The sequence below is a fragment of the Myxococcus sp. SDU36 genome, from assembly GCF_030168875.1.
In the GTDB taxonomy this organism is placed as follows: domain Bacteria; phylum Myxococcota; class Myxococcia; order Myxococcales; family Myxococcaceae; genus Myxococcus; species Myxococcus vastator.
This window is the reverse complement of the sequence record NZ_CP077414.1, coordinates 2,864,653-3,326,025: the sequence shown is the minus strand read 5'-3', so window position 1 is coordinate 3,326,025 and position 461,373 is coordinate 2,864,653. Positions and strand designations below refer to the sequence as shown.

Sequence of the window (461,373 nt, the reverse complement as noted above, 5' to 3'; positions counted from 1 at the left end):
CGCCCGCGAAGGCGAAGACGAAGGTTCCCGCCAAGGGAAAGCCCGCGCTCAACCTCAAGACGCTGCCGAAGCCGGTGCTGTTCGCTGCCGCGGCGGCCATCGTGCTGTTGCTCGTCGTCGGCGTGGTGGTGGCCACCAGGCCCTCCACGGGCGAGGTCACCTTCATGGTGTCCCCGTCCAACCCCTCCGCCCGCATCCAGCTGAATGGCCAGGAGGTCCAGCTCAACACCCTGCTGGCACTCCCGGCGGGGCAGTACCGGGTCACCGCGAGTGCTCCCGGTCAGCAGAACTCGGCCAAGACGGTGGATGTCGTCGCCGGAAGCAGAATCGTCGTTTCGCTTCCGCTGGAGGCTGACCCGCAGGCGGCTCCGCCGCCCGAGAACCAGCCACCAGAGACGCCGCCGACGAACACGGGCGTCGTCATTGCCGCGGGCACGACCGAACCCGCCGCTCCCTCCGAGGAGCCGGTCGGCGAAGAGGTGCCGGAGAACGCGCCTGGCCAAAATGGGCAGACGCCGCCTCCCGCGCCCGTTCAGGTCGCCGCTGTCTTCCAGGGTGACGACGGCGCTGAGATCGCCGTGAATGGCGAGCGCCTGGGCCAGATTCCAGACGCGCGCATGGCGAATCTGGAGGTGGGAAAGACCTACGCGTTCACCGCGAAGCTCGCGGGCTACAAGCCGTACTCCGGTGAGTTCAAGGCCGACGGCAGCAGCCAGGAGGTCACGGTCGCATTCGAGATGACGAAGGAGCCGGAGCCCGTGGCCAACGTGCGGCCGCCGCCCAAGGCGCCTCCCAGGGCCCCGCCTGCCCCCAGGGCGCCGAGGGCCCCCAAGGTGATGGGCAAGTTCGCCTGCAGCACAAAGCCGGCCGGCGCGGACATCTACGTCGATGGGAAGAAGACGAATCGCCAGACGCCGGTGACACTGGGCAGTCCGTTGATGCTACCGGTGGGCAAGCGGAAGATTTCGTTCAAGCTCAACGGTAAGACGACCAATCCCGTGGTGGTCGACATCACGGAAGGCAGTGTAGCCAAGCTGGTCAACGTTCCCATCGAGTGAGAAGGCGGGCATCCGATGCCCCCTTCGATTGTTGACCGAAGTGGGGCATGGGCGCGCTATGACGCCTCGCCCGCGAGCAATTTTGAGGTGATGCGCCATGCAAACGACGCCCATCCGGGGCAAGCCTGAGGCTGGCCCCGCTGAACAGCCTTTTACGTATCCTCACCGCCGGGAGTTCATCGAGCCCGATTGGCGACGGATTCCTGGCTTCAAGGACGTGTCCGCCGCCGACTGGGAGAACTCCGTCTGGCAGCGCAAGCACACCGTCAAGAACCTCAAGGAACTCAAGGCGACGCTGGGAGCACTGCTCCCGGATGACCTGGCTGAGAGCATGGAGCGCGACCAGCGCGAGCGGGCGACCATGTCGCTGCTCGTGCCCCCGCAGATGCTCAACACCATGAACCTCGATGACCTGTGGCGTGACCCGGTGCGTCGCTACATGCTGCCGGCCTACGCGGACCGCCTCACCGAGTGGACCAATCATCCCAAGGCCAGCCGTGACAGTCTTCACGAGCAGGACATGTGGGTGGTGGAAGGCCTGACGCACCGGTACCCCACCAAGGTGCTGGCGGAGATGCTGCCGACCTGCCCGCAGTACTGTGGTCACTGCACGCGCATGGACCTGGTGGGCAATGACGTGCCGCAGGTCAGCAAACACAAGTTTGGCATCGGGCCCAAGGACCGCTACGCGCAGATGCTCGACTACCTGCGTCGCACGCCGACGGTGCGCGACGTGGTGGTGTCGGGTGGCGACATCGCGAACCTGCCCATCCAGCAGCTCGAGCCGTTCGTCAGCTCGCTGATGGACATCCCGAACATCCGGGACATCCGTCTGGCCAGCAAAGGGCTGATGGCCATCCCGCAGCACTTCCTCCAGGACTCCGTCCTCCAGGGGCTGGACCGGCTGGCGAAGAAGGCCGTCGAGCGCGGCGTGGACCTGGCGCTGCACACGCACGTCAATCACGCGCAGCAGCTCACCCCGCTGGTGGGCAAGGCCGTGCGCAAGCTGTTGGACATGGGCTTCCGTGACGTGCGCAACCAGGGCGTGCTGCTGCGCGGTGTGAATGACAGCCCGCAGGCGCTGCTGGACCTGTGCTTCACGCTGCTCGACCACGCGAAGATCCTGCCGTACTACTTCTACATGTGCGACATGATCCCCAACAGCGAGCATTGGCGGCTGTCGGTGGCGCAGGCGCAGCGGCTGCAGCACGACATCATGGGCTACATGCCGGGCTTCGCCACGCCGCGCATCGTCTGTGACGTGCCCTTCGTCGGGAAGCGCTGGGTGCACCAGGTGGCGGAGTATGACCGCGAGCGCGGCATCTCGTACTGGACCAAGAACTACCGGACCGGCATCGAAATGAACGATGCGGAGGCGCTCAGCCGGAAGTACGAATACTTCGACCCCATTGACCAGCTGTCCGAGGCAGGTCAGGCCTGGTGGCGGGAGCAGCAGAAGGCGGCGTAATGGATACCTCAGTGCTTCCGGCGGGTCTCCCGCCGGAGCCGGCGACCGCTCGCGCGTCGCTCAGCGCCGAAGGGCGCAGACGGCTGTTCCCCGACGCCACGGACGCGGAGTGGGCGGACTGGCGTTGGCAGCAGCGGCATGCGGTGCGAGGCCTGGAGCAGCTGGAGCGGTACGTGCCGCTGACCTCCAATGAGCGCGCGGGCGTGCAGGAGACGTCCGCGCTGTTCCGCATCGGCATCAGTCCGTACTACCTGTCCCTCATCGACCCGGAGCATCCGTTCTGCCCGGTGCGCATGCAGTCCATCCCGGTGCGTGCCGAGGCGCGCATCCGTCCGGGCGAGCTCGCGGACCCGCTGGGTGAGGACAAGACGCGCCCGGAGGAGTGCATCGTCCACAAATATCCGGACCGGGTGCTCTTCCTCGCGCTGGATACGTGCTCCGTCTATTGCCGTCACTGCACGCGGCGGCGCATCACGCAGGGCGGGGTGGCGGAGCTCTCCAAGGAACAGCTCCGCCGCGGCGTGGACTATGTCCGGCGCCATCCCGAGGTCCGCGACGTCCTCATCTCGGGTGGGGACCCGTTCATGCTCAGCGACTCGCGGCTGGAGGAGTTGCTCGCGCCGCTCAGTGAGATTCCCCACGTCGAGATGATTCGCATCGGCACGCGCGTCCCCGTGTGTCTGCCCATGCGCGTCACCGACTCCCTGGCGCGGACGCTCCGGCGCTACGCGCCCGTCTTCGTCGTCACTCACTTCAATCATCCGAAGGAAGTGACGCCCGAGGCGCGCGAGGCCTGCGAGCGGCTGGTGGACCACGGCGTTCCGGTGGAGAACCAGGCCGTGCTGATGCGGCAGCTCAACTCCGACGCGCGCATCATCAAGGAGCTGTCGCACCTGCTGCTGCGCAGCCGCGTGCGGCCCTACTACCTGCACCAGATGGACGTGGCCGAGGGCTGCGAGCACCTGCGCACGCCCATCGCGAAGGGGCTGGAAATCATCCAGCAGCTCCGGGGCTACACCACCGGCCTCGCCGTGCCGCACCTCGCGGTGGACCTGCCGGGGGGCGGTGGGAAGGTGACGCTTCAGCCCGACTACGCGGTCGAATACGGCGCGCAGGAGACGGTGTTCCGCAACTACAAGGGCGAGCGCTTCACGTACCCGGAGCCCGAGGAGACGGACTGCACCTGCCCGTATGATGACGTGTGGCGGGAGCGGGCCCCGCGGTACGGCTACCGCAAGGGCTGAGCAGCGTGCGCGGCGGGGGCTCCCCCGCGCTTCCTCCGTTCAGGAGAGGCCTGCTACCGCCCTTCGGCGCCCTGGGGCACGTCCACGTCGATGGACGGCTCCGCGCCCTCCGTGGCCTCCATCTCCACCGGGTCCTCGTTGCTGAAGCCCTGCTGGATGTGGACCTCTTCCGGGGCCGCCGCGGGGGCGGGCTGCTTCGCGGCCTTGGCGGCCTCCGCCAGCCGCTGCTCCTCCGCCTTCGCGCGCGCGTTGTCCGCCGGCGACATGCGCGCCTCGAAGCGGGCGAAGTCCTTGGCCGACACGCCGTGCTTCTCCAGCACCGACGCGGAGGCGGCCTGCTGCTTGTCGATGGCCTCCCGGCGCTCCGCGGTGCTCATCTCCGACGACTTGCGGTTGCCGTACTCCGCGTCGACCTGGGACAGGGCCTGGGCCTCGTCGCGGCGAATCTCCGCCACCTTCTCCGGAGTCAGCTCCGCGCTGTCGGCGGCAAGGGCCTGTCCAGGAATGACGAGCCACGAAGCGACCAGAAGCAGGGCAGAGCGGGGGGACATGGCGGGAGGACCTCGTTCAGGACAGCGGGAACCGTCGCAGTCTAAACACGGAGACTGCTTCTGTGCACCCGTGCCTCTCAGGGACCGCACCGCGCGCAGCGATTCCGGGCCATGGCGCACTGCTCCTGGCCCTGGGCACAGCGGGGCGGCAGGTCGTACCGCTCGGGATGGCGCTCCACGAGCGCGCACAACGACTCCGCCAGCTCGCAACTCTGCGTTCCGACCGCGCAGCGGTCCGCGCACGTCGCGTCGTCCAGGTCGTCGCGCGTCCGAAGCTCCTCGAGCCGCAGGGACAGCGAGTCGATGGCCGCGTCGTCGGTGCCTGCGACGCGCGAGTCCACCTGCTTCGCACAGGCCGTGAGCAGCACGCAGGCCAGCAGCATCCGTGGAAGGGCGCGCATGGCCGCTCCCCTTATGTGGCCGCGGCCCCTGGCGTCCAGCGGCGTGGGCCCGCGGTGTCGTTCCCTCAGCGACGGACTGGCGCGGTGTGCGCCGGTGGACGTTGGCGAGGCTCCGAAGGGCCTTCGGGCTTCGACAGGTACAGCCAGGCCGTCATCGCCAGCAGCAACGCCACCGCGAGCCGCCGCAGCCACTCCTCGCGGCGCCGCTGGGGCGACGCGCGGGCCTCCCGCTCCGCGGCCTCCAGGCCCGTGGCGACCTGGGACGCCAGCGTCTGGAGCGCTCGGCACGTCTCCACCACCGGAACCAGCGCGGCGGGAAACCTCGCGTCCTCGCGCTCCAGCGCGTCCGAGAGCATCCGTGCCCAGGCGGCTTCCTCGTCCTCACTGGCGGGCTCGCGGACGGGAGCACCCTGGTGCAGGGCCAGCGCGATGGCGGCCCTCAGCAGCAGCACGGAGAAGGCCTGGGCGGGGATGCCGTAGTGCGTCGCGCAGGCTTCCCGAGAGCGACCCTCCACCAACCGGTGGATGAGCATCGCGGCGGGGCGGGGCTCCAACTCGCGCAGGGCGGTGATGAAGGTCGAGGGGAGGGCGGGGCGCGAAGGTGACGTCACGGGTGAGCCATCCTCTCCCATCCACCGGACGTTTTCTTGAGGCGTGCACCCACGCCTCTACACTCCGGGGCCATGTTGCGACCTGTTGCACTCGTCCTGCTCCTGCTGGTTCCGTCGGGCGCGCTCGCCGTGGAGACCCTGCGCATCGCCATCGAGGACGCGGGCAGCGAGGTGCGCGTCAGCGGCCGGGGGCTGGCCTCCGGTCCCGACAGCGAGGACGCCTCCTTCGCCCCCATCACCTCGGGACAGGCGAACATCCGCCGCAAGGGTGGCCGCATCGAGGTCAATGGCACACCCGTGGAGGGGGACTCCGTCCGCTTCCGCGCTGGCATGTCGGAGGCCTCGGCCGCCCCTGGCACCGAGCCCCTCAAGGCCGGCGCGGCGCAGGTCCGCGGGGATGTGGTGGTGCGCCTGCACCGCGGTGGGCTGCAGCTCATCAACGTCATTCCCCTGGAGGACTACCTTGCCGCCGTGCTGGGCAGTGAGATGCCCGTGTCGTTTCCCCCGGAGGCCCTCAAGGCCCAGGCGGTGGCCGCCCGAACCTATGCGCTCCAGAAGAAGCTGGGCGCCTACAGCAATCCGTTCCACCTGGGCAGCAGTGTACTCCATCAAGTCTACGGCGGCGTCAACCGAGAGGACCCTCGCACCCGGGCCGCCGTCGAGGCCACGCGGGGGCAGGTGCTCACGTACGAGTTGGAACCCATCGAGGCGTACTTCCACGCTTCATGTGGCGGCCGGACGGAGTCAGGGCTTGATGCCTTGCAGCGCAACCTGCCGTACCTCCAGCCTGTCGACTGTCCCTGTGGAAAGCTGCCCGCCAGCCGCTGGACGGCGTCGCTCTCCGACGCGGACATCAAGGCGTCGCTCCACCACCCGGCCCAGGGGCTCAAAATCGTGGCCCGCACGCGGACGCGCCGGGTGATGCGCGTCACTCTGGCGGACGGTGCCTCCATGGACGGTGTGGCGCTGCGCCGCAAGCTTGGCTACACGCGGCTCAAGAGCCTGGACTTCGACGTGGAACGCGCCGAGCGCGGCTACGTGTTCACCGGTCGCGGCTACGGCCACGGGGCGGGCCTGTGTCAGTGGGGCGCCAAGGCGCTCGCCGACAAGGGCCGGGAGTACCGGGAGATCCTCTCCCACTACTACCCCGGGACCGAGCTGCAGCACCTCTACTGACGCCGCCCACGTCCGGCGCGCTTTCCGCGACGGCGTGGGGGCTGCTACAAGCGCCACCCCCGTGTCGTCCCGCCTCTCTGACTACGACTTCGCGCTGCCCGAGTCCCAGATCGCCCAGGCCCCCCTGGCCGAGCGGGACGCGTCGCGCTTGATGACCATCAGCCGCTCCAGCGGTACCTGGTCGCACCGTCGGTTCGCCGACCTCCAGGACCTGCTGCGCCCAGGGGATTTGCTCGTCCTCAACGACGCCCGCGTCATCCCCGCGCGCCTGCTGGGCCAGAAGGCCGGCACCGGTGGCCGCGTGGAGCTGCTCGTCGTGCGCCCGGCCGCCCAGGCCACGCTGACCTCGGCGGCGCTCGGGCAGGCCCCCGAGTCGCTCGACTGGGTCTGCCTGGGGCAGGCCTCCAAGGGGCTCAAGCCCGGGCAACGCGTGACGTTCGCCAGCGGCCTGGAGGCGGAAATCCAGGAGGCGCTGGGAGGAGGGGAGTACCGCGTGCGGTTCCACGCGCCCCCGGGCGCCTCGCTGGCCGCGCTGCTGGACGCGGCGGGCCGCCTGCCGCTGCCGCCCTACATCACCCGCGAGCCGGACGCCGCGGACGCGGAGCGCTACCAGACTGTGTACGCGCGCGCCTCTGGGGCCGTGGCCGCGCCCACCGCGGGCCTGCACTTCACCCAGGAGACCCTGGCCGCCCTGGACGCGCGCGGCGTGCACCGGGCGCTGGTGACGCTGGACGTGGGGCCCGGCACCTTCCTGCCGGTGCGTGAGGACGACCTGGACAAGCACCACATGCACCCGGAGCGCTACACCGTTCCGGAGGCCACCGCGAAGGCCATCAACGCGGCGCGCGCGGAAGGCCGGCGCGTGGTGGCGGTGGGCACCACCGTGGTGCGCACCCTGGAGTCCGCCACCGACCCGGAGACGGGGCGGCTGCGCGCGGGCCCCGGCGAGACGACCCTCTTCATCCGTCCCGGCTTCGCCTTCCGCCAGGTGGACCTGCTGCTCACCAACTTCCACCTGCCGCGTTCGACGCTGGTGGTGCTGGTGAGCGCGCTGCTCGGGCGGGAGCGCACGCTGGAGGCCTACGCGGAGGCGGTCCGCGCGGGCTACCGGTTCTTCAGTTACGGCGACGCCATGCTGGTGTCGGAGTGAACGCCATGGGCGAGCAGCAGGAAGCGAAGCAGTCAGGTGGCAAGGGCGACACCCGCGTGGAGCCGGGCATGGTCCGCTTCGAGCTCCTTCACGAGGACGCGTCGGGGACGAAGGCCCGCCGGGGGCGGCTGCACACGCCGCACGGCCCCGTGGAGACGCCCATCTTCATGCCCGTGGGGACGGTGGGCAGCGTCAAGGGCGTGGGGCCGGACGACCTGCTCACGCTGGATGCGCAGATCATCCTCGGCAACACCTACCACCTGATGCTGCGCCCCGGCGAGGCGCTGGTGGGGGAACTGGGCGGCCTGCACCGCTTCGTGTCGTGGAACCGGCCCATGCTCACCGACAGCGGTGGGTTCCAGGTGTTCAGCCTGTCCGGGAAGCGCAAAATCACCGAGGAGGGCGCCGCCTTCCAGTCGCACCTGGACGGCGCTCGGCACTTCCTCACGCCCGAGCGCTCCATCGACATCCAGGAGACGCTGGGCGCCGACGTCATCATGGCCTTCGACGAGTGCCCGCCCTCCACCGAGGACCGGGCCTACCTGGAGGCCTCGCTGGCCCGCACCACCCGCTGGCTGCACCGGTGCGTGAAGGCGTGGAGCCGCGAGCGCTCGTCGCTCTTCGGCATCGTCCAGGGCGGCCTGCACGAGGACCTGCGCAAGCGCCACGCCGAGGAGGTGTGCGCGGTGGACCTGCCCGGCTACGCCCTGGGTGGCTACTCCGTGGGCGAGGCCCCGGAGGCCATGCATGACGGCGTGGCCTACTCCGCGCCCCTGCTGCCCCGCGACAAGCCGCGCTACCTGATGGGCGTGGGCACGCCCGTCGACCTGGTCACCTGCGTGGAGCACGGGGTGGACATGTTCGACTGCGTCCTGCCCACCCGGTGCGCGCGCAACGGCCTGCTCTTCACCTCGGAGGGCAAGGTCGTCATCCGGAACGCCGTCTACGCCAGGGATTCCCGGCCGGTGGACCCTGCGTGTACCTGCTACACCTGCCGCAATTTCAGCAGGGCCTACCTCCGGCACCTCTTCGCCGCCCAGGAGCTGTTGGCCATGCGGCTCAACACGATTCACAACCTCCACTACTTCCTGGGACTGATGGCAGAAGTCCGGCGCGCGGTGGCAGAGGACCGGTTCGCCACGTTTGCCCGGGAGTTTCGTGCCCGTGCCAAGGCGCAGGAGGCCGAACGGACCCGCGGTCGCTGACCGGGCAGATGGATTGCCCGGCTTCCCGCGTTCACTTGCTCACATGGGCCCCCCTTGCTAAGAGGGCCCCCTTTCGGATGGGTTCCTCGGACAAAATGGGGGGCCTCCCATCCCAAGCTTTCCTCAACCGACGAGGCAGTGTGTGGCTGAGAGCTTTCTGATTCTGGCGCAGGCCGGCGGTGGCAATCCGCTAGGCACCCTGGGCTTCCTGGTCATCCTGGTGGGCATCATGTACTTCGTGATGATCCGCCCGCAGCAGAAGCAGCTGAAGGAGCACCGTGCGCTCCTCTCCGCGCTGAAGAAGGGTGATGAGGTCGTCACTTCCGGGGGCATCCTCGGGAAGATCCATCTCGTGGAGGAGCGCACCGTGATGCTGGAGGTCTCCAGCGGCGTGCGCCTCCGCGTGCTCAAGACGGCCATCAGCGCCAGGGGCGGGTTGGCGGAAGGCCCGCCCGCGGCCACCGCGACGGCGGCCGGCGAGAAGAAGGAGGAGAAGTAATGGACCGCGGCTGGTGGTGGAAGTTCGGACTCATTGTCGCGGTGACGCTGGGCTCCATCTGGTTCCTCATCCCGACGTACTACGCGCTCGTCGTGCTCGACCGGGACCAGCGCAACAACCTGGCCGTGCTTGAGGAGCGGATGCCGAGCTGGGCGCCCCCCGCGAAGTACCGCCTGAACCTGGGGCTGGACCTCCAGGGTGGCATCCACATGGTGATGCGGGTGGACACCAAGACGGCGCTCCAGAAGCGGACCGAGCGCCGGGCGCAGCAGATTGTCAATTACGTCAATGACAAGAAGCTGGGCGAGGTGACGGCGGACACGGACCCGGAGCAGCTCGAGGTCACGTTGACGGCCAAGGACCCGGCGACGATGGACGCCATCCAGAAGGAGGTCCTGGCCACCTTCACGGACTTCACGGAAGTCAGCCGCAGCGGCGGCACGCTGGTGCTGGTCCAGGACGAGACCCAGGCCAACTTCTTCCGCGAGGAGGCGGTGGACCAGGCGATGCTCGTCATCCGGCGCCGCATCGACAAGTGGGGCGTGGCGGAAGTGGACGTGCGCAAGCTGGGCTCCGACTCCATCCAGATTTCGCTGCCGGGCCGCAGCAACGCGGAGCAGGCGAAGGAGCTGGTGGGCACCACCGCGCAGCTCGAGTTCCGGATGGTGGATGACACCAACCCGCAGTTCTTCGCGCAGCTCCTGCAGGCGACGCCGCCGCCCGAGGGCAGCAACATCACGCTGACGACGGAGGGCGGCTTCCCGCAGCTCCAGGCCCCCACGCGCGAGGCCATCACCCAGTACACGAAGGACAAGGTGCCGGAGAACCGGGTGGTGCTCACCGAGTGCATCGCCAACCCGGTGAAGAAGGACGAGTGCACCTCGTACCGCTCCTACCTGCTGGACAAGAGCGTGCCGCTGACCGGCGAGAGCCTGGCGGGCGCGGACGCCAGCATCAGCCAGCTCAACGAGCCGGAGGTGAACATCTCCTTCGACCCCGCGGGCGCGCGCGAGTTCGAGCGGCTCACGGAGGCGGGTGTCGGCCGCCGCATGGCCATCGTCCTGGACGACAACGTGCAGACGGCGCCGAACATCAACGAGAAGATCAGCGGCGGCTCGGCCCGCATCACCATGGGCCGCATGGGCGGCCGCACCTTCGAGGAGTGGCTGGGCGAGGCCCAGACGCTGGCGCTGGTGCTGAAGGCGGGCGCGCTGCCGGCCCCGGTGACGGTGGGGGAGATTCGTCAGGTGGGCGCCAGCCTGGGTGACGAGCTCATCCGGAAGGGTGGCCTGGCGGCGGTGCTGGGCCTGGGCCTGGTCGTCCTGTTCATGGCCCTCTACTACAAGGGCTCTGGCCTCATCGCGGACGTGGCGCTGCTGCTCAATGGCCTGCTCATCCTGGCCGGGCTGGCCTTCTTCAATGCCACGCTGACGCTGCCGGGCATCGCGGGCTTCGTGCTGACGCTGGGGGTGGCGGTGGACGCCAACGTGCTCATCAACGAGCGCATCCGCGAGGAGCTGGGCCACGGCAAGTCGACCCGGGCGGCGGTGGACCAGGGCTACGACCGGGCCTTCTGGACCATCTTCGACTCGCACGTGACGGCGCTCATCTCCGCCTTCGTCCTGTTCTTCACGGGAACGGGGCCGGTGCGGGGCTTCGCCACCACGCTCATCATCGGCCTCTTGGCGTCGCTGTTCACCTCCATCACGGTGACGCGAGTCATCATGACCTACTTCGTCCACGGCCGTAACGCGAAGGTCGTCTCCGTCTGACCGGCCGGAGTCCGGGAACCGTCATGCAGATTCTCAAGAACAAGACGAACATCGACTTCATCAGCAAGCGCAAGCCCGCGCTGTTCCTCTCCACGGTGCTGAACCTGGCGATCATCGTCGGCATCGCCGCCTTCGGCTTCAACTTCGGCGTGGACTTCGCGGGTGGCACGGTGGTGGAGGTGAAGTTCGACCACCCCATCACCGCCCAGGAGGTCCGTGAGCGCGCGGACAAGGGCGGCCTGCCGGACGTCAGCGTGCAGAACATCGGCTCGGCGGACGAGAACTCCTTCCTGCTCCGCATGGGCGGCGTCACGCAGCTCAACGAGGAGAGCGGCGCCAGGGGTCAGGCGGCCCTGGAGGCGCTGGGGGGCGTGCGCAACGTCTACTCGGACCTGGCCAACGGCATCATCCGCTTCCGCGCGGCGCAGCCCATGGACTCCGACGCCGTCAAGAAGGCGGTGGAGTCGGCGGGCATCGGCGTGCAGGAAGTGCGTGACCTGGGCGAGGCCCAGGGCGGCGCGGGCTACGACTACCAGGTGGTGGCCAGCGGCATGGCGGACCGCGTGTTCGCCGCGCTCAACGCCGGGCTGGAGAAGCCGGACTTCGAGCAGCGCCGCGTGGACTACGTCGGTCCGCAGGTGGGCAAGCAGCTGCGCAACCGCGGCATCATGGCGCTGCTGTACTCGATGATCGCCATCCTCATCTACGTGGCGTTCCGGTTCGACTTCAAGTTCGGTCCGGGCGCGCTCGTGGCCATGGTCCACGACGTCATCATGGTGTCGGGCTACTACCTGGTGAGCCGGCGCGAGTTCAACCTGACGGCCATCGCGGCGCTGCTGACGGTGGTGGGCTACTCCGTCAACGACACCATCGTCATCTACGACCGCATCCGCGAGGACATGGCCAAGTTCCAGGGCAAGCCCTTCATCGAGGTCATCAACATCGCCATCAACGACACGCTGGGCCGCACCATCCTCACCTCCGGCACCACGGCGCTGTCGCTCATCGGTCTGCTCATCTTCGGCGTGGGCGAAATCTTCGACTTCGCCATGGCGATGCTGGTGGGCATCGTGGTCGGCGTGTACTCGACCATCTACATCGCCAGCCCGCTGACCATCTGGCTGGACGAGCGCGCCGCGGCGAAGGAAGCCCGTCAGCGCGCCAGCGGCGACGTGGACCACCAGCAGCCGAACGCCGCGTGAGCCTCCCACACCCGAGGCATTCCTTCCGTTGAGGGAGGCCTCGCACGCTGGACACGACCAGGGCCCTCTTCCTTCATGGGAAGCAGGGCCCTGGGTGTTTTCTGGTCACCTGTCAGAAGCGCGCGCTCAGCGTGGCGGCCCGGAGGCCTCTTGGATGCATGCTCGACCTCACTGTTTTCGGGTGTGCGTTTGAACCTGCTCACCGGCGACCGACCGTGCGTGAAGCAGCGAGCCACCATGCGTGCGCTTGGCTGAACGCATGTGCAGGAGGGGAAGTGTCGGGCTCAAGGTTGGACTGTCCTGGTCAGACGTCTGAGGTACTGTCGCCTTCGTAGCCAATTCATCGAGGAGGGGTGTCGAGCGTGCGGTGGTTGCTTCCAGATGTAGTCGAGCAGGAAGTGGCGGCCCTCGTGGGGGAGCTGTCGCTGCACCCGCTCGCGGCGAAGGTGCTCCTGCACCGTGGCTACCGCACCCCTGAGTCCGCGTCGGCGTTCCTGTCGGACCGGTTGGCGGACCTGCCGGACCCGTTCCGCATGAAGGGGATGCCGGGGGCGGTGGACCGCATCATCCGGGCGATTCGCTCGCGGGAGAAGGTGACGCTCTACGGTGATTACGACGTGGACGGCGTCTGCTCCACGTCGTTGCTGTACCTCTTCATGAAGGAGCTGGGCGTACCGCCCGCGACGTACATCCCCCACCGGCTGGACGAAGGCTATGGCCTCAACGTCGGCGCGGTGGAGCGCATCGCCGCGGAGGGCACGCGGGTGCTGGTGACGCTGGACTGCGGCATCACCTCGGTGGCGGAAATCACCCGCGCCAAGGAGCTGGGCCTGGACGTGCTGGTGGTGGACCACCACACCGTGCCGCCCACGCTGCCGCCCGCGGTGGCGGTGCTCAACCCGCACCAGCCTGGCTGCGAATACCCGACGAAGGCGCTGTGCGCCGCGGGCGTTGCCTTCAACTTCTGCATGGGCATCCGCAAGCGCCTGCGCGACGAGGGCTTCTTCGCCACCCGGAAGGAGCCCAACCTCCGCGCCATGATGGACCTGGTGGCGCTGGCCACGGTGGCGGACGTGGTGCCCCTCACCGGCGCCAACCGCATCCTCGTGACGCACGGCCTCCAGGAGCTGAGCGCGGGCCGCCGGCCGGGCGTGCGGGCCTTGAAGGAGGTGGCGGGCATGGACCCGGACGCCTCCGTCACCGCGGGCCAGGTGGGCTTCCGCCTGGGGCCTCGCATCAACGCGGCGGGCCGGCTGCACGACGCCTCGCTGGGCCTTCAGCTGCTGTGCTCGGAGTCGCCGGAGACGGCGCGCTCGCTGGCCGCGGTGTTGGACCGCGCCAACGCGGAGCGCCAGGGCATCGAGAGCAGCATCCTCACGCAGGCGCTGGCCCAGGCGGAGTCGCTGAAGGACGCGCGCGGCCTGGTGCTGTTCGACGAAGGCTGGCACCCGGGCGTCATCGGCATCGTCGCCTCGCGCGTGGTGGAGCGCTTCTACCGGCCCACTGTCATGGTGGGGGTGAAGGACGGCGTGGGGAAGGGCTCGGCGCGCAGCATCGAGGCCTTCCACCTCCACGACGCGCTCAGTGGCTGCGCGGAGCTGCTGACGCGCTTCGGCGGCCACAAGCACGCCGCGGGGCTCACCATCGACGCGGAGCGGCTGCCCGCCTTCCGGGAGGCCTTCGAGAAGATTGCCTACCAGCGCCTGTCACCGGAGGACCTCATCCCCCGGTGCCGCGTGGACGCGGTGGTGAATCCCAACGAACTGGACGCCCACGCCGTGGAGTCGCTCCAGCGGCTGGGGCCCTTCGGGCAGGGCAACCCGGAGCCCGTGTTGGTGCTGCGCCGGCAGATGGCTCGCCCACGCGTGCTGCAGCCCAAGTCCGGCACGGGCCATGGCCACCTCAAGCTGGCCCTGGCGGACGCGCCGGAGCTGGACGCCATCGGCTTCAACATGGCGGACCGGGCCACGCTGGTGGATGGCCCGGTGGACCTGGCCTTCCAGGCCGGCTTCGACACGTTCCGAGGCCAGCGCAAGCTGTCGCTGCGGCTCAAGGATTTGCGCGTGGCCGCCTAGCGGCCCTGTCGCTCAGGCGATGCCCCAACGGACGCGGCCCGGCGTCATCAGCGCGCCGACGCGGGCCAGCTCGTTGAAGCGGAAGCGCTCCGCCTGTAGTTCGAAGGCGTGGCGGCACCGCTCCGAGCAGAAGAAGTAACGGCGCTTCTTGTACTCAGTGGTGGGACGGCCCTCGGGTGTGTCCAAGGTCTTCCCACAGATGGGGTCCAAGTGCTGTCCCTGTTCCTGCGCGTTCTTCATCGCTCGCCTCCCAGCCCCCAGGGGAACCCAGGTTCCCGTCCCGGTGAAAACCAGGAGCACACGGCGTGCCAGCCCCAACTCCTTGAAGTCGCAAGGAGGGGACACGGGCGAAGCGGGGAGTCGGTGGAAAAATCTTCATGGCCGCCCGCCGGAGGAGGCGCGGCGAGCGGCCGGTGAAGGCGACGTCAGAAGGCGGTGCCGAGGCTGCCGCCCAGGAAGAAGTCGTTGTGGTAGCCCCGGCGGTAGCCCATGGCCTCCAGCCGGAAGGCGAGGCGGAAGTTACCGGAGGAGGTCAGCCGGGGCCTCCCGCGGAAGCCCACGCCATACTGGAGCAGCGGCTTGAGGCCGCTCACCTTCGTCTCCGCCGTGTCAATGGTGAGGGTCGACGCGATGTACGCGACGCCGCCACCCGCCTGGGCGAAGAAGCCGAAGTCGGACTTGCCGAGCTTCAGCTCGTAGGCCGGGGCAATGGTGAAGTAGTGGAGGTGCGTCTTGCCCTGGATGAAGTCGGTGCCGTCGCTGGTGCCGCCGAACGTCCAGCGCACGTCGGCCCAGAGGGCCTCGCGCAGCGATTCGTTGTCGAGGATGCGGCCGTACTCCCAGGTGGCGCGCACGCCCAGGCCCAGGCGCGTCTCCGTGGCCCGGCCGCGTGGGCTGTCCAGGAAGAGGGCGCCGGTGATGAACTCCATGGCCACGCCCAGGTTCGGGTCGTCGAGCCCGGAGAGGGCCTTGAAGTCGTCCTCCCCGTCGTCGTGCTCCTGCTCGGAGACGCGGCGGAAGTCATCCGTCTCGTCCACCTTGGGGCGCACCTCGTCATAGGCGCCGGCGGCGTCGTAGGCGGGCTCGTCGTCCGGGTAGGCGTAGGGGTCGTCCTCGTCCTGGGCCAGGGCGGGGGCGGACAGGGCGAGGCTGCCCAGGGCGCAACGCAAGAGCCACATCTTCACGGAAGCAGTCCTCATGCTCACAAGTCCAAGCGGGGGCAGGTCGTGCCACCCGCGGCGCTGGGCGGGCACATGTTGGGGTCGGTGCCGACGAGCTGCTCACGCGGAATCTGGAGGTGGTCCATCAGCTCGTTGCAGACGGCCTCCTTCAGGCGCAGGTCGGTGACGTGGGTGATGATGGCGCTGGCCGCCACGGCGAGGGTGAAGCGGGACTGGTCCGCCAGCGTGGCGCGCGTCAGTTGGTAGAGGCCGGGCGTCGTCGTGCTCTCGTCGTTGTACGAGGCAACGATGGCGCGCAGCAGCACGTCGCGCTGACCGGTGGCCTCGCCGGCCTGGTAGAGCGCGCTGGCGAGCAGCGTGCCCACCCGGTACTCGTTGCCGCTGAACGCGCTCAGGTTCTGGTTGTAGAGCTGGTTCAGCAAGGACGCGTCCATGCAGCGGTCCACGCGGGCCAGGTCCCGGTCGTCGGTGATGGGGCCGTAGACGTTGCCGTGAAAGGACGTGGAGAAGAAGCGCGTGTCACAGCCCTTGCCGCCCTGGGTCGTCTGACAGGTGGAGCCATACGCGTGGTAGTCCGCGAGCCCCTCGTCGAAGGACTTGAGGATGTTGGCGCCCGGGCTGGCGCCGGATTGCTGCCACAGCGTGAGCGCCTCCGGGAACTGCTGGCCGTTGTAGGCCTTCAGGTTGAAGACGCGGTGCGAGTATTCGTGGGCGATGACGCCGGCGTTGATGGCCAGCGGGGCGCGCTGGAGCTGGTCGAAGGGCAGCACCAGGAACGACTCCAGCACGGAGAAGTACATGGCGTTGTCGCTCAGCGGATCCTTGTCCACGTCCGCGAGCACGAACTCCGGGAAGTAGTATGTGGTGACGGGGTCCTTGAAGTCCGCCGCGGGGAGGTTGCCCACGACGCGGAAGTAATCGTAGGCGCGCTCCATGCTGTAGTACGCCGTCACCATGTTCCAGGTGTGGAAGTCCGCCGGCCACAGGACGCCGTCCTGGGAGATGTAGTTGGCGCTGACGTCACGGCCGGCGTTCTTGAGCAGCGCGTTGGCGTAGCCCTCCGGCGTGGTGGCGTTGTTCAGGTCCGGGTCCTGGGAGTCGATGACGATGCGCGCGCCTCCCTGGAGGTCGGCCACCGTGCCCTTGAGTCCGACGATGTCGGAGATGGTCTTCAGCTCCACCTCCTGGGGGACGTACTGGCCATTGCTGGAGAGCACCAGGGCGCTGACCATGACGGGCGCGGCTGAATCGGGCGCACAGCCGGCGGCCAGTCCGAGCGCGGCGGTCGAGGCGATGACTGTTCGGAGCATGCCGCCGTTCTACTCCGGACCGCCCGGAACGTGTATTCCCCCCCGTCCGTCACCTTCGCGAGCACGGCGGGCGGGCAGCCGCTGCGCCCTGGCCTCACGGGCGGCGCTGGAACCCGGAATCCGCCCTGAATCCGACGGTTTGAGACGGGGCCGGGGCGCTCGGACTCCTTGACGCGTTGTTTCCACGATCCGTATGGTGCCCCGCCTTCTTCCCCCTTCGAATCCAGCAGGCGGTGCCATGGCAGTCCCGTTCATCTCCGAGGTCAAGCGTACCCACACTTGCGGTCAGCTCACCGCGACCAACGTCGGCGAGGAAGTCGTCCTCTTCGGCTGGGTGCACAACCGCCGGGACCACGGCGGCGCGGTGTTCATCGACCTGCGGGACAGGGATGGCCTCACGCAGGTGGTGTTCGAGCCGGACCACGCGGAGGCGCACGCGCTCGCCGGGAGCCTCCGGCTGGAGTACTGCGTGGGCGTGCGCGGCAAGGTCGTCTCGCGCGGGAAGAACGTGAACCCGAAGATGAAGACGGGTGAAATCGAAATCCAGGCCAGCGACCTCACCATCTTCAACCGCTCCGAGCCGACGCCGTTCCCCGTCGAGGACAGCATCGACACGTCGGAGGAGAAGCGCCTGGCCCACCGCTTCCTGGACCTGCGCCGCGCGCCGCTCCAGCACTCGCTGATGACGCGCTCGAAGATGAACGCGCTGACGCGCTCGTACATGGTGGACAACGGGTTCCTGGAGCTGGAGACGCCCTTCATGGGCAAGTACACGCCGGGCGGCGCGCGCAACTTCCTGGTCCCCAGCCGCCTCAACCCGGGCAAGTTCTACGCGCTGGCGGAGAGCCCGCAGCTCTACAAGCAGCTCTTCATGGTGGCGGGCTTCGACCGGTACTTCCAGATCGTGAAGTGCTTCCGCGACGAGGACCTGCGCGTGGACCGGCAGCCGGAGTTCACGCAAATCGACGTGGAGATGAGCTTCGTCAACCAGGACGACATCTTCACCATGATTGAGGGCCTGCTGAAGAAGCTGTGGGGCGAGGTGCTGGGCATCGACATCCCCACGCCCTTCATGCGGATGGACTTCTACGAGTCCATGGCGAAGTACGGCAACGACAAGCCGGACCTGCGCTTCGGCCTGGAGCACGTGGTGCTCACCGACCTCATCCGCGAGCACGGCGAGGGCGGCGGCGTCCCGATGATTTGGGAGGCGGTGCAGAACAAGGGCATTGTCAAGGCCATGGTCATCCCCGCGGAGAAGGCGATGAGCCGCGCGGAGAGCGACAAGCTGGAGGAGTTCGCCAAGCAGGCCGGCGCCAAGGGACTGGCCCGCGCGAAGGTGGCCGACGGGGGCGAGTGGACGCAGTCTCCGCTGTCCAAGACAATCAGCCCCGCGCTGCGCCAGGCCATCAACCAGGCCGTGGGCGCGAAGACGGGCGACCTGCTCCTGTTCCAGTTCGGCAAGGAGTCGCTGGTCCACACGGTGATGGCCAACCTGCGCGTGCACGTGGCCAAGAAGCTGGGCCTGATTCCGGAGTACGGCAGCGGCGGCCAGTGGAAGTTCCTCTGGGTCGTGAACCCGCCGCTGTTCGAGTACGACGACGAGACGAACACCTGGGCGGCGGCGCACCACGCCTTCACGCGTCCGCACGACGAGGACGTGGACTTCCTGCTCACGGACCCGGGCCGGGTGAAGTGCCACCGCTACGACGTGGTGCTCAACGGCTTCGAGATTGGCGGCGGCTCCATCCGGCTGCATGACCCGAAGGTGCAGGCGGAGGTGTTCAAGGCGCTGGGCATCAGCGACGAGGACGCGCGCGCCAAGTTCGGCTTCCTGCTGGACGCGCTGAAGTTCGGCGCGCCGCCGCACGGTGGCATCGCGCTGGGCATGGACCGGCTGGCCATGCTGCTCACGGGCGCCGAGTCCCTGCGCGACGTGATTCCGTTCCCGAAGTCGAAGACGGGCACGGACCTGATGACGGGCGCCCCCGGCGACGTGGATGACCGGCAGCTGAAAGAGGTCCACGTGCGGCCGGTGCCCGTGGCGCCGAAGGCCTGAGTCCGTCAGTCGCGAGCCCTCTCCCGCCACCCCCTTTGACGCGGGGTGGCGGCGGACCCGCCGTGCCATGAACATGGCCACGGAGTGGAGTGCCGGTGCGCAACCGCGTAAACAGGGAGGGCCAAGGGAGGGGTAGGGCCAGATGAAGACGTTCCTCGTGGTCAATCCGCGCAGCGCCAACGGCCAGACAGGAAAGCGCTGGGCTGAGCTTTCCGCGCAGGTCAACAGGGCGCTGGGCGACTTCGGCCATGGCTTCACCCAGGGCGGCATGGACGCGGCGCGCATCACCCGCCAGGCCCTGCTGGACGGGTACGAGTGCATCGTCGCGGTGGGTGGCGACGGCACGCTCAACGAAGTCACCAACGGCTTCTTCGAGGACGGCAAGGCGCTGAATCCGAACGCGGCGCTGGGGCTGATTCCTCGGGGCACGGGGGGGGACTTCCGGCGCACCTTCGGGTGGGACTTGGAGCTGGCCTCGTCGCTGGAGCGGCTGCGCTCCGGCACGACGGAGCCCTTCGACGTGGGCCGGCTGGAGTTCACCGACAACGCGGGCCAGCCCGCCACGCGCTACTTCGCCAACATCGCCTCGTTCGGTGTGAGCGCGGTGGTGGCCCAGGAGGTCAACCAGAGCAGCAAGGCCCTGGGCGGCCACCTGAGCTTCATGTGGGGCACGCTGAAGGGCCTGGTGAAGTACTCGGAGCGGCAGGTGCGCCTGTCGGTGGACGGGGGCCCGGAAGAGGTGGTGAGCGTCACCGCGGTGGCCGTGGCCAACGGCCGCTACTTCGGCAGCGGCATGTTCGTCGCGCCGGACGCCGTCACCCACGACGGCCTCTTCGACGTCACCATCTGGTCCCACTACGGCCTGAGTGACTTCGTCCTCAAGTCGAAGGGCGTCTACAACGGCGCGCACGTCAACTGGAAGGGCACGCGCCGCCTGCGCTGCCGCACCCTGCGCGCCGAGCCCGTGGAGGGCGGCGACGTGTTCCTGGACGTGGACGGCGAGACGCCGGGCCGCCTCCCGTGCACCATGACGCTGCTGCCCGGGGCCATCCGCCTCAAGGTGTTGTAGCGCTCGCGCGTCCCGAAACGTCGCCCGGTCGCCTGGCGAGCGACATGGCACTTGGGACGTGGGGCTGGACTGAGGCAACCTCCTGCATCCGGTGGCGTCCGGCGTTAGGTGCGATGGACGCACGGCACCGTGCCCGCTGGATGGGCCCAGGAGACGCGCCATGCCTCAAGAGCGAGGACCCGCACAGCTCGACCTCTTCACCGGCGCCGCCGTGGAGCCGCCCGCCAGGGGCCGCAAGGGCGCGCAGCCCGTGGCGCCGGCGGCGGTGCCGGAGTCGCTGGCCACGCTGGGGCGGGAGCTGCCCCGGGGGGTGTTCCTGGGGACGTCGTCGTGGACGTTCCCGGGCTGGTCCGGCATCGTCTATGACCATGAGGCCCCCGCCTCGCAGCTCGCGCGGGAGGGCCTGGCCGCCTACGCGCACCACCCGGTGCTGCGCACGGTGGGCATCGACCGGACCTTCTACGGCCCCATCGACTCCAGCGCCTTCGCCGAGTACGCCGCCCAGGTGCCGGACACCTTCCGCTTCCTGGTGAAGGCCCACGAGGTGTGCACCCTGGCGCGCTTCCCGCTGCACGAGCGCTACGGCACGCAGCGGGGACAAGCCAATGAGCGCTTCCTCCACGCCGCCTACGCCACGGAGGCCGTCGTCGGGCCCTTCGTGGAGGGGCTGGGGGAGAAGGCGGGGCCGCTCGTCTTCCAATTCCCTCCGCAGGACCCGCAGGCGCTCGGCGGGCCCGCGCGCTTCGTGGAGCGGCTGCACGCCTTCTTCTCCGCGCTGCCGAAGGGGCCGCTGTACGCGGTGGAGCTGCGCAACGAAACGCTGCTCACGGAGGGGCTGGCACAGGCGCTGGCGGACGTGGGCGTCAGCCCGGTGCTGGCGGTGTGGGCGCACATGCCGCCCGTGGGAAGGCAGGCGAAGCTCACCCGCGCCTTTGAATCCCGCGCGCTGGTGGTGCGGTGGATGCTCCCGCCGGACCTCGGCTACGAGGAGGCTCGCGCGCGCTACGCGCCGTTCAATCAACTGGTGGACGAGGACGTCCCCACGCGCGACGTCCTGGCCCGGGTGTGTCTGGCGGCGCTGCGCCGGGACAAGCCCACCTTCATCACCATCAACAACAAGGCCGAGGGCAGCGCGCCACTGTCCGCTATCAAACTGGCCGAGCGTGTCGTCCTGGGCAGGCGGGAAGAGGCCGCGCTTCAGGCCGCCGCCACCTGACTGCCACTTGCCACTGAGCACGCGTCTTGCTTACCTGTGGGTCCATGACAGTCATGACGGTTGCAGCGTTGATGGTCCAGCTGATGGCCGCAGGGGGCGCTGGCGCCCAGGGCGGGCAGGCAGCCGGCCGCCAGCAAGGCGACCCGGGCAGCGTCTCCACCAACCTCTCCGCGCTGAAGGGCGAGGTCTCCTCGTTGTCCGCGCGCTTCAAGGCCGCACGCGAGCGGCGCCGCCTGCAGGCGGAGAAGGAGAAGCAGGAGTGGGAGCGTGAGCCGAAGACGTCCGCCAGTCCTGGGCGCGAATGAGCCGCCGCTCCCGCCCGAAGGGCCAGAGCCGCCGCCTTCCGAGGACGAGGCTGTAGAAATTCCCATTGATGGGAACCTGGACCTGCACCTCTTCCACCCGCGCGACGTGAAGGACCTGGTGGTGGAGTACCTCTGGGCGTGCCGACAGAAGGGCGTCCTGGACGTGCGCATCATCCACGGCAAGGGCACCGGCGCGCTGAGGCGCACCGTGCAGTCGCTGCTTCCGAAGCTGCCGGAGGTGGAGTCGTTCCGTTCCGCGGGCGAAGGGGACGGAGGTTGGGGCGCGACGTGGGTGCGTCTGCGCCCGGCGGACTACGACAGCCAGAAGTAGGCGGAGGCGATGAGGGAGCGCTTCTCCGTCACCTTCCCCTTGTTGGCCAGCTCCGCCAACTGCCGGTCCTTGGAGGCGTAGCGCTTCTCCTCCTCGTTGCGGAGCGAGGACAGCTTGCGGCGGTACTCGCGCTCCATCCTGTCTGAGTGGGCGCGGGCCTTGGCCTTGTCGGCGATGTCCTCGGCCAGCCCCACCTGCTTGCGCGCCTCAATCCACGTCTGCCGCGCGGCCTCCACGGCCTCGCGCGACTCCATGAGGCAGTCCTCGACGTAGCGGTCCGCGCGCTCCTTGGCCTTGTCCAGCTCCAGGGCGTTGCGCCGCTCCGCGGCCCGGACGATTTCGTCCTTCGCCGCCACCAGCGCCTGCTCCTGCATCAGCTGCACGGACACCGGCGCGGGCTGACGCCGGCGCTCCGGCTTCGCCGCCAGCTTCACGAAGTGCGCGCCGTCTGCCATGGGCAGGGCGCGGAAGCCGTCCCTGTCGCGCACGAGCACCAGGTGGGCCAGCTTCTCCTCGGGCTTGAGGCCGGTCGTCTCGAACTTGTACGCGAACCACCAGCCCTCGCTGCCCGCGAGCCGGGCCAGCCGGGACGGCAGTCCCGCCGCGTCCAGTTGCAGGTAGCTCACCGCGTCCTGGGTGCGCTCCTTGACGGCGTAGGCGGCCTTGGCCACCTCCAGCCGTCCCGAGTTGCGGCTGCCCAGCACGGAGGCGGTGAGGGCGCGGGCCTCCTGCTGGCGCTTGGCCAGGGCCTCCTTCGTCTGCTCGTTCTGTCCGCGCAGCCGGCGCCGCACGTCGCCGTCGAAGCGCTCCAGCACCACCGAGCGCATCTCCGTCATGCGCTGGCTGATGCGGCCTTCCAGCTCCCCGCGGAGCTTGTCGAAGGCGATGTTGATGTCCTCGGGCTTCCGGCAGGACTGGTAGATGTCCAGGATGCGCCGCTCGAAGTCGACGCCGCTCTCCAGCGCGCCCAGGATTTCGTCGGACGCGCCGAACACGCCGTCGAAGAGGTTCAGCTTCTTCTCCAGCAGCTCGAAGAGGCGGGCGTCCGCCGCGTTCATCCGGTTGAGGAAGTTGATGACCAGCACGTCCCGCTGCTGGCCGTACCGGTGGCAGCGGCCGATGCGCTGCTCCACGCGCTGCGGGTTCCAGGGTAAATCGTAGTTCACCACCAGGTTGCAGAACTGGAGGTTGAGGCCCTCGGCGCCCGCCTCGGTGCAGATGAGGATCTGCGTGCGGTTGCGGAACTCCTCCACCAGCGCGCGCCGGTCCTCGGGCGTGCCCGCGTCCCCCGACAGCAGGGAAATCTTCCCCTGGTAGCCGCTCTCCGACAGGAGGTTGAAGAGGTACTGCTGCGTGCGCTTGGACTCGGTGAAGATGAGCGCCTTCTCCGGCCAGCCGTGCGACTTCATCACGGCGAAGGTCCGGTCCAGGCCGCGCTTGAGCGCCTCGCCCTTGGCGTTGACCTTGATGGAGTCCGCCAGGTCCGCGTACTGGCGCAGCTCCCAGACCTCCTGCTCCAGCGCGCGGACGTTGGGGGCCTTGGCCGGGTCGTCCGACCACTCCTCGCCCTCCTCGACGAACTGCTTGGCCTCCTCGGGCTCGAACATCGCCAGGGCCTGCTGGCCCAGCTTCGCCGCCTGCAGTCGCTTCTCCAGGTTGTCCGACAGGCGGCGCAGGGTGGGGGCGATGGCGTAGGTGGAGGACGCCAGCAGCTTGCGGTAGCAGAGCGTCAGCAGCGTCTTCTTGCCGGGCTCAATCGCCGCGGCCTCGGAGCGCTGGAGGTATTCGCTGACCTTCTCGTAGAGGTCGTGCTCCTCGGGGGAGGGGGTGAAGTCCTCCACGATGGAGCGGCGGTTGGTGTAGCGGACGTATTCGCGCACCTGCCGGCGCAGGGTGCGCTGCACCACGGGGGCCAGCCGCTCCTTCAGCTCGATGGCGGCGGCTTCGGGCATGCCGCCGGCCTCGTCCGTCCGGTAGCGGCTGCGGAAGGCGTGCTCGGGCCCCAGAATCTGCTCGTCCAGCAGGGACATCAGCCCGAACAGCTCCATCAGGTCATTCTGGAGCGGGGTGGCGGTGAGCAGCAGCTTGGGCTTGCCGGCCAGGGACGCCCGCAGGGCCTGCCCCATCTTGTTGTTGGGCCGGTGCGCGTTGCGCAGGCGGTGGGCCTCGTCGATGACGACCAGGTCCCAGGGAATCTCCGACGTCAAGTGCGCCTTGTTCGCCGCGAAGGGGTGCGAGCAGATGACGGGGAAGGGCTGGTCGAAGCAGTTCCCGGTGGCGCGCACGGTGCGGCCATCCACCAGGACGCTGTCCAGGTCGAACTTCTCCCGCAGCTCGCTGTTCCACTGCGCGCGCAGCGTGGCGGGCGCCATGATGAGGATGCGCGACTTCCCCTCGGCCATCAGTTGGGCGATGACGAGCCCCGCTTCAATCGTCTTCCCCAGGCCGACCTCGTCACCCAGCATGCAGCCGCCGCGCGACAGCGAGTCGAGCGCGAACATGGCGCCTTCGACCTGGTGCGGGTTGAGGTCCACCTTCGCTTCCGACAGCGCTCCCGCCAGCCGTTGCTGCGTGTCACCGCTGCGCGCCAGCAGCTCCTCTGCCAGCAGCCGCTCATGGAAGGGCGTCAACGCCGTGGGGGCCGCCGCCGACCCGGACTCCATCCGTGCCGCCACCGCCGCCGCCGCTGCGTTCGCCTCTACCTCCACCCTGAATCCCCTCGCGACCTCCGCCAAGACCGTCTCCATCCGTGGTGTTTTCGAGGTCGCCCGCCGTCACGGCGAGCGCGGACCGGCCATTTTGTTGACGCGCGCCTATCTGTAAAGGGGGTCGTGTCCGAGGCCGAAAATTCGGCCTCCGCGCGATTGGCATGCTTCTTCGCGAGCGGCGTCGATACACGTTGACTGCACGCCGCGTACAAAACTTTCGCTGGACTTGACGCAGAGGCCTAGAGCAGTCCGCGCGCCTTCACGTCCAGATAGGCGTTGAGCGTGGCCGCGCCGAAGCCGCGCGCGGGGGCTCGGAGCACCAGCGCGCCCGCGTCCCGCAGGGTGGTGGCCGTCCGCCGGTACTCCGTCTCCAGGCGCGCCGCGGCCTGGCGCGCGTAGGCGTCCTGCGTCCGCGCGGGCACGCCGTGGGCCGCCGCCTGGAGGTCCTCGTCCAGCAGCGAGGCGACGACGGGCAGGTGCCGGGGGCGCAGCGCCAGCGTGCGCGTGAGGAGGCTGGCGGAGGCGTCCGGGTCCACCAGGTCCGTGAACAGCACCACCAGGGCGCGCCGCGTCTGGCGTGCGAAGGCGAAATCGAAGGCGCGGCCGTAGTCGCTCTCCTCGAGCGCGGCCTCGGTGCGGTAGAGCGACTCGGTGATGAGCCGCAGGTGCTCGCGGCCCTTGCGCGGCGGCAGGTAGGCCCGCACGCCGCTGGCGAACGCCAGCACGCCGACCACGTCACCGGCTTCCAGGCCGACACGCGCCAGCCGCAGCGCCGCGTCCACCGCATGGTCCAGCTTGCGCCGCTCCTGGATGCGGCCCGCCATGTGCCGGCCGCAGTCCAGCAGCAGGAGCACCGGTTGGTGCTGCTCCGGCTGCCATGTCCGGACCAGGGTGTGGGCGTGGCGCGCGGACGCCTTCCAGTCGATGTGGCGGTAGTCGTCGCCAGGGCGGTACTCGCGCAGCGACTCGAACTCCCGCCCCTCCGAGGTGCGTCGCCGCTGCGTGCGCGCGGAGGGGGCGTCCGAGGCGTGGGCCAGCGCCAGCGCTTCACGGGTGAGCGCGGTGAGGTCCGGGTACACCTTGACGTCCATCGCCGCGGGGACGCGGACCTGGCGCGCGCACAGGCCCAGGGGGCCGCGCAGCCGCAGGTGCACGTCTCCGAAGCGGGCGTCGCCCCGTGAAGGCGGCGTGATGAAGTAGGTGAGCTCCTGGGGCCTGGCCTGGGCCGCGGGCAGGGTGAGGCGCTGCCGGTGCCCGCTGCTGGCCATGTCCTCGGGGGGCTCGTCGCGGACCTCCACGTGCAGCGGCGCGGTGCCGGTGTCCTGTCGCTCCAGCACCACGTGCACGGCGTTGCGCGTGCCGGAGGAGAGGACGGGCTCCACGCGCCGCCAGACGCGGACGTCCTGGGCGCGCGGGGCCCGGAGGAAGTCCACGACGCAGAGGGCCAGCACGGCCACGTCCGTCGCCAGCGCGAGCCAGCCGAACGCGGGGCTGGCCACCGCGAGCGCCGCCGGGAGGAGTCCCGCCGCCAGCAGGGCCACGGCGAGGCCGGTGGGGACGGGGCGCCCGGCGCTCACCGGGGCACTCGGACCCGCTCGAGCGTCTGCTTCAGCACGTCGTCCGCGGTGATTCCTTCCACCTCGGCCTCGGCCTTGAGGAGCAGGCGGTGGTTGAGGACGCTGAAGGTGACGGCTTTGACGTCGTCGGGGGTGACGAAGTCCGTGCCCATCAGCGCGGCGCGGGCCTTGGATGCCGCGAGCAGCGCCTGGGCCGACCGGGGGCTGGCCCCCAGGCGCACGCGCGGGTTGGTGCGCGTCTCCCGGACGAGGGCCACCACGTACTGGAGGATGGAGTCGTCACACGACACGCGGGCGGCGCGCGACTGCAGCTCCAGCAGCGTGGGCGCGTCCAGCACCTGGCCGGTGGTGGCCGGCTTGCCTTCGCGCTGGTGGAAGGCGCGCAGCATGGTCGTCTCCGCCGAGGCCTCCGGGTAGCCCACGCGCACGCGCATGAGGAAGCGGTCCAGCTGGGCCTCCGGCAGCGGGTAGGTGCCCTCCAGCTCCAGGGGGTTCTGCGTGGCCACCACGAAGAAGTGGGGCGGCAGCGCGTGGGACACGCCGTCGATGGTGACCTGCCGCTCCTCCATGGCCTCCAGGAGCGCGGCCTGGGTCTTGGGCGGGGTGCGGTTGATTTCGTCCGCCACCACCACCTCCGTGAAGATGGGGCCCTTCACGAGGCGGAAGGCGTGGTCCTGGGGCTGGAAGACGTTGGTGCCCAGGATGTCCGCCGGCATCAGGTCCGGGGTGAACTGGATGCGCGTGAAGAGCAGCCCCAGCGCGCCGGCCATGCTGCGCGCGGTGAGCGTCTTGGCCACGCCGGGCACGCCCTCCAGCAGCACGTGGCCGCGCGCGAGGAAGGCCGTCACCAGGTCCTCCACCACGCGCTGCTGTCCGAAGACGGCCGCGTCGAGCGCGGCGGTGAGACGGGAGAGGGGAGAGGCGTCGGACATGGTGGCCGGTGACGCTAGCCCGCTGCCGCGGAGGGCGGCAGCGCTTTTTCATTCGAGATGCGCGGAGGCTCAGCGCGAGGCCTGGCCCTTGAGCCCCAGCAGCGTGCCGCCCAGCGTGGCGACCGCGCCCAGGATGGCCACGTAGACGCCGAAGCTGGGCGACGAGTTCATCATCTCCGAGTTGCCGATGGGCGTGGGCACCATCGTCGTGTCGGACGACATCTTGATGAACACGATGCACCAGATGAGGCACATGATGCTGACGACGAGCTGACCCATCCACGGCACCACCGGGTTCACGTTCGGGAGCGAGCCCTTGACGCGCACCGTGACGGCCGTCAGCAGGAGGATGGCCATGATGAAGGCGCCGCAGCCCAGGCTCATCAGGCCGAGCACGTCTCCATCCACCGCCGTCTCCTTCCACGGAAGGAAGCACGACATCAGCACCACCGCCGCGCCCCAGAAAGCGACCTTGTCGCCACCCTGGAGCTGGGCGAACAGCTCCTTCGCGTCGCGGATGAGCTCATCCGGGTCGGTGACGGCGCCGCCACGCACGTCCAGGTCCGCGCGGTCCCATGGGTCCACCGAGGCAGCGGGCTCGGGGGCCTTGCGAGGCGCGGGCCGAGGCGCCGCTGCACGCGCCGCGCGCTGCTGCGGCGCACTGCGAGCGACGTCCTCCACGCTCCGGATGTTGGTGGAGTCCGAACCGGGCTGCGGCGCGGCGGGCCGGCTTCCGGACTTGCCAGCGGCCGGACGTGGGCGGCGTGGGGGAGGCGGCCTGGCGGCTCGGCGTGGGTCCTCCGCCGCGTCGGTGGACTCCTCCGGCGCTTCGGCCGGCGGCTCCCCCGAGAGGAACGAGCCATCGATGATGTAGTCGCAGACGGAACAGATGGACGTGTTGGCGGCTACCTGCGAGCCGCAGCCAGGGCAGTTCAGGACCAACGCTCCCGCTGAGAGAATCCGCTCTCCATCTTCGGAGCGCCTGCCGTGCGTGTCAAACCCCTCGCGGTCTAACCCCTGGATTTTCGCGGGGAATTGACCTAGGCCCGCGCCATGCGCCGCTCGCACTCCGTCCGTGCCCTGCCGACCTGTGTCGTCGCTCTCTCGCTGCTGTCCGGATGCGTCCGCTCCGTGCCGCCGGTGATGCCGCCTCCCGTGGACACGCGGACGCTCGAGCGCATTCAGGACTGGGAAGACGCGCGCTCGCTGGGAAACGGGGCCCTGACTTCGCTCGCCGCCAGTTCACCGGACGCCCGGGTGCGTGCCCGGGCCCTGAGGGCGCTGGCGCGAATCCAGGACGCGGCCACCCTGGAGACCGTCGTCGCGGGGCTGAAGGACGCGGACGCGGCGGTGCGCGGCGAGGCAGCCTTCGCCTCCGGCGTGCTCGCCCTGTCCTGGGAGCCCCTGGTGGACGCCGAGCTCGCGGCCCTGGAGAAGGCGCTGCTGGAGGCCGGGCGGACGGAGCGTGACGCGGACGCGCGGCGGGCGGTGGTGGAGGCCGTGGGCCGGCTGGGGACGCCCGGCGCCGTGACGTGGCTGTCCGAACGGATGCGGGAGGCGGATGGCGCGGAGGCGGCCCAGGCCACGCAGGCGCTGGGCGTCATCGCGCGCACTCGTGGCGCGGCGGTGGTTGCCCAGGTGCCCCTGGCGCCAGCGGAGGCGCTGCTCGCGGCCGAGCGGCCGGTGGAGGCGCGGCGGGCGGGGGCCTATTTCCTGGCCACCGTGAAGCGGCCCGAGGCCTTGCCCGCGCTGCGCCGCGGCCTGGGTGACGCGGACGCGGACGTGCGGGCGCTGTGCGCGAAGGGCTTCGGTGACGTGGGCGGTCCCGAGGATGCCGTGGTCCTCGGGCAACTCTTGGGGGACACGGTTCCGCGTGTGGCCGCGGAGGCGGCGCGCTCGCTGGCCAGGCTGGCGGCGGCTTGTCGTGGACCGTGCACCGCGGTGGACGTGCTGGAGGCCCTGTCGGCGCGAGCCAGGCGCGTGGCCCGGGGCATGGCGCCTCCGGCGGCGGCGGGGGCATCAGCGCCGGAGGGCGCGAAGGCGACGGTGGAGACGCTGGCGCGGTCGTCGGAAGGCCATGCGCTGCTGGCGCTGGCGCAGCAGGGGCTGCCCGCCTTGGGCCGTCCCATCCTGGAGTCGCTGCGGCTCGCGCTGGCGGACGCGGAGCGTGGCGCGGCCTCGGACCTGGCACGCGCGGACCTGGCCTGGCTGGATTGCCGGCTGGCCGCGGCGATGGACCGGCAGGAGGGAGCGCTGAAGGAAGTCCTGGGGTGCGGGTACGGGCGCGTGCCCGAGGCCCGCCGGTTGGCGTTGGGGCTGCGCGAGGTGGCCCAGTCAAAGGGGCAGGGCGGGGCGGGCTTCGCGGTGAAGTACCTGCGCCACCCGGAGGCGAGCGTGCGGCTGACGGCGCTGGAGGCCGTGTCCGCGCGGCCCGTGCCCGAGGCGGCGGCGCCGGTGCGCGAGCTCATCGAAGGCGAGGACGAAGTGGTGGCGGGCGCTGCGGCGGCCACCGCGGGCGTGCTCGAGGACGAGGCCGCGTTGCCTGCCGTGGAGGCGCTGGCGGCACGGGTGCCCCAGACGCCGGGCGACCTGGCCGAGCCGGTGGCGGGCGCGCTGGTGGCGCTGCGGGGCCCGGCCGCCGAGCCCCGGCTGCGTGAATGGCTGATGCACCCGCACGCCAACGTGCGGCGCGTGGCGGCGCAGGCGCTCACGCGGCTGACGGGGCAGCGGGTGCGCTCGGCGCGTGTGGCGCTGCCCGCGAACACCTTCCGGCCCGTGGCCGCCCCGGCGCGCGCGGGGCTGGTGCTGCGCACCGACAAGGGGGACATCACCGTGCGGCTGGACGTGGACGAGGCGCCCCTCACGTCGGGCAACCTCCACGCGCTGGCGCGCAAGGGCTATTTCAACGGCGTCACCTTCCACCGCGTGGTGCCGGACTTCGTCGCGCAGGGCGGAGACCCGCGTGGGGACGGGGAGGGCGGGCCGGGCTACTCCATCCGCTGCGAGCTGACGCGCCGGCCCTACGGCCGGGGCACCCTGGGCATGGCGCTGGCCGGGAAGGACACCGGCGGCAGCCAGTTCTTCTTCACCCACGCCCCGCAGCCGCACCTGGATGGCCGCTACACGGCCTTCGGCGAGGTGGTGTCCGGCATGGACGTGGTGGACGCCCTCCTGGAAGGGGACGTCATCCGCGAGGCGCGCGCGGTGGAGCTGGCGCCCTGAGGCGTTGACTCACGCGCCGCTGGCACGGGCCAGGGGCGCGGGAGGACCGAGCGGGTCGCTGTTCCAGCGCGCGTGCTCCGCCGCTTCCAGGGCCTCGACTTCCTGGCGGATGCGCTGCCACTCCGTCTCCGGAATGTGGAGGAAGGCCTCCGCCAGCGCCGGGTCGAACTGGGTGCCCGCGCAGCGGCGGATTTCATCCCGCGCGACGCTCATGGGCCGGCCCTTGCGATAGGGGCGGTCGGACGTAATGGCGTCCACCGTGTCCGCGAGGCAGAAGATGCGCGCGCCCAGGACGATGTCCTCGCCCGCCAGGTTCTGCGGGTAGCCCTTGCCGTCCCACCGCTCCTGGTGCTGGAGCACGATGAGCGCCGCTTCGTGCAGGTAGGGCATCTTCGCCAGCATCCGGTAGCCGAACTCCGGGTGCTTGCGCATCTCCACCCATTCATCCGGCGTGAGCGGACCGGGCTTGAGCAGGATGGAGTCGCGCACGCCAATCTTCCCGATGTCGTGCAGCAGCGCGCCTTGCTCCACCACGTCCAGTGCTCCGCCCGTCATCCCCACCTCCTGGGCCAGCCGCCGCGAGTAGAGCGACACGCGGCGCGAGTGCCACTGCGTCTCCGTGTCACGGTAGTCCAGGGCGCTGATGAGCCCGTCGAGCAGCCCCGCGGTGCGCTCCACCACCCGCCGCTCCAGGTCCCGGTTGATGGCCACCAGCTCCGCGTTTTTCTCCGCGACCTCGCGCGACAGCCGCTCGTTGGCGTCCACCAGCCGGTAGTGGTCGAAGGCCTGCCGGACGCTGCTCGTCAAGTCACTGAGCGACCAGGGCTTGCCCAGCAGCCGGAAGACCTCGCCGCGGTTGACCGCCTCGGACGCGGTGCGGAAGTCCGCCGCCGCCGTCAGCATCAGCCGCACCGCCTTGGGGTTCTTCTCCCGCAGAGCGCCGAGCAATTCGATGCCGTTGAGGTACGGCATCATGAAGTCCGTCAGGACGACCTGGAAGCCGACCTCCCGGGCGGCCACGGCCGGGTCGCTGTGCGTGACGACGTCGTACCCCTCTGTCTGGAGGATGCGTGACAGGGCGGCCAGGATGAGGACGTCGTCGTCCACGACGAGGATGCGATCCATGCCCGAGGTGCCTCCAGGACAGCGTGCTTGTACAGCTTTATACACGGCGCTACGGGCCCTCAAAAGGCCCCCCAGGCGGGTGATGCGCTCCTAAGTCATGGAAATCCTTGGAGGTTCTTCCATCCAGGAAGAGAGGTGGAACCACGTCACGCTTGCCTGCCCGCCAAGGTGTGATTTATGGTGCGCTGCGACGCTGGACGGTGTCGCTAACCCCTTGGAATCGTGGAGCAATCTCCGATGGCAAAAGCCCCGGAAGGGCCCGTGCCGGTGGTGGTGATGGGGCTGGGGTTCATCGGTCAGGAAGTTGCCCGGGCCGCGATGTCTTCACCTGAGGTGGAGCTCATCGGAGCCGTGGACGTGCAATCCGGCCTGGTGGGTCGCCCCTTGGGTGATGTCCTGGGAGGTCCCGCCCCTCGTGTGAAGGTCTCCGAATCGCTGGCGCAGGCGGTGGGCAAGCGCAAGGGCGTGGTGGTGCTGCATGCCACCGGTTCGCGGCTGCCCAAGGTGTTCGACCAGGTGATGGAGGCGGTGAAGCTGGGGCTGCCGGTGGCCAGCACCTGTGAGGAGCTGGCCTTCCCGCATCTGAAGTACCCGGAGCTGGCGGACGAGCTGGACCAGGCGGCGCAGGAGGCGGGCGTCGCGGTGGTGGGCACCGGCGTCAATCCGGGCTTCGTGCTGGATCGTCTGGTGGCGGTCGCTGGACAGGTCTGCGGTCCGGTGCGTCGTGCCACCGTCACTCGCGTGGTGGATGCGCGGACCCGGCGCGAGGCCTTGCAGCGGAAGGTGGGCGCGGGGCTGACGGAGGAAGAGTTCTTCGAGTTGGTGGACAGTGAACAACTGGGCCATGTCGGCCTTGTTGAGTCCGCGGCGCTCGCGGCCCTCGGCCTGGGGCTGGATTGCGACGACTTCGAAGAAGAAGTAGCCCCCGTGTTCGCCGAGGAGGACATCTCCGGCGGCGCGTTTCCCGTCAGGAAGGGAAGAGTGGCTGGCATGTTCCAGTCCGTGGTCGGGTTGGAGGACGGACAGGAACGGGTGCGGCTGGAGCTGACCATCGCGGTGGGGGCGGATGACCCCAAGGACCGTATCGAAATCGACGCTGACCCGAAGCTGGTGTTGGAAATCCCGGGGGGAGTGGCGGGCGACCGGGCCACCGCGAATGCGCTGGTGAATGCCGCGCCACGCTTGACGGCCGCTGAAGCAGGGCTCCTCACGGTGCTCGAGCTTCCGGCCGGACGCTAGAGTCAGGAGAGGAAATGCTGGACAAGAACGCGATCGGCCGCACCTCGCCGCCGACGCTGAACGAGGTCGAAAAGGGCGCCATCCGTCGTTTCGCGGAGGCCATCGGGGACTACAACCCCATCTACTATGATGAGGAGTACGCCCGGGCATCGGGGTACCCCACCATCATCGCGCCCCCCACGTTCCCCGCGTCCTTCCACTCGGCGGCGGACCTGCGGGAGCTGTTGGGCGTGGGCATCAAGAGCCTGCTCCACGCGGAGCAGGGCTTCGACTACGAGCGGCCCATCTTCGCGGGGGACCGCATCTACGTCTCCACGCGCGTCTCCGACGTCTTCGAGCGTCCAGGCATGTCCGGGAAGATGGACATCGCGGTCATCGAGGACGAAGGCCGTGACGAGGAAGGCAACCTCGTGTTCCGCGCCCGCCGGACGCTGGTGGTCCGCGCCGCCAAGGAGACCCCGTGATGCCCGCGCGCAAGTTGTACTTTGAAGCCATCCGCGTCGGGGACGAGCTGCCCGCGCTGGCCAAGGCGCCCGTCGACCGCGTCCAACTGTCGCGCTACGCCGGTGCGTCCGGGGACTACAACCCGGTCCACGTGGACGAGCTCTACGCCAAGAGCGTGGGCATGCCGAGCGTCTACGCGCCCGGAATGCTCGTCATGGGCATGCTCGGCCAGCTCATCAGCGACTGGGCCCGGGGCGGGCAGATGCGGCGCTACAACGTGCGCTTCATCAAGATGGTGTGGCCAGGTGACACCGTCGTGTGCAAGGGCCGCGTGAGCGACCGGCACGGCTCCGGTGGCCGCTACTTCGTCGAAATCGACCTCTGGGCGGAGAACCAGAAGGGCGAGCTGGTGATGAAGGGCTCCTCGCAGATCCAGCTCTTCTTCTCACTGGAGGACGAGAACCGGCAGCGCTCCGGCCAGTCCCCCATCATGGTGGAGGTGCCTCGGGAGAGCCTGAGCAACGCCAGCGCCGCCGCGCCCGCGTCCGCCACCAGCGCCGCCGTTCCCAGCGAGGAGGGCGACGAGGCGAACGAGCGCCGTGAGGGCGTCACGTCCAAGAAGACGGTTCCTCGGGAAAAGCCGGCGGCCAAGACAGCCACGCTTCCCTCGGCCAAGAAGGCGAAGAAGTAGGCGGACGCACCGCGTCTCGAGGGGCGGTTGTGCCCGCCCCTCAACGCGAGGTGTCATTCGGGGTTGACTCAAAAATCAGTCGCCGCCACACTTCCTGCGTCTCCACGCGCCGCTGACCTCATCCTTTTTCACCGAGGGCGGGCAGCGAGCCGTCACGCAGGAGTGGCCATGTCCGCCGGGATCAACACCTACAAGACCGACCTTCGAGAGATCTTCTTCACGCTGTTCGAGCAGTTCGGCTTCGGCCAGGTGGCCGGCCAGGCACCGTTCGATGCCTGGGGTCCGGACGAAGCGAAGGCGGTGCTGACGGAGACGTACCGCTTCGCGCGCGAGGTGCTCGGGCCTCTCAACTCGGTGGGCGACCGGGAGGGTTGCCGGGTGGAGAACGGCGCCGTCTTCACGCCGACGGGCTTCAAGGACGCGTGGAAGAAGCTCTACGAGCAGGGCTTCAAGACGGTGGGCGTGAGCCCGGAGCACGGCGGCCAGGGCTCGCCGATGATGCTCCAGGTGACGGTGGAGGAGCTGCTGTCGGGCGCCAACTCGGCGTTCAACATGTACCCGGGCCTGGCCTTCGGCGCGGCGGAAGTGGTCGCGGAGTGTGGCACGCCCGCGCAGCAGAAGCAGTTCGTGGAGCGCATGCTCAACGGCACGTGGGGCGGCACCATGTGCCTCACCGAGCCGCACGCCGGCTCCGACGTGGGCGCGGCCAAGTCGACGGCCCGCCGCAACGGCGACGGCACCTACAACATCCGCGGGACGAAGATCTTCATCTCCGGCGGCGACCACGACATGGCGGAGAACATCATCCACCTCGTGCTCGCGCGCATTGACGGCGCGTCGCCGGGCACCAAGGGCCTGTCGCTGTTCATCGTCCCCAAGCTGCGCATCAACGCGGACGGCAGCTCGGGCCAGCCCAACGACGTGGGCGTGGGCTCCATCGAGCACAAGATGGGCATCAACGGCTCGGCCACCTGTGTCATCAACTTCGGTGAGAACGACAACTGTGTCGGCGAGCTCGTGGGCACCGTCGAGCATGTCGGCATGAGCCAGATGTTCAAGATGATGAACGGCGCGCGCATCGCCGTGGGCATCCAGGGCATCGGCCTGGCGTCCGCCGCGTACTACAACGCGCTGGACTACGCGAAGGACCGCAAGCAGGGCTCCCACTTCACCAAGTGGAAGGACCCCACCGCGCCCCGCGCCGCCATCATCGAGCACCCGGACGTCCGCCGCATGCTGCTGGACATCAAGGCGCACGTGGAGGGCATCCGCTCGCTCATCATCAAGCTGGCCATGCACCTGGACAAGGCGCGCCAGCTGGCCGGCAAGGACGACGACGCGGCCACCTATCACAAGGGCCAGGTGGAGCTACTCACCCCGCTGGTGAAGGCCTACAGCTCCGAGCAGGCGTTCCGCCTGTGCGCGCAGGCCATCCAGATCTACGGCGGCGCCGGCTACATCCAGGACTACCCGGTGGAGCAGTACACCCGCGACTCGAAGATCTTCTCCATCTACGAGGGCACCACCCACATCCAGGCCATGGACCTGGTGGGCCGGAAGATGGGCCAGGCGGGTGGCATGCACTTCCAGCAGTTCATGGGCGACGTGGGCTCCTTCATCGAGGCCCACCGCGAGCACGCCGTCTACGGCGAGGCCGTGAAGTCCCTGGCCGCGGCGCAGGAGGCCCTGATGGCCAGCGCCATGGTGGTGTTCGGCTGGTCGCAGGACGGGAGCAAGTTCCCGCTGATTCCGCTGTCCGCCAACCGCTTCCTCGACATGATGTCCGAGGTCGCCGTGGGCTGGCTGCTGCTGGACGCGGCCCTCATCGCGGAGAAGGCGAAGGCCTCCGTCTCCGCCGACCACCCGGACCACGCCTTCTACGAGGGCAAGAAGTACAGCGCCCTCTGGTACGCGCGGAACGTGCTGCCCAACGTGGAGCAGGCGGCGAAGATGCTCACCACCGAGGACACCTCGCCCATGGACATCTCGGACGCCGCCTTCGCGTCCGTGTGAGTCGCGCGCCTCGCTGAAAAGGCGGGGCGCCTGAAGCACCACGGCCACCCGGGCTCGCTGCCCTGGGGGGCCTTGGTGTTTCCAGCCAGGGGCGTTGCCTATTCGCCTTCGCGCACGCCGATGGCGAGCTGCGCGAGCCCGGCCTTCTTGGCCAGCTCCATCACCAGCACCACGGTGCCGTGGGGCACGCCCTCGTCGGCCTGGACGATGACCACCGTCTCCTCGTCCTTCTGCCTGGCGTCGTCGAAGGCCTGCCGCAGCTCGTCCTGGGAGACGACGTTGCCGGCCAGCATGAAGCGCCCGTCCGCGAGCACCGCCACCGACAGGTCCGTCGTTCTCGCGGTGACGTCCGCGGCGCCGCCCTTGGGCAGGTTCACCTTGAGGCCCGCCTTGGCGCCGCCACCCGGCCCCTGCTGCACGATGACGGAGCTGGTCACCATGAAGATGATGAGCAGCACCAGGAAGATGTCGGTGAGCGGGGTGATGTTGATTTCCGCGAAGACGCCGTCCTCGGAGCCGTCGTCGCTGCCCGGAGTCTTTCCCATGGCCATGGTGTGTTCTCCTCCGGCCTAGGCGGGCTGCGCGTCCGTGCGCGTGGCGGGGGCGGCCTGCGGTTCGGGGGTCATGGGCTCGGACGGCGGCAGGCCGGCGGCCCGCTCCTTGAGCAGCTCGACGAACTCGTCGCCAATCAGGCGCAGCTCCACCAGCACGCGGGACAGGCGGGCCTGGAAGTAGTTGTAGAAGACCATCGCCTGCACGGCGACCAGGATGCCCACCGCGGTGGCGACCAGGGCCTCGGAGATGCCCGTCATCACCGCCGCGCTGCCGCCGGTGCCGCCGGCCTCCACGTCCAGGCCCAGGTCCTTGAAGGAGCGCATGATGCCGGCCACGGTGCCGAAGAGGCCCACGAAGGGCGTAATCGAGCCGATGGTGGCCAGGATCCACAGGTAGCGGCGCAGCTTGAGGGCCACCTGGGCGCGCTCGCGCTCCACCGCGGCCTCGATTCCGGCGCCCCCGGCGGTGCGGCTGCGCTCCATCCGGTCGAACCCGGCCAGGAAGATGTCGGCGGCCACCGCGTCGGAGCGCTCGGCGGCGGTGCGGGCTGCGAGGACGTCCCCGCGCAGCAGGTGTTTGTTCACTGTCTCACCCAAGGCGCGTGAACGTTCGCCCACGCCCCAGAGCGCGATGATGCGCTCGACGGCGACAATCAGCGCCGCGACCGAGGCGAAGATGAGCAGGGCGAGGGTGACGCCACCCAGGCGGAGGTAATGGAGGATGTCGTTCAGGCTCATTGGTGGGTGACCGGGCAGGGCGGCATGGCCCAGACTAGGACATATGAACCGCGCAGCCGCCGCAATCTTCCTGGTAGTGCTCTGTTCTGGCTGTCCCAAGCGAATCGAGTTCGGCCCCGAGGGAGAGCTCACGGATGCGGACGCCGTCTATCAGCGCGTCGTGAAGAACCAGGAGAACGTCGTCACGCTGGAGGGCGACGCGAAGCTGCGCGCCGAGCTGCCAGAGCAGAGCGGCACGCTGAGCATGTTCGTCGCCGTCACCCGGCCGGCCATGCTGCACCTGGAGACGTTCGACTTCTTCAACCGGCCGCTCGCCTCCCTGGTGTCCGACGGACAGCGCTTCGGGCTGTATCAGGCGGATACCAATACCTGGTACCAGGGCCCCGCCAGCCCCGCCAACGTGTCCCGCTTCCTGCCCGTGATGCTGCCGGGCGAGGAGCTGGTGCCCATCATGCTCGGGCAGGTGCCGCTCATCCCTCCGGAGCGGATGACGCTGGCGCTGGACCGCGAGAAGGGCGTCTACGTGCTGACGCTCCACCAGGGCCAGGCGACGCAGGTCCTCGATGTTCACACCAGGCACCTGCGCATCATGAAGAGCCAGGTGCGAGGCATCCCGGGGTATGACCTGGGCTTCGACGACTTCCTGGAGCAGGGCGGGCTCCTCTTCCCGGGCCGCGTGTCGCTGGAGGCGAAGCAGGCGAAGACGAAGCTCCAGGTCCGCTACCAGCAGATCAAACTCAACGCGCGGCCGGACCTCACACTCTACGAGTTGGTTCCCCCCGAGGGGGCCCGGGTGGTGGAGGTGGATGCCGCCGGCCGGGAGCTGCCCGCCGGGGCGCCCGCCTCCGGGTCGTCCGCGCCCCTGGCACCAGGTTCCTGACCGGGCAGGCGCGGAAGAAGGGGCGCACGCTGCCGAGACAGTCTAGAGTGCGTGCCACGACATGGCACAGATCAAGCTTGGTGAATTGCTGATCAAGGCGAACGTGCTTCAGGAGAGCCAGCTGAAGTCCGCGCTCGCCGAGCAGGCGAAGTGGGGCGGCAAGCTGGGCGAGATCCTGGTCAGGATGAGCCTCGTCTCCGAGGACATCCTGGTGCGCGCCCTGTCCAAGCAACTGGGAATGCCGGCGGTGAACCTGGATGCGGTGCAGATGGTGCAGGCGCACGTGAAGGCGAAGATTCCCGCGCAGACGGCGCGGGACTTCTCCGTGCTGCCGCTGCAGTTGCGGGATGACGGCAAGTCGCTGGTGGTGGCGATGGCCGATCCGCTCAACATGCGCATGCTGGACGAGCTTCGCGCCGTCACCAAGTGCCGCATCATCCCCAACGTGGCGGGCCGGACCTCCATTGCCCGGGCCTTCGCGCGCATCTACGAACAGAACCACGAGCTGGAGGACGCGGACACCAACTTCAAGGTGGTGGACGCCCAGGGCCGCACGGTGGTCAAGAACCTCAAGGACCTGGAAGCCGCGGCCGTGGCGCCCGCGCCGCGCGCCGCGCCAGCTCCGGCCCGTCCCCCCCCTCCGCCCGAGGCTCCCTCCGCCCGTCCCGCGACCTCCGGCAGCCCCGCGGAGCTGCTTCGCAACGTGGAAGAAGTGCAGCGCAAGGAAGTCGCCGCCCTCAAGGCGATGGTCGAGCTGCTCATCGAGAAGGGTGTGTTCAGCCGCGAGGAGTACCTCGCGAAGGTCAAGCGGTAGTCCCCCATGCGCAAGAAGATTGGTGAGCTGCTCGTCGAGGCCGGCGTCGTGACGGAGGAGCAGGTCCGCGTGGCATTGGGACGTCGGGGTGCATTCGGCGGCCAGCGCCTGGGTGAGGTGCTGGTGGCGCAAGGGCTTTGCACGCCCACGCACATCGCGCAGGCCCTGTCCGCCCAGCACGCGCTGCCCTTCGTGGCGTTGCCGGAGGAGATTCCGGCGAACGTCGTGAGTCTGGTGTCCGTGGACTTCCAGTCCGAGCACCGCATCGTGCCGTTCCGGATGGAAGTGGAAGGCCGCAGCGAGCGCATCCTCGTCGCGGTGGATGACCCGGCGGACGTGACGCTCGTGGACGAGCTGCGCTTCCAGCTCCGCAAGCAGATGCGCGTCTTCGTGGCGGCTTCGGACGACCTGGACGCCGCGCTGGCGCGGGCCCGGGGCGAGCCGCTGGACATCGTGGAAGCCGTGGCCCTGGAGGACGAGGACGGTGCGCCGCCTCCGCCCGTGGCCGCTGGCGCGCCGCTCGAATGGGATTTCCCGGAGGCTCCGAAGCCCGTGTCCAAACCCGTACCGCCTTCTCCGCCGCCCGCTGCCCGTCCCCCCTCGCACCGAGGCTCGGCCTCGCCCCCGCCGCCGCCGCCAGAAGCCACCGACAGCGAGGCCAGCGTGGACGCGCTGGATGACCTGCTGGGCCGGAAGTCCTCGGCCCCGGCGCGGCCGCCGCCGCCGCCGCCTCCCGACGCGGAGGCGGACGGAGCGGGGGGCCGGCCGCGCGTGCCGGTGGTGGTGTTCGGCGGTGCGGCGCAGGGCTCGCGTCCCTCGGTGCCGCTCACGCCCACGCCTCAGTTCTCCGACGAGGACCTGTCCATCCTGGACGACATCGAGCGCATCTCCCGCGGAGAGGACGCCTCGCTGGACACGGAGAAGGTGAAGCCGGCGCGCATGGTGGCCAGCCTCATCCGCCTGCTCATCCGCAAGGGCGTCATCCAGGAAGGGGAGTTCCTGGAGGAGCTGGCCCAGAAGTGACGGCCGCCACGCCCGCGGGGCAGGCGCTGTTGCTCGACGTCCGCGGGCTGACCACGGAGCTGGCGCTGGAAGCGGGGCCGGTGCGCGCGGTGGACGACGTGTCCTTCGCGCTGCCTCCGGGTGGAACGCTGGGGGTGGTGGGGGAGAGCGGGTGTGGCAAGAGCCTCACGGCGCTGTCCCTGCTGCGGCTGGCGCCCGAGCCGCCGGTGCGCGTGGTGGGCGGGGAGGTGCGCTTCCAGGGCCGGGACTTGCTGACGCTGCCGGAGGCCGAGCTGCGCCGGGTGCGCGGCCGGCACGCGGCGATGATCTTCCAGGAGCCGATGACGTCGCTCAACCCGGTGTTCACCGTGGGCGAGCAGGTTGCGGAGGGCGTCCGGCTGCACCTGGGCGCCTCGCGCGCGCAAGCCCGGGACAAGGCCGTGGAGATGCTGCGGCAGGTGGGCATCCCCGCGCCGGCCGAGCGCGTGGACGCGTATCCCCACCAGCTCTCCGGAGGCATGCGGCAGCGGGTGATGATGGCGATGGCGCTCGCGTGTGACCCGGCCTTGCTCATCGCGGACGAGCCCACCACCGCGCTGGACGTCACCATCCAGGCGCAGATTCTGGACCTGCTCGCGCGGCTCCAGGCGGAGCGGGGCATGGCGGTGCTGCTGATTACGCACGACCTGGGTGTGGTGGCGGAGAGCTGCGACGCGGTGGTGGTGATGTACGCGGGCCGGGTGGTGGAGCGCGCCCCGGTGAGCGCGCTGTTCGCCTGGCCCGCGCACCCGTACACCGCGGGGCTGCTGCGCTCGATGCCATCCCGGCGCGACGTGGGCGGCGCTCCAGCTTCCCGGGCGCGGCTGCGGGCCATCCCCGGCAGGGTGCCGCCGCTGCGGCAGCTGCCCGCCGGCTGTGCGTTCCGGGAGCGCTGTGAACGCGCGTTGGACGTCTGCGCGCACGTGAAGCCCTCGCTGACGTCGCCCAGGGAAGGGCAGTGGACGGCCTGTCACAACCCGGTACCCGCGCCATGAGCTCCACGCCGCTGCTCCAGGTCCGCGACCTCCAGGTGCACTTCCCGGTGCGCGCCGGCGTGCTCGGCCGGGTGCGCGGCGCGGTGAAGGCCGTGGACGGCGTGGACTTCGACGTCATGCGCGGTGAGACGCTGGGGCTGGTGGGGGAGAGTGGCTGCGGGAAGAGCTCCCTGGGGCGCGCGGTGCTGCGGCTGGTGGAGCCCACGGCGGGCTCCGTCCGCTTCGACGGGCTGGAGCTCACCGGGCTGTCCCAGCGTCGGCTGCGCCCGCTGCGCCAGCGGATGCAGTTCGTCTTCCAGGACCCGTATGCCTCGCTCAATCCCCGGATGACGGTCCGGGAGATTCTGGAGGAGCCCTTCGCCATCCACGGGCTGGCCCGAGGGCCGGGGGAGCGGGAGCGCGAGGTGGCGCAGTTGGTGGACGCCATGGGGCTGCCGCGCGAGGCCCTGGCGCGCTACCCCCATGAGTTCTCCGGCGGGCAGCGGCAGCGCATTGGCATCGCGCGAGCGTTGGCGCTGCGGCCCGACCTGGTGGTGGCCGACGAGCCCATCAGCGCGCTGGACGTTTCCGTGCAGGCGCAAATCGTCAACCTGCTGGTGGAGCTCCAGCAGGCGCGGGGCCTCACCTACGTCTTCATCGCCCACGACCTGAACATCGTCGAATACGTGTCCACCCGGGTGGCCGTCATGTACCTGGGCCGCATCGTGGAGCTGGCCCCAGCCGCGTCGCTCTACCGGCAGCCGCGCCACCCGTACACCCAGGCGCTGCTGTCCGCGGTGCCCGTCCCGGACCCGGGCCACGCCCGGACGCGCCTGCTGGTGCCGGGCGAGCCGCCATCGCCCCTGGCGCCGCCCCCCGGTTGCACCTTCCATCCGCGCTGTCCGCATGCCATGGAGCGGTGCCGGCGCGAGTCGCCCCCGTCCTACGCGCTGGGCGGTGGTCACTTCGCCGCGTGTTTCCTGGCGGAGGCCGGCGCGCGTGAGGCCCCGGCCGCAGCCCCTTCTGGAGGAAGTCCCGGTGTTCTGGCTCAGCCATCATCATCCGGATGAGTACAACCGCACCTACCTGTTCGGCGGCGTGCGCGTGTGCGCGCGCTGCCTGGGGACCTATCCGGTGCTGCTGGCGGTGCTGGTGTCCCTGTTCGCCGTGCGCGCCCCGCTGCGCTGGGCGCTGGACGTGCCCGTCGTCCTGGGGCTCACCGTTCCCGCGCTGGCGGACTGGGCGGTGGGCCGCTTCCGGCCGGCGTCCGGAAGCAACGCGGTCCGCACGCTGACGGGCGTGTTGCTGGGGGCGGCGCTCGGCTGCTCCCTGTACGTCCACCTGCAGCAGCCCTTGCCGGCGGTGCTCCTGGCGCAGGGCGCGCTCGTGACAGCGGTGGCCGTCCCTGTCATTCTCGCCACTTACCAGAGACCGCGCCCGGGATAGACCCTGGGGGCCCGTCGCCCGTTAAGTATGCACGGGTGGTGGAGTGGGCCGGGTGAGGATGGCTCCAAGGAGCGTTGGGGGAGTGTTGGGACCGGAAACCTCAGACGAGCGGCTGATGCTCGCCTTCCAGGCGGGGGACGCGCGCGCGTTCGAGGCGCTGGTGCGCAAGCACCGGACGCCGGTGTTCAACTTCATCTTCCGCTTCACGGGGCACCGGGCACGGGCGGAGGACGTGCTGCAGGATACGTGGCTGAAGGTGGTTCGGAGCGCCGGCGACTACACGCCCAAGGCGAAGTTCACGACCTGGCTCTACACGATTGCGAGGAACCTCTGCGTGGACAGCGCGCGCAAAGAGAGCTACCGCCAGGCGTCTTCCCTGGAGGCACCCGCCCCGGGAGCGGAGCGGGACGAGTCGCGTCCCCTGGGGGAGGGCCTGCCGGACGCGGGGGCCAGCCCGGAGCGCGGCGCCTACAACGCCCGGCTGCGTCCCATGTTGGAGCGAGCTTTGGCCACGCTCCCGGACGAGCAACGTGAGGTCTTCACCCTGCGCGAGTACAGCGGCATCCCCTTCAAGGACATCGCGGAGGTGACGGGAGTGTCCGAGAACACGGTGAAGAGCCGCATGCGCTACGCGCTCGACGGGCTTCGCCGCCGGCTGGCGGAGATGGGCGTCGACGGCGACCTCGCCGAGGACGGAAGGACGGTGGTGGGATGAAGCCACAGCATCCGCATGCGCAGGAGGACCGGCTGCTCGACTTCGCCTATGGCGAACTGCCGGTGTCCGAGGCCCGCCTCGTTGAAGCCCACTTGGAGGGCTGTTCCCGCTGCACCCAGGCCCTGGACGACATTCGCGGGGTGCGCGCCACCATGTCCCAGCTGTCGGGGGAGCTCGCTCCGGACGCGGGGCTGGAGTCGCTGATGGCCTATGCCCAGCAGGCCGCGCGCCGCGCCGCCGCGGGCCCCGAGCCGAAGCCGTCCCGCTGGCGCCGGTGGTTCTTGCCCGTGGTGGGCCTGGCCTCCGTGAGCACCTTTGGCATCCTGACGCACCAGGCCCGGTCGCCCGAGCTCACGCGGCCTGACTTGAGCGTGGCGAAGGTCGCGGTCGCGAAGGAAGAGCGGGTGGCCCCGCCGTCCGCTGATGGTTTCGCGCCGGTCGCGGCGGCTCCGGCGCCCGCGGCGGCGCCGATGGTGCCCGCCGCGCCGGAAGCGACGGGGTACGCCGCCCGGGAAGTGGCCGCGCCAGAGAATTCGAAGGTGGCCGAGCAGTCGCGGGAGCAGCGGCGGCTCGCGGAGGACTGGGCCAACGCGGGCAGTGGCGGCGGGCTCGACATGCGGAGCCGGCGTGAGAGCGCGAGCAAGGCGAAGCGCGGGCCGCCCGCCGCTGCTCGCGCACCCAAGGCCGACACGCAGGCCGCGCTGGAGCCCGCGCCCATGGCGCTGGAAGGGGCGCCGTCGTCGCTGGACGAGGAGTCCGAAGTCGCGAGCGAATCCAAGGACCTGCAGACACCACCGGCGGACCGGGACGAGGCCTTCGGTCAGCAGGAGCGGCGCGTCGCGGACTCGCAGGCACCCTGGTCCGTCCCCCCGCGCGACTCACTGCGCCTGGGGTCCACGTCGCCAGCGGCACGGGGCGCCGCCTACGATGACGAACTGGACGTGTCGGAGTCCAAGGGCGCCCCGGGAGAGGCCGCCCCGGGCAACGCCGAGCCTCAGCGCCCGGCGCCGGCACCGGCCGCCAAGAAAGCCGCGCCCACCGCCGCGGCGCCTCCACCGCCCCCCATGGCGCGCGCCACCGTCGCGGAGTTGTCGCGCCAGGCGCGGGCGGCGTTCGACGCGGGGGAGGGGGCCCGGGCGGCCGGGCTGATCCGCGCGGCGCTGGCCTCGGGGGCCACTGGAAAGGAGCGCTGGACGCTTCTGAACCAGCTGTGTGAGTTCGAGTTCGCCCTGGGGAGGCGGGCCGAAGGACTCGAGGCTTGCAAGCGCGTGATACAAGAAGCGCCCGCCTCGGATGCCGCCAGATCGGCGCGCCGGCGGGTGGATCGCGAGTCATCGGTCAATGATCTGCCCGCTAAACCCGCGAAATAGCGGGGAGTATTTTCTCATCCACTGGGAGGGAAACGTAGGCACAGGTCTGTCCATTTGACCGATGCGCTTCTGCGACCTGTCCCTGGATAATGGTTTCATGGGACAGGAAGCACAGGAACCGCGGGCGCGGGGGGCGTCTCGCCGGCAGTCGGGTCAGGCCGCGGTGGAAGCGGCGATGATCATGCCGCTCACCGTCTTCATGACGCTGGGGATCATCCAGCTCACGATGATGCAGCACGCGAAGCTGATGACGGAGTACGCCGCCTATCAGGCCGCGCGTGCCGGCATCGTATGGAACGGCAACAACGAGCGCATGCATGACGCGGCCATCGTGGCGCTGCTTCCCACCATGGGGCGTACCGACGACATCGTCGAGTTGGGGAAGACGTTCGTCCTCCACCAGCTCTACGACTCTGGCATGCGCATGCTGAACTTCGGCGGCGGCCGCGTGCCCCGGACGGTCAACGGGTCCAACCTGTTCGGCGTCATCCGGGTGGACACCATCAGCCCCGCGTACTTCACGCCCATTGATTCGATGTGGAAGCTGCGCAGCGGCTACAACTGGGAGGAGCTGGACTTCGACGGTGCGGACTCCTTCCCGGAGGTCCCGTCGTTGGAGAACCACATCCGCAAGTTCTTCAACCTGCCGGAGCCCGACGACGCGGAGCTGGTGTTCCGCAAGTCCACGCGGCTGACCATCCGCCTGCGCTACTGGTACCAGCTGCGCGTCCCGTTCGCGAACTCCATCATCTTCTACTCCTGGTTCGCCTCGAACGCGGGCATGGCGCTGCGAGGCGCCATTGACCGCGGCACGGTGGATCCGCGCGCGAACATGATGAACCAGCGTGGCAACCTCAACCCGTTGCTCGCTGGCGCCCGCGGCATCGAGCACGAGATGGGGTATGACTCCGTCTATCCGCTTGAAATGACCGTGCTCTGGATGCTGGCCAACGGCAGCATCCCGCTCGTTTCCGACCTGGCTGGCAAGCGGTACTTCATGCCGCTAACGGCCACGTACAGCATGCGCATGCAGTCCAACTTCCACCGCAAGTGGATCATGCACCTGAACCCCGACTGGGGTTTGTAAGAGGAAGAGGACTCCCGACCCATGTTCACCCGGACCCTCCGACAGAGTTTCCGCCGCCAGGAAGGCCAGGCCTTGGTACTGGCCGCCTTGATGGTGTTGATCATGTCCATCGCCGTGTTGACCACGGTCAACATCGGTCACACGGTGCATGAGCGCATCCGCCTGCAGAACACGGCGGACTCCGCGTCATACTCCATGGCCGCCATGGAGGCGCGCGCGTTCAACTTCTACGCGTACGCCAACCGAACGCAGGTGTCGCACTACGTGTCGGCGATGATGTGGCAGTCGCTGCTGTCACTCATCTACTCCGCCGAGGCGTTCCTCACGGACATCTACGGCTTCATGCGCACGTTGAATCCCTGCGCGGGCAAGACGAACAACGTCTTCTGGAAGATCGCCTGTCCCATTCTGGAAAACGTCATTCCGTACGTGAGCGCGGTCATCAAGGCCATTGGCCGGATCATGACCGCGTACCGGAACTACTTCCTCAGACCCATCCAGCAGGTCATCACCAGGCTGAATCCGGACCGGATCATCGGTGAGTGGATCATCCCCGCGCACCGGGTGATGAACGGGGTGATGTACTTCGCGTCGCAGGCGGTGATGATGTCCGCGTCCACGCACGTGACGCAGACCACGCAGACGGTCATCGACGACAACGACAGCAACATCTCCTCGCTGGCCAGCCAGCTGGCGACGGGCCTCTACAGCCAGTGCCTCTTCAGCCAGGCGCACAGCCCGCACGCGGGTGGCAAGCCGCTGGCGCCGAACACGTGGAAGAACCCGTTCGGCGCGCTGGACGTGACGAAGAAGGCCGCCAACGACCCCATCGCCCGCGCCAAGCGCTCCATGGGTGGCATCACGAACGCCACGCGCTACGGATGTGACGCTACGAGCGGCGTGTGCCCCGAGGAGTTCATCACCAGCCGCCGCATGGGTGACCTGCTGCCGCTGCCGGACATGCTCGGCTTCATGGCGGACTTCTTCAACGGCGGCGTCGACATCCCAGGCATCTTCGAGTTCGGCAAGATTGGCCAGACGCGCATGCTCTCCACGGGCTTCCCCAACGCCAACGCGGTCCGCGCCGGCCGCGGTCCCGGACAGGAAGGCCGCAACTACATCCGTGACTGGAACGACAACCTGAACCCCTGGGGCATGACGGCTCAGGGCGACAACATCGGTTCAGATGACCCGTACTGGCTCAAGTTCGGCCCGCCGGAGATCGACGTGGGCGTGGGCAAGGCGGACAACCCGGTGTCGTGCACCAAGAACGACGACTACTGGAAGTGCTTCGGCGACAACCGCAAGGGCAAGGGGGACAACAGCAGGTCCAAGCTGCCGTACAAGCACATGACGAAGACGAGCATCTGGGCGCTCAACGACACCGACAGCGGTCGTCACCGGGGCGGCATGCACTGGCGCGTCAACTACCCGAGCAACCCGGAGCACTGGTCTGGCCACATGCGGCCGGGTGGCCCCGAGCGTGACGTGGGGCTGCACCGCTCGCGCATCTGCGTGCTGGAGCTCGCGTTCGTGTGCTGGGCCCGGACGGACGTCTTCGCGGCCAACGTGCGGCCGGTTCAGGACGGCCACCACCGCTGGGGCGGCCTGACGCCGTTCATGCACTTCGAGCCCGGCCAGCTCGGCTCGGTGTGCAACCCCACCGCCAACGCGTCCATGAGCGAGAACGCCAGGCGCCAGGCGGACTTCAACCAGCCCACCGCCTGGGTGGCGCTGAACAAGGACCCGGAGCAGGTCGTGAACCGGGAGAACAAGGACGGCACCGGCACCAACGCGCCCGCGCTGCTCAACGATGAAGGCAAGGTGAAGTTCGCCTTCACCCCGGACACGGACGGCCTGGAGATGCTGAACAACCGGAAGAAGTTCCTGGGTCTGGTCGAAGGCCTCAACGTCATCTCCCGCGGCCAGTCCTACTACCACCGCCCCGGCAACTGGGCGGAGCAGCCCAACTTCTTCAACCCCTACTGGCGCCCGCGTCTGGCGTCCGTGTTCCAGGGCCGGAACTCTCTGCCGAAGATTGGTGAGATGATGGATGCGCTGCCTGGACCGCTTCAGGGCATTGCCCCGAAGATCATTACGCACTGAGGACTGCCATGCGTGCCCGACTCCAAATGCGCTCGCGCTCAAGAGGTGCCGCCACGGTCGAGTTCGCGCTCTCCGTGCCGCTCCTCGTGATGATTCTGATGTTCAGCATGTACCTCACGGAGTTGGTGAGGGCGAAGCTCAAGCTCCAGGAGGCGGCGCGCTACGCCGTCTGGGAGATGACGAGCTACGCGCTCTCCGACTTCGCGAACGGGCGGCACGACGATGCCTTCGAGGACGCCCGCCAGGAGGCCCACGAGGAGTTCGTCGAGCGCTTCAGGGACATGGACTCGGTGGAGCCCAACGGCACCGGCGGCAACTTCATTGCCCGCTACACGGACGTGACGGCGACCATCACCAACAAGGAGATCACCTTCCTGGAGAGCGGGATGCTCGGCAGCCCGAGCACCAGCGAAGGAGGCGGCCTGGCGGGCGCCATCCTCAGCCCCTTGAACAACGGCATGGGATGGGTTTTGAACCAGTGGGGCTTCAACAACCGCGGCTGGGTCGAATCCGAAGTCGAGATGAACTACGAGAACACCATCCTGCCGACGCGGTACCTCGACAAGAGCGGTGGCAACGGCGGCTTCTTCCAAGAGAACATGATGGGCGGGCGCGACCTGGGCAGCCTGCGGCTCAAGTCGAAGTACTCCATGTACGCCAACGGCTGGCACATGCCGGACGGTGGTGACGCCATCATCCGTGGCCGCCGCGCCGGTCAGCACACCGGTGGTTCCCTCGACCAGCCACACGGGCTCTACCGCCAGGTGGACCGGATGGTGTTCCTGGGCTTCGCCTCCACGTTGGACAGCCTGGGCATCGGCGCCATCCTGGACGTGGTCGCCTCGGTGCTCCCCAACTTCCTGGGGACCTTCGTGGTGTCCCGGAACTACGGCGTGGGCAACTCCCAGAAGGGCGACTGCACCGGCCTTGCCCAGTATGATGCGAAGGCCAGCAGCGGCCTCCACGTCATGCACAAGCGCGGCAACGAGCTGACCGACCACGAACGGCCCAACTGCTTCGACACCGCGCCGTTCCGCGACGAGATGACGTACGCGAACAGCAACTACATCAAGGTCTTCAATGCGCGCGGCGAGTTCTACATGGGGTGCAAGCGGGCCATGGCGGATGACCCGACCGACCCGGATGCCCGCCCGGAGTCCACGCGGAATGACGAGCAAGACCTCAAGATTCCCTGCGAGTAGGGTGGGGTCCGTCCGGACAGCGCTCCTGTGCGTGCTGCTGGCCTCCGTGCCAGCCGCCGCGGAGCAGGAGCTGCCCATCTATCCGGGCACCATCCACACGCGCATCGGCAACGACCTGGTCATTGGCGGGGAGTACTACCGCCTCGCGTACTTCACGACGCCGGACTCCATGGAGAAGGTGGCGGCCTACTTCGCCCGGAAGTGGCAGGAGGAGGGCTACCCCACCGTGGTGGAAGGGGACATGCAGGACGAGGGCGTCGTGTCGGCGCTCTATACCCGCGAGGGACTCCAGCGCGGCGTCGTGCTGCGCAAGCACCTGGGCAAGACGGTGGGCTTCACGGCGCTGCGGGACTTGTGGGTGCGTCCGCCCAAGAAGCCGGCGCCCGGCCTGGTGACGCTGGAAGGCGCGCTCTACAGCCAGGACCTGGCCACGCGGGATGACCCGGGTGGCTCGCAGAGCCGCACCACGCTGGTGACGGGAGAGCTGACCAAGGTGCAACAGCAGGTGAACGCGGAGCTGGAGCGCCGCGGCTACGCGCCCGTGCGGCAGTCCGCGCTCAAGATGGGCGGCGGCACGCAGCTGACCATGGAGCACGCCCGCAAGGGTGAGCAGGTGGTGACGACGATGTCGCCCGCGGAGGAGGGCATCACCGCGGTGGTCCAGATGTGGATTGGCTCGGACCGCCCGGACGCAGTGCCCAACGACGACGCCGTGCGCCAGAGCCGCGAGGCCTACGAGAAGGACCAGGCCCAGAAGAAGGAGGGCGCGAAGTGAGAACCCTGCTCGTGGTGGCGGCATTGGTGCTGGCGTTGCCGGTCCGCGTGGAGGCGAATCCCGCGCGGGAGCTGGTGCAGCACATGTCCCGCGGCGCCCGTCCGGCCCGGCTGGGCGACTGGGTGACGTACCGCTTCAACGGTGGCGGCCTGCGCGTCTACTACTGGCGCCTGGCGGTGGTGGGAGAGGAGAAGGACAAGGAGGGCCGGGACGCGGTGTGGGTGGAGATGGAGGCCGGAACCCATCCGGCCATGAAGTCGCCGCTCGCGCAGATGCGCATGCTGGTGGCCCGGGAGGGCGACGAGATTCGCTATGACGCCATCTCCCGCCTCTACATCGGCACGGGCTTCGGCAAGCCCCAGGAGTACTCGGACGAGGCGCTCCAGCACGTGCTCAAGCAGCAGGAGGCGGACGCGAAGAAGGCCGAGGCCGCGCCGCCAGAGAAGCAAGCGCCGCTGCCCAAGGGCGTGAAGCCAACGACGCGCTCGGGCAAGGAGTCCCGGTTGATGACGCTGGCAGGCACCGTGGCGGCCGTCCCCGTCGAGGTCGTCATGAAGAGCACCGTCATCAAGCGGATGTGGCTCAGCCGTGAGATTCCGCTGCTGAACCTGGCCAAGATTGAGATTCCCGGCATCGGTCACGCCATGGAAGTGGCGGAGTACGGAATCGACGCCAAACCCCGCATGCGCATCCCCGCTCCAGACGCACCGAAAATCAAGCTGGAGTACGCGGATGCTATACTCGATGACCTGCCCGGCGCCGCGGACGACGGGCACGGACACGACACCTCTGAGGACACGCCGTGAACCATCCGAAGACGCTGCGTTCCCGCGCCCGTAACCGTCGCGGCCAGGCCATGCTGGAGTACTCGCTCCTGAACTGGATTCTCGTCGTCGCGCTCATCATCGGCGCGTCGGTGAAGGTCCGCTGGACGGAGGACCGGCAGTCCAATGTCATCGACCTGTTCATGGAGGCGTACCAGATTTATTACGACTCCTTCTACTTCGTGCTGAACCTGCCGTTCCCGTGACGGTCGGCAGTGAGGTGGGGCAGCCGTCCCCGCTGGGGCTGCGGCTGGTGCACGCCGTCCTGTTCATCGCCTTGGCCGTGGGCGTGGCCGTGGCGTCCGTGCCCGAGTGGACGCACCTGACGCGGGCCTTGAGTCAGCCCTTCCACGCGGGCTCGGCACCGCGCTGGCTGGTGCTGGCCGGCTCCCTTCTGGCGGTGGTGGGCACGGCGCGCCTGGGCTGGGCGCTGGGGCGGGGCCGGTCCGCGCCGCTCTGGGCCTCCGGTGTCATCCTCCTGGGCGTCATGTCCACGCTGGCTGGCGGTCGTCCGCAAGGGCTGGAGCAGTCCCGCTCCGACGTGGCGGCCAACCTGGAGCTGCTCCGCGTGGCCCGGCGCGTCCACCTGCTGATGGTGCACGAGCTCCAGTCACATGGAGAGGCGCCTCGGTCGCAGGACGCGTGGCGCACCGCGCTCCAGCAATCCGGCGCCAGCGAGGTCCGGGTGTACACGCGCGCCTTCCTCCCCATCTACCCACAGATCGCCTGGCTGCCCTCCGAGAGCGCGGTGCCGGAGCCGCTCGTCCCGGGGCAGCTCGCGGTGCACGTGACGCCGGATGGCGTGGGCTTCTCGGTGCGGCTCGTGGGGCTCCACCAGGGCCAGCCGGCGCTCCTCAAGGACGACCAGGGGGCGACGCTGGTGCTTCGAGGTCTGTACAACCCGGACCTTCCGCCGCCCGCGCAGCCCGCGTTTCCGCCCACTCCCTGACACCTCATGCGCTCAGCAAGGTTGCGGGTGCAGTGAGACTCAGCCAGTCTCGCCAGACCTCATGATGCGGCGGTCCCGGCCGGTGGGACGTCCTGGAGTGAGGGAAGGAGCGCGCAATGGCGCAGGCGGCATGGAAGTGGATGGTTGTCGCGGCGGCGGTCGGGGCAGGGGTACTGGCATGCGACGGCGATGACGACGGTGGAGGCGGCGACAATCCGCCACCGCCGCCCACCGGGTTCGACGCGGGCGTGGATGTCTTCCGCCCGGGCCTGGGCGAGGACGAAGGCGCGCCGCAGGGCACGCCGTTCTCCCTCCCCGAGGGTGTCAGCTTCGCCGGCACCCTTCGCGGCGCCGACGAGGTCTCCGGCGAATGCGAAAACGCCAGCGTGGAGGCGCAGGGCTCGGGCGCCACGGTCCGCGTCTGCGTGCCCCTTCGCAACGACACGGGAGCGCCCGTGGAGGTGGTGTTCCCTCCAGGGCTCGTCGTCGTGTCCACCTCCGAGGGCCGCGGCCAGAACGGGCTGCTCATCGAGCGCACCGTCCTCACCGTGCCGCCCACCCCTCCGGGGCCGGGGGGGCGGGACGATGCCGGTACCTCGGACGGCGGGGTGGAGGAGAACGCCTATATCGTTCCCCTCTACATGTACTGCCTGAACGAGGAGCGGGACCCCTCCAACCCCTTCATCACCTACGCGGTCGGCCCCGTCACGTCGGATGACGCGCTGCAGGAACTGCTGCGGCTCCTCCAGGGGAAGCGCATTGACAGCGCCGACGACGTGGGCGTGGTGCAGTACGCCATCTACAGCATCACCGAGGGCCGCGGCCTGACGACACCGGACCGCGACGCCATCGACGACCTCTGACGCGGTACGACGTCAGGCCCCGGATTGCGCGCGATACGGAGCTGTCGCGAGAGGTGGTTTTGACACCCGGTGTATCGCACGGCTAACATCGCGCGCCATCCGCTGATTGCACTGCACTGTATTCCAACACCCGCTCTGGACTCCACTTCGGACTCCACCGTCGCCGCCGAACGGCTCCCCCCCGTTCTGGAGGTTTTTGAACCATGCTGAAGGGCAAGACTCCGCTCGTCGTCGCGCTTGTGCTGGGCCTGCTGGCCGGCGTCATCGCGTATTCCGCCATCAAGAAGAAGGAGGCGGATGTCCGCCGCGGATGGAACCTGGTCCCCGTCGTCGTGGCGGCCCAGGACGTCCCTGAAGGTACGGTCATCACCTTCGAGATGATCTCCCAGCGCTCGGTTCCCGAGCAGTTCGTGACGTCGTCCGTGGTGCGCCCGGACTCCGCTTCCTACATCGTGAACCAGAAGGTGCTGGTGGCGCTGCAGGCGGGTGATCCGCTGCTGTGGAGCCAGTTCGAGACGACCAAGGCCGCCGAGCGGCTGTCGTCGAAGGTGCAGAAGAAGGCGCGCGCCCTCACCATCGAGGCGAAGCACACCACGTCGGTGGGCGGCTGGATTCGCCCCAATGACCACGTGGACGTGATTGGCACCTTCCGTGATCCGCAGACGGACGAAAACGTCGCCGTGACGCTGCTGCAGAACGTCATCGTGGTGGCCACGGGCAAGATCACCGGTACGACGAACGTGAACCTCATCCCGGAGAACCAGCGCGAGTACAACAACATCTCGCTGATGGTGCTGCCGGAAGAGGCGGAAATCATGGTGCTCGCGGTGGAGCTCGGCCAGCTGACGCTCAGCCTCCGCAACGAGGACGACGTGGACCTCATCGAGGAGCGTGGCCGCGCCACCATCAGCACGCTGCTGTCGGGTGAGCGCACCCGCGTGCTGGAGCAGAAGCGCCGCGAAATCATCCAGATCATCAAGGGCGGTGCCGAGCGGGCCGCGGGCGCTGGCGCGCCGTGATGGCGTGCGTCGTCCACCCTCGCTCTTAGGGAAGCGCGCACATGCTTGCTGGAATCGTCCTCCTCCTCGTCACCGGCTCGGTCTTCTTCTTCAGCCTGGTGATCTTCAGCGTCCTGTCGAAGGCGTATGAGCAGTACCAGGAACGCTACGTCGCCAAGTCGATGAACGACTTGAGCGACATGTTCCTCTTCATCGATCCACGCCAGATGTTGATCCTCAACATCGCGTGCATGTGCTTGTTGGGGATCCTGACGTACATCATCTTCAACCCCATCATGGCGGTGGTGGCCACGGTGTTCGGCTTCTTCCTGCCGATGCTGATGGTCAAGCACTACCGGAAGCGGCGCATCAAGAAGTTCAACGTGCAGCTGGTGGACGCGCTGCAGGCCATGGCCAACGCCTTCAAGGCCGGTCTCACGTTCCCCCAGGCCATTGAGCACGTGGCGCGCGAGGCGATGCCGCCGCTGTCGCAGGAGTTCGGCCTCTTCGTGAAGGAAGTGAAGCTGGGTGTTCCGCTGGAGGAAGCGCTCATCAACATGGGCCGCCGCGTGGGCAGTGACGACCTGGAGCTGGTCGTCGTGTCCACGAACATCGCCCGTCAGCTCGGCGGCAACATGGCCGAGATGTTCGAGACGATCTCCACGGTCATCCGCGAGCGCTTCCGTCTGGAAGGCAAGATCGACGCGCTCACCTCGCAGGGCAAGCTGCAGGGGTGGATCGTCGCGGCGATGCCCGGTGTGCTCGGCATGGTGCTCAACTACATGCGGCCCGACCTGATGGAGCCGATGATGGACCACATCTTCGGTTGGATCCTCGTGATCATCATCGCCATCATGGAAGTGATGGGCATCCTCATCATCCGGCGCATCGTCAACATCGATATTTGAGAGGTGCACCGTGGACGATGTCCTGACGCCAATGTTGATCGGCAGCTCGGCGCTCCTCTTCGCGGGCGCCGTGGGCTTCCTGGGCCTGGGGCTGTACCAGACGCTGCTGGAGCGCTTCCTGTCGGAGGTCCGTGACGAGTCCACGGGCGGCATGAAGGGCTTCGGCTCGGTGGCCATCCGCCGCCTGGGCGCGATGAACCGCCGCTTCATGTGGCCCGGCTACGAGGCCAAGGCGCGCCGCAACCTCATCAAGGCGGGCGAGCCGCAGGCGTACAAGCCCGAGGACATCATGGCGCTGCAGGAAGTCAGCGCGGTGGTGGGCCTCATCATGGGCCTCATCCTGCTCAACGGCTTCGGCGTGAGCATGGTGTGGGCGCCGCTGTTCCTGCTCTTCGGCATGTACTACCCGCTGATGTGGCTGAACGACCAGGTGAAGAAGCGCCACCTGCTCATCAGCCGCGCGCTGCCCTACAGCCTGGACCTGCTGACGCTGTCGGTGGAAGCCGGCCTGGACTTCACCGCGGCACTGGCCAAGGTGGTGGAGAAGGGCAAGCCGGGGCCGCTGCGCGAGGAGCTGCAGCTGGTGCTCAAGCAGCTGAAGATGGGCAAGACGCGTGAAGAGGGCCTCAAGAGCATGATTCTTCGCGTGGACCTGCCGCCGCTGACCACCTTCGTCACCGCGCTCATCCAGGCGGACAAGATGGGGACCAGCTTGGGCAAGGTGCTGCGCATCCAGTCCACGCAGATGCGCATCGACCGCACCCAGCGCGCGGAGAAGCTGGCCGGCGAGGCGCCGGTGAAGATGCTCTTCCCGCTCATCGCGTGCATCTTCCCCACGGTGTTCATGGTGCTGTTCGGGCCCATCGTGTTCCAGTTCATGTTCGGAAACGTCGCGGGGTAGCGCCCCGTGCCCATCCTCCTGACCATCACCCAGGGGCTCCAGCAGGGACGGGAGCTCACCTTCGAGGCGGCCGAGGTCAACATCGGCCGCACCTCGGAGAACGACCTGGTGCTGCACGACCACGGCGTGTCGCGCAGACACGCGCGCATCGTGCTCCGCGGCGACAAGTACTTCGTCGCGGACATGGGCAGCTCGAATGGCACCGTGCTCAACGGGGGGCTGCTGTCGGGTGAGCAGCAGTTGCGGGATGGGGACAAGATTGGCGTGGGCCCCGTCGAGTTCACCTTCGTCTGGGTGCCGCCGGAAGGGGACGAGGACGCCACGCGGCCCATCCGCCGGGGCGACCCGCTCCCCGTGGTCGACCCGGACGCCACCCGTCCCATCCGCCTCAACGACCCGATTCCCGCCCAGAGCGGCATCGTGCTGCCGGAGGGCTATCCCACCGCGCAGCAGCCCGCGGTGGTGCCGGTGCGTCCGGGCACCGCCGCCGTGGCGAAGGCCGAGTCCGGCGCGGAGCAGACGGCGGCGGAGCGCGCGCGCCGCCGCCGGGAGCTCGAGGGGACTGCGGCGGGCAGGCTGCTCCTGTGGTGGGGGCAGCTGTCGATGCCGGCGCGGCTGGGCGTGGGCGCGGCCGGAGGCGGCCTGGTGCTGGCGCTGGTGGGCGTGCTGGCCGTCTTCTTCATGCCCAGGAGCGAAGGCCGGGTGTCCGGCGTGGAGCCGGAGGACCTGGGCTTCGAGGTGATTTCAGACTCGTTCGGGGTGGGCGAGGGCGTGACGTGGGAGAACCCGGACCACAAGTCGTTCGCCTTCCAGTTCGTCACCCCGACGCGGGCGGTGGCGGTGGTCCACTACATGGCCAGTGGCATCTCCAAGGAGGAGGTGTCGCTGGTCGTCAACGGCGTGGACGTGGGCTGGGTGCCGCCGGACGTGAATGCGGTGACGGAGCGCGGGCTGGAGCAGATTCTCCCGCCTACGGCGCTGAAGCGGGGCGAGCTCAACTCCGTCGTCTTCGACAACGTCCGCAACCCGCCGGGGCGGGACACCTGGCGCGTGTGGAACCTGCGCCTGGAAATCATCCCGGTGCCGGAGCTGCCGCAAGAGGAGCTGCTGGCCAAGGCGCGTCAGTACGTCGCCGCGGGCGCCCGCTTCTATGCATCGCGCGACGTCGGCGCGGAGAACCTCTTCAAGGCGTGGCAGCAGTACCGCTTCGCCTGGGTGACGCTGGAGGCGCTGGACACCAAGCCGGACATCTACCAGGACGTCCGCTTCCAGCTCGGCCAGGTAGCAACCGAGCTGGACCACAAGTGCAGCCAGCTGATGCTCGATTTTCAACGCAGCGTACAATACCGGAATGCGCGGACAGCCCGGGCCGCGTTGCAGGAAATGGGTCGACGCTTCCCTACGGCCGACCATCGCTGCCACAATCTAGGTTTACAGTTGGCCTACGAGCACGAGCTGTAGGCGCGTGCTCACTTCGACAGGAAGTCGGTGATTCGCATGTCCAACGGTTCCCCTCCGGCACGTCGCCGGCCCCCTTCTGGGGCGCCCTCGGGTGGGACCGGGTCCCGTCCCGCCGTGCGCAGGACGTCCGCCCGGCCCGCGCCCGCCCCCGTCTCCGCCGCGGCCCGGCTCATTTGCATCGCTGGCCCCAAGGATGGTGAGGAGTTTGCCCTGTCCGAGGAGGAGTACGTCATCGGTCGAGCGACCGATAACGCCATCTGCATCCCGGACACCTCCGTGTCCCGCAAGCACGTCATGGTGCGGAAGTCGGGAGCGGGTTGGGCGGTCAGCGACCTGGGCTCCGGGAACGGGACGCTCGTCAACGGCGACGTCGTCAGCGACGAGACGCCGCTGGCCAACGGTGACGTCATCACGTTGGGCGACACGGAGCTGCGCTTCGAGGACGTGGCCAACTCCACGATGATGGTCGGCGCGCCGGCCCCCGGTCCGCGGCCCCGTCCGGCGGCCTCTGGCAGCCGCGGCGCGGTGCCGCCCCGTCCGGGGCCTCGCGTCGAAGGTGGCCGCGTGCGCAGCTCGCGCGCGGCGGCGGCCTCGGCGCCCACCCCCGAGGAGCTGAAGAAGAAGAAGCTCATCAAGCTGGGCGCCGTGGGCGCGGTGCTGGTGCTGTTCGCGGGCCTGGGCGTGGTGCGGATGAACGTCCAGAAGCAGCAGGCGGTCGCCGCGGAAGAGGCCCGTCAAGGCAAGAACCACCGGGATCGGCTGGGCAGCCTGTTCCAGGACGCCAAGAACCTCGTGCGCGAGGGCAAGTGGGTCGAGGCGAAGGCGAAGCTGGAGGAGCTCCAGACCGAGGCCCCGGAATACCCGGGCGTGGCGGACTACCTCGGGCACGCCGCGCGCGAGATTCCCGTCCAGGAGAAGCTGACGGCGGCCAAGGAGGCTCTGTCGAAGAAGGAGCTGGGCAAGGCTGGCACGCTGCTGGCCGGCGCCGGAGAGAGCCAGTTCCTCTACGAGCAGGTGAACGAGACGAAGCGCGCGCTGTCGGAGTCCGCGGACACGCGCACGCGCGAGGCGCGCAAGCTGCTGGATGAGAGTCAGCTCGACATGGCCAAGGCCATCACCGACGACATCCTGGTGGCCTTCCCGGAGCACCGCGACGCCAAGCTCATCAACGAGCAGGCGGCGCAGGCCATCCTCGTCCGAGACACGCCCAAGCCCGTCATCCAGGGGCCGGCCCCCAAGCCGTGGGAGCCCGCCGTCGACCGCTTCCGTGACGGCGACATGTCCGGCGCGGTGGCCATCCTCAACGCGTGCATGGCGCGCAACGCGCAGTGCAAGAAGCTGCTCGGGCAGATGACGGAGTTCGGCAACCTCTACAAGCGGTTGGAGGACCTGGACGCCCGCGGCCTGTCGAAGCTGATGTCGCTGGACAAGGGCATCACCGGCGGCCGTCCCAGCAAGATGGCGCGCAACGCGGGCACGCGGGCGGCCACCATCTTCTACAAGGGCGCCACCGCGGCGAAGGCGGCGGGGCAGTGGAGCCGCGCCATGGACTACTCGCGCAAGGCGCTGCAGGCGGACCCCGGACACGCGGGCGCCACCAACATCATCAGTGAGCTGAAGGCGAAGGCGAAGGACGTCTACCTCCATGCCTACTCCCTGAAGGACGGGAGCCCCGATGAGGCCCTGCCCAAGTTCAAGGACGTGGTGGCGATGACGCCGCCCGACGACGAGTACCACGAGAAGGCGAAGACCTGGGTCGAGAAGCTGTCCCGATGACCCGGCGCAAGGTGGGAGGCGGCACGCCGCCGCCAGGGGGCCAGCAGGGTGACCTGTTCGGCAGTGGCGCCTCCACCCCTCGTGCGGCGCGGAAGGCCGCGGCGCCGCCGACGCCACCACCGCCTCCGGTGGACGCGGACGGCACCTCGCTGCTGGGGCCCATGGACGGCGCGCCGCCTCCGCCGCCCAAGCCCGAGCGCGTGGTGCTGTCGGTGGGCGAGCTGACCCGCCAGCTCAAGCAGACGCTGGAGTCGCGCTTCGCCCGCGTCATCGTGCGCGGCGAGGTGACGGGCTTCCGTGGGCCCAACGCGCGGGGGCACTGGTACTTCTCGCTGAAGGACGCGGGCGCGGCCATCGACGCGAAGGTGTGGGCCTCCATGGCGGCCCGCCTGCGCTTCGCGCTGCGCGACGGCATGGAGGTGATTGCCGAAGGCAGCGTGGACCTGTACGAGCCGCAGGGCCGCTACAGCCTCATCGTCCAGCGGCTGGAGCCGGTGGGCGAGGGCGCGCTGGCGCTGGCCTTCGAGCAGCTCAAGGAGCGGCTGGCCCAGGAGGGGCTCATCGGTCCCGGGCGCGTGCGGCCCCCCAGGCCGTTGCCCTCCCTGCCTCGGCGGATTGGCGTGGTGACGAGCCGCACCGGCGCGGCGCTGCAGGACTTCCTGCGCGTGCTGCATTCGCGCAACCCCAGGCAGAGCGTCCTGGTGGCGGACGCGCGTGTGCAGGGCGAAGGCTCCGCCGTGGAGGTGGCTCGCGCCATCGAGCGGCTGGGGCGCACGGACGTGGACGTCATCGTGGTGACGCGCGGTGGTGGTTCGGTGGAGGACCTCTGGACCTTCAACGAGGAGCGGGTGGCCCGCGCCATCTTCGCCTCGCCTGTGCCGGTGGTGTCCGCCATTGGTCACGAAATCGACTTCACCATCTCCGACTTCGTGGCGGACCTGCGCGCGCCCACGCCCAGCGCCGCGGCGGAGCGCCTGGCGCCAGTGCTGGCCGACCTGGAGCTGACGCTGGCCACGCAGGCGGGCCGTCTGCGGCGTGCCATGGAGCGCCGGGTGCTGGAGTTGCGCGAGGAGCAGGGCCAGCTCGCGTCGCGGTTGGAGGACCCCCGGCGGGCCATCAACCACCAGCGGCTGCACCTGTCCGAGCAGGTGGAGTCGATGATGCGGGTGCTGCGGCCGGCCGTGCGCGGGCACCGTGAGGCGCTGCGGTCGCTGACCGAAAGGCTGCAGCGGGCGCGCCCCCAGGCGCGCCTGGGCGAGCAGCGGGCGCACCTCCTGAAGCTCGCCATGCGGCTGTCGGAGGCGGTGCGGGCAGGTGTGGCGACGCGGCACGGCGCGCTGGCGACGGCACGGCTCGGGCTCGAGCGGGCGTCACCCGTGGCCCAGGTGTCCCGCGAGCGTGCCCGGCTGGCCGCACACCGGGCTCGGCTGCTGGCGCTCCAGCAGGCGACGCTGGCGGATGCCCAGAAGCGTTTCCAGCGTCTGGAGGGACGTCTGGACGCCATGAGTCCGTTGAAGGTGATGTCGCGCGGCTATTCGGTGGTGTTCCGGCAGCGCGATGGCGCGGTGGTCCGCGCGGGCGCGGATGTCCAGGTGGGAGAGCGCCTGGGGCTGAAGCTCGCGTCGAACGGGGCGAAGTCGCTCGGGGGATGTGAAGAAATCGAAGCCACCGTCACGGCGGTGAAAGGGCCGGTGGACTGCTGACGGGCCACCCTCTAGAGTCCCGCGCCCCACACGGGGAGGTGGATGGAAGTGGCGAAGTCGGACAAGGCGCCCAAGGCGGACAAGGTGGCGGAGGCCGAGGTCCCCGAGCAGTACGGGGATGTGGTCTCCCGGCTCGAGGAGACGGTGGGCCGACTGGAGAGCGGCAATCTCTCCCTGGAGGACTCGCTCAAGGCCTTCGAGGAAGGCATCCGGCTGGTGCGCCGGGGTGAGAAGCTGCTCACCGAGGCGGAGCAGCGCATCGAACAGCTCCTGCTGGATGAGGACGGAAACGACGTGGTGGCGCCCCTGTCGGTCGCCGCGCGTCCGGCGGCACCCGCGCCCGCGGCCCCTCGGGCCCCCGCTCCTCGTCCGCCCCCGGAGGATGACGTCCCGTTCTAGGTGCTCGGGCCCGTCCACTCCGGCATGTCGAAGCCGAAAATCACCATTGTCGATGACGACCGCGACACGCGGGAGTTGCTGGCGGCGGCCCTGGAGGACGAGGGCTTTGCCGTCACCATGGCGGCCAACGGCCTGCGGCTCATCGCGTCGTTCCAGCTGCACCGGCCGCACGCCATCCTCCTGGACGTGAACATGTCCTGGATTGACGGCTTCGAGCTGTGCCGGGCGGTGAAGAAGAACGAGCAGTTCCGGGACATCCCCGTCATCTTCATCAGTGGCCGTGGGGAGCCCGAGGACAAGCGGCACGGCATGGAAGTGGGCGCCGCGGACTACTTCGTCAAGCCGCTGGACCTGGACAAGCTCGTCAGCCGCATCCGCGAGCTCGTGCCCGCGCAGATTCCATAAACCGAGGAGCACGGACGCTCGTGGCAACGTTTCAACTGAATTCCTTCCTGGCCACCCAGCAGGCGCGCGTCGAGGCCCTGCTGCGCGAGCGCTTGGAGCGGCTGGGTCCCGCCGGGACGCCGCCGAAGCTCGTGGAGGCCATGCGCTACTCCCTGCTGGCCGGCGGCAAGCGCCTGCGCCCGGTGCTCTGCCTGTCCTTCGCGGACCTCGTGGCGCGCGAAAGCACCGTGTCGGCGGTGGCGGGCGACGCGGCGTGCGCGCTGGAGTACGTGCACACGTATTCGCTGGTGCATGACGACCTGCCGGCGATGGACAACGACGACTACCGCCGGGGCCGGCTCACCAACCACAAGGTGTACGGCGAGTCCCTGGCCATCCTGTCAGGGGACGCGCTGCTGACGGAGGCCTTCACCCTGGTGGCCGGTGGACCCGAGCCCATGCGCGCCGCGCTGTGCCGGGAGCTGGCGGTGGCCTCGGGCGCGGCGGGCATGGTGGGCGGGCAGGTGCTGGACACCGCCGAGGACCGGCCGTCCGCGCTGGACTACCTCATCCGGCTGCACCGCATGAAGACGGGCGCCCTCATCCGGGCCGCGTGCCGCATGGGCGTGCTGGCCAGCGGTGGTGACGCGGACGCGCTGGCGCGCGCGGACACCTACGGCGACGCGGTGGGGCTGGCCTTCCAGATTGCCGATGACGTGCTGGACGTGACGGCCACGGCGGCGGAGCTGGGCAAGCCCGCGGGCGCGGACGCCGCGGCCGGGCGCTTCACCTTCCCGGCGGTGGTGGGGCTGGAGGCGTCGCGAAAGCTGGCGGACCAGAAGGTGGCCGAGGCCATCGCGGCCGTGCGCCCCCTGGAGGGCGAGGATGGGCCGCTGGCGGCGCTGGCGCGCTACACGGTGGAGCGGAAGTCCTGATGTCGGAGGGGCTGTCACGCATCGGCTCGCCCTCGGACGTCCGCGCACTTCCCGAGGAGGCGCTGCCGCGCCTGTGCCACGCGCTGCGCGAGGACATCATCTCCATCTGCGGCCGTGTGGGGGGCCACCTGGGGGCCTCCCTGGGCGCGGTGGAGCTCATCGTCGCGTTGCACCGCGTGTTCCATTCGCCCCAGGACGCGCTGCTGTTCGACGTGGGGCACCAGGCCTACGCGCACAAGCTCCTCACGGGGCGGCGTGAGCGCATGCACACGCTGCGGCACGCGGACGGCATCGCGCCGTTCCTGGACCCGCGAGAGAGTCCTCACGACGCGCTGCTGGCGGGGCACTCGTGCACGGCGGTGTCCGCGGCGCTGGGCGTGTTGGAGGGCCGGCGGCAGCAGGGGCACCGGGGCCACGTGGTGGCGGTGCTGGGCGACGGGGGCCTCACGGGGGGCCTCACGTTCGAGGGGCTCAACAACGCGGGAGGCAGCCACCTGCCGTTGGTCGTCGTGCTCAACGACAACCAGATGTCCATCAGCGCCAACGTGGGGGCCATCCCCGCGCTGCTGCGCACCCGCGAGGCGCGCAACTTCTTTGAAGGCCTGGGCTTCACCTACCTGGGCCCGGTGGATGGGCATGACCTGCCCTCGCTGATTCGCGCGCTGCGCGAGGCCCGTGCCTCGTCGCGGCCCGTGGTGGTGCATGCGCTGACGCTGAAGGGGAAGGGCTTCCCGCCGGCGGAGGCCGACATGCAGACGCGCGGGCATGCCATGGGCCCGTATGAGTGGCGCGACGGCAAGCTGGTGCGCTCGCGCGGCGGCCAGCGGACCTTCAGCGAGGCCTTCGCGGCGGTGCTGGAGGACGCCATGGCCCGGGACGCCCGCGTGGTGGCGGTGACGCCCGCGATGCTGGAGGGCTCGGCGCTCAACGCGCTCAAGGCGCGCTTCCCGGACCGCGTGCACGACGTGGGCATCGCGGAGCAGCACGCCGTCACCTTCAGCGCGGGGTTGGCCGCGGCCGGCGCGCGTCCGGTGTGCTGCATCTATTCGACGTTCCTCCAGCGCGCGTACGACCAGGTCATCCACGACGTGTGCCTGCCGGGCCTGCCCGTCGTCTTCGCCGTGGACCGCGCGGGGCTGGTGGGCGCGGACGGGGCGACGCACCAGGGCACCTACGACGTGGCGTCCCTGCGTCCGCTGCCGGACCTGCACCTGTGGTCGCCCATGGTGGGGGAGGACCTGGCGCCGATGCTGGACACCGCCCTGGCGGCGCCGCGCGCCTCCGTCATCCGCTTCCCACGTGGCACGCTGCCGCCCCTGCCGGAAGGATTGGGCGCGGAGGCGGTGCCGCTGCGGGGGGCGCGCTGGCTGCTTCGCGCGGAGCAGCCCCGGCTGACGCTGGTGACGTTGGGCCCCCTGGGCATCGCCGCGTTGGAGGCCGCGCGGGGCGAGCCCGGCTGGAGCGTGCTGGATGCGCGGTGCGCTTCACCTCTGGATGAAGCCGCCTTGCTGGAGGCCGGCCGGTGCGGTCATGTCGTGGTGGCCGAGGAGGGCACCACGCGCGGGGGGCTGGGCAGCGCGGTGCTGGAGCTCTTCGCGGCGCACGGGCTGATGGCCCGCGTCCGGTTGCTGGGCATGCCCGATGCGTTCGTTCCCCATGGGGACGCGCGGGTTCAGCGCGCGACGCTGGGGTTGGACGCGGCGGGCCTGCGGAGCGCGGGCCGGGCGCTGCTGGAGGGGGGCGGACGGTGAAGCCTCGCAAGGAGCGGGTGGACGTGCTGGTGGTGGAGCGCGGGCTGGCCGAGTCGCGCACCAAGGCCCAGGCGCTCATCCTGGCCGGGCAGGTCGTGGTGGATGACCAGCGCGTGGACAAGCCTGGGACGCTGATTCCGCAGGAGGCGGAGCTGCGCCTCAAGGGCGAGGTGATGCCCTACGTGTCGCGCGGCGGCTTGAAGCTGAAGGGCGCCATTGACCGCTTCGGGCTGGACGTCCGGGGCAAGGTGGCCGCGGACATCGGTGCCAGCACCGGCGGCTTCACGGACTGCCTGCTCCAGCACGGGGCCCCGCGCGTCCATGCGATTGACGTGGGCTACGGACAGCTCCACGAGAAGCTGCGCACGGACCCACGGGTGCGCTCGCGCGAGCGCGTCAACGCGCGCTACCTCACGGAGGAGGACCTGCCGGAGAAGGTCGGCGTGGTCGTCATCGACGTGAGCTTCATCTCCCTGACGCAGGTGCTGCCGTCGGTGCTGACGTACCTGGAGCCGGGCGGCCTGTTGGTGGCGCTGGTGAAGCCCCAGTTCGAGGTGGGGCCGGACCGGGTGGGGAAGGGCGGCGTGGTGCGGGATGTCGCCGCCCGGCAGGGCGCCATCGACACCGTGACGGCGTTCGTCCGCGAGCAGGGCCTGGAGGTGCTCGGGTTGATGGACTCCACGGTGCCCGGGCCCGCTGGCAACGTGGAGGCGCTCCTCGTCGCCAGCAGGCCCTGAGTCCGCGCGCTACGGCCGGTAGCGGCGGTAGTCGGACAGGGGCAGCGTCTGCACCACGTCGAAGCCGGTGCGGATCCACAGCCGGCCTTCCGGGTCGATTGCGCCGCCCAGGCTGCCGACCACCTGGTGACGGAACAGCTCACGGGCCTCGCCGCCGGACGTCTGGTCCACGGCGACGATTTCGTTGGGCAGCGTCGGCGCGCCATCCAGTCCGCGGGCCGGCGCGTTGAGCAGGAAGAGCTCCGGCGAGTTCGGTCGGCGCAGCACCTGGAGCACGTTCAGCGCGCCATTCGCGTCGATGGAGCGGTTGTCCCGGTTGCGAATCTGCCCCGACGCGTCGAGGAACCACACGCGCTGCTGGCCCACCGCGACGAGGCGCGAGGCGCCCGGGTGGTAGAGGATGTGCGCCAGCGGCACCGGGAGCGCGGGGCTGGTCCACTGGAGCCGAGCGCCCTCGCACTCGTCCTGGTTCGCGGCGCACGCGATGACCTGCGACTGCTCCGAGCCGAGCTGGAGGCCCAGGAAGAGCGTGTTGCCGGTGTCATTGAAGGCGCCCAGGGGGAGGCGCTCGTTGCGCGCGAAGGTCCGCAGCTTGTACGCGACCCGGGCCGTGCCACCCGCGCCCTGCTCTCCCGTCTCGCCCGCGTACAGCTCGGTGACGGTGACGTCCGTGCGCGAAGCATCCGGGCCCGTGCCCAGGGACGCGATGAGAATCATCCCGTCCGCGCGAACCAGGGGCGGGGCGATGACGCTCTCCAGCGTCGTGGGCGCGTAGAGCCACTTGACCTCGGCCACGCTCTCCGACGTGCCGTTGGGGTTGTGGGACAGGCGGCGCACCTCGTCGATGCGGTTGACGATGATGGCGTCACCGCCCGGCAGCACGGTGAGCTGCGTGGGGCCGATGTCCGTCGTCGTGCGCGCGGTGATGCGCAGGTCGGCGTCCACGGCGAAGGCGCCCACGTTCGGGGTCCACACCCAGCGCTTGCCGCTGATGGGGTTGCGCTCCGTGATGACCGTCTCGGGGGTGCAGGCGATGGGCATCCCGACGGTGCCCGTCACGTTGCCGCTGAGGTCCACGCGGTACAGCGTGGAAATCTCCGTCGGAGGGACGCCGCAGCCCACGAACGTGGGGTTCGCGCTGGTGCCGTCGATGACGAAGTGGTCGGTGACGACCTGGCCGGCGTTCTGCGGCTCCACGATGCGCCGCTGCACCGGGAAGTAGGAGACAGGCGCGGGCTGCGAGCGATTCGTGCGCCCGTCGGAGCACGTGGCCACCGCGTTCAACGACAGGTTCGCGGCCAGGCCCACCGTGGCGTAGGGGATGTCGTTGCGCTCCAGCGTCAGCGTCATCGTACCGCCGCTGTGCGGGAAGGTCCGGAGCAGGGTCTCCCGGTCATTGACGTTGAGCGTCGAGCCGCCTTCGCAGCCAGACACCGTGACGATGACCTGGAGCTTGTCGTCGGAGATGATGCCCGCGGGCACCGTCAGGGCGACCTGGGGGGGATCCGGCGTGGGAGGGGGCGGTTCACTGCCGCCACAGGCGGCGGCCAGGCTGCCGGCGACGATGAGGGCGGAGCGCCGCGCGCGCCGCGTCAGGGAGGGGTGGGCCATGGCGGCGGACTCTAGCCGGTACGCGGCATCCCAGGCATCTAGGCCCTCCCGTCAGGCGGGCCCGAACCGACCCCATCCCACCTGGGTACGGAACGTCCCCCAAGGGCCGCTGGCTGTGGTAGTTCCGCCCGCGCCGTTGGGACCCCACTCGGTGGGCGGCGTCACAGCGCCAGGGTGTTGCATCTATAGCCCTGCTAGCGCCTGATGGGTGGTAGGCAGGGCGGTCGGCCGTGCGCGGTCCGCGGGCGGTAGGGAAGTGGCTTCCATCGTGTACGCTCGGCCTCCGGAGGACTTGGGGGCGGCGGGGACCGACGCGGCCACATCCTCCCACCCATGCCCGCCGTTCTGGCCCCAGGGCGTGTTCAGCGGCATGATCGGGATCCGAACCATGAACTCTTTCGCACGCAGCGCGTTTTCGCAGCCTCTCTACCCGGCGCCATGCCGCCGGGGCTGGGGTTCACCGTGAGAGTCGAGATGCAGGCTGATCAGCGGGGACGCGTGCTGGTGGTGGCCGCCAAGGAGGCGGGCGACGCGCTCATGGAGCGGCTCACCTCGAGCGGCTACCAGTGTGCGTCGGCGGAGAAGGAGAGCGGCCTGGCCCAGGTCGCGGACACGTTGCAGCCAGAGGTCGTCCTGCTGTCGGTGACGGCGAAGCGGGCCGCGGAGATGCTGGAGTCGCTGCGCAAGGTGGACCGGCTCCAGCGCCTGCCGGTGCTGGTGGACCTGGGCCGCGCGCGCTCGGCGGAGGCCTTCAAGCGGCTGGCCGTGGACGATTGGATCCGCGGCGCCGACGAGGTGGTGCCCCGTCTGGAGGCCGCGCTGCGCGCGGGCCGGCTGCGCGACCGGGAAGAGCGGATCCGTCTGCGGATGGGGATGCTCCTGGAAATCACCCAGGCGGCCACCAGCTCTCTGGAGCTGGAGGAGATTCTCCGCATCGCCGTGGACAAGGTCGGCCGCGTCACAGGGACGGACCGCTGCTCGGTGGTGCTGGTGGAGGGCAGCCATGCCCGCACCGCGAAGGTGGTGGCCACGCAGGAGGACCCGAGCCTCGTCCAACTGGACATCGAGGTGATGCGCTACCCGGAGCTGCGCCGCGCGCTGGAGACGCGGGAGGCGGTGGTCATCGAGGAGGCGCAGCGCGACCCGCTGATGGCGGAGGTGCGCACCAACATCCTGCCGCTGGGCGTGAAGTCCATCCTGGTCCAGCCCCTCATCTGTCAGGGCGACCTGCTGGGAGCGCTGTTCCTACGCGTATCGCGCGCGGACGCGTCGTTCGGCCGGGACGAGCAGGAGTTCGCCCAGGCGGTGGCCGGCGTGCTGGCCAACTCCATCCGCAACGCGCGCCTTCACACGGCGGTGAAGAAGAAGCGCGAGGACCTGGAGGAAGCCTACGTCCAGCGCTACCAGGAGCTGAGCGAGGCCAACCGCCGGCTCAAGGAGCTCAACCGGCTCAAGGACGAAATCATCGCGGTGTGCAGCCACGACCTGCGCGCGCCGCTCCAGGTGCTCCTGGGGCACGGCCGGCTGTTGCAGGAAGGGCCGCTGGAGCCGCAGCAGCGCCAGTCCTCCGAGGCGATGATCCGCCAGGGCAAGAAGATCCTCGGCCTGGTGGAGTCCCTGCTGGAGAAGGGCAAGGGCGAGGCGGCGCGGCTGTCCATCGAGCCCCGAGTCCTGGACGTGGCGCAGCTGTGCCGCGACGCCGTCAACGAGCTGGAGATTCTCGCCGCGGAGCGGGGCGTGTCACTGCGCGCCGACTGTCCGGACAGCCTGATGCTCATCGGCGACGAGGTGAAGCTGCACGAGGTGCTGCAGAACCTCATCACCAACGCCATCCACCACGCGCGCCAGGACGGCGAGGTGGTGGTGAGCACCCAGCGGCTGGGGCGTCCGGACGGAGACGCCGCCAAGGTGTGCGTGCAGGACGATGGCGTGGGCATTCCGCCGGACGAGCTGCACCTCGTCTTCGACCGTTACCGCCACGGCGGCAAGGGCACCGGGCTGGGGCTGGCCATCTGCAAGGAGTTCGTGGAGCTGCACGGCGGTGAAATCTGGGCGGAGAGCCCGCCGGACACCGGCTGCATCTTCGTCTTCACGCTGCCGCTGGCGCAGGAAGCGCCGCGCAACCCGCGTCCGCCGCCCGCCGCCGCGCCCTCGCCGCAGGAGCAGCCGCGCGTGCTGGTGGTGGAGGACGAGCCGGAGATCGCCGCGGTGCTGTCGGAGGTGCTGCGCTCCAAGTACCGCGTGGAGGTGGCGCGCGACGGCGCGGAGGGACTGGCCCGGGCGAAGGCCCAGCGGCCGGACCTGGTGGTCATGGACGTGTTCCTGCCCAAGCTGGACGGCCTGGACGCGGCCATGGCGCTCAAGTCCTCGACGGACACCGCGCGCATCCCCGTCATCCTGCTGTCCGCCCACCAGGGCGTGGCGGAGAAGGTCCGCTCGCTGAACCTGGGCGCGGTGGACTACATGAGCAAGCCGTTCAACGCGGTGGAGCTCCTCAACCGCACCGAGCGCGCCCTCAAGCTGCGCCAGGGCGAGCGCGAGCAGCAGGAGAAGGAGAAGACCAGCGCCCTGCAGCGGCGCACCGGCAGCGACCCCGTAACGGGCCTGCACGACCGGCGCGGGCTGCTGTTGCGGCTGGAGCAGGAAGTGGCGCGCAGCCGACGCTACCACCGCGCGCTCAGCCTCGCGGTGCTCCGGCCCGACCGGCCGGTGGAGCCCGTGCCGTCCACCATCGCGGACGTGATGCGCAAGCGGGTGCGCCACCCGGATGCCATCTCCCACCTGGGCGGAGGCGTGTTCGCCGTCGTCCTGCCGGAGTGCCAGGCGGAGGCGGCGCGCGCCGTCATCAGCCGCATGTTGCCGGATGTGGAGAAGGCGACGGACACGGAGTACCGGTCGGCGGTGGCGGATGTGAGCCAGGACAGCGACTCGGTGGAGAAGCTGCTGGAGAAACTGGGCGCGCCGGCCCCGGAAGAGACCTGAGGCGACTGCACGCGGGACGGGCTCACGCTAGACTCAGGCTCGCGTGCGCCCCTCTCGCCTCCTCGTGTCCGCCCTGCTGGCCGTCCTCGTGGCGCCGGGTGTGTCCGCGGCCGCTCCGTCACGGCGGCCGCGCGTGGACCCGGAGGCCATGCGGGAGGCCATCGACGCGGGCGCCGCGGACGAAGGCCGCTACGCCTCCTCCGCCAGTTATACGAACTACCTCCAGTCCCGGCTGAAGCACCATGCCGGGGACCACCGGGGCGCGGTGGACGCGCTGCGGCTGGCCCTGGCCACGGATGACGGCAACCCGCTGCTGCTCACCCGGCTGGGCGAGGCGTATGCCCGCCTGGGCGATTTGACGCGCGCGGAGCGTGAGCTGCGCCGGGCCGTGCTGCGTGCTCCCGCCTACTACCCCGCGCATGTGCTCCTGGGCCGCGTCCTCACGGAGTCGAAGCGGTTCGCCCGGGCCCGCCTGCACCTGCGGCGCGCGGTGTCCCTCAAGCCGCGCGAGCCGGAGGCCTACCTCGTCCTGGCCCAGCTCCACCTGGAGACAGGGGCCACGGACGCGGCGGTGAAGGTGGTGGACGCGCTGGCGCTGGCGCTGCCGGGGGAGGCCTCTGGGTACCAGCGCCTGGGACTGGCCCTGGCGGAGCGGGGCGACACGGCGCGTGCCGAACGGCTGCTGGTGGAGGCCGCCACCCGGGCCCCAGGCGACGTGGAGGTGCTGACGGCGCTGGCTCAGCTGTACGAGGACACGGGCCGGCCCGTGCAGGCGGAGGCGTCCCTGGCTCGGGCGCTGGAGCGGGAGCCGGACAGCCGCGAGGTGCTGCTGGGCGCCGGACGCGCGGCGCTGAAGGCGGGCTCCACCGTCCGGGCGCGGGCGTACTTCGACCGGCTGTTGTCGCTCTCCTCCGAGCCGGAGATGCCGGTGCGGGTGGCCTTCAGCTACCTGGCCGCGCGCGAGCCCGGGGCGGCCGCGGAGGTGCTGGAGGCGGCGCGCCGGGGGGCCCATGCGGACCCTCGGCTGGCCTACTACGCGGGGCTCGTCCATGAGCGGATGCGCCGCTTCGCCGACGCGGCGGAGGCCTTCGCCGGTGTTCCCGCGGAGTCGGATGTCCATGCCGACGCGCGCCTGCGCCGGGCCCGCAGCCTGTCGCTCCTGGGCGAGCACTCCCGGGCGCTCACGCTCTACCGGGCCGCCATGCAGGCGTCGCCGGAGGACGTGGAGGTCCGGATGCAGTTCGCCCGGGCCCTGGAGCGCGGCGGCACACCGGACCGCGCGGAGCTGCTCCTGCGCGAGGGCCTGGCCACCCATCCCTCCGCGGCGCTGCATGACGCCCTGGCCGCCACGCTCCACCGGCAGGGCCGAGGCGACGAAGCGTTGACGCTGCTGCGCGAGGCGGTGGCGCGCGCTCCCCGGGACGCGGACCTGCTGTACGCGCTGGGCGCGGCCCACGAGCGGCAGGGCGACGTGACGGGCGCGCTGGCCCGCATGCGGGCGGCGCTGGCCGTGTCTCCGGACCACACCGCCGCGCTGAACTTCCTGGGCTACCTGCTGGCGCAGGCGGGGCAGAACCTGGACGAGGCCGAGCGGCGCGTGCGGCGCGCCCTGGAGCTGCGGCCGGACACCGGGGCCTACCTGGATTCACTGGGCTGGGTGTACTTCCGGCGAGGCGACTACGCCCGGGCCGTGGACGCGCTGGAGCGGGCCTCCACGCTGGCTCCGGACGAGCCCGTCATCCTCGAACACCTGGGAGACGCCTACCAGCGGGTGGCGAGGACGGACGATGCCGCGGCGGCCTGGCGGCGCGCCCTGGAAGTGCTGACGCTGGACCCCGAGTCCGCCGAGCCCCCCGGTCAGCGCGCCGCGTTGGAGCGCAAGCTCAAGGCGCTACCCACGCGTGCGCCAGACCGCTAAGTTGGTGCGCCTATGGCGCGTAGCGACGAGGGCTTCTTCCCCGGCAGGGACGGCACACGGCTGTACTGGAAGTCCATCCTTCCTGATGCCGAGCCCCGCGCGCATGTCGCGGTGGTGCATGGGTATGGCGACCACTTTGGCCGCTATGGCTTCGTGACGGACGCGCTGCTGGCGGACGGCTTCGCGGTGCACGGCTTCGACTACCGGGGCCATGGCAAGGCCGACGGGCGCCGGGCCTACTGCGAGAAGTGGCCGGACTACCTGGAGGACCTGGAGGTCTTCTGGGCGCGGGTGCGCGCGGTGTCAGAGGGCAAGAAGGCCTTCGTGCTGGCGCACAGCCACGGCGGCCTGATGTCGGCGACGTGGGCCTCCAACCGGCAGGTGGAGGGTTTGACGGGGCTGGTGCTGTCGGCGCCGTACCTCAAGCTGGCCATCACCCCTCCGGCCTCGAAGCTGATGGCCGCGCGCGCGGTGGGCAAGCTGGTGCCGTGGCTGAGCATCTCCTCCGGGCTCAAGGTGGAGGACCTCACCCATGATACCGACGTGCAGCGGGCCACCCGGGAGGACCCGCTCCACCAAACCATCGCCACGCCGCGGTGGTTCGTCGAATCCACCCGGGCGCAGGGCGAGGCCGTGCTGCTGGCGCCGAAGATTCAAGTGCCGCTGTTCGTCCTGTGTGGCGCGGAGGATGGGGTGGCCGCTCCGGCGGCGGCGCGGGAGTACTTCGAGCGGGCGGGGTCGCCCGACAAGAAGTTCAAGGAGTACCCCGGAATGCGGCATGAGCCGCTCAACGAGGTGGGCCGTGCGGAGGTGTTCCGGGATATCTCCGGCTGGATCTCCGCGCATCTCTGACATAATCAGGTCGCCCGGCTCCTAGGGAGGAGCTGGCGCTGGGTGAGGTCACCGCATGGCAACGGGTGAAACGGGCATCATCGGCAAGGGCATCGTCATCAAGGGCAACCTCACGGGAGGTGGGGACCTGGTGATCGAGGGACGCGTGGAGGGGCAGATTGCCCTGAAGAACCACCTCACCATCGAGAGCACCGGCAAGGTGCAGGCGGACATCCGCGCCGAGGAGTTGACCATCAACGGCGAGGCCAGCGGCAACATCGACGCCTCGTCGCGCGTGGCCATCAACGCCTCGGCCAAGGTGGCCGGCGACATCAAGGCGCCTCGCGTCGTCATCGAGGACGGGGCCGTGTTCAACGGCTCCATCGAGATGGACGTTCGGCTTCCTGACGACATTTGAGCTTCACGCCGCGCGCGCCGCGGCACACACCTTTCGAGAGGCGGACAACACTCATGGCGAATACGGTCATTGGCTCGAGCATCGTCATCGACGGGGAAATCTCCGGCGACGAGGACCTGGTCATCCAGGGCACCGTGAAGGGGAAGATTTCCCTCAAGGAAAGCCTCTACGTGGAGGGCAGCGGCGTCGTCGAGGCGGACATCGAGACGCAGAACGTGGAGATCGCCGGCCGCGTCACGGGCAACATCGTCGCCAGCGACAAGGTGGAGCTGAAGACGGACTGCCGCGTGGTGGGCGACATCAAGGCGCCCCGAATCCTCATCGCCGACGGTGCCTCCTTCAAGGGCAACGTCGACATGGACATGAAGGAGCGCTGATTCGTGGCCACCGCGAAGGAGCTCTCAGCGAGCAACAACGTCGACAACACCGTGGTGGGGCCTTCCATCCTCATCAGCGGCCGGTTGACGGGCGACGAGGACCTCACGGTCCGAGGGCGCGTCGAGGGTGAGCTGACGCTCAGCCGCACCCTCATCGTGGAGCCCTCGGGCGTGGTGAAGGCCAACGTGGCGGTGAGGAACGCCATCGTCAGCGGCGTGGTGGTGGGCAACATCAACGCCACCGAGAGCGTGGAGCTCACCCGCGAAGGCCGCATGGTGGGCGACATCCGCGCCCCGCGCGTCATCATCGTGGACGGGGCCAGCTTCCGCGGCCGCGTGGACATGGGTGATGTGGAGCCGGGACGTCTGCCGGCCGAGCGCCCCGCGGTGGTCCGCCCCACGGCGGTGAGCCGTCCCTCGGTGACGCCCGCGCGTCCGACGATTCCCGCCTCACGGCCCACGCCTCCTCCGCCGCCGTCGCGGCCCACGCCTCCTCCTCCGCCCGCGCGCCCCTCGGCGCCTCCCGCGGTGACGCGCCCCTCGGCGCCCATCACCCGTCCGGGGTTGGGTGGCCTGGGAAGCAAGCCGCTGCCGCCGCCTCCGCCGACTCGCGTGGAGCGGGCGGAGTCGCAGGCTGAGCAGGCGGGCGCTGCCGAGCCGCCGACGCCAGTCCTGGTGGGTGCTGGCGCGAAGAAGAAGGTCGTGGTGAAGAAGAAGACCCGCTAGCGCGCACCGCCCGCGCCGTCAGTCGTTGGCGGTGCGGGCGCGTGAGCTTATCAGGGGTGCCACCATGGACGCCGAGCACAGGGTTGATGGACAGGATGGGACGGCGGGTGCTGGGCCCGAAGGTGGCTCACAGGCGCCGTCTGGGCAGGACGGCGGCCAGGGTGGTGCCGTGAGCACCGAGCCGCACGATTCGGGAGCCTCCTCGGAGCAGGGCGAACACCCGCGCGAGGGCGCGTCACCGGAGTCCGGTGGTGAGCACCGCGCCGAGGGCGCGCCGCCCGCCGAAGGTTCGGAGCAGCGCGCCGAGGGCACGCCTCCCGCCGAGGGCACGCCTCCCGCCGAAGGTTCGGAGCAGCGCGTCGAGGGCACGCCTTCCGAACAGGGCGAGCCCCAGAACGCCGGCTCCGCGCAGGAGCAGGGGGGTGCGCCTCCCGTTGACGGAACGCCTTCGTCGCACGAGGCGTCCCCGGCCACTGGCGACACGCAGGGCGAAGGCGCGCGGCCGCACGATGCGAGCAGCGAAGCGCCGGGCTCCGCGGACGCCTCGGGGAGCGAAGCTTCAAAGGACCCGACAGGTTCGCGGGAAGGTGGACTTCAGGCCGAGGGCACCACGTCCCACGGTCCGGGGGAGCCACATGCCAAGGATGCGTCTCATGCGCAGGGCGAGCACCAGGCCGTGAGTGAGTCCCAGGGGCAGGACGGAAGTGAATCAGGAGGCCGGTCCGACGCCAACGCGGAGGCGCGCGCCGAGCAGGCCCCCTCCGACGGCGAGTCCCGTGCCACGCCCGGACTGGACGAGCGCCCCCAAGGCGCGTTCTGGACGGGGGATGCCGACGGTGACAAAGCCAGCGACTCCGGCGAGGAGTCGCAGGAGGACGTCCTCCCCGAGCCCGAGCAGCGGCTCTCAGGCCGGGTGACGACGGTGCTCCTGCCGCTGGAGAAGCTGCAGGACGAAAGCGCGTTCAAGCTCCGCCCGGAAGGAGACGTGTCGGGGCTGGCCACGGACATTGCGCGGCTGGGGCAGCTGTTCCCGGTGGACGTCCGCCCGGCGGGGGAAGACCGCTACCAGCTCGTCTGCGGCTTCCGGCGCGTCGCCGCGCTGCGCTTCCTCAAACGGGACGCGGTGCAGGCGCGGATCCACCTGCGGCTCTCGGACGAGGACGCGCTGGTGATGTCGCTGGCGGAGGCGATTCACGCCACGCCGGTGGGCCCCGAGGTCCTGGAGGCGAAGCGCGACGAGCTCGAGGCGCAGGGGCGCTTGAGCGCGGCCGTCCGCGACATGCTGGAGAAGGCGCTCGCCACCGAGGACACGCTGGCGCCGGAGGGCGTTGAGGAGGAGATTGACGCCGACGAGCTGGCGCAGGAAGTGGCGCAGCGGCTGGGGGCCATCAACCAGGACCTCTCGCTGCTGGCTGACGTGTTCGCCGCGCTGGATGAGTCGCGCAAGGCGGAGCTCCTGATGCAGCTCCGCTACTCGTCCGAGCTCGTTACCTACCTGGAGGGGTTGTAGGCCATGGCGGAACCACTCGTGCGCGACCGTGCCCGGCTGTTGGAGCTGCTCACCGAGCGCTCCTTCGAGCAGCGCCGCGTGGTGCTCTCGTCCGGCAAGGAGTCGGACTTCTACATCGACTGCAAGCGCACGGCGCTGCTGGCCGAGGGCCACTTCCTCATTGGCCGGCTGTTTCTGGAGGCCATCCGGCGCGAGGCCCCCGAGGCCGTCGGCGTGGGCGGGCTGACGCTGGGCGCCGATCCGCTGGCGTCCGCGGTGAGCCTCACGGGCTACCTGTCCGGCACGCCGCTGGCGGCCTTCATCGTGCGCAAGGAGCCCAAGGGGCACGGCACGGGCCAGTGGATTGAGGGTTTGAGCGGGCTGGGGCAGGGCGCGGCGGTGGCCATCGTAGAGGACGTCGTCACGACGGGCGCCTCCACGCTCAAGGCCATCGAGCGGGCCCAACTGGAAGGCCTGAAGGTGCTGGGGGCCTTCGCGCTGGTGGACCGGTTGGAGGGTGGACGTGAAGCCGTGGAGGCCTCAGGCCACCGGCTCCACACGCTCTTCACCCGCAAGGACTTCATTCCGTGAGACGTCCGTTCCTCGCCGCGGCGCTGCTGGGGCTGCTCGCGGGCTGTGTCACCACGCCGCCCACCGCCATCAGCGATCCGCCGCCGTCGCTGCCGGACGAGCACGCGGAGCACTCCTACCGGAAGATTCTGGCGCGCTACACGGGGCAGCAGGAAATCTACGACGGCTTCGACACGCGCGTGTTCGCGGGCGTGACGCTGCAGACGCAGTCCTTCCGCGAGGCGCGCGTGCATCGTCAGGCCGCCTTCCAGCAACTGCCCACGGTGAAGGTGGAGCAGATGCTCGCCGAGGAGCGGGCGAAGGCCGCGCAGGTCCATGAGTTCTTCCTGGGCGTGCACTTCAACGACTTCGTCTACGCCGACTTCGACTACAAGCACTCCATCTGGCGCCTGGCGCTGGTGACGCCCGCTGGCGAGGTGACGCCTTCGCGCATCCGCCGGCTGGGCCGGGTGAACATGCAGACGCGGGCGTACTACCCGTACACGTCGATTTTCTGGGTGGGGTGGGAGATTCAGTTCCCCACGCAGATGTCCGACGGGAGCCCCGTCATTCCGCCCGGCACGGAGACGGTGACGTTCCGCATGGCCTCGTCGTTGGGCAAGGCGGACATGCAGGTGAGCGCGCGGTAGCGCGGCTCACGTCTGGCTGGGGCGCCTCAGCCACTTCTCCGCGGGCGGCATCGTCGGGCCCGCCAGCAGCCGGTCCATCAGGGCGGTGGGCGAAGCGCTCACGGCGAAGGGCACGGCCTGCTCCACGGGGACGAAGCCTTCCTCCGCGTGGTGCCGCGCCATGGCCAGCAGGGGCTGGAAGTAGCCGCGCGTGTCCAGCAGGCCCATGGGCTTGCGGTGCAGGCCGAGCTGGGCCCAGGTCACGATTTCGAAGAGCTCGTCGAGCGTTCCAAAGCCCCCGGGCAGGGCGATGAAGGCGTCCGAGCGCTCCGCCATCAGCGCCTTGCGCTCATGCATGGAGCCGACGGAGTGCAGCTCCGTGAGGCCCCGGTGCGCCAGCTCCTTGGCGCCGAGGAAGCCGGGCAGCACGCCCACCGCCTTGCCTCCGGCGGCCAGCACGCCGTCCGCCACCGCGCCCATGAGCCCCACGCTGGCGCCGCCGTAGACGAGCGTCAGGCCTCGCCGCGCCAGCTCGGCGCCCATGCGTGAGGCCGCGTCCAGGTACTCCGGACGCGCGCCGGGCCGGGAGCCGCAGAACACACAGACACTTCGCACTTCCATGTCAGAAGCCTCCACGCCGCTCGGGGTGGGCCGCGTAGAGCGCCACCACCACCGAGAGAAAAAGAAGGATGGGCAGGGCGCGTGCGTAGACTTGCCGCCCCATGCGCAGGGCCAGTCCGCAGGGCAGGCCGAAGAGGAAGCCGCCCAGGTGCCCCGCCCAGCTCACGTCGGGTAGCATGCTGAGGACAGCCACCTGCGCCAGCCAGATGAACAAGTCCCGGCGGCCCTCGCGCGTGGCGACGGGCAGCATGGCCCCCGCCCAGCCGAGAATCATGCCGGACGCGCCCACCGTGGGCACGTCGAAGTCGAAGATGAGCGAGAAGGTGGACGCCCCGAGCGCCGTCACGAGCGACAGGCCGATGAAGCGCAGGCTGCCGATGCCCCGCTCCAGCGCGAAGCCGAGCGTCACCACCACCGACATGTTGAAGACGAGGTGGAGGAGACTGCCGTGCTCCAGCACCACGCCCAGCAGCCGCCAGTACTGGCCCGCCTGCACGAAGGGGCCGTACAGGCCCAGGGGCGGAATCTGCATCCGCCCGAGCTCGCTCCGGACCACCTGGGAGATGGGCAGGACCTGCTCCGCCACGAAGAGCGACACCGCGCAGGCGATGAGGGCGTAGCACACCCAGGGCCGCGGCTGCGGTAGGCCAGGGGGCTGCGCGCCGGGGCCTTCACCGCCCGAGGCGGAGGAGGGTGCGTCGAGAATGCGTCGTGGACGGGAGGACATGCGGGCTCACGGCTCCCTGGACACGACGGTGTCTCGCAGCCAGCGGTGGTCGTCCGGATGCGGGTAGTCCAGCGTGTAGTGGAGGCCGCGGCTCTCCTTGCGGCGGCTGGCGCAGTCGACGATGAGGTAGGCGACGTCGGCGATGTTCCGCAGCTCGATGACGTCGCGAGTCACCTTGAAGCGCCAGTAGTAGTCGCGAATCTCCTCGCGCAGCAGCTCCAGCCGGCGCCGCGCGCGCATCAGCCGCTTGTCCGTGCGGACGATGCCGACGTAGTTCCACATCAGCCGGCGAATCTCGTCCCAGTTGTGGGTGACGACGACGCTCTCATCCGACTCCACCGCGCTGCCCGAATCCCAGGGCGGCGGGTCCTCGGTGGGCGCGGTCTGGGCGCGCACTTCGTCCGCGGCCACCTGCACGGCGCGCTGGCCGAAGACGAGCCCCTCCAGCAGCGAGTTGGACGCGAGCCGGTTGGCGCCGTGCAGGCCCGTGCAGGTGACTTCACCGATGGCGTACAGGCCGGGCACGTTGGTGCGTCCCTCCAAATCCGTCACCACGCCGCCGCACATGTAGTGGGCCGCCGGGACGACGGGGATGGGCTGCACCGCCATGTCGATGTTGAAGGCCTTGCAGGTGGCGTAGATGTTGGGGAAGCGCTCGGCGAGGAAGGCGCGCCCCAGGTGCGTCATGTCCAGGTACACGCAGTCGTCGCCCGTGCGCTTCATCTCCGCGTCGATGGCGCGCGCCACCACGTCACGCGGCGCGAGCGCGCCCATGGGGTGGTAGCGCTCCATGAAGGACGCGCCGCTCTTGAGCTTCAGCTTGCCGCCCTCGCCGCGCAGCGCCTCGCTGATGAGGAAGCTCTTGGCCTCCGGGTGGTACAGGCAGGTGGGGTGGAACTGGTAGAACTCCATGTTCGCCACCTTCACGCCCGCCCGGTACGCCATGGCCACGCCGTCACCGGTGGCCACGTCCGGGTTGGACGTGTACAGGTACACCTTCCCCGCGCCGCCGGTGGCCAGCACCGTCACCTTGGCCAGGAAGCGCTCGATGACGCCGTCCTCCAGCAGGGCGTAGACGCCCAGACACCGGCTGACCCCGGGGGAGGGGACGCGCCGCTCCTGGATGAAGTCGATGGCGGCCGTCTGCGGGAAGAAGGTGATGTTGGGGACTTCATCACACGCGGCGAGCAGCGCGCGCTGCACCTCACGGCCGGTGATGTCGCCCGAATGGATGATGCGGCGCGCGGAGTGGCCGCCCTCTCGGGTGAGGTCGAACTCGCCGGTGATGCGGCGGTTGAACTCCGCGCCCAGGTCCGCCAGCTCCCGCACCCGGCTGGGGCCTTCCTTCACCGTGACTTCCACCGCGTCGTGGTGGCACAGCCCCGCGCCCGCCACCAGCGTGTCCTCGATGTGGGCCTCGAAGGTGTCGGACGGCGCGAGCACGCTGGCGATGCCGCCCTGGGCATAGGCGGTGTTGCTTTCGGAACGCTCACGCTTGGTGAGGACGGCCACCGTGCCATGGCGGGCCGCCTGGAGGGCGAACGACAGGCCCGCCACGCCGCCTCCCAGGACGAGGAAATCGAACCGATGGGGCATGGTGAGCAGCCTTAACGAGTGTAAGTGCTGGAAACAAGGCGTTTTCTTGAGGACTTTCCCGCGGGTGTCTAAGGTTCGTGGGCCGATATGCGTGCCTATTCCGCGTTCCTCGCCGTCGCCGTGCTGGCCCTGCCCTTGTCGGCGGGGGCGGATGCCATCTACCGGTACGTCGAGAAGGACGGCACCATTATCTATACGAACGTGCAGCCCACGGGCAGCAAGCGGGCCAAGACGCTGAAGGGCACGTTCACCAAGGCCCCTGAGAAGAACACGCCGGTGGTGGGCCGCAAGCGGACCCCGCCGGAGTTGGATCCGCACATCACCGCCGCGGCGCTGCGCTACCGCATCCCGCCGGCGCTCGTGCGCGCCATCATGCACACCGAGAGCAACTTCAACCCCAACGCGCTCAGCCACAAGGGCGCCAGCGGGCTGATGCAGCTCATGCCGGCCACGGCGACGGACATGTACGTGAAGGACATCTTCAACGAGCGCGACAACATCGAGGGCGGCGTGCGCTACCTGCGCGTGCTCGCCAACATGTTCGACGGCGACATGGTGAAGATGGTTGCGGCGTACAACGCCGGCCCCGAGGCGGTGAAACGCTACGGTGGCAAGGTGCCCCCCTATCAGGAAACGCAGGGGTACGTGCGCAAGGTGCTCAAGCTCTACTACCACTACAAGGAGCGCGAGGCGGCCGTCTCGAGCGGTCCCCGCGAGCCCACATCCCAGAATGACGACGCGCGCGAAGGGGCGGGGGGAGACGAGCCCCGCTGATGATGAGTTCCTCCAGCAGCTCTCCCGCGGTGGCGAGCTGTTGGCCGCAGGCCGGGTCCACGAGGCTCAGCCGTTCCTGGAGCGTGCCCACGAGCTCCAGCCCCGCATGGAGAAGGCGCAGAACCTGCTGGGCCTCTGCTACTTCAAGCTCGGCCTGTACGACAGGGCGGCCGAGCTGTACGAGATGCTGGTGCGCGACAACCCGGTGGACCCGACACTGCGGGTCAACCTGGGCCTCGTGTACCTGAAGACGTCCGCGCTCCAGCGCGCGGCGCGCGAGTTCGAGACGGCCACCGACCTGGCCCCCGAGCACCAGAAGGCCCAGAACTACCTGGGCCTCACGCTGGCGCAGATGGGCGAATACGGCCGCGCACGGGAGCACTTCCTGCTCGCCGGCAGTGACGTCATGGCGGAGAAGATGTCGCGCGCCATCGCGGGGGAGCGCTACGCGAAGCCGGCCGCCGCCCCGCCGCCGCCCCGGAGCACACCGGTGGAGCCCCTCGCCGCCGAGCCGGCGCCGCCCGCGCCTTCATCGCCGCCGGCCGTCGCCGAGCCGGAGGAAGAGGAGATTCGCTTCGCCGAGGACGAGGGCCCCAGCGCGCTCTCCGACACAGCGGCGTCCGAGGCGCCGGAGGCAGCGCCTGACAGTGGCGTGGCGCGGGAGCCGCCTCCCGAGTCGGCCTTCGATGAGACCTCCGAGGCGGTGGCCTCGAGCGTGCCGCTGACGCCGGTGCCTCTGACGCGGCTGCAGTTGCGCAAGGTGCCCGCGACGTCGCTGGCGCCCGCGTCCCCGTCGCCGGAGTCCTCCCCCGCTCGGGATGGCGTGCGGTCGTCGCTGGCCGAGCTCGCCGGCTCGGTCGTCCTTCCTGGCGCGGAGGCGTCGCGACCCTTCTGCGCGGGGCCGGGCTGCTACACCGTGGCGGTGGAGGGAGAGCTCCTGACGCGCCTGGAGGGCCTGGTGGCGCTGGCGGGCCAGCTCTCCTTCCAGCCGGAGATGAAGCGCTTCCGGGGCCGGGCCACGGACAAGGCGTTCGGGGAAGGGGCGGCGCGGATGGTGCGTGCCCGGGGCCAGGGCGTGCTCTACCTGGAGCCGGCCGCGCCCCGTACTTTCCTGGCGGTGGACCTGGGCGAGGACTCCGCGTACTTCCGCGACGAGTGCGTGTTCGCGTTCGAGGAGCCGGTCATGTTCGAGAACGGACGGGTTCCGTCGGACATCGCGCCGGACCTGGACCTGGTGCACCTGCGAGGGCAGGGCCAGGTGCTCTTGAGTCTCCCGGGGCCGCTGCGTGCGGTGGCGGTGTGTCAGGAGCAGCCGGTGACGGTGCCGCTGACGCACCTGGTGGGCTGGCAGGGGAACCTCACGCCGCGCATGGTGCCCGTGCTCAAGTCCCCCTCCGGAGAGCCGCTTCGGGCGGCGGTGGAGCTGGGCGGTGAAGGTTTTGCCCTCATCGCCCTCGGTGTCCGCTAGAAGGGCCCCTGCCATGGCCACGGACCGAGCGGCGCGGAAACAGCGGAAGCGAGAGGAGCGCGCCCGGAAGCGCGCGGCGCGCAAGCCCAGCGTGCTGGTGCAGGAGTTCTGGAACCTGCCCAACATGCTCACGTTGGGGCGCATCCTCATCATTCCGCTCTTCGTGTGGCTGACCTACGACGCGGACCCCCTCAACTCGCTGCTTGCGGGGCTCCTCTTCGCGGTGGCCGCCATCACCGACGTGGTGGACGGCTACCTCGCGCGGAAGTGGAACCTCATCACCGTGGTCGGCAAGTTCATGGACCCGCTGGCCGACAAGCTCATCGCCATGGCGGCCCTGGTGATGATGGTGCGGCTGGGGCGCATCGCCGCGTGGGTCGTCATCGTCCTGCTGGCGCGGGAGCTCATCGTCAGCGGACTGCGCACCATCGCCGCCAGCGAGGGCATGGTCATCGCCGCGGGCCAGGAGGGGAAGTGGAAGACGTCCCTCCAACTGGTGGGCATCATCTCGCTCTGCGTCCACTACGTGCATCCCCTGGAGTTCGGCAGCTTCTCCGTGCCGGTGGACTACAACCTGGTGGGCCAGGTGCTCGTCTACCTGTCGGGGGCCTTCTCGGTGTGGAGCGCGGTGGTCTATTTCCGGGCATTCCTGGCCATGCTGGCGAAGCGTGGGGGGGAGCCTGACGCCGCGAAAAGTGTTTGACGGGTCCGGAAGGGCTCTGTATACCCCACCTCACTTTCGGCCCGGCGGTCACACGGCGGTGACGAAGGGGCGGCACCTGATGCGGGAATAGCTCAGCGGTAGAGCATCGCCTTGCCAAGGCGAGGGTCGAGGGTTCAAATCCCTTTTCCCGCTCCAAAATCGGGCCCTCTGGGAAGCCAGAGGGCCTTTTCGTTTGCAGGGTCTGACGCGGGAATAGCTCAGCGGTAGAGCATCGCCTTGCCAAGGCGAGGGTCGAGGGTTCAAATCCCTTTTCCCGCTCCAAATAGAGGCCCTCTGGGAAACCAGGGGGCCTTTTGTTTTTCTGGCGCCTGGGTGGCGCTGGAGCCAGGGCCGGACATTCGCTCGGTGGTTGGCTTGCTCTTCAGGTGAGCGGCTGTCCCAGGGCGCCAGCGGGGTAGGGCCGGGGGGCGCCGGGCGGCCTCGCAACGGCAAGTGTCCCTGCTATAGAAGGCCCTCTCATGATTCGGCTCGTCCGTGAATTGTATCAGTACCGGGGCTTGCTCATCAGCCTCGTCCAGCGGGAACTGAAGGCGCGCTATCGCGGCTCGTTCCTCGGCTTCCTGTGGACGTTCCTGAATCCGACGCTCCACATGCTGGTGTACGTGCTGCTGTTCACCGTGGTGATGCGGCAGAACATCCCTAATTACCCGTTCTTCATGTTCGTGGGGTTGCTGCCGTGGATCTGGTTCTCCACGTCGGTCGGCGGCGGCGCCAGCGCGATCAGCGACCGGCGGGACTTGCTGACCAAGGTCCGCTTTCCGGCCCAGGTGCTGCCCACCGCGGTGGTGGTGACGAACCTCTGCAACTTCGTCTTGTCGCTTCCGCTGATGCTGGGGCTGGGCATGGCCTACGGACAGTGGCCGACATGGCACGTCGTCGTGTTCCCGGTGGTGGTGCTCATCCAGCTTATCTTCACGCTGGCGCTGACCTTCATCCTGGCCGCCATCAACGTGACGTTCCGGGACCTGCAGCACATCGTCAGCAACCTGCTGACGCTGTGGTTCTTCGCCACGCCCGTGCTGTATCCGCTCTCCAACATCAAGGATGAGGGGGTCCGCACGATGATGATGGCGCTCAACCCCATGGTCAGTCTGATGACGTCGTACCAGGCTATCTTCTACGAGCACCGGCTTCCGGAAGCCGTGCCGCTGATGGCCCTGGCGGCCGTTTCGGTGGTGCTGCTGTGGGGCGCCTCGTCCATCTTCGAATCCCGCCGCGAAGAGTTCGCGGAGTCCATCTGAGCGTCGGCATGCCTGAATCCATGGACGCCATCATCATGAAGGACGTCGTGAAGAGCTTCCGGAAGCGGACCATCCGGGGCGAATACACGACCTTCAAGTCCGAACTGCTGCGCTGGCTCCGAGGTCAGCGTCAGGGCCGCGACGCGAAGCTCATCACGGCGCTGCGAGGCATCAATCTCACCATCCCCAAGGGCAAGACGGTGGGCATCATCGGGCGAAATGGCTCGGGGAAGAGCACGCTGCTCAAGCTCATCACCGGCATCTACACGCCTACCTCCGGCGACCTTCAAATCAACGGTCGCATCTCCGCCTTGCTGGACCTGGGCGCTGGTTTCCATCCGGACTTCTCTGGCCGGGAGAACATCCTCATCAACGGCATCATCCTGGGCATGACTCGCGCCGAGGTCCGGGCCCGGATGGATGAAATCATCGCCTTCAGCGAGCTGGGCGAGTTCATCGACGAGCCGGTGCGGACCTACTCCAGCGGCATGTACATGCGCCTGGCGTTCGCGGTGGCCACGCACGTGGACCCGGACATCCTCATCATCGACGAAATCCTCGCCGTCGGGGACGAGCACTTCAGCAAGAAGAGCCTGGCGAAGATGACGGAGTTCAAGCGCCAGGGGAAGACCATCGTCCTGGTAACCCACGACTTGAGCACCGTGGAGCGCTGGTGCGATGTGGCTGCCTGGATTGACGGTGGCTACGTGCGCCGCGTGGGGGCTCCCGCGGAGGTCACCGCCGAATACCGGGAGGCCATCATCCTGGCCGAGGCCCAGTCCGCCGCCTTCACGCCGCCCGCGCTCACCGATGGCGGAGGGGCCTTGCCCGAAGTCCACGCCGTGGTTCCCGAAATCCAGACCGCGCCGCCGGTGCGTCTGACGGGGCTTCACCTGTCGACGTCCGAAGATGGCGGGGCGGAGCGTGAGCTGTCGCCCGAGGATCGCGTGGAGGCCCGCGTGGACTTCACTTCCGAGGGCCCCTGTGACGACGTGGAGTTCGCCGTGGCGCTCAATGGCGCGGACGGGCAGTTGCTCTACGCGACGAGCCTGCGCGTGGAGGAGTCGCGGCAGTTGCCGTCCAGCGGACGGGTGTGCCTGGTCCTGGAGCGGCTGTCGCTGCTCGCGGGGGTCTACACGCTTCAAGTGACGGCGCGCGCCGCTGGAGGCAACTCGACGGAGAGCCGTAAGTTCCAGGTGGGGCCCACCGAGCCGGAGCAGGGCGTGTTCCGCCCCGCGCACCGCTGGGTGGTGGAGTCGTTGAGTCCTTCCGTTGCGTCCTCGCCGTCGACGGATGTCTTGCCGCGTCTGGCCGGGGGCGGGCATCGCTGAGTCACAAGCAGGCGCGTGTGCGCGGGGTGCCGACGCTGGCCTGTGCGTGAACGAGAGAGGCGGTAGTGCGGTGAAGACAGTGCTGCAAAAGCTTTCTGGGGAGGGGGATCGCCCGGATGTCGTGCCAGACGCGGGCGCCCTGGCCCGTATGGTGGCCGTGGTGCGGGCGTTGCTCGAAGACCGGCGCCCGTGTCCACCCTCCCGGTGCGAGGAAGTGTCAGCCCTGGAGGACACGCTCCGCCTGTTGACCACGCACCTCCACCGCACCCGGCCCGATGGTGCTCACGCGCTGAGCCCGCTGCAGGAGGCCTCTCGTCTGGCGGTGGCCCACGAGTTCGACACTCCCGTGTCTCACCGTGGGGCCCGATTGGGCAAGATGGTGACGGCGACAAAGCGGGCCTTTATTGAAGGACTGCAGCCGTTCCATGTGGAATCGCTCCGCCCCCAGTCCGATTTCAACAAGGCGGTGGTGCGGGTGATCGAGTACCTGTCGGTCCACCGCGCGTTGGGCCTGCGCGAGGACGTCGCCCCATGGGTCCGAGCCCAGCTTGAATCCAAGGCCGACCCGACGCGGTGGAAGGCGGTCCGTTCGCACCGCAAGGGCGCGGTGGGGGCGGTGGTGGATGCCGCCAAACGTTCGTACCTGAGCGCGGCGGGGCCCGTGTTGGAGCGCCTGCTGCGGGGCCAGGCGGCATGGAACACGGCGATGACTCAGGCGCTGGTCTCGGCCGCCGCCTCGCGGCCGCCCAGCGAGGCGGAGGCCGCGGGGCTCGTCGCGGCGTTGTGTGAACGCAACGACCCGCTCCGGTCGGAGTCGCTCCCGTCGTCCCTGCGGGCGGGTGCTCCGCTGTGGACGGAGTTGTTTCGCCGGCAGACGCGGTTCAACGAGCAGGCGGTGCTGGCGCTCGCGGGCGTGTTGGGGACGCGGACCCCCGCGCCCCGTCCACCGGACCTGGGCGACTTCACGGCCTGGTGCGCGCGGCGGGAGGCGGCTGACATCGCCGCCGCCCGGGAGGCGGTGGCGAAGCTCGCATCGCCTCCGCTCGTTTCGCTGGTGACGCCCGTCTACGACACGCCAGAGCCCTTCCTGCGCGAATGCATCGCCTCCGTGGAGGCGCAGGTGTATCCGGAGTGGGAGTGGGTGCTGGTGGACGACGCCAGCACCGCGCCTCACGTGGCGGCCTTGTTGCGGGACGCGGCCGCGCGCAACCCTCGCATCCGCGTGGTGACGCAGGCGCGAAACGGGGGCATCGCGAAGGCGACGCACGCGGGCCTGGCCGAGGCGCGAGGCGCCTGGGTGGGGTTTCTCGACCACGACGACACCCTCGCGCCGCATGCCTTGGCGGAGATGGTGTTGGCGCTCAAGGCGAACCCGGAACTGGAGGTCTTGTATAGCGACGAGGACCGGCTGGACGGAGAAGGGCGGCGGGCCGCGCCGTTCTTCAAGCCTGACTGGTCCCCGGACCTGCTGCGCTCGGTGAACTACGTCTGCCACTTCCTGTTCGTGAAGCAGCGGTTGCTGGAGCGCGTCGGCGGGTTGCGGGACGGCTTCGACGGTTCGCAGGACTACGACCTCATGCTGCGGTTGAGCGAGGCCACGCGCGGCATCGGTCACGTGCCGAAGCTGCTGTACCACTGGCGCTCGAACCCGGCCTCCTTCTCCAACCAGAAGGCGGGGCTGGCGAAGGCCACGGACGCGGGGCTCCGCGCGCTCCGCGAGCACCTGTCCCGGCTCGGTGAGTCCGCGGAGGTGACGAGCCCGGCCCCGACGCAGTATCGCGTCCAATATCCGATCCAGGGCACGCCGAAGGTGTCCATCATCGTCCCGTTCAAGGACCGGCCGGATTTGTTGCGGACGCTGTTGCCCAGCTTGCTGGAGCGCACCACCTATCCGCACTTCGAGGTGTTGCTCGTCTCGAACAACAGCACGCAGCCCGAGACGTTCGCGCTCCTCGACGCGTTGGTGGACCCGCGGCTGGTGAAGCTGACGTGGGACTTCCCCTTCAACTACCCGGCCATCAACAACTGGGCGGCGAAGCAGGCCTCCGGCAAGCTGCTGCTGTTCCTCAACAACGACATGGAAGTGGTGGACCCCGGCTGGTTGGGAGAGCTGGTGTCCCAGGCGCAGCGCCCCGAGGTCGGGGCCGTGGGTTGCAAGCTCCTCTTCCCAGAAGGGACCGTCCAGCACGCGGGCGTGGTGGTGGGCGTCACGGGCTTCGCGGCGCATCCATTCTGGCGCCTGCCGGAGGGGCCCATCTCCACGCCCTTTGGTCACTCGGAGTGGACGCGCAACTACCTGTCCGTCACCAGTGCCTGCGTCATCCTCCGCCGCGAGGTCTTCGACGCAGTGGGTGGTTTCGATGAGCGCTTCCAGGTCTGTGGGAGCGACGTCGACCTGGGCTTGAAGGTGAACCAGCGCGGCCTCCGAGTGGTGTACACGCCCCACGCGCGTGTCATCCACCACGAGTCGGCCAGCCGCCGCGCGGATGCCATCCCGGAGTCCGACTACTGGTGGTCCTACGTCGCCTATCGTCCGTGGCTGGGTGCGAAGGGAGACCCCTTCTACAACCCGAACCTCACCTTGCTGGGGACCGACTGCTCCCTGCGCCAGCATGCGGAGGATGGCGAGACGTTGGCCGTCCGGACGCTGTCCCGGGACGTGCCCAGCGCGCAGGACCTCGCGCTGGAGTCACGGGCTCAAGCGCAGCGCCACATGATGGAGCACCTTGCTCAGCTCGACTTCACCCCCGAGGAGGTCCATGCGTCGCGCGTGTCGGCGCCAGCGGCGTTGGCGGCGCTGCGCTCCCGTGGGCGGGTGGAGACGGCTACATGGTTCATCCCCGCCTTCGGTCATGTGTACGCGGGCATCCACACGCTGTTCCGCTTCGCGGACCTGATGCAGCGCCGCCACGGCGTGCGCAGTGACTTCGTCATCTACGACAAGCCCGGTGCCAGCCCCAGCGACTTCGAGGCCCGCGTCGCGGCGGTTTTCCCTTCCTCGCTGGGCGCGTTCCACGTGCTGTCGGGGCCGGAAGGCCTGGCGGCGTTACCTCTATGTGACCTGGCGATCGCAACCTACTGGACGTCCGCGTACCAGGTGCTGCGTCATCCGCGCGCGGGGGTCCGGGGCTACTTCATCCAGGACTACGAGCCCATGTTCTTCGCCGCTGGCACGCAATGGGCCCTGGCGGAGCAGACGTACGGCCTGGGGTTCCAGGGCATCTTCAACACGCCGGGCCTGCGCGACTATGTGAAGGCGCAACACGGCATGGGGGGCTTCGCGTTCGAGCCCGCAGTGGACCCGGCGCACTTCCATGCGCGCCGGCCAGCGCGCAAAGGGCCCGTGCGCGTCTTCTTCTACGGGCGGCCAGGAAACGAGCGGAACGGCTTCGAGCTGGGGCTGGCCGCGCTCGCGCGCCTGAAGCGGGAACTCGGGGCCTCGGTGGACATCGTCACCGCGGGGGCCGAGTGGCATCCAGAGTCTTATGGCGTCCGAGGGTTGGTGACGAACCTGGGGGTTCTCCCAGCGGAGCGGACCGCCGCGCTGTACCGTGAATGCGACATCGGGCTGTGTTTCATGTTCACAAAACACCCTTCCTACCTGCCGTTGGAGATGATGGCATGTGGTGTCACGGTGGTGACCAACGACAACCCCGCGAACCACTGGCTGCTCCGGGACGGGGAGAACTGCCTGCTCGCCGCGCCGACCACCAGCGCCGTGCTGGCGCAGCTCCGCCGCGCCGTGGAGGATGCGCCGCTCCGGCGGCGGTTGGGCGCCAGCGCGGCGGAGCGCGTGCAGCGCACGACCTGGGAGCAGCAGGTCGACGCGATGATGAACCACTTGCTGGCGCGTGATTCAGGTGCAGCCGGACGGGGGGCCGCGTGAAGCGTTTTGTAGTGTGCGTCTGTCCGTAGGGGCAGCAGCCAGGCCTCCTTTTGTAAGTAGGCTGGAAGTATCGGCCCGGGGAACGTCCTCGTGGCTGTACACCGCTCACGGAGCGTGTACATCACTTGCCTGATCGGCTGCAGCCATGGGAAGGGGCGACACTGCGGAGCCAGCCACGCAAGCGCCACGTCATCTCCGCATATACAAGGACATCAAGGCCGGGGGTCTAAAGGGGGATTGGCCCAGATGACCGAAAGCCTCCACCCCTGGAAGACGACAAGCGGCCACTCGTGTCGGGAGTTGAGCCGCAGCCTACATCGCCAGCATTCCGCATGATCGCTACCACGGATGCGACATCTCCGAGCCGATGACGGGTGCTGGCGCCGGACGCGCCGCTTCCCCCGCCCGCGCCGTCCGGGGGGAATCCCGGCGTGATGTTCGATGTGCCCCAGGACACGCGCTGGGCCAACGGCGGGCCGCGCTTTGGCCGGCCCCTGCACGTCTTCCATTACGCGTTCGAGATGGACTGTTTCTCCTACTTCGTCGAGCTGCACCGCAAGGGCGACATCGATGGTTTGGCGACCGTCAAGCTGGGGATGCTCCCGCTGTCGGAGGACATCTTCCCGAAAACGTTGCTCAACCTCCCTCCTCAAATGTCGAAGGATGAGCGGGCGAAGGTGGCGAAGATCCCTCGGACCGCGCTCATCCCCACGCCCAATGACTGGCGGAAGAACTTCTTCATCAACCTCTTCGCCTGCCAGGTGTCGTCGCGACTCGACGACGTCTATGTCACGGCGAACTTCAAGCTGCCCGCCCGTCCTCAAGAGCACCAAGCCCATCCGCCACGTCCTGCGTCCCAGCCGGACCGAGCTGTTCGACCTGGTTCGAGACCGCGACGTGGTGCTCAACGCCCCGCTGTCGGAACGCCAGCCGGTGACGGGGCTGGAGGCCCTGTCCCTGGGGGTTCCTTGTATCTCCGGTCCGCTCAAGCCTGGGTGAGTTGGATGCGCACCCATATCAGCGCCTGGCCCAGGTCCAGGGCGTGGACTCCGTGAGCGCGGTCCAGGAGGCCCTCGAGCGCATGGTTGTACCGCGAGGGTAGTCTCCCGGTGAAATCGAGCGGATGATGGACGACTACGTACAGGCGCTCAAATCAACTGCTGTCCAGGTACTCGAGGAGCTCATCCCGTCATGATTCCGCGCAAGGTCTGTCTCGTCACGGACGAACTCCATCCCTTCACGAATGGGGGCATCGGCCGCATCATCCACAACCTCATCGTGGACTCGCTGCGCCGTGAGGCCGCGGTGGAGTTGCACGTGTTGCTCCCCGCGTTCACGCAAATGAAGGCGGAAGAGGTGGAGGCCCACTTCGGGGGGCGGGTGACGGCGCACGTCGCGGAGGCGCGTCCCCTGTGGGAGCAGGGCTTCGACGAAGGCGACGTCTACCCGCCGCCGGGCGCCTTCACGGACGCCCTCTCCCATGCGCACTCCATGGAGCTGATGCTCCATCTGCGGCGGCTCGCCGCGAAGGGGACGCATTTCGACGTCATCGAGTTTCCGGACTATCGGGGCTGGTCCTTCTGCACCAGCCAGGAGAAGTTCCTCGGAGGTGGTTTCCAGGACACGGAGATCACCGTCCGCCTACACTCCACTGCGGGAATCCTGGCGCCCTACGAGCGCACGCCGCCGTCGCGCGACCAGCTTGAGCAGTTCGAAGTGGAGCGCAAGGCGCTCTACGACGCGGACCGCGTCATTGCGCACATCCCGGGCATCGCGGCGCTCAACCAGACGTTCTACGGTTTTCCGGAGACTTGGTTGGAGAAGGTGATTCAGGAGTTTCCGCCCGTGGCCGAACGCGCCGGGCGAGCGCCCGCTGGCGGCTCGAGCGCACCCGACATCCTGTTCGTCACCAAGGTTCAGTCGCTGAAGCGCCCGGATCTCTTCGTCCGGGGCGTGAGCACTTTCATGCGCCGCTTCCCGCAGTTCAGCGGGCGCGCGGTGTTCGCGTGTCACGCGCCGAACGAGTCCTACCTGTCGGCGATAAAGGCTTTGGTCCCCAGCGACCTTCGTGAGCGCTTCGTCTTCGCGGGCGCGGTGCAAGAGCGTGCGGACCTGATGTCTCGCGGCATCGTCGTCATCCCCTCGGACTTCGAGTCGCTCAACCTCACGGCCTACGAGACGGCCGCCGTGGGGGCTCGGTTGGTCCTCAATGGACGTTGCCCGGCCTTCGTGCCCGGGACGCCCTTCGCGGACGGCGTGAACTGCCACACGTTCGATGGCTCGGTGGATGGGCTCGCCGACGCGCTTGAGAAGGCCTGGTGTACGCCCACGACGGGCACCGTGGCGTGGACGGCGGTGGCTCCGTACTGGGAGTCGCCTTCGCCGCGAACGGCCGCCCTGGTGTCCACGCCTCGGGGCAGTCCACCCCGGGTGACCGTCCTCATCACCAGCTACAACCTGGGACGCTTCCTCCCGGAGACGTTGGCGAGCATCGGCGCCACGGATTACCCCGAGCTCGAGGTGGTGCTCGTGGACGATGCGTCAACCGAGGCGTTGGACCACGAGGTGTTGCGGCGCATCGAGTGTTCCCCCACCGCGGGGGGCGCGCCGGTCCGGCTGGTGCGGAACTCCGTCAACCGGGGACTGCCCGCATCGCGGAACATCGGCCTGCGCGTCGCCACTGGGGATTACATCCTCCCGTTGGATGCGGATGATGGCATCAACCCGCGTTTCATCCGCATGGCGGTGGATGCCCTGGAGCGCCACCCTCAGTTCGATGTCGTGGTGCCTTCCTCGGGTTGTTTCGACTCGGACGAGGCGCTGGAGCAGCGCCGCTTCTGTGACTTCGCGCTGTTCATTGGGGACTGCCCATCGTTGGGCATGGTCGCCAACCGGCTGTCCTCGGCGACGTCCCTGATGCGGCGCTCGCTCTTCGACCGGTTCCGGTACAACGAGCAGTTGACCAGCTATGAGGATTGGGACCTCTACCTGCGCCTGGCGCACGGGGGGCACCGGTTCCTTGTCACCAACGCCATCCACTTCCATCACCGGAAGCGCCCGGGGTCGATGATTCCGGGGGGCAATCCGCGCCGGCACCTCGAACTGCTGTTCCAACTCCACCAGGGGTTGCCGCGGCCGCTGGGCAGGGGCATCCAGCTTGCCCCCTTCCTGCTGCTGGCGGCCCAGGCCCCCACGGCGGTGGCAACCGCCACGGAGGAGGCGGTCGTCGAAAACGTTCCGCTCCGCTAGGGGTTGGTGGAGGCGCTGAATGGAACCCTCAAACGAGCTCCCTTCATGCATCAACTGCTCAAGCAGGCCGCTGGGGGCCTGACGCCGGAGGGAGGCGAGGGTTTGCCTCCGCGCTGCGCGCTGGCCGACATGTTCAGCAAGGCCCTCGAGCCCATGCCGAACATTCATTCCACGGTGAAGGTCGTCGTGAACGCGACCCTCACCTGAGGCGGTGCCCGGCGTTGACGGGTGCGCGGCGTCCCCGCTTCATTCGCGGAGGCGCTTGATGCGCCGGACCTGGTCCATCAACTGGTAGCGCAGGGGCCGTGAGTCGTCGGGCGGCGAGGCCAGGAGCCATTTCGCGGTCAGTCGCAAGGCCGGGTGAACGGGTTCCAGCCGCTGCTTGAGCGCCTCATTCAACTGGTCCGCGAGTCGGTACAGCAATGGCACGGCCGGGGCCGCCACGATGCCCGCCTGGTGCTGCTTGTGGGCCTCGCCCTGGAGGATGCGCAAGGCGCGGTCCGGGTGCAGGGCCAGTTGGGGGTGCTTCTGGTACAGGTACGCCATCACCGCGTAGCGGTCGTTGACCACCGTGGTGCGGGTCATCGAGTCGGGGCGCAGGCGATAGTGGAAGAGCGGCTCCGGGATGACCGTCCCGGTGAGGCCGCGTTCGGCGAGCGAACAAAAGACATCCCAGTCTTCATAGGCCGTGAGCCACTCGTCATAGCCACCGACTTCCTCCAGGTGCCGGCGCTCCATCAGCGCGGTGCAAGTGGAGGCCACATTGAACACCCAGAGGACATCGCGTTCGACGCCCCAGGGAGCCCAGCCGCCGACGCTCCGGGCTGGGTCGTCGACGAAGTAGGATACCAGCGACGTCACGAACGCGAGCTCGCGTGAGCCCTCCATGACGGCGAGCGCCTTCTCCAGGAAGGAGGGGTGGATGAGGTCGTCCGGATCCAGGGGAAGGACGTAGTGGCCCCGGGCTTCCCGCAGGCCCGCATTGCGTGCCGAACTGAGCCCGCCGTTCTGCTTGGAGATGATGCGCAAATTGGGGGCCTTCAAAATCTCCAGCAGGGCGCGGCTGTGCGGGTCGGTGGAGCCATCATCCACCAGGATGATTTCGTAATCCGCGAAGGTCTGTTCACGGATGGCGCGCAGCGTCTCCGGCAGGTAGCGCCCCATGTTGTAGTAGGGCACCAGGATGGAGACCCGTGGCGTGGCGGCGCGTGCGATGGGGACCGGGCCGAGGGCGGGGCGGATGGGGGGATGCGCCGCGATGGCGGCTTCGACCTGCCGCACGATGCTGGCGGGCTGGCAGTAGGCGGCGATGCGCGCGGGAGCCGCCTCGCGTACGGCGTGTTGCAACGATGGCGTCGTCAGGGCCTTCTCCAGCACTTCCGCGAGGTGGGCCGAGTCTCCTGTACGGAACAGCAGGCCACTGCGGCCATCCTCGATGACTTCCGCCATGCCGCCTGCATCACTGCCCACCACCAGGCTTCCGGTGCTCATGGCTTCCAGGCAGACGTTGGGGAAGTTCTCCCAGCGCGATGGAAAGCAGCACACCGTGGCCTCCGCGATGGCAGCGGCGAGCTCGGCTCGGGGGCGCGGGGACTCGAAGTGGAAGCGGTGCTTCCAGTTGGGGGTGATGCGGCGCTCGAGCCACTCGCGCATGGAGCGGCCAAAAGGACCGGTTTGCGTGTCTCCCCCGATGAGTCGCACTTCCGCGTGCAGTCCGCGTTCGAACAGCGACTGCATGGCTTCGATGAGGTGGTGCACGCCCTTCCGGTACTCGAACCGCCCGAAGTACAGCACTTGCGGCAGTCCGGGCCGTGGGCGCGGCGTGGCCGTGGCGAAGGTCCGCGTGTCGAAGGGGTGGGGCACCACCACACCTCGGTCTCCAAGGCCCAACCGGGTTCTCACGAGTTCAAGGAGGGAGTGTGTTGGGGACAGCACAAGGTCCGCGTCCCGGATGGACGTGTCCTCAATGAACTCCTTCTGGGCGACTCCCATGTCCAGCGTAGTGACGCGGTTGAATCGCTGGGCTTCATGGGTGGGCGTGTGAAGGCGGACGGCGAGCACCGCGTTGGCGAACTGGCCCAGCGTCTTGCGGGCTCGCAAGGCGAAGTACCCCTCGCCCCCGTACTCGGGGAACTCGATGAAGTCGAAGGGATGCTTCGCGTGCAGGGCCAGCAGCGTGGTGTAGGCGGCCATGGCGTGCCGCAGCGGGTGGAAGGAGAATGCGCTCTCGAAGCCGGGCTCCAGCTCCGTGACGGCATGCACATGCACGCCTGGAAGCGCCTCAGGCGCTCGTTCCAGTCCTTGGTGGGCAGCCGTGACGACGTGGACCTCGTGGCCCGCGTTCGCGAACGACTGACTCATGAGGGTGACGTAGGTACCGATGCCGCCACCGAAAAATGGCGAGAGCTCTTGGGATACGAGGCAGATGCGCAAGGCGTGAACCTGAAGTGAAGAGTCGAGAATGGTGAGGGATTATGCCTGAATGCCCCCGCGGCACCACCGGTTCGCTGGAAGCGCTTGTTCTGGGTGATTGCCGGCTTGGTTCCGGTGGCCCTGGTGGTGTTGGCCTTCGTGCACCCGTTGAGGCGGGTCCGGCACGCGCAGTGTCGTGGCCTGGACGGCGCGCTGGCACGCGCGGGAAAGCGTCTTCCGTGGGCACATTGGCCGGGAGCTTGTGTCGGAGTGGTAGGCGAAGTTGGTCTGCATGGAAGCTGTCGGCTGGCAGGGCTCCTTCAACAACACACGCGTGTTTGCCGAGGTCGGGCTCGTGGATCGCGAGACGCCGACCCTCACGAAGAAGTTCAAGTGCCGCTACTTCATCTCGGTACTGCTCAAGCTGAAGTCTCATTTTGTCATTAAGCGGCGGTTCGAGGGCGGGCGCATTCGCTTGATGATTGCTACCAGAGATTGCCCGGAAGCTTCACTGTTCGAGGGGGGGGAGTCACCGCGCAGTGGTGGCCATCTACCGGCCCCGCCTGGCCGAGCGCCGCCGGCTCGCAGGTGGGGCGCCCGAGGCTTCGAGCTGGGCCATCCGACGTTCCTGCTCGTTCCTCCACGCGGCCTGGGCCCGGCTCTGCTCGCGCTGGACGTCATGGAGTGTTGCCAGCGCGTCGAGGATGGACTCGTTGAACTCCACCTGTTTGCGCAGGAGCTCGTTGATGAACGGCTGGAAGGTGAACCTGAAGGCGCGCTTGGCTAGCACCAGCGCCATACCGGTGAGACCGCCCCGGTGGGACGTCGCCGGCTCCGCGGAGCGGCTGTCCATCTTCCCGCGCGCTTCCAAGAGCAGCGTGGGCCAGGGCGTGGGCGTGGAGGGCCGGGTCGCGGCCTCCAGTATCCGCCGGAGCGACTCCTCCGCTTCGGGCGATGGCGCGGGGAGCCGCGCGGTTTCACGGGCCACCACATCGGCCGTGGGTGCATGTGTGATGATGTCGTCAGGACGCATGTGTGAGGACTCCCTTGGACGCCAAGGCCGCACGTAGCTCCTCGCGTGTGGGCTCGGACCCCGCGGCTTCCACGATGATGACCCTGTCTTCCAAGTGCTCGCGGACCAGCGCGAGCAATTCGGAGGGTATGCCGGGCGTTGCAATGGCCCAGGCACGCTTCGCGACGCGAGGCAGCAGCGTTCGTGCGGAGGCTGTCTCCAAGCCCACCAACAGCACTCGCGCACCTGAAGCGCGCACGGCCGTCTCCAGCGATGACGAGCCCGGGAGGGGGGCCTCCGGATTCCGGCTTACCGGTTGGTCCGGCGTGAAGCACGTCGCGGCATGCCTGACGTGTCCTCGCGAACCGGCCGCGCCCAAGGGTCTCAAGGCGAGAAGCCGGGCGCCGGGCAACAGCTCCACGATGAGGCCGGCGAGCCGCGACGCTGGGGCATCGGGGCGCACCGCGAAGGCGGGGCAGACGACGTCCATGGCACCGTGAATGACCTGGGTGGCGGAGCGATGACGGGCGAGAACCTCCTGGAGGGCCTTATGCACCTGCTCTGCGGTGGCGTCTTGCGACAGCGAGGCAATCCGCTCTTGCTGCGCCGCGAGCACCTGCCCTCGCAGGTCCGCGTTTCGCTCCAATGTAGCGAGCAGCTCCGCGACCTCTCGCGGTTCGTCCGACAGCGTGGCGAGCCCCGCGCCGCCCATCGTCTCCGGCACGGCGGCGGCGCCATACGCCACCACGGGGACGCCCCGGTACATGGCCTCCAGCAGCGGCACGCCGAAGCCCTCGTGGCGGCTCATGGAGAGGTATGCGGATGCCGTGGCGAAGCATGCGGAGAGCTGCGCGGCGCTGACGCGGCCCAGGAACAGGACGCGCTCCGCGCCCAGCACGTCCTTCAGTCCGTGCAGATAGGCCCCGTAGGGGCCGTCACGGTGCAATTGCCCCGCGATGACCAGCCGGCTGCGAGGCTGGTAGAGCCGCTGGTACGCCGTGAAGACGCGCAGCACGTCATCCACTTTCTTGCTGGGCACCGCGCGCCCCACGAAGAGGATGTTGGACATGCCGTCGTCCAGCTCGGCTTGCAGCGCCGCGTCCGGCGCCGTGTCGAACGCGGCCCAGTCGATGGCGAAGGGCAGCACCGCCACGTTCGGGTACCCCGCGGCCACCAGCTCCTCGGCGCTGAAGCGCGAGTAGGCGAAGGCCGCCTCGACATGAGGCCTCAGGGCCAGCAGCTCGTCGCGGGCGGCGTCGCACGCGGCGGCCACCTTCCGCTCGAAGCCCTCGAACAGCCGGGCGGGCGTCACGTTGTGATAGACGAGCACCTTGCGCCCCGGGCTCCGCGCGATGCGCGGCACCAGCCGGGACTCGAAGCTGTGATGCACGAGCAGGAGGGAGTCCTGGCCCGCGTCTCTCGCGTACTCCTTCACCGGGCGGACCTGGTCCTTGCAGGCGTCGTCCCAGGCGTCAGCGTAGATGTCGGAGGCATGCCCCCAGCGGCGCAGCAGGCCCTGGAGGTACCGCACCTGGTTGCCCACGGCGTCGCCCCAGGCCAGCCGGGGGAGCACCTGGTGGATGGCGGGGAGCCGGGGAGGGGGTCGCGAAGCGCTCACGACCGGCTCCCTTACCGCCGTGCAGGGCCGCCCACAAGCCTTGCCTCCCTCTCGCCTTGACGGTCGTGGACCCCTTCGATACGCAGGCGCTCGCTCCGAGCGCACGAGGTCCACGGGACAATGAACGTACTGGTGACAGGCGGCTGTGGCTTCATCGGGTCCAACCTCGTGAAGTACCTGCGCCGCGAGCGGCCCGCCTGGACGGTGGTCAACCTGGACAAGCTCACGTACGCCGGCAACCTCGAGAACCTGTCCGAGCTGGAGGGCGACCCCCAGCACGTCTTCATCCGGGGCGACATCGGCAACCGCGAGCTGGTGGAGCACCTGCTGTCCGTGCACGCCATCGACGCGGTGATGCACCTGGCGGCGGAGAGCCACGTCGACCGCTCCATCCTCGGGCCGGAGGTGTTCGTCACCACCAACGTGCTGGGCACCCAGCAGCTCCTGGAGGCCAGCCGCGCCCGGGGCGTGAAGCGCTTCCTCATGGTGTCCACCGACGAGGTCTACGGCTCGCTGGGGCCCACGGGCGCCTTCACCGAGTCCTCGCCGTTGCAGCCCTCCAGCCCGTACTCGGCCAGCAAGACGAGCTCCGACCTGGTGGCGCTCGCGTATCACCACACGTTCAACCTGGACGTCGTCGTCACGCGCTGCTCGAACAACTACGGCCGCTACCAGTTCCCGGAGAAGCTGATTCCATTGATGGTGGTGAACGCGCTGCACGACAAGCCGCTGCCCGTGTACGGCGACGGCGGCAACGTGCGCGACTGGCTCCACGTGGAGGACCACTGCCAGGCGCTGCTGCTGGCGCTGGAGCAGGGCCGGGCCGGCGAGGTCTACAACATCGGCGGCGGGGCGGAGCGGCGGAACATCGACATCGTGAAGGCGATTCTGGGCCTCGTGGGCAAGCCGGAGTCGCTCATCCAGTACGTGAAGGACCGGCCGGGGCATGATCGGCGCTACGCCATTGACCCGTCGAAGATTCGCGCGGAGCTGGGCTGGACGCCCGCGCACACGTTCGAGCAGGGCCTGGCGGACACCGTGCGCTGGTTCGTCGACCACCCGGCGTGGTGGCAGCGCGTCACCAGCGGCGCCTATCGCCAGTACTTTGAAACGCAGTACCGTACGCGCCTGCAGGGGAGGGCCTGAGCCATGCGCTTCCTCGTCACGGGGTCCAACGGATTGGTGGGCAGCCGCGTGTGTTCCTTGCTCCACCAGGGCGGGCACTCGGTGGTGGGGCTGGGTCGCGGCGCCCGGCGCACCGGTGGAGAGTATGGCTATGTGAGCGTGGACCTCACGCGCGAGGCGGACGTCGCCGCCGCGGTGGAGGCCGCCGCGCCCGAGGTGATCATCCACTGCGCCTCCATGACGGAGGTGGATGCCTGCGAGAAGGACCCGGAGGCCGCGTACGCGGGGAACGTCGTCGTCGCCGCCGCCGTGGCGCGGAGCGCTCGCAAAACCGGTGCGCACCTGGTGCACGTGTCCACCGACTACGTCTTCGACGGCGAGGCCGGGCCCTATGGCGAGGACGCGGTTCCGAATCCTCGCGGCGTATACTCAGTGACGAAGCACATGGGTGAGCAGGCCGCGCGCGTGCTCGCGCCTGGCTGTGCCATTGCTCGCACCGCCGTGGTGTATGGCTGGCCTCCGGTGGAGGGCCGGCTCAACTTCGGCGCCTGGCTGGTGACGGCGCTGGAGAAGGGGCAGCAGGTGCGCCTCTTCGAGGACCAGCTTGTGTCACCCAGCTTCGCGGACAACGTGGCCGCCATGTTGGTGGAGCTGGGGACGCGGCGGCTGGGGGGCGTGTGGAACACTTGCGGCGGAACAGTCATCGACAGGGTGGGCTTTGGCCGTGCGCTGTGCGAGGTGTTCGGCTTCGACGCAAGCCTCATCGTCCCCACTCGCATGGTGGAGCTGAAGCTCGCCAGCCCCCGCCCGCTGAAGAGTGGTCTGCGCACCGAGAAGGTTCGTGCCGAACTTTCCGTTCCTCCCCTGGCGCTCGCGGAGTCCTTGTCGCGCTTCCACGCGACCTGGCTCGCGGCTCGGGGACACTGACGTGCCGAGGTGGACATGAAGGGCATCATCCTCGCCGGTGGCTCGGGGACGCGGCTGTACCCACTGACGCGCGTGGTCAGCAAGCAACTGCTGCCCGTGCATGACAAGCCGATGATCTACTACCCGCTGAGCACGCTGATGCTCGCGGGCATCCGGGACGTGCTGGTCATCTCCACGCCGCAGGACCTGCCGCGCTTCCAAGAGCTGCTGGGCAGCGGCGAGCAGTGGGGCATGCGCTTCAGCTACGCGGAGCAGCCCAGGCCGGAGGGGCTGGCCCAGGCGTTCGTCATTGGCCGGGAGTTCGTGGGCGACGACAGCGTGTCGCTGGTGCTGGGCGACAACATCTTCTACGGCCACGGCCTCAGCGAGCTGGTGAAGCGCGCGGCGTCGCGTGCCTCGGGCGCGACGGTGTTCGGGTACTACGTGAAGGACCCGGAGCGCTACGGCGTGGTGGAGCTGGACGCCGGGAACCGCGCGGTGAGCCTGGAGGAGAAGCCGCTGAAGCCGAAGTCGAACTACGCCGTCACCGGGCTGTACTTCTACGACAACCAGGTGCTGGACATCGCCGCGGGCCTCAAGCCGAGCAAGCGGGGCGAGTTGGAGATTACCGACGTCAACGCGGAGTACCTGCGACGCGGCCAGCTCGACGTGGAGCTCATGGGGCGCGGCTACGCGTGGCTGGACACCGGCACGCACGAGTCGCTGATGCAGGCGTCGAACTTCATCGAAATCATCGAGCGCCGTCAGGGCCTCAAGGTGGCGTGCCCGGAGGAGATTGCGTTCCGCATGGGGTACATCGGCGCGCAGCAGTTGCTGACGCTGGCCGAGCCCATGCTCAAGAACGACTACGGCCAGTACCTGCGGGCGCTCGCGGAGAACCGGGGAGCCGTTTCGTGAAGGTGACGCCGCTGGAGCTTCCGGACGTGCTGCTGCTGGAGCCCAAGGTCTTCGGTGATGACCGCGGCTTCTTCATGGAGATGTTCCACGCGGCGCGGTACGCGGCCGTGGGCATCCCCGGGCCCTTCGTGCAGGACAACTACTCGCGCTCGGCGAAGGGGACGCTGCGGGGCCTGCACTTCCAGGAGCCACAGGCCCAGGGGAAGCTGGTGCAGGTGCTGGCGGGCGCCGTATACGACGTCGCGGTGGACGTGCGGCGCGGCTCGCCCACCTTCGGGCAGTGGGTGGCGGTGGAGCTGTCCGCGGACAACCGCCGTCAGCTCTGGATTCCGCCGGGGTTCGCCCACGGCTTCTGCGTGGTGAGTGACTCCGCGGACTTCCACTACAAGTGCACCGCGCTCTACGCGCCGGAGACGGAGCGGAGCGTCGCGTGGAATGACCCGGACCTGTCGATTGCCTGGCCGGTGAGCGAGCCGCTCCTTTCGCCCAAGGACGCCCAGGCCCCGAGACTCCGCGACGCGCCCTTGCTTCCGGAGTACGTGGGCTGAACAGTGCCTGAGCATCCGGCTTCCAGCAGCACCGGCGCAGGTGGAGATTCTCCCCGGGGCTCGCGGCTGGCCTCGATTGCGGTGGCCAGCGCGCTGTTCATGGAGTTCGTGGACTCCACCGCGCTGTCCACCGCGCTGCCTCGGCTGTCGCTGGCGTTCGACACCGACCCCATCCACCTGAAGCTGGCGCTGACGTCCTTCATCCTGGCGTTGGCGGTGCTCGCGCCCGCGAGCGGTTGGGTGGCGGACCGCTTCGGACCCCGCCGCGTCTTCATGTTCGCGATGAGCGTGTTCCTGCTGGGCTCGGTGCTCTGCGGGTTCTCCCAGTCGCTGACCCAGTTGGTCATCTTCCGCACGCTCCAGGGGTTGGGCGGCGCGCTGATGACGCCCGTGGGGCGCATCATCGTGGTGAGCTCGGCGCCGCGAGAGCGCCTGGTGGCCGCCTTGAGCTGGTTCACGATGCCCGCGCTGCTGGGCCCGCTGGTGGGGCCTCCGCTGGCGGGCCTCATCCTGGGCGTCGCGGACTGGCCGTGGATTTTCTTCATCAACGTGCCCGTGGGCATCCTGGGCATGCTCGCGGTGGCGCGCTTCGTGCCCCCGCTGCACCAGCCGGACCCGGGGCCCTTCGACACGCGCGGCTTCGTGCTCGCGGCCGTTGCCATCACCACGCTGATTGGCTCGGCGGAGACGGTGGGCATCGGGCTGATGCCGCTGCCGGTGCAGCTGGGGCTCGCGGCGGTCGCGCTCTCGTCGCTGGGGGCCTTCGTGTGGCACGCGCTGCGCGTGGAGCGGCCCGTGCTGAACCTCCGGCTGCTGCGCATCGACACCTTCCGGGCCAGCATGATTGGCGGAACCCTGACGCGCATGGGCCTGGGGGCGTCTCCCTTCCTGCTGCCGCTGCTGCTCCAGGTCGGACTGGGCTGGACACCCGTGGAGGCGGGGTTGGTGATGATTGGCAGCGGAGTGGGCGCGCTCAGCTGCAAGTCGGTGGCGCCCTCCATCATCCGGCGCTTCGGCTTCCGGCAGACGCTCATCTTCGCCAACCTGGCGTCCGCCGTCCTGACCTCGTTGCCGGCCTTCTTCCGGGGCAGCACGCCGATTCCGCTCATCATTGGCGTGCTCGTCGTCAGTGGTTTCATGCGCTCGTTGCAGTTCACCGCGACCAATACCGTGGCGTATGCGGACATCCCCCCGGAGACGGTGAGCAGCGCGTCCACGGTGTCCGTGGTGACGATGCAGATGGCGCTGGGGCTGGGCATCAGCTTCGGCGGGTTGATGCTGCACCTGGCGCGCGGTGCTGACGAGGCGCCGTTGACGCCGGACCGCTTCGTGCTGCCGTTCATCGCGGTGGGCGTCGTCTCGTCGCTGGCGGGTCCGCTCTACCGTCGCCTGTCGCCCAACGCGGGGGCGCACATCGGGGGCCGCAGGGTGGGGTGAGCCGGGCGGCTCATGTGCCCGAGCGGAGCCACTCCGCGAGCTGGTCGCGCTTCTTGCCGCGGAGGTTCGTCCGCAAAGCGCCCCCGCTGAAAGTCCATTTCGTGCCGAGGTGTCTGGCCACGTGGGCAATCCAGGCAGGGAGTTGCAGGGGCTCGCAGGCGCCGACTCCGAGGACGTCCTCGTGGAGCTTCTGGTTGTCGAACCGCGTCCTATCCCAGTCCATCGAGTTGAAATCCGCTCGCCTGGACAGGTTGACCCGGAACCAAACAGGTGCGCGGCTGTCGATCTGGATGTTGCAGCGGTGTCTTGAGTCCACCGCCCCGTTCTTCCTGACGATGTCATCGCCCCATGACGCCGTGAACCAGAAAGCGTCTTGCTCACTGAAGCCCAGGTGCCGTGCGAGGTCGAGCGCGGGCGAGCGGGCGCGGCGTGCGTGGAGTAAGGCCTGCATTCGCGCGAAGAGGTCATCCATCGCGGGTGTGGCGCGCGCGTGCTTGCGCAAGTCCTCCAGGCGGTCCAGTTCCCAACCCTGGCTCTGCACGGCCCGCTCGACGTGGGGGATGAGCGCGTCGAGCGAGGCGTCCGATGCATCCACTGTCAGCACGGCCAGCATGTCCAGTGACACCTGTTCGCTGGCCACGGCCGCGGTCTGGATGGCCTGGAGCAAGGGCGCGTTGTTCGCCAGGGCCTGGAACTTCGCTTTGCGTTGCTTCGAGCCCCAGGCATAGGTCGTCTCCAGGTCGAGCAGTCCCAGGAGGGCGGCCTTCCAGGTCGCTTGGACCTCCGCGTCGGGTGCCTCTTGGGGGACAGCCTCGCGCAGGAAGTAGGCGTGGGGCCGGGAGTCGGCTTCGAGCCGGCTCAGAATCGCGCGGATGACCGGGGCGGGAAGCTGCTGGCAGTGACGTCCGAATGACCAGAGTGCTGCGGGCTCACCGTTGATGAGGCTCAACGCGGCTCGTGACGCCAGCTCAGGGTCGACATCCGCGGGAAGTGTCTTGAGGGCCTGGGTGAACTGCTCCCAGTCCCGCAAGCCAAGGTCGCGGAGGATGGACTCCAAGTCTGGCACGGTGCGGCGCTGAGGCATGCCCTGTGCTCTACCAGAAACGTCGTGGGCTCACCCGTGACGAAGGTCAACCAGGCGGTTGTGCATGGCCACGTCCAGGAGTATGTTGAACCAAATGGTTTAGCAGTGGCCTCTCCGGCCGTCGGAAGGAAGCCCATGTCCTCTGCGCAGAGCGTCCAGGTTCGCGTCACCCGACAGTTCGATGCCTCGCCCGAGCGGGTGTTCGACGCCTGGCTCAATCCGGAGATGGTGGGCCAGTGGATGATAGGAGCGTCGGTCCGCGACGAGGAGGTGCTGCGGCTCGCCATCGACGCGCGCGTGGGCGGCACGTTCTCATTCTTCGTGCGGCGGGTCGGCGAGGAGCTCGACCACGTGGGCACGTACCTGGAAATCGACCGGCCTCGGCGGCTCGTGTTCACCTGGCACATCGACAAGGAGGAGGACGCGCTCAGCCGAGTGACGGTGGAAATCTCCCCGCGCGCCACCGGCTGCGAGCTGACGCTGACGCATGAAATGGACGCGAAGTGGGCGGAGTACACGCGTCAGACGGAGCAGGGCTGGGCCACCATGATGGACGTCCTCATCCGCGTGCTGGCGCCAGGGCAGGTGCCGGCCGCACCTTGACCGTTCAGTCGGACACCTCTGGAGGCAGCATCTCCTGGCAGCGCCGGATGCCCCGCTGGGCCTCCACGAGGTGCGGATGGTCGCGCTTCAGGGCGCGGTAGAGCGCGATGGCCGGCTCGCAGTTGCCGTCGTTCTCCAGGGCGCGGGCGCGCGCCATGCGCTTCGAGGCGTCCTCCACCTTGCTCGCGAGCGTCGCCAGCTCGGGCTCCACGGCTTCCAGCCCCAGGCTCCGTGCCTGGGCCAGCCGCTTCATCGCGCTGTCCAGCCGGCCCTCGTTGAAGTCATTGGCAATGTCGATGGCCTGGCCCGCCGCGAGCACCTTGAGCTGCCGGGTCGCGACGTCGTCTGGGGGCGCCTCCGCCGCTCCAGTCGCGCCGTGAGGTGACGCGCCCGTGTCCGCGGCGGGCGGGGCCTCGGGAGGCGTGGGCCGCGCGGGGACGTTGACCGGGACCAGGGTTCCAGCCTTCACGTCGTCACCGCTTCCGCCCCGGAAGGCCACGACGCCCACGCCGCCCAGGAGCAGGACGCCCGCGATGCCCAGCCCCAGCACCGCGCCGGACTTCGAGCGCTTCGGCTCCGCGTAGGGAGAGGCCGCGTGCGCTGTCTTGTTGAAGCCCTCCGGCCCCACCCGGAGCCCGGTGCCCGAGACGGGCTGGGTCAGGGGAATGGGCGGGGTGCCCGTCACGGGCGCGGCCTCCGCCGGGGCGGTGCGCACCAGCGTGGCCTCGGAGCCCTCCGCGCCGAAGAGGAGCGTCGCCGGGCGCGCCGGCTCCGAGCCGCCAGTGACGGCGGGGTTGACGCCACTGACGGCGCGGCGGCTGGTCAGCGTGGGCAGCGCGTTGACCAGGTCCGACGCGAAGGCCTCCATGGTGGCGTGGCGCTCCTCGCGGCGCTTCGCGGTGGCCTTCTGGATGACGGCGTCGACGGCCGGGTGCTGGAGGTCCGCCACCGCCTGCGCCAGGCGCGGCATGGGCTGGTGGACCTGCTTCTGCATGATTTCGGAGATGCTGGTGCCGTCGAAGGGCTGCTGGCCGGTGAGCAGCTCGAAGAGGACGATGCCCACCGCGTACACGTCCGCGCGGGCGTCCACGTCCAGGCCCATGGCCTGCTCGGGGGACATGTAGCGCGGCGTGCCGGCCACCGAGCCCTGGAGGGTGAGCCGCGTCGCGCCGTCGGTGATTCGGGCGATGCCGAAGTCCAGCACCTTCACGTGCCAGCCGCGCATGCCCTGCCGGACCATGATGTTCTCCGGCTTGAGGTCGCGGTGGATGACCTGGCGCGCGTGGGCATGGGCGAGCACGTCCGCCACCTGGAGGACGATGTCCACGGCCTCGTCGAGCGCGAGCCGGCCACCCGTGGCGAGCAGGCTCTTGAGGTCATTCCCCTCCACGTACTCCATGGAGATGTAGAGGCTGCCTTCCTCGTCCTGCCCGAAGTCGTGCAGCGTCACCGCGTTGGGGTGGGCCACCCGCGCGTAGCTCTTGGCCTCGTTGAGGAAGCGGCGGGCCACGTCCGGGTCCATGGACAGGCCGCTGTTGAGGAACTTCATCGCCACCTGCTGGCCGATGCCCACCTGTTCGGCCAGGTACACCGAACCCATGCCGCCCTGGCCCAGGCGCCGGAGGATGCGGAAGCGGCCCGCCACGACGCGGCCGAGCATCCGGTCCACGGCCGGCGCCACCGTCAGCAGGTCGGTGCCACCACAGGCCGGACAGGCGCCGTCCCACTTCTCATGTTGGACCTCGCACCGCTGGCAGATGAAGAGCGACATGGTGTCCTCGCAGGGCCGGAGGGGAGGGAGCCGCCGTCAGCGCGTGGCCGGGGCGTAGCGCTGGAAGAGGAGGCGCTCCAGCTCGCGAGCCCCCGCCTCGGGGGACTTCCGCCTGGCGGAGGCCGCGCGGAGCACGTCCGTGCGCGCATCTTGCGGCAGGTCCGACTCCATCACCGTCAGCGCGCCGTCCAGGTCCCCCGCGCGCTGGAGCGCGGCGGCGCGCCACACGCGGTACTCGGTGCGCTTGGGCTCCGCGGCGGCGGCCTGGGCGAACAGGCGCTGCGCTCCTGCGAAGTCTCCCTCCTGGAGCGCCGCGAGCCCTTCCAGGAAAGGCGCCTGGGCAGCGGCCGTGGCGGACGGCTCCCCCGTGTCGCGCGCCAGGTCGAAGAGCGCGCCGGACTCGCGCAGGCGCGCCGTGGGGAGCGCTTCTCCGGCCAGGGCCCGCTGGTGTACGTCATCGGTGGTGGCCTGGGAGGCCACGCTCAGCCGCGCGGCCATGTCTCCCAGGTCCGTGCCCAGGTAGCCCTCGGACACCAGCGTGCGCAGCGTCTCGCCCGCGGCGCCGGGGCCCACCAGCCGGCCTTCCTCCAGCGCGGCGAAGAAGCCGGCCTTCAGCTCCACGTGCCGGGCCGTCATGTCGGGCGGCACCTTGTTGCGCTTCTTGCGGCGCGCGGCCTTCAGCTTGCGCTCGCACAGGGCCAGCTCGCGCTGGGCCTTGGTCCGGTCCCGGATGTCCGGCGCGCTGCGCACGTAGGCGCGGTAGGCGGCGCAGGCCCCGGGGACGTCCTTCGCCCCCATGCGCGCGCGCGCCAGGCCCAGGTAGGCGGGCAGCAGGGACGGGTTGGCGCGCGTGGCCTGGAGCAACACCTCCGCCGCGTCCTTGTGCTTGCGCTTGTTGTAGAGGCGAGTGCCTTCGGCCAGCAGGGCGTCACCCCGCCCGACGGAGGGCCCCACCAGGGGCTCTGCCAGGCAGAGGCCACACGTCAGCAGCACACAGGCCCACGTCAGGCGCCGCAGGTCAGAACGCATAGCCCAGCCCTCCGCGAATGTTGCTCGTCCCGGCAATCTTCTTCAGCAGCGTGAAGCTGTGCTGGTACGCGACGGAGGCGTACAGGCCCTCGTACACGTAGATGCGCGCGGTGGCCTGTCCGGACGCGTGCAGGTCCAGCGCATAGAGGCCATCCTTGAAGACGGCCGCGTCACCCGCGCGTTCCTTCACCAGGAGCCCTCTGCCCTCCAGGCCTGCCTGGATGGCGAAGGACACGGGCCCGAGCACGTAGCGCAGCTGCGGCTGGAGCGCGCGCAGCGACACCGCCTGCACCTGCGTGTCCAGCGACGAAATGCCGTCCGGCCCCACGCCGCCCACGCCAGGCGGCACGTCGATGCCCAGCGTCCACGTGTCACCGGTGGAGGCGTAGGTGGCGCCCACCAACATGACGCCGAAGAACTGGCCATAGCGTCCGTATTCGATGCCCACGCCGCGCAGGTTGCGTGAGCCCGGCGCGCGCACGTCCCGGGTGCGCAGCCCCTCCAGCTCCTCCGAGGTGCTCAGCGGCTGGGACGCCAGCGACGTGCCCGTGAGGCGCTGCAGCTCGAACGAGGCCTCCAGGTAGCTCTGCCGCGCCATGGTGGCTTCCTTGCGGCGGCGCATGGCCAGCTTGAAGGACTGCAGGGAGGTGGGCGTCAGGGCGTGCTCCAGCGTGTACGTCCCGCCGGGGGCAATCTCCGCCTTCACCTCGTGGGGCTCGTAGCCGTCCAGCGTCAGCGACACCACGCGGGTGCCGGGCTGGATGCCCTGGTCCACCGCGGTGGTCCCCACCGGCTGGCCGTCCACGCGAATCTCCGCGCCCTCCGGCTGCGCCTTCACCACCAGCCGCGCGGGCACCTTCTCCAGGGCGGCGTCCAGCTTCACCTGCTGGCGCGAGCGCATCACCCGCGTCTCTTCCTTCGGAAGGTGCGAGGCCAGCTCGAAGCGGAAGGTGTGCTCTCCCGGCAGCACCTCCGTGGTGAAGGGCGTGGTGCCCACCTTCACGCCGTCAAGGAAGACGGTGGCCCCCGCGGGCGTCGTCTCCGCCACCACCGTGGCGTTGAGCGACAGGAACTTCACCAGCACGCCGGCCAGGGCCTTCTCGAACGCCGGGTTCGCCGTCTCCGCCTGGCCCCGGGCGCCGGTGCCGGGCCGGACGCTGACGGCGCGGAAGCGGTAGCCGGCGTCGTCCTGGCCCACCTGCACCAGCACCACGCGCTCCAGGCCCAGTGACTCCAGGTACGCCTCCAGCGGCTCCCGGCAGCGCGCCTCGCCGGACACGCAGCGCAGGTCGCCGCCCTGGCCCTTCAGGTGCGTGGCCAGGGCGTCCCGGCCGATGAGCTGCCGCGCCTGCACGTCCTGCGGTATCAGCGCGGCAATCCCCGCCTCGGTGCGTTGCAGCAGCGCGTCCTGTCCTGGGTACAGGGCCTGGACGAGCCACAGCGTGTGCGAAGGGGTGGGTGCCTGGGGGCCCGGGGGCATTCCGGGTGCGGCGCCGGCGCTCAGCGCCAGGCTGACACTCAGGAGACAGGAGACGAACATGGCGTCCTCGGGGAGGGGGCCGCGGCGGAACCGACCGGCGGCCCCCTCCCATGGTGTACGCCAATGAACGCTCTCCTGCCTAGGGGGGAGGCCTGAGAACGGGGGGATTTCCGGGAAAGCGCCTCCCAGCCGCTCCTGCTCGCCTGCCCTCCGGGCGCATGCAGGGAAGCTGGGGGCTGGAGGTCGCCTGGGGTGTGGGGAATGCGCATCGTTCCCCCGGTCGCAACACCCCCGAGGAGGCGGAATGGTTCTCCCTGGCAAGGGCATGAGCTGGAAGAAGTTCTTTCTGGCGCTGAAGGACGAGTGGACGCGCGACGAGATAGGGGACGTCTCCGGCGCGCTCACCTTCCGGGCGATTCTGGCGCTGTTCCCGTTCCTGCTGTTCCTGGTGTCGCTGGCGGGCCTCCTCATCGAGCCCACCCAGGCCCAGGTGCTCATCCAGGAGCTGGCGCGGGTGGCGCCCCGGGAGGTGACGTCCATCCTGAGCGAGCGCATCGAGGCGCTGGCGGACAGCCGACCGGTGGGGCTGCTGACGGTGGGCGGCGTCGGCGCCGTCTGGGCCGCCTCCACGGGCGTGGTGGCGCTGATGGCGGCGCTCAACAAAGTCTATGGCGTGACGGAGTCGCGTCCCATCTGGAAGCTGCGCGGCGTCGCGCTGCTGGTGACGCTGGGCGGCGCGACGGTGGCCATCCTCGCGGCGTTCTCCGTCGTCGTCACGCCCGTCATCGTCGGCAAGCTCCCCGACGTGCCGGGCACCGTGCTCATGTGGCTGCGGCTCCCGGTGGCGGGCCTGTTGATGATGTCCCTGTGGGCGGTGCTGTACTTCGTGCTGCCGGACGTGAAGCAGCGGTTCCGTTTCATCACCCCGGGCTCGGTGGTGGGCGTGCTCATCTGGGTGCTGGCGTCGTGGGGCTTCTCCCAGTACGTGGCCAACTTCGGCAGCTACGACGTCAACTACGGCGCCATCGGTGGTGTCATCGTCATGCTGCTGTGGATGTGGATCTCCGCGCAGGTCATCCTGCTGGGCGCGGAAATCAACGCCATCCTCGAGCACCGCTCCCCGGACGGAAAGGCACCGGGCCAGAAGGATGCCGCGCAGGGCAAGGCGCTGACCGCCACCAAGACGGAGCTGGAAGCGGGGGGCGCGTCGCTTCCGGGCGCTCCGGGCTTCCAGCCCGCGGTGGACCCGGTGACGGGCCGGTCCCCCCCGGAGGGGCCGCCGTCCATGCCGCCCAGGCTGCGTGACACGCCGCTCGCGGCGGCCTTCAAGTGGACCGTGGGCCTGGGCCTGGGGTTGTTCCTGCTGCGCAAGTCGACCCCCCGATAGGCCGACTTTCTTCTCCCAGCGAAGAATGGGCGTTCGTGCGTGACGACGGGGGCTTGCGGTGCGCCCACCCTCAGTGCGAGCGTGCGCGCCTTGTTGGCTGGACGACAGTGACTGACGTCGTCCACTGGCAGTCCCCCTCGGACATTCCCCCCGCTCCCTGATTGCCCCGGCGTACGGTCGACGTGCGCCCTGGAGTTCCGATGTCTCAGCCCCCCCTCTGGCCACTGCGTCGCGTCGCGATGCTCCTCACGGCACAACTCGTCCTCGCGTGTGGCGGCGGCGAGCCAACGCCTCCACCTCCCATCGACCTCACGCCGCCCACGACGCGCGCCACGCCCGCGGGAGGGGATTTCACCACCTCCGTGGTGGTGACGCTGGCCTGTGACGACGGCGGCGGCAGCGGCTGCGCGGCCACGTACTACACGTTGGATGGCACCACGCCGGGCACGGGCTCCACGCAGTACCGTGAGCCCTTCACGCTGGGGAGCACCACCACGGTGCGCTTCTACTCCGTGGACGCGGCGGGCAACGCGGAAGCGCCAGGGACGGCGACGTACACGCTGGCGGGCGGGGCGGACACGGTGGCCCCCAGCACGGTGGTCAACCCGGCGGGCGGCGCGTTCAACAGTCCCCGGAGCGTGACGCTGACGTGTGACGACGGCGAGGGCAGCGGCTGCGCGGCCACGCACTACACGCTGGATGGCAGGGTGCCCACGCAGGCCTCGCCGCGCTACACGGCGCCCCTGGCCATCACCACGTCCGTCACGCTGCGGTTCCTCTCCGTGGACCGGGTGGGCAACCTGGAGGCGGCGCAGCAGGCCCGCTACGTCGTGGACACGCAGGCGCCCCAGGTCGCCGCGACGCCCAGGGGCGGCGGCTTCACCACGTCGCGGGCCGTCACGCTGACGTGCGACGACAGTGAGGGCAGCGGCTGCGCCGCGATTCACTACACCACCAACGGCAGCCTCCCCTCGCTGGAGTCCCCCGTCTACCAGGAGCCGCTGCTGCTGACGGCCACCACCCACGTGCGGTTCATGGCGGTGGACTGGGTGGGCAACGTCTCCGACGTGGTGTCGGAGCAGTACACGCGAGACACCTCCGTGGAGGACCGCACCGCGCCCACGACGACGGCCTCGCCCGCGGGCGGCGACTACTGGAGCGCCCAGTCCGTCGTCCTGTCCTGCACGGACGACGCCGAGGGAAGTGGCTGCGCGGGCACGTACTACACGGTCGACGGCAGCGCGCCGACGACGTCCAGCACCCGCTACGCGGGTCCCATCTCCGTGGCGGCCACCACCACGCTGCGCTTCTTCTCCCTGGACCTCGCGGGCAACGTCGAGTTGGCGAAGACCGAGCAGTACACGATGGACACGACGCCTCCCACGACGACCGCCACGCCCGTGGGCGGCGTCTACCAGGACGCCGTCACCGTGACGCTGGCGTGCAGTGACAGCGGCTCGGGCTGCGCCCAGACGCGCTACACGCTGGATGGCTCCGCGCCGGGCGCGGGCTCGCCGCTGTACGCGGGGCCCCTCACGCTCACGCGCAGCCTGATGGTGCGCTTCGCCTCCACGGATGTGGCGGGCAACGTGGAGCAGGTCAAGCAGGAGTCCTACGTGCTGCCCGACCTGGACCGGCAGGCGTCCGAGCAGATTCAGGTGGTGCGCGACGCGCCGAACGGCCCGGTGAGCCTCGTCATCAGCGGCGCCCGGATGACCTATCTCAAGGCGGGCGTGGGCAACCTGACGAACGACCCGGCGGGCTTCTTCCTCCAGGCGGAGCGGTCCGGTCCGGCCCTCTTCGTGCCGGTGGACCCGTCGACGTTGTCTCCGGTGCCGCAAGTGGGGGACCGGGTGCGCGTCACGGTGAACGGGAAGAGCGTCGTCAATGGCCAGACGCGCGCGACCCTCTCCAGCTTCAGCGTGCTCGGCAGTGGCGCGCCGGTGACGGAGCTCCTGCAGGACGTGAGCGAGGTGGACGTCACCACCGGCGGGACGCTGCCCGACTACGAGTCCGAGTACATCTCCATCACCGGCACCATCGGCTCGCCCGGGTTCTCTGCCGCGGGGCCGGGGCATCTCCAGGCGCCCTTCACGACGGTGGGGGTGCCCGCGGGCTCGACGTCCGCGTCCGTGCTGCGGCTGCGCCTGGTGGAGCCCCTCCGTGACAGCCTGTCCCTCACGTCGGGCTGCACGCTGACGGTGACGTCGCCGCTGTGGGTGTTCATGTCCGGGTCACAGATGCGGCCCACCATCCAGCCTTCCGTGTGGACGGCGAGCGATGTCTCGGGGCTCGAGTGCCCCGCGCCCCGCGTCATCAACGCGTGGGCCACGGGCCGCAACACGGTGATGGTGCGGTTCGGCCGGCCGCTCGACCCGACATCGCTGCTGGCCAACGGCAGCCAGTTCTCCGTCCCGGGGCTGAATGTCACGCAGGCCCGGATGGAGGACGACACCGTGGTCGCGCTGACCACCAGCGACCAGGCGCCCCGCCAGCCGTACACCCTCACTGTGGCGACCACGATTCGGGACATGCGCGGCCTCTTCCTCGACCCGGCGGCCACCCAGACGAGCTTCCCTGGCTACCTGCTGGCGGCCCGACTGCGCCTGAGCGAGGTGGCGCCCAACGTCCCCAATGGCAGGGACCTGGTGGAGCTCATCGTCCGGGAGGGTGGCTCCACCGCTGGCGCCACGCTGATGGATGGCAACTCGACGCTGGCGACGTTGCCGGACGTACAGGTGGCGGTGGGGGACATCATCGTGGTCCACCTCAACCCGGACCGGGTGACGCCGGGGACGGACGCGCCGGCCGCCGAGACGCTCAGCAAGACGCAGTATCCCGCGTCCAGCTACAGCTCGAACTTCGACAACGCCTGGGACTTCCACGGCGGAACGTTTGGCGTGGGGACCGGCAACCGGACCCTGCGCATCCGGGATGCCTTCGACGTCACCCAGGATGGCGTGGCGGTCGTCGTGACGGGCAACGCCTTCCCGGGCTACCCGGCGCTGCTCCAGGCGCTTCAGGGCGAAGGGCAGTGGTCTCCGGCAAACTGCGGCGGCGTGCCGTGTACGTATGAATCCACCCCTTCGGCCATGGATGTCTCGTTCGCCTGGGAGGATGCGTTCATCTATCCGGGCCGCGATTACACGCTTCAGCGCAATGGCACCATGGACAACGGCACACGGGGCGACTGGCGGATCGACTTCGCCACGCTGGGCGCGCTCAACCCCCATTGAGCGCCGCGAAGCGGACTGAAACGCCAATCGCCGCCTCGTCCCGGGAGCGCATCCCCGGGCCGGGCGGCGATTCGTGTTTCCGCGTAGCGCCTGCGACTACCGGCGGCGCGCGGCCACGTCGGAGTGCTTCTCCACGAACTCCGAGTAGGGCCCGTTGAAGTCGAGCACCTCCTGGCCCGCCTGGAGCGACCAGATGCGGGTGGCCACCTCGGAGATGAGCTCCTGGTCGTGCGTGACGACGATGACGGTGCCCTCGTACTTCTGGAGCCCTTCGGCCAGCGCGGCGATGGACTCCAGGTCCAGGTGGTTGGTGGGCTCGTCGAGCACCAGCACGTTGTCCTGCATGATCATCAGCTTGGACAGGAGCAGCCGCACCGTCTCACCACCGGAGAGGGTGTCGGTGTTCTTCATCCGCTCCTCACCGGAGAAGAGCATCCGGCCCAGCACGCCGGAGATCTCCTCGTTGGTGAGCTTGTCGTGCAAATCACGCAGCCATCCGAAGCAGGTGGTGCCCTTGCGCACGACGCCGTGGTGGTCCTGCGGCAGGTAGCCCACGGTGGCCTGGTGGCCCCAGCCAATCGTCCCGCCATCCGGCTCCAACTGGCCGGCAATCATCTTCACCAGCGTGGACTTGCCCACGCCGTTGCGGCCGATGACGCAGACCTTCTCACCCTTGCAGACCAGGCCGTTGAAGGGCTTGATGACCTCCTGGCCGTCGAAGGACTTGTGGATGCCTTCAATCATCAGCGTCTGCTTGCCGCTGACCACCTTCTGGTCGAAGCGGATGAACGGGCGCGCGATGTTGGAGCGCTTGAGGTCGTCCGACTTCAGCTTGTCGATCTGCTTGATGCGGCTCTGCACCTGCGAGGCGCGGGTACCGGCGTGGAAGCGCGCGACGAAGTCCTGGAGCTGGGCAATCTTCTTCTTCTTCTCCGCCGTCTCGGACTCGACGCGGGTGCGCACCTGCGCCTTCTGCCGGACCATGTCGTCATACCCACCGGGGTAGTTGATGATGGCCTCGTAGTCGATGTCCGCGATGTGCGTGCAGATGGCGTTGAGGAAGTGCCGGTCGTGGCTGATGGTGATGAGCACCCCCTCGTACTCGTGGAGGAAGCTCTCAAGCCAGCGGATGGAGTCGATGTCCAGGTTGTTCGTGGGCTCGTCGAGCAGCAGGCCCTCCGGCTTGCCGAACAGCGCCTGCGCGAGCAGCACGCGGAGCTTGAGGCCGCCGGTGAGCTGCTTCATGGGCTCTTCGTGGAAGGCCTGGTCGATGCCAAGGCCCGCCAGCAGGGTGGCCGCGTCGCTCTCCGCCGAGTAGCCGTCCTCCTCGGCGATGACGCCCTCCAGGTCGCCCAGTCGGTTGCCGTCCTCCTCGGTGATGTCGGACTTGGCCAGCAGCTCGTTCTTCTCGGACATGGCCGCCCACAGGGCATGGTTGCCCATGAGCACCACGTCCAGGACGCGGTTGTCCTCGTAGCGGAAGTGGTCCTGGCGGAGGATGCCCAGCTTGCGAGGCCGGACGATGTTGCCCATGTCCGCTTCCTCGTCCCCGGCGAGGATCTTCATGAACGTGGACTTCCCGGCACCGTTCGGTCCGGTCAGGCCGTAGCGGCGGCCCGGCGAGAACGTGACGTTGACGTCCTCGAAAAGCTTCTTGGGCCCGTAGGCCTTGGAGACGTTGATGACGTTGAACATGGCGGCGGCGTTGTAGCGGAAATGGTGCGGTGGGCCAAAGCGGCGAGGTGTTTCCCGTGCTGCAGGTGACCGCGAGGACTCCCTGTAACCGCTGGCGAGGCGGGAGAATGCCGGGAGGTCGGCGGCGTTCCGCCTCGGACGGAATGCCAGGAGGCCTGTACGGTTGTCCAGGAGGGAAGCGGGCAGGGCAGATGGATGCGGTGCCTGCCAGGCGTGACGGGTATAAGGGCCGGCCCATGGCCGTTCGTTTCGAGCTCCTCACCACCGACCCCACGGGCGCCCGTGCAGGCCTTCTGCACACACGCCGGGGTTCCTTCAAGACCCCCATGTTCATGCCGGTGGCCACCCACGCGGGCTTCCGGCACCTGTCCATGGAGGAGGTGAAGGAGGCGGGCGCCAGCATCCTGCTGGCCAACACCTACCACCTGATGCTCCGGCCCGGCGCCGAGGTCTTCCAGCGCTTCGGTGGCATCCACCCCTTCATGCAGTGGGACGGGGGCGTGCTCACCGATTCGGGCGGCTTTCAAATCTTCTCCCTGCCGGAGGACCGGCTCATCACGGAGAAGGGCGCCCACTTCCGCAGCTTCTACGACAACAGCCGGCAGCTCCTCAGCCCCGAGTCGAGCATCGCCATGCAGCAGGCCATCAACTCGGAAATCATGATGGTGCTGGACGTGTGCATCGATTCGCGGACCGACGAGGCCGGCACGCGCGAGGCCATGGAGCGCACCCACCGCTGGGCGGTGCGCAGCCTGGAGGCGAAGGCGGCGAGGGACACCGGGCAGGCGATGTTCGGCATCGTCCAGGGCGGCGTCTTCCCGCACCTGCGTGACGAGAGCGCGGACTTCCTGACGAAGCTGCCCTTCGACGGCTTCGCCATTGGCGGCCTGGCCGTGGGCGAGACGAAGGTGGAGCGCGAATCCATGACGTTGCGCGCCACCGCGTCCCTGCCCGCCGACAAGCCGCGCTACCTGATGGGCGTGGGCACCCCCACGGACCTGGTGGAGGCCGTGCTGCGCGGCGTGGACATGTTCGACTGCATCATCCCCACGAAGATGGCGCAGCAGGGGTATGCGTACACCTTCAGCGGGCTCGTCCGCATCTCCCGCAGCGTGTTCCGCCTCTCCGACGAGCCGCTGGACGCGGAGTGCGACTGCTACGTGTGCAAGCGCTACACGCGCGGCTACCTGCAGCACCTGATGCGGGGCAAGCACCACCTGGGCTCGCGCTTCCTGTCCGTGCACAACGTCCGGCACTACCAGAAGCTGATGGGCCGCATCCGCGAGGGCATCCTGGGTGGCACGTACGCGCAGGTGTACCGGGAGCTGAAGGCGGCCATCGCCACGCCCAAGGACTTGAAGGACGAAGCCACCGCGCGCGAGGTGACGTTGAAGGAGGTCGGGTGAGCACCGCGCCCGACGCCAACCCGCGCGACGGCGACTTCGAGCTCATCACCCTGCGCAATGGCGCTCGCGCCGTGCGGCACCTGGGCCATGGCGAGGTGATGCACCCCTCCGTGGGGCCGTGGCAGGAGGCGCTGCGCCTCTATGTGGAGCAGGCGCGCCTGGCGGACCGGCTGCGCCAGCCCGGGCCGCCGCTGGTGATTCATGACGTGGGGCTGGGCGCCGCCACCAACGCGGTGGCCGCGCTCACCTGTGCCAGGAGCCTGGGCGCGGAGCAGCGCCGGCTGTTGGAGGTGGTCAGCTTCGAGGTGGACCTGGCGCCGCTGCGGTTGGCGCTGGCGGACGCGGCGGGCTTTCCCTTCCTCCAGCCGTTCCGTGACGCGGCCAAGACGCTGATGCGCGACGGGGTGTGGGAGGCCGAGGGCCTCCGCTGGCGGCTGCTGCTGGGCGACGCGGTGCCGCACCTGGACGGCGCGCTGCCGGTGGCCGACCTCGTCTACTTCGACCCCTTCTCACCGGCGTCCAATCCGGACATGTGGACCGAGGCGGTGCTGGCCCGCGTGCGTCGGCACTGCCGCGAGGACGGGGAGGGGACGTTGCTGCTCACGTACAGCGCGGCCACGCCCACGCGGGTGACGCTGCTGCTGGCCGGGTTCTTCGTGGGCGCGGGTGTGTCGACGGGGACGAAGGGTGAGACGACGGTGGGCGCCACGCGGAGGGAATCACTGGAAGCGCCGCTGGGGGAGCGGTGGCTGGCGCGGTGGACGCGCTCGTCCTCCCGGGCGCCTCATGGCGGGCAGCTCACGCCCGACCTCGAGGCGCGCGTGCTGGCGCACCCGCAGTGGCGGTCCGCCTCCGAGTGACGGAAGACATTCGCCGCGGTCCGGGGTAATCGGCAGGACATGCGCGAAGCCCTTCAGATGGAGGACTGGGGCGGCACCGGTCCGGTGCTGCACCTGGCCCACGCCAATGGCTTTCCTCCGGGCTGCTACCGCAAGCTCATCGAGCACCTGAAGCCGCGCTACCACGTCTTCACGCTTCGCACGCGGTGCCTCGTGCCGGGCTCCGACCCGCTGGAGCTGCGGACCTGGGATGACATGGCCGATGACCTGATTCACGCCCTGCGCGCTCAGGGCGTGCAGGGCATCGTGGGGGTGGGGCACAGCATGGGCGGCGTGGCGACGCTGCTCGCCTCCGCGAAGGCGCCCGCGCTCTTCCGGGCCGTGGTGGCGTTGGACCCGGTGTTGTTCACAGGGGCGCGGGAATGGGCGCTCCGTGCCTTGACGCTGCTCGGGCTGCGAAGCCGGGTGCCTCCCGCGAGTCTGGCGCGGCGGCGGCGGGAGGCCTGGGGCGCTCGCGAGGATGCTGCCCGGAGCTACGCCAAGAAGGCGTTGTTCGCGCGCTTCGACCCGGAGTGCTTCCAGGACTACCTCACCCACGGCCTCACCGAGGCCCCGGGCGGTGGCTTCCGGCTGACCATCCCCAAGGCCTGGGAGGCGCGCGTCTTCGAGACGTCTCCCAAGGATGTCTGGCGGGAGCTGGGCACCGTGAGCGTCCCGTCCCTGGTGATTCGCGGCGGCGAGTCCGACACGCTGACAGGCGATGCGCTGGAGCGGGCCCGCCTGACGCTGAATGACACCCAGACGGAGGCGCTCTCCGGCGCGGGACATCTCTTCCCGCTGGAGCAGCCGGAGCGCTGCGCGCAGCGCATCCTCGCGTTCCTGGATGGCCTGGAGTCAGTCCGCGCGGTGGCCAGGGCCGTGCGTTGAACCGCCGGAGCCGGTGCTGACGCCTTGCCTTGGGGACACCTCCAGCAAGCAGGTTGAGCTGGCTGAGTGGGGCACCGTGTGCCTCCACGTCTCGCGACCGCAGCAGCCCCAGGGACTCCGCCAACGTGGCCACGGAAGGCCGGGTCTTGTCGCCAGGCCTCCGACGCATTCTGCTCCCCATTCCCGCCCCTCCCCAGCGCCCGGCGTTCCCGGGGCGTATTCCGGGAGCCGCGTACCGGGGAGGCCCGACAGACTTCCGGTGGCTCAGCGCGTGGCTCGCTCCGCCGAGGAGAAGGTGAACTCCGCGCGGCGATTCTTGCGGAACGCCTCTTCCGTGTGGGCTTCGGACAGCGGCCGCTCCTCGCCGTAGGAGACGATGGAGAGCTGCTTGGGCTCCACGCCCAGGTCGCGCAGGTAGTCGCGCACCACGGCCGCGCGCCGGTGGCCCAGCGCGACGTTGTACTCCGTGGTCCCCAGCTCGCAGGTGTGGCCCGACACCGTCACCCGCGTGAGGGGCCGCTCCCGCAGGCCCGTGGCGAGCTGCGCGAGCATGTCGCGGGACTCGGGCCGCAGCGTGGCGGAGTCGAGCTCGAAGTACACCGGCTCGGCGGACAATGGGCCCGTGGCCCGGCGTGCCGCGTCCGCGTCTTCATCAACGGTCCGGTTGGACGTCGCCGCCGTGGTGGTGGGGCTGGGCCGCCGGTCTGGCAGGTGGTCCGTGACAGAGGTCGTCTTGGGCTTGGAGGCGCAACCCACCAGACTGACCGCGGCGAGGAGAGACAGGAGAGTTCGGTTCATGCCCTGTGTCATCTACAAGGCTCATGCCGCGCTCCCGTCCCTCTGAGATGCCTCCACCGTGGCCCGCGCACCGTTGCAGCGTGCCCAGGTCAGCGTTGCGGATTGCCCTCCGCTCGCTCGCGCCGGTGGATGGTGGAGACGTCGATGCCGAGCAGCTCCGCCGCCTTCGTCTTGTTTCCACCGCAGCGGGCCACCGCCCAGGCGATGTACTCCGTCTCCAACTGCCGCAGCGGGACGATGGTTCGCTGCGCCGCGGCCAGCGGGTGGTTCTCCTGGCTGGTGTCGGCGGGCAGATGGGGACGTAGCTGCGGCAGGTCCACCACCTCCGTCGAGCCGAGCACGACCAGCCGCTGCACCAGGTTCTCCAGCTCGCGCACGTTGCCGTCCCAGGGCAGGGCCCCCAGCGCGGCCAGGGTCTCCGGGGAGAAGCGCTGAACCATGGAGCGCGGATTGCGTGCCTTGGCCTGCTGGAGGAAGTGCTCGAGGAGCGCGGGGATGTCCTCGCGGCGCTCGCGCAGGGGCGGCAGCCGCAGCGTGACGACGTTGAGCCGGTAGAAGACGTCCGCGCGGAAGCGGCCTTCCTTGACGCGCGTCTCCAGGTCCTGGTGCGTCGCGGCCACCACCCGCACGTCCACCGTGCGCGAGCCATCCGCGCCCACGGCCCGCACCTCTCCGTCTTCGAGCACGCGGAGCAGCCGGGCCTGGAGCTCGGGGGCCATGTCGCCAATCTCGTCCAGGAACAGCGTGCCGCCGTCCGCCTCCACGAAGAGGCCGCGCCGGGCCGTGGTGGCGCCGGTGAACGCGCCCTTGACGTGGCCGAACAGCTCGCTCTCCAGCAGGGTGTGCGGCAGCGCGGTGCAGTTGACGGCCACGAAGGGCCCCGCGCGCCGGGTGCCCTCGAAGTGCAGCGCCCGGGCGACCAGCTCCTTGCCGCTGCCGCTCTCGCCACGCACCAGCACCGGGGCGCTGGACCAGGCCACCCGCTCAATCAACGTGTAGAGGTCCCGCATCGCGGTGCTGCTGCCCACCAGGGCGCCCAGGCCCGCGCGGTCGGCGGCCTGCTGCTTGAGCGTGCGGTGCTCGGTGCGCAGGCGGCGCTGCTCCAGCGCGCGCTCCAGGGACAGGCGCACCTCGTCCAGCCGGAAGGGCTTGGTGAAGTAGTGGAACGCGCCGCGCTTCATCGCCTCCACGGCGCTCTCCACGCCGCCGAAGGCCGTCATCATCACCACGGGCAGGTCCGGGTCCAGCTTGCACGCGGCGTCCAGCACGTCGAAGCCGTCCACGTCCTGCATGCGCAAGTCGCACAGCACCGCGTCGTAGACGCGCGCGCGCAGCTGGGCAATGGCATCCGCGCCGCCGGTGGCGATGTCGACCGTGTAGCCGTCGTCCGTCAGCGGTTCCTTCAACATCTGCCCCATCTCGACGTGGTCGTCGACGACGAGGACCCTGGCTCTAGACGACATGTCGCTCCTCTCCGGCGGGCGCCGCGGCGGGCCAGCGCACGGTGACGCGAGTGCCTCGCTCTGCCGCGCTGTCCAGTTCGATACGGCCTCCATGGTTGCGCACGATGTGCGCCACCATCGTCAGGCCCAGTCCGGTGCCCTGGCCGCGCTTCTTGGTGGTGAAGAAAGGGTCGAAGACCTGGTGGACGTGGCGGGGGGCGATGCCGCAGCCGTTGTCCTCGACGTCCACGCGCACCATGCCCCAGGCGCCCGGTGCGTCTCCGGTGTCCATGTTCGCGCTCAGCCGGACGCGCCCGCCAGCGTCGCACGCGTCATACGCGTTGAGCACCAGGTTGATGAGCACCTGCTGGAACTGGTCTGGGTCGGCCGCCACCGCGGGCATGGGCGAGGCGACCGTCACCTCCAGCTTCAGCCGCCGCCGCTCGGCCTCCATCCACAGCAGCTCCCGCACGCTGTGCACCAGCGGCTCCAGCGGGACCGCCTGCGCGTCCGCGGGCTGAAGCCGGGAGAAGTCGAGCAACTGGCGCAGCGTCCGGCTCACCCTGTCAATCTGTTCGACGATGGTGCCCAGGCCCGCCGCCTGCGGGTGCTCGCGCCCCAGCTTCTCCTGCACGTACTCGGCCCGGCCGCGGACGATGCCCAGCGGCGTGCCAATCTCATGGGCGATGCCCGCCGCCAGCACGCCCACCGTGGCCAGCTTCTCCGCGCGCAGCAGCTGTCCTTCCAGCGCGCGCAGGCTGCTCACGTCCTCGATGACGACCAGCGCGTGGACCTCTGGCGTGTTCGGCTCCAGCGGCACCGCGTGGACGTTGTACTGGCCCGGCTCCTCGAAGAGGCAGAGCGGTTCGCCGTGGAGGCTGCGCACGCGGCCGTCGCTCGTGGCCGCGTGGACCAGGTCCTCCAGTCGCTGGATGACGGGGGCCTGGGCCTGGGGAAAGGCCGCCGTCAGGGGCCGGCCCACGGCGTCCGCCGGCATGCGGAGGCTCAGCGCGCGGTTGGCGGCGGAGATGTGCCGGGTGGAGGAGAGCGCGAGGACGCCAGTGGGGATGTTGTCGAGAATCTTCTGCGTCTTGTCGTGCAGGTGCGCCAGCCGCTGCGCATGGCGCTGGCTCTCCCGCAAGGCCTCCGCCCGGCTGCGCGCGAGCACCACGTACACACCAAAGGCGATGAGGAACGCGGAGACGAGCACCGCGGCCAGCGACAGGCGCAGCACCAGGCCGCGCTCATGGGTCCGGAGCACGCGCGTCGAAGCGAGCGTCGCCACCGGCCACGCCGCGCCATTCTTGAACCGAACCGGGCTGAAGGTGACCACCACCTCCGAGTCGCCCAGGCCGAGCCGGGCGGCTTCCTCGCGCTCGATGATGCGCGTGCCCGACTCACCGGCGCGAAGGGCCTGTACCAGCGCCGCGAGGCCGGGCGTCTGATGGCCGCCGGTGTCCAGCCGCCGGTACCCGTCCGCCAGGTCCGGGTGCGTCAACGCCGTCGGCGTGCCATGGGCCCCCAGCACCAGCAGCCGCGTCTCCGAGTCCGACGCGAGCAGCTTCAGCGGAGCGAAGAGCGGCTCGGCGTCCACCAGCACCACGACGACGGCGCCGCTGTCCTGCGCGTCCTCTGGGAGCGCGGTGGCGAAGGCGCGCAGCCAGCCCGACTGGGCCCGGGGGAGGGGCGGGGATGAGACGACATGGCCCGGCGGATGACCGCGGGCCTGCGCCACGGTGAGGGCCAGGTCCTCCGCGGTGAACTGGTGCGTCATCGCCGCCGCGCTCCGCCGGTCCACCAGCCGGAGCCGTTCCTGTCCATCCATCCCGAAGACGAGGATGGCCTTGTACTGCCCCACCGCCTCCAGCAGCGCGCGCATCTCCCGCCGGTGCTCCTCGGCGGTGCCCGGCTGGGCCAGCAGCTCGCCCGCGAAGCGCAGGTCCTCCTCCGCGCCCTCCAGGGCGGCGGAGACGCCGCGCACGGCCTCCAGCAACTGCGCCTGCCGCTCGCGGGCCATCTGGTCCACCAGCGCCTGCCGGTCGCGCTGCATGAAGTGCAGGACACCCGCGATGATGCCGGAGAGCATCAGACACAGCAGCAGCACGGGCAGGACAGGCAGGCGCATGGACACCGGACCCAGGGGCGACACCGGTGCGGGGCTCCGGCGCTTGCCGGGTCTCCACGCCGCCAGGCGGCGCTTCGTCCCGAGAGGAAAGACTCGTCCCATAGCAACGCCCGTGCCCCTGGCCTGTCCCTCTGCGCGGCGACGGCGCACCCTGGCGAAGCGCCGCAATCTGCATGGCCCCCGTTGCATCCTGCCAGAGCCAGCGCGGGTGACGCGCGCTGGCGAAGACAGGCGGGGCTTGTTTCAGCGGCGGGACGCCTGCTGGGTGAGCTGCTGGGACGCCTCACGCACCTTGTCCTGGAGGCGGCGGAGGTTCTTCGGCCCCATCCGCAGCAGGTGCTTCTGCGCGGCCGTCAGCCCTTCGAGCTTCGGGTCGGCGTAGACGAACATCGCGCCCTTGGGGACCACCTCCACGTCACCGTCGATGACGGGGACGGCGAGCACCTGCTCGAAGGCGAGGTGGAGCGTGGCGTCGAAGGTGCTGCCGGGGCGGGCCGTCTCCTTGTGGAGGCGCTCGGCCAGGTGGCGCACGTCGCGGTAGGTGGACACCAGCACGCCCATGTCGAGCGAGCCCACCACCTTGCCCAGGACGTCGTAGCGCGCGTAGCTCTTCATTTCGATGACGAGCTTGCCGCCCTTGCGGCGCGCCTCGAAGGTGCTGGCCGGCGCGAGGAAGCTCACCGCCTCGCGGGGGCTGTCGCCGTTGGCCACGTTGCCCACGACGGTGACGAAGCGGCGCAGCAGGTCCTGCTCCTTCAGCCACGCGGCGAACTCCGGCAGGAGCGAGGCCCGGGCGAGCTTCGTGCGCAGCAGCACGTCCAGCTCCGCGGAGGAGGGCAGCGGCGGCTCCGTGCGCGACGCCACGCCAGGGTGGGAAGGCTTGGGAATCACCGCCACGGACGGGTGTGGCAGCTCCGTAGCCGACTGGCGCATCACCCACCACGTGCCCACGCCCGCGAACAGCAGCACCAGCGCCGCCACACCCACGCCCCAGTGCATCCGGTTCTGCGACTTCGTCACCACTTCAGGGTTGCTCATGCGTCATCCTCCGAGGGATGCCGCATGGAATTGCAGCCGCGATGCCAGCGGATTCGCGCCGCCGTGAAGCCGCGCGTCTCCCTCTGAGCCGCGGGCCGCCGTGTGGCCCCGCGGCCACACTCGCCTGCCTTGCGAGCGTGGCGTACCGCGCGGCATCCCGTGGCGAAGCGCCACGGGGCGCGCGGAGGGAGGCGCTACGCGCGAGGCCGGGACGCGCCCGAGTCTCCGTCCGTGGCGGCGAGGGCGGCCTCGGCCGGAGCCTCGGCCCAGCGGATGTGGAAGGTGGCCGCGGTGCCGTCGAACTCCTCGGGGATGCTCACCACCCGCCACCCTCCGCACAGCTCCACCGCGCGCGCCAGCAGGCCCGCGGAGAAGGTGGGCAGGTCCGCCAGCACGTCATTCATCCGCAGCTCCACCGAAGTGGGGCTCCGCTCGACGATTTCGACCACACTGAAGTTGTTGCCGGCGCGAAACCCCATGCCCGCGCGCAGCAGCATCCGCCGGGGCCCGGCCAGTCGGACGACGCCCAGCAGGGCCCGGCCGAAGAAGGTGCCGAAGTACGCGTCCATGAAGCGCTCGCCCAGCGAGTAGTAGGCCGCCTCGGCCGGGACGCCACCGTAGACATGGCCGGCGGCGATTCGGAGGAACTCCTTCCACTGCTCCAGCGTGTAGGCCCGCTCCAGCTTCTGGTCGAGCGCCAGCCCCGCCCGGCGCAGGTGCTCACGGCACGCCGGCGTGAGGCGGTTCTCGAGGGCGCGCACGAAGAGCGCCTCGACGGTCTGGGTGAAAACAAGCTTCTCGGAAGGAGTCATAGAGGCGCCCCGTATACACCGAGCGGGCCGTGGGATGCTTGCCTACTGGTGAATGTTCGTTCAGTGAAACTGTCCGCGAGTGTCAGTACGGCCCGCGCCACGTACTGGCTATCAGAGCGACATGTGGGTGACATGCGCAGGGTGCGTCTCCGGGTCCCAAGGCAGGGAGTGCAGTTATTCCTGTTCTATCCCATTCATGCGAGGACCTGGGAGGGGGGGCGCTCACAGGCAGGCACGAGAAGGCGATTGCGCCCTGGCGAGCCTGGCCGCAATGACGGAGGCCATGGACCCGCGCGCCCCTGGCTCCTCGAAGACGGACCCGTCCTACAACGTGCTCCACCAGCAGCGGACGCGGCTGCCGCTGGACGTCCTCTTCGCGCCGCGCAGCGTGGCCGTCGTCGGCGCCACCGAGCGGCCCGGGAGCGTGGGGCGCACGGTGCTGTGGAACCTCATCAGCAACCCGTTTGGCGGCACCGTCTACCCCATCAACCCGAAGCGGCCCAACGTGCTGGGCATCAAGGCGTGGCCGTCCCTGGGGGCCTTGCCGGAGCGGGTGGACCTGGCCATCGTCGTCACGCCCGCGCAAGCGGTGCCCGGCGTCATCCAGGAGTGCGCGGCGCTGGGCATCCGGGGCGCCATCATCCTGTCCGCGGGCTTCAAGGAGATTGGGGCGGAGGGGGAGCGCCTGGAGCGGGAGATTCTGCGCATCGCCCAGGCGGCCCAGGTGCGCATCATCGGCCCCAACTGCCTGGGGGTGATGCGCCCGCCTGGCGGCTTCAACGCGACGTTCGCTGGCGCCATGGCCCGGCCGGGCAACGTGGCCTTCATCAGCCAGAGCGGGGCGCTGCTGACGTCCATCCTCGACTGGAGCCTTCGCGAGGCGGTGGGCTTCAGCGCCTTCGTGTCGGTGGGCTCGATGCTGGACGTGGGCTGGGGCGACCTCATCGATTACCTGGCCGATGACGCGATGACGCGCTCCATCCTGCTGTACATGGAGTCCATTGGCGACGCGCGGGCCTTCCTCTCCGCGGCGCGCGAGGTGGCGCTCACCAAGCCCATCATCGTCATCAAGGCCGGACGCACGGCGCAGGCCGCTCAGGCCGCGGCGTCCCACACGGGCGCGCTGACGGGCAGCGACGAGGTGCTCAGCGCCGCCTTCCGCCGCACCGGCGTGCTGCGCGTGGACTCCATCGCGGACCTCTTCTACATGGCGGAGACGCTGGCCCGGCAGCCGCGCCCGGCGGGCCGGCGTCTCACGGTGCTCACCAACGCGGGCGGCCCCGGCGTGCTGGCCACGGACGCGCTGGTGTCGGGGGGCGGCGAGCTGGCCACGCTCAGCCCGTCCACGCTCGAGGCCCTGGACGCCTTCCTGCCGCCGCCGTGGAGCCACGGCAATCCGGTGGACATCCTGGGAGACGCGGACCCGGAGCGCTTCGCGAAGGCGCTGGAAATCACCGGAAAGGACGAAGGCAGCGACGGGCTGCTCGTCATCCTCACGCCGCAGGACATGACGGAGCCCACGCAGACGGCGGACCGCCTCAAGCCCTACGCGAAGCTGCATGGCAAGCCGGTGCTTGCCAGCTGGATGGGGGGCTCGGAGGTGGCGGCGGGGGAGCGCATCCTCAACGACGCGGGCATCCCCACCTTCGGCTATCCGGACACGGCCGCGCGCATCTTCAATTACATGTGGCGCTACGCGTACAACCTGGAGGGCTTGTATGAGACGCCCGAGCTGGCGCAGGCGGCGGGCAGCGCCCGGGACGAGGTGCGCCGGTGGGTGGAGGTGGCGCGCGCGCAGGGGCGGACGCTGCTGACGGAGTACGAGTCCAAGAAGCTGCTCGCCGCGTATGGCATCCCCACCGTGGCGACGCGGCTGGCGGTGACGGAGGACGCCGCGGTCGCGGAGGCCGCGGCCCTGGGCTTCCCCGTGGTGGTGAAGCTCCACTCGCTCACGGTGACGCACAAGTCGGACGTGGGCGGTGTGCGGCTGAACCTCCCGGACGCGGAGGCCGTGCGCGGCGCCTTCCGGGACATCCGGACGCGGCTGGAGGCGATGGGGCAGGGCAGCGCGTTCGACGGCGTCACCGTGCAGCCCATGGTGCGGCTGGACGGCTATGAGCTCATCGTGGGCAGCAGCGTGGACGCGCAGTTCGGGCCGGTGCTGCTCTTCGGCGCGGGCGGGACGCTGGTGGAGGTGTTCAAGGACAGGGCGCTGGGGCTGCCTCCGCTGACCACCACGCTGGCGCGGCGGCTGATGGAGCAGACGCGCATCTACGAGGCGCTGAAGGGCGTCCGGGGCCGCCCGCCGGTGGACCTGAAGGCGCTGGAGCAGCTCATGGTGCGCTTCAGCCAGCTGGTGGCGGAGCAGCGCTTCGTGAAGGAGGTGGACATCAACCCGCTGCTGGCCTCGCCCGAGCGGCTGCTGGCCCTGGACGCGCGCGTGGTGCTGCACCCGGCCTCGGTGACGGAGGCGGAGTTGCCCAGGCTGGCCATTGAGCCGTACCCGAGCCAATACGTGGCGCCCTTCCGGCTGCGAAGCGGCGAGGAGGTCGTGCTGCGGCCCATCCGCCCGGAGGACGAGCCGAAGATGGCGGAGTTCCACCGCACGTTGTCGGAGCAGACGGTGTTCCTGCGCTACGCGGGGCTGCTGCAGCTGAGCACGCGCGTGGCGCACGCGCGGCTGTCCCGCATCTGCTTCAACGACTACGCGCGGGAGCTGGCGCTGGTGGCGGAGCGCGAGGACGGAGAGCTGCTCGGCGTGGGGCGGCTCACGCGGCTGCGAGGCACGCGCGACGCGGAGTTCGCCATCCTCATCAGCGACCCGGCGCAGCGGCAGGGGCTGGGCGCGGAGATGCTGAAGCGGCTGGTGGACATCGGCCGGGACTGGGGCATGGAGCGCATCGTCGCGGATATCCTCGCGGGCAACCGCGCCATGCAGACCATCAGCCGGAAGCGGGGCTTCGCCATCCTCCAGCACGAGGAGCTGTCGCCGGACATGGTGAAGGCCGTGAAGGTGCTCTGACGCGCGCGGTGCCTGGCGCGCGAGGCTCCCGCAGGTGGCTCCGACTGCATGGCGCCACAGCGTGTCGCCGGGTTTGCCCGCCAGGACGCGGAAGTAGAGGGTGGCCTGGACATTCGTGCGGGCTAGGGAAGGCACGAAGCTGGGGTTGAGCGTTCGCCATGCACGTTTCCCAAGGGCCACGGGACAGCCGCGTTGTCCGAAAGCGCCCAACCGCGAAGCGCCGTCGCGCCCGGGGCCGTGGCTCCCGGGCGGACGGCTGCGCGCCCACGGCTACGGCTGCGGCTGCCAGGCGTTGTAGAGGGTGTTCTGGATGTTGGAGGCCTCCTGGAGGTGCGCCTGGACCGTCTGCCGAAGCGCCATCCACGCTTCCTTGAGCGCCGGGTTCTGCACTTGCTGCGCGAGCAGGCCGTCCCCCAGCAGGGCGGTGCCGGCGTGAGCGGAGACCTGCGCATCCATCACCGACACGTCGAAGTAAGCGTCCGGCGTGGCGCTCAACAGGTCGACGGTCTTCTGCACCGTCTGCTGGAGGTGCTGCGACACCGGGCTCTCCGCGGGCGTGATGCCCTGGGCCGTGGCCAGCTGCTCCAGGCTCTGGATGACCTCCGTGTGCATGGTGACCATGCGCGCGTTGTAGTCACGCGCCGCCGGGTCGGTGGCACGCGCCTGGCCCACCTGACTCAGCATCACCTCGCCCGCGTTGGCCACCAGGAGCACGCCCACAATCTGGCCGTCCGTGAGTGTCACCGCCTGGCCCGCGGCCGCCTGTTGTGGGCCCAGCGTGTTCTCACTGGCACTGCTCTCTCCGCAGCCGGCGAACATCACGGCCGCCCCCATCATCGCCACCCCCACCATCGCTCGTGTGATTCGCATGACTGTCGTCCCCCTCATCTGCTGTTCAGCTGAAGGTTGGGCAGTTGAAAAGCACACCGCCATGGCCGGGAAGCACGAGCCAGATGTGCGCGCGACAACGCTTCCGTGGACGGGAGGGAGGCGACGGCCGCTACTTGAAGTCGGCGGGGGACAGCCCGTGGCGGCGCAGCAGTTCGTAGAAGTCCGTGCGGTTGCGGCTGGCCATGCGCGCGGCGGCGGCCACGTTGCCCTTGGAGCGCCGCAGCACCTCGCACAGGTAGCGCCGCTCGAAGCGGTCTCTCGCCTCGCGCAGCGTCGGCAGCTCACCGGAGGCGCGCAGCAGCTCTGGCTCCTCTTCGCGCGCGGTGTCGTGCGGCGTCCGCGCGGAGGTGGGCGGGTCGAACATGCGGGCCAGGTGCTCGGAGCGCACGTCGTCCTCGGGTGCCAGCAGCACCACCGCTTCCATGGTGTTCACCAGCTCGCGCACGTTGCCCGGCCAGGAGTGGGCCTGCAGCAGCGCCAGGGCATCCGGCGCCAGCCGCGGCAGCCGCAGTCCATTGCGCGCGGCGGCCTGCTCCAGGAACCGCGTGGCCAGAATCGGGATGTCCTCGATGCGCTCGCGCAGCGGCGGCATCACGATGGGCAGCACGGCCAGCCGGTAATAGAGGTCCTCGCGGAAGCGTCGCTCCTCGACCTCTTCGCGCAAGTCTCGGTTGGTGGCCGCCACCACGCGCACGTCGGCCTCTTCCTCCGTGGCGCTGCCCACCCGCGCGAAGCGCCGCTCCTGGAGCACGCGCAGCAGCTTCACCTGCACGCGCGGCGAGGCCTCGCCCACCTCGTCCAGGAAGAGGGTGCCGCCGCGCGCCGCGCCGAACAGGCCTTCGCGCGTCTGCGTGGCGCCGGTGAAGGCGCCCCGGACATGGCCGAACAGCTCGCTCTCCAGCAGCTCCGGTGGCAGCGCGCCGCAGTTGACGGCGATGAAGGGTCCGCTGGCCCTGCGGGACAGCGCGTGCACCTGCCGCGCCGCCAGCTCCTTGCCCGTGCCGGACTCGCCCAGGACCAGCACCGTGGCCTCCGACGGGGCCACCCGGGCGATGCGGTCTCTCACCTCGGCGATGGCGGGGCTGGTGCCCAGCAGCCGCTCCGGCGTGGTGCCCGCGACGATGCGGCGCAGGTCGGCGAGCTCGCGGTGCAAGTCACTGCGCTCCGTCGCGTGCAGCAGCTTCTGGAAGAGCTCGTGGTCCTGGAAGGGCTTGGTGAGGAAGCCATACGCGCCGCGCTGCATGGCTTCCACGGCCGTTTCAATGGTGCCATGCGCGGTGAGGATGACCACCGGCAGGTCCGGCGAGCGCGCGCGCATCTGGGCCAGCACCTCCAGCCCGTCCACGCCCTCCAGCCGCAGGTCGAGCACCACCGCGTCTATCTTCTCGGACTCCAGCAGCGCCAGGCCGCGCGCCGCCGTGAGGGCGGTGGTGACCTGCATGCCCTTCGCCTCCAGGCGCAGGGAGATGAGCTCGCAGAGCTCCGCGTCGTCGTCCACCACCAACACATGTCCGCCGCGGGCCTTCATCCATCGCTCCTCTTCGTCCCCGCTTCGGGGGCGGTGCTGGCCGGAACGCCCCGGCCCAGCGGCAACACCAGCGCGAAGCGCGCGCCGGGGTTCGCGTTCTCCAGCAACAACACATCACCGCCCAGCGCCCGCATCATCCGCTGCGCCAGGGGCAGACCCAGGCCCAGCCCGTCCGCGTTCGCCGCGCCCACCGCCCGGGTGAAGAAGGGCTCGAAGACGCGCGGGCGCGCATCCTCCGGGACACCGGGGCCTTCGTCCCGCACCTCCACCCGGGCCCACGTCCCGGGCTGGCCGTCCGGGCCCTGGGACGCGAGCGTGCGGGTGACATAGATGCGCTGCCCGGGGGCGGAGACGCGCACGGCGTTCGTCATCAGGCTCACCAGCGAGCGCTCCACCAGCGCGGCATCCAGGGACGCGGGCGGCGTCGTGCCCTGGGCGATGACCACCAGCTCCGTGCCACGCTCCTCCGCCAGCTCGGACACCTCCTCGACGGCCCGTTCAATGAGGTCGTCCAGGCGGCAGCCTTCGTCCCGTCGCACGGCCTTGCCGGCCTGGACGCGCGTCAAATCCAACAGCGCGGTGACCAGCCGGATTTCCCGCTCGCAAGCCACGCGCGCCAGCTCCACCACGCGGTGCTGCTGCGTCGTCAAGGGGCCGGCGGTGCCATCCGCGAGCAGGCCAATGGCCGTCCGGAGCCGGGCCAGCGGCGTGCGCAGGTCGTGGGATGCCGACGCCACGAAGGCGTCCTTGAGCTGGTCCAGCTCGGACAGGCGGCCTCGCATGCGGTCCAGGTCCGCCCACAAATCCCGAATCTCCCGGGGGCCTGTCACTTCCGGGAGCGGCGCGAAGTTGCCGTCGCCCACCCGGTGCGCCAGCGCGGACAGCTGGCCCAGCGGCCGCGTCACGCCCTGCGCCACCCAGCGGGCAATGGCCCAGGCGGCGACGACGGCCAGCCCGCCCAGGGTGAGGCCCACCGCGATGGCGGACGAGCCGATGTCGTGCGCGCGCATCTCCCGTTGGCGGATGGCCGAGTGGAGCGCGAGCGTGGTGCTGATCCACGCGTCGGTGAGCTGCTCGGCCAGGAAGAGGCGCTCGCTGCGCAGGGCCGTGTTCTGCAGCCGTTCACAGGTGTCACCCGCGAGGATGTGCCGTGCGTACGTTTGATAGCCCTGGGCGGCGCGCAGCAGCAGCGGCTGGGTGGACGCGCCGTGGAGGGTGAGGCGGGCGTCCAGGTGGGTCAGCCGCTCCCTGAGCGTGTCGGCCGCGGCCGGCACCTCGCGGGCGCTGTGCTCACAGGCGAACAGTCCATGCCTCGCGGCGACCTCGACGCCCCAGGCCGCCTGGTGGACCGCTTCCTCCTTGATGACGCCGCCAAGCTGCTCCTCGCGGACCTCGGTGAGCAGGGACGTCATCCGCACGATGGCGACCACCGAGAAGGCGGCGGCCCCCAGCAGTGCGGCGATGAGGAGGGCATGAGAGATGAGCAGTCGGTGTGCGAGTCGCATGGGCCGGATGCACGTTGCGCGTGGGGGCGCACTCGTTCCGGAATACACCTCTACTGAGCTTGCGAACCGCGCGCAGCATTTTCGAGCGAGTGTTCGTGTTTGAAATTCCGCGTGTCGGCTTGGGCAGACAGGTGTCGGTCCGGGCGCGGCGAAGGGGCGTCGGGAGAGGCCGACAGGTGAATCAGGCTTCAGAGTGGGAAGCCGTTCGGCACGTTCCATGAAGACAGCCCGGGCATGGTCGAGACACCTACGCTCAAGACTCCCCGGGGATGGACGGACCGTCCGAGGCAGCTGTGGACGGAGTGGAAGCAGATGGTGTCCCCCCGGACGCTACCGGGTGATGCGGGCGCCGCGCTGACGGTGGCCTGTGTCGCGCTGCCGCTCAACCTCGCGCTGGCGGTGGCCTCCGGGCTTCCGCCGGAAGTGGGACTGGTGACTGGCGCGCTGGCCGGTGTGGTGGCCGCGTTGCTCGGAGGCGGCCGGCTCCAGGTGACGGGGCCGGAAGCCGCGCTCGTTCCCACCGTCCTGCTCATCGCCACCAGGCACGGCGCCGCGGGCGTCGTCGCCGCGACGCTGATGTGCGGCGCGCTGCAGCTCGTCCTGGGGTTCGCGCGCGCGGGCCGGCTGGCGCAGTGGATGCCCGCCGAGGTGACACGAGGCTTCACCGCGGGCATTGGACTGTTGCTGCTCGACAGTCAGCTTCCCCGGCTGCTCGGTGCCTCCAGAGGCGCGTCCTCTGCGCGCTCCATGGTGCTCCCGGAGCTCTGGCCCGGCTGGTCCGTGCACGGGGCCTCCGTGGTGGTGGGCGCCCTGGTGGTGGCCTGCATGCTCGCCATCCCCAAGCTCCACCGCTCCATTCCCGCGGTGCTGGTGGGCCTGGTGCTGGCCACGGCGGCGTCGCTCGCCGGCGGTCTCTCTGATGGGCTGGCGCGTGTCGGCGCGCTGCCCACGGGGCTGCCCATGCCCGTGCTGCCCTCGTTCGCGGGGTTGGACTTCGCGGCCCTGTTGCCGGACGTGCTGGCCCTCACGGTGCTGGCGTCGTTGGGCTCGCTGCTCGCGTCCCGGGCGCTCGACCAGTTGCCCGGCACGACGGACCACCGCACGGATGGGGACCAGGAGCTGGTGGCCCAGGGCTTCGCCAACACGGCGTCCGCGCTGTTCGGCGGCATGCCGGTGATGGGCGCCATCGTCCGCTCGTCCGTGTCGGTGCAGGCGGGCGCGCGCACGCGGGCCGCGTCGGTGCTGCACGCGGTGATGTTGCTGGCCGCCTGCATCCTCGCCGGTGCGCTGGTGGCCCGGATTCCCATGGCCGCGCTCGCCGCCATCCTGGTGGTCGTGGGCACCCGGCTGCTGGACTTCCGCGGGCTGCACGCGCTGTGGATGGACAACGCCGGCAAGGCCATGGTGGCGGTCGCCACCGCGCTGCTCATCGCCTCGCTGGGCTTCCTGCCGGGGTTGGCCGCGGGCGTGCTGCTCTCCCTGGCGCGCAGCTTCTTCTCGCCGCCCAAGGCCCACGTGCGCAGCCACCTGCTCCGCACCGACGGGCGCCCGCTCTTCCGCCCCCTTGGCTCCAGTGGCGAGGGTCTGGACGTACGTCCCCCCATGCAGTTGCTGCGCGTTCGCGGCGACCTGGATGTCCGCTCCGCCGCCAACCTGAGCGCGGCGCTTCAGGGTCCGCCCTGGCCGCGGCACCTGGTGCTGGATTTGTCGGACGTGAAGTACATGGACGCCGCTGGCCTGCGCACCGTGCGCGAGCTGTCGGAGGTCCTGGCGGTCCGAGGCGGCCGGGTCATCGTGGTGGGCGCGCGCGGCGGCGTCGAGGCCATGCTCCAGGAGGCCGGGACGTGGACGGGCACCGGGCCGCATGCGCTGATGTCGTCGATGAACGACGTGCTGGAGGACATCAAGCAGCAAGGGGGGCAGGCCCCCATCATCCAGACGACGCAGCCGACGACGTAGGCCGCGTCACCCTGGGCTTGAGCGCGCGGGATGGGCGGCACGGCCCGCTCATCCCGCGCGAGGGCAACGCGCGTCGCGGTGAGGTGGCGTCACAGCCCCAGCGTTCCACCGGACCGCGAGCCTCCCGGGTCGCTGCCATCGCCGGACGCGCCGTCGCCGCCACTGGCACTGTCCAGCCCACCACTTCCCGTGGCCGAGCCGTCCCCGCTGGTTCCCCCGCCGCGCAAGCCCGTGTTTCCACCCGAGCCACTGCCGCCGGAGGTGACGCCGCCGCCGTGACGGGTGCTGCTGCCGCCCCCGGTCATGCTGGTTCCGCCCGTCACGCTGTTGCCGCTCGACAGGCTGCCCCCACCGGTGGCGCTGTGGCCTCCCATGAGGCTGCCCCCACCTCCGAAGCCACCCCGGCCCGCGCCGCTGCCGCCACCGGTCCGGCTGTCGCTGTCCCGCGCGCCGCTGTCACCACCGCTCCGGCTGTCGCCAGCCGTCGGTCCGCTGCTGCTGTCACCCGTCCGACCGCCGCTGTCCCTCGGGACACTTCCGAGTGTGTCTCCGCGCGCGCTCTGGCTGCCTGTCCCGCCGTGGGTACCCGTGCCGGCGTGGCCTGGTGCCTGGGCCGACGCGGCGGCGTCAGGTCCGCCCTCGGCCACGGGAATCGTGACGGTCGGTGGACCGCCTTCCAGCCCCGCGACACCCGGGGCCTCGGCGCCGCCAGGCGCGTCCTCCGTGGGGCCCCGCTGCTGCTCACAGCCGCTCCAGAGGCAGGGCGCGGAAGCCAGGCCTCCCAGCAGCGCCGCGCGCTTGAGGCGCGTCATCTTTTTTCTGACGGTTCCCCGCATCCCCACCCCCTGACCTTCAGTCCAGGGGCAACGGTAGGGAGGGGGCCGGGGCCCGGGTATCGCGCTCCCGGCCCTTGCGCCCTGGGACTCGCGGACACCCCTCCAGGTGGCCTTCTTTCACGCCCCGTGCCTCCGATTGCGATTTTCCCGGTGGGGGACGGGCGCGCCGCCTATTGTCGGCAGGTGATGGCCACCCCTGAAACCCAAGCTCCGCTCGCCGCGCTGCTCCCCAAGAAGGGCGAACCGCCCCTGGACGTGGACGAAATCCTCAACCGCTTCGTCGGCTACGTGGCGGCCAATGGCTTGAGCCTCTATTCGGCCCAGGAAGAGGCCATCCTGGAGCTGCTGGGGGGCAAGCACCTGTTCCTCAAGACGCCCACCGGCTCCGGCAAGTCGCTGGTGGCCACGGCGCTCCACTTCAAGGCCATGGCGGAGGGGAAGGTCTCCTTCTACACCTGCCCCATCAAGGCCCTGGTGAACGAGAAGTTCTTCGCCCTCTGCGACGCCTTCGGCGCGGAGAACGTGGGCATGCTCACCGGCGACGCGAGCATCAACCGCGACGCGCCCATCATCTGCTGCACCGCCGAAATCCTCGCCAACCTGGCCCTGCGAGACGCGAGTGCCCGCGTGGACTACGTCGTCATGGACGAGTTCCACTACTACTCGGACCGCGAGCGCGGCGTGGCCTGGCAGTTGCCGCTCATCGCGCTGCCGGACACCACCTTCCTGCTGATGTCCGCCACGCTGGGCCCCACGCACGTCATCGAGGAGAGCCTGGCGAAGCTCTCAGGCCGGGAAGTGGCCACCGTGCGCAGCGCCGAGCGCCCCGTGCCGCTGGACTTCGACTACCGCGAGTCGCCGCTGCACGAGACGATTGAAGACCTCATCGCGCGCGGGAAGTACCCCATCTACCTGGTCAACTTCACCCAGCGCACCGCCGCCGAGCAGGCGCAAAACCTGATGAGCGTGGACTTCTCCACCAAGGAGGAGAAGGAGGCCATCCGGGTGGCGCTCCAGGACGCGCCCTTCGACACGCCCTACGGCAAGGAGTTCCAGCGCTTCCTGCGCCACGGCATCGGCATGCACCACGCCGGCCTGCTGCCCAAGTACCGCCTGCTGGTGGAGAAGCTGGCCCAGCATGGGCACCTCAAGGTCATCAGCGGCACGGACACCCTGGGCGTGGGCGTCAACATCCCCATCCGCACGGTGCTCTTCACGCAGCTCTTCAAGTTCAACGGCGAGAAGCTGACCACGCTGAGCGTGCGCGACTTCCAGCAGATCGCCGGCCGCGCGGGCCGCAAGGGCTTCGACACGCAGGGCAGCGTGGTGGCCCAGGCGCCCGAGTACGTCATCGAGAACCTCAAGCTGGCCGCCAAGGAGGCCGCGGGCAAGAAGAAGACGCCCAAGGCCAAGCCGCCGCAGAAGAACTTCGTGCAGTACGACCGGAGCACCTTCGAGCGGCTCCAGAACGGCATGCCGGAGCCGCTGGAGTCCCGCTTCGCGGTGTCGCACGGAATGATTCTCAACCTGCTCCAGAGCGACCACCAGACGGAAGGCAACGGCGGGTACAAGCGGCTGGTGACGCTGGTGCAGCGCAGCCACGACTCGGACTACCTCAAGCGCCGGCACCTCAAGGAGGCCGCCCGCGACTTCCGCACGCTGCGCGAGGCGGAAATCCTGGAGGTGGAGAAGGGGCAGGGCGGCTCGGGCGCCACGGTGAAGGTGGCGGGGGAGATGCAGCACGACTTCAGCCTCAACCACACGCTGTCGCTGTACCTGCTCGACACGTTGGAGCTGTTGGATCCAACCACGGACACGTACGCGCTCGACGTGGTGTCGCTGGTGGAGGCCATCCTGGAGAACCCGGACGTGGTGCTCTACGCGCAGCTCCACCAGCTCAAGGGTGAGAAGATCAACGAGCTGAAGGCGCAGGGCGTGGAGTACGACGACCGCATGGCGGAGCTGGAGAAGCTCGAGTGGCCCAAGCCCAACCGCGACTTCATCTACGGCACCTTCAACAAGTTCGCGCAGAAGCACCCGTGGGTGGGCGAGGAGAACATCCGGCCCAAGTCCATTGTCCGGGACATGTTCGAGCGGTTCATGTCCTTCCCGGACTACATCCGCGAATACGGCCTCCAGCGCAGTGAGGGCGTGCTGCTGCGGTATGTGAATGACACATACAAGACGCTGGTGCAGACGGTGCCGGAGCGCTTCCGCACGGAGGAGGTGGAGGACTTCATCGACCACCTGCGCGCCACGCTCCGGCAGGTGGACTCCAGCCTGCTGGATGAGTGGGAGCGCATGCGCAACCCGGAGGCCGCCGTGGAGGCGAAGCCGGTGGTGGAGCTCAAGCCGAAGGAGCTCACCGACGACCCGAAGGCCTTCGCCGCGCGGGTGCGCGAGGAGCTGCACCGGCTGCTCAAGGCGCTGGGCCAGAAGCGCTACCTGGACGCGCTGTCCATGCTGGACAACGCGCTGGGCGAATGGACGGCCCCCAAGCTGGAGCAGGCCATGGCGCCGTACTTCGAGGAGCACAAGGTCGTGGTGCTCACGCCCCAGGCGCGCAAGCCCGCCAACACCTTCCTGAAGGAGGCGGGCACGCGGCTGTGGGAGACCCAGCAGCGCATCATCGACCCGGAAGGGCACGGCGACTGGATGATCGACTGCGAGATAGACCTGCGGGACAGGCGCCTGGATGAAGGCCCCATCCTGATGCTCCGCCGCATCAGCGTGTAGCCCGGGCTCAGCCCTCGGAGGCCGGCGCTTCCGAGGGACGCGCCGCCGACAGCGACTCGGGCTCCGGCGGCGTCAGCTCACGCACCTCCAGCTCGCCGCCCGCGTCGGGCGTGAGCACCATCCGCCAGTCGCCCGCGGCCAGCACCACGCGGTCCGTCTCGCAGCGCACCTCCAGGCCCGCGTCCTCGACGGTCCACGCGCCCGCCCACACGGTCGTAAGCGACGCGCAGCCAGTGTCGTCGCACGCCTGCGTCTGGGCCACCCACACCCGGCCCTCCGGCGCGGCGGGGCAGGACACTGGCTCCGCGTAGCGAAGCACGGGGCCGTCCAGCTCGCCTGGGCCCGCGTCGGGGAACAGGGGCTCGGAGGGGAGCAGCTCCACGCCACGCGCGGCCCTCGCCTCTCGCGGGACCCCGTCAAGCATGGCCGTCTCTGCCAAGGCCACCGGCGCGGCCAGCCAGCCACACAGCAACGTCACCTTCCATCCCCGAATCGTCCACATGGCGACAAGCTCCTTGGCCGCGGTGTCGTTCGCGGCCCTCGGGAGGCGGGTTGTGCAAGGCCTGGACCGGCCGGGTGTGTGGCGCCGGAGCCACGGGGTGGGCCGTGGCGCGTGCAGGCGTGTTTCGGGCCAGGCCTGTCGGGAATGGCAGACACCTCGCCGCGATTCGCGAGCGCTCGTCACTTTCTCGCGCGGAAATGCGGGCCAGGCCGCCGCTCAGCGGCTACCGTCGCACCATATGGCCCGACTGCGTGCCGTGGATCAGCCGCTTCGCCGGGATGTCCGCCTGCTTGGTCGGCTCCTGGGAGAAGTCCTCGTCGAACAGGAAGGGCAGGCGCTCTTCGACCTGGAAGAAGAGGTGCGCCGCCTCTCCATCCAGCGTCGCCGGGGCCCCGTGGCCGGGCGGCGCGCGGTGGCGGCCGAGCTGGCGGAGCTGCTCCAGCGCCTGCCGCTGGCGCAGGCCGAGCCGGTGCTGCGCGCCTTCTCCGTCTACTTCCAGTTGGTGAACCTGGCGGAGCAGCACCACCGCATCCGCCGCGCCCGCACCCACGCGGAGGCCGCGTCCGCCAGGCCCCAGCGCGGCTCGTTGGAGGCCACGCTGCTCCTGCTCAAGGAAGCGGGCCTGCCCGCGGAGCGCGTGCGCGAGGCCGTGCGCACCCTGCGCGTGACGCTGACGCTCACCGCGCACCCCACGCAGGCGGTGCGCCGCACGCTGCTGGAGAAGCTCTACCGCATGGCGGGCCTGCTGGAGGAGCGGGACCGCTGCGAGCTGACGCCGCGCGAGTCCTCGGTGAACCTGGCGCTGCTGCGCGAGGAAATCACCCTCCTGTGGCAGACGGACGAGCTGCGCCGCGAGCGCCCCACCGTGGGCGACGAGGTGAAGAACGCCCTCTGGTACGTGGAGGAGGTGCTCGCCGACGAGCTGTCCCTGCTGCCGGAGCTGCTGGACTGGGCCTTCGAGCGCGCCTACGGCGAGCCGCTGGGGCCGGTGGATACGCCCGTGCGCATCCATTCGTGGGTGGGCGGGGACATGGATGGCAACCCGCTGGTGACGCCCGACGTGTTCGCGGACACGCTGCGCGCGCACCGGGCCCGAGGACTGCGGCGGCTGCTCCATGACCTGGAGCGGCTGGGCGGGCGGCTGTCCCAGTCGGAGCGTCACGCGAAGCCGTCCGAGGAGCTGCTTCGCTCGGTGGCGAAGGACGCGGAGGAGCTGCCCGACGCCGAGCGCCGCTACGGCCCCCGCACCCCGGGCGAGCCGCTGCGGCACAAGCTGCGCTTCATGGAGGAGCGGCTGCACCGCGCGCTCCACTACGTGACGCAGCAGCGCGCCGGGGCGAGCGTCCCCATGCCGCCGGGCGCCTACCGCACGCCGGAGGCCATGCTGGCGGACCTGGACGTGCTGGGCCGCGCGCTGGAGGCGTCGAAGGGCACGCACGCGGGGCTTCGCGACGTGCGGCAGGTCCGGGAGCGGCTGCTCGCGCTGGGACTGTCGCTGGCGGAGCTGGAGGTGCGCGCGCCCGCGGAGGACGCGGTGAGCGCGGCGGGCTCGTTCAATGGGGGCCCGGCGCCCACGGAGGGTGGGGCGCGGCTCCTGGAAGTGCTGGCGCGGCTGAAGCAGGCCCAGTCGGAGTCGGGTGAGCCCGCGTGCCGCACGCTCATCCTGAGCATGGCCAGCACCGCCGAGGACGTGCTCGCGGCCTTCCGCTGCTTGAAGCACGCGGGCCTGTGGGACGCGCAGCGGGGCTGCGCCACGGTGAACGTGGTGCCGCTGTTCGAGCAGCTGGGCGCGCTGGACTCGGGCCCGGACGTGCTGCGCACGCTCTTCGCGGACGCGGAGTACCGCGAGCACCTGGACGTGCGCGGTGGCCAGGAGGTGATGGTGGGCTACAGCGACTCCGGCAAGGAGGTGGGACTCCTGGCGGCCAGCGCGGCGCTGTACCGCGCGCAGGTGGCGCTCACGGAGGTGTCGCGTGAAGCGGGCGTCCCGCTGCGGCTGTTCCACGGCCGCGGCGAGTCCGTGGCGCGTGGCGGTGGCCCCGCGCAGGAGGCGATTCTCGCGCTGCCGCCCGGCGCGGTGGCGGGTGGCTACAAGGCGACGGAGCAGGGCGAGGCGCTGGACCACAAGTACGCGCGCCCGGAGCTGGCGCGGCGCACGCTGGAGCTCATCCTGGGCGGCGTGCTGCTGCACACGCTGGACGCCCAGCCGCGTCCGGAGCCCGAGGCCGAGCGCGCCTTCCGCGCCGTGTTCGACACGCTGGCGGAGACGGGGCGCAAGGCGTACCGCGCCCTGGTGTGGGAGGACCCGCAGTTCCTGCCGTTCTTCACCGCCGCGACGCCGGTGGAGGAGATTGCGTCGCTGCCCATCGGCTCGCGCCCCAGCAAGCGCAAGGCGGGGGGGCTGGACACGCTGCGCGCGATTCCATGGGTGTTTGGCTGGACGCAGAACCGGGCCATCCTCCCGGGCTGGTACGGCGTGGGCTCGGCGCTGGAGGCCTTCTCGAAGGAGGAGGGTGGGGCGGCGCAGCTCAAGCGCATGTACCGGGAGTGGCCCTTCTTCCGCGCCGTCATCGACAACGTCACCATGGTGCTGGCGAAGTCGGACATGGCCATCGCCGGGCGCTACGCGTCGCTGGCGCCTCCCGCCACCCGGTCGCTGTGGCGGCGCATCCAGCAGGAGCACCGGCGCACGCGCAGGCAGGTGAAGCGGCTGACGGGCGAGTCGAAGCTGCTCGACAACAACCCGCAGCTCCAGCGCAGCATCTCCCTGCGCAACCCCTACGTGGACCCCATGTCCTTCCTCCAGGTGGAGCTGCTCAAGCGCAAGCGCGAGGGCCATGCGGAGGTGGACCGTCCACTGTTGCTCACGCTCAACGGCATCGCCGCTGGCATGCGCAACACCGGGTAGGCTCCGCGACATCGGACATCCGAGGAGGCTGCGATGGCCAGGGAGACGTTCAGCGTGGTGGAGGTCAACCCGGTGCACCGCTTCGCGCGGCTGCGGCCCGAAGCGGGCGGGCCCCTCTTGCACGCGGGGCTGTACCCGGAAGAGGAGGCCCCGGAGCCCCCGCTCCAACTGCGTGAAGGGGACCGGGTGGAGGGCCAGCGGCGCGGGCAGTCGGTGGCGGACTGGGGCTGGGTGTCCCGGGCCGAGCCGCCCGCGGACCTGGTGGAGCGGATGGGCGAGCTGCTCGCGAAGCTGGAGAAGTTCGAGCTGCGCGTGCCCGCCACGGCCTATGACCTGGCCGAGCACCACTGGCGGCACAGCCGCGCCAACCCGCTGCACCAGGAGCTGCTCGCGCAGCTGCCCACCTTCTTCGACTGGGAGCTGTCCCACCCCTACGAGGATGGCGCGCTGCTGGAGCGGCTCCAGGCCGCCATGCAGCCGTACCTGCCCGGCTTCGAGGTGACGCCCCAGTCAGGCCGCGCCGCCTTCCGGCTGGAGCCCGGCGGCCACGACGTGTCGGCACCGGAGGGGAGCCGCGAGGCCCCCGTCTCCACCTTCGAGCCGCTGCTCCTCCAGGTGAACCGCCTGCTGGAGGGGGCCGGGGCCCCGGTGCGCTGGGTGCCCACGGAGGACGACTGGATGCTGGCGCCGCCGGGGCTCGCGGAGCTGCTGGTGCTCCACGGCGTGCTCGGCGCGCGCCAGGGCTGAGCGCGGCGGCGCGGCTAGAGGCCGCCCTCGTCGCGCAGCACGCGCGTGACTTCGTCCGCCATCACCCGGTGGCCTTCGACGCTGGGATGGATGCCGTCCACCTCCAGCCCGTCGAGGAACAGGTGCACGTCCGCCGGCTGGCGCGTCACCGCCTCCAGGTCGATGATGTCCGGGCCGGTGCCCCCGCCGCGGACCCACGTGTTGAACTCCAGCCGCTGGGCCTTCACCGTTTCGTAGGGCGCGTGGTTCGACTTCTCCTTGGGCAGCAGGGTGCTGACCCAGGTGCGGCAGAAGGGCGCGAGCCGGCTCAGCAGCGTGTTCATCCGCGCCTGGATGACGGACAGGGAGTCCTTGTCGCCCAGGTCGTTGGTGCCCAGCAGGACGACGCAGTCGGTGATGCCCTGGAGCGCCAGCACCTCGCCGTCGAGCAGCGCCAGCGCGTCGTAGAAGCCCTGGCCACTCACGCCCGCGTTCACCACGGGCACGCCCAGCGCGGCCTCCACCTTCGCGGGCCAGGCGTCGCGCGTGTCGTTCTTCGTGTCGACATAGCCCTCGGTGATGCTGTCGCCAATGGCCACGAAGGCGCGGCCCGTGGGGCCTTCCACGTCCACGGTGGCCACGCCGACGGCGCGGTCGAAAAGGGTGCCGCCCAGCGCGCCCGTCACCAGCGCATGGTTCCCCGCGCGCGCGAAGCTGCCAGGGAAGGCGCTGATGGCGCTGGCCGCCAGCGCGCCACGGGCCTCGAAGGTGATGGCCAGCTCGTCCCGGAACGCCACCGGGAAGTCCACCGGGTCCGACGTCTTCCGCGAGCGCGCGGGCACGGTGAAGCCCTCCCCGCCGTCGAAGGTGAGCGTCACCGGCGTGGACACCAGCGCGCCATTGGCGCCCGCATGGGCCACGGTGGCACGCACGAGCGTCATGCTCCCGTCGCCCGAGCGGAACGTCACGCGAAGACGCCCGCCGTCACGCGCCACCGGCACGCGCATGCGGAAGGTCGTCACGCCTCCCGCTGAGTGGGACGCGCGGAGCGCTTGATGGAAGCCCGGTTGGAATGACGTCGCCGGCGGCGCGAAGGGCGGCGCGGCCTGCACCTGCCGCCCGTCGTTCAGCACCAGCACGGGCGCGACTTCCAGGGACGCGTCCGGCGCGTGCTGCTCCATCGTGGAAGTGTGGCGGTCGTCGTCTGGCGGCAGGTCCCCGTCGGCTGAGTCCGCCACGCCGCCAGCGCATGCCAGCAGCGCGCTGCTCGCGCAAACGACGACCCTTCGCCACCCCGGCTTCATTCCCATTCCCATCCCTCCCGGCTTTGCAGGATGCACACCACACCGTGCCCTGCCAGCCGGCCGTCTGGGAACCCTCCGCCTCCGAAGCCTCGCCTGTCTGGCCGCCCTCCACGGCGACCGGCCGGGTGTCTAGGGGACGCAAGCCCCCACGCCTGGGTTGCCATCCAACGCTCGGCAGCTGCCCGCAGGGCAGGCGGGCGTGCCACCGGGCTGACAGAGCGGACGGCAGGTGAGGCCGCCTCCCGCGTTCACACACGCGCTCCCCGGCGCGCACTGATTGCTGAAGTCACACGACTGCCCCTCCGTCCGGTTGCCGCTGCCCGCGCACACTGGGCCGGACGTGGACGGGTAGCAGCTGAGTGGGGTCTCGCAATCATCTCCAAAGGGGTTGCACGCCGTGGACAGCGGACCGCAGACCAGCGGCAGCTCGTCGGTGCCTTCCAGGCGGAGCACGGTGTTGCACTCGCTCGTGTTCCCACAGTGGGTCGTGGCATGGCACAGGCGCTGGCAGGTGAAGCCACTTCCCGCGCCGTCAGGTGCCTCGCGGCAGAACAAGCCTTGCCGGCAGGTGTCATAGGCCACGCCGCCGTCGGTGGGGGCCAGCGTGCAGGGCGCGCCTTCGTCCGCGGAGCCCGGGGCCACGCAGCGCCGCTGGGTGACGCCATTCTCCGCCGCATACGTGCAGCGCTGGCCCTGGGCGCAGTCCTGGGCCACCACGTCGCACTCCGCCTCGAAGCAGCGGCTGCCGGTGCCGCCGTCCGCCAGGTCCGCGAAGTAGCAGTCCTGGCCGTCGGCACAGCCCTCCTGCCGCGCCACATTGCAGGCGAAGTCCCGCGCGCCGTCGCCCGCGTCCGTTCCGCCGCCGTCCACCGTGGGGGTCCCGCCTCCATCGGTGCTCGCGTCTCCCTGGCCGCCGGGGCCCGGCCCGTTGCCGCCATTGCAGGCCGCCGCCCAGAGGGCCAACGCCAGGGTTCCAGTCAACACATACAGGCGGTCCAAACGCATTCCAGAGCTCTCCCAGGGAAGTACCCGAGGACATAGGCACCCGAATTCGATAGAGGGGGCCCCTTGAATCAGGCGTGGAAAGCAGCGGACACTTGGCGGACGCGCGGGCTGGGGAACCGTGGGTGTGGAAAGCAGCGTGGTGTTCGCCAGCAACGTCGAACGTGGGGGCTAACGGGTGCGTATGACAACCAAGGCGGCGGATGACATGGAGAACGGGGATCCAGCCGCATACGCGAACCGGCGGGCGGATGAGCGTGTGGCGGCGCGGTTCGAGGTGCGCTTCAACCAGACGCAGGACGCGGCGCGGGCGCTGCGCGCGTACTCCATCAACATCTCCGCGGGTGGCCTGTGTTTGCTGACGCGGAAGTCCTATGACGTGGGCTCCCACGTCCGGCTGTCCATGGCGATTGAAGGTGAGGAGTTCCACATCACCGGCGTCATCGCCTGGGTGCGCGACGAGGCCGAGGCCATTGGCGTGCGCTTCACGGACCTGAGCGACGAGGACCGTGCCCGGCTTCAGCGCGTGGTGGACAGCATCAAGCGGTAGCGGCCGGGGGGCGGCCCCCGGCGCTTGCCTAGCGCTGGGATTCCGTATCGACGTGGCGGAACACGCCCGAGTCGATTTCGGAGAAGCCACACGCCGTGTAGAAGTTGCGCGTCTCCGGCGCCGTCGTCATCGGCGAGACGAGCTGGAGCTGCTTCGCGCTCAGCACCTTGCAGCGCTCCAGAATCTGCCGGATGAGCGCGCGGCCCACGCCGCGGCGGCGCCAGGTCTCCGTCACCACCAGCTCGTCGATGGTGGCCACGCGTCCGCGCAGCCGGAGCTGGGGCCGGTGGGAGAAGGACACCATGCCCACGGGCCGGTCCTGCGGGTCGCCGGCCACGAAGATTTCAATCTCCGGATGGCTGACGACCCAGTGGACCGTCTGCTGGTCCGTCCCCAGGGGGTAGCCCAGCTCCTTGAGGAGCGACGCCATGGCTTCGGCGTCACCCCGGCGGGCGCGGCGGATACGGAAGGCCGGCGCATCGGCACCAGCGACGGGAGTGACTGTCCGGACGATTGGCTGTGACAAGGCCTCCGGAGTCTAACGAATGGGCCGCCATCCCTCCAAAGAGGAACGGCGGCCCAGGGTGCTTCTCCCGTGAGACAAGGGACTCACGAGCAGGGGATTGTGGGTGCTGCGCTTACGGTTGCTCGCCCGCGAGCGAGCGGATGGCGGTGGTGATGTCCCCCAGCTGGGGCACCGACGCCATCTCCAGCGCGTCCGACAGGCCGATGCCCGGCAGGAACTTGCCGGCCAGCAGCCGGGGCGGCGCCAGCAGCGAGTAGAACAGCTCCTCCACCGTGCGGCGCACCAGGTGCTCGCCGAAGTTCGTCACCTCGGTGTCCTCGTTGACGAAGAGGACGCGGCCCGTCTTCTGGACGGAGGCCTTGATGAGCTCCCAGTCGTACGGCCACAGCGAGCGCAGGTCGATGACCTCCGCGCTGATGCCGTCCGCGGCCAGCGTCTCCGCGGCCTTCGCGCACAGGGGCAGGGTGCGGCCGTAGCTCACCACGGTGAGCTGCGTGCCCTCGCGGACAACCTTGCCCTTTCCGAAGGGCACCGCGTACGCCTCCAGGCCCGCGGGCCACTGCGGCTTCCACTGGGAGCGGTCTCCCAGGGGCGCGTCGATGAGCTTCGACAGCGCGCGGTCGTCATCCGGCTCGCCCGGAATCCGCTCCTCGCCCTTCACGCGCAAGAGCGCCTTGGGCTCCAGGAACATGACGGGGTTCTTCTCCTGGCACGCGGTGATGAGCAGCCCGTACGCGTCCAGCGGCGTGGAGGGCATGACCACCTTCCACCCGGCGATGTGGGTCATCGTCGCGTCGAACGAGTGCGAGTGGTAGATGGAGCCGCGGATGCCGCTGCCCACCGGCGTGCGCACCACCATGGGCAGGTGCCAGTCACCGAAGGTGGACCAGCTGGTGTTGCCCGCCAGCTTCAGCAGGTCGATGGTGTTGTAGACGTAGTCGCAGAACTGGATCTCCGCCACCGGCCGACCGCCCGCCATGGCGATGCCCATGGCCGCGCCGATGATGCCGCGCTCGTCCAGGGGCGTGTTCCACGTCGTCTTCAGGCCCTGCGTGCAGGTGAAGACGCCGCCCAGCGGGGCGCCCACGTCCTCGCCGAAGATGTCGGTGACGCCCAGGTGCTCCTCGGCGTAGTGCAGGGCCATGCGGATGGCCTGTGCCATGTTCGCCATGGGTTACTTGTCCTCCGCGTAGATGTGCTTCCAGATGGATTCCGGGTCGGGCTGTGGCTCGTCGCGCACCAGCCGGGCGGCGGCGGCCATCTCCTCGGTGTAGCCGTTGCGCAGCGCGTCCATCTGCTCTCGCGTCAGGACGCCGTCCTTCTCCAGCTTCGCCTCGAAGTCCTTGAGGCAGTCGACCTCGTTGCCCACGTAGTTGGCGCCGGACGCGGACGAATGGCCGTAGAGGCGCGACACGTTGGCCTCCAGGAGGAACGGCTTGCGCTCCGTGCGCACGTAGGCCATGGCCTCGCGCAGCTCGGTGTAGGCCTCCACGGCGTCGTTGCCGTTGATGGTCTTGCTGCGGATGCCAAAGGCCTTGCCGCGGTCGCTGATGCGCTGCTCGCCGTGCTGGCCCTCCGCCGACGTGGAGATGCCCCACTTGTTGTTGGTGACGATGATGAGGAGGGGCAGCGGGTTGGCGGGGCGGCTGCTCCACACCAGGCACGAGGCGAAGTCGCCCTCGGCCGTGCCGGCGTCGCCACCGGTGACGATGGTGATGCCCTCACCGCCGTGGCGCTTCTGCACCATGGCCGTGCCCGGGGCGATGGCGTACTGGACCTCGATGGGCGAGGACACCGGCGCCACGTTGAGCCTCCGGGCGGAGTAGTGGCCCGCGAAGTTGCGGCCGCCCGAATACGGGTCCGTGGCCGTGTTCTTCATCTGCCGCAGGGAGCCGATGGGCTCCTCACCCATCGCGAGCAGGGTGCCGGACTGCCGGTAGTGCGCATGCAGATAGTCGAAGTCAGGGCCCTGGCCCTTCTTCATGAGCAGGCCCAGGGAGACATTGAACGCCTCCTCGCCGGGGCCGCCAATCCAGAAGTACCCGTGGCCCTGCTTGTACATCTGGATGAGGCGCTCCTCGAGGACGCGCGTCTTCACCATGAGGTCATGGAGGCGGACCAGCAGCTCCCGCTCGAGCGGCGCGGACGCTTCTGAGGATTCTTTGATGAGTCGGGGACGAGACACGCGCGACCTTCCTCTGGCTGGAGGGGACGCCCCTATAACCCGGATGGGTGCCTCCCGCTCAAGGCAGTTGATGGGTTGTCTGTCGGGACGTCTGGCGGAGAGCACCTTCTGGCGCGGCGCGGCAATCAGCGGGGCTCATCCGTGGCAGGAGTCCGCCCGTGCCGCAGCGCGGTAATCCGCTCGGTGAGTGTGGCCTCCGTGGCCGTCCCGGCGTGCTCGGAGATGAGGGACAGGGTGTCCTCGGACAGTTGCCGGGCGTGTGAGCTGTCCAGCAGCGAGGCCAGCTCCTGGAGCCGCCCGGTGCGCAGCAGCGCCAGCACCAGGGCATGGCCGGTGCGTGGCAGGGGCGCCTGCGTGAAGGCGGACTGGAGCGAGCCCACGGCCAGCTCCGGCAGGCCGCTGTCCAGGAGCAGCTCGCCCACCAGGGCCGGGTCGTGAGGGCCCTCCAGCTCATCCTCCGCGTCCGGGGGGCGCGGCGTTTCTCGTAGCTCGTCCATCAGCCGCTGGATGGAGTCGGCGCCCGCCGTTGTCTGCTGGTGCTTGCGCGTCTTGCGGACCCCGCGGGGGAAGGCGAACCGCGGCTCGGCGGGGGGCTCCTTCGGCGTGCGGCGGAGCTGCTCGAGGTTCATCATCCCCAGCATCAGCGCCATCATCCCAATCCACAGCTGCTTCGCCCAGAGGGCCAGCCCCAGCACCCCCACCGCCGTGGCGATGCCCACGCCGAGCACCGCCCGCTCATGGCGGTAGCCGCCGCGGGCGCGCACCAGGTCCGCCAGCAGGTGGCCACCATCCAGCGGCTGCATGGGGAGCAGGTTGAAGAGCCCCCAGCCGATGTTGACCCACAGGAACTGCCGCACGCCCTGGTCCACCAGGCCGCCCGGCGCACCCAGGGGAACCAGCTGCGACAGGCCCCAGACGAGCCCGCCCGTCAGGAAGCCGATGCCCGGCCCGGCGAAGCTCACGAAGGCCGACTGCGGGTGGGTGAGGTGCGCGGCGTCGTGCGCCTGCGTGGTGCCGCCCATGCCGTGCAGCTCGATTTCGGCGGCGCAGCCGTAGCGGCGGTAGGCCAGCGCATGCCCCAGCTCATGGAGCAGCACCGACACGAAGACGATGCCCACCCACAGCGCGAGCCGCGCGGGTTCGGAGATGAGCGTCCAGCCCGTCGCCAAGGCGACGAGGAAGAAGAGCGGATGGAGCCGGACGGGAAAGCCGGCCACGTGGAAGTGGGGCCGCATGGACCTCCGACTGTAACGGGCAGGCCCGCGCCGCGCCCGGGTCGATGAGGTGGGGCGCGGCGTACCCCGGGTCCATGACGCGGGGCTCCATCCAGGGCCATGACCGTGGCGTGACATGGCTTCAGTGACATGCCGGCCGAGGCGTCTTCCCCGGCGCGGCGTGGATGTGGGGACGGGGCCTCGCGAAGCACGAGAAGTGAGATAGAGTCTCGACACACCCCTGTTTCCCTCGCGCCCCCGCGCGTCCCCACCCCGGCCCGCCCTTGTCCAGTACGAATACGCGACTGAAGTCCGCGCCCGCGTCCGACGAGTCTCCGGACGACGCCGCGCTCCCGCCGTCCGAGCGGACCGGCACCCAGGAAGCCACCGGCGCGCGGGAGTCCACCGCCACGCGCCTGACGGGCCCCCTGGGCCTGGCGGAGGGGGGCACCCGCACCCTCATCGCGCCGCTGGAGGCGGGCGAGCTGCCCAACGTGGCCCAGATCAAGGGCCTGCGGCTGGACCAGATTCTCCTGCTCACCACGGGCCTCCTGGTGGTGCTCATCGTGGGCTTGCTGGCGGCGCTGTCGGTGGCCTCCACCAAGTCCCAGTTCGAGGAGACGGCGCTCGTCTCCAAGGAGCGCATCCAGGAGCAGGCGCGCGAGCTGGGCCAGACGGTGGGGCAGACCATCGCGCTCACCTCCGCCACCAACCTGCGCGACAACAACTACGCCTTCCTGGAAGAGGTGGCGGGCTCCATCGTCAAGACGAACCCCAACATCCTCCGGGTGCAGATTTTCGACCCGGACGGGGTGCGGATGGCGGACAGCGAAGGCGCCAGCGAGGACAAGGAGGACGCCGCCCCGGTCCGCCGCGCCGAGCGCCGGCTGGTGAGCGCCTTCTACCGGGGGCAGCCCATCTCCGAAATCCAGGAGCCCATCGACTACGGCTCCAGCAGCGGCAAGGGGCTGGTCGTCATCAGCTACTCGCTGGGCGGGCTGCAGAAGCAGCTGGAGTCGCTGGAGCAGGACAAGCGCGCCACGGTGCGCGCCACCACGCTGCGCATGCTGGGGCTGGGCTTCGGCTTCGTGGTGCTGGCGGGCGTGCTGGTGGCCTACCAGAGCCGCCGCATCACCCGGCCGCTGGGCATGTTGACGGGCAAGGTGATGCAGCTGGCCTCCGGCAACCTGGGCGCGCGGGCGGGAACGGCGCAGGGCGCGGGCCGCGAGGTGGTGACGCTGGGCGTGGTGTTCAACCACATGGCCGAGCGCATCAAGGTGCTGCTGGAGGACGTGCGCGCCAAGGCGCAGCTGGAGCGCGAGGTGTCGCTCGCGCGCACCGTGCAGGAGACGCTGCTGCCGGGGCGCGAGGGCGTGCAGGTGGGGCCGCTGCGCATCGCCGGCCTGGCCGTCACCGCGGACGCGTGCGGTGGCGACTGGTGGTTCCGGGCGGCCCTGGATGACCGGCGCATCGTCATTGGCATTGGCGACGTGACGGGCCACGGCCTGTCCACATCGCTGGTGGCCACCAGCGCCACCAGTGGCTTCGCCTCGGCGATGACGCTGCGCGAGCCGTCGCAGGTCAACGCGCAGATGCTCATCACCGCCCTCAACGTGACACTGGCCAACGTGGGCCGAGGTGAGCACCAGATGTCCAGCGCGCTGGCCGTCATCGACGTGTCCAACGGCTACATCGACTACGCGGCGGGCGCGCACCCCAGCCCGCTGGTGTTCAACAAGCGCAGCGGCCAGATTGCGTCGCTGCCCGCGCGCGGCCCGCTGCTGGGCGCCTCCGTCGACTCCCAGTTCACCTCGCGCCAGGCCCAGCTGCGCCCAGGGGACGTGGTGGTCTGGTACACGGACGGCCTCACCGAGGCGCGCGACGGCGCGGGCAAGCTCTACGGCACCCAGCGTCTGGCCGCCGCCGTCCAGGCGCATGCCCACCTGTCCGCGGAGGCGCTGCGTGACGCGGTGCTGGCGGACGCTCGAGCCTTCAGCGCCGGCCAGCCGCAGCGCGACGACATCACCGTGGTCGTGGCCGAGTTCAGCCCCGCCGCCTGACTTCCTTTCGGGACCCCACACGCATGCGACGCTCCCCACGACATCCCCGGTCGCGCCGTCTCACGCCGGCGCTCGCGCTGCTGACCACCCTGTGCGGCCCGCCCGCGCTGGCGCAGTACCGCCCGCCGCCCATGTCCGAAGCCCAACGGCTGGTGCGGGACGGCGAGGCGGCGCAGGTGGCCGCCAGCGCCGCCAGCGCCTCGGGCGACAAGAAGGAGGCCGAGGAGAAGCACCGCAAGGCCCTGGCCCTCTTCGAACAGGCGCTGACCGCCGAGCCCGGCTCCGTGGCCGCCGCCGCCGGCCTGGGCGCCAGCGCCAACGCGCTGAATGACTGGCAGCGCACCGTGGACCGGGTGCAGCCGGTGCTGACGGCGAACCCCGCCGAGCTGGCCCTGGCCTATCCGGTGAGCGTGGCGTACTTCAAGCTGCGCCGCTTCCCGGAGGCCGTGCCGTTGATGGAGCAGGTGGCCACGGCCGACAAGGCCGAGCACCTCATCGTCCACTACTACCTGGCCAGCTACTACCTCTACCTCCAGCAGGGAGACGCGGCGGCCACGCGGCTGAAGCGCTACCTGGCGCTGCGCCCCCAGGCCCTGGCGCCCAACGACTTCCAGATTCACGAGCTGCTGGGCCGCGCGCACGTGCTGCGCCGGGATGCCGCGGCGGCGCGCGCGTCCTTCCAGCAGGCCCAGGCGGGGAAGCCGGAGTCGCCGTCGGTGCAGCTGGGCCTGGCGCAGGTGCTGGAGCTGGAGGGCAAGGGGGTGGAGGCGCGCACGCTGCTGGAGGGCGTCACCACGCGCTTCCCGCAGGCGGGCGACGCGCGGGAGAAGCTGGCGCGCCTGTACCTGGGCGCGGGCGACGTCGCCAGGGCGGACGCGCAGGCCCAGGCGGTGGTGAAGCTGGGCAGCTCCCCCGCCGCGCACCTGCTGTTGGGGGACGTGCGCTTCGCCCAGAAGAACGCGGCCGCCGCGGAGGCGGAGTACCGCAAGGTGCTCCAGCTCCAGCCGGGCCTGGTGCTGGGGCAGATGGCGGTGGGCAAGGCGCTCCAGGCCCAGGGCCGGCACGAGGAGGCCATCCAGTTCCTGGAGGCCGCGGTGCGCTCGGGGGCCAACAGCGTGGAGCTGTGGGCCAACCTGGGCTCGGTGAACCGGCGCGCGGGCCGCTTCCAGCGCGCGGTGGAGGTGCACCGGCGCGTGGTGGAGCTGGCGCCGCGCCACGCCCTGGGCCACGTGCTGCTGGGCGCGGACCACTTCGCCACCGGCCAGTGGGACCAGGCCATCGAGGACTACGCCAACGCGCTGCAGGTGGAGCCGGAGCACGCCGGGGCGAAGCAGTGGCTGGCCCGGGCCCTGGCGCACCGGGCGCGGGACAGGGCGGGCACGGGACGGCTGGAGGACGCCGTCCGGGATTTGCGCCGCGCCTACGATTTGGACCGCGGCGCCCCCATGGCCCGCCGGCTGGGCGCCGCGCTGCTGGAGACGCGCGCCTACGCGGACGCGCGCAAGGTGATGGAGCAGGGCGCGACGCTGCCCGGCGCCGCGTGGCGTGACAGCCTGCTGCTGGGGTACGCGCGGCTGGCCACGAATGACGCCCAGGCGGCGTTGGAGGCCTTCACCCGCGCGGGCGCCCAGACGGAGGAGCCCGACGAACAGGCGGAGGCCTCCGTCGGCGCCGCGCTGGCCGAGGTGGAGCTGGGGCAGGTGGACGCGGCGGTGCAGCGCCTCACCGCGGTGGGCCCGTCTCGCGCCGCGGCGCAGGTGGCGGGCGCCAACCTCCCTCGCGTCCTGGTGCGCCGGGCGCTGGCGCGCCTGGAGGCCGGAGACGCCGAGGCCGCGGAGCGCGATTTGGAGCTGGTGGACAAGCTGGGCACGGGCAACCGCAAGGAGCTGGCGCGGCTGGCCCAGTTCGTCCGCGGCCTGGCGCGCGCGGAGTCGGGACGGCACGCGGAGGCGAGCGCCGCCATCGCCAGGGCCCTCACCCCCATGCAGCCCTGGGCCTGGCCCAACACGCGCGCGCTGGCCACCGCCTTCGTGCTCTACAAGAAGGGGCAGGTGCCCGCCGCGCGCAGGCAGCTGGCCGCGGCGGCGAAGAAGCCGATGCCCGGCCAGCCCCGGTGGCTGACGGCGATGACGGGCGCGCTCCACCGGCGCGAGGCGTCGCTGGCGTACAACGCCGGCAACATGCGGGTGGCGGAGAAGGCCTTCAAGGCCGCGCTCGCCGGCGACCCGGAGAACCCGCAGGTGCAGCACAACCTGGCCTGCGTCGAATGGCGCAAGGGCCGCACGACGAACGCCGTGGAGACGTGGCGCCGGCTGGAGTCGGGCGTGCCGGTGGCCGCGCTGAACCTGGGCATCGACGCACAGGAGCGCCGCAAGGACGCGGGCGAGGCCGTGGAGGCCTGGCGCCGCTACCTGGCCGGCGGCAGCGGCCCGCGCATGGCGCAGGTGCGCGAGTGGAAGGAACGCCTGCAGAGCCTGCACGGCCTGTCCGAGCCCGCCGGCGCCACCGTGGAGGAGACCCCATGAAGACCTCACCTCGCTTCCTCCTTGCGGGCCTCGTGCTGGCCTGCACCCTGACGGCCAGCACCGCGCTCGCGGCGCCGAAGAAGGCCACGCTGGGGGTGTTCCTCGCCACCACGCTCGCGGATGGCCAGGAGCGCTTCGAATACGCGGAGGCCCTGGCCGCCCGGCTGACGGAGCTTCTGGACACGCCCGTGGCCGCCAAGAGCTTCGGCCGCTACGAGGACTTCTCTCGCGCGGTGGCGGGTGGGTTGGTGGACTTCGCCGTCGTGGATGCGTGGGCCGCCGTGCAACTGGGCGCGAAGGCGAAGCCGGTGGCCTGGGCCTCGCGCGCGGGTGACACGCAGCAGCGCTGGGCCATTGTCGCGATGCAGCGCGGCGTGGTGAAGGACCTCGCCGGCAAGCGCCTGGCGCACGTGAAGGGCGCGGGCCCGGCGGACCCGAAGTTCGTCACCCACGTCGTGCTCGGTGGCGACCTGGACGCCAAGAAGCACTTCAAGCTGGCCCCCGTGCCGAACGTGGAGTCCGCGCTGAAGATGCTGGAGGCCAAGGGCGCGGAGGCGGCGCTCGTCCCGCTGGCGCATGTGCCCAAGGGCAAGGACGTGCGCGTCCTCTTCCGCAGTGGCCGGGTGCCGGGCGCCGTGCTGGTGGACCTGCGAAACCACGAGGCCGAGCTCACCGGCGCGCTGGGGAAGGTGGGCGCGGTGGCGCCCTTTGATGCCTTCGCGCGGCTCCAGGACAAGACCTTCGATGAGTTCCGAAACCTCGTCACGCGCGGCCCGCCGCGGCGCCAGCCCGTGCTGGCAGAGGGGGCGGAACTTCACGTAGAGGCCGAGGTGCTGGTGCGCTCGGAGGAGCTGGGCCCCGCGCTGCCGTCCTTCGTCGGAGACCTCGCTGTCTCCGCGGAACAGCCAGACGACTGATACTTTCCCGAGTTTCTAGAGAATGAGAGCCAACGACTTGGCCCGGCGTGGGCTCTGGGGTAGCTTGAAAATGATGGCGTTGGTGTTCAGCCGAGAAACCGCGTTCCCCCGGACGCAAGTGCTGGCGCCGAGCCCGTCTCCAGATCGTACGTACAGGACCTCGGGTGTCCATGCTCCACCCCTGGATGTGAGAACGATGCACTCGACTGTGTTCGGTGAGCCGCGGCAAGGCGCGGCGAAGGCGGTTGCCGGACGCCGCGCTCTGCGCGCCGGCCTGCCTCTGTCCATCATGCTGTGCGTGCTGTCCCTCGTCGTCCCTTCCAGCGCGACAGCGCAGGAGGTCGCGCAGGCGGAGGCTCCCGCCAAGGTGAAGCGCCGGAAGCGGGTGGTGAAGCCCGCGCGCCCCGCCGCCCGGACGGCGAAGAAGCCGAAGAAGGCCGTGCCGCCGCCCGTCGAGGACGCGGAGGACCCGGCGGACGAGCCGGAGATTCCCGTCCTGGGTGGCGGGCCCTCCACGGAGGAGCCGCCCCCGCCGGCCCTGGCGCCCGCCGCGCCCCTGGCGCCGGCCACGCCGCTGACGGCCGAGCCGCTGCCCATGCCTCCACCGCCGGTGAGCACGGACTTCATTCCGCCGGACGCGCCGACGAATCCCCCGCCGGCCACCGCGCGACCCGAGCCGGCGTCGAACGTCCCCATCACCGCGCCCTTCGCCGAGCCGGCCATGAACCGGCCCCTGCCTCCACCCTCCGGGCTCGCGGGCCTGGACGGGGATCCGCTGGGCGGCGCCGACGCGCTGGAGGAGTCCGTCAACCGCGTGCTGAGCGAGGCGGTGGTGACGACCGCCGGCAAGCGCAACCAGCGCATCTCCGACGTGCCCCTCACGGTGTCCTGGATTCCGGCCGATGAGCTGGAGGGCACTGGCCAGTTCACGCTGTGTGAGGCCATCCAGTACTTCCCCGGCATGGAGTGCCGCCGGGGCTCCATGCGCAAGGCGGCGGTGAGCGCGCGCGGCCTGGGCTCCAACTACCTGTCCAACCGCCTGCTGCTGCTCCAGGACGGCCGTCCGCTGACGGACCCGTGGACGGGCCAGTTCTACGCGGACGAAACCACGCCGCTCACCAACCTCAAGCAGGTGGAGGTCATCCGCGGCCCGGGCTCCTCGCTGTACGGCTCCAACGCCTTCAGCGGCGTCATCAACATCATCCAGCGCCAGCCGTCGGACCTCATCGAGAAGGGCAAGGACGTGGGCGCCGAGGCCCGGGTGCTGGCGGGCCAGGACCAGACGTGGCGCCTGCACGGCACCGTGGCCGGCCGTGGCGGCCCGGTGGAGGCCCTGCTGGGCTACTACGGCTTCGGCTCGGACGGCCCGCAGCTCTTCAACGATCCGCGCGTGGGCCGGGTGGACACCAACCAGGACTCGCTGGTGCACCAGGTCAACGGCAAGGTGCGCATCGGGCCCCTGGCGCTGGACGCGGACTTCACCGACGCGGAGATTGGCCGCCCGGGTGGCACGCACATCTCCACCGTGGGCAACTGCGGCCGCTGCCACTACACGCCGAACGACTCCGAGTCGGTGCAGAACTTCAACGCGTCCGCGCAGGTGGACCAGCAAGTCACCGACAACCTGCGCCTCTTCGGCCAGGCCTACGGCTTCTTCAAGCGCCGCGACGTGCTGATGGAGAACGCCTTCGGTGGCGACCCCACCCGCGCGCTGGGCAAGCGGCGCCGGCTGGGCGGCGAGGCGCGCGCGCTGTGGACGGTGGGCGACCTCAACGTCACCTTCGGTGGTGACTTGAAGGCGGACGCCGTCAACGTGCCCAACGTCCTGCCCGAGCTGAGCATGGACGACACGCGGCAGACCATCCTGGGCGGCTTCGTGGACGCGGAGTACCGCCTCTTCGACCGGCTGGTGTTCGGCGCGGGCGCCCGCTACGACCGCTACCAGATTCCGGAGAACGTCTGGCAGAACCGCACGGACCAGATTTCCCCGCGCGCCAGCGTCGTGTTCCACGCGGTGCCGGAGCTGCTGACGCTGCGCACCAACTACGGCCGCGCCTTCCGTGCGCCCACGTTGGCGGAACTGGCCATCAACCAGCAGATGTACGCGGCCACACTGGTGGGCAACTCCAACCTGCGCGCGGAGACGCTGGACACCATCGAGGCATCGGTGGATTTCTGGCCCTTCGACAGGAGGGTGCGCCTGACGGGTACGGGCTTCTACAATCTGGCGAAGAACTTCATCAACCAGCAGCTCGTCTTCGGCTCGGTGTCGCAGTTCCAGAACCTGGGCGACGCGCGGGTGGCGGGCTTCGAACTGGAAGCGGCCGCGCAGATTCCGTCCATCAACTCGTCCTTCGACATCGCGTACCAGTTCCTCAACGCCAAATCGCTGCCGTACGACGACGGCCCGCAGTCGCCGCTGGACTACGCGCCGGCCCACCGCATCTACGCGCGGGGCCGGACGAACATCGGCAAGGTGGCCTTCGTGGAGCTGTACGCGCTGCTGGTGGGCTCACGTTATGACCCGGGCTTCGAGGTGGACGAGACGACGGGCCTGCCCACCATCCGCGTGCAACTGCCCAGCTACGTCACGGCCAGCGCGCGCGTGGGCTTCAACGTCTACGACGGCATCTCCGTGTCGTTCCTCGGCTCCAACCTCTTCAATGCGCAGTACGAGGAATCCCACGGCTTCCCGGCACCGCCCCAGTCGTTCTTCAGCGAAGTCAAGGTTCGATACTAGCCCTTGAGTACCGCCCCCCACCTCGAGGCCGGCGGCCTCCTGTTGATTGCAGACGAGTCGCTCTCTCCGGCGCTGGTGGAGCAGGCGGCTCCCGTCCTCGCACAGGGCGGCATGGCGCTGTGCCAGGGGCCCGGGTCGCCTTCAGGGCCTCGGCGCCTGGTGCTCTTCGACGGGAAGCTGACGCCCACGCACGCGGAGGCGCTGCGCGGCGAGCCGCCCGCGCTGCTGCTGGCGACACGGGCCTCCGACGGACGTCCCTCCACATGGGAGGCGCGCCTGTTGGGAGACCTGCTTCGCGGCGCGCCGCTGCTGCCCGCGGGGGCCTCGCGGCACCGGCTCCAGTCGGTGGGGGACATCAACGCCGCCGGTGAGGCCGCCGCGCGAGCCGTCACGCAGGCGCGGGGTTCGCGCACGGCGGCGGCGCTGGTGGGGGACGTGGTGCACGAGCTGGCGGCCAACGCGATGTGGGACGCGCCGGTGGATGCGCGGGGCCAGCACCGGTACGCGCACCGCCGCTCCGAGGTCCGCGAGGTGGCGCCGGAGGACGCGTGCGAGCTGTCCTACGTGGTGGAGGAGGGCCGCATGTGGTTGGAAGTCGTGGACCGCTTCGGCGGCCTGCGTCCGGGGCCCTTCGCCCGGGCGCTGGGAGGGTGGGGCGGGCGCGTCCAGGTGGATGCGTCCGGAGGAGGGGCGGGGCTGGGACTGCGGCGCATCCTGGAGCACAGCGATGTGGTGGCCGCCCGTGTGGCCGCTGGCCGTGAGTCACGAGTCCTGTGCGTGGTGGACCTGGGGGAGGCCCGCCGCCGCGCCGCACAACCCAAGTCGCTGCTGTTCTGTCTCCAATGAGGTCAGGGCCGGTGGATAGCCAGGATTCCAACGCCATCATCAGCCGGCTCCGCGTGGGGACGATTACCCACGTCCGGATTTCCGGCGTCATCGACGAAACATTCCCACTGACGTCCGCCAGCCCGGAGCTGAGCGGGCTGCTGGTGGTGGACCTGGGGCAGGTGGAGCGCATCAGCTCCTTCGGCGTGCGGCGGTGGATTGAGTTCGCCGCCAAGCTGCCGCCGGGCGCCCTGGGCCTCTACGTGGTCCACGCGCCACCCGTCATCGTGGACCAGCTCAACATGGTGGAGGGCTTCGCTGGCGTCGCCCGCGTCCTCTCCGTGTTGGCGCCCTACGCCTGCCGCGCCTGCAACGAGGACCGGCTGCGGCTGGTGAACCTGCTGGACGAGGCGCAGGTCATCTCCGAGGAGCGCGCGCCCGACCACGCCTGCCCCGTGTGTCAGGGGCCGCTGGAGTTCGCGGACCTGCCGGGGGAGTTCTTCGACTACGCGCGGCGGCAGCAGTTCGGCCAGGTGGACCCGGTCGTCATGCGCTACCTGCGCGCCAGCATGCCGGCGGAGCAGCCGGAGCTGTCGCAGCACCTGAAAATCATCCAGGACGACGTCACGTACATCACCCTGGCCAGCGCGCTGAAGGGCGACCTGAACGTGCGCCGGCTGGCGTCGGGCCTGGAGGGCCGCGTCGGCTTCGACTTCAGCCACGTCAGCACGGTGGAGCCGGAGGCCCTGCCGAAGCTGGAGCAGGTGCTGGAGACGGCGGCGCAGGGCGCGCACGTGGTGTTGTGCCGGGTCCCGCCGCCCGCGCTGGCGGTGCTGGCGCGCTCGGCCAAGGTGTTGCCGGTGCGGCTGGCCACGCTGTGGCTGCCGTGTGACTGCCGCAACTGCGGGCAGGTGAGCCATCAGCGCCTCCAGGCCGCGGACTACCTGGCGAAGCTGCGAGCGCAGGCGGACGGCGTGGACGTGCCGTGCCCCATCTGCGGCGGCAACGCGCGCGTCCCCCACATGCCCCAGCTCCAGGGGCTGCTGGCGCGGCTGCAGCTGACGGACCGGCCGCTGGAGGAGCTGGAGGCGCTGGAGACGCGCGCCCTCAGTCAGTACCTCTTCGGCGCCACGAACATCGACCCGGCGGCCCGCCAGGGCGCCTCCACGGACATCTCCAACTCGCTGGGCAGCACCAAGCTGAACATCATCCGGCGGCTGGGGCAGGGCGGCATGGCGGAGGTCTTCCTCGCCAAGCAGGTGGGCGTGAAGGGCTTCGAGAAGTTCCTGGTGATGAAGAAGATTCTCCCGCAGTTCGCGGAGAACCCCGAGTTCGTCGACATGCTCTTCGCGGAGGCCCGCGCCAACGCGCGGCTGACGCACCCGAACGTCGTGCAGACGTTCGACGTGGGCGTGTCCGACGGCGTCGCGTACATCCTCATGGAGTACGTGCGCGGGCCGGACCTGAAGAAGCTGGTCATCGAGCTGCGGCGCAAGGGCCTGGCGCTCCCGCTGGAGCACGCGCTGCGCATCGTCGCGGAGGTGGCCGCGGGGCTTCACTACGCCCACGCCTACGTGGACCCGGCGGGCACGCCGCACCCGGTGGTGCACCGGGACGTCAGCCCGCACAACGTCCTCATCTCGCTGGACGGCGCCATCAAGCTGAGCGACTTCGGCATCGCCAAGGTGGCGGGCGAGGAGCACACCCAGGCGGGCGTGCTGAAGGGGAAGATTTCGTACATCTCCCCGGAGGCGGCGTCCGGGCGGGCGCTGGACGCGCGCAACGACGTGTTCGCGCTGGGCGTGGTGCTCTTCGAGCTGCTCACCGGCACGCTCCCGTTCCGCAGGGACCACGACGCGGCGACGCTGCAAGCCATCGTCAGGGATCCCGCGCCCGTCCCTTCGCAGCTCAAGCCGAACATCCCCCAGGACGTCTCCGACCTCATCCTCCGCGCGCTGGTGAAGGACCCGGCGCGCCGCACGCCGTCCGCCGCCGCGCTGCGCGAGGAAATCGAAGCGGTGATGGCGCATCACCGGCTCAACTCGTCGCCCGCGGCGGTGGCCCAGTTCTTCCGGGACACGCTGGGGGACCGGCTGGTGGAGTTCGCGCCGTCCGCCATCAGCGGGACGGGGAGCCACCCGCGCCCGGTGCCCTCGGGCACGGGCAGCGGCAACGTCGGCGGTGGGGAGATGTCCGCGCCCATGGATGGACGGACGCCCAGCCGGGGCAGCGTGCCCGTGGCCGGAAGCCGTCCTGGGACGGGCGGCAGTGGCGGCCTTCCTCGCCCCGGCCCGCCGGTTCCTCCGCCCCCTCCTCGGCCCGTGGGCGTCGCCAGCGCGGCGGTGCGGCCTCCCGCGCCGCCTCCGGCGGACGACTCCTTCCCCGGCATCTCCGTGTCCGAAGACGACGCGAACGACCGCACGGAGATGGTGCCGCTCAACCTGGGCGCGCCGCCGCCTCGGACGGAAGCGCCGCACCGGCCCGCCCCCGCGCCGCGCGCCTCTCAACCCCATCCCGCCATGCCAGCGGCGCCGCGTCCGTCCGGGCCGGTGCCAGGGCTGGGGCAGGGGACTCACGCCAGCGCGGCCCGGCCCGCCCAGCCGCCTCCTCCGAGGCCCGTGGCGCCCGCGAGCCGCGCCGTCGCGCCCGCGGAGGAACCGGCGGACAAGCGGTTCCCCTGGAAGTGGCTGGGCATCGCCGGTGGCGGCGCCCTGGTGCTGGCCGTGGTGGCGGTGGTGATGACGCGCGAGGGTGACTCGAACTTCGTCAACGTGGGGCCTGGGGAGCACGTCTACGTCGGCGGCCTGCGCCACGAGCCGGGGACGGAGGTGCATGACCCGTCGGGTGGCCCGCTGCTCATCTCCACGGCGGTGGAGGGGAAGCTGCGGCGGTTCGGCACCACGGAGCAGCGCGAGGGCATCGACGTGCGCACGCTGGCGGACGCCTTGCCGGAGCCGGGCACGACGGGCCTGTTGAGCGTGACGGGCGCGGCCCCTGGCTGTGAGGTCCACGTCGGTGGCGCGATGCTGCCGGGTGGAACGCCCCTGTTGAAGGCGCGAATCGAAGCGGGCCGGGAGCTGGAGGTCCTGGTGCGCTGCCCCAACGGCGTCAGCAAGCTGTGGGTGATGGCCGTGCCCGGACAGCAAATCGAAGTGAAGTCGCAACCGCGAAACTGAGCGGCGCGCTGCAGGGCGCCGCGCCGCGTCCCGGACGAAGGGTGCGAAACGCATGAAGGGCTGGACCCTCTTCCCTCACCTCGTGGTCCGCACCACGGGCTTCCCCTTCGATTGGCTGGAGCGGCTGGGGTGTCCGGAGGCTGCCCGGGCCGCGCGCCAGCTGGCCTCGGCGCGGCAGGCGTTGGAGGCGCTGAAGGCCCAGGGCCCTCGGGTGAAGCGGCCCTCGCGCGCGGTGCTGTCTGCCCTGAAGGCCGGGCGCCCGGTGGACACCGAGGGAATGGCGTCACCCGAGCTGTTCGCTGAGTGGAACGAGCGTGCCCGGGCCGCGCAGGACGCGGAGGCCGCCTTCCATGCGGCGATGAAGCAGGAGTCCCTGGCGGTGGAGGACGCGCTGCGGGCCCTGCGGCAGGCGCCGCGCTTCCTGGAGGCGGTGGCCAGCTCCAGCCCGCCCGTGGCGAGAGATTTGCTGGACGGGCGGGACGGCGCGCGGTTGCGGCGACAGGTGGCCAGCTACCTGCAGCGCATGTGCGCGAAGAACGAGACGATGGGCTTCTTCGGCCCCATCAACTACGGACACGCGGACGCGGCCGCGCCGACGGGCGTGACGCTGCGCTGGTCCGGGCCGGAGGTGCTGACGGGGCGGAACACCTTCGCGGCGTCGTGGCTGGTGCAGGGGCTGGTTCGCGCCATCGCCTTCGACCCCGAGGTCGCCGCGTGGCTGGTGCCGCGCCGCAAGGCCTTCGCGGAGGTGCCTTCGCGCAAGACGCTGCCCGCACCGGAGAGCGCGGAGGCGTTGCTGCCCCGGCTGGTGGAGGCGGTGGATGGAACGCGCACGCTCGCGGGGCTCGCCTCGTCGCTGGGCGTGGCCCCGGGCCTGGCGCGCGAGGCGGCGCGGCTGGGCTGCGAGAAGGGCCTGCTGACGCATCAGCTCGAGGTGCCCGCGGCCACGCATCACCCGGTGGATGACCTGGCCGAGCGCGTGGCGGGCCTGCCGTGCCCCGCGGCTCGGCGGCACGTGGAGGGCTTGAACGCGCTGCTGGCGCTGATGGCCGGGTACGGCGCCGCGGATGCCGCGGGGAAGATGGCGCTCCAGGCGGCCTTCGCGAAGCGCGCCCATGCGCAGTGGGGCGTGTCGCCGCCGTCCGAGCGAGGCCCCGCGTCCGAGTCGCACAACTTCTACCAGGACCGGCTGGCGCTCCGGGAGGAGTGCGGCGGTGATTTGCGGCTTGAGGTCGGAGGGGAGCGGGCGCGTGAGCTGGTGACGCGCCTGGAGCCCGCGCTGGCGTGGATGGGCGCGGCGGCGCGGCGGACCCGGGAGGCCGCTCGCGCCACCGTGGCGGGGCTGGTGGGCGCGCGCACGGTGCCGTTCTGGAAGGTGGCGGCCGCGTACTCGGACCGGCCGGTGCCGTTGGACGGCTCGGTGGCGGAGCTGCTGGCTGGCGCCGTGGCAGACGCATCCGCGCGCTGCGCGGACCTGGGCTCGGTGACGCCGCCGCCGCTGGACGACGACGCGAAGGCGCTGCCGCTCGTCACGTCCGTGGACCTGCTCGTGGGGGCCCGGGACGTGGAGGCCTGGAGCCGAGGCGAGTACGAGCTGGTGATGGGCGACGTGCACGACACGGCGCTGGTGTGGGGCTGGGCGCTCCAGTTCCACGAGGCGCGCGGCCGGGTGGAGAGCGCCATGGTGCGGGCGCTCGGGGCCTTGAGCCGGCCGGTGCCCCTGGTGACGGTGCTGGCGTCGCGACGCACGGGCCTGCTGCCGTCGGAGTTCCCGGGGCCCGTGGTGGAGCTGGGCGGCGTCAGCGCCCGGGCCTCCGCGTGGCGCCTGCCGCTGGATGACCTGTTCGTGGAGAGTGATGGAGCGCGGGCGCGGCTGGTGTCGAAGCGGCTGGGCTCCGAGGTGTGCCTCTATAACGGCGAGCTGGATAGCCTGGTGCACACCGCCTTCAGCCTGCCGCGCATCCGTCCGCTGCGCGTGTCGCTGGGCGAGCACACGCCCCGGCTGACCCTGGGCGGCGTGGTGGTGCAGCGCGAGCAGTGGCGGCTGTCGCAGGCGGAGCGGGAGGCGCTGCTCGCGGGCCGCGATGACTCGGCGAAGCTGCGCGCGGCGGTGCGCGTGTGGAGCGAGCGCGGGATGCCGGACTGCGTCTTCGCGAAGTTCAAGGACGAGCGAAAGCCGGTACTGGTGGACGTGCGCAGCCCGCCGCTGCTGCGCGTCTTCCTCAACCTGCTGGAGCAGAAGGAGGAGGTCCTCCTGTCGGAGATGCTGCCCTCGCCGGACCAGCTCTGGCTGCGGAGCCCCGCGGGTGGGCGCCACACCGTGGAGCTGCGTTGCACGCTGATGTGGGGCGCACAGTCCGCTGCCGGAGGACGGGAATGAAGCTGCTCGTCCTGCCACCCCACCGCGACGTGACGCTCGTGCCGGAGGCGCCGGAAGGGTGGCGGTGTGTCGACGTGGCGCGCGAGTTCTGCCGGCGCGTCTTCGCCGTTGACGCGGTGGAGGCCGCCGCCACCGCACGCGAGCGCGCCCCCGCTACCGCGCAGACGATGCGAGAGCTGCTGCTGTTGCGCGCCGCCCAGTCGCTGCATGCACGGGAGGACGCGAGTGTGAGCACCCGCCTGCGCGCGCTGGGGGCGGTGCTCTCCGCCATCTCGGGTCCGCCTGACGGGGTGCATCTCCGGCTGGACGATGTGGAGCTGGCGGGCGGCACCACCGAGCGGAGCGCGGACGTCTTGCGCTCCCTGGACCAACCCGCGTCCTACCTGGATGACCTGGCCCGCGCCGCCGCGCGCTTCGCCGGCGCCGAGCGGGTGCGGCTCTGGCTCGAACGCGACCTGCAACTGCCTGCCGCGGCCTGGCTGGCGCGAGCCTGTCCGGAGCACGTGCCGCTCGAAGTCGCGGGGCCGTTCGCCTGGGCGCACCGGACCGTCCTGGCTCGACTGTCCGTGTTCCAGCGCGCCACCTTCGTGGAGGCGGCCCCCCTGCGCTGGCGCGTGTCGCCCGAGCTGGACGAGACGGCCCCCACGTCACTCGTCTGGCTGTCCGAGGCGCTGGAGGTGCGGGCCAGCACGCTGGACACGGTGCGCGTCCTCACGGGAGGCGCGGTGGGGTGGGCGGGGCATGTGTCGCTCGATTCGCTCCTTCATCCGGACGTGCTGGTGGAGAGCGGTTGCAAGGTGGCCGTCGTGGGGTTCTGCGCCGCGGACACCGACGCCTGGGTCGACCCGTTGGGGGCTCGCGTCTCCCGAGAGGCGCTGGCACAGGGCGCTCGCCGGCTTCGGGACGCGGGCGTTCACCTCGTGGCGGAGTGGTGGGCCGGCGCGCCCGGGGTCGACGAAGCGGACCTCGACGCGACGCTCGCCGTGCTGGACGCGGAGCCGGTGTTCGACAAGCTCGCGGGAGTGCGGCCCTTCCACTGGCCTCGGACGCCGCCTGCGCGTGGCCGCGCGCTGTTGTGGCCGGACGTGAGCGTCGGCGCGCCACCCGATGACCGGGACCTCGCGAGGAGCCGGCCCTTCGAGCACGCCCGCTCCATTCCCAGTGCCCGCGTTCCGCAGGTGCTTGCTGCGCTCGCGACGCGGCTGCTCGCGCGAGGCCCGCTGAGCCCTGGCCGGGTCGCCGCCGCGTGTCTTCCCGAGGTGTCCCGGCCCCGTGCAACGGAAGTGAGCGCGGCGGCCATCCGGCTCGACGCGGACTGTGCGTGGGTGCAGCTCCCGGCGGGCCTGGAGGGTGCGCCGAAGCCGTCGTGGTTCGCGGCGAACCTCCGCACGGGCTCGGTGCTCGCGATGGACGCGCGGCTGGCGCCGAAGCTCGCCGGGCTCGTCCGGCCCATGGAAGTGGCCAGCGTGCTGGGGGCCGTTCCCCAGGCGCAGCGGGAGAAGCTGGTGGACACACTGGTGGCCAGGTCGGTGCTGACGAGGGTGAACGGATGAGCGAGCCCTGGACGTTGGGCGAGGTATTCGTGCTGCGGCACGCGGGCTTTCCCTTTGACTGGCTGGAGTCGCTGGGGATGCCTCAGGCGGTGCTGGACGACGTCGCCCGGTTGCTCGAGGCCGAGGATGCGCTCGTGGACGCCGTGCGCGCGGAGAAGGGCGCGTCCGGTGCGCAGGTCCTCATCGATGCGCTGTCCCAGGGCCGTGAGCCCCGAATCGACGCACGGCTGGGCCCGCCGTGTCAGGACGCATGGGCTCGCTACCAGGCGCGTCGCGAGTCCGTTCAGGCCAGCTACGCGGCGGAACGCAAGACGCTGCGACGGCAACTGCGAGCGCGAGCGGCGGACCCCGCCATCCAGGAGGCCGTGTTCCTCTCCAGCCCGGCGATGTTCGACAACGTCTGGGTGCGCTACCTGCGCGGCGGGGAGCGGCCGGACACGTCCGATGCGCGCCGGGTGGAGCGGCAGGTCTACACGTACCTCCAGCGCTTCTGCGCGAAGAACGAGACAACGAGCTTCTTCGGCCCCATCTCCTACGGCGAGCGCACCCACGATGACGGCTATGACGTGCGCACGGTGCCCAGCGGAAACACGCGCCGCCGCACGTTCTTCTCCTTCTGGGCGGTGACAGAGCTCGCTCGCGCGGTGGGGCGGGAGCGCACGCTGCGCCCGCACCTGCCGCTGCGCCTCAATCCGCTCTTCACGGTGACCCCGGGCCGCGCCCTCTGCGAGCCGCTGAAGCTGGACGTCACCTTGTCGCCCGAGGCGGAGCGCCTGCTGTCGGTGCTGCGCGAGCACCCCACGCCCGCGCAGGCGGCCGGGGTGCTCGGCCTCCCGGTGGTGGACGTCGAGCGCCAGGCGCTGCCGCTGGTGAAGACCGCGTTGTTGCTCTGGGGCCTGCCGTTCCGGCCGAACGACTTCGGCAGCTTCGAGAGCGTGCGGGACGCGGTCGCGGCGCTCCCCGACCTGGAGGCACGCACCCGCTGGTTGGTGCGGTTGGAGTCACTGGCGCGTCTCAAGGCGGACTTCGAAGCCGGGGACCTGACCCAGCGGCGCGAGCTGCTGCCGCGCCTGGAGGCCGTCTTCACGGAGGTCACGGGCAAGCCCGCGCGCCGAGGCGACGGACAGGTGTATGCGGACCGCCTCATCCTCTACGAGGAGGCGAGCTCTCCGTTCCGACTGCGCTTCGGTGCGCGCTTCACCGCGGAGCTGGAGGCCGCGCTGACGGGTGCGCTGGAGCTGTCGGCCGCCTATGGCGAGAAGGTGCAGCAGGGCTTCCGGGAGCAGGTCCGCGACGCGCTGGGCCCGGACGCGGGCCCCATGGACCTGCTGGACTACGCCGTGCGGCTGCGGCCTGACGGTGTGACGGGCAGCCGCTTCTCGCCCGTGCCGCCGGTGATGCTGGAGCCGGAGGACGGCCGCGCGCGCGCGCTGCCCGTGGACTTCCTGGGCACCTCCACGCCGGGCGGGCGCTACGCCTTGCCGGACGTGTGCCTCGCCGCGAAGCCGGACGGAGGCGGCTTCGAGGTGATGCTGGCGCGTGTCCACCACCACCTGCTGCTGTGGAGCTGGCTGAGCGCGTTCCAACCCGAGCGGGAGCGCTACGCCTCGGTGGCCTCGCGTTGGCTGGAGCAGGACGCCGCGGCGCGGGGGCTCGTGGGGCTGGCCATCCGCAGGCGCAACAAGGGCTTCTACGTCTATCCCGGGCGGCGGTTGGTGTACTCGGTGTCGGACGTGCTGGACGTGGACGAGGGCGCCCTGACGCCGGGGGACGTGAAGGTCCGTCCGACGCCCGACGGCCCGGTGTTGGTGGACGGGAAGGGGGAGCGGCTGAGCTTGTACCTGCCGCTCGATGACTTCTCTTCCTATCCGCCGTTCGCGGCGCTGGCGCATCCCCAGGTGCTGCACGCGCCGCTGCGGACGCAGGGCGGTCACCTGCCGCGGCTCAGCGTGGGCGGCGCGGTGTACCAACGCGAGCGCTGGAACCTGACGGCGGAGCGGCTGGGGAAGCCCACGGGCTTCGAGCTCTTCCTCGCCGTGCAGCGGGAGCGGCGCGCGGCGGGGTGGCCTCGCTTCGTGTTCATGCGCAGCTCGAAGGAGCGCAAGCCGTACCTCATCGACACCGCGAGCCCCTTCGCCATGGACCTGCTGTCACACCTGGCCCGGGACGCGGAGCGCCTGTCCGTGGAGGAGATGTACCCGGCGCCGGAGCAGCTCTGGCTGCGGGACGAGCGGGGCCGCTACACCTGCGAGCTGCGGATGCAGTTCACCCGCTGGAGCGAAGTACCGGCCTGACGCCCTTTGACATCCGGGCCGCATCGGTTACCAGAATGGTCCCTTGCCCGGCCTGGCGGTGATTCCCGCCTTGCCAGGATTTCGGGCCCTTTTCTGAGGAGACAGTCCATGTCCGGTGAAAACGTCGTTGCTCCCCCCGTCAAGAAGCTGAAGCGGCCGGTCGAGGAGGTTCGCGCGGAGCTGCTGGCCGACGCGGACGTGAAGGAGCAGGCCCGTCTGCTCAAGCTCCCCGTGGAGGAGTACGTCGAGAAAATCATCGACTACGCCCTCAACCCGGAGAAGCCGCCCCAGCTCCAGATCGTCCCCGACGAGGAGCTGAAGGCCAAGGACCCCAACGTGCCCACCATCGAAGAGCTTCAGGAGCACCTGCAGGCCATCGTCGACGGCCGCGTCGTCATCAGCCGGGCGCATCAGCGGGACGGCTTCAGTGACCAGGACGCGGACGCTCGCTACAAGGCGGCGCTCGCATCTGACGCGGCGCAGCAGGGTGCTCCCGAGAGCCGCAAGGGGACGTCCGCCAGCGAGCTGCACGCCACGGAAGCCAAGAAGCCTGGCACCGACAAGAATTGATCGGCGGAGGAACAGGCCCGGGGATCATTTCCTGGAATCTCCGGTGCCTTGCCCCTGAGCCAAGTCCTTGAATTCAAAGGGGCCCCGAAATGGCGTCCGGTTTTTTCGGGTAACAGGGAAACAAATACGCCCATCCCCCGACAATTTTTACATCGGACGCACTTGATGGCTGCACCGCAGCCATCTTTCAAAGGGGAATTACCATGGGTGGCCTCAAGAAGATCGTTAGCAAGGTGCTGGACGTCGTCAAGCCGTTCGTGTCCGCGGTCAACCCGCTGCTGGGCGCGGCGATGGGCTTCGCCAGCGGCCTGATGCAGGGCAAGAACCCGCTGCAGGCGCTCATGGGCGCGGCGACGGACCTGATTCCGGGTGGCGGCGCCTTGAAGAACACGGTGGGCAAGTTCGCCAGCCAGTTCCTGATGGACGGCACGGGCGGCAACAGCCTGCTGAGCGGCGCGCTCAACCTGGCCACCGGCAAGAGCAAGGTCACCGACGTGCTGGGCGACCTGATGAAGAACACGGCGAAGACGGGCCTGAGCCAGCTGGGCATGAACAACGCGGCCGAGCTGTCCGCGCAGCGCATGTCGCAGTTCCTGGTTTCGTAATATCGTCGCCGGATGACGCCCATCCCCTACGTTCCAGAGCTGCACTTCGCTCAACTGCAGGAGTGGCTGCGGTTCTGGAACGATGCCGTCACGCCAGAGACGCTTCCGCAGACGGGCTTCATCGTTCCTGGCAAGGCGGCGGGGTTCCTCTACCGGACCGACAGCTCGCTGGCCATGATTGAGACCCTGGTGGCCGCACCGGGGTTGTCCAAGGAAGAGCGGAGCGCGGCCGTCGACCTCGTGGTGGCTGCCATCTGTGAGGAGTCCACGAGGCTCGGGTTCCAATTGCTGGTGGGCTACACCCAGTTGGACGCCGTGGTGAAGCGCGCCGAGCGGCACGGCTTCATCTACGTGGAAGGTGGCTTTCACGTCATCGCCAAGCGGCTCAGGTGAGATGAAGCCTGGCGCCGACATCTTGATTCTCGGAGCCGGTGTCGTGGGTCTTTCGGCCGCGCGCCGGCTCTCTGCTTTGGGCGCGAGCGTCACGGTGCTGGACGCCGTGGACCCAGGAGGCCGGGGCTCGCGCGCCGCCGCCGGAGTCGCCATCCCGTCCGTGCGGCTGTTCGATGACCCGCTGATGCTGGCGTTCGCCCGGGCGGGCCGCGGCACGCTGGCGGAGGACCTGGCCTCGCTCCCGGGCGGCGACCAGCTCCGCCGAGGCAACGGCATCCTCCGCGTCGTCGCGGACGCGAAGGCGCGCGATGCGCTGGCGGCGAAGGCGGTGGCGGACGCGGAGGGGCTGGGCACCTGGCGGGACGCCGCGAGCCTGGTGTCGCTGGAGCCCGCGCTGGAAGGCACGCCGCTGTTCGGCGCCTTCGAGACGGACCAGGGCCACCTCGTGGACACGGATGGCTACGTCGACGCGCTCCTGAAGGCCGCGGCCCACGTGGGCGTGCGGCTGCGGCTGGGCGTGGCCGCGCGCTCCGTCTCCGAGTCCTCCACGGGGGTCGAGCTCCAGACGGAAGGGGAGACGCTCCGGGCGGACCGGCTGCTCGTGTGCGCGGGGCCCTGGTCGGCGGGCGTGGCGGGGTTGCCTTCGTTGCCGTTGAAGCCCTTGCGTGGGCAGATGCTGGTGGTGCACCAGCCGGGCTTGCACCTGACGCGCGTCGTCTCCGGGCCCTCGTACCTGGCGCCGTGGCGCTCGGGTGAAATCGTCGTGGGCGCGACGGAGGAGGACGCGGGCTTCGTGGAGCAGGTGACGCCCGCGGGCCTGCTGCACCTCAGTGCCACCGTCGCGAAGCTGGCGCCGCGTCTGCGTGACGCCCGGTTCGTCCGCGCATGGGCGGGGCTGCGTGCCGCGACGCCCGATGGAAGGCCCTACATCGGCTCATACCCGGGCACGCAGCGCACGTTCATCGCCACGGGGCTGGGGGGGCAGGGCATCCTGACGGGTGCGTATACCGGTGCCTTGCTCGCGGAGCTCGTGGCGCGGGGGCACAGCGCGGAGGTCGAGCCCTTCGCTCCAATGCGTCACCTGGGCGGCGTGGCGACGGAAGGACGCTGAGGCAGGCTCGGCCCGTCGCCGGTCGCTGACACAAGGCGCGACGCTGGAGGCTTCGTCGCCCGGCGCGCCGCGTCTGGGCGGAACGTCAGTACAGGTTCACCGGGTCGAACGGGCGGTTGAGCTTCGTCCGGGCGCGAGGCAGCACCTCATGCACCGCCTTCGCCTCACCCCGCGCGAGCGCGGCCTTCAGCGCCTCTGTCTGCTTCGGCCACGTCGTGCTCGCCTCGGCGCACCGCACCGCCTCCGGCCAGTCCGTGTGTCCAGCCGCCAGGGCCTGTCCGGCCAGGCTCTCCGCCGTCTTCAGCGGGTCTCCAATGGCGCGAGCGTGCTCCTCCGCGCGGGTGAACCAGTCCACGGCGACAGCCGGCTGCTGCTCGTCCAGGAACAGGCGTCCCAGCTCCGCGGCAATCACCTGCCGGTGGAACGAGTCGCCCAGCGCATCGGCGTTGGTGAACGCCTCGGTGAAGTGGGCCACCGCCGCGTCACGCTCGCCAGCGGCCAGCTCCAGCCCCGCCAACCGGTAGCGGTGGTGCTTGGCGAAATTCACACCCCAGCTCTCGCTGATTTTCTCGAACCGGCGCCACGTGGAGATGGCGTCGCCGTACTGGCGCGCCGTCTCCTGCAGATAGCTGGCGTTGGAGATGAGGTTGATTTTCAGGTGGGTGGCGCTGGCGTCGTGCAGGTCCCCCACGCAGCGCATGGCCTGCTTCTCCTCCACCAACGCCTTGTCCAGCTTGCGCTCCTGGAACCACGTCAGCGCGCAGACATTGCGCAGCCACCCCTCCTGGAGCGCGCGGTCCGGCGCCGTGCTGCGCTCCAGCGCGGCCAGCCCCGCGGCCACCTCCGTCCGCGCGTTGGGGAGCTGTCCGAAGCGCTTCGTCAGGGTGAGCGCGCGGAACATGTGCAGCCGCGCCACCAGCTCGGGAGGAATCCGGCACGCCAACCCCCGGGCAAACGCCTCCATCGCCGCGTCGTGTGCGCCGGTATAGACGTGGACCACGCCCATGCTGCGAGCGAACAGGGCCTTGAGCTCGTCGACCTCACCCAGGCTGGCGCGCTCAATCTCGATGGCGGGCGTGGCGAAGCCCGTGTCCAGCGTCTCCCAGGCCTGAACCACGCGAGCCGCCAACGCCGCGTCCGCGTTCGCCTCCAACACCGCCAGCCCCTGCTCGGCGGCCAGCATGGCGCCTTCGTAGTTGGTGGTGAAGAAGCAGCTCCGGACGGCGAGGATGGCGGCGGCAACCCGTGTCTCGGGCGCCTGGGCCGCGTCCACGGCGACCTGGAGATAACGGCCCTCCAGGTCCACCGGCGCCTCCAGCGCGCGCGACGACACCGGCCCGGGCGTCGGCACGCGGGGCGCGCGCATCCGGTCGCACAGCGCATCCAGGTAGGCCTGCCGCCGGGCCTCGAAGGACTCCGCGCCATGGGGCCGGCGCACGTTCCACCCGGTGAACAACAGCGTGCCCTCCAGCCCTTCCAACCGGCTCCACTCGGCGGCCCGCATCACCGCGCGCAGGCTGACCAGGTCGCACTCACCCGCGCCATGGAGCACCAGGGGCCGGCCGCTGACGCGCAGCGTCTCCATGATGGCCTTCGCGGCCACGTTGAGGACCCAGAACATCTGCTCCGACTCGCGGTGGAGGCGGCGCTCGGAGGGCGTCAGCGCCAAATCTCCGAGGTCCGGCACGCCGTCGATGGTGCCGGGAAACAGCCGGTTCCATTCGGAGGGGTGGGCGCGGGAAAGGGCGTGGACGACCTGGGGCGCGGTGGCTTCACACGCGCGAAGGACCTTCCTCAGCCCGCCGAACGCGACAGGCAGGGCCACCCCCACGTCGACTTCGATGGCGTGCGACGGCAGCGCGGCGCGCGGCGACGTCTCCACGGTGACAGCCAGCTCGCGGGGACGCGCGAAGGGGGGACTCACGGGAGGTTCCTCGGAGGGGCTCAAGGTGGGGGTGAGACACAAAAGCTGTCTCACACGCATCCTCACACCCTCTCAGGAACTGAGCAATCGGGCCTGCCCGGAAAATACCAGGTGAAACGTCATTTTCCGGGCGTGGCCGGGTGCGTCGAACACAGCGCGTGGAGATCCGTTCCCAGCGGACAACGGGAACGTCAGTCATGCGTGCCGATGTGTTGATCGCCGTGGTGGGCGCAAACCCAGTGGAAGGCGCAGGAGCACGCCACGGCGCGAGCGCGGGTGCAGCACCGGCCGCCGAAGTGCTCGGGGAGGGCCGTGGCCTCGTCGTCCTCGGGGGGCTCCGGCAGGCACCGGGGCGCCGAGCGGCCGGATTCGGCGGGCTCGCTGTCGCAGCAGCCGCGCTCCATGCAGCGGGGGCAGAGGGACAGCTCGCAGTGGGCGCACCAGTCGAACACTTCACCGGCGCTTCCGCGGCGCTCACAGCCTCCACAACTGTCGAACATGGACGACCTCCAGTCACATGCGGATGAAGGTAGAGCGGGGGTCTGACAGGCGAAGCGTCCAATCCGTCACGCTGCAGGCGCGAAGGCTTCCATCGGTGAACGCCCGGCGGGGGGAATGTGGGGCAATGAACCGTCGTGGGAGGAATCCAGCGCGCGGTTGGAACAAGCTGGAGGGCGGGCCCGTCATACCAGGGGAAGGAGCGAAGCCCATGCGCAGGCCACGGCGAATCATTGGTGTCTTCGGTTCTGGCAAGGAGGACCACGCGGAGCGGGTCGTCCCGCTGGTCCGGTGGATCGCCGAGGCGGGCTTCGACCTGCTCACGGGCGCGGGCAGCGGGGTGATGCGGACGGCGGCGGACGCGTTCGTCCAGGTGGCGTACCGGCACGGCATCTCCATGGGCATCGTCCCCGGCTCGGTGGAGGGCGGCGAGTACCGGCCCCGTCCGGGCTACCCCAACCCCAACGTGGAGCTGCCCATCTACACGCACCTGCCGCTCAGCGGAGTGCAGGGGACGGAGCCGCTCAGCCGCAATCACATCAACGTGCTCACGCCGCACGCCCTGGTGTCACTGCCCGGAGGCGCGGGCACGGTGGCCGAGGCGGCCCTGGCCCTGCGCTATGGCAAGCCCGTCATCCTCTACGGACCGCCGGAGTCGTTCCGGCGCTTCCCCACGGAGCTGGAGCGGACGGACTCCCTGGAGCGGGTGGCCGAGTTCCTCCGGGCCGCGGTGCGGGATCCGCTCCGCCTGACGGCGCCGTAGCCGCTGGAAACCGTCTAGGATGATGCGCTCGGGGGAACGGGCGGGGGCCACCCAGGCAGGGCGGGCCGCGTCGTCTCGAGTGCGCCATCATGATCAGTCCCGACCATCCGCTCGCCAGCTGGTTCCTCGTCATCGCCGGGACGCTCTTCCTGGTCGTCATCGCGCTTCCCCTGCTGCTGATGCCCCTGACGTGGGCGCGCTGGTTCGGGTGGCGGCTGCCAGAGGGGAACAATCACCTCACGGTGTACTTCGGGCGCTGCCTGGGCGCGGTGGCGCTGGCCATCATCCTCACGGCGGCCCGCTTCGTGTCACGACCGGGCCCCGCCATCTTCGACCTCATCGGCTGGGTGTGTGCGGGAATGGTGGTCGTCCACACCTGGGGCGCCCTGAAGAAGGCGCAGCCGGTGTCGGAGACGGTGGAGATTGGCTTCTATGCGGTGGTAGGCGTGCTGGCCATGTGGATCCGCTTCAACGCCCTGGGCTGAGCGCATGGCCATGTCTCCGGTGGACATCGACCCCATCCTCGCGACGTTGGCGCCCTACATCCCCGGCGCCGTGCTCCGGCGTCTGGAGCACACGGAGGCGCACGCGCTGCCGCTCGTGGAGCCGGTGCGAGGCGCCATCCTCCTGCTGGACATCGCGGGCTTCACGCCCATCGTCGTCAGCCTGAGCGGCGCGGGGCCCCGGGGCATCGATGCGCTCCAGCGGCTCCTGACGAGCTACTACACGGAGATGATCGACGTCGTGAAGGACCACGGCGGCGACATCTACCAGTTCGCCGGTGACTCCATCCTGGCCTGCTTCGAGGTGGAGCCGGGCCTGGACGCCAGCGGCGCGGTGCAGCGCGCGGCCCGGTGTGCGTTGGACGTCCAGCAGCGGCTGTCCCGCTTCGCGCACCTGGAGCTGCTGGGTCAGCGCTTCAGCGTGTCGTCGCGCATCGGCATCGGGTTCGGCGAGGCCCACCGGGTGGTGCTGGGCGCCACGGGGATGTGGATGCACCCCGCGCTCATCGGCCAGCCGCTGGCGCAGGCGGTGGCGGCGGAGAAGCGGGCCACGGTGGGGGAGGTGCTCCTCAGCCCGGAGGCGTGGGCCCTGCTGCCGGAGCCGGCCCGTCAAGGCGAGGCCCGCGGCGACGCGTACCACCTGGCGCCCACCGCGCCGTTGCGCGTGCCTCCCGCGCCCGCCTTCGTGTTGCCCGCGGGGCCGGAGCTGGTGGCCCGGTGCTCGCTGCTGCTGCACCCGGTGCTCTTCACGAAAATCACGACGGCGCACCAGGAGTTCAGCGGCGACTTCCGCGACGTCACCTGCTTCTTCCTCCGCTTCGACAGCCAGCGCGCGTCCGCGCGGCCAGAGGACTTCACCCGCGAGCTGAACGCCTTCTACGAATACGTCCAGCGGGAGAGCGCGCACCACGGCGGCGTGTTGCTGATGACGGACTTCACCGACAAGGGGAACGTCCTCTACGTCATCTTCGGCGCGCCCACGGCCTTGCAGAGCAAGGAGGTGCTGGCCTGCCGGCTCGCGTGCAAGCTGATGCGGGAGCGGGAGTCCTTCCCCTTCGTCGCGTCGCTGCAGATTGGCATCGCCACCGGTCCGGCCTACTTCGGCGACATGGGCTCGCCCTGGCGCAAGGGCTACTCCGCGCTGGGCGAGGTGGTGAACATGGCCGCCCGCCTGATGACGCACGGGCAGGGCAGCGGCATCCACATCGACGCGCAGACGGAGCGCAAGCTGCACCAGGGCGGCTTCGACACCGCGTTCGTGGAGGATGCGCGGCTCAAGGGCGTGTCGCGCGCGGTGCCCGTCTACCGGCTGTCGGCGGAGGTCCGCCGCAGCCTGTTCCTCAAGGGCAAGGGCGACATCGTCGGCCGGCAGCACGAGGTGGAGGCGCTGCGCCAGGCCGTCGACGAATCGCTGCGGGGCCACGGCCGCATCTGCGTGGTGTCGGGCGAAGCGGGCATCGGCAAGTCGCGGCTGGGCGCGAAGGTGGTGGAGGTGGCGGAGGCGCGAGGGGCCCACAGCCTCTACGGCATCTGCTACTCGTACGAGATGTTCACGCCCTTCTTCCCGTGGAAGGAGGTGCTGGTCCAGCTCTTCGGCCTGCACGAAGGCGACGACGTGGAGACGCAGTTGTCCCGGCTGCGCCAGGGCTTCGCGGGCCTGGAGGACACGGGGCCGGAGTGGATCCCCGTGCTCGCGGGCATCCTGGGGCTGCCCGTGGAGGAGTCACCCCTCACGCGCGACCTGGATGCCCGGCGCAAGAACCAGAAGCTCTTCCAGGTCATCCTCCAGCTCCTGGAGAAGCTGTCGCGCCAGACGCCGGTGCTGCTCTTCTTCGAGGACCTGCACTGGGCCGACAACATCTCCGTGGACCTCATCGAGTACGTCGCCGCGCGGCTGTCTCCGCTGCGGGTGACGCTGCTGGTGACGATGCGGCCGGGCGAGCACCTCAAGAGCCTCAAGGGGCTGCCCGGGCTGCGGTGGTTGGACCTGTCCAGCCTGGATGACGAGGACACGCGGGCGCTGCTGCGGCTGCACCTGCGCATGGAGACGCCGGACACGGCGCTGGAGGATTTGCTGCTGGCCAAGGTGCAGGGCAACCCGTTCTTCACCGAGTCCATCGTCCAGGGCATGGTGGAGAAGGGCTACCTGGGGCCGGTGGCGCCGGGCGCGGAGCGGCTGGAGCTCAAGCGCAGCCTGCAGGGGCTGGAGCTGCCGGACTCCATCCAGGACGTGGTGCTGACGCGCATCGACCTGCTCACGGAGACGGAGAAGCTGGTGGTGCGCGTGGCCTCCGTCGTGGGCCGCATCTTCACGCTGGAGGCGGTGGCCGCGCTGGCGCCCGGCTCGGTGTCCCCGGAGCGGATTCGCGAGGCCATCGACACGCTGACGCGGCTGGGGCTCATCCTCCTGGAGCTGGAGGAGCCGTTCACCTGCATCTTCAAGCACATCGTCATCCGCGACGTCGCGTACACCACGCTGCTGGTGTCCGCGCGCGAGGACCTGCACCGGCGCATGGCGCGCTTCATCGAGGCCCGCGCGGGGGACAATCCCGTCAAGTCGGCGGGAATTCTTGCCTACCACTCGCTGGCGGGGAACGACGAGGTGAAGGGCCTGGAGTACACGCTGATGGCGGCGCGCAGCGCGCGCGAGCAGTACGCCAACGACGACGCCGTCCACCACTACAACCGGGCCATGGAGATTCTGGGGGGCACCGTCGCGCTGGACCCGGAGGAGGTCCTGCAAAAGACGCGCGTCGTGATGAAGGAGCTGGCGGAGACCCTGCTCAGCGCGGGCAACTACGCGGGCGCCATCCTCATGTTCGAGCAGTGCCTGGCGGACGAGGAGCAGGTGCCGCGCCGCGCGGAGATTCACCTGGGCCTGGGCCGGGCCCACCAGGAGAAGGGCGAGTCGAAGCGCGCCATCCAGGAGCTGGAGACGGCGCTGGAGCTCATGGGGCGCATGATGCCGCGGAGCATGGCGGCGCTGGTGCTGCGCGCGGTGCTGGCCATGGGGCTGCACCTGCTCTACGGCCTGTTCCCCTGGCTGGTGCGGCCGCTGGGCGCGCGCCTGCCGCTGTACCTGAAGCAGCTGTCCACGCTCATCTCGCTCATCAAAATCTACTACTTCGCGGACATCGGGAAGCTCACCTGGGCCACGCTGGTGGCCACGACGATGGCGGAGCGCTCGCGCAGCGAGTACGGCCTGAGCCTGGCGACCAGCTACTACGGCTCCCTGCTGTTCGGCTCGGGGCTGGTGGGGCGCTCGGGGCACTGGTGCCAGCGCGCGCTGGTGCATGCGCGGCGCTCACGGGATACGGCGGCGGAGGGCGTGGCGCTGAGCCGGCTGGCCACGCAGGCCATCTTCACCAACGCGCAGGCCCGCGCCACGGAGTACGGCGAGCAGGCCGTGGCGCTGCTGCGGCAGGTGGGGGACATGTGGGAGGTGCAGACGGGCCTGATGATGCTGGCCACCAGCCAGTTCCTGGCCTCGCGCTTCGAGGACGCCGAGCGGGCCTTCCGGGAGATGGGCCGCGTGGGCGTGGAGCTCAACGCGCTGATGCACCAGGGCTGGTCGCACGCGTGGGTCCCCATGTGCCGCTACCTGCGGGGCGATGGGGACGTGGGCGAGCTGTGCGCGGAGCTGGAGGAGGGCCTGCGCATCAGCATCGACGTGCAGGACCTGGCCAACCAGTGCGCCAGCCTGAATCACCTGGTCAACGTGGCGGTGCGCGAGCACCAGGTGGAGGAAGCGGCGCTGATGGCGGTGCGCGCCGACGAGGCGCTGTGGCGCTACCACGTGCTGGTGCCCTTCCTCCAGATTGGCCTCGTGGACGCGGCGGAGGGCGCGCTCTTCGCGCTGGAGCAGGGCGCCGTCTCCGTGCCGCGCGAGCAGCTGTGGGCCCTCTACCGCCGCTGCGCGCTCAAGGCGCGGGCCCTGGGGGTGCTCTATCCGTACCTGCGCGGCCCGGCCATGCGGGTGATGGCGCGCGCGAAGGCCCTCAAGCGGGGCGCGAAGGCCGCGGAGCCGCTGTTCGACCGCGCGCTCGAGGTGCTGGAGGCCACGCCCAACCGCTGGGAGACGGGCGTGGCCTACCTGGACGCGGCGGCGGCGTTGCCGCACCGGCGCACGGCGCTGCTGGCCCGTGCGCGTGACATCTTCACCGCCATTGACGCGCGGGCGGAGCTGCGGCGGGTGGAGCGGCTGGAGTCCGGCCCCCAGGACGCCGCGCCGCGCCTGGCCGCGGCGGCGCTCACGTGAGCCGCTGCGGCTGGAGGCCGAGCTGGGCCATCTGCTGCGTGTCCCAATATTCCAGGGCGTCCTGCCCGGCGATGTAGCGGCGCGCCGTGTTCTTCAGCGGGTTTCGGATGCTCACGATTTCGGGCCCGGAGAAGAGGATGGTCTGCTTGTACCGGGGCATGTCGCTCATCGTCAGCTTGGACCAGTAGTGGCGGGCGATGTTGGGCAGGCTGCCGAGCTGCGCGCAGAGCCGGTGGAAGTGCTCCACCACCTCTGACGTGTGCAGGTGCTTGGGCTGGTGGCAGAGCGTGTAGCCGTCATAGTCGCGGCTCAAGGTGCCCGGCAGCAGGCGGTGCTCCGCCTGGAGTTCGCGGAAGAAGGGCGTCTCCGGGTAGGGGCAGACGATGCCCAGGAAGGTGACGGAGAAGTACTGGAGGTCGGAGAGGTACTCGGGGAGCTTCACCAGGTAGTCGTTGGTGTCTCCGTCCGAGCCCACGATGAGGCCGAAGGACAGCAGGATGCCGGCGGAGAAGACGCGGCGGATGACGGCGTCCACTTCGCTCAGCTTGTTCTGGCCCTTGTTCATGGCCTTGATGGAGTCGGGGTTGAGGGACTCCAGGCCGGTGTAGACGTAGCGGCAGCCCGCCTTGGCCATCAGCTTCACCAGCGACTCGTCCTTGAGGACGTTGAAGGTGAGGGCGCAGCCCCAGGTCTTCTTGAGGGGAATCAGGGCCTCGCACAGCTCGCGCAGGTACTTCGGTGAGCCCCCGAGGTTGTTGTCCAGGAACATGAAGGCGTCATCCATCAGCCCCATGAAGTTGGGGTTCCAGCGCATGTGCCGTTGGATTTCGTCGATGACGTGGGCGACGGGGCGGTAGCGGTAGCGCTCGTTGCCGGTGAGGACGCAGAAGTTGCAGGAGAAGGGGCAGCCGCGCGAGGCCTCGATGCCGGGCAGGCGCAGCTTGTTGTGGGTGAAGTCGATGAGCTCGTAGCGGTAGGGCCGGATGGCGGCGGGGCCCAGCGGCGGGCGCTGGTAGCGCGGCTGGAGCTGGCCCTTCTCGAAGTCCTCGATGAGCGCGGGCACGTTGGCCTCGGGCTCGCCGGTGATGACGGCGTCGAAGTACTGCTGGGCGTCGTCGGGGAAGTAGCTGGCGTGCCGGCCGCCGGCGACCGTCGTCATGCCGCGCTGGCGGAAGAGGGTGGAGAGCACCTTGGTGTGCTCGTAGTAGGAGTGCAGATAGGAGAAGAAGACGAGGTCCCAGTGGCGGTCCAGGGGGAGGTCGCACTCCTTCTCGTTGAAGATCTCCACCTCCGCGTGCGCGGGGCACAGGCCGGCGATGAGCTCCGGCACGGAGGACTGCATGATGGAGGGCTCTTTGAGGCGCAGCCGGGTGGGGTGCGTGTACGTGGCGATGACAGCAATCCGCATGCGATGACGTGGCTCCAGGACGAGGCGGCGCGGCCACGTTCCGGCAAGGAGCACTTGTCACCTGGTTCGGCTCCCCCGGCCTGGCCGTGAAAGCAGAATCCCCCTGTTTCACGCTTCACGCAAAATGACAGCGGCTCGGCGCGTCCGTGTTCGTGGTTTCCAGACTGTCGTGTTTCGCGAGCGACCCACCGTGCCCTCGGCTTCGTCACACCGTGTGCATGGAGTTTCAATGGGTGGGTCATTATCTAGTCAGGGTCCGCTTGCCGACCCACCCCGGCTTGGGCTGGTTGCACCCCGTCCCCTCATCCGCCGAGCGCCCCCCATGTCTGTCAGTACCTGGAACATCGACGCAGCCCACTCGTCTGTCCTCTTCGTTTCGCGCCACATGGTGGTGGCGCGCGTCCACGGCCGCTTCGAGCGCTTCTCTGGAACCCTCCGCGTGAATCCCGAGCAGCCCACTCAGGGTGAAGTCGAGATGTCCGTGGAAACGGCGAGCATCTACACCGGCGCGCCAGACCGGGATGCGCACCTGCGTTCTCCGGATTTCCTCGACGCCGAGGCTTCGCCCACCATCACCTTCCGCAGCACCCGGGTTGAACCCGTGGGCGGCGCCAGCTTCCGGCTCATGGGCGACCTCACCATCCGCAACGTCACGCAGTCGGTGGCCTTCGACGCCCGCCACACCGCCACGTCGAAGGACCCCTGGGGCAACATGCGGCTCATCTACTCGGCGCGCACCACCATCAATCGCACCGACTACGGCATTCGCTGGAACAAGACGCTCGACAATGGTGGCTGGCTCGTCGGTGAGAAGATTGACCTCGAGCTCGACATCCAGGCCATTCCCGCGACGGCCTGAGCCGCGCTCAAGGCGCGGGCATGAAGTCCGCGTACACGGCGGCGTGGTCCGACCCGCCATAGCCGCCTCGCGGGTCCCTCGCCGTGCGGAACGAGCCAGGCACATACGAACCCCCGCCGCGCGCCAGGTACAGGTGGTCAATGGCCTGGAGGTCGCCGTAGTAGGCATACGTCCACGTCTCGCTGTCCGGCCGGTCGCTGGCGACGCGCAGCAGCGCGCCGTCGCGCTCCACCTCGGTGATGGGCTCTGAGCCCGGCACGTCGTTGAGGTCTCCCCCCAGGACGACCAGCGCGTCTGGCGCCGCCTGTGCCGCGCCCGCGACGATGTCCCGCGTCGCCACGGCCTCGGCGAAGCGGCGCCCGGGGTCGTCGTTGGACTTGGAGCGGAAGTGCGCGGAGAAGACGATGACCTTCCTCCCGGCCACGTCCAGGTGGACCTCCAGCAGCTCGCGGGAGAACCGGGTGGCGGAGCCATCCGGGCGCCACAGCGTGCGTTCCCGATGCCCGCGCACGTCGGTGATGGGGTGAACGGAGAGGACCGCCACGTCCACGGACGCCGGGGCGCCCGTCTCGCCCAGCTCCGAATAGCCGAAGCGGGGAAGCCGTGACGTCAGCGCGTCGAGCGAGGCCTGGGTCTCCACCTCCGCCAGCAGCACCACGTCGGCGTTCAGTCGCGAGATGGCGGACGCGAGCCGGTCCGCCTGGAGGCCGAACTCAGACGGGGTGGGCAGCGCCTCGTAGTGGTTGCCGCCGCACTCGCCCGAGTCACACACCGTGTCGAAGAGCCGCTGAACGTTGAACGCCGCGATGCGCACGCTGCCTTCGACCGCGGTGTCGGGTGGCTGCGGCGGCACACAGGCCGCCCCGACACACAGTTCCTCGGGGCCGGGCCCCGGTGGCATCTCACGCCCCTCGCAGGCGGACAGGGACAAGAGGGTGGCCAGCAGGGCAGCGGCGCGGAGGCGCTCGCGGTCCCGCGACGCAGGAGGAAGGGGGCGTGACATGGGGCCGCGAGACTACTCCATCGCGGGCGGGCAGGCGGGGTGCCGCGTCGCTGGCAGGCGCCCCGGATTCCCGCGCATTGCTTCCTGCTGGGCGCTACGGCATGAAAGCGCCCGGCGGCGGGGTTCGAGCCCGCCGCACGGACTGTGTGCGGAGGGGAGTGCGCGGCATGGTGTTCGAAATCCTGATTGGCGCCGCGGTGATGACGCTCATCACCGTGCTCTTCACCGGGCCCGGCATGTGGAGTTCCACCTGGGGCTACCGGAAGCGGGAGGGCCAGGACGCGCCGAAGTCCCCCGACGCGGAGCGCAAGGAGCCGTAGTCCCCCCGCGCGCCCGGCGTCACTGGCAGATGCCGGGGCAGTCCGTGGCCCCCGAGCCAGGCGAGCAGGCGTCCAGCGGGTCGTCCACGCACCGCGTCCCCGCCGACACGCAGCCGCCATAGAACCCGCCGCAGCATCCGACGTACCCCTGGGGCACGTCGCACGGCGTCGCGAAGCTCCGGCACTCAGCGTCGCCCGAGGCGGGCCTGGCGAACACCCGCACCTGGGCGCAGGCGTCGCCGTCATCGTCGGAGCCTCCGCTGCAAGCGGTGAGCAGCAGCGGGGCCATGATGGCGAGCGCGGCCTTCATTCGTCGGTCCATGTCCGCTATCTGGCCAGGACTGGCGCGCGCGTCCAGTCCCCCGCACCGGAGGTGTCGGGGGATGAAACGTGGGGCGCGCGTCACTCCACCAGCAGCCGCTTCACCGGTGCGGGGTCCACCGCGACCATCAGCGGCCGGGTGAAGTTGCTGAACGACACCAGCGCCTGACCGGGTGCCAGCCGCGACACCCGGTTCCAGAGGCTCTCGTCGATGCTGCCCACCGACTTCTGCATGCGGGCGATGACGGAGCTGTCGGCGATTTTGTGGATGACGAAGTTGTTGATGAGCCCCAGCACCTCGTTGGGCAGGTGCTGTGGAAGCTGGGTGACGAAGACGAGCCCCATCCACCGCTTGCGGCCCCGCTTGGCGATCTTCGCCACCTGCTCGAAGAGCACGGGCATCTGGGCGATGCGGCTGGCGGAGAGGAACTCGTGGGCCTCTTCGATGATGATGAGGACCGGCGTGACGGCGGAGTTCTTCTCCCGGGCCCGCTGGTATCGCGCTTCCTGCGCGTCCTGGAGGCCTCGCAGGATGTCGGCGATGACCAGGTTGTTGAGCTGCGGCGAGTCCGTGTCCGACAGGTCGATGACGGAGACCCGGCCGGGCTTGAGCATGGACTCGTAGGCCACGCCCTGCGCGTTGCTGACGTCGAAGATGCCCAGGCGCTTGAGTCCCCGCAGCTTGCTGGACAGGGTCCTCCAGCTCACCGAGTGACGGCTCGGGTTGGCCCTGACTCGGCCGATGACATTGCCGAAGTTGCTCTGGAACTCAGTCTGGAGGACACCGCCGCGGTGGCGTGGCTTGGACGCGTCCTCGGCTTCTTCGTCGTGCTCGTCGCTCTCTTCGGAGGGGGCTGCCTGCTTTCGGGCCGAGGTCTGGGACTTCTTCTCGGGTGCATCCGTCTTTCCCTCGTTGCTGAGGCTGTAGATGTATGCGCTGACCACGTCCAGCACATGGTCGATGGTCATGTGCGGATAGCCCGTCGACAGCTCATCCACTTCCAGCGCCTCGCCGCGCTCGTCTTCCGTCTTCGGATAGATTTTGAAGTCTTCAAGCAGTTGCTTGGTGACGTCGTAGGCCTTGAGGAAGCGCTCCTGCTGTGCGTCTGTCAGGTTGAGAATCTCCGCGAGCGCGTAAGGGGACAGGCTGGAGAACTTCAACGAGAAGATGCGGCTGTTCCGGTGCTGTTCGTTGAGGCTTTCGCGTCCGATGAGGTGGTGGATGTGGAGATCCTTGACGCCCTCGGCCCGTTGGCCGCGCCGCTTCAGCGCCTCGAGCATGGCGGCCTGGTCCGTGGGCTTGTCCACGTGCGTGTATTCCCCCTCCACATCGAAGACGATGGTGGCGATGCCTTCCTGCTGCGCCCGGTGGATGAGCGTGGCGACCGTGGTCGACTTGCCTCCACCTGTCGTCCCGATGATGCCCGTGTGGCGCGGGAGGATGGACTTGTCGCGGGGGTTGAGCCGGGCCTCCATCTTCTCGTAGCCCACGACGAGCCCCAGGCACAAATCTCCGCTGGTGCCCAGCACCCGCGTGCTCTCCGCCTCGTCGAGCAGGAAGACGGGGCTCTGCGGGCGAGGCCGGAAGCGCGGCGGCTTCAACGCCCCATCGACTTCTTCGCCGACAATCTCTATCTCCGCGCGCCCGTGGTAGTCGAAGGTGTACGCCAGCTTCTTGCCATGCGTGACGACGCCAATGGCCATGGTGGAGTTGGCGGGCACGGCGTTGGGTTCAGCGAAGGGCCCTCGCACCACCACGCCGAGATAGGCGCGCTGGTCCTCCCGGGATTTCACCCGGACCAAGGTCTGGGAGGCGAGTTGATGCAGGTCTTCGCGCGTCAGCAGGACGGTGATGAGGTTGTCCTGGCTGGCCGACACGTCGAAGTGGGTGAAGCCCACCGCCGTTTCCAATTCGGGGTCCAACTGGGCGTTGGCCTTGACCTGCTGCTTGAGCGCGTCCAACGCCTGGAGGGTCTCCGCCGGCGTCTGCTGGAAGGTCCTTTCGGACGGTGCCTGGGCGGGCGGTGCGGGCAGGGGCGCCCGGCCGTTCATCACTGGCGTGGATTGCGTGGGCGAGCCTCGTTGCTGGCCATTCACGCCGGGGGGAGGCCGGGCCACGCCACGCGCGGGGCCCGGAGGTGGCGCCCTCCCCGGGCCATTCATGGGGCTGCCTCCTGGTGGGGGAGACGACATCGCGCGTGCCCCCTGCGCCGCCGAGGACGGTCTGCCATTCGGTGGCGCGGCTCCCTCCGGTGCACCGCTGCCCGGTGGCGCACTCCGGCCCTCCGCGGTCTCCTGTCTCGATGCGGACCTGCCCGCTGCCTGCGTGGCGTGGGGCGCGGGGCCCCGGAACGTCCCTGCCGCGGAAGAGCGCTGCCCCCTACCGTCATCAGCCATGCTCATTCTCCTCCTACCTGCTCTTGATCCGGTCGGTGAAGTACTCGAGGTTGGCCCCCGCCTGGGCGTACGCGTCATGGACCAGCCCCAGGAAGCCGTCCTCGCCGAAGGCGCTGCGGCACGCGGTCTCCGCCACGTCGAGGAGCATCGGGAAGCCCCGCTCCGGACGGAGGATGCTGTCGGCCATGGCCAAACGCACCGCGAAGTCGACGTGCTCCCGGTGCGCATAGAACGTGAGTGGCGGCGTGCGCTCGGACGCGCGGAACACACCACACACGACGTTCGGGCAGCACTCGTCCACGAAGGCCTTCGCCAGCCGTGAGCTGTCGCCCTCGTATTCCCACCGGTTGACGACACGCTCACCGAAGCCCGCCAGCGTATCGATGATGATGTACTCGCCCGCGCGCAGCGCGTAGCCCAGCGTCAGGTGACCCCGTTGCTCCATCTCGCTGGTGACGAAGACGAACTTCTGGTGCCGCTGGATGAGTTGCCGGAGCAGGGCCAGCGCGGCCACCAGCAGACTCCGGTAGCCGGAGCCGGACAGCAGCTCGAAAGCGCAGGGATTTCCATGCCCGATGCGCCACTCCGCGGTGGCCTTCTCGACGAGGACTGCCCGTTCGGCATATGTCCGGATGCCACGCCGAGCCAACTTCGACAGCGTGTCATGCCGCGGGCCCGCGGCACGGCGCATCCGGTGGTTGATGCTGGCGATGGCTTCCTGCACGGGGTCGGCGTTCTTCTGCGTCATCTCCTTGCGAAACAGGCGCTGGGAGAAGGTGCCCGACGTGCCTCCGTAGCTCACCAGGGCGATGCCGAGCTGGGTGATGCCCAAGGGCAGGCTTTCGTGGCTGGTCGTGTTGCCATAGACCGCCTCGACCCGTCCCGTGAAGAGCAGTCCGTTGTGGAGGGTCTCCAGTTGGTCCGCCGTGGTCTGGTAGACGCCGGAGCCAGCCGGCGCGCCCGGCCGCGTGGCGATGATGGGGAACACCTCGTCGCGGATGAGGGCTCGGGCGCGTCCCTCCTTGTCGACGGCGCCGGAAATCTCAGACCGGAACCGGTCCATGATGTCCTCGATGTCGAACCCCTGTGACCAGGTGTCGATGTCGAGCGTCCTCCCCAGGTCCTCGCCAAAGGCTTTGCGGAAGTCGTCGTCGCCCACGAGCTCTGCGTCGCCCTCGAAGGGGAAACCACCAGCCATGCCTGCCTCCCTGCTTCACCGATGAAATTCGACCACTGAACCCGCCTGGAGCCGCTCACGACGCGTGAGCATCCGGGCATAGGTCCGCGCTTGTGACAAAGGCAGCCCGAACCGTGCGGCGAGCCGGGCTGGACCTCGCTCCAAATCCGACTCCTTGAGGAATGGATACGCGACGTCGGCGGGCGCCAGCAGCTCGAACGCGAGCCGGTCCGCGCGCCACTCCGCGTGCGCCACGCTGCCGGACTGGATGACGCCCTCGGCGTCCCGGTCCATCAGCTTCACCTGGATGCCAATGGGAAGCTGGTCCAGCGCGAGCGCGAGCTGCTCCGCGAGGGTCGGGGGGCGCATCGCGTCGAGCACCGCCATGAACGACGCGCCATACTTCTTGAGCACACACGCCCGCGGCATCATGTGGTCGAGCACGAAGTGGGAGACCTCGTGCGCCAGGGTGAAGCGCTGGTCGTCTTCACTGTCATTGCTGTCGCGAAACAGCATGCCGTGGCCCTTGTTGGCGACCATGCAGCCACGGAACCGGCGCGGCGTCGCGGGGACTGAATGGTCGATTCGCATTCGGGTGAGCCAGCTCGCGACAGACGCGGACGTCAGCCCTTTCAGGACCACCATCGTCACGACTTGGGACAACGCCCTTCCGGCGTCACGCGCGAGGTTCCGGGGGAACGACGTGGGAGGCGGGAGCCCGGAGGCCGCCACCGCCTCCCTCAACCAGGGTTCGGTCATGTCTGGGGCTCGTCGTCCTTCTCGCGGTCCTGGGCCGCCATCAGCATGCCGCCCTGTTGCGCCGAGCCGTCCGCGGAAGACCCCTGGAAGACCTCCACCACCCTCAGCCGTCCCAGCACCTGGAGCAGCAGGTAGTCATCCACGCCGTGCCGCTCCGCGATAGCGGTCGTCTGCTCGTTGAAGTGCTCGCCTTCCGGACGGCGGCACAACGCCAGCCAGTTCAGCGTCTCCACCGAGCAGCCCAGCTCCTTGGCCAGTCCCTCTTCGGACATGCCTTCGAGCTGTCGGTACTTGTCGAACGCATGGCCCAACATCCAGGCTTCGCTCTTGCTGCGCCGGGCCGCCAGCTCGAGCCATTCAGGATTCGTCATCGGAATCCTCCTTTCCAATGCGCGCCAATCGCTTCATGAGCCGGTCCCGGTGCCGCTTCACCTCGCGCTGTTGCTCCACCTTCGGCAAGGCGCCCAGTCCGAGCACCTTCCCCAGTTCGGGAGTGCTGCTCTCGCCCTGGAGTACGAGCCCCAGGAACTTGCGCTCCTCCGTGCGGAAGTTGATTTGCTCGAGTTTCTTCACGGCGAGGCTGGCCTCCACGGATAGCTCCATGACCTCTTTCGGAGCCGGCGCGCGAAGTGCGAATACCCCGCCAAATTTCTCTTCTCTCCGGACTCGCGCCTGGCTGGAGCGCTGCCGGTCCATGGCCCGTCGCTTGGCCGTATGCGTCAAGTACGTGGACAGCTTGGCGCGTTGGCGGTCATAGCGCAGGGGGTTGCGCAGGTAGTCGAGCACCGCATCAACCGCCGAATCGTAGGCCTCGTCGCCCTGGCAGCTCATCTCATACCGCAGGACTCTCAGGATGGGGTCCATGAACACTCGGAACACATCCTGTGAAGCCAGCGGGTCGTCTTGAATGACCCGCTCGTGCAGCTTCAGCTCCACTTCCCATGTTGGAAAGCTCATCCCCTCACCTCGCCGGGAGACCTGCCCCGTTCTCGGTTTGAATGCGTTGGTGTGTGCTCCTTCGGAACCGATGCCACGAGTTCGACGCAAAGGGCGCTTCGCATTACCGCGCGAGGTTGTCAGTGATTGGGGGGAGTGTCTGTACCTCCCAGGTGGTATGCCCAAAAAATCAAATAAATGGAAGGGGAGGGGGGCGGCACGGCGCGCCACCCATGCCCATACCACTGGGGTGGTAAAGACAGCCCCGGGTCCTGATTGCATCCTTCCCGGCGGATGCAGGTGTTGAGTGGCGCCACCCAGGGCGGCTCGGGGGGACGTTCCGGGAGTGCCACCGACGCGGGGAGCGCCATCAGGCGCGGCAGCGCGCTTCTTCGGGAGACGGGGCAGGGGGCTGCCCGGTTCCGGACGCGGGTGCTGCCGGGGCGAGGTGCTGGCGCCGGGCGGCCTGGAGCATGAGGCCGCCCGGCGTTCAGCGTTCGGCGCGAGGTGGAGGTGCGATCAATCCCCACCTCGGTGAAGCGTCTCAGCAGCCCAGGTTGGCGCCAGGGCTCACGCCCAGCATGCTGGTGAAGCGCTGATAGTTGTCGATGCGGCTCTGCACCTGGCCCGGGTTGCCACCATTGCACTCCAGCGCGCCATTGATGGTGCGGATGGTCTCACCAAAGCCGCGGCCGTCGACCATGGCGCGGTGCGCGGACATGGTGCCGGCGCCGGCCTGCGTGGTCCAGAACCAGAACGCGGAGCGCCACGCGGCGTTGGGGTCCTGGGCCAGCAGGTCCGGGTTGGTGTGGAGCGGCAGCCCCAGCGCGGTGCCCGCGGCGCAGTAGTTGCCGTTCCAGGACAACTGGATGGGCCCACGTCCGTAGTACTTCTTGCCCGCGACGCAGTTGCAGCCCGGCGGGCCCCATGAGCCGCAGTAGTCACCGCGATTGATCTCCTCGACGTACACGTAGTTCCCCGTCTCATGGGCCGTGTTGGCGAAGAAGGCCGCCACCTCGCGCTTGCGCGTCTCCAGCGAGCCCGTGTTGGCGAAGGCCGGGAAGCTGTTCGCGGCGGCGATGAGGCTGCTGTACGTGTAGAAGGGGTTCCGGTTCGGGAACATGGCGTTGAACGTGGACTCGCTCAGGATGGCCGCCAGGCCCGTGCCGGGGTTGCCTCCGCCTCCGTCGATGCGGTCAAACGTCCAGCGCTGGTTCGTGCGCTGCTCGTAGGGGTACTGCACCAGCTCCGTGCCGTTGGCCGTGCTGCCCCAGTACACGTCAATGGCCATGTCCGTGTGACGCGCGCGGATGCTGAACTCGCTGCCCACCTCCTTCACGAAGCGGAACTGCTGGTTCGCTCCGCCGCCATAGCTCCACTGGTGGACCAGCGCGTTCGCCGCGGTGCTGACCTCCTTGATGTCGAGCGCCTTGTTGCTGTTCACGTTGATGATGCTGAAGTAGCCCCCGGACGTGGGCGTGACCCGGAAGCGCTGCGCGTTGGTGCCGTTGCAATCCCATTGCTGCACCTTGGCGCCGTCCGCCGTGCTCGACGAGGCGACGTCGATGCACTTGTTCGTCATCACCGAACGGATGACGTAGGTGCCTTCGGTGATGGTGTCGACGATGGCGGCAGCTTCCACCTGGCCCACCGGTTCGAGGGCGGCGGGCGCTGGCTCGGCGCCACCACAGCCTCCCAGGGCGCTCAGGCCCCCACAGATTCCCAGCAGGGCCAGACTGCGTGACACGAACTTGCCGGACATGCTTGTGCTCCTTGCGGTCGAGGGTTTCTCGGGCGCTCCACGCCTGCGGCGGGCGGAGGCCTTGGCTCCGGGGGACCGGAGCCGCAAGGACTGTACGGCAAACGGTAAATCATGAATAACTGGACAGTGGCGCAGGGCGCGAAGCGTTGAGCAGCGGACGCGCCGCGGCGGCTCAGGCTTGCGGCTGCGCGGCCGGGACGGGGGTCGGCAGCAGCGCGTCCGGGAGCTCGTCTTCCACGCCACGCACGCGCGGAGAGGACCAGGTCAGCAGGACGCAGCCCGCCAGCATGATGCCCAGGGCGACGTAGAGCAGGGCGATGCCGCGGCCCGGTCCGGTGCCCAGCACCTGGCCGAAGGTGCTGGCCAGGGCGCCGTCTTGCGCCATCCAGGGGTCGAAGAGCTTGTCCGTCAACGGACCCGCGAGCAGCGCCGCGATGGGCGGGGCAATCAAGGCGAGCATCCGGCGCGTGGAGAACACACGCCCCTGGATGGCGGGAGGCACCTTGCTCTGCCAGATGGCCTGCGAGCAGCCCATGGCCACCGGGGCGGTGAACATGAACACGAAGGCGGCGCACGCGACGACGAACACGCTGGCGGGGAGCGCCGCGGCCAGCAAGGCCAGGCCCGCGACGAGCTCCGCGCCCAGCACGCCGAAGATGCGCCGCTTCGGGCCTCCCCAGACGCCCATGGTGATTCCGCCCGCCACCATGCCGACGCCGGAGCAGGACACCACCAGGCCCAGCGTCGCCGGGTCCGTGAAGCTCAGCACCAACGGGGTGATGAGCACCGTCACCAACACGGAGACCAGGTTGACGGCGGAGCTGAAGGCCAGCAGGCCCAGCAGGCCGGGCCGCTCACGGATGAAGCGCCAGCCCAGCGCGATGTCCGTCCACAGGGACTTCCTGGCCTCGCGCTGCCCGGCCTCGGGCTGGGGGATGCGCACGCTCAGCAGCGTCGCCAACGCGAAGAGGAAGGTCGCCAGGTCGATGAGCAGCACGCCTTGCAAGCCAATGCTCACCACCAGCACGCCCGCCAGCGCGGGGCCCAGGAGCTGGCCCGCGCTCATGGCCAGCTCCACCATGCCGTTGGCCCGGCCCAGGTTCTGCTTGGAGACCAGCAGGGGCGTGGTCGTGGAGAAGGCCAGGATGCGGAAGGTGCTGAAGGCGGCGCTCAAGGCCAGCGGCGGATAGAAGTGCCAGTTTTGAAGGGCCCACAGCCCGGCGCGATCCGCCGCGACCAGGCACCACATCAACCCAATGGCCGTCATCGCGCCCAGGTCCGCCAGCAACATCACCCGCTGGCGGTTGCGGCGGTCCACCATGGAGCCCGCGACGGGCGCGAGCAGCACCATCGGGAGGAACCCGAAGAAGGACGCCAGCGAGTACTCCGTGACGGAGTCGCTGTTCTGGTAGACGAAGACGCCCACCGAGAACTGGGTGAGCCCCGTCCCCAGTGACGAGACGAGCTGACCCAACCAGATGAGACTGAAGACCCGGGCAGGGTGTGTGACGACGTTCCTGCTTGAGAATGCCATGCCGTCAGCGGGCCTTCCGCGGACATGCGCCGCTCTGTGTCAGATGCATCGCTAGAGTCTTCGTGAGCACGGCCAGGACGTCCATCCGGAGGCCGCGTTCTTTTTATCGGGAACCGCCATCGCTGGAAAAATCGTTCTTATCGTTTATATGGACAAGCTGGCAACGGCGATGGCACAAGCTGCGCTGTATCGAGGGGGCGGGCTCAAGCGTGGTGCGAGCGTGCTTCCTCTTCCGGGTGAAGCGGCATGCTGTCTCGGGGAGCCTTAACCGGAAGCTGTCGACCGGGGGTTCTCCGTGCGCAGTCGGGTGTCGTGGCCGTGTATCAGCCCGGACCGTGTCCAGCGCAGGAGAAGACATGACCGAGCACATCGAGCCGCGAGCTCACCGTTTCCCCACCCTGGTGGACGTGTTGTGTCAACGCGCCGAGTCTCAAGGCGACGCGCTGTTGTATCGCTTCCTGGAGACAGGAGACGTGGACGGCCCGGTGGAGGAGTGGACCTACCGGCGGCTGGATTCGCGGGCGAAGTCGCTGGGGGCTCGGCTGCGTGCCCTGGGCGCGCAGGGGGAGCGGGCGCTGCTGCTCTACCCGCCAGGCCTGGAGTTCGTCGCGGGCTTCATGGGCTGTCTGTATGGTGGCGTCATCGCCGTGCCCTGTTACCCGCCGGACCCCACGCGGTTGGATCGCACGCTGCCCCGTCTTCGCGCCATCGCCCGGGACTGTGGCGCGCGCTACGTGCTCACGACGAGCACCATCCAGGAGATGGCGGAGTTCCTCACGCCGCAGGCTCCCGAGCTGGGGGAGCTGCAGTGGATTGCCAGTGACGCGGTGCCGGAAGCCGAGGCCTCCGACTGGAAGCGCCCGGACCTGACGTCCGAGTCGCTGGCCTTCCTGCAATACACGTCGGGGTCCACGGGCAACCCGAAGGGCGTCAAGGTCAGCCACGCCAACATCCTCCACAACGAGTCGTTGATTACACGCGGCTTCGGGTTGCAGGCGGAGCGCTCGGTGGGCGTGGGCTGGTTGCCCATGTTCCATGACATGGGGCTCATCGGAAAGGTGTTGCAGCCGCTCTACCTGGGCTTCCCGTGCGTGCTGATGTCGCCCATCGCGTTCCTTCAGCGGCCCCTGCGCTGGCTGGAGGCCGTCTCCCACTTCAAGGGGACGTGCAGCGGTGGACCCAACTTCGCGTATGACCTGTGCGCGCGAAAGGCCCGCGCCGAAGACGTGGCCCGCCTGGACTTGAGCCACTGGGACCTGGCGTTCAACGGCGCGGAGCCCGTGCGGCGCGAGACGATGGAGCGCTTCGCGGAGACGTTCGCGCCCGCCGGCTTCCGGCGTGAGGCCTTCTATCCCTGCTACGGCCTGGCCGAGGCGACGCTCATCGTCAGCGGCGGCGTGAAGGGGACGCCTTGCGTGCAGGAGCGCTACGACACCCGCTCGCTGGAGCTGGGACTCGCGAAGCCGTCGGACGACGCGGCGGAGGCACCCACGGCGCGCACGCTGGTGTCTTCCGGTCAGGGCGCGCAGGGCCTGCGGCTCCTCATCGTGGACCCGGAGACGCGGGTGCCCCGGGCCGCGCACGAGGTGGGCGAGGTCTGGGTGTCCGGCCCCAGCGTGGCGGGTGGGTATTGGGATCGCCCGGAGGAGACGGCGCATGCCTTCGGCGCGCGGCTCGCCAGCGGCGAGGGGCCCTTCCTCCGCACCGGTGACCTGGCCTTCCTGTCGCCGGAGGGCGAGCTCTTCATCACCGGCCGCCTCAAGGACCTGCTCATCATCCGGGGCCGGAACCTGTATCCCCAGGACCTGGAGATGACCGCGGAGCGCGCGCACCGCGCGGTGCGTCCCGGCTGCAGCGCCGCCTTCTCCGTGGAAGTGGAGGGCGAGGAGCGGCTGGTGGTGGTCTCCGAGGTGGACGTGCGCGAGGGCTTCGACGGCGCGGCGGTGGTGGGCGCCCTGCGCCGCGCGCTCGCGGACGAGCACCAAGTGCATGCGCAGACGGTGGTGCTGCTCCAGGCCCGGAGCATTCCGAAGACGTCGAGCGGGAAGATTCAGCGCCGCGCCTGCCGTGAGGGCTTCCTGGCGGGCACGCTGGAGGTGGTGGAGGTGTCGGGCGAGGAGGCCGCTGTGGCGCCGGAGGCCGCGCCGTCCGCGCCCCTGCGCGAGCGCCTGCCCCTGGCGGCCGAGGAGGCCCGTCCGGCGCTGCTGGTGGACTTCCTCCGCGTGGAGGCCGCGCGGGTGCTGCGCACGGCGCCCGCGTCCCTGGCGCCGGACACGTCGCTGGCCAGCCTGGGGCTCGACTCGTTGATGGCGCTGGAGCTGCACGGCCGGCTGGAAGAGGAGCTCGGTGTGTCGCTGCCCGTGGCCTTCCTCTGGCAGCACCCGACGCTGGGGGCCGCCGCCGCGCACCTGGTGGACGCGTGGAAGGGCTCCGCCGCGCCCGCCACGCCGCCGCTGAAGGCCGGCGCGCTGGAGGGCGAGTTGCCGCTGTCTCCCGGCCAGCAGCGCCTGTGGTTCCTGGACCGGCTGGTGCCCCAGAGCGCGCTGTACAACGTCCACTTCCAGCTCCGGCTCTCCGGGGCGCTGGACGTGCCCGCGCTGGAGCGTGCGCTGCAAGGGCTCCTGTCGCGTCACGCGGTGCTTCGCGCGTCCTTCCCGGAAGTGGAGGGCCAGCCGCGCCAGCTCCTGCCGCCCCTGCGTCCGCTGGACGTGGCCCGCGAGGACCTGCGGGCGCTGTCTCCCTCCGAGCGCGAGGCGCGGCTGAATCAACTGGCACGGGCCCAGGGGGAGGCGCCCTTCAATCTGTCGGAGGGCCTGCTGGTGCGCGCGGCGCTGGTGGCGCTGGAGGACCAGGAGCACGTGCTCCTGATGACCCAGCACCACATCGTCACGGATGGCTGGTCCATTGGCGTCCTGGCCCGGGAGCTGGCCGCGCTGTACCGCGCGGAGGTGGCCGGCACCGCCGCGTCGCTGGGCGCGCCCGCCTTGCAGTACGTGGACTATGCACGCTGGCAGCGCGGGCTGGACGGCGCGCTGGACGGTCAGCGTGCCTACTGGGCGCGGAAGCTGGCGAACCTGCCGCGCCTGGAGCTGCCCACGGACTTCCCGCGTCCCCGGGAGCCGGGCTTCCGCGGCGCGCTCCACCGCTTCGCGCTGCCGGCCGAGCTGGTGGATTCGCTGAAGGCGGTGGGTCGGAGCGAGGGCTGTACCTTCTTCGTCACGCTCGCGGCGGCCTGGGCGGCGTTGCTGCACCGCTACAGCGGCCAGGACGACTTCGGCCTGGGCACCATCTTCGCGCAGCGTGACCGGGCCGAGCTGCGTGACGTGGTGGGGTTCTTCGCCAGCACGCTGGTGCTCCGCGCGGACGTGTCCGGCGTGCCTCGCTTCCGGGAGCTGCTGGGCCGCATGCGGCACACGTTCCACGAGGCCCTGGCCCACGCGGACCTGCCCTTCGAGGAGGTGGTGGGCGCGTCGCGCGCGGTCCGCGGCGGCGACAACCCGCTGTTCCAGGCGAACCTGGTGCTGGAGAGCCTGCCGGCGGTGGACATGGACGTGCCGGGCATGCAGTGGCGCCCGGTGCTGCCCGTGCCGGACGGCGCCGTGGAGGGCACGGCGAAGTTCGACCTGCAGCTCGCCGTCGTGGAGACGCCGCGGGGGCTGGAGGGCGCGCTGGAGTACCGCTCGGACCTCTTCTCGGCCGAGACGATGGCGCGGCTCGCGGGCCACCTGGAGGCGCTGCTGCGGGGCATCGTCGCTGCGCCGGACGCGCGCGTGGAGGACCTGCCGCTGCTCGACGAGGCGGAGCGCCGCGCGCTGCTGGAGAACTGGAACGACTTCACGGCGCCGCTCTCCCAGGAGCCGTCGCACTGCATCCACGCGCAGTTCCGTGAGCAGGCCGCCCGCACGCCCGACGCGGTGGCGGTGGCCGCCGAGGATGGGACGCTCACCTACGCGGAGCTGGCGGGCCGTGCGTCCGCGCTGGCCTTGCACCTGAGAGGCCTGGGCGTGGGCCCCGAGGTGCGCGTGGGCCTGTGCGCCGAGCGCTCGGCGGAGATGGTGGTGGGGATGCTCGGCATCCTCGAAGCCGGTGGTGCCTACGTGCCCCTGGACCCGGATTATCCCCGGGAGCGGCTCACCTACATGCTGGAGGACTCGGGCGCGCGCGTGCTCGTCACGCAGTCCCACCTGGCGGGGACGCTGCCCGTGGATGGCCTGCACACCGTGCTGCTGGATACGGCGGCGCCCTCCGCGGCGGCGCCCCTGTCGCCGCTGGCCCTGGGGACCACGCCCGGCAACGCGGCGTATGTCATCTACACCTCGGGCTCCACGGGCCGGCCCAAGGGCGTGGTGGTGCCGCACGGGGGCGTGGCCAACTTCTTCGCGGCCATGGACGTGCGCGTGGGGCACTCGCCCGCGGGTGCCTGGCTGGCCGTCACCAGCATCTCCTTCGACATCTCCGTCCTGGAGTTGCTGTGGACGCTCACCCGCGGCTTCAAGGTGGTGGTGCAAGGGGAGGGGGCCTCGCTCAAGGCGCCCGCGCGCGCCGCGGGGGCCCGGAAGCGCCCCATGGACTTCAGCCTGTTCTACTTCGCGGATGACGCGGAGGCGTCGCGCGGGGAGAGCAGCTACCGGCTGCTGCTGGAGGGCGCGAAGTTCGCGGACACCCACGGCTTCGCGGCGGTGTGGACGCCGGAGCGCCACTTCCACGCCTTCGGCGGCCTGTACCCCAATCCCTCCGTGGCGGGCGCGGCCGTCGCCGCCGTCACGAAGCGCGTGGCCATCCGCGCGGGCAGCGTGGTGCTGCCGCTCCACCATCCGGTGCGCGTGGCGGAGGAGTGGTCCCTGGTGGACAACCTGTCCGGCGGGCGCGTGGGCATCTCCGTCGCCTCTGGCTGGCACGCCAATGACTTCGTCTTCGCGCCGGAGAAGTATGAGAAGCGCCGCGAGCTGATGATGGAGGGCCTCGACACCGTGCGCCGGCTGTGGCGTGGGGAGACGGTGCGCTTCCCGGGCGGTGGCGGCGCGCAGGTGGACGTGAAGCTGCGCCCCCGGCCCGTGCAGGCGGAACTGCCCGTGTGGCTCACCGCCGCGGGCAACCCGGAGACGTTCATCACCGCGGGCCGGCTGGGGTGCAACATCCTCACGCACCTGCTGGGGCAGACGTGGGAGGACCTGGAGAAGAAGCTGTCCCTCTACCGTCAGGCATGGCGAGACGCGGGCCACGCGGGTGAGGGCCACGTCACCCTCATGCTGCACACCTTCATCGGCGAGGACATGGCGACGGTGCGCCAGGTGGTGGAGCAGCCCTTCCGCAACTACCTCAAGAGCTCGGCCGACCTGATGCGGGGCCTGGGGAGCACGCTGGGCATCGACATGGATTCCGCCACGGAGGCGGACCTGGACCGGCTCGCCGGCCACGCCTTCGACCGCTACTTCGAGACGAGCGGCCTGTTCGGCACGCCGCGCTCGGTGCGTGAGCGCATCGGCCAGCTCCAGGCCCTGGGCGTGGACGAGGTGGGCTGCCTCATCGACTTCGGCATCCCCGCCGACACGGTGCTGGCCAGCCTGCCGCTGCTGGACGAGGTGCGGCAGCGCTGCGTGCGGGACAGCCGCCGCGCGGGCACGGCGAAGACGATTCCCGAGCAGCTCCGCGAGCACGGCGTGACGCACCTGCAGTGCACGCCGTCCCTGGCGCGCGCGCTGCTGTCGGAGCCCGAGTCCGTCGAGGCGCTGGGAGGTCTGCACCGGCTGATGGTGGGCGGCGAGGCCCTGCCGGGCGCGCTGGCCGCGTCCCTGCGCAAGGCGCTGCCGGAGTCCGCCGAGCTGCTCAACATGTACGGCCCCACGGAGACGACCATCTGGTCCTCCACGGCGCGCGTGGCCACGGAGGAGACGGCGGCCGTTGTCTCCATTGGCACGCCGCTGCTGCGCACGAGCTTGTACGTCCTCGACGCACGGCTGCGGCCGACGCCGGTGGGCGTGGCGGGGGAGCTGTACATCGGCGGCGCGGGCGTGGTGCGCGGCTACCTGGGCCGGCCCGAATTGACGGCGGAGCGCTTCATTCCGGACGCCTGGGCCCGCGAGCCCGGGGCCCGGCTGTACCGCACGGGTGACCGCGCGCGGTGGCGGCCCGACGGCACCATGGAGTTCCTTGGCCGCGTGGACCACCAGCTCAAGGTGCGTGGCTTCCGCATCGAGGCGGGGGAAATCGAGGCGGCGCTCACCGCCCAGCCCTCGGTGCGCGAGGCGGTGGTGGTGGCGCGCGAGGACGTGCCCGGCGACGTGCGGCTCGTGGCCTACGTGGTGCCCGCGCAGGGCGCGGCGGTGGACGCGTCCGCGCTGCGCGACGCTTTGGCGCAGCGGCTGCCGGAGCACATGGTTCCCTCGCTCGTGATGGAGCTGCCGACGCTCCCGCTGACGCCCAATGGCAAGGTGGACCGCAAGGCCCTGCCCGCGCCCAGCGTGGCGCGCGCCGCGAAGGCGGCCTTCGTGGCGCCGCAGGGGCAACTGGAGGAGCAGATTGCCCAGGTGTGGCGCAGCGTCCTCCGCGTGGAGGCGGTGGGCGTGCATGACAACTTCTTCGACCTGGGCGGCCACTCGCTGCTGATGGTGCAGGTGCACGCACAGCTCAAGTCGGTGCTGGGGCAGGATTTGCCCCTGCTGAAGCTGCTGGAGCACCCCACCATCAGCACCCTGGCGCGCTTCGCGCGGCAGGAGCCCGCGGCGGCGCAGTCCCAGGTGGAGGCGGCGCAGGACCGGGCCAAGCGGCAGTTGGAGAGCCTCAAGCGTCAGCGTCAGCGCGGCAGGAAGTAGCGCGGGGCGTAGAAGAGGCGGAGCGACGAGTCCGTGGGAATCACGAGGCTCGTCGTCGCCGCGCCCGGCCTACTGCACTTCGCGCGTCAGCTTGGAGTCCCACGGGCACCAGTGATTCCCCGGGAGGAACGCGCCGCCCGCCTCGTCGAGGTGGTCTTCCACATACGTCATGTTGGCATCGCAGACTTCGATGGCCATCGAGAAGAAGCGGATGGTGCTGGGGTCCAGGTGGAAGGAGAACTTCGGGTTGTACTCCGCGGCCCGCTTGATGATTCGCCCGTGCACGTGGACTTCGTTCCGCTCCTCGCCCGAGAGAATCCGCCGTGCGTGTGAAATCGTCTTTTCGTCGGCCAGCTCGATGATGAACTCGAGGTTGGGCTGGCTGTGCTGCGTGAAGGCGAAGCGCACCGTGTTTGCCATTGCATTCCTCCTTGGGGATAGGGCCCCATATAGGAGGTTGTCCTCATGCGTTTGAATGACCTACCGGGAGGGTAGGTGTGTCTTGAACGCGGCATCGTCGTGCGCCAGGGCCTTCCGGATGGCGAGCTCCACGGGGCAGGCGTCTTTCTCCGCGCGGTCGAGCTGAAACGGAGCCGCGGGGAGGAGCGGCGGCTGCGCCATGAAGCGCGGCCGGGCTCCGCGGTGCGGCTGCGCGGCGTGGACCAGGAAGGGGTGGCAGAGGTACACCGTGCCGGCCTCACCCGTGGCGTGCGCGAGCTGGCGGTGCGCCGAAACGTCCAGCTTCCCGGCGAGCTCCATGAAGCTCATTCCCGTCTCTCCCGCGGGGGCGAGCACGCGGGCGATGTCCTGGTGCGAGCCCACGCGGAGGCGAGTGGGGGCGTCGTCCTCACCCACGTCGGAGAAGAGGAAGAGCATCAGCAAGGCACGGCCACGTGAGGCCACGTTCACCCGCCAGGAGAAGAACGAGCTCGGGTCCTCCCCTGGGAAGCTGGCATCGACATGCCAGCCGTCGTCTCCGGGCGCGTCCGGGCTGGGAAAGCGCACGGGGAACGTGCCCAGGCTGCCTCGGGGGAGCCAGCGTCCGGGCCCCACCAACTGGTCGAACGCGCCTCGCAGCCGGGGGGTGTTCGCCGCGTGCCGGAAGGGCTCCTGCGAAGAGTCCCCGAGCCGGATGACTGGCTGCGTCCAGGTGGCCGGATTGTCCGGCGCGCAGCCCGTGTCTCGCCAGAGCAGCGCTCTGCAGGTGGCCGCCAGCTCGCGAGGAAACGCCTGGTCCAGCCGGACGAATCCACTCTCGATGAACTGCTCCACTTCGCCTTGGGAAAGTTCCATTCGGGTTGCCTCCTTGCGGTCCGGGGCCGCGGACGGTCGGCGCTGAATTCCCTGACAGTGCGCCCCTGAGGGGCCGGCCGCACGTGGGGACATGCTTGGATGGCTGGCGATTCCCTCACTTCGCCGGAGCCACGCCATGCAATGGAGAGTCTTGCCCTTCGTCCTCGCCCTGTCCCTGGGGGCCTGTTCGGGGCCGTCGGATCCCGAACCCGAGATCCCGCGGCCGTTGAAGGTCGTCCTCTTCCCCTACATTCCAGACTCGGCGGGGGATGGCTTCGCCAGCCTGAAGCAGCGACTCGAGGCGGACTTCGAGCGAGCGCATGCGGACATCGACGTGGACATCGTGTTCGACGCGAACCTGGACCTCTATGACCTGGATGAAGGAGGCACCCTGAACCAGCTCCTCGGGCAGGGAGCAGGGGCCGCGCAGGTGGTGGAGGTTGACACGCTCATCATGGGGGACCTCGTGTCGAAGGGCTGGGTGCAGCCCGTTGCCCTGGAGGCGGGGGCCGCGCATCCGGCGGCGGAAGAAGCCGTCTCCATCGCGGGCCAGAGCTACGGCGTGCCGACCTACCTGTGCAGCTACGTCGTCTACTCGAACAGCCCCCACCTGTCGTCGGCCACGGATGGCGATTCCCTGGTCCAGATTCTCACGGACGTGGCACCGGGGATGCGCCCGCTGGCGGCCAACTACAGCGGAAGCTGGACGCTGCCCTCGTCCTACCTGGACGCCTGGGCTGACACGAACCCCACGGGCGTGTTGTCCCATGCGCTGTCACTGCCGCTGGACGCGCCCACGCTGGAGTCGTTCGAGGACGTGGTGAAGAGCTGTGAGCTGGAGGCAGGCGTCAACCCATGCCTCGACGGCACCTATGCGGACAATGCAAAGGCGGAAGAGGCGTTCGCCGCGGGGCAGGCCAACGGCTTCATGGGCTACACGGAGCGCCTGTTCTTCGTCCGGAAGGCCAACCCGGGCATGGCGCTGCCGGAGGTCATCTCCGTGCCGCTGGGCACGGGCTCCGCGCCCGCGGTGTTCGTGGACGCGCTGGTGCTCAATGCGCAGTGCACGGGGACCTGTGCCGAGGACGCCCGCGCCTTCACCGACTTCATGAAGGACCCGGCCGTGCGCAGCCTCATCGCCTTCAGCGAGGACGCGCCGCGGGGCACGACGCCGCGCTATCTGCTGCAGGCCTCTCGGGCCTTCTATGAACAGGAGCCCGCGCGCGGGGACCCGATGTACCAGAAGTATGCGCGGTTCCTGAGTGGGGCGCGGCCCTATCCCAACCAGGGCTTCCCGCAGAACCGGAAGACGCTCCAGGCGGCGCTGGTGGATGCGCTGAAGTAGAAATACAGACGCGGTTTGACGGCGCGGAGGCTGTCGCACCTGGGGCCTGGGCGGCGAAGGAAGGGGCAGGCCGGCGTGATGCCGGACCTGCGCCACGCCGAAGGGGGCCCCATGCCGTCCATGACCTGACGTGTTGTCACGACCCAGCGAGAGCTGGACGACGCGCTCCGCGTCCGTTGGGCTGTCTTCGGAGGTGAGCTGGAGTTGATTCCAGGGAGGGCCCCGCCCACCCGACGGGAGGTGAACGGCTTCGACACGCTGCGGACCACCACGCACCTGGTCGTCTATGTGGAGCAGGAGCCGGTGGCGACCGTGCGGATATTGCTACCGAACGCCGAGGTGGCGTCCGTGACGGGCGGCGTGCTGGGCGTTGAGATGGAGCAGCGGCTGGACTTGTCGGGCCTCGGCGGGCCGGGACGGGTGGTCGCCGAGGCCTCGCGCTTTTGCGTGCGTCGGCCGTGGCGGCACTCCGAGGCCGTGGTGCTGCTTCAAGCGGCCTTCTACGCGGAGAGCCGTCGGCGGGGCGTTACAGACTGGCTTGCCGCGGCGAACCTGGAGACGGATTCAGAGGAAGATGCGCGCCTCATCCAGAAGGCCTTTGCCCACCACGGTTGGCTGAGCCCGCGCTGGCGGATGAGGACACCCGGAGCATCGGTGACACCCGTCGTGTCGAACATGCCCTTCTACTCAGCCGAGGAAAAGGCGCGTGCCCGGGAGGGGCGATGGGAGACGTTGCGACTGCCCCGGTCGCCCGTGCTCGTGGCCCGGCGAATGGGCGCACGGTTCATCTCCGAGCCTCTTTATGACGCGGGCTTTCGGCGGTTCACGCTCCCGCTCATCGCAGCATTGGACGACATTCCCACCAGGACATTGGCGCGGTTCGCCGCGCTGATGCCCGAAGGGAGCACGTACCACTCTGGAGGTAGAGACATCTCCCCTTGACCAGACCATTCTTCCGCATCAGCAGAGATGTCGAAGAGTGAGGATGGCCGTGGACGGGCAGGTCGCGACTCCTGATGTGAGGCCGAACGCAGGTCGCCGTGGGCAGGCCCACGGTTTCGTGCGGCTTGCCTCAAACCGGCTTCAGGAGTTGGGCGACCTGGTGCATGAAGTCGGCGCGGGATACACACTTCAATCGCCCATAGATGTCCCGCACGTGCACCTTTGCCGTGTTGGGCTTCATCCGGAGCGCTTCGGCGATCTGGTCTGTGTTCATATTGTTGGCCATGGCTTCGGCGACTGCAGCCTGCCGCTCGGTCAGTTGCCGGGCCAACTGGATGGGAAGCGAGATGGACTTGGGGAACTCGTTCAAGAAGAGCCCCCACTGGCGTGGACCTTCGTGCGGCGGCAATTCGATGAACGTGACGTGCAGCGACTGGTCGTTCTGGTGGAATTCCACTGTGTCGCTGCCGTCCCGCTCGAGGTGGTCCATCCGGACCAGGGCCTTCAGCCGGTCCACGAAGGAGCGCGGGAGCCCAGCGCGAGTTCGTGGGGCATGCGCGAACCACGCATCGAGGATTTCGCTGGCTCGCCGCGAGCGATGCACCTCGGAAGCCGCGGCATCCAAGATGATGAACTCGAAGCCCTGGCGTTGCCCCAACGCTTCCAGGAGGCGGTATCCCGTCAAGGCGCTGTCAAGGATGTGGGAGTTGCGAATCGCGACTTTGAAATGGCGCGAGAGGAGCTGCATGGCTCCTTGTTCCTTCCTGGAAAAGGGGCGGCGCTGGTCCCGGTACGCCGTAATTCCGCAGAACACACCCGCGTCGATGTTCAGCAGCACCGCCATGACCTGCTCCAAGTTCACGCCAATCTCACGGCTTTGTTGATAGAGGAGGCTGTGCTCCAGCGCTCTTCGGGAGAGCATCTCCTCGTCCCGAAGGACCGTATCAGCCTGGCGCACCACCGACTGGAGGACGAAGTCATTGGCCTTCAGCGATTCATACTGGGCCAGCAGTTCGTTTGGCGCCCCTGCCTCTTCAATCCACTGGTACTCCACTGGCCGCCCTGGCGTGACGATGCACATTGCCCAGTAGTCCGCGGGGATGAGGCGGGCGAGCGGAGCCTGCGCCTGGCTCAGCATGTCCGGCAGGTGCTTCGATTCGTGGAGTGCGAGAGCGACATCGTGGGTGAGCAGGAACTCACGCGAATTGAGGCGAATTGACGCGACCATTTATCACTCCGGCCAGTAGCTGCACCGATGGACAGCATAGACGTTCAGGTCCTGAATAGGCCCCCTGACACTGTCTGTCAGTACCACCGGGGAGGTAGACGCCACCCCCTTGTGCCCGAGCTGACCTGTCGCTAGTCGAAGGCGCGCACGGCCAACTTCTGCGCCATCTTCACGAAGGGGCGGGGCGGCCCTCCACGTCGGATCCATGAAGCCAGCACTACTCCCCTGGAGGTATGTGCGGCTCCGCGAAAACTCCGTACCGTCCTTTGAATGGTCAGGATCCTTCATTCAGCGGATTGGCAGATGGGGCTCCGAGCCCGTCATGTGGCTCATGTCGCGGAGGACGTGCGGAAGGCGCGACTGGAGGCCGCGAGCAACGTCATCAGCGCGGCCAACCGGTCAAAGGTGGACGCCGTCGTCCTGGCGGGTGATATCTTCGAGCACAACGTTGTCGAGGATCGTGTCGTCCATGCGGTCATCAAGGTGCTCGCGGGCTCTCGCGCGCCCGTGTACATCCTGCCCGGCAACCACGATGCACTGACGCCCGACGCCGTCTTCCGCCGGGCCTCCTGGAAGCAGCGCCCGGAGCACATCACCGTGCTGGATGGGAACGCGGCGGTGCCCGTCCCGAACACCGATGCCGTGTTGCTCCCCGCGCCACTCCGCCAGAAGAAGGGCATGAAGGACCCCACCGCCGGATGGGAGGTGGCGTCCAGCCTGGACGCGATTCGCATCGGCGTGGCGCATGGCTCCCTGCGCATCGAAGGCAAGCACGCCGCGGACGACTTCCCCATCGCACTGGACGCGGCGGCCCGCGCTGGCCTCGACTACCTGGCCTTGGGTCACTGGCATGGGCAGTACATCCACGACGGTCGTACGGCCTACTCGGGAGCTCACGAGACGACGAAGTTTGGTGAGGAGGGTTCGGGGCAGGCGCTGCTGGTGGAGCTCTCGTCGCGGGGCGCCGGGCCCCGGCTGGAGCCGATTGCAACAGGGGCGCTGACCTGGAGGACGGTGGAACTGGACCTGAGCCAGGGCCACGAGCCGGAGGTGGCTCGGGCTCGGGAACTCGTGGCGCAGCTGGCACGCCCCGAAAGGGCGCTGCTGCGCATCCACACCACGGGACTCTCCTCCGAGGACGCCTCATCCGGGTTGGAGGCGTTCCGTGAGGAGCTTCAGGGGAGAGGGCTCCTCCATGTCTTCATTGCGCGTGAGGATGTCCCACGCGCCAAGGCAGAGGGGCGCCTCGCGGACATCGCGGGTTCGAGCAGCCTGGTCTCCTCGTTGCTTGAGGGGCTGAGCAGACCGGCCGCGGCTGGGCCAGGTGCCACGCCGGAGCCCGTCAGGCTCGCGGCCAGACAGTTGCTGTCAGAGCTGGTGATGGAGGTGTGGAAATGATTCTGCGCAGGCTTTGCGTCCAGCACTTTCGCTGCTTCCGGAGCCCCGTGGAGCTGCAAGGGCTGGGAACGGGCATCCATGTCATCCACGCGCCCAATGAGACGGGCAAGTCGAGCCTCATCCTGGCCGTCGCCAGGGCGCTGTTCGACCGCCATTCAACGAAGGACCGGGAGATGCACCTGCTTCGTCCCTGGCAGACGAAGCTCTCTCCGCGGGTGACGCTGGAGTTCGAGACGGGAGGAAAGCGCTACCGGCTGGAGAAGGCGTTCCTGGATGGCGCCAGCAGCGTCCTGGATGAGTGGACGGGGAGCCGGTTCGAGCGGCTCGCTGACTCGCAGGAGGCGGATGCGTTGGTCCGAGGCTTCCTCGTCTCCAGCGTGCCCGGAAACGGCGTGACGAAGGTGGGCAACTGGGGGCTGGCCCGGCTGCTCTGGCTGAATCAGTCGGCAGAGCGGTTCGACCTGCCCGGTCTCGATACACCGCTCAAGGCCCGCCTCCTGGAGACGGTTGGCGTCGCCGCCCTGAGCAACGAGGAACAGTCCCTCCTGCATGCGATGGAGAGGGCCTACCGCCGGTTCTTCACGCCCAAGGCGGGAAAGCGCGTCGCCGGAAGCGACCTCGAACGTGAGGGGGCTCGCGTGCGGGAGTTGCGCGAGGCGGCGGCTCGGCTGACCCAGCGGCTGGCGGAGATCGAGCAGCTCGCCAGCGAGAGCATGGACCTGGGCCAGAAGCAGCGCTCGCTGGCCGAGGAACGGAGGGCCCATGAGCAGCAACTCGCCAGCTTGCACGAGCGCATCGCGGAGGAGGAGAAGTTGGAGCAGCAGGCGGCGCTCCGGGAGAAGGACGTCGAGCGTCAGCGAAAGGAGTGGCAGGCGCTGGACCAGAAGCAGCGAGCGCTTCTCGCGCTCCAGCAGAAGATAGCCCAGCAGGAGGAGTTGCTGGCTCGCAACGAGCCGGCCTTGAAGGAGGCCCAGGGGCTTGTCCGGCGCGCCGAGGACGGGGCTCGGGAAGCACGCGAGCGACACAAGGCGCAGCAGGGGGAAGTGGAGCTGGCGGAGCAGCGCGTGGAGCGAGGACGGCTCCTCGAGGATGCGCGCGCCTCCCTGGCGGCGCAGCGGAAGTTGGACGCGCTCGTCAAGCAGGGGACGCGGGTGGAGACCGGGGTGGAGAATGCCCGGCGCAAGGCCGCGGCGCTGAAGGCGCTTCCAGAAACAGAGGTGAAGCGCGCCGAGGAGGTGCAGCGCAAGCTGACTCAGGCCCTGGACAGGCTGGACGCACAGGGCGTGGAGGTCTCCTTTACGGCCGAGAGCCCGCAGCGCATCGAGTGGGAGGCCCAGGGGCACACCACACCGCACAAGCTCACCAGGGAGGGCCAGAAGGTCTTCTCGGGGGTGCGCGCGGGTTCACTGCGCATCCTGGGCGTGGGCGAAGTCCGCGTGCGCACCGCGGCCGAGGAGATTGGCAAGCTCGAAGCGGAGGTCGAGAAGCACAGGAAGGACCTGGCGCGCCGCCTCCATGAGCACGGAGTCGATGATGTGGTGGGCCTGCGCGCGGCGTGGCAGTCCCAGCAGGCCGTGCTTCAGGAGCTGTCGAAGTACGAGGAGGCACGGAGCCAGTTCCTGGAGGACCACAAAGTCGAGAGCGTCGAGGTGCTCAGGGAACAGCAGCGTGAGCAGGCACGGAAGACCGGGGCGCTGAGCGCCCAGCTCAACCTTTCGCGGGAGGAGCTTCAGACCCACTCGTTTCCCGAGCTGAAGGCGCTGACGGAGGAGCTCAAGGCCCGCAGGCAGGAGGTGAAGGTTCGGGACAAGGCGCGGGAGGAGGCGGAGGGGGCGCTCCGGACGACAGAGCAGCACCTGAAGGTCGTCACGCAGGGGCGCAACTCCGCGCAGGCCGCGGCCCAGGCGCTGGGCTTGGAGCTGAAGACCCAGCTCAACACCCTGGGCTTGTCGCTCGAAGGGTTGGGCGCGGAGGTCGCGCGGGCGGAGGCGGAGCTGGGCCGCTTGGAGAACATGGTCAAGGGGCTCCGAGCGCAACTCCCCGGCCCGGAGGCGCGCGCCACGTTCGCGCGGAAGAGGCTGCAGGACACGTTGGAGCGGATTGGCGGCGAGGAGAAGAAGAACCAGGAGGAGCGCATCCGGGCGCAGGCGTTGCTGGAGCAGGCCGCGGCGGACGGACTGTACTCACGGCTCTGTGAGGCGGAGGAGAAGCTGGCGCTGGCGGAAGCCTCGTACCAGCGACTGGAGACACAGGCCCAGGCAGCGGAGAGCCTCCGTGCCATGTCCCACGCCTGGCAGGACCAGGTGAACCAGACGTTCGTGGCGCCCATCGAGGAGGAGATCCACTCTCGCCTGGCGTATATCCGTGGAGGAGGGCGGCCCGAGCGACTGCAATTGGACGCGGAGTTCAGCGAGGCACGGCTGCAGACGGCGGAGGGGCCCTGGCCGCTGGAGGGCTTCTCGTGGGGAATGCGCGAACAGACCCTGTTCGCGCTGCGGCTGGCGCTCGGAGAGCTGCTGGCCAGGAAAGGGCCGCGACCGGAGCCACAGCTCGTCGTCCTCGACGACGCACTGGTGAACACGGACGCGGCCCGGCACCAGCGCGCGCTGGAGGTCATCGAAAGCGCGGGGGACTCGTTGCAGATCCTCATCCTCACGGCCTTCCCGGAGCGCTACCGGACCCTCCGGGGCGTGAAGGAGTTCGACCTGAAGGCCCTGGCCCAGGCGGCCGGAGGGCCTTGAACCGACGTCGGACGGAGGCGATGCGCACCATCTGCCAGGTAGCTCCTCGACAGCGGCGGGCACGGCATCAACAATGCTGGGATGATCACGCTCTACGGCTTCGGCCGCGTCAACTCGAAGGTCGTCGGCCTCACGCGCGATTTACGCGTCCTGTGGGCGCTCGAGGAACTGGGCGTGCCCTACCGGGTGCACGGCCTGGATCATCCCTCGGGGGAACACAGGAGCGAGGAGTACCAGCGGCTGAACCCCTTCATGCAGGTGCCGGTGCTCGAGGACAACGGCATCGTGCTCACCGAGACGGGCGCGATACTGCTGTACCTGGCGGAGAAGACGGGCCGTTTGCTGCCTGCGGATCTCCAGGGCCGCGCCCAGGTGACGCGCTGGTGCTTCGCCGCGCTCAACACCCTGGAGCCGCCGCTGTTCCAGATCGTGATGATTGACCTGCTCGGCGCCGCCGACCCCACCGGCGCGCAGCGGCGCCCCGGGCTGGTGACGTGGGCCGAGCACGCACTGACAGCGATCGAGGACTGGCTTCGGGAGCGTTCGTATCTCACCGGCGAGGCATTCACCGTGGCGGACATCCTGATGACCACGGTGCTGCGCGAGGTGCGCAACGCGGGCGTGCTCAACGGCTTCTCCCGGGTCTCCGCCTACCGCGAGCGCTGTGAGGCACGGCCCGCCTGGCGGCGGACGCTGGACGCCTATGAGCAGCGCCTCGGCGCCCCGGCGGGCAGCGCGCGCTAGCGGCGCCCTGTGTCACGGGCGCCGCCAACGGAGCCCGGGGGGCGGAGCTCGGAGGGGGGCTCGCGGCCCAGCTTCCGGTACTCATGTGCGAGCGCCTCCAAGATGTCCGGGGATTGGATGGAGCGCCCCGCCTCACGCGCGATGAGCGCGGCCGTCAGCACCACGTTGCGAATCTGCCCTCCGGCCAGGTCCGCCGTCGCCGCCAGTCGGCTCAATTCCCTGGCGGGGAGCTCGTGCGCCGTGCCCAGGTGCGTGCTCCAGAGCGCGCGCCGCTCGGCGGGTCCGGGCAGGGTGAAGTCGATGATGGCATCGAGGCGGCGCGTGAACGCTGAATCGAACCGGCTCTTGCTGTTGCTGGTCAGGAGGGCCACGCCGTCGAACGCCTCGATTCGCTGGAGCAGGTAGTTCGTCTGGGCGTTGGCGAACCGGTCATTCGAGTCCTTCACGTCGGTGCGCTTGGCGAAGAGCGAGTCCGCCTCATCGAAGAGCAGCACCAGGTCGGCATGCTCGGCCCGCGCGAAGAGCTGCGAGAGGTTCTTCTCCGTCTCACCGATGTACTTGCTCGTCACCGATGCCAGGTCGACGCGGTAGAGCGGCAGGCCGAGCTTCGTCGCCAGCCAGCCCGCGGCGAGCGTCTTGCCCGTGCCCGACGCGCCCATGAAGAGCGCCCGGACCCCCGCGCGGTAGCGCACCGTCGCGGAGGGGCCCAGGCCGTCCACCAGGTCGTCTCGCGCGCGGCACCGCGCCAGGAGCAGCTCCAGCTCTCGCTTCACCTGGGGCACCAGGACGATGGCGTCGTCGTGGATGGCGTCCATCAAGGGCTCCGCGAGCGTGCTCATGCCCTCGGACTCCGCCACCCACGCCGCTGCGAGCACGTCTTCGAGCTCGGGCGCCCGCCGCCCGTCCAGCTCCGCCTTCTGCCGAGCCAGCCGGCCCAACTGGGCAATCCGTCCCGCGCCCTGGCGGTGCCGTCGGGCCAGCTCCTCCGCGAGCGCCGGTGCGCTCAGAGAGGACTCCCACAGTGCTCGCCGCTCCTCGCGGGGAGGTCGTGGAACGGACCAGCGCAACACCGCGCGCTCCGCCGCGTCGAGTGTGCCCTCCGGACCGGTGAGGGCCAGCACGGGGCCGCCGTAGTACGGCAGGTTGGGCAGGACCTTCCGCTCGCCGGGCCCGAGCTCGTGGACATGGATGGGGAGCAGTCCTCGCTGAATCAGGAAGGGCCCCAATCCCGGCTGCGGCTCCGCTCCAATGAAGAGGGGCGCGCGCCCGAGCGACATGGCGACCGCCGCCGCCACGGTGCGGGTCTCAGAGAGGGACGTGCCGCGCAGCACGAGCGTCGACCGAGGCGTGTCCGCGAGAAAGCGCGCATACCGGTGTACGCCGTCCATGATGGAGGGAGGCAGCGGTACTTCCAGGTGGTGGGCCGAGCCGAGCGTTGCCCCAGGCCAGGTGACGTCGTGGTCGGACAGCGCCAGGAAGAGCGGCAGCGGCATGGCCAGCGTTTGTTCGCACAGTGGCAGCTCCTCCCGGAGGCGCGTCAGCAGCCCGCTGCCCAGGGCCGCTCCGGCGGTGAGCAGGAGCAGTGCCTCCTGTCCCACGGAAGCGGCTGGCGCCAGCGCGCTGGACACCAGTCCCAGCGTTGGCCGGGAGGCCCCCACGGGCGCTTGAAGGTACGCGACGGCCCGGCCCACCATCGGGTCCTGCTCGACGGCGGCGACCAGGACCACGGCCAGGAGCTCCACCAGCGAGAGCCCGAGCGCTTCGCCGAGCATCACGAGTCCAGCATCCTCGGAGCCTGGACGTGTGAGGCGCTCCCGAGCGCGAGCGACCCAGTCCCGCCCTGCTGCGTCCAGGTGCTGTCGCAGGAAGCGCAGCTCGATGGCCTCTCCATCCCCTGAGTCCTCTTGTGTGAGGGCCAACGCCGCGAGGACCGTGGTGCGAAGGGGCAGGGAGGACGTCGTCATGCTCCGGTCTCGTCGGATGGGTAGTGGTACTGGATGACGCGGGCGAGCCAGGGCACCCAGCCCGGGTTGACGTCGAGCCCCGCGCGGCGGATGCGGATATCCACCTGCGAGGCCGCGAAGACGATGTCCAGATGCGTGCGGGTCGTGACGAGGCGGCCGGGACGGAGGACGAGCGCTCTGAGTCCCATGTGTGCCAGCCGTCGCGTGACGCCGCCCACCGCGAGGAGGGTCGCGCGCAGCAAGAGCGTGGCGTCATCCCAGGGGAGTCGATGCGCCAGGGGCGTCGGGAGGCCTCGGTCGAAGGGTGATGGCAGCGCTTCCCCGTGAGCTGCCGAGGCGAGCGGTATGCGGGTCCGTGCGTCGAAGGCGACGCGGCGGCCCTTGGGTTCGCGGACGAGACGGAACGGTGCTCGTGCACCGACGCCTGCCTGGAAGCGGACGGGGAGGACGAAGGGGCTGGGCTCGGGCAACGGAGCCGTGGCCTCCTGGAGCACGCGGAGCAATGGGTCCGTCGAGGGAACACCCAGGCGCTCGGCGACGTGCCGGAGGAAGCGCTCCGGGACTCCAAGGTCGGCCAGGGCGGGATGGCCTTCCAGGAAATCCTGGAGGCCCAGTGCGTTCAGCATGGGCACGAGGAAGAGCAGCCCCCCAGCGACCGTGGGGAGCGCTTCCTCCGTCGCGTGGAAGAGGGGCGTGTCTTGAGGGGTGGGTTTGATGTCTCCGGGCGCATCGCCGGTGCCTCTGGGCGTCTCTCCTGTGTCCGCGAGCGCGGGGCGTGCCGTCTGCCGCGGAGCCGCTGTCACACTCACGAGGGACGCGGAGGTGCCGTCCATGGACCTCGTTACCTTGGCTGAAGAGCGCGCGTCGGAGAGCGCCCGAGAAGATTGTGGCGACGACGCGGCGGTGCCCGGAACCACGCCCGTGTCGGCGGGGACCGTGGGCGCGTCCGGCTTCGGAGGGGCTTGTGGTTGGGGCGGTTCCCGTGGCGCGGGCAGGTGTGCCGAGGGGGAAGCCTGGAGCGCCTCCAGCACCCGCCATGCCCGTGCTGGAAGCTGGGGCGCGGCCACCCGGGAGGGCATGCGCGTGCAGAGCGCCACCGCGGCCAGCCACAAGGCACGGGCATCGCCGGGGCCCCAGGCGCGTGTCCAGTGCGCGAGCGTGCTCCGGAGCGGTTCGGGGACCTGCTCCGCCGCGCCCACGTCGTCCAGGGGCAGCCTCGGCGCCGGGCGGGACGGGAGGTGTCCCCACCAGGCTCGGACAAGCGCGGGTCCATCCTGCCATCGCAGCGCGCCCAACAAGGGGGCCAGTGCGCCGAGCGCGTGCAGCTCGGAGACGAGCGTCACCGCGGCGGCCTGGCCAGGCCCCGTCCGCAAGGCGCTGGCGAGCGCGAGGCGGAGCGCGTCGTCCCGGGACGTCCCGGTGAGCAGGCCAGGAACAGCCAACCGCCAGAACCAGGCGTCCAGGGGCAGCCCCCGGGCAAGCCGGGTGGCCAGCAGCACGAAGGGTTCCAGCTCATCCCGGAAGTAGACCGCCTGCGCGGCGGCGGCGGACCGTGACTCCGCATGCACCGCCAGCAGCGCCACCTCACGCACGCGTTGCTCCACGACGAGCGAGAGCGTGGCCGGGCTGCGGTCCGCGTGAATCGTTCCGAGCGGCAGCCGGCGGATGAGCAGCACCTGGCCTCCGGGAGCATCCGGAAGGGAGGCGGTGCGCAGTGCGTCCTCCAGGAGGACCGCCCCTCTCTGGACGAGCGCGTGGCTGGCCGCCGCGAGCTTCACCTGACGCACTCGCCGTTCCGAGGTCACCGGAGCAGTGTCCGCCGCGGCGTCGGGAGCAGGCCGCCTCGCTGCTCGGGCTCGGAGAACTTCGCCACCGTCTTCTCAGCGAGGTTCACGCTGGCCGCGCTCGTGGAGAAGACGCGCGCGCGGGCCGTGCCGGTGCCCAGGTCCTCCACCACGGCCTGGACCGTGTGAACGCCGGAGGCGAGCAGCACATGGGTGCCCACGCGGATGCGCGAAGGGTCCACTTGCAGATCCAACACCGTTCCCACCCTGGCGGGGGCTGGCTTCGGCAGGTGCCCGGCGACGATTTCTCCCACGGGCGCGTGGCTCGCGAGCAGCAGCGCCGAGCGCACCAGGTCGTTCATCAGCGTCACGGCCTCGGTGCGTGACGGATTCATCTGCGCGAAGAGCCAGTCCACCAACTCCTGAAGCTGGCGCCGGCTCGTGACCTCCAGCGTGTTCCACTGGGGCAGCCGGGCCAGGTCCCTCAGGTCCCACGGCGCGTCATACTCGCTGAGCATCGACGCCCACTCCATCCGGACGCGTGGAGGCACCTCCCCGAAGAGGAAGTAGAGGTACGTGGCCACCTTGGCGATGTTCTCCAGCTCCCGGGCCGCGGCCTGCGCGACGTCCGGCCGCCCGTGCGCGGTGTCCATCAGGTCGCCGAACGAGGTGATGGGCAGCGCCAGCGTCACCAGCTCCGCCCAGCCGCGGTGGACGAGGCTGGCCAGCTCCAGCGTCGCGGTGACGACGCGGGCCTGGGACACAATCTGGCTCTGCGCGGTGAAGACACGACTCACGCCTTCACCCGAGCGGCTGGGCGCGCGGGCTATCTGTGGGAGGGCGGGCGGCACGCGCACCGTGGCGCGCTGCCGAGCCCCTTCCAGGGTCCGGTGGACGAGGTCCAGCCGGTCCAGGCGCTGGAACAGCAGTGGCCCCTGCGCGAACCAGTCCAGCGGGGCGTCGCGAAGGAGCTGGATGAGCGCCCACAGCTCCGGAGGCGCGGCGCGTGTCTCGGCGAGCGCCGCGGGCAGCTCCGACTCGTAGAGGCCGGTGTCCAGCGCGCGGACGGGCGTGGCTCGGTCCAGGACCTGCTCCCGGGGCCGGTGGTAGACGAGGAAGCGGACGTGCTCGCGCAGCACCTGGGTGCGTCGTTCGTTGATGCGCTGCAGCCGGGCCTGCTCCTCGGCCAGGAGCGCGCGCGCCACCATGACGTCCTGGCGCGACTCGGAGACCTCGGTTCCAATCACCGTCAGGCGCTCGCCGCCCCGCGCTTCATGCGCCTGGAGCACGCTCACCAGGCGCCCGCCTTCCTCCAGGGCCTCCCGGTATTGCATGACGCGGTCCTCGAGGTTGCGCAGCACGGCCAGGACGTCCTCGAGCTGGGCCACGGACATGGAGAAGTAGGTGGCCTCTTCCGCTCGCGTGGGCACCTTGGGCGCCACGTAATCGGTGAACACCTGGCTCCAATCCTCCGCGGTCAGGGCCCGCAGCTCGCTCAACGGAACGCCGATGCGCGGATCCGGGGGAGGCGGAGGCTCTCCGTCCACCGGTGGCACGCGTGACCTCCGCCACGGGGGGACCTTCACGTTGGGGACCTGCACGGACTCGAGGTTGAACTCCATGCCGGAGAGCAGCGTGAACAGCTTCCCGAGCACCTCGCGCTTGATGGCCATCGCCGAGTGAAGCGTGCCGATGACGGGCGACACCTTGAGGAGCCGGTCCCGCAGGTTGGTGGGGTCCAGGTAGCGGACGGTGGACCAGCTCACCTTGCGCTTCGCGCTCAAGACTCCGATGAACTTCTCCACGTCCGTCAACGTGGCGACGCGCGTCTCGGCCTGCGCGACGTCGGTCAGCACGGGAGACGCCGTCATCACGGCGGAGGCGGTGCTGCCCAGCATGAGCTGGCGGACGCGGTGGATTTCCGACTGGACCTGAAGGAAGGCCGCGTCCACGGCCTCGTCGACGCGCTGGATCCGATTGGACAGGTCGCGCATCAGCCCACGCAGGCCCAGGGTTCGCTGGGCGGTGTGGAGGGGCGAGCGCACCGGCCGATGCCACAGGAGGTTCTCACGCGCCCTGACAATCACATCCAGATGTTCGCCCCGGCGGATGGCCGCGGGCGCGGAGCGCGCCACCTCGGTGCCCAGCGTCTTCCAGGGCGTCCAGGTGGTGCCGTCGAACCGGGCGTACAGGATGCGGCCGTTGACCGCGCGGGACAGGACATCCAGCACGCCCTTGCCCGGCGCGGACAGCGCGGCGGTGAGCGAATGGCCGCCGCCCAGGTCCTTCCACTCGCTCCACACCAGCCCGTTGAAGCGCCGGTGCAGCAGGGAGCTGCCCGAGAGCGCGACCAGGTCCACGGTGCCGTCATCCGGTGAGGCGCAGGCCTTGAACCAGCGGACCTCCCGTCCCAGCGAGTGGTTCGTCCAGACCTCCGCGCCGTGCGTGGGGTCCGGGGAGACGGTGACCTGCTGGAGGTTGCGCTGGGCGTCCAGGAGGAAGGCCATGAGCAGGCCCCGTGACACCACCGCGGAGATGGGCTCGCCCTTGAACGCCAGCGGCGTCTCAAGGGGTCTCGGCCGGATGACGCGCGAGGCGGTGACGGTCATCCACCAGAGTGAGAGGACCTGTCCTCGGAGGGCCTGGTAGAAGACGTCCGTGCGTCCCTCGGAGGGAGACACCGCGGCGGCATCTCCCATGACGCCGGTCGTCAGCACGCGAGGGCTGCTCCAGGGCTGATTGCTGACGCGGGTGTCCAGGTAGGTGTTGTGCAGGTTGCCCTGGTCGTCCCGGAAGTAGACGTCCAGCCGCCCGCGCGGCCACATCGCCGCGACGGGCACCGAGCGTGACCTGACCCTGCCCTGAATCACTTGCGTCACCTTGCTCCACGCCCGGCCGTCGAAGGTCCGGTAGCCCAGCGTCCAGAACGGTCCCCGGAACAACACATGCGCCCGCTCCTCGGTGGAGATGACCAGGGGCGCGGAGGTGAGCTGTCCCGCGAACTCCAGCCGGGGCGTCGGGTCTCCCTGGGGCCGAGGCAGCAAGTCGGAGCGCGCGTCGACGGACAACTCCCAGGACGGCTCGAAGTGGTTCTGGAGGTAGGCCTCGGCCGAGGGCACCGTCTCACCCGACGTCCCGTAGTCCTCTTCGGTGGGGTTCGTCGGGTCGGCGGCGGGGATGTAGCGCGCCTCGTCCGGGTCGGCCTCCGGGTCCACCAGGGGATAGTGGTTGCTGGTGGCGCCGTACAGGTTGTCCTTGAGGGTGCTCATCCGGGCGCGCACGACGAGGCGCCGCTTCAGCCATCCGCCCAGGCGCTGAAGACCTTCTTCGATGGCGGCGAGGAAGGCGGGGTCCAGCGGTGCGTCATGCAGCAGCCCCGGCTCATAGACGGCGCCCGGCACGGGGACGAGGATGCGAACGCGCTCCTCGCGGGTGATGTCCAGCGGCTCCAGGGCCGCGCTGGCCATCGCCACCGTGTCGAGCTGCTCCAGGGGAATGGGGACCGCCTCCAGCTCGAACCGGTCGGGGAAGAAGCGCCGCGTCCAGGCGCGGTAGTCCACGGCGTCCGGTGGCAGCACGCCTACGGGCGGCAGGCGGCGGAAGTAGAGGATGGCCTTGTCCTGGGCGAGCCGCTCCGGGGGAAGCTCCGCCAGGTGGTCGTTGAACTGGAGGATGCGCGCCTGCCACAGCACGGGCGAGCCACGGGACTTCAGCAACGGCGTGCGCGCGCGTGGCAGTCCACCCGCTCGCGCCACCGCATGCCGGTCGACGAACAACGCCTCGGGCCCGTCTGGCCCCTGCCCGAAGCCCAGCAGTCCCAGTGGAACGCCCGCGTGCTCCCAGGGGGCGAGCACTCCACTTCGGCGACGGCGTTCCCGCTCGAAGAGGCTGTACACCAGCCGGCTGCGCCAGCGCAGGGAGTAGTCCTGTGGCATGTCCCAGCCCTGGGGCCAGCCCCAGAGCACCAGCGCCGCGCCCTCCGTGCGCACCGCGTCCTCGAAGGCCTGGGACTCCGGGTCCACCTCGCAGGCGTCGGTCTGCGAGGCCGGTGGCGGCAGCACGGACGTGGTGGGGACCAGCACCAGCACCGCGGCTTTGGGAAACAGCAGCGGGTCCACGGGGGGCTCCTCGTTGGCGAGCGCCTCCAGGGAGAACGTGGAGGGGTCCCGGTGTCCTGGGAAGAGGGGAAGCTCTCCCAGCGGGGCGCGGAGCTGCCGGCGGACGATGACGTCCTCACCTGTCACGGCGATGCCGTTGCCGGGCCGGACATGGATGAAGGTCCGTGGGCCCTCCCGCTCCAGATGGACCTCCAGCCCGGCGACGATGCCCGGCGTGAGGTGCTGGCCCAGCAGCGCGAGCCTCCCCGCGCGATGTTCCTGTTCCAGCGCGAGCGCGTCCGCCGACACGGCGCGTCCCGTGAAGAAGTGGGCCCTCCTCCGCCACTCGGCGTCCACGCCGAAGGGCGCCATGCGTGGCTCCACGCGGAGCACATGTTCGTTGGCCAGCGGATCCGCAATCGGCTTGGTAATCATCTCTCAGCCCCGCAGCGTCAGGAACGCCTCGTCGAGCGACACGCCTTCATCCAGCAGCTTCTTCAACTCCGTCACGAACGTGGCGTAGGACGCGGCGGTGAGCGTCATCACGTAGGCCCCGATGTCGGGCATCCGGTAGGACGCGGCCAGGGTGGCCAGCGGCACGTCCAGGAGGCTGGGCTCCGCCTCCAGCCTCGCCAGGCCCTGCTTGACGGTGGCGGGGAACCGGTTGAGCGCGGCCATGTATTCCTTGTGCTGAATGCGCTCCAACCGCAGCGTGGCGGAGGCCATGCCCGCGAACTGCCACCGCGTGGTTCCGTGGGCGAGCGTGTTGAGCAGGGGCACGAGCTGGCCAATGGCCATGGCGGTGCCGCGCTGGGGCAGGGCGGAGAACTCGTCATAGAGCTCCGCCTGCCGGAGCTTCTTCACGAGCTCCTCGAAGTGTTGCTCGCCGTCGTGGTCCTCCGGCTCGGGCAGCGGCTGGCCCGTCGCGGAGTGGTGGTGCGGCAGGCTGCGCCGGCAGGCATACCAGAGGGTCCGCGAGCCGGAGAGCAGCTCGCTCCATGCGGCGTCCACCAGGTCTGTCACGGGCGCCTCGGGCGCGGGCTGGACCTGCCAGCGGCGCGTGAGGTCCAGCAGGGCATGCGCGGGCAGTCGCCGCGCCACCTGTCCCACCGCCGCCGCCCGCAGCTTGAGCGGCGCGGCGCGCAGCACCTCGCGCAGGCCCTCCAGCCGCTGCGCCATGCCATGGCGCGCCACGGGCACCATCACCAGGACGGACACCGACTCCAGGGCCTCGCCCGTCCGCGTGAGGTCGATGGGGGGCAGTTGCAGGGACTCGTCGAGGATGGCGCCGAGCTCGTCCTCGGCCACCACCGTCAGCTCGACGTCCACTTCGGGCGGGAAGTAGAACTCCGTGAGGCTGCCCGCCTCGATGGCCGCCGCCGGCAGGGTCCCCGCGGCGGGCAGCGTGAAGAAGTGCTCGCTCGCGAGGAACCGCTCGCTCTGGCCCGCGGCGCGACGCGCCTGGAGCACCTCCTTCAGGTGCTGCTGATATTGCAGCGCGTGGGCTTCCCGCAGCTCGCGTGGGGCCACGCCGAAGCCCACCACGCTGCGCTGTTCGGCGCCCACCTCCCGTCGCACCAGGAAGGTGTCCAGCCAGCGGAGGGTGCCTCGGTCCAGCGCCAGCATCGCCAGCGGCAGCGCGTCCACGGGGAGGCTCCGCATCCCCGCCCCGGCGAAGACTTCATGGGCCGCGCGCCCGCGGCGCGTCTCGAAGTTGCCGCCGCCCACCGGGTCTGGGTAGGGGATGAGCGTCAGCGCCACCGCCTCGATGATGTCGCCGTCCTGCGTGGTCCGCGCGGCGCCCAGCGACGTGGGGTATGAGGCAATCGGGTTCGCCGTGTACTCCACCGGGCGCAGCACCAGCACGTACAACCCAGAGCGGCTCCGCGCCAGCTCGCGCGGAACGGGGGCGAGCCCGAAGGCCGCGTCCAGCCGCTGAATCTCCGGGATGTCGTCCAGGCGGATGCCCGTCAAGTCACGAGGTACGACGACCAGTTCGCCGCCGGGGGTCAGCCCATGGCCCAGGCGGACGGTGAGCGTCGTGCGGTCCTGGCTGGGCGTGACGCTCAGGCCGTGCATCACCCCGGTGCCATTGGCCCGGGAGAGGTCGGCCTGCCGCGTGAGGAAGTAGTGCTGCTCCCGCGTGAGGTCCTTCGCGGTGAGGAAGCGCCCGTCGAAGAAGAAGGAGCGCACGCGCCGGTCGTCGTGCACCATGGCCCGGGCGGTCTCCAGCGCTTGTGCCGTCTCCCAGGTGAGCTTCTCCCGGGCGGGTCCACTGGTTGGGTTGAACACGGTTATCCCCCTTCGAGAGAGTCGGGCCTAGAAGACGCCCATCCACCGGGCGAGCGCGGCGGTAGAGAGGCTGAAGGGCCTCAAATCGTTGTCGACGTAGACAGCCCCCTGCCGCGTGGGCCGCACCTCCGTGCCGCGCACGTCCTCCACGTCCGTTGCGCCGATGACGACGCGGGCGAGGAAGACCCACGCGGGATCCCTCATCTTCAAGTCAGGCTGCGCCGGGTCCGTCAGCAGCGAGGCCGGGATGAAGGTGTCGCTCCACAGCTTCGCCAGCTCCTGTTCGCGGCTGCCTCGCCAGGCGTTGAAGATGACCTGCCGGAGCTTGATGCGCCGCTGCACCGGGTCTGGCTCGTCCACGGGGTCCGGGAAGGGGCTCTTGGGCACCTCCGGAGGGGGATACGCCGTGGAGCGCGGCACCAGCCGCAGCTCGTAGCCGTCGCGAAGGCGCGAGGCCACCACGGCGTCCATGGCGTCGAAGGGCCCCGCCGCGAAGGCAGGCGTCTTGCCGCGCTCGCACTGGAGGAAACGCAGGAACAGGTCCGCTACCACCCCCGTGGGTGGATAGCCCGCGGCATCGGGGCTCAGCCGGTACTCGGCGGGCGTGAAGACGCCGAAGTCGGCCAGCTCCAGCGGCTCCTGCCAGTACCAGCGGTCCAGCTTGAGGCACGCGTCCGTGGGCACTTCCACCAGCCGGCCGAAGGGGTCCAACGCGAGCCCGGCGGACACCCGGAGCTCCTCGTGCTCCGGCTCGGTGCCCTCGTGGTGACTGACATGGAGCCCGGCCACTGTCCCGACGCCATGGAGGTACGCCAGGGCCCGGGTGAGCCGGCCCCGGTGATAGGTCTGCTCGGCGGTGAAGTCTCCCGCGTCCAGGAGCACGCCGGTGGCGTAGTGGAGCCGGTCTCGCGTCTCCGCGTCGAGCAAGGCGTCATTCGGGGGCGACATGGTCATCAACCTCCTTCCAATCTGGGGTCCAGGCTCGACGGGCGTTCAATGACGTCCGCGAGCCCCAGCACGCTGTGGCCCACTCGCACCGAGGTGGGCGCGGGGGCGGGCCCGACGTAGGTGTCCACGCCCACCAGCGACGCGACTCCGACGAGCAGCGGACGGCTCGCGGTGATGACGGAGACCCCCACGTGCGCGGGGGCCTCCTGCTCCGCCACCTTCCGGATGAGGCCCAGGGTCCGCGTGTCCGTGCCCTGGTGCACCAGCACCGTGAGCCGGTGTGCCAGTCGCTCCAGGAACTGCTCCACCGCCTCCGCCTCCGCCGGGGACCGCAGCGTTTCGTCCCCGAAGACGGCCAGGAACTCCTCGCGCGTCTCATCCCCGAGGAAGAGCGTGTCGCCCACGTAGGAGTTCCCGCTCCGGGCCAGGCCCGGCAGCAACGGGTCCTCCGCGTCCGCGAGGTCCGCGCCCAGGATGGTGGCCAGCGTGCGCCGGAGCCGGAAGTCCTCCACCACCACCACCGCGCCTCGGTTCACCGCGCCGTCCGTCACCAGGTCCAGCGCCAGGCGCAGCCCGTCAACGCAGCCGCGCCGCCGGGCGAGCGCGGGCGCGGCTCGAAGCATCGCGCGCCGCTGGCGCTCGCCCACGACGGGGTCGAAGGAGAGGCCGACCCAGCTCGCGAGCCACTCCAGCGAATCACCCGGGACGTGCCCCGGGTCGGTGAGCACGTGCGCATGGGCGATGCGGTCCTCGATGGGCGTCAGCACGCCTTCGACGATGCCGAGGAAGCGCTCCAGGAAGTCCGCGGGAGTCGCCCGGCCGGCGGTGTCCGCGTCCTCGCCGAAGCGCTCCTCGCGATAGAGGGACGGCAGGTAGTTGTCCACGTAGGAGAAGCGCGATGCATACGCGCGCAGCGCTCCCACTTCGGGCGTCCGGCGTCCGTCGCCGAACAGCTCCACCCGCACCCACAGGTACCGTCCGGAGAGCGCGCGCACCTTCGTGTGGGCGCGCTGGATGAGGACGGTGAACAGGCCACTCTCGCCCGGGGCCGGCGGCGCGGGCAGCATCCCCGGTTGGAACGGCACCTCTGACGGCAGCGGGACCCAGCTCCCGTGCGGGACGTCTGGATGGACAGGCGCTTGCGGGATGACGCCCAGGCGATGCTCATGCCAGTGCGGAGAGGCGCTGGGCGGCGCCAGGGGCTCGTCGGTGGCGGCGAGCCAGACGCGCACGCCGGTGCGGGGGGGCAGCAGCGCCTCCACGTACAGGCGGTGCCACACCGTGCGCCCGTCGCCCGAGTCGAAGGGCCGGTTCGGCGGGTTGGCGGCGCGGCCCCGCTCGGCGCACCGGGGCAGCGACAGGGCTTGAAGCGGCACGGGCGCCATGTCGGCCAACCCCGGGGTGACGGCGTGGTGCGGCGGCTGCGCCCCCTGGAGGAAGGGCCCACCGTCATGGCCGGGCAGTGGGAAGTAGTCTCCCTGGGGAATCGCCTCTGACGCACCGGCCGGGAGCGCGTAGGCCACCGCCTCCACCTTGCCGTCGTTGAGCAGCGACAGCACCGCGGCGCGGCCGTCCGGAAGGATGGCGAGGCTGAAGGGTCGCAGCACGCCCGGGAGCGCGACGGGCGTGGAGAAGCGGCCCGTGTAGAAGCGCAGCCGCGCATACGCCTCGTCTGGGGGCACACCCGCGAGCGCCGGGTCCATGACCCAGCTCAGCACCGCCAGCCGTCCCTCGGCGTCACATGCGAGCGCCACCGGCACTTCACCGGGCCACGCGAGCGTCTCCAGCATCCGGGTCCGAGGCGGGTCCGGGTTCTCCTCCGTGGGACGGAACAAGCCGGCGCCGGAGGGAATGGACAGGAGGTCCGGGAGCGGCTGCCCATCCACCCGGCCGAGCACGGCGGGAGGTGCGTTGGGCGCGAAGGAAGGCGGACCGCTCAGGACGTAGGCGCCACCCCGCGGGTCCGCGGCGATGCGGTGCGCGGCGATACCTTCGGCCGGGAACACCTCGGCGGACCACACCTTGCGCAGGTGGAGCGTCAGCACGCGCTGGGCCACCGCGAGGTAGAGGACGCCGCCAGCTCCAGGCGACAGGTCCGTCACCGCGCCGGACAACCCGACCTGCGCGGGCTCGAAGCGCAGGGTGGTGCCAGCGCCCCCGCCCGCCGCGCGCACCTGTCCGGCCACGTCGTCCCACCAAGCCCACGTGCCGAAGGCGTCCACCGCGCCCGGTACGCGAGCGAGCCTGGGCTCGAGCACCGCGAGGTCGAGCACTTCATCGAAGGTGCGAATCTCTCCCAGACTCCCCAGCCGCAGCGTCCTGCGCTTCGCGTCGTAGAGGCACACCTCGCTCTCTGAGACCGAGCTCTCCGTGGCCCAGTCCTGCGCGTCCGCCAGCATGTAGAACCGGAGGCGGTTGGCGTCCATCAGCAGACCTCGGGGACCACGGGCACCGCCACGCCCGCCTGCGAGGAGTCCATGCCGCCGCTTCCCTCATCGCCGATGCCGTGGAGCATCGTCGGCACCTCCCCGTCGGCGTTCACCGCCACCTTGAGCAGCTCCGGGAGCTGCCAGTCCGCGATGGACAGCTCCACCGGCGTCGTCGCGGTGCTGCCCTTGAGTTGGAGCCAGCTCGGGTTGACGGGGCCCTCGGCCTGACGGACGGACGGAGCAGGGGGCTCCACCGTGAAGCGCGCCACGTCGGCCGTGGCTCCGGCGCGACGCGCATCTCTCAGCACGCGCGTCACCGTTCCCCAGGCGAAGAGGCTCACCCCGGCGATGCTGGCCACCCCGGGGACCTGCGCCACCGCCACATAGAGCTCCCGGTCCTGGACGTCCCGGCCCAGCGGCCAGCCCTCGCCGGTGGGGCCTCCCGCCGGCAGCGGGAAGATGAAGCGGCGCACGGCCTGTCGCACCGCCTGCACCACCGTCTCCCTGCCAAAGCCCTCGCGCACGGTGATGCCCACGCCGAGCCCCAGTGGGACGTACTCGCAGCCAATCACGTAGAGCTCGGTGGTGAGCGGCCGGCGCGCATCCAGGTAGGCATGAACGGCTTCCAGCAGCGGCCGGTCCGCCCGAGGGTAGGGCGGCTCGAGCCGCGTGGCCGTGGGCAACACCATGACGGAGACGACACCGGGGACACCGTCTCGCCGTCGCCTTGGCTCGAAGCGGGGCAGCACCTCCACGCGGCCCAACTGCACGCCGGGGGTGCTCGCCGCGAGCCGCCGGTAGTCCTCCTCCGTCACGGCCCGGTCCACGTGGCGCAGCAGCGCGGGGATGCGGCGCTCGGCCTCCGCCAGCGTCTCCGCGTCCCGGCCCCCCAGCGTGGGCTCCGGCTGCTGCACTCGCAGCGCCGGTGCGGGGCTTCCATCGACCCGGAAGGCGCTGAGGTCCTTCAGGCTGCCAGGCGGGAGATTGCCCGCTGCGCCGCCGCCGCTGCGCATCCGGGCCACCAGCACCTGGGCACCCGCGGGAGGCACGCGTCCGCGCACGCCGTCTCCAAACCGGGCGGCGCCCGCCTCGGAGTCCAGGGCGTAGACGGGCTCGTCGCGCCGGGCCAGCGCGAGGTCTTCGATGAGCCGCCACTCGCGGTAGCCCGCCCCTGGCTCTTCGATGAAGAGCTGGAACGTCGCTCGCTCCACGGAGCCGGAGGGCAGGCGAAACTCTTGCTCCGCGGTGCCGTCGCTCTGTCCAATCAGGCGTCCGCCTGTTGTCTCGCGCTGGTCCACTTCGACCGCGTTGATGTCCACCCAGCCCAGCGCGAAGCGCTCCGGCTTTCCGCTGGGACGCAGGCGCAGCCAGGTCACCAGTCGCGCCGCCACCCTCGGGTCGTCCAGGCGGGGTGGCCGGTCGCCCAGGCCGGCGCGCGTGTCCGCCCTCACGTCGTTGACCGGCGCGCCCAGGTCGGACGGCAACAGCAGCCGCACGACGCCCCGGCGCGACAGCTCCTGCGTCGAGTCCGCCACGACGGTGAGCCGGTGATACACCGGCGACCCGTCCGCGGCGGGCGTGCCCGTCACCTCCCAGACGTGCGGCAGCCGGCCACGTGCTCCGAGCAGCTCGGACAGGGTGGGCACCTCCATGACGGGGGAGACGCCCACGCTCAGGACGCGCGGCCCCTGTCCGTTCCCCTTCGTCAAGTCATCGCGCAGGGCCACCACGTGTTCCGCCTTGGGGGCGAGCAGCGCGAGCCACAGGCTCCCGTCCACCGTCTCCGTCACCAGGTCCAGCCCGCGCGGGTCCGCGGCGCCGAGCGGGAACACGGGCGTCGTCGCGTAGAAGCCGTGCTGGGCCTTGGGGTCCAGGCCATAGACTTGCGCGAGCCGGGGCAGCATCGACGCGTGCTGCTGGCGCTCGGTCTCCGTGAGCGGGCGCTTGCGGTACGCCTCCGCGGTGAGGTGCACCACGGTCAGCTCCTCCAGCGTTTCGAAGGGCACGGGCTTGCGCAAAGAGGCGAAGGCCCGCAGCGACACCGACGGCTGGAGCACCTCGGTGTCGAAGTGCACGCTCACCACGCCGGTGGCGGCCTCGGCGGGACGCAGGCTCGCGCCCAGCAGCCGGAGGAAGGCCAGTCGCTGGCGCTCGGGGATGAGGTTGGCGCGGTAGAGGATGGAGTCCGCCAGCCAGGCGAAGAGCTCCAGCAGGGTGCGCCCCGGGTCGCCCACGCGGGCATGGGTCCACTCCGGGGTGTGGCCCGGGATTCGGGAGAGCAGCTCTTCGACGAGGTCCGGAAAGCTCCTGTCGTCGAGTCGGGGAGGAATGATGGGCATCTAGCCTCCGAGGTCCATGGCGAGCCCGAGCTGCTGCACGTCACCCGTGCGGCGCAGGCGGTAGACGATTTCCACGCGGACCTGGGCGGGCAGGTCCGCCACCTCCAGCACGTCCACGCGGATGAGCTCCAGGCGCGGCTCCCAATCGGTGAGCGCGCGCTGCACCAGCTCCTGGATGCGCCGGCGGGTGGACACGGTGTTGGGCTGCCCCATCATCCGCTCCAGCCCGGCGCCGAAGCCCTGTCGCATGAGCTGCTCGCCGGGGCGCGTGCGGAGGATGACCTCGATGGACTGACGCACGCTGGCTTCCAGCGACGGAAACGCCAGCTCGCCGCGCTCGTCCGGCATGAGCCGCAGCGGGAAGCCCACGGGAGGGCGCCTGTCGGGAGGCTTCGAGAGCATGGCGCGGTCAGTCCTCGAACCGCTCGCGCAGCGAGGCGGGAATGGGGATGCAGATCTTGATGAGGGCAATCCAGAAGAAGACGATGTTCAGCAGCGACAGGAAGAGGTTGAGGACGATGAAGGCGCAGAGGGTGATGATGGGAATGTTGAACCCACACAACCACCCGATGCCCTGACCCGCCGCGGGCGGACTGGCTGAGCCTTCAAGGAAGTCCTTCGGCGAATTCTTGTTCAGCAGCTCGTTCAGCCCCGGCGGCACCTGGAAGGTGACATTGGGCTTGAAGGCGCTCAGGTCCTTGAGCGACGGAAGGCTGATGAGGACGGGCGGCAGCTTTCCGCGCTCATGCCAGGCGGCGATGGTGAAGGGGGCGCTCTCCTCGCTCCAGACGATGGCGGGTGGGCAGCCCTCCTCGCGGTGGACCCGGATGAAGGCCCTGGCCACGTAGCGCGAGCCACGCCGCTCGAAGCGCCGCTCGGGAGGGATGAGGTCCCGCATCCGTGGCGCGGTGGCGGCCTTCGCCGCCTGGAGGACCTGGGCGGCATCCGCGGCATTGGGATGGGTCCACGCGCGGGGCAGCACCACCGTGCCCGTCTTCCCCTGGACGAGGACGTCCGCCAGCCCGGCGAGCGCCGTGCCCGCGGGCCGCTTCTGGCCATTGCCGTAGTCGAGCTGCACGCGGTTCATCGCCGTCATGAGCGCGGGCGTTTGGAAGGCGTCGAACACCGCGACCAGTCCGCGCAGGAAGTCGATGAACAGGGAGAGCTTGTCGTGCGTCGCCTGCGGCAGCCTGCGCTGGGCCACGTCCTGGTAGGTGATTGACAGGCCTTCGAGCCCTGTCCAGTCCACCGTCATTCCCGCGGCGAAGTAGGGGGACAGCAAGCTCCGCACCTGCGCGTCGTCGAAGGCGGGCGCTGGGGTGGATGCGCGCTCCGGTGCTTCGCCGCTCGCCACCTGGAGCAGTCCGTACAGCACGGTGCGCTTCGCCGCGGCGCATGCGTCGGGCGGTGCGATGAAGAGCGAGGTCACGCTCTCCTGGTCCCGGCTGGTGGCCCGCATGAGGCGCAGCAGCTCGCGCCGGACGTCCGCGGGGCCGGGGCCCGCGGGCCCTTCTCGCCGTCCAGGGTCGGGGTCGCGCTCCTGTTCCTCACCTTCGAGCGCCACCCAGCCGGCGACCTTGCCGTCCCGCCGCACCCAGGCCTCGCGCGTGTTGCCCGCACCCACACGGCGGATGACGAGCCCCGCGCTTTCGATTCGGGTCGCCTCGACCCGAGGCTCACCGAACACGTCGCAGCAGGCCTCCAGCAGGGCCACGTTGAACACGCCGTGAACGGGCTGGAGCAGCTTGAGCCCCTGGGCGGTGAGCGTCCCATCGGAGATGAGGGTGCCCGCCAGCGCCTTGCGGCCTTCCTCGGACCTGAGCTCGCCGAAGAGGGCTTGAACGAACTCCTGGTCTTGCCGCTCGATGAACGCGGGGGCGCCGCGCTGGGCCGCCAGCGGGGCTCCGGTGGCTCCGTCGAAGACGAGCCCGCGCAGCTTGACGGGGTGGCTCACCATACGTTGCCCGCCCCTGGCGTGTACGTCACGCCCATCACCGAGTTGGTCTGCAGCACGTCGCACTTCACGACGCCCGTGAAGGACGACATCGCCGCGTTGACCGTGACCTGCCCGGCGCTGACCTCCACCTCACTGGCGGTGACGGACACCTTGGTCGCGGCCCGGACGGTGACGCCCTGCGAGGCGAGCGTGACGGTGTTGCCTGCTGCTTCCAGCGTGAGCTCGCCCCCGCTGGACTGGTTCAGCGTGGCGCTCACGCCTCCGGGGACGTCCAGGGTGATTTGCGCGGTGCCCTCGCTCGCTTCGACGATGGCGATGCGGCTGCCGTTCCGGGCCTTGATGACGTAGCGGTCCACGCGCTTTCCACCGGGCGTCTCCGGCGGACGGGCGCTCCCGTTCCACAGGCCCCCGACGACGAGCGGCTGGCGCGGGTCGCCGCCGGCGAAGACCACGGCCACCTCGTCATCCTTGTCCGGGAGGAAGAGCGCGCCCCAGCCACTGCCGGAGAACGGCACGGCGACCCGCGCCCACAAGGCCACGTCCGCATCGGCCAGGCTTTCGGGCGCGGTGAACAGGCGGACTTGAACGCGCGCCAGGTGCTCGGGGTCCTCCACGGAGACGACCTTCGCCAGATAGGTGCCGAGCATGGCGCCAGGCAGGCGGCGCTCCTGTGCGTGTGCGGTGTCGGTCATGGCGCTCCCAGGAAGGCGCACTCGGCCTCGAAGTCCGTCTCGTAGCCGTGGAGGGTGTCGAAGCGGTGGCTGGCGCGAACGACGTAGTAGGTGTTGTCGAAGCGAGCGCTCAGGCCGCTGAGCCTCACGTGGGTCCCCACGCGGAGCGCGGGGTTGCCCTCCGCGGTGGCGTCGACGCGGACGAAGCGCCGGGCGCGCGCATCGAAGGCGGCCCGGGCGATGGCGGTGGCCTCGTCGCTGGTGGACACGGGCAGCGAGCCGAGGTGCTCTGTCCGAGCGCCCAGCGTCTGCTGGAGCAGCTCCGCGCCGGTCCGCCCTTCGCCCGGGCCGGGACGCGAGCCGGAGCACTGCCCGGAGACCCCGGCGCCCTGGAGGGCGTTCCACCCGGTGCAAGTGACCTGGGTGGCCTGATGCGCCAGGTCCGCCGTGACGCGCGCCCGGCGCAGCTCAGCGTAGAGGTTCAGCTCCAGGGTGCCCCGGCGCACCGCGCTTCGTGGCGAGACGTGGAGCGCGTCACCCGTCACCTGCAGGTCCGCATCCCGCGTGGCCAGCAGTCGCCGCGCGAAGGCCAGGTCGCTTTCGTTCCATTGGACCTGGAGGCCCAGGGACACTTGAAGGTCTGTGATGACGGGCGTCAGGCCCAGGTCCCGGGCGAGCTTCTCCGCCATCCCGGCCAGCGAGAGGTCGCTGTGGACCAGCGTGCGCCGCGCGAGTCTTGCCTTCTGCAGGGCATCCTCGGCGAGCACGACGAACTCCGGCGCGGAGTCTTGCGAGAACACGGCTTCGATTCCGGTGATGACGCCGCGGAAAATCTCCTGTGGGGCGCTCTCGGGACCGGTGTAGATGCCGATGGGTGCCCCGAGCCTGAGCAGCTGCTCGTCCTCGAAGACCTGCTCGGCCACGGTGTCGGCGTAGCGCGCGACCGCCTCGAAGCGCAGCTCGAGCGAGCACAGGCCGCCTTCGGCTTCGTCGACGCGCATGCTGCTGACCAGCCCGGTGACGCGTGCGTCGGCCTTGCCGAAGATGCGCACCGTGGGGCGGTGATGCTCTGGCTGTGACGTGGCGTCAGGCATGGGGAGCGGGGAGCGGACTCAGTCGGCGAAGAGCCGGGCCTTGCGTTGGGTGAGGAGCCGGATGGCGCGGGCAATGGATGTCGGATCCACGGGAGGCGGCGTGAGCGCTGGCGCAGCGGTCGGGCGCTGGCCCGCGTCTGGCGTGGAGCCCGAGACGACGGACCCCTGGACCTCGTCGAAGACGATGGACATGACTCACTCTCCCTCGAAGCGGAGGCGGCCCCGCGGGGGCAGGGTCGCGCCGAAGCGGGGCCTGGTGACCCGGGCGCGTCCTCCGAGCTCGAAGAGGCCGTCTCCGGTGGTTTCATAGGTGGAGGTGTCCACGTTCCCGGCGGAGCGCACGCTCTCCAGTCGGACGGTGGTGCGTGGAGGACCGGCACGCAGCCCCGCGAACGCGCCTGCCGTGGCGGAGAGGCCGGCGGAGGACTGCGCGCCAGACCAGGCGTTCGCGGTCCAGCCCGGGGCGGATGCCCCCGTGGTCGCGGGGAAGCTGGCTCCCGCGGAGAAGGACGCGCCCGCGGAGAAGATCGGGCTCGATGCGGATGTACTGGCCCCGAGTGAGGCTGAGCCTCCCGCCATGGCCCCCGCGCTGAATGAGGCGCTGCCTCCGAACGAGGCGCCTGCTGAGAAGGCGCCACCAGCGGAAACGCCCGCACCCGCTGAGAAGGCTCCGCCGGCCGAGAAGCCTCCACCCGCTGAGAAGCCACCGCTGGCCGAGAAGCCACCGTCAACGCCGAACCCAGCACCGGCTCCGAATCCACCCCCCAGGCCCGCGCTCAGGGCTCCGCCTGTCGCGAACGCGGTGGGCGGGGCCAGCGGGACGGAAGGGTCGACGGTCATCACGTCCTGGCTGGGGAAGCGCGGATTGTCTTCACCGTTCTGCTCCGCGACGGCGCGCGAGATGGGCTGGTCTCGCGCAGCGGCCATCTGCCGCGAGCTCTCGCCCTCGGCGCCCCGGGAGAAGACGCGTTGCTGCCGCGTCATGCCCACCGAGACGGTGGAGCGCAGGGGGATGCCATCCGATGCGAAGAAGTCGATGGTCTCCCGATAGGTGTCCACCAGACCGGTGAACTCGAAGGCGCCCCACTGGAAGGTGACGTCCGGAGGAATCTGGCTCTTGGTGCCCATGAACTGGGCGATGCGTATCGTGTGGTCGCAGACGTTGGCGCCCGTGTCGGTGGTGTCGAAGACCAGCTCCATCGTGAGCTTCGCGCTGCTCTCCGAGACGAACTGCTGGTTCTCCTGGCCCTGGGCGTCCTGGAGCTTGTTGGTGACGGTGTACTGGAGCGAGCTCGGGTTGAAGTGCACCCGCACCTCTTCGCCGTTGCTCTCGTTGATGAAGCTCGCGCTCGCGGGAGTCGTGTCTGGCATGGCGCGCTAGTCCTCGAGGGAGAGTCCTTCGTGAACGAGGTGCAGCTCTTCGATGCCGACGTCCGTCGCGCGGGCGTTGAAGTCGGCCGCCTTGAACTTCACCGGCATGGCGCGCTCCAGCTTGTAGGTGAGCACCGTCTGCGTCCCACCGTCCTCGGACGGGGCCTTGAGGCGGATTCGCACGGTGCACCGGTACCCGTAGTCGCCGCCCGTCACCCGCATGAACCAGCGAGCCAGCCGCTCGCCCGATGAGAGGCCTCGCTTGAGCACCACGGTGCCAAGGCTCACCGGCCCGGCGCGCTGCACGGCGCCCAGGTTGTGGCCGCCCACGCGAATGGCCTTGGGCTCCATGGTGGCCTCCAGCCCCGTGCACTCGGAGAAGGCCCCGTCCACGGGGGCCTCTTCCGGGCCACCGCCCGACAGCGGCTCGGGCTGGAAGGTGAGCTCGAAGCGGAAGGTGTGCAGGGGCCAGAGGTCTCCGCTCATGCGGCTTCCTCCTGCTGGAGCGACACGTCACCCTCCAACGCGGAGAGGAGGACCTGCACCCGTTCGATTGCCGCCGCGGGAGCCAGCTCCACCAGCGCGATGAGCCGCCCGTTATCGAGGTCGTCCTGCGTCATGGTCGTCCGGTCACACCGCACGGAGAACGCCTCGCGTGGCGTCGCGCCTCGCAGCGCGCCCTCCGCGAAGAACCGGCCGAGCACGGATTCCATCCGGTATCGCAGCGCCAACCAGGTGTCCTCGTTGGACGGTGAGAACGTCAGGTCCGCGCCGAGCTGCCTCGCCGCTCGCAGCACCGAGGAGATGAGCCGGCTCACCGGCGCCTGACGGTGGCTGGCCCGTTGGCTGGACGTCACGTCGGACAACACCTGCATCCCGCGGGGCGTGGGCCCCAGCAGCGTGACGCGCTCGCCCAGTGCGCGCAGCGGCGAGGCCGGCTCGCGCGGCTCCTGGTCCAGGCGTGTCGGGATGGGGAAGACCTCCCGTACCTCCGCGAGCCCCAGTCCCAGGGCGCTTCGGAAGGTGCCGCGAAGCAGCGCGTTGCGTGCCAGCGCCCCCGTCAGCGTCCCTTCAGGGGCCGCCAGCCGCTCCGGAAGTCCCTCCGAGGACGCGGTCCGCAGCCACGGATAGGCGAGCTGGATGAACGCGCTCTGGAACGGGGTGAGCACTCCGCTGGCATGGAGGAACGCGCCCAGGTCCTGCGTCGCGGCGCGCTTGCCCGCGGGCGTATCGAAGACCAGGCTTGTCGAGGGCAGCGGCAGCGACGCGACCAGGTGCGTCTCCCGCAGGCGCCTGTCGCGGAGGAGCTCGGCCAACACGGCGAGGAAGGCCGCCCAGTCCAGGTAGGCGGTGAGTCCGCAGCGAGGCGCCGCGCGCTCCGGCGTGTTCCATTCGGTCCCGGTGGAAGCGCCAGGCGTGGCGCATTCCACGAACCCCGGGGCACCCGCGGGTGGCAGGCGGGGGAGGGGGAGCGGCTCGGGCGCATCCGCCACCAGCTCGGGCGTATCGGGGAGGCAGAGGAAGGACACATCCTGCAGGCCGAACAGGTGGGCCGCGCCGTGCCACGTCGTGCGGTCCACGGCGGAGGCGGGGTGCTCCATGCCGGGAGGCGCCGGCAGCCTGCTTCCCGGCAGCAGCAGGTTCAGCCGCCCGAGCCGCGTGGAGCGCTCCGCCCCTGGCGTGAGCGGGTCCGCCATGCGCACCACGTAGCACTTGCGCCCGCCCTGGACGAAGAAGGCCTGCACCGCCGCGCCCAGGGCGGTGAACTCGTCGGGGGTGGTTCCGGTGCGGGCTCGCCAGTCGAAGATGCGCTCGAAGGCGGCGAAGCTCTCGAAGGGCAGGGGGACGTCGGTGAGCGGGTCCTGCGCGTCGTGGGGGTCCACGCGGAGCGTGGGGGCGGTCATCCACCCCTGCTCGAACAGGTAGCGCGACAGCGCGGCGGGCACGGGCGCACCCGGGCGGCGGCGGACGAAGCCCACGAAGAGGGCCACGTCCATCCGCTCGGGCGCGGTGGGCGCCACGCGCTCTGTGACTTCGAAGGTCAGTCGCCGCATGGCCTGGGAGCTCCCCCGGTCGCTCCGCTCAATCCACGTCCGGGAAGCCCATCCGCACCGTCTCCGCGGCCAGGACGAGCTCTTCCATGGCCACGTCCCCGCCACCCTTGGCGGCCAGCGTGGGGCCGGTGAACTTGAGGGGCGTGACGTTCACCAGCTTCCACGACTGCACGGGGTTGCGCGCCTCGTCGAGCAAGCGGATGGTGACGGCGGCCTTGCGGCCCAGCGGACCGTTGCGGCGGACGTCCTCCACCCATGTCCAGATGGCCCTCGAGTCGACGACACCGCGCTTGAGGGTGACGTCGCCCGTCTTGAAGGCGCCGGGCACCTTGCGCACGTGGTTCTCCGGGTCGTTGCCGTCGCGGTACTCGGAGAGGGTGACCTCGGTGCTCAGTCCGGACACGTCGGAGAAACCACCGAAGGACGTGCCGTCGAAGCTGATCTCGAAATTGAAGGCGCCGTAGGGCGTGGGGCGGGTAGGCATGGCGGCGAGTCCTTTTCGTTAGGTCCGGGCATCCGCCGTCTTCTGGCCGATGCGGAAGATGACGAACTCAGCGGGCTTCACCACCGCCACGCCGATGAGGCAGACGAGCCGGCCGTTATCGAGGTCGTTCTGGTCCATGGTGGTGCGGTCACACCGGACGAAGAACGCCTGCCTCGGGTCCGTCCCCAGCAGCGCGCCGGTGCGCCACTGGTTCTCGAGGAAGCTGCCAATCGTCTCGCGGATGTTGGCCCACAGGCGCTCGCCGTTGGGCTCGAACACGGCCCACTGCGTGCCGTCGTCCACGGAGCGCTCCAGGAAGTTGAAGTAGCGCCGCACGTTCACGTACTTCCACTCCGGGTCGGAGCTGACGGTGCGCGCACCCCACACGCGGTAGCCGCGTCCCGGGAAGAAGCGCAGGCAGTTGACGCCCTGGGGGTTGAGCGTCTCCTGCTGCGCGAAGTGGATGTCCTGCTCGAAGCGCAGCGCGCCACGGACCACTTCATTCGCGGGCGCCTTGAACACGCCGCGCTCGATGTCGCTGCGGGCGTAGATGCCGCACAGGAAGGCGGACGGCGGCAGCGCGATTTCACGAGGCACATCGGCCGCCTCGGGCCCGGCCAGCGGGTTGGCGACGACGACCCAGGGGTAGTAGAGCGCGGCCTTGGTCGAGTCCACCTGCGCGCGAAGCGCCACCGCGTCCTGCGGCCCGTATCCGCGCGGCGTGTCCAGCACCGCGATGCGATAGGCCCGGCGTCGCTCCGCGGCGCTGATGAGCCCCAGCCGCACCGCCTGCGCGGAGGCATACGCCGAGGAGCCCGGCGCGGCGATGATGGAGATGTCCTCCACGCCGCCCAGCCGCTCGAACGCGTCATCGTACGAGGCCGCGCCCGGCTCGCTCCCGTCGGAGCCGCCGGTGAGCGTGAAGGGGCCCGCGGCCAGCGCCGCGCGCAGGGCGAACGCGGACACGCCGGTGCCCGCCTCGAACGCGTACATCCGCTCCATCTGCTCGGAGAGCGTGGCGGGCGAAGCGGTGAGCACATGGCCCAGGTAGCGGGGATGGGCGCGGTCCACGCCCAGCCCGTCGTACAGCCGCTCCTGCCCGTCCCCGTCCTGCGTGGTGACGGTGAGCGTGACGAACTGGCTGTCCCCGGGCAGTTGCTGGAACTGCGACGCGGTGTCGTTCGGCAGCGGCAACGTGTCACTGCCGTTGGACCAGGTGTCGTTCGCCTGCTTCAGCCACCAGGTCACCCCCGCCGTGCCGTCCGTGCCGGGCTCCTCGGTGGCCGCGTCCAGGCCCAGCGCGCTGGAGCTCACCGAGGCCACCTCCAACGAGTGGCTGGCACCGGGGAGCGGGTGGCTGATGACGAGCACGTCGCCCTCGACGGACGCCGTGGCGTTGGCGCCCAGGAGCGCCTGGAGGTCCGCGAGGGACACCGCGCCCAGGTCGCTCACGTTGCTCTGCGGGTCCGCCGCGTTGTCGACCGTCTGGGCGTCGAGCTTGAGCTGCGGGTTGGCCGAGACCTGGATGAGCGCCCCGGTGCCGCGGACATCGGTGCCCAGGATGAGCCGGCCGACGGGCGCGGCGTCATCGGCGCCGCTGAGCCGGGCGTAGCCACCACGAAGCTGCCGGTTGAGCGCGTCCACGACCTCCGCGGGCGTCAACGGCGCATCGGTGGGCAGGGTGAGGGTCTGCGCCTGTCCGCCAAGCGTGACGGTGAGCGTCTGGTTGGCTTCGAGGAACGTCGTCGTGGGGTCGAGCTCCGCCGTCGCGGCCGCTTCCGCATTGCGCCCGGAGAACGTGACGGTGACGTCGGTGTTCCCGTCGAACGTCAGCGTGAGCGTGGTGCCATCAGGGAGGTCGAAGGGCGGGGGCAGGGTGCCGACGACGCGCGCGGCCGACGCGGCGGTCTGACTCAGCCGGACCAGGCTGCCCGTGGGGGCGCGCCGCATGGCGCCGACGGTGGCGGGCGCGAGCACCTCCCGGATGCTGATGCTCCCGTTGCCCGCGCGGCCGGGGAACCTGGCGGTGAAGCGCGCGCGCAGGTTCGCGTCCGCGTTGGCGATGACGTCCGCGCCAGCGGTGGCGTTGGCCGGCGTCCCCGAGAAGACGCGCGCCACGTAGAGGCGGGAGCCGCCCTCGTTGAAGTAGGCGCGGACCGAGTGCGCCAGGTAGTTGGTCGTCTCCTGGGTGCCGGTGAGGTCCAGGTCCGTGAGGCCACCGAAGAGCCGGACGAACTCGGGGAAGCTCGTCACCAGCGACGGGGTGCCGGCAACGGGGCCCTTGCGTGCAGGGCCCGCGAAGCCACTGGTGCTGGTGCTGACGCCCTCAATGGACCTGGCTCGGAAACTCGTCTCTTCGACGTAGACACCGGGTGCGAGATATTCAGGCACGCGAGCCCCCCCTTTCTCGTTACGTTCAGAGCTCGACCCAATCGAGCTTGATGGTGGTGGTGACCTCTTCGCCGGCGGCGACGTCGAGGGTGCTGCTCAAGGGGTGGAAGTCCTGGGCGAGCGCGTCGGGGTCGGGCGGCTGTGTCGACGCCGCCCAGGCCGCGGCCAGGCTGAAGGTGAAGTGGATGGAGGCCTCGGGGTTGCTCCAGTCCGCGATGGGAATGCCGGGCACGATGATGAGCGCGTCACCCCGTTCGTTCGACAGCCCCCAGCGCGTGATTTCCGGGTCGGCCAGGGCGAGCGACACCAGCGCGCCGGGCAGGGGCCTGTCGTGGACGTCCACGACGCGGAGCCGCACCACGGCGCTGCGCGCGGACGGGCGCATCAGCTCAGACGGGTAGAGCGTGACGTCGACCGGGCGAAAGACGGAGTCTGGCGGGAGCGGCTGGCCCATGGGCGGCGCCGTCGCGTCTCGTGGCAACTCGAGCGTGAAGCTCCGGGCCAGATAGAGGCGTGTGGGGTCGCTCGCCACCAGGGTGAAGGCGGCCGCGGCGGGGAGCGGGTCCGGCAGCTCGAAGCTCGCCGCGTAGTCGGAGAAGCCCGGCGCGTCCGTCACCACGTGCAGCCCGCGGACGTTGCGCGCGAAGCGGAGGCCCTGCCCCGCGACGGTGATGGGCTCCGCGAGGGGGCGTTGCGTCTCCGCGTCGAGGAAGCGGATGGCGGCCAGGGCGCGGCTCTCGGTGCGCTCGAACATCATGGCCTGGGCACCTCGTTCGTGAAGTCGAAGCGCCGCGCCACCACGGGCCGTCCAGCGGGCTTGCCCTGCACGTCGATGCAGACGACCCGGGCGACGTAGGTGACGGAAGGGCGATAGGGGCGTCGCAAGGCGTCCCACATCCGCAAGATGTCTTCTTGAGGGATTTCCGCCGGGATGATTTGCACCAGCTCGTCCGGGCGCCAGACGCCCACGGGGGACAAGTCAGAGGCGCTCAGCGCGTTGTGCGTGTGAAGCTGCAACATGACCCAGGCCATGATGCGGTGCTCGTCGTCGACGTTTTCAGCCCAGACCGTGAGCAGGTAATGCAAGTCCAGCGCGAGCGGCGGAGGCGCCTCCGCGCGTGGCTCATTTCGCAGGTGCTCATTGACGGCGACGCGGTAGAGAAAGAGGGTGACGCCTGGGACTTCGAGCGGCGGGGCGTTGCTTTCACTTCCTGCCATCTTCCCGCTGGGGACGAGCTCGAAGCGGCACGTGGGCAGTCCTTCCGGCTCACGAGACAGCTCATAGGCATGTCTCAGATATGAGACCAGCGAGTCGCCGACGGAATAGATGGCGGAAAAGCCAGCCACGTTGCTCCCCCAACCGCACCGCGTGGATAACGATTGATGAACGCCGTATCGACTTGCAGTGCGTGTATGGTGTCGAGACTGAGACTGATAGTCAAGTCACCTCATGCGGTGGGTGAAGTGTCTGGGACCTGTTGAGACGGTGGGAGATGTCTACCGAGGTGCCTGAAGCCGGGAGAGCAGCGCGCGGACAACGTCTTCGGCGTTCTCGTCAAGCCCCTCGAGCAAAGCCTTCCATTCCTCTGGCGGCTCATCGCCACCCTGCTCCAGGGCGGAGAGCAGCGGTTGGATGCGTGCGGTCAGGTCCGGGAGTTCTACGCCGCGGGCGCCGAGGTCCTGCTGCACCGAGCCGAGGAGCTGTAACAACTCGGCGGGTGTCTCAGGGGCTCGTGTGGCCGCGCCGTGCACGCTGCCTGGCGCGGAGCGCAGCGCGTGCTCCATCAGGTCTCCCAGCCAGGTGGCCATCGCTGGGGCGTCGAAGTTCTCGGGAGCGCCAGGGGGGATGCTCGTATCGCTGGGCTGGGAGTGTGGCGGGGGGGCGTCCTCCGCATCGAAGCGGGCGCCGGTGCGGTCGCAGCCGGTCCACTGCACGCCATCCACGATGGCGCCTCGGAAGTCCGCGTGGCGGAAGCTGCCGCCTGACACGTTGGTACCTGTCAGGTCGGCGCCGCGAAAGTCCGCTTCGTCCAGCCGCACGTCCACGAGTGACGCGCCCGTGAGGTCCGCGCCTCGTAGTTCCACGCCGACGCCTTCCGCGCCGTCGAGCACGGCTTCGCGGAGGATGGCTCGTGAGAACGAGGTCTCCGAGAGCCGGGCCTTGCGCAGGTCGGCATGGGACAGGTCCGTGCCGCGCGCGGAGCTGTCCTCGAGGTGGGCCTCGGAGAGCCGAGCCCGTCGCAGGTCGGCGCCATCCAGCCGGCACTGCCGGAGCGTCGCGCCTTCCAGCACGGCTTCTTCGAGCACCGCGCGCTCCAGCGAACAGGCGGAGAGCCGGGCGCCGCGCAGGCTGGCGCCGTGGAGGCGGGCCTGGCCCAGGTCCAAGCCGTCTCCACGTAGGCCGTCGAGTGGGGCGCCGGTGAGGTCCACGCCGTGAAGCTGAAGGTCCCTTGCGCGAGCCTTCTTCTGGAGAAGGGCCTGGAGGATGTCTCGCGCGCTGGGGGTCATGCCTGTCTCCGGCTCATGAGTCCGAGCGCGAGGAGCTTCTCGTGGAGCCGAACGATGAGCGCCGCGGCGCCATCATCGCCAGGTGCCGCGGTGTCGAGCGCTTCGACGAAGACGTTCGCGACTTCCCGCGCTTCTTCGGGCGCCAGTGAGGGGGGAACGAGTCGCTGGTCGACAGGGCGGCGCTCGTACACGTCTTTGATGCGCGCCGTCTCATGGGCCAGCGCTTCGGCCAGGGGGACGGAGAGGGCGCTGGCGGCCTCTTGCCCGGACGGGTACTTGGGGCGCCAGAAGGACCACTCGAACAGCGTTCCCTGGAGTCCTCCGAGGAGGTGCTCCCACTCATAACTTCGGACCTTGACGGGCCCTGGTAGCGCGGAGACGAGCCAGAGCGCGAACCGGCTCGCGAAGCTGCGCGTGAGTTCTTCGGCGGTGAGCTGTGGAGGACTTCGGAGCATCAGCACCGACTCGCCCTCGACCAGCTTCGGATTGAACGGCTGCATGACGTCGCTGCTCATCGCCGCATGCAGATCGAGAGGCGTGAGGGTGCCGTCGACGTTGATTTCTCGCCCGCGGTAGCCCGTTGCCTTCGACAGCGTCCTTCTGGCGTCCGTCACAATGGGGGTGGGGCCTTCGAACTGAAGGCGCGCACGCTGGTCCCGGTACTCGACCTCGAGCCAGACGAGGATGTCCTTCTTGAAGCGGGCGAACGGTGATGAGGGTGGGGTCGACAAGCGGTAGCGGAACATCACTCAATCTCCAGGTGTGCCACTGGGGGAGGATAGCGGAAGGCCGGCACGGGCCCGCGTCCGCTGAATGACCCCCAGGACGTAGAAGAAGTGCTCTGGATCCTGACGATAGAGTTCTGCCATGGCCTTGGGCTTGGTGAAGCGCTCGAGGCCCATCGTCACGACCTCGGTCGCGGGGCCGTCGTAGACCTTGCCGACGTACTTGTCGATGAACCCGCCTTCGTAGGCATGTTCGTGGGGTTTGTATCCCTGTTTCGGGGCGAGCACATCCAATGGTTGCGTCGCGATGGCTTGCCCCGGCTGGGCGAGCCGCTGCGCGCGGGCTTCGACGAAGGCCTTGGAGGCCGCGGAGATCTCCGGGTCGACGTGCTCGATGCGGTGTGAGAGTTCGTGATGCACAAGCGTGGAGGTCGGAGCGTCGCCGAGGTTGATGTAGCGGCCGTCATGGGAATAGTACGCGCGCGTATCGTCCGCGGCTGCGCCCCTGGTCAGGACGAAGCCTTCCGGCGGCGCATTGCCCGTCATCCGGTAGTGCTCGGCGATATCCGCGCGAACCTCCGCCTCCGTCCGACCGGAGGCGCGGATGACCTGCATCCCCTCCGGTGTGATCGTCGGCGCATCCGAGAGCGCCGCGACATTCGAGGGCGCCTCTCCCAATAGCATCGTGCGCAATTCACTCATGAGCTGCGCGGCCTTGGCCTCGTTCGCGGCGGAGCGCCGCTCGATGCTCGTGAGGAGCCAGTCCCGGTTGTTCTTGAGCCGGCTGTACTCTCGGGAGAGGTCCGCTTGGAGTGCCTCGATTCGCTCGATTTCGGCCTGATTCGCCTTGTAGTTCTTCCGAAGCGGCCCGAGGTCGGTCTGCAGGACCGGATCGTTGGCGACCTCCTGCATTCGAGTATTGAGCTCCGTCAAGGCGGCGGTGTCGCCCGGATACACCTTGTGGACCAGCTCATCCAGTCGACTGCGCATCCCCTTGGAGAGGTTCTCCATGAAGTCGATGCCATTCTTGATGAACTCGAGATGGGGCGAGCTCGCGGAAGGGGTGTTGATGTCGCCAGACCAGCCCACCGTCTGTCGTGCGCGTCCCTTCGGGTTGACTTCGATGTCATCGAAGGTGTCGGGGCCGCCTTGGGATTTCGGGTTCGTGGTGTTGGATGCGGCCGTCTGGCCGTCCAGGTCCGCGTCCGCGCGGGGATGGCGGTTGGGCGCTCCAGGGACCTCGGTGTCGGTCTCTGTCTTGGACCGAAGTGGCGAACCGGTCTCCGACTCGGCTTCGAGGCGAGGCGTTACCGGGGTCTCCGCGTCCGCTTCAGGGCGAGGCGTCGCCGGGGTCTCCGCGTCCGCCTCAGGGCGAGGCGTCGCCGGGGTCTCCGCGTCCGTCTCGGGGCGAGGCGTCGTGCTGGCGTCGGGCTCAGCCTCGGGCCGCGGACTCGCTGTCGTCTCGCCCTCCGCTGTGGGCCGGGGCGCGATGGACTCGCGGAAGGTGCGGGCCCGTGAGCCGGGAACGACGCCCGCGCCGCGAGCCATCCACCGTTGCTGGACGCGCTTGATGCGAGGGACTTCGCCGAAGCCGCCGGTGACGACGGACATGAGCACGGACATGCCCAGCGCCTGCCAGGAGAACTCACCGGTGATGAGCTGGGTGGCGACCTCCAGCACCGCGTCCGCGGCGATGTTGGCCACGAACTGGAGAGCCACGCTCTTGACGGCGTTCTGGATGAGGGCGCCCGCGCCCGCGCCGAACACGCCGCCAATCGCGCCCATCAGCGCGGCCCTGCCCACGCCCGCCATGAGGCGCTCGCCGGACGACCAGTTGTTGATGACCTGGATGGTGGCCGACGTCGCCGCGCCGACGATGGCGCCACCCACGATGGTGCCGATGGTCGCGGCGGCCGCTCCGGCGCCCAGCGCGCTCGCCGCCGCGCCCACCGCGCCGATGACCGCCGGGCCCACGACCAGCGCCACCACGATGACGATGGCGATGATGAGCACCACCGCCAACACGCCCTTCCAGGCGGGCTGTTCCTTCGACGCCGCCTCTTGGGCCTGGACGGGAATGTCGCAGTCGAGCTGGGCCTTGGAGGCGCGGAGGCTCTGCTCCAGCGCGTCCGAGGAGTCCACGAGGGCGCTCTCGACGTGCGTGAGGATCGTCGAGCAGGTCGTCTGGAATCCGGTGGCGACGGTCTCCAGGCCGGAGGCCCCCTCCGAGGCCACCTGCTGGGTCTGGGTGGCGAACGCGTCGCGCTGCTGGCTGAAGCCCGTGGCCGCGCCCGCAGCCAGCGCGCCCATGGACGCCGTGAAGGACGCCACCAGGGCCGCCGTCGCCTCCTCGGAGGACTGGCCGAGCCGCAGCATGGCCTCCAGTCCCTGGTTCCCCACGCTGCCCACGCGCTCCAGGGCCCCGGCGGCGCCGTGCTCCACCTGGGAGACGAGGCCATCCAGTCCCCCTTCGAGCCCGCCCGTGGCTTGCTGGAGCATGCGCTCCAACCGCGCGCCTTCCGGAGCGGACTGCGTGGCGAACAGGTCGCGCACGCCCGTGAGCGCCTGCACCAGCGTGTCGATGGCGCCCGTCACGGCGTTCTGGATGGACGCCGCCGAGGCGAAGGCCGCCAGCTCGATGAGGACCTGTTGCAGGTAGCCCGTGTCATTCACGGACTGGCGCTGGTCGTGCTCGTGGCGGTCCAGCCGGGCCAGCTCGGCGATGAAGGCCGAGTCGACGGAGGCCATCATCGAGTCGCGCGTGGTCTCCGCTTGCGTCAGGGCTTGTGTCCGGCTGCTTTCGATCGCGGCGACGAGCTGCTCGTGCTGCGTGTCGAGCGTCTCGCGGGCACTGCGGGCGGCGGCGATGACACCGCAGCGGTCCCGCTGGCGCCCCTTCATCGCCTCGCCGGCCTGCTTCGTGGCCGTGTCCACCAAGCTCTTGCGATAGCCCTTGGCCGTCTCGCGCGCGGCCTTCATCTGGGCTTCGGCGCGGCGGTCGGTGAGGTAGCCCGCGAAGAAGCTGTCCTTCTTGTTGATCTTGCAGCCTTCGTATTCCTCCGCGTACGCCTCGCCAAGCTGGACGCACTCATCGCCCACTGTCGGACCGAGGGCCTCGTGGGCAATGCGTGCCTGGGCGTAGAGGGAGTTGACGCTGTCCAGCGTGGTGGACTCCTGCTCGTCAACGAGAAGCACTCCGGAGTCGTAGACGGCCTGGAGCGACTCGAGCGCGCTGTCAGTCTCCGCGTGGATGGTGGAGACGGTGGTCGAATGCTCGGACAGGACTTGCTGCCGGGCGCCCTCGGCCTGGGCGGTGGCGGCGACGCGTGCCTGCTCCACGCTGGCGCTGATGGCCGCCTTCTGCTCCTCCATGGACGTGGAGATCGCGCTTTTGTACGTCTCGGCGAGCGCGCCGATGCGGGCTGGAACATCCTCCAACGTCAGGAGAACCGCGTCCTCGATTCGATTGGCCGCCTGAAGGAAGAACGCGTCCGCGCGTGAGTTCGCGTCAACACGTCGCGCGTCGTCCGCCGAGGTCGCGCCCGGCGCGGGGACGAACTGCACGCCGCCTCGGAGCGAAATGGCACCGGCCCCGGCGTTGGCGAGCGAGGCGGACGCACTGCCATGTACCGCCACGGCATCCCACCGTTGGACTTCGGTCGCGGCGATGGCTTCGTCCAGCGGCGCACCAGCGGCCTCATTCGCGGCGTCGTCCGTCGGGGCTCCGCCGCTGCCCGCGGGAGCCTCCGAGGACAGTGCGGCAGCGACGTCCCCCGTGGGAGCCCCTTCAGCGGCTTCGGGGGCGGAAGCGTTGCTCTCCAGCGTGGACTGCGCGGGCGCGGCGGCTTCCGTGGAGGAGGGCGCCTGCTCGGAGATGGCATCCTCGATGGGGCAGTTGTCCTGCTCCTCGGCATCGGGGCTGACGCTGGAGGCGTCTTCCTGCGACTCCGTGGGCGCTGGTTCGGGAGGCTCTTGGTCGGGCTCCTCCGCCGGCTCTTCAATGTCCGCCCTGTAGCAGGTTGCGCTCTGGGGGCCGCCGCCCGCGCAGGCCTGTGCGCCCTCGGTACCGCCAGGAGGCGCGGCCGCGTCGCTCGTGGGCGCTGGGGGACCTGACGTCAGTGCATCCGTCGCGGGGCCCGCCGCGGCGCCAAGCGCGCTCCCCGCGGCCCCCGAGCCGCTGTCGGTGGCCTGTCCATCCTGGGCCGAGCGGGCTTCGGTCGATTCGCCGTTGGCGGTGCCACCGCCACCGCGCAGCCTGGGCGTTCGGGAGGGTGCCGCGGGCGGCTCGAAGAGGCGGTGAACGTTGGCCGCGAGGAAGGGCTGGACGGGCGCTGCGCTCGGAGCTGTTCCCGTCACTGGAGGGCCGGACGGGCCCACCGCCCGGTCGAGGATGGGCTCGGCGGTTTCGCCGCGGACCACGGCGTCGGCGGCGTCATCCGCCTGGCGCTCGTAGGGGTCTCCTGGGTGGCCGACGCCGTCATGGAGTTGTACGCCGGAGCGCTGCTGAACCGCGTGGGCCGCCTCGTGTGCCGCAAGTCTCAGGTCGGGTGGGCCGCGAAAGGCGATGCGGTTGCCCATGGTGAAGGCCTGGGCCCCCATCCGGTCGCTCGCGAGCGCGGCCTCACCTCCCACACGGGCTGTGACGTTCGACAGGTCATGGCGGCCGAAGGACTGCTGGAGCTGTGCAGCGTGGGGAAGGGGAGCGCTGGCATCCTTCACGCCTGCATGGGCCTCGCGCCGGATGGCCGTGGGCCGTGACTCCACGGCGCCGCCGGCCGCCTGAGGCTGCACGGCCTCCTGCTCCCCGCACGCCGCGCACGGGCCGCCTCCGGGCCCACACGCCGCGCACTTCGCCTGGACCGGAGGTCCGACGGGGGACGCCACTCCACCTCGCATGTAACGCGGGACACCCGCTGCGGCGCTGGGGCGGGCGCGTGCCTCAGGGGCGCTCGCTCCGGGCCGCCCGCGCAGGAAGGCGGGAACGCCAGGGGCAGACCGCTCCGACGGCGAGCGCTCAGGACGTCTGGATGAATCCGAAGGCCGGGTCGACTCACTCCGGCGTACCGACTTTGACGTCGCTCGGCTCACGGATGCGCCCCCTGGTGATTCATACCAGAGGAGTTCATGTGTTCACTCTCAGTGTCAATGGACGGCACTGTGGTGAACTGGAGCCGACTGTGAGCGCCCGGTGGGCAGGAGGCTTCGCTGGCGCGAATTCCCATCCGCGCTGCTTCATGCACCTACCGGCGCAGCGTCACCTGCTCGTCGAGCCGGGCCATCTTGTGCGGGTTGCGCATGGCATAGATCCGGGTGATCCGGTTGCTCTCGACGACAACGCTGACCGCTGTGTCGAAGGCGCCGGCGGCGTCGACCCGGAGCGCGGGCGCGCCGTTGAGCCACACGGTCGCGATCCGCGCGCCAGGCGCGAACGTGGGGAAGCGGGACAGGAGCCCGGCTACGCGATCGCCGCCGACAATCGGGCGCCGGGCCGCTGTCGCCAGGCCGCCGCCGTCGGCGACCAGCACCACGTCGGGGGCGAGCACGGCGAGCAGGCCCTGCAGGTCGCCGGAGTTGACCGCGGCCATGAACCGCTCCAGGACGGCCTGTTGCTCCGCCCGGTCGACCTGCATCCGGGGCCGGCGTGCGGCCACGTGCCCCCGCGCGCGGTGGGCAATCTGCCGGACGGCGGCTGGCGTCTTGTCGAGCGCCGGGGCGATCTCGTCATACGGCATGTCGAAGACCTCCCGGAGCACGAACACCGCCCGCTCGGCCGGGGTGAGGGTCTCCAGGACGGTGAGCATCGCGATCGAGACGCTCTCCGCGAGTTCGACGTCCGCGGTGACGTCAGGGCCGGTGAGCAGCGGCTCGGGCAGCCACTCGCCGACATACTCCTCCTTGCGGCGAGCGAGCGTGCGCAGCCGGTTGAGCGCCTGTCGGGTGACGATCCGGACCAGGTAGATGCGCGGGTCGCGCACCTCGGCCCGGCTCGCGTCACTGATGTCCGCCCACCGCAGCCAGGTCTCCTGCACGACGTCCTCGGCGTCGGCCGCGGAGCCGAGCATCTCGTACGCGACCGTGAAGAGCAGGCTGCGGTGGGTGACGAAGGGGTCCTCCGAGCCCAGCGGCGCGCGGGCCGCGTCGGGCGAGGATGCACCGTCGCCGGGAGGCCCGCTTCCCGGCGACGTCGGGCGCATCGAGGCCGTCATGACGCGGTCGCTTCGACCGGCCGTGCGCTTGACTGAGCCATCGGCTTCAGCCCGCACGAGGCGGCGAAGCCCTCGGACTCGATGCCCAGGGCGGTGTTGGAGCGGGTCGTCAGGTTGGCGAACGCGATCACCGTGGTGAGCTCAATGAGCGCCGCGGGACCAAGCTGCTCTCTCAGGCTCGCGACCATCTCGTCGGTCACCGTGGGGGGAGTCTGGCTCATCGCCTCGGAATACCCCAACACCTCCCGCTCCAGCGGAGTGAACACCGCTGACTCCCGCCACCGCGGAATCTCCCGCGCCTTGTCCACGTCCACCCCACGGTTGTGGGCCATGAAGTAGTTGAAATCCAGGCAGAACGAACAGCCCACCAGCGACGCCACCGCCATGTGCGAGTACGACTTCAGACTCTCATCGCACTGGTCCCACTTTTGTACCTTCTGCCCGAAGCGCATGCTGGCCTTGAGCACCGGCAGATGGTGCCACATCACACCGAATGACTTGGGGACTTGACCGAGCATCCTGCTGGCGAACTTCTTCACGATTGCGCCGTAGAGCCCGGTGATTTCCTTGGGGGGAATCCTGACTGAGGTCATGTCTTCTCCTGGTATCGGTTGCCGTCGACCTGGAGACACCGGACGCCCGCGGGATGTGACATCCCCGAGGGGGTACCGCCTTCGAGACACACGACGGCCCGCCCTGGGGGCTCCAGCGGCGGGCCGCCGTCAGGTCAGCTCAGTAGTTCCAGGCCCGGTAGCTGCGGAAGCCGCAGCCGTTGGCCCCCAGGACGACGCCGCCGCCCTCCATCACCGGCGTGAAGGTCGGGTAGGCCGACGCGGTTGTGTCGACGCTCACGCAGCACGTTCCCGAGAACAGGCCCGTGGAGTTGGAGGTCTCGTGCGGATCGGGGTCGGTGGGGCTGTAGAGCCAGCCCTTCGCGTAGACGTAGAGCTCCTTCGAGTACGGCGAGAAGGGGCCGAGCTCCGACCAGCCGCCCTGGGTGGTGACGGAGCCTCCGGCCATCTGGTAGCTGAACTGGACGCTGAAGCTGGAGTTACCACCGCACACGCTGCCGGAGGGCGAGCCCTCGGTGCCGGCCTGGGCGAAGCGGGGGAGCGAGTCCGGGGGCTGCTCCAGCACGCCCGTCGCTCGCGCTTCGGCGATGTTCGCCTCCAGGACGCGGATGTACCGGTCGCTCTCCTTCAGTTGGCGGTCGAAGGCGGCCGGCGTGCCGCTCTTCTCTTGCGCCTGCGCCAGCAGCGCCCGCTGTCCACGGACGCGCTGGAGTTCGAACTCGGCGGCCTCGGTGCCGACGCCCACCTGTTCGCGGACGCCGTCCTCGCGCGTGCGCTCCCAGACTCCGGGGGCCACCTTGTTCCAATCCGACGGAGTCGCTTCGCTCAGCATGGGCCGCGTGGCCTCATCACTTGCGGAAAGAGTGTCACCACCGCATGCCGCCAGCGCCATCGCGGCGACAGGCGCCCAGAAGAATCGCTTCGACATGGTGCATCGTCCTCGTTGAGCTGCCCGGCTGGGTTGCCGGGAGTCAGAGAACATTCACGGAGTGAAGTCTGGTGTTGGTGGGTTCCTGTTCCACTCGAAGCGCCGCATGTGTCTTGGGATTGGCTCGGTGAAAACTGCCTCGGTCGGTGAATCCTCAGGCACTCGCGGGTGTCACCGAGGCGCGAGCTTCCGGCCTCCCGGCGATGCCGTCCCTCCCGTTTCAGAGCGCACGCGCGAGGCTGGGCAGGAAGAGGTACTCGGACTCCACCGAGAGCCCGCGACGCTCGGCCAGGTGCAGGAGCGCCAGGCCCTCCACGAAGATGAAGGGCTCCGTCTCCGATGCTTCATCCCGGGGGTTGAAGGACTTCGCCCTTCACCAGCGTGTCCGCCCTTGCGGAGCCATGTGCGGCCCTCCCAGTACCCACGCATTCCAAGGGAGGGCGGCTGGCGTTTCAATCCGGCGCAGGTATGAGGGCGTGGGCCGGGCGAACCCAAGGGTGACTCAGAAGTTGTCGTCTCTGGGAGGGGCTCCAGCCCCGAGCGCCGGCGCGGCTCGGGTTGGGATTCATGATGTTCTGTTCGCCTGTGTCGCTCAGGAGGTCGGTCGTGCCGTCCGTCTCGACGGAGTGGTAGACGCCGAGGAAATGCCCCAGCTCGTGCGCGAGGACTCGCGCGTAGGCGTCCAGTGGCCATTGGGCCGGGCCTCTGCTGAAGGCGTCACACCGCAGGCCGGGCATGAAGACGGCCGACGCGGGGCCCGCGCCTCCTCCCACGCGAGGGGTGAAGCCGTCGACCGGCACGGGCGGCCCGAAGAACGGGTCGTCGTGCCGGAGGCACCCGGCGAAGACGATGTCGACTGTCGCGTCCAGCGCGGGCGGCGCGCGCTCCCGAAGGGCTGAAAGCTCGTCGAGCTCCGTCGTCCAGAAGCGCGTCTCCGCGGACGCGTCCGGGAGCTCGGCGACCGCGTCCAGCGTCACCTCCAGGCCCGCCTCCTCGAGCTCGTCATTCACGCGCTCCAACAATTCGCGCTGCCGCTCGGGTTGCCCGAGGAGCATGGAGTGTCGCGACACCAGGAAGCGCAGCGAGAGGCGGCCGCGCTCCGGAAGATGCGCGCGCGGCAGCCAGGCCAGGTGGAGCCGAGGCGCGCCTCCCGTCTTCAGCGGGGTGAGCGTCTCGCAGGCCATGAGCCCGAAACGCACGGTGAAACCGTCGCGGGGTGCGAAGCCTTCGCCGCTGGGGAGCACGAACAGCGCTTCCTCCTGCGCGATGGAGGTGCGCACCCCGCAGTCGGTGCAGTAGGGGCCGGCTTCTCGCTTGCTCACCCAGACCCGGCCCTCGGAGTCCTCAAGAGAGTCGATCGCGAAGCAGGTGCCCGGTTCGCTCCTGGCCCACAGCGCGACCGACGCTCCAGCGAACGGCGGGATGGAGAGGAACGGCGTGAGCCCGTCCGCGCCGAAGGCGACGGGCTCCGCCATGAACAACGTCTCTCCCTCATCGAGCGGGGCTCGTGGCGGCGCGTCCCCCCCCGCGCACGCCACGAGCCCCACGAACGCGAGACTTGTCGCGAAGGCTCGCGTCCGCGCGAGCGTCATCGCATGAACTCGCGAAGCTCGCTGGGCGTCACGAACGCTCCAATGCGCTGCTGGAGATGGACGCTCGGCTCCCGTGGGAAGTGGGCGGCGAGGACGCGGCGAGCCTCGCGCTGACCGCGCGCGCGGCCCACCCACTCAATCACGCCCGCGCGCTCCTCCACGCTCGAGGCGCTGGCGAGCTTCTGCCCGGCCAGGGCAAGCTCGGCCCCCGTCAGATCGAGCTCCGCTCCTGGCGCCAGGTGGCTCAGGCTCCGAAGGATGGTGGTGCTCACCCCCGGGCTCGGCTCGCGCTCGAGCTGGGACACGAGGAGCGGCCGCGTAACCTCGGGCGAGAGGCGTCCGAGCGCCTCGGCCGCGCGCCCCCGCAGGGCGGGAGCCCCCGTCCTCAGCCGCTCGTCGAGCTCCGTCCGGAACGCGTCATCGCCGCTGTTGCCAATGGCGTCCAGGACGGCGAGCTCGTCGTTGCTGCCCGCGGCGCGCACCAGCTCTTCACGCAGCGCCGCGTGCAGTTCGTCGCGCAGCGGGTCGCCAGGCCGGGTACGCCCCGCCATGCTCCCGAGCCCGAGCAGGCTCACGTTCGCGACCATGGCCGAATCCGACCCCCGGGCCTGAGCGAGCAACAGGTCCGCCGCCTGCCGCGACGGCTCGCCGTGGTCGGCCAGCGCGGACGCCGCCCGGCTGCGGTCGAGCGCCGAGAGGTCCCTGCTGACCAGCGCGTCCGCGAGCACCTGACGAGACTGCTCGGTGCCCGCCAGCTCGAAGGCCAGGAAGAACGCGGAGCGCGCCGTCTCGTCAATGGCCCCGCGTCGCAGGTCGGTGAGCAGCAGGGCGCTCTCCTCCGGGTGCGCGCGGAGCCACCCCGCCAAGAAGCGCGCGGCAGGGAACACGGCGTTCTTTCCCCCCTCGCCGAAGAAGGCGAGGAAGCGGGAGCGCGCCGCGCCAGCGTCGAGCGCCGCGAGCCTCGTGTCCACGGGCGACGGCGTCGTCGGGTCCGACTCGAACACGTCCGAAAAGTCCGCCTCCTCGGGCGTCACCGAGTCACGCACGGAGACGAAGTGCCCGTCCTCGCGCACCAGGTGGAAGCGGTGCGTGAAGCCCTGCGGCGCCTCCCCAGGGAGGTGGATGCGAAGCGTCTCCTGACCCTCCACGCGCCGCATCCAGCCGCCGCGCTCGGGGTCGAAGTCCGCCTCGGCCGTCGCGCCGAGCACCTGCACGCGCAGCCCTATCCGCTGGGCGGTGTCGTCGAGCTGATAGCGCGGCTTGGTGCGGACGAGCCGCGCCGCGCCCCCCGGCGCCTCGTCACGGCGGTACTCCGCGGTGTAGACGCCCACCCCGTCGCGCTGCTCGGCGCTCCAGTGCGTCGAGTCATCGCCGGGCAGCACGAACTCGAGGCTCTCCAGGAACGTGCTCACCAGGCGGCGGCTCGCGCCGCTCCAGCGCGGCGAGAACCCGATGCCAGTGAAGCGGCACCGCGTATCGACCCGCACGTAGAAGGGGCTGTCTTCGAGCTCCACGGCGCTCACCTGCTCCTGGGAGAGCGCCTGCTCCAGCTCCACGGCGCTCAGGGCCCCGCGCAGCAGCGCGGGGCGGCCCGCTTGCGCCTCCTCGACGACGACCCAGCTCAAGTGGCCCTGGAAGTGGTCTTCCACGCGCGGAGCGGGGACCTCGTCGAGCGTGGCGGTGGACTCGAAGGAGAAGGCCGCGGTGTCCTGGCGCTCGAAGCGGCACTCGGGGGCGCCCGGAGCGGGCTCCGCCGGCGCGTGCGTCACGGCCGGCGACGCCCCTTCCTCCGCGTCATCCCACGTCCCGGCCACGATTCCCACCGTCGCGAGCCCGAGCCCGGCCGCGATGCCCATCATCCGCCCGTTCATTCGAGCACCTCGGCGAAGTCCATCGAGCGGTCGAGCAGCGTCTGGGAGAAGCGCCGCGAGCTGAAGCTGAAGAGGTGCACGCGGAGGGTGCGGCTGAAGCGGCGAATCCCGACGCGGCCCACGATGGAGACGTCTCCGCGGATGAGCTGCATGCCGAGCTCCCAGTTGGCGTTGCCGAGCACCACCAGGCTCCCGTTGTCGCGCTGGCCAAAGGCGAGCGAGGCCGTGAGCGGGAAGTCCGTGTTGACGAGCTGGAGGTCGGCCACCACGGCGGCCTTGACGATGCGGATGTTGATGCCGCCCTCAATCGACGCGGTGAAGTTGAACCCGGGGGTGATGGTGCGCGCGATGGCCCCACACATGCCGAGCGCGTCCTCGCTCTGGAGCAGCTCCCCGCACCGCGCCGCGTCCGTCGAGACGGAGAGGCTGTCGTTCGTCGTCAAACCGACCTCCCCGCCGAGGCTGATTCTGAAGCCGATGCGCACGGGGCCGAAGCCGAAGCCGAGGTTCGGGAACGCGAAGGACTTCGCCGCGGAGAACTCCTCCTCGTGCTCGAGGCTAGGGGCGCTCTGGGAGAAGCTGTGGATGCGCTGGTTGAACGCGTCGACCGTGATCTCATAGCCCGTCTCCCCCGGGTCCACGCCGAGCGTGGCCTGTCCCACGGCACGCGCGATGGTGACCGAGTACGGACGCCCGAGCTTGCCCTGGAGCTCGACCGAGCCTTCGATGCGGCTGGAGGCGCCGGCGCGGTCGAGCCGGTTCTGCGTCGTGAGCTGCACCGCGACGCTCATCCGGTTCTCTTTCCCGAGCCTGCGGGTGAACTCCTGGTCGAAGCTGATGGACGTCGCGGCGGAGGAGTCCGGCGTCTCCCGCACCAGCACGACCGGGATGACGTGGCAGTCGCTCGTGTCCCCTTGTCCCTCGTTGCCCTCCTGCGGGAAGTCCGCCACGAAGCACCCCCTCACCGCGAAGTCGCTGACGTCCGCCCACGCGCCGCCCTCGCGCAGCGCGGCTCGGGTCGCCCCCTCGGCGAAGAGCTCATGGGCGAACGTGTTCGCGGTGCCTGGCATCAACTGCTCGATGACGACCTCGTCGACGCGGCCGAGCTCCGAGCTCGCGTCTCCCACGGTGAGCGGAAGCCAGCCGCCCGCGGCGCCCTCGGGCGCGAGCTCGTACCGGAGCGTGGCGCGCGCGGGCATGGCCGTGAGGGCCTCGAGCTCATCGGGCTCCTGGCCGAACTGGAGGTCCCCGGTGATACCCGGCGCGTTCGCCTCGAGCTCCGGCGGCACGTCCTCCGGCGCCAGCCCCGAGACGTAGGGGTCGCGGCCGTTGACGACGAGCGTCGACTGGACGACCAGGCTGGGCGCGAGCTTCTCCTCGGTGGCGTCGGGGGCGACGTAGGGGAGGATGGCCACCGACGAGGCGGGCTCCATGGAGTCGTAGAGCACATCGATGAGCTTGTCGGTCCCATCGGTCGGGGTCGGCTCGATGTCGAAGGTGTAGACGCAGCCTCGGCGGAGGTCCGGGGCCGACAGGTCGGCGACGCCCCGGCACGCCTGGTTGAGCTCGGCGCCGCGGGCCGCCTCGGTGAAGGTGACCGCCGGGTAGTCAATGCCGGTGTCAGGCTCGTCCCCATCGAAGGTGACGCGCAGGTTCACCGCCTTGTCCACCAGCGCCCCGCACAGCGAGGTCGGCCAGATGAAGCCATCGACGATTTGCTCCTGACCGTCGCCAACGAGGTCGACGTCGATGGCGCTGGAGGCGCACTCGATGGGCTCCGCGGGGTTGGCGGGGTTCGCCTCGATGAAGCTGAAGCTGACGGCGACGTTGCGGGTCGCGGGCGCGGCCGGGTTGAGGCTCGTCGAGGTGATGCCAAACTGGATGGGCACGCGGTTGTTCACGAAGACGGGCTTGCTCAGGTCGTAGCGCACGTCGAGGTAGGTCATCCGCGCCTTCGTGAGACAGACGCCATCGTCGGCGCTGTTGGGGCACGCGGGCTCGATTGGCACGCCAGAGTCGGGCACGCCCGAGTCCGGCGCTCCTGCGTCCGGCTCGCCGGTGTCGGCCCCGCCGCAAGCGCTCGTGAGCAGGAGGAGGAGCGTCCCGAGGACGCCATGGCTCCGTCTGGATCCGCGGCGCGGGCCGGTGGACGGGGACTGCGCGGGGTTCTTCATGCTGGACCTCCAAGTGGGTGCCACGTTTGTCGGTCCGGGGCCTAGGCAAGCGACGTACCAGCGCGCCGCGCGAGGGAGCGCACGCTGCTCGCGGCCGTGCTTGTGGGGTGTGGCCTGTAGGGAGCCACCGACACCCCTTGGGGACGCAGCCGACACGGGGCCCTGTGCTAGCTTCGCGGGCCATGTCCAGCGGAACGACGCGCCCGGATCGCCCCATGGGGCTCCCCATCCGCACGCTGACCATTGAGGTCGTGGGAGGACCGGATCAAGGCCGCTCGCACACGGCGGACGGTGAGACGGTGACGGTGGGGACGGCGGAGAGCAACGAGCTGCGCCTGGCGGACCCCACGGTGTCCCGGTACCACCTGGAGCTCTCGCGAAAGGGAGACCGCGTCGCGGTGGCGGACCTTGGCTCTACCAACGGCACGGCGGTGGGGCCCACGCTCCTGGAGCGCGGCACGGTGGCGCCAGGGACGGTCCTCACGCTCGGGCGGACCTCGCTGCGGGTGGGGGACGGGCCCACGCGCACCGTGTCCCTGCATGACTCCGGAGCGCTGGGGCCGCTGCGAGGCCAGAGCGCGCCGATGCGGCGGCTGATGGCGCAGATTCTCCGGGCGGCGCGGACGGACGCCTCGGTGCTGCTCCAGGGCGAGTCCGGCACCGGCAAGGAGCTCATCGCCCGGGCCCTCCACGACGAGAGCCCGCGCGCGAAGCAGCCCTTCGTGACGCTGGACTGCGGGGTCATCTCTCCCGGGCTCGTCGCCAGCGAGCTGTTCGGCCACGAGCGCGGCGCCTTCACGGGGGCGGAGCGCCGCCACGTCGGCGTCTTCGAGCGGGCGCAGGGCGGCACGCTCTTCCTGGATGAGATTGGCGAGCTGTCCCCCGCGCTCCAGACGGCGCTGCTGGGCGTGCTGGAGCGGCGGCGCTTCCGGAGGCTCGGGGGGAGCGAGGAGCTGTCCGTGGACGTGCGCGTCATCAGCGCCACCCACCGGGACCTCCGCGCCGAGGTCAACGCCAACACCTTCCGCCTGGACCTCTACTACCGGCTCGCGGTGGTGCGCTTGGAGGTCCCCCCGCTCCACCAGCGCGTGGAGGACATCCCCCTGCTGGTGGAGCACTTCCTGAGCGAGGCCGGGTACACCGGCCCGGTGTCGGCGCTGGTGCCTCCGCCGCTCATGGCCACGCTGCTGGCGCACCGCTGGCCGGGCAACGTGCGCGAGCTGCGCAACTACGCGGAGGCCATCCTCGCCATGGGAGAGCCCCCCGCCCTGGAGCAGGCCGCGGGAGGCCCGGGCGCGGCCCAGGCGTCAGCGCCCCCCGCGCCCTCCGTGGCCCTGCCCCTGGAGCGCGGCTACCGCGAGGCCCGCCAGCAGGTGCTCGAGGACTTCGAGGTCCAGTTCCTCAAGGCGCTGATGGAGCGCGCGGGCACCAACGTCTCGCTGGCGGCGCGGCTCGCGCGGATGGACAGGAGCTACCTCATCGACCTGCTCCACCGGCACCACCTGCGCTGAGGCTCAGGGCCGCCAGTGCAGGTCTCCCGAGGCGCAGACGCGCACGCCCTGGGCGCACTGCTCGGTGAGCGTGTCGAAGCCCAGGTACACGTCTCCCTCGATGGCGTTGAGGGAGACGGGGCAGCTATAGGCGCACCCCACCAGCGCCTCCTCGTTCAGCGCCGCCACGCCGCCGGCCTCGAGCTCGTCGCAGGACTGGAGCGTCGCCGTGGTGCGGACGATGATGAACTCGTCCGGCGCCTCGCTGGAGATGGAGGCCCCCGAGAGGCTGCGCAGCGCCTCGCGGACCTCCTCCCGCGCCTCGGCGCGAGGCAGGTCGGTGATGTCCGGTAGCGGGGTGGGGATGCACACGCGGTGCTCGGGCATCACCGCGCAGTCATGGTCCGCGCACCAGCTCACGAGCTGCCCCGAGCGGCACCCCGGCAGCCCCCCCAGCCGGACGAAGTCGATGACGAGCGAGGCGGGCACGGCCCCGCCCCCGGCTGGCACCGCGCGTGAGAGCACGTAATCGCCGTCGTCCTCCCGGCACAGGAAGCCGTCGAGCCCCTCGCCCTCCGCGCCGAAGGTGAGCCGCACCTGCCGCACGTCGTTGCACCCGGTGAGCAGCACCAGGGCCAGGAGCCCCTCGAGGATGTGCCTTCTCAAAATCCCACCTCCGTTCGAACAGGCTGCCGCCAGAGCAGGGCGGTGGTCGTCGCGCCGGCGATGACCGCGGCGACCCCCACGGCGATCCAGAAGTCTCGCCGCTGGTAGAGGGCCGGCGCTGGCTCGACGACCTGGCCCTGGATGAGCAAGTCCCTCAAGACGCCCTCCGCCGTCCCGTGGAGCGTCGTCACCTCGCCCTGGCGCTCCGTCCTCGCCGCCGCGCGCCCATGGATGGCCAGCGCACCCCGGAGGCGGTAGCCCTCGCGCTCGGCCTCGGCGTTGAGCAGCACCAGCCGCGGTGCCCGGAGCGCGGTGGAGAGCAGGCGCAGCGAGCCCGCCGAGTCCAGGTTCGCGGAGGACTCACCGTAGTGCGTGGCCCACTGGCCAGCGGCCAGCTCGGGCGAGGCGGGGAGCGTGGTGAAGGCCACGGCGAGCTCGGGCCCCTTGGCCGAGATGACCTGGACCGCGAACTGTCGTCCCTCCGCGTCGACGCGCACCACGTGGCGGCCCTCCAGGACCTCGAGTGAGCACGGTGCCGTGCATACGCCGCGCCGCCCATCCAGGGAGATGCGCGCGGGGCTGGCGTCGGAGGTGATGCGCAGCGTGGTGCGCCCCCGCGCCGCGCCTTGCTCCGCGCCGGTGACGAGCACGCGCCCCACCTCGGGAGGCAGCACGCCGATGTCCGCGGGCAGCTCCAGCCCGAGCACGCCCAGCTCCGAGGCCACCTGGAGGGCCGCCTCCTCGCGCCGCAGCCCCACCTGACACGCGACCTGCCAGAGCAGCCAGCGGGCGACGACCTCGCGGTGCCCCTGGCTCAGCGTCCTGGGGAGCACCCCCTCATCGCCGACCTCCTGGAGGCACTCCGCGAACTCCGCGTTGATGTAGTGCCGCCGCGCCTCCTGCAGGTGCCGCTCGACCTCCAGGAGCTGGACATCCCCTCCGGGCCGGGAGGTGGGCGCGGGGAGCCCGGCGAGGCGCAGCGTCACGGGCACGCCGGGGGGCCGCTCCTGGGCCCACGCCTGGACGGAGGCGCGCGCCTCGGGGTCCCCCACGACGAAGAGGGTGACCGCGGGGCGCGCGGTGGGGGGCTCGGCCGCGGACGCGGCGCTCCCCCAGAGCCCCAGGAGCAGCGCAGCGAGGGGAAATCTCCGGGGGGAGGGCCACGCGCGGCGGCGGTATATTGAAGGTCGGGACTGACTCACCGGAGCGAGCCTCCAGGGGTGGAGTGAAAGCGTGGAGTGGGGTGGCCGTTATCAACTGGTGCGACAGCTCGCGCGGGGCGGGATGGGAGAAGTCTGGGAGGCGAGCGCGACAGGGGAAGGGGGCTTCGCGCGGCGGGTGGCCATCAAGCGGCTGATCGCCGAGCACGAGCAGAGTCCCTCTCAGGCGCGGATGTTCCTCGACGAGGCGCGGATCGCCAGCCGGCTGCACCACGCCAACATCCTGTCCATCCTCGATTACGGCGTCGTGGAGGGCGTCCCGTACCAGGTGCTGGAGTACGTGGACGGCGTCGACGCGGAGCGGCTGCGGCAGCGCGGGCTCGAGGTGGGGGAGGACTTCCCGGTGGAGCTGGCGCTGCATGTGTGCGCCGAGGTGGCCCATGCGCTCCAGTATGCCCATGAGGCGAAGGATGGGGCGGGGGAGTCGCTGGAAATCGTCCACCGGGACGTGAGCCCCTCGAACATCCTCGTGTCGTGGACGGGCGACGTGAAGCTGGCGGACTTCGGCATCGCGCTGGCCAGGGACAGGCAGGAGCGGACGCTGGCGGGGCTGACGAAGGGCAAGCCGGCGTACATGCCGCCGGAGCAGGTGACGCGGGGCGAATTGGATGGGCGCTCGGACCTCTTCGCGCTCGGGTGCGTGCTGCACGCGCTGCTGACGGGGCACAGCCCGCTGGCGGGCGAGGACCGGATGGCGGACCTGCTGGCGGGCAAGGAGCTGGAGCTGGCGGGCGCGCTCCCCGCGGACGTCCGAGAGCTCATCGCGCGAGCCGTGCGGAGGGCGAGGCATCAGCGCTTCCAGAGCGCGGCGGAGTTCGCCGAGGCGACCGGTACGGTGCTCGCGGCCCGGAGCGGGCGAGCCGGGCGCGCGCTGCTGTGCGAGTGGATGGCCCGGATCCGCGCGAAGGAGGAGGAGGCCATGGCGCGGCCCGTCGCGGGGTGGGCGGGCTCCTTCCTGGAGGTGGAGCAGCTGCTCGGCGGGGTCGTCGTTCCGGAGCCAGGGACGGCGACGGGGGGCAGCGCCACGCCGCCACCGCGCATCGAGCCGCGAGCCCAGCGCCGACGGTGGCCCTGGCTCGCCGTCCTCGCGCTGGGGGGGCTCGTGGCTTTGTGGCCTTGGCGGCTCGGGCAGGAGGTCGCGCCGCCTGTGCCGACGGTGCAGTCCGTCTCCGTGCCGCCCCCGGCGACGCCTGCGCCGGAGAAGGACGAAGTCGCCCCGGCCGAGCGCTCGCCGCCCGCGCCGGTGCAGGCGCCCGTGATACGCGCGGCTCCGCGGGCGCAGGAGCCGCCCCCGAAGCGGCTGGTCCGTGCCCCGGCGCGCCCGGCGACTGGCGGCTCGGGGGCGCTGACGGTGGGAGGCGAGGGGGCCTTGCGCGCGGTGGTCATCATCGACGGCGAGCGCCGAGGCCACGCACCGCTGCTCATCGAGCTCCCCGTGGGCGAGCATGTCCTGGAGCTCAAAACTCCTGATGGCCACTTGATTGGCCCGGAGCGGATCCAACTCACCGAGTTCCACACCCCCGCCGCCCCGCTGCGCTGGGTCGTCCCTTCGGCGCGGGGGGCCTCCGGGGAGTGAGGGGACGCGTTCGCGGGAGGGCATGGGAATCGAACTCGCCAGGGGCGCCTCTCGGCGGTTTTGAAGCCCCGTCTCCTCGACGCATGCGGGCTACTCCGGATCGAGCGCCCAGGTGCCGTCCTTCCATCGTCGGAGTGTCATGATCGCTCCGATTGCGGCAACCCCTCCCTCTTTCGCTGCCGCTTCCAGTACCGCCTTGGCTTCTTCCGTCCGGTAGCGGAGCAGAAACGCAGCCGCCATGGCTCGGACGTCCGTACGCGGATGCTTCAGCAGCACGGCGAGGGCGTCTCGCCCAATATCCCCCTGCGCGCGGAGTGCCTGAAGCGCAGCGGTGTACTGCTTGGCGTGCTTGTTCCCCGTCCTGGAATCTCCTTGCTGAATGGCATCAGTCTGGGCCGCGACATTCCGAGCGAACTGCTCGACCCGTTCTTCCAACGTCATTACCAGACCCTCTTCGTCACGTTCTCAATGGCGAACAGCCCGAACTCGCGTTGGGCCTCGTAGGGGTGTCTGCTCAATCACTGCCGCACGGTCTGCGTGAACGAATGAGTAATGTCATAGCGGACCGACGACAGGATGGGAGCCCCCATTTCCGTTTGTCGCGGTAGGCTGTGCACCATGCAGAATTGGCACTTCACGCGCATCCTCCCAATCCTGGCAACTGTGTGGCTCCTCGCCGCATGTGCGGAGGGGCCCATCGCACGGCCGGACGCCTCGGCCCGGAAGTGGGTCGGCCCTTTGGTGAACGTGCCGGGCGGGGGGCAGTTTCGCGCCGTCATGTACTTCGGCCCATGGCAGTGCAGCGCCCAGCTTATGAACTACTGCCGCGACAAGTGCGCTGGGAGCGGGCACGCCCTTCAGGGCTGCATGTGGCTGGCGGACCTGAAGATGGACTTCGCGGGTACGGTCCTGCGGGCCGGGAGCCGATTTGGGATGACGCACTGCTGTTGCAACTACGCGACGCTCACCAAGGGCCAGAACGATGTGGCCAGGTCCCAGTGGAAAAACTTCCGCGATGAGTTCCGAGCTCGATGGGGAGAGCGGTTCGGTCAATGGCCCACGGACGCCAAAGGCGAGAACTTCCCAGGCCACCATATCCGCGACCTCCATCACGGAGGGAACCCTATCGACTGGGACAACATCATCCCGTTTCCAAAGGACCTCCACGAGACCCTACTGGGGCTCTACAACCAGTGCTATGCGAACAACCCGCCGTGGACGACTGCTGGGGTGGACTACCCCTATGGAGAGTAGACCCATGTCGATGCCCGCACTGCTCGAAGAGGTGTCGCGCCGCCACTTCCCCAACCCGCCTGCGACCCCGGCACAAATCGAAGCGTTCGAGCAAAGGGTTGGATGGCGCCTGGACCCGGACCTTCGCGCCTTCTACCTACACTGCGACGGCGCCAAGCTGTTCGACCGCACCAACCCTGAATTCGCCTTCTACCCGTTGGCGAAAATCCGTCGCGCGCGGAAGGTGCTCCTTCAGGACGACACCGACAGGTCCGGGCCGGCGTCCTGGTACGCGCTGTGCGAGCTGGTTGACAGCAACTACATCCTCCTCGACGTGAGTCACCAAGAGGCGGGCCGGTATCCGCTTCGCGATGGTTATCGCGAGGCGTTCCCGGACCCGAACTACTGCTCACAGATTGCGGCCTCGTTCTCTGAATTCCTCGCCGGAGCGCTCCGCTCGAACGGGAGTTGGTTCTGGCTCCCGCCAGCGTGAGTTACGGCGCCGCCATGTACTGGTTCGGCGGGTGCGGCTCCCATCCTGTGCATGCTGCGCGCCGCACCTCGGCCCTCTGCGGCCCACGCGTGAGGTTCATGGCCGCGTCCCAGCGCTCTGACTCGACTTTGGGGGTGGTTCGGCCGACGCCCCATTGAACCTACGCGCCAATCCTTGGTGCGCCTCATGCGCCGAGGAAGGGACCGCTACTCTGGATCGAGCGCCCAGGTTCCTTCTTCCCAGCGTTTCAATGCTTGCTGCGCTTCGAACGGGACCAGCCCCTGCCCCTTGGCAGCTTCCTCCAGGACCGCTTTGGCTTCGGCCGTCCGATAGCGGAGCAGATGCGCGGCAGCCATCACGCGCACGTCCATTCGCTCATGCTTGAGCAGCACGGCGAGCGCGTCACGTCCGGCATTGCCGTGTGCCAGGAGTGCGTCGACGGCGGCGCCGTACTTCCTGGCGTGCTTGTTCCCGGTCTTGGCGTCGCCCCGGAAAATGGCATCGGTCTGGGCCGCGACGTTCAGTGCGAACTGCTCAACCAGTCCCTCCAGCGTCATCACCAGAACCCCTTCCGCACATGTTCAATGGCCAGCAACCCAACGGAGCCCTCCTGGCGCTGAGGCGCGTGCGTGAGGCTGACGGCGTGCCTACGGGAACGTCACGCCGGAGAGCGTGATGGCGCGCAGCCCGCCCGGTCCCCACAGCTTCAGGGTGAACGGCCCCTGCGCCGCATCCGGCGTCGCTTCTGCTTCCACCACGACGCGGCCGAACGGATAGCCCGAGATGGGGGCCTGCTGCCAGACCGTCAGAATCTTCAGCGATGCGCCCGTCCTGCTCACCAGCGATGCACCATCCGCGGTCCAGGGGTTCGCGGCGTCCGGGTTCTCGAACTCCACCGCTACCGCCACGCGAACAGGGGCGCGATAACTCCATGCCCGGTGTGCCCGGAGTGTGCTGCCTGGATGCTGACGGACCTCTTCGTTGACGCGGAGGAGCTTCGCGGCGACGCCCTCATCCTGTTGGATGACATCGTTGGCCAGGAGACCCGCGATGCCGCTCGGTTCCCGCTGCTCCGCCTTCAACCGCGCGTTCTCCTCGTGGCACTGCTGGGTCTCCGCTCGGGCCTCCTTCGCCTCCTGCTGGTAGGACTCCGCCGTGCGCGCCTGTCGCCACACCTCGACGATGCGCTCGCCGCGCGCGGGGTGAGCGACGAGGACAAAGGTCGCATCGAGGGGGACCGAGCCATCCTGGAAGCGCACCGTCAGCAGCAGGCGCTCGCCGGGCAGGAGTTGCTCCGAGGGCACCAGCCGGAGCGTGTTGCGCCCGAGGTCCACGAGCGAGAAGCGTTCTTCGCCTTCGAGCACGACCTTCGCCGGATCGAGGGCGGAGTCGAACTCGAAGGAGGTGGACATGCGTGGGCTAATCTCAACCTCGGGGGGCGGTACCGCCGAGGATGGCTCCGCCGAGAGTTCGACGCGGCGCACCCCAAGGCCCGCGGCCGTGGGAGACGGTCTGGCGGTCGTGGCTCCAGACGCGAGCATGAGCACCACGAAAAAGGCGATGGGCGACGCGGGCACGGTCGGTCCTCACTCGAAGCGGCGCACGGCCTTCAAGTCCAGGCTGGAGTAGACGATGGCCGTGCCAGGGGCATGGGTGGGCTTCATCTTCAGGAGTCCAATGCGGCCGTCCTCCGGTTCAACGAACTGCACGCAGACAGGGAAGCGCTCATTTTGGGGCGTACGCGCCTCGGTGAGTCGTCCGTAGACACGCTCAGGGCCGACGAGGAGCTGCCCGGAGAACAGCGTCCCCGGCGGCACGCCTCCCCAAGGGAACCCCGTGCGAACCGTCGTCGCGCCCTCGTGGACCTTGATGTTTCTGCCACCTGGGCCGGGACCCAGATCGAACGTCGTTGAAGGCCGCGGGAGTCCAGGCGTGAAGAGGCCGAGTTCTTCCATGGCCTCAACGGCCCCTGGCGGGCAGTCCTCGGGAGGCGGCGTCGGGCGCACCTGGGAGCCAGGGCACGCCATCGAAATGCAGGCCGCGACACCCAGGCCCAGCGCCTTGCCAACGGGTGTGTCTCGGAGGCGCTGCGGCTCGGGCTGGGGGAGCATGCCGGTGTCCTTCTTCATCTTCACGGAGGCCTTCTCCTTGGAATACGTCGCGGGAACGGCGACGGCCGCAAGGGTGGATGCTCTATCGAGCGGGCCTGCGGCCTCGTCAGCTTCCAGTGGCCTCCAGGGTGTCGCCACTTCCTGACCGGGAGTCCAGGACGTGAAGGCGAACGCGGGAGCGGCGGAGGGCGAGCCCACGGTGACATGGGAACGCGGCTCCAGCCCGTGACGTGCGGCAGAAGGAGCGGAGGTCATCCATCCGCGCGCGAGCACCAGCCCGCCCACAACCAGGAGCACCAGCAACGCCATCCAGGCCGCCACGCGTGGGGCCTTGAAATGACCGGCGCGTGTCTCGTGCGGGAGGTCCGCTGCGTTGGAATCGGGTTCGTGCGCGCCCTTGCCGCGCGGCGGGCGAGGCCCGCGACGAGGCCGGGCCTTGCGCCGCTTCAGCCACTGCGCCACTTCGTCCTCAACCGCGTGCGGCGCCTCCGCGCGCGTGGTGGCGGTGTCCGCGCCATGGGCGTCACAGAGCTTCACGTCCCAGGCTTCGTCCGCGTGGGCCAGCAGGGACTCCAGCTCCGCGCACAGGGTGCCGGCGTCGGGGTGCCGCTCCTCGGGCGCCTTGGCCAGCAGGCGCATGCACACGGCACTCAGGGCCCCGGGGACGCGCGGGTTGAGCGCCTGGGGCGAGAGGGGGGCGCGGTTGAGCACGGCCTCCACGCCCTCGGCCTCGTCCGGCAGGAAGGGCTGCCTGCCCGTCAGGAGTCCATAGAGCACGACGCCCAGCGCGTACAGGTCATCCGAGGGGCCGGCCTGGTAGGAGCGGCCACGCTCGTCCCCGTGCTCCTGCAGGAAGCGCCAGGCCTCGGGCGCGCGGTACTGCTGGGTGCCCGGCGGAAGCACGCCGCCGGTGATGCTGGGGGCGCTCTCGTACCCGCCCGCGCCGAAGTCCACCACCACCGCCTCGCCGTCCGCGTCGCGCACGACGACGTTGCTCTCCTTCAAGTCCCGGTGCACCACCTTCTCCAGGTGCGCGGCGCCCAGCCCGCGCGCCACGCCAAGCACCTTGCGCGCCACGTCCCGGGCCGAGGGGTTCTCCTCCGAGGCCCACACGTCCAGGCGGCGGCCCTCCACGTAGTCCATGAGGATGACGAAGGACTCGGGCGCCTCGTCCGGCCACTGGCAGTGTCCCCGGAGGCGCACCAGGTTGGCGTGCTTGAGCCGCAGGAGGATGGCCACCTCGCGCTCCGCCCACTCGGCCAGCCCCCACAGCGGGATGAGCTTGAGCGCGGCGCTCCGCGCGCCACGCCGGGCGAGGTACACGGCGCCGAAGCCCCCGGCGCCCAGCCGCTCCTCCACCACGTACCCGCCAATGTCGGTGCCTGGGGGCACGACGGGATGCAGACGCGGGCTCACGAGTCCTCTCCTTCGGCGGGGCGTACGGGCAATGGAACGCGTGAGAGTTCCCCCCGCGAAGCAGCTCGGGAGGAGGATAGACCTGGAACGGATACCATGGTTGGACCTGTTGAGGTATATGCTCGGAGCGCCGTCCCCGCGGCATTCTCCTCTTTTCCCAGGTCACCTCATGTACGCGAAGCTCTCCCAGCGAATTGGAACCCAGGTCCGCGCCGCCCGGCATCGGGCGGGCTTGTCGCAGGCGCAGGTGGCCGAGGCCATCCACGTGCCGACGCTGGTGCTCAGTCGCCTGGAGCGCGGCAGGTTGCTGCCCAGCCTCCCCACGCTGGTGGACCTGTGCGGCGTCCTTCGAATCTCCGTGGACCTCCTCCTGAGCGGCGAGGGCCTGGCGTGTCCCGCGCCCGAGGGGGCCGGCCGGTAGGTGGGGCGCCGCCGTGTGACAGGGGGCGCGTCGCGCATCGACACGGCCGTCAAGATGCGGCAGGAAGGGCGTTCCCGAGTCGCGGGCCTCCAGCCCGCGGCAGACTGGGCCCTCGGTGTTCCAGGTACCCCGACGCATGAACGAAGAACTGGCGACCCGCATTGGAAGTGCCGCCCGCGAGGCGCGGACGCAGCTCGGGCTCACGCAGGCGGAGGTGGCCGCGCGGCTGGGCCTGGCGCACATGGTCTACAGCCGCCTGGAGCGCGGGAAGATGCTGCCCAGCGTGCAGACGCTGCTGCGGATGTGCGCGGTGCTGCGCATCGGCGCGGACGCGCTGCTGGGGCTCGAGGACGCGGAGGACGGGAAGGGGGCGCGAGGGCAGGGCGGAGCGCCCAGGCTGCGGCAGCTCAACGGCCTCGCGCGAAAGATGGATGACGAGCAGCTCGACGCCCTGGTGAAGGTGGCGCAGGTGTTGCTGCGGTGAAGGGGCGCCCGGCCGCCCGAGCTCACTTCGCGTTCGGCGCGGGCGTGGCTTCGTCGGCGTCCAGGCCCTCGGGGAAGATGCCCGCTTCGTCCAGCTCGACGCGGTCGCGCAGGACGGACGCGTCCGACAGCATGCGCGCCAGCTCCTCGGCGGCCTCCTGGCGTCCGAAGGGCTGGGGCTGTGCCGCGAGCGCCGCGCGCAGGGCATCGCGCAGCTCGGCGGCGGAGGTGTAGCGCTCGGAGGGCTTGCGCTGGAGGGCCTTGTGGAGGATGGCCTTGAGCGCGTCCGGCAGGCCCGCCATCGCGTCCTCCACGTCCTCGGGGCGGTAGCGGCTGACGAGCGCCACCATCTGCGTGAGGGGCACGGAGGGCGCCTCCTCCGTCTTCACGTCCAGGGCGGCGCTGGGGGCCTGCGCGTCCTCCAGGTCGAAGAGGTGCTTGCACGTCAACATCTCCAGGAGGACGAGGCCCAGGGAGAAGATGTCGGACCGGCCATCCATGGGCTTGCGGAGCAGGTACTCGGGTGAGGCGTACGCCACGTCGCCCTTGAGCAGGAGGGCCGGCGTCTCCTCCCGGCCCACGATGAGCGAGTAGGCGGCGCCGAAGTCCGTCAGCTTCACCTCGCCGCTCCGGGCCACGCGGATGTTCCGGGGGGCGACGTCGCGGTGGATGATGCCCAGCGGCCGGTTCTCCGAATCCCTCAGCGTGTGCGCGTGGTGGAGGGCGTCGGCCACTTCGGCCGCGATGTAGAGGGCGAAGGGCGCGCGGAGCGGTTGCTCGCGCATGGTGGCGAGGCTGATGACGGTGTCCAGGGTGGGGCCGTCCACGTACTCGGCGATGATGTGCGGCCGGTCGGCGTGGATTTTCAGGTGAAGGACCTGGGCGATGGCGGGGTGGTGGAGGCGGAAGGCGAGCTGGACCTCCTCGATGAGCCGCTGGCAGCGCTCGAAGGCGACGGGGTTGCGCAGGCGCTTGATGGTGACGTGCCCGGCGAGCCCATGGGGGAGGTGACGCTCGGCCAGGAGCACCACCTCGCCATTGCCGCGCCGGTCCAGCGTGCGGAGGGCCGCGTAGGTGGTGGTGTCGAGCGTGAACCGGAGCTGGGGTCGGTCGCGCTCCAGGTCGGAGCTGTTCTCCGGCGTCGGGTCCTCGAACTGCGCTTCGTGGGTCGGCGTGCTGTCATCGGTCATGGGCGGCCTCCTGATGGGAGTGAGACGTGCGGCGGGCGCTGGCACGGGCGTCCCGGCGCCCTGATGGGCCATGGCTGCGGGAGAGGGGCCCGGTGGCTGTCGCGGTCAGTGGTCTACTATTCATAAACCCTTGGGGTATTACAAGCGTTCCCGAGGGAACGGCTTTGCGTGATGATGGGAACGCGGATTGTCGTGTCCTCCGAGTGGGTGGAGAAGGTGCGCCGTTGGTGCGTGCGGGCGTCCTCTCCCTTCCCGTCGTCAGTGTCGCCGTGCGGATTCAGGCGGGCCAGGTGATGCTGGCGCAGGTGCATGGCGTGCGCGAGGCGTTGGGCGACAGACCCGAAGTGCGTGCAATGCTAGTGACGGGCAGGGCGACCGCGGCACCACGTCCTGCCCACAGAGTTCCTCGAATGGTTCGACATGTGTTGGCGGTCATCGCGGAGCGCGGGAATCTGGTCATCGATGCGGTCATCGCGGAGCGCGGAATTCGGGTCATCGGCAGGCGCGGGTACCGAGTCGAGTCAATGCAAGACGGCCTCGCTCCCGCCCCGGTTGCGGGGCGCAGAGCGAGGCCGGTGGGCAGCGGTGAGTAGCGGGGACGCTCAGCTCTTCTTGGCCTTGCGCTGCGCGCGTGACTCCTCGGCCATGCGCCTTCGGTAGCTGTCGCCCTCGATGCTGATGATGCTCGCGTGGTGGATGACGCGGTCAATGAGGGCGATGGCGCACGCGGCGTTGGGGAAGATGGTGGTCCACTCCGAAAACGGGAGGTTGGTCGTCAGGACAATCGGCTTCTTCTCATACCTGCGCGACACCACCTGGAAGAGGAGGTCGGCGTTCCTGGCGTCGTAGGAGAGGTAGCCAATCTCGTCGATGACGAGCAGCCCCGCCTGGGTGCAGTAGTGCTTCAAGCGCCTGTCGAGAGCCCGGGCGGAGTCCTGGCTTCCGAGGTCGAGCAGCAGCTGGGCGGCGGTGGTGAAGAGGACGGAGTGGCCAGCCTGCACCGCGTTGTAGGCGATATTCTGGGCAATCATCGTCTTGCCCAGGCCCTGGGGCGCGACGAGGACGACGTTGGCGGGGCGGGCCATGAAGTCCAGCGCCAGGGCACTCTCGACGGCCGTCCTGTCAATGTGCTTGGGCCAGCCCCAGTCGAAGTCGGCCATCGTCCTGAGGGCGCCCAGCTTGCTGCGCGACAGCCGCCGCTCGACGCTGCGACGGGCCCTGTCCTTCGTCTCCTCCTCGGCGATGGCCTCCAGCAACTCCATGGGCCCCCACCTGCGCTTGCTGGCCAGGGCGATGAAGTCCTCGAGGGTGTCACTGGTGTGGTGCAGGCCCAGGGTGGTGAGGCGCTCTTTCAAGGGGCTCATGGCGCTTGCTCCGAGTCCCGCCCGAGGAGGACGTCGTAGGCGTTGAGGGAGTGCTGGGGGACGCGCTGCTCGCGCACGCGCGGGTCATCCGGCAGCACGTGGGGCAATGGCGGAGGAGCGCCCTTTTTCCGGCTGCGCTGGTCGAGAATGTGGGCGACGGAGGCGGGGCCGAGTGCGCCGCGCGCGAGTGTCTCGGCGATGGCGGTGTCGGTTTCCGCGGAGCCGTACCTGTCGGCCAGCGCCAGCAGCTTCACGGTGTGGTTTCCGAGGTTGTCGCCGCGGTTTGCGAGGGCCTGGAGGAGTTGCTCGGCGCGGGGGCAACGGGCGAGCAGCAAGTCCCTGCCGCGCAACTCGTGGGCGTGGGCCTTGCGTCTGGCCAGGGCGGCCAGGTGGCTTGAGTCCTCGACGACGGCGCCCTTGTCCCAGCTGCGCACGTGCGAGGCGACTTCCTCGGCGCCGTCGAGGAGGCGCACCCTGGTGGGGGAGGCCACCAGCGTGAGGGGCCGGCGCACCAGGCCGTCGGGAATGGAGTAGTCGTTGCCGTCGAAGCGCACGTAGGGCGTCTTGCCGGAGGAGACGGGGCGCAGCACGTCGGTGGGCAGCGGGTGCGCGGGCAAGGGCAGCAGCAGGGGCGCTCGGCTTCCAACGCCTGCGCCACCGTGCGGCCCGAGGCGTCGCCGGGCACCCGGCGCTGGTGGGCTACCTCCTCCACCCAGCGCTGAAGCTGGCGGTTGACGTCGTCGAGGCCGTGGAAGGTGCGCGCGGCGAAGAAGGAGTCGCGCAGGTAGCGGATGGTGCGCTCCACCTTGCCCTTCTCATTGCCGCGGTAGGGGGCGCAGGGCTTGGGCGCGAAGTGGTAGTGGCCGGCGGCCTCCAGCACGCGTGGGTGGAAGCGGATGGCGTCTCCGGCCCGCTCCAGCACGACGGACTTCAGGTTGTCGTAGAGGAGGCTGCGCGGCACGCCGCCCAGCGCTTCAAAGGCCTGGACGTGCCCCTGGAGGAAGCACTCCATGGTTTGGCCCAGGAAGAAGCGCGCGTACATGGCGCGCGAGTGGCCCAGCACCAGGACGAAGCAGGAGAGTGTCCGGGTGGCCCGCCCCACCTGCACCTTGCCGAAGCTGCCCCAGTCCACCTGGGCTTCTTCGCCCGGCAGCGTGGTGCGGCGCAGGAAGCGCCTCGGCTTGAGGCCCCGGACGCACCCGCCGCACGTAGCGCTTCACCTGCTCGTAGCCGCCCGGGTAGCCACGGGCCTTTACCATGTGGAAGAGGCGCGTGGCCCTCAGCCGCGGGTGGGCCTTGAGGGTGCCGTCAATGAAGGCCGTGTAGGGGCCCAGCACCGTGGGCTTCGCCGTGCTGCTGTCGGCGCTGGCTACTGGCGCGTCCTCCAGGGCCGCCTCCACCGTGTCGTGGTGCAGCCCCAACTGCGTGGCGATGGTGCCCACCGGCCAGCCCTCCGCGTGGTGCAGTTGGCGAATCCGGGCGCGTACCTCGAGGCCAATCATCCTCGCACCTCCTCACCCGGCGCAGCGCCGCCAGCGCGGGCCCAGTCGGGTGCGCGCCAGGGTGGTGTGACGGAGGAAGGGGGTGGCGCGTCCGCAGGACGTGCAGGCAGGAAGGGACGGTGGTGCATACCCAGGGGGCCTCGCTGCGCTCGGCTCCGCGGCCACCTGCGTGGTGGCCTGGGCCGGCGCGGGCGACACCGTCACCTCCAGGGCCCCTGGCGGGGGAGACTGATGCGTCACTTTCTGTCGCCGCCCCCGGTACGCGGCCTGGCGCTCCGCATGCGCATGCCGGCCGTCTCGGGTGCGCTGGTAGCGCCGCCCGGCCGCACGCACCGACTCCGCGCGCGCCACCCTCCCGCACCGACGCCCGCAGTAGCGCTGCCCCCTGTCGCACCGGCTGCACAGCTGAAACAGCCGCCGGCACTCCGGCCGCCCGCACACCACCAGACGCAACGACTCCACGCGCACCTTCCCGTGCGCGCGCCGGCTTCTGGCGCCCCGCCCCGAAAGTGCGCTAACCCTCCCTTACCGGCTCGCCCCTCTCGCACACCAGGGCGCGCCCCCAGGAAGGCCCTCCAGGTGTCGCTGGTGGGCCTTCTGTCTTTCTGGACACGCGCTGCCCTGGACTCCACCGGCGCGCCTCCCACTCCTCAACTTTTCGGCCGCTCCCTGCGCTGCCTCTGGCCACAAAGCTCGTGAACGCCTGGCCGTTCATGACCAGAAATCCGCGCTTCCTGGTGACCATCAACAGACATGAGCCGATTGCGTGAGGCCGAGGTGTTGGCCGGACGGATGTTGACGCGAAACGAGAGCCTGGAGATCGTCGCGAGGAATATGAGGGACTATAAGATCCCGATGACCTTCACCCGCTGGAGAGGACAATGCGCGACGAGCGTGCCTGGAAGGGCAGCGTGAAGGCACGCCTGTATGAGCGGGTCCGCGAGCACGGCTACGATTCGCTCACCGCCTTTGCCAATGCGCGTCCTGGCGTCCCGTTGTACTTGCTGGCCGAAGAGCTTGGAAAGGATGACGTTGCAGCAGTGCAAGTATTGAGCGGATTGCTTGGTGAGGCGGAGCAGTGCAAGCAGGTCACACGCTTTGTTCGCGACGTGCTTGTGCGCGAGCTGTCCGAAGGTCTCCCCAACGGCTGGCCGGCCATGTTGAATGACGCCAACCGTTTCGAAGTCGCCAAGGCGCTCAGTTCGTGGCTTGCCTACACCCCAGATACTCATCAGGACAGAGCAAGACAGGTCAGCGCAGCGCTCGTCGCCAAGCCACCACCGCCCGGCTGGCATCCGCTCGCCCCCGACGACGAGCTGCTGCTCACGCTCCTGCCAGACGAAGAGGTCTGGACTTCGTCTCCGGGAGAGGGCGATGAGTGACGGAGCTGCTTGGCGGGGGAACATCAGGGCACGCATGTATGCGCGGGTCCGCGAACGTGGTTACGATTCGCTCACCGCCTTCGCCGAGGCACGCCCTGCCGTCCCGCTGTACGTGTTGGCCGATGAGCTTGGCAAGGACGATGTCGCTGCGATGCAGGTGTTCAGTGGATTGCTCGCCGAGGCAGAGCGGCGCAAGCAGATCACGCGTTTGGTGCGCGATGTGCTCGTACGAGAACTCGCCGAGAGCCTCCCCGAAGGCTGGCCGGCTGTGATGGATGACGAGACCCGCCTGGAAGTTGCCATGGCGCTCGGTTCTTGGTTCGGCTTCACCCCGGTGACGCATCAAGAGCGCGTTGACCGGGCCAGCGATGCGCTCCTCGCCAGTCCGCCACCGCCCGGTTGGCGCCCGCTCAGTCCCGACGACGCACTTCTCCGCACGCTCCTGCCGGACGGAGAAGTCTGAACCTCATCCATCCCCCCCTCCGGACCAATTACACCCGATTCGGGACCTGCCCCGGGCCCAGTGGCTGTCGCGGTCAATAGTCTGCTATTTATAAATCCTTGAAGTATTACAAGCGGCCGTCACAGCGCAGCGCGACCGCCGATCTCCGGGAAGCGATCATAGGCCCGCAGGAGTGCCTCCAGGTGGGCAGGGTTGTCCAGGTCAAGCGGTGCGTCCGTGAGCTGCACGACCCAGCCACCCGATGCCGTGCGCCGTGAGCGTGAAAGCAGGTCCGTGTCCCGAGCCAGGTCTGGGAACCCGATGGCGCGTGCGGCAGCGGAAGACCAATAGTTCAGCCACCCGAGGTAACAGGGAATCTCGGGCGAGCGGATGTTCTCAAAGAGCTTCAGGGCGGGCAACCCGCGGCGCGGGGACGGCGGCCCTTGCTGCGTGGGGGCTGTCTGATACGCAATGTCCACCGCAGCGTCGTCTGGCGTCGCCTCCCCCCATCGCGCACGTGCCCCTTCCGCGATGCCCTCAAGCACATCCGCCGCTGATGCGATCATGGGCTCGTCCAGCGGCAGTTTTGCGTGCACCTCGAACTGGTCTCGACCGCCTGGGCTGAAGAGTCCTGATCTTTCACTCCCCCAGACCGTCACGGGGCATTGCTGGCCCCCGTTGCACACGACCGGGAATCCTCCGTCCTCAATCTGTTCCTGGAGCCACGCATCCCGCTGCGGCAATGCGATAGGCCGCCCGCCATGGGAGAGCCTCCATTCTAGCCGAAGACCGGGAAGTGCCTTCTCCATGCCATGAACGCAATCGAGCGTGCGGCGGTCGTTCCCTACAAGCACAGGCGCGTAGACGATGATGCCGAGTCTTTTTCGCGTAGTCATCGTTTGCACCCCTTGGGTGTCCGCTTTGAAGGCCGCCCTGGGGAGGGGTTGATGCACCTTCGCGCCGCCGACTCCTCCTTGCGCCGCGCCTCTCCCTTCGATTCTCCAGTAATTCATCGAGGCGTGCAGAGCACGGGTCTCGTCTGCCTTCACCTACTCCGGCACGCCATTTTGGCTGGACGGTTACGATTTAGCGGCGGTAGGGCATGGGAATCGTACTCGCCAGGGACGCCTCATGGCGCCCCTCACCGATTTTGATGCCCTGCCACCCCGATCCGCGAGGTGCCCGGCGGGATTGAGGGTCGGCCGGTTTCGCTCTGGAGCGGGATGGGCGGCGGGTCCGTTGAGGTTCACCCGCGTCCGTTCATCTTGGATACGAGGGTGGGGAAGGCTGGGGTCAGGAGCTCTTGGCTTCACCGGTGCCCGTGACGTCCGTGAACTTCGTGCCGGTGATACCGGCGCGCTCCATGGCATCTTTAACCTCCTCGGACACGATCAGCGCCACGGTCCATCCCCAGGTTCGGAACACCTTGGCGCCTTCTACCTTTGCCGTGTCGATGCGCATCCCGGACACCGAGGAGTACGTACCCACCTTTTCGGGCATCCCGTCCTCCAGGGTCCAGTAACGCACCTCCTCGCACGCAGCGTCGTCGATGCACTTCACCAGCCGGGTGGCGTTGAGGATGTAGTGCTGAGCGGGCTGGGAGTCGAGCTCCACCGGGAAGAGTTGCACGTCGTCGGGTGCCACCTCGGTGATGAGGGCGGCTACCCGGGCGTGGACGATGGGGATGCTGAATGCCGCATGGGAATAGTCGAGCGGTCTACCGGAGATCTTAATGGGGATCTTGATTCGCTCGTCCGACTGAGCCCGCTGCCCGATCCTGAACTGCCACGGGTCATCGAGCTTCCGGCCCTCCTCATCGAGAGGATGCCCCAACTCCCACCGGCCGGAGAGGTACACATCATCGGTCAACTTGAAGAACCGCTGCGGCATGAGGACATTCTTCCGTCATTCGGTTCGGGTCACCAGCCGATTGAGCTTGGTCCCCTGTTTCGAGATTTCGCGCGCCAACATACCGAGGATCCTCGTCAACGCCTCTCGGCAACGATTGATGCTCTTGCAGGTCGAGGTTGCTTCGTCCAGCCGCTCGTAGACTTCCTCGTGGTACTCCCGCGGGTGTGGCCCCTTGTGGCCCGGGACGCGAACCTGGTTCGCCGCATCGTCGAGCGACATGCCTGCTCGGTCGAAGATTTCCTGGTACCTTGGCGTCCAGGGCCCCCCGCTGTTGGTGGATGTGCTGAACTTGTCGGAGGCGACATGGTGCCAGGGGCCGTCCGCGTCCACCGGTGCCGAGCTGCCGGCGCTCGCCCCTCGTGCCGCCATGGCCAGCGCCCCAGGCGCGAGCGTGATGGTGACGGCCCCTTCGGCGGGGATCGCCACCGAGCCCACTTGCGCGATTGCTGTGAATCGGAAGCCGCCTTGGACCTCGGCCAGCCGCACCGCCTGTACCGAGCCCGGAAGCCCCGGTGCCTTGACCGCCAGCCCTGCGGTGCTCCCAATGGCAGCGGTCGCGAGCATGACGAAGACGCGCGCCGCATTCTCGCCCATGACCCTGCTGTACTCTTCGCCAGCCGTGCGTACCTCATCGAAGGTCGTGGCGACCGCTACCGCCTCGGCAAGTTGCCGCCACCCTGCGACCAGATTCCAAACGGTGTCCACTCCCAAGTAGGCGATGAGGCCGACCGTCAGGGTGGCGGCCACGCCTTTACTCACCGGTTCGGGCAGCAACCAGAGGCCGAGGTACACGGCCATGGCCGTGATGATGGTGTTCCGCACTGCAATCGGATCCACCATTTCTCCCAGCGCTGCCTGGGTCTCGTCCAAGACCGAGCCCATGGCGAACTGTAGGGCCAGGGTGCGCTTGGCCTCGTCGCCAAGTGTGGGGCCGTCCTCCAGCAGGTGAAGGCAATCTCGGGCGCGCTGCGTCCGCTCGCACCAGCGGCCATAGGCGCGCGTGAGTTCTGAATCCGCCTCCGGTCTCCATGCTTCGGTTGGTGGGAGGAGGGTGTTGTCCGAGTACTGCCGCGAGCCAACAGACACGAGGCCGACGCGCCCTCGTGCGCTTGCGTACGCATCATTCACTGGGGACCAGAACCGCCGTCGCGCGTCCGATCGAGGTTGGGCGGACCGGGGCACGTCTCGGCCCAATTTCGCCACGGCCTCCTCGAAGTCGTCTTCGTCCAGTTCCACCGGTCTCGCGTCACCGGAGCTTGGGGTGAAGGTGAGGGGCTTGCCCCGGCCCGTGTCCAGACGCACCGCACTTGTCGCGCTACTGCACCCGGCCAGCACCATGAGCAGTAGGGGAATCGACAATCGTGGCAGCATACGGAGCCCTCCTGGCGCTGGCCCCCTCTCGTCGGGAGTCCATAGACGACACTAGGTCGTGTAATACCAGATAAAGCTGATAGGCGCTCCGGGCCGAATCGGCGTTGGGGCGCGTGCGTGAGGCTGATGGCGTGCCTTCACCCCTGGCGGGGGAGCCTGATGCGTCACTTTCTGCCGTCGCCTCCGGTACGCGGCCTGGCGCTCCGCGTGCGCATGCCGGCCGTCTCGGGTGCGCTGGTAGCGCCGCCCGGCCGCACGCACTGACTCCGCGCGCGCCAGCACCCCGCACCTACGCCCTCAGTAGCTCTGCCCCCTGTCGCACCGGCTGCACAGTTGGAATAGCCGCCGGCACTCCGTCCGTCCGTCCGTGTCAGGCGACAGGAACTTTTGACCCCCTTACGTCACTAAAACTGCCCCCCTCCCCGGGCCCAGTTGGACTGCGCCGTGATGCTACGTCGTTTCCCTGCGTGCGTCCGCCGGAGCGCGCCCTCGCTGCTTCTCAAGCGAGGGCGCGCTCCGGCCACGTCCGAGGCACTGCGCTCGTGCTCGACTCAGCCGTCGTTGCCAGGCGGCGCGCTGCGGCCCAGCAGCCCCGCCTTGCGCTTCTGGCGTAGCCGGTAGCTGTCGCCCTGGATGAGCACCGTGTGGCTGTGGTGCAGCAGTCGGTCGAGGATGGCGGCGGCCAGCACGTCGTCGCCGAAGACGCCGCCCCACTGGCCCACCAACTGGTTGGTGGTAATCAGCAGGCTGCCCTTCTCGTAGCGTCGCGCCACCAGTTGGAAGAAGAGGTGCGCGCTCCTCTTCTCGAAGGGCAGGTAGCCCAGCTCGTCGATGATGAGCAGCTTGGGCTTGGCGAAGTAGTTGAGCTTGTCCTTGAGGGCCCCTTCGCTCTCGGCCTTGGCCAGCGCCGCCAGCAGCGCCGTCGCGCTGGTGAAGAGGACCGAGTGCCCGGCCTCCACTGCCGCCCGTCCCAGTCCAATCGCCAGGTGCGTCTTGCCCACGCCCGGCGGGCCGAAGAGCAGCACGTTCTCGGTCTGCGCGATGAAGCGTCCGGTGGCCAGCTCCCGCACCAGCTTGCTGTCCACCGAGGGCTGCGCCTTGAAGTCGAAGTCCTCCAGCGTCTTCACCGCGGGGAAGTGGGCGATGGTGATTCCCATGCTCACGCGCTTCTTCTGCTTGGCGCCTATCTCCTCGCGCAGCAGCGCGTCGAGGAAGTCCAGGTAGGTGGGCTCGGTGCGGGCCGCCTCCGACAGCAGCGCGTCGAGCCGCTCGGCCAGGTGGCCCAGGCGCAGCCGGCCCAGGTGCGTATTCCGGCGAAGGTGAGCACCCATTCCAGCTCAAGCCGAGCAGCCGTTCCGGGCATGGCGAGCAGTCGGAGCGTCAGCGACGCTGGGACGTTCGTTCACTTCACCTGCTTACGCGCCTTCGTCAAATTCGCGTCCGCCTTGCGGATGGAGTCCCCAGCGAGCCGGAGGCGGTGGGCGTTGTGGACGAGCCGGTCGAGGATGGCGTCGGCCAGCGTCGCGTCGCCAATGACGGCGTGCCAGTCCTTGGGCTCCAGTTGGGACGTCACCACCGTGGAGGACTGGTGGTAGCGGTCCTCCAGGACTTCGAGCAGTTCCTTGCGCTCAGCCGAGCCCAGTGGCTCCAGGCCGAAGTCGTCGAGGATGAGCACCTGGGCCTTGGCCAGCCGCTTGAGCGCGTGCGGGTGCGTGCCGTCCGCGCGGGCCTGGGCCAATTCGTCGAAGAGGCGTGAGGCGCGGCGGTACACGACGCTGTAGCCGTCACGGCACGCCTTCTGTCCCAGCGCGCATGCCAGGAAGCTCTTGCCCACGCCGGTGGGCCCGGTGAGCAGCACGTTCTGCTTGTCGGCCACCCACTTCGAGGTGGACAGCTCCAGCACCTGCGGTTTGGTGAGGCCCGCGCATGGGCGTAGTCGATGTCCTCCAGGCACGCCTGCTGGCGCAGCTTCGCGTGCTGCAGCCGCGAGGTGAGCTTCTTGTTCTCCCGGTACATCCACTCCGCGTCCGCCAACAGGCCCACCAGGTCCGAGGCACCCAGCCCCTTGTCCCCCGGCCTCTCCACCCAGCTGCGCAGGTAGTTAGCCATGCCGTACAGCTTCATCGCGTTGAGCTTCTCCAGCGTCTGTTCCACCAGCATCTCTTGCGCTCCTTGCAGTCTCGTCGTCCGGCCGGCGCGCGCCCGGCTGCCAGGGCGCGCGCCGGCCACCTCCGATGCTGGGAGACTTGAGGCCAGCACCGACGGGGAATGTCCGCGCACGGCCGTCAAGCCGCGCGTGCTGTCAGTGGTAGTAGTGGGCGCCGCGCACGTTCTCGTGCTCGGGCAGCGGGCCCTTGTCGGCCGTCGTCTCGTCAACGTCCTCGAGGCGGTGCTGGAGGATGGCGAGGACGGACTTGTAGCCCACGGCGCGGTGGCGCAGCGCCCGGGCGCACGCCTTCTCCACGCGAGGCTTGCCGTACTTCTTCTCGTCGGCCAGGCGCAGCACGCCCAGCGCGGAGCGGAAGCCCTGCTGCGGGTGGGGCCGCTTCGTCATGAGCTCCTCCACCAGCTTCGCGCACGAGGGGCCGACGCTCTCGGCCCAGCGGATGAGGCGCGAGGGTGTCCACTCGGCGTGCTGCCGGTGGGAGGCGGGCATGTGCTCGGCCTGCGTGGTGAAGCGCCCCTTCTGCTGGCTGCGCACGTGGCTGGCCACGCGGCGGCCCCCGAGGAAGACTTCGACGCACGCTTCGGTGTGACGCACGTCCACCGACTTGCCCACCAGCGTGTACGGCACGCTGTACCAGTGGCCCTCCAGCTCCACGTGGTAGTCGATGTTGACGCGCGCCTTCTTCCAGAAGGCCAGCTCGTACGGCCGCGCCGGCAGGAGCCGCAGCGTGGCGCGTTCCACCTGCTCGAAGAGCTCCCAGCGCGACTTGCCCAGCTTGCGCATGGGCCGCGTGTTGAGCTTCTCCAGCAGCGGCTTCACCGCCTCCTGCACCTGGGCCAGCGACGTGAAGTGCCGGTGGCGCAGCGCCGCCAGAATCCACCTCTCGGCCAGCAGCACGCCCACCTCCACCTTCGCCTTGTCCCTCGGCCTGCGCGGGCGCGCGGGCAGAATCGCGAAGCCGTAGTGCCGCGCCAGGTCCGCGTACGTGGGGTTCAAGTCCGGCTCGTACCGGTGCGCCCGGGTGACGCCCGCCTTGGGGTTGTCGGGCACCACCAACTCGCTGACGCCGCCGAAGTACTCGAAGGCACGCACGTGGCAGCCCACCCACGTGGGCACGTCCTCGCTGAAGACGGGCTCCACGTACGTCAGGTTGCTGGCCCCCAGCACCGCCACGAAGAGTTTCGCCACCCGCACCTCGCCGGTGGCCGCGTCCACCACCTGCACCCCGTCCCCGCTGAAGTCCACGAAGCACTTCTCACCGGCACGGTGCTCCTGGCGCAGGGTGACGCTGGCGGTGGCCAGCCACCGCCCGTACCTCTCGCAGAAGCGGCTGTACTGGTAGCCGCCCGGCACCGCCTCCAGGTACTCCTGCCACAGCAGCAGCTTGGTGACGCCCTTCTTCTTCAGCTCCGCATGCACCCGGGCCCAGTCCGGCTCCGGACGCTCCGCCAACGCCTTTGCGTCGTCGGGGAACAGCAGCGCGGCCAGCGCCGCATCATCGTCCAACTCCGGTGGCAGCGGCCACGGCAGCTTCGCCACCCGCGCCCGCCCCAGGTAGTCGCACACCGTGCCATTGCCGATGCCCAGGCTCGCCGCAATCGACCGCGTCGTCAGCTTCGCCTCGAACCGCAACCGGAACAGCTCTCTCAACTTCCGCATGGACAGCCTCTGTGCCGCCATCTCCACCTCCAAATCGGGAGGGCGGAGTGGCCTGCTGCTGCCCAGCGCCGTCAACGCTTCTGTCGACCGCCCACTCCTCACTACGAGTGGTGCCCGGCTTCACCGGAATGCCTGCTCGGCATCCCCGGAATCGGTGCTCGACATGCCCGGAATGCCTGCTCGGCATCCCCGGAACGGCTGCTCACCTTGCTTCGGAATCGCTGCTCGGCTTGGCCCGGAATCGGTGCTCGGCTTGCCCCGGAACACGCACCCAGGTGCTCCCGTACGCGCGCGTGGACCAGGTCGTGGCTCATGCGGCACCTCGCTTCGAGTCCTGCTCCACGACGGCGGCGTAGTCCTCCAGCGAGCGCCCGAGGCCTGTCAGCGACGAGTCCTTCTCGGAGCGTTCCTCGTCACGCGGACGCCACAGCCCCTCCCAATGCGCCGGGTCGACGACGCGCGCGTGCGGCTGCCGATGGCGAGCGTGCGTGGCCACCAGCGCACCGGCGTGGAAGATGCGCACCTCGTCGTCCCCCACCTGCACCTCGACATTCTCACGCACCAGCCGGTGCGGCACGCTGTAGCGCACTGTGTCCACGTCCACGAGCGCGTCGTTGGCCACCTTGCGCTTGAGCCGCTGGTGACGGCGCGGCAGCACTCGCAGGGGCAGCGGGCGCAGGGCGGCCTTCTCCTCGCGCTCGAAGCGCTCCAGGGGCGGCTCGTGCGTGGTGCCGTGCACGCGCTCATCCGCCTCGCCCATCCACTGCGCCAGGTGGGCCTCCATCGCACCGAAGGCCTCGAAGTCCCGGCCCGCCAGCGCGTTGCGCTTGACGTACTTGACGCCCGACTCCGTCTTGCCCTTGGTGCGAGCGCGGTAGGGCCCGCACGCCTTGGGCGTCACGTCCCAGTCCCGGCAGAACTGCACCCAGGCCGGGTGGAAGCGCACGGTGCCCGCCTGCCGGTTGTTCTCTTCCACCAGGGGCCGGGCGTTGTCCGAGAGCACCTCCAGCGGCACGCCCCCGAAGTGCACGAAGGCCGCGGCCACGCCCTCGCGCCAGTCGTCCCCGCGCTGGTTGAGGAAGGCTCGCACGAACAAGCGCCTGGAGAACGAGAGCACCGCCACCAGCAGGAAGACCTTCACCACCTGCCCGCCCAGCCGCACCTTCTTCTCGCCGAAGTCCACCTGCATCTGCTGCCCTGGCTTCGTCTCGAACCGCACCGTCGCCGTCTGAGCTGCGTGCACCTGGCGCCGCCTCTTCTCCACCGCGCGTTGCACGGTGCGCACGCTGGCCTCCACTCCCTCCTGCGCCAGCAGCGCCTTGACGACAACGGCGTTACCTTCAGCAGCCGAATCCCAGAGTTCCACCGCGCGCTGCTGCTCGCTCTCGGTGAGCCGCCGGGCCTTCGGTCGGACCTGCGTGTCGGCCGCACTCCCCGCACGCAGGTAGCGCCGCACCGTGTTGCGCGCCACGCCCACCTCACGCGCGATGCGCTTGGCGCCCCAGCCCGCCTCCGCCAGCACGCGCACCTGCCGCACCACTTCCTGCTCGACCATCGACTCCTCCGCTGTCGAGCGGAGGGCTACTACTGCTGTCCCTTCCATTGCTGCCTACCTCCCTGGTTTGCAGGCCCGGAGAGGGGGTCAGTTTTAGTGGCACGAGGGGGTCAATTTTGCTGTCGCTCTACAGTCCGTACACCACCAGACGCAACGACTCCACGCACACCTTCCCATGCGCGTGCCGACTTCTGGCGCCACGCCCCGAAAGTGCGCTACCCCTCCCTCACCGGATCGCCCCTTTCGCACACCAGGGCGCGCCCCCAGGAAGGCCCTCCAGGTGTCGCTGGTGGGCCTTCTGACTTTTCGGGACACGCGCTGCCCTGCAACCGTCCGGTGGACGTCGTGTCGGGAGGCTTGATGACAGACGAGGACCGTGTTCGGCGAGCACCGCGACGAGCGAGTTGTTCAGTGACTGGGCTGGAGGGGCGAATCGGGCGGGTCGGCGGCGCGTCGCCGCTTCCATTCGTGGGGTAGCAGCTCACCAATGCGCGAGTTGGGGTGTGGAGTTGCCCCCGTCAAATCGGACAGCTCAGGGGTGAGAGTTAGCAGTACGGAACTCGCGGGGTGACTTCATCTTCAGCCCGCGGTGCGGGTGGCAGCGGTTGTAGTCGTCGAACCAGACAGGCAATTGGGCGAGGACGTGTGAGGACGAGGGCAGTTCGTTGACGTAGACGTAGTCGCGCTTGAAGGTCTTCACGAAGGACTCGGTCATGCCGTTGCTCTGGGGGGAGTAGGCGGGCGTGGTGCACACCCGCAGGCCGAGGCTGAGGCCGAAGTCACGGGTGTCCTTGGCGGTGTAGACGGGGCCGTTGTCGGACAGCCACTCCACCGGGTGGGGCGCCTTTGAGAGGCCCGGGCCGAAGCGGGCCTCGAGCGTCTCGGCCATGAGGTCCTGGATGGTGAGCGAGGTGGGAGGCTGGGCGGCGGCCTGGAAGGCGATGGCCTCCCTGTCGCAGCAGTCGAGGCTGAAGGCGACGTGAACGACTTCGCCATTCCAGCAACGCACCTCGAAGCCGTCGCTGCACCACCGCAGGTTGGACTTGAGGGTGACGACCTGGCCCTCATGAGTACGCGTCGGCTTGCCGGTATGCCGTTGCAGCAGCAGGCGGCCTTGGCGCATGAGACGGTAGACGCGCTTGTGGTTGAGGGCGGGCCTGCCCTCCTGGCGGCGCTGCCGGTTGAGGACGGCGCCGGCTCGGCGGTACCCATAGGTAGCGCGCTGGCCGACAATGGCCTTGAGTTCCTCCAGCGCCTGGTGGTCGGCATCGGTGTCGGTCGCCCGGGGCCGCCGAGGCCCCGGAGTGCGCATCAGGTTGGAGCGAGAGACGCCCAGCACCCGAGACACCGCACTCACAGCATGCCCTCCAGCTTCGACAATGCCGCGGGCGACAGCAGTTTTTTTCGCGCGCCAGGGCAATCGCATCCCGCAGGATTTCCACCTCCTGTGTCTTCTTGCCCAACATCCGCTGCAACTCGCGCACCTGCGCCTTGAGTTGCTGCATCTCGGACTCGGGCACCACGGCCTCGCCGGCCTTCAGCCCCGACACGCTGCCGGCCTCCTTCAGATGCCTCCAGCGGAACAACTGGCTGGGGTTGACTCCGTACTTGCGCGCCACCAGCGACACACTGCTGCCGGGCGACTCTGCCTCGGAGAGCATCCGCAGCTTCTCCTCTGCCGAGTAACGGCGCCGCCGTCCTCCCGGCTCGCCACCATCCGCCTCCGGGGCGGCCTCTGTCATCTTCTTCTCCATCATCAGACTCGCTTTCTAGCCGAACGAGCCTGTCCGACTCTTCAGGGGGCTACACCACCTTGTTTCCGGAGTTGGACTGCGAGGGTCGTGTCCCTATAAGTGTGTAGATGGCGAGGCGGGACGAGCGGGAAAGAGGGAAGCTCCTCGGTGAAACCAACCGAGACGGTCTCCCCCTGGCAGGGGAGCCGAGGAGTTCCCTGACGTGGACGATACCGAGTTTGAATCCCCCGCGCACGAAGAGGTGCAGGCCGACCTGCGGGCGCTGTTCCGAGGCGCCATTCGGATGACACTGGAGGCCCTGCTGGAGGAAGAGGTACGGGAGCTGGTGGGGGCTGGCCGGTGGCAGCGGATGGTGGGCCGGGCGGACGTGCAGAGCGGCAGCTACCTGCGCACGTTGGTGACGTCGGCGGGGGCTGTGGAGATGACGGTGCCGCGCACCCGGCACAGCGGCAGCGCGGGAGAGGTGCTGGGCCGCTACAAGCGTCGCAGCGCGGAGCTCGACGAGGCGATTACCAGCGCGTACGTGCAGGGCGTCTCCACAAGGAAGATGGGCAAGGTGACGCGCGCTCTCATGGGCGAGGCCGTCTCGCGCTCGACGGTAAGCCGGGTGACGAGGACGCTGGAGGAGAAGGTGGAGGGCTGCGCAACCAGCCCCTCACCCAGCGCCTTCCCCTACCTCTACCTGGATGCCACCTTCCTGGACGCCAGGTGGGCGCGCACGGTGCAGAACGTCTCGGCCCTGGTGACCTACGGCGTGGGCGAGGATGGGCACCGGCACCTGCTCGCCGTCACCCTGGGTGGCAGCGAGTCGGCGGAGTCCTGGCTGGACTTGCTGCGCCAGTTGCTGGAGCGAGGGCTGAAGGGCGTGCGGCTCGTCATCGCCGACGGGCACGCGGGCCTGGCCGCCGCGGCCCGCCAGGCCCTGCCCGAGGCGCGGTTGCAGCGCTGCACCGTGCACCTCACCCGGAACGTGCTCGCCAAGGCGCCCTGGAAGCTGCGTGGGCGCCTGGGCAAGGAGACGTCGGCCATCTTCGAGGCCCCCAACCTCCAGGACGCCAGGAAGCGGCTGGCGGCCCTTGAGGAGGGGCTGGGACGTCACCTGCCAGAGGCCATGGAGTGCCTGCGCGAGGGCTTCGCCGCCGCCACCTGCTTCTTCGCCTTCCCCCAGGCCCACTGGAAGCGCCTACGCAGCACCAACGGCCTGGAGCGCCTCCACGGTGAGGTGAAGCGCCGCATCCGCGCTGTCGGCGCCTTCCCGGACCGCGCCAGCGCCCTGCGCCTCATCATCGCCGTCGCACTTGAAGTCACCGGTGTCTGGGATGACCGCCGCTACCTTGACATGTCTCTGCTGAAATCAACCCCTGACACTTCCGCTGCATGACGCCGCCGAGGAGCCTTCCTCCCCCGAACCCCCTCCGAACCAACTACACAGGATTCGGGACTTGACCGACTGCGAGCATGATGAGGTTGGTGTTTGATACGCGTGTCGTGACGTGCCACCGAGATCGGCCTGGAGTCTTTTGACTCTCAGTTCCTGCTCGTGCCATCTTACGGAATGCGCACCACTGCTTTGCCACAGGTTCAGTGCGGATTTGAGCGGCCGCCGAGGCTGGCTCAAGCGCGAACGCCCCTCTTGGTGTAGCAGTACAGCCCCTTAGCGCCATCGGTGCCGACAAGGACGAAGCACGGATTCTCTCCAGTGAGTCGCCCGTTCCAAGTCCTCGGCTCCGTGACGGCCGGCTCAATGATTTCGTCAAGCTTGAGCCCGTTCTCCTCCATCTCCATGAGTCGAAGGATGGCGCTCACCTTCGTGTCGCCGTTGAGGTGGAACACTCCCGTGTAGTCCGAGGCCCTCCACACCAAGCCCGAGAAGTGGGGACGGTCGATGACCATATCGGTATCTGCCAGATGCCGAACTTCGAATCTGACGTATGGTGTCCCATTCGGGCCGCCCGCGCGATCATCGAGCCGCTCGACACCGGGATGCGTGGACAGCCAGAGCCTCAGATCGGCAATGACCGCGTGCAGGTCCGGGAGAATATCTCTGCTCGGGACGAACGCTCTCGGGCCATCCATCGCTGCACGCTTGGCGCCGACCCGTGGCTTCGGGCGACGCGAGTCCTCCGGCCTAGCGGTCTTGGGCCGGACCGCGAAGCGATACGCGGCGGCTTTTCGCTGCCAAGCCACATCCAGCGCGACCCGGCAGTCCGGCCCGAAAGCGGCGAAGAGCAGCCCAAGATGCACTGCACCACCAATGTGCTCCGCAATGTAGGAAAGCAGGAGCGACTGCACCTCGGGCAGTTCCGCGAGATCAATGGTCACAGCTCCATTCCGGCTGAACTCGACCCAGCTGCGATTGGGCATCGGGAAGCAGTTCACGAGGCTGAGCGTTAGCAGTGCGCGCCGAGCGAGTTGCTCTGGCTCAACTGGAATTGAATTTCGCCCCGAATCGAGCAGGTGCGCGATCTTCATTCCCCGGTCCTTGAGCTGGAGCGGCGCCGGCCCCCAGCGGCAACTGAAACGGGTCGGCTTCCGATTCGGTGGCCACGAGCCCGGGATGAGCCTGCGCGAGAGCAGCTCTTTTAGATCTGTGCCGGGGGCGCCTCTTCGCTGCGCGACGAGCCCCCACAGGCCAGCGAGGGGCTCGTTGTCGGCAGCGTACAGGACGGTCCCATCACGCCGGACGAACTCAGCGCCTTTGGGTGCACGCCCCGACACCAGCCTGAACGGCACGACGTTATCCGGTTTGGCGAGCTGGTCCATCAGCCATCGCTGGTATTCGCGGAGCGAGTTCGGCTCGAAATACTCGGTGCAGGCGAAATCAATCCAGTCCAGGAGTGATCCTTCCCAGCTTTCCAGTTTCACCGACTTTGTCATCCTGTCCTCGTGCAATCTTCGTTGCCGCCGCAATGCTTCTTGTTTGTCACTCCAAACGTAGCTCGACTGTAGCTATCGGGCCTCGTCCGAGGACAGCACGTCTCCTGTCGGCGACGTTGACGGAAACCGGAGCTCCACCTTCGGCCTCGCCACATTCGTGCAGAGCGACTCCCAGGGGAGAGTCGCGTAGAGGCTCACGATGTCCCCCTTCGGTCCGTGAGTGACCCAAGCGCGCTTGTTCCGGTTCGCCCTGTCCGCCAATGCCAAGCTGATGAAGGTGTGGCGGTATCGTGGACCCGCCGGCCTCGCAGGCCGAGCAGCTCGAGTTCTTCCCGGAGCTGCCCGTGGACGACGGGGCGCGCGGGTGCTCTCCGCGCCGGTAGGGAACGACGAGGTCGTCAGCCGTGGGCGCTCGCCCCTGCTTACGATCCTATTCCTCCTAAGCCCCCGGACATGGTTTCTGTCCACCCCACCGGTTGAGACGTCGGCGGTAGCGGCTGGGCGCCAAGCGCCTCGGGCCGCCTCACCCCGAGGCTTCCCTGCGCTACCCTGCCGCTTGGCCGCGGAGGGCGTCCTGGACGAACTCATCGGAGGCCGGCGGCATCGCAAAGGCGGCCCGTACGCGGTTGTACGCCTGAACGAGGAACTGCAGTTGCTCCTTGTCCGTCCACGTGGTGCTCTCGTGCCGGGAGAAGGCTTCCGCCTTCAACCCGCGCGCCTGCTCGCTTTGGAACTGCGCTTCCCAGCGCAACTCACTTAGGCCGGTCGCGCCCGCCTCTACAACCAGAGGCATGCGCGCCCCTAGGTGCTGCATCATCTTCACCCCGCGCGATAGGAACTCGCCCCACTGCCGCACTAGGTAAAGGTGAGTGAGGAAGGGCGCATCCCCCGATCCGGCCGCTGAGATGTTGCGGTCGAAGCCCCAGAGCTCGCCCGTTTCGTCGAACCACTGAGTCGCCGTCGCAATGGTGGATTGAGATTCGACCTTCCCAGAGAAGAGGTCACGCCTGGAGAGGATGTCACGCCAGAGGAAGCCCAGGCTGTTGGGGCCCGAGTTCCCATTGCCCCACGCCCCGAGCGGCTGCGGTCGCAGCTCGGTGGGAATGCATTCAATCTCGTGTGCTGTCGGCGCCTCCTTCGACCAGCCGGCGGGAATGATGCGCATGTAGCCGCACGGGCCCGGCTGGATCGAGAGTTCGTGCATCTGACCCTTGCGCAAGAGGTCGCGGTGCTCGAGCTTTGCATCGGCGCTGAACCAGACCGACCTGTCCGCGCCAGGTGCACGTGGAGTGATGCTGCTCGCGGGCGGAGCGCTTCCACGCACGTGCTTCAGGATAGCCCCCAACCGTACCGCCAGCTCGCTCACAAGGGTCTCGCGCTCCTCAGCCCTCTTCGCCGGCTCGTCCTGCTTTCGCAGTCGGTAGGTGACGGGTCCGCTCCGGTGCCGGATGTCGAACGGCAAGTCCTCGGGGCGGCCCCCGAGGTGGGCGGTGTTGGCCACCAGCAGAACCTGCTCAGGGCCGAGCGCCTTCATCGCGTAGCCGAGTTCGAAAAGGACATTCGGGTTCTGCAGATGTCGGCCGTTCTCTTGGCGCTTGGCCACTGTGCTCACGTCGGCCACGAAGACAGCCGCATTCTCAATCTTCCCGAGAATCGTCGCGGCGATGTCTACCATCCCCGCAGTGCCCTTCACATCGTGGTCCACCTCGGGCCGCTCGCTCTCCTCTAGTTCCAGGTCCGCGGCGACCGTTTTCAGCGCATCTTCCAGCGCTTCGCGCACGAACACCTTACCTACCTCGCCGGCGTAATCCGCCTGCCATGACCAGAAGACCTTCAAGAGCACCTCCGCTGACGGCTGACAATCCAAACCTATCAAGCACAGCGGGCGTGGCCGATATCTGTGGCCAGTCAAGGACACGGGAGAGTCGGGTGGACCGGCTTCTCGCGAGGGCGCTCCGTTTACACGCCCCTCTCCCGCCGCTGCTTGCGGTGGAAGGCCCTGGACACCAGGAGGCGTCCAGGGGCCGGGCCAAAGTGTCCCAAGCGTTCCACCGCAAAGCTACCGTCTCGCCGCTGCGCATTCCGATCAGGAAGAGGAGCGCGTAGAGGGCGCACCGGTCCTCCGGATGGCGCGTGTTCGAGATGAGAACCTCCATCTCCTCGCGGGTGAAGACCGCGGTGGAGCACCACTCCGGGTTCTTATCCACCTTCGGGGGAGGCCCCCTCTCTTGAACGCGCTGGGGTACCACCACCAGAGCACTCGTGCGGCCTGGGCAGGACCGGTGGCTTACTTCGTGGGAATCTGCCCTGACTCTGGCTCCTGTTCATGGGATTCCCAGATGGCCGGGAACCGAAGAGAGGAAGGCGAACGCGTCGGCGCGTCTAATCGGTTGAAAAGACTGGAGTGTCTCCTGGCACGCTATAGGCAATGAGGATGGTTGAACCCTCAACCAGGAGTTAGCGATGTCCAAGGATTCAGCCCTCATGCTTCTCAGTCAGATCGATACCACTGGTGGCCTCATTGTCAGGGGCTACCAGTCGCTCCAGACGGTGCGCGAGGCCATTCAGCTGGCGGTCCGAGAGGCGGGCTACCAGATCACCTTTGATCCCGGCAGTGCCCCTGAGCTGGTGGACTACTTGCTGGTGGCCGGCCCCCAGGGGATTGAGAAGGCTGCACAGGGGGCCCTGCTGGGAGCGCTGGTGGGATTGCTCTTCGATAATCCCAAGCTGGGCGCCACCATCGGAGCCGGCCTGGGGGCGGCGAAGGGCCTCCAGGAGGGAATCCAGAAGGTGGAGCACGGCTGGCGCATCCGCGCGATCCACGACGAGTACCGCAACCCGGTGATCACTATCGACGCCGTGCGCTAAGAGCGAGAGACCATGGTCCAGATCGACGAACTTCTGCCCGACGCTCCCCTCCAGAGTGAGGTGGTCCTCCACGTCCGCCTGCACCTGCGGCGGGTCATCCGCGGCAGCGGGGAGGAAGCCTCCCGGGCCTTGGCGATGTTGTTCGGTTTCGCCCGAGCAGACGGAGCGGCCCCGGACTGGAGGAAGGCTGCGGCCACCCCTGCTCCGCTCCTGGCGGGCGCGCAGCTGGCTGCCCGCAAGCGCGGCGGGGGGGATGTCGTCGCTCTGGGGCATGACGCCCAGCACTTGGCGGAGTGCAAGCAGTGGCTGTTGGAGCGAAAGCAGCAGGACGATGCCTTCGCGAAGATCCTCGCGACGGACCTGGCGACGCTCCTTGAGCTGTCGAAGGCCCGGGATCTGGCTGTAGCGCAGGGACAGGATGAGCAGGGGCAGCCGCGGCCCCTGCCCATCCTGATCCAGGGGGAGACGGGCACGGGAAAGGAGCTGCTGGCCAGGGGCATCCACTCCCTCTGGGAGCGGCAGAACCCTGGCCTCACGGCTCCGTTCCAGGTGGTCCATGTCGCGGGGATGACGGATGACCTCATCAATGACGAGCTCTTCGGGCACGTCCCGGGGGCATATACCGGAGCGGACAAGGAGCGGGTGGGCAGAATCGAGGCCGCCCATGGTGGCACGCTGCTGATTGATGAGGTGGGAGACCTGCCCCCGGCGGCCCAGCTCCGACTGCTGCGCTTCCTTCAGAGCCAGCGCATGTCCCGCGTCGGTGAGAACAAGGAGCGCTTCATCAAGGTGCGCATCATCGCGGCCACGTGGCGCAAGCTCGATGAGCTGGTCTCTCGGGGACAGTTCCGCATGGACCTCTTCCATCGGCTGCGCTACGGGTCGAGCCTCACGCTTCCGCCGCTGCGCGAGCGGGAGAACTTCTTCAAAGAGGTGGTCCCCCAGGTACTCCAGAGCCGGGGCCACACGGCCAAGCCGTTGCTGACGCGCAGCGCGCGGGATGCGCTCACCCTGCATACATGGCCGGGGAACTTGCGAGAGCTGGTGGGCGTGCTCGAGGAGGCGATCTCCCTGTCGGGAGGGGACTCGCTCCGAGTCGAGCACCTGCCGGCCCGCCTGCAGCGTCCCTACCTCTCCCTGCCGCTCTACGAACGGGCCAGTGGTTTCCTCTCGGACGAGGTAGACGGACAGCAGCTCAACGAGGAGCACGTCCGCTGGCGGGTCGAACAGGTCGCCCGCTCCTTGGAGACGGTCCAGCGGCCGGAGCCCACGCCCGAGCTGAAGAAGCTGGCCGAGTTTCTCTCGGCAGTGGATGACCAGACGCCCGAGCATCAAGCGGTGGTCAAGGCAGTGGAGGCTTTCATCCAGCAGGATCAAGCCCAGCGCTGGCAGCTCTTCCTGAAGGAGGTCTGGGCGGTGCTCGCCAACGAGGATGTCCCCCCTCTCGTCGTGAGCGGGCTCCGTAGCGCGGAAGCCGAGGCTCAGGTCCGTGCGGATGAACTCACGCGGCAACAGCGGGAGCACGAGCCGCACGTCAGCGCGATGCTGGAGCAGGACCCCTGGATGAAGCTGAGAATGGAGCTTCAGGGCCTGCCCTTGTTTCAGCACCTCAAGGGCGAGGGCGAAACCGACGCGGGTAGCTTCATCGTGGGGATCCTTAGCCTCTTGAGGACCTTCATCCCCTCGGCGGTCGAGAGGATTCGGGCTGAGGCCCAGAAGGGAAACTTCCTGAAGCGTCTCCAAGAAGGCACTCTCCGGCCGGGTGGCGCGCTCGAGAACAGCGTGAGACAGAGTGCGGCCGAACCGGAGGCACCGCCGAAGAGGCGCGCCGAGGAGCTGTCACGTCAGGAGTGGGAAGCCCTCACGAAGAACCACAAGACCCAGGCCGAGGCGCGCGAGGCCACGGGCTACGATCCCAAGACCATCGTGAAGTATCTGGCCCAGCATGGCCTTCCCAACCCATGGTCCAAGAAGGACCCGAGTGGGGCATCCTGAGGGGACACCGCGGTGCCCAGCAGCGCGAAGACTCGGAAGGATGACAGGTCGTCTGACGCCTAGAGTTGGCGGGACGTGGGCGAGGAAATGGTGGAGCTGGGGCGACATGTCCTCCCGGCTCCGCGCTCCTTCGCACATCACGCATTGCATGAGCGGAGGACGACATTCTGTTGAGGAGGGGGCTGGGGCGGATGGGCCGAGAGGGGCCGTTGACGGGTGTCACCCGGGCCGTGCTCCGGGCCGGTGGAGAGGCGATGCAGTCCCTGGGGCACACTCCTGACCAAGCCGATAGCACGTCCCTATATGGCTGCTGGTGGGCTGTGCACCCGAAAGTCAGTACGCAATTTGTACGTAACCGATTGAATGCTCACGAACCCGTCCGAACGCTTCGGGACTCGCCGCGAGCCGCCGCAAGCACCCGGAATCAGAGGAAAAAAGGTGGCGGTAGGGCACGGGAATCGAACTCGCCAGGGACGCCTCTCGGCGCCCCTCACCGGTTTTGAAGACCGGGCCGGCCACCAGGTCCGGAGGCCCTACCGTCTGCGATTACGCCGGACCCTCCGGACCCCGTCAACCCAGGGCCACGGGCTCACCGCGCCACCGTCTACGCCCGTCCCGCCTTCAGTCCCGGCAAGCCCTTCACCAACGTCGTCACCAGCACCTGCGTCAGTTCCTCCGCGGGCGTGCCCGGAAACCCGGTGCACGTGAGCCTCAAGCTGACGATGCCGTGAACCCCCGCCCACAGCACCTCCGCGAGCTGCTCCGGCTTCGTGCCTGCCTCCAGCCTCCCGGCCGCCAGCAGGTCCACGAACACCTGCACCAGCACCCCGAAGGACCTCGGCCCCGGGCTCTCCGGGTTATCCCCGAACAGCGCCGTGGAGAGCTTCGGGTCCTCCATGAAGATGAGCCGGTACGTCTCCGGGTGCTCCAGGCCGAAGCGGACATACGCCTCCGCCAGTTTGGGCAACCGCTCCAGCGGGTCCTCCACCTGGGCCGCGGGCTCCAGCGTTGCCAGCAGGTCCTGGAAGCCGCGCACGCACAGCTCCTTCGCGATGGCCTCCCGGTTCTCGAAGTGGAGGTAGAGCGTCGCCGGCGCGTACTCCACCGCGTCCGCCAGCTTGCGCATCGAGAGGGCAGGGAAGCCCTCCTTCACCACGATGTCCCGGGCGACTCGCAGAATCTGCTCGCGCAGCTCCGCCCGCTGTCGCTCCTTCCGCTCCGCAATCCCCATGTTCCCAGTGTAGGCCTTGACCAACTGAACGGCCAGCAGTAGATGAACAGCGTTCATGAACGGTGTTCACAAACCACTCGCCGTTCGGAAAAGGGAGCAGGACATGGGCACGGTCGCGTTGTTCGGCGCCTCGGGTGTCATTGGACGCAGCGTCGCGCAGGCGCTGCGAGGGCAGGGGCGGGGCTACCGCGTGGTGGGGCGCTCCCGGGAGGGCCTGCAGCGGGAGTTCGGGGCGGACCCGCAAGCGGAGCTCGTCACCTGGAACCCGGATGACGAGGCCTCCATCCGGGCCGCGGCCCGGGGCGTCCAGACGCTCGTCTACCTGGTGGGCGTGCCGTACTGGGAGTTCCACCTCCACCCCGTGCTGATGAAGCGCACGCTCGACGCCGCCATCGCCGAGGGCGTGGAGCGCATCGTCTTCATCGCCAGCGTGTACCCCTACGGCCGGCCGCGCACGGACACCGTCAACGAGTCCCACCCCCGCGTGCCGCACACCTTCAAGGGCCGCATGCGCAAGGAGCAGGAGGAGCTGCTGCTCGCGGCGGACAAGGCGGGCGCCATCCAGGTCACCATCCTCCGCCTCCCGGACTTCTACGGCCCGGGCGTGGAGAACAGCTTCCTCCACCGCGCCTTCGTCGCCGCCTCACGGGGCAAGCGCGCCGGGCTCATCGGCCCCATCGACACGCCCCACGAGTTCGTCTTCGTGCCCGACGTGGGCCCCACCGTGACGGCGCTCATGGACCACCCGGGGGCCTACGGCCGCTTCTGGAACCTGGGGGGCGCGGGCGTCACCACCCAGAAGGCCCTGGTGGAGGACATCTATGCCCAGGCCGGCCACCCCGCGAAGTACGCCGTGCTGGGGCCGGGGATGGCGCGCCTCCTCGGCCTCTTCAGCCCGTTCATGCGCGAGCTGAGGGAGATGCACTACCTGCACACCACGCCCGTCATCATGGACGACTCGGCGCTCAAGGCGCTGCTCGGCGACCTCCGGAAGACGCCGTACCACGAGGGCATCCGCCAGACGCTCGCGGCCCTCAGTCCAGCCCCCGTTGCCACAGGTCATCCTCATCCAGTCCCATGAGGTGACCGACCTCGTGCATCACGGTGATGCCAATCTGCTCGATGAGCTCCTCGCGGGTGTGGGCGAAGCGCTCCAGGTTCTTCTGGTACAGCACGATGGACGCGGGGACGTGGTCGAACGCGTTCGTCACGCTGCGCTCGCCCACCGCCAGGCCCCGGAACACCCCGAGGATGCTCGGTGACAGGGGAGGGTCCTCGCTCAGCAGGTCCTCGTCCGCCGGCAGGTCCTCCACCGCGATGGTGACGTTGTCCAGGTACTGCTTCGCGTGGCCCGGCAGGGACTGCACCGCGGCCTCCACCGCGCGGTCGAACTCGGCCTCGCCCAGCTCCACCGCGGGGAAGAACTCCGTTGGCACCAGCGCCTGGGCCTTGGCGAAGCGGCGCTGGGCCTCCTTCTCGTCGCCCCGGCGCTCCGCCAGCAGGCCCAGGTACTGGTGGGCCCACGCCTCGTCGGGCGTGTCCTTCAGCACCGCGTCGAAGGAGGACTTCGCCTCGTCGAAGCGGCACAGCTCGAACAGGGCGATGCCCCGCTCCAACTGCGCGTCCACCGAGCGCGGCAGGTGCCCCAGCGCCGCGTCCAGGCTCGCCAGGGCCGCGCGGCAGTCGCCCACCTGGTTCAGGCCCATGCCCTCCAGGAGGAGGAACTCGTAGAGCAGCTCCACGTCGCCGGCCTTCTGCGCCAGGCGCTTGCCCTTCGCGCAGAAGCCCAGGCCTTCCTCCACGGCCTCCCGGTCCTCACCCACGCGGCAGATGAGGAGGTCCGCGGTGCCCAGGAGCACCTCCAGGTCGTCCGGGGACACCTTCAGCGCGGCGCCAAAGGCCCGGCCGGCCTCCCCCAGGCGCCCCAGCTCCACCAGGGCGGCGGCGCGCAGGTGCAGGGCGACCAGCGAGTCCGGGGCCTGGGCCACGACGCGGTCGGCCGCGGCCAGGGCCGCCTCGAAGTCGCCCCGCTCGAAGGCCTCCGCCGCCACGTCCAGCGCCTCCATCCCGCCCACCCCCGCTCGCTTCGACGTCCGCGTCCCCATGGGGCCGCGACATATGAAGCCGCGCACTTCGTTGTCAACGCCGCGCACGGCTGTTACGTTCCTTCGCCCGTCCAGGTACGGCGCTCGGTCCCGTGAACATCCTTGTCGTCGACGACGATCTCGAACTCTGCACGATGCTCTCTCGCTTCTTGGAGATGCATGGGTTCACGGTCTACTCCGCGTCCGACGCGCTCCAGGCGCTCGACGTGCTGGAGCGCAACCAGGTCAGCATGGTCATCACCGACTACGTGATGCCCCATATGGACGGCATCCAGTTCACGGAGCTGCTCAAGGCGGACCCCCGCTTCCAGAGCGTCCCGGTGCTGCTGATGACGGGCAGCGAGGACGGCTCGGTGACCGACCGCGGCCTGCGCAAGGGCGTGGCGCTGACGCTCCACAAGCCCCTGGACATGGGGCAGCTGCTCACCCTGGTCCGCTTCGCGCAGTAGCCCACGGCGCCCTGCCCGGCGGGGTGCTCCGGGCCGTCCGCTCGGCCACACGTCCGCCCTTCCTGGTTGACATCGTTCGGGCGGCCCTTATGTTGGCGCTCGCCATGGCCGAGTGCTAACGGCCAGCGTCGTATCAGTAGAATCCCCCAATGAATTCAGGAGGTTGCGATGGCAGCGAAGGAAATTTTCTTCCATCAGTCCGCGCGTGAGGCCATCCTGCGCGGCGTCCGTACCTTGTCGGACGCGGTCGCGGTGACGCTTGGCCCCAAGGGCCGCAACGTGGTCATCGAGAAGAGCTTCGGCTCCCCCACGATCACCAAGGACGGCGTCACCGTCGCCAAGGAGATCGACCTCGAGAACAAGTTCGAGAACATGGGCGCGCAGATGGTGAAGGAGGTCGCGTCCAAGACCTCCGACAAGGCCGGCGACGGCACCACCACCGCCACGGTGCTGGCGCGCGCCATCTATGAGGAGGGCCTGAAGCTGGTGGCCGCCGGCCACAACCCCATGGACCTCAAGCGCGGCATCGACAAGGCCGTCGAGGTCGTCGTGGGCGAGCTGAAGCGCATGTCCAAGCCCACCGCCGACAAGAAGGCCATCACCCAGGTGGGCACCATCTCCGCCAATGGGGATGAGACCATCGGCGCCATCATCGCGGACGCGATGGAGAAGGTCGGCAAGGAGGGCGTCATCACCGTCGAGGAGGCGAAGGGCCTCGAGACGACGCTCGACGTGGTCGAAGGCATGCAGTTCGACCGCGGCTACGTGTCCCCGTACTTCGTGACCAACCGCGAGCGGATGGACGCCGTCCTGGAGGACCCCTACATCCTCATCAGCGAGAAGAAGGTCTCGTCGATGCAGGACATGATTCCGCTGCTGGAGCAGGTCGCCCGCGCCGGCAAGCCGTTGATCATCATCGCCGACGACATCGAGGGCGAGGCCCTGGCCACCCTGGTGGTCAACAAGATCCGCGGCGTGCTGAACGTGTGCGCGGTGAAGGCCCCCGGCTTTGGTGACCGCCGCAAGGAGATGCTGCAGGACATCGCCGTCCTCACCGGCGGCACGGTGGTCAGCGAGGACCTGGGTCACAAGTTCGAGACCCTGACGCTGAACGACCTGGGCCGCGCCAAGCGCGTCACGGTGGACAAGGACAACACCACCCTCGTGGACGGCGTGGGCACGAAGGCGGCCATCGAGGGCCGCATCAAGCTCATCCGCACCCAGATTGACACCGTCACCAGCGACTACGACCGCGAGAAGCTCCAGGAGCGGCTGGCGAAGCTGGTGGGCGGCGTGGCCGTCATCAACGTCGGCGCGGCCACCGAGACGGAGATGAAGGAGAAGAAGGCCCGCGTCGAGGACGCGCTGCATGCGACCCGCGCGGCCGTCGAAGAGGGCATCGTCCCTGGCGGCGGCGTGGCCTACCTCCGCGCGCTGCCCGCGCTGGAGAAGCTGAAGCTGGGCGGTGAGCAGGACTTCGGCGTGGCCATCATCCTCCGCGCGCTCCAGGAGCCGCTGCGGAAGATCGCCAGCAACGCCGGCGTCGAGGGCGCCGTGGTCATCAACAAGGTCCGCGAGGGCACCGGCGCGTTCGGCTACAACGCCCGCACGGAGGTCTACGAGGACCTGGAGAAGGCCGGCGTCATCGACCCGACGAAGGTGGAGCGCACCGCGCTGCAGAACGCCGCCTCCGTCGCCTCGCTGCTGCTGACCACCGAGGCCATGATCGCCGATCGCCCCAAGGGCAAGGCCAAGGGCGGCGGCGCGGGCGCCGGCATGCCGGACTACGGCGGCGACGACATGGACTACTGAGCCGCGCCGGAGGGCTCGGGACCCGGTGAGGGCCCGAGCCGTCTGGACCTCAGTGGTGGACGGCCCCGGATGCCTCGTCATGAGGCGCCGGGGCCGTTGTCGTCTCAGCGGAGGGCGCTCAGGGCACGCGGCCCACGAAGCCGCCGGTGCCGCTCTCCTGTGACGTGTAGAGCAGGGTGTCGCCGTCCACCACCAGGCCACCGGGCCCCACGCCCTCCGGGCCCACGGGCTCCAGGGCGCCCGACGTGCAGGTGCTCACGCGGCGCAGGAAGTCCGTGCCGCCGGTGCTGACGTCCTTGAAGTAGAGCGTGCCATGGAGCTCCACCGGGAAGGCGGGCCCTTGGAGGCCCGTGGCCACGACCTCCACCGCGCCGCCCTCGCGTGGCAGGCGCAGCACGCGGCCGTTTCCGTCGCCGCCCTCGGTGACGAGGAAGTGCGTGGGCGTGACTTCCAGCGAGGTGCCGGCGGTGATGCTGCCGTCGCGCAGCGTGGCCGGGGCGCTGCCATCCAGCGGCACGCTGTAGAGACCGGGGCTCTCTCCGGCGGCGACCAGGAACCACACGTCCTGGCCCACCACCCGCGCGCCGCGCACCTGCGTGAAGCCCGTGCCCGCGTAGAGCTCCCGGCGGTTGCCACCCGAGGCGTCCACGCGCACCAGGCGGCGGTGCGACGTCGCGACGACGAGCACGTCCCTGTCCCCCATCCGCGCGGGGAGGACCTCCGTCCCGCCAATGGTGACGTTGTTCAAAGTGGCGTCGAGCGGCCGTTCGTCCTTCGCGCCCGTCGCCTTGTCCACCCGCCACAGTCCATCCAGGTCGAGCACGTAGAGGGAGTCCGACACCACGGCGATGGCGTCCGGCGCCCGGAAGCCCGAGGCCACGGGCACCACTTCACCGCCCGCGCGCGGCAGCCGGAGAATGCGCCCAGGGCCCGGCTGGGGCTGCTGCGGATTCAGGGAGTGGGATTCGACGATGTAGAGGTCCGCCCCGTCCACCGCGAGCCGGCGGGGCGTGTTCAGCCCGGTGAGCAGTGAGGTGCCCGGACCGGGGGCCAGCGGCTCACAACCCGCGTCGCCGCTGCCCGCGTCGTCCTTTCCAGTGCCCGCGTCGCCACGGCCCGCGTCCGGCCCGTCCTGCGTTGGCGACTTGTCGGAGGAGCAAGCGATACCCAACAGCAGGACGGACAGGAGCGCGAATCTCATGGGGCCTCTCGTTTGAAGGCGCGGTTCAGCTCGCGGCTGAGCGCCGTGGCATCGGACATCAGCTTGGGAAGGCACGCGGCGGCGCCCGCCCGCAGGGACACCAGCGCCGTCTCCATGGTGAGGTGCTCGGCCAGCACGACGAAGGGCGCGCCCTGCGCCAGCGCCCTGCCCAGCTCCAGCGCCTTGCGCCCGTAGGCGGGCGTGAAGTCCCAGCTCACCACCACGCCCGCGGGCGGCTCCAGCGCGGCCAGCTCCGTGGTCGACAGGATGCGCGCCTCCAGTCCCACCAGGGACAGGGCGTGGGTGATTTGCGCCGCCGCGGCCGGGTTGTCCTCCAGCACGTCCACCCGGCGCATCTCGGGGTTCGTCTCCAGCGGCGCGGGGGCGGGCTTCTTCGTCAGCGTGGCGCGCAGCAGGGCGCGCACTTCGCGGATGTCGTCGAAGGGCTTGAGCAGGTAGTCCACCACGCCCAGCTCCAGCGCCTGCTGCGTCGTCACCAGCGACGGGTAGCCCGTCATCAGGATGACGCGCGAGCCCGCGTGAAGCCGCCGCGCCTTCTGCGCCAGCTCCAGGCCGGACATGCCCGGCAGGTTCTTGTCGGTGACGATGAGGTCCACCGGGGCCTCGTGCAGCAGCTCCAGGGCCTCCTCGCCGCTGGCCGCTTCGATGAGCTCGCACTCCTTGCCCATCAGGTCCCGGAAGACCATGCGGATGATGATTTCGTCATCCACCACCAGCAGCCGCTGCTTCTGCGTGGGCGGCGCGTCCGTGGCGGGGAAGCGCACGCGGAACACGGTGGCGGGGGCCGGGACGTCGCGGATGACGCCTGGCGGGGCCAGCTCGAGGCGCGCGTGGTGCTCGCGGGCGATGCGCTGGCACACGGACAGGCCCAGGCCGGTGCCTCGCTTGTTGGCGGTGACGTAGGGCTCGAAGATGCGCTCTCGCAGCTCCTCGGGGATGCCCGGTCCCCAGTCCGCCACGTAGAGGGCAGGGGAGGAGCCCTCCGTCGTGAGCACCACCTTCACCCGGCCGCGCCCCGCCATGGCGTCTCGCGCGTTGTTGAGCAGGTTCAGCGTGAGCTGCTCGATGAGGCGCGCGTTGCCCTGGATGGTGATGTCCTCCGGCGCCTCCACCTCCAGCGAGATGCGCGAGGAGTCCGGGTTGATGCTGAAGTGCTTCGCCGCCGCCCAGATGGGGGCCGCCAGGGAGAGGTGCTGCTGGGAGGCCGGCCGCTCGCTCGACAGGCGGATGAAGTCGGAGACGATCTGCTCCATCCGCTCCACCTGGGACAGCAGCAGGCGCAGGGGCCCGGGGGCCGCGCCGTCCTCCGCGAGGAGCTGGGCGTAGGCCTTCACGCCGAGCAGCGGCTGTCGCAGCTCGTGCAGCACCTCCGCCGCCAGTTGTGAGGGTTGCGCCCCCGCACGTTGCAGTGCCGCCGCCGCTGTTCGCGCGGCCGTCAGGTCCCCTGCCTCCACGGCCTGGAGCAGTTGGGCGAGCGGCGCGGGTGTTTCCATGTGACGAGCATGGCGGAGGCAACCGCTTGTACGCAACGCACCTGGAGGGAATCCGTTGACCCCGGACTGTCCGGCACGGATGCTGGCCGCGTTCTCGTCACGCCGTCCGGAAACCCGGATACCGCGCTACCGGCCTCGGGAGGGCCTTCATGCCGCAGACCAACCCGTTCCACTCGTTGGTTCCCCGCAAGATGACGGACACCGAGCTGGCCCGCTCCATCCGGCTCAACATCGAGGCGGAGCTGGACGCCATCAACCTCTACGCGGCCCATATCGACGCGACGGACAACGAGGACGCCAAGGCCATCCTTCAGCACGTCATGGACGAGGAGCGCGAGCACGCGGCCCTCTTCTGGGAGCTCATCGCCCGGTTGGACCCGGAGCAGGCCGCGCACGCGAAGGAGGCCGTGGAGAAGTACCGGCTCATCACCTCCGGCGCGTCGCACGAGGCCGTGGAGGCCGTGGGCAAGGAGGGCGCGGCGCCGTCTCCGGCGGACGTCACCCCGGAGAAGCGCCTCACCGTGGGCAGCATGCGCCGGTAGCCGTCAGGACGCGGAGTGGGCCTGCCGGCGCTCGGCCGGTGGGGCCTCCAAGTCATTCGCCGCCATGTACACGACGTTCCGCGAGCCTCGCTTGCCGCGGTACATGGCCCGGTCCGACAGGTCCAGCAGCGTGGCCTTGTCCTGGGCGTGCTCGGGGAAGCTGGCCACGCCGATGCAGGTGGTGAGCTTGAGCGACAGGCCTTCGCGCGCCAGGAAGTTGTGCGTCTCCATGGTGCGCCGGATGCGCTCGGCCACCTTGAGCGCGCCGCCGGAGTCGGTGTTGCGCAGCACCACCACGTACTCGTCTCCGCCGTAGCGCGCGACGACGTCGTGGTCTCGAACGCAGCCCTTCACCACGCGCGCCGCCTCCACCAGCACCTTGGAGCCCACGAGGTGTCCATGGGTGTCGTTGATGGACTTGAAGTGGTCCAGGTCCAGGAACAGCAGGCTGAAGGTGCGCTGCGACTGGAGCGCGTCCTGGACCTCGCGGTCCACCACCAGGTGCAGGTAGCGGGTGTTGAAGAGGCGGGTGAGGTCGTCGACGTACGCCAGGTCCTCCACCGCGGCGAAGCGGCCGAGGTTGCGCAGCGCGAGCGCCCAGTTGCGCACCAGGAAGCTGGCGGTCTCGCCCGCCCACTCCGCGCCCGTGCCGCCGAAGAAGAGCACCGCGTGCCCCAGCACGGCGTCGCCCTCCAGCGCGGGGACGGAGACGGCGCGAGGGAAGGGCGCGTCCAGGCCGTCCAGCTCGCGCGGCCCGCGTTCGTTCGTCAGGCGTTCGATGAGCTCGGCGATGAGCGGCTCTTCCAGCGCGGTGGACAGGCCGCTGGTGCCGTGGCGCCGCAGCGCGAAGGCGGAGTCGCGCTCCAGCAGCACCACGGCGCTGGCGGAGGCCATGCTCTGCAGCGCGCTGGCGGTGACCGCGGCCAGCTTCTCGCGGTCCAACGTGGTGGCGATGCGCTGCCCCGCCTCCAGCATGGCCACGTGGCGGCGCAGCGACGCGTTCTCCTGCATCAGGTCGCGCGTGGTGAGCGCGCGGCGCACGGCGTGCTGTAGGGCCTCCGGGGCCACCGGCTTGACGAGGTACTCCGCGGCGCCGCTCTTGATGGCGCGCACGGCGGGGTCCACCTTCTCCAGGCCGGTGATGACCACCACCTCCACGCCCGGGTGGTGTTCCCGCACGTGCCGCAGGACCTCCATGCCGTCGCCACCGGGGAGGATGAGGTCCGTCACCACCGCGTCGAAGCGGTCGCCCGCGAGCGCTTCCTTCGCCTCTTGTAGCGTGCCCACCGCCGTGACGGCGTGTCCCACGGCGGTGAGGTAGTCGCCGTACAGGGTGCGGGCGATCTTTTCGTCGTCGACGAGGAGGATTCGCGCCATCTCCCATCGGCTTACCATCAACCGCTGGAACGCTGCTAGGGTCGCCCCCCGTGTCCCCCTTCGAAAGCGGCCGTCGGCTCTGCGTTCTCGTGGAGGCCGGGGAAACCCGATACGCCGTGGAAGCGACGTCTGTCATGGAAGTGGCGATGCCAGGCGCCAATGGCAGCAGCCTGCGGGGTGTGCTGGAGGTGAAGGACCTCTGCGCGCTGCTGGGCGGACCGCCCGAGGAAGGCCCGGGCATGGTGGTGGTGCTCGACGTGAGTCCCACCCTGGCGGTGCGCGTGCGCACCGTGGTGGAGGTGGCGGACGTGGCCCGCGCGCCGTTCTTCCTGCTGCCTCCGGGGCTGGCGGACTCACTGGCGCCGCTGAGCCGGGGCGCGGTGCTGTACAAGTCGCGGCTGTACCTGGAGCTCATCGCGGAGGCGCTGCCGCACCGGGTGGGCGCGTTGTCGGCGGCGGTCGCCGCCCGGCCCGTGCACTGGGCGGAGGCGGCTCCGGACCGGGCGCTCGTCTTCGAGTCCCAGCGTCGACTGTTTGGCGTTCCCCTGGGCCTGGTGTCGCAGGTCATCGGCCGGGGAGAGGCCTTCAGCGTCCTGCCCGTGCAGGGAGGCCCGGTGGCCGGTATCTTTCCGCATGACCAGGTGCTGTGGCCCGTCTGCTCGGTCCCCGCGTTGCTGGGGGAAGCGGCCGTGCCGGAGCCCTTCATCGTCCTCACGGAGCTGGCCGGGCGGAACGTGGGGTTGACGGCCACGCGGGTGCTCGGCGTCCTGCAACGTTTCGAGCCGGACGACACCGCGGGCAGCTTCCGCGCTCCCGGGTTGAGCGAGCCCGTGGCGTTCCTGGACCTGCAACACATGTTTTCTTGATCGTCCCAGAGGGCAACTCGTAAGCTGCCCCGCTTGTCAGACTGCCGCGAGTCAACCCTCGCGGCGGGAATCACCAACGAATTCAGGGGAGTGGATGCTCCCCGAGGCCCGAACCGATGCCCAAGAATCTGCTGGTCGCCGATGACTCGCTCACCATCCGCAAGGTGATCGGGATGATCTTCGCGACCGAGGACTTTCAGGTGACCACGGTGGACAACGGGCTGGACGCCATCTCTCGCACTCGCGAGCTGCGTCCGGACGTCGTCCTCGCGGACGTCATGATGCCGGGCAAGAGCGGTTACGAGGTCTGTGAGGCGCTGAAGAACGACCCGGCCACCCAGGGCATCCCGGTGGTGCTGCTGGCCGGCACCTTCGAGGCCTTCGACGAGAACCGCGCCCGCGCCGCCCGCGCGGATGACCACGTCACCAAGCCCTTCGAGAGCCAGATTCTGCTCGACAAGGTGAAGGCGCTGGTCGGCCAGAAGTCCAACACGATGCCCGCGTCGGCCGCCACGCAGGTGCGCCACACGCCTGCTCCGGCCGCCGCGCCGCCCGCGCCCGTCGCCGCCGCCGCGCCGCCGGGGGCCCGCCCCGCGCCGCCGCCGGGGGCGCGTCCGGGGGGGCCTCCGGGGCCGGGCATGCCGCCGGGCGCGCGTCCTCCGGGGCCTGGGATGCCGCCGGGCGCGCGTCCTCCGGGGCCAGGGATGCCGCCGGGCATGGCGCGTCCTCCGGGGCCTGGGATGCCGCCGCCGGGTGCGCCGGGCGCGCCGCGTCCTCCGGGGCCTGGGATGCCGCCGGGCATGGCGCGTCCTCCGGGGCCTGGGATGCCGCCGGGTGCGCGCCCTCCGGGGCCTGGGATGCCGCCGGGCGCCCGTCCGGGCGTGCCGCCTCCGCCGGGGGGACCCGCGCCGGGAATGCCTCCGCGACCGGGAATGCCTCCGGGCGCCGTGGCCCGTCCGGGCGTGCCGCCTCCGCCGGGGGGGCCCGCGCCGGGTGGCTTCCAGCGTCCGCCGGTGGGTGCGCCGCAGCCTCCGCCTCCGGGGGCGGCGCCGCAGCCCGCCGCGAGGGGCAGGGATCCGTTCGGTCTGGGTGCGCCCGCGCCCGCCGCGGCCCAGCCGTCCATCAGCATCGAGGACTCGCTGCCCGACACGGGTGACGCCGAGGAGATCTCCCTGGACATCGCCCCCCCCGCCGCGCCCGTCGCGGCCAGGCCGGCGAGCGCCCGTGCGCCTGCCGCGGATGGGGGCGAGGCCCTGCTGCGCGAGGCGCTCTCCAAGGCTTCCCGCGAGGTCATCGAGAAGATTGCCTGGGAGGTGGTACCGCAGCTGGCGGAGACCATCATCCGAGAGGAGCTCGAGCGGCTCATCAAGGACCGAGAGACCCAGCACTGAGGCGCCTGGCGCCGTAACCTCCTGACCTTTGCCGGCCCCGGTCTCCGGGGCCGGCCGCCTTCAATGACCGATACCACTGAACTTTCGAAGGCCTACGAGCCCACCGAGGTCGAGGCCCGGCGCTACGCGTTCTGGCTGGAGCGCAACTACTTCCGCGCCGAGGCGCCCTCCGACAAGCCGCCGTTCTCCATTGTCCTGCCGCCGCCCAACGTCACGGGCAGCCTGCACATCGGCCACGCGCTGACGGCCACCATCCAGGACATCCTCACCCGCTGGAAGCGGATGAGCGGCTTCAACGCCCTGTGGCTCCCCGGCACGGACCACGCTGGCATCGCCACGCAGATGGTGGTGGAGAAGGAGCTGAAGAAGACGGAGGGCAAGAGCCGCCACGACCTGGGCCGCGAGGCGTTCCTGGAGCGCGTCTGGGAGTGGAAGGGCAAGTTCGGCGACCGGATCGGCGAGCAGCACCGCTACCTGGGCGCGTCCCTGGACTGGAGCCGCGAGCGCTTCACCATGGACGAGCAGTCCTCCGCCGCGGTGCGCGAGGTCTTCGTCCGGCTGTACGAACAGGGCCTGATGTACCGGGCCCAGAAGCTCATCAACTGGTGCCCCTCGTGCCGCACGGCGCTCAGCGACCTGGAGGTCGAGCACGAGGAGAAGAACGGCTCCATCTGGCACATCCGCTACCCGGTGAAGGACTCCGACCGCACGCTCACCGTGGCCACCACGCGCCCGGAGACGATGCTGGGCGACACCGCCGTGGCAGTGCATCCGGAGGACGAGCGCTACCAGGACCTGATTGGCAAGCACGTGGTGCTGCCGCTCAGCGGGCGTGAGATTCCCATCATCGCGGACGGCGAGTTGGTGGATCCGAAGTTCGGCACTGGCGTGGTGAAGGTGACGCCAGCGCATGACTTCAACGACTACCAGACGGGCCTGCGCCACCAACTGCCGATGCTGTCCATCCTGGACGACGCGGCGCGGATGACGAAGGAGACCGGCAAGTACGCCGGCATGGACCGCTTCGAGGCGCGCAAGCAGGTGCTGGCCGACCTCCAGGAGCAGGGGCTCTTGGAGAAGGAGGAGCCGCACAAGCTGTCCGTCGGCATGTGCCAGCGCAGCGCCACGGTGGTGGAGCCGCGCCTGTCGCCGCAGTGGTTCGTCAAGATTGAGCCGCTGGCGAAGCCGGCCATCGAGGCGGTGGAGCAGGGCCGCACGAAGTTCGTCCCCGAGTCGTGGACGAACACGTACTTCCACTGGATGCGCAACATCCACGACTGGTGCGTCAGCCGCCAACTGTGGTGGGGCCACCAGATTCCCGCGTACTACTGCACCGCGTGCAGCCCGCGTCAGGGTGATGACACCGACCTGCCGCTGGACGCCGCGACGGTGAAGGTGGGCGGCGTGGACTTCGCGCGCGCGGAGCCGATTGTCGCGCGTGAGCAGCCCACGTCCTGCCCGAAGTGCAGCGGCGCCACGTTCATCCAGGACCCGGACGTGCTGGACACGTGGTTCTCGTCCGCGCTGTGGCCGTTCTCCACGCTGGGCTGGCCGCGCAACACGCCGGAGCTCCAGACGTTCTACCCGACGTCCGTCATGGAGACGGGCCACGACATCATCTTCTTCTGGGTCGCCCGGATGATGATGATGGGCCTGCACTTCATGGGGGATGTGCCCTTCCGCACCGTGTACCTGCACGCGATGGTGCGCGACGAGAAGGGCGAGAAGATGTCCAAGACGAAGGGGAACGTCATCGACCCCTTGGACGTCATCCTCGGCGCCAGCTTGGACAAGCTCGCGCCGACGCTGAAGAACAAGTTCCCGCAGGGCATGCCGGCGTTCGGCGCGGACGCGCTGCGCTTCACGCTCGCGTCGCTCACCCAGCAGGGCCGGGACATCAAGTTGTCCATGGACCGGCTGGCTGGTTACAAGGCTTTCTGCAACAAGCTGTGGAACGCCAGTCGCTTCGCCCTGATGAACATGGGCGAGTTCACGCTGGATGAGCGCCCGCTGAAGGCGCGTCCGTTGACGCTGGCGGACCGCTGGATTCTCTCGCGGCTCCAGCGCGCCACCACCGAGGCCCGCGCCTCGCTGGAGACCTACGGCTTCGCAGAGGCGGCGTCCACGCTGTACCAGTTCCTGTGGGCCGAGTTCTGCGACTGGTACATCGAGCTGGCGAAGGGCTCGCTCTACGGCACCGATGCGCAGGCGAAGGACTCCGCGCGCGCGGTGCTGGTGTACTCGCTGGACCGCATCCTGCGGCTGCTCCACCCGTTCATGCCGTTCATCACCGAGGAGATCTGGCAGAAGCTGCCGATGTCCCGGCCGGTGGACAGCATCATGATCGCCTCGTACCCGGAGCCCGACGCGGACCTGGTGGACGAGGCCGCCGAGGCGGAGATGGCCCCGGTCATCACCACCATCGAGGGCCTGCGCACCATCCGCGGCGAGAGCAACCTGTCGCCCGCGACCAAGGTGAAGGCGGTGGTGCAGAGCCCGGACGCTCGCACGCGCGAGCTGCTGGAGCGCTGGCGCGCGTACCTGATGCCGCTGGCCGGCCTGTCCGAGGTGGAGGTTGGCGCGCCCGGCACCAAGCCGCCGCAGGCCGCCGCCTTCGTGGGGACGAACCTGGAAATCTACGTGCCGCTGGCGGGTCTCATCGACCTGGACGCGGAACGCGACCGCCTCCGCAAGGAGATCGCGCGCGCCGAGCAGGAAGCCGCCGGTGTGCTGCGCAAGCTGGAGAACCCCAACTTCGTGGCCAAGGCGCCCCCGGACGTGGTCGAGAAGGACCGCGCCCGCGTGGAGGAGTTGAAGGAGCGCAAGGCCAAGCTTCAGGACCATCTGCAGCGCATTGCCCCGGAGCCCGCCATGCCCGCAGCGCCGCCGTCCGAGAGCAGCACGCCGACCGAAAGCGTTGAGCCGACCGAGGCTGACATCGCGACCGAAGCCGACGTCGCGACCGAGCCCACCACCCCGCCTGGGAGCACCGCTCCATTAGAGACGACGCCTCCAGTCGAGGGGGGCACTGAATACGAGACGCTCGCCGAGTCCACCGAGGAGGAGGAGGCCTCCGTCGCTCCGGCCGAGGAGAAGGCCGCGCCGGATGCGGAAGCCGAGGGGAACGTCGACCTGGCGGAGGAGCTGAAGGACGAGCTCGAGGCCGCCGGCGGTGTAGCCGAAGCCGCGGACCCCCAGGTGCAGGACGCGCTGGAGAAGCTGCGCGCGGGGACGAAGGAAGGCCTGTCTCCGGCCGACCATCATGACCTGGGCGTGGCGTACATGAGCATGGGCCTCGTTGACGACGCGATGCGGGAGTTCAACACGGCGCGTGCCGGTGGCGACGCCCGTGAGGCGCCCGCCGCGGCCGAGCAGGAGGTCGCTGAGTCCGAGCAGACGGTGGCCTCCACCGCGAAGGCCGTGGTGAAGGCCGCCCTGGCCGCCGTGAAGAAGGCGTCGTCCATCGCGAAGGACACGGTGGTGGAGGCTGTCTCCGCTCCCGACGAGGACGAGGAGCCCGCCGCTCCGGCGAAGGTGCGTCCCGTGAAGAAGGCCGCGGGCAAGAAGGCGCCTGCCGCCGCGACGAAGGCTCCGGCCCAGGAGGCCGCCGCGACGAAGGCGGCGAGCGCGAAGGGCGCGGCGAAGAAGGCGATGGGCGCTGCGACCAAGGCTCTGGCCAAGGCGGCGGGCGCGACGGGCGCTGCGACGAAGGCTCTGGCCAAGGCGGCGGGCGCGAAGGGCGCGGCGAAGAAGGCTCCGGCGAAGAAGGCTTCGGCGCAGAAGGCCGCCGCCAAGAAGGCTCCGGCGAAGAAGGCTTCGGCGCAGAAGTCCGCCGCCAAGAAGGCTCCAGCCAAGGCTGCGTCGAAGAAGGCTTCGGCCCTGAAGTCCGCGTCGAAGAAGGCTCCGGCCAGGTCCGCCGCGAAGAAGTCCGCCGCCAAGAAGGCGCCTGCCAAGGCCGCCGCGAAGAAGGCTGCCACGAAGAAGGGGGCCGCGAAGAAGGTCGCTGCCGCCAGCAAGAAGCCGGTGAAGAAGGCGGCGGGCCGCAAGGCTCCCGCGAAGAAGGGCACCGGGGCGAAACCCAAGGCGCGGGCAAAGACCCGGCGGTAGCAGGAGGAGACGTGCAGCAGCAGGATTACCTCGACCGGCTCATCGCGCTCGCACTCGATGAGGACCTGGGGGCGGCGGGTGACGTCACCTCGCAGGCCCTCATCCCTCCTGACTACGAGGGCAGCGCGGAGCTGGTCGCCAAGGAGCAGTTGGTGCTCGCGGGCCTGGAGGCCTTCGTCCGCGTCTTCAAGACGGTCGACCCGGACGTCGAGGTGGAGCTGTTGCGCCGCGACGGTCAGGAGATCAAACCGAAGATGGTCGCCGCGCGGTGTCACGGCCGGATGCGCTCGCTGCTCGCGGCGGAGCGCACCGCGCTCAACATCGTGCAGCGGGCCGCGGGCATCGCGACACTGGCGCAGCAGGCCGTCACGTCCGTGCGCGGCTCCAAGCTGCGCGTCCTGGATACGCGGAAGACGCCGCCGGGAATGCGCACGGTGGCCAAGGAGGCCGTTCGCATGGGCGGCGCGTCCAACCACCGCTTCGGCCTCTTCGACGGCGTCCTCATCAAGGACAACCACATCGCCGCCGTGGGGGGCTCCATCGCGGAGGCGCTGCGCCGCGCGAAGCTCAACGGGCCACGGCTGACCAAGATTGAAATCGAGGTCACCAATCTGAAGCAGCTCGCGGAGGCCATCGAGCACGGCGCGGACGTGGTGATGCTCGACAACATGGACGACGCGCAGATTCGCGAGGCCGTGAAGCTGGCGGCGGGCCGCGTCCCGCTCGAGGTGTCGGGCGGCGTCACGCTGGACCGGCTGCCTCGGCTGGCGAAGCTGGGCATCGACTTCGTGTCCATGGGCGCGCTGACGCACTCCGCGCGGGCCATGGACCTGTCGCTGGAAATCACCGCCGCGGCGAAGCGGCCCGCGCGTAGCAAGCAACCGAAGCCGGCGTAGCGCGCGGACACGGAGGCGCTCCTGGCTCCAGCGCCTCCGCGTCAAAGGGCGTCCCTGCATGACGCCTGGACGCGCGGAGCCCTCCCTGACGCGGCCGCTCACTTGCCTGTGAGGACCTCCGCGCGGGGCTTGCCCTCCGCTGACGCCGGCATGCCCAGCTCCATCAGCGCCGACAGGGTGGGGGCGAAGTCCACGGGGTCGATCTCCTCCAGGTACATGCCCGGCTTCACGCCCTTGCCCGCGAAGAGGATGGGCACCTGGGAGTCATAGGCGTGCGGCGTGCCGTGGTTGGTGCCGGTGGGGATGCCGTGGAGCAGGTGGAGGGGCCGGAGCATGAAGAGCACGTCGCCGCTGCGCCCGGGGTAGTAGCCCTTGCGCATGGGCGTCAGGTAGCCCGCGGTGTCCGGCGCGGAGAACAAGTCGTCACTCGCCACGGCCGTGATGACCGCCGGGTGCTTCGCCAGCCACGCCGCCGCCGCGCGCCGCACCGCCACGTCCACCGCGCCTCCCTGGTGCGTCTTGCCGCCCAGGTACACGTCCAGTTGTTCGAGCGTGGCCGTCACGTCGCCGCCGAACTGCTGGCGCAGCGTCTGCGTCAGGCCCTCCGCCAGCTCCGCCGAGCTCACGCGCTTCGCGGGCAGCCCCTTGGCCGCCCACTGCTCTGGCATCGCCGCGCCGCCATGGTCCGCGGACAGCGCGATGACCAGGTTGCCCCGTCCGCCCGCCGCGCGCTCGGCCGCGGTGATGAGGTTGCCCAGCGCCTTGTCCAGCCGCAGCAGCGAGTCCTGCATCTCCCACGAGTAGGGCCCGTACTCATGGAACACCAGGTCCGTGCCGGTGAAGCTCACGGCCAGCAGGTCGGGCACGCCGTCCTGGCCCAGGCCCTCTCCGGCGATGGCCGCCTTGGCCGCCTCCACCAGCAGGTCATGCGAGTCCGGTGAGACGGCGAACGCCTGGTAGAAGGTGGCGCCCGGCGACGGCAGCCCGCCGTCCAGCGGATGGGGGAAGGTGCGGCCCAGGCCGTAGACGTCCGCCTCGGCGAGGCCTTCGTCCTCGCCCACGTACTCCGAGGCCGGCCGCATCAGCTCCCACTTCTTGCCGAAGGCCGCCTCCGGCAGCTTCCGCGCGTTCAGCGCCTTCAGCCACGCCGGGAACTCCTTCGTGTACCAGGTGCCGGTGACGAACTTCCCCTCGCCCTTGTCGAACCACCACGCCTGGCCCGCGCGTCCGGCCAGGGGGATGGCCGCGTGGGGCTTGATGGACAGCGCCACCGCCTTGCCGCGCTCCTGCGTCGCCACGCGCAGCCGGTCCGCCAGCGTCTCCACCATGAGGTGGGCGGGGCCGGAGTCCTGGCCCGGCTTCAGCGGCACCTCCAGCACCGGGTGGGCCGCGTCCGCGAAGGCCATGACCCGCTTCATCGTCGAGCGGTCCACCCACCGGTTGTCCACGATGCCGTGCCGCCACGGGTTGGCGCCGGTGGCGAGGGTGGCGTGGCCGGGCGCGGTGCGGCATTCGGCGTGGCCGTAGCGCGCATAAGGAAAGTACGCGCCCTGGTTGAGGAGCTGGCCCAGGCCGCCCTTCAGGCGCGGGCGGTTGCGCAGCAACACGTCGCTGCCGAGCGCGTCCACGCTGATGACGAGCGTGAGCCTGGGAGGTCGGGCAAAAGCGGGCAGGGTGGCCAGCGCGACGGCGAGGACGAGTGCGCGAATCATGGGGATGAGAACCATCTCCGCCGGGATGGTGAGAAGCAACCAACAACGCGTGTCACTGCTTGGACGGCGCACATCGCGCTGTTAGGGTCGCCCGCTTCATGGTCGAGGCCCGTCTTCGCGTCATCTACGGCGACACCGATCAGATGGGTGTCGTCTACTACGCGAATTACTTCCGCTATTTCGAGTTCGCGCGCAGTGAGTACTTCCGCGCCCGGGGTGGCAGCTACGCCGAGCTGGAGCGCTCGGGTGCCCTGCTACCCGTGGCCGAGGCGAGCTGCCAGTACAAGGCATCCGCGCGCTACGACGATGTGTTGGTCATCCAAACCACCGTGAGCGAGTTGCGCCGCGCGTCCATCGTGTTCACCTACGCGCTGTTTCGTGACGGTGCGCCACGCACGCTGCTCTGCACCGGAATGACGCGTCACGCCTGCGTGGGGCGGGACGGCAAGCCGACGCGGCTGCCCGACGCCCTCATCCGGTTGCTTGAAACGACCGAGCCTTCCCCGGGCTCTTCCACTTCCACCTGAACCCTTCCGGCATACCCAAGGAGCACACACATGGATCGCAACCTGGCAATGGAGGTCGTGCGCGTCACCGAGATGGCGGCCATCGCGTCCGCCCGACTGATGGGCCGCGGCAGCAAGGACGAGTCGGACCAGGCCGCCGTGGACGCCATGCGCCGCGCCTTCGACGCGCTGCAGATTGATGGCACCGTCGTCATCGGCGAGGGCGAGCGCGACGAGGCGCCCATGCTCTACATCGGCGAGAAGGTGGGCAGGCGCGGTGATGGTGCGCCCGAGGTGGACATCGCCCTGGACCCGCTGGAGGGCACCAACCTGTGCGCCTACGGCCGGCCGGGCTCCATCGCCGTGGTGGCCATGGCGGGCAAGGGCGGGCTGCTCAACGCCCCCGACACGTACATGGAGAAGCTGGCCGTGGGCCCGCGCGCCCGGGGCGCCATCGACCTGCGCAAGACGCCCACGGAGAACCTCCGCGCCATCGCGGAGAAGTCGAAGGTCTATGTGGAAGACCTCACCGTGGTGGTGCTGGACCGCGAGCGCCACACCGACCTCATCAAGGAGATTCGCGCGGCGGGCGCCCGCATCCGGCTCATCGAGGACGGCGACGTGGCCGGCGCCATCGCCACGTGCTTCGACAACACGGGCGTGGAGGTGCTGATGGGCATCGGCGGCGCGCCCGAGGGCGTCATCGCCGCGGCGGCCATCCGCGCCACCGGCGGTGACATGCAGTGCCGGCTCGTTCCCCGCAACCAGGGCGAAATCGACCGCTGCAAGACGATGGGCATCAGCGACCTCGCGAAGATCTACACCGCTGAGGAGCTGGCCAAAGGCGAGGTCATGTTCGCCGCCTCCGGCGTCACCACCGGCGACTTCCTCAAGGGCGTGCGCTTCTTCGGCGGCGGCTGCGAGACGCACTCCGTCGTCATGCGCAGCAAGACGGGCACCGTCCGCTTCATCCAGTCGGTGCACAAGTTCGACAAGAAGCCGGGGTACGCTTTCTAGGCCGCAGCTCCCACCCTGCCTCACGCCCCTGGAGACACCCATGCCTGGCGCCTCGCGAACCATCATCGTCAACGCCCCCATCGAGAAGGTCTTCGACGTCATCACCCAGTACGAGCGGTACCCGGAGTTCCTCCCGGAGGTGAAGGGCATCCGGACCGAGAACCGCCAGGGCAACACGGTGGACGTCCACTACAAGGTGGAGGTGCTGAAGACCATCAGCTACTCCATCCACGTCACGGAGCAGCGGCCCACCCGCATGTCCTGGTCCTACATCAAGGGCGAGTTCATGAAGGACAACCAGGGCAGCTGGGTCCTGGAGCCCGAGGGCGAGGGCAAGACGAAGGCCACCTACACCGTGGAGATGGCCCTGGGCGCGCTGGTGCCCAAGAGCGTCGTCTCCGCGCTGGTGGAGACCTCGCTGCCGAAGATGCTGGACGCCTTCAAGCGCCGCTTCGAGGCGCCCTGAACCCCGCCTCCGGGCGGCTTCCAGGCGGGCGACGGCACCATCGCCCGTTGACCGCCAGGAGTCTTGGGGGACCCGGGTGCTCCGCGCGTCGCAGCAGGCGGGCGGACGAGGCTGACTCGAAGGGGCTTGCGACGCCGGATACGGGGAGTATGCCCATGGGAAGGTCCGCTTGCGGGCCGCATTGAGGGCATTAAACTGAACACCGTCCCGACAGGATTTTCGGCCTCCACGACATTTGTGCCCTGGGTGCCCTGGCTCAGGTGTCGGGTGGCAGACGAGCAACCGTGCGAGATGGCAGCAACGTACCCAGCGAAGAACCGGGGTTCTTAATTTGCATCTGATATGGGTGGAAATGGTATTGGGGCGGGATGGGCGTACATCGGGGTACGTAGGCTGAGGGAGACGGAAGACCCATGCTCGACGCCTTCATCATCGAAGAGATAAAGCGCCGTGAGCGCCGCCGTGAGGAGCACGACAGGCCGGTGGCGGAGCTTCCGCTCCCCGTGCCGGATGACCGCCCGCGTCGGCGCACGGAGACCGAAGACGACAAGCCCCAGCGGGGCGTGGTGGTCATCGACCTGCTGTCCTGACCCCGGCCTCGCGGCTTGACGGCCGCGCCGGTGTGTCCCCGAGCCCGCGGTGGCGGTCCTTCCCAGGACGGCCCCGCGGGCTTCGCGCATCCAGGCGCCCCGGCCGCCCTCAGGCGTGCGTCAGGGCCAGCAGGTGCCGGGGGTGGTAGACCTCCCACAGCGGCCCCTTGACGGTGGCCAGGGCCTCCAGGACTTGCTTGCGCCACTCCTCGGGCAGGGCCTGCTCGCCGTGGAAGGCGCCCACGAGCGCGCCGGTGATGGTGGCGTGGGCCTCCGTGTCGCCGCCCCGGTGGACGACGTCCAGGAGCGCGGCCTCGGCGCTGGGGGCGTGGAGCAGCTCCCAGAAGGCCAGCCGGAAGGCGACGCGCACCGCGTGCAGGGGGCGGTGGAGGTGCAGCTCCGGCCCGTACAGCATCGGGTCCTCCTGCTGGGCAAGGGCCAGGTCCTCGCGCAGGAGCGACGCGGCGAAGGACACCTCCTGCACATAGTCACTGGCGGAGCGCCCGAGCGCGGCGCCGGCCCGCAGCAGGCCCGACTCCGCGGCGGGGATGAGGTCGGCGGCCTTGAGCCCCGCGCCATGGGTGACGGCGTGGCCAATGGCCGCGTTGAAGGCCGCGCAGGCCAACTGGCAGCGCGGATCGAAGTGGGTGAGGGCGGAGTCCTCCAGCGAGGCCTGGGTGAGCGCGTGGGCGTCCCCAGCCAGGTACACGCCCAGCGGCGCCGCGCGCGCCAGGCTCCCCGGGTCCGCGGGCTTCCGGTACGCGCGCAGCCACACGCGCCTGCCCGCGCCCAGGGGCGGGAAGCCCGACGTCTGGCAGTCCTCGAAGACCTCCTTCAGGGGCTCGCTGACGTCGAAGGCATGGGGCTGCCAGGCGCGGTAACGACGCAGTGCGTCCGCGGCGTCGTAGCGCCTGAGGGCCCGGAGGCTGTGGCCCAGGCAGGCCGCGAGCTGGACCTCCTCCGTCACCTGCCCGCGGCGCAGCTCATGGGGGCCGCCGCCCATCAGCTTCATGTAGGGACCCTCCGCCTGCTTGGGAAAGGGAACGGCCATGAAGGGCCGGTGCGCGGTGGGGACGGACAGGGCGTTGCCCACGGCCATGCCGAGCAGCGCGCCGCGGCGCCGTTGAGCGAGCAATGGGTCAGGCCCCTTCAAGGCGGGGCGGCGTTGGGGCGGGGGCATTCGACGGGTGGACACTGTAGCAGCGCGGGCTGCGAGCACGCTTGCCCGGCCCGAGGGGCTCTTCTAGAAACGGCCGCCTATGACCGAGATTTCTCAGATTCTGGCGCGCGAAGTGCTCGACTCCCGTGGCAACCCCACCGTGGAGGCGGAGGTCCAGCTTGCCGGGGGCGCGCGTGGCCGCGCCGCGGTGCCGTCCGGTGCGTCCACCGGTGAGCATGAGGCCGTCGAGCTGCGCGACGGCGACAAGCAGCGCTACCTGGGCAAGGGCGTGCAGAAGGCCGTGAAGAACGTGGTCGACGTGCTCGCGCCCGCGCTGGTGGGCATGGACGCGGCGGATCAGTTCGCGGTGGACCAGCGGATGCTGGAGCTGGACGGCACCGCCACCAAGGGCAAGCTGGGCGCCAACGCCATCCTCGCGGTGTCCATGGCGGTGGCCCGGGCCGCGGCGGACGCGCACGGGCTGCCGCTGTACCGCTACGTGGGCGGCGTGCAGGCGCGCACCCTGCCGGTGCCGCAGATGAACATCCTCAACGGCGGCGCGCACGCGGACACGCGCGTGGACGTGCAGGAGTTCATGGTGGTGCCCGCCGGCGCGTCCTCCTTCGCGGAGGGCCTGCGCTGGGGCGCCGAGGTGTTCCACGCGCTGAAGAAGATTTTGAAGGACCGGAAGCTGGCCACGGGCGTGGGCGACGAGGGCGGCTACGCCCCGGACCTGCCGGCGAACGAAGAGGCGCTGAAGCTCATCATGGAGGCCATCGACAAGGCGGGCTTCAAGGCCGGTGAGCAGCTCTTCCTGGCCCTGGACGTGGCGGCCAGCGAGTTCTTCGACAAGGGCAGCAAGAAGTACAAGCTGAAGGGCGAGGGCAAGGAGTACGACTCGACGGGCCTGCTCGAGTACTACCGGGGCCTCTCCGAGCGCTACCCCATCATCTCCATCGAAGACGGCATGGCGGAGGATGACTGGGAGGGCTGGAAGAAGCTCACCGACGCGCTGGGCTCGCGCATGCAGTTGGTGGGCGACGACCTGTTCGTCACCAACGTGGAGCGCCTGGGCCGCGGCATCGACACGGGCACGGCCAACTCCATCCTGGTGAAGGTGAACCAGATTGGCACCCTGACGGAGACGTTCGATGCCGTGCGCATGGCGCACCGCGCCGGCTACACGTCCGTGATGAGCCACCGCTCCGGCGAGACGGAGGACACCACCATCGCCGACCTGGCCGTGGCGCTGGACTGCGGGCAGATCAAGACGGGCTCCGCGTCGCGCTCCGACCGCGTGGCCAAGTACAACCAGTTGCTGCGCATCGAAGGCGAGCTGGGGGCCGCGGCCCGCTACGCTGGCAAGTCGGTGTTCCGCGCCCTGAACCAGAAGAAGTGAGCCCGTGAGCGACAAGCCCAAGCGCATCCTGGTTTCAAACGACGACGGCTACTTCTCCGAGGGGCTCCAGGCGCTGGTCGAGGCCGTGAGCCCCCTGGGGGAGGTGTGGGTGGTGGCACCCGACCGGGAGCAGAGCGCCGCCTCGCACGCCATCTCCCTGCACCGGCCGCTGCGCATCAAGGAGGTGCGGGAGCGGTGGTTCGCCGTCGATGGGACTCCCGCAGACTGCGCTTATCTGGCGATCAACCATCTCCTGAAGGATGATCGCCCGGTACTCATGGTTTCCGGCATCAACCACGGCGCGAACCTGGCCGAAGACATCATGTACTCCGGCACGGTGGCCGCGGCGATGGAGGGCGCGCTCCTGGGCGTGCCCGCCATTGCCTTCAGCCTGGTGGCCCGGCGGAGCTTCGACTTCGCGCCGGCGGCCCGGTTCGCCCGTTCGCTGGTGTCCAGCGCTCTGTCGCGCCCCCTGCCGCCGCGGATGCTCCTCAACGTGAACATCCCCGGAGGCGTGGTGCCGGAGGGCTACGCCATCACCCGCCAGGGCCGTCACTCGTACGGCTTCGAGGTGGTGGAGAACGAAGACCCGCGTGGCCGGAAGTACTACTGGATTGGCGGGAGCGACTACCAGCACGAGGACATCCCGGGCAGCGACTGCAATGCCGTGTTCCGGGACAAGCGCGTCTCCGTCACGCCGCTGCACTTCGAGCTGACGGACCATGGCCGGCTCCCGGACCTCTCCGGGTGGCAGGTCGATGGCTTCAACCGGCATGAACCGGACGGTGCCTAGCGTTGGCGCCGTGTGTGTCCAGCCGAGCGCGTGGGGCGCTCCGGGTGTTCCTCCTGGCCGTGCTGCTGAGCGGCTGCGCGGGCACCCGGGCATCCTCCGTGGCCGGGCCAGACACGGGGACGGACACCGGGACGGGGACGGGGACTGGCGTTCCCGACGCGGCCGAGCGGACCACGCCGCTGCCCTTCAACCTGAGGGGCGTCCACGCCGAGCCGGAGCTGGTGGCCGTGCGCCATGTCGTGGCCGCTGGCGAGACGATGTACCGCATCTCACGCACCTATGGCCTCACGGTGGAGGAGCTGGGGTCGGCCAACGGCATCAAGGCGCCGTGGACGTTGGCGGTGGGGCAGGAGCTCACCATCCCCGGTGTCGAGCGTGGCGCGCCCGTCCGGGCCCTGGCGGAGGCGGACCCGGAGCCGGTGCGGACTTCGACGTCGGCCGAGGGGCGGCGCAGCGTGCCGGCCGTGGGCCGCCGCGAGGAGCCCCCGTCGCGCCGCCGGACCCTGTCGCGTCCGGCGAGCGCCACGGGCCCGCCCCGTGTGGCCACCCAGGGGCAGCTCGACTGGCCTCTGCGGGGCGTCCTGTACGGCCGCTTCGGGAAGAAGGGGAAGGAGCCGCATGACGGCATCGACCTGGCCGCGCCCGCCGGCACGCCCGTGAAGACGGCGCAGGCAGGCACGGTGCTCTACGCGGGCGAGCAGCGCGGCTACGGCAACATCGTCATCGTCGAGCATACGAACAAGCTGATTACCCTGTACGCACACAACCGCGACCTGCGCGTGCGCACCGGGCAGAAGGTGCGCCGCGAGCAGGTGATTGCCACCGTCGGCGAGTCGGGCCGGACGTCCGGGCCCCATCTGCACTTCGAGGTGCGCATGGACGGAAAGCCGGTGGACCCGCTCGACTACCTGGGGCCGATGCCCTCCTCGTAGCCGAGGCGGCGCGGGCCCGGCTGCCTCCCTGCTCCATGCGGCGGGGCAGGGCGCTACGTCGTGTGACGTCTGGGCCTCGGTGCCGGGCCCGGGTGAAGGTAGAGTGCCGGCCCGTGTCGCGCTTCGTGTCCTGGTGGCTCTCCTGTTTCGTCTTGTTGCTGGCTTCTGCGGCCCATGCCCAGGCGCCAGCCCCTGTGCTTCCTGCTGCTGGGGCTCCGGCTGCTGCGCCTGCGGCTGCGGCGCCTGAGGCCGTCGTCGTCGCCGTGCTGATGCTGGAGGCCAACGAGGCGGGCAGCGACGCGGCGCCGGGCGTCACCTCGCTCATCACCTCGCGGCTCGCGGAGTCGCCGCGGCTGCGCGTCCTCTCGCAGTGGGACGTCGAGGCCGCCCTGGACGACGAGCACCAGCAGCAACTCCAGGGCCTCAAGACGTGCGAGCGGGGAGACTGCCTCCAGGAGTTGGTGGCCCTCACCGGCGCCCGCTACGTCGTGGCTGGCCGGTTGGATCGCTTCGGCGACCAGTACCTGCTCACCGCCAACCTGTTGGACGCCGCGGGCGGGCGAATCCTGGCCCGGCCTCGCGCGGAGGCGCCGGAAGCGGAGGACCTGCTGCGCACCGCGAAGGCCGTCTCCGACCAGCTCTTCGCCGCGCTCGTCTCCCCGGAGGAGTCCGTGGCGGCCCGCCCGCTGCTGGGAGGCTCCTCGCGAACAGGGGGCGGCGGCCTGCTGCTGGGCCTGCGCGTCAACAACAACTTCATCGACAAGCTCTCCAATGTGAACCCAGGCGGCGACATCGAGGTGGGCTACTGGTTCCACCCCGAATGGGTCGGCTTCCTCCAGGTGGGCTTCAGCTACGTGCGCTCCACCCAGGAGGGCGTGCGCAGCGGCCTCACCGTGCTTCCCAGCATCGTGGGCGCGCGCCACTACCACAACGTGGAGAAGTCCCTGCGGCCCTACTGGGGCTTCGGCCTGGGCGTGCAGCTGTCCTTCGGTGACTTCGGCATCTTCCAGTCCACCGGCCCGCTGCCCACCGTCATCGGCTTCGCGGGGCTGGAGTACCTCGTCGCCGGCTCGGTCGGCTTCCAGCTCGAGCTGGGCACCAACGTCGCGCAGGCGGTGCTGGGGCTGGCGGAATCGAAGCTGGGTGACGGCCTCAACCTGGACCTGAACGCAGGCATCGCGTACCACTTCTGAGCCTCGGAGCCCCCATGTCCCCGCGCGCCCTCTCCCTGATTGCCTTGCTCGCCCTGACGGGCTGTGACGACGAGACGCCTCGCGTCAAGCCGAAGGATCACGCGGAGGGCCTCTACGTCAAAGGCACCGCCGAGTACCTCCAGGGCCACTTCGACGCGGCCCTGGCCTCCTTCGAGGCCATGAAGCAGATTGCCCCGGACGACCCCCGCCTGCCCGCCGCGCGCGGCGAGCTGTTCCTGTCCATGGGACGGCTGACGGACGCCGCCGCCGAGTTCGAGGCCGCCCTCAAGCTGGAACCCAAGCGCTCCACCAACTGGAGCCGCCTGGGCTTCATCCAGACCCAGCTGGGCCAGGTGGCCGAGGCCCAGAGCTCGCTGCGCAAGGCCCTGGCCCTCTTCCCCCAGGACTTCAACGCCCTGGAGGCGCTGGGCGACCTGGACCTCAAGAAGGGCGACCACGACGCCGCCGTGCGGCACTTCACGCTCGCCTCCAACGCGGCGCCGTCCCCGGAGCAGAAGTCCGCGCTCATCATGCGCGCGCTGGACGTCCTGTCCTCGAAGCAGCGCTACCCGGAGCTGCTGGCCGCGGCCCAGAAGGCCGTGGATGACGGCATCCACACCGCGGACGTGCTCGCCACCCTGGGGGACGGCCTGGTGCGCGCCGGCAACCTCACCGAGGCCGCCAACGCCTACCGCGACGCCGCCAGCCGCTCGCCCAGGGATCCAACCCTGTGGGAGCTCGTCGGCGAAATCCAGATGAAGCTGGACAAGCCCGGGGACGCCATCAGCGCCTACAAGGAATCCCTGCGCGTGAAGGACCGCGCCATCGTCCACGTGGCGCTGGCCCGCATCTACCTGGGGATGAAGGACGCCTCGGCCGCGAGGGAGGAGCTGGCCGCGGCCCTGGAGTCCGTGTCCGGCCAGGACATCCGCGAGCTGCGGGAGCTGGCCAGCCTGCTGGTCACCATGGACCGCAAGCCGGACGCGCTGCGCATCCTCGCCAACCTCAGCGCGGAGCAGGACCACGCGAAGGACGCCGAGCTGCACGTCGCCACCGCCCAGCTGGCGCGGGAGCTCAAGGACCCCGGCATCCAGCAGGCCGCCTGCGCCCGGGCGACCGCGGCGGACGCCACCCTCAAGAAGTGCCCTTGAGCCGCGCCCGGGCCAGGAGACGGCCCGGGACGGGGAGGGGCGGCTACGGGGTGCGGCCGCCCTGGAGCTTGCGGTACACGCCCACCACCTGGCCCAGAATCATCGTGGACCGGAACTCCGCGCGGCTCACGTAGATGGGCTGCATGGTGGCGTTGGCCGGCTGGAAGCGGATGCGGTCCCCTTCCGGGTAGTAGCGCTTCACCGTGGCCTCGTCCTCGATGAGGGCCACCACGATTTCACCCGGCTGGGCGGACGGCGTCTTCTTCACGAAGAGGTAGTCCCCGTCGTGGATGCCGTCGTCAATCATCGACTGTCCCTTCACGCGCAGGGCGAAGACCTCGCGGCCATTCACACCTCCGAGCAGGAAGCTGTCGATCTTGACGGAGTCCTCCATGTTCTCCTGCGCCAGCAGCGGCGCGCCGGCGGCGACCTTGCCGAGCAGGGGAATCTCCACCATGCCCGAGTCCTTCCGCATCCCCAGGCCGAGCAGCAGCCGCGCGCGCTTGGTGGGCACCAGGGAGCGGCTCTGCTGCTCGCCCCGGTTCAGGTAGCCCTTGCGCTCCAGCGCCTTCAGGTGGTCGTTGACGCCGTTCGTCGAGCGGATGTCCATGTGCTCCCCGATTTCGCGAATCGTCGGCGGGAAGCCCCGGGTCTCCGTCTCCTTGACGATGAAGCTGAGAATCTCACGCTGGCGTTCCGTGAGCTCTTCCATGCGCTCCCTCACTCATCTGCCGTCCTGCCGGGGAGTCGTTCTCCCCAGGCAACAGGCTTTCAGTGTCACTCTCCCTGAACAGGCGTGTAGAGTCAACTCGTCCGGTGTCCCCCTGCGCACTCGGGGTGTGCCCCGCTCCGTCCTGTTTCTCACTTCTTGAGGTGGGGGGACGAACTCGACGTACACTTCGGCCGCTTTGTCCGAGCTCCGCCACACGCTGCTCTTCGTCGACGACGAGGCCGACGTCCTGGACATCCTCACGCGGATGTTCCAGCGCCGGTACCGCGTCCTCACGGCCCGAAGCGGTTCCGCCGCGCTGGAGATCCTGAGAAAGGAGCCGGTGGACGTCCTCATCACCGACCAGCGGATGCCTGAGATGACGGGCATCGAGCTGGTGGCCACCGCGCGCGCGGAGGGCTTCGACGTCACCGCGCTGCTGCTCACGGGGTACACGCACCCGGACGACATCATCGCGGCCATCAACCAGGGGCAGGTGTACCGGTACATCACCAAGCCCTGGGATGTGAACGACCTGCTCATCACCGTGAAGAACGCGGTGGAGTACACGCAGCTGCGCAAGGACAAGGAGCGGCTGATCCGCCAGCTCCATCAGCGCGTGGAGGCGCTCTTCGTCCTGTACGAGGTCAGCCGCGCCAGCGCGAATGATCCGGCCAGCTACGACAACATCATCGACCGCGTGCTCATCGCCGTGGCGCGCGTGCTGCCGTATGACTGCGGCGCGGCGCTCATCGCGCCGGACGAGGCGCGCAGCGCGACGCTGCGGCTGCGCTGCCAGGGCATGGTGGGGGAGATGGCGCTGCTGGGCGTGAAGGAGTCCATGCTCGGCGCGTACCGCAAGAGCAGCGGTCTCCTGCTCCCGGAGGACCGCGTCATCACCCGCGTGGCGGGCACCACCACCCAGGACGCGACGGCGCCGTCCGTCTACCCCAGCCAGCTCACGGTGAACCTGGTCGCCGGCGGGCGCCCGGTGGGCATGCTGTCGCTGTTCAGCCAGAAGCCGGACGCGTTCACCGAGGACGACGGCGTGCTGCTGGACGTGCTCGCCAACCAGACGGCGGACGCCATCCAGTCCTTGCGCTCGGCGGAGGAGGAGGCCCGCCACCGCATGGAGCGGATGGTGGAGTCCATGGCCGACGGCGTGGTCCTCACCGACGAGAAGAACGACATCGTGGTGATGAACCCGGCGGCGCGGCGGCTCTTGCACGCGGGGGAGAACCCGGAGGAGCAGACGACGCGGCTGATGGAGGAGCGCCTGGGCTTCCAGCCCTTCCACCTGGTGCGCGGCTGGGAGTACGGCGGCGGGCAGGTGCTGCGCGAGGAGGTGAAGCTCTTCGACCGGCACGTCCAGACGACGGTGACGCCGGTGACGGACGCGCGGAACACGCTGCGCGGCGTGTGCGTGGTGCTGCGCGACATCACCGAGCAGAAGCGGCTGGAGGAGCGCAAGGACGAGTTCGTCTCCATGGTGAGCCACGAGCTGCGCACGCCGCTGACGTCCATCTCCGGCGCGCTGGACCTGGTGCTCAACTTCATGGCCGGGGACATCAACGACCGGCAGCGCCGCTACCTGTCGCTGGCGCGGGACTCCACCGAGAAGCTCAACGCCATCGTGGATGACCTGCTGGACTTGTCGAAGTTCGCCAAGGGCCGGCTGCGGATGAACTTCGAGGTGTCGTACCTCGACGAGCTCGTCCAGCGCGTGGTGGAGAAGTACGGCCCGGCCTTCGGCGAGAAGCGGGTGGTGGTGAAGCCCGTGCTGCCGCGCCATCCGCTGCGCGTCCTGTTGGACCCGAACCGCCTGGACCAGGTGCTCAACAACCTGCTCAACAACGCGGTGAAGTTCACCCCGGAGGGCGGAGAGGTGCGGGTGGAGGTCCACGCCACCTCCAGCCTGCCGGGCTACGTGGTGGTGTCCTGCTGGAACAGCGGAGACCCCATTGCCGAGGAGAGCCTGGAGCGCATCTTCGACCGCTTCGAGCAGGCGCGCACCAAGGCGAACCGCACCGTGCGAGGCACCGGGCTGGGCCTGGCCATCTGCCGCAACATCGTGGAGGCCCACGGCGGCCGCATCTGGTGTGAGCCGTGTCCGGACGGCGTGCGCTTCATGGTGGTGCTGCCTACCGAGCCGCCGCCGGAGCTGCGCCGGGGCGACGACGTGGCGGACGCCATCCAGCTCCCGCGCCGGCAGGAGAGCCGGGGCCGGGTGCTCGTCATCGACGGTGAGCCCGAGGTGGCCTTCATCGCCAAGGCGCTCATGGCCGGGCGTGGCTACGACGTGCGGCTGGCCTTCAACGCGGAGGACGGCCTGTCCGCCGCGCGGCGGTATGACCCCGACACGGTGATGGTGTCCGTGCGTCTGCCGGACGTGGACGGGCTGCGGCTGGCGGAGATTCTCCGGCACGACCCGGAGACGCGCCGCGCGCCGCTGCTGGTGTCGTCCGCCTTCGACGAGCGTCAGCGCGCCTTCCGCGCGGGCGCGGATGCCTTCCTGGTGCGCCCGCTGGCGTCGGACAAGCTGCTGGCCACGGTGGACTCGCTGGTGCGCGGCCGCCAGGGCCCGGCGCACGGCCGCGTGCTGGTGGTGGACGACGACGCGAAGATCGCCGCCATCTGCCGCGAGGTGCTGGAGAACATCGGCTTCGACGTGGCGCTGGCGGGCTCCATCGAGGAGGGACGCCGCTCCCTGCGCGAGCGCCGGCCGGACGTCGTGCTGCTGGACGTGACGCTGCCAGACGGCGACGGCTTCGTCTTCCTGGAGGAGATCAAGGCGGAGAGCGCCGGCGGCCACATCTCCGTCATCTTCATCTCCGCCCGCGCGGAGACGTCCTCCAAGGTGCGCGCGCTCAAGCTGGGCGGTGACGACTACCTCACCAAGCCCTTCGACGCGCTGGAGCTGGGGGCGCGCGTGGAGAGCGTGATGCGGCGCAAGGAGCAGGAGCTGTCGGCCTCGCCCACCACGCAGCTGCCGGGCTCCACCGCCATCGAGCGCGAGGTGCAGCGGCGCCTGTCCGCGCGCCGGCCCTTCGCCTTCTGCTACCTGGACCTGGACAACCTCAAGGCCTACAACGACTACTACGGCTTCGCGAAGGCGGACGGCGTGGTGCGCCAGACGGGTGACTTGATGCGCGAGGTGTTCGCGCAGGACGGCGCGCCCGGTGACTTCCTGGGCCACGTGGCCGGTGACGACTTCGTGTTCATCACCTCGCCGGAGTCGGTGGACCGCATCTGCCAGAAGGCCATCGAGACGTTCGACCGCATCATCCCGCTCTATTACGACCGGCAGGACCGGGAGCGCGGCCACATCGAGGCGGAGGACCGCTACGGGGAGAAGCGGCAGTTCCCCATCATGAGCGTGTCCGTGGTGGCGGTGATGACGGACGGCACCCAGGACCACGCGGAGCTGGCGCGCCGCGCCGCGGACATGAAGAAGCGCGCCAAGGCGATTGCGGGCTCCGTCTTCCTGCGCAGTGACCAGGAGCGGGTGGTACGCTCCGTGGCCGGATGAGGCTCTACCAGCAACTCGTCCTGTTCATGCTCGCCGCGACGGTGCTCCCCCTGGCCGCGGTCGGCTTCCTGTTGCTTTCGCGCGCCGAGGCGGAGCTGGCCGCTCGCATCGACGCGGAGCAGCGCGCGCAGGCGGTCGCCACCGCCGAGTCCGTGGGCGCCACCATGATGGAGGTGGTGGACGCGCTGGCCCGGTCGGCGGAGCTCATCGACTGGCAGGCCGCGAGCGACGCGGAGACGCAGGGCGCGCTGCGGCTGCTGTACGGCCAGTCTCCCGCGGTGAGCGCGGTGCTGAAGCTGGACGCGGAGGGCCGGCCGCTGGGCGCGCCCGTCTTCCGCGCGCGGTCCATCGACGGCCATCCGGCCTTCTCCCCGGAGTCCGTGGACCGGCTGGTACGCTCCATCCCCGTGCAGGCGCTGCGCGGCGGCGGCAAGGGCCAGGCGGCGCTGGGCAGCGCGTACGTGCACTCGGACGAGGGGCGCTCGGCGGTGGCCGTGGCGGTGAAGCTGGCGGAAGGCGAGGGCGCGCCCTTCGCCGTCGCGGAGGTCGTGCTCCACCCGCTGGAGGCGGTGCTGCGCAGGCGCCTGGGCGAGGGGCTGGGGCGCATCGACCTGGTGGACGAGGAGCGGCGCGTGCTCGCCAGCACCGCGCCGGAGCGGCGGGGGCAGGCGCTGGCGCCGGAGCTGAGCGCGCACCTGTTGCCCCCGGCGGCGGCGCTGGCGGAGGTGGTGCGCAGCTTCCGCGTGGAGTCACCGGACCGGCGCGTCAGCGTGGCGCGCGTGCCCCATGGCATGCGCTTCGACGTGCTGGTGGAAGTGGATGAGTCCACCGCGCTGGCGCCCGTGCACGGCATGCGGCGCACGGTGCTGCTGTCCATTGGCGCCACCTTCCTGGTCCTGCTCGGGCTGGGCGCCCTCTTCACGCGCCGCCTCAACGTGCGGCTGGCGGAGGTGGTGCGCGGGGCGGAAGCCTACGGGCGCGGCGAGCTGGACACGCGCTTGAAGGTCTCCGGCCAGGACGAGCTGAGCGAGCTGGCCACCACCTTCAACCGCATGGGCGAGGAGCTGGAGGCGGCGCGCGCCCGGATGCTGAGCTGGAACGACGACTTGCGCGTCCGCGTGGAAGAGGCCACCGCGGAGCTGAGGGCGGCCCAGGCGCAGTTGGTGGAGGCGCAGAAGCTGGCCGCGGTGGGGCAGCTCGGCGCGGGCGTGGCGCACGAAATCAACAACCCGCTGGCGGGCATCCTCGGCAACGTGCAGTTGCTGATGCTCGACCGTGGCGCCGCCGACCCGGATTTGGAGTCGCTGCGCAAAATCGAGCAGAGCGCCAAGCGCTGCAAGGAAATCACCCAGAACCTGCTGCGCTTCTCCCAGCAGCGCGAGCGCGCGGAGCTGCGGCCGGTGGACCTCAACGCCGTGGTGCGTGACGCGCTCAGCCTCACCGAGCATCAGCTTCGCGGCGACGGCGTGGCGCTCACCAGCGTGCTGGGCGACGGGCTCGCGCGAGTGCGTGGCGACCCGGGGCACCTGTCGCAGGTGGTGCTCGCGCTGGTGTCCAACGCGCGCACCGCGATGCTGAAGTCACCCCAGAAGCGGCTCACGCTGCGCACGGGGGAGGTCAACGGCTTCGGCTTCCTGGAGGTGGAGGACACGGGGAAGGGGATTGCCCCCAACCTCCGTCCCCGCATCTTCGAGCCCTTCTTCACGACGAAGGACGTATGGTCCAACGTGGGGCTGGGGCTCAGCGTGGCCTGGCGTGTGGTGACGGAGGCGGGTGGGAGCATCGAAGTCCGCTCGGAAGTCGAGCAGGGCAGTTGCTTCACCGTGAAGCTGCCGAAGGCGTGAGCCCCCTTGGGGGGCCTGTGATAGCTAACGAGGCTGCCCATGGCTGATTCCCGCCCATCGCGCCGTCAGGTGCCCTTCTTCATTGGCCTCGTGCTGATTCTCGCGGCATTGCCAGTGGGGTGGTTCGTCTTCCTGCGCCCGCCACCTCCTCCTCCGCCGCCTCCCGCCGCGCCGCCCGTCGTCGAGGCGCCGGTGGCGCAGAAGCCGCTGGTGCTGGAGCTGACGCAGGTGTCCGGCAAGGTGGAGGTGCAGCACATGGACGGCTCGTGGCGCGAGGCCACGGCGGGCATGGCGCTGCGACGCGACGAGCGCGTGCGCACCGATGACGGCTCGTACGCCATGCTGATTGGCGGCGAGTCCGTGGAAGTGCACATGGACCCCGGCACGGAGATCTCCGTGGACGAGCTGACCGAGTCGCTGTCACGCATCCTGCTCTCGCGCGGCATGGCCACCGCCGTCGTGCGGCCAGGGCAGCGTCACACCTTCGAGGTGAAGGCGGCGAACTCGGACGCCAAGGCCACGTTGCAGCAGTCCGGTGCCTTCACCATGAGCAACAACGGCGAGGGCACCGTGGCGGTGGGCACGCGCGAAGGCGAGGTGACGCTGCTCGGCCAGGGCAAGGTCGTCATCGTCCGCGCGGGACAGCAGGCCGTCGTCCGCCCGGGGCAGGCGCCGTCGGAGCCGTCGCCCATCCCCACCAGCCTCCTGCTCAAGGTGGACTGGCCCACCGGGCGCACCCGCCGCGAGCGTGAGCTCGTCGTGCGCGGGCAGACGTCCCCGGGCAGCCGCGTGGAGGTGGATGGCGTCAGCGTCAAGTCCGATGCGGAGGGAAACTTCCAGCGAAAGGTGGTTCTCCGCGAGGGCCGCAACACGGTGGACGTCCAGGCCTATGGCGTGGGGCGGCTGCGACAGAAGGACAGCAAGGACGTCGTCGTGGACACCACACCGCCGCCGCTCAAGACGGATACCGAGAACATCTGGAATCAGGCGCGCGACGATTGACGCAGCAACCGTGGGTGCGAGCGGGTGTTCGCCTTGACCCACGGCGAGGAGGCTCCCTACACTCTCGGGAGGAGTCATTCCTGTTCAAGGGCAATCCCGGGCGAAAGCCCTGGTGCGCAAAGCCGCGGGGCCTGAAGTCCGGCCGGCCGTGACCGCCGTGGGAAGTCAGCACCGGACAGGTTCCGGACCCACTGCGCCTTGGGCGGGCATGGGTCTTCATTTCGGAACCCCCGGGAGGTCCTCTCCGATGCTGCGGACACTGGCCCTGAGTTGCTGCCTGTTTTCCCCGCTCGCCTTCGCCTCCCCACCGGAGCTCCGCACCCTGACGGGCACCCTGCACGTGGTGGCCGGCGGACCGGGTGACCAGACGGACCCGCACGTCAGCGGACCGCGGGTGGCCTATACGAACGAGTCCCGCGGCACGAGCGAGATTCGCTACCACGACCTGCGGACCTCCGTGGACGCGGCCATCCCCAACGGGGGCGCGTTCGACTTCGTGTCGGACATCTCGGACGGCACCATCGTCTTCACGCGCGTGAGCACCTCCAGCGCCATCTACACGTTCGACGTGGACGTGGACGTGGCGCCTCGGGAACTGGCGCCAGAGGCGGGCAGCAGCCGACGCTCCGCGGTGATTGGTGGCCGCACGGTGGCGTGGCAGGACTTCGGCTACACCGGCGTGACGTCGCAGCCGGAGATCGCCGTGTTTGATTTGGACCAGGGCACGCTCACCCGGCTCACGGATGACACGTTCCAGGACCGCACGCCCGCGGTGTCGCCGGATGGCGCGACCGTGGTCTGGGCCAAGTGCGACGAGCAGGGCCTGCGCTGCGACATCTGGCAGGCGCGGCGGAGCGCCAACGGCTTCAGCTCGCAGGCGCTGACGGGCAGCGAGGGCGAGGAGTCGCAGCCGGACACCAACGGGGACATCGCCGTCTACGCCAGCACGCGGACCGTTGATGGCGTGACGGACCGGGACATCTACTGGAAGCCCCTGAACGGCGGCACGGAGCAGCGGCTGGCGCTGCCGGGGCTGGACGCGAATCCCAGCATCAGCGGTTCGCTGGTGGCCTTCGAGCGCAGGGATCCGGCGAAGAACGACTTCGACATCGTGCTCTACGACTTGAGCACCGAGACGCTCTACGCCATCACCGAGACGCCGCAGAACGAGAGCCTCACCGACTTGAGCGTGGACGCGGATGGCACGGTGCGCGTGGTGTGGACCGTCTCGGAGAACGGCGACTTCAACGTCCATGCCTTCACCTTCAAGCTGGATGACGAGCCCGGGTGCAAGCTCGCGGCGGTGGACACGCCGTCCCCCGAGGAGGTCTGCGCGCGGCCCGGTAGCTGGCCGCTGCTCGCGGGGCTGGAGGTCGCGCGCACCAGTGGCCAGCCCAACGGCGTGGCGCTCGGGTTCGCGGGCACGGGGGAGGGCGTGTTGTGCGTGGACAACGGCTACAACGGCGAGGACTCCACCGCGGGCTGGGTGTGGATCAACGGCCGCGAGCTGGTGGACCCGTCCCGCTTCAAGCAGGGCGTTTCGCTGGTGGCCACGCGCGCCCCGCTGGATGGCCACAACTCGCTGGCGGCGCTCATCTCCGGCAGGCCCGGCAGCGCGTTCCGGCTTCGCGTGTACGGGCCCCCCACCGATTGCCAGCCCCTGGCGGACACCGCCACGGGAGTCCGCGTCATCCCGGGGCGTGCGTTGAAGCCGGTGTCATCTTCGTCCTCGGCGGTGTCGCCTGTGACCTTCGTGCCCGAGGGGCCGGTGCGTGACGCAGGGCTTCGGGGCTGTAGCACCGGCGGCGGGCCGTTGACGCTTTCCGGGGTGATCCTGTTGCTGGCGTGTTGGCTGCGTCCGAGCGCGCGGATGCGGAAGGGGCTTCGGCACAGCCGCCGCGCCCTGTAGACTGGCGCGGCCCTGAACCGGTTTCTCCTCTTCGGATTGTTGCTGCTGTGTGCCCCGGCCTGGGCGGACACGCTCGAGATACTCGGGCCGTCGTCCGCCGTGACGCCGGATGGATTCCCCGTGGCGCTCGTGCGCAAGGATTCGGCGGGCCGTCCGGTTCCGATGGGACAGCCCTCCGTGCAAGCCGATGGCGCGGAGCTGCGCGAGGACACCGCGCAGCCGCCGCTGCGCACGTTCGTGGTGGTGCCGCGTCCGGGCGCGCGTGACGTCGTGGTCCGCGCGAGCGTGGACGGGCTGGCGGCGCAAGCGCGCTACGTGTTGGGGCCACCGGCCGCCGAGGTGCGGCTGGCGCTGGAGCCTCCCGCGCCCGTGAAGGGCAAGGACACGGAAGCGCGGCTCACCGTCCAGTTGGTCCGGCCGGATGGCACCGCGGATGACAGCGGCGCGCCGCCCGTGGTGCGTGTCAGCGTGGGCCGTGTGGAAGGATTGGAGCGGACGGGGCCAGGCACGTATCGCGCGCGCTACGTCCTGCCGGACACGCGTTACCCCGAAGTGGCCATCCTGGCGGCCTTCTCCGCGTGGCCCAGTCCGCAGTCGGTGCATGGGGCCTATGGGCGCGTGCTCGTTCCGCTGGCGGCGTCCGTGAGTCTGCCGGGGACGACGGAGCCCGACGCCGAGATTGCCATCGACATCGCGGGCCAGACGTTTGGTCCGGTGGCGGCCGGGCATGACGGCCGCTTCCGAGTGCCCATCATCGTCCCGCCCGGACATCGCATCGGGCAGGGGCGGGTGGTGGACAAGGCCGGCAACGTGCGGCGCATGCCCATCGACCTGCGGCTGCCGCCCACCGATGGTCTGGCCTGTGTGCTTCAGCCGCAGCGGCTCCCCGCGGACGGCGTGTCCCAGGCCCGGCTCGTCTGCGCGACGAGTGATGCCATGGGCCAGCCCGTGGACGATGCACGCGTCACGACGCAGGTCCGCCACGGCACCTTGCGCGGCCCCACGCGCGCGCCGGGAGGACTGCTGGAGTGGCGCTACACCGCGCCGCGGAAGCTGGTGAGCGACGAGCGCATCGAAGCCGCGTGGCCCCAGCGAGGGGCCGGCTCGCGCGAATCCCCGGCGCTGGAGTTGATGCAAGGGCCCGTCGCGACGACCCGCATCGAGGTGGATGAAGCGCTGGTGCACCACGGGGCTCGCACGCGCGTGGAAGTGACGGCGCGGGATGCCTTCGACCGGCCCCGGCCGGGGGCGGTGGTGGAGTTGAGCGCGCCGGTGGGGACCTTCGCTCCGGCGGAGGAGCCGCGGCCGGGGACCTTCGTCAGCACCTGGGCTCCGCCGGCCACGGGTGAAGCGGCGGACCTGGACCTGCGTGCTCGCGCGTGGGGGCCTTCGGGCAATGAGCCGGCGCGCATCACCGTGTGGCGGGTCCAGGGCGAGCTGTACGCGGGCGTGTCCGACCTGGCGGGGCTGCCGGTGCCGGGACAGCCGCTGCGGGTGGATGGCCGCGAGGTGACGACGGGTACGGACGGTACGGTGCGCCTGGGGGCCGCGCGTGCGGGGACGCTGGAGATTTCGCACGGCGTGTGGACGGGCCTGACGCGGACGGTGCATGTGTTGGGCGCGGACGGGCCTGTGTTTCCGGTGGAGCGCCCGCTGGTGCCGTCCGCCGCGTCCCACCGCGTGCGACTGGCACCTGAGATTCCGGTGAACGTGCGGCTCAAGGTGAGCGGGATTCGGGTGACGTACTGGGTGGAGGACGCGAACGGACAGGTGCTGACCGGGCGCGAGGTGTTCGTCTCGCTGTCGGGTGGTGAGCGAGCCGAGGAGCGGATGGAAGAAGGACGCACGTCCTTCACCGTGCGAGCTCCGGGACCGGTGAGTGTCTCCGTCGCGGATGTCGCCACGGGCGTCACGGCGGTGGCCGAGGTGCGCCCATGATGCGCCTGCTGGCCTGCGTGTTCGCCGCCGCGCTGCTGGTGCCCTTGAGCGCCTGGGCGCAGGCGCTGTCGCAGGACACGCCGTCGCAGGCCTCCACCATCGCGGGCCGGGTGTGCCAGGACGTCGATGGGGATGGGCTGTGTGGCGCGGATGAGCCGGGGCTGCCTGACGTGCGGTTGGTGCTCACCACCGGCCGTGATGTCCGCACGGACGCGCGGGGCCGCTTCCACATCACCGGCGTCGATGCCCGCGTGCCGGATGCGGTGGGCGGGCTGCACCTGCGTCCAGGGCGTCAGCGATTGAAGGTGGACACGCGCTCGTTGCCTGTCTCCAGCCGGGTGAGCCCGGAGGCGGCGACCGTTGAGGTGCCCTGGGGCGCTGTCGTCCTCCAGGACTTCGCCGTGCGCAGCGTCGCAGTGGAGGCCGCGCCCGTGCGGCTCTCCTTCACCGAAGCGCCGCCCGTAGCAGAGGTCGCGCCAGGGCAGGGCGCCGTGCGCTTCCGTGTCGCGGGACAGGCCTCCGCGGGCGACGCCGTCACCGTGTCGGGTGTGGCCGCCCAGGTGGACGCGAAGGGGGCATGGCAGGCGCTGGTGCCGCTCGTCGCGGGAGAGAACCTGCTGTCCATCACCGCCACGGGAGCCCAGGGAATGGTGCGCCTGTACCGTCAGCGCGTGGACGTGGTGCCGCGTGACGGCGGCTGGCTGGTGGCGCCCAGGCCGATGGTGCCCCTCGCCACGCTCCAGTTGCCCGCGGGGGGTGACGCGTCCGCGGCCAGTGGCGCCTCTCGCGTGCGGGTCGAGGCGCCCGTGGGCACGCGCGTCCGCACGCCCGAGGGCGAAGTGGTGGTGGGGCCCGAAGGCCGAGTGGATGTCCTGGTGGTGTTGTCGCCGGGGCGCAACCAGGTGCCCGTGCGGTTGTCGCTGCCGGATGTCCCGCCTCGCGACGAGACGCTGGAGATCGCCGCCGCGGTGCGCCCCTTCGCCGTGGGCCTGCTGGACCTGGAGGCCACGTATGCGCCGCGAAACGGCGACGTGCAGTTGCGGGGACGGGGCTCTGCTCACGCCGAGCTTCGGCTGGGCGCGGTGGACCTGGTGGGCGAGCTGGATCTGCGAGACACGGATGGCCGCACGCTGAACGGTGCCAGCCTGCCGGACTGGCTCCGCCCGCGCATGCCGGAGCGCTTCGACCGCGCCGCCGACCCGGACCTCGCGCCCGCGGAGTGGGGCGATGACTCGGTGTCGCTGACGCCCAACGCCTCGGAGGCACGCCTTCGGTTTGAAGCGCGTCACGCGGAGCACGGCCGCGCGGGCCTGGGCACCTACCGCGCGCAGCTTCACGACCGTGAAGTGGGCCGCTATCACCGTCCGCTCTTCGGCCCCTACGCGGAGGTCCATGCCGGCGAGGCGCAGGCGCGCGTGGGCGTGAAGGCGTTTGGCGGGAGCCTGACGGACCCGGTGCGGCAGGTGTCCGCGGTGCCCGCGCACGAGGAGCTGCGCGCCACGGGCGGCAGCCTGTACTACCTGGGCGCGGCGTCGGTCGCCGAGGGCTCGGAGCTGGTGCGCGTGGAGCTGCGGGACGGCGTCACCGGCCTGCCGCTGGGCGAGCGGCACCTCATTCGCGGCATCGACTACGACATCGACTACTTCGCCGGCCGCATCCTCCTGGCGCGTCCGCTGTCCTTCCTCGCGGGCGAGGCCTGGCTGCGGACCAGCGCGCCCACGGAGTCACCGGAGCCGGTGCTGGTGGTGGACTACGCCGCGCTGCGCATCGCGGACGCGGGCGACACGGCGGGCGGTGAGGTGTGGGGCGAGTGGCGTGGCTCGCGGCTGGGACTGGGCGCGGTGCGCGAGGGCCGGGAGGGTCGGCCGTACACGCTCTACACGGGGCGCGCGAGCACGGCGCTCGGCGGCTACCGCGTGGCGGCGGAGGTGGCGTCCAGCCGTGGCACCGCCGTGGACGCGTCGTTCTTCGGCGTCTCGGATGACGGTGGCCTCAGCTTCATCCGTCCCCGGCCGGACCTGGGCACTGGCGCGGAGGCCATGAGTCTCCAGCTCTCAGGCCCGGGGCTTCACGGTGAGGGCTCGGTGGACGCGGCGTTCCGCCTGCGCGGGCGGGGCTTCTCCGATGGCGCGCACACCGACGCGGCGCGCTTCCGGCAGGCATCACTCCGTGTGAGCCAGCCGCTGGGGCGGCTCCGGTTGACGTTGCTGGCGGACGAGCGGCGCTCGGCCGACCCGCGTGAGCCCTTCGTGGACAGCCCGTTCTCCGCGCGCGTCCTGGCCGCGGGGGTGGGTTGGGAGGAGGCACGGTGGGGCGTGCGCGCGGAGGTCCGCGACTCGCGGTTGAACGCGGCGCAGGTGGCGGGCGTGGGGCCCACGCTCTTCGGTGGCCGCACCTCCGCGGGGGTGGCGGGCTCGCTGCGGGTGTTCGAGCGGCTTCAGCTCCGCGCCGCGCACCGGCAGGCCCTGGCCCTGCATGGCGAAGGGCCCGGACGCTTCGATGACACCTTCACGTCCGCGGGCGTGGATGTCGAGGTGGACCGGACCACGCGGGCTGGCGTGTTCGGAGGCTGGGGACCGGAGCTGGGCCCCCGGGCGTGGGCGAACGTCGAGTCTCGGCGGGGCCAGGACGTGTTCTACGGCGGCTACTCGGTCGACGTGGACGGCCCTGACTTCGGCGCGGGACGGACGCTGACGGGCGCGCGCACCGAGCTGCCGGAGAGTGGCACCGCGCTCTTCGTGGAGGATGTGGGCTCGCACGACGCGACGGCCGTGCGGCTGGCTCGCGCCGTGGGCTTCCAGCAGCAGGTGACGGGCGGCTTCAGCGTGGGCGCGCGCTATGAGCGCGGCGTGCGCAGCCTGCTGGACGTGGACAGCCCGCTGGAGCGCGAGGCGGGCGGTGTCTTCGGGCAGCTCGTCCTGGCGCGCCTGCGGCTGGACGGGCGGGTGGAGCTTCGCCGGGAGGAGGGCACTCCGGAGCGGGGCGCGGCCACCGCGGTGGACCGGCTGCAGGCGGTGGTGGCGCTGGCCGCGCAGGCGCAGTTGCTGGAGGACGTGACGGCCTCCGGGCGGGTGGACTTCGCGCGCACCGTCAACGCGGACGTGCTGGAGACGCGGCTGGTGGAAGGCTATGCCGCGGTGGCGTGGCGGCCGGGGCCCTGGCTGGTGGTGGCGCGCTACGGCATCACCCGGGAGCTGCTGCCCGGCGTCCGAGCCGCCTTCGGAGACCGGGCCCTGCAGACCCTCTCCCTCTTGCCGGCGGTGCGCCTGGGAGACCGGCTCTCCGTGGCGGCGGGCCTTCATGCGGGGCACACCCGGGCGGAGGACTCAGGGCGTTGGGTGTGGACAGGTACCCTCCGTCCCGCGGTGCGAATCGTGGGGGGCCTGGAGCTGGGCGCCGAACTGGCACGGAGAACGGCGTCCCCCGAGGGCGAGCGGCTGACCGCGGTCCGTGCGGAAGTCGCCTATCGTGTCGACGAACGGCTGCGCCTGGCCACCGGGTACACACTCCTGGGCTTCAGTGGCTTGGGTTTGTCCCCCGACTCAGCGGACAATCAGGACCGGCTCTACCTGCGAGCCGAAGTGGCCTACTAGGAGCAAGCCGTGCGTTCCCTCGTCATCTTCAGCCTCTGCCTGGGTGTGGCCACCGCGGCACGCGCCGAGTGGGACGTGACAGAGGTGCCGGGCATCGCCCGCACGGTGGATGTCTTCGCGCCGGGCGTGTACTCGGTGAGCACGTCGACACAGACGGAGCTGTATGAGGACGGCATCCAGTCCGTGGTCTTCCTGCACAGCGACGTCTTCGGCACCTTCCTGTCTCCGGCGGGCTGCTTCGCCGCCGTCGTGCGCCCCGGTGACATCATCAGTCACCAGAACTGCCGCGCGGCCGGCAACATCATCCCCCCGGACCCGGTGAACACCGTGGTGGGCATCCGGCGGGTGAAGCACACCCCGGCCGGTGCGGGCTATGCCTCGGTGGCCCTCTCCGACGGTGGGCTCGCCCTGCTGACGGCGTCAGCGGGCATCGAGGGGCCCACGCCCTGGACGCTGCTGAGCGTCGACGCGGGCCTCCTGTCCTCCACGGACGTGCTGGGCGTGACGGAGACGTCGGATGGCGTGCCCCACGCCCTCTTCAGTGTCACCGGTGTCTCCCGGACGGAGCTCCTCTGGTACACGCAGGACAGGCGTCAGGCGCAGCTGGTCGTGCCGCCGCTCTTGACCAGTCAGTCCCCGCGCACGGTGGACCTCTTTGGCGGAAGCGGGCCACATCCCATCGCGTTGTTCGGCAATTCAGACGGTCTGTTCCGGGGACCGCTGGACCCGGCAGGGACGACCTTCTCCACCGTGCTGTTGCCCGACAGCATGCCCGTCAGCATCACCTCGGTGGACGTGAACACGGGCAATGGCAGCGTCCATGGTGAGGGCTTCGGCCTCGCGGTGGGCGTGGGGACCAACGGGGAGCCGGTGGTGCTGGGCGCCGTGCCCGCCAGCAGCGCGGACAACGCGGGGACGCAGTGGCGCTTCCACCCGGCCTTCGAGGGCTCGGCGCTTCCAGGCGCTTCGCAGGCGACGCCGCTGGAGGTGTCGTGCATCGGCTCCTCGTTCTGCCTGTTCATCCTGGACCAGCCGGGCTTCAACGTCGTGACGTACTTCAACGCCCACGCGCCCGTGCTGGACGTGGGGCCAGCGCCCATCGTGGTGAATGAGACAGGGACGGCGACGGCCCGGTTCACCGCCACCGACGCCGACTTCGATGCGGTGCGTGTGTCGGTGGATACAGCGTCAGCGCCGGGCGCCGACCTGATTGGCGTCAACATCGTCGAGCGCCCTGACCAGCTCGACGTGACGCTCGTTCCGCAGCGGCCCGTTTGCAAGGACGAAGAGGGACTCCTGTACGTCCACGCCTCGGACGGGCTCGCGTCCCACGACGTGCATTCCACCGTGGCCTTCCGGGTGGTGAACACCCAGGGGCCCGCGCGGCCCACGGTGTCGCCCCTGCGAGCGTCGACCTCCGCGTCGGGTGCGTCGCGGGTGTTCACCGCGCAGCCGGCGGCAGAGGCCTGTCCGGCGGTGCGCTATGTCTGGGCTCCCGTCGCGGGACAGTCGGGCGCACCGCCGCTCTCCACCGATGGCGGCGCCCAGGTCCAGGCGACCTTCACGCCGCCAGACGTGCTGTGCGAGGCGTCGGGGACCAGCTACACCTACGAGGTCCGTGGCGTGGACGAAGGCGGCGTGACGTCCAGCGCCATGGCCATCTTCACCGTGGACGTCGCGCCCTGGGGCCGGCCGCTGGTGCCCTTCGCTCCGGGCTGGGAGCGGACGCTCACGTCGGGCCCAGGCGCCAGCGTGGACGTGGTCCCGGATGCGCTGCACACCTGCGAGGGGACGCTCGGATTGCCGGCCGTGACCACGGAGTGGCGGCTGAGCGCTTCCGGTTCGGGCATCCCCGAAGGTGTCACCGTGAGGACCGCGGAGGACGTGGCCCTCACGCTGGACGCGCCGGTGTCGAGCGAGCGCCTGCGCGTCGAGGCCGCGGAGTGCGCGCACGGGACGCTGTCCCTCACCGCCAGGAACCGGATTCCCGTCACCGGCGGGGGCACGCAGGACAGCGCTGACGCCGAGCTCCGCGTTCGGGTGGAGCCCTCTTTGGAGGACGTGGCCACGGGCAGCCTGGAGCTGGGCGTGGTGCCGTCGGGTGACGGGCACGTGGACATCGCCCTGGACACGTCGCTGAACTGCGTGGACGCGCGCACGCTGAAGGCGCGGATGTTCCTGGAGACGCTGAGCGGCGAGGCCCTGGACTCGGCGGTGGTGCCGGTGCCCGGGACGTGGCGCCCCGCGCTCCCGCAGTCCTGCACCGCCGAGTCCTACCGCGTGCGCGGCGAGCTCTTCGACGACAGTGAGGGGCCGGTGCGCGAGGGCGGCCGTGCGCAGGCGGAGGTATCCAACCAGCCCCTGCCGGCGCGGCTGGGAGCGCTCGAGGCCGGGTCGCTGGTGGCACGCTGCGGCGAAGGCGCGAGCGCCACGCTGACGCAGACGATTCCGGCCAATGCCTGCGGCGACGTGGCCATCTCCTGGTCACAGGTGGCGGGGCCCGCGCTGTCGGAGGTCTCCCTGGCGGGCCCGCGCGTCACGGTGAGCACGCAGGAGACGGGGCTGGAGGCGCTGGTGGGCCAGGCCATCACCCTGCGCGTCCTCGCCGACGCGGGCGGGGGCAACACGGCGACCACGGACTACGTGCTGCCGATTGCCTCCGAGCGCTTCGTGGACGTGCGCCACACGATGGAGTCCCCCACGGCGTCGGAGAAGGGGTTGGTGGGCGTGGTGGTGGAGCTGCGCAACACCTCCGAGTGCGAGGTCGGCGGCCTCCGCTACCTGGAGCAGGTGGACGGGCTGGAGTGGGTGCCCGGCAGCGTGAAGCTGGACGGCGTCGCGGTGGAGGCGCAGGCGGTGGACGGTGGCTTCCGGGTGGAGGACCTCCGGCTGCTCGCGCAGGGCACGCGGACGCTGACATACGTGGGCCGCTCGCCGCTGCTGTCCACGCCGCGGCTGGGCGGGGAGATGACCCTCAACGGCGTGCCCGTCTCGGGGAATGCCGCGGTGCCACCTCCGACGTCGGGATGCGGCTGCTCGGGCGGTGGCTCGGGGGCGGCCGTCTTCGGGCTGGCGGCGCTGGCCCGGGTGCTGCGCCGCCGGAAGGAGGGTGGCGGCTACAGCCCGAAGGTGATGCGGTGACGGCGGCTCGGCGTGTCGGGCCGCTCCTCCAGCACTCCCAGGAGCTCCAGGCCCCGCAGCGTGGCCAGCGTCTGCCGCTCCGGCAGGTCCGTGAGGGCGAGCAGGTCCTCCACCGTCTTGCTTCCGTCCGCATACGCCAGCACCAGGGCCTGGGCCCCTTCGAGCTTCAGCTCGTGCAGGCCGTAGGGCGCGTCGGCGGTGGGGAACAGCCGGCGCGAGCGCGGCAGGTGCTGACGCAGCGTCACCAGCGTCTCCGTCTTCGCCACGCCCTCCAGCACCAGGTCCCCGGGGAAGACGGACAGCTTCACCAGGTCCGCGCGGCGAGGGCGCATGGCGCTGAAGCCGTAGCCGCCTTCCTTCCACGTGAAGGTGGACCAGATGATTTCCTTCACCTGCTCCACCAGCAGCAGCTTTCGCTGGGCCGCGTCCATCAGGCCCATGCGCAGCATGGCCTCGCCGGTGCGCAGGCCGTGCTCCTTCGCGAAGGCGCTGACTTCGGCGAGCCGGGCCTCGGGCAGCACGCCCTGGCGGAGGCAGAAGCGACCGAAGCGCTCGGCGGCGAGGTTGGACGCGGCGTACACGACGCGGCCGGACTCGAAGTAGACGACCTTGAGCACCTGGCCCTGCTGGAGCTTCAGCTCGCCGTGGTGGCGGGCCTCGTAATAGGCGTTGAGCAGCCGCGCGACGGTGGTGTCCCCCAGCACGCCGCCCAGGGACCATTCGGGCAGCGCGCGCTTGGGCGGCGGCGTCGAGGGCGTGGCCGTCTCACTCCACACCTGCGCTCGCCGGCCGAAGGGCAGGGGCAGGGCGTGTTCGGCGTCCGCGGGCCCTGGCAACGGGTCCGTACTGGGGACGACCTGCAGGGGCTCGGCGGTGTCGCCGGACTCGGGGGGGAACTCTTCCAGCACGATGAGGTCCTCGGCATCGAGCAGCTCGTCCAGCAGCACGCTCTCCGCGATGGGCGGGGGAGCGCGGGGTTGAGGTGCAACGCCACCGGCCTGCTCCAGGGCCTCCATGACGGTGATGAGCTCGAACGGCTTCTCGAAGAAGGTCCGGGCGCCGTGGACCTGTACGGCCTCCTGGGCGAAACGGTCCCCTTTGTACACCCCGCTCACGGCGATGGCGGGGATGCCATGCGCACGCAGCGCGCCCAGCACCTCGCTGCCGCGGATGTCCGGGAGCAGCAGGTCCACCAGGGCCGCGTCCCAGGGTTGTCCGGGGCCGAGCGCCTCCAGCGCGGCCTCGCCGGTGGCCGCGGCCTTCGCGTCGTGTCCTCGGCTTTGCGCCAGGGCGACGATGAGGGAGGCCAGCTCGTGATTGTCTTCGACGATGAGCAGTCGCGCCATGGGCGCGCAGACCATAGCATCCGCGCCATGGACGTTCAGGGCTTCCACCACGTGGCCATCCAGGCGCGGGACATCGAGCGCGTCACCGGCTTCTACAGAGACCTGCTGGGCTTTCCGGAGTTGACCCGTCACCTCCGTCCGGACGGCTCCCTGCGGAGCATCTGGGTGGGCGTACCCGGGGGCGGCTTCCTGGCCATCGAGGCGGCGGGCGGCGAGCCCGTCTCCACGCCGTTCCGCCACGAGGCGCCGGGCCTCCTGCTGCTGGCGTTCCGGATGCCGAAGGCCGCCCGGGCGGGGGTGGTGGACACCTTCGCCCGCGCGGGCGTGCCGCTGGAGCACGAGACGCGGTGGTCGGTGTACGTCCGGGACCCCGAGGGCAACCGCGTGGCGCTCAGCCATCACCCGGAGGATTAGACGCACCGTCCCACGGGTGCGGGTGTGCTTGCGGAGCGGGACGGGGCACGGCTACAAGCGGCCCCATGCGCCTGGGTGAACAGCTCCTGAAGGATGGTCTCGTCACCGCCGAGGGACTCGAAGAAGCGCTCGAGGCCCAGGTGGTGCATGGCGGGCGGCTGGGAACGAACCTGGTGGAGCTGGGGCTGCTGTCGGAGGTGGACCTGGCGAAGACGCTGGGCAAGGTCCACAACAGCGCGTTCGCGTCCGGGGAGATGGTTCCGGACCCCAAGGCGATGGAGCTGGTCTCCTCGAACCACGCGGACGACAAGGAGTACCTGCCCATGCGGGTGGACGCGACGCGGGTGAGCGTCGCCGTCGTGAACCCGCACGACTTCACGACGCTGGACGGGATTGCCTTCAAGACGGGCAAGCGCGTGGTGCCGGTGGTCATCCCCGAGTTCCGGATGAACCAGCTGCTGCGCCGCTACTGCAAGGCGTTCCGGCCGCTGCGCGCCATTGACATGAACGCGGTGCGGCCCCGCCCCGCGCCGGGCTCGCGGGCGGAGCTGGCCAAGGCCGCGGAGACGCCGGCGGATTTGATGAGCGAGGAGGAGTTCCAGTCCGTCTACGCCTCCGCCCTGCGCGGTGGCGCTGACTACGACGGGGACATGGGCGAGGAGGAAATCATCACCGGCGTGGAGGTGCTGGAGGCCGCGCCCGAGCCCGTGGCGCCCGTGCCTCCGCCGGCGACTGTCCGGCCGCAGATGCCCGTGGCTCCGCCGCCACCGCAGGCCATCGTCGTTCCGCCGCAGCAGGTCCAGCCGCCCCCGGCGCCCGAGCTGGGCGGCACGCCGCCGCCCGTGCAGGTGGCGCGCGCACCGGAGCCGCCGCCGACGCCGCTGACCTTCGCGGAGGCGCAGGCGGAGCTGGCGCGCAGCTCGGACCGCGAGGACGTGGCGCGCACGGTGCTGCGCTTCGCGCTGGGCAAGTGGAAGCGGAACCTGCTGCTGTCGGTGCAGGGCAGCCTCGTGACGGGCTGGCACGGCATGGGGATGGGCGTTCGCGACGCCGTGGTGCGCCGCATCGGCGTGCCGCTGCGGGAGCAGAGCACCTTCCGGCTCGTGCGGGACACGCGCTCGCACTACATCGGGCCCGTCCGCCGCGATGCGGCCATGGGCGTGTTCTACAAGCTGCTGGGGAACGGGTTCCCGAAGACGGCCGTCATCCTCCCGCTGCTGGTGCGCGGCAAGGTCGTGCACCTGCTCTACGTGGACAACGGCCCGGACCAGCTCACTCCGCCCGACGTGGGCGAGCTGCTCATCCTCTCGCAGAGCGTGGGCCGCTCGTACGAGGCGATGATGCGGCGCCGCAAGAGCGCGTAGGACGTCTCGCGGACGGCGTCAGGTGGACAGCGCCTCCACCTGGAACGTCATGCCCGCGCGGCGCAGCCGCTCCACCAGCCGCATGCCCATGGCGGAGGCCGGAGTGAGCACGCCGCCCGTGGCCGGAGCGTCGTCGAAGGCGAGGCACAGCGCGGACTCGGCGAGCATCCGTGACGTGGCCGCGTAGCCCGGGTCTCCCTGCGCCGCCACCTTGCCCTTCAGCCGCACCTGCTCGCCGGTGCGAGGCGAGGTGCCTTCGCCGCGAAGCTGCGCGACGAAGAAGCCTTTCTCCCGAGCCTCCGGAGACGGGCCTTCACCCGGCGCGGGGAGGACCTTCTTCTCCAGCAGCGCGCGCAGGGGCTTCGCCTGCATCGCGGCGACGAGGCCTCCCAAGCCCGCGGTGACGCTCGTGGCGCGCAGCAGGCCCTTGGGCCCGGCGCCGTAGCTGGCGACCTCCGAGTACCGGAAGTGCTCTCCCCACGGGTGCCCGAGCAGCGCGTTGCTGCGCCGGACGACGCGTGTATTCACCGTCGCCATGAAGAACGGGCCGGTCCACTGGCCCAGCTCCTGGCTGTGGTGGATGCCCAACGTGTCCTTGGACTCGGCCCGAAAGGGGCCTGGGACGGGGTCCAGCGCATGCGGGTGGGCCATGAGCTTCCGCACCGAGCGGTCCGTCGAGGCTTCTTCCATCGCCTGCACCATGCTGGCCGCGGTGCCGCCGCTGGCGCCGCCACGCATGGGGCCCATGTAGAGGCGGACGGCGTCCAGGTGGCCGCCATGGCGCTCCCGCATGTGCTCCTGCATCATCAGCACGCCCAGGTCCGACGGAATCGAGTCGAAGCCACACGTGTGGACGATGCGTGCGCCGCTCTCCCGGGCCTGCTCGTGGTGGGCGTCAATCATCCGCCGCATCCACTGCACTTCACCCGTCAGGTCGCAGTAGCTGACGCCGGCCCGGACACACGCGGCGACGAGCTCGCCGCCGTAGCGTGCGTAGGGGCCCACCGTGGTGCAGACCACGCGGGTTCGGGGAACCAGGGCATCCAGCGACGCGGTGTCGCGCGCATCCGCGACGAGCAACGGCAGCTCCGCGAAGGTGGGCGCAATCGCCGCCAGCCCCTGCCGGACCTGCTCCAGCTTGCCGAGGTCGCGTCCCGCGAGGGCCCACCGCGCGCGGTGGCTGTCCTGGGTCCTGGCGAGATATTCGGCGACCAGGCGCCCGGTGAAGCCGGTGGCGCCCCAGACGACGACGTCGAACTCCGTGGCGGAGGTGTTCATGGGCGCGGGAGTCTGGTCGCGCCCCGTGGGCACCGCAACCGCGGCGTGAAGCCAATGTTCACGCCGCGGAGCTTGCCACCCGGGTCACTCCTCTTCGGGCTGCTCGAAGTTGACGTCGAAGGTGACGCGCTGGCCAGGCTCCACCTTGAAGGTCTTCTGCCACCGGGAGCCGGTCACCATGACGAGGAGCTGGTGTGTGCCTTCGTACAAGTCCAACTCCTCGATGGGCGCCGCGCCGATGAGCCGGCCGTCCACCGTGACAATGGCGCCCTCGGGGGCGCGCACGTTCACGAAGCCCTTGTTGAGGAAGATCTGCTGCGAGGAGCGGCCACCCGCCGGCACGGTGATGACTCGTGTCGTCTGGATGCCGAGCACCGGGTTGCTGAGCGTCAGGACGTGACGGCCCGCGGGCACGGCCGCGGAGACCGGCGTGCGACCCAGGTACTGGCCAGGAATCGAGACCTCCACGACCGGGTCCACGGTGACGTTCAGCGTGCCCATGGGAATGCCGGCGTCCACGGGGCCCGCATCCACCGTCACACCCGCGTCGCCGGGCAGGGCATCGGTGACACCCGCGTCCTCGAGCTCGGCTTCGATGTTGGAGGGCAGTCGGCTGAGCACGACGGCCCCAGCGCCCACCGTGAGCGCGAGCCCGACACCCACGAAGGCCATCCAGGTACGCGACGACTTCTGCGCGGGGGCTCCCGTGCCCGCCGGGCCGGTGGGCACCGTGGCGCCGGCTGGGGCTCCCGTGCCCGTGGCGCCGGGATGAGCCTGAGTACCTGTGCCGGACGGATGCTGTGCGACTGAATGCGCCTGAACGCCCGCGCCGGACTGCGCCTGTGCGCCCGCGCCGGACTGCGATTGCGTGCCTGAGTGAGCCTGAACGCCCGCGCCGGACTGAACCTGGCCGCCCGCGCCAGCGTGAGACTGGCCACCCACATCGGAGTGCGCCTGAGCACCTGCGCCGGACTGCGCCTGAGTGCCTGAGCCAGCCTGCGACGGGCCACCCGTGCCGGACTGACTCTGTGCGCCTGCATGAGCCTGTGCGCCTGCGCCAGCCTGCGCCTGTGCGCCCGCGCCTACCTGCGCCTGTGCGCCCGCACCAGTCTGAGCCTGTGTCCCTGGCTGCGCCTGTGCGCCCGCGCCAGCCTGCGCCTGGCCGCCCGCGGCGGCCTGTCCCGCGCTTCCTACCGCCGAGGCGGCCAGCGCGGTGACACTGGCCGCCGAGCCACCTCCAGCCTGCGCACCCGAACCATCGGTCGCGCCCGAGGCCAGCAACTGTCCCGGCAACTCCGGCCACTTCGCGGGCATCAGGCCCGGGGGCAGGGCGCCGCGCGCGAGGAACTCGGCCACGGCGGGCGGAGCGATGCCGGCCTTCTGCATCACCTCCGCGATGCCCGCTTCAATCACCCGCCGCCGCGCCGCGCGAGCCTCGCTCTCGGGCGGGAAGTACTTCGACATGAACTCCGAGAACTCCGCATGCGTGGGCAGGGAGCCGACGGCCTCGACCACGGCCTCGCGGAACGCGAGCGCCGTCGGATACCGCTCCTTCGCCCGCTTCGCCGTCGCCCGGCGCAGCACCGCGTCCAGCTTCAGCGGCACGTCCTGCGCCATGGGCGGCAGCGACCGCGTCAGCACGGCCTTGTCCGGGTCCGCCGCGTCCTTGAAGGGAATCTTCCCGGAGAGGCACTCGTGCAGCACGAGCCCCAGGAGGAAAACGTCCGACTGGACGTTGACCGCCTCGCGTCCACCGAGGAGCTGCTCGGGCGCGCTGTACATGCGCCGGTTCTTCACGCGCTTGCCACCGCGCTCACGCGGGGCCACGCCGAGCGCGCCATAACCCGTCACCTTCGTCAGACCGCCGAAGGAGATCATCAGCGTCTCGGGCCGGACGTCACCGTGCACGAAGGGCGTGCCGTCGTCGTTGCCGGCGACGTGCGCGTAGTGCAGGCCCACGGCGGCATCCGCCACGACGAGCGCCGCGAAGTGTGGCGGCAGGCGAGGGTGGGCCTCCAGCAGGCGACGCAGGGGCTCTCCGTCCGCGAACTCGGTGACGCGAGCCAGTCCGCCATCCTGCTCGGCCAGGGCGTGGACACGGAGGATGTGCGGATGCTCGAAGACGAGCGCGCGAGCCGTCTCGCGACGCAGGGTCGCCTTCAGCTCGGGGTTCTGCACGACATCTTGCGGTGCCCAGATGAGCACCACGGGACGGGGAGACGCGCCGTCCTCCAGGGCGAGTCCGAGGAAGGCGCGTGAGCCTTCCCCGGCCAGCAGGGGACCAAGGGACTGGTAACGGACGGAACTCATGACTCCGCATGTTAGTGCGAGTCACGTGGGTCCTGAAATACGGGGAGCCCATCGCCCTTGCTCGACAGCTACAGCCGGTAGCCTGCTTCCTGCTCGAAGGGCAGCGTCACGTGGTAGCCGTAGCGCCCGCGCCGCACGAGCAACAGCACGCTACGTCCCCGTCGCGCGGTGAGCAGGGCCTCCCGGAAGGCGTCCTGCGTCGTCACGGGCTGGTTGTTCACTCGGAGGATGATGTCCCCGGGCTCCAGTCCGATGTCCGCCGCCGCCGAGCCCTGACGCACGCCGGACACCGCCAGCCCGCCGCGAAGCTGCTTCACGCGGAGTCCCAGCCGCTCCCACGCCAGCCCCTCGACCATGCGAGCGGGGAACTCCACCGGCGTCACCTGGACGGTGCGCAGGCCGCCTTCGCGGAAGAGCACCACCGGGAAGGCGGAGCGGGCGGGGTAGCCGCGCACGCGGGTGTCGAAGTCCTCGGCGTCCTGGATGCGCGAGCCGCCCAGCTCCGCCACCACGTCCCCGCGCTTCACGCCCGCCTCGGCGGCCGGGCTCCCGGCCTCCACCGCCGTCACCAGCGCGCCATAGGCCCGGTCCCACCCGAGCTGCCGGGCGACGCGGGGAGGCAGGTCCGCCGTATCGATGCCCACCCACGCCGGGCGCACCTTTCCGAAGCGGGTCAGCTCGTCGACGATGCGGCGCACCTTGTCGGCCGGAATGGCGAAGCCGATGCCCTGCGCGCCGCCGCCGAAGATGGCGGTGTTGATGCCGATGATTTCCCCGTCCACGTTGAGCAGGGGGCCGCCCGAGTTGCCCGGGTTGATGGCGGCGTCCGTCTGCACGAAGTCGTTGTAGACGCGGTTGTCGGCGCGGAAGGTGCGGCCCACCGCGGAGACGACGCCCGCGGTGACCGTCTTGCTGAGGCCGAACGGGCTGCCGATGGCGACCACCGTCTCGCCAATCATCAGGTCGGAGCTGGTGCCCAGCTTCGCGATGGGCAGGGCCTCCTTGGCGTTGACCTTGAGCACCGCCAGGTCGTTCGCCGCGTCGCTGCCGATGACCTCCGCGTCGAACGAGCGCCCATCCGCCAGGATGACGTGGATGGCGGAGGCGCCCCGGATGACGTGGTCGTTGGTGACGATGATTCCGCTGGAATCGATGATGGCGCCGCTGCCCAGGCCAGAGATTCTCTGGCGCTCCGGCTCCGCGCCCATGCCACCGAAGAACTCCTCCAGCGGGGAGCGGCGTCCGCGGAAGCGCGACTCCACCTCCTGCTCGGTGCCGATGTAGACGACGGCGGGGGAGACCTTCTGCACGACCTCGACGATGGCGTCACGCCGCCGCGCCAGGTCCGCGCTCGCCGTGCCCGAGGTCAACAGGGCCACCACCAGCAGGCTCCACCTCATGACTGCGTGCTTCATTCCAACCCTCCGTGCATCGCCGCGGTGTCTCGCGCTTCATAGACCACTCCAGTCATCCTCGTCCTGGTCGCGGACGAGGAGCCGGCGGTGTTGGAGATCCTCAGTCAAGTCGTGGAGGGGCGCCTCGACTGACGAGGCATCAGGCCTGCTGCGACTTCAGCATCCAGCCAATCATCTTGTACAGCAGTCGTGCGCCGACGTTGCCGTCCCACTCGCCGCCCTCGGGGTCGGGGGCCACCTCGGTGAGGTCGAAGCCTACAATCGTGCGCCCGGAGCGGACCACGCCGGCGATGAGGGCCACGGCCTCCGGGAAGGACAGGCCGCCCGGCACCGGGGTGCCCGTGTGGGGGCAGAGCACGGGGTCCAGCCCGTCGATGTCGAAGGACAGGTAGACCTGCTTCGGGAGCAGGGCGACCATCTCATCCACCTGCCGGTTCCAGGGCACGCCGTCGAAGCGCCTGTTCTGGAGCGCGGCGTCGAAGAAGCCGTGCACGCGGCCGTTGGAGTCCGCGATGTACTGGTGCTCCTCCGCGCTCATGTCGCGCAGGCCCACCTGGACCAGCGTCTTCACGCCGGGGATGCGCTCGGCGACGTTGTACATGATGGACGCGTGGGACCAGGTGAAGCCCTCGTAGGCCACGCGCAGGTCGGCGTGCGCGTCCAGGTGCAGCACGCCCAGGCCCGGGTACTTCTCCGCGTGCGCGCGGATGATGCCGTAGGAGATGGAGTGGTCACCGCCCACCGCGGCCACGCGCTTGCCCTGCTCCAACCAGTGCTTCGTGGTGCGGTAGACGTGCTCGTTCATCTGGTCGCAGAGGACATTCACGTCCTGCGCGGCCTGGAGCAGCGCGGCCTCGCCGGAGTGGATGCCGCCGGCCTCGATGACGACCTGGGCGCGCTCCTTGGCGCGGGTGTTCCAGTCGCGCAGCTCCTGGGGCTCGGGGAGCATGGCGATGCCCCGCTCGTAGGGGCGGCCCGTCTCCACGTCGAAGAGGTCGACCTGCCGGCTGGCGTCCAGGACGGCGGCCGGCCCCTCGGACGTGCCGCCGCCGTAGCTGGTGGTGGCCTCGAAGGGGACGGGGATGAGGACGACGTGCGCCTCTTCCGGGGAGTGGGGGAGTCCGAACACGCCGGAGTCCGGCTGGGCGGCGGCGCTGGGGTCGAAGTGGGTAGCCATGGGCGGCGCAGGATAAGGGCCCGGTGCAGGGGCGCAATGGTCTGTTACTTCTCGATGCGTTCCTTGACGTCGAAACGCCCGGCCAGCACCTGATGTTTCTCAATCACCAGCCGGTCCGCCGTCAGCGTGAGGCGGCTCACGCCCACCGCACCACCAGCTTGCCCACCGAGTCATTGGCCGCCATGCGCTCCAGCGCCTGCCGGATGTCCGCGCGCGGCACCACCGCGTCGACCACGGGCCGCAGCGCCCCCGAGCGGAACAGCGGCAGCAGGTGCCGCTCCGCGCTTTGCGCCAGCGCCATCTTCTCTTCGAGGGCACGGCTGCGCAGCACGGTGCCAGTGACACGCAGGCGCTTCGTCAACACCGTGCCCAGGTTCACTTCGGTGGCCGCGCCCGCCACCAGCCCCACCAGCATCAGCCGCCCCCGGGGCGCCAGGGCCTTCAGCGTCTCCGGCACGTAGTCGCCGCCCACCAGGTCCAGGCAGAGGTCCGCGCCCCGGCCACCCGTCTCCTCGCGTACCGCGTCCGCGAAGCGCGGCGGCTTCGAGTCACACAGCACCGCGCGCGCCACGCCCCAGTCGGCCGCGCGGGCCAGCTTCGCCGCGTTGCGGCCCGTGCCCACCACGCGCGCGCCCATGGCCTGGCAGATGAGGGCCGCCGCCGAGCCCACGCCACTGGCCACCGCGTGGACGAGCACCGTCTCACCGGGCTTGAGCTCGCCCTGGAGCACCAGCGCGTCGAACGCGGTGAGGTACGCCTCCGGGATGGCCGCCGCGTCGGCGAAGTCCATGCCGTCGGGGATGGGCATCGCCTCGCGCTCGTGGGTGACGAGCAGCTCCGACCACGCGCCGCCGCCCACCAGTCCCATCACACGGTCGCCGGGCTGGAAGCGCCGTGTGCGCGGGCCCACGGCCACCACCTCGCCCGCGTATTCCAGGCCGGGGATGTCCGGCGCTACGTCCGGCGGGGCAGGGTAGTGCCCACGAAGCTGCAAGAGGTCCGCCCGGTTGAGCGCGGACGCTCGCACGTGGACCAGAATCTCCCCCGGGCCTGGGACGGGCTCGAGGCGCTCTTCCTCGGCGAGGACCTCGGGGCCCCCGGGGCGGGTGATGCGAAGGACCTTCATGACGGGCACGAAACATCCTGGCTCGCGAGAGCGTCAACGCTTATCTAGAACACCGTCCATCATGAGCACCTTGACGTGTCCCATCTGCCAGAAGCCCGTTCCCCCGCGAGGGGAGAACGCTGGTTTTCCCTTCTGCTCCAAACGCTGCCGCGCCGTAGACCTCGGCCGGTGGCTGGGGGAGGAGTATCGCGTCCCCGACCGGCAGGCGGATGAGCAGGAGGACGAGCTGCCCGCCGACAGCCACCCGGAGCGCCAGCGCGGCGACGCATGAGCGGCTTCGTCGACCTGCACTGCCATCTGCTGCCCGGCGTGGATGACGGGGCACACACGCTGGAAGACGCGCTGGAGATGGCGCGGGCGCTGGTCGACCTCGGCTTCTCCACCGTCGCACCCAGTCCGCATGCGCGCCCCGAATACGCCCCCGTAGAGGTGGTGGACGCGCGCCGCGCGGAGCTGGCGGAGGCACTGGAGCGCGAACGCATCCCCCTGACGTTGGGGCGCAACGCGGAGAACGTGCTCGACGACGCCTTCCTGCGAGGCCTCACCACGCCGCAGGCCCGCAAGCTGGGCCCGGGCCGCTACGTGCTCGTCGAGCTGCCCTACACCGCGCCGGTCCCCGCGCTGCCGGACATCCTCTTCCGCATCCGCACCAAGGGCGTGGTGCCGCTGCTGGCGCACCCCGAGCGCTGCCTGGAGTTCGAGCGGAAGGGCCGCGCCGCGGAGGCCGTTCGAGCTGGGGCACTGTTGCAACTGGATGTCGGAGCGCTCATCGGCCGTTATGGCGGCACGGCGAAGAAGCTGTCGCGCGCCTTCCTGGAGGACGGGCTCTACGCGGTGGGCGCCACGGACCTGCACGGGCCCGTGGGGGCTCGGGACTGGGTGGGCCGCTCGCTGGCGGAGCTGAGGAGCAGGGCAGGGGACGCGGCCTTCGCCCGTCTCATGAGGGACAATCCCGCGACGCTGCTGGTCGGGGAGTCACTGGAGTCCGACCCGGACTGACGGTATACCCGGCCGCTGTGAAACGCGCCGTCAAACTCCTGGCCAGCCTCCTGGTCACCTTCCTCTTCATGTGGTGGACCTTCCGGGACACGGACTGGGCCACGCAATGGGCCAGCCTGAAGTCGGCCAACTACGCGTGGGTGGTGCCGTACTTCGGCTGCCTGTTGGCCATCCACGTCTTCCGCACCCTGCGCTGGGGCTGCCTCCTGTCGGGCCTGGAGCCCGTCCCTTTCCGCAAGCTGAACGAGGCCTCCGGCATCGGCTTCATGATGCTGCTGGTGCTGCCCTTCCGCCTGGGCGAGTTCGCGCGGCCCTTCCTCATCGCGCAGCGCAGTGGCATCCGCCGCAGCGCGGCCATGACGTCCGTGGTGCTGGAGCGCATCGTGGACGGCCTCTTCGTGGCGGCGATGCTGCGGGCGCTGCTCTTCTTCGTCCCCACGGAGACGCCGGAGATTCGCTACGTCAAGCTGGTCTCGTGGCTGATGTTCGCGGTGTTCGGCGGCGGGCTGGCGTTCCTCCTCGTCGGCCTCTGGCAGCAGCAGCGCACGGTGAAGCTCGTGCGGGACACGGTGGGCCGGCTGGCGCCGCAGGTGGCGGACAAGGTGGCGGACGTCGTCGACACCTTCGTGGGCGCCATGCGGCAGTTGCCGAAGGGGCGGCAGGTCGCGCTCTTCTTCCTCTACACGGCGCTGTACTGGGGTGTGAATGGCGCGGGCATGTCCATGCTGGCCAACGCCTTTGACTGCTCGGGCGCGGCGCCGGGCACCGTCTGCGAGCCCATGGGCCTGACGCTCTTCCAGGCCTACGTCGTGCTGGGCGTGCTGGTGGTGGGGCTGATGATCCCCGCGGCGCCGGGGATGATGGGCACCTTCCAGGCGGCCACGAAGGTGGGCCTGAGCCTCTTCCTTCCGGCCGCCGCGGTGAACGCCAGCGGGCTGGCCTACGCCAACGTCATGTGGCTGTGCCAGACGGTGCAGCAGGTGGGCCTGGGCCTCATCCTGCTGTCCATGGGCCACCTGTCGTTCAAGGACATCGCCGGCAAGCTGGGCGACAAGGAAGGCGAGGCGGCGGCACCCTCCGCCTGACGCCGGGGCCGCGCATGGGCCCCCAGGTGTCCCATGCGGCTCCCTACGGGGTGGGCGATGCCGCCTGCTCCGGCTCGGCGGCAGCGGCGTCCGTGGTCGCGGGGGCGGTGTCGCCGCTCTTGCCCGTCACCACGCCCTTCACCTTCTCCATGGCGGCCTTCGGGTCGATGTTGCCCTTGAAGTTGCCGAACGGAGTGTCGATGACCTGCTCCCGCTTCTCCGAGGAGGCGTAGCCCTCTGGCGCGCAGAGGGCCTTCGCGCTGTCGCGCACGGAGACGACGGGGGTGTTGATGGTGGTGGAGTCCTCGGTCGTGGCCTTGGCGACGAGCTTGTCGTCGCGCATCAGCACGCAGCGGTCCTCGCCGTAGTACCAGGCGGTGGAGCTGTCCGGGAACTCCTGCGCGCGCGTGGGCCCCGAGCCCATGGCGTCGACGACCTGATGGGACGACATGCCCGGGTAGAGCTTGTCGAAGCCGGAGGTGGCACAGCCGGCGGCGGCGAGCGCGAGCGCGGCGCTGACAATCGGGAGACGCATGGGGTGTGGGCTCCTTCCGAAATGGAATCGCGGAGCCTACCCCGGCGTCACGCCCGGCCTCCAGGTGGGGGCCGGACGACGGTTGCCCTCATGACTGGCCTTCCTCCTTGGGCGTGCCACGGCCGTACTTGCCGAGCAGGTCCTCCACGGCCTCGCGCAGGTACTCGCTCTGGTGGATGCGGGTCCGCCGCGCCAGCTCGCGCAGCTTCTGGACCTGCTCCTCGGGGACCAGGACGTGGGTGGAGACGATGTCGGCGTCCGGGCCACGGACGTCGACAGACACTTCCGTGGCCGCCGGGGACGACGGCGCCTCGGGGCTCAGGGGACTGGCGCTTCCATCCTGCATCGGACTTCCTCCGGGCGTGGCTGCTACAGGCCGCTACCTGCCTGTCCGAGGCATTAGGCGGGCGGACAGGCACGCCGTCAAAAAATGCGCCGGAAGCCAGGCGGCCGAGCCACCCCGCACGCCGCGTTGACAGGTCCATGGGGGCGCTGCTACTTCGCCGCTTGCCTTAGGGGAGTAGTTCACGCCAGCGGCGCTGGCGGCGGGAAGCTCGACACACTGGCCGGAAACGGCCCGGGCCCCCACCTCGTGATGTTCGCGAGACGAACGAGACCTTCGGACAGGGATTGTCGTTTCTTCCTGGCCGAGGTCCGTCGTGCGCGCGTGCTGCCCTGGCGTCTCCCACGAGCCTGAACCCCGGCCCCGTCTTTGCGAGGGAGTCTGATGCTGGAAGCGCTCGTGGGTTCATTCGTGTTGGTGGCCGCCAGTGAGATGGGGGACAAGACGCAGCTGCTCGCGTTCTCCCTGGCCACGCGGTTTCGCAAGCCGTGGCATGTGCTGGCGGGCATCTTCGTCGCCACCGTCGCCAATCACGCGCTGGCGTCCAGCGTGGGCAGCTGGGTGTCCGCGCACGTTCCGGCGAAGTGGATGGCGTTGCTCCTGGCGGTGCTCTTCATTGGCTTCGGTTTGTGGACGCTCAAGCCGGACACGCTGGAGGACGATGGAGGCAAGCCGCCGCGCTTCGGGGCCTTCCTCACCACGGTGGTGCTCTTCTTCCTCGCGGAGATGGGGGACAAGACGCAGCTGGCCACCATGGCCGTGGCCGCGCGCTACCAGGCGCCGCTGACGGTGACGCTCGGCACCACGGCGGGGATGATGCTGTCGGACGGCCTGGCCGTGTTCCTGGGGGACCGGCTCGCGGGCCGGGTGCAGATGAGCTGGGTGCGCTGGGCCGCCGCCAGCCTCTTCTTCGTCTTCGGCGCCCTGTCGCTGTGGACGGCGCTTCGGATGTGACGGAGAAGTGCATTGCGCTTCAACCCGGGAAAAGCTCCCATGTGCGAGGTCTGGGATGACCCGGACCTTTCTTCAGGAGCTGGAATGCGTTCCCCCCTTCGTTTTTCCGCGATGATTCTGATGAGCGCCCTCCTGGGCGCGGGTTGCGACGGTGCCCAGCCGCAGGACCCGATGGCCGCCACCGAGGTGGTCCCCGAGACGGCGGAGGTGAAGCAGGGCGCCGTGGGTGACGTGCTGCTGCGCTGTGACGAGTTCCAGGGCGGCACGCACCTGGAGGTCGTCCAGACGGCGACCGGCTTCGAGGCCGCGTACGTCTCCGAGGAGTACGACCCCTGGGATTGCCGCTGCACGTACATGAAGCGTGAGGTGCTGGGGCAGTACCACCAGTGCCGCAAGTCCACGGTGGACCCGCGCATCATGAACTGCTTCCGCATCGAGCCGACGGGCACGACGGGCAAGGTGGTGCTGTCCACCACGCGCGTGCAGAAGACGCAGATGGTCATCGGCAGCAGCCAGACGGTGAACTACAGCGAGCTGAGCGTGGCGGCCATCAACCAGGACCCCGGCCAGACGCCGCGCCGCGACTACGTCTTCCCGCTGAACGACTGCCAGTAGGCCGTTCCTGGGCCGGGGCGTCGGTGGGCCCCGGCCCTTTTTCGCAGCGGGCGGCGATGATTCCGGGGGCGGTGGGGCGTCTGACTGGCAGGAACCCATTCCTTGGAGGTCATCGTGGCAACTCAGTCTCCCCCGCAGGACCCGGCACCGCGCGGTCCCCATGTCGTCGTGAGCCTGCCGACGCGGGACCTGGCGCGGTCCTTTCGCTTCTACCGAGAGGGGCTCGGCTTCCGCCTCGTCGTCGAGACGGCGGACGGCGCGATGCCCGAGCCCGTCCACTTCACGCTCAACGCGGGCGTCAGCCTGATGCTCATCCCCACCGGCGGGTTCGGCTGGGTGGCGGGGGGCAACACGGTCGCGGAGCAGGGCGTTTCGGAGTGCATCCTGAGCCTGTCCCTGGAGACGGAGGCGCAGGTGGACGCGCTCGTCGCCCGGGCGCGGGAGGCCGGGGCCGAGGTTGCCTCCGCGCCGGGCCAGAAGCCCTGGGGCTACTCGGGGACGTTCAAGGACCCCGACGGCCACGTGTGGATGCTGGAGAAGGTGGGCTGAAAAGAAAAACCCCGGTGTCACCGTGAAGGTGACGCCGGGGCAGTGGCCAGGGTCAGACTTGAACTGACTACCTGCGGATTATGAGACCGCCGCTCTAACCAGGTGAGCTACCTGGCCGTAAGTAGGCTACAACCTACGGCTTTTACTGCGGAACTTCGACTGCTTTCCTACCTGCTCGCCCGGTGTCCATGCAACAGCTTTGGCAACGGGGCGGGGCACTTCGCGCTTCGGGGCGGCTCTATACCACATGGCGGGCGGAGGGCAACGGGAACGAAGCGCTGGGGACAGGACGGTGTGCAAGGGGGACGGCTGACGAGGTCCGACGTCGGTCCTTGGTAGGGGGCGTGAGGCGCCTATGCCGCAGCCTGAGGCGCCTTTTCCTCATGCCCTGATGCAGTGTCAGTCTTCTCTGGAATTGAGTGAATTCGCTCCTCGGGATGGGGAGCGATGCCGCGGAGAAGGACATGACGCTGCGATGGGGAGCGGTGGTGCTGCTGATGCTGGTGGGCACGGGTTGTGCCTCCTCGCGGGTGGTGCGCCTGGACACCGGCGAGGGCCGGCCTGGCATCTACACACCACGCGCGGACGCTGAGCCCGTCGAGTTGGACGAGGAGGAGTTCGCGGAGGCAGTGCAGGAACTGGCTCGCACCGCGCCGACTTCTCCTCGGCCAAGGGAGGCGGCGTTGAGGCTCTTCGGCCTGGACGTGCCCCGCGCGTACTCCCCCGTGCGAGGACGCCTGGGCCTGGTCTCCATCGAAGATCCGCGACGGGGCCGTCTTCTTGTGGCCGAGGCGCCGAACGCAGAAACGGAGCTGGCGAGCGCCTACGGACGCTGGTGCCAGCGCCTGAAGGAGCCACGGGACTGCCTGCATCTGCTGGACGAGGGAGCCATCCTCGACGAGGAGGGCAGGCGCATCCTGGCCTTCCGGCTGGCCCTGGACTCGGTCTGGGCCGAAACGGCCGAGGCGCTGGGAGAGCTGACGGACAAGGAGTCGATGGTGACGATGCTCGCGACGACGGGCGCCATCTACTTCGGATTATGGCTGGTGCCCGAGCCGCTGCTTTCGAAGGGAATCGCCGCGACGCTGACGGTGGCGCTCATCGCCTACCTGGGGTGGGACACGGTGTGGAGCCTTGTCCAGGGCTGGAGGGTGCTGGCGAAGGAGGTGGAGGCGGCGACCACCTTCGATGAGCTTCAGGGCGCGGGAGAGAAGTACGGGAGGGTGATGGGGCAGAACGCGGCGCGGGCGTTCGTCATGCTCGCGATGGCGGCGCTGGGCAGCACGGCGCAGACGTTGTCGGCGCGGGTGCCCACGCTCCCCGGCTCCGCGCAAGCCTCGCTGGTGGGGGCGGGGCAGGGCGGCTTCCGGCTGGCGGCGGCGGGACAGGTCATCTCGGTGGCGGTGGCACCGGGAGGCGTCATCACCATCGGACTGGAGCCGGAGGCTGTCGCGGAGACGGCACGAGGCCCGCGCGCCGTGGCGTCCGAGCCGGTGGCGACCGCTGCCCACGAGCACCACATTGCGACGAACAAGTGGTGGGACTCCACCAACCTGGGTGGCCCGTGGTCACCCCATTTTCAGAAGCTCTTCGACCGGGCGGGCATGTCACTCAATGACGCGGCCAACAAGGTCCGCGTTCCGGGCCATAAGGGGCCTCATCCTCGTGAGTACCATGAAGCGATCTACGAGCGGCTGAGAGATGCGGTTGGAGGCTGCCGGCGCATCCAGCAATGTAGAGAGGCGCTCGTCGGAGAACTCAGGGTTCTGGCTGGGGAGATCGCCAAACCTGGCTCCCCTCTCAATGTTTTGGTTACTCGGAACTGACGCACAGGAAGACTCATGACGATGCGGTTCTTCAAGCTCTCCGATGACATGGAACTTCAGGGGCGCTGGCTCCTGGGAGACCCCACGGATTCACAGGGCCAGGAGGTTGATGACATCTGGCAGTTCACGAATGGCTGCCACGTCCAGGTGGAAGCGCGACTCAAGATCCCCATCTACCACCCAGGGAGCCCTCTCGATTATTCCCTGGCGGGGGTGGGTAGCTCCCCCATCGTTCACGAGAGGATCGCGAAAATCTTCGCGGAGCTGGCGCCTGATGACGTGCAGCTCATTCCAGTCGATGTTGCTGGCCAGCCCGAGCCGTATTGCCTCCTTGTCGCTACTCGACTCATCCGGTGCATCGACGACAACGCCTCGGAGCATGTGCAGTACTGGAAGCCAGAGGATGGGCGCCCGGAGAAGGTCGGGAAATACCGCGGTGTTTTGGGCATGCGCATCGACTCGGCGAAGGTGGGCGGCGCCAAGGTGTTCCGGACCTGGGGATGGAAGATCGCGCTCATTGTGTCTGAGGACATCAAGGAGGCGCTGGAGCGCGCGGGCGCCAGGGGCTGCCGGTTCAAGGAGGTCACCGGCCCGAGCGACATCAGTCCGGAGGAGCGCGAACGCAACCGGAAGCTCATGGCGCTGGCGGACCAGACAGACTCGGCCCGTAACGCCTTCTGGCGCACCCTGGGGAAGTTGGACGGAGAGGTCATCATCCCCATCGTCGTCGGTGGTAGCTGGCCCGCCCGGCGTCAGGTCTGGCGTGTCATCCACCGCCCGGAGGAACGGACCCTGCTGGTGACAGACGGGCTGTCGGATTTTTTCGTGGACCGCGTGGAGCCATCCGTAGGCTTCGGCCTGGAGCTGGCCCTGGAGACGAACGAACCGCTGGGAGACGTCGAGAAGAGCTGGCCCCTGCTGCTGCTGGAGCGGGTGGGGGACGAGCTCGCGGAACACGAAAGCGTGCGCGAGAAGGTGAAGGCGGGCTTCCTCTCCATGGAGGTCTCCGGCCAGGGCATGCCCGAGCCTCTGCTGACAAAGGAGGGCAGGGTGGGAGTGCTGCTTGGCATGGAGTCGAACACGCTCCCCCGGAACTTCACCATGCCAGCCGGGAAGGTGCGGCTTGTCACTCTCAAGGTACTGCTGCCCTCGGAGCTGGCCTTTCTCCTGGAGAAGGGGAAGGTGGGCCGTGACGAACTGCTGCGACGATTCAGCCTGCAGGGGCACGGACACCTGTCCTGCGTCAGGAGGAGCCCGGTGGTGTAGATGCTCGGCTGTGCCTGGCTCGGAGGATTTACGATTGGTGCGCAGGTCACCGCGTAGTCGTTCGGACTGGGAACGCCATCATCGGCCATGGTGGCGTCCCTTCGTCGGGCTCAGTGGGCATCGAACTCGCTGGCGGCTCGCATGCTCCTGATGGATGCCCATCATCAGGTGCGGGGGCTCATTCAGCAGCGGACGAAATCTTCCGCGCACGCTCGTTCAGGTCCCCCAGCACGCTCTCGATCTGCTCCAGCGCCGACCGCAAATCGTCGGCAATCTCCGCTGCGAGAACAGGCGGGTCCGGCAGCTTGGCCGAGTCCTCCAGGCTCTCGTCTTTCAACCAGAAGATGTCGAGGCTGCACTTGTCCCGCGCGACCAGTTCCTCGTAGGTGAACACGCGCCACCGGCCCTCGGGGTTCTGCTTCTCGCTCCAGAGCGGCTTGCGCCTGCTGCGGTTCTCCGGGTTGTAACAGGCGACGAACTCGTCGAGGTCGGCGCGTGCCATGCGCCGCGTTTTCAACGTGAAATCCTTGTTCGTGCGCAGGTCGTAAATCCAGAACTTCTTCGTCCAAGGCTCTTTCGCGCCAGGCTTGCGGTCGAAGAAGAGCACGTTTGCCTTCACGCCCTGGGCGTAGAAGATGCCCGTCGGAAGCCTGAGCAGCGTGTGGACCTCGCACTCCTGCAAGAGCTTGCGCCGAATTTTCTCGCCCGCTCCGCCTTCGAAGAGCACATTGTCGGGCACGACAACGGCGGCGCGCCCGTGGATCTTGAGCATCGACTTGACGTGCTGGACGAAGTTCAACTGCTTATTGCTTGTCGTCGTCCAGAAGTCGGGCCGGTTGTAGGTGATGCTCTCTTTGTCTGTCTCACCCTCGTCGTTGACGATGGTGATGCTCGACTTCTTTCCAAACGGTGGGTTCGTCAGCACCACGTCGACGTGGCTCGAAGGCTCGTTGCGCAGCGAGTCCTCACCGCCGTGGATCGGCGGCTTCCGCGTGTCATCGTCGGGACCGATACCGTGGAGGAAGAGGTTCATGGCGCATAGACGGGCCACACCGTCCACGAGTTCGGTGCCGCGTAGCGCCTCGTAGCGCAGGTGCTTCTTCTGTCCCTTGTCGAGCTTGTACTTCGTGGCGAGGTAGTGGTGCGTGTTGGCGGTCATCGCGGAGCGCGGGAATCTGGTCATCGATGCGGTCATCGCGGAGCGCGGAATTCGGGTCATCGGCAGGCGCGGGTACCGAGTCGAGTCAATGCAAGACGGCCTCGCTCCCGCCCCGGTTGCGGGGCGCAGAGCGAGGCCGGTGGGCAGCGGTGAGTAGCGGGGACGCTCAGCTCTTCTTGGCCTTGCGCTGCGCGCGTGACTCCTCGGCCATGCGCCTTCGGTAGCTGTCGCCCTCGATGCTGATGATGCTCGCGTGGTGGATGACGCGGTCAATGAGGGCGATGGCGCACGCGGCGTTGGGGAAGATGGTGGTCCACTCCGAAAACGGGAGGTTGGTCGTCAGGACAATCGGCTTCTTCTCATACCTGCGCGACACCACCTGGAAGAGGAGGTCGGCGTTCCTGGCGTCGTAGGAGAGGTAGCCAATCTCGTCGATGACGAGCAGCCCCGCCTGGGTGCAGTAGTGCTTCAAGCGCCTGTCGAGAGCCCGGGCGGAGTCCTGGCTTCCGAGGTCGAGCAGCAGCTGGGCGGCGGTGGTGAAGAGGACGGAGTGGCCAGCCTGCACCGCGTTGTAGGCGATGTTCTGGGCAATCATCGTCTTGCCCAGGCCCTGGGGCGCGACGAGGACGACGTTGGCGGGGCGGGCCATGAAGTCCAGCGCCAGGGCACTCTCGACGGCCGTCCTGTCAATGTGCTTGGGCCAGCCCCAGTCGAAGTCGGCCATCGTCCTGAGGGCGCCCAGCTTGCTGCGCGACAGCCGCCGCTCGACGCTGCGACGGGCCCTGTCCTTCGTCTCCTCCTCGGCGATGGCCTCCAGCAACTCCATGGGCCCCCACCTGCGCTTGCTGGCCAGGGCGATGAAGTCCTCGAGGGTGTCACTGGTGTGGTGCAGGCCCAGGGTGGTGAGGCGCTCTTTCAAGGGGCTCATGGCGCTTGCTCCGAGTCCCGCCCGAGGAGGACGTCGTAGGCGTTGAGGAGTGCTGGGGGACGCGCTGCTCGCGCACGCGCGGGTCATCCGGCAGCACGTGGGGCAATGGCGGAGGAGCGCCCTTTTTCCGGCTGCGCTGGTCGAGAATGTGGGCGACGGAGGCGGGGCCGAGTGCGCCGCGCGCGAGTGTCTCGGCGATGGCGGTGTCGGTTTCCGCGGAGCCGTACCTGTCGGCCAGCGCCAGCAGCTTCACGGTGTGGTTTCCGAGGTTGTCGCCGCGGTTTGCGAGGGCCTGGAGGAGTTGCTCGGCGCGGGGGCAACGGGCGAGCAGCAAGTCCCTGCCGCGCAACTCGTGGGCGTGGGCCTTGCGTCTGGCCAGGGCGGCCAGGTGGCTTGAGTCCTCGACGACGGCGCCCTTGTCCCAGCTGCGCACGTGCGAGGCGACTTCCTCGGCGCCGTCGAGGAGGCGCACCCTGGTGGGGGAGGCCACCAGCGTGAGGGGCCGGCGCACCAGGCCGTCGGGAATGGAGTAGTCGTTGCCGTCGAAGCGCACGTAGGGCGTCTTGCCGGAGGAGACGGGGCGCAGCACGTCGGTGGGCAGCGGGTGCGCGGGCAAGGGCAGCAGCAGGGGGCGCTCGGCTTCCAACGCCTGCGCCACCGTGCGGCCCGAGGCGTCGCCGGGCACCCGGCGCTGGTGGGCTACCTCCTCCACCCAGCGCTGAAGCTGGCGGTTGACGTCGTCGAGGCCGTGGAAGGTGCGCGCGGCGAAGAAGGAGTCGCGCAGGTAGCGGATGGTGCGCTCCACCTTGCCCTTCTCATTGCCGCGGTAGGGGGCGCAGGGCTTGGGCGCGAAGTGGTAGTGGCCGGCGGCCTCCAGCACGCGTGGGTGGAAGCGGATGGCGTCTCCGGCCCGCTCCAGCACGACGGACTTCAGGTTGTCGTAGAGGAGGCTGCGCGGCACGCCGCCCAGCGCTTCAAAGGCCTGGACGTGCCCCTGGAGGAAGCACTCCATGGTTTGGCCCAGGAAGAAGCGCGCGTACATGGCGCGCGAGTGGCCCAGCACCAGGACGAAGCAGGAGAGTGTCCGGGTGGCCCGCCCCACCTGCACCTTGCCGAAGCTGCCCCAGTCCACCTGGGCTTCTTCGCCCGGCAGCGTGGTGCGGCGCAGGAAGGCCTCGGCTTGAGGCCCCGGACGCACCCGCCGCACGTAGCGCTTCACCTGCTCGTAGCCGCCCGGGTAGCCACGGGCCTTTACCATGTGGAAGAGGCGCGTGGCCCTCAGCCGCGGGTGGGCCTTGAGGGTGCCGTCAATGAAGGCCGTGTAGGGGCCCAGCACCGTGGGCTTCGCCGTGCTGCTGTCGGCGCTGGCTACTGGCGCGTCCTCCAGGGCCGCCTCCACCGTGTCGTGGTGCAGCCCCAACTGCGTGGCGATGGTGCCCACCGGCCAGCCCTCCGCGTGGTGCAGTTGGCGAATCCGGGCGCGTACCTCGAGGCCAATCATCCTCGCACCTCCTCACCCGGCGCAGCGCCGCCAGCGCGGGCCCAGTCGGGTGCGCGCCAGGGTGGTGTGACGGAGGAAGGGGTGGCGCGTCCGCAGGACGTGCAGGCAGGAAGGGACGGTGGTGCATACCCAGGGGCCTCGCTGCGCTCGGCTCCGCGGCCACCTGCGTGGTGGCCTGGGCCGGCGCGGGCGACACCGTCACCTCCAGGGCCCCTGGCGGGGAGACTGATGCGTCACTTTCTGTCGCCGCCCCGGTACGCGGCCTGGCGCTCCGCATGCGCATGCCGGCCGTCTCGGGTGCGCTGGTAGCGCCGCCCGGCCGCACGCACCGACTCCGCGCGCGCCACCCTCCCGCACCGACGCCCGCAGTAGCGCTGCCCCCTGTCGCACCGGCTGCACAGCTGAAACAGCCGCCGGCACTCCGGCCGCCCGCACACCACCAGACGCAACGACTCCACGCGCACCTTCCCGTGCGCGCGCCGGCTTCTGGCGCCCCGCCCCGAAAGTGCGCTAACCCTCCCTTACCGGCTCGCCCCTCTCGCACACCAGGGCGCGCCCCCAGGAAGGCCCTCCAGGTGTCGCTGGTGGGCCTTCTGTCTTTCTGGACACGCGCTGCCCTGGACTCCACCGGCGCGCCTCCCACTCCTCAACTTTTCGGCCGCTCCCTGCGCTGCCTCTGGCCACAAAGCTCGTGAACGCCTGGCCGTTCATGACCAGAAATCCGCGCTTCCTGGTGACCATCAACAGTGCGCTGAGAGCAGGAAGCCACCGGTGCCACAAGCCGGGTCGGCGATGATTTCGCCTGGCTGCGGCTGGATGCAGTCCACGATGGCGTCGATTAGCGGACGCGGGGTGAAGTACTGGCCTGCGCCACCCTTCACGTCCTGTGCGTTGCGTTCGAGGAGGCCCTCGTAGGCGTCGCCCTTCACATCGACGGTCATCTCCAACCACGACTCGTTGCCGATGAGATCGACGACGAGCTTGCGGAGCTTCGCCGGGTCTTGGATCTTGTTCTGCGACTTCCTGAAGATGAGGCCGAGCATCCCGCCCTGCTCGCCGAGCTTCTTCAGAGTGTCGCGGTAGTGCTGCTCCAACTTCACGCCTTCCATCTTCGGGTTGGCGAGATCTTCCCAGCGGTAGCTCTTCGGGACGGGCTGCATCTCGCCCGTGAGCTTGGCCCGCTCGTCGGCCATCTTCAGGAAGAGCAGAAAGGTCAACTGCTCCAGGTAGTCATGGTACGACAGGCCGTCGTCGCGCAGAACCTGGCAGTAGCTCCACAGCTTCTTGACGATACGCTCGCTCTGGTCACTCATGATACAGCCTTCGCCTTGCGATCTCGGGACTTCTTGATGGTAAGGGTGATTGCGCGCTCGGCTTCGATACTGGCGAGGATCTTCTCGGCGGGATCGTCGCCGGGGTCCTGATCGACGAGTTTGCCTTCAAACGCCCATTTCAGAACTGATTGGCGGAGGCGCACTGCGCGATGTGCGTTGCCCTCAGCGGTCACACTGACCTCGTCACTCACCGACACCAAACGCTGAATTTCATCAATGATCCGCCCTTGCTCGGCAATCGGGGGAAGCGGGAGAGGAAGCCCTTCGATGGTGGGCGCATTCAAGTTTGGTCGGCCGACTCCTTTTCCATTACCGATTAGGTCGGCCTGGGCACTCGGGCTTTTGAGGAAATAGAAGCAGTACCAGACGACCGTAAGTGGCGTGGCGAGCCGATATTGAATCAGGTATGCGCCTGGAATTGCCCGAACGTCATCGTCGAGAACCGCTAGCGTTCCGAGACTGCCTGTTCGGGTGATGAGGAGGTCGCCTCGAAGTGCCGCATACTTTTCATATTCTTCGGGCGCGAGCTTGAGGCGAGGAGGCGTGGCCAAGTTCACTCGTCCACCCTCCGAAATGTCCGACGTGCGAAGGACCAGAATTCCATCGTCGGTGTAGTCGTCGCTAGAAAAGCGTGGACCATACAAGGAGAACTCTTTGAGCTGCCCAAGATTTGTCCAACACCACCCCTCCGGCAGTTCCGGCAGCTTGCTTGTATCCGGCGGCGCCGGCTCCTCGTACTTCGCCTTCCACTTGCCGTCTTTCGGCGTTTTCCCGGCCTTTTTCAGCCGGGCCAACTCCTCCTCCTCCCAGCGGCGGCGGCGCTCTTTGAGGATGCCGTCCAGGAGTACCTGCGCTGGCTCGTAGTCGCGCCTCTCTTGCCGGGCGATCTCCGCCTCGGTTGGAACCAAACGACCCTCTATCGCGGCTTTTAGGACTGACGCGCGGTACGCCTTCAGCTTGGCCTGGACTCGCGTGAGGTTCGCGACGGCGGCATCAAGGCGAGAAAGGAAACTATCGACCGCATCGACGATGCGCTGCTGCTCGTTCGTTGGTGGCAGCGGAAGTTGCTGCTCTTCCAGGAACTGAATCGGCACGCGGAGCTGTCCCGCCGTACCAGTCATCCTCGCCCGTGCTTGGCGACGAAAGCTTTCTTGCAGGATGTAGTGAAGGACAAATCGCCCCCCGACTCCTTCGCGTGGTCGTAAAACGTGGAATTCTGTCGTCCCTGCACCGATTTTGCCAATCGTAACCGTTCACCGGCTGGTGCCTGCTTGAAGAGACATCGGGGCAGCGGACGGTGGGCGGGACGGCGCTCGACGGTGTTGGCCGCGGCGTGACACACCGCCACTCGTGGCGGAACTCGACCCCCGGGACGCGCGGATTGCGAAGCTGGAGGCGCTGCTGGAAGCGGCGCTGGGGCGCATCGCGCACCTGGAGGAGGAGAATCGGCGGTTGCGCGAGGAGAACCGGCAGCTGCGCGAGGAGAACCGGCAGCTGCGCGAGGAGAACCGGCAGTTGAAGGAGCGGCTGAATCTCAATTCGAGCAACTCCTCGAAGCCCCCCTCCGCGGACGCCCCCGGCACGCCGCGCCCGCTGAAGAAGCCCACGGGCCGCCGCCCCGGTGGTCAGCCAGGGCACAAGAAACATGAGCGAAGTCTCCTGCCGCCCGAAGCCGTGCAGCACGTCGTCGAGTTGGTGCCCAAGGAGTGCCAAGGCTGCGGGCACCGGTTGGAGGGCAGAGACTGCGAGCCGCGCCGCCACCAGGTAGTGGAAGTGCCGCCGTTGTCGGCCGTCGTCACCGAGTACCGCAGCCACGCCCTGGAGTGCCGCGCGTGCGGCACGCTGACGCGCCAGCCGGTGCCGGCGCACGCCCGCAGCGCTTTCGGAGACAGGCTGGGGGCGCTGGCCAGTCTGCTGGTAGGCAAGTACCGGCTGTCCAAACGACTGGTGAAGGATGCCCTCTCGGACATGGTAGGCGTGGACTTGTCGGTGGGCAGCGTGGTGAATCTCGAAGGGGAGATGACGGACGCATTGGCCCCAGCGGTGGCCGAGGCCCTCGCATATGTGCAGGCGGCCGACGAGGCCCACGCGGACGAGACGGGATGGGTGGAGGGGCGCAAGGATGGCCGGGGCCATCGTGCCTGGTTGTGGGTGGTCGCCACGGCCTTGGTGGTGGTGTTCCACATCGCGCGGAGTCGTGGCGGCAAGGTGGCCCAAGCCCTGCTGGGGGAGGGCTTCCTGGGCTTCCTCACCACGGACAGGTGGGCCGGGTATGACTGGTATGACAAGGGCCTGCGCCAACTCTGCTGGAGCCATTTAACGCGCGACTTTCAAGGCTTCATCGACCGCGGAGGCGAAGGCTGCCGCATTGGCGAGCGGTTGATGCGCGAGCGCCACCGCTTCTTCAAGTGGTGGCACCGGGTGCGCGATGGGACGCTGGCTCGAGAAGACTTCGAGCAGCGGATGAAGAAGGTACGACGCACGGTGGGCCGACTGCTGCGTGAGGCCGAGGTACGCGCGGAGAAGAAGACGGCGGGCATGGCACGAGAAATCCTCAAACTGGAGGAGTGCCTCTGGACCTTTGTCGACGTGCCCGACATCGAGCCGACGAACAACTTCGGCGAGCAGTGCATCCGCCACGCCGTCATGTACCGCAAGACGTCATTCGGGACGCAAGGCCCCGAGGGCAGCTGCTTCGTCGAGCGCATCTTCACCGCCGTCACCACGCTCAAACTGCAAGAGCGGGGCGTACTGGACTTCCTCACGGACACGCTGCGCACGCACCGCCGGAGCCTGCCGCCTCCCTCGCTGCTTCCCCTTGCGGAAGTCCCTCAGCCCGCGCACGCAGCATGAGTCGGTGAACGGTTACTGCCAATCAAGCCGTGTGCGAACGCAGCCTTGCCATTCTCCATACTCGGGGTGATCTTCGCCATCACCACGTCGCCCTCTTGGAACCGCGTATACCCCCTACGGACTTCGGACCACTGCTTGGCGACTGTCACATCCATGCGCCCCGTCATCTCCTCGACGGCAGCCATGGGAACGAACGAGACGAGAGCAGCGTCGGGAGGCACTTTGCTTGGGTTCGGCGGATTTATCTCGGCAACTTTAGAAAGCAGCGCCACGGCCCAGTTGCTCGGCAGATGCTTCGTCATGCCGCCAGCGCCTCGTTCAACTCACGCACAACAGCGTGCAGGTCCTTGCCGAACACCTTGCTCGCCCGTGCAAGGCCCCCCTCAGACGTGAAGGGGCTTAGATCGAAGTCATCGATCTCGACCTCCAGGCTCGTGGAGATGTGGTCCCTCATCATCTCCAACCATTTTCGTTGTTCATCGGTGAAATCCCTGTTCTTGTTCATCTGCTGTGCCAACCAGTTCTCGAATCGTGCTTGTACGCGCTCTGCATGCGGTACCAGTTCTCCGTCCTGGTGCAGCGCGAAGCGCACGAGGCTGACCACGTCGGTGAGAAGCCGCCCGGCCGAAGCGCCCCGAACCTTCGACTTCTCCAGGGTCTCGTAGGCCCGCCACAGCGCTTCGGGCGTCCATGACCTCGGCGGCGACGAGATGGCGCCTGCGAGGGCCTCGATGTCCTTGTACTTCAGCCGCCTTTTGTGGGGCACCGAGTAGAAGAACTGCAGGGCCCCGATCTCGTCCTTGTGCTCTCTCAGAAACTGCTCGAAGGACTGAACCAGTGCCTGTGCTCGTTCCTTCGCCTCGGCGCTGTATCCGGTCTGCTCCTCGATGAGGGCGTCAACGCTGACCTCATCAACGACCTGCTCGAACTTCTGGCGGAGCTCGATGAGCACCTTCCTCAGAGCGGGCATCCCCATGAGCGGCTTCGTGGCCGCGAGTTTGAGCGGCTTGGCCGCCTGCTTCACCTGCTCGTCGGTCGGTTCGGCGCCCAGTGAAAGGTGGAAGATCTTGCGGACCGCCTCGTCCTGCACGTCGGGGTCCACCGCATGCAAAAGCCCTGAGGCGATCTCCGGCAGCGTCATGCCCCCGGTGACCTCGGCGATGCGCTGCTTGTCCTCGGGGCCGCACTGTTTGTCGATCCGCGCGATGCGGCCCGCGAGCGACGAGAGGTAGTCGTCATTGGTACCGCCCGAGGCGACGTGTTCCAGCAGGGCCTTCAGCGAGACGCTCGGGTGCTTCTCCAGCGGCTTCGTATCGGCGAGCTTCGCCTCGCAGACGCCCACGCAGTCGATGATGAGGAAGTGGGTCTTCGCTTTGGCATCCGGAGTGACGGCCCGAAGCTCGTCGGTGTCGATCACGCGGACGCCGCGCCCCTTCATCTGCTCGAACAGCACCCTCGACTTCACCGTGCGCATGAAAATCACGATCTCGACCGGCTTGATGTCGGTGCCAGTGGCGATGAGATCGACGGTGACGGCGACGCGCGGGTAGTAACTGTTACGGAAGCTCTGGATGAGGTCTGCGGGCTTGCTCCCCGTCACCTTGTACGTGATCTTCGACGCGAACTCGTTCCCCTTGCCAAACTCCTCGCGCACGATGCGGACGATGTCCTCGGCGTGGCTGTCGTCCTTCGCGAAGATCAGCGTCTTCGGCACCTCTTTCCGGTCGGGGAACGTCTCCTTGAGGACCTTGTCCCGGAAGGTGCGGATGATGAGCCGGATCTGGTCGGTGGCGACGACGTTCTTGTCGAGGTCGCTGCCGGTGTACCTCACATCCTCGTCAGGAGCCTCCCAGCGGACCTTGCGCGTGAGCCGGTCGCGGTAGCCGAGCATGACGCCCGGGCTCGCCTCCACCGTCGAGCCCTGCGCCGTGATCTTCGTGCGGATCTTGTAGACGTCGAAGTTGACGTTCGCGCCGTCGGCCACCGCTTGCTCATGCGGGTACTCCATGACGACGTTCCCTTGGAAGAACCCGTAGGTGTGCTTGGCCGGAGTGGCGGTGAGCCCGAGGAGGTAGGCGTCGAAGTATTCGAGCACCTGCCGCCACAGCGAGTAGATGCTCCGGTGGCACTCATCGATGAAGATGACGTCGAAGAACTCGGGCGGAATGGCCTTGTTGTAGACGACCGGAAGCGGTTCCTTCGCCGATATGCTGTCGCTGTCAAAGCTGGTGTGCGCCTCCTGCTCGGGCTCGAAGTCGGGCTCGCCCTTCAAGATCGAGTAGAGACGCTGGATCGTCGAGATGACGACCTTGCTCGACGAGCCGATGGTGTTCGACGTGAGCCGCTGGACGCCGTACAGCTCCGTGAACTTTCGGTTGTCATCGGGCGTTCGAAAGCTCTGGAATTCCTTCTCCGCCTGTTCGCCGAGATTCGCTCGATCGACGAGGAAGAGCACGCGCCGGGCACCGCCGAACTTGCTCAAGCGATAGAGCGTGGTGACTGCGAGGAGCGTCTTGCCGCTGCCCGTCGCCATCTGGATGAGCGAGCGGGGCCGGTCGTCGAAGAGGCTCTTCTCGATGCTGGTGACGGCCTTCACCTTGTTCGGCCACATGCCGGGCAGGTCGACCGGGGGCATCGCCCGCAGACGAGCTCGGAGGGTCGAAGGCCTGGTGTCGTCCGCCTTCGTATAGAAGCCCCCCGACCGCTTCAGCCATTCATCCAGCGTATCGGCCGACAGCCACTCCCGGATGGTCTCGGGCCGGTGGAACGTGAAGACCTCCCGCGTGCGCGGTAGCGGGTCCAAGTGGTTGATGAACGCCGTCTCTTCGCCCGTCGAGATGTAGGCGAAGGGCAACGGCTTGTGGGGGGCATCCAACGTCAGGGGCAGCCCATCCACGTACTTCTTCGCCTGGACCTCGACGTTGCGGACGGGAACTCCGGCGGGCTTCGCCTCGCACACCCCGACGGCCCTGCCATCCACGAAGAGGAGGTAGTCGGCGTAGCCATGGCCCTTTTCGAGCTTGAACTCCCGCACCGCGACGGCCGGAACGGTGAGGTTCATCTCGTCGCGGTCCTGGACCGTCCACCCTGCCTCTTCGAGCAGTGCGTCGATCTTCTCCCGCGCCTTGGCCTCGGGGGCGTTCTTGCTTCCTGCTGGCGACACTGGGGGCCCGAGTATATGCGAAGAACGGGAGTGTTGCGCGACGGCTGGTGCAGGGAGAGTCGGTGGAGAAAGCTGGGGCCAGCATGACCGCGGGCCGCGCCGGTTCGCTCGGGCGTGAGGGGCCTGGGGAGGGAGGCTCAGCGTCCCGAGTGGGGCGCGGATGCTTCCGCCATGGCGCATATTCCGAGGCCCGGGTGGGGGTTGCCTTTGGGCATGCGGGCCACTGCACAACTGGGGAGGTAGCTAGAATTCTGGGGCGTCGAAATAACCTGATAGGTTGTTCCCGAGGTGAGCTGCTGGATGCCCCTGCACGCGGAGAACTTTCAGGTGAACCCGGAGTCGCTGGGCCCCGGTACGGAGGTGGGCTCCTGGCGCGTGGTGGAGCGGCTGGGCGTGGGGGGCTTCGGCGCCGTGTACCGCGTGGAGGACCTGGCCCGTCCCGGCGAGTTCTACGCGCTGAAGCTGGCGCTGCGTCCCGGGGATGCGCGGGCCGAGCGTGAAGTCACGCTGTTGATGGTGAAGGCGGTGCACCCCAACGTCGTGCGTTTTCACGCCTGCGGCCGATGGCCTCACCCGCGGACGGGCTCGCTCTACTTCGTCATGGACTGGGTAGACGGCTGGCCGCTGGACACCTGGGCCGAAGAGGTGAACCCGACCTTTCGTGAGCTGGCGCAGGCCGCCGGCAAGCTGGCCCTGGCCTTTCATGCGCTGCACGGGGCGGGGGTGCGGCACCGCGACGTGAAGCCCGTGCACCTCCTCATCCGGAGAGCGGATAGAGAGCCGGTGCTCATCGATTTCGGCATCGGGGACTACGTGGGCGCGGCAACCATCACCGAGCAGCCGGTGCCACCGGGCACGTTGCACCTGCGCAGCCCCGAGTCGCTGCGTTTCCACCGGGCGAATCACGGCCGACCGGGAGCACGGTACGAGTACCAGCCCACCGACGACCTGTACGCCCTGGGCGTCAGCCTGTTCCGGGTGCTGACAGGGCACTACCCGTTCCCGCCGCACTTGCCACCCGACATGCTTTATCTGGCCATCGAGGGACAGACGCCACCAGCGCCAGCGGACTTCAACCGGCGCACGCCCCGAGCGCTCAGCGACATCATCATGCGGCTGTTGGCGAAGAAGCCGCAGGCGCGCTACGCAACCGGGGCGGAGTTGCACGCGGCGCTTATGTCGGCGGTGAGCTTCGGCAACCCTGCGGCGTGGGAGGCCAGCCTCTTCGAGTGGGAGGATGCTGCGGGAACCGAGTCTCCGTCCGGCGACGACGCGCGGCAACGCATCCGCCGACCCGAGTGGCCCACGAGTTCCTCGACGCCGCCCGCGCCAAGGCTGGTGATCGCCCCGTCGTTGCCTTTCGCTCGGCGACTGGCTCGGGGGGATGTGAAGGCGTCCGAGCAGGAGCCGCCGCCAGTAGCGCCTCCACGGCAACAGCGGCTGCGCTCACGGGTGCCTGTGGTTCCCGTGCTGTTCGTGGTGGTCGTGGGCTTGGCAGCCTTGGGTGCGTGGCTGCTGGAATTCGGGCCTGTATCCAGTGCAAAGGGATCCGCGCCGCTGTCCGACGTGGTGCCGCCCCCTGCGCCTTTCCGTGAAGTAGCGCCCAAGGAGGCGCTGCCGGAAGCTGTTCCTGTCACAGCTCCGCCCATGGTGGAGGCAATCGCTGTGGCCGCCGCGCGTGCCGCGACGCTGACGAAAGAGGATGCACCCGTGATGAAGGAGTCGAAGCCGCATGCCAGCGCGTTGAAGAAGTCAGGGATGAAGGCCATGGGCGTGGCGGGCGCTTGTCTCAATCTCGCGTGTTCCGGCCCCCAGGTGCGTCCTGCTCCGCCGCCGGAAGACTGCCCGCCCGGGGCCGACGAAGCGATGAAGGAACTGGGCATCAGATTGGGGGATGCGCAGGTCTTCGTCTTCGACGTCATCAAAGGCGAGCCCCACGTCATCACCGTGCGCGAGGGGAACGCCATCGTGCGGCTCGGGGATGAGTGGAAGGGGCTCCGGGGCGGGGGACTGCTCTACGGCAAGCTCCACCTCGCCGACCGCGTATATGGCCGCTTCACCTGGCTGCGGGTGAACAAGGGCCGCACCTATCCGGTCTGCATCGAACTGCTCAGCGGCGACAGAAAGCACGGTCTGGAGCGGAAGCCTGGAAGTGATGCCGACTCCGCCATCATCTGGACGACCGGGCGTGCGAATCCCGTGGATCGCTTCGAGTGAGGGGGGGCCATGTCCGCTGCTTCTTTCGCCGCGCTGGTGGCGCTCACCTTGCTGCTGGGAATGAACGCCAGCGCAGCGGTGCCTCCCGCTTCATGGAATGCAGGCGTGCGGCAGCTTGAGCTTCCGGCGGAGCCCACCGGTGACGAGCCCGAGGTGCACATCAGCCCGGGGCTCTCCACCACGCTGGCGTTTGACGCGGAGTTGCTGCGGGACAAGGAGGGCAAGGACACGGTAGCGCTGGAGAAGCGGGAGTCATTTGTCCTCGTGGACGCTGGCCAGGCCACGCTTCGGCTCCTCCCCTCGGACACCCTGAAGAGCGGAGCGCGGCTGCGGCTCATGGTGCGCTTCAAGGACGGTGCGGCCCCCGCGGCTGCGGCCTTCACCCTCGTGGTGCATCCGGCCCGTGCGGAGCGGCTGCTGGAGGTGTCCCGCGCCACGCGCACCACCGCGTCCTACCAGCGGGAGGCGAAGGAGGCGAAGGTGGAGGCCCAACGGTGCCATGAAGAGCTGGAACGGGAGCGTGCTGAGCGAGGAGGACCGGGAGGGCTCGTCGGACTCATCGCCGCCGGGCAGATGAACAACACAGGGGTCGTGACCCGCTGGCTCATCGAGGCCGTCACGAAATCCCCCGGAAACGCACTGGTGACGCTGGAGGTCTACAGCTACCGGGCCGCTGGACGGGTGGCGGTGGAGTTGGTGATGGAGAACCCGCGAGGCGAGCAGCCATGGTCAGCCGAGGGCGCGATGCTGACGGACAGGACGGGCATGGAGTTGAAGGTCCTGCCGGTTTGGCAGCGAGGCTTTGTTGAAACGGACAAGAAGCGGCAGCACATCGTGGTGGAGGCGCTGGCGACGCGAGAGGAGGCCCAGGGCCCCTTCACGCTCAAGCTGTGGGAGGCGGGCAGGGGACGCACCGTCAGCCTTTCGGGCATTACGTTTCCGTAACACCGCCTGATGCCTTCGAGGAACCTCCTCCCTCAAGTCCTCTCCGAACCAGCTACATTGAAGTGGAGGCCGTAGTGAGGCTGACGGATTCCAAGATGCTGCGCTGGGGAGCGGTGGTGCTGCTGATGCTGGTGGGCACGGGCTGTGCCACCTCGCGGGTGGTGCGCCTGGACACGGGCGAGGGCCGGCCCAGCATCTACACGCCACGCGCGGACGCTGAGCCCGTCGAGTTGGACGAGGAGGAGTTCGCGGAGGCAGTGCAGGAGCTGGCTCGCACCGCGCCGATGCCCACTCGGCCAAGGGAGGCGGCGTTGAGGCTCTTCGGCCTGGACGTGCCGCGCGCGTACTCCCCGGTGCGAGGGCGGCTGGGACTGGTCTCCGTCGAAGAGCCGCGACGGGGCCGTCTTCGTGTGACGGAGGAGCCGAACGCAGAAACGGAGTTGGCGAACGCCTACGGACGCTGGTGCCAGCGCCTGAAGGAACCACGGGACTGCCTGCATCTGCTGGACGAGGACGTCATCCTGGACGAGGAGGGCAAGCGCATCCTGGCCTTCCGGCTGGCCCTGGATTCGGTCTGGGACGAAACGGCCGAGGCGCTGGGGGAACTGACGGACAAGGAGTCGATGGTGACGATGCTCGCGACAACGGGAGCCATCTACTTCGGACTATGGCTGGTGCCCGAGCCGCTGCTTTCGAAGGGAATCGCCGCGACGCTGACGGTGGCGCTCATTGCCTACCTGGGGTGGGACACGGTGTGGAGCCTTGTCCAGGGCTGGAGGGTGCTGGCGAAGGAGGTGGAGGCGGCGACCACCTTCGATGGGCTTCAAGGCGCGGGAGAGAAGTACGGAAGGGTGATGGGGCAGAACGCGGCGCGGGCGTTCGTCATGCTCGCGATGGCGGCGCTGGGCAGCACGGCGCAGACGTTGTCGGCGCGGGTGCCCACACTCCCCGGCTCGGCGCAAGCCTCACTGGTGGGGGCGGGGCAGGGTGGCTTCCGGCTGGCGGCGGCGGGACAGGTCACCTCGGTGGCGGTGGCACCGGGAGGCGTCATCACCATCGGACTGGAGCCGGAGGCTGTCGCGGAGACGGCACGAGGCCCGAGCGCCGTGGCGTCCGAGCCGGTGGCGACCGCTGCCCACGAGCACCACATCGCGACGAACAAGTGGTGGGACTCCACCAACCTGGGTGGCCCGTGGTCACCCCATTTTCAGAAGCTCTTCGACCGGGCGGGCATGTCACTCAATGACGCTGCCAACAAAGTCCGCGTGCCGGGCCACAAGGGGCCTCACCCGGTGGAGTACCATCGAGAGGTCTTCCGCCGACTGCAGTTGGCTACGAGGCGCTGCAGGAGCATCCAGCAGTGTCGTGAAAGTTTGACGGCGGAACTGAGGGATTTGGCTGTGCAGGTCTCCAAGCCGGGTACCGAACTCAACAAGCTGGTGACGCGGGCGAAGTGAGGCGAGGAAGAACTCATGGCGAAGCGATTTTTTGACCTGGCTGATGACATGGAGCTCCAGGGGCGCTGGCTGCTGGGAGACCCCATGACCTCACAGGGACAGGAGGTGGACGACCCGTGGCAGTTCACGGATGGCTGCCCTGTCCAGGTTGAAGCGCGACTCAAGATCCCCATCGACCATCCCGGACGCCCCTTGGATTTTTCCCTCGCGGGCGTGGGTGTCACCCCTATTGTTCACAAGGGGGTTGCGCATATCTTCGCGGAGCTGGCGCCAGACGACGTGCAGCTCTTTCCCGTCGACGTTGCCGGACAGGCCGAGCCGTACTTCATCCTCGTCGCGACTCGGCTCATCCGGTGCATCGACGACAATACTTCAGCGGAGGTGCGGTACTGGAAGCCGGAGGATGGGCGCCCGGAGAAGGTCGGGGAATACCGCGGTGTGTCTGGAATGCGCATCGACCCGGCGAAGGTGGGCGGCGCGAAGGTGTTCCGAACCTGGGGGTGGAGCATCGCGCTCATCGTGTCCGAGGACATCAAGGAGGCACTGGAACGCGCGGGCGTCACGGGCTGCTATTTCAAAGAAGTCACCGGCCCGAGCGCCATCAGTCAGGAGGAGCGCGAACGCAACCGGAAGCTCCTTGCGCTTCGGGATGAAACGGACGCGGCCCGCAGCGCCTTCTGGCGCTCCCTGGGGAAGCTGGACGAGGAGGTCATCATCCCCATTGTCGTGGGTGGTAATTGGCCTGCCCGGCGCCAGGTCTGGCGTGTCATCCACCGCCCCGAGGGGCGGACTCTCTTGGTGACGGACGGGCTGTCAGACTTCTTCGTGGATCAGGTGGCGCCGTCCGTGGGCTTCGGCCTGGAGCTGGCCCTGGAGACGAACGAGCCGCTTGGAGACGTCTATAAGAGCTGGCCCCTGCTGCTGCTGGAGCGGGTGGGGGACGAGCTCGCGGAACACGAAAGCGTGCGCGAGAAGGTGAAGGCGGGCTTCCTCTCCATGGAGGTCTCCGGCCAGGGCATGCCTGAGCCGCTGCTGACAAAGGAGGGCAGGGTGGGGGTGTTGCTGGGCATGGAATCGAGCATGCTTCCCGGGAGCTTCGCCATGCCGGCAGGAGAGGTGCGACTGGTCACAGTCAAAGTGCTGCTGCCCGTGGAGCTGGCGTACCTGCTGGAGAACGGGAAGCACGGTCGTGACGAGCTGCTGCGGCGCTTCGTCGAGGAAGGTCAGGAGCACCTGTCTCGCGCCTGGCGCCAGCCCGTGGTGTGACAGCTTCCCGTGCCCAGCAGACAGGTCGCGGAGCTCGGGCAGGACACTTCGTGCCTTCCCTCTTCCTCGTGCGCGCCGCGACGCCCCGCACCGACGTCTTTCTGACGGCTGGGCAGCGTCCGGCTGGGAATGAGTTGTCACCGCGCCCAGGTCACCGGATTCTGCCCGTTCCGCGCGGAGGCCCCTTCCATGTCAGGGCAGTTGGATGTCTGGCCGCTCACAGTCGCGGCGCTCCTGTCGCTGTCATCTCCGGCGCGAGCAGCCCCACCGGGAGCGGCCCGGGACGCATCGGAATCCACCACCCGCCCTGACAAGGGGCCCGCGCCCGACGGCCCACCGGACGAGGTGTATCGCCCCACCACGTCGGGCCCACTCATCGCCTACACCGCGCCCATCACCGCGCCGGGGCGGATGACGGCCCAGCCTTTGTTGAGCCTCGAGTCCATCCGAGGGGAGTTCGACGAGCGCGGGCGCTATCAATCCTTGGAGCAGGGGGCGTCACAGCACCGGGCGGCCGTGCAGCTCTTCCTGGAATATGGGCTGTCCACCCGGTTCGCCATCGGGGCGGAGCTGGAGTGGCGGCACCAGCGGCGCCGCGAAGACGCACAGAGGGCGGCGTCCTCCGGTCTGTCGGATACCCAGCTCTTCGCCCGCGCGGTGCTGCTCAAGGAAACGGTGGGGGGACTCCCCGAGCTGACGCTGCTGGGCCTGGTGAAGCTCCCCACCGGGCGGGCCGTGAGCGCGGACGCGGCGTTGCTGGACACCGATGTCCGCGGAACGGGCAGCACCGACCTGATGTTGGGCGTTGACCTGACCCGGGGAATCCGTCCCGTCCTTCTTCACCTGCAGGTGACCTGGTCCCATCCGCTCCCAACCCAGGTGGGTGGAGTCTCCATCTCCGCGGGTGACTCCGTGGCGTGGAGCCTCGCTGGCGAGTGGCCCCTGCTGCGAGGTGCGCTCGTCCTGATGCTGGAGGTGAGCGGCCTCCACCAGGGACCCCCGCGCCTGGACGGCCTGGAGATTCGGGACGTCTCCACGTCGGAAGTCACGCTCGGTGCTGGCGTGGAGTTCATCGCCAGCGAGGACGTGCAGCTCCTCGTGGGCTATCAGCGCCTGCAATGGGGCCGCGACGTCAGCGCCCAGGATGCATGGGTGATGTCGCTGGTTCCGGTGCTCTTCTGAAGCGAAGGTCGCCCCCGGCTTGTAGGGGCCCCGCGAACGGTATGTGATGGCGGGGTGAGCCTTCCCGCCGAGCAGCTCTCTGCCGACACGTCAGCCCCGATGAGCCCTTCGCCCGTCACGCCGGTCGCCATGCGGCCAGCGCGGGATGCACGCTATGACTGGGCCGCGGAGCGCACGCTGCTGGCCTGGGTACGCACCGGCCTGGCGATGATGGGCTTCGGCTTCGTGGTGGCGCGGTTCGGTGCCTTCCTCCGGGTGCTGGGCAGCGCCGCGCCCGGGGTGGTTCCAGACGCGGGGCACGCCTCCGCGTCCATGGTGGCCGGCGTGCTGATGGTGGCGTTTGGCATGGCCGCCAATGTCGTGGCCGTCCACCGCTTCCTGCGCAACCACCGGGCGCTCTCCCGGGGTGAACCCATAGACCCCTCTCCCGGGGGCCCCGCCGCGCTCGCCATCTTCGCCGCGCTCCTGGGAGCCGTCCTGGTGCTCCTGCTGGGCGGTGGACTGCTGCCCTTCCGCTTTGACGGATGCCGGTGATGTCCGTGGCCGTCTTGTGGGAGCGCCTCCTCGCGACGCGGGCACCCGCCGCCACGCTGCTCATCCGGTTGATGGTGGGCGGCGTCTTCGTGTCCGAGGGCCTCCAGAAGTTCCTTGTCCCCGCCGAGGTGGGGGCCGGCAGGTTCGCGCGAATCGGCCTTCCGGCGCCGGAGGTGCTGGGCCCGTTCGTGGGCGTCGTGGAGCTGCTCTGTGGTGCCCTGGTGCTCCTGGGTCTGGTGACGCGGCTGGCGGCCGTGCCACTCATCATCACCATGCTGGTGGCCATGGCCACCACCAAGGTGCCCATCCTCCTGGCGAGTGGCTTCTGGAAGATGGCGCATGAGTCCCGCACGGACTTCTCGATGCTGCTCGGCGCGTGCTTCCTCCTCTGGGTGGGCGCCGGCCCCAGGTCGATGGACACCTGGCTGAGTCGGCGGCGAGGGGACGCGCATGTCTGACGCGGAGCGGGCGGAGGCGCCCGAGCAGCCGCGTCACGGCGCGCACGGCTTGGGGGAGGTGGCGCTGCTCTTCCTGCGGCTCGGCTGCACCGCGTTTGGCGGCCCGGCGGCCCACATCGCGATGATGGAGGATGAGGTGGTGCGGCGCCGCCGCTGGCTGACGCGCGAGGAGTTCCTCGACCTGCTCGGGGCGGCCAACCTCATTCCAGGGCCGAATTCGACGGAGCTGGCCATTCATCTGGGGCACCGGCGGGGCGGATGGCCGGGCCTGCTGGTGGCCGGGGCCTGCTTCATCCTCCCCGCGATGCTCATCACGCTGGCCGCGGCCTGGGCGTATGTGCGCTTCGGGAGCCTGCCCTCGGCGGAGGGCGTGCTGTACGGCGTGAAGCCCGTCATCATCGCCGTGGTGCTCCAGGCGCTCTGGGGGCTGGGCCGGGCCGCGGTGAAGACGCGGTTGCTCGCCGCTGTCGGCGTCGCCGCCGTCATCGCGAGCGCGCTGGGGGTGAACGAGCTGCTCGTCCTGCTCTGTGCCGGGGTCCTCATGGCGCTCTGGCGCTGGGGGACTCGGACGGCAGGCGCTGGCCAGAAACAGCAGGGACCTGGACAGATGATGCTGGGGATGCCCCTGGCCCTCCAGGGCCTGGCGGCCGGTGCGGCGGGCGCCGTGCCCTTCAGCCTGGGCGGGTTGTTCCTCTTCTTCGTGAAGGTGGGCGCGGTGCTCTTCGGGAGCGGCTACGTGCTGCTGGCCTTCCTGCGCGCGGACCTGGTGGAGCGGTGGGGCTGGCTGTCGGAGGCGCAGTTGCTCGACGCCGTGGCGGTAGGACAGGTGACCCCTGGCCCCGTCTTCACGACGGCGACCTTCATCGGCTACCTCCTGGGAGGCAGCGTGGGGGCGGTGGTGGCCACCGTGGGCATCTTCCTGCCGGCCTTCTTCTTCGTCGCGGTGAGCGGGCCGCTGGTGCCGCGCCTGCGCCGCTCCTGGGTGGCGGGGGCCGTGCTGGACGGCGTCAACGTGGCCTCGCTCGCGCTGATGGCGGTGGTGACGTGGCAACTGGGCCGCTCGGCGCTGGTGGACGCCTGGACGGTGGGCCTGGCGCTCCTGAGCGCGGCGCTGCTGCTGCGCTTCCGGCTCAACTCCGCGTGGCTGGTCCTGGGCGGCGCGCTCACCGGGCTGCTGCTCTGGACAGCGGGCGCTTGACGCCTTGAACACCGGGGGTCGTCACACAACCGTCACGGGACTCGGCCTTGCGGAATCACGATATTTCAATATCGTGATTTCGTAATGTCGGCCGCCATCAAGTCCCTGGATGTCCGTTCCGCCTCCCGCCTCTTCAAGGCGCTGGGAGACGAGACGCGCCTGCGCATCGTCGCGCTCCTCAGCCACGGGGAGCTGTGTGTCTGCCACTTCGAGTCCGCGCTCGCGCTGACGCAGTCGAATACCTCCCGCCAGCTCGCGGTGCTGAAGAACGCCGGCATCGTCGAGGCGCGCCGTGACGCGAGCTGGGTCTACTACCGGCTGGCCCCGCAGCTGGACGAGGTGTGCAAGGCGCAGCTCAAGGCCCTGGTCGCCGCCTTCTCCAAGCGCGACGTGCTCCGCGAGGACGTGGAGCGCCTCCTCCAGACCCGCGGCCCCAACGCCTGCAAGTAACCCAAGAGCCTGTCCATGAACGCCGCCGCTCCTTCCTCCAGCATCGTCAAGAAGCTCTCTGTCATCGACCGGTTCCTGCCGGTGTGGATTTTCGCCGCCATGGGCCTGGGCATTGGCCTGGGCCGGGCCTTCCCGGACCTGGGCGCCCGGCTGGACACGGTGAAGCTGGACACCGTGTCGCTGCCCATCGCCATGGGCCTGCTGTGGATGATGTACCCGGTGCTGGCGAAGGTGCGCTACGGCGAGCTGGGCCGGCTGCGCACGCGCGGCAAGCTCTTCACCACCTCACTGGTGCTCAACTGGGTGGTGGGGCCGGTGCTGATGTTCGCGCTGGCGTGGCTCTTCCTGCCGGACCTGCCGGAGTACCGCAACGGCCTGGTGCTCATCGGATTGGCTCGCTGCATCGCCATGGTGCTCATCTGGAACATGCTCGCGTGCGGCAGCAACGAGGTCGCCGCCGTGCTGGTGGCCCTCAACTCCGTGTTCCAGATTCTCTTCTACTCAGTGCTGGGCTGGCTCTTCCTCACGGTCATCCCGGGCTGGCTCGGCGCGGAGGTGACCGCATTCAACGTGTCCATGTGGAGCATCGCCAAGAGCGTGCTCATCTTCCTGGGCGTGCCCCTGGTGGCTGGCGCGCTGACCCGCATCGGCCTGACGCGGCTCAAGGGGGAGGCCTGGTACGAGCAGCGTTTCCTTCCGCGCCTGGGGCCCACCGCGCTCATCGGCCTGCTGTACACCATCGTCCTCATGTTCGCGATGCAGGGGGAGAAGATCACCCGCCTGCCGCTGGACGTGGTGCGCATCTCCCTCCCGCTGATCGTCTACTTCGCCATCATGTTCACCAGCGCCTTCTTCCTCTCGCGCAAGCTGGGCTTCAACTACGAGGAGACGGCGTCGCTGTCCTTCACGGCGGCGGGAAACAACTTCGAGCTGGCCATCGCGGTGGCGGTGGGCGTCTTCGGCATGTCCTCGGGCGAGGCGCTGGCCGGCGTGGTGGGGCCGCTCATCGAGGTGCCCGCGCTCATCGCGCTCGTCTACCTGTCGCTCTGGCTCAAGCGCCGGCTCTTCCCTGGCTCCGATGACGCCGTGCTGCCCCGCCGCTTCGAGGGCAACGCGCCCACGTCCGGGCCGGGCGAGGCGCGCTCGTAGCGCCTGGCCGCAGGCCGTCCCATCCCTGCTCACGCGTGGGGACAATGTCCCGTCCAGGCTGAGCTCACCCCCCACTTCAGGAGTCGTCACGATGAACACGGTCATCTTCGCCTGCGTGCACAACGCCGGCCGCTCGCAGATGGCGGCGGCCTTCTTCAACGCGCTGGTGGACCCGGCTCGCGCGCGCGCCGTGTCCGCCGGGACGCAGCCCGGGGAGCGCGTCCACCCGGAGGTCCAGGCCGCCATGGCTGAGGTGGGCATCGACCTGTCCGGAGCCAGGCCCCAGCGCCTCACGGATGAGCTGGCCCAGGGCGCTCAATGGCTCATCACCATGGGGTGCGGTGATGCGTGCCCCTATGTGCCGGGGCTGAAGCGCGGCGACTGGCCGCTGGAGGACCCCAAGAGCAAGCCGGTGGAGCGCGTGCGTGAGATTCGCGATGACGTGCGGGCCCGCGTCCTGGCGCTGCTGACGCAGGAGGGCTGGGCCCGGTAGGGCGGCCAGCCGACCTTCGCCAATAGGGTGGAGGACTCGGTCAGTGTCCCAGGCTGAGGGCCGCGCCAGGCTTGTCGTGGGTGCCCAGCCGGGTCAGCAGCGTGGAGCTGGCCTCGTTGAGTCCCAGCAGCTCCACCTGCACTCCGTTGGCGCGGAACTTGAGGACGATGCGGTCAATGGCGGAGACGGCCGACGCGTCCCAGATATGCGCGTGCGTCAAGTCGAGCGCCACCTGGCCGACGGCCTCCTTGAAGTCGAAGGCCGCGACGAAGTCGTCCACCGACACGAAGAAGAGCTCGCCGGAGACGGTGTAGACCCGCCGACCGTCCGCGCCCAGCCGGCTCTCCACTTCCACGAGCTTGGCCACGGTCCGCGCGAAGAGGACGGCGCTCAGGAGGATGCCCACCAGCACCCCCTTGGCCAGGTCATGGGTGACGACCACCGTCAGCACGGTGGCGATCATCACGAGGGACTCTCCCTTCGGCATCACCCGGAGCGCCTTCAGCGAGGACCACTCGAAGGTGCCGATGGCGACCATGATCATCACGGCGACCAGGGCGCCCATGGGGATCCGCGCGACCCAGTCTCCCAGCACGAGGATGAGGAAGAGCAGGAAGACGCCCGCGCACAGCGACGAGAGGCGGCCCCGCCCGCCGGACTGCACGTTGATGACGGACTGGCCAATCATCGCGCAGCCGGCCATTCCGCCGAAGAAGCCCGTCACCATGTTGGCGATGCCCTGGCCCTGGGCCTCGTTGTGCTTGCAGCTATGGGTGTCGGTCATCTCGTCGACGACCTTCGCCGTCAGCAGGGACTCCAGCAGGCCCACCATCGCGAGCGTCGCGGAATACGGGAGGATGATGCGCAGCGTGTCCAAGGTGAAGGGCACCGCGGGGATGTGGAAGAAGGGCAGGGCCGTCGGCATCGCGCCCATGTCGCCCACCGTGCGCAGGTCGCTGCCCGTCATGATGGCCACGCCGGTCAGCACGACGATGGCGACCAGCGGCGAGGGCACGGCCTTCGTCAGTCGGGGGAGGCCGTAGATGATGGCCAGTCCAGCGGCCACCATCGCGTACATCTGCCAGGACGCCCCGGTGAACTGCGGGAGCTGCGCCAGGAAGATGAGGATGGCCAGCGCGTTGACGAAGCCCGTCATCACGGAGCGGGGGACGAACTTGATGTAGCGGCTGAGCCGGAGCATGCGGAAGGCGAACTGCAAGGCCCCGGCGAGGATGGTCGCCGCGAAGAGGTACTCCACGCCGTGGTCCGCGACCAGCTTGATGATGAGCAGCGCCATGGCGCCGGTGGCCGCGGAGATCATCCCGGGCCGCCCGCCGAAGAAGGCGGTCGTCACGGAGATGATGAAGGAAGCGAAGAGCCCGACCTTCGGGTCCACTCCGGCGATGATGGAGAACGCGACGGCCTCGGGGATGAGCGCGAGCGCCACCACGAGCCCCGCGACCATGTCACCGCGGATGTTGGAGAACCACTCCTGCTTCAGGCGGGCCGTATCCAGCCCCAGATGCATCGAACTCAAGGAACCCTCTTCCTTCTCTTGTGAAATAAATCAGCAGTCAGCCGGTTTCCCGCGACCCTCCTGCTCGGCGCCCCAGGCTGCGGCATCGGCGGAAGTTCCCCATGGACGCGGTCGAGCGCGTGCAGCTCGCGGGCGCGGACAAACGAAGTCCGCTCCGGCGGGCACGAGGCGCACCACGAGGGGGCAGGAACGAAAGCTGGGGGAACAGACAGGCGCTGCACGAGCTTCCGACTCAGAAGCTCCGCGTCAGTGCCGCCTCAATGGGATGAAGTCACGCGCCACGAACATTCGGGGCGGAAGCCCTGTTCACGGTGGGCTACACGCGGGCCGCGGCTGCCTGCTCGTCTGGCGGTCGCAAGGGCTCCGCAGCGCGGCCGATGAAGCGGTGCGCCCGAGGCTCTTGTTCGACACACCGCGTCCGCGTCCCATCATTGGAGCCCTCTCTCGCCTATTGCGTGCCGTGGCGCAACTGAAAAGTGGGCGGCGATGCCTCGGGCAGGCAGCGCTCAAGCTGGCCCGCGAGCCCGAAGCTCAATGCCCGCTAGGCGGTCTGGCGAGCAAGAGGGCGCGCTTGCGGAAGCTGGCCCCGGCTGGGCTGCTCGCCTTCGCCTGGTGGTCGGCGAGGGCACGCAACATGTCCTCGTAGACGCTCTGAATCAGGCCGTCTCCACTCACCGGGCACCACAGCCTGCGCCGCGCGTAGAAGCGGCGCAGGAGCGCCTGCTCGTGCAGGTAGTCCAGCAAGCGGCGCGACAGCGAGTCCGGGCTCTCACCCTCCCGCTGCACCAGCGGGCCCTCGCACTCGTTACACGTGCCCGGCGTGATGGGGGGAGCCGAGAAGATGTTGAAGATGCGTCCGTCCCGGGGGCAGACGCGCCGGCCAGACACTCTCTCAAAGAGCAGCTCTTCTGGAACCTCCAACGCGACCACCACGTCCAGGCGCTGCCCCCGGGCCGCCAGCCTGCGCTCCAGGAACTCCGCCTGGAGCTGGGTGCGAGGAAAGCCCTCGAGGAGGAAGCCGCTGGCACAATCCGCCGCCTGAAGCCGCGCGTCCACGCGCTGCGCCGCCCGTTCGTCTGGCGCCAGCGCCTCGGCTTCGCCTGCCACTTCGGCCAGCTCCGGGCCGCTGCTTCCGGAAGGTGGATGAAGCAGCGGTTCAGCCACGACGTGCGGAATGCGGAAGTCCGCTTCCAGCCGCCGCGCGTGCGTCCCTTTCCCAGCCCCAGGTGGACCAATGAGCACCACATTCATGTCAGTTGCCCTTGAGGTTTGTCCCGCTCCACTTCGTCACCATCAGGTCCATGTCGCCCGTCTCCTTCACCCGCTGAGCCCGTGGGGGAGGGGCCGCCTCTCAGTTCCACATGCTTTGGCAGTGGGCGCCTCGCCGGCGGCGCGGAGTCAAGACTCAGTGCTCTGTCTGCAGGCGCGGCACAGCGCGCTCTCCGGGCTGATCTCCAGGCGCTCGAAGCCGATGTCCTCTTCGCATCGAAGGCATTCGCCATACGTCCCATGACGGAACCGCGAGAGCGCCGCATTCACCATCTGGAGCAGCGTTTCATCCCGCCGACGCTGGGCGCGGGCCATCTGCTGCACCTGCATGGCATCCATCCGTGCCAGACGGCCAATGGGGGTCCCCAGGTCCACCGGGCGGCCTTGCTCTCCCACGGCGGTCACCCTCGCTGTCACGTCCTCCCGCATCTTCAGGAGGCGCGCCTCCAGCGTCTTCAACTGCTCTTCCGTGAGTTCACTCATGGCGCGCTTCGTTCTCCGATAGAGGGGCTACGCCGCTGACGGCGTCTTGCGCGCCGACTGCATGGCAGCTGGGAGATGGATGTGCGCGCGGGCTTCCGCTGAATGGGGTGGCCGCGCTGGCGGTCGTGCGACCGAGGGAGTCTGGGGACGCCTTCCCGCCTATGTGGCTCGCACGGGAGAGACCCGCGCCAGCCTCACTGGCTCGTCGGAAGAGAAGATCTCAAGGCGGCGTCAGCACCAAAGACATGTCACGACCATGATGTTGGCATGGGCTGGAGCCGTCAAGGTGGCCCCTTGAAATGCGGCAGGCCGGATGGTGGGTGCGTGACAGCGGGAAGGAGGGGACTCTTGCCAGGATGTGTGAGCGAGGCCTCCCTCCGCCAGTGATTCTCCTCCAAGCGATTCTGCTCGGCCTCGTTCAGGGGCTCACGGAGTTTCTCCCCATCTCATCGACCGCGCACCTGCGGGTGCTGCCCGCGCTGCTGGGCTGGGACGATCCGGGCGCGGCGTTCTCCGCGGTGATCCAACTGGGCACCGTGGCGGCTGTCCTGGTCTACTTCCGCACCGACCTGTTGCGCATGGCCCGAGGCGTGGAGCGAGGCATCCGCTCACGCGACCTCATTGGAGACTCGGACGCACGTCAGGCGCTCCTGGTCGTAGCGGGCTCGGTCCCCATCATCGTCGCGGGGCTCCTCTTCAAGGACTTCATCACAACCCGCCTGCGCAGCCTGTACATCATCGCGGCGGCGCTGATCGTGGTGGGCCTGCTGATGGCGCTGGCGGAGGTCCTGTCGGCACGGCGTGCCGCGCGGGAGGCAACCGCCTCTTCCATCCGCTTCGGGGACGCTGTCGTCATCGGGCTCGCGCAGGCCTGTGCCCTCATTCCTGGTGTGTCGCGCTCCGGCTCCACCCTGGCGATGGGGCTCTTTCGCGGCCAGGGGCGCGCCGAGGCTGCGCGCTTCTCCTTCCTGCTGTCCATCCCAGCCATCACCGGCGCCGGAGTCCTGGCGGCCTTCGACCTGGGGCGCATCGCCGCGGAGGGGGACTCGCACCTGCACATGGCCGTCGGTACCCTCGTGGCCTTCGTGACGGGCTACGCCACCATCGGCGGCCTCATCTCCTTCCTGACCCGGCGCTCCGTTCATGGCTTCGTCGCGTACCGACTCCTGCTGGGCATGGCCTTGTTCGTGCTGAGCTGGATGGGGCTTCTGCCCCCCGGCGCGTCCTGAGCTCAGGTTGCCGGGGCGCTATGCCCGCGGCGGGGGCGTTGGGCCAGGCCGCCAGCGCGGCAGCGAGAAGTAGAAGGTGGAGCCCTTCTCCACCGTGCTCTCCAGCCACATCCGCCCGCCTTGAAGGCGCACCAGCTCCGAGGCGATGAACAGCCCGATGCCGTGCCCCTTGGCCTGCACCTTGCCTCCCTGCGTGCGCGTGTAGCGCTCGAAGACGCCGCTCAGGGCCGACGGCTCAATGCCGATTCCCTCGTCTTCCACCCAGGTGATGACTTCCTCGGGCCTGACCCAGGCACTCACCCGGATGTGCGCGCCCTCGGGGGAGTACTTCACGGCGTTGCTCAGCAGGTTGTTGAGGACCTGCGTCACCCTCACCGGGTCCGCCTCCACGAGCGCGCCCTCGGGCATTTCCACGACGATGGTGTGGGAGGGGCTGGCGCTCTGCCACTCCGAGGCGAGCTCCCTCACCAGCGGGCGAAGGTCCAGGCATTCGCCGAGGACGCGAAAGCGGCCCGCGGAGAGCATGCGCAGGTCCAGGAGGTCATTGAGGAGCCTGCTGATGCGGGTCACCTGGGACTGGATTTTCTCCAGGAGGCCCTCGAGCGGGTGGCCATCCAGCGCCTGCGCCTGATTTCGGGCCAGCCGTGCGGCGACGGAGACCGCGCTCAGCGGCGTCTTGAGGTCATGAACGAGGACGTTGAGGAAGTCGTCGCGCTCCACCTCCAACTGGTCCTTCAGCTGGAGGTGGATGATGGAGGGCGCGGCGCGCTCCAACATGGAGGCCAGGCACGACCTCTCATCCTGGGAGAGCTCCTCATCCCAGGCGTGCCCGACCCTCGCGAGCCCCAGCAACTGCCCTTCGTGGAGGATGGGGAGGAGTACGGATGGACCTTCTTCCGGCCCCTGCCGGGTCAGGAGCAGGGAGCCCAGGTCCTGCCACGATGACGGGGCGGTGGTGTGTGGACCCGCGTCCGCACCAGCCATGTCCAGTTCCTTCGGCAGGCGGACGCGCGCGGCGCCCTCGGGCAGGTCCAGCCCCCAGGCGGCCCGCTGGACGAGGGCGGCGCCGTCTTTGAGCCAGAGGGTCACCCAGCGCGCGTGCGAGCCCGTCTCGGCCAGCAGCCGTGCAACGCCCGCGAGCAGTTCGGGGAGGTGACGGCTTTGTGCGATCAGCGCCGAGACGCGGTCGAGCGCCTTGAGCGTCCGCTGTTGCGCCTCTGTCCAGCAATCGAGGACGGCGAGGCTGAGCTGGTCGAGTGCCTCGTCCAGGATGGTGACGCCCTCGCTGCGGGGGGCCCTGACTCCGGTCTTGAGCCAACCCCGGATGATGCATCGGCGCAGCACGGTCACCTCTCGGACCGCATCGCGCAGCGAGAAGTCGGGCAGGGCGACCCGTTGCTCCAGGTGTCGCCGGAGCTCCACGGGGACGCAGGGCTGGGCGCCCCCCTGGATGTTGCGGACCACGGTCTGGAGGTGGGCGAGGATACGCGGGAGCGCCAGCGGAGAGGGGGCATCACGCCCCTCATGCCGCTCCGGGCCGGCGGATGCGCCCAGCTCCCGCAGCAGGCGCCCCTCTTGATGGTGGAGGAAGGAGGAGGGGGTGAGGTGCTCGAGCTGGATATCGGCTGAATCGGAGCTGGGCATGCACTGGGTCTCAGGGGTTCGCCGTGGCGGGGAGCGCGGTGGAGCACTCGCACGGCGCGCCTCTTCCGGACAGGGCTGTCAGAGCGGCGACGCATGGCGATGGCCACTCCAGGAATCTGCGCGGGCCTCCGCAGCCTGTCAAGCATACCTGGACGGCCGTGCCTTGATACTGGACGATGGAGGCGCTCGCGGCGGAGCGCGATGGAGAGTTGCCCCGCTTGTGCGCCCCCGTGTACAAGCCTCTCACCGTGCAGATTGGACCCACGCTGAAGCGAGCCCGGCAGCAACAGAAGTTGTCCTTGCGCGCGCTCGGGGCGAGGACGGGCTTCTCGGCGAGCTTCCTCTCTCAGGTCGAGCTGGGCCAGGCGTCGCCGTCGCTCGCCTCACTGGAGAAGATCGCGGGCGCGCTCGGCCTGACGCTCGGCCAACTGCTCAACGAGCCCGTGGTCGCCAAGGGGCCCATCTTCCGGCGGCGGAATGAGGAAGGACTGCGGAGCGAATGGTCGAAGGCCTCGCTCCAGTCCCTGCTGCCGGCGGGGGCCCATGAGAACGTCTCGGTGCTGCTCGTCCGGCTGGCGCCAGGCGGGCGCAGCGGTGAGCCTGCAGCCTCTTCAGGAGGCAGGCAGCTGGCCTTGTGCATCCGGGGACGGCTGGTGCTGACCGTCGACGGCACGGTGTACGAGCTGCGGGAAGGAGACAACATCTTCCTCGACTCCGTCTCCGGCTTGAGGTGGGAGAACCGTGGCAGGCACTCCGCCGAACTCCTGCTGGTCCATCTGCGAGATCGCTGACACGCCCGCGGTGCCAGCGCGAGTTCGCGGCGCCAGCGTGTCCAGTGTAGCTTGACGGACGGGGACTTGGACTGTACTAGAGCATCATCGACTCGGCCACCGTTCAGGGCGCCCCCGCGACCGGGGTGCCGGGCGGGTGCATTGGCGCCGGTTCCTCAGCGACCCAGAGGAGTGCGGCCCTCACCATGGGAGAGTGGCGATGCGGCTCGTGGTTCTTGGTCCACCCCGCGCGGGGAAGCGGACGCAGGCGGCGAAGGTGGCCGCCGACTTCAGGGTGCCCTGTGTGTCGGTGGGGCGAATTTTGCGACAGGCCGCGTCGTCATCCACCAGCCTGGGTCGGCTTGTCGCGCCGTTCTGCGCGCAGGGCCGCCTCGCGCCGGACGAGTGGGTCATCCGCCTCGTGGAGGGAGAACTCCTGGGCGCGGGGTGTAAGGCGGGATTCGTGCTCACGGGTTTTCCCCGCACGTCCGCGCAGGCAAAGGCACTCGAGTGGATGCTCGAACGGGCTCGGATGACGCTCACCGCAGTGGTGGCACTGGACGTTCCCGAGGACGAGCATTTGGACCCGCGGCTTTTTGACGACAAGGCGCATGGGTATGCGGTGCGTGTGTTCTACCGCGCACGAGGCCTGCTACGGAGCGTGGACGGCACCGGGGATCCCGAGAGCGTCTACCGGGATCTGCTGGCCTCGCTCGCGGACGGCGTGGACCCGGACATCGCGCCGCGCAGGGCGGGACCACGGCTACCCTTCGACTTCTGACGTCCGGTGGCTGGAGCGTGCCGCGTGAGCGCGGCTCATCGGTGTGGAGGCCTTCATGCGTGAGCTGTCAGATGAGCAGGTGACGCGGTTCGAATCGCGGCTCCTGAAGATGCTGGTGCAGCCGACCGTCGGGACCTAGCAGCGATGCTCTCACGCAGACGCATTCTCGTGGCGGACGTCCCTTCCGGCGTCCAGACGCTGCGCAGTGTCCTTGGCGATACCGTGGAGCTTCTGCCAGCCAGCGTGATGGCCGACGCGCTGAAGTGCCTCCGTGAGGGGGTTGAGCTCGCGGTCTGCGGCGTCCACTTCGACGAGTCGCGCATGTTCGACTTCTTGAGGACCGTGAAGGCCGACCCTGTCACGCGAGGCATTCCCGTCCTCTGCTTTCGGGATCTCGACAGCACGCTGGCGCCCATGCTGCTGCAGAGCCTGGAGATTTCATGCAGGGCGCTGGGCGCCGTGGGCTTCATCGACATCCACGACTTGAAGTCCCGCCATGGGAGCGGGAACGCGGATGCGCGCTTCCGCAAGGCCATTGCCGCGGCCCTCCGTACGAAGGACGACCTGCCTGGCTGAGGCTGGAGCTGGCCGGGAACGCTGCTGAAGGAGCCAGGGATGACGAGTCAGTTGAGCTTTGGAAATGAAGCACGGCTTCAGCTCCTGCGAGGGGTCAATGCCCTGGCGGATGCTGTCGCTGTCACATTGGGACCACGCGGCGGAGCCGTCGCGCTGCGACGCGCCTCCGGTCCACCGCTGCTCACTCGGGACGGAAACGCAGTGGCGCGGGAGATCGAACTGCCCAATGCGTTCGAGGAACTCGGGGTGCGGACGGTTCGCCAGGTGGCCGCCCATGTGGCTTCGGTGACGGGCGACGGAGCGACCACCGCCATTCTCCTGGCGCGCGCCATCTACCGCGAGGGATACAAGTACGTTGCCGCTGGATATGATCCACGGCGCGTGGCTGTCGGCATTGAGGCAGGGGTCGCGTCCGCGGTGGCCCAGCTGCGCCAACTGGCCCGGCGGGTGGAACGGTTGCACGCCCTGAACCACGTCGCCTCGGTTGCGGCCCACGGAGATGAAGCGCTGGGGCTCGTGGTGGCGCAGGCGCTTGCCCGGCTCGGGCCTGACGCGGTGGTCGTCACGAGTGAGGGACAAGAGCCAGGGGTCCGGCTCGAGTATCAGGACGGTCCTCAGCTCGTGGGTGAGGTCGCCTTCATTCGTGTTCCGTCGGAATGCGGAGGGAGTGACGTCTGCATGGAGGACGCTGCGGTGCTCGTGCTGGGCGAGGTGCTCGCCAACCCCGAGCAGCTGCTTCCACTGGTGAGCAAGCTCAAGGGTGACAGGCAACCCCTCCTGCTCGTCGCGCCGGAGTTCAGCGCGGCGGTCCTTCGTGCCCTGGCGGTCGGCCGGATAGGCGGCGGGCGGGGGCTCCTCGCGGTGCGACTTCCTCAGGGAGAGGACTCCTCCGACGCCTTGGAGGATGTCGCGGCGGCGACAGGGGGGCGGGTGGTATCGACCGATGGCGGCTTGCCGCTGGCCTCGGTGTCGGAGAAGGACCTTGGCGTGGCGGCGCGGCTCACCGTGCTGAAGGAGCGGATCCATCTCCTGGTGACAGGGGAGGCGCTGGAGTCGTGCCGGCGGCGCGAGCGGCTGGTTCGTAGCGTATTGCTGGCCGCGCCGGTGGAGGCGCAGCCCCGGTTGCAGAAGCGGCTGGCCAGCTTCGTTGACAAGGCCGCGATTATTCGCGTGGGCGCGGCGACGGCCACCGAGGCGAGGGCGCGATGGGAGTGCCTGCAAGCCGCTGTGCGCGCGGGGCGGGCCGCGCTGGAGGAGGGGGTCGTGCCTGGTGGAGGCGTGGCGCTCTTTCGCGCAGCGCAAGCGCTGGCGCGAGCCAGGCTGGCGGGGCCCGAAGAGGAGGCGGGCTTGCATGCCGTGGCGGTCGCCCTGGAGGCGCCGCTGGGGCAGCTTGCGGCCAACGCGGGTCAGGCGCCTGGGGTCATCATCGAAAAGGTGCGGGCAGGGGAAGGGGCCTGGGGCTTCAACGCCCGGTCCGGCGAGTGCGAGGATCTGGAGGAGGTGGGACTCTTCGACGCGGCCAAGACGCTCCGCCTCGCGCTAGAGGGCGCGGCCCGGGTGGCGAGCCTCCTGCTCAACGCCGGGGGGCTTGTCACCGGGCGCGTTCCTGTTTCATGACCCCGACGTGACTGCTCCGCGCCCGCGTTCGACTCCGCCGCCCCCTCCCGAATCACGCCGCTGGCACCGTCTGTTTCCCAACCCCCGGTATTACGGCTGGGTGGTGGTGGGCGTGGGCCTGCTCTGTACGGCGCTTTCCTCTCCAGGCCAGTCGTTCATCTTCTCCCTGTACCTGGACGCCTTCATCAGCGACCTCGGGCTCTCGCGGCTCGAGCTCTCCTCGACGTATGGGGCCGCGACGCTGGCCGCGGCGGCCTGTCTGCCGCTGCTGGGCCGCTGGGCGGACCGCACCACGGCGAGGACCTTCCTGGTCTCCATCCTGTGCGCCCTGGGCGTGACGCAGCTGGCCTTCTCGTGCGCTTCCAGCCTCACGCACCTGGCCGTGGGCTTCTTCTTCCTTCGGCTGCTGGGGCAGGGCGCCCTGGGGCTGGGAACGCTGACCTTCACCGTTCGGTGGTTCCGCCGCTACCGCGGCCGCGCGCTGGGCCTGGTGAGCCTGGGGTATGCCGTGGGCGAGCTGCTCTTTCCCGGGCTCATCATCTGGCTGCTGGCGGCGCTGGGCTGGCGGGGCTCCCTGGGGGTGGTCGGCGTCTCGTACCTGCTCGTCTTCGCGCCCCTCGTAGGGCGCCTGCTCCGTGAGCGGGACCCACTGCGCGAGGCCCTGGATGGGGCTGTGCCGCCTGGGAGCGAGGCCGGAAGCGGGCATCCGCTCCACGTGGCGGAGCGCTCGTACACGCTCGGGCAGGCGCTCCGGGAGCGGCGCTTCTGGGGGCTGCTGGCCTCGTCCGCCGTCTCCCCGCTGTTGCTGACCGCCGTCGTCTTCCACCAGGTCGCCCTCTTCGAATCACAGGGGTGGGAACGCGCCATGGTCCCCGTGGCCTTCATGGCCTTCGCACTGGCGAGCGTGATGCTGACGTATGTCTCGGGCCTCGTGCTTGAGCGGGTTCCCACCCGCTTCGGGGCGAGCGCCGCGCTGCTGCTGGCGCTGGCCGCGCTGATGACACTCCTGCTCCAACTGCCCGCACCCGTGGGTCCGTTTCTGTACGGTGCACTGCTGGGCATGGCGGCGGGGACGATGAGCGGCTCGAACGCCCAGCTCTGGCCCGACTACTTCGGCGTCCAGGGCCTGGGGGCCATCAAGGGTGTGGTCACTGCCGCGCGCAATGGCGCGGCGGCCTTGGGTCCGCCACTGCTGGCGCTGCTCCAGGACGGCGCGGGGTCGTTCGGGCGCGGGGTGGCCGTCCTCGGTGGGCTGGCCGTGGCCGGGGGCCTGCTGGCCGCGCTCCAGCCCCCGCCGCAGGGGAGTGGAGGGGACGCCGCGCGCGACGCAACGTAGCCGGCGTGCCCTGGCGGCGACGTGGCCGGACGGCCCCGCTCGCGAGGTGCTGCTACTCCCCGCGCTTCCGGACCAGGGACGGAGGTGGCGCGGAGAGAGGCTTGGGCTTCAGTGCCCGGGCCGTGCCGCGAAGCGTGTTGCCGCCGGGCCGCGTCTTCGGCGGGGGCTCCGAAGGAGCCGGGGACGCGCTCGTGACGGTGGGCGCCACGGTGCGTGCCGCCGCGGCATCCTTCGCCATGCAACACCGCTTGTATTTCTCGCCGGAGCCGCAGCTGCAGGGGTCGTTTCGGCCTGGCTTCATGGAACACTCCGATCTGCTCGCGAGGAGCACGTCGCTGGTGGGGCTGTGAGGGTGGACGCACCAGGGCCGGCCCCGAGCCGTGCCCTGGACGCGCGTGTGGGGAGGAGCGGATGCCTTCGGCGCCAGCCGCCGTCGGCGAGCCGCGAGGAGCCAACGCGCTCATCATTCATCCGAGGCGGAGCAAGCACCGCGCAACGGGTGAACCTGGACTCACGGTGGCGTGAGGAGCGTCGTCACACGCCGAACGTTGCTAGGCGCCGCAACAGATGTCAACGGCGTCCCGGGAGCGCCGCCTGCTCCGCGAGCCGCACCGTTCAACATCCCGCATGCCGGCCCGCGCGAACTACAGCTTCAGTCGCTCCTGGGCGTATTGCTCGAACGAGCGCGCCGCGTGGCCAGTCAGCACCTGGACGCTGTCCGTGGTGGCCGCGGTCCACTGTTCACGCACCGCGGCGCAGAGCGCGGCGAGCATCTCCGCGTACGGGACGTCGAAGCCGGCGTCGCACATGCGCTGGATGAAGGCGCCCTCCGAAATCGCGACGTATTCGAGCGGCCGGCCCGTCACGCGTGCCACGACGGCCGCGGCCTCGCTGAAGCTGAGCGCCTGGGGGCCGGTGAGCGTGAAGGCCTGCCCGTCGAACCGGTCCGTCGTGAGCGCCACGGCGGCGGCGTCCGCGATGTCACGCGCGTCGATGAAGCTCGTCTCACCGGCGCCCGCCGGGAGCATCAGTCGTCCAGCGCGGACGTCATGGCTCCACATGAGGTGGAAGTTGTCGGAGAACCAGTTGGGCCGGAGGATGACGTAGGGGAGGCCCGAGCGCTCCAACTGGAGCTCGACTTGTCGATAGGGGTCCGCCTCATTCGCCTCCACGCCCATGACGGACTGGAACACCACCTTCACGCCCCGCTCGGCCGCCGCGCGGATGACGGGCGTGAGGTATTCGATGACGCTCAGGTTGTCCGCGGGCATGAGGACATGGGCCGCGTTCATCCCCTCCAGCACGGCGCCGAGCTGGCCAGGCTGGGCGAAGTCGAAGCGCACGGCCTCTGCGCCGGGGAGCGCGGTGGCCTTTCGGGACAGCGCCCGGACGCGGTGCCCCTGCTTCACGAGGACATCTACCAGGAGCGAACCCACGGTGCCGGTCGCTCCAAAGACTGCGATGCGTTGAGGTGTCATGGTCGTCACGGTACGGCGGTGAGGCGCACGCCGGCAGTGACTGGCTCCCTGAATCAACTTTAAGCTGCGCTTCAACATGGATGACTTGAAGCGCATGGCGCTCTTCGCTGAGATTGCCCGCGCGGGCTCGCTGAGCGCGGCGGCTCGGCACCTCCGCGTCAGCACCTCCGCGGTGAGCCAGCAGCTCCGCATCCTGGAGGAGTCCTTCGGCGTCATCCTGGTGCGCCGCTCGAACCGCAAGCTGTCGCTCACGGATGCCGGCGCGCGGTTCGCCGCCCACTGCCGTGAGATGGTGGAGGTGGCGGAGCGCGCCCGTGAGCAACTCTCGCTCGCCAGGGACATGCCCGCGGGTGAGCTGCGCATCTCCCTGCCGCTCGGCCTGGCTCGCTATGTGGCGCCCGCGCTGGAGCCGCTGCTCGCCAGACACGCGTCCCTGAAGCTTCGCCTCGAAGCGGCTGATGGCCTGGTCGACCTCATCGATGAACGCATCGACCTGGCGCTTCGTGCGGGCCGGATGAAGGACTCCTCCTGGGTGGCGCAGCCGCTCTGTCACCTTCACCTGGGGCTGTGTGCCGCCCCGGGCTATCTGAAGAAGGCGGGGCGGCCACGCACGCTCGAGGACCTGCCCGGACACGAGTGGCTCGCGGCCGTGGCGGACGGCCGAACCCTGTCCTTCGACCTCCAGGGCCCTTCCGGAAGGAGCCATCCTGTCCAGGTGACGCCGCGGGTCTCCAGCAACAACCAGCTCACCCTCCACCAGATGTGCGCGGCGGGGCTGGGCATCACGCGCTGCATCCTGGCCGACGTGGAAGACGAGCTGCGACAGGGACGGCTCGAAGTGCTCTTGCCCGAATGGCGCCTCGCCCCCTTGCAGCTCTGGGCCGTCACGCCGCGGCGCTCGGGACAGCCGGCCAAGGTGCGACACGCCATCGACGCCATCCGCACGCACCTGCGGCAGCAGCCCGGCATCTCCGTCTGATTCGTGGCGCGAAGACGGCGCCTACCGGAGCGGCGGCTCGGGCTGCTTCGCGAACCACTGCTTCGCGTTCAGCAGGTGCAGGTCCTGGCCGCCCGGCTTGAACTCGATTCCGCCGGCGAGGGCGCCCAGGGTCGCCAGGAGCGCGCCCTTCAGCTCTCCCTGCGCGAGGTCCAGGTGGCCTCGCAGGGAGAAGCCCGCTCCGTCCGCCTTCAGCTCGCGCAGCTGGAGCCCGCTCTCGTCAATCTGCACCTGGCCCGTCACCGTGACGTCCCGGATGTTGAGCAGGGGCGTCAGGAAGCGCGGCAGATTCTTGGCGGACGTGAGCAGCGCGGCGACGGGCTGCGTGTCCGTGAGCTTGCTGGCGAAGCGCGCCGACAGCACCGTTGGAGACAGGGACAGCCGGGCCTGGGGCAGGGTGAAGACGCCGCTCCAGGCGCGGATGGGCACGGGGCCATTCGTGGACACGTTCGTCAGCCGGAGCGTCGTCCCCGTCAGGGACAGTGACTTCGAGTCCCACGACAGGCTCCTCGCGTCCACGTCCGCCTCGGCGCGCAGCAGGACCTTGACGTTCCCCATCCGCCCGGTGACGAGGTCGGAGTCCACGCTCAGCCGCAGCGAGTCCCGCGCCTTCGCGGACTTCGCCCGCTCCTGGCTCTGCACCGTCATGGAGCCGGAGTCGATTTCAATCGTCCGCGCCAGCCAGGGGTTGAGCATCCTCAAGTCCAACGGCCGGCTCCGGGCCACGCGGAGGTCTGGCTCCAGCTCCCAGTCCGACTGCTCCGCGCCGCGACGCGCGAGGACGGTGAGGGTGATTTCAGGGATCTCTGCCACCGTGCCTTCGGGACCGGACACCCGCACGGGCGCGAAGGTGAGCGTGGCTGTCCCTCGCCGCGTGTCCGGGCGCTCCGAAGTCAGTGAGGCCTTGAGGGCCCAGGGCGCCCGCGCCCGGATGGGGCCTGCCCGCACGTTCAACGTCTGGCCTTGGACGTCAATCCGGCTGTCCTCCGCCAGCGCGCCGTCTTTGAGGTGGAGGTCCAGGTCCACCTTGCCCGCGCCCCCTTTCAGGGAGACGGCGTTGTCGGACCCCAGGTGCGCGTTCAGCCAGTCCAGCGGGAGCAGCTCCAGCTGGCTCGTCACCTGCGCGCTGAGCGCCCGTGAGAGGTCCCAGCCCTTCTCGTCCGTGAAGGGCACCTCGAGCGCTGCCTTCGCCTCCAGCCGCTTGAACCGGGTGACGGGCTTCCGGTCCACCTCCATGGCGCCGGAGACCACGCGAATCGATGGCGTCTCGACGTGGACGCGCTCCCGGCCCTTGATGTCCAGCGAGCCCTGCACGTCCAGGTCCCCCACGAAGCGGACCCGGCCAAAGTCCAGCTCGCGGACCTCGTGGACCGTGACATCCGCCAGCTGGATGACCCACGGGCGGTAGTCCGGGCCCGGTGGGGGCTCCTTCTCGATGCCGAACGAAGGTTCAATCCGGAAGCGCGCGCCATGCCCGTCGATGTGCCGCACGTCCACGCGTTTGCGCAGCAGGGCGGTCAGCGACACGCTGGCTTCCACCGTGTCCAGGTTCACCTGCCACCACTGGTGCTGACTCTGCTGGGTCAGCGTGAAGTCGCGGAGGTGGAGCTGTCCGAAGGGCCAGAGCCACCAGGCGCGCTTCCAGGCGAGCTCGGTCCGGCTGGTGGACCGGCGCATGATGGCCTGGACGGCGCCCAGGTTGAGCGCCACGTTGAGTGAGATCTCCAGCACCAGGAGCGCGCCCAGCGTCCAGGCCGCGGCGCGCGGCCACCGTTTCCTGCGAGGGGCGGTGTCCTGGTCCTCTGGCGGCGGGAAGAGCGTCATGTCGCGGATACCCGGTGGGATGTCCAGCAGGAGCGGCGCGGGCCGCTCCCGGAAGGCGCGGGTGCTGTCTCCCGCCTCCCTCCGGATGCCTCAGCCGCAGCGCGCATACAAGACGGCAGCATACCAGCGAGTCCGATTCGCTCCCGGAGTGTCCGCGGGTGAGCCGATGCCAGAGGTCCAGACCCCAGGTACCGCAAGAAGTACCTGGGGCTCTGGAAGGTGCGCGCCCCTCGCGGGTAGCGCGGGACGGACTACGCCGGCCAGCGCTGGAGGCTGCCCTCCATGTACTTCGCCCGGCAGGCGCGCCGCTGGACCTTGCCACTGGACGTCTTGAGGACCTCGCCCTGCTGGAGCAGGACGACCTCATGCACGTCCACGGAGTGCGCGGCGGCCACGGCCTGCCGGATGCTCTTCTGGAGCGCGCTCGCGTCCAGGGCCTGTGCGCCATCGCCCTGTTCGGAGGGCGCGAAGCGGGCGCTGACCTCCACCAGCACCACCAGCCGCTCGCCCTCCGGATGGTCGACGGAGAACGCCACCGAGCAGCCAGGGCGGAGCGCCGGGTGCTGGCCCTCGGCCGTCAGCTCGAGGTCCTGCGGGTAGTGGTTCCGGCCATCGACGATGATGAGGTCCTTGATGCGGCCGGTGACATACAGCTCGCCGTCAATCATGAAGCCCAGGTCGCCGGTGCGGAGGAAGGGCCCTTCCTCGCTGCCCTGGATGCGCGCCTGGAAGGTCTCCGCGTTCGTCTCCTCGCGTCCCCAGTAGCCGTGGGTGACGTGGGGGCCCGCCGTCCAGATTTCGCCCACCTCACCCGGAGCGCACGCCACCAGCGTCTCCGGGTTCACGATGCGGATGAGGCTGTCACCCCAGCTCCGCCCGGAGCTGACGAGCGTCCGCGCGGACGGGCCTGGCTGGGTCAGCACGGCGCAATTCTGCTCGAGCGCGGCCGAATCCACGGTGAGGTGACGTGGCAGCTCGGCGCTGAGGCCTCCCGCAACGAAGAGCGTCGCCTCCGCGAGCCCATAGCAGGGATAGAGGGCCTCCCGGCGGAAGCCCGCGGGCGCGAAGGTGTCCGCGAAGTGCGCCAGCGTGTCGGCGCGCACGGGCTCCGCGCCATTGAAGGCGACGCGCCACGAGCTCAGGTCCAGCGAGGCGAGCTGCTCCGGTTTCACCTTCCGCGTGCAGAGCGCATAGCCGAAGTTGGGGCCGCCGGTCGTCGTCACGCGATACTTCGTGATGGCGGACAGCCAGCGGATGGGACGCTGGAGGAAGGACCAGGGCGACATCACGACGGAGTGCGTGCCCAGGTACATCGGCTGGAGCACGATGCCGATGAGCCCCATGTCGTGGTACAGCGGCAGCCAGCCGCACATGGTGTTTTGCTCGTCGTGGCTGAAGCCCTGACGAATCATCTCCTCGTTCGACATCAGGTTCCGGTGCAGCACCATCACGCCCTTGGGCGTCGACGTGGAGCCTGACGTGTACTGGAGGAAGGCCAGCGAGTCGCCGGTGATGGCGGGACGCTTCCAGCCATCCTCCAGCCCTTCCTCCAGCGCGTCCGTGGCAATCCAGCGGATCTCCTTCAGGACGGGGTAGGAATCGGCCAGCGCGTTCACGCTCTCCAGGATTTCGCGCGTGGTGAGCGCGAAGCGCGGCTTCGCGTCCTGGAGGATGGAGAGGATGCGGTTGACGGCCTGGAGCTGCACGGGCGGATAGGCGGGGACCGCGGCGACGCCCGCGTACAGGCTGCCAAAGAACGCCGCGATGTAGTCCAGCCCGGGGGGATACAGCAGCAGCGCGCGCTCGCCGGCGCCCTTGTGCTCCTGAAGCGCCGCGGCGATGGCGCGGGCCTGGCGATCCAACTCGCCATAGGTCCAGGTGGTCTCCTGGCCTTCGCCATCCTGGAGGTAGGTATAGGCGCGGGCCTCGTTTTGATTCGAGGCGCGCCAGCGCAACAGGTCGGTCAGGGTCTGCACGGAACGGCTGGGACTCGGCACGGCGGGGCTCCTTGGGAGAGTCGTGGGAAGTGGGGAGGCTTCAGGGGCTCACCGCGGGTTCGGCGGAAGGCGCCTCCAGCGGGGGCGCCTCCAGCTCGCGCAGTGGGCGGTAGAGCGTGGACAGCAGCGTCATGAGGATGGACAGCGCGCCCGCGATGAGGAACATCAAGGCGATGCCTCGGCCCGGGCCCTCTCCGACGAACGCACCCAGCAGGGGGACGAGCCTTCCCCCCGGGGCCATGGCGGGTTCAAAGACGTGGTCCGCCAGCGGTCCGGCGAGGGTGTACGCCAGCGGCAACATGGCGCCGGTGATGGTGCTGGTGAAGGCGAAGACCCGGCCGCGCAGCGCCAGGGGCACGATGCGCTGGAGCAGGGCCTGGCTGGAGCCATTGATGATGGGCAGGCCGAAGAAGAACGCGAAGGCGACACCGGCCAGGACGGGGACGGCGGTGGCCAGCCCGACGCTGATGAGCGCGAGGCCACAGGTGAGCTGGAACCCGAGCACGCCATGCACCAGCCGCTTGGGTCCACCCCAGGCGCTGATGACCAGACTGCCCACCAGCATGCCAACGCCACCCGCCGTGGTGAGCGCGCCCAGCGTCCGCACGTCCGCGAAGGACAGGACCAGCGGCGTGACGAGCACTTCGACCGTGCCCGTCAGGAAGTTGCTGGCCGCGAGGAAGCCAATGAGCGCCAGCAGTCCCGGCGTGGCGCGCAGGTAGGCGCCGCCGGCCCGGATGGCCTCCAGCAGCGACGGCCGCTCCTCGCCGGACGGAGACACGAGGTGTTCCCGGGGGATGCGCGCCAGGAGCAGGGGCAGCGTGCCGAGCACCAGCGTCGCCGCGTCGATGAGCAGGATGCCCTTGAGCTCGATGAGCTCCAGCAACGTGGCGCTCAACAGGGGCGCCACCAACTGGGAGAACGCGAGCCCGATCTGCACCAGCCCGTTGGCCCGACCCAGGTGCCGTGGCGGCACCACCGTGGAGACGAGTACGGCGAAGGCTGGCTGCTGGAACGCGCTGGCCACCGACACCACGGCGGTCGTGACGTAGGCATGCCAGGGCTGCAGCAGCCCGTTGAACAGCAGCAGCGCCAGCACGAAGCTCGACAGGCCCGCGGCCGTGTCGCTGAGCACCATCACCCAGCGGCGGTTCCAGCGGTCCACCAGCGCGCCAGCCACGGGCCCGAGCAGGATGGCGGGCAGCGTCGCGGAGAGCATGACCAGCGCGTACTGCGTCACGTCGCCCGTCGTCTTGTACGTCCAGACGCCGAGCGCGAAGCTCGTCAGCCCCGAGCCCAGCAGCGACAGGACCTGTCCCAGCCAGATGGAGACGGCGGTCTTCATGGGGAAGGCCGGTGCCGCCGTCATCGAAGGCCTCCGGCGCGGAAGAGGCCCTGGCGCACGTGCTCCGCCAGCACCTGGACGTGAGGCGCGGCCAGCATCGTCATGTGGTCTCCCGGAACCGTCACGGGCGTGACGGCCGCGGAGGCGTGGTGGCCCCAGCCCCAGCTCGGGTCGTCCGTGAAGGACTCGGGGACGATGCCGTCTTCCTCGTGCCGCTCCTGGGCCCGGAAGAGGGCGACGGGGACGGGGAGCGTGTCCCGGGGGACGTAGTCAATCGCGTACGCGGCCTTGTAGACCTCGATGAAGCCCTGGACCTGCTGGCTGTCCGCGCCGTCGGGGAGGAGGCCCGCCTGGACCAGCCTGCGCGTCAGGTGCTCGCGGCGCGCTTCGGCGGACAGCGGCCGGAGTGTCTCGGCGGAGATGCCCAGGTCCACGCCATAGAGGCGGCCCGCCGTGCTCGCGACGGAGGCCATCCAGTCCGCGTCGTCGAATGGGGGCGCCTCGCTCGGCGGTGCCTCGTTCACCGGGACGGTGGTGTTGAGGATGCCCAGGAAGGCAATCGACTCGCCCTGCTTCCGGAGCTGCTGCGCCATCTCGAAGGCGACCCAGCTTCCGAAGGAGTGGCCCAGCAGGTGGTAGGGCCCCTGAGGCTGTACCTGCTTGAGCGCCTCGACGTAGCACGCGGCCATCTCCTCGACGGAGCGGTGCGGCTCCGCGCGTCCATCCAGCCCGCGGGCCTGGAAGGCATGCACCGGCAGGGTGGGGCCCAGCGCCTGCGCCAGCTCGCGGAGGTAGACGGCGTTGCCACCGGCACCCGGGACGCAGAACAGGGCGGGGCGGCTTGCTCCCGGCTGGAGCGTCACCAGCGGCGACCACGGGGCGGGCGCCGCCTCTTCGTGAAGCGCCTTGGCGAGCTGCTCCAGCGCGGGGTTCTGGAAGAGGACCGACAGTGGAAGGGCTCGGCCGAACTGCTCGCGGATGCGCACCATCAGCCGGACGGCCAGCAATGAATGGCCGCCCTGGTCGAAGAAGTTGTCGTGCACGCCGATGGGGCGCACCGCCAGCAGCTCCTCCCAGATGGCCGCGAGCCGGGTCTCCACCTCGTCGCGTGGGGCGACGAAGCCGTCCTGCGCGTCGCGGCGGACGCTCTCCGGCGCGGGCAGGGCCTTGCGGTCCACCTTGCCGTTGGGCGTCAGGGGGAAGGCGGCCAGGATGACGAAGGCCGCGGGCACCATGTACGGCGGCAGGTGCTTCTTGAGGTGCTGCCGCAAGTCCTCGGCCGTGGCCACGTCCGGCGCCGTGAGCGTGAGGTAGGCGACGAGCTGCTTGTTGCCCGCGTCCTCGTGGACGAGCAGCTCCACGGCCTGGACCGCCGAGTGCTCCAGCAGCTTCGCCTTGATTTCATCCAGCTCGATGCGGTGGCCGCGAATCTTCACCTGCGTGTCGTTGCGGCCGATGAATGCGAGGGTGCCGTCCTCCGTGTAGCGGGCCAGGTCACCCGTGCGGTACAGGCGCGCGCCCGGTGTGGCGCTGAAGGGACTGGGCACGAAGCGCTCGGCGGTCAGGTGCGCCTGGCCCCAGTAGCCACGCGCGAGCCCGTCGCCGCCCACGAAGAGTTCCCCTGGAATGCCGATGGGCACCGGCTGCATCGCGCTGTCCAGCAGGTACATCCGCGAGTTGGCGAAGGGCCGGCCAATGGGGACGATCTGCTCGCTGGGCGTGGGCTCCGGCTGCTCGAAGTACGTGCTGTCGATGGTGGCTTCGCTCAGGCCGTAGGAGCTCACCAGCCGCGTGTCCGGGCCGCACAGGCCGCGGAGCTGGTGGTACTCGCGCATGTCCCAGGTGTCCGAGCCGACGATGAGCAGGTGCATGAAGTCCAGCCGGAGCTTGTGCTCCTGGAGGTGCCCCATCAGCAGGCGGGCGACGGCGGGGACGAACTCGCCGCTGTCCACCTGCTCGCGCTGCATCAAGCCGTAGAGCTTCTCGGGCTCGAGCAGCCATTCACGCGGGCAGAGGACCAGCGTCTTCCCTGAGCCGAGCGCCCGGGCGAGGTCGCCGGAGAACACGTCGAAGGAGAAGCTCGCCATCTGGAGGTGGGCGCGCAGCTCGGGCAGCCGATAGTCGCGCTCCCAGGCGAGGTAGGCGTTGGCGAAGCTCCGGTGCGAAATCATCACGCCCTTGGGGCGGCCCGTGGAGCCTGACGTGTAGACGACGTAGGCGAGGTGCTCAGGGCTCGCGCCGCCCTCGGGCGTCGTCGTGGGCCTCGCGGCGATGGCGCCCGCGTCCGTGTCGATGTCCACCACGGGCGGCAGCGCCGCGGACAGGAGGGACGCCAGTCCCTGGCGGGTGACGAGCACCGCCGGCCGGCTGTCCGCGAGCATCAGCGCCGTGCGCTCTGGGGGATAGGACGGATCCAACGGCACGTAGGCGCCGCCCGCCTTGAGCACGGCGAGCACCGCGACCACCATGTCCACGGAGCGGTCCAGGAAGACGCCGGTGATTCGCTCGGGCCCCACGCCCACGGAGCGCAGGTGGTGCGCCAGTTGGTTGGCCTTCGCGTTGAGCTGCGCGTAGGTGAGCCGGCGCTCGGAGTCCGTGACGGCGGTGGCGTCGGGCGTGCGCGCCGCGTGTGCCTCGATGAGGTGATGGAGGCAGGTGCCCGGGGGCACGTCGAGCCGGGCCTGGTTCCAGTCGCGCAGGATGCGCTGACGCTCCTTCGCCGGAAGCACCGGCAGTTCGACGAGCCGCTGCGCCGGGTTCGTGGCGATGCCCGCGAGCAGCGTCTGGAAGTGGGCGACCATTCGCTCGACGGTGGAGGCGTCGAAGAGGTCCCGGTTGTACTCCCAGATGCCTTGCAGGCCACCGGCCTCCTCGGAGAACCACAGCGTCAGGTCGAACTGCGCGAAGGCTTCACCGGAGACGCTGAAGGACTCCATCCGCAGCGCGCCCAGCTCGGCGGGCGGCGTGGGGGTGTTCTGGAGGACCAGCATCACCTGGAAGAAGGGGGAGTGGCTGGTGTCTCGCGACGGCGCCAGCTCCTCCAGCAGCTTCTCGAAGGGGATGTCCTGGTGCCCGTAGGCGCCCAGCGTCACGTCCACCACGCGCCGCAGCAGCTCCCGGAAGGTGGGATTGCCTTCGAGCCCCGTGCGCATGACGAGCGTGTTGAGGAAGAAGCCGATGAGCGGCTCCACCTCCGTCCGGTTCCGGTTCGCGATGTACGTGCCGACGCTGATGCGCGGCTCGCGCGTGTAGCGGTGGAGCAGCGTCTGGAGCGCCGCCAGCAGCACCATGTAGAGCGACGCCTTCTCCTGCGTCCCCAGCGTCTTCAGTTGTTGGGCCACCGCCGGGTCCACCTGGAAGCTCCGCTTGCCGCCCGCGTAGGTGCGCACGCGCGGGCGCGGCCTGTCGGTGGGCAGCTTGAGCGCGCTGTCGCTCCCTTCGAGCTGCCGGCGCCAGTAGTCGAGCTGCGACGCCAGCACGTCGCCCTGCATCCATTGCTGCTGCCACGCCGCGAAGTCCGCGTACTGGAGCGGCAGCTCCGGCAGCGGTGACGGCTTGTCCTGGGAGAAGGCGGCATAGAGCGCTGTCAGCTCCTGGACGAAGATGCCGGTGGACCAGCCGTCCGACACGATGTGGTGCACGACGAGCAGGAGGACGTGGTCCTCCTCGCCCATGCGGACCAGCCTCGCGTGGAGCAGCGGCCCCGCCGCGAGGTCGAAAGACGTCCCCGCGAGCTGGAGCGCCAGCTCCTCGCACAGGGGCTCCCGCTGGGGGCCTGGCAGGTAGCTCAGGTCCAGCACGCCCAGCGTCAGCGTCAGCTCCGGGAGGATGCGCTGCTGGGGCTCGCCGTCCTTCGCGACGAAGGTCGTGCGCAGCACCTCATGGCGCCGGATGACCTCGTTCAGCGCCCGCTCCAGGGAGGGGACGTGGAGCGGCCCGGTGAGGCGCACGAACTCCGGGATGTTGTAGGCGGGCGTGCCGGGCTCGAACTGGTCCAGGAACCAGAGCCGGCGCTGCGGGAAGGAGAGCGGCAGCGGCTGCTCGCGCGAGGCGCGAGGGATTCCAGGCGTGCGCGCCTCCTCCATCGGCGCGGCGACCACGTTCTGCTGTCGCAGCTTCCTGAGCACCGCCTCGCGCTTCTCCGGGGAGAGGCCCGCGAGCTTCTTGAGCAGCTCACTCATTCGTCCCCTCCAGGAGCTGCTCCAGGTCCGCGTCCGACAGGTCGCCGACGTCCTCCATGGCCGAGGCCAGCATGGCCTCATCCACGCCCTCCAACTGCGCGAGCACCACCTGCTCCGCCAGCCCCGCGATGGTGGGGTGCTCGAAGAGGGCGCGCAGCGGCAGCGTCACCTGGAACATCGCGTTGGTGCGCGAGATGATTTGCGTGGCCAGCAGCGAGTGCCCGCCCACGTCGAAGAAGTCGTCCGTGACGCCCAGCGACGCCTGGCCCAGCACGTCCTTCCAGAGCGTGAGCAGGCTCGACTCCGTCTCCGAGCGGGGCTCGACCAGCCGCTGCTCGCCCGTGCGCTGCGCCGCGTCCGGCGCCGGGAAGGCCTTGCGGTCCACCTTGCCATTGGGGCTGAGGGGGATGGCCTCCAGGCGCACGAAGACGGCCGGCACCATGTAGTCGGGCAGCCGCTCCCGCAGGTGGTCGCGGAGCACCGCCGTGTCGCTGATGTCCGAGCCCACCACGTAGGCGACGAGCCGGCGGGGCGTCCCCGGGTCCTCGCGCAGCAGCACCACCGCGCCCTGCACGGCCGGGTGCTTGCCGAGCGCGGACTCGATTTCACCCAGCTCCACGCGGAAGCCGCGCAGCTTCACCTGCGTGTCCGCCCGGCCGAGGAACTCCAGGTCGCCCCCCGGCAGGTACCGCGCCCGGTCTCCGGTGCGGTAGAGCCGCGCGCCGGGCTCGGTGGCGAACGGGTCGGGGACGAAGCGCTCCGCGGTCAGGTCGGCGCGGTGGCAGTAGCCTCGCGCCACGCCCTCGCCGCCGATGAAGAGCTCGCCCGCGATGCCGGCGGGAACCGGCTGCTGATGCGTGTCCAGCACGTAGAGGCGGTTGTTGGCGAAGGGACGGCCAATGGGGACCAGCTGCGTGTCGCTCAGGCCCAGGTCGCTGCTCTCGAACCACGTGCTGTCGATGGTCGCCTCGCTGACGCCATACGAGTTGATGAGCCGCGTGTCGTCGCCGATGACGGCCTGGAGCCGGTGGTACTCGTTCACGTACCAGGCGTCGGAGCCGGCCACGAGGACGCGCATGAAGTCCAGCGTCTGGCCCGTCTCCTCCAGGTGCTGGAGCAGCCCGCGCAGCACGGCGGGGACGAACTCGGCGCAGTCCACGGCCTGCTCCTTCATCAGGGCGAGCAGGCGGGGCGGTTCGAGCAGCCACTCCCGCGGGCAGAGCACCAGCTTGCCGCCCGAGCACAGCGCGCGGGACAGGTCGCCCGCGAACACGTCGAAGGAGAAGCTGGCCATCTGCAGGTGGCCGCGGCAGTGCTCCCGCAGCCCGTAGCTCCGCTCCCAGCCGAGGTACGCGTTGGTCCAGCTCCGGTGCGAAATCATCACGCCCTTGGGCGTGCCCGTGGAGCCGGAGGTGAAGACGACGTACGCCAGGCTGTCCAGCGAGGTGAGGCGCGTTGGCGCCTGCGTGGGCAGCGCGGCGCGTGCTGGCGCCTCCGTGTCCAGCAGGTAGAGGGACCCGGAGGGGTTGGCGAAGGTCTCCACCAGGGACTGCTGGGTGAGCAGCAGGGAGAGCCGGGCCTCGGAGGCCATGCGGGCCAGCCGCTCGGCCGGGTAGGTGGGGTCGAGCGGGACGTAGGCGCCGCCCGCCTTGAGGATGCCCAGCAGCGCCACCAGCAGCTCCGGCGTTCGCTCCAGGCACACGCCCACCAGCACCTCGGGGCCCACGCCCCGGGCGCGCAGGTGGTGCGCGAGCTGGTTCGCCTTCTCGTCGAGCTGCCCGTACGTGAGGGAGCCCGCCTCCGGCGCGACCACTGCGACGGCGTCCGGCGTCCGCTGGGCCTGCGCCTCGAAGAGCTGGTGAAGGCAGGCGCCCAGCCCGGGGACGTGCGTGTCGTTCCAGTCGACCAGCACCTGGCGACGCGCCTCCCGCGTGAGCAGCGACAGCTCCCACAGGTGCTTGTCCTCCGCGTCGAGGATGCCCACCAGGACCGTCTGGAGCTGCTCCAGCAGCCGCTCCATGGCCTCCACGCCGAGGCGCGGGGACTCGAAGTCCAGGTTCAGCATCAGCTCCTTGTCCGCGTGGGCGGAGAGCGTCAGCGGGTAGTTGGTGCGCTCCTGGGCGGTGACGTCGCGCACCTCCAGCGCGCCCGCGCCCTGCCGCACCGAGTCCTCCACGGGGTAGTTCTCGAAGACGACGAGGCTCTCGAAGAGCGGGGTGCCACGCGGCACGGGGCTCCAGCCCTGGACCTTCACCAGGGGCGCGTACTCGAACGGAGCCCGCTCCACCTGCCACGCCTGGAGCGCCTTCAGCCAGTCCACCACCTTGCTCTGGGCCGGCAGCGACACGCGGGCCGGCAGCGTGTTGATGAACAGGCCCACCATCTGCTCCACGCCTGGCAGCTCCGGCGGACGGCCCGCGACGGTGACGCCGAAGACGACGTCGTCCTGTCCCGCGTGACGCCCGAGCACCAGGGCCCAGGCCGCCTGCACCAGCGTGCTGAGCGTCACCTGGTGCCGCCGCGAGAAGGCGCGGAGCTGCTCCGTCACCTCGGCGGGCAGGTGGACCTTGCGCTCGCCCATGACCTGCGGCGCGGTGCGCGCCTGGCCTCCCGTCTCACCAGGCAGGGGCGTGGGCTCACCGAAGCCGCGCAGGGCCTGCTTCCACCAGGACTCCGCCTGCGACATCTCCCGGCCCTGGAGCCAGGCGATGTAGTCGCGGAACACTGGCGGCTGCTCCAGGCGCACCGGCTGCTGACGGAGCTGCGCGTCGTAGAGGGCCAGCATCTCGTTGAGGACGCGGCCCACGCTCCAGCCGTCGAGCAGCAGGTGGTGGAAGCTCCACACCACGCGCCACGTCCGAACGCCCAGGCGCAGGACGCCCACGCGCATCAGCGGCGCCCGCTTCAAGTTGAAGCCTCGTGCCCGGTCCGCGTCCATCCAGGCCGACAGCCGGGTCTGCTGCTCTGGCTCGGACAGGTGGCTCCAGTCCTGCTCCTCCCAAGGCAGCACGGCCTTGCGGTTCACGAGCTGGAGCGGCGCTTCCAGCTCCTCACCCACGAAGCAGGTGCGGAGGATGGGGTAGCGCGCCATCACCTGCTGCCAGGCCTCGCGCAGCGCCCCGCGGTTCAGGTCCGCGCCCAACGTCCACGCCGCGCGCTCGAAGTACATCCCCGAGTCCGGGTCGAGCATGGCGTGGAAGAGCATGCCCTGCTGCATGGGCGACAGCGGGTAGAGGTCCTCCATCTCCGGGTGCGACTGCATCAGGCCGTTCAGCGTGGCCTGCGTCACCTTCGCCAGCGGGAAGTCCACCGGGGAGAACCGCGCCGCGTCCTCGCCGCGCCGCTGGTCCACCAGGGCCCGGAGCGCGTGGACGTAGCCCTGCGCCAGGGCGCCCACCGTGGTGCGCTGGTGCAGCGCCTCGCTGTAGGTGAAGGACACCTCCAGCTTGCCGCCAAAGACGTGGGCATTCACCTCCAGCACCTGCCGCCGCTGGCCGAGCGCCCCCTGCTGCGCGCCGAAGGGCTCGTCCGCGGGCGCCAGCAGCGACGAGGTGGGCAGCGCCGAGTCGAGCTGGCCCAGGTAGTTGAAGGCCACCGCCGCTTCCGGTTGCGCACGGAGCCGGGCGCCCCGTTCGTCCTGACGCAGGTAGCGCACGAGGCCGTAGCCCAGGCCCTTGCGCGGCACCTGCCGCAGCGAATCCCGCACCGCGCGGAGCTCGTCACCCAGGCTGCCATCCCGCGGCAGCTCCAACGTCACCGGGTAGGCGCTGGTGAACCAGCCCACGGTGCGGCTCAGGTCCACGCCGTCGAACAGGTCCTCGCGGCCGTGGCCTTCCAACTGGACGCGCAGCCTGCGCTGTCCCGTCCAGGTGGAGAGGGCCTGCGCGAGCGCCGTCAGCAGCACCTCGTCGATGCGGGCACGCCAGGCTGTCGGCACCTCCTGAAGCAGGAGCCGGGTCTCCTCGGCCTCCAACGCCACCGTCAGCGTGCGCGCGGACGCCAGGGTGTTGTCGCCGTCCGCGGTGTCCACGGGCAGCGGCGCCGTGTCTTCACCCTGGCTCAGCCAGTAGTCGGCCTCGTGCTCCAGCTCCGCGCTGGCCGCGAAGGACTCCAAGCGGCGAGCCCAGGCCTGGAAGGACGTCGTCTTCGGAGGCAGCGCCACCGGCTGCCCCTGGCTGAGCTGCTGGCACGCCGTCTCCAGGTCCATGAGCAGGACGCGCCAGGACACGGCGTCCACCGCGAGGTGGTGGATGCCGAGCAGCAGCCGGTCGCCACGCTGGGGCCCCAGGTGGAAGCGCACGGCCGCCACCAGCGGCGCCTCCTCCAGCCGGAAGCCCGCCTGGGCGCGCAGGCCCACCTCCTCCAAGGCGGCGCGCTGCGCGGCCTCATCCAGTCCGGACAGGTCCACCTCGCGCAGCGTCACGGTGCTGTCGAGCCCCAGGCTCTCCTGACGCCAGCCGTCGGCGGTCCGCTCGAAGCGCAGGCGGAGCGCGTCGTGGTGCGCGACCAGGGCCCGCAGCGCGTCCTGGAGCACGGACGCGGCGACGGGCTGACGCAGGCCCAGCAGCAGCGACTGGTTGTAGTGATGGAGGTGCGGGAGCCGCCACTCGAAGAACCAGTGCTGGATGGGTGTGAGCGGGACGGCGCCCGTCACCGGTCCCTGCTCGCTCTCCACGACCTGGGCCTGACCCACGTGCGGGGCCAGGGCGGCGATGGTCTGGTACTGGAAGAACTGACGCGGGCTGATGTGCAGCCCGGCCTCCAGCGCCCGCGCGATGACCTGGATGCTGACGATGGAGTCGCCACCCAGCTCGAAGAAGTTGTCGTGGATGCTGACGCGCTCGCGGGACAGCACCTTTGCCCAGATGTCCGCCAGCGTCTGCTCCACCGGGTCGCGGGGCGCGACGTGGACGTGCTCGGGCTTCACCTGCTCCTGCGCCAGCGAGGGCAGGGCCTTGCGGTCCACCTTGCCGCTGGACGTCAGCGGCATGGCCTTCAGCATGACGAAGGCGGACGGCACCATGTACTCGGGCAGGCGCGACGTCAGGGCCCGGCGCAGGGCGTCCTGTTCGGGCGGCTGCTCCACGTCGTCGGCGACGACGTAGGCCACCAACTGCTTGCGGCCCGGGGTCTCCTCCCGCACCAGCACCGCGGCGTCCTGTACCTCCGGGTGCTCGGCCAGCGCCGCTTCGATTTCGCCCAGCTCGATGCGGAAGCCGCGCAGCTTCACCTGGTGGTCCAGGCGGCCCAGGAACTCCAGCCGTCCTTCGGCCAGCCAGCGCACCCGGTCTCCCGTCCGGTACAGCCGTCCTCCGGGCTCCACCGCGAACGGGTCCGGAACGAAGCGCTCGGCGCTCAGGTCCGGCCGGCCCAGGTAGCCGCGCGCGACGCCCACGCCGCCGATGAACAGCTCACCCGGCACACCTACGGGCACCGGCTGCAGCTGGCCATCCAGCACGTAGAGCCGGACGTTGGCCCACGCGCGGCCAATGCCCAGCCGGTCGGGGTCCACCGCCTCGTCCACCGACGCGCAGATGGTCGCCTCGGTGGGGCCGTAGGCGTTGATGAAGCGGCAGGACTTCAGCCACCGGCGCGCCAGCTCCGGCGAGCAGGCCTCGCCCGCGGAGACGACGGACTCCAGCTTCGGCAACGTCTCCGGCTCCAACTGCGCCAGCACCGACGGCGTCAGCGTGACGCCCGTGATTTCCTGCGCGGCCAGCAGGCCCTGGAGCGGCGCACCTGGCATGATGGCGTCCCGGGGCGCGAGGCAGAGCTGCGCGCCCGCGAGCAGCGTGGAGAACACCTCGCACACCGACGCGTCGAAGCCGAAGGCGGCGAACTGCAGCACGCGGCTCTTCTCGTGGACGCGGTGGGCCTGGATGGCGGCCAGCGCCGTGTTGCACAGGCCCCGGTGGGGCAGCAGCGTGCCCTTGGGCCGCCCCGTCGAGCCCGACGTGAAGATGATGTACGCGAGGTTGTCCTCGGACATCTCCACCGCGGGCGACGTTCGCGGCTGGCTGGCGATGAGCGGCCAGTCCGTGTCCAGGCAGACCAGCAACCCGAGCGCGGGGAGCTCATCCGCCAGGTGCTCCTGCGTGACGAGCACCGGGATGGCCGCGTCGCGCATCATCAGCGTCAGCCGCTCCATCGGATAGGACGGGTCCAGCGGCAGCCACGCGCCCCCGGCCTTGAGGATGCCGAGGATGCCCACCACCAGCTCCAGCGAGCGGTCCACGCACAGGCCCACGCGGACCTCGGGCCCCACGCCGGACGCCTTCAGGTGCCAGGCGAGCTGGTTCGCCCGCGCGTCCAGCTCGCGGTAGGTGAGCTGCTGTCCCTCGAAGGACACCGCCACCGCGTCGGGCGTCCGCGCCGCCTGCTGCTCGAAGAGGTGATGCGCGCAGACGCCCGGGCTTCGGGGCGTGGCGGTGTCGTTCCACGCCAGCAGCGACTGCTGACGCTCCGGCTGGGACAGCAGCGGGAGGCGGGAGATGCGCTCGTCCGGCACGGCCAGGGCGCCCAGGAGCAGCTCACGCAGGTTGCCCATCATCCGGTCGATGGTGGCCGCGTCGAACAGGTCGGTGCTGTACTCGCACAGGCACTCCAGGCCCTGCTCGGTCTCGGTGGCCACCCACGTCATGTCGAACTTGGCGGCGCCGGTGGTGCTCGTCTCCTCGCGCAGCGTCAGCCCTTCCAGGTGGAGGTCGGAGGACGGGGCGTTCTGGAGGATGAGCTTCACCTGGAACAGCGGCGAGTAGCTGAGGTCGCGCTCCGGGTTGAGCGCCTTCACCAGCTCCTCGAAGGGGAGGTCCTGGTGGGCGTAGGCATCCAGCGCCACCCGCCGCGTCTGCGCCAGCAGGGCGCGGAAGCTGGGGTCACCGCTCAGGTCGCCCCGCATGACGAGCTGGTTGATGAAGAAGCCGATGAGCCCTTCGGTGCCGGAGCGGTTGCGGTTGGCGATGTCCGTGCCGACGACGATGTCCGTCTCGCCGGTGTAGCGGTGCATCAGCGTCTGGAAGGCCGCCATCACCGCCATGAACGGGGTGACGCTCTCCTTCCGGCAGAGCGCCTGCAACGCCTTGGCCGCCTCCACGGGCAGCAGCACGCCCCGGTGCGTGGCGCCGCGGAAGCTCTGCACCGGAGGCCGTGGACGGTCCGTGGGGAGGTCCAGATGGGGCGGAGCCCCGGTGAGCCGCTGCTTCCAGTAGTCGAGCTGCCGCTCCAGCACGGGGCCGGACAGCCACTCTCGCTGCCAGCGCGCGTAGTCCGCGTACTGGACGGGCAGGGCGGCCAGCGGCGGCGGCTGGCCCGCGGACAGGGCGCCGTAGAGCTCGGCGACCTCGCGGACCAGCACGGACAGCGACCAGCCGTCGGCGATGATGTGGTGCAGGGTCAGCAGCAGCAGGTGTTCCTGGTCATCCAGTTGGATGAGCCCCATCCGGCAGAGCGGGCCACGCGTCAGGTCGAAGGGACGGCGCGCCTCTTCGTCGGACAGGCGGCGCGCTTCGACTTCACGGCGCTCGGGCGGCAGGCCGCGCAGGTCGGCGGTCTCCACCTTCGGCGCCGCGGGCGGGTGGATGACCTGGACAGGCGTCTGGCCGTTCATCCGGAACGTCGTGCGCAGCGACTCGTGGCGGCGGATGAGCGCCTCCAGGCAGCGCTGCACGGTGTCTGGATTCAGCGCGCCCGTCAGCCGGATGACTGCGGGCATGTTGTAGAAAGGGCTGTCCGGCTCCATCTGGTACAGGAACCAGAGGCGCTGCTGCGCGAAGGACAGGGGCAGCTCGTCATCGCGGGAGTAGGGCACCAGCGGCGGGGGCGGTGCTTCCCCAGCCTGCTGGGCCTGGAGCACCTGGACGCGCTCCGACAGCGTGGCGATGGTGGGCGCCTCGAAGAGCGCCGCGATGGGCAGCTCCACGCCGAAGGCCTCGCGAATCCGCGACACCACGCGCGTGGCCAGCAGCGAGTGGCCACCCAGGTCGAAGAAGTGGTCGTGGATGCCCGGCCGGTACGTGCGCAGCACGTCCGACCAGATGCTGGCCATCAGCTCCTCGGTGCCGTTTCGCGGCGCCGCGCGGGACTCCGTGGCCAGCAGGCCGTCGGGGACGGGGAGGGCCTTGCGGTCCACCTTGCCGTTGGCCGTGAGTGGCAGGGACTCCAGCGCGACCAGGGCGGCGGGCACCATGTGCTCGGGCAGCCGCTGCTGGAGGAAGGCGCGCAGGCCCGCCGTATCCGCCGCCGTACCAGCGTGCGGGACGACGTAGGCGGCCAGCCGCTGGTCCCCGGGGACATCCTCGCGCACGATGACGACCGCGTCCCGCACGGGCGCGTGCTGGCGGACGGTGGCTTCGATTTCGCCCAGCTCGATGCGGTAGCCGCGCAGCTTCACCTGCCCGTCGTAGCGGCCCAGGAACTCCAGCGTGCCGTCCGGCAGGAAGCGGGCCTGGTCGCCCGTGCGGTAGAGGCGCTGTCCCGACTTCTGGCCGAACGGGTCCGGCACGAAGCGCTCGGCCGTGAGGGCAGGGCGGCCCAGGTAGCCGCGCGCCACGCCAGTTCCGCCGATGTAGAGCTCGCCCGAGACACCCACGGGCACCGGCTGCATGCGCGCGTCCAGCACGTAGAGGGCCGTGTTGGCGATGGGCCGGCCGATGGGGACGACGCCATCGGGCAGCTCGCCCGCGCTGACGTCGTGGATGGAGCAGCCGACCACCGTCTCCGTGGGGCCGTACTCGTTGATGAGCCGGACCTGGGGCGCGTGCTTCCGCCAGAAGGCCACGGTGGTGGGCGGCAGGGCCTCGCCACCCACGACGAAGGTGCCCGTCAGCTTCGACAGGGCCTCTGGCGCCAGCAGCCCGGACAGCACCTGGAGGTGGGCCGGCGTGAGCTTGACCAGGTCATGCCCCCGCGGCTGCTGAAGCGCGAGCGCGAGTGCTTCCACCTCGCGTCCCGAAGGCACCAGGTGGACCGTCGCTCCGGCGAGCAGCGGCGTGAGGAGGCTGGTGATGGTCGCGTCGAACGCGATGGACGTGTGGACCAGCGAGCCCTGGCCCGGCTTCACCGCGTAGGCGTCCTGGGCCCACGTCAGGTAGTTGAGCAGGCCGCGCTGCGTGAGCAGCGTGCCCTTGGGCAGGCCCGTGGAGCCCGAGGTGTAGATGACGTAGGCCAGCGAGTCGCCGGAGGCGGTCGCGGCCGGTGCACCCGAGGGCAACGTCGCCAGCCGGGCCGCTTCCTGCTCCACCAGGAGCCGGGGCACGCTGGAGGCCGCGAAGGTGGCTTCATGCGCCTGCGTGGTGAGCAGCACCACGGCGCGCGAGTCGGACAGCATGTACGCCAGCCGCTCGGCGGGATAGCTCGGGTCCAACGGCAGGTAGGCCGCGCCGGCCTTGAGCGTGGCCAGCAAGCTGGTGGCCAGCTCGATGGAGCGGTCCAGTCCCAGCGCCACCACGCGCTCCGGGCCCGCGCCCATCGCCAGCAACTGATGCGCGAGCTGATTGGCGCGCATGTCCAGCTCGGCATACGTCATCGTCCGCTCGCCATCGACCACCGCGAGCGCGTCCGGCGTGGCGGCGGCGCGAGCCTCGAAGAGCGCCTGGAACGTGGGCTCCACGGGCAGCGCGGCGGCGGTGTCGTTCCACTCCACCAGCATCCGGCGCTGCACGTCGGCGGGCAGCGGGCTGGAGGTGTGGTGCGGAGCCTCGGACTCGAAGGCCAGCGCGTGGAGGACTCGCGCGAAGCACGCGCCAATCTGCTCCACCTGGGCGTGCTCCAGCTCGACGGCGTTGTAATCCAGCTCCAGCGTGAGCTCCTGCGTGTGGGGCTCGGTCTGGAAGTGGACGGCGAGGGTGACGTTGGTGCCCTCGGAGCGGATGGTGCTCAGCGCCTCCAGCTCCGCGAGCGTGCCCGCGATGTCGTGGAGGACGTGGAAGTGCATGTAGTTGAACATGACTTCGTAGAGCGTCTCGCGGCCCCACTGCCGCTGAATCTCCGCCATGGGGTAGCGGCGGTACGGGTAGAGCCCTCGCTCCGCGTCGAAGGCGGCGCGGACCAGTGAGAGCCAACTGCCCGGGGCCAGCTTCAGGCGGAAGGGCACGGTATTGAGGAAGATGCCGCGCAGCTTCGAGCCGTCGCCTTCCTCGGGGCGGCTGTTGACGCCCGTGCCGGTGATGACGTCCTCCTGGCCGCTCAGCACGCTCATCACCTTGAGGTGGGATGCGAGCAGGATGCTCTTGAAGGGCACGCCCGCGCTGCGCGTCAGGGCGTTCAGGCCCTCTCCCACCTCGGGAGAGATGGGCACCTTCACCGTGGCGATGCGCGGCTCACCCTCCGCCAGCGGACGACGCCAGCGCGGCACGCGCATGACCTGCCCGTCCTGCAGCAGCTCGCGCCAGTAGCGCGGGTGGTCCTCGGACGCGAGGGCCTGCCGCTCCATGGCCACGAAGTCGCGGTAGGTGATGCTCAGCGGCTCGAAGCGCGGCGGCTCCTGGTGGTTCACCAGCGCGTAGTAGTGGTTGAACATCTCCACCAGCGTGGAGTGGAGGCTCCAGCCGTCGATGATGGCGTGGCACTCCGTGAGCGTGAACTGGAAGTCCCGTTCCCCACGGATGTGCACGAAGAAGCGCAGCAGCGGAGGGCACGCGAGGTCGAAGTGTCGCTGCTTCTCGTCCTCCAGCAGCTTGCGGACCTCGGCGTCCTGCGCCTCGGTGGACAGGTGGCGGACGTCGGTGACCTCGACGGAGAGGTGGGCCTCGCGGTGCACCAACTGCAACGGCTCGCTGTACGACGCCATGTCGAACGCCGTGCGCAGCACGGGCTGACGTGCCGTCACCACCTGTACGGCCTCCACGAAGCGCGCGGCGTCGAACGGTGCCTTCAGGCGCAGATGGAAGCTGTCGGTGTTGTGGTAGATGTTCGAGGTGGGCGCCAGCTCCATGTGGAAGAGCATGCCGGCCTGGATGCGGGCCAGCGGGTAGGCGTCCTCCACGCTCGCGGGCACCTTCGCCCGGTCCTCAGCGGAGATGAGGCTGAAGGGCTCGGTGCGCGGGAAGACCTCACGCGCCGGCTCCGCCTTCCCCGCGGCCTCCGCCAGCTCCGCCACCGTCTGGTGCTGGAAGAGCTGCTGCAATGAGAAGCGGATGTCCTGCTTCTGCGCCAGCGTGAGCACCTGGATGCTCAGGATGGAGTCGCCGCCCAGCGCGAAGAAGTTGTCGTGGATGCCCACGCGGGGGACTTCCAGCACCTGGGCCCAGATGGCGCACAGGGCCTCCTCCACCTTCGTCCGGGGCGCGACGTACTGGCCAGCCAGGTCCGCGCGCGCGCCGTCGGGCTCCGGCAGGGCCTTGCGGTCCACCTTGCCGTTCGCGGTGAGCGGGAAGCGCTCCATCATCACGAAGGCGCTGGGGACCATGTAGTCCGGCAGCTTGCCGAGCAGGTGCTGGCGCAGTTCGTTGACGCTGGGCGGAGGCAGCTCGGCCGACGCGACGTAGGCCACCAGGGACTTGTTCCCGGGCGAGCTCTCGCGCACGAGCACCAGCGCCTCGCGCACCGCCGGGTGCAGGCTGAGCACCGTCTGGATTTCGCCCAGCTCGATGCGGAAGCCGCGAATCTTCACCTGGTGGTCGATGCGGCCCAGGTACTCGAGCTGCCCGTCCGCGGTGAAGCGCGCCAGGTCGCCCGTGCGGTAGAGCCGGGCACCGGGCTCGCGGCTGAACGGGTGGGGGACGAAGCGCTCCGCCGTGAGCTGCGGCCGGCCCAGGTAGCCACGGGCGAGGCCCGCGCCACCGACGAAGATTTCACCCGCTACGCCAATGGGCGCTGGCTCCAGCCGCGCGTCCAGCACGTAGAGCTGGAGGTCGGGAATCGCGACGCCGATGGGGCTCTGCTGCGTGCGCTCCGCCTCGGCGGCGTCCATGGGACGGTAGGTGACGTGCACCGTCGTCTCGGTGATGCCGTACATGTTGATGAGCCGAGGCTGGGCGTCCCCGTGCTTGCGGAACCAGGGCACCAGGGTGGCCGGCTCCAGGGCCTCGCCGCCGAAGACGACGTAGCGCAGCGACAGGGGCGGCGCCTCCGCGCCCAGGCGCTCCTCGGCCTGGATGAGCTGGCGGAAGGCCGCGGGCGTCTGGTTCAGCACCGTGACGCGCTCATCGCTCAGCAGCCGGAAGAAGGCCTCCGGCGAGCGCGAAACGAGATACGGCACCACCACCACCCGGCCGCCGTGGAGCAGGGCGCCCCAGAGCTCCCAGACGGAGAAGTCGAACGCGTACGAGTGGAACAGCGTCCACGCGTCGTGCTCGTTGAAGTGGAACCAGTGCTCCGTCGCCTCGAACAGGCGCATCACGTTGCCGTGCGGGAGCAGGGAGCCCTTCGGCAGGCCGGTGGAGCCCGAGGTGTAGATGACGTACGCGAGCTGCTCCCGCGTCGTCGCGAGTCCAGGGGCGTGGGCAGGCTGCCGCGCGAGCTCCTCGGCGGCCTCATCCAGGATGAGCAGCGCCGCGCCCTCGGCGGGCAGCCGCTCGATGAGGGGCCGCTGCGTCACCACCAGCGCCATCCGGCTGTCCGCCACCATGAAGGCCAGACGGTCCGCGGGATAGGTCGGGTCGAGCGGCACGTAGGCGGCGCCCGCCTTCAGGATGCCGAGGATGCCCACCACCGTGGCCAGGGAGCGCTCTACGCACAGGCCCACCAGGCCCTCGGGCTGGACGCCGCGCGAAATCAGCGCATGGGCCAACTGGTTGGCCCGCCGGTCCAGCTCCGCGTAGGTGAGGCGCTCTCCGTCGGCGACCACCGCGATGGCGTCGGGGCGCTGGCGCACCTGGGCCTCGAAGCGGCCGTGCAGCGTGTCCGAGCCCGGGAAGGACTTCAGCGCGGGCCAGACATCGAGGAGCTGATGCCGCTCGGGCGACGTGAGCAGCGGCAGCGCGTCCAGGCGCAGCTCCGCGTTGGCCGCGACTCCCGCGAGCAGCGTCTGGAAGTGCCCCCCGAAGCGCTCCAGGGTCGCGCGGTCGAAGAGGTCGCTGTTGTACTCGACGAAGCCCCGCAGGCCGTCCGCGGTCTCCTGGAGGTCCAGCGTCACGTCGAACTTCGACGTCCCCGGTTGCAGGTCCAGTGGCTGGATGGTGACGCCGGGCAGGGCCAGCGCCTGGCCCGCCATGCCCTGGAAGTTGAACGCGGCCTGGAACAGCGGCGTGTAGGCCAGGTTGCGGGCGGGCTGCACCGCCTCGACCAGCTTCTCGAACGGAATGTCCTGGTGCGCATACGCGCCCAGCGTCGCCTCCCGCACGCGCTGGAGCAGCTCGCGGAAGGACGGGTTGCCGGACAGGTCCGCGCGCAGCACCAGCGTGTTGACGAAGAAGCCGATGAGGCCCTCCGTCTGGACCCGGTTGCGGCTGTTCTGCGGCGCGCCGACCAGGATGTCCGTCTGGTGCGTGTAGCGCGACAGCAAGGCCTGGAACGCGGCCAGCACCGTCATGAAGAGGGTGGCGTTCTCACGCTGCCCCACCTGCTGGAGCGCCTTCACCAGCGGCGTTGGCAGGTGCAGGGGCAGGGCGTCTCCGCGCTGCGTCTGGATGGCCGGGCGTGGACGGTCCGTGGGGAGCTGCAACACGGGGGCGCCCGCGAGCTGCTGCTTCCAGTACGCCACGTGCGCGTCGAGCGCGCCCTCCGTCGCCATCCACTCGCGCTGCCACTCGGCGAAGTCCGCGTACTGGATGGGCAGCTCGGGCAGCTCCGGCTCGCGCTGGGTGATGAACGCGCAGTAGAGCTGCGTCATCTCGTGGATGAGGATGCCCAGCGACGCACCGTCCGAGATGATGTGGTGCATCGTCAGCACCAGGACATGGTCGGTGTCCGCCAGCCGCAGCAGCCGCGTGCGCAGCAGTGGGCCCTTCATCAAGTCGAAGGGCTGGCGAATCTCCTCGGTGGCCAGCCGCCGTGCTTCCGCCTCCCGCCCGGCTGGGGGCAGTGATGACAGGTCGGTGACGGCGAAGGACGCGGTGCCTTCGGGCGCGACGACCTGGACCGGCTGGCCCTCCTCCTGCGCGAAGGTGGTGCGGAGCGATTCGTGCCGTTCCACCAGGACGTCGAAGGCGCGCTGGAGCGCGGCCGTGTCGAGCGTGCCGCCCAGCCGGACCGCGCCAGCGATGTGGTAGCTCGGGTTCTCCGGCTGCATCAGGTGGAGGAACCACAGCCGCTGCTGTGCGAAGGAGACAGGGAAGACGAAGGATTCAGCGGTCATGTATGAGTGAGAACCGACTGGCGAAAAGGTGATGGCGAGGAAGGGGGCAGCAGCGGCAAGGCGGGCCACGCCAGTCGTGGCGTGGACCCGGGCGCTACTCCTTCTTCGAGGAAGTCGAGTCAGGGAGGTTCAGCTCGGCGCGCGTCGCGGCCTGGACGCGGCGGGCCTGTCGTGGCCGAGCCACCAGCGGCGGAGGCGCGGCGGGCGCACCGGGCTGCTGGAGCGTCTCCAGGTGCTTCGCCAGGGCGTCGAGCGTGGGGTGCTCGAAGAGGACGCGGAGGGACACGTCCACCTTCCAGGACTCCTGGATGCGCGCCACCACCTGGACGGCCTTCATCGACTGGCCCCCCAGGTCGAAGAAGTTGTCGCGCGCGCCGACCTGCTCCACCGCCAGGACGTCGCGCCAGATGGCCGCGAGCTGGACCTCCGTGGGCGTGCGCGGCGCCTCGTAGGCCGCCGAGGCGCGCGGGTTCGCCGACGGCGCGGGGAGCGACTTGCGGTCCAGCTTGCCGTTGGCCGTCCGGGGGAAGGACTCCAGCGTGACGAAGTGGCTCGGTAGCATGTACGCCGGCAGGTGGGCGGCCAGGTGCTGGCGAACCGACAAGGCTTCGGCCGCGGCCTCGGCGCCGGAGCGCACGTAGGCGACCAGCTCCGCGTGGCCCGACACGTCCCACAGCTTGACGGCGGCCTCCAGGACGCCCGGCACTTGCGCCAGCCGGGCTTCAATCTCCCCCAGCTCGATGCGGAAGCCGCGCAGCTTCACCTGTCCATCGCCGCGGCCCAGGTACTCCAGCGTGCCGTCCGGCAGCGCGCGCACCAGGTCGCCCGTGTCGTAGAGCCGTCCGCCCGGCACCTGGCCGAAGGGGTCTGGCACGAAGCGCTCCGCCGTCAGGTCCGGACGGTGGAGGTAGCCCTGCGCCACGCCGTGTCCGCCGATGTACAGCGCGCCCGTCACGCCCAGGGGCACCGGGTGCAGGGCCGCGTCCAGCACGTACACCTGCGTGTTGCCAATGGGGCGGCCCAGGGTGATGCGGCGTCCCGGCTCCAGGCGCGTGGTGGTGGACCAGATGGTCGTCTCCGTGGGGCCGTACATGTTCCACAGGGACGCGCCACGCGAGCACAGCGGCTCGACGAGCTCGGAAGGAATCGCCTCTCCGCCGCAGAGGAGCTTCAGCGTGGGGCTACCCTTCCAGCCCAGCGTCAGCAGCATCCGCCACGTGGACGGCGTGGCCTGCATCACCGTGGCCCCGCTCTCCGCCAGCGCCCGCATCAGCCGGGTGCCATCCAGGGCCGTCTCGCGGCTGGCGATGACGACGCTGGCGCCCACGCTCAGGGGCAGGAACAGCTCCAGCACGGAGATGTCGAAGGCCACCGTCGTCACGGCGAACAGCGTGTCCTGTTCGGTCATCCCAGGCGCCCGCTGCATGGACGCCATGAAGTTGACGACCGCGGCGTGCGGCACGGCCACGCCCTTGGGACGGCCCGTGGAGCCGGACGTATAGAGCACGTAGGCCAGGTTCGTGCCCGCGAGCGTCACCTGGGGCGACGTCGTGGATGCTCCGGAGGCCTCGGCCATCACCATGCGCTTGCCGAGATAGGCGGGGACCTGCGCGGCCAGCTCCGGCTCGGTCAGCAGCAGTGAAACGCCGCTGTCATCCAGGATGTGCGCCAGCCGGTCCGGCGGATACAGCGGGTCCAACGGCACATACGCCGCGCCCGCCTTCAGGATGCCGAGCAGCCCCACGAGCAGTTCCACCGAGCGCTCCAGGAAGATGCCCACGCGGTGCCCCGGCTCCACGCCGAGCTGGCGCAGGTGGTTCGCCAGCCGGTTCGCCTGTTCATCCAGCTCCCGGTACGTCAGGGCGCGCGACTCGAAGCGCACGGCGGTGGCGTCCGGGCGGCGAGCGGCCTGCTGTTCGAAGAGGCCGTGGAGGCTGCCGGGCAGGGGCAGGTCGCGCGCGGTGTCGTTCCACTCCCGCAGCAGGCGCAGGCGCTCGGGCCCGGTCAGCAGGGGAATCTCACGCACGGACCGGGTGGGGTCCTCAGCGATGGCCGCGAGCAGCGTGAGGAGGTGCCCGGACATCCGCTCGACGGTGGCCGCGTCGAACAGGTCGGTGTTGTAGTTCAGCTCGCTGACCAGTCCGCGCGCCGTCTCCGCCATCGACAGGGAGAGGTCGAACTGCGTGGTGCCGCTCTCGAACTCCAGCTGCTCCAGCGTGAGGCCGGACAGCGAGAGGACCTCGGACGGCGTATTCTGGAGCGTGAACAGCACCTGGAACAGCGGGGAGTAGCTCGGGTCTCGCGCGGGCTGGAGCGCTTCGACGAGCTGCTCGAAGGGCAGCGTCTGGTGCGCGTAGGCGCTCAGCGTGTCCTGGCGCACGCGGGTCAGCAGCTCGTAGAACGGCCGCGCGCCGTCCACCTGGAGCCGCAGGGGCAGCGAGTTGACGAAGAGGCCGATGAGGGGCTCCGTCTGGGGCACCCGGTTGGCGATGGGCGTGCCGATGACGAGGTCCTCCTGCCGGCTGCTGCGGGACAGGAGCACTCCGAACGCGGACAGCAGCGTCATGAACAGCGTGGCCTCCGCCTCGCGGCTGCGCTGCTTGAGCCGGGCCGTCAGCTCCGGCGGCACGGTGAAGCGGTGGGTCGCGCCGTGGAAGCGCTGGTTCGCGGGGCGCGGCCGGTCGGTGGGCAGCTCCAGCAGCGCGGGGGCGCCGGCCAGGTGGTCGCGCCACCAGGAGAGGTGCGGCTGGAGGTCACCCCGGGTGGCGCGCTCCTGCTGCCAGCGCGCGAAGTCACCGTACTGGAGGGCCGGCTCGGGTAGCGGAGAGGGTTCGCCCGTGCTGAACGCGCGGTAGAGCGCCGCCAACTCGCGGATGAGGACGCCCAGGGACCAGCCGTCGCAGGCGACGTGGTGGAGCGTGAGCAGCAGCACGTGCTCGCGTGGCTCCAGCCGCAGCAGGGACATCCGCAGGGGCAGGTCTTTCGACAGGTCGAAGGGCCGGCTGGCCTCCTCCGTCGCGCGCCGCCGGACCTCGGCCTGACGCGCGTCGGCGGGGAGGTGCTGGAGGTCCACCTGGGGCATCGTCATGGACGCGGGCGGCAGGACGCGCTGGAAGGGCTGACCCTGGTGCTGGCCATAACTCGTGCGCAGCACCTCGTGACGGCGGACGATTTCGTCCAGGCTCCGCTGGAGCGCGGCGACGTCCAGGGCGCCTTCGAGCCGCAGCGCGGCGGGCATGTTGTATGCGCCGCTGGGCCCCTGGAACTGCTCCAGGAACCACATGCGCTGCTGGCCGGACGACAGCGGCAGCGCTCCATCGCGAGGGCCGGCGGGGATGAGGTCCGCGGCGCCCTGGAGCGACTGGCCCACCTGCTGGAGGAAGGAGACCAGCTCCTCCTTGCGGGACTTCATCTCCCCGAGCAGGTCGGGCGTCATCACGCCCGGTGGGGCGTTGAAGCGCAGGCGCTCGCCTTCCATCCACAGCCGCACGTCGTGCTGTCGCAGCCGGGTCAACAGTCCATCAATCGTGTTCACAGCTCCCCCTCTTCACGGCTTGCGCCGTTGCTGGTGTCTTCTACCGCGCGCGACGCCCACAGGACGGTGTCCACGTGCTCCGCGAGCCCGGCGATGGTCGTCTGCTTGAAGAGCCGCTCCAGCGGCAGCTCCACCTTGAGCGCGTCCCTCAGCCGTGAGGCCACCTGCGTGGCCAGCAGCGAGTCACCGCCCAGCTCGAAGAAGTCGTCGTGGACGCCCACGCGCGGCAGGCGCAGGGCCTTCATCCACACGTCCGCCAGCGTCTGCTCGGTGGGGGTGCGCGGCGCGACGAAGGGGCGCGTGGGCGCGCTGGCCTCCGGGTCGGGCGCGGGCAACGCCTTGCGGTCCAGCTTCCCGCTGGCCGTGAGCGGCAGGGCCTCCAGGAGCACGAAGAAGGCGGGGACCATGTAGTCCGGCAGCTTCTCCAGCAGGAACTGGCGGAGCGCGACGGGCGTCACGCTGCCCTGCGCGGAGGGCACCACGTAGGCCACCAGCCGCTTGTCATGTCCGGCCAGCGCGCCCGGCTCCTCGCGGACCGTGACGACCACCTCCTGGACGTGCTCATGCGCGCTCAGCGCGGACTCGATTTCTCCCAGCTCGATGCGGAAGCCGCGCACCTTCACCTGGTGGTCGGTGCGTCCCAGGAACTCGAGCGCGCCGTCGGGGCGGTAGCGGACCAGGTCTCCCGTCCGATAGAGGCGCGCCGCCGGGTCGTCGCTGAACGGGTCCGGCACGAAGCGCTGCGCGGTGAGCTCCGGGCGGTTGAGGTAGCCCGCCGCGACCAGCGGCCCGCCGATGTGCAGCTCTCCCGCCACGCCGATGGGCACGGGCGCGCCGTGCCCGTCCAACACGTAGCAGGGGCGGTTCGACAGCGGCCGGCCAATGGGAACGCGCGTGGCGCTCCAGCCCTTGGGGATGGCGAACGTCGCCGCGGTGATGAGCGTCTCGGTGGGGCCGTAGGCATTGAGCGTGCGCACGTTGCCCAGCGGGCCCTGCTGCCACAGCTCCAGCACCTTGGGCAGCACGGTGTCACCGCCGATGATGACCAGCCGCAAGTCATGGGCGCCGAGGGTCGGCGGCGATTCGGCCCAGCTCTGCGTGAGCTGCTGCCAGTACGCCGTGGGGAAGTTCATCACCGACAGCCGCTGCTCGACGACGCGGCGGGCCAGCTCCTCGGGCGTCCAGACCTGGTTGCCGCGCAGGACCAGCGTGGCGCCCGTCATGAGCGTCGGGAGGATCTGCTCCAGGGACGCGTCGAAGTTGAACGAGGCGAACTGCAACACGCGGTCGCGCTCGGTCAGCTCGAAGTGGAGCTGCATGTCCTGGAAGTGCACCGCCATCTGTCCGTGGCTGATGACGACGCCCTTGGGCTCACCCGTGGAGCCGGACGTGTAGATGACGTAGGCGGGGGACGTGGCCGTCGCGGTGTTGGGCGGGTTCTCCGTGGGACAGGACGCCAGCGTGACGGCGTCAGTGTCCAGGTGGACGACCTTCGCGGTGTGCGTGGGCAGCCGCTCCGCGAGGGCCTGCTTCGTCACCAGCACGGCCGCGCGCGCGTCATCCAGCAGGAAGCGCAGCCGCTCCACGGGGTGCGCGGGGTCCAGCGGTACGTAGGCGCCACCGGCCTTGAGGATGGCCAGCAACGTCACCAACATCTCCGGCGAGCGGTCGATGAAGGCGCCCACCCGCATGCCCGGCCCGACGCCCAGTCCACGCAGGTGGTGCGCGAGCTGGTTCGCGCGTCGGTTGAAGTCGGCGTAGGTGATGCTCTGGCCGTCCAGCTCCACCGCGTGCACGCCGGGCCTCGCGGCGGCCTGCTGTTCGATGAACTGGTGAGTGAGCAGGTCCTCCCGGTAGCCCACCTGATTCTGGTTCCACGCCACCAGGACCTTGCGGCGCTCGGCGGGGGTGAGCATCGGCAGGTCGGCCACGCGCGCTTCCGGCTGCTTGAGCGCGCCCGTTAGCAGCGTGCGGAAGGCCTGGGCCCAGCGGGCCAGCGTCGCCGCTTCGAACAGGTCGGTGTTGTAGTCGAAGTCCAGGACGAGCCCGTCCTCGGCGTCGATGACGTTCAGGCTCAGGTCGAAGGCGGCGTAGCGAACGGGCTGCGGGACGAAGTGCGTCCGCAGGCCGTCCATCTGGAGGTTCCCCAGCGGGCGCTCCAGATTGAACGTGACGCTGACGAGCGGCGTGTGGCTGGTGCTGCGCGGCAGTCCCAGGCGCTTGATGAGCAGGGCGAAGGGATAGTCCTGGTGCTCATACGCCTCCCAGAGCACCTGCTTGAGGCCCTGGACGTGTTCGGAGAACGTCTGCTCGCCCTGGACGTGGCTGGCGATGGGCAGCAGGTGCGAGCAGTAGCCCACCAGTCCCTCGCTGCCCTCCATCCCCCGGCCCGCGGTGGGGATGCCCACCAGCACGTCATCCTGGCCCGTCAGGCGGTGGAGGAAGGTGGTGTAGACGGAGAGCAGCAGCATGAAGAGCGTGGACTGCTGCTGCGCCGCCGCCTCCTTCAGGGACTGGGTGGTGGCGCGGTCCAGCCGCAGCGTCTCCCGGGCACCCCGGTAGCTGCGGTGCGCGGGGCGGCCATGGTCGATGGGCAGCTCCAGCGCGGGCAGCGTCTCCACGCGCCGGCTCAGCCAGAAGCGCTCGTGGGCCGCCTGCTCCCGGGTTCCGGCCTGCTGCTGGAGCCACTGCACGTACTCGCCCCACTGCATCGCGGGCGGAGGCGGGGTGTTCTTGCCGCCCCGGAGCTCGGTGTAGCGCGCGGCGAGCTCGCGGACGATGACCCCCAGCGACCAGCCGTCGACGGCGACGTGGTGCGCGGTGAGGACGAAGACGTGCTCCTGCGCGGCCAGCTTCAAGAGACTCACGCGGAAGGGCGCCCCGCGGTGCAGGTCGAACGGCGTGTTGCTCTCCTGCTCGTACCAGGCGGAGAGGCGCTCGGCCTGCTCTGGCGCGGGCAGGGTGGAGAGGTCGTGCGACGTCAGGGGCAGCGCCAGCGAAGCGGCGGCGGTCTGCTGCTCGCCGGACTCGTGGACGTAGATGCGCAGGGCCTCATGCCGGTCGACGACGTGCTGGATGGCGCGCTGGAGCAGCTCGCGCTGGAGCACGCCTTCGAGCCGCAGGCTCATCGACAGGTTGTAGGAGATGGAGCCGCCGGGGTTCATCTGGGCGAGCACCCACAACTGCCGCTGCGCCTCCGTCATCGGCAGCGTGCGCGCTTCCACGCGGGTGGGCTCGGGCGGCGTGGCGCGGGGCCAGAATCCGCCCGCGCGCATGTCGCTCACCGTCTCGGTGACGGCGCGGACGATGGTGTCGAGGTCCTCGTCCGAGTGCGCGGTGGAGAGCATGCACGTGCGCCCCTCCCAGATGTAGATGCCGCGCTGGATGAGGTGGCAGAAGAACAGGTCCATCTCCAGCGACTGGTACAGGTAGCTGGTGTTGCCCGCGGCGGAGAAGCGCAGCACCGAGCCGCCGTGGATCGCCTCGATGGGCGCCTGCTCGCGCTGGAAGACGTCATTGAGGCGCGCGACCAGGTCCGCGGCGCGGCGGCTCAGGTCCTCCTGGAGCTCGGGCCCCTGGGCCTTGAGGTGGCTCAGCGTGGCCACCGTGGTCGCCATGGTCAGCGGGTGCTTGCAGAACGTGCCCGCGGAGAAGGTCGTCTCGACGGCGGGGTAGGACGCGTCGCCGTAGCTCCAGTCGCCCCCGTCGATGCGGTCCACGAAGCCACCCCGGTCCGCGACGGCGCCAATGGCCATGCCGCCACCGAGCACCTTGCCGTAGGTGGCCAGGTCCGCCTCGATGCCGTACCAGGCCTGGGCGCCACCCGGATGGAGCCGGAAGCCGGTGATGATTTCGTCGAAGATGAGGGGCACGCCTGCTTCACGCGTCATCGCTCGCAGCGCCTGGAGGAAGGCCCGTGGCTGGAGATTGGGACGGCGGCTCTGCACCGGCTCCACGAGGACGCCCGCCAGCTCGTGGAGGTGCTCGCGGATGAGCTCCAGCGTGCGGTCTTCTCCGTAGGGCAGCACGAGGACGTCCTCGACGACCTTGGGAGACACGCCCGCGGCCATGGGCAGCGACTGGGGCTCGCCGTTGACCATGCGCCCCACCACCAGCGTGCCGTCGGAGTGGCCGTGGTAGGAGCCGGTGAACATCACGATTCTGGTGCGGCCCGTCGCGGCGCGCGCCAGCCGGAGCGCCGTCATCACCGCCTCCGTGCCGGAGTTGCAGAAGGTGACGCGCTTCATCCCGGTCAGCTCGCAGAGCAGCTCCGCGGCCTGTCCGCCCAGGTCCGACTGGGGGCCCAGCTCCATGCCTTCCGCCAGCCGCTGTCGCAGCGCCTCCATGATGAAGGGCGGGTTGTGACCGAACAGGTGCACCCCGAAGCCCATGGAGAAGTCGATGTACTCGTTGCCGTCCGCGTCCCAGACGCGCGAGCCCTTCGAGCGCACGCTGACGATGGGGTAGCAGACCTCCTTCAGCTCGGCGCGGAAGTTCATCAGCCAGCGGACATCGCTCCACTTCGCGCGGTAGCGGACGGCGGCTTCCTTCGAGCGCTTCGTGCGCGCGGTGTACTTCGTGATGAACGCGTCCAGGTGGCGCTGCTGCGCCGCGGGGAGCTCGCGCTCGGGCGCGCCGGACTTCGGCCCCGCGCCAAAGGGTGACGCGCCTCCAGCCTTCGCGGTGTTCGCGAGCGCCGCCTTGGGGGCAGGGGCTTCCTGCGTCGTGACGGGGAGCGGCAGCGGCGCGGCGGGACGTCCGCCCAGGAGCGCGAGCTGCTGCGCCATGAGCTGCAACTGCTGCTGGATGAGCTGCTCGACGGCGCTTCCCGGAGGTGCGGCGAGCGTGTTCGCGGTGGCGGCCGGCGCGCTCACGGGGAGCGGCGCGGGGACGCTCGTCGCCGCTGGCGCGGGGCTCGGGGCGAAGCTCGCGGGCAGCGTCTGGTCGAGGTGGCTCGCCAGGGCGTCCAGCGTCGTCAGCTCCTCGAAGAGCTGACGGATGGCCAGCTTCACGCCGAAGCGCTTCTCCACGTTGCGGATGGCGTCCAGCAACACGAGGGAGTCGGCGCCCATCTCCAGGAAGGACATGCGCGGGTCGAGCTTCTCGGCAGGCGCCTGGAGCAGCAAGGCGACGACCGCGCGTAGCTCCGTGAGGATGCGCTCCTTGCGTGACACGACGGGCGCTGCGGCGGAGGTCTGGGGCATCATCGTCGGGGTGTGGGCAGGAGAGGGGAGCGTGGAGTCCAGCAAGTACCTCTGACGCTCGAAGGGGTAGGTGGGCAGCGGGACACGACGGCGCGGGTGGTCCGCGTCGACGGCGCTCCATGGGATGGTGACGCCGCGCGTGTGCAGCGCGCCGAGGCTGCCAAGCAGCGTCTCCCAGGCATCCTGCTGACGCCGCAGGCTGGGCAGCCACAGGCTCGCGCTCTCGGGCACGCAGCGCTTCGCCATGCCGAGCAGCGTGTCGTGCGAGCCCAGCTCGATGAACAACGCGGGGCCCGCCTGCGTCAGCGCCTGGACGCTCTTGAAGAACTGGACGGGCGCGCGCGCGTGCTGTCGCCAGTAGGCGGCGTCGGGGGCCTGGGACATGCGCTCGCCCGTGAGGTTCGAGATGAGCGGGAGGCGCGGCGCGTGGGCGGGCAGGATGCGGGCCACCTGCTCGAAGCCATCCAGCATCGGCTCCAGCAGTGGCGAGTGGAACGCATGGGAGACGGTGAGCGGCCGCGACTCGATGCCTTGAGCCTGGAGCGCCGTGGTGATGCGGTGGACTGCTTCGCGCTCACCGGAGATGACGACGTGCCGTGGCCCGTTGATGGCGGCGACGTCCACCAGGGGCTCGCCCTCCAGTGCCATGCGCACCGTGGGCTCATCCGTCAGGACGGCCGCCATGGCGCCGTTCTGGGGCAGGGCCTGGATGAGCCGGCTGCGCGTGGCCAGCAGCGCCAGTGCTTCCTCCAGCCCGAGCGCGCCCGCCGTGTGCGCGGCCGTGAATTCGCCCACGCTGTGGCCCATGACGGCGTCTGGCACCACGCCCCACGAACGCCACAGCTCCGTCAGGGCATGGCCCAGCGCGAACAGCGCCGGCTGGGTGTAGCGCGTCTGGTGGATGAGCTGCGCGGTGGCGTCCGTCGTCGGAAACAGCACCGACAGCAGCGGGACCTCCAGATGCGGGCGGAGCAGCGCGTCGCAGCGCTCCAGGGCTTCCCGGAAGACGGGCGCGCTGTCGAACAGTTGCCGTCCCATGCCGGGGTGCTGGGTGCCCTGGCCGGGATACAGGAAGACGATTCGCGGCGCGGCGCCACGCTGCACCTCGCCCTGATGCAGCCCGGGGACGGCGTGCCCCTGGGCGAAGGCTTCGAGCCGCGACGCCAGCTCCACGGGTGAGCTCGCGGTGAGCGCGAGCCGATGCGGCCACGCATTGCGGCCGGTGTTCGCGGTGAAGCAGACATCCGCCAGCGCGGGGGCGTCCGGCCGGGAGAGGTGCTCCTGATACCGCCGGGCCAGGTTCCGCAGGGCCGCATCGCTCCGGGCGGACAGCGTCAGGACCTGGCTGCCGCGCTCGGGGACGCGAGGTGCCTCCGCGGGGCGCGGCGGGGGCTCGCTCAGGATGACGTGGGCGTTGGTGCCACCGAAGCCGAAGGCGCTGACCCCCGCGACGCGCGCGCCGGGCGCTTGGGGCCACGGCTCCGGGCGCGTGGGAATCGATAACCGGGTCGCATCCAGGGCGATGTGCGGGTTGAGCTCGCGCAGGTGGACCTGCGGCGGAACCTCGCCGTGGCTCAGGGCCAGCACCGTCTTCATCAACCCCGCGATGCCGGCCGCCGCCTCCAGGTGGCCGATGTTGCTCTTCGCCGAGCCGATGAAGCAGCGCTGCTCGACCGTCCTCCCCGGTGAGAGCACGGCGCTCAGCGCCGCCAGCTCAATCGGGTCGCCCAGCGGCGTTCCCGTGCCGTGGGCTTCGATGTAGCCAAGCTGCGCTGGAGACAGGCGGGCCTGACGGAGGGCCTGCTGGATGACGTCCTGCTGCGCGGCGCCGCTGGGGGCGGTGAGGCCGTTGCTGAGCCCGTCATGATTCACGGCCGAGCCGCGAATGACGGCCAGGATGGGCGCGCCCGAGGCCAGCGCATCCGACAGGCGCTGGAGGACGACGATGCCGCAGCCCTCGGAGCGCACGTAGCCGTCGGCCGATGCGTCGAACGTCTTGCAGCGCCCATCCGCCGCCATCATCCCCGCCTGCGAGAAGGCGATGGTGAGCTCGGGCGACAGGATGAGGTTGACGCCGCCGGCCATCGCCAGGTCGCACTCGCGGCCGCGGAGGCTCTGACAGGCCAGGTGCACCGCGACGAGCGACGACGAGCACGCGGTGTCCACGGCCATGCTCGGACCCCGCAGGCCCAAGACGTAGGACAGCCGGTTGGCCGCGATGCTGTGCGCGTTGCCAGTGCCCGCATAGGCATCCAGCAAGGAGCGGTCGCCGAACTGCCGCTGCGCGTAGTCGCTGGTGCTGATGCCCACGAAGACGCCCGTGCGGCTGCCCTGGAGTCCTTGAGGTGCCTGTCCCGCGCGCTCCAGCGCCTCCCACGCGACTTCCAGGAGCAGGCGCTGCTGCGGATCCATCCGCACGGCTTCGCGAGGTGAGATGCCGAAGAAGAGCGGGTCGAACGCGCCGACGTCTTCGAGGAAGCCGCCCCATCGCGTGTTCATCGTCGCGGGCGTCGACGGGTCCGACGAGTAGAGGCTCGCCGCGTCCCAACGGTCCGCGGGGACTTCGGTGATGGCATCTCCGCCACGCTGGAGCAGCGCCCAGAAGGCCTCTGGCGTCGGGGCTCCCGGGAAGCGGCACCCCAGCGCCACCACCGCGATGGCTTCGTCCCGCGCGGCCTCGGTGACGGGCGTCGCGGGCGCGTCCGTCACGGGCGCGGTGCCACGTCCGAGCGCCTGGCTGAGCGCGTCGATGGTGGGGTGCTCCCACAGGATGGTGGGCGAGACGTCGCGGCCCAGCCAGTCCGCCAGCTCACCCGACAAGAACACCGCGTCCTTCGACGTCAGCCCGTAACGAACGAAGGGCTCCTGGGGGTCGACCGCTTCGGGCGCGAGCTCGGCGGACTCGGCCACGTAGGCCCGAAGCCACGCCGCGATTTCATCGCGCGTGCGGCCTCCGGACACACTGGAGGCCAGAGGGGAATCCGCAGGGGTCTGTGAGACACCAGAAGATGGTTTCATCGAAACTCACGGACCTGAGGTGTAATCCTGCAGATCGTGATTATTATGAAATCGTTCTGGATCCGACTAGTCTTGACGGAATTTTGAGGTAAATTTCTGGTGCCAGCGCTCAAGCAGGGGGGTTGGCGCTTTCCAAGTGGGGGCTCAGCGGCAGGTGTCCGGGCTGACTCACCGCTGTGACGACAGGTGCTTGCAGATGGCGTTCAGCGAGTTCGAGTGCTGGTCCGAATCAGGCCAGCTGGATTGCGTGGCGGTGTTCCGGCCCGCGGCGTTGGACGTCACCAGCGCGGAGGAGGCGGCGGCGGTCGGCTTCACGCGGCCCGTCACGCGCGGTGAGGCGGAGGACGCCTTTGGCCGGCTGCGGGACACGCTGACGCGCCTGGGTTGCCAGACGATTGACCTGTGGGAGCTGCTCCCGGAGCGCGAGCGCGCGGTGAGCGACACCACGGTGAACCGGGTGTTCGTCCGCGACACGGCGGCGGTGCTCGGGCGTCAGCTGGTGACGGGCACGGCGGCCTTCCCCGTGCGGCTGGCGGAGTTCGACGTGGCGCACCGCGCGCTGTCACAGCTCCAGCCGGAGCTGTCGAGCGACGACGCCGCGACGTCCGCGCGCATCGAGTTCGGGGACGTCTTCGTGCTCGACGCGGAGCGCCTGCTGGTCAACGTGGGGCTGCGCAGCGACGCGCGGGCGCTTCAGCCCTTCCTGGAACTGGCGTGGCGTTCGGGCTTCCGCGAGGCCGCCGTCGTCCGCATCCCGGAGCGCCTGGGCATCATCCACCTGGACCTGGCCTTCAACGTGCTGGGGCCCCATGCGGTGGTGGCGCGCGCCTTCCTTCGCCACACGCCCATCCAGGTCTTCACGCAGGGCGTGGCGCCGCACTGGGAGCCCTTCGACGGCTACTTCACCCAGCGGGGCCGCCGCGTCATCCCCTTCGAACCGAAAGGGGAGAGCGGCTTCATGTCGAACTTCATCTACGTGGGGCCCAACCTGATTCTCGCCTCGGAGAGCGCCTCGGTGGGCCTTCGTCCACTGGCGAAGGAGGCCGGCATCGAGGTGGCGAGCGTCGACATCGAGGCGCTGGAGCGAGGCAACGGCAGCGTCCGCTGCCTCACGATGCCCCTGCGCCGGCGCGCGGTGTAGCGAAGGACCGCGCTCAGGAAGGGCGGTTCACCCCGGGCGGGTGGGTCATGTCGCCTTCTTGCTCGTAGTAGAGGCTCGCGCAGCCCTGCTCGTAGACCACGAGCACCCGGTCACTCTCCTCCAGCAAGTCGGAGACCTTCTCCGTGGTCTTGCGGACGAGTACGTCGAACCTACCCGGGCGCTGTTTGTTTCCGGCCCGGACTGTCACGACTGGCATGCGGGGTCCCGCTCCTTGTGCCCCACGGCGAGCGGTTCCGGGAGGACTTCCCCGGCCTGGGCCCATCCGAAGGTAACAAGGCGTGTCATAACCAAACGAACAGTCCGTTGACAAGCGGGCCGCGTCATGGCGGGAAGTGGCTCCCATGCTCCGCAAGCTTCCCGTTGTGCTGGTAGGTGTTCTGGGTCTGGCCTCTTCCGCGGGCGCGCAGGAGACGCGGCGGCCTCGGGAGCACCGCTCTCCGACGCCCGCCTGGGCGCCTCGCGGCGTGCTCCTGGGGGTCAGCGCCCAGGACGGACTGGCGGCCTCCCAGACGAAGGTGCAGTGGCAGTTCACCTTCTACCAGGACCGCAAGGACGCCTTCGCCCTGCTGCTGGAGGGCAGCCTGTCGTGGGGGCTCGCGTTTCCGGAGGCCGAAGAGGGCAGGCCGCAGAACGCGGTGCGCTCCTTCTACCAGCACAGCCCGCAGGTGGGCGTGGGCTACCGGAACCACCTGCCCGGCCAGGTGCACTGGGGCTTCCAGGTCACCGGCGGTCCCGTCTTCTATGGCGCGGACTTCGACGGTGGGCTGGAGAACGACCGGCGCGTCGCGGGCCTCATCGAGGGCCGCATCCACCTGGGTTACCAGTTCGGGGCCGTCGGCGGCGGGCTCGCTGTGGGTTATGCCGAGCCCTTTGGCTACAAGCGCCGCAGCCTTGGCCGTTTCTTCGTGGGTGGCCCGATGGTCGGGTTGTTCGTGGATTGGCGCTAGGCTTTGCGTAGAGTGTGGCTCGGGAGCCCCTGTCCACACGCCACGTATGCCCGAGCCGCTCAGCGCCCATGTCTCGCGATACCTCCGCAACCGAGAAGTCTTCGAGCGGAACCTGCCCGCCGCGCTGCTCGTCTTCACTCCGGTGGCGGAGGAAGGCTGCGGCGGGGACGCGGAGGAGTACCGTCTGAAGACGGTGACGAACGCGGGGGCCCCTTCGCTGGGGGCCAGCGGGCCGTTGGTGTTTCCCGTCGTGAAGACACGGACGAACGCCTTCGGGCGGGGGATGACCGTGGGGCGGACGGGCAACAACGACGTGGTCCTGGACGACGGGAGCGTGTCCCGGTTCCACGCCTGGTTCAGCCGGGAGGAAGGCCCTGCGGGCTTCCTGCTGACGGATGCCGGGTCCAGGAATGGCTCCTGGGCGGGGGGCGTCCGGCTGGTGCCCCGGCGAGCCGTTCCGGTGGCGGATGGGGCCCGGCTGCGCTTCGGCCAGGTGGAGGTCGCATTCTACACGGCCAGCGGTTTTGTGCGGATGCTGACCGTGAGGATGGCTCCCTGAGCCTTGCCACGTCTTCGTGGGCCTGCGTAACGTGCGGAGTCGCCCTCTGTCACACACGGGAGTGTTCGCGGTGGCCTTGACCACAGAAGCTTTTGGACTGACCGACGTCGGCCGCAAGCGGCAGCACAACGAAGACGCGATGTTGGTGGATGCTCCACTCGGTCTCTATGTGGTGGCCGACGGCATGGGCGGTCACGCGGCCGGCGAGGTCGCGAGCAACCGCGCCACGGAGGTCGTCAAGCAGCACATCTCCGCCAACCGCCACTTGTTGAAGGACCTGGGCAACAACCCGACGCCGGACAGTCGCTCCGCGGCGGCGGCGCTCGTCGAGGTGGCCGTCCAGCGCGCGTGCGCGGACATCTACCGGACGGCGATGTCGGATGCGACCAAGCGCGGCATGGGCACGACGTTCGTGTGCCTCGCGGTGGGGGGCAACAAGGGCGTCATCGGCCACGTGGGTGACAGCCGTGTCTACCTGGTGCGGCATGGCCAGTGTCACCGGCTGACGGAGGACCACACGCTGGTCGCCGCGCAGCTCAAGGCCGGCACGATTACGAAGGACCAGGCCGCCACCTCGCAGTACCGCAACGTGATTACCCGCGCGGTGGGCATCCAGGAGTCCGTCCAGGTCGACACGCTCATCGTGGACCTGGTGCCTGGGGACATGTTCATCCTCTGCTCGGACGGCCTGCACGGCTATGTCGAGGACGAGGAGGTCCTTCCGCTCATCTCCGGCATCGCGCCCGCGGACCTGCCCAAGCGCTTCATCGACGTCGCCAACGAGCGCGGTGGCAAGGACAACATCACCGCGGTGGTGGTGAAGGTCGCGGGTGAAGGCGCCACCGTCAACGAGGAGTCGAGCGAGGCGCAGTCGCGCATGGAGGCGCTGCGCAAGATTCCGCTCTTCCGTCACCTCACCTACAAGGAGCAGACGGCGGTGCTGTCCATCGCCACCACGCGCACGTATCCCGCGGGCCGTGAAATCGTGGTGGAGGGGCAGCCGGGCGAGGAGCTCTTCGTCGTCATCCGGGGCCGGGTGGCCATCGAGAAGAACGGCGTGGAGATCGCCGAGCTGCGCGCGGGGGGCCACTTCGGAGAGATGGGACTCATCGACAACGCGCCGCGCTCAGCGACGGTGCGGGCGACCGAGCCCACGCGCACCATGGTCATCTCGCGGCCGGACCTGATGGGGCTGATGAAGCGCGAGTCCATCCTGGCGGTGAAGATGCTCTGGAGCTTCGTCCAGGTGCTCAGCGACCGGCTTCGCGCCACCAACTCGGAGCTCAGCGAGGCGCGGCAGGAGCTGGCCGTGGCCCAGGCGATTGCGCCGTTCGCAGAGGAGTAGACTCCACCGCCATGGCTCCCCGTCGACCGAAGCAGCTTCGTTCGCTGTCCGATATACGTCAGACGCCCCAGGTACGTTCGCGCCGTTCCGTTGTCGGAGGGCGACGCATGGCGAGAGCGGTGGGCGGCGACGTGGTGGTGAAGTTCCTGGGTGAGGTGGCTGAGCTGCGCCAGGAGCTGAGGGCGACGCAGGGGGACGTCGAAGGCCTCTTGATGAGCATGGGGACCCTGCGGTCGAACATGGGGACCATGCGGTCGAACATGGTGGCCATGCAGGCGAACATGGTGGCCATGCAGGCGAACATGGACTCCATGATGGGCAACATGGAGACGATGATGTCGACCATGGAGGACATGACCACGGGGATGCGTGCCATGTCGGGACGCCTGAACCGGATGGAGACCCAGGCGGCCCGCATGGCCCGGCTGCTGGTCTCCATGGCGGATTCGACCCACGAGCGCTTCGAGCGAGTCGAGAAGCGCCTGGATGACCTCGAAGACAAGCTGTAGACGCGTCCGGAATTTCCAGGGGGAATCGGCCGTTCCGCGCCCGGCCCCGGGCCAAGGTCCGCGCCGTCCGCGCATGCGCAACTGGATTGTCATAGGCGTGGTGGTGGCCCTGCTCGCGGCAGGGGTGGTGTGGCTGTGGCCCGGGACTGAGACGGCGCCCGCCGCTCGCGACACGCACACCGCCACGGGCAAGGCCCTGCCAGAGTTCGCCGCCGTGGATGTGTCCTCCTCCGCGGGCGAGGGGCTGGCGCTCACGGGACGGGTGCTGGACGCCTCGGGTCGTCCCGTCGCGGGCGCGGAGGTGTTCCTGGCCGCCAGCGCGGAGCGGACGCTCCTGGGCGTTCATTGTGAGGCGTGTGGCCAGGCGCTCCTGTCCTGCCCGGCGCGTGAGACGGCGCTGCACACGCGGGCGTTCTTCGAGCAGCAGCAGGGCTTCCTGACGCCGAGAGCCACGGTCCACACGGACGCGGAAGGGCGCTTCCGCTTCGAGCAACTGGCTGGCGTGTCCTTCTCCGTGTGGGCCCGCGCGCCAGGGCTGGGCGTCGCGCTTCGCGAGCGGGCCGCGCCAGGAGACCCGGTGGAGCTGTACCTGCCTCCGCTGCGCACGCTGGTGGGGCAGGTGGTGGACGAAGCGGGCCGGCCCTTGGCGGGGGCACACGTGCACGGAACGTCGCGGCGGGCGCCGCTGCCCTTCGAGTCCACGAGCGGCGCGGATGGCCGCTTCACCCTGACGGGCCTGGGCGAAGGGCCGTTCTATGTGCTGGCCACGGCGGAGGGGTACCTGCCCACGGTGGAGTCCCAGGTGGAGGCGGGGCCACAGCCCGTGCGCCTGAAGCTCTTGCCCGAGCGTACCCTGGAGGTCCGCGTCACCCGGAACGGTTCCCCCGCGGCCGCGCGGGTGCGGCTGCGCGCGGACCACCTGTCGCGGGAGCTGCGCACGGATGGCGCTCCGGTGCGCTTCACCGGCTTGTATCCGGACGAGCTGGTGGTGACCGCGGAGGCCAAGGGCCTGGCGTCCGTGCCCCGAATCTTGACGCTGGACGCGCGCGTCACCCAGGTGACGCTGGCGCTGGAGGAAGCGGGGAGTCTGCTCGTCACGGTGGTGGACGAGGCGGGCCAGCCCGTGCCTCAGCCTGAGCTGCTGCTGCGCATGCCGACGGGGGAGGTCGTCTGGCGGGAGCGCGGTGGCACCGGCGCGTTGGTGACGCTGGGCCCGCTGGCCGTGGGCAACTACGTGCTGACCGGGCAGGCCGAGGGCTTCCGTGATGCGCAGCTGCCCGCGAAGGTGACGCCCCAGGAGACGGCGCTCGAGCTGGAGATGGAGCGCGCCACCGTCATCAGCGGGCAGGTGCTGGATGTCTACGGCCGGCCCGCGCCAGGGGTGTCCGTGTTGGTGCAGCCCACGGGCGCGTCGACGCTGGCGGACGCGGAGGGGCGCTTCATCGCGCAGGTGCCCACGCCGGGGCTGTACGAGCTGCATGCGCACCACTCGGAGTGGGGCGGCGGCCAGCTCAAGGTGACGGCGCCGGCCACCGACGTGCAACTGGCGCTGGAGCCCCGCGCGTCGTTGGAGGTGACGGTCTCCGCCGAGGGCCGCCGCGTGGAAGGCGCGGACGTGGTGCTGTGGGTGGAGCAGCAGGGCATCTTCCGGAGTGACCGGCCGTCCGGTTCGGATGGCATGGTCCCGATGCGCGGGATGCCCGCGGGCACGTATTCGATGATGGCGTCCCACCCCGACTATCAGCCGTCGGAGCGCCGGGACGTGACGCTGACGGATGGGCAGACGCTGAAGCTGGAGGCGGAGCTGCGGCCCGGCGCGCCGCTCAGTGGTGAGGTGGTGGACGGGCAGAACGCGTCGGTGGCGGGCGCCACGTTGGTGGTGGTGCCCCGAGGCGCGGAGCCCGTGCAGTCCGACGCGAGCGGCCGTTTCGAGTTCCGTGCGCTGCGGCCGGACCGGGGCTACCGCTTGGAGGTGAGGCACCCCGGCTATGACCAGGTCGAGCGCGCCGAGGGCAAGGCCGGTGGCCCGCCGGTGCGAGTGGTGCTCAAGAAGCGCGACGTCTTTCGCGGGCGTGTCATGGGCGACGACGGCGAGCCAGTGCGGCGCTTTCGCGTGGACGAGCACGACGTGAATGCACCGGATGGTCGCTTCGAGCTGCCGTTGCCCACGGCGGGCGACCGCGTCATCGCGTCAGTGGACGCGGCGGGCTACGAGCCGCAGATGGTGGACCGTCCGGCCTCGCCCGACCTGGGAGACCTGGTGCTGGAGAAGCTGCCAGGGGTCTCGGGCCGCGTGGTCGACGAGGGCGGGGGGCCCGTGCCGGATGCCGTGGTGTCGTGCGACGTCTGTGACGACTCCGTGCTCTCCGGGACGGACGGCACCTTCACGGTGGCCAGCCCGCCCTATGTGACGCGTTACTCGCTCACGGCGCGCAAGGGGCGGCTGAGCGCCACCCAGTCGTTGGAGCGGGGCGCACGGGGCCCGGTGGAGCTCAAGCTGCGGCAGGCCACGCGGTTGAGCGGCCGGGTGTACCGCCAGGACGGGAGCCCCGCGGCGGGCTTCGAGGTCGAGGCCGTCAACGCCGACCGCAGCGAGCCGCTCACCATCGTCACCGGACCGGATGGTGGCTACAGCGTGGAGGTCTCCCCGGGCAACTACCGCTTCGCGCTGGGGGCGAACCGGGAGTTCTCCGGCGAGCCGGCGCTGGTGGTGCAGGTCGGCGGCTCGGAGATGTCGCTGGACCTGGGACCGGGGCCGGGCACCACGTCCTTGTCCGTCCAGGTGAAGCCGGAGCGGGGCCGGGCGCTGTGGGTCGTCGCGGGAGAGCTGGGGGCGGTGGGCAATCCCCCGGCGATGGCGCTCATGCGCTCGCGCTGGGCGCAGCTCGTGTACCAGCCCCGGTCGGAGCAGGTCCGCCTGAGCGGCCTGCGCCCCGGGCGGTACACCCTGGTGTGGGGCAATTTCCACGTGGAGACCCCGGGCGGACCCGAGGTCCGCGTGGTGGATGTCCCTTCGAGTGGTGACGTGGTGATGATGGGGCACTGAGGCCCTGCGGCGACGGTTGCGAGCCCACCTCCCCGCGCATTAGGAAGCCGCATGGACGTGACGACACTGAGAGGCCGCCGGGTGGTCGTCGGCGTGGGTGGCGGCATCGCGGCGTACAAGGCCTGCGAGCTGGTGCGGGAGCTGTCGCGTGCGGGCGCCGAGGTGCGGGTGGCCATGACGGAGTCCGCGCGCCAGTTCGTCACCCCGCTGACCTTCCAGGCGCTCAGCGGGCACCCTGTGCTCACCGATTACTTCGACCCCGCCCAGGAGGGGAACTTCGGCCACCTGGACCTGGCGCGCTGGGGCGAGGCCTTCGTCGTGGCGCCGGCCACCGCGGACCTGCTGGCCCGCATCCGCGCGGGCATGGGCAACGACGCCGTGACGACGTCCCTGCTCGCCTTCCGCGGGCCGGTGGTGCTGGCGCCGGCGATGAACGTGGCCATGTGGGACAACCCCCTGACGCAGGAGAACCTGGCGGCCCTGCTGGCTTACCCACGCTTCTCGCGCGTGGGCCCGGGCGCGGGGATGCTGGCCTGCGGTGACGTGGGGGAGGGGCGGCTGGCGGACGTCCCGGCCATCGCCCAGGCGGTCGCGGCGCGTTTCGGCGCCGGCCCGCTGGCGGGGAAGCGGGTGCTGCTGACGGCGGGCCCCACCCGCGAGTTCCTGGACCCGGTGCGGTTCATCTCCAATCCCTCCACGGGGAAGATGGGGATGGCGCTCGCGCACGCGGCCCGGAGTCTGGGCGCCGAGGTGACGGTGGTGCTCGGTCCCGTGGGCCCCGTGGAGCGCTGCGGCCTGGACGTGGTGGACGTGGTGAGCGCGGACGACATGGCGCGCGAGGTGCTCTCGCGAGTGGGCACCGTGGATGCGTTCATCGCCACGGCCGCCGTCAGCGACTGGCGCCCGGAGACGCGCGCGCCGCAGAAGGTGAAGAAGGGCGCTTCGACTTCACCCGAGGCGCTGGCGCTCGTGCGCACGCCGGACGTGCTCGCGGAGGCCTCCCGCAAGGTGGCGGGGCAGCCGAAGCGGCCGGTGCTGGTGGGCTTCGCGGCGGAGACGGAGCACGTGGTGGCGCACGCGCGCGACAAGCTGGAGCGCAAGGGGCTGGACGCGATTGTCGCCAACGACGTGACGGCCCCTGGGGCGGGCTTTGGAACGGACACCAACCAGGTGACGGTGCTCACGCGCTCGGGCGCGCAGCATGAGCTCCAGGGCAGCAAGCACGAGGTGGCGCGGGCCCTCATTCAACTGCTGCTCGTGTCGCCGTCCTAACGGGGCTCCATCACCGCGAGGGTGACGGTGGTCTTCGACACGAGCCGGGGCGTACCGCCGGAGACGGCGTGGACCTCCGACTCCGTGACGATGAGCCGGCGGCCGGCGCGCAGCACCCGGGCCTTGCACCGCAGCTCCTCACCGGACGCCGTCTGGAGCAGGTGGACGGTGAAGCTGGTGGACAACACCCGCTGGCCCTTGCGGACCACGGAGAAGGCCGCCGCGCCCGCCGTATGGTCCGCCAGCGTCGCCTGGACACCGGCGTGGATGACGCCGTCCTGCTGAAGGTGGCGGGGCTGCACCACCAGCCGGGCCTCCACTTCGCCGGGGCGGATGTCCACGGGATGGATGCCCAGGTCCATGACGAAGGCGGCCGAGGTGAACAGGGCCTCCGTGTCCAGGCGGTAATCCGGGTTCTGGTGCTCCATGGCGGCTCCTCGCTGCGTGACACCGGGTTCGGGGGCGCAAGATAGCGTGGCCAGGGGCGGAGGACTGGGGGCAGGGTGGGGTAGGACTCCGGGCGTGGGCGTGGAACGGCGCTGGCGGGAGGCGAACAGTCGGCTCGGGCGTCCGCTTCCTTGCGCATGGGCGCCACGTCCGATACCGATCCAGGACCGTGACTGACGATACGCCCGAGGCCTCGCAGGACCTGAGCGCCCTGCTGGACGATGTGCGCCGCCACCTCCTCTGGCAGGAGGAGGCCGCTGGCCGGGTGCTGATGATTGACGCCAAGGCGGCGCTCGAGCTCCAGCGCTCGGCTCCCTCCTTGCGCGCGCGCTTCGCTCGGACGCAGGGGACCGCGGACGCCGCGCCTCAACCTCGCCCCGAGGCACCGCCGGCCCGGGGGCCGCCTCCGTCCACGCCTGCTGCTCGCCCCGAAGCGCCGCTGCCTCGCCCGCCGCTGGCGAGCCTGGCACCAGCGTCACGGACGCCGGGCGCGGGGATGCGTGTGGATGCGCCGCCGCCCGGGGCAGCGACCGGCGAGCGGCCGACGCTGGACGAGGTTCGCCGGGAGCTGGGCGACTGCCAGCGCTGCAAGCTGTGCTCGACGCGGAAGAACCTCGTGTTCGGCTCGGGCAACCCCCGCGCGGAGCTGGTGTTCGTGGGAGAGGGCCCGGGAGAGCACGAGGACCTGCAGGGCGTGCCCTTCGTCGGCGCGGCCGGCGACCTGCTGACGAAGATGATTGGCGCGATGGGCTACCGCCGCGATGACGTCTACATCTGCAACGTCGTGAAGTGCCGGCCACCGGGGAACCGCAACCCGGAGCCGGAGGAGATTGCCTCGTGCGAGCCCTTCCTGCGCGCGCAGCTGGCCGCCATCCAGCCCAAGGTGGTGGTGGCGCTGGGCAAGTTCGCGGCGCAGACGCTGCTGCGGGACAGCACGCCCATCACCCGCCTGCGCGGCAACTGGCGCACCTACGAAGGCATTCAACTGATGCCCACCTTCCACCCGGCGTACCTCCTGCGCAGCCCGGCGGAGAAGCGCAAGGCGTGGGAGGACCTCCAGGCGGTGATGAAGGCGCTGGGGAAGCAACCCGGTTCGCGCGCGTAGCCGCGGGCCCGATGAAGGGAATGCACGGATGAATGGATTGCTGGAGTCGAATGAGCTGCTGTCGCCCGCGCTGGAGTCGAACCCGCTGGGGGACCCGGCTCGCCGCAACCTCACCGTGTACCTCCCGCCGGGCTACGGCGCGGATGACCGGCGCTACCCCGTCGTCTATTTCCTGCATGCCTTCGGCAACAGCGGCGGCTCGTGGACGAACGCGTCGGGCTTCGCGCCCACCGTTCCCCAGCGCCTGGACGCGCTCGTCGAGTCGGGCGCGATTCCGCCCGTCATCGGCGTCTTCCCGGATGCCTGGACGTCGCTGGGCGGCAGTCAGTGGGTGAACAGCGACGCCATTGGCCGGTACCGCGACTATCTGACCAAGGACGTGGTGGGCTTCGTGGACCGCACCTACCGCACCCTGCCGAAGGCGGCCTCTCGCGCCGTGGTGGGGCACAGCTCCGGCGGGTACGGCGCGCTGGTGATGGGCCGCTACCACCCGGACCTCTTCTCCCACGTGGGCGCGCACGCCGCGGATTCCTACTTCGAATACTGCTACCTGCCGGATCTGCCGAAGGCCGCGGCGGCGCTGCTGAAGGCGGGCGGCGTGGAGGCGTGGCACGCCGAGTTCCGGACGCGCGTGAGTGAGACGAAGATGCGCGGCGATGACTTCCCGGTGGTGAACGTCCTGGCGATGGCCGCCGCGTACTCGCCGAAGAAGGGCGAGCCGCTCAACGTCGAGCTGCCCTTCGACGCGAACACGGGCCGGCTGCGGCTGGACGTGTGGAACCGGTGGCTGGTGCACGACCCGGTGCGCTTCGTGCCCAAGTTCATGGACGCGTTCCGGAAGCTGAAGACGGTCTACCTGGACTGTGGGACGCGCGACGAGTTCAACATCCGCTGGGGCACGCGGATGCTCGCGGAGGAGTTCGAGAAGGCGGGCCTGGACCGCGTCCACGAGGAGTTCGAGGACGGCCACTCCGGTGTGTCGTACCGCTTCGCGCGCTCGCTGTCCGTCCTGGTGCCGAACCTGGCGCAGGACTGACGTGACGGGGCCAGGGCCCTTCGCGCGGTGGTCGGGATGCCCGCTGGGGGACGCCCCGGCCCACCGCGCGTGACGTGGCGCTGGCCTTTTCCCTGTCCGAGCGGGTAGACGCCTGCCTGGGTGCGCCCCGCCGTGGTGGGGCCGGGCGCCCGACAACCTTCAGGGAGACGGGAACATGAGCATCGACCTCTACGGGCTGTCTCGCGTCGTCGGCGAGAAGGGCGTGCTGCCCCAGCGCGCGAAGCAGTTGGACCCTGCGCTGCCGTGCCGGGAGTCCGAGCTGCTCATCGACGTGGAGAGCCTCAACATCGACGCCGCGTCCTTCAAGCAGATCAAGGCCGAGGTGGGCGGCGACGCGAGGCGCATTGGCGAGCGCATCCAGGAAATCGTCCGCGAGCGGGGGAAGATGCAGAACCCCGTGACGGGCTCGGGCGGCATGTTGATTGGCCGCGTGAAGGAGCTGGGCGCGAAGCACCCCGCGCGCGAGCTGCTCAAGGTGGGCGACCGCATCGCCACGCTGGTGAGCCTGACGCTGACGCCCCTGGTCATCGAAGAGGTGAAGGCGGTGCACGCGGACATCGACCGCGTGGACATCCGCGGACACGCGCTTTTGTTCGCCAGCGGCATCTACGCGAAGCTGCCCTCGGACATGCCGGACACGCTGGCGCTCGCGGCGCTGGACGTGTGTGGCGCGCCCGCGCTGGTGGCCCGGCACGTGCGGCCGGGCATGACGGTGGCGGTGCTGGGCGCGGGCAAGAGCGGGGCGCTGTGTCTGGCGCAGGCGCGGCGCAACCTGGAGAGCCGGGGCAAGCTGCTGGCGCTCGACGTGTCCCAGGGCGCGCTGGACCTGCTGTCCGGCATTGGCCTGTGTGACGTGGCCCTGAAGGTGGACGCCACGCAGGGCGTGGACGTCATGGAGGCCGTGAGCCAGGCGACGGACGGTCAGCTCTGCGACCTGGTGGTCAACTGCGCCAGCGTGGGCAACACGGAGATGGCCACCATCCTGTCGGTGAAGGACGGCGGCACGGCCATCTTCTTCTCCATGGCCACCAGCTTCACCACGGCGGCCCTGGGCGCCGAGGGCGTGGGCAAGGACGTCACCATGGTGGTGGGCAACGGCTACGTGCCCGGCCACGCCGCGCTGACGCTGGACCTGCTGCGCACCGAGCCGGAGCTGCTCCAGCTCTTCGGCACGCGGTACGTCTAGCCGCCGGGCCGCGCCTTCGTGTCATCGCGCCGAGGCGGAGGTCTCCGGCGCGGTGGGCGCTGGCGGCACGGGCGCGCGGGGCTCCTGCGTGCGCGCCCAGTCCTGGGCGCTCCGGCCGCTGCCATCGCGCACGTCGGGCGAGGCGCCCTGCTGGCGGAGCTGGTCCACCACCTCCTCGCGGCCGAACAGGGACGCGAACATCAGCGCCGTCTGTCCGAAGCGGTTGCGCTGGTCCACCGCGCAGGGTTGCTGATTGAGCAGCCCGACGATGTCCGCATAGCCCTTGAAGGCCGCGCCCATGAGCGCGGTGTTGCCGTTGTTGTCGCCAGCGCACGCATCCGCGCCCCCGGCGAGCAGGGCGCGCACCGTGTCCGCATGCCCGTGGTACGCGGCGAGGATGAGCGGCGAGAAGCCGCGAGCATCCCTCGCCTCCACCGGCGTCCCCGCCTGGACGAGCCCGGCGACGATGTCCGTCTCGCCGGCTCGGGCGGCGGCCAGCAGGTAGCGCTCCGCCTCGCTCGTGGCCAGCAGGCGCCCTTGCGGCGCGGGCGCGGCGCGCAGGGACATCCACGCGGCCGTCAACACCCCGGCCCCCAGCATCACCAGGCCCAGCGTTCCCAGCAGCAGCTTGCGAATCATGACGGACTCCAGAGGAGAGGGGCCTGCTCCCGCTGAGGGAAGGCCGGGATGTGACGGGCGGCGAGCGGGGGGATGTCGCCAGGCGGCCACCACACCCCGGCCTTCTCCCAGGGGGAGTGGCCGGAAGCGCCGGGCCCTGGCGACAGCCATGCCGGGGCCCGGCGAAGAACGAATCAGGGGGCGGCGAGCGTGGCCACTGAGGCCTTGGCGTCGTCCACCTTCACGTTGACCGCCTTGGCCAGACGGGTGCCGTAGTCGGCGTTGGCCATGAAGAAGTGGCCCACCATGCGCGCCTTCACTTTGGCGTCTCGCACCTGGTTCAGGTCCGCGGCCAGGTTCTTGATGAGGCGGTCCTTCCCGCCCGCGTCGAGCGCCAGATAGAAGGCGCCGGCCTGCGCGAAGTTGTCCGTCTTGGTGATGCCCCGCTGCTGCGTGGTGCCGCTGAGCGGCGCGTTGGAGAAGAGGTACTGCGGCGCGTCCTGCGTCTCACGGGTGACGCTGGGCTCGTAATTCACATCCGACTTCGTGTTGGCGAAGTTCATGCTGCCCGCCTGGCTGTTGCTGTTCACCGGGGCGCGGGCGCGGTTGATGGGCAGCGACTGGTAGTTGGCGCCCACGCGGTAGCGCTGGGTGTCCGCGTAGGAGAACAGGCGGCCCTGCAGGAGGCGGTCCTCGGAGGGCTCGATGCCTGAGGGCTGCACGCCGGGCGAGAAGGCCGCCTGCTCGGTCTCCTCGAAGAAGTTGTCGGGCATCTTGTTGAGCGTGAACTTGCCCAGCTTGATGGAGGGCACCTGCGCCTCGGGCCAGATCTTCGTCGCGTCGAGCGGGTCGAAGCTGAACGTGTCCAGGTCCTTGGGGTCCAACACCTGCGCGCTCAGCTCCCACGAGGGGAACTTGCGCGCGCCAATGGAGGCATAGAGGTCCGTGGTGGCGTGCTGGTGGTCCTCGCCGACCACGCGAGCGGCCTCCTCGGCGGTGAGGCTCTTCACGCCCTGCTGCGAGGTCCAGTTGAACTTGACGTACTTGTACTCGCCCTTCGCGTTGACGAACTTGAAGGCGTGCACGCCGTGCCCGTTCATCTGGCGGAAGTTCGCCGGGATGCCCAGGTCCGAGTACAGCTGCGTGAGCATGTGCGTGGACTCGGGCTGGTGCGAGAAGAAGTCGAAGAAGCGGTGCGGGTCCTGCTTGTTCGTCACCGGCGACGGCTTCAGCGAGTGCACCATGTCCGGGAACTTGATGGCGTCGCGGATGAAGAAGACGGGCAGGTTGTTGCCCACCAGGTCCCAGTTGCCCTCGTCCGTGTAGAACTTGAGCGCGAAGCCGCGAGGGTCGCGCAGCGTCTCCGGCGAGCCCGACGGATGGATGACCGTGGAGAAGCGCACGAACATCGGCGTCTTCTTGCCCTTCGCGGAGAAGAGGGACGCGCGCGTCAGCTTGGAGAAGTCGCCGTAGCTCTCGAAGGTGCCGTGGGCGCCGGCGCCGCGGGCGTGGACCACGCGCTCGGGGATGCGCTCACGGTCAAAGCGCGCCAGCTTTTCAATGAGGTGAAAGTCCTCCAGGAGGATGCCGCCACGCGGGCCGGCCGTCTTGGAACTCTGGTTGGTCCCCACGGGGGAGCCGGTGTCCGTCGTCAGGGGAGGGGGCGTCGCGGCAACGGCGGCCGAGCCGCCAAAGAGCATGGCGGTCAGAAGCAGGGAGCGGGTTTGCAAGGGATTCTCCTTGTCTCAGGGGGTAAGGCACTCCCGTCCTAAGCAGTCGCCATGCCACTGCCTGCGAATCAATGATTCCAGTGAGTTATGCGTTGTACTGAAGAGCGTCCACCGAATATTCGGTGTAATCACCGTTCTGCCGGTGGGTGAGGTCACCGGCCATTCGGTGTAGTGAGCTCGGAACCGATAATGCGGTGCGGCAACGCCGTACAGGTGTGCATCGGCGCTACCGGCGCTCGTTCGGGCGGGTAAGGTGCGTCCATGCCAGGCCCGTTCATTGAAGACGCGCGGATTGCCAATGCGCGCAAGCTGGCGGACGAAATCGTCAACCCGATCTTCGACCTCATCCGCCGTAACACCACTGTATCGACCGAGCGCACCGTGTTGCGCTTCGTTGGCCTCTCAGGAGCTGGCGCGCGGGGCGTGCCGCTCGCCAACCTGATGGTGGACAAGCTGAAGGCCGCCGGGGTCCTCAACAAGGGGGCCGCCTACTGGTATGGCCGCGCGCTGCAACTGGGCGCGAAGAGCCCGCTGGAGGCCGTGGAGCGGCTGACGGCGCTCCCCACGGAGAAGCTGGCCCCGTTGTCGCCCGAGCAGGAGCACAACCTCCGAGAGGAGGTGCGCGCGGAGGCCCGCGCCGCGCTCGACGACTTGAAGGCCCGCATCGCCCAGCGGGAAGAACTCCAGAAGCAGTTCCCCATGCCCCCCACGCCGCACAAGTACGTCATCGTGGCCACGGGCAACATCTACGACGACGTGGACCAGGCGCGCGCGGCGGCCCAGGCGGGCGCGGACGTCATCGCCGTCATCCGGTCCACGGCGCAGTCGCTGCTGGACTACGTGCCCCACGGCGCGACGACGGAGGGCTACGGCGGCACCTACGCCACCCAGGAGAACTTCCGCATCATGCGCGAGGCCCTGGACGACGAGAGCCGCAAGCTCAAGCGCTACGTCCAGCTCACCAACTACTCGTCCGGCCTCTGCATGTCGGAGATCGCCTTCTGCGCGGCCTACGAGAAGCTGGACATGCTGCTCAACGACGCGATGTACGGAATCCTCTTCCGTGACATCAACATGCGGCGCACGTTCATCGACCAGTACTTCAGCCGCCGCATCTGCGCCCTGGCCGGCATCATCATCAACACCGGCGAGGACAACTACATCACCACCGCGGACGCGTACGACGCGGCCCACACCGTCATCGCCAGCCAGTTCATCAACGAGTGCTTCGCCAAGCGCGCGGGCCTCAAGGACTGGCAGTTGGGCATTGGCCACGCCTACGAAATCGACCCGTACCGCGAGGACACGCTGCTGTTGGAGCTGTCCCAGGCCATGCTGGTGCGCCGCTGCTTCCCGGACGCGCCGCTGAAGTACATGCCGCCCACCAAGCACAAGGAGACGGACATCTTCTTCAGCCACGCTTACGACGTGATGTCGAACCTGGTGGCCATGTGGACGCGGCAGGGCATCCAGCTGCTGGGCATGATGACGGAGGCCATGCACACGCCGCTCCTGGCGGACCGCTACGTGGCGCTCAAGTCCGCGGCCTACATCCACCGCGCGGCGCGGGGCATCGACGAGGAGTTCACCGTCCGGGAGGACGGGAAGATCGCCAACCGGGCCCGCGAGGTGTTCGCCCGGGCGGAGCAGCTGCTCCAGGAGTGCCGCGACGAGGGCATGGTGACCGCCATCGGCCGGGGCCACTTCGGTGACGTGAAGCGCGAGGAGACCGGCGGCAAGGGCCTCGACGGCGTGCTGGAGAAGGCGCCGGACTATTTCAATCCGTTCCTGGAACTCCTGGAGGCTCAGTGATGCTCGGTTCAATCCTTGCCATGGTTCTCACCGCGGGCGGCTCCGCGGACGCGCTGGCGCAGGTCCAGGTGAAGAACGTGTCCCTCCAGGTTCCCGCCTCGTGGAATCGCTCCGAGGACGCGGGGACGTACAAGTTCCAGGCGCCCAGCGGGGACGCCTACTTCCTGGTGGACGTGGGCGCCGTGCAGACGGCGGGCATGAAGGCCCAGACGTGCGTGGACAAGATTGTCGCGTCCATTGGCGGCAGGGGCTGGGAGCGTCTGAAGGTGGGCGCCCAGCCGGCGGCGAAGCGTCAGGAGACGGACGTGGCGCCGGATGGCAGTGGCGCGGTGGACTCCGTGACGTATGTGGGCTGCGACGGAAAGACGACGTGGTCCGTCGTCTTCTACCTGGAGCAGACGAAGAAGGAGCGGTTCGCGCCGCTGGCCCAGAAGGTGGGCTCCAGCGTCAAGATTCAGCGGGCCGGGGGGAAGTGAGCCGATGGTGAAGCCGAGCAAGCAGATCATCCGTCCCTACGGCGACCGGCGGGACGACGGCGTGGTGCAGCTGTCGTTCACCCTGCCGGTGCCGCTGTCCGAGAAGGCCAAGGAGGCCGCCGCCGTCTTCACGAAGAAGATGGGCTTCACCGACGTGAAGGTGGCCGCCGCCGAGCGCGCCGCGGACGCCTACACCTTCTTCATCGTCTACGCCCGGTCGTCCGTCGCGCTGGACTACGCCGAAATCGACGTGCCCGAAGTCGTCGTGAAGAAGATGTCCTTCGACGACCTCAACGCCTTCATCAAGGAGAAGGTGAAGCGGCGCATCGTGGTGTTCGGCGCGTGCACGGGCACGGACACGCACACGGTGGGCATCGACGCCATCCTCAACATGAAGGGCTACGCGGGCGACTACGGCCTGGAGCGCTACCCCGGGTTCGAGGCCTTCAACCTGGGCAGCCAGGTGCCGAACGAGGACCTCATCAAGAAGGCCCTGGCGCGCAACGCGGACGCCATCCTGGTCAGCCAGGTCGTCACCCAGCGCGACGTGCACAAGGACAACTCGCGGCACTTCATTGACGCCGCGAAGGCCGCCGGCATCCACGGGAAGGTCCAACTGCTGCTGGGTGGGCCCCGGGTGGACCACAAGCTGGCGCTGGAGCTGGGCTTCGACGCCGGCTTCGGGCCCGGCACCAAGCCGTCCGACGTGGCCAACTACATCGTCCACGCGCTCCTGAAGAAGGAAGGCAAGGAGCCGCAGGACGCGCACTTCCAGGGGGAGCCCCAGTGAGCGTGGGAACGAAGGCGGTCATCCGGCTGCGCATGAGCAGCCACGACGCGCACTACGGCGGCAACCTGGTGGACGGCGCGCGCATGCTGGGCCTCTTCGGTGACGTGGCCACGGAGCTGTGCATCCGCGGCGACGGGGACGAGGGCCTGTTTCGCGCCTATGACTCCGTGGAGTTCCTGGCCCCGGTGTACGCGGGGGACTTCATCGAGGCGGAGGGCGAAATCGTCAGCGCCGGCAATACGTCGCGGAAGATGCGCTTCGAGGCGCGCAAGGTCATCAAGCCGCGGCCGGACGTGAATGACTCGGCGGCGGACGTGCTGGCGGAGCCGGTGGTGGTGTGCCGGGCCTCGGGGACGTGCGTGGTGCCCAAGGACAAGCAGCGAGGCGCGAAATGAGCACGCCCATGGTCATCACCGCGGCCCTGGTGGGCGCGGAGACGACGCGCGAGCAGACGCCGCACCTGCCCATCACCGCGGAGGAGATCGCCGAGGACGCCGCGCGCTGCCGCGAGGCCGGCGCGGCGATGGTGCACATTCACGTGCGCACGCCGGACGGCAAGCCGTCCCAGGACGCGGAGCTGTTCCGGGCGGCCATCCGCGCCATCCGCAAGCGCACGGATGTGCTCATCCAGACGTCCACGGGCGGCGCGGTGGGCATGACGGTGGACCAGCGCTGCGGGCCGCTGACGCTCACCGGCGAGGACCGGCCGGACATGGCCACCTTGACGACGGGCACGGTGAACTTCGGCGAGGAGGTCTTCTGGAATCCCCGGCCGCTGGTGCGTGACATCGCCAGGCGCATCCGGGCGATTGGCCTGCGGCCGGAGCTGGAGTGCTTCGACGTGGGCATGATTGACGAGGCCCGCTACCTGGCGAAGGAGGGGCTGGTGGACCTGCCGGCGCACTTCGACTTCGTGCTCGGGGTGCCGGGCACGTTGCAGCCGCGTCCGGAGGTGCTGGACTTCATGATTGCCTCGCTGCCTGAAGGCTCCACCTGGACGGTGGCGGGCGTGGGCCGGCACCAGCTGGCCTACGTGGACGAGGCGGCGAAGCGGGGCGGCAACGCGCGTGTGGGCCTGGAGGACAACATCTACCTGTCCAAGGGCGTGCTCGCGAAGGGCAACTGGGAGCTCGTCGCCGAGGCGGCGAAGCGCGCGCGTGCGCATGGCCGCGAGCCGGCCTCGCCGGAGCAGGCGCGCAAGCTGTTGCGGTTGTCGTAGCACCGCCGAATATCTTCGTGACGGCCGCCGCCCGAGTCCTGCCGGGCGGCGCTCGTATTCGGCGTGCAAATGCACTTCGCTCCGTGATTCCAGGTAAAGTCAGTTTGCAATGAAGAGTCAGAAAGTTGGACTTGGCCTGTTGTGTTTCCTGGCCGCCGTGTCGCTGGGCTGCACCAGCAGCGCCACCGGAACCGCCAGTCGCCGCGATGTCTATGCCCTGGCGACATGTACCGACACGGTGTCGTGCTGCGTCCAGCGCAACCTTGGCATGCCCGAAGCGTGCGGCCTCACGGCGAGCGAGGCCGCCGCGCACATGGCAGGCGTCAAGATGGCGATGGAGGCGACGGAAGACGCGCCCGCCGTACAAGATGACGCTCACAACGCGGAACTGCCCGAATGGAAGCGCCGCTGCATTCGGAACTACGGCGACTGCAAGGAGGGACTGTTTGCCGGGCCCTGCTACGACTGCCTTCGCATGTGTGAAGGGCAGCAGGACTGGCCCCTTGAGATGTGCGGCCCGAATCAGAAGAAAAGGCGCTGACTTATGGCCGACCGCCCTGACTGGAGCTTGTTCCGCGCGCTCTCCCGCCGCGTGTTGCGGGACGGCGTGCCTCTCGTGCTCACAGAGACCGTGCGCATGTTGTTGCTACGCACCGCACATGAGGTCGCAATCCACGACGCGGAGACCGCATTGAGCACCGAGGAGGGGGCCTTGGCCCTGATGAGTGAGGCTGCACGCCGCATCACGGACGGCTCAAACAGGCTCACGGATGCGCTCCACATGATGTGGCAACACCAGCGAGTTGGGGATTACAATCGGGCGCGGCAACTGATGCGCGACGTTTTGGCTGTCGAAGTCGTGCCGTACTACCGAGTGCTTGCACAAGGCCAGCTCGACGACATGGCCGACGAGCCTTGAACGACTTCACCTGGAGCATTTGCTCCGACGCCTCAACGACCAGGTGCCCCGGCTCGCGCTGTCCTTCCCTGCGCGTTGCTCCGCCAGGTCGCGCCCCTGCTGTCGTCACGGCCCCTTGCGCGCGTCGAGCTGACTCCGGTCAATGTGAGTCTGCCCCAGTTCCGTGGACACCCGAGATGTGATGAAGGGGTTCCAAGATGTCCACGGAGACGAAGCAGAGAAGGAAGCGCCGCAGCTTCACCGCCGAGTTCAAGGCGGAGGCTGTCCGGCTGGTGCAGGAGGAGGGCAAGACAGTGGGCCAGGTGGCACGAGAACTGGACCTCACCGAGACGGATCTGCGCACCTGGGTGGAGCGGGCCCGGACGGACCGGGGCCAGGGCAAGCCGGGAGCACTGACGGCAGCCGAGCGCGAGGAACTGGCGAGGCTGCGCAAGGAGAACCGCCAGCTGCAGATGGAGCGTGACTTCCTAAAAAAAGAAGCGGCCTTTTTCGCGAAGGAGGGCTCGAAGTGAAGTTCGAGCTCATCGAAGCGCAGAAGGCCCACTTCCCCGTCGAGCTGATGTGTCGGCAGCTGGGCGTGGCCCGCTCGGGCTACTGCGCGTGGCGGAGCCGACCGGAGTCCGCGCGGAAGAAGGCAGACCGAGCCCTGGCCGTGGAGGTGGCGGCTGTGCACCAGAAGAGTCGCGGCACCTACGGCAGCCCGCGGGTGCACGCGGAACTGCGAGCCGGAGGCCGGCGCGTCAGCCGCAAGCGCGTCGCGCGCCTCATGGGCCAGCAGGGCCTGGCCGCACGCAGGAAGCGTCGCTTCGTGCGAACCACGGACTCACGCCACAGCCAGCCCGTGGCCCCCAACGTGCTTGCACGGGACTTCTCCTTCGACCAGCCCAACTGCACCTGGGTGACGGACATCACCTAGGTCTGGACGAGGCAGGGCTGGCTCTACCTGTCCGTGGTGCTCGACCTCTTCTCGCGGCGGGTGGTCGGCTGGGCCATGAGCGAGTTCATCGACCGCCACCTGGTGCTGGGTGCGCTCGACATGGCGCAAAAGGGCCGCCAGTCTCCGCGAGGGCTGCTGCACCACTCGGACAGGGGCAGTCAGTACGCCAGCGAGGACTACCAGCGAGCTCTGGCCTCCCGTGGCATCCAGTGCAGCATGAGCCGCAAGGGGAACTGTTGGGACAACGCCGTGGCCGAGAGCTTCTTCAGCACCTTGAAGATGGAACGCGTCCATGACGCGGACTTCGCCACGCGCGAGCAGGCCCGCTCCGCGCTCTTCGAGTACATTGAGGTCTTTTACAACTGGCAGCGCCGCCACTCCTCGCTGGGCTACGTGAGCCCGGTGGAGTATGAGCGGCTCGTCTCACCGGTAGCTCAGGCAGCATAACCACGCTGTCCACGGAATCGGGGCAAGCCCAGCTCACCGGTGACGCGCTTGAGGAGGCAATTGAGCCATGGCGGCAGCTGACGAATGGGACAATGTCGACAGTGCTTTCGGGCGTCTAGAGCGATATCGCGTGCTTCATCCGGCGCTGGCGGCAATGAGGCGACTGGTCGACATGATCAAGCATGACCCGGCGTTCGCCGACGTGCATCCGGTGGTGTCGCATGCGTCGCTGGTTCTCTCTCGGGGACACGCGAAGGGAGGCGTGGGCGTGGCCTGGCATGAGGGCGACGTATATGCAGTGTCGTTCGTTGATTCACCGCTGAAGTTTTCGGGGCGAAGATTTGTTCGCGAGGACGACGTGGTTCGGGTGCTGTGTGAGTACCTCAGGGGCAAGTCCTGAATTCTGCGTAGTTGGTTCGGAGGGGGTTCGGGGAGGAAGGCTCCTCGGCGGCATCATGCAGCGGCGGCCCATGGGCTTCTTCAGCGGGCGCGGCGTGCCGGGGGACGAGTTCCGCTACGAGTGGCGGTGTGTCGCGCCGCGGCCAACACCGTCGAGCGCCGTCCCGCCCACCGTCCGCTGCCCCGATGTCCCTTCAGGCAGGCACCAACCGGTGAACGGTTACTTTCGGGGCTCATCTTCGAGGTCTTCGAGCTGGCCTTCCGCGACCTCGCGGTAGTGCGGCACCACTTCGACGGAGAGCACATCCCGCATTTCCTGGCGGGCGCTGTCGAAGTCGCCAGCCTTCTGGTGGCGATACATTCTGTGCAGCGCGTCCATCAGCCTGTTGGACCCATCCGTGATGCGCCGCGAACTCTCACGGAGGAGTTCCAACGCCCCTTCGTCCGTTGAAAGTGCCTGCTCGGCGTTGGCATCGCCAATGCCCACTTCTCGCGCCGTGCGCCGGAGGAGTGCACGCACATCATCGTCTAGGACGAGCGGAGCCCCTTCTCGGATGACCCTGCGTGCCAATGCGCGGATGGGGTCCCAATCAATCTTCTCGGACATGGGTCACCTCTTCTTCCTGCTCGGAGAGCACTTGTCCTCTGGCCATTCCTGCTGTCCCTCGCAGAGGCGAAGGCAGTCGTGGCACGAGCCAGTCCAGCCGAATTCCTGGCAATCGCCATAGGAGCGGATGCAACGCCGCTTCCACTCCGGCAGGCTCGCGTTGTGCGCGTCGTCCCATTCGGCGGGCGCGTCTTCCTCCTTGGCTATCTCCTCCATGGCCGTCTTGACGCCTGCCATGTGCGCGGCGGCTTCGCTCGCGGTGAGGCCGCACGCTTCGGGCATGCTGGGGTTGCGCTGGATGCAGCACGTGACGGTGTCGGTACAGGTTGCCAGCGCATAGGCGTCGCGGCGGCCGGCGGTGCCGGTGGCTCTGCTGGTGCAACCCAACGACAGGGCGACCCAGAGCCACAACAGGTTGATCTTGTTGTTCCGCTTTGTCATAATAAGCGGAATAGTAGTGGATCGGTTCCATGCGTCTATCACCCTGGATGAGTAGTCCATGGGGGGCCAGACCCCTCGGTTGGGCCTGCCCCGGTCCCGTGGATACCCGAGCTGTGATTGCGCGGGTTGCCGATGTCGGCAGCGGAGTGAGTCGCCTGTCCTTCCGCCAGCTCACGGGAGCTCGATGTTGCCGAGGATGATGGGGCGCTTGCCGCCCTCCGCCCACAGCGTCAGGGTGAAGGGGCCTCGCGGCGCGCCTTCAACGGGCTCGGTCTCCACCAGGACGCTCATCTCCTCGCCGGGGTTGATGGCGGTGGGGGCCCACACCCGCGCGACCTTCAACTCCGCGCCATCCGGAGCCACCAGGGCCGCGCCGGTGGCCTGCCAGGGCTTCGCGCCCAGCGGGTTCTTCAGGTCCACCACCACCAGAGTGCTCTTGGCCCGGAAGGTCAGCCCGGACCGGATCGCCAGGCTGTTTCTGGCGTGCTCCCGGACGTCCAAAAACTCTCTTGCGGCGATGCCGGTGCGGTCCATGTCGCCACTCACCCACAGCCCTGTCAGCCCGTCAGGGCGCGCCTGCGCTGCCTTCAGTCGCGCATTCTCCTCTCGCAGCTCTTGAAGCGCCCGGTGGGTCTCCCGTAGCTCCCGCTGGAGAGACACGGCCGTGCGCGCTCGCCGGAAGAGCTCCACCTGCCGCTCGGCCCGCGCGGGCGTCGCCACGACGAGTTGGAGCGTGGCCTGGGTGGGGACCGCGCCGTCCGCGAAGGAGACGGTCAGCGTGGTGCGGGACTCGTCGGCCACCGGCTCCTCGGGCACCAGGATGAGGAGCTCGCCATCCACCACCTTCCGGTAGCGTCCCGGTCCGGACGACTCCGCGCGTGCCAGGGGCGTGTCGAAGCGCAGCACCGTGGCGACCCCCTCTCCGACCCGGATTTCAGGGGGCCGTCCGCACCGCTCCGCGCCCAGCTCAATGGGTCGCTCCGCCGGGTCTCGGCAGGAGGCGGGCTCGGCGCGCACGGGCGCCGCCGCCAGCAGTACAGCAAGGGCAAGAAGGATGGGCAGTGGCGTTGACACGGACAATCACTTCCCTGGTGGGCGGAACGCGCCGGTGGCGGAGGGCACTATTCGAAGCGATTCACGGCGTAGAGCAGGGCGGTGTTGCTGACCGTGGCGGCGCCCGGGCCCGGGTCGCGGCCCTTCCGTCGGAGGCCGCGTACGCCGCGCTGCTCGACCATCTCCAGGCACACGGGGATGAAGTCCCCACCGCGCGTGTAGGCCTGGGTGAAGCGACCATAGACGCGGTCGGCGAAGATGAGTTCGCCCACGGCCTTGCCTGAGGTCAGGGTTCCGAACCGCAGTCCAAGCTCGACCTGGACACGGCCCTCGCGGACGGGGACAGGCTCGCCGAAGCGCTTTTCGTCGACGAAGGCGAGGCTGGTGGCGTCCCCGATTTCAATGCCGGCGCGCTTCATGGCCGCCAACGCGCCGGGCGGGCAGGGCTCGCCCGGAGGCGGAGGCCGCACCTGTGGGCCGCTGGGGCAGCCCAAACCCGAGCAGGCGGCGACGGCCACCAGGGTCCGGGCTGCTGCCTTGAGTGGCCGCGTGCTGGCGGCGCGCTGCGGGGGAATCATCACGCTGTCGGGCATCTGCTTCACGGGGAGCTCTTCCTTCTTCGGGTGCGCCACCTCGGCGGTGACGGCCGCGAGGGTGGGCCCGGGACTGGGCAGGGACGCGGCCCGCCCACTTTCCGGCCGGCCACCGGGCAAAGCCACTTCCCGGATGGGGTTGCCCACGCCGCCATGCGTGGGGGCCGCCACCCAGAGCCACGTCCCCACCGCGCACGCCAGCCCCGCGAGCAGCACGGCCCAGCGCGCCGCGCGCCGGTGCACGGGCGTCGCCGCGGCCTGGGGGGCACGCCGCTCCAGCGGTGCCTTGTCCGGCCGGGGCCCGCGCCTGGGGGAGTCCCAGCGAGCGTCACCTGCCTCGGCCCACAGCTCCAGCGCGGCGTCATTGCCGAGCTCGGACCAGGACTCAGGTTCGGGGGTCTCCGCATCCCGCCGCCACTCGCACAAGGGGACGTCCCATGTCGCGTCGACGGCGGCGAGCACCTGCTCCACCTCCTCGCTCAGTGCCGCCGCGCTTCCTCGGGCCTCGGGGTCCTTGGCCAGGAGCCGCAGGCACAGCTCGCTCAGCGCCGGGGGCACGCGCGGGTTCATGGCGAGGGGAGGGCGAGGCGCCTCGGAGATGACGGCCTCGATCTCCGTGGGAGTTACCACCTCCAGGAACGGGGGACGGCCGGTGAGCATCCAGTAGAGGACGACGCCGAGCGCGTAGAGGTCATCCGTGGGGCCGCACCGGTATCGCGCGGTCGTGTCCGCGCTGTGGGCCCTGCGGAACGCCAGCGCCTCCGGGCTTCGATAGCGCAGGGTGCCCGGCGGCAGGACGCCCTGGGTGAGGCGGGGCGCTCCGGCGAAGTCACCCACGCCGAAGTCCACCAGGACGGGCTCACCGTCCGCCTCCCGCACCATGACGTTGGACTCCTTGACGTCGCGATGCACGACCTCCGCCTTGTGCGCGGCCGCCAGGCCCCGGGCCATGCCGCGCAGCAGTCGTGCCACCTGGCGCGCACTGGGGTTCTCTTCCTCCACCCACTGGTGCAGGGTCCTTCCGCGCACGCACTCCATGGCCAGGTAGAACAACCGCGGCTCCCCGCCTGGGACATGCCCGCAGGCGCGAAAGGCCACCACGTTGGGGTGGCGCAGCCGCATGAGGATGGCGCTCTCGCGCGTCGACCACCCCGCCATCTCGTGGACGTCCTGGAGCTTGAGCGCGACCTCCTCGCCGTCGCGCCGCGCGAGGTAGACGTTGCCGCATGCGCCGCTGCCCAGCCACTCGCCCAGGGTGAAGCCCGCGATGCCTGCCCCCGGCGAATCGTCTCGCCTCTGCGCTTCCGCCATGCCGTCTCCCTGGAGCTTCCTGCCCGGCGGGTCCAACCTGACGTGTCACCGGGCGCCAGCAGGACCCCGCCGGGAGGATGCCGTTCTCGCTACCGACAGGGAAGATGAAAGTGCTTTCCCGGGCATGGTCCTCAAGGGTTTAGGGCGCAATGGGCTAGGCTCCCGGACGAGCCATGGACGAAGAACTGGGAGCGACGTTTGGAAAGGCCGTGCGCGAGGCGCGCGCGCGGCTGGGATTGACGCAGGTGGAAGTGGCGGCGCTGTTGGACATGCACCCCATGGTCTACAGCCGGATGGAGCGGGGAAAGATGTTGCCGCGGGTGTCCACGCTCCGGCATGTGGCCATGGTTCTGCGCACCTCCACGGATGAACTCCTGGGCCTCTCCAGGGAGGGCCACGCGGGCGCGAAGCAGCAGTCCGCGCTGCAGCGGCGGTTGATGACGCTCTCGGAGACGCTGGACGAAGAGCAGCTCAAAGCGCTCGTCGTGATGGCGAGCGCCCTGTCCCGTTAGCGCCAGGGTCCTTCGTCAGGTGCCCCTGGGGCCCCGTCCCCGTGGCTCGTGGGCTTCGAGGCCCGGTGGGAAGAGGCTTTCATCGAACAGCTCGACCTCGTGGCGCACCGGACTGGCGTCGCTGATGAGTCGCGTCAGCTCCTCGGCCAGGTCGGCCCGGCCGAAGGGGCGACCGGTGCGGCGGACCTCCTGGATGAGGCACTCCCTGAGCGCCACGCACAGCGCTCCCGCCGAGCCGAAGCGCTTCGGCGCCTCCTTGTGCAGCATCCCGTGAAGCACGGCGCGCACCTCGGGCGGCAGGCTCGCGGCGGCGCGCTCCACGTCCTGGGGGCCATGGTCCTCCAGCAGCATCAGCATCTGCGTGAGCGGCAGGGAAGGGGGCTCCTCCAGGCGCAGCTCACGTGACTTGGCGCGAGGTGGCCCCAGCGCCTCGGCCGCCGCCGCGAACAGGTGCCGCCCCGTGGCCAGCTCCAGCAGCACCAGCCCCAGCGAGAAGAGGTCCGAGGCGGCGGTCAGCGCCGTGCCCGCGAGGTACTCCGGAGACGCATACGCCACGTCCCCCTTGAGCAGCGCCCCCGCCGTCTCCTCCCGGCCGACCAGGTGCGAATAGGCGACGCCAAAGTGCGTCAGCTTCACCTCGCCTGTGCGCGCCACCCGCACGTTTCGTGGGCTGACGTCGCGATGAATCAGCCCCAGGGACCGGCCCTGCGCGTCCTGGAGCGAGTGCGCATGGTGCAAGGCATCCGCCAGCTCCGCGGCGACATGGAGCGCGAAGGCCAGGGACACGGCCCTTCCTCGCATGGCGATGAGGTTCAGCACCGTCTCCAGCGACGGCCCGTCCACATGCTCCATGATGATGTACGGCGTGCCCCGGTGAATCTTGAAGTAGTGCACCTGGGCGATGTTGGGGTGGTGGAGGCGGTAGGCCAGTTGCACCTCCTCCACCAGCCGGTGCCGGCGCGCGGAGGTCGCGGGGCTGCGCACGCGCTTGATGGCGACGGGGCCCGCGAGCCCGTGCTCCTGGTAGCGGTCGGCCAGGAGCAGCTCCTCGCCATTGGCTCGGCGCTCCAGCGTGCGGACGAACTCGTAGCGCGTGTCCTCCACCGAGAAGAGGACATGCCGCCGCTCGAACGTGAAGATGGCGGCTTTGTCCCGGGTGGTGGTCGTGACGGGCTGAGAGGCCAAGGGCGACTCCTTGATATGAACCTGGAAGGGTTAGCCATAGATAATCATGACTCCGGCATGCGAAGGAAGCCGGCCCCGGTGAGGAGCGCCCGGCCGGATTTTTCCGCTGGCCTTCAGGTCAACGGGCGGGCTCTTGTCAGGCGCCGGGGCCTGCTCTCGTCGTGAGCCGCCGGACGCCACCGGTGTGCCTGGGACTCCGCCGAAGCGGCCCCGTGAACGCACGACCGAGGAGAACACCCGGATGGACACGGAGCTGCAGGGCAGAGGCGTCCTGATTACAGGCGGCGCAGGAGGAATCGGCACCGCCCTGGTCCATAACTTCGCGGAAGAAGGCGCGAAGGTGGCGGTGCACTACCACTCCAGCACCGAGAAGGCCCAGGCGCTGGCCCGCGACGTCGGTGGCGCCGCGCTGCGCGCGGACCTGACGGTGGAAGCCGACGTGGACGCGCTGGTGCCCGCGGCGGTGGCCGCGTTGGGCAGGTTGGACGTGCTGGTGTGCAACGCGGGCGTTTGGCCCGCCCCGGATGAGCCCGTCTGGGAGATGTCCCTGACGCGCTGGCGCCGCACGCTGGCGGAGAACCTGGACAGCGTCTTCCTGTGCTGCCGCGCCTTCCTCCGGCACGTGGCCACGACGAAGACGGGCAACATCGTCATCATCAGCTCCACCGCGGGGCTGTTCGGTGAAGCAGGACACGCGGACTACGCCGCCGCCAAGGGCGCGCTGGCGAGCGGCTTCCTCAAGAGCCTCAAAAACGAGCTGGGGCGCATCGCGCCCCTGGGCCGCGTCAACGTCGTGTGCCCGGGGTGGACGGCGGTGGACCGCAGCCGCGACAAGCTGGCCCAGCCGGGCTTCCTCGAGCGCGTCACGCGGACGATGCCGCTGCGCAAGGTGGCCGAGCCCGTGGACGTGGCGCGGGCGGTGGTGTCGCTCGCGTCGGACCGAATCTCCGGACACGTGACGGGTGAAGTCGTCACGGTCGCCGGCGGAATGGAAGGAAGGGTGTTGCATGACGACTGAACTGGACGTGCGGACGTACAACCGAGAGGCGTGGAATCACCAGGTGGCCACGGGCAACAAGTGGACGCTCCCCGTGAGCCCGGAGGTCATCGCCGCCGCGCGCAGGGGCGACTGGAGCGTCGTCCTCACGCCCACGAAGCCCGTGCCGCGCGAGTGGTTCGGTGACATCCAGGGCAAGGACCTCCTGTGCCTCGCGGGCGCCGGTGGACAGCAGGCGCCGGTGTTCGCGGCGGCGGGCGCCCGGGTGTCGGTGCTGGACAACTCACCCGCGCAGCTCGGCCAGGACCGCCTGGTGGCGGAGCGCGAGGGCCTGGAGCTCCGGCTGGTGGAGGGCGACATGCGCGACCTCTCCGCCTTCGAGGACGCGAGCTTCGACCTCATCTTCCACCCGTGCTCCAACTGCTTCGTGGACGCGGTGCGTCCCGTGTGGCGTGAGGCGGCGCGCGTGCTGCGGCCCGGCGGCGTGCTGCTGGCCGGCTTCACCAACCCCGTGAACTACCTGTTCGACCTGGCCTTGGAGAAGCAGGGCATCTTCACGTTGAAGTACCGCATGCCCTATTCGGACTTCACCAGCCTGTCCGACGAGGAGCGCCGCCGCTTCACGGATGTGACCGAGCCGCTCTGCGTGGGGCACTCCCTGGAGGACCAGCTGGGCGGGCAGGCGGACGCGGGGCTCGCCATCATTGGTCTCTTCGAGGACTCGTTCGGTCCGGAAGATGCCCTGTCGCGGTACTACAACGGCTTCATCGCCACCCGCGCGATGAAGCTCCCGGCGCGGTAGGGCGCGGCGGATTTAACCTTTCGCGCCGCGCGGGGTTTTTCAGGGCATGAGGCGACGGGAAGGCCGGCACCCGAAGCCTCAGTCACCCCGAGGAGCAAACCCCGATGAAGCTCATGACCGCCCTGCGTTCCGTTGCTGTCGCCTCGCTGTTCCTCTCCGCGCCCGTGCTGGCCCAGACGGCCGCGCCCGAGTCCGCCCCTCCGCCCGCCGCGGACGGCAAGGGGCACGGGGGGCACCACCGGCACAAGGGCAAGAAGCACGGGAACAAGATGGCCCGCATGGCGCACCGGATGGACAAGGCCGTGGCCGAAGGGAGGCTCTCCCAGGCCCAGGCCGACCAGTTCAAGGCCGAGGGCCGCCAGCTGCGCGAGGAGATGAAGGCCCAGCGTGAAGCCTCGGGCGGCAAGCTCTCCGACGCGCAGAAGGACGAGATGCGGTCGAAGATGCGCGCCTTCCGCGAGAAGGTGAAGTCGGCCATGCAGGCGAGCGCGCCGCAGAAGCTGTAGTCCCGTGCCGCACGCGGCGTGACGCCTCGGGGGCGGCTGGCGCAGAATGCGGGGACCTGCCTTCGCGGACGAGGTCCTCATGCGTGTGTTCCCCTTGCTGGCCGTCGCCGTCCTCTTCTTCGGTTGCGGCGCGCGCTCGGGCCGCTTGAAGCCCGAGGGCCCAGCGCCCACGGTGGCTGTTCCGGATGACGCGGAGCTGCGCCGGGTGCAGACGCGGGCGAAGTACCTCTTCGATGCGGAGCGCGCCGCCATCTTCGCCACGGACCGGCTCCTCATCCAGGACTCGCTGGACCGCTCGCGCATGGAGTGGTTCTTCACGGTGCCTCGCGAAGACGGCTGGTACTCCCTCTTCGGCACCCTGGACGACGCGGGCACCTTCACCCCCGCCTATGCCTTCAAGGCTCCGCGTGACGACGCGGAGCAGATGGCCCCGCTGCCACTCAACGAGCTGCCCGGGGACTTCAGCCCCGTCGCCCGAGCGGTGAAGTCGTCGATGCTGGCCACGGTGGAGGCCTTCGCGCGAGGGAGCATCAACCCGGTGGTCTTCGTGGAGGAGGATGGAGACCTCACCGTCTATGTCCTCCAGGGCACACGGGACCCCATGCGCTTCTACCTGGGCGGAGACATCCGTTTCCGCTACGGCCCCGACGGGCGCACCCAGCGGGAGGCGGTGCGGCTGCACAAGAGCGTCTTCGCCATCAGCCTGGAGCCGGGGCCGGACGGCGAGCTGTACCAGGGCTCGGCTCACTCCCACGTCCTCTTCGGGGGGCCATTGGAGACGGAGCTGGCGACGCTGATGCTCTACCCGGAGCTGGGCGCGCTCACGGTCATCCACGCCGCGTCGCGCATCGCCTACTTCCTGACCCCGGATGGAGCCATCCGGGTGCTGAGCGAAGCGCCGGAGCGGCAGCGGATGCTGAAGCCGGATGGGACGTTCGGCCCGCTCGACATGGAGGAGGACGCCGCGCCACCGGCTCCCTCGGGACAGGTCGACCTGTAGCCGGGTTCAGCTGCCCAGGCGTTCGGCCCAGGCGAAGTAGGCCGCCCGGGGGTCCACGAAGGGGTCGCGGAACAGGGACTGCACCTCCGCCTTGGCCACCCGGCCACTGTCGAAGGCCTGGTACAGCCGGTCTCCGAGCAGATAGCCCAGGGCGTGGCTGACGCCGTGGAACAGCCGGTCCTTGCGCAGCGGGAGGAGCTTCACGGCTTCTTCCGGCGCCTCCGCCTCCGTGGCCTTGTGGGTCAGCACGAAGGCGGCGATCTGCCGCTCCACGCCGCGGCTCTCGCCGAAGCGCTGCGCCCACTCGGCCACGCCCAGGCAGGCGCGACGGGGGTTCACCAGCTTCGAACCGAAGAAGCCCAGCGCCTCTTCCAGACAGCGCGCGTAGAAGGCTTCTGAAGCGCCGCGCGGCGCGTCCATGGCGTCACCCACGGCGCAGTGCCGGACGAAGTGCGCCGCTTCCTCCGCCGCGTGGTTCAGCGACAGCGACGCCAGGTAGGCCACCCGCGCGCGGGGGATGTAGCTGCTCTCGCGGGAGAGGATGTGGCGGCGAAGCTGGGTCAGCTCGGCCTGGGTGAAGCGTCCGCGCCGCTGGATTCGCGCCAGGACGTCGCCGTCCGCGGCGGTGGCCACGTCCACCGTGTCCAACGAGCGGCCCACGGGCACGCCGGCGAGCCGGCCGATGAGCGCGGCCATCTCGCGGAAGCGCTCCGCGGCGCCGCGATCCAACAGCGGGGCATCTCCGGCCTCCGCCTCCAGGTAGTCCAGGAAGCTCTGCTGGCACACCACGGGCGAGGCGTTCATCAGGCACAGGGTGCCGTCCGCCAGCTCCACGGCCTCCGCGGCGCCCACGCGGCCCTCGCGTGCCAGCCGCCACCAGACGCCCTCCGCGTTCTGGTACACGACCAACCCCTTGCGCGTCTCCGCGCCGAGCGCGCGCTCCACCTGCGCGGGCAGGTGGCAGGGCGCCACGTGGTACTGGCCCACCAGCACCATGACCAGCGGCCGGTCCGGCGCGCGGGCGGCGCGGGCGATGCGTTCGGCGGCGTAGGCGTCCCGAAGCTCCAGCGAGCGCTCACCCTGCGCCCGGCGGTCGATGCCCACCACCTCCAGCTTCTGCTTGCGCGCGAAGGAGAGCAGGGCGCGCGTGTTGGACCACACCCCCGCGCCGTGTCCCAGCTTCGCCAGCAGGGAGCGCTCCGTGACGCGGCCAGCGCGCCAGGCATCCACGGTAGCCTGGTGACGGCCCTCCACGGACTCCAGCGCCATGATGACGCGGCGGCCCGACGCCCGCGCCCGCTCCACCAGTGCGAGGTACGTCTCCTGCGCGAGCGGGAGCGTGTGGTAGTCGCCGACGTAGACGACGTCCGCCGCCTGTACCTGTTGGTACACGGCGGGCAGCGTCGTGACGCTCCGGTAGCCGGAGGTGCGCCGCCGGAAGCGGGCTTCGTAGGTTCGGAATGAGGCCGTCTGTCCGTCAACCACTCGGGCAATCTGCGCGCGCTGGCGTCGGAACAGGGCGAGGTGCAAGGCGAGCGAATCGCGCATGGAGTGCCGCAATCCCTCGCACGCCACCGAGGGCCCGGCAAAAAAACGGCGCGCCCGGGTGTCGGGTGCGTTCCTTGACTGGGACGGAAGGTCCATGGAGCATGGCGCTCAGCCTTGAAGCCCGCACACGCTCGCGCGACCCTCCTCAGCCTGGTCCTCATCATGGCGGTGCCCGGCCGCGCCGAGGAACCAGGTCTCTTGCATTCCCCGCCGGAGCGCGCCGAGCCGCGCGTCGCGTTGCAGCTCGACGGCACGCTGGTGGAAGGCCGCCGCGTCCTCGAGCTGTACGTGCGCTACCGGGGCCCAGGCGAGCCCTACGCCCGACGGCCCATGGAGCGGGAGTACGGCGACCTGTACCGGGCCGTGATTCCCGCGGAGCACGTCGTCCCGCCCGGCATCGAGTACTACGTCGAGGGCCTCACCGCGGATGGCCAGCGCGTGCCGCTCTTCCAGTCCGCCTCGCGTCCCGTGCGCGTGCTCGTGGGCGGCGAGACGCCGGCCAGTGCGTCCATCGTCCGGTCCACGCCGCCCCCCACGCGCCGCCCCCCGCCAGGCCGGACGCCGCCGCGCGCCGCTCCGCCCGAGCGCACGCCTCCGCCCGAGCGTTCGCGCGCGCAGGCGCCGGCTCCGCAGGACGACTCCATGGCCGCGCTCACGGCGGACCTTCCCGCGGATGCGCCCACGGAGGCGTCGTCGGCACGGCCGTCCCGGACCTCCGAGGCGCCCGCGTCGCGTGAGCCGGCGCCCGCCCGCTCCGAGCTGGAGGAGGACCTGGCCCTCTACAGCGCCGAGGACACGCTGGCCCTGGCCACGCGCCACGAGGCGGCGGTGCGGACGGTGCCCGCCATTGGCGCCTCGTTCAGTCAGCAGCAGCTGCGCTCCCTGGGCGCGCGCACCGTGGCGGACGTCCTGGACGTGGTGCCCGGCCTGTCGGTCAGCCGGGACGTGCAGGGCTTCCACCGCACCGCCATCCGCGGCCTGCGCAACGACGCGGAGGTGCTCTTCCTCCTCAATGGCCACCGCCTCAACAGCTTCTTCGACGGCAAGGCGCTGATGAACCTGCCGGTGGAGAACCTGGAGCGGGTGGAGGTCATCCGCGGCCCTGGCTCCGCCCTCTATGGCGCCGGTGCCTTCCTGGGCGTGGTCAACATCGTCACGGACACGTCGGACGGCGTCCGCACGGCCGTGTCCGTCGGCGGCTACCCGGGCCAGGATGACCGGCTCGCCGTCACGGGCAACGGTCACCTCTCCGCGGGGCACACCGCCGGAAACCTGCGCGTCTTCGCGGACGTGGACCTGTGGAGCCAGGCCGGTGACTCCACCGTCATCGAGAACGACGGCCTGGACGACGAGTCGCGCTCGCAGGGCCTGCGTGACGTGACGGACCCCGCGGGGCGCACCCGCGACGAGCGCTTCCTCTTCAACGCGGGCGCGGGCGCCACCTACGCCATGGGCGACGCGGGCCTCCTGGGGGCCTCCGCGCGCTTCCTCACCGAGCGCCGCAGCGCCCTGGTGGGCCTCTTCGACACGGTGGGCGAGGACTCCAGGCTGGGCTGGAACGTCTTCCTCGCGGACCTGACCTGGGAGCGCGCCTTCGGACCCGACGTGAACCTCCGCGCGCGGGCCGCGTATGACCAGCAGTCCACCGACCGCTTCTTTCAAATCACCCCTCGCGAGTTCAGCACCGGCACGGGCACCAGCCGCCTGTTCGAAGAGGGGATGCAGGAGCAGACGCGCGTCTCCGTGCGCTCGCTCACCGGCTCCGTGGACGCGGACGTTGCCCTGGGCGCCTACAACCGCCTCTCCCTGGGCGCGGTGGTGGAGCAGCAGTCGCTGGGCAAATACGACTACATGACGAACTACACCCTGGACGCCCAGGTGCGTCCGGACGGCCTGGCGCGGCCGGAGGGCCTGGTGGACCTGACGAGCGGCGCCGCGTCCCGCCGCCTCAACGTGGGGCTCTTCGCGCAGGACCAGTGGACCGTCGTCAACGCGCTCACGCTCACGTTCGGCGTGCGCATGGACGCCACCCAGTTGCCCACGGTGGACGCGTCCGGCGCCATCAACGGCACCCGCTTCGTGCCCACCCTCAATCCGCGCGTGGGACTGGTGTTCGCGGCCACCGACTCGCTGGTGCTCAAGGCCCTCTACGGGCGTGCCTTCCGCGCCCCCACGCTGCAGGAGCTGGTCGAGCGCATCCCGGACACGAATTACAACCAGGGCCGCTTCGAGGGCAACCCGCGCCTCCAGCCCGCCACGGTGGACACCTTCGAGCTGGGCGCGGACCTCGTCCAGGCGGCGGGGGACGCGCGGGTGCGGCTGCGCGCCAACGCGTACGTGGCGTTCTTCGGCTCGCCCATCGTCCCCGTGGACACGTCCGGCAACATCGTCCCGCTGCGCAACCGCGAGCTGGGCGTGCGGGTGTACGGCGTGGAGGGCGAGGCCCGCCTGGAGGCCTCCAAGCGCGCGTATGCGTGGCTCAACGCCAGCATCTCCCGCGCGGAGGACCTGGAGCTGCCCACCCAGTCCCGCCTGCTCACCGACACGCCGCAGGCGCGCTTCAACGCCGGGGTGTCGATGCCCATTGGCGCCTATGTGAACTTCGACGTGGTGGTGCGCACGGGCGCGGAGCGGCGCAACAACAGCCGCTCCGTGCTGGAGCTCATCCGCCGCTACAAGATTCCGTCCTACAGCCTCATCACCGCGCAGCTGCGCACCGAGCCCATCCTGGAGCACTTCGAGGTGGCCCTGGTGGCGCACAACCTGTTCGACAATGACCTTCGCGACGACGTGCCCCGTCCGGACCGCGTCCCCGGGCTGCTGCCGCGCGAGGGCATGTCCGGATTCCTCACCGTGAGGGCCCACTACTGATGCCGCGCTCCCGCTCCCGCTTCGCCGCGCTCACCTTCGCCCTGGTGGGCGCCTTCCACGGCGGCTGCATCGCCTACAACGACTCGTGCCAGCCCCTGGTGGAGGACCCCGACGCCGTCGTGGGCTACCTGGCCCACGAGGTGCTGCTCGACAAGGTCTACACCCGGCACGACAACAATGCGCTGGGCCAGCTCGTCGCGGATGCGCTCCTCCACGCGGAGGATGACTCCACGCGCCCCGCGGTGCTGGGTGTCGTCAACGGCGGCTCGCTGCGCCAGGAGGGCCTGTGCGTCACGCGGACCTCGCTGCGCCAGGGCGCGCTCACCGACGGCGTGCTGCACGAGCTCCTCCTCTTCGAGAACCTCGTCGTGACGGTGGACCTCACGGAGAAGGAGCTCGTGGACATGATGGAGCTGTCCGTGGGCTCGCTGTACACGGCAGGGCAGAGCATCGCCTCACCCTCCGGCGCCTTCCTCCACGTGTCGGAGGGCAGCTCGCTGCGCGTGGACTGCGCCCAGCCGGAAGGCGCGCGCGTGCGCGAGCTGACGGTGGGTGGGGTGCCCGTGGCGCTGCCCGCGCGCGAGGACGCGTCCATCCGCTACCGCGTGGCCATGAACGCGTACCTCCTGGACGGGGGAGACGGCTACGGCGCGGCGCTGGGCAACGCGGGACAGAACCCGGACCGCAACCCGGTGCAGGCGCGCAAGCTGCGCGGGACGGAAGCCAACCTCGCGTCGGCGTACATGAAGGCCCGGCACCCAACGCCCGTGCAGGCGCTGCGCGAGGAGTCGCGGGTCGTCTTCCAGAATTGCGCCCTGCCCGCGAGGCCCGCGGGCAGGTGAGGGTGGGGAGCCGGGCGTGGAGCCGGCCCTCCGGAACTACTTGGGCTCTTCGGAGGGCGCCGCCGCCACGGCCGTCACCGGCTGAGCGGGGGCGGGCGCGGGGGCCGCGGGACGAGGAGGCGGGCTGAGGACGTCGTTGACCGACGGCATCTTCCGGATGTCCCCGCGTGCCACCTTCCACGCCTGCTGGACAATCCAGGACAGCGAGCGGTCCTGCCGCGTCGCCTCACGCTGGATCTCCTCCAGCATGTCCTCGGGGAAATAGAGACTCTGTTTACGATGGTCCGTCGTAGCCATCCGTCGTTACTCCTCCCGAGGGTCCTGGCGCTCGTCGCCAGTCACGTCATTCACGGCGGGGAACGACTTGATGCGCTCGCGGGCGATCTTCCACGCCTGCTGCACGACCCAGGACAGGGAGCGGTCCTGGCGGGTCGCCTCTTCCTGGATCTCCTTCAGCATCTCCTCGGGGAAGTACAGCGACTGCTTGCGCTTGTCGGTGCCTGCCATACTTGGGTCTCCGGGGCGGATTCGGGGTGACGACCTGAACACACCTGGGCCGTTATCCGACAGACTCCCAAGAGGGTCAACGGTTTCCAAGGACTCATTCCGAGGTCGCACGCTTCACCCCCTTGCTCGTCCAGTTGCACGTAAGCTGTGCAACCGTGCGCGAAAAAGGAAACGCCCCGGACTCCACGGGGAAGTCCAGGGCGCTTCGGAAAGAGGGACCGCCTGGAGAAAATCTCCGGGCGGACCCGTGGACCCAGAGGGGGAGGGGGGGGACCCCTAGGTCCAACAGCTCGAAATTCGACTGTTCCCAGAACAGCGCGCGCGGCCGCGTGTATTTCCGCTACCGCCGCTCCGCTGATTCGATGTTGTGACGATCATAAGAATCTGCCCCCCTGCCTTCAACCGCACGTGTTCCTGTAACCCGCGCACCCGACACTCCATTCCACCGCGGTCCGATGCCCCGTCACGATTCCGCCACACCGCTGCTGACGACGACACTTCGCGCGGCGTACACCCGGCTGGGACTGGAGGGAGGTTCGGTGCTGCTCGCAGTTTCCGGCGGCGCGGACTCCACGGCGCTGCTGGTGGGCACCGCGCTCGTCGCCGGGCCGCTCCGGCTGCGCGTGGAGGTGGCCTCGCTGGACCACGGCCTGCGTCCCGAAGCGGCGGAGGAGGCCCGCCGGGTGTCCGTCCTGGCGGCCGCGCGGGGGCTGCCCTGCCATGTCCAGGCGCTGCGGCTGCGTCCGGGGGCTGGCATCGAGGCGCGCGCGCGGGAGGCCCGCTACGCGGCGCTGGAGGCGCTCCGCCGTGAGCGGGGCCTGGGCGTCGTGGCCACCGCGCATACCGCCTCGGACCAGGCGGAGACGCTGCTCATGCGCCTGGCGCGCGGCACCGCGCTTCGCGGCGCGGTGGGCATCCATGAAGCGCGCCCCGGGCTGGTGCGGCCTCTGCTGACGTGCACGCGCGAAGACGTGGTGGCCTTCCTGATGGAGCAGGGTGTCTCCTATACGACAGACCCGATGAACGCCGACCCTGTCCACTTCCGGACGCGCGTTCGCCTGGGCGTGCTCCCCGCCCTGTCGCGCGCCGCCGGCTTCGCGGTGGAGAGGCACCTGGCCGCCTTCGCGCGGGTGGCCGCGGAGGACGAATCACTGCTGGCGTCCATGGCGGACGCGGCCTTCGCGCGGCTACGCCTGGAGGATGGCGCCCTGGATGCGGTGGGCGTGCGGGCGCTGGCGCCCGCGCTGCGCCGGCGGGTGCTCGCCCGGCTGGTGTCCAGCGCGGAGGCCGCGGTGGATGAGGCCACGCTGGCCCGCGTGCAGCGCGCGGTGGACCAGGGCGGCTCGGCCACGGTGGGGCGGGGCCACGTGCTGCGTGCCACCAGCGGGCGGGTGCGCTGCGTGCGGCGGGTGCCGTCCCCTCCACCCGCCGAGCTGCGGCTGGCGCACGCGGGCGCGCGGGGCTCGCTCGTGGGGACGGGCTGGAATTTTTCCGTCGAGTCCGCACCTCCACCCATGGGGGTGCTCGGGCTGGCGCTCGGGGACGGGACGCGCTGGCCGCTGACCGTGCGGACACGCCGCCCCGGGGACCGGGTACGCACAGTCGTGGGACAACGAAAGCTTCAGGATGTGTTGGTGGATCTTCGAGTGCCCGCGGAAGCGCGGGACACGCGGCCCGTGGTGGCGGACGCCGAGGGGCAGGTGTTGTGGCTCCCCGGCCTCTGGCCACCGGTGGCTCCGCGTGCGGCCGCCAGGGAGTACCTCTGGGCGGTTCCCCCCGGTTCGAGCATTCAGCGGACCGCGGCGTTATAGAGTGGCAGAGTCGCAGTTCGGGGGATGGGCGCGGCCCCCTAAATAGTTGAGGGCTTTTTACTGTTGCTGATACGGTCCGCCGCTGGGTAGCTCGCCTGGTGTCGGCCAAGTGATGGATAAAGCTGGGGTTCTTCCCAGCGCGGCCCTCATCCCGCCGAGTTCCGAAAGGGCAGCTGACACGTGCGTTCGACTTACAAGACCATCGGGCTCTGGGTCATCCTGATCGTCCTCTTCGTCGCCTTCTACAATTTCTTCTCCCAGGGCAACGACCAGGTCCAGGAACCGTCCTTCACCCAGTTGCTGACGAAGGTGGAGGAGAAGAAGGTCAAGGAGGTTGCCGTCAAGGGCAACACCTATTCCGGCAAGTTCACCGACACGTCGGAGAAGTTCCGTACGACGGGGCCGGCGCCGGATGCGGCCATGCTGAACCAGCTCCGCGGCAATGGCGTGGACGTGAAGTACGAGCGGGAGGAGCAGAACAGCCTCTGGCTGACCATCCTCGGTCAGTGGATGCCGGTCGTCTTCCTGTTCCTGTTCTTCATCTTCTTCATGCGCCAGCTGCAGGGTGGCAGCGGCAAGGCCATGACGTTCGGCAAGTCGAAGGCCAAGCTCCTCAACGAGAGCCACAACAAGGTCACCTTCGCGGACGTGGCCGGCGCGGACGAGTGCAAGGAAGAGCTCGAGGAGATTGTCGCCTTCCTCAAGGATCCGAAGAAGTTCACCAAGCTGGGCGGCCGCATTCCCAAGGGCGTGCTGATGATGGGCTCGCCGGGAACGGGCAAGACGCTGCTCGCCCGCGCGGTGGCCGGCGAGGCCGGCGTGCCGTTCTTCTCCATCTCCGGCTCGGACTTCGTGGAGATGTTCGTGGGCGTCGGCGCCAGCCGCGTCCGTGACCTCTTCGAGCAGGGCAAGAAGAACGCCCCCTGCATCATCTTCATCGACGAAATCGACGCCGTGGGCCGTCACCGTGGCGCGGGCCTGGGCGGTGGACACGACGAGCGCGAGCAGACGCTCAACCAGCTCCTGGTGGAGATGGACGGCTTCGAGTCCAACGACGGCGTCATCCTGATTGCCGCCACCAACCGTCCGGACGTGTTGGATCCGGCGCTCCAGCGTCCCGGCCGCTTCGACCGGCGCATCGTGGTGCCGCGCCCCGACGTGAAGGGCCGCCTGGGCGTGCTGAAGGTGCACACCCGCCGCGTGCCGCTGGCGCCGGAAGTGGACCTGGAGGTCATCGCCCGCGGGACGCCGGGCATGACGGGCGCGGACCTGGAGAACCTCGTCAACGAGTCGGCGCTGATGGCCGCGCGGCAGAACAAGGAGCGCGTGGACCTGAGCGATTTCGAGGCCGCCAAGGACAAGGTCTTCATGGGCCCCGAGCGGCGCTCCATGATCATGACCGAGAAGGAGACGCGGAACACCGCCACCCACGAGGCGGGCCACGCGCTGCTGGCCAAGCTCCTCCCGGGCTGCGACCCGCTCCACAAGGTCACCATCATCCCGCGCGGCCAGGCCCTGGGCGTCACCTGGAGCCTGCCCACCGAGGACAAGGTCAACGGCTACAAGAAGCAGATGCTGGACCAGATCTCCATGGCCATGGGCGGCCGCATCGCCGAAGAGCTCATGTTCAACGAGATGAGCAGCGGCGCGGCCAACGACATCGAGCGTGCCACCGAGACGGCCCGCGCCATGGTGTGCCGCTGGGGCATGAGCGAGAAGCTGGGGCCCCTGGCGTTCGGCAAGAGCGACGGTGAGGTGTTCCTGGGCCGCGACTTCAACTCGTCCAAGGACTACTCCGAGGACACCGCCCGGCAGATTGACTCCGAGGTCCGCAGCATCGTCGTGGGCTGCTACGAGCGCGGCAAGCAGCTGCTGACGGAGAACATCGAGGCCCTGCGCCGCGTGACGGACGCGCTGGTGGAGTACGAGACGCTGGACGCCGAGGACGTCAACATCCTCCTCCAGGGTGGGCAGTTGACCCGTGAGCGGCCGCCCCCGCGCGTGAATGCGCCCCCGAAGGCGACGGAGAAGAAGGACAAGCGGAAGATCCTCGACGCGCTCGAGGGCCTGCCCGCGATGGAGCCGAAGAAGGCCTGAGCCTCACGCGCTTCCAGCGGTTGCGCTGAAATGAAGAAGGCCCTTCCCACGCTGCTGGGAAGGGCCTTCTGCATTGCGGGCTCCCGCGCGACTACGGGTAGCGCACCGGGGCGGGCGCCTCGGGGAGGGGGATGAACTCCGTCTCGTCCGGGACGGCGGCGAAGCGGCCGGCCTTCCAGTCCTCCTTGGCCTGCTCCAGCCGCTCCTTCGAGCTGGAGACGAAGTTCCAGAAAATGTAGCGCGGCCCGTCCATGGGCTCCCCGCCGAGCACCAGCAGCCGCGCCGCCGCGGTGGCGTGGAGGGTGACGGCGGCGCCGGGCCGGAAGACGAGCAGCTCTCCCGGCTCGAAGGCCATGCCGTCCACCTCCACGGTGCCCTGGACGAGGTACATCGCCCGCTCCTCGTGCTCGGCCGGAACCACGAAGCGCGCGCCGGCCTCCAGCGCCACGTCCGCGTAGAACATGTCCGACAGCGTCTGCACCGGCGAGCGCTGGCCGTGCACGGTGCCGGTGATGACGCGCATCCGCGCGCCCTCACCCTCGTGGCAGGGCATCTGCTCCTCGGGGTGGTGGACGAAGGCCGGGGCCGTCTCCTCGTGGCGCTTGGGCAGCGCCACCCACGCCTGCATGCCAAAGAGCTTGCTGCCCGCGGCGCGTGGGCCGGGGCCGGTGCGCTCCGAGTGGACGATGCCGTTGCCCGCCGTCATCCAGTTCACCGCGCCGGGGCGGATGGGCTGCGCCGTGCCCAGGCTGTCCCGGTGCATGACTTCACCGTCGAAGAGGTAGGTGACGGTGGCCAGCCCGATGTGCGGATGGGGCCGCACATCCAGGCCGTGGCCGGGTTGGAAGCCGGCGGGGCCCATCTGGTCCAGAAAGACGAAGGGCCCCACCATCCGGCGGCGGGCCGAGGGCAGCGCGCGCCGCACCTCGAACCCGTCGCCCAGGTCGCGCGAGGGCGCGACGATGAGTGTCTCCATCGAAGGGGGGAGCTGCTCCGCGTTCAAGTCGTCCCGGCTCATGTCGTGCTCTCTTTCGGTTCCGCGAGGTGGCCTCAGGCCAGGTCGAACAGCAGCGCTTCCACCGGCTCCGTGGCGGAGAGGACGAGCTGCGACTCGTCCGCCACCGCGACGCCGTCACCGGCCTTCAACTCCACGCCGTTGAGCGTGGCCTTGCCCCGCGCCAACTGCAGCCAGGCGTGGCGGCCCGGAGCGAGCGTGTACGTCGCCTGCTCGCCCGTGCCCAGCAGCGTCGCGTGAAGCACCACGTCCTGGTGCACCGTGAGGCTCCCGTCCCGGGCGTCCGGGCTGGCCACCACCCGCCAACGGCCCTGGCGCTCCGACTCCGGGAAGGCCTTCTGCTCGTAGCCAGGCGTCAGGCCCTTGCGGTCCGGGATGATCCAGATCTGCAGGAAGTGGAGCTGCTCATCCGCGCCGTTCATCTCGCTGTGCAACACCCCCGTGCCGGCCGTCATCCGCTGGACTTCACCGGCGCGCAGCAGGCCCTCTCCGCCCGTGCTGTCGCGGTGGCCAATGGCGCCGCTGAGCGGGTAGGTGATGATTTCCATGTCCCGGTGAGGGTGCGTACCGAAGCCCTCATGGGGCGCGACGCGGTCCTCGTTGATGACGCGCAGGGCACGGAAGCCCATGAAGTCCGGGTCGTAGTAGCCGGCGAAGGAGAACGTGTGGTGGGAGTCCAGCCAGCCGTGGTTGGCGTGGCCGCGGGCTTCCGAGGGGCGAATGGCAATCATGACGTTCCTTTCCGCGGCGGCGCCTGGATGGCGGCCGCTGTTTCGAGAGACATGATGCGCGTGAGGGCCTTCTGGGACTAGGCATGGACAATGGGAAGCATCGTTCCACTCATGAAACAATGTCCCGTTCAGCCAGGGATGGGCCAGTGCTCGCGCAGGCACCCCACGAAGGCCATCACCTTGGGAGCGTGGTGCCGCGTGCTCGGGTAGACGGCGTGGACGGGAGTGCCCGGGGAGCTCCAGTCCGGCAGGATGCGCTGCAGGCGCCCTGCGGCCAGCTCCGAGGTGAAGTGGAGGTTGGGGAGCAGGGCGATGCCGGAGCCCGCCCGCGCCACCGCGTAGAGCATGTCCGGCTCATTCACGACGACTCGGGCGGGCACCTTGATGTCCACCGAGCGGTTGCCGGAGTGGAGCGTCCAGACGTTGTTCTCCAGGCCCGCGCCGAAGAGGAGGCAGTCATGCTTCTCCAGGTCCTTCGGAGTCTTGGGCGCACCGCGCGCCTTGAGGTAGCTGGGCGCCGCGACGACGACGCGCTCCACGCTGCCCAGGCGCCGCGCCATGAGTGACGAGTCCGCCAGTCGTCCGGCGCGAATCGCCACGTCGAAGCCTTCCGCCATCAGGTCCACATTGCGGTCGGTGCACACCAGCTCGAGCTGGACCTCGGGGTACTGCTTGATGAACGTGGACACCAGCGGCCCGATGAAGCTGAACGTCAGCGGCGTCGTCACGCGCAGCAGGCCATGGGGGGCGGCCTGCATCCGCGTCACGGCCAGCTCGGCCTGCTCCGCCTCCGCGACGATGCGCGCGCAGTGCTCGTAGTACGTCCGGCCCACGTCGGTGAGGCGCAGCTTGCGCGTGGTGCGCTGGAGCAGCTGCGCGCCGACCCGCGTCTCCAATTCCGACACCTTCCGGCTCACCGTGGACTTGGGCATCCGCAAT

At 69.8% G+C, this 461,373-nt stretch carries 350 protein-coding genes, 4 tRNA genes and 4 pseudogenes (2 of these 358 cut by a window edge); 201 read left to right on the top strand and 157 right to left on the bottom strand.

Translation table 11 applies throughout. The features are described from left to right. From KGD87_RS12865 to KGD87_RS12855, 3 genes are all read left to right on the top strand, one after another. Positions 1-1,058: the 3' end of a serine/threonine protein kinase gene (locus KGD87_RS12865; RefSeq protein WP_284667734.1), read on the top strand. 1,735 nt of this gene lie to the left of the window's left edge; only the last 1,058 of its 2,793 coding nucleotides appear in the window; its start codon lies beyond the left edge, outside the window; its stop codon occupies positions 1,056-1,058. Positions 1,059-1,155: 97 nt separating this feature from the next. Further along, the gene (locus KGD87_RS12860) at positions 1,156-2,526 is read left to right on the top strand and encodes a KamA family radical SAM protein (protein ID WP_284667733.1); all 1,371 of its coding nucleotides are present in this window, start codon (positions 1,156-1,158) and stop codon (positions 2,524-2,526) included. Beyond that, positions 2,526-3,770, top strand: coding sequence for a KamA family radical SAM protein (locus KGD87_RS12855; protein ID WP_284667732.1), 1,245 nt, complete (start codon positions 2,526-2,528; stop codon positions 3,768-3,770). The genes KGD87_RS12860 and KGD87_RS12855 overlap by 1 nt, the downstream gene beginning before the upstream one ends. Before the next feature lie 53 nt (positions 3,771-3,823). Here the strand turns inward: KGD87_RS12855 and KGD87_RS12850 are convergent, their stop codons facing one another. The 3 genes from KGD87_RS12850 to KGD87_RS12840 all read right to left on the bottom strand — a co-directional run bounded on the left by KGD87_RS12850 (position 3,824) and on the right by KGD87_RS12840 (position 5,333). Then, positions 3,824-4,321 (bottom strand): hypothetical protein, encoded by a 498-nt coding sequence (locus tag KGD87_RS12850; RefSeq protein ID WP_284667731.1) that lies wholly within the window; start codon positions 4,319-4,321, stop codon positions 3,824-3,826. Between the two features lie 77 nt (positions 4,322-4,398). After that, positions 4,399-4,722, bottom strand: a complete 324-nt coding sequence (locus tag KGD87_RS12845) for a hypothetical protein (RefSeq protein ID WP_502888021.1) — start codon at positions 4,720-4,722, stop codon at positions 4,399-4,401. 65 nt (positions 4,723-4,787) lie between these two features. Next, a complete protein-coding gene (locus KGD87_RS12840; protein ID WP_284667730.1) occupies positions 4,788-5,333 on the bottom strand; it encodes a hypothetical protein in 546 nt (181 codons plus the stop codon). 72 nt (positions 5,334-5,405) lie between these two features. Here KGD87_RS12840 and KGD87_RS12835 point away from each other — a divergent pair, with 72 nt between their 5' ends. The 7 genes from KGD87_RS12835 (at position 5,406) to recJ (ending at position 14,412) form a co-directional block, all read left to right on the top strand. Continuing rightward, positions 5,406-6,509, top strand: coding sequence for a SpoIID/LytB domain-containing protein (locus KGD87_RS12835; protein ID WP_284667729.1), 1,104 nt, complete (start codon positions 5,406-5,408; stop codon positions 6,507-6,509). A 61-nt stretch (positions 6,510-6,570) separates the two neighbouring features. Next, the gene (queA, locus tag KGD87_RS12830) at positions 6,571-7,659 is read left to right on the top strand and encodes a tRNA preQ1(34) S-adenosylmethionine ribosyltransferase-isomerase QueA (protein WP_284667728.1); all 1,089 of its coding nucleotides are present in this window, start codon (positions 6,571-6,573) and stop codon (positions 7,657-7,659) included. Positions 7,660-7,664: 5 nt separating this feature from the next. Continuing rightward, positions 7,665-8,864 (top strand): tRNA guanosine(34) transglycosylase Tgt, encoded by a 1,200-nt coding sequence (gene tgt / locus KGD87_RS12825; protein WP_284667727.1) that lies wholly within the window; start codon positions 7,665-7,667, stop codon positions 8,862-8,864. 142 nt (positions 8,865-9,006) lie between these two features. Beyond that, positions 9,007-9,363 (top strand): preprotein translocase subunit YajC, encoded by a 357-nt coding sequence (gene yajC / locus KGD87_RS12820; protein WP_284667726.1) that lies wholly within the window; start codon positions 9,007-9,009, stop codon positions 9,361-9,363. Beyond that, the gene (gene secD, locus KGD87_RS12815; RefSeq protein ID WP_284667725.1) at positions 9,363-11,135 is read left to right on the top strand and encodes a protein translocase subunit SecD; all 1,773 of its coding nucleotides are present in this window, start codon (positions 9,363-9,365) and stop codon (positions 11,133-11,135) included. The genes yajC and secD overlap by 1 nt, the downstream gene beginning before the upstream one ends. Before the next feature lie 23 nt (positions 11,136-11,158). Next, complete coding sequence (secF, locus tag KGD87_RS12810; RefSeq protein ID WP_163781115.1) at positions 11,159-12,337, top strand: protein translocase subunit SecF; 1,179 nt, start codon at positions 11,159-11,161, stop codon at positions 12,335-12,337. Positions 12,338-12,699: 362 nt separating this feature from the next. Next, on the top strand, positions 12,700-14,412 hold the full coding sequence (gene recJ, locus KGD87_RS12805) for a single-stranded-DNA-specific exonuclease RecJ (protein ID WP_284667724.1): 1,713 nt from the start codon (positions 12,700-12,702) through the stop codon (positions 14,410-14,412). 12 nt (positions 14,413-14,424) lie between these two features. Here recJ and KGD87_RS12800 read toward each other — a convergent pair whose 3' ends face one another. From KGD87_RS12800 to KGD87_RS12790, 3 genes are all read right to left on the bottom strand, one after another. Next, complete coding sequence (locus KGD87_RS12800; protein ID WP_284667723.1) at positions 14,425-14,652, bottom strand: YHS domain-containing protein; 228 nt, start codon at positions 14,650-14,652, stop codon at positions 14,425-14,427. A 185-nt stretch (positions 14,653-14,837) separates the two neighbouring features. Beyond that, on the bottom strand, positions 14,838-15,596 hold the full coding sequence (locus KGD87_RS12795) for a hypothetical protein (RefSeq protein WP_284668630.1): 759 nt from the start codon (positions 15,594-15,596) through the stop codon (positions 14,838-14,840). A gap of 17 nt (positions 15,597-15,613) precedes the next feature. Further along, on the bottom strand, positions 15,614-16,903 hold the full coding sequence (locus tag KGD87_RS12790; RefSeq protein ID WP_284667722.1) for a hypothetical protein: 1,290 nt from the start codon (positions 16,901-16,903) through the stop codon (positions 15,614-15,616). Between the two features lie 238 nt (positions 16,904-17,141). On the opposite strand from KGD87_RS12790, the gene aspS reads away from it, so the two are divergent. The 5 genes from aspS (at position 17,142) to KGD87_RS12765 (ending at position 21,883) form a co-directional block, all read left to right on the top strand. Further along, positions 17,142-18,962 carry an aspartate--tRNA ligase gene (gene aspS, locus KGD87_RS12785; RefSeq protein WP_284667721.1) on the top strand — a complete coding sequence of 607 codons (1,821 nt, stop codon included), beginning with the start codon at positions 17,142-17,144 and terminating at the stop codon, positions 18,960-18,962. A 142-nt stretch (positions 18,963-19,104) separates the two neighbouring features. Then, positions 19,105-20,031, top strand: a complete 927-nt coding sequence (locus KGD87_RS12780; protein WP_284667720.1) for a diacylglycerol/lipid kinase family protein — start codon at positions 19,105-19,107, stop codon at positions 20,029-20,031. 160 nt (positions 20,032-20,191) lie between these two features. Continuing rightward, entirely contained in the window at positions 20,192-21,247 is a 1,056-nt protein-coding gene (locus KGD87_RS12775) for a DUF72 domain-containing protein (RefSeq protein WP_284667719.1), read from the top strand. Between the two features lie 53 nt (positions 21,248-21,300). Continuing rightward, positions 21,301-21,552, top strand: coding sequence for a hypothetical protein (locus tag KGD87_RS12770; protein WP_284667718.1), 252 nt, complete (start codon positions 21,301-21,303; stop codon positions 21,550-21,552). Next, positions 21,515-21,883: a Smr/MutS family protein gene (locus tag KGD87_RS12765; protein ID WP_284667717.1), complete on the top strand. Its 369-nt coding sequence runs from the start codon at positions 21,515-21,517 to the stop codon at positions 21,881-21,883. Before KGD87_RS12770 ends, KGD87_RS12765 begins: the two co-directional genes overlap by 38 nt. Here KGD87_RS12765 and KGD87_RS12760 read toward each other — a convergent pair. The 4 genes from KGD87_RS12760 to KGD87_RS12745 all read right to left on the bottom strand — a co-directional run bounded on the left by KGD87_RS12760 (position 21,865) and on the right by KGD87_RS12745 (position 28,042). Further along, positions 21,865-24,630: an SNF2-related protein gene (locus tag KGD87_RS12760; RefSeq protein ID WP_284667716.1), complete on the bottom strand. Its 2,766-nt coding sequence runs from the start codon at positions 24,628-24,630 to the stop codon at positions 21,865-21,867. The genes KGD87_RS12765 and KGD87_RS12760 overlap by 19 nt on opposite strands. 200 nt (positions 24,631-24,830) lie before the next feature. After that, a complete protein-coding gene (locus tag KGD87_RS12755) occupies positions 24,831-26,168 on the bottom strand; it encodes a DUF58 domain-containing protein (protein WP_284667714.1) in 1,338 nt (445 codons plus the stop codon). Beyond that, complete coding sequence (locus KGD87_RS12750; RefSeq protein ID WP_284667713.1) at positions 26,165-27,100, bottom strand: AAA family ATPase; 936 nt, start codon at positions 27,098-27,100, stop codon at positions 26,165-26,167. Before KGD87_RS12750 ends, KGD87_RS12755 begins: the two co-directional genes overlap by 4 nt. A 69-nt stretch (positions 27,101-27,169) precedes the next feature. Then, positions 27,170-28,042: a hypothetical protein gene (locus tag KGD87_RS12745; RefSeq protein WP_284667712.1), complete on the bottom strand. Its 873-nt coding sequence runs from the start codon at positions 28,040-28,042 to the stop codon at positions 27,170-27,172. A 111-nt stretch (positions 28,043-28,153) separates the two neighbouring features. Between KGD87_RS12745 and KGD87_RS12740 the strand changes: the two genes are divergently transcribed. Further along, entirely contained in the window at positions 28,154-30,322 is a 2,169-nt protein-coding gene (locus KGD87_RS12740; protein ID WP_284667711.1) for a peptidylprolyl isomerase, read from the top strand. Between the two features lie 9 nt (positions 30,323-30,331). On the opposite strand, the gene KGD87_RS12735 is transcribed toward KGD87_RS12740, so the two are convergent. Further along, the gene (locus KGD87_RS12735; RefSeq protein WP_284667710.1) at positions 30,332-31,447 is read right to left on the bottom strand and encodes an HD domain-containing phosphohydrolase; all 1,116 of its coding nucleotides are present in this window, start codon (positions 31,445-31,447) and stop codon (positions 30,332-30,334) included. A 237-nt stretch (positions 31,448-31,684) separates the two neighbouring features. Here KGD87_RS12735 and KGD87_RS12730 point away from each other — a divergent pair, with 237 nt between their 5' ends. The 4 genes from KGD87_RS12730 to KGD87_RS12715 all read left to right on the top strand — a co-directional run bounded on the left by KGD87_RS12730 (position 31,685) and on the right by KGD87_RS12715 (position 35,834). Continuing rightward, positions 31,685-32,686 (top strand): NAD(P)H-dependent amine dehydrogenase family protein, encoded by a 1,002-nt coding sequence (locus KGD87_RS12730; protein ID WP_176421382.1) that lies wholly within the window; start codon positions 31,685-31,687, stop codon positions 32,684-32,686. Between the two features lie 14 nt (positions 32,687-32,700). Beyond that, positions 32,701-33,150: a MaoC family dehydratase N-terminal domain-containing protein gene (locus KGD87_RS12725; protein ID WP_284667709.1), complete on the top strand. Its 450-nt coding sequence runs from the start codon at positions 32,701-32,703 to the stop codon at positions 33,148-33,150. After that, on the top strand, positions 33,150-33,821 hold the full coding sequence (locus tag KGD87_RS12720; protein ID WP_284667707.1) for a MaoC family dehydratase: 672 nt from the start codon (positions 33,150-33,152) through the stop codon (positions 33,819-33,821). Before KGD87_RS12725 ends, KGD87_RS12720 begins: the two co-directional genes overlap by 1 nt. 168 nt (positions 33,822-33,989) lie before the next feature. Then, the gene (locus KGD87_RS12715; protein ID WP_284667706.1) at positions 33,990-35,834 is read left to right on the top strand and encodes an acyl-CoA dehydrogenase; all 1,845 of its coding nucleotides are present in this window, start codon (positions 33,990-33,992) and stop codon (positions 35,832-35,834) included. Between the two features lie 98 nt (positions 35,835-35,932). Here the strand turns inward: KGD87_RS12715 and KGD87_RS12710 are convergent, their stop codons facing one another. Both KGD87_RS12710 and KGD87_RS12705 read right to left on the bottom strand, forming a co-directional pair. After that, positions 35,933-36,385 carry an ExbD/TolR family protein gene (locus KGD87_RS12710; RefSeq protein ID WP_284667705.1) on the bottom strand — a complete coding sequence of 151 codons (453 nt, stop codon included), beginning with the start codon at positions 36,383-36,385 and terminating at the stop codon, positions 35,933-35,935. Between the two features lie 18 nt (positions 36,386-36,403). Beyond that, positions 36,404-37,126 (bottom strand): MotA/TolQ/ExbB proton channel family protein, encoded by a 723-nt coding sequence (locus KGD87_RS12705; protein WP_284667704.1) that lies wholly within the window; start codon positions 37,124-37,126, stop codon positions 36,404-36,406. A 43-nt stretch (positions 37,127-37,169) separates the two neighbouring features. On the opposite strand from KGD87_RS12705, the gene KGD87_RS12700 reads away from it, so the two are divergent. The 27 genes from KGD87_RS12700 (at position 37,170) to KGD87_RS12570 (ending at position 64,125) form a co-directional block, all read left to right on the top strand. Then, positions 37,170-38,006, top strand: a complete 837-nt coding sequence (locus KGD87_RS12700; RefSeq protein ID WP_284667703.1) for a DUF4292 domain-containing protein — start codon at positions 37,170-37,172, stop codon at positions 38,004-38,006. Between the two features lie 61 nt (positions 38,007-38,067). Continuing rightward, positions 38,068-38,820, top strand: a complete 753-nt coding sequence (locus KGD87_RS12695; RefSeq protein WP_284667702.1) for a cyclic di-GMP-binding domain-containing protein, MshE-related — start codon at positions 38,068-38,070, stop codon at positions 38,818-38,820. Between the two features lie 6 nt (positions 38,821-38,826). After that, positions 38,827-39,843 (top strand): GspE/PulE/PilB domain-containing protein, encoded by a 1,017-nt coding sequence (locus KGD87_RS12690; protein ID WP_284667701.1) that lies wholly within the window; start codon positions 38,827-38,829, stop codon positions 39,841-39,843. After that, a complete protein-coding gene (locus KGD87_RS12685; RefSeq protein ID WP_284667700.1) occupies positions 39,840-40,856 on the top strand; it encodes an ABC transporter ATP-binding protein in 1,017 nt (338 codons plus the stop codon). The genes KGD87_RS12690 and KGD87_RS12685 overlap by 4 nt, the downstream gene beginning before the upstream one ends. Then, entirely contained in the window at positions 40,853-41,905 is a 1,053-nt protein-coding gene (locus KGD87_RS12680; protein ID WP_284667699.1) for an ABC transporter ATP-binding protein, read from the top strand. The genes KGD87_RS12685 and KGD87_RS12680 overlap by 4 nt, the downstream gene beginning before the upstream one ends. Beyond that, entirely contained in the window at positions 41,874-42,281 is a 408-nt protein-coding gene (locus tag KGD87_RS12675; protein ID WP_284667698.1) for a DUF2085 domain-containing protein, read from the top strand. The genes KGD87_RS12680 and KGD87_RS12675 overlap by 32 nt, the downstream gene beginning before the upstream one ends. Positions 42,282-42,339: 58 nt before the next feature. Further along, complete coding sequence (locus KGD87_RS12670) at positions 42,340-42,996, top strand: RNA polymerase sigma factor (RefSeq protein WP_284667697.1); 657 nt, start codon at positions 42,340-42,342, stop codon at positions 42,994-42,996. Then, the gene (locus KGD87_RS12665; protein WP_284667696.1) at positions 42,993-44,366 is read left to right on the top strand and encodes an anti-sigma factor family protein; all 1,374 of its coding nucleotides are present in this window, start codon (positions 42,993-42,995) and stop codon (positions 44,364-44,366) included. Before KGD87_RS12670 ends, KGD87_RS12665 begins: the two co-directional genes overlap by 4 nt. Before the next feature lie 97 nt (positions 44,367-44,463). After that, positions 44,464-45,453 (top strand): TadE/TadG family type IV pilus assembly protein, encoded by a 990-nt coding sequence (locus KGD87_RS12660; protein WP_176413068.1) that lies wholly within the window; start codon positions 44,464-44,466, stop codon positions 45,451-45,453. A 21-nt stretch (positions 45,454-45,474) separates the two neighbouring features. After that, entirely contained in the window at positions 45,475-47,559 is a 2,085-nt protein-coding gene (locus KGD87_RS12655) for a Tad domain-containing protein (protein ID WP_284667695.1), read from the top strand. An 8-nt stretch (positions 47,560-47,567) separates the two neighbouring features. After that, positions 47,568-48,761, top strand: a complete 1,194-nt coding sequence (locus tag KGD87_RS12650; RefSeq protein WP_284667694.1) for a TadE/TadG family type IV pilus assembly protein — start codon at positions 47,568-47,570, stop codon at positions 48,759-48,761. A gap of 31 nt (positions 48,762-48,792) precedes the next feature. Next, complete coding sequence (locus KGD87_RS12645) at positions 48,793-49,536, top strand: hypothetical protein (RefSeq protein WP_284667693.1); 744 nt, start codon at positions 48,793-48,795, stop codon at positions 49,534-49,536. Beyond that, the gene (locus KGD87_RS12640; protein ID WP_284667692.1) at positions 49,533-50,342 is read left to right on the top strand and encodes a hypothetical protein; all 810 of its coding nucleotides are present in this window, start codon (positions 49,533-49,535) and stop codon (positions 50,340-50,342) included. The genes KGD87_RS12645 and KGD87_RS12640 overlap by 4 nt, the downstream gene beginning before the upstream one ends. Then, positions 50,339-50,566: a hypothetical protein gene (locus tag KGD87_RS12635; RefSeq protein WP_163786284.1), complete on the top strand. Its 228-nt coding sequence runs from the start codon at positions 50,339-50,341 to the stop codon at positions 50,564-50,566. The genes KGD87_RS12640 and KGD87_RS12635 overlap by 4 nt, the downstream gene beginning before the upstream one ends. Further along, a complete protein-coding gene (locus KGD87_RS12630; RefSeq protein ID WP_284667691.1) occupies positions 50,563-51,309 on the top strand; it encodes a hypothetical protein in 747 nt (248 codons plus the stop codon). The genes KGD87_RS12635 and KGD87_RS12630 overlap by 4 nt, the downstream gene beginning before the upstream one ends. 116 nt (positions 51,310-51,425) lie before the next feature. Beyond that, on the top strand, positions 51,426-52,172 hold the full coding sequence (locus KGD87_RS12625; protein ID WP_284667690.1) for a hypothetical protein: 747 nt from the start codon (positions 51,426-51,428) through the stop codon (positions 52,170-52,172). A gap of 203 nt (positions 52,173-52,375) precedes the next feature. Next, positions 52,376-53,191: a Flp pilus assembly protein CpaB gene (cpaB, locus tag KGD87_RS12620; protein WP_163786281.1), complete on the top strand. Its 816-nt coding sequence runs from the start codon at positions 52,376-52,378 to the stop codon at positions 53,189-53,191. A 41-nt stretch (positions 53,192-53,232) separates the two neighbouring features. Further along, complete coding sequence (locus KGD87_RS12615; protein ID WP_011554643.1) at positions 53,233-54,078, top strand: type II secretion system F family protein; 846 nt, start codon at positions 53,233-53,235, stop codon at positions 54,076-54,078. 10 nt (positions 54,079-54,088) lie between these two features. Next, the gene (locus KGD87_RS12610; protein ID WP_176420880.1) at positions 54,089-54,979 is read left to right on the top strand and encodes a type II secretion system F family protein; all 891 of its coding nucleotides are present in this window, start codon (positions 54,089-54,091) and stop codon (positions 54,977-54,979) included. A 6-nt stretch (positions 54,980-54,985) separates the two neighbouring features. Further along, a complete protein-coding gene (locus tag KGD87_RS12605) occupies positions 54,986-56,440 on the top strand; it encodes an FHA domain-containing protein (RefSeq protein WP_284667689.1) in 1,455 nt (484 codons plus the stop codon). A 27-nt stretch (positions 56,441-56,467) separates the two neighbouring features. After that, positions 56,468-58,216 carry an FHA domain-containing protein gene (locus tag KGD87_RS12600; RefSeq protein ID WP_284667688.1) on the top strand — a complete coding sequence of 583 codons (1,749 nt, stop codon included), beginning with the start codon at positions 56,468-56,470 and terminating at the stop codon, positions 58,214-58,216. Further along, positions 58,213-59,919: an exodeoxyribonuclease VII large subunit gene (xseA, locus tag KGD87_RS12595; RefSeq protein WP_284667687.1), complete on the top strand. Its 1,707-nt coding sequence runs from the start codon at positions 58,213-58,215 to the stop codon at positions 59,917-59,919. Before KGD87_RS12600 ends, xseA begins: the two co-directional genes overlap by 4 nt. A gap of 42 nt (positions 59,920-59,961) precedes the next feature. Continuing rightward, complete coding sequence (gene xseB / locus KGD87_RS12590) at positions 59,962-60,318, top strand: exodeoxyribonuclease VII small subunit (RefSeq protein ID WP_141588763.1); 357 nt, start codon at positions 59,962-59,964, stop codon at positions 60,316-60,318. A gap of 24 nt (positions 60,319-60,342) precedes the next feature. Next, complete coding sequence (locus tag KGD87_RS12585) at positions 60,343-60,723, top strand: response regulator (RefSeq protein WP_284668629.1); 381 nt, start codon at positions 60,343-60,345, stop codon at positions 60,721-60,723. Positions 60,724-60,743: 20 nt separating this feature from the next. Further along, a complete protein-coding gene (locus KGD87_RS12580; RefSeq protein ID WP_284667686.1) occupies positions 60,744-61,637 on the top strand; it encodes a polyprenyl synthetase family protein in 894 nt (297 codons plus the stop codon). Further along, on the top strand, positions 61,637-63,388 hold the full coding sequence (locus tag KGD87_RS12575; protein WP_284667685.1) for a 1-deoxy-D-xylulose-5-phosphate synthase: 1,752 nt from the start codon (positions 61,637-61,639) through the stop codon (positions 63,386-63,388). Before KGD87_RS12580 ends, KGD87_RS12575 begins: the two co-directional genes overlap by 1 nt. Then, positions 63,385-64,125 carry a TlyA family RNA methyltransferase gene (locus tag KGD87_RS12570; RefSeq protein WP_284667684.1) on the top strand — a complete coding sequence of 247 codons (741 nt, stop codon included), beginning with the start codon at positions 63,385-63,387 and terminating at the stop codon, positions 64,123-64,125. Before KGD87_RS12575 ends, KGD87_RS12570 begins: the two co-directional genes overlap by 4 nt. A 9-nt stretch (positions 64,126-64,134) precedes the next feature. Here KGD87_RS12570 and KGD87_RS12565 read toward each other — a convergent pair whose 3' ends face one another. Further along, positions 64,135-65,736, bottom strand: coding sequence for a hypothetical protein (locus tag KGD87_RS12565; protein ID WP_284667683.1), 1,602 nt, complete (start codon positions 65,734-65,736; stop codon positions 64,135-64,137). 474 nt (positions 65,737-66,210) lie between these two features. Here KGD87_RS12565 and KGD87_RS12560 point away from each other — a divergent pair, with 474 nt between their 5' ends. The 9 genes from KGD87_RS12560 to KGD87_RS12520 all read left to right on the top strand — a co-directional run bounded on the left by KGD87_RS12560 (position 66,211) and on the right by KGD87_RS12520 (position 75,697). Beyond that, entirely contained in the window at positions 66,211-68,718 is a 2,508-nt protein-coding gene (locus KGD87_RS12560; RefSeq protein ID WP_284667682.1) for an ATP-binding protein, read from the top strand. Between the two features lie 43 nt (positions 68,719-68,761). Beyond that, the gene (locus KGD87_RS12555; protein ID WP_284667681.1) at positions 68,762-70,636 is read left to right on the top strand and encodes a tetratricopeptide repeat protein; all 1,875 of its coding nucleotides are present in this window, start codon (positions 68,762-68,764) and stop codon (positions 70,634-70,636) included. Positions 70,637-70,648: 12 nt separating this feature from the next. Then, a complete protein-coding gene (locus KGD87_RS12550) occupies positions 70,649-71,488 on the top strand; it encodes an alpha/beta hydrolase (protein ID WP_284667680.1) in 840 nt (279 codons plus the stop codon). Positions 71,489-71,543: 55 nt separating this feature from the next. Next, the gene (gene bacN / locus KGD87_RS12545; protein ID WP_002636699.1) at positions 71,544-71,885 is read left to right on the top strand and encodes a bactofilin BacN; all 342 of its coding nucleotides are present in this window, start codon (positions 71,544-71,546) and stop codon (positions 71,883-71,885) included. Continuing rightward, on the top strand, positions 71,882-72,262 hold the full coding sequence (bacO, locus tag KGD87_RS12540) for a bactofilin BacO (RefSeq protein ID WP_176408989.1): 381 nt from the start codon (positions 71,882-71,884) through the stop codon (positions 72,260-72,262). The genes bacN and bacO overlap by 4 nt, the downstream gene beginning before the upstream one ends. A 3-nt stretch (positions 72,263-72,265) precedes the next feature. Next, positions 72,266-72,988: a bactofilin BacP gene (gene bacP, locus KGD87_RS12535; protein ID WP_284667679.1), complete on the top strand. Its 723-nt coding sequence runs from the start codon at positions 72,266-72,268 to the stop codon at positions 72,986-72,988. A gap of 169 nt (positions 72,989-73,157) precedes the next feature. Further along, the gene (locus KGD87_RS12530; RefSeq protein WP_284667678.1) at positions 73,158-74,498 is read left to right on the top strand and encodes a ParB/RepB/Spo0J family partition protein; all 1,341 of its coding nucleotides are present in this window, start codon (positions 73,158-73,160) and stop codon (positions 74,496-74,498) included. A gap of 3 nt (positions 74,499-74,501) precedes the next feature. Then, positions 74,502-75,068: an orotate phosphoribosyltransferase gene (gene pyrE / locus KGD87_RS12525; protein WP_090494249.1), complete on the top strand. Its 567-nt coding sequence runs from the start codon at positions 74,502-74,504 to the stop codon at positions 75,066-75,068. Then, complete coding sequence (locus KGD87_RS12520) at positions 75,065-75,697, top strand: hypothetical protein (RefSeq protein WP_284667677.1); 633 nt, start codon at positions 75,065-75,067, stop codon at positions 75,695-75,697. Before pyrE ends, KGD87_RS12520 begins: the two co-directional genes overlap by 4 nt. A gap of 6 nt (positions 75,698-75,703) precedes the next feature. On the opposite strand, the gene KGD87_RS12515 is transcribed toward KGD87_RS12520, so the two are convergent. From KGD87_RS12515 to nadB, 3 genes are read right to left on the bottom strand one after another with little or no spacing between them, the layout of a single operon-like run. Continuing rightward, complete coding sequence (locus KGD87_RS12515) at positions 75,704-76,297, bottom strand: LOG family protein (protein ID WP_284667676.1); 594 nt, start codon at positions 76,295-76,297, stop codon at positions 75,704-75,706. 1 nt (position 76,298) lies between these two features. Continuing rightward, positions 76,299-77,024 (bottom strand): rhomboid family intramembrane serine protease, encoded by a 726-nt coding sequence (locus KGD87_RS12510; protein ID WP_284667675.1) that lies wholly within the window; start codon positions 77,022-77,024, stop codon positions 76,299-76,301. 6 nt (positions 77,025-77,030) lie between these two features. After that, the gene (gene nadB, locus KGD87_RS12505; RefSeq protein WP_284667674.1) at positions 77,031-78,620 is read right to left on the bottom strand and encodes an L-aspartate oxidase; all 1,590 of its coding nucleotides are present in this window, start codon (positions 78,618-78,620) and stop codon (positions 77,031-77,033) included. Positions 78,621-78,707: 87 nt separating this feature from the next. Here nadB and KGD87_RS12500 point away from each other — a divergent pair, with 87 nt between their 5' ends. From KGD87_RS12500 to KGD87_RS12450, 11 genes are all read left to right on the top strand, one after another. Further along, complete coding sequence (locus KGD87_RS12500; RefSeq protein ID WP_176408995.1) at positions 78,708-79,394, top strand: lytic transglycosylase domain-containing protein; 687 nt, start codon at positions 78,708-78,710, stop codon at positions 79,392-79,394. After that, positions 79,351-80,862, top strand: a complete 1,512-nt coding sequence (locus KGD87_RS12495) for a tetratricopeptide repeat protein (RefSeq protein ID WP_284667673.1) — start codon at positions 79,351-79,353, stop codon at positions 80,860-80,862. Before KGD87_RS12500 ends, KGD87_RS12495 begins: the two co-directional genes overlap by 44 nt. Positions 80,863-80,875: 13 nt before the next feature. Further along, positions 80,876-81,565 (top strand): CDP-diacylglycerol--glycerol-3-phosphate 3-phosphatidyltransferase, encoded by a 690-nt coding sequence (gene pgsA, locus KGD87_RS12490; protein WP_176408997.1) that lies wholly within the window; start codon positions 80,876-80,878, stop codon positions 81,563-81,565. A gap of 81 nt (positions 81,566-81,646) precedes the next feature. Then, positions 81,647-81,721 (top strand) — tRNA-Gly (locus KGD87_RS12485). A gap of 51 nt (positions 81,722-81,772) precedes the next feature. Continuing rightward, positions 81,773-81,847, top strand: a tRNA-Gly gene (locus tag KGD87_RS12480). Between the two features lie 197 nt (positions 81,848-82,044). Then, complete coding sequence (locus KGD87_RS12475) at positions 82,045-82,827, top strand: ABC transporter permease (protein ID WP_284667672.1); 783 nt, start codon at positions 82,045-82,047, stop codon at positions 82,825-82,827. A gap of 8 nt (positions 82,828-82,835) precedes the next feature. Further along, the gene (locus tag KGD87_RS12470) at positions 82,836-84,158 is read left to right on the top strand and encodes an ABC transporter ATP-binding protein (protein ID WP_284667671.1); all 1,323 of its coding nucleotides are present in this window, start codon (positions 82,836-82,838) and stop codon (positions 84,156-84,158) included. A 244-nt stretch (positions 84,159-84,402) separates the two neighbouring features. Continuing rightward, positions 84,403-88,044, top strand: a complete 3,642-nt coding sequence (locus KGD87_RS12465; RefSeq protein ID WP_284667670.1) for a rhamnosyltransferase WsaF family glycosyltransferase — start codon at positions 84,403-84,405, stop codon at positions 88,042-88,044. Positions 88,045-88,830: 786 nt separating this feature from the next. Further along, the gene (locus KGD87_RS12460; protein ID WP_284667669.1) at positions 88,831-89,043 is read left to right on the top strand and encodes a glycosyltransferase family protein; all 213 of its coding nucleotides are present in this window, start codon (positions 88,831-88,833) and stop codon (positions 89,041-89,043) included. Between the two features lie 192 nt (positions 89,044-89,235). Then, on the top strand, positions 89,236-91,293 hold the full coding sequence (locus KGD87_RS12455; RefSeq protein WP_284667668.1) for a glycosyltransferase: 2,058 nt from the start codon (positions 89,236-89,238) through the stop codon (positions 91,291-91,293). Positions 91,294-91,338: 45 nt separating this feature from the next. Beyond that, positions 91,339-91,500 (top strand): hypothetical protein, encoded by a 162-nt coding sequence (locus KGD87_RS12450; protein WP_284667667.1) that lies wholly within the window; start codon positions 91,339-91,341, stop codon positions 91,498-91,500. Positions 91,501-91,539: 39 nt separating this feature from the next. On the opposite strand, the gene KGD87_RS12445 is transcribed toward KGD87_RS12450, so the two are convergent. The 3 genes from KGD87_RS12445 to KGD87_RS12435 form a co-directional block, all read right to left on the bottom strand. Next, entirely contained in the window at positions 91,540-93,726 is a 2,187-nt protein-coding gene (locus KGD87_RS12445) for a glycosyltransferase (RefSeq protein ID WP_284667666.1), read from the bottom strand. A 529-nt stretch (positions 93,727-94,255) separates the two neighbouring features. After that, positions 94,256-94,738: a hypothetical protein gene (locus KGD87_RS12440; protein ID WP_284667665.1), complete on the bottom strand. Its 483-nt coding sequence runs from the start codon at positions 94,736-94,738 to the stop codon at positions 94,256-94,258. Then, positions 94,728-96,335: a glycosyltransferase gene (locus tag KGD87_RS12435; protein ID WP_284667664.1), complete on the bottom strand. Its 1,608-nt coding sequence runs from the start codon at positions 96,333-96,335 to the stop codon at positions 94,728-94,730. The genes KGD87_RS12440 and KGD87_RS12435 overlap by 11 nt, the downstream gene beginning before the upstream one ends. Positions 96,336-96,455: 120 nt before the next feature. Here KGD87_RS12435 and rfbB point away from each other — a divergent pair, with 120 nt between their 5' ends. Genes rfbB through KGD87_RS12410 form a run of 5 tightly spaced genes read left to right on the top strand, consistent with a single transcriptional unit; the run spans position 96,456 to position 101,269 of the window. Further along, the gene (gene rfbB / locus KGD87_RS12430) at positions 96,456-97,481 is read left to right on the top strand and encodes a dTDP-glucose 4,6-dehydratase (protein WP_176423973.1); all 1,026 of its coding nucleotides are present in this window, start codon (positions 96,456-96,458) and stop codon (positions 97,479-97,481) included. A gap of 3 nt (positions 97,482-97,484) precedes the next feature. Next, complete coding sequence (locus KGD87_RS12425; protein ID WP_284667663.1) at positions 97,485-98,387, top strand: SDR family oxidoreductase; 903 nt, start codon at positions 97,485-97,487, stop codon at positions 98,385-98,387. 15 nt (positions 98,388-98,402) lie between these two features. Next, the gene (rfbA, locus tag KGD87_RS12420; protein ID WP_284667662.1) at positions 98,403-99,284 is read left to right on the top strand and encodes a glucose-1-phosphate thymidylyltransferase RfbA; all 882 of its coding nucleotides are present in this window, start codon (positions 98,403-98,405) and stop codon (positions 99,282-99,284) included. Continuing rightward, the gene (rfbC, locus tag KGD87_RS12415) at positions 99,281-99,832 is read left to right on the top strand and encodes a dTDP-4-dehydrorhamnose 3,5-epimerase (protein WP_284667661.1); all 552 of its coding nucleotides are present in this window, start codon (positions 99,281-99,283) and stop codon (positions 99,830-99,832) included. The genes rfbA and rfbC overlap by 4 nt, the downstream gene beginning before the upstream one ends. A 3-nt stretch (positions 99,833-99,835) precedes the next feature. After that, entirely contained in the window at positions 99,836-101,269 is a 1,434-nt protein-coding gene (locus tag KGD87_RS12410) for an MFS transporter (RefSeq protein WP_284667660.1), read from the top strand. 10 nt (positions 101,270-101,279) lie between these two features. Here the strand turns inward: KGD87_RS12410 and KGD87_RS12405 are convergent, their stop codons facing one another. Further along, a complete protein-coding gene (locus KGD87_RS12405; RefSeq protein WP_284667659.1) occupies positions 101,280-102,353 on the bottom strand; it encodes a hypothetical protein in 1,074 nt (357 codons plus the stop codon). Between the two features lie 135 nt (positions 102,354-102,488). Between KGD87_RS12405 and KGD87_RS12400 the strand changes: the two genes are divergently transcribed. Then, positions 102,489-102,956, top strand: a complete 468-nt coding sequence (locus KGD87_RS12400; RefSeq protein WP_284667658.1) for an SRPBCC family protein — start codon at positions 102,489-102,491, stop codon at positions 102,954-102,956. A gap of 4 nt (positions 102,957-102,960) precedes the next feature. Here KGD87_RS12400 and KGD87_RS12395 read toward each other — a convergent pair whose 3' ends face one another. The 3 genes from KGD87_RS12395 to KGD87_RS12385 are packed head-to-tail and all read right to left on the bottom strand — an operon-like array spanning position 102,961 to position 107,296. Then, positions 102,961-104,727: a serine/threonine protein kinase gene (locus KGD87_RS12395; RefSeq protein WP_284667657.1), complete on the bottom strand. Its 1,767-nt coding sequence runs from the start codon at positions 104,725-104,727 to the stop codon at positions 102,961-102,963. 36 nt (positions 104,728-104,763) lie between these two features. Beyond that, on the bottom strand, positions 104,764-105,756 hold the full coding sequence (locus KGD87_RS12390; RefSeq protein ID WP_284667656.1) for a tetratricopeptide repeat protein: 993 nt from the start codon (positions 105,754-105,756) through the stop codon (positions 104,764-104,766). Beyond that, positions 105,746-107,296 (bottom strand): PEGA domain-containing protein, encoded by a 1,551-nt coding sequence (locus KGD87_RS12385; RefSeq protein ID WP_284667655.1) that lies wholly within the window; start codon positions 107,294-107,296, stop codon positions 105,746-105,748. Before KGD87_RS12385 ends, KGD87_RS12390 begins: the two co-directional genes overlap by 11 nt. A gap of 244 nt (positions 107,297-107,540) precedes the next feature. Between KGD87_RS12385 and KGD87_RS12380 the strand changes: the two genes are divergently transcribed. Together KGD87_RS12380 and KGD87_RS12375 are read left to right on the top strand one after the other, a co-directional pair. Beyond that, positions 107,541-108,623, top strand: a complete 1,083-nt coding sequence (locus KGD87_RS12380; RefSeq protein WP_284667654.1) for a YihY/virulence factor BrkB family protein — start codon at positions 107,541-107,543, stop codon at positions 108,621-108,623. A gap of 200 nt (positions 108,624-108,823) precedes the next feature. After that, on the top strand, positions 108,824-111,859 hold the full coding sequence (locus KGD87_RS12375; RefSeq protein ID WP_284667653.1) for a chitobiase/beta-hexosaminidase C-terminal domain-containing protein: 3,036 nt from the start codon (positions 108,824-108,826) through the stop codon (positions 111,857-111,859). Between the two features lie 96 nt (positions 111,860-111,955). On the opposite strand, the gene KGD87_RS12370 is transcribed toward KGD87_RS12375, so the two are convergent. Further along, on the bottom strand, positions 111,956-113,554 hold the full coding sequence (locus tag KGD87_RS12370) for an ABC-F family ATP-binding cassette domain-containing protein (protein WP_284667652.1): 1,599 nt from the start codon (positions 113,552-113,554) through the stop codon (positions 111,956-111,958). Positions 113,555-113,745: 191 nt separating this feature from the next. Between KGD87_RS12370 and tgt (KGD87_RS12365) the strand changes: the two genes are divergently transcribed. Genes tgt (KGD87_RS12365) through KGD87_RS12355 form a run of 3 tightly spaced genes read left to right on the top strand, consistent with a single transcriptional unit; the run spans position 113,746 to position 116,726 of the window. After that, a complete protein-coding gene (tgt, locus tag KGD87_RS12365) occupies positions 113,746-114,960 on the top strand; it encodes a tRNA guanosine(34) transglycosylase Tgt (RefSeq protein ID WP_284667651.1) in 1,215 nt (404 codons plus the stop codon). Next, on the top strand, positions 114,957-115,820 hold the full coding sequence (locus KGD87_RS12360; protein WP_284667650.1) for an MnmC family methyltransferase: 864 nt from the start codon (positions 114,957-114,959) through the stop codon (positions 115,818-115,820). Before tgt (KGD87_RS12365) ends, KGD87_RS12360 begins: the two co-directional genes overlap by 4 nt. 39 nt (positions 115,821-115,859) lie before the next feature. Beyond that, positions 115,860-116,726: an alpha/beta fold hydrolase gene (locus KGD87_RS12355; RefSeq protein WP_284667649.1), complete on the top strand. Its 867-nt coding sequence runs from the start codon at positions 115,860-115,862 to the stop codon at positions 116,724-116,726. A 264-nt stretch (positions 116,727-116,990) separates the two neighbouring features. On the opposite strand, the gene KGD87_RS12350 is transcribed toward KGD87_RS12355, so the two are convergent. The 5 genes from KGD87_RS12350 to KGD87_RS12330 form a co-directional block, all read right to left on the bottom strand. Beyond that, positions 116,991-117,524, bottom strand: coding sequence for an OmpA family protein (locus KGD87_RS12350; protein WP_284667648.1), 534 nt, complete (start codon positions 117,522-117,524; stop codon positions 116,991-116,993). An 89-nt stretch (positions 117,525-117,613) separates the two neighbouring features. Continuing rightward, complete coding sequence (locus tag KGD87_RS12345) at positions 117,614-118,987, bottom strand: sigma-54-dependent transcriptional regulator (RefSeq protein WP_284667647.1); 1,374 nt, start codon at positions 118,985-118,987, stop codon at positions 117,614-117,616. Beyond that, the gene (locus KGD87_RS12340) at positions 118,977-121,091 is read right to left on the bottom strand and encodes a two-component system sensor histidine kinase NtrB (protein WP_284667646.1); all 2,115 of its coding nucleotides are present in this window, start codon (positions 121,089-121,091) and stop codon (positions 118,977-118,979) included. Before KGD87_RS12340 ends, KGD87_RS12345 begins: the two co-directional genes overlap by 11 nt. Positions 121,092-121,334: 243 nt before the next feature. Then, a complete protein-coding gene (locus KGD87_RS12335; RefSeq protein ID WP_284667645.1) occupies positions 121,335-122,129 on the bottom strand; it encodes a DUF3014 domain-containing protein in 795 nt (264 codons plus the stop codon). 194 nt (positions 122,130-122,323) lie between these two features. Then, a complete protein-coding gene (locus KGD87_RS12330; RefSeq protein WP_284667644.1) occupies positions 122,324-122,941 on the bottom strand; it encodes a DUF2378 family protein in 618 nt (205 codons plus the stop codon). 283 nt (positions 122,942-123,224) lie between these two features. On the opposite strand from KGD87_RS12330, the gene KGD87_RS12325 reads away from it, so the two are divergent. Then, positions 123,225-125,963, top strand: a complete 2,739-nt coding sequence (locus KGD87_RS12325; protein ID WP_284667643.1) for a bifunctional acetate--CoA ligase family protein/GNAT family N-acetyltransferase — start codon at positions 123,225-123,227, stop codon at positions 125,961-125,963. Positions 125,964-126,233: 270 nt separating this feature from the next. Here KGD87_RS12325 and KGD87_RS12320 read toward each other — a convergent pair whose 3' ends face one another. The 3 genes from KGD87_RS12320 to KGD87_RS12310 form a co-directional block, all read right to left on the bottom strand. Then, positions 126,234-126,833: a DUF4142 domain-containing protein gene (locus KGD87_RS12320; RefSeq protein WP_284667642.1), complete on the bottom strand. Its 600-nt coding sequence runs from the start codon at positions 126,831-126,833 to the stop codon at positions 126,234-126,236. A 130-nt stretch (positions 126,834-126,963) separates the two neighbouring features. After that, on the bottom strand, positions 126,964-128,382 hold the full coding sequence (locus KGD87_RS12315; protein ID WP_284667641.1) for a sigma-54-dependent transcriptional regulator: 1,419 nt from the start codon (positions 128,380-128,382) through the stop codon (positions 126,964-126,966). Continuing rightward, a complete protein-coding gene (locus tag KGD87_RS12310) occupies positions 128,379-129,887 on the bottom strand; it encodes a HAMP domain-containing sensor histidine kinase (RefSeq protein ID WP_284667640.1) in 1,509 nt (502 codons plus the stop codon). Before KGD87_RS12310 ends, KGD87_RS12315 begins: the two co-directional genes overlap by 4 nt. Positions 129,888-130,121: 234 nt before the next feature. Between KGD87_RS12310 and KGD87_RS12305 the strand changes: the two genes are divergently transcribed. Beyond that, a complete protein-coding gene (locus KGD87_RS12305) occupies positions 130,122-131,846 on the top strand; it encodes a SulP family inorganic anion transporter (RefSeq protein WP_284667639.1) in 1,725 nt (574 codons plus the stop codon). Between the two features lie 89 nt (positions 131,847-131,935). On the opposite strand, the gene KGD87_RS12300 is transcribed toward KGD87_RS12305, so the two are convergent. Continuing rightward, complete coding sequence (locus KGD87_RS12300; protein ID WP_284667638.1) at positions 131,936-132,658, bottom strand: hypothetical protein; 723 nt, start codon at positions 132,656-132,658, stop codon at positions 131,936-131,938. A 210-nt stretch (positions 132,659-132,868) separates the two neighbouring features. Between KGD87_RS12300 and KGD87_RS12295 the strand changes: the two genes are divergently transcribed. Then, on the top strand, positions 132,869-135,418 hold the full coding sequence (locus tag KGD87_RS12295; protein ID WP_284667637.1) for a DEAD/DEAH box helicase: 2,550 nt from the start codon (positions 132,869-132,871) through the stop codon (positions 135,416-135,418). Between the two features lie 7 nt (positions 135,419-135,425). Here the strand turns inward: KGD87_RS12295 and KGD87_RS12290 are convergent, their stop codons facing one another. Continuing rightward, positions 135,426-135,920 (bottom strand): hypothetical protein, encoded by a 495-nt coding sequence (locus KGD87_RS12290; protein WP_284667636.1) that lies wholly within the window; start codon positions 135,918-135,920, stop codon positions 135,426-135,428. A gap of 238 nt (positions 135,921-136,158) precedes the next feature. Between KGD87_RS12290 and KGD87_RS12285 the strand changes: the two genes are divergently transcribed. Beyond that, positions 136,159-138,828 (top strand): phosphoenolpyruvate carboxylase, encoded by a 2,670-nt coding sequence (locus tag KGD87_RS12285; protein WP_284667635.1) that lies wholly within the window; start codon positions 136,159-136,161, stop codon positions 138,826-138,828. A gap of 33 nt (positions 138,829-138,861) precedes the next feature. After that, positions 138,862-139,575 carry a hypothetical protein gene (locus tag KGD87_RS12280; RefSeq protein ID WP_284667634.1) on the top strand — a complete coding sequence of 238 codons (714 nt, stop codon included), beginning with the start codon at positions 138,862-138,864 and terminating at the stop codon, positions 139,573-139,575. A 14-nt stretch (positions 139,576-139,589) separates the two neighbouring features. Here the strand turns inward: KGD87_RS12280 and KGD87_RS12275 are convergent, their stop codons facing one another. Then, positions 139,590-140,864 (bottom strand): SGNH/GDSL hydrolase family protein, encoded by a 1,275-nt coding sequence (locus tag KGD87_RS12275; RefSeq protein WP_284667633.1) that lies wholly within the window; start codon positions 140,862-140,864, stop codon positions 139,590-139,592. A 123-nt stretch (positions 140,865-140,987) separates the two neighbouring features. Continuing rightward, positions 140,988-141,863, bottom strand: a complete 876-nt coding sequence (locus tag KGD87_RS12270; protein ID WP_284667632.1) for a hypothetical protein — start codon at positions 141,861-141,863, stop codon at positions 140,988-140,990. Between the two features lie 181 nt (positions 141,864-142,044). Here KGD87_RS12270 and KGD87_RS12265 point away from each other — a divergent pair, with 181 nt between their 5' ends. Beyond that, positions 142,045-142,410 carry a TIGR02266 family protein gene (locus KGD87_RS12265; RefSeq protein ID WP_240358134.1) on the top strand — a complete coding sequence of 122 codons (366 nt, stop codon included), beginning with the start codon at positions 142,045-142,047 and terminating at the stop codon, positions 142,408-142,410. A 28-nt stretch (positions 142,411-142,438) separates the two neighbouring features. Here the strand turns inward: KGD87_RS12265 and KGD87_RS12260 are convergent, their stop codons facing one another. The 4 genes from KGD87_RS12260 to KGD87_RS12245 form a co-directional block, all read right to left on the bottom strand. Beyond that, complete coding sequence (locus KGD87_RS12260; protein ID WP_284667631.1) at positions 142,439-142,840, bottom strand: GNAT family N-acetyltransferase; 402 nt, start codon at positions 142,838-142,840, stop codon at positions 142,439-142,441. A 208-nt stretch (positions 142,841-143,048) separates the two neighbouring features. Beyond that, complete coding sequence (locus KGD87_RS12255; RefSeq protein ID WP_284667630.1) at positions 143,049-144,107, bottom strand: alpha-ketoacid dehydrogenase subunit beta; 1,059 nt, start codon at positions 144,105-144,107, stop codon at positions 143,049-143,051. Positions 144,108-144,110: 3 nt separating this feature from the next. After that, positions 144,111-145,121: a thiamine pyrophosphate-dependent dehydrogenase E1 component subunit alpha gene (locus tag KGD87_RS12250; RefSeq protein ID WP_284667629.1), complete on the bottom strand. Its 1,011-nt coding sequence runs from the start codon at positions 145,119-145,121 to the stop codon at positions 144,111-144,113. A 125-nt stretch (positions 145,122-145,246) separates the two neighbouring features. Further along, positions 145,247-146,356, bottom strand: coding sequence for a M50 family metallopeptidase (locus tag KGD87_RS12245; protein ID WP_284667628.1), 1,110 nt, complete (start codon positions 146,354-146,356; stop codon positions 145,247-145,249). A gap of 263 nt (positions 146,357-146,619) precedes the next feature. On the opposite strand from KGD87_RS12245, the gene KGD87_RS12240 reads away from it, so the two are divergent. The 13 genes from KGD87_RS12240 to KGD87_RS12180 all read left to right on the top strand — a co-directional run bounded on the left by KGD87_RS12240 (position 146,620) and on the right by KGD87_RS12180 (position 167,484). Further along, positions 146,620-148,395, top strand: a complete 1,776-nt coding sequence (locus tag KGD87_RS12240) for a PP2C family protein-serine/threonine phosphatase (protein WP_284667627.1) — start codon at positions 146,620-146,622, stop codon at positions 148,393-148,395. A gap of 23 nt (positions 148,396-148,418) precedes the next feature. Beyond that, on the top strand, positions 148,419-150,920 hold the full coding sequence (locus tag KGD87_RS12235) for a tetratricopeptide repeat protein (RefSeq protein ID WP_284667626.1): 2,502 nt from the start codon (positions 148,419-148,421) through the stop codon (positions 150,918-150,920). Next, positions 150,917-151,837 carry a PhnD/SsuA/transferrin family substrate-binding protein gene (locus KGD87_RS12230; protein ID WP_284667624.1) on the top strand — a complete coding sequence of 307 codons (921 nt, stop codon included), beginning with the start codon at positions 150,917-150,919 and terminating at the stop codon, positions 151,835-151,837. The genes KGD87_RS12235 and KGD87_RS12230 overlap by 4 nt, the downstream gene beginning before the upstream one ends. Before the next feature lie 22 nt (positions 151,838-151,859). Beyond that, positions 151,860-154,577: a TonB-dependent receptor plug domain-containing protein gene (locus tag KGD87_RS12225; protein WP_284667623.1), complete on the top strand. Its 2,718-nt coding sequence runs from the start codon at positions 151,860-151,862 to the stop codon at positions 154,575-154,577. A gap of 3 nt (positions 154,578-154,580) precedes the next feature. Beyond that, positions 154,581-155,423, top strand: a complete 843-nt coding sequence (locus KGD87_RS12220) for a hypothetical protein (protein WP_284667622.1) — start codon at positions 154,581-154,583, stop codon at positions 155,421-155,423. Positions 155,424-155,434: 11 nt separating this feature from the next. Beyond that, the gene (locus KGD87_RS12215) at positions 155,435-158,578 is read left to right on the top strand and encodes a serine/threonine-protein kinase (RefSeq protein ID WP_284667621.1); all 3,144 of its coding nucleotides are present in this window, start codon (positions 155,435-155,437) and stop codon (positions 158,576-158,578) included. A gap of 52 nt (positions 158,579-158,630) precedes the next feature. After that, entirely contained in the window at positions 158,631-160,958 is a 2,328-nt protein-coding gene (locus tag KGD87_RS12210) for a lantibiotic dehydratase (RefSeq protein ID WP_284667620.1), read from the top strand. Then, positions 160,955-162,511, top strand: a complete 1,557-nt coding sequence (locus KGD87_RS12205; RefSeq protein WP_284667619.1) for a radical SAM protein — start codon at positions 160,955-160,957, stop codon at positions 162,509-162,511. The genes KGD87_RS12210 and KGD87_RS12205 overlap by 4 nt, the downstream gene beginning before the upstream one ends. Continuing rightward, on the top strand, positions 162,508-164,805 hold the full coding sequence (locus KGD87_RS12200; RefSeq protein ID WP_284667618.1) for a lantibiotic dehydratase: 2,298 nt from the start codon (positions 162,508-162,510) through the stop codon (positions 164,803-164,805). Before KGD87_RS12205 ends, KGD87_RS12200 begins: the two co-directional genes overlap by 4 nt. Positions 164,806-164,913: 108 nt before the next feature. Further along, positions 164,914-165,375: a hypothetical protein gene (locus KGD87_RS12195; protein ID WP_284667617.1), complete on the top strand. Its 462-nt coding sequence runs from the start codon at positions 164,914-164,916 to the stop codon at positions 165,373-165,375. 203 nt (positions 165,376-165,578) lie between these two features. Beyond that, positions 165,579-165,980 (top strand): hypothetical protein, encoded by a 402-nt coding sequence (locus KGD87_RS12190; protein WP_163784532.1) that lies wholly within the window; start codon positions 165,579-165,581, stop codon positions 165,978-165,980. 12 nt (positions 165,981-165,992) lie between these two features. Next, positions 165,993-166,373 carry a hypothetical protein gene (locus KGD87_RS12185; protein WP_284667616.1) on the top strand — a complete coding sequence of 127 codons (381 nt, stop codon included), beginning with the start codon at positions 165,993-165,995 and terminating at the stop codon, positions 166,371-166,373. 1 nt (position 166,374) lies between these two features. Further along, a complete protein-coding gene (locus KGD87_RS12180) occupies positions 166,375-167,484 on the top strand; it encodes an NAD(P)/FAD-dependent oxidoreductase (protein ID WP_284667615.1) in 1,110 nt (369 codons plus the stop codon). An 85-nt stretch (positions 167,485-167,569) separates the two neighbouring features. Here KGD87_RS12180 and KGD87_RS12175 read toward each other — a convergent pair whose 3' ends face one another. Then, positions 167,570-169,408 (bottom strand): tetratricopeptide repeat protein, encoded by a 1,839-nt coding sequence (locus KGD87_RS12175; protein ID WP_284667614.1) that lies wholly within the window; start codon positions 169,406-169,408, stop codon positions 167,570-167,572. A 191-nt stretch (positions 169,409-169,599) separates the two neighbouring features. Then, positions 169,600-169,908: a hypothetical protein gene (locus KGD87_RS12170; protein WP_163787602.1), complete on the bottom strand. Its 309-nt coding sequence runs from the start codon at positions 169,906-169,908 to the stop codon at positions 169,600-169,602. Between the two features lie 209 nt (positions 169,909-170,117). Here KGD87_RS12170 and KGD87_RS12165 point away from each other — a divergent pair, with 209 nt between their 5' ends. From KGD87_RS12165 to KGD87_RS12155, 3 genes are all read left to right on the top strand, one after another. Next, a complete protein-coding gene (locus KGD87_RS12165; RefSeq protein WP_284667613.1) occupies positions 170,118-170,669 on the top strand; it encodes an SLOG cluster 4 domain-containing protein in 552 nt (183 codons plus the stop codon). 89 nt (positions 170,670-170,758) lie between these two features. Continuing rightward, positions 170,759-171,154: a hypothetical protein gene (locus KGD87_RS12160; RefSeq protein ID WP_163783684.1), complete on the top strand. Its 396-nt coding sequence runs from the start codon at positions 170,759-170,761 to the stop codon at positions 171,152-171,154. 10 nt (positions 171,155-171,164) lie between these two features. Further along, positions 171,165-175,430 carry an AAA family ATPase gene (locus KGD87_RS12155; protein WP_350102529.1) on the top strand — a complete coding sequence of 1,422 codons (4,266 nt, stop codon included), beginning with the start codon at positions 171,165-171,167 and terminating at the stop codon, positions 175,428-175,430. On the opposite strand, the gene KGD87_RS12150 is transcribed toward KGD87_RS12155, so the two are convergent. Next, positions 175,423-176,838, bottom strand: a complete 1,416-nt coding sequence (locus KGD87_RS12150; RefSeq protein WP_284667611.1) for a B12-binding domain-containing radical SAM protein — start codon at positions 176,836-176,838, stop codon at positions 175,423-175,425. The genes KGD87_RS12155 and KGD87_RS12150 overlap by 8 nt on opposite strands. A gap of 322 nt (positions 176,839-177,160) precedes the next feature. Here KGD87_RS12150 and KGD87_RS12145 point away from each other — a divergent pair, with 322 nt between their 5' ends. Continuing rightward, positions 177,161-177,697, top strand: a complete 537-nt coding sequence (locus KGD87_RS12145; protein ID WP_284667610.1) for a YceI family protein — start codon at positions 177,161-177,163, stop codon at positions 177,695-177,697. A gap of 7 nt (positions 177,698-177,704) precedes the next feature. Here KGD87_RS12145 and KGD87_RS12140 read toward each other — a convergent pair whose 3' ends face one another. Continuing rightward, positions 177,705-178,700: an endonuclease/exonuclease/phosphatase family protein gene (locus tag KGD87_RS12140; RefSeq protein ID WP_284667609.1), complete on the bottom strand. Its 996-nt coding sequence runs from the start codon at positions 178,698-178,700 to the stop codon at positions 177,705-177,707. Positions 178,701-178,867: 167 nt separating this feature from the next. On the opposite strand from KGD87_RS12140, the gene KGD87_RS12135 reads away from it, so the two are divergent. Then, on the top strand, positions 178,868-179,020 hold the full coding sequence (locus KGD87_RS12135; RefSeq protein ID WP_163783683.1) for a hypothetical protein: 153 nt from the start codon (positions 178,868-178,870) through the stop codon (positions 179,018-179,020). A 19-nt stretch (positions 179,021-179,039) separates the two neighbouring features. On the opposite strand, the gene KGD87_RS12130 is transcribed toward KGD87_RS12135, so the two are convergent. The 8 genes from KGD87_RS12130 to KGD87_RS12095 form a co-directional block, all read right to left on the bottom strand. Continuing rightward, positions 179,040-179,342 (bottom strand): hypothetical protein, encoded by a 303-nt coding sequence (locus KGD87_RS12130; protein ID WP_284667608.1) that lies wholly within the window; start codon positions 179,340-179,342, stop codon positions 179,040-179,042. A gap of 80 nt (positions 179,343-179,422) precedes the next feature. After that, positions 179,423-181,744: an ATP-binding protein gene (locus KGD87_RS12125; RefSeq protein WP_284667607.1), complete on the bottom strand. Its 2,322-nt coding sequence runs from the start codon at positions 181,742-181,744 to the stop codon at positions 179,423-179,425. A 7-nt stretch (positions 181,745-181,751) separates the two neighbouring features. Beyond that, positions 181,752-182,936, bottom strand: coding sequence for a hypothetical protein (locus KGD87_RS12120; protein WP_284667606.1), 1,185 nt, complete (start codon positions 182,934-182,936; stop codon positions 181,752-181,754). A 15-nt stretch (positions 182,937-182,951) separates the two neighbouring features. Further along, on the bottom strand, positions 182,952-183,674 hold the full coding sequence (locus KGD87_RS12115) for an ImmA/IrrE family metallo-endopeptidase (RefSeq protein WP_284667605.1): 723 nt from the start codon (positions 183,672-183,674) through the stop codon (positions 182,952-182,954). After that, positions 183,671-184,045 carry a hypothetical protein gene (locus KGD87_RS12110; RefSeq protein ID WP_284667604.1) on the bottom strand — a complete coding sequence of 125 codons (375 nt, stop codon included), beginning with the start codon at positions 184,043-184,045 and terminating at the stop codon, positions 183,671-183,673. Before KGD87_RS12110 ends, KGD87_RS12115 begins: the two co-directional genes overlap by 4 nt. Then, positions 184,032-184,631, bottom strand: coding sequence for a sigma-70 family RNA polymerase sigma factor (locus tag KGD87_RS12105; protein ID WP_284667603.1), 600 nt, complete (start codon positions 184,629-184,631; stop codon positions 184,032-184,034). The genes KGD87_RS12110 and KGD87_RS12105 overlap by 14 nt, the downstream gene beginning before the upstream one ends. 523 nt (positions 184,632-185,154) lie before the next feature. Further along, positions 185,155-186,372 carry a glycoside hydrolase family 19 protein gene (locus KGD87_RS12100; RefSeq protein WP_284667602.1) on the bottom strand — a complete coding sequence of 406 codons (1,218 nt, stop codon included), beginning with the start codon at positions 186,370-186,372 and terminating at the stop codon, positions 185,155-185,157. A 172-nt stretch (positions 186,373-186,544) separates the two neighbouring features. Continuing rightward, a complete protein-coding gene (locus tag KGD87_RS12095) occupies positions 186,545-187,906 on the bottom strand; it encodes an MFS transporter (protein ID WP_284667601.1) in 1,362 nt (453 codons plus the stop codon). 356 nt (positions 187,907-188,262) lie between these two features. Between KGD87_RS12095 and KGD87_RS12090 the strand changes: the two genes are divergently transcribed. Then, complete coding sequence (locus tag KGD87_RS12090) at positions 188,263-194,718, top strand: MupA/Atu3671 family FMN-dependent luciferase-like monooxygenase (RefSeq protein WP_284667600.1); 6,456 nt, start codon at positions 188,263-188,265, stop codon at positions 194,716-194,718. Between the two features lie 69 nt (positions 194,719-194,787). Here the strand turns inward: KGD87_RS12090 and KGD87_RS12085 are convergent, their stop codons facing one another. Together KGD87_RS12085 and KGD87_RS12080 are read right to left on the bottom strand one after the other, a co-directional pair. Then, a complete protein-coding gene (locus tag KGD87_RS12085; protein WP_284667599.1) occupies positions 194,788-195,138 on the bottom strand; it encodes a BP74-related protein in 351 nt (116 codons plus the stop codon). A gap of 60 nt (positions 195,139-195,198) precedes the next feature. Further along, positions 195,199-196,011: a phytanoyl-CoA dioxygenase family protein gene (locus KGD87_RS12080; protein ID WP_284667598.1), complete on the bottom strand. Its 813-nt coding sequence runs from the start codon at positions 196,009-196,011 to the stop codon at positions 195,199-195,201. A gap of 136 nt (positions 196,012-196,147) precedes the next feature. On the opposite strand from KGD87_RS12080, the gene KGD87_RS12075 reads away from it, so the two are divergent. Beyond that, the gene (locus tag KGD87_RS12075; RefSeq protein ID WP_284667597.1) at positions 196,148-197,356 is read left to right on the top strand and encodes an extracellular solute-binding protein; all 1,209 of its coding nucleotides are present in this window, start codon (positions 196,148-196,150) and stop codon (positions 197,354-197,356) included. Between the two features lie 153 nt (positions 197,357-197,509). Next, positions 197,510-198,298, top strand: a complete 789-nt coding sequence (locus tag KGD87_RS12070; protein ID WP_284668628.1) for a GNAT family N-acetyltransferase — start codon at positions 197,510-197,512, stop codon at positions 198,296-198,298. 130 nt (positions 198,299-198,428) lie between these two features. Here the strand turns inward: KGD87_RS12070 and KGD87_RS12065 are convergent, their stop codons facing one another. Beyond that, positions 198,429-199,526 carry a helix-turn-helix transcriptional regulator gene (locus tag KGD87_RS12065; RefSeq protein WP_284667596.1) on the bottom strand — a complete coding sequence of 366 codons (1,098 nt, stop codon included), beginning with the start codon at positions 199,524-199,526 and terminating at the stop codon, positions 198,429-198,431. A 270-nt stretch (positions 199,527-199,796) separates the two neighbouring features. Between KGD87_RS12065 and KGD87_RS12060 the strand changes: the two genes are divergently transcribed. The 3 genes from KGD87_RS12060 to KGD87_RS12050 all read left to right on the top strand — a co-directional run bounded on the left by KGD87_RS12060 (position 199,797) and on the right by KGD87_RS12050 (position 204,409). Continuing rightward, positions 199,797-200,924, top strand: coding sequence for a metallophosphoesterase family protein (locus tag KGD87_RS12060; RefSeq protein ID WP_284667595.1), 1,128 nt, complete (start codon positions 199,797-199,799; stop codon positions 200,922-200,924). After that, positions 200,921-203,665, top strand: a complete 2,745-nt coding sequence (locus KGD87_RS12055; RefSeq protein ID WP_284667594.1) for an AAA family ATPase — start codon at positions 200,921-200,923, stop codon at positions 203,663-203,665. Before KGD87_RS12060 ends, KGD87_RS12055 begins: the two co-directional genes overlap by 4 nt. An 81-nt stretch (positions 203,666-203,746) precedes the next feature. After that, the gene (locus KGD87_RS12050) at positions 203,747-204,409 is read left to right on the top strand and encodes a glutathione S-transferase family protein (RefSeq protein WP_284667593.1); all 663 of its coding nucleotides are present in this window, start codon (positions 203,747-203,749) and stop codon (positions 204,407-204,409) included. On the opposite strand, the gene KGD87_RS12045 is transcribed toward KGD87_RS12050, so the two are convergent. The 28 genes from KGD87_RS12045 to KGD87_RS11910 form a co-directional block, all read right to left on the bottom strand. Further along, positions 204,406-206,373, bottom strand: coding sequence for an ATP-binding protein (locus KGD87_RS12045; RefSeq protein ID WP_284667592.1), 1,968 nt, complete (start codon positions 206,371-206,373; stop codon positions 204,406-204,408). The two genes, KGD87_RS12050 and KGD87_RS12045, sit on opposite strands and share 4 nt — an antisense overlap. Beyond that, positions 206,370-208,160, bottom strand: coding sequence for a hypothetical protein (locus KGD87_RS12040; RefSeq protein WP_284667591.1), 1,791 nt, complete (start codon positions 208,158-208,160; stop codon positions 206,370-206,372). Before KGD87_RS12040 ends, KGD87_RS12045 begins: the two co-directional genes overlap by 4 nt. A 14-nt stretch (positions 208,161-208,174) precedes the next feature. Beyond that, complete coding sequence (locus KGD87_RS12035) at positions 208,175-212,626, bottom strand: DUF8189 domain-containing protein (protein ID WP_284667590.1); 4,452 nt, start codon at positions 212,624-212,626, stop codon at positions 208,175-208,177. A 66-nt stretch (positions 212,627-212,692) separates the two neighbouring features. Further along, positions 212,693-214,546 carry a hypothetical protein gene (locus KGD87_RS12030; protein WP_284667589.1) on the bottom strand — a complete coding sequence of 618 codons (1,854 nt, stop codon included), beginning with the start codon at positions 214,544-214,546 and terminating at the stop codon, positions 212,693-212,695. Positions 214,547-214,573: 27 nt separating this feature from the next. Beyond that, positions 214,574-215,494, bottom strand: coding sequence for a hypothetical protein (locus KGD87_RS12025; protein WP_284667588.1), 921 nt, complete (start codon positions 215,492-215,494; stop codon positions 214,574-214,576). A gap of 5 nt (positions 215,495-215,499) precedes the next feature. Next, the gene (locus KGD87_RS12020) at positions 215,500-217,920 is read right to left on the bottom strand and encodes a phage tail protein (protein WP_284667587.1); all 2,421 of its coding nucleotides are present in this window, start codon (positions 217,918-217,920) and stop codon (positions 215,500-215,502) included. Further along, a complete protein-coding gene (locus KGD87_RS12015; protein WP_284667586.1) occupies positions 217,920-220,262 on the bottom strand; it encodes a putative baseplate assembly protein in 2,343 nt (780 codons plus the stop codon). Before KGD87_RS12015 ends, KGD87_RS12020 begins: the two co-directional genes overlap by 1 nt. Next, entirely contained in the window at positions 220,263-220,664 is a 402-nt protein-coding gene (locus tag KGD87_RS12010; protein WP_284667585.1) for a GPW/gp25 family protein, read from the bottom strand. A 7-nt stretch (positions 220,665-220,671) separates the two neighbouring features. Beyond that, a complete protein-coding gene (locus KGD87_RS12005; RefSeq protein WP_284667584.1) occupies positions 220,672-222,219 on the bottom strand; it encodes a hypothetical protein in 1,548 nt (515 codons plus the stop codon). Beyond that, positions 222,213-222,911, bottom strand: coding sequence for a phage baseplate assembly protein V (locus KGD87_RS12000; protein WP_284667583.1), 699 nt, complete (start codon positions 222,909-222,911; stop codon positions 222,213-222,215). Before KGD87_RS12000 ends, KGD87_RS12005 begins: the two co-directional genes overlap by 7 nt. Beyond that, positions 222,908-223,984 carry a phage late control D family protein gene (locus KGD87_RS11995; RefSeq protein ID WP_284667582.1) on the bottom strand — a complete coding sequence of 359 codons (1,077 nt, stop codon included), beginning with the start codon at positions 223,982-223,984 and terminating at the stop codon, positions 222,908-222,910. The genes KGD87_RS12000 and KGD87_RS11995 overlap by 4 nt, the downstream gene beginning before the upstream one ends. 18 nt (positions 223,985-224,002) lie before the next feature. Next, a complete protein-coding gene (locus tag KGD87_RS11990) occupies positions 224,003-224,176 on the bottom strand; it encodes a hypothetical protein (protein WP_284667581.1) in 174 nt (57 codons plus the stop codon). A gap of 3 nt (positions 224,177-224,179) precedes the next feature. Then, positions 224,180-225,355 carry a CIS tube protein gene (locus KGD87_RS11985; RefSeq protein ID WP_284667579.1) on the bottom strand — a complete coding sequence of 392 codons (1,176 nt, stop codon included), beginning with the start codon at positions 225,353-225,355 and terminating at the stop codon, positions 224,180-224,182. 6 nt (positions 225,356-225,361) lie between these two features. After that, positions 225,362-225,841: a phage tail protein gene (locus KGD87_RS11980; RefSeq protein WP_284667578.1), complete on the bottom strand. Its 480-nt coding sequence runs from the start codon at positions 225,839-225,841 to the stop codon at positions 225,362-225,364. Then, positions 225,838-227,409, bottom strand: a complete 1,572-nt coding sequence (locus KGD87_RS11975; protein ID WP_284667577.1) for a phage tail sheath protein — start codon at positions 227,407-227,409, stop codon at positions 225,838-225,840. The genes KGD87_RS11980 and KGD87_RS11975 overlap by 4 nt, the downstream gene beginning before the upstream one ends. 28 nt (positions 227,410-227,437) lie before the next feature. Further along, the gene (locus KGD87_RS11970) at positions 227,438-227,893 is read right to left on the bottom strand and encodes a phage tail protein (RefSeq protein WP_163786693.1); all 456 of its coding nucleotides are present in this window, start codon (positions 227,891-227,893) and stop codon (positions 227,438-227,440) included. A gap of 18 nt (positions 227,894-227,911) precedes the next feature. Continuing rightward, on the bottom strand, positions 227,912-230,284 hold the full coding sequence (locus KGD87_RS11965; RefSeq protein ID WP_284667576.1) for a phage tail sheath family protein: 2,373 nt from the start codon (positions 230,282-230,284) through the stop codon (positions 227,912-227,914). Between the two features lie 25 nt (positions 230,285-230,309). Next, positions 230,310-231,041, bottom strand: coding sequence for a hypothetical protein (locus tag KGD87_RS11960; protein WP_284667575.1), 732 nt, complete (start codon positions 231,039-231,041; stop codon positions 230,310-230,312). Beyond that, the gene (locus KGD87_RS11955) at positions 231,038-231,631 is read right to left on the bottom strand and encodes a Pvc16 family protein (protein WP_284667574.1); all 594 of its coding nucleotides are present in this window, start codon (positions 231,629-231,631) and stop codon (positions 231,038-231,040) included. Before KGD87_RS11955 ends, KGD87_RS11960 begins: the two co-directional genes overlap by 4 nt. Positions 231,632-231,781: 150 nt before the next feature. After that, positions 231,782-232,792, bottom strand: a complete 1,011-nt coding sequence (locus tag KGD87_RS11950) for a pentapeptide repeat-containing protein (RefSeq protein ID WP_284667573.1) — start codon at positions 232,790-232,792, stop codon at positions 231,782-231,784. After that, entirely contained in the window at positions 232,789-233,538 is a 750-nt protein-coding gene (locus tag KGD87_RS11945; protein ID WP_284667572.1) for a hypothetical protein, read from the bottom strand. The genes KGD87_RS11950 and KGD87_RS11945 overlap by 4 nt, the downstream gene beginning before the upstream one ends. A gap of 3 nt (positions 233,539-233,541) precedes the next feature. Beyond that, positions 233,542-238,605 carry an eCIS core domain-containing protein gene (locus KGD87_RS11940; protein ID WP_502888020.1) on the bottom strand — a complete coding sequence of 1,688 codons (5,064 nt, stop codon included), beginning with the start codon at positions 238,603-238,605 and terminating at the stop codon, positions 233,542-233,544. 152 nt (positions 238,606-238,757) lie between these two features. After that, on the bottom strand, positions 238,758-239,723 hold the full coding sequence (locus KGD87_RS11935) for an RNA polymerase sigma-70 factor (RefSeq protein ID WP_284667570.1): 966 nt from the start codon (positions 239,721-239,723) through the stop codon (positions 238,758-238,760). Next, the gene (locus KGD87_RS11930; protein WP_284667569.1) at positions 239,720-240,316 is read right to left on the bottom strand and encodes a carboxymuconolactone decarboxylase family protein; all 597 of its coding nucleotides are present in this window, start codon (positions 240,314-240,316) and stop codon (positions 239,720-239,722) included. The genes KGD87_RS11935 and KGD87_RS11930 overlap by 4 nt, the downstream gene beginning before the upstream one ends. A 139-nt stretch (positions 240,317-240,455) precedes the next feature. Beyond that, positions 240,456-241,223 (bottom strand): hypothetical protein, encoded by a 768-nt coding sequence (locus KGD87_RS11925; RefSeq protein ID WP_284667568.1) that lies wholly within the window; start codon positions 241,221-241,223, stop codon positions 240,456-240,458. A gap of 452 nt (positions 241,224-241,675) precedes the next feature. After that, positions 241,676-242,698 (bottom strand): zinc metalloprotease, encoded by a 1,023-nt coding sequence (locus tag KGD87_RS11920; protein ID WP_284667567.1) that lies wholly within the window; start codon positions 242,696-242,698, stop codon positions 241,676-241,678. A 113-nt stretch (positions 242,699-242,811) separates the two neighbouring features. After that, the gene (locus KGD87_RS11915) at positions 242,812-244,686 is read right to left on the bottom strand and encodes a HEAT repeat domain-containing protein (RefSeq protein WP_284667566.1); all 1,875 of its coding nucleotides are present in this window, start codon (positions 244,684-244,686) and stop codon (positions 242,812-242,814) included. Next, positions 244,683-246,860: a hypothetical protein gene (locus KGD87_RS11910; RefSeq protein WP_284667565.1), complete on the bottom strand. Its 2,178-nt coding sequence runs from the start codon at positions 246,858-246,860 to the stop codon at positions 244,683-244,685. The genes KGD87_RS11915 and KGD87_RS11910 overlap by 4 nt, the downstream gene beginning before the upstream one ends. A gap of 215 nt (positions 246,861-247,075) precedes the next feature. Here KGD87_RS11910 and KGD87_RS11905 point away from each other — a divergent pair, with 215 nt between their 5' ends. Then, positions 247,076-248,371, top strand: coding sequence for a sigma 54-interacting transcriptional regulator (locus tag KGD87_RS11905; RefSeq protein WP_284667563.1), 1,296 nt, complete (start codon positions 247,076-247,078; stop codon positions 248,369-248,371). Between the two features lie 3 nt (positions 248,372-248,374). Here KGD87_RS11905 and KGD87_RS11900 read toward each other — a convergent pair whose 3' ends face one another. Both KGD87_RS11900 and KGD87_RS11895 read right to left on the bottom strand, forming a co-directional pair. Further along, complete coding sequence (locus KGD87_RS11900; RefSeq protein ID WP_284667562.1) at positions 248,375-249,016, bottom strand: hypothetical protein; 642 nt, start codon at positions 249,014-249,016, stop codon at positions 248,375-248,377. After that, positions 249,013-250,068, bottom strand: coding sequence for a PEGA domain-containing protein (locus KGD87_RS11895; RefSeq protein ID WP_284667561.1), 1,056 nt, complete (start codon positions 250,066-250,068; stop codon positions 249,013-249,015). The genes KGD87_RS11900 and KGD87_RS11895 overlap by 4 nt, the downstream gene beginning before the upstream one ends. Positions 250,069-250,249: 181 nt before the next feature. Here KGD87_RS11895 and KGD87_RS11890 point away from each other — a divergent pair, with 181 nt between their 5' ends. Next, positions 250,250-251,812, top strand: a complete 1,563-nt coding sequence (locus KGD87_RS11890) for a serine/threonine-protein kinase (protein ID WP_284667560.1) — start codon at positions 250,250-250,252, stop codon at positions 251,810-251,812. 90 nt (positions 251,813-251,902) lie between these two features. On the opposite strand, the gene KGD87_RS11885 is transcribed toward KGD87_RS11890, so the two are convergent. Further along, complete coding sequence (locus tag KGD87_RS11885) at positions 251,903-252,253, bottom strand: DUF2019 domain-containing protein (RefSeq protein ID WP_284667559.1); 351 nt, start codon at positions 252,251-252,253, stop codon at positions 251,903-251,905. A 177-nt stretch (positions 252,254-252,430) separates the two neighbouring features. On the opposite strand from KGD87_RS11885, the gene KGD87_RS11880 reads away from it, so the two are divergent. Beyond that, positions 252,431-253,066, top strand: coding sequence for a hypothetical protein (locus KGD87_RS11880; RefSeq protein ID WP_284667558.1), 636 nt, complete (start codon positions 252,431-252,433; stop codon positions 253,064-253,066). Positions 253,067-253,070: 4 nt separating this feature from the next. Next, positions 253,071-253,538 (top strand): SMI1/KNR4 family protein, encoded by a 468-nt coding sequence (locus KGD87_RS11875; protein WP_284667557.1) that lies wholly within the window; start codon positions 253,071-253,073, stop codon positions 253,536-253,538. 206 nt (positions 253,539-253,744) lie between these two features. Here KGD87_RS11875 and KGD87_RS11870 read toward each other — a convergent pair whose 3' ends face one another. From KGD87_RS11870 to KGD87_RS11860, 3 genes are all read right to left on the bottom strand, one after another. Continuing rightward, positions 253,745-254,095, bottom strand: coding sequence for a DUF2019 domain-containing protein (locus KGD87_RS11870; protein WP_284668627.1), 351 nt, complete (start codon positions 254,093-254,095; stop codon positions 253,745-253,747). 90 nt (positions 254,096-254,185) lie between these two features. Beyond that, positions 254,186-255,085, bottom strand: coding sequence for a DUF2381 family protein (locus KGD87_RS11865; RefSeq protein WP_284668626.1), 900 nt, complete (start codon positions 255,083-255,085; stop codon positions 254,186-254,188). Between the two features lie 39 nt (positions 255,086-255,124). Beyond that, a complete protein-coding gene (locus tag KGD87_RS11860) occupies positions 255,125-257,065 on the bottom strand; it encodes a serine/threonine protein kinase (protein WP_284667556.1) in 1,941 nt (646 codons plus the stop codon). A gap of 169 nt (positions 257,066-257,234) precedes the next feature. On the opposite strand from KGD87_RS11860, the gene KGD87_RS11855 reads away from it, so the two are divergent. Together KGD87_RS11855 and KGD87_RS11850 are read left to right on the top strand one after the other, a co-directional pair. Further along, complete coding sequence (locus tag KGD87_RS11855; RefSeq protein WP_284667555.1) at positions 257,235-257,486, top strand: helix-turn-helix domain-containing protein; 252 nt, start codon at positions 257,235-257,237, stop codon at positions 257,484-257,486. A gap of 136 nt (positions 257,487-257,622) precedes the next feature. Further along, positions 257,623-257,970, top strand: coding sequence for a helix-turn-helix transcriptional regulator (locus KGD87_RS11850; protein WP_284667554.1), 348 nt, complete (start codon positions 257,623-257,625; stop codon positions 257,968-257,970). Positions 257,971-257,992: 22 nt separating this feature from the next. Here KGD87_RS11850 and KGD87_RS11845 read toward each other — a convergent pair whose 3' ends face one another. After that, positions 257,993-259,159: a serine/threonine-protein kinase gene (locus KGD87_RS11845; protein ID WP_284667553.1), complete on the bottom strand. Its 1,167-nt coding sequence runs from the start codon at positions 259,157-259,159 to the stop codon at positions 257,993-257,995. Between the two features lie 168 nt (positions 259,160-259,327). Between KGD87_RS11845 and KGD87_RS11840 the strand changes: the two are divergent. Then, positions 259,328-259,579, top strand: a pseudogene (locus KGD87_RS11840) (DUF2380 domain-containing protein); the annotation flags it as partial. 182 nt (positions 259,580-259,761) lie between these two features. Here the strand turns inward: KGD87_RS11840 and istB (KGD87_RS11835) are convergent. The 3 genes and pseudogenes from istB (KGD87_RS11835) to istA (KGD87_RS11825) form a co-directional block, all read right to left on the bottom strand. After that, complete coding sequence (istB, locus tag KGD87_RS11835; RefSeq protein ID WP_284665360.1) at positions 259,762-260,523, bottom strand: IS21-like element helper ATPase IstB; 762 nt, start codon at positions 260,521-260,523, stop codon at positions 259,762-259,764. Then, on the bottom strand, positions 260,520-261,140 hold the full coding sequence (locus tag KGD87_RS11830) for a Mu transposase domain-containing protein (protein ID WP_284668768.1): 621 nt from the start codon (positions 261,138-261,140) through the stop codon (positions 260,520-260,522). Before KGD87_RS11830 ends, istB (KGD87_RS11835) begins: the two co-directional genes overlap by 4 nt. 53 nt (positions 261,141-261,193) lie before the next feature. Then, a pseudogene (istA, locus tag KGD87_RS11825) lies at positions 261,194-261,655 on the bottom strand (IS21 family transposase); the annotation flags it as partial. A 1,251-nt stretch (positions 261,656-262,906) separates the two neighbouring features. Here istA (KGD87_RS11825) and KGD87_RS11820 point away from each other — a divergent pair. Both KGD87_RS11820 and KGD87_RS11815 read left to right on the top strand, forming a co-directional pair. Then, complete coding sequence (locus KGD87_RS11820) at positions 262,907-263,407, top strand: NUDIX hydrolase (RefSeq protein WP_284667552.1); 501 nt, start codon at positions 262,907-262,909, stop codon at positions 263,405-263,407. Beyond that, a complete protein-coding gene (locus KGD87_RS11815; protein WP_284667551.1) occupies positions 263,400-263,870 on the top strand; it encodes an NUDIX hydrolase in 471 nt (156 codons plus the stop codon). Before KGD87_RS11820 ends, KGD87_RS11815 begins: the two co-directional genes overlap by 8 nt. 119 nt (positions 263,871-263,989) lie before the next feature. Here the strand turns inward: KGD87_RS11815 and KGD87_RS11810 are convergent, their stop codons facing one another. From KGD87_RS11810 to KGD87_RS11775, 8 genes and pseudogenes are all read right to left on the bottom strand, one after another. Next, complete coding sequence (locus KGD87_RS11810) at positions 263,990-264,745, bottom strand: DUF5953 family protein (protein WP_284668625.1); 756 nt, start codon at positions 264,743-264,745, stop codon at positions 263,990-263,992. 397 nt (positions 264,746-265,142) lie between these two features. After that, the gene (locus KGD87_RS11805; RefSeq protein ID WP_284667550.1) at positions 265,143-265,739 is read right to left on the bottom strand and encodes an imm11 family protein; all 597 of its coding nucleotides are present in this window, start codon (positions 265,737-265,739) and stop codon (positions 265,143-265,145) included. A gap of 15 nt (positions 265,740-265,754) precedes the next feature. Then, positions 265,755-267,131, bottom strand: coding sequence for an AHH domain-containing protein (locus KGD87_RS11800; protein ID WP_284667549.1), 1,377 nt, complete (start codon positions 267,129-267,131; stop codon positions 265,755-265,757). 551 nt (positions 267,132-267,682) lie between these two features. Continuing rightward, positions 267,683-268,462: an IS21-like element helper ATPase IstB gene (gene istB / locus KGD87_RS11795; RefSeq protein ID WP_284667548.1), complete on the bottom strand. Its 780-nt coding sequence runs from the start codon at positions 268,460-268,462 to the stop codon at positions 267,683-267,685. 71 nt (positions 268,463-268,533) lie between these two features. After that, a pseudogene (gene istB, locus KGD87_RS11790) lies at positions 268,534-269,240 on the bottom strand (IS21-like element helper ATPase IstB). Positions 269,241-269,433: 193 nt separating this feature from the next. Beyond that, complete coding sequence (gene istA, locus KGD87_RS11785; protein ID WP_284667547.1) at positions 269,434-270,957, bottom strand: IS21 family transposase; 1,524 nt, start codon at positions 270,955-270,957, stop codon at positions 269,434-269,436. Between the two features lie 310 nt (positions 270,958-271,267). Further along, positions 271,268-272,512 (bottom strand): IS21 family transposase, encoded by a 1,245-nt coding sequence (gene istA, locus KGD87_RS11780; protein ID WP_284667546.1) that lies wholly within the window; start codon positions 272,510-272,512, stop codon positions 271,268-271,270. Between the two features lie 532 nt (positions 272,513-273,044). Further along, positions 273,045-274,254 (bottom strand): IS3 family transposase gene (locus KGD87_RS11775; RefSeq protein WP_284668624.1). Its coding sequence is split into 2 segments (ribosomal slippage): positions 273,045-273,918 and positions 273,917-274,254, totalling 1,212 coding nucleotides; the frame shifts between segments, so codons are not numbered across the junction. 214 nt (positions 274,255-274,468) lie between these two features. On the opposite strand from KGD87_RS11775, the gene KGD87_RS11770 reads away from it, so the two are divergent. Beyond that, the gene (locus KGD87_RS11770; protein ID WP_284667545.1) at positions 274,469-275,647 is read left to right on the top strand and encodes an IS256 family transposase; all 1,179 of its coding nucleotides are present in this window, start codon (positions 274,469-274,471) and stop codon (positions 275,645-275,647) included. A gap of 233 nt (positions 275,648-275,880) precedes the next feature. Here KGD87_RS11770 and KGD87_RS11765 read toward each other — a convergent pair whose 3' ends face one another. Together KGD87_RS11765 and KGD87_RS11760 are read right to left on the bottom strand one after the other, a co-directional pair. Beyond that, the gene (locus KGD87_RS11765; RefSeq protein WP_284667544.1) at positions 275,881-277,143 is read right to left on the bottom strand and encodes a hypothetical protein; all 1,263 of its coding nucleotides are present in this window, start codon (positions 277,141-277,143) and stop codon (positions 275,881-275,883) included. A gap of 544 nt (positions 277,144-277,687) precedes the next feature. Beyond that, positions 277,688-278,980 (bottom strand): hypothetical protein, encoded by a 1,293-nt coding sequence (locus KGD87_RS11760; protein WP_284667543.1) that lies wholly within the window; start codon positions 278,978-278,980, stop codon positions 277,688-277,690. Between the two features lie 626 nt (positions 278,981-279,606). On the opposite strand from KGD87_RS11760, the gene KGD87_RS11755 reads away from it, so the two are divergent. Continuing rightward, positions 279,607-280,011, top strand: coding sequence for a DUF1269 domain-containing protein (locus KGD87_RS11755; RefSeq protein ID WP_284667542.1), 405 nt, complete (start codon positions 279,607-279,609; stop codon positions 280,009-280,011). A gap of 12 nt (positions 280,012-280,023) precedes the next feature. Next, positions 280,024-282,006: a sigma-54-dependent Fis family transcriptional regulator gene (locus KGD87_RS11750; protein WP_284667541.1), complete on the top strand. Its 1,983-nt coding sequence runs from the start codon at positions 280,024-280,026 to the stop codon at positions 282,004-282,006. A gap of 439 nt (positions 282,007-282,445) precedes the next feature. Here the strand turns inward: KGD87_RS11750 and KGD87_RS11745 are convergent. Further along, positions 282,446-282,544: transfer RNA gene (locus KGD87_RS11745), tRNA-Sec, on the bottom strand. Positions 282,545-282,610: 66 nt separating this feature from the next. Beyond that, positions 282,611-283,294: a TetR/AcrR family transcriptional regulator gene (locus KGD87_RS11740; protein WP_284667540.1), complete on the bottom strand. Its 684-nt coding sequence runs from the start codon at positions 283,292-283,294 to the stop codon at positions 282,611-282,613. A gap of 46 nt (positions 283,295-283,340) precedes the next feature. Here KGD87_RS11740 and KGD87_RS11735 point away from each other — a divergent pair, with 46 nt between their 5' ends. Further along, positions 283,341-284,318, top strand: coding sequence for an NAD-dependent epimerase/dehydratase family protein (locus tag KGD87_RS11735; RefSeq protein WP_284667539.1), 978 nt, complete (start codon positions 283,341-283,343; stop codon positions 284,316-284,318). On the opposite strand, the gene KGD87_RS11730 is transcribed toward KGD87_RS11735, so the two are convergent. Continuing rightward, entirely contained in the window at positions 284,272-285,342 is a 1,071-nt protein-coding gene (locus tag KGD87_RS11730) for a metallopeptidase family protein (protein ID WP_284668623.1), read from the bottom strand. The genes KGD87_RS11735 and KGD87_RS11730 overlap by 47 nt on opposite strands. A 92-nt stretch (positions 285,343-285,434) precedes the next feature. Here KGD87_RS11730 and KGD87_RS11725 point away from each other — a divergent pair, with 92 nt between their 5' ends. Then, a complete protein-coding gene (locus tag KGD87_RS11725; RefSeq protein WP_043711631.1) occupies positions 285,435-285,791 on the top strand; it encodes a response regulator in 357 nt (118 codons plus the stop codon). Positions 285,792-285,959: 168 nt separating this feature from the next. After that, on the top strand, positions 285,960-287,603 hold the full coding sequence (groL, locus tag KGD87_RS11720) for a chaperonin GroEL (RefSeq protein ID WP_284667538.1): 1,644 nt from the start codon (positions 285,960-285,962) through the stop codon (positions 287,601-287,603). A gap of 118 nt (positions 287,604-287,721) precedes the next feature. Here the strand turns inward: groL and sinM are convergent, their stop codons facing one another. After that, positions 287,722-288,804, bottom strand: coding sequence for a signal integration modulator SinM (gene sinM, locus KGD87_RS11715; protein ID WP_284667537.1), 1,083 nt, complete (start codon positions 288,802-288,804; stop codon positions 287,722-287,724). After that, positions 288,801-290,318 (bottom strand): hybrid histidine protein kinase/response regulator SinK, encoded by a 1,518-nt coding sequence (sinK, locus tag KGD87_RS11710; protein ID WP_284667536.1) that lies wholly within the window; start codon positions 290,316-290,318, stop codon positions 288,801-288,803. Before sinK ends, sinM begins: the two co-directional genes overlap by 4 nt. 149 nt (positions 290,319-290,467) lie before the next feature. Between sinK and encC the strand changes: the two genes are divergently transcribed. Next, entirely contained in the window at positions 290,468-290,860 is a 393-nt protein-coding gene (gene encC / locus KGD87_RS11705) for an encapsulin nanocompartment cargo protein EncC (RefSeq protein ID WP_163780319.1), read from the top strand. 3 nt (positions 290,861-290,863) lie between these two features. On the opposite strand, the gene KGD87_RS11700 is transcribed toward encC, so the two are convergent. After that, on the bottom strand, positions 290,864-292,237 hold the full coding sequence (locus KGD87_RS11700; protein WP_284667535.1) for a GGDEF domain-containing response regulator: 1,374 nt from the start codon (positions 292,235-292,237) through the stop codon (positions 290,864-290,866). Between the two features lie 50 nt (positions 292,238-292,287). On the opposite strand from KGD87_RS11700, the gene KGD87_RS11695 reads away from it, so the two are divergent. From KGD87_RS11695 to nadC, 4 genes are all read left to right on the top strand, one after another. Continuing rightward, a complete protein-coding gene (locus KGD87_RS11695) occupies positions 292,288-293,103 on the top strand; it encodes a chemotaxis protein CheW (protein ID WP_284667534.1) in 816 nt (271 codons plus the stop codon). 116 nt (positions 293,104-293,219) lie between these two features. Next, on the top strand, positions 293,220-294,494 hold the full coding sequence (gene romR, locus KGD87_RS11690; protein ID WP_284667533.1) for a motility regulator RomR: 1,275 nt from the start codon (positions 293,220-293,222) through the stop codon (positions 294,492-294,494). Between the two features lie 63 nt (positions 294,495-294,557). Then, entirely contained in the window at positions 294,558-298,601 is a 4,044-nt protein-coding gene (locus tag KGD87_RS11685) for a valine--tRNA ligase (protein ID WP_284667532.1), read from the top strand. 11 nt (positions 298,602-298,612) lie between these two features. Further along, complete coding sequence (nadC, locus tag KGD87_RS11680; protein ID WP_284667531.1) at positions 298,613-299,497, top strand: carboxylating nicotinate-nucleotide diphosphorylase; 885 nt, start codon at positions 298,613-298,615, stop codon at positions 299,495-299,497. Positions 299,498-299,595: 98 nt separating this feature from the next. Here nadC and KGD87_RS11675 read toward each other — a convergent pair whose 3' ends face one another. After that, positions 299,596-301,209, bottom strand: a complete 1,614-nt coding sequence (locus KGD87_RS11675) for an alkaline phosphatase family protein (protein ID WP_284667530.1) — start codon at positions 301,207-301,209, stop codon at positions 299,596-299,598. A 98-nt stretch (positions 301,210-301,307) separates the two neighbouring features. Here KGD87_RS11675 and KGD87_RS11670 point away from each other — a divergent pair, with 98 nt between their 5' ends. The 4 genes from KGD87_RS11670 to KGD87_RS11655 all read left to right on the top strand — a co-directional run bounded on the left by KGD87_RS11670 (position 301,308) and on the right by KGD87_RS11655 (position 303,788). Then, on the top strand, positions 301,308-301,736 hold the full coding sequence (locus KGD87_RS11670; RefSeq protein ID WP_163780305.1) for an acyl-CoA thioesterase: 429 nt from the start codon (positions 301,308-301,310) through the stop codon (positions 301,734-301,736). A 30-nt stretch (positions 301,737-301,766) separates the two neighbouring features. Further along, complete coding sequence (glpX, locus tag KGD87_RS11665; protein ID WP_284667529.1) at positions 301,767-302,732, top strand: class II fructose-bisphosphatase; 966 nt, start codon at positions 301,767-301,769, stop codon at positions 302,730-302,732. A gap of 40 nt (positions 302,733-302,772) precedes the next feature. After that, positions 302,773-303,198: a type II toxin-antitoxin system RatA family toxin gene (locus KGD87_RS11660; RefSeq protein ID WP_284667528.1), complete on the top strand. Its 426-nt coding sequence runs from the start codon at positions 302,773-302,775 to the stop codon at positions 303,196-303,198. Between the two features lie 413 nt (positions 303,199-303,611). Beyond that, positions 303,612-303,788: a hypothetical protein gene (locus KGD87_RS11655; RefSeq protein WP_176409559.1), complete on the top strand. Its 177-nt coding sequence runs from the start codon at positions 303,612-303,614 to the stop codon at positions 303,786-303,788. A gap of 109 nt (positions 303,789-303,897) precedes the next feature. On the opposite strand, the gene KGD87_RS11650 is transcribed toward KGD87_RS11655, so the two are convergent. Then, the gene (locus tag KGD87_RS11650; protein WP_502888039.1) at positions 303,898-304,941 is read right to left on the bottom strand and encodes an ADP-ribosylglycohydrolase family protein; all 1,044 of its coding nucleotides are present in this window, start codon (positions 304,939-304,941) and stop codon (positions 303,898-303,900) included. A 106-nt stretch (positions 304,942-305,047) separates the two neighbouring features. Between KGD87_RS11650 and eno the strand changes: the two genes are divergently transcribed. From eno to KGD87_RS11625, 5 genes are all read left to right on the top strand, one after another. Continuing rightward, a complete protein-coding gene (gene eno, locus KGD87_RS11645; protein ID WP_284667526.1) occupies positions 305,048-306,346 on the top strand; it encodes a phosphopyruvate hydratase in 1,299 nt (432 codons plus the stop codon). Positions 306,347-306,350: 4 nt separating this feature from the next. Beyond that, a complete protein-coding gene (gene surE, locus KGD87_RS11640; RefSeq protein WP_284667525.1) occupies positions 306,351-307,139 on the top strand; it encodes a 5'/3'-nucleotidase SurE in 789 nt (262 codons plus the stop codon). Positions 307,140-307,141: 2 nt separating this feature from the next. Then, positions 307,142-308,071, top strand: coding sequence for a LysM peptidoglycan-binding domain-containing M23 family metallopeptidase (locus KGD87_RS11635; RefSeq protein ID WP_284667524.1), 930 nt, complete (start codon positions 307,142-307,144; stop codon positions 308,069-308,071). A gap of 269 nt (positions 308,072-308,340) precedes the next feature. After that, complete coding sequence (locus KGD87_RS11630) at positions 308,341-309,264, top strand: hypothetical protein (protein WP_284668622.1); 924 nt, start codon at positions 308,341-308,343, stop codon at positions 309,262-309,264. Between the two features lie 14 nt (positions 309,265-309,278). Further along, positions 309,279-310,415, top strand: coding sequence for a tetratricopeptide repeat protein (locus KGD87_RS11625; RefSeq protein WP_284667523.1), 1,137 nt, complete (start codon positions 309,279-309,281; stop codon positions 310,413-310,415). Between the two features lie 43 nt (positions 310,416-310,458). On the opposite strand, the gene lexA is transcribed toward KGD87_RS11625, so the two are convergent. Then, positions 310,459-311,127: a transcriptional repressor LexA gene (gene lexA, locus KGD87_RS11620; RefSeq protein ID WP_163780288.1), complete on the bottom strand. Its 669-nt coding sequence runs from the start codon at positions 311,125-311,127 to the stop codon at positions 310,459-310,461. A gap of 196 nt (positions 311,128-311,323) precedes the next feature. Here lexA and KGD87_RS11615 point away from each other — a divergent pair, with 196 nt between their 5' ends. The 7 genes from KGD87_RS11615 (at position 311,324) to KGD87_RS11585 (ending at position 328,080) form a co-directional block, all read left to right on the top strand. Then, the gene (locus KGD87_RS11615; RefSeq protein WP_284667522.1) at positions 311,324-314,653 is read left to right on the top strand and encodes a response regulator; all 3,330 of its coding nucleotides are present in this window, start codon (positions 311,324-311,326) and stop codon (positions 314,651-314,653) included. Next, a complete protein-coding gene (locus tag KGD87_RS11610; protein WP_284667521.1) occupies positions 314,650-316,497 on the top strand; it encodes a sensor histidine kinase in 1,848 nt (615 codons plus the stop codon). Before KGD87_RS11615 ends, KGD87_RS11610 begins: the two co-directional genes overlap by 4 nt. Positions 316,498-316,536: 39 nt before the next feature. Next, entirely contained in the window at positions 316,537-317,499 is a 963-nt protein-coding gene (locus KGD87_RS11605; RefSeq protein WP_284667520.1) for a FecR domain-containing protein, read from the top strand. Between the two features lie 247 nt (positions 317,500-317,746). Beyond that, the gene (locus tag KGD87_RS11600; protein WP_284667519.1) at positions 317,747-319,408 is read left to right on the top strand and encodes a TolB-like translocation protein; all 1,662 of its coding nucleotides are present in this window, start codon (positions 317,747-317,749) and stop codon (positions 319,406-319,408) included. 36 nt (positions 319,409-319,444) lie between these two features. Continuing rightward, the gene (locus KGD87_RS11595) at positions 319,445-321,346 is read left to right on the top strand and encodes a hypothetical protein (RefSeq protein WP_284667518.1); all 1,902 of its coding nucleotides are present in this window, start codon (positions 319,445-319,447) and stop codon (positions 321,344-321,346) included. Beyond that, positions 321,343-324,939 carry a flagellar motor protein gene (locus tag KGD87_RS11590; protein WP_284667517.1) on the top strand — a complete coding sequence of 1,199 codons (3,597 nt, stop codon included), beginning with the start codon at positions 321,343-321,345 and terminating at the stop codon, positions 324,937-324,939. The genes KGD87_RS11595 and KGD87_RS11590 overlap by 4 nt, the downstream gene beginning before the upstream one ends. A gap of 9 nt (positions 324,940-324,948) precedes the next feature. Continuing rightward, positions 324,949-328,080, top strand: coding sequence for an MYXO-CTERM sorting domain-containing protein (locus KGD87_RS11585; RefSeq protein ID WP_284667516.1), 3,132 nt, complete (start codon positions 324,949-324,951; stop codon positions 328,078-328,080). Here the strand turns inward: KGD87_RS11585 and KGD87_RS11580 are convergent. Further along, positions 328,056-329,441, bottom strand: coding sequence for a DUF4388 domain-containing protein (locus KGD87_RS11580; protein ID WP_284668621.1), 1,386 nt, complete (start codon positions 329,439-329,441; stop codon positions 328,056-328,058). The genes KGD87_RS11585 and KGD87_RS11580 overlap by 25 nt on opposite strands. Before the next feature lie 12 nt (positions 329,442-329,453). Here KGD87_RS11580 and KGD87_RS11575 point away from each other — a divergent pair, with 12 nt between their 5' ends. Continuing rightward, positions 329,454-329,840 (top strand): VOC family protein, encoded by a 387-nt coding sequence (locus KGD87_RS11575; RefSeq protein WP_163780795.1) that lies wholly within the window; start codon positions 329,454-329,456, stop codon positions 329,838-329,840. Between the two features lie 65 nt (positions 329,841-329,905). Next, positions 329,906-331,204 carry a GspE/PulE/PilB domain-containing protein gene (locus KGD87_RS11570; protein WP_284667515.1) on the top strand — a complete coding sequence of 433 codons (1,299 nt, stop codon included), beginning with the start codon at positions 329,906-329,908 and terminating at the stop codon, positions 331,202-331,204. Between the two features lie 18 nt (positions 331,205-331,222). Here KGD87_RS11570 and KGD87_RS11565 read toward each other — a convergent pair whose 3' ends face one another. The 5 genes from KGD87_RS11565 to KGD87_RS11545 all read right to left on the bottom strand — a co-directional run bounded on the left by KGD87_RS11565 (position 331,223) and on the right by KGD87_RS11545 (position 338,510). Then, a complete protein-coding gene (locus tag KGD87_RS11565; RefSeq protein WP_284667514.1) occupies positions 331,223-332,482 on the bottom strand; it encodes a saccharopine dehydrogenase family protein in 1,260 nt (419 codons plus the stop codon). An 84-nt stretch (positions 332,483-332,566) separates the two neighbouring features. Further along, positions 332,567-334,792 (bottom strand): protein kinase domain-containing protein, encoded by a 2,226-nt coding sequence (locus KGD87_RS11560; RefSeq protein ID WP_284667513.1) that lies wholly within the window; start codon positions 334,790-334,792, stop codon positions 332,567-332,569. 68 nt (positions 334,793-334,860) lie between these two features. Beyond that, positions 334,861-336,207: a trypsin-like peptidase domain-containing protein gene (locus KGD87_RS11555; protein WP_284667511.1), complete on the bottom strand. Its 1,347-nt coding sequence runs from the start codon at positions 336,205-336,207 to the stop codon at positions 334,861-334,863. A 139-nt stretch (positions 336,208-336,346) separates the two neighbouring features. After that, complete coding sequence (locus KGD87_RS11550; protein WP_284667509.1) at positions 336,347-337,384, bottom strand: agmatinase family protein; 1,038 nt, start codon at positions 337,382-337,384, stop codon at positions 336,347-336,349. A 136-nt stretch (positions 337,385-337,520) separates the two neighbouring features. Beyond that, the gene (locus KGD87_RS11545; RefSeq protein WP_284667508.1) at positions 337,521-338,510 is read right to left on the bottom strand and encodes an NAD(P)H-quinone oxidoreductase; all 990 of its coding nucleotides are present in this window, start codon (positions 338,508-338,510) and stop codon (positions 337,521-337,523) included. Positions 338,511-338,571: 61 nt separating this feature from the next. Between KGD87_RS11545 and KGD87_RS11540 the strand changes: the two genes are divergently transcribed. From KGD87_RS11540 to KGD87_RS11530, 3 genes are read left to right on the top strand one after another with little or no spacing between them, the layout of a single operon-like run. Continuing rightward, positions 338,572-338,781, top strand: a complete 210-nt coding sequence (locus KGD87_RS11540; RefSeq protein ID WP_163780809.1) for a DNA gyrase inhibitor YacG — start codon at positions 338,572-338,574, stop codon at positions 338,779-338,781. Further along, positions 338,778-339,509 carry a tyrosine-protein phosphatase gene (locus tag KGD87_RS11535; protein WP_284667507.1) on the top strand — a complete coding sequence of 244 codons (732 nt, stop codon included), beginning with the start codon at positions 338,778-338,780 and terminating at the stop codon, positions 339,507-339,509. Before KGD87_RS11540 ends, KGD87_RS11535 begins: the two co-directional genes overlap by 4 nt. Before the next feature lie 17 nt (positions 339,510-339,526). Continuing rightward, positions 339,527-340,594, top strand: coding sequence for a lysylphosphatidylglycerol synthase transmembrane domain-containing protein (locus KGD87_RS11530; RefSeq protein ID WP_284667506.1), 1,068 nt, complete (start codon positions 339,527-339,529; stop codon positions 340,592-340,594). Positions 340,595-340,637: 43 nt separating this feature from the next. Here KGD87_RS11530 and KGD87_RS11525 read toward each other — a convergent pair whose 3' ends face one another. Together KGD87_RS11525 and KGD87_RS11520 are read right to left on the bottom strand one after the other, a co-directional pair. Further along, positions 340,638-341,129, bottom strand: coding sequence for a hypothetical protein (locus KGD87_RS11525; protein WP_284667505.1), 492 nt, complete (start codon positions 341,127-341,129; stop codon positions 340,638-340,640). 88 nt (positions 341,130-341,217) lie between these two features. After that, a complete protein-coding gene (locus KGD87_RS11520; RefSeq protein WP_141592137.1) occupies positions 341,218-341,475 on the bottom strand; it encodes a ribbon-helix-helix domain-containing protein in 258 nt (85 codons plus the stop codon). 381 nt (positions 341,476-341,856) lie between these two features. Between KGD87_RS11520 and KGD87_RS11515 the strand changes: the two genes are divergently transcribed. The 3 genes from KGD87_RS11515 to KGD87_RS11505 all read left to right on the top strand — a co-directional run bounded on the left by KGD87_RS11515 (position 341,857) and on the right by KGD87_RS11505 (position 343,590). Next, positions 341,857-342,426: a TMEM165/GDT1 family protein gene (locus KGD87_RS11515; RefSeq protein WP_284667504.1), complete on the top strand. Its 570-nt coding sequence runs from the start codon at positions 341,857-341,859 to the stop codon at positions 342,424-342,426. A gap of 84 nt (positions 342,427-342,510) precedes the next feature. Further along, entirely contained in the window at positions 342,511-343,041 is a 531-nt protein-coding gene (locus KGD87_RS11510; protein ID WP_284667503.1) for a hypothetical protein, read from the top strand. A 114-nt stretch (positions 343,042-343,155) separates the two neighbouring features. Continuing rightward, the gene (locus KGD87_RS11505) at positions 343,156-343,590 is read left to right on the top strand and encodes a VOC family protein (protein ID WP_284667502.1); all 435 of its coding nucleotides are present in this window, start codon (positions 343,156-343,158) and stop codon (positions 343,588-343,590) included. A 43-nt stretch (positions 343,591-343,633) separates the two neighbouring features. On the opposite strand, the gene KGD87_RS11500 is transcribed toward KGD87_RS11505, so the two are convergent. Beyond that, a tRNA-Ile gene (locus KGD87_RS11500) sits at positions 343,634-343,707 on the bottom strand. A 347-nt stretch (positions 343,708-344,054) separates the two neighbouring features. Between KGD87_RS11500 and KGD87_RS11495 the strand changes: the two genes are divergently transcribed. Both KGD87_RS11495 and KGD87_RS11490 read left to right on the top strand, forming a co-directional pair. After that, on the top strand, positions 344,055-345,416 hold the full coding sequence (locus tag KGD87_RS11495; protein WP_502888038.1) for an AHH domain-containing protein: 1,362 nt from the start codon (positions 344,055-344,057) through the stop codon (positions 345,414-345,416). A gap of 15 nt (positions 345,417-345,431) precedes the next feature. Continuing rightward, positions 345,432-346,682, top strand: coding sequence for an imm11 family protein (locus tag KGD87_RS11490; RefSeq protein ID WP_350102047.1), 1,251 nt, complete (start codon positions 345,432-345,434; stop codon positions 346,680-346,682). A 178-nt stretch (positions 346,683-346,860) separates the two neighbouring features. On the opposite strand, the gene KGD87_RS11485 is transcribed toward KGD87_RS11490, so the two are convergent. From KGD87_RS11485 to KGD87_RS11465, 5 genes are all read right to left on the bottom strand, one after another. Next, positions 346,861-347,877, bottom strand: a complete 1,017-nt coding sequence (locus KGD87_RS11485; RefSeq protein WP_284667501.1) for an HsdM family class I SAM-dependent methyltransferase — start codon at positions 347,875-347,877, stop codon at positions 346,861-346,863. A 130-nt stretch (positions 347,878-348,007) separates the two neighbouring features. Beyond that, complete coding sequence (istB, locus tag KGD87_RS11480) at positions 348,008-348,769, bottom strand: IS21-like element helper ATPase IstB (protein ID WP_284665360.1); 762 nt, start codon at positions 348,767-348,769, stop codon at positions 348,008-348,010. Beyond that, positions 348,717-350,270 carry an IS21 family transposase gene (istA, locus tag KGD87_RS11475; protein ID WP_284667500.1) on the bottom strand — a complete coding sequence of 518 codons (1,554 nt, stop codon included), beginning with the start codon at positions 350,268-350,270 and terminating at the stop codon, positions 348,717-348,719. The genes istB (KGD87_RS11480) and istA (KGD87_RS11475) overlap by 53 nt, the downstream gene beginning before the upstream one ends. A gap of 740 nt (positions 350,271-351,010) precedes the next feature. After that, complete coding sequence (locus tag KGD87_RS11470) at positions 351,011-351,583, bottom strand: class I SAM-dependent DNA methyltransferase (protein ID WP_284667499.1); 573 nt, start codon at positions 351,581-351,583, stop codon at positions 351,011-351,013. Next, positions 351,580-352,839 carry a restriction endonuclease subunit S gene (locus tag KGD87_RS11465; protein ID WP_284668618.1) on the bottom strand — a complete coding sequence of 420 codons (1,260 nt, stop codon included), beginning with the start codon at positions 352,837-352,839 and terminating at the stop codon, positions 351,580-351,582. Before KGD87_RS11465 ends, KGD87_RS11470 begins: the two co-directional genes overlap by 4 nt. 115 nt (positions 352,840-352,954) lie before the next feature. Between KGD87_RS11465 and tnpC the strand changes: the two genes are divergently transcribed. Continuing rightward, complete coding sequence (tnpC, locus tag KGD87_RS11460) at positions 352,955-354,457, top strand: IS66 family transposase (RefSeq protein ID WP_284664471.1); 1,503 nt, start codon at positions 352,955-352,957, stop codon at positions 354,455-354,457. Here the strand turns inward: tnpC and KGD87_RS11455 are convergent. Together KGD87_RS11455 and KGD87_RS11450 are read right to left on the bottom strand one after the other, a co-directional pair. Continuing rightward, positions 354,436-354,759, bottom strand: coding sequence for a restriction endonuclease subunit S domain-containing protein (locus tag KGD87_RS11455; protein WP_284667498.1), 324 nt, complete (start codon positions 354,757-354,759; stop codon positions 354,436-354,438). The two genes, tnpC and KGD87_RS11455, sit on opposite strands and share 22 nt — an antisense overlap. Further along, positions 354,756-357,620: a type I restriction endonuclease subunit R gene (locus KGD87_RS11450; RefSeq protein ID WP_284667497.1), complete on the bottom strand. Its 2,865-nt coding sequence runs from the start codon at positions 357,618-357,620 to the stop codon at positions 354,756-354,758. The genes KGD87_RS11455 and KGD87_RS11450 overlap by 4 nt, the downstream gene beginning before the upstream one ends. 300 nt (positions 357,621-357,920) lie before the next feature. On the opposite strand from KGD87_RS11450, the gene KGD87_RS11445 reads away from it, so the two are divergent. From KGD87_RS11445 to KGD87_RS11395, 11 genes are all read left to right on the top strand, one after another. Beyond that, positions 357,921-359,837, top strand: a complete 1,917-nt coding sequence (locus KGD87_RS11445) for a serine/threonine protein kinase (protein ID WP_284667496.1) — start codon at positions 357,921-357,923, stop codon at positions 359,835-359,837. 9 nt (positions 359,838-359,846) lie between these two features. Beyond that, positions 359,847-360,782: a DUF2381 family protein gene (locus tag KGD87_RS11440; RefSeq protein ID WP_284667495.1), complete on the top strand. Its 936-nt coding sequence runs from the start codon at positions 359,847-359,849 to the stop codon at positions 360,780-360,782. Between the two features lie 95 nt (positions 360,783-360,877). Then, entirely contained in the window at positions 360,878-362,239 is a 1,362-nt protein-coding gene (locus tag KGD87_RS11435; RefSeq protein WP_284668617.1) for an AHH domain-containing protein, read from the top strand. A gap of 15 nt (positions 362,240-362,254) precedes the next feature. Continuing rightward, entirely contained in the window at positions 362,255-363,505 is a 1,251-nt protein-coding gene (locus KGD87_RS11430) for an imm11 family protein (RefSeq protein WP_284667494.1), read from the top strand. Between the two features lie 189 nt (positions 363,506-363,694). Further along, positions 363,695-364,687, top strand: coding sequence for a hypothetical protein (locus KGD87_RS11425; RefSeq protein ID WP_284667493.1), 993 nt, complete (start codon positions 363,695-363,697; stop codon positions 364,685-364,687). Positions 364,688-364,786: 99 nt separating this feature from the next. Beyond that, a complete protein-coding gene (locus tag KGD87_RS11420) occupies positions 364,787-365,221 on the top strand; it encodes a YidH family protein (protein ID WP_284667492.1) in 435 nt (144 codons plus the stop codon). Continuing rightward, complete coding sequence (locus KGD87_RS11415) at positions 365,221-365,679, top strand: DoxX family protein (protein WP_284667491.1); 459 nt, start codon at positions 365,221-365,223, stop codon at positions 365,677-365,679. Before KGD87_RS11420 ends, KGD87_RS11415 begins: the two co-directional genes overlap by 1 nt. Continuing rightward, complete coding sequence (gene chrA / locus KGD87_RS11410; protein WP_284667489.1) at positions 365,672-366,877, top strand: chromate efflux transporter; 1,206 nt, start codon at positions 365,672-365,674, stop codon at positions 366,875-366,877. The genes KGD87_RS11415 and chrA overlap by 8 nt, the downstream gene beginning before the upstream one ends. 84 nt (positions 366,878-366,961) lie before the next feature. Beyond that, the gene (locus KGD87_RS11405; protein WP_284667488.1) at positions 366,962-367,327 is read left to right on the top strand and encodes an ArsR/SmtB family transcription factor; all 366 of its coding nucleotides are present in this window, start codon (positions 366,962-366,964) and stop codon (positions 367,325-367,327) included. Positions 367,328-367,342: 15 nt separating this feature from the next. Then, entirely contained in the window at positions 367,343-368,476 is a 1,134-nt protein-coding gene (gene arsB / locus KGD87_RS11400; protein ID WP_284667487.1) for an ACR3 family arsenite efflux transporter, read from the top strand. 91 nt (positions 368,477-368,567) lie between these two features. Continuing rightward, the gene (locus KGD87_RS11395) at positions 368,568-368,969 is read left to right on the top strand and encodes an arsenate-mycothiol transferase ArsC (protein ID WP_284667485.1); all 402 of its coding nucleotides are present in this window, start codon (positions 368,568-368,570) and stop codon (positions 368,967-368,969) included. 40 nt (positions 368,970-369,009) lie between these two features. Here KGD87_RS11395 and KGD87_RS11390 read toward each other — a convergent pair whose 3' ends face one another. From KGD87_RS11390 to KGD87_RS11380, 3 genes are all read right to left on the bottom strand, one after another. Further along, a complete protein-coding gene (locus tag KGD87_RS11390) occupies positions 369,010-370,497 on the bottom strand; it encodes a SulP family inorganic anion transporter (protein WP_284668616.1) in 1,488 nt (495 codons plus the stop codon). A gap of 540 nt (positions 370,498-371,037) precedes the next feature. Further along, positions 371,038-371,757 carry an adenylate kinase family protein gene (locus tag KGD87_RS11385; protein WP_284667483.1) on the bottom strand — a complete coding sequence of 240 codons (720 nt, stop codon included), beginning with the start codon at positions 371,755-371,757 and terminating at the stop codon, positions 371,038-371,040. Between the two features lie 147 nt (positions 371,758-371,904). After that, entirely contained in the window at positions 371,905-372,258 is a 354-nt protein-coding gene (locus tag KGD87_RS11380) for a TraR/DksA family transcriptional regulator (RefSeq protein ID WP_284667482.1), read from the bottom strand. Positions 372,259-372,641: 383 nt separating this feature from the next. Here KGD87_RS11380 and uppP point away from each other — a divergent pair, with 383 nt between their 5' ends. Continuing rightward, positions 372,642-373,487: an undecaprenyl-diphosphatase UppP gene (gene uppP, locus KGD87_RS11375; protein WP_284667481.1), complete on the top strand. Its 846-nt coding sequence runs from the start codon at positions 372,642-372,644 to the stop codon at positions 373,485-373,487. An 18-nt stretch (positions 373,488-373,505) separates the two neighbouring features. Here the strand turns inward: uppP and KGD87_RS11370 are convergent, their stop codons facing one another. Then, on the bottom strand, positions 373,506-375,131 hold the full coding sequence (locus KGD87_RS11370) for a sensor histidine kinase (RefSeq protein WP_284667480.1): 1,626 nt from the start codon (positions 375,129-375,131) through the stop codon (positions 373,506-373,508). Positions 375,132-375,361: 230 nt separating this feature from the next. Here KGD87_RS11370 and KGD87_RS11365 point away from each other — a divergent pair, with 230 nt between their 5' ends. From KGD87_RS11365 to KGD87_RS11345, 5 genes are all read left to right on the top strand, one after another. Beyond that, positions 375,362-375,922: a helix-turn-helix domain-containing protein gene (locus KGD87_RS11365; protein WP_284667479.1), complete on the top strand. Its 561-nt coding sequence runs from the start codon at positions 375,362-375,364 to the stop codon at positions 375,920-375,922. Between the two features lie 199 nt (positions 375,923-376,121). Further along, the gene (locus KGD87_RS11360) at positions 376,122-376,682 is read left to right on the top strand and encodes an adenylate kinase family protein (protein ID WP_284667478.1); all 561 of its coding nucleotides are present in this window, start codon (positions 376,122-376,124) and stop codon (positions 376,680-376,682) included. Positions 376,683-376,826: 144 nt separating this feature from the next. Beyond that, the gene (locus KGD87_RS11355) at positions 376,827-377,258 is read left to right on the top strand and encodes a response regulator (RefSeq protein ID WP_284667477.1); all 432 of its coding nucleotides are present in this window, start codon (positions 376,827-376,829) and stop codon (positions 377,256-377,258) included. A gap of 39 nt (positions 377,259-377,297) precedes the next feature. Next, complete coding sequence (gene groEL, locus KGD87_RS11350; protein WP_284667476.1) at positions 377,298-378,875, top strand: chaperonin GroEL; 1,578 nt, start codon at positions 377,298-377,300, stop codon at positions 378,873-378,875. 7 nt (positions 378,876-378,882) lie between these two features. Next, positions 378,883-380,211 (top strand): MFS transporter, encoded by a 1,329-nt coding sequence (locus KGD87_RS11345; RefSeq protein WP_284667475.1) that lies wholly within the window; start codon positions 378,883-378,885, stop codon positions 380,209-380,211. Between the two features lie 52 nt (positions 380,212-380,263). On the opposite strand, the gene KGD87_RS11340 is transcribed toward KGD87_RS11345, so the two are convergent. Both KGD87_RS11340 and KGD87_RS11335 read right to left on the bottom strand, forming a co-directional pair. After that, a complete protein-coding gene (locus KGD87_RS11340; RefSeq protein ID WP_284667474.1) occupies positions 380,264-380,512 on the bottom strand; it encodes an SEC-C metal-binding domain-containing protein in 249 nt (82 codons plus the stop codon). 343 nt (positions 380,513-380,855) lie between these two features. Then, on the bottom strand, positions 380,856-381,689 hold the full coding sequence (locus KGD87_RS11335; RefSeq protein WP_284667473.1) for an NmrA family NAD(P)-binding protein: 834 nt from the start codon (positions 381,687-381,689) through the stop codon (positions 380,856-380,858). A 76-nt stretch (positions 381,690-381,765) separates the two neighbouring features. Between KGD87_RS11335 and KGD87_RS11330 the strand changes: the two genes are divergently transcribed. Further along, positions 381,766-382,668 carry a LysR family transcriptional regulator gene (locus tag KGD87_RS11330; protein WP_284667472.1) on the top strand — a complete coding sequence of 301 codons (903 nt, stop codon included), beginning with the start codon at positions 381,766-381,768 and terminating at the stop codon, positions 382,666-382,668. Between the two features lie 21 nt (positions 382,669-382,689). On the opposite strand, the gene KGD87_RS11325 is transcribed toward KGD87_RS11330, so the two are convergent. The 7 genes from KGD87_RS11325 to KGD87_RS11295 all read right to left on the bottom strand — a co-directional run bounded on the left by KGD87_RS11325 (position 382,690) and on the right by KGD87_RS11295 (position 418,023). Then, positions 382,690-384,510 carry an AsmA family protein gene (locus KGD87_RS11325; RefSeq protein WP_284667471.1) on the bottom strand — a complete coding sequence of 607 codons (1,821 nt, stop codon included), beginning with the start codon at positions 384,508-384,510 and terminating at the stop codon, positions 382,690-382,692. A 251-nt stretch (positions 384,511-384,761) separates the two neighbouring features. Further along, entirely contained in the window at positions 384,762-386,507 is a 1,746-nt protein-coding gene (locus tag KGD87_RS11320) for a fatty acyl-AMP ligase (RefSeq protein ID WP_502888019.1), read from the bottom strand. 40 nt (positions 386,508-386,547) lie between these two features. Then, on the bottom strand, positions 386,548-387,876 hold the full coding sequence (locus tag KGD87_RS11315; RefSeq protein ID WP_284667469.1) for an MFS transporter: 1,329 nt from the start codon (positions 387,874-387,876) through the stop codon (positions 386,548-386,550). Next, entirely contained in the window at positions 387,873-392,033 is a 4,161-nt protein-coding gene (locus KGD87_RS11310; RefSeq protein WP_284667468.1) for a non-ribosomal peptide synthetase, read from the bottom strand. The genes KGD87_RS11315 and KGD87_RS11310 overlap by 4 nt, the downstream gene beginning before the upstream one ends. Beyond that, a complete protein-coding gene (locus tag KGD87_RS11305; protein ID WP_284667467.1) occupies positions 392,026-406,266 on the bottom strand; it encodes a non-ribosomal peptide synthetase in 14,241 nt (4,746 codons plus the stop codon). The genes KGD87_RS11310 and KGD87_RS11305 overlap by 8 nt, the downstream gene beginning before the upstream one ends. Before the next feature lie 94 nt (positions 406,267-406,360). Continuing rightward, a complete protein-coding gene (locus KGD87_RS11300) occupies positions 406,361-409,801 on the bottom strand; it encodes a non-ribosomal peptide synthetase (RefSeq protein WP_284667466.1) in 3,441 nt (1,146 codons plus the stop codon). Further along, the gene (locus tag KGD87_RS11295) at positions 409,798-418,023 is read right to left on the bottom strand and encodes an amino acid adenylation domain-containing protein (RefSeq protein WP_502888018.1); all 8,226 of its coding nucleotides are present in this window, start codon (positions 418,021-418,023) and stop codon (positions 409,798-409,800) included. The genes KGD87_RS11300 and KGD87_RS11295 overlap by 4 nt, the downstream gene beginning before the upstream one ends. 196 nt (positions 418,024-418,219) lie before the next feature. Here KGD87_RS11295 and KGD87_RS11290 point away from each other — a divergent pair, with 196 nt between their 5' ends. Beyond that, on the top strand, positions 418,220-419,164 hold the full coding sequence (locus KGD87_RS11290) for an arginine deiminase family protein (protein ID WP_284667463.1): 945 nt from the start codon (positions 418,220-418,222) through the stop codon (positions 419,162-419,164). Positions 419,165-419,177: 13 nt separating this feature from the next. Here the strand turns inward: KGD87_RS11290 and KGD87_RS11285 are convergent, their stop codons facing one another. Continuing rightward, complete coding sequence (locus KGD87_RS11285) at positions 419,178-419,381, bottom strand: hypothetical protein (RefSeq protein ID WP_163777841.1); 204 nt, start codon at positions 419,379-419,381, stop codon at positions 419,178-419,180. A 145-nt stretch (positions 419,382-419,526) separates the two neighbouring features. Here KGD87_RS11285 and KGD87_RS11280 point away from each other — a divergent pair, with 145 nt between their 5' ends. The 6 genes from KGD87_RS11280 to coaBC all read left to right on the top strand — a co-directional run bounded on the left by KGD87_RS11280 (position 419,527) and on the right by coaBC (position 426,863). Continuing rightward, a complete protein-coding gene (locus tag KGD87_RS11280; RefSeq protein WP_284667462.1) occupies positions 419,527-420,132 on the top strand; it encodes a hypothetical protein in 606 nt (201 codons plus the stop codon). A gap of 46 nt (positions 420,133-420,178) precedes the next feature. After that, positions 420,179-420,691, top strand: coding sequence for an FHA domain-containing protein (locus tag KGD87_RS11275; RefSeq protein WP_284667461.1), 513 nt, complete (start codon positions 420,179-420,181; stop codon positions 420,689-420,691). Between the two features lie 61 nt (positions 420,692-420,752). After that, positions 420,753-422,036 carry a Stp1/IreP family PP2C-type Ser/Thr phosphatase gene (locus KGD87_RS11270; protein ID WP_163777883.1) on the top strand — a complete coding sequence of 428 codons (1,284 nt, stop codon included), beginning with the start codon at positions 420,753-420,755 and terminating at the stop codon, positions 422,034-422,036. 107 nt (positions 422,037-422,143) lie between these two features. Continuing rightward, a complete protein-coding gene (locus KGD87_RS11265; RefSeq protein ID WP_284667460.1) occupies positions 422,144-422,545 on the top strand; it encodes a hypothetical protein in 402 nt (133 codons plus the stop codon). Between the two features lie 73 nt (positions 422,546-422,618). After that, on the top strand, positions 422,619-425,591 hold the full coding sequence (locus tag KGD87_RS11260; RefSeq protein WP_284667459.1) for a carboxypeptidase regulatory-like domain-containing protein: 2,973 nt from the start codon (positions 422,619-422,621) through the stop codon (positions 425,589-425,591). A 51-nt stretch (positions 425,592-425,642) separates the two neighbouring features. Beyond that, complete coding sequence (gene coaBC / locus KGD87_RS11255) at positions 425,643-426,863, top strand: bifunctional phosphopantothenoylcysteine decarboxylase/phosphopantothenate--cysteine ligase CoaBC (RefSeq protein ID WP_284667458.1); 1,221 nt, start codon at positions 425,643-425,645, stop codon at positions 426,861-426,863. Here coaBC and KGD87_RS11250 read toward each other — a convergent pair. Then, positions 426,860-427,291, bottom strand: a complete 432-nt coding sequence (locus tag KGD87_RS11250) for a PaaI family thioesterase (protein ID WP_284667457.1) — start codon at positions 427,289-427,291, stop codon at positions 426,860-426,862. The genes coaBC and KGD87_RS11250 overlap by 4 nt on opposite strands. Before the next feature lie 188 nt (positions 427,292-427,479). Here KGD87_RS11250 and KGD87_RS11245 point away from each other — a divergent pair, with 188 nt between their 5' ends. From KGD87_RS11245 to kdd, 3 genes are all read left to right on the top strand, one after another. Further along, on the top strand, positions 427,480-428,415 hold the full coding sequence (locus KGD87_RS11245) for a uracil-DNA glycosylase family protein (protein WP_284667456.1): 936 nt from the start codon (positions 427,480-427,482) through the stop codon (positions 428,413-428,415). Between the two features lie 28 nt (positions 428,416-428,443). After that, positions 428,444-429,451, top strand: coding sequence for an alpha/beta hydrolase (locus KGD87_RS11240; RefSeq protein ID WP_284667455.1), 1,008 nt, complete (start codon positions 428,444-428,446; stop codon positions 429,449-429,451). A 175-nt stretch (positions 429,452-429,626) separates the two neighbouring features. Then, on the top strand, positions 429,627-430,658 hold the full coding sequence (gene kdd / locus KGD87_RS11235; protein ID WP_284667454.1) for an L-erythro-3,5-diaminohexanoate dehydrogenase: 1,032 nt from the start codon (positions 429,627-429,629) through the stop codon (positions 430,656-430,658). A 21-nt stretch (positions 430,659-430,679) separates the two neighbouring features. Here the strand turns inward: kdd and KGD87_RS11230 are convergent, their stop codons facing one another. Beyond that, positions 430,680-431,297 (bottom strand): ankyrin repeat domain-containing protein, encoded by a 618-nt coding sequence (locus tag KGD87_RS11230; RefSeq protein ID WP_284667453.1) that lies wholly within the window; start codon positions 431,295-431,297, stop codon positions 430,680-430,682. 173 nt (positions 431,298-431,470) lie between these two features. Further along, on the bottom strand, positions 431,471-433,006 hold the full coding sequence (locus KGD87_RS11225; RefSeq protein ID WP_284667452.1) for a catalase: 1,536 nt from the start codon (positions 433,004-433,006) through the stop codon (positions 431,471-431,473). A 261-nt stretch (positions 433,007-433,267) separates the two neighbouring features. On the opposite strand from KGD87_RS11225, the gene kamD reads away from it, so the two are divergent. The 9 genes and pseudogenes from kamD to KGD87_RS11180 all read left to right on the top strand — a co-directional run bounded on the left by kamD (position 433,268) and on the right by KGD87_RS11180 (position 440,006). Beyond that, positions 433,268-434,818, top strand: coding sequence for a lysine 5,6-aminomutase subunit alpha (gene kamD / locus KGD87_RS11220; protein ID WP_284667451.1), 1,551 nt, complete (start codon positions 433,268-433,270; stop codon positions 434,816-434,818). After that, positions 434,815-435,294, top strand: a complete 480-nt coding sequence (locus KGD87_RS11215) for a hypothetical protein (protein WP_284667450.1) — start codon at positions 434,815-434,817, stop codon at positions 435,292-435,294. The genes kamD and KGD87_RS11215 overlap by 4 nt, the downstream gene beginning before the upstream one ends. A 4-nt stretch (positions 435,295-435,298) precedes the next feature. Beyond that, complete coding sequence (kamE, locus tag KGD87_RS11210; protein WP_284667449.1) at positions 435,299-436,084, top strand: lysine 5,6-aminomutase subunit beta; 786 nt, start codon at positions 435,299-435,301, stop codon at positions 436,082-436,084. Continuing rightward, positions 436,081-436,479 carry a 3-aminobutyryl-CoA ammonia lyase gene (kal, locus tag KGD87_RS11205; RefSeq protein ID WP_284667448.1) on the top strand — a complete coding sequence of 133 codons (399 nt, stop codon included), beginning with the start codon at positions 436,081-436,083 and terminating at the stop codon, positions 436,477-436,479. The genes kamE and kal overlap by 4 nt, the downstream gene beginning before the upstream one ends. Beyond that, positions 436,476-437,303 carry a 3-keto-5-aminohexanoate cleavage enzyme gene (gene kce, locus KGD87_RS11200; protein ID WP_284667447.1) on the top strand — a complete coding sequence of 276 codons (828 nt, stop codon included), beginning with the start codon at positions 436,476-436,478 and terminating at the stop codon, positions 437,301-437,303. Before kal ends, kce begins: the two co-directional genes overlap by 4 nt. A 109-nt stretch (positions 437,304-437,412) precedes the next feature. Further along, a complete protein-coding gene (locus KGD87_RS11195; protein WP_284667446.1) occupies positions 437,413-437,844 on the top strand; it encodes a hypothetical protein in 432 nt (143 codons plus the stop codon). Positions 437,845-437,847: 3 nt separating this feature from the next. Next, positions 437,848-438,222: a DUSAM domain-containing protein gene (locus tag KGD87_RS11190; RefSeq protein ID WP_284667445.1), complete on the top strand. Its 375-nt coding sequence runs from the start codon at positions 437,848-437,850 to the stop codon at positions 438,220-438,222. 197 nt (positions 438,223-438,419) lie between these two features. Then, positions 438,420-439,606 (top strand): annotated as a pseudogene (locus KGD87_RS11185) (IS3 family transposase). 67 nt (positions 439,607-439,673) lie between these two features. Next, on the top strand, positions 439,674-440,006 hold the full coding sequence (locus KGD87_RS11180) for a hypothetical protein (RefSeq protein ID WP_284667444.1): 333 nt from the start codon (positions 439,674-439,676) through the stop codon (positions 440,004-440,006). A 219-nt stretch (positions 440,007-440,225) separates the two neighbouring features. Here the strand turns inward: KGD87_RS11180 and KGD87_RS11175 are convergent, their stop codons facing one another. The 4 genes from KGD87_RS11175 to KGD87_RS11160 form a co-directional block, all read right to left on the bottom strand. Then, entirely contained in the window at positions 440,226-440,612 is a 387-nt protein-coding gene (locus KGD87_RS11175) for a DUSAM domain-containing protein (protein ID WP_284667443.1), read from the bottom strand. A 3-nt stretch (positions 440,613-440,615) separates the two neighbouring features. Beyond that, positions 440,616-441,053: a hypothetical protein gene (locus tag KGD87_RS11170; protein WP_284668615.1), complete on the bottom strand. Its 438-nt coding sequence runs from the start codon at positions 441,051-441,053 to the stop codon at positions 440,616-440,618. A 171-nt stretch (positions 441,054-441,224) separates the two neighbouring features. Next, complete coding sequence (locus KGD87_RS11165) at positions 441,225-442,127, bottom strand: DUF2381 family protein (RefSeq protein ID WP_284667442.1); 903 nt, start codon at positions 442,125-442,127, stop codon at positions 441,225-441,227. Between the two features lie 47 nt (positions 442,128-442,174). After that, a complete protein-coding gene (locus KGD87_RS11160; protein ID WP_284667441.1) occupies positions 442,175-444,010 on the bottom strand; it encodes a serine/threonine-protein kinase in 1,836 nt (611 codons plus the stop codon). Between the two features lie 173 nt (positions 444,011-444,183). Between KGD87_RS11160 and KGD87_RS11155 the strand changes: the two genes are divergently transcribed. Continuing rightward, on the top strand, positions 444,184-444,522 hold the full coding sequence (locus tag KGD87_RS11155; protein ID WP_284667440.1) for a helix-turn-helix domain-containing protein: 339 nt from the start codon (positions 444,184-444,186) through the stop codon (positions 444,520-444,522). Positions 444,523-444,537: 15 nt separating this feature from the next. On the opposite strand, the gene KGD87_RS11150 is transcribed toward KGD87_RS11155, so the two are convergent. Further along, complete coding sequence (locus KGD87_RS11150; RefSeq protein ID WP_284667439.1) at positions 444,538-445,707, bottom strand: serine/threonine-protein kinase; 1,170 nt, start codon at positions 445,705-445,707, stop codon at positions 444,538-444,540. Between the two features lie 241 nt (positions 445,708-445,948). On the opposite strand from KGD87_RS11150, the gene KGD87_RS11145 reads away from it, so the two are divergent. The 4 genes from KGD87_RS11145 (at position 445,949) to KGD87_RS11130 (ending at position 449,012) form a co-directional block, all read left to right on the top strand. Beyond that, the gene (locus KGD87_RS11145) at positions 445,949-446,725 is read left to right on the top strand and encodes an SDR family NAD(P)-dependent oxidoreductase (RefSeq protein WP_284667438.1); all 777 of its coding nucleotides are present in this window, start codon (positions 445,949-445,951) and stop codon (positions 446,723-446,725) included. Beyond that, entirely contained in the window at positions 446,715-447,506 is a 792-nt protein-coding gene (locus KGD87_RS11140; protein ID WP_284667437.1) for a class I SAM-dependent methyltransferase, read from the top strand. The genes KGD87_RS11145 and KGD87_RS11140 overlap by 11 nt, the downstream gene beginning before the upstream one ends. A gap of 104 nt (positions 447,507-447,610) precedes the next feature. Next, positions 447,611-448,012 (top strand): hypothetical protein, encoded by a 402-nt coding sequence (locus KGD87_RS11135; RefSeq protein ID WP_284667436.1) that lies wholly within the window; start codon positions 447,611-447,613, stop codon positions 448,010-448,012. A 79-nt stretch (positions 448,013-448,091) separates the two neighbouring features. Next, complete coding sequence (locus KGD87_RS11130) at positions 448,092-449,012, top strand: hypothetical protein (protein ID WP_284667435.1); 921 nt, start codon at positions 448,092-448,094, stop codon at positions 449,010-449,012. 6 nt (positions 449,013-449,018) lie between these two features. On the opposite strand, the gene KGD87_RS11125 is transcribed toward KGD87_RS11130, so the two are convergent. Then, positions 449,019-450,560, bottom strand: a complete 1,542-nt coding sequence (locus KGD87_RS11125) for a ChaN family lipoprotein (protein ID WP_284667434.1) — start codon at positions 450,558-450,560, stop codon at positions 449,019-449,021. A gap of 114 nt (positions 450,561-450,674) precedes the next feature. Between KGD87_RS11125 and KGD87_RS11120 the strand changes: the two genes are divergently transcribed. Together KGD87_RS11120 and KGD87_RS11115 are read left to right on the top strand one after the other, a co-directional pair. Continuing rightward, on the top strand, positions 450,675-453,431 hold the full coding sequence (locus KGD87_RS11120; protein WP_350102024.1) for a TonB-dependent receptor plug domain-containing protein: 2,757 nt from the start codon (positions 450,675-450,677) through the stop codon (positions 453,429-453,431). Continuing rightward, positions 453,431-454,273, top strand: a complete 843-nt coding sequence (locus tag KGD87_RS11115) for a 5'-nucleotidase C-terminal domain-containing protein (protein ID WP_284667432.1) — start codon at positions 453,431-453,433, stop codon at positions 454,271-454,273. Before KGD87_RS11120 ends, KGD87_RS11115 begins: the two co-directional genes overlap by 1 nt. Positions 454,274-454,309: 36 nt before the next feature. On the opposite strand, the gene KGD87_RS11110 is transcribed toward KGD87_RS11115, so the two are convergent. Together KGD87_RS11110 and KGD87_RS11105 are read right to left on the bottom strand one after the other, a co-directional pair. Continuing rightward, the gene (locus tag KGD87_RS11110) at positions 454,310-454,570 is read right to left on the bottom strand and encodes a TIGR04563 family protein (protein ID WP_284667431.1); all 261 of its coding nucleotides are present in this window, start codon (positions 454,568-454,570) and stop codon (positions 454,310-454,312) included. Positions 454,571-454,576: 6 nt separating this feature from the next. Beyond that, entirely contained in the window at positions 454,577-454,780 is a 204-nt protein-coding gene (locus KGD87_RS11105) for a TIGR04563 family protein (RefSeq protein ID WP_002638649.1), read from the bottom strand. Positions 454,781-455,319: 539 nt separating this feature from the next. Between KGD87_RS11105 and tilS the strand changes: the two genes are divergently transcribed. Continuing rightward, positions 455,320-456,591: a tRNA lysidine(34) synthetase TilS gene (gene tilS / locus KGD87_RS11100; protein ID WP_502888017.1), complete on the top strand. Its 1,272-nt coding sequence runs from the start codon at positions 455,320-455,322 to the stop codon at positions 456,589-456,591. A 180-nt stretch (positions 456,592-456,771) separates the two neighbouring features. After that, the gene (gene ftsH, locus KGD87_RS11095; protein WP_284667429.1) at positions 456,772-458,688 is read left to right on the top strand and encodes an ATP-dependent zinc metalloprotease FtsH; all 1,917 of its coding nucleotides are present in this window, start codon (positions 456,772-456,774) and stop codon (positions 458,686-458,688) included. Between the two features lie 91 nt (positions 458,689-458,779). Here the strand turns inward: ftsH and KGD87_RS11090 are convergent, their stop codons facing one another. From KGD87_RS11090 to KGD87_RS11080, 3 genes are all read right to left on the bottom strand, one after another. Further along, a complete protein-coding gene (locus KGD87_RS11090; protein WP_284667428.1) occupies positions 458,780-459,706 on the bottom strand; it encodes a pirin family protein in 927 nt (308 codons plus the stop codon). A gap of 32 nt (positions 459,707-459,738) precedes the next feature. Next, a complete protein-coding gene (locus tag KGD87_RS11085; RefSeq protein WP_284667427.1) occupies positions 459,739-460,434 on the bottom strand; it encodes a pirin family protein in 696 nt (231 codons plus the stop codon). Between the two features lie 128 nt (positions 460,435-460,562). Further along, on the bottom strand, positions 460,563-461,373 hold the 3' portion of the coding sequence (locus KGD87_RS11080; RefSeq protein WP_284667426.1) for a LysR family transcriptional regulator. 71 nt of this gene lie beyond the right edge of the window; only the last 811 of its 882 coding nucleotides appear in the window; its start codon lies off the right edge, out of view; its stop codon occupies positions 460,563-460,565.

What these genes read in the sequence shown, in the direction of transcription:
- KGD87_RS12165 (WP_284667613.1), top strand. Translation starts at nt 170,118, where the DNA reads ATGCGCAGGCCACGGCGAATCATTGGTGTCTTCGGTTCTGGCAAGGAG.
- sinK (WP_284667536.1), bottom strand. Translation starts at nt 290,318, where the DNA reads ATGGAAACACCCGCGCCGCTCGCCCAACTGCTCCAGGCCGTGGAGGCA.
- KGD87_RS12565 (WP_284667683.1), bottom strand. Translation starts at nt 65,736, where the DNA reads ATGGCCCACCCCTCCCTGACGCGGCGCGCGCGGCGCTCCGCCCTCATC.
- KGD87_RS12280 (WP_284667634.1), top strand. Translation starts at nt 138,862, where the DNA reads ATGGCCAGGGAGACGTTCAGCGTGGTGGAGGTCAACCCGGTGCACCGC.
- KGD87_RS11145 (WP_284667438.1), top strand. Translation starts at nt 445,949, where the DNA reads ATGGACACGGAGCTGCAGGGCAGAGGCGTCCTGATTACAGGCGGCGCA.
- KGD87_RS11730 (WP_284668623.1), bottom strand. Translation starts at nt 285,342, where the DNA reads ATGGGGACGCGGACGTCGAAGCGAGCGGGGGTGGGCGGGATGGAGGCG.
- KGD87_RS12110 (WP_284667604.1), bottom strand. Translation starts at nt 184,045, where the DNA reads ATGACGAATCCTGAATGGCTCGAGCTGGCGGCCCGGCGCAGCAAGAGC.
- KGD87_RS11855 (WP_284667555.1), top strand. Translation starts at nt 257,235, where the DNA reads ATGTACGCGAAGCTCTCCCAGCGAATTGGAACCCAGGTCCGCGCCGCC.
- KGD87_RS12245 (WP_284667628.1), bottom strand. Translation starts at nt 146,356, where the DNA reads ATGCGGCCCCACTTCCACGTGGCCGGCTTTCCCGTCCGGCTCCATCCG.
- KGD87_RS12290 (WP_284667636.1), bottom strand. Translation starts at nt 135,920, where the DNA reads ATGTGGACGATTCGGGGATGGAAGGTGACGTTGCTGTGTGGCTGGCTG.
- groL (WP_284667538.1), top strand. Translation starts at nt 285,960, where the DNA reads ATGGCAGCGAAGGAAATTTTCTTCCATCAGTCCGCGCGTGAGGCCATC.
- KGD87_RS12650 (WP_284667694.1), top strand. Translation starts at nt 47,568, where the DNA reads ATGCGTGCCCGACTCCAAATGCGCTCGCGCTCAAGAGGTGCCGCCACG.
- KGD87_RS11495 (WP_502888038.1), top strand. Translation starts at nt 344,055, where the DNA reads ATGACGCTGCGATGGGGAGCGGTGGTGCTGCTGATGCTGGTGGGCACG.
- pyrE (WP_090494249.1), top strand. Translation starts at nt 74,502, where the DNA reads ATGGCGGAACCACTCGTGCGCGACCGTGCCCGGCTGTTGGAGCTGCTC.
- KGD87_RS12330 (WP_284667644.1), bottom strand. Translation starts at nt 122,941, where the DNA reads ATGACTCCTTCCGAGAAGCTTGTTTTCACCCAGACCGTCGAGGCGCTC.
- istB (WP_284665360.1), bottom strand. Translation starts at nt 260,523, where the DNA reads ATGAGCCCCTTGAAAGAGCGCCTCACCACCCTGGGCCTGCACCACACC.
- KGD87_RS11920 (WP_284667567.1), bottom strand. Translation starts at nt 242,698, where the DNA reads ATGGCGGAGCCCGTCGCCTTCGGCGCGGACGGGCTCACGCCGTTCCTC.
- kamD (WP_284667451.1), top strand. Translation starts at nt 433,268, where the DNA reads ATGCCAGGCCCGTTCATTGAAGACGCGCGGATTGCCAATGCGCGCAAG.
- cpaB (WP_163786281.1), top strand. Translation starts at nt 52,376, where the DNA reads ATGCTGAAGGGCAAGACTCCGCTCGTCGTCGCGCTTGTGCTGGGCCTG.
- KGD87_RS11525 (WP_284667505.1), bottom strand. Translation starts at nt 341,129, where the DNA reads ATGCGTCTCCCGATTGTCAGCGCCGCGCTCGCGCTCGCCGCCGCCGGC.
- KGD87_RS11115 (WP_284667432.1), top strand. Translation starts at nt 453,431, where the DNA reads ATGCCGCGCTCCCGCTCCCGCTTCGCCGCGCTCACCTTCGCCCTGGTG.
- KGD87_RS12135 (WP_163783683.1), top strand. Translation starts at nt 178,868, where the DNA reads ATGGTGTTCGAAATCCTGATTGGCGCCGCGGTGATGACGCTCATCACC.
- KGD87_RS12720 (WP_284667707.1), top strand. Translation starts at nt 33,150, where the DNA reads ATGCCCGCGCGCAAGTTGTACTTTGAAGCCATCCGCGTCGGGGACGAG.
- KGD87_RS11110 (WP_284667431.1), bottom strand. Translation starts at nt 454,570, where the DNA reads ATGGCTACGACGGACCATCGTAAACAGAGTCTCTATTTCCCCGAGGAC.
- KGD87_RS11805 (WP_284667550.1), bottom strand. Translation starts at nt 265,739, where the DNA reads ATGCCGCAGCGGTTCTTCAAGTTGACCGATGATGTGTACCTCTCCGGC.
- KGD87_RS12130 (WP_284667608.1), bottom strand. Translation starts at nt 179,342, where the DNA reads ATGGACCGACGAATGAAGGCCGCGCTCGCCATCATGGCCCCGCTGCTG.
- KGD87_RS11490 (WP_350102047.1), top strand. Translation starts at nt 345,432, where the DNA reads ATGACGATGCGGTTCTTCAAGCTCTCCGATGACATGGAACTTCAGGGG.
- KGD87_RS12700 (WP_284667703.1), top strand. Translation starts at nt 37,170, where the DNA reads ATGAACCGCGCAGCCGCCGCAATCTTCCTGGTAGTGCTCTGTTCTGGC.
- KGD87_RS12095 (WP_284667601.1), bottom strand. Translation starts at nt 187,906, where the DNA reads ATGGCATTCTCAAGCAGGAACGTCGTCACACACCCTGCCCGGGTCTTC.
- KGD87_RS11590 (WP_284667517.1), top strand. Translation starts at nt 321,343, where the DNA reads ATGATGCGCCTGCTGGCCTGCGTGTTCGCCGCCGCGCTGCTGGTGCCC.
- KGD87_RS11125 (WP_284667434.1), bottom strand. Translation starts at nt 450,560, where the DNA reads ATGCGCGATTCGCTCGCCTTGCACCTCGCCCTGTTCCGACGCCAGCGC.
- KGD87_RS11925 (WP_284667568.1), bottom strand. Translation starts at nt 241,223, where the DNA reads ATGTCGAAGCGATTCTTCTGGGCGCCTGTCGCCGCGATGGCGCTGGCG.
- KGD87_RS11740 (WP_284667540.1), bottom strand. Translation starts at nt 283,294, where the DNA reads ATGAACGCTGTTCATCTACTGCTGGCCGTTCAGTTGGTCAAGGCCTAC.
- KGD87_RS11735 (WP_284667539.1), top strand. Translation starts at nt 283,341, where the DNA reads ATGGGCACGGTCGCGTTGTTCGGCGCCTCGGGTGTCATTGGACGCAGC.
- KGD87_RS12550 (WP_284667680.1), top strand. Translation starts at nt 70,649, where the DNA reads ATGGCGCGTAGCGACGAGGGCTTCTTCCCCGGCAGGGACGGCACACGG.
- KGD87_RS11575 (WP_163780795.1), top strand. Translation starts at nt 329,454, where the DNA reads ATGGACGTTCAGGGCTTCCACCACGTGGCCATCCAGGCGCGGGACATC.
- KGD87_RS12850 (WP_284667731.1), bottom strand. Translation starts at nt 4,321, where the DNA reads ATGTCCCCCCGCTCTGCCCTGCTTCTGGTCGCTTCGTGGCTCGTCATT.
- KGD87_RS11290 (WP_284667463.1), top strand. Translation starts at nt 418,220, where the DNA reads ATGGCGTTCAGCGAGTTCGAGTGCTGGTCCGAATCAGGCCAGCTGGAT.
- KGD87_RS11175 (WP_284667443.1), bottom strand. Translation starts at nt 440,612, where the DNA reads ATGTCCGAGAAGATTGATTGGGACCCCATCCGCGCATTGGCACGCAGG.
- KGD87_RS12005 (WP_284667584.1), bottom strand. Translation starts at nt 222,219, where the DNA reads ATGGTGAGCCACCCCGTCAAGCTGCGCGGGCTCGTCTTCGACGGAGCC.
- KGD87_RS12025 (WP_284667588.1), bottom strand. Translation starts at nt 215,494, where the DNA reads ATGTCGCCCCCGAATGACGCCTTGCTCGACGCGGAGACGCGAGACCGG.
- KGD87_RS12730 (WP_176421382.1), top strand. Translation starts at nt 31,685, where the DNA reads ATGGCAAAAGCCCCGGAAGGGCCCGTGCCGGTGGTGGTGATGGGGCTG.
- KGD87_RS12120 (WP_284667606.1), bottom strand. Translation starts at nt 182,936, where the DNA reads ATGGCTGGTGGTTTCCCCTTCGAGGGCGACGCAGAGCTCGTGGGCGAC.
- KGD87_RS12230 (WP_284667624.1), top strand. Translation starts at nt 150,917, where the DNA reads ATGAAGACCTCACCTCGCTTCCTCCTTGCGGGCCTCGTGCTGGCCTGC.
- KGD87_RS12775 (WP_284667719.1), top strand. Translation starts at nt 20,192, where the DNA reads ATGCCTCAAGAGCGAGGACCCGCACAGCTCGACCTCTTCACCGGCGCC.
- KGD87_RS11425 (WP_284667493.1), top strand. Translation starts at nt 363,695, where the DNA reads ATGTCAGGGCAGTTGGATGTCTGGCCGCTCACAGTCGCGGCGCTCCTG.
- KGD87_RS11935 (WP_284667570.1), bottom strand. Translation starts at nt 239,723, where the DNA reads ATGACGGCCTCGATGCGCCCGACGTCGCCGGGAAGCGGGCCTCCCGGC.
- KGD87_RS12390 (WP_284667656.1), bottom strand. Translation starts at nt 105,756, where the DNA reads ATGCGTTCTGACCTGCGGCGCCTGACGTGGGCCTGTGTGCTGCTGACG.
- KGD87_RS12180 (WP_284667615.1), top strand. Translation starts at nt 166,375, where the DNA reads ATGAAGCCTGGCGCCGACATCTTGATTCTCGGAGCCGGTGTCGTGGGT.
- KGD87_RS11295 (WP_502888018.1), bottom strand. Translation starts at nt 418,023, where the DNA reads ATGAAACCATCTTCTGGTGTCTCACAGACCCCTGCGGATTCCCCTCTG.
- KGD87_RS11540 (WP_163780809.1), top strand. Translation starts at nt 338,572, where the DNA reads ATGAGCACCTTGACGTGTCCCATCTGCCAGAAGCCCGTTCCCCCGCGA.
- pgsA (WP_176408997.1), top strand. Translation starts at nt 80,876, where the DNA reads ATGGCCACGGACCGAGCGGCGCGGAAACAGCGGAAGCGAGAGGAGCGC.
- KGD87_RS12690 (WP_284667701.1), top strand. Translation starts at nt 38,827, where the DNA reads ATGCGCAAGAAGATTGGTGAGCTGCTCGTCGAGGCCGGCGTCGTGACG.
- KGD87_RS11915 (WP_284667566.1), bottom strand. Translation starts at nt 244,686, where the DNA reads ATGAACGGGCGGATGATGGGCATCGCGGCCGGGCTCGGGCTCGCGACG.
- KGD87_RS11485 (WP_284667501.1), bottom strand. Translation starts at nt 347,877, where the DNA reads ATGACCGCATCGATGACCAGATTCCCGCGCTCCGCGATGACCGCCAAC.
- KGD87_RS12200 (WP_284667618.1), top strand. Translation starts at nt 162,508, where the DNA reads ATGAGCGAGCCCTGGACGTTGGGCGAGGTATTCGTGCTGCGGCACGCG.
- KGD87_RS12315 (WP_284667641.1), bottom strand. Translation starts at nt 128,382, where the DNA reads ATGAAGGCCCGCGGCGGACATGTGTTGGTGGTGGACGACGACGCGGAG.
- KGD87_RS11340 (WP_284667474.1), bottom strand. Translation starts at nt 380,512, where the DNA reads ATGAAGCCAGGCCGAAACGACCCCTGCAGCTGCGGCTCCGGCGAGAAA.
- rfbA (WP_284667662.1), top strand. Translation starts at nt 98,403, where the DNA reads ATGAAGGGCATCATCCTCGCCGGTGGCTCGGGGACGCGGCTGTACCCA.
- KGD87_RS12560 (WP_284667682.1), top strand. Translation starts at nt 66,211, where the DNA reads ATGCAGGCTGATCAGCGGGGACGCGTGCTGGTGGTGGCCGCCAAGGAG.
- KGD87_RS12585 (WP_284668629.1), top strand. Translation starts at nt 60,343, where the DNA reads ATGTCGAAGCCGAAAATCACCATTGTCGATGACGACCGCGACACGCGG.
- KGD87_RS12655 (WP_284667695.1), top strand. Translation starts at nt 45,475, where the DNA reads ATGTTCACCCGGACCCTCCGACAGAGTTTCCGCCGCCAGGAAGGCCAG.
- KGD87_RS11655 (WP_176409559.1), top strand. Translation starts at nt 303,612, where the DNA reads ATGCTCGACGCCTTCATCATCGAAGAGATAAAGCGCCGTGAGCGCCGC.
- KGD87_RS12255 (WP_284667630.1), bottom strand. Translation starts at nt 144,107, where the DNA reads ATGGCGAACATGGCACAGGCCATCCGCATGGCCCTGCACTACGCCGAG.
- KGD87_RS12050 (WP_284667593.1), top strand. Translation starts at nt 203,747, where the DNA reads ATGATCACGCTCTACGGCTTCGGCCGCGTCAACTCGAAGGTCGTCGGC.
- KGD87_RS11810 (WP_284668625.1), bottom strand. Translation starts at nt 264,745, where the DNA reads ATGACTACGCGAAAAAGACTCGGCATCATCGTCTACGCGCCTGTGCTT.
- xseA (WP_284667687.1), top strand. Translation starts at nt 58,213, where the DNA reads ATGACCCGGCGCAAGGTGGGAGGCGGCACGCCGCCGCCAGGGGGCCAG.
- KGD87_RS11440 (WP_284667495.1), top strand. Translation starts at nt 359,847, where the DNA reads ATGTCCGCTGCTTCTTTCGCCGCGCTGGTGGCGCTCACCTTGCTGCTG.
- KGD87_RS12115 (WP_284667605.1), bottom strand. Translation starts at nt 183,674, where the DNA reads ATGACCGAACCCTGGTTGAGGGAGGCGGTGGCGGCCTCCGGGCTCCCG.
- KGD87_RS11360 (WP_284667478.1), top strand. Translation starts at nt 376,122, where the DNA reads ATGCGGCTCGTGGTTCTTGGTCCACCCCGCGCGGGGAAGCGGACGCAG.
- KGD87_RS11945 (WP_284667572.1), bottom strand. Translation starts at nt 233,538, where the DNA reads ATGTTCCGCTACCGCTTGTCGACCCCACCCTCATCACCGTTCGCCCGC.
- KGD87_RS11700 (WP_284667535.1), bottom strand. Translation starts at nt 292,237, where the DNA reads ATGGCGCGAATCCTCCTCGTCGACGACGAAAAGATCGCCCGCACCCTG.
- istA (WP_284667546.1), bottom strand. Translation starts at nt 272,512, where the DNA reads ATGGTCGAGCAGGAAGTGGTGCGGCAGGTGCGCGTGCTGGCGGAGGCG.
- KGD87_RS12020 (WP_284667587.1), bottom strand. Translation starts at nt 217,920, where the DNA reads ATGGACGCCAACCGCCTCCGGTTCTACATGCTGGCGGACGCGCAGGAC.
- KGD87_RS12275 (WP_284667633.1), bottom strand. Translation starts at nt 140,864, where the DNA reads ATGGGAATGAAGCCGGGGTGGCGAAGGGTCGTCGTTTGCGCGAGCAGC.
- sinM (WP_284667537.1), bottom strand. Translation starts at nt 288,804, where the DNA reads ATGAGATTCGCGCTCCTGTCCGTCCTGCTGTTGGGTATCGCTTGCTCC.
- KGD87_RS12625 (WP_284667690.1), top strand. Translation starts at nt 51,426, where the DNA reads ATGGCGCAGGCGGCATGGAAGTGGATGGTTGTCGCGGCGGCGGTCGGG.
- KGD87_RS12325 (WP_284667643.1), top strand. Translation starts at nt 123,225, where the DNA reads ATGGACCCGCGCGCCCCTGGCTCCTCGAAGACGGACCCGTCCTACAAC.
- KGD87_RS12195 (WP_284667617.1), top strand. Translation starts at nt 164,914, where the DNA reads ATGTCCGGTGAAAACGTCGTTGCTCCCCCCGTCAAGAAGCTGAAGCGG.
- KGD87_RS11160 (WP_284667441.1), bottom strand. Translation starts at nt 444,010, where the DNA reads ATGGCGGAAGCGCAGAGGCGAGACGATTCGCCGGGGGCAGGCATCGCG.
- KGD87_RS11265 (WP_284667460.1), top strand. Translation starts at nt 422,144, where the DNA reads ATGGCGAGAGCGGTGGGCGGCGACGTGGTGGTGAAGTTCCTGGGTGAG.
- secD (WP_284667725.1), top strand. Translation starts at nt 9,363, where the DNA reads ATGGACCGCGGCTGGTGGTGGAAGTTCGGACTCATTGTCGCGGTGACG.
- KGD87_RS12350 (WP_284667648.1), bottom strand. Translation starts at nt 117,524, where the DNA reads ATGAACCGAACTCTCCTGTCTCTCCTCGCCGCGGTCAGTCTGGTGGGT.
- KGD87_RS12380 (WP_284667654.1), top strand. Translation starts at nt 107,541, where the DNA reads ATGGTTCTCCCTGGCAAGGGCATGAGCTGGAAGAAGTTCTTTCTGGCG.
- KGD87_RS11625 (WP_284667523.1), top strand. Translation starts at nt 309,279, where the DNA reads ATGTCCCCGCGCGCCCTCTCCCTGATTGCCTTGCTCGCCCTGACGGGC.
- secF (WP_163781115.1), top strand. Translation starts at nt 11,159, where the DNA reads ATGCAGATTCTCAAGAACAAGACGAACATCGACTTCATCAGCAAGCGC.
- istB (WP_284667548.1), bottom strand. Translation starts at nt 268,462, where the DNA reads ATGGGTGCTCACCTTCGCCGGAATACGCACCTGGGCCGGCTGCGCCTG.
- KGD87_RS11845 (WP_284667553.1), bottom strand. Translation starts at nt 259,159, where the DNA reads ATGACCGATGACAGCACGCCGACCCACGAAGCGCAGTTCGAGGACCCG.
- KGD87_RS11885 (WP_284667559.1), bottom strand. Translation starts at nt 252,253, where the DNA reads ATGACGTTGGAAGAACGGGTCGAGCAGTTCGCTCGGAATGTCGCGGCC.
- KGD87_RS11280 (WP_284667462.1), top strand. Translation starts at nt 419,527, where the DNA reads ATGCTCCGCAAGCTTCCCGTTGTGCTGGTAGGTGTTCTGGGTCTGGCC.
- KGD87_RS11660 (WP_284667528.1), top strand. Translation starts at nt 302,773, where the DNA reads ATGCCTGGCGCCTCGCGAACCATCATCGTCAACGCCCCCATCGAGAAG.
- KGD87_RS12665 (WP_284667696.1), top strand. Translation starts at nt 42,993, where the DNA reads ATGAAGCCACAGCATCCGCATGCGCAGGAGGACCGGCTGCTCGACTTC.
- KGD87_RS12400 (WP_284667658.1), top strand. Translation starts at nt 102,489, where the DNA reads ATGTCCTCTGCGCAGAGCGTCCAGGTTCGCGTCACCCGACAGTTCGAT.
- KGD87_RS11510 (WP_284667503.1), top strand. Translation starts at nt 342,511, where the DNA reads ATGCGTTCCCCCCTTCGTTTTTCCGCGATGATTCTGATGAGCGCCCTC.
- KGD87_RS11275 (WP_284667461.1), top strand. Translation starts at nt 420,179, where the DNA reads ATGCCCGAGCCGCTCAGCGCCCATGTCTCGCGATACCTCCGCAACCGA.
- KGD87_RS12750 (WP_284667713.1), bottom strand. Translation starts at nt 27,100, where the DNA reads ATGTCCGACGCCTCTCCCCTCTCCCGTCTCACCGCCGCGCTCGACGCG.
- KGD87_RS11675 (WP_284667530.1), bottom strand. Translation starts at nt 301,209, where the DNA reads ATGATTCGCGCACTCGTCCTCGCCGTCGCGCTGGCCACCCTGCCCGCT.
- KGD87_RS11315 (WP_284667469.1), bottom strand. Translation starts at nt 387,876, where the DNA reads ATGACGGCGGCACCGGCCTTCCCCATGAAGACCGCCGTCTCCATCTGG.
- KGD87_RS11430 (WP_284667494.1), top strand. Translation starts at nt 362,255, where the DNA reads ATGGCGAAGCGATTTTTTGACCTGGCTGATGACATGGAGCTCCAGGGG.
- KGD87_RS12455 (WP_284667668.1), top strand. Translation starts at nt 89,236, where the DNA reads ATGATTCCGCGCAAGGTCTGTCTCGTCACGGACGAACTCCATCCCTTC.
- KGD87_RS11385 (WP_284667483.1), bottom strand. Translation starts at nt 371,757, where the DNA reads ATGAATGTGGTGCTCATTGGTCCACCTGGGGCTGGGAAAGGGACGCAC.
- KGD87_RS11085 (WP_284667427.1), bottom strand. Translation starts at nt 460,434, where the DNA reads ATGATTGCCATTCGCCCCTCGGAAGCCCGCGGCCACGCCAACCACGGC.
- KGD87_RS11670 (WP_163780305.1), top strand. Translation starts at nt 301,308, where the DNA reads ATGGTCGAGGCCCGTCTTCGCGTCATCTACGGCGACACCGATCAGATG.
- KGD87_RS12335 (WP_284667645.1), bottom strand. Translation starts at nt 122,129, where the DNA reads ATGAGCAACCCTGAAGTGGTGACGAAGTCGCAGAACCGGATGCACTGG.
- KGD87_RS12300 (WP_284667638.1), bottom strand. Translation starts at nt 132,658, where the DNA reads ATGACGCGCCTCAAGCGCGCGGCGCTGCTGGGAGGCCTGGCTTCCGCG.
- KGD87_RS12615 (WP_011554643.1), top strand. Translation starts at nt 53,233, where the DNA reads ATGCTTGCTGGAATCGTCCTCCTCCTCGTCACCGGCTCGGTCTTCTTC.
- KGD87_RS12345 (WP_284667647.1), bottom strand. Translation starts at nt 118,987, where the DNA reads ATGTCGTCTAGAGCCAGGGTCCTCGTCGTCGACGACCACGTCGAGATG.
- KGD87_RS12310 (WP_284667640.1), bottom strand. Translation starts at nt 129,887, where the DNA reads ATGCGACTCGCACACCGACTGCTCATCTCTCATGCCCTCCTCATCGCC.
- KGD87_RS11880 (WP_284667558.1), top strand. Translation starts at nt 252,431, where the DNA reads ATGCAGAATTGGCACTTCACGCGCATCCTCCCAATCCTGGCAACTGTG.
- KGD87_RS12150 (WP_284667611.1), bottom strand. Translation starts at nt 176,838, where the DNA reads ATGCGGATTGCTGTCATCGCCACGTACACGCACCCCACCCGGCTGCGC.
- KGD87_RS11130 (WP_284667435.1), top strand. Translation starts at nt 448,092, where the DNA reads ATGCGTGTGTTCCCCTTGCTGGCCGTCGCCGTCCTCTTCTTCGGTTGC.
- KGD87_RS11910 (WP_284667565.1), bottom strand. Translation starts at nt 246,860, where the DNA reads ATGAAGAACCCCGCGCAGTCCCCGTCCACCGGCCCGCGCCGCGGATCC.
- KGD87_RS12160 (WP_163783684.1), top strand. Translation starts at nt 170,759, where the DNA reads ATGATCAGTCCCGACCATCCGCTCGCCAGCTGGTTCCTCGTCATCGCC.
- KGD87_RS12075 (WP_284667597.1), top strand. Translation starts at nt 196,148, where the DNA reads ATGCAATGGAGAGTCTTGCCCTTCGTCCTCGCCCTGTCCCTGGGGGCC.
- KGD87_RS12080 (WP_284667598.1), bottom strand. Translation starts at nt 196,011, where the DNA reads ATGGAACTTTCCCAAGGCGAAGTGGAGCAGTTCATCGAGAGTGGATTC.
- KGD87_RS12085 (WP_284667599.1), bottom strand. Translation starts at nt 195,138, where the DNA reads ATGGCAAACACGGTGCGCTTCGCCTTCACGCAGCACAGCCAGCCCAAC.
- KGD87_RS11105 (WP_002638649.1), bottom strand. Translation starts at nt 454,780, where the DNA reads ATGGCAGGCACCGACAAGCGCAAGCAGTCGCTGTACTTCCCCGAGGAG.
- KGD87_RS11545 (WP_284667508.1), bottom strand. Translation starts at nt 338,510, where the DNA reads ATGAAGGTCCTTCGCATCACCCGCCCCGGGGGCCCCGAGGTCCTCGCC.
- KGD87_RS11435 (WP_284668617.1), top strand. Translation starts at nt 360,878, where the DNA reads ATGCTGCGCTGGGGAGCGGTGGTGCTGCTGATGCTGGTGGGCACGGGC.
- KGD87_RS11630 (WP_284668622.1), top strand. Translation starts at nt 308,341, where the DNA reads ATGCTGGAGGCCAACGAGGCGGGCAGCGACGCGGCGCCGGGCGTCACC.
- KGD87_RS12065 (WP_284667596.1), bottom strand. Translation starts at nt 199,526, where the DNA reads ATGGTCGCGTCAATTCGCCTCAATTCGCGTGAGTTCCTGCTCACCCAC.
- KGD87_RS12510 (WP_284667675.1), bottom strand. Translation starts at nt 77,024, where the DNA reads ATGTCCTCCCGTCCACGACGCATTCTCGACGCACCCTCCTCCGCCTCG.
- KGD87_RS12855 (WP_284667732.1), top strand. Translation starts at nt 2,526, where the DNA reads ATGGATACCTCAGTGCTTCCGGCGGGTCTCCCGCCGGAGCCGGCGACC.
- nadB (WP_284667674.1), bottom strand. Translation starts at nt 78,620, where the DNA reads ATGCCCCATCGGTTCGATTTCCTCGTCCTGGGAGGCGGCGTGGCGGGC.
- KGD87_RS12285 (WP_284667635.1), top strand. Translation starts at nt 136,159, where the DNA reads ATGGCCCGACTGCGTGCCGTGGATCAGCCGCTTCGCCGGGATGTCCGC.
- KGD87_RS11330 (WP_284667472.1), top strand. Translation starts at nt 381,766, where the DNA reads ATGGATGACTTGAAGCGCATGGCGCTCTTCGCTGAGATTGCCCGCGCG.
- KGD87_RS12495 (WP_284667673.1), top strand. Translation starts at nt 79,351, where the DNA reads ATGACGACGCGCGCGAAGGGGCGGGGGGAGACGAGCCCCGCTGATGAT.
- KGD87_RS12470 (WP_284667671.1), top strand. Translation starts at nt 82,836, where the DNA reads ATGCCTGAATCCATGGACGCCATCATCATGAAGGACGTCGTGAAGAGC.
- KGD87_RS11240 (WP_284667455.1), top strand. Translation starts at nt 428,444, where the DNA reads ATGAATGGATTGCTGGAGTCGAATGAGCTGCTGTCGCCCGCGCTGGAG.
- KGD87_RS11310 (WP_284667468.1), bottom strand. Translation starts at nt 392,033, where the DNA reads ATGAGTGAGCTGCTCAAGAAGCTCGCGGGCCTCTCCCCGGAGAAGCGC.
- KGD87_RS12100 (WP_284667602.1), bottom strand. Translation starts at nt 186,372, where the DNA reads ATGTCCGGCAAGTTCGTGTCACGCAGTCTGGCCCTGCTGGGAATCTGT.
- KGD87_RS12035 (WP_284667590.1), bottom strand. Translation starts at nt 212,626, where the DNA reads ATGGCGCCCTTCGGCGTGGACGCCGAGTGGCGGAGGAGGGCCCACTTC.
- chrA (WP_284667489.1), top strand. Translation starts at nt 365,672, where the DNA reads ATGTCTGACGCGGAGCGGGCGGAGGCGCCCGAGCAGCCGCGTCACGGC.
- KGD87_RS11170 (WP_284668615.1), bottom strand. Translation starts at nt 441,053, where the DNA reads ATGACAAAGCGGAACAACAAGATCAACCTGTTGTGGCTCTGGGTCGCC.
- KGD87_RS11815 (WP_284667551.1), top strand. Translation starts at nt 263,400, where the DNA reads ATGAGTGACGGAGCTGCTTGGCGGGGGAACATCAGGGCACGCATGTAT.
- KGD87_RS12375 (WP_284667653.1), top strand. Translation starts at nt 108,824, where the DNA reads ATGTCTCAGCCCCCCCTCTGGCCACTGCGTCGCGTCGCGATGCTCCTC.
- KGD87_RS11755 (WP_284667542.1), top strand. Translation starts at nt 279,607, where the DNA reads ATGTCCAAGGATTCAGCCCTCATGCTTCTCAGTCAGATCGATACCACT.
- eno (WP_284667526.1), top strand. Translation starts at nt 305,048, where the DNA reads ATGACCGAGATTTCTCAGATTCTGGCGCGCGAAGTGCTCGACTCCCGT.
- KGD87_RS11355 (WP_284667477.1), top strand. Translation starts at nt 376,827, where the DNA reads ATGCTCTCACGCAGACGCATTCTCGTGGCGGACGTCCCTTCCGGCGTC.
- KGD87_RS11800 (WP_284667549.1), bottom strand. Translation starts at nt 267,131, where the DNA reads ATGCTGCCACGATTGTCGATTCCCCTACTGCTCATGGTGCTGGCCGGG.
- KGD87_RS12660 (WP_176413068.1), top strand. Translation starts at nt 44,464, where the DNA reads ATGGGACAGGAAGCACAGGAACCGCGGGCGCGGGGGGCGTCTCGCCGG.
- tgt (WP_284667651.1), top strand. Translation starts at nt 113,746, where the DNA reads ATGGATGCGGTGCCTGCCAGGCGTGACGGGTATAAGGGCCGGCCCATG.
- KGD87_RS12790 (WP_284667722.1), bottom strand. Translation starts at nt 16,903, where the DNA reads ATGCTCCGAACAGTCATCGCCTCGACCGCCGCGCTCGGACTGGCCGCC.
- KGD87_RS11285 (WP_163777841.1), bottom strand. Translation starts at nt 419,381, where the DNA reads ATGCCAGTCGTGACAGTCCGGGCCGGAAACAAACAGCGCCCGGGTAGG.
- KGD87_RS12860 (WP_284667733.1), top strand. Translation starts at nt 1,156, where the DNA reads ATGCAAACGACGCCCATCCGGGGCAAGCCTGAGGCTGGCCCCGCTGAA.
- KGD87_RS12385 (WP_284667655.1), bottom strand. Translation starts at nt 107,296, where the DNA reads ATGTTCGTCTCCTGTCTCCTGAGTGTCAGCCTGGCGCTGAGCGCCGGC.
- KGD87_RS12760 (WP_284667716.1), bottom strand. Translation starts at nt 24,630, where the DNA reads ATGGAGACGGTCTTGGCGGAGGTCGCGAGGGGATTCAGGGTGGAGGTA.
- KGD87_RS11570 (WP_284667515.1), top strand. Translation starts at nt 329,906, where the DNA reads ATGCGCCTGGGTGAACAGCTCCTGAAGGATGGTCTCGTCACCGCCGAG.
- KGD87_RS12475 (WP_284667672.1), top strand. Translation starts at nt 82,045, where the DNA reads ATGATTCGGCTCGTCCGTGAATTGTATCAGTACCGGGGCTTGCTCATC.
- glpX (WP_284667529.1), top strand. Translation starts at nt 301,767, where the DNA reads ATGGATCGCAACCTGGCAATGGAGGTCGTGCGCGTCACCGAGATGGCG.
- encC (WP_163780319.1), top strand. Translation starts at nt 290,468, where the DNA reads ATGCCGCAGACCAACCCGTTCCACTCGTTGGTTCCCCGCAAGATGACG.
- KGD87_RS11985 (WP_284667579.1), bottom strand. Translation starts at nt 225,355, where the DNA reads ATGCCAGACACGACTCCCGCGAGCGCGAGCTTCATCAACGAGAGCAAC.
- KGD87_RS11260 (WP_284667459.1), top strand. Translation starts at nt 422,619, where the DNA reads ATGCGCAACTGGATTGTCATAGGCGTGGTGGTGGCCCTGCTCGCGGCA.
- KGD87_RS12185 (WP_284667616.1), top strand. Translation starts at nt 165,993, where the DNA reads ATGACGCCCATCCCCTACGTTCCAGAGCTGCACTTCGCTCAACTGCAG.
- KGD87_RS11930 (WP_284667569.1), bottom strand. Translation starts at nt 240,316, where the DNA reads ATGACCTCAGTCAGGATTCCCCCCAAGGAAATCACCGGGCTCTACGGC.
- KGD87_RS11190 (WP_284667445.1), top strand. Translation starts at nt 437,848, where the DNA reads ATGGCCGACCGCCCTGACTGGAGCTTGTTCCGCGCGCTCTCCCGCCGC.
- KGD87_RS12515 (WP_284667676.1), bottom strand. Translation starts at nt 76,297, where the DNA reads ATGGAAGTGCGAAGTGTCTGTGTGTTCTGCGGCTCCCGGCCCGGCGCG.
- KGD87_RS12460 (WP_284667669.1), top strand. Translation starts at nt 88,831, where the DNA reads ATGTCACGGCGAACTTCAAGCTGCCCGCCCGTCCTCAAGAGCACCAAG.
- coaBC (WP_284667458.1), top strand. Translation starts at nt 425,643, where the DNA reads ATGGACGTGACGACACTGAGAGGCCGCCGGGTGGTCGTCGGCGTGGGT.
- KGD87_RS12235 (WP_284667626.1), top strand. Translation starts at nt 148,419, where the DNA reads ATGCGACGCTCCCCACGACATCCCCGGTCGCGCCGTCTCACGCCGGCG.
- KGD87_RS12395 (WP_284667657.1), bottom strand. Translation starts at nt 104,727, where the DNA reads ATGTCGCTCTTCATCTGCCAGCGGTGCGAGGTCCAACATGAGAAGTGG.
- KGD87_RS12045 (WP_284667592.1), bottom strand. Translation starts at nt 206,373, where the DNA reads ATGACGACGTCCTCCCTGCCCCTTCGCACCACGGTCCTCGCGGCGTTG.
- KGD87_RS12740 (WP_284667711.1), top strand. Translation starts at nt 28,154, where the DNA reads ATGCGCCGCTCGCACTCCGTCCGTGCCCTGCCGACCTGTGTCGTCGCT.
- KGD87_RS11140 (WP_284667437.1), top strand. Translation starts at nt 446,715, where the DNA reads ATGACGACTGAACTGGACGTGCGGACGTACAACCGAGAGGCGTGGAAT.
- KGD87_RS11995 (WP_284667582.1), bottom strand. Translation starts at nt 223,984, where the DNA reads ATGCCTGACGCCACGTCACAGCCAGAGCATCACCGCCCCACGGTGCGC.
- groEL (WP_284667476.1), top strand. Translation starts at nt 377,298, where the DNA reads ATGACGAGTCAGTTGAGCTTTGGAAATGAAGCACGGCTTCAGCTCCTG.
- kamE (WP_284667449.1), top strand. Translation starts at nt 435,299, where the DNA reads ATGGTGAAGCCGAGCAAGCAGATCATCCGTCCCTACGGCGACCGGCGG.
- KGD87_RS12320 (WP_284667642.1), bottom strand. Translation starts at nt 126,833, where the DNA reads ATGCGAATCACACGAGCGATGGTGGGGGTGGCGATGATGGGGGCGGCC.
- KGD87_RS12225 (WP_284667623.1), top strand. Translation starts at nt 151,860, where the DNA reads ATGAGAGCCAACGACTTGGCCCGGCGTGGGCTCTGGGGTAGCTTGAAA.
- KGD87_RS12780 (WP_284667720.1), top strand. Translation starts at nt 19,105, where the DNA reads ATGAAGACGTTCCTCGTGGTCAATCCGCGCAGCGCCAACGGCCAGACA.
- bacN (WP_002636699.1), top strand. Translation starts at nt 71,544, where the DNA reads ATGGCAACGGGTGAAACGGGCATCATCGGCAAGGGCATCGTCATCAAG.
- KGD87_RS11520 (WP_141592137.1), bottom strand. Translation starts at nt 341,475, where the DNA reads ATGCAGGATGGAAGCGCCAGTCCCCTGAGCCCCGAGGCGCCGTCGTCC.
- KGD87_RS11950 (WP_284667573.1), bottom strand. Translation starts at nt 232,792, where the DNA reads ATGACCCCCAGCGCGCGAGACATCCTCCAGGCCCTTCTCCAGAAGAAG.
- KGD87_RS12425 (WP_284667663.1), top strand. Translation starts at nt 97,485, where the DNA reads ATGCGCTTCCTCGTCACGGGGTCCAACGGATTGGTGGGCAGCCGCGTG.
- KGD87_RS11390 (WP_284668616.1), bottom strand. Translation starts at nt 370,497, where the DNA reads ATGCATCTGGGGCTGGATACGGCCCGCCTGAAGCAGGAGTGGTTCTCC.
- KGD87_RS12670 (WP_284667697.1), top strand. Translation starts at nt 42,340, where the DNA reads ATGGCTCCAAGGAGCGTTGGGGGAGTGTTGGGACCGGAAACCTCAGAC.
- KGD87_RS12340 (WP_284667646.1), bottom strand. Translation starts at nt 121,091, where the DNA reads ATGCGCCTGCCTGTCCTGCCCGTGCTGCTGCTGTGTCTGATGCTCTCC.
- romR (WP_284667533.1), top strand. Translation starts at nt 293,220, where the DNA reads ATGCCCAAGAATCTGCTGGTCGCCGATGACTCGCTCACCATCCGCAAG.
- KGD87_RS11380 (WP_284667482.1), bottom strand. Translation starts at nt 372,258, where the DNA reads ATGAGTGAACTCACGGAAGAGCAGTTGAAGACGCTGGAGGCGCGCCTC.
- KGD87_RS12000 (WP_284667583.1), bottom strand. Translation starts at nt 222,911, where the DNA reads ATGACCGACACCGCACACGCACAGGAGCGCCGCCTGCCTGGCGCCATG.
- KGD87_RS12140 (WP_284667609.1), bottom strand. Translation starts at nt 178,700, where the DNA reads ATGTCACGCCCCCTTCCTCCTGCGTCGCGGGACCGCGAGCGCCTCCGC.
- KGD87_RS12060 (WP_284667595.1), top strand. Translation starts at nt 199,797, where the DNA reads ATGGTCAGGATCCTTCATTCAGCGGATTGGCAGATGGGGCTCCGAGCC.
- KGD87_RS11515 (WP_284667504.1), top strand. Translation starts at nt 341,857, where the DNA reads ATGCTGGAAGCGCTCGTGGGTTCATTCGTGTTGGTGGCCGCCAGTGAG.
- KGD87_RS11970 (WP_163786693.1), bottom strand. Translation starts at nt 227,893, where the DNA reads ATGCCTACCCGCCCCACGCCCTACGGCGCCTTCAATTTCGAGATCAGC.
- KGD87_RS12265 (WP_240358134.1), top strand. Translation starts at nt 142,045, where the DNA reads ATGACAACCAAGGCGGCGGATGACATGGAGAACGGGGATCCAGCCGCA.
- aspS (WP_284667721.1), top strand. Translation starts at nt 17,142, where the DNA reads ATGGCAGTCCCGTTCATCTCCGAGGTCAAGCGTACCCACACTTGCGGT.
- KGD87_RS12105 (WP_284667603.1), bottom strand. Translation starts at nt 184,631, where the DNA reads ATGAGCTTTCCAACATGGGAAGTGGAGCTGAAGCTGCACGAGCGGGTC.
- KGD87_RS11685 (WP_284667532.1), top strand. Translation starts at nt 294,558, where the DNA reads ATGACCGATACCACTGAACTTTCGAAGGCCTACGAGCCCACCGAGGTC.
- KGD87_RS11415 (WP_284667491.1), top strand. Translation starts at nt 365,221, where the DNA reads ATGTCCGTGGCCGTCTTGTGGGAGCGCCTCCTCGCGACGCGGGCACCC.
- KGD87_RS12500 (WP_176408995.1), top strand. Translation starts at nt 78,708, where the DNA reads ATGCGTGCCTATTCCGCGTTCCTCGCCGTCGCCGTGCTGGCCCTGCCC.
- tgt (WP_284667727.1), top strand. Translation starts at nt 7,665, where the DNA reads ATGGGCGAGCAGCAGGAAGCGAAGCAGTCAGGTGGCAAGGGCGACACC.
- KGD87_RS12125 (WP_284667607.1), bottom strand. Translation starts at nt 181,744, where the DNA reads ATGAGCATGGCTGATGACGGTAGGGGGCAGCGCTCTTCCGCGGCAGGG.
- KGD87_RS11605 (WP_284667520.1), top strand. Translation starts at nt 316,537, where the DNA reads ATGGCTGATTCCCGCCCATCGCGCCGTCAGGTGCCCTTCTTCATTGGC.
- KGD87_RS11555 (WP_284667511.1), bottom strand. Translation starts at nt 336,207, where the DNA reads ATGAAGCACGCAGTCATGAGGTGGAGCCTGCTGGTGGTGGCCCTGTTG.
- KGD87_RS12295 (WP_284667637.1), top strand. Translation starts at nt 132,869, where the DNA reads ATGGCCACCCCTGAAACCCAAGCTCCGCTCGCCGCGCTGCTCCCCAAG.
- KGD87_RS12170 (WP_163787602.1), bottom strand. Translation starts at nt 169,908, where the DNA reads ATGTTCGACAGTTGTGGAGGCTGTGAGCGCCGCGGAAGCGCCGGTGAA.
- KGD87_RS11960 (WP_284667575.1), bottom strand. Translation starts at nt 231,041, where the DNA reads ATGATGTTCGAGCGCACCGAGAGCCGCGCCCTGGCCGCCATCCGCTTC.
- KGD87_RS12575 (WP_284667685.1), top strand. Translation starts at nt 61,637, where the DNA reads ATGTCGGAGGGGCTGTCACGCATCGGCTCGCCCTCGGACGTCCGCGCA.
- KGD87_RS12015 (WP_284667586.1), bottom strand. Translation starts at nt 220,262, where the DNA reads ATGCCCATCATTCCTCCCCGACTCGACGACAGGAGCTTTCCGGACCTC.
- istB (WP_284665360.1), bottom strand. Translation starts at nt 348,769, where the DNA reads ATGAGCCCCTTGAAAGAGCGCCTCACCACCCTGGGCCTGCACCACACC.
- KGD87_RS11395 (WP_284667485.1), top strand. Translation starts at nt 368,568, where the DNA reads ATGAACACGGTCATCTTCGCCTGCGTGCACAACGCCGGCCGCTCGCAG.
- KGD87_RS11905 (WP_284667563.1), top strand. Translation starts at nt 247,076, where the DNA reads ATGGGGCTCCCCATCCGCACGCTGACCATTGAGGTCGTGGGAGGACCG.
- xseB (WP_141588763.1), top strand. Translation starts at nt 59,962, where the DNA reads ATGGAAGTGGCGAAGTCGGACAAGGCGCCCAAGGCGGACAAGGTGGCG.
- KGD87_RS11990 (WP_284667581.1), bottom strand. Translation starts at nt 224,176, where the DNA reads ATGTCCATCGTCTTCGACGAGGTCCAGGGGTCCGTCGTCTCGGGCTCC.
- KGD87_RS12405 (WP_284667659.1), bottom strand. Translation starts at nt 102,353, where the DNA reads ATGCCTCAGCGCCGCACCGTGCCAGACTTGGAGTCCATCCTCCGCGAC.
- KGD87_RS12190 (WP_163784532.1), top strand. Translation starts at nt 165,579, where the DNA reads ATGGGTGGCCTCAAGAAGATCGTTAGCAAGGTGCTGGACGTCGTCAAG.
- KGD87_RS11750 (WP_284667541.1), top strand. Translation starts at nt 280,024, where the DNA reads ATGGTCCAGATCGACGAACTTCTGCCCGACGCTCCCCTCCAGAGTGAG.
- KGD87_RS11370 (WP_284667480.1), bottom strand. Translation starts at nt 375,131, where the DNA reads ATGCCCAGCTCCGATTCAGCCGATATCCAGCTCGAGCACCTCACCCCC.
- KGD87_RS11455 (WP_284667498.1), bottom strand. Translation starts at nt 354,759, where the DNA reads ATGACGAAGCATCTGCCGAGCAACTGGGCCGTGGCGCTGCTTTCTAAA.
- KGD87_RS11610 (WP_284667521.1), top strand. Translation starts at nt 314,650, where the DNA reads ATGAGGCTCTACCAGCAACTCGTCCTGTTCATGCTCGCCGCGACGGTG.
- KGD87_RS12090 (WP_284667600.1), top strand. Translation starts at nt 188,263, where the DNA reads ATGACCGAGCACATCGAGCCGCGAGCTCACCGTTTCCCCACCCTGGTG.
- KGD87_RS12270 (WP_284667632.1), bottom strand. Translation starts at nt 141,863, where the DNA reads ATGCGTTTGGACCGCCTGTATGTGTTGACTGGAACCCTGGCGTTGGCC.
- KGD87_RS12210 (WP_284667620.1), top strand. Translation starts at nt 158,631, where the DNA reads ATGAAGGGCTGGACCCTCTTCCCTCACCTCGTGGTCCGCACCACGGGC.
- KGD87_RS12440 (WP_284667665.1), bottom strand. Translation starts at nt 94,738, where the DNA reads ATGCGTCCTGACGACATCATCACACATGCACCCACGGCCGATGTGGTG.
- KGD87_RS11325 (WP_284667471.1), bottom strand. Translation starts at nt 384,510, where the DNA reads ATGACGCTCTTCCCGCCGCCAGAGGACCAGGACACCGCCCCTCGCAGG.
- KGD87_RS11405 (WP_284667488.1), top strand. Translation starts at nt 366,962, where the DNA reads ATGTCGGCCGCCATCAAGTCCCTGGATGTCCGTTCCGCCTCCCGCCTC.
- kdd (WP_284667454.1), top strand. Translation starts at nt 429,627, where the DNA reads ATGAGCATCGACCTCTACGGGCTGTCTCGCGTCGTCGGCGAGAAGGGC.
- rfbB (WP_176423973.1), top strand. Translation starts at nt 96,456, where the DNA reads ATGAACGTACTGGTGACAGGCGGCTGTGGCTTCATCGGGTCCAACCTC.
- KGD87_RS12715 (WP_284667706.1), top strand. Translation starts at nt 33,990, where the DNA reads ATGTCCGCCGGGATCAACACCTACAAGACCGACCTTCGAGAGATCTTC.
- KGD87_RS11155 (WP_284667440.1), top strand. Translation starts at nt 444,184, where the DNA reads ATGGACGAAGAACTGGGAGCGACGTTTGGAAAGGCCGTGCGCGAGGCG.
- KGD87_RS11195 (WP_284667446.1), top strand. Translation starts at nt 437,413, where the DNA reads ATGAAGAGTCAGAAAGTTGGACTTGGCCTGTTGTGTTTCCTGGCCGCC.
- KGD87_RS11420 (WP_284667492.1), top strand. Translation starts at nt 364,787, where the DNA reads ATGAGCCCTTCGCCCGTCACGCCGGTCGCCATGCGGCCAGCGCGGGAT.
- KGD87_RS12450 (WP_284667667.1), top strand. Translation starts at nt 91,339, where the DNA reads ATGCATCAACTGCTCAAGCAGGCCGCTGGGGGCCTGACGCCGGAGGGA.
- KGD87_RS12735 (WP_284667710.1), bottom strand. Translation starts at nt 31,447, where the DNA reads ATGGATCGCATCCTCGTCGTGGACGACGACGTCCTCATCCTGGCCGCC.
- KGD87_RS11875 (WP_284667557.1), top strand. Translation starts at nt 253,071, where the DNA reads ATGTCGATGCCCGCACTGCTCGAAGAGGTGTCGCGCCGCCACTTCCCC.
- KGD87_RS11560 (WP_284667513.1), bottom strand. Translation starts at nt 334,792, where the DNA reads ATGAGTTCCGTCCGTTACCAGTCCCTTGGTCCCCTGCTGGCCGGGGAA.
- istA (WP_284667547.1), bottom strand. Translation starts at nt 270,957, where the DNA reads ATGCGGAAGTTGAGAGAGCTGTTCCGGTTGCGGTTCGAGGCGAAGCTG.
- KGD87_RS11470 (WP_284667499.1), bottom strand. Translation starts at nt 351,583, where the DNA reads ATGAGTGACCAGAGCGAGCGTATCGTCAAGAAGCTGTGGAGCTACTGC.
- KGD87_RS11550 (WP_284667509.1), bottom strand. Translation starts at nt 337,384, where the DNA reads ATGGCTACCCACTTCGACCCCAGCGCCGCCGCCCAGCCGGACTCCGGC.
- KGD87_RS11975 (WP_284667577.1), bottom strand. Translation starts at nt 227,409, where the DNA reads ATGCGGCGACTGACCTTCGAAGTCACAGAGCGCGTGGCGCCCACCGCG.
- KGD87_RS11180 (WP_284667444.1), top strand. Translation starts at nt 439,674, where the DNA reads ATGGCGGCAGCTGACGAATGGGACAATGTCGACAGTGCTTTCGGGCGT.
- KGD87_RS11765 (WP_284667544.1), bottom strand. Translation starts at nt 277,143, where the DNA reads ATGACAAAGTCGGTGAAACTGGAAAGCTGGGAAGGATCACTCCTGGAC.
- KGD87_RS11535 (WP_284667507.1), top strand. Translation starts at nt 338,778, where the DNA reads ATGAGCGGCTTCGTCGACCTGCACTGCCATCTGCTGCCCGGCGTGGAT.
- KGD87_RS11565 (WP_284667514.1), bottom strand. Translation starts at nt 332,482, where the DNA reads ATGAACACCTCCGCCACGGAGTTCGACGTCGTCGTCTGGGGCGCCACC.
- KGD87_RS12370 (WP_284667652.1), bottom strand. Translation starts at nt 113,554, where the DNA reads ATGTTCAACGTCATCAACGTCTCCAAGGCCTACGGGCCCAAGAAGCTT.
- KGD87_RS11250 (WP_284667457.1), bottom strand. Translation starts at nt 427,291, where the DNA reads ATGGAGCACCAGAACCCGGATTACCGCCTGGACACGGAGGCCCTGTTC.
- KGD87_RS11850 (WP_284667554.1), top strand. Translation starts at nt 257,623, where the DNA reads ATGAACGAAGAACTGGCGACCCGCATTGGAAGTGCCGCCCGCGAGGCG.
- KGD87_RS12695 (WP_284667702.1), top strand. Translation starts at nt 38,068, where the DNA reads ATGGCACAGATCAAGCTTGGTGAATTGCTGATCAAGGCGAACGTGCTT.
- KGD87_RS12770 (WP_284667718.1), top strand. Translation starts at nt 21,301, where the DNA reads ATGACGGTTGCAGCGTTGATGGTCCAGCTGATGGCCGCAGGGGGCGCT.
- KGD87_RS12355 (WP_284667649.1), top strand. Translation starts at nt 115,860, where the DNA reads ATGCGCGAAGCCCTTCAGATGGAGGACTGGGGCGGCACCGGTCCGGTG.
- KGD87_RS11980 (WP_284667578.1), bottom strand. Translation starts at nt 225,841, where the DNA reads ATGAGCGGAGACCTCTGGCCCCTGCACACCTTCCGCTTCGAGCTCACC.
- KGD87_RS12845 (WP_502888021.1), bottom strand. Translation starts at nt 4,722, where the DNA reads ATGCGCGCCCTTCCACGGATGCTGCTGGCCTGCGTGCTGCTCACGGCC.
- KGD87_RS11090 (WP_284667428.1), bottom strand. Translation starts at nt 459,706, where the DNA reads ATGAGCCGGGACGACTTGAACGCGGAGCAGCTCCCCCCTTCGATGGAG.
- kce (WP_284667447.1), top strand. Translation starts at nt 436,476, where the DNA reads ATGAGCACGCCCATGGTCATCACCGCGGCCCTGGTGGGCGCGGAGACG.
- KGD87_RS11305 (WP_284667467.1), bottom strand. Translation starts at nt 406,266, where the DNA reads ATGACCGCTGAATCCTTCGTCTTCCCTGTCTCCTTCGCACAGCAGCGG.
- KGD87_RS12055 (WP_284667594.1), top strand. Translation starts at nt 200,921, where the DNA reads ATGATTCTGCGCAGGCTTTGCGTCCAGCACTTTCGCTGCTTCCGGAGC.
- KGD87_RS12710 (WP_284667705.1), bottom strand. Translation starts at nt 36,385, where the DNA reads ATGGCCATGGGAAAGACTCCGGGCAGCGACGACGGCTCCGAGGACGGC.
- arsB (WP_284667487.1), top strand. Translation starts at nt 367,343, where the DNA reads ATGAACGCCGCCGCTCCTTCCTCCAGCATCGTCAAGAAGCTCTCTGTC.
- KGD87_RS12835 (WP_284667729.1), top strand. Translation starts at nt 5,406, where the DNA reads ATGTTGCGACCTGTTGCACTCGTCCTGCTCCTGCTGGTTCCGTCGGGC.
- KGD87_RS12725 (WP_284667709.1), top strand. Translation starts at nt 32,701, where the DNA reads ATGCTGGACAAGAACGCGATCGGCCGCACCTCGCCGCCGACGCTGAAC.
- KGD87_RS11820 (WP_284667552.1), top strand. Translation starts at nt 262,907, where the DNA reads ATGCGCGACGAGCGTGCCTGGAAGGGCAGCGTGAAGGCACGCCTGTAT.
- KGD87_RS12205 (WP_284667619.1), top strand. Translation starts at nt 160,955, where the DNA reads ATGAAGCTGCTCGTCCTGCCACCCCACCGCGACGTGACGCTCGTGCCG.
- KGD87_RS12145 (WP_284667610.1), top strand. Translation starts at nt 177,161, where the DNA reads ATGTCTGTCAGTACCTGGAACATCGACGCAGCCCACTCGTCTGTCCTC.
- KGD87_RS12705 (WP_284667704.1), bottom strand. Translation starts at nt 37,126, where the DNA reads ATGAGCCTGAACGACATCCTCCATTACCTCCGCCTGGGTGGCGTCACC.
- KGD87_RS11870 (WP_284668627.1), bottom strand. Translation starts at nt 254,095, where the DNA reads ATGACGCTGGAGGGACTGGTTGAGCAGTTCGCACTGAACGTCGCGGCC.
- KGD87_RS12155 (WP_350102529.1), top strand. Translation starts at nt 171,165, where the DNA reads ATGTCTCCGGTGGACATCGACCCCATCCTCGCGACGTTGGCGCCCTAC.
- KGD87_RS12010 (WP_284667585.1), bottom strand. Translation starts at nt 220,664, where the DNA reads ATGCTCTCGAAGCCTCCCGACAGGCGCCCTCCCGTGGGCTTCCCGCTG.
- KGD87_RS11335 (WP_284667473.1), bottom strand. Translation starts at nt 381,689, where the DNA reads ATGACACCTCAACGCATCGCAGTCTTTGGAGCGACCGGCACCGTGGGT.
- KGD87_RS12680 (WP_284667699.1), top strand. Translation starts at nt 40,853, where the DNA reads ATGAGCTCCACGCCGCTGCTCCAGGTCCGCGACCTCCAGGTGCACTTC.
- KGD87_RS11445 (WP_284667496.1), top strand. Translation starts at nt 357,921, where the DNA reads ATGCCCCTGCACGCGGAGAACTTTCAGGTGAACCCGGAGTCGCTGGGC.
- KGD87_RS11600 (WP_284667519.1), top strand. Translation starts at nt 317,747, where the DNA reads ATGCTGCGGACACTGGCCCTGAGTTGCTGCCTGTTTTCCCCGCTCGCC.
- KGD87_RS12800 (WP_284667723.1), bottom strand. Translation starts at nt 14,652, where the DNA reads ATGAAGAACGCGCAGGAACAGGGACAGCACTTGGACCCCATCTGTGGG.
- KGD87_RS11135 (WP_284667436.1), top strand. Translation starts at nt 447,611, where the DNA reads ATGAAGCTCATGACCGCCCTGCGTTCCGTTGCTGTCGCCTCGCTGTTC.
- KGD87_RS12260 (WP_284667631.1), bottom strand. Translation starts at nt 142,840, where the DNA reads ATGGCGTCGCTCCTCAAGGAGCTGGGCTACCCCCTGGGGACGGACCAG.
- KGD87_RS12305 (WP_284667639.1), top strand. Translation starts at nt 130,122, where the DNA reads ATGGTCGAGACACCTACGCTCAAGACTCCCCGGGGATGGACGGACCGT.
- KGD87_RS11230 (WP_284667453.1), bottom strand. Translation starts at nt 431,297, where the DNA reads ATGATTCGCAAGCTGCTGCTGGGAACGCTGGGCCTGGTGATGCTGGGG.
- istA (WP_284667500.1), bottom strand. Translation starts at nt 350,270, where the DNA reads ATGATTGGCCTCGAGGTACGCGCCCGGATTCGCCAACTGCACCACGCG.
- lexA (WP_163780288.1), bottom strand. Translation starts at nt 311,127, where the DNA reads ATGGAAGAGCTCACGGAACGCCAGCGTGAGATTCTCAGCTTCATCGTC.
- KGD87_RS11580 (WP_284668621.1), bottom strand. Translation starts at nt 329,441, where the DNA reads ATGGTCTGCGCGCCCATGGCGCGACTGCTCATCGTCGAAGACAATCAC.